This is a genomic window from Amycolatopsis sp. NPDC004169 (assembly GCF_040610315.1).
GTDB lineage: Bacteria > Actinomycetota > Actinomycetes > Mycobacteriales > Pseudonocardiaceae > Amycolatopsis.
Window position 1 is genome coordinate 168,436 of the sequence record NZ_JBEXMD010000001.1, and the last position, 377,449, is coordinate 545,884.

General features: G+C 70.5%; 364 protein-coding genes, 4 tRNA genes and 2 pseudogenes (1 of these 370 cut by a window edge). 187 read left to right on the top strand and 183 right to left on the bottom strand.

Annotated elements, in window-relative coordinates; genetic code table 11:
* Positions 1-63 carry the 5' end (the start) of an amino acid deaminase/aldolase gene (locus ABZX11_RS00810; RefSeq protein ID WP_354908624.1) on the bottom strand. 1,122 nt of this gene lie to the left of the window's left edge, so 63 of the gene's 1,185 nt are visible here — the first part of the coding sequence; its start codon is at positions 61-63; its stop codon lies beyond the left edge, outside the window.
* An 86-nt stretch (positions 64-149) separates the two neighbouring features.
* On the opposite strand from ABZX11_RS00810, the gene ABZX11_RS00815 reads away from it, so the two are divergent.
* Positions 150-1,445, top strand: a complete 1,296-nt coding sequence (locus tag ABZX11_RS00815) for a D-arabinono-1,4-lactone oxidase (RefSeq protein WP_354908626.1) — start codon at positions 150-152, stop codon at positions 1,443-1,445.
* On the opposite strand, the gene ABZX11_RS00820 is transcribed toward ABZX11_RS00815, so the two are convergent.
* From ABZX11_RS00820 to ABZX11_RS00830, 3 genes are read right to left on the bottom strand one after another with little or no spacing between them, the layout of a single operon-like run.
* Positions 1,442-2,392 carry a ribose-phosphate pyrophosphokinase gene (locus ABZX11_RS00820; RefSeq protein WP_354908628.1) on the bottom strand — a complete coding sequence of 317 codons (951 nt, stop codon included), beginning with the start codon at positions 2,390-2,392 and terminating at the stop codon, positions 1,442-1,444. The genes ABZX11_RS00815 and ABZX11_RS00820 overlap by 4 nt on opposite strands.
* The gene (locus tag ABZX11_RS00825) at positions 2,389-3,039 is read right to left on the bottom strand and encodes an SDR family oxidoreductase (RefSeq protein WP_354908630.1); all 651 of its coding nucleotides are present in this window, start codon (positions 3,037-3,039) and stop codon (positions 2,389-2,391) included. Before ABZX11_RS00825 ends, ABZX11_RS00820 begins: the two co-directional genes overlap by 4 nt.
* A gap of 10 nt (positions 3,040-3,049) precedes the next feature.
* Positions 3,050-3,700, bottom strand: coding sequence for a hypothetical protein (locus ABZX11_RS00830; RefSeq protein WP_176173779.1), 651 nt, complete (start codon positions 3,698-3,700; stop codon positions 3,050-3,052).
* A 423-nt stretch (positions 3,701-4,123) separates the two neighbouring features.
* Here ABZX11_RS00830 and ABZX11_RS00835 point away from each other — a divergent pair, with 423 nt between their 5' ends.
* From ABZX11_RS00835 to ABZX11_RS00845, 3 genes are all read left to right on the top strand, one after another.
* Entirely contained in the window at positions 4,124-5,194 is a 1,071-nt protein-coding gene (locus tag ABZX11_RS00835) for a CoA ester lyase (protein WP_354908633.1), read from the top strand.
* Complete coding sequence (locus tag ABZX11_RS00840; RefSeq protein ID WP_354908636.1) at positions 5,191-6,042, top strand: CoA ester lyase; 852 nt, start codon at positions 5,191-5,193, stop codon at positions 6,040-6,042. The genes ABZX11_RS00835 and ABZX11_RS00840 overlap by 4 nt, the downstream gene beginning before the upstream one ends.
* 85 nt (positions 6,043-6,127) lie before the next feature.
* On the top strand, positions 6,128-8,293 hold the full coding sequence (locus ABZX11_RS00845) for a tetratricopeptide repeat protein (protein ID WP_354908639.1): 2,166 nt from the start codon (positions 6,128-6,130) through the stop codon (positions 8,291-8,293).
* 57 nt (positions 8,294-8,350) lie between these two features.
* Here ABZX11_RS00845 and ABZX11_RS00850 read toward each other — a convergent pair whose 3' ends face one another.
* From ABZX11_RS00850 to ABZX11_RS00885, 8 genes are all read right to left on the bottom strand, one after another.
* Positions 8,351-9,220 (bottom strand): CU044_5270 family protein, encoded by an 870-nt coding sequence (locus ABZX11_RS00850; RefSeq protein ID WP_354908641.1) that lies wholly within the window; start codon positions 9,218-9,220, stop codon positions 8,351-8,353.
* On the bottom strand, positions 9,213-9,734 hold the full coding sequence (locus tag ABZX11_RS00855) for a sigma-70 family RNA polymerase sigma factor (protein WP_354908644.1): 522 nt from the start codon (positions 9,732-9,734) through the stop codon (positions 9,213-9,215). The genes ABZX11_RS00850 and ABZX11_RS00855 overlap by 8 nt, the downstream gene beginning before the upstream one ends.
* Positions 9,735-9,813: 79 nt before the next feature.
* Positions 9,814-11,199 carry an amidase gene (locus tag ABZX11_RS00860; protein WP_354908647.1) on the bottom strand — a complete coding sequence of 462 codons (1,386 nt, stop codon included), beginning with the start codon at positions 11,197-11,199 and terminating at the stop codon, positions 9,814-9,816.
* A 19-nt stretch (positions 11,200-11,218) separates the two neighbouring features.
* Entirely contained in the window at positions 11,219-11,989 is a 771-nt protein-coding gene (locus ABZX11_RS00865) for an ATP-binding cassette domain-containing protein (protein ID WP_354908649.1), read from the bottom strand.
* On the bottom strand, positions 11,986-12,717 hold the full coding sequence (locus ABZX11_RS00870; RefSeq protein WP_354908652.1) for an ABC transporter ATP-binding protein: 732 nt from the start codon (positions 12,715-12,717) through the stop codon (positions 11,986-11,988). Before ABZX11_RS00870 ends, ABZX11_RS00865 begins: the two co-directional genes overlap by 4 nt.
* Complete coding sequence (locus ABZX11_RS00875) at positions 12,714-13,520, bottom strand: ABC transporter permease (protein ID WP_354908655.1); 807 nt, start codon at positions 13,518-13,520, stop codon at positions 12,714-12,716. Before ABZX11_RS00875 ends, ABZX11_RS00870 begins: the two co-directional genes overlap by 4 nt.
* Entirely contained in the window at positions 13,520-14,464 is a 945-nt protein-coding gene (locus ABZX11_RS00880; RefSeq protein ID WP_354908658.1) for an ABC transporter permease, read from the bottom strand. Before ABZX11_RS00880 ends, ABZX11_RS00875 begins: the two co-directional genes overlap by 1 nt.
* Complete coding sequence (locus ABZX11_RS00885; protein ID WP_354908661.1) at positions 14,461-15,951, bottom strand: ABC transporter substrate-binding protein; 1,491 nt, start codon at positions 15,949-15,951, stop codon at positions 14,461-14,463. Before ABZX11_RS00885 ends, ABZX11_RS00880 begins: the two co-directional genes overlap by 4 nt.
* Positions 15,952-16,017: 66 nt before the next feature.
* Here ABZX11_RS00885 and ABZX11_RS00890 point away from each other — a divergent pair, with 66 nt between their 5' ends.
* Together ABZX11_RS00890 and ABZX11_RS00895 are read left to right on the top strand one after the other, a co-directional pair.
* Positions 16,018-16,764, top strand: a complete 747-nt coding sequence (locus tag ABZX11_RS00890) for a FadR/GntR family transcriptional regulator (RefSeq protein WP_354908663.1) — start codon at positions 16,018-16,020, stop codon at positions 16,762-16,764.
* A 10-nt stretch (positions 16,765-16,774) separates the two neighbouring features.
* Complete coding sequence (locus ABZX11_RS00895) at positions 16,775-17,815, top strand: patatin-like phospholipase family protein (RefSeq protein WP_176173790.1); 1,041 nt, start codon at positions 16,775-16,777, stop codon at positions 17,813-17,815.
* 10 nt (positions 17,816-17,825) lie between these two features.
* Here ABZX11_RS00895 and ABZX11_RS00900 read toward each other — a convergent pair whose 3' ends face one another.
* From ABZX11_RS00900 to ABZX11_RS00925, 6 genes are all read right to left on the bottom strand, one after another.
* Positions 17,826-18,428 carry a class F sortase gene (locus ABZX11_RS00900; protein WP_176173791.1) on the bottom strand — a complete coding sequence of 201 codons (603 nt, stop codon included), beginning with the start codon at positions 18,426-18,428 and terminating at the stop codon, positions 17,826-17,828.
* Between the two features lie 4 nt (positions 18,429-18,432).
* Positions 18,433-19,104, bottom strand: coding sequence for a hypothetical protein (locus ABZX11_RS00905; RefSeq protein WP_254897050.1), 672 nt, complete (start codon positions 19,102-19,104; stop codon positions 18,433-18,435).
* Between the two features lie 206 nt (positions 19,105-19,310).
* Entirely contained in the window at positions 19,311-19,892 is a 582-nt protein-coding gene (locus tag ABZX11_RS00910; protein WP_354908668.1) for a class F sortase, read from the bottom strand.
* A complete protein-coding gene (locus ABZX11_RS00915) occupies positions 19,889-20,638 on the bottom strand; it encodes a hypothetical protein (protein WP_354908670.1) in 750 nt (249 codons plus the stop codon). Before ABZX11_RS00915 ends, ABZX11_RS00910 begins: the two co-directional genes overlap by 4 nt.
* Positions 20,639-20,698: 60 nt before the next feature.
* A complete protein-coding gene (locus ABZX11_RS00920; RefSeq protein ID WP_176173793.1) occupies positions 20,699-21,739 on the bottom strand; it encodes a PLP-dependent transferase in 1,041 nt (346 codons plus the stop codon).
* 62 nt (positions 21,740-21,801) lie between these two features.
* Positions 21,802-25,020, bottom strand: a complete 3,219-nt coding sequence (locus ABZX11_RS00925; RefSeq protein WP_354908672.1) for a penicillin acylase family protein — start codon at positions 25,018-25,020, stop codon at positions 21,802-21,804.
* A 142-nt stretch (positions 25,021-25,162) separates the two neighbouring features.
* On the opposite strand from ABZX11_RS00925, the gene ABZX11_RS00930 reads away from it, so the two are divergent.
* The 3 genes from ABZX11_RS00930 (at position 25,163) to ABZX11_RS00940 (ending at position 27,280) form a co-directional block, all read left to right on the top strand.
* Positions 25,163-25,537 carry an FKBP-type peptidyl-prolyl cis-trans isomerase gene (locus tag ABZX11_RS00930; RefSeq protein ID WP_176173795.1) on the top strand — a complete coding sequence of 125 codons (375 nt, stop codon included), beginning with the start codon at positions 25,163-25,165 and terminating at the stop codon, positions 25,535-25,537.
* Positions 25,538-25,690: 153 nt separating this feature from the next.
* Positions 25,691-26,443, top strand: a complete 753-nt coding sequence (locus ABZX11_RS00935) for a trypsin-like serine protease (RefSeq protein WP_354908676.1) — start codon at positions 25,691-25,693, stop codon at positions 26,441-26,443.
* A gap of 105 nt (positions 26,444-26,548) precedes the next feature.
* Positions 26,549-27,280, top strand: coding sequence for a trypsin-like serine protease (locus tag ABZX11_RS00940; RefSeq protein WP_176173797.1), 732 nt, complete (start codon positions 26,549-26,551; stop codon positions 27,278-27,280).
* A 156-nt stretch (positions 27,281-27,436) separates the two neighbouring features.
* Here the strand turns inward: ABZX11_RS00940 and ABZX11_RS00945 are convergent.
* Positions 27,437-27,519, bottom strand: a tRNA-Leu gene (locus ABZX11_RS00945).
* Positions 27,520-27,649: 130 nt separating this feature from the next.
* Between ABZX11_RS00945 and ABZX11_RS00950 the strand changes: the two genes are divergently transcribed.
* From ABZX11_RS00950 to pknB, 7 genes are all read left to right on the top strand, one after another.
* On the top strand, positions 27,650-28,879 hold the full coding sequence (locus ABZX11_RS00950; RefSeq protein WP_176173798.1) for a DUF3662 and FHA domain-containing protein: 1,230 nt from the start codon (positions 27,650-27,652) through the stop codon (positions 28,877-28,879).
* Positions 28,880-28,979: 100 nt separating this feature from the next.
* Positions 28,980-29,441: an FHA domain-containing protein gene (locus ABZX11_RS00955; protein ID WP_003079002.1), complete on the top strand. Its 462-nt coding sequence runs from the start codon at positions 28,980-28,982 to the stop codon at positions 29,439-29,441.
* On the top strand, positions 29,438-30,841 hold the full coding sequence (locus ABZX11_RS00960) for a PP2C family serine/threonine-protein phosphatase (protein ID WP_176173799.1): 1,404 nt from the start codon (positions 29,438-29,440) through the stop codon (positions 30,839-30,841). The genes ABZX11_RS00955 and ABZX11_RS00960 overlap by 4 nt, the downstream gene beginning before the upstream one ends.
* The gene (locus ABZX11_RS00965; protein ID WP_354908681.1) at positions 30,841-32,328 is read left to right on the top strand and encodes an FtsW/RodA/SpoVE family cell cycle protein; all 1,488 of its coding nucleotides are present in this window, start codon (positions 30,841-30,843) and stop codon (positions 32,326-32,328) included. Before ABZX11_RS00960 ends, ABZX11_RS00965 begins: the two co-directional genes overlap by 1 nt.
* Positions 32,325-33,794, top strand: a complete 1,470-nt coding sequence (locus tag ABZX11_RS00970) for a penicillin-binding protein 2 (RefSeq protein ID WP_176173801.1) — start codon at positions 32,325-32,327, stop codon at positions 33,792-33,794. The genes ABZX11_RS00965 and ABZX11_RS00970 overlap by 4 nt, the downstream gene beginning before the upstream one ends.
* A 3-nt stretch (positions 33,795-33,797) precedes the next feature.
* Positions 33,798-35,147: a serine/threonine-protein kinase gene (locus ABZX11_RS00975; RefSeq protein WP_176173802.1), complete on the top strand. Its 1,350-nt coding sequence runs from the start codon at positions 33,798-33,800 to the stop codon at positions 35,145-35,147.
* Positions 35,144-37,126, top strand: coding sequence for a Stk1 family PASTA domain-containing Ser/Thr kinase (pknB, locus tag ABZX11_RS00980; protein ID WP_176173803.1), 1,983 nt, complete (start codon positions 35,144-35,146; stop codon positions 37,124-37,126). Before ABZX11_RS00975 ends, pknB begins: the two co-directional genes overlap by 4 nt.
* Before the next feature lie 50 nt (positions 37,127-37,176).
* Here the strand turns inward: pknB and ABZX11_RS00985 are convergent, their stop codons facing one another.
* The 4 genes from ABZX11_RS00985 to ABZX11_RS01000 form a co-directional block, all read right to left on the bottom strand.
* Positions 37,177-37,494, bottom strand: coding sequence for a hypothetical protein (locus tag ABZX11_RS00985; RefSeq protein ID WP_176173804.1), 318 nt, complete (start codon positions 37,492-37,494; stop codon positions 37,177-37,179).
* A 99-nt stretch (positions 37,495-37,593) separates the two neighbouring features.
* A complete protein-coding gene (locus tag ABZX11_RS00990) occupies positions 37,594-38,235 on the bottom strand; it encodes a hypothetical protein (protein ID WP_354908684.1) in 642 nt (213 codons plus the stop codon).
* Positions 38,223-39,014, bottom strand: a complete 792-nt coding sequence (locus ABZX11_RS00995; protein WP_176173806.1) for an ABC transporter ATP-binding protein — start codon at positions 39,012-39,014, stop codon at positions 38,223-38,225. Before ABZX11_RS00995 ends, ABZX11_RS00990 begins: the two co-directional genes overlap by 13 nt.
* A complete protein-coding gene (locus tag ABZX11_RS01000) occupies positions 39,011-39,655 on the bottom strand; it encodes an aminodeoxychorismate/anthranilate synthase component II (protein ID WP_176173807.1) in 645 nt (214 codons plus the stop codon). The genes ABZX11_RS00995 and ABZX11_RS01000 overlap by 4 nt, the downstream gene beginning before the upstream one ends.
* Positions 39,656-39,739: 84 nt before the next feature.
* On the opposite strand from ABZX11_RS01000, the gene ABZX11_RS01005 reads away from it, so the two are divergent.
* On the top strand, positions 39,740-41,086 hold the full coding sequence (locus tag ABZX11_RS01005; protein ID WP_354908688.1) for an FAD-dependent oxidoreductase: 1,347 nt from the start codon (positions 39,740-39,742) through the stop codon (positions 41,084-41,086).
* 12 nt (positions 41,087-41,098) lie between these two features.
* On the opposite strand, the gene ABZX11_RS01010 is transcribed toward ABZX11_RS01005, so the two are convergent.
* Together ABZX11_RS01010 and ABZX11_RS01015 are read right to left on the bottom strand one after the other, a co-directional pair.
* The gene (locus ABZX11_RS01010) at positions 41,099-41,752 is read right to left on the bottom strand and encodes a response regulator transcription factor (RefSeq protein WP_176173808.1); all 654 of its coding nucleotides are present in this window, start codon (positions 41,750-41,752) and stop codon (positions 41,099-41,101) included.
* Positions 41,692-43,512 carry a histidine kinase gene (locus ABZX11_RS01015; protein WP_354908691.1) on the bottom strand — a complete coding sequence of 607 codons (1,821 nt, stop codon included), beginning with the start codon at positions 43,510-43,512 and terminating at the stop codon, positions 41,692-41,694. Before ABZX11_RS01015 ends, ABZX11_RS01010 begins: the two co-directional genes overlap by 61 nt.
* Positions 43,513-43,682: 170 nt before the next feature.
* Between ABZX11_RS01015 and ABZX11_RS01020 the strand changes: the two genes are divergently transcribed.
* The 3 genes from ABZX11_RS01020 (at position 43,683) to ABZX11_RS01030 (ending at position 45,617) form a co-directional block, all read left to right on the top strand.
* The gene (locus ABZX11_RS01020; protein ID WP_354908693.1) at positions 43,683-44,396 is read left to right on the top strand and encodes an ABC transporter ATP-binding protein; all 714 of its coding nucleotides are present in this window, start codon (positions 43,683-43,685) and stop codon (positions 44,394-44,396) included.
* Positions 44,393-45,127, top strand: a complete 735-nt coding sequence (locus ABZX11_RS01025; protein WP_354908695.1) for an ABC transporter permease — start codon at positions 44,393-44,395, stop codon at positions 45,125-45,127. The genes ABZX11_RS01020 and ABZX11_RS01025 overlap by 4 nt, the downstream gene beginning before the upstream one ends.
* Positions 45,128-45,224: 97 nt before the next feature.
* A complete protein-coding gene (locus ABZX11_RS01030; protein WP_176173812.1) occupies positions 45,225-45,617 on the top strand; it encodes an SCO5389 family protein in 393 nt (130 codons plus the stop codon).
* On the opposite strand, the gene ABZX11_RS01035 is transcribed toward ABZX11_RS01030, so the two are convergent.
* From ABZX11_RS01035 to ABZX11_RS01045, 3 genes are read right to left on the bottom strand one after another with little or no spacing between them, the layout of a single operon-like run.
* On the bottom strand, positions 45,586-46,599 hold the full coding sequence (locus ABZX11_RS01035) for an LLM class flavin-dependent oxidoreductase (protein WP_354908698.1): 1,014 nt from the start codon (positions 46,597-46,599) through the stop codon (positions 45,586-45,588). The two genes, ABZX11_RS01030 and ABZX11_RS01035, sit on opposite strands and share 32 nt — an antisense overlap.
* Entirely contained in the window at positions 46,572-46,727 is a 156-nt protein-coding gene (locus ABZX11_RS01040) for a hypothetical protein (protein ID WP_176173813.1), read from the bottom strand. The genes ABZX11_RS01035 and ABZX11_RS01040 overlap by 28 nt, the downstream gene beginning before the upstream one ends.
* Positions 46,727-47,737, bottom strand: a complete 1,011-nt coding sequence (locus tag ABZX11_RS01045) for a class E sortase (RefSeq protein ID WP_176178029.1) — start codon at positions 47,735-47,737, stop codon at positions 46,727-46,729. The genes ABZX11_RS01040 and ABZX11_RS01045 overlap by 1 nt, the downstream gene beginning before the upstream one ends.
* Positions 47,738-47,980: 243 nt before the next feature.
* Here ABZX11_RS01045 and crgA point away from each other — a divergent pair, with 243 nt between their 5' ends.
* Positions 47,981-48,247, top strand: coding sequence for a cell division protein CrgA (gene crgA, locus ABZX11_RS01050; RefSeq protein WP_176173814.1), 267 nt, complete (start codon positions 47,981-47,983; stop codon positions 48,245-48,247).
* A 70-nt stretch (positions 48,248-48,317) separates the two neighbouring features.
* Positions 48,318-48,731 (top strand): PH domain-containing protein, encoded by a 414-nt coding sequence (locus ABZX11_RS01055; protein WP_354908701.1) that lies wholly within the window; start codon positions 48,318-48,320, stop codon positions 48,729-48,731.
* Here the strand turns inward: ABZX11_RS01055 and ABZX11_RS01060 are convergent.
* Entirely contained in the window at positions 48,728-49,687 is a 960-nt protein-coding gene (locus tag ABZX11_RS01060) for a rhomboid family intramembrane serine protease (RefSeq protein ID WP_176173815.1), read from the bottom strand. The two genes, ABZX11_RS01055 and ABZX11_RS01060, sit on opposite strands and share 4 nt — an antisense overlap.
* Before the next feature lie 38 nt (positions 49,688-49,725).
* Positions 49,726-50,244, bottom strand: coding sequence for a peptidylprolyl isomerase (locus tag ABZX11_RS01065; protein WP_176173816.1), 519 nt, complete (start codon positions 50,242-50,244; stop codon positions 49,726-49,728).
* 90 nt (positions 50,245-50,334) lie between these two features.
* Between ABZX11_RS01065 and ABZX11_RS01070 the strand changes: the two genes are divergently transcribed.
* Positions 50,335-50,871 carry a hypothetical protein gene (locus ABZX11_RS01070; protein ID WP_176173817.1) on the top strand — a complete coding sequence of 179 codons (537 nt, stop codon included), beginning with the start codon at positions 50,335-50,337 and terminating at the stop codon, positions 50,869-50,871.
* Positions 50,872-50,935: 64 nt separating this feature from the next.
* Here the strand turns inward: ABZX11_RS01070 and ABZX11_RS01075 are convergent, their stop codons facing one another.
* Entirely contained in the window at positions 50,936-51,388 is a 453-nt protein-coding gene (locus ABZX11_RS01075) for a hypothetical protein (protein WP_176173818.1), read from the bottom strand.
* 146 nt (positions 51,389-51,534) lie between these two features.
* Positions 51,535-52,065 carry a DUF2020 domain-containing protein gene (locus ABZX11_RS01080; protein WP_354908705.1) on the bottom strand — a complete coding sequence of 177 codons (531 nt, stop codon included), beginning with the start codon at positions 52,063-52,065 and terminating at the stop codon, positions 51,535-51,537.
* A gap of 69 nt (positions 52,066-52,134) precedes the next feature.
* Here ABZX11_RS01080 and ABZX11_RS01085 point away from each other — a divergent pair, with 69 nt between their 5' ends.
* Genes ABZX11_RS01085 through ABZX11_RS01095 form a run of 3 tightly spaced genes read left to right on the top strand, consistent with a single transcriptional unit; the run spans position 52,135 to position 54,843 of the window.
* The gene (locus ABZX11_RS01085) at positions 52,135-52,767 is read left to right on the top strand and encodes a hypothetical protein (protein ID WP_354908708.1); all 633 of its coding nucleotides are present in this window, start codon (positions 52,135-52,137) and stop codon (positions 52,765-52,767) included.
* 1 nt (position 52,768) lies between these two features.
* The gene (locus tag ABZX11_RS01090; protein ID WP_354908710.1) at positions 52,769-53,407 is read left to right on the top strand and encodes a pyridoxal 5'-phosphate synthase; all 639 of its coding nucleotides are present in this window, start codon (positions 52,769-52,771) and stop codon (positions 53,405-53,407) included.
* A 44-nt stretch (positions 53,408-53,451) separates the two neighbouring features.
* Positions 53,452-54,843, top strand: a complete 1,392-nt coding sequence (locus ABZX11_RS01095; RefSeq protein WP_354908712.1) for an alpha/beta fold hydrolase — start codon at positions 53,452-53,454, stop codon at positions 54,841-54,843.
* On the opposite strand, the gene lipB is transcribed toward ABZX11_RS01095, so the two are convergent.
* Positions 54,827-55,450, bottom strand: coding sequence for a lipoyl(octanoyl) transferase LipB (gene lipB, locus ABZX11_RS01100; RefSeq protein ID WP_354908714.1), 624 nt, complete (start codon positions 55,448-55,450; stop codon positions 54,827-54,829). The genes ABZX11_RS01095 and lipB overlap by 17 nt on opposite strands.
* Positions 55,451-55,459: 9 nt before the next feature.
* Positions 55,460-56,680: a cytochrome P450 gene (locus ABZX11_RS01105; RefSeq protein ID WP_354908717.1), complete on the bottom strand. Its 1,221-nt coding sequence runs from the start codon at positions 56,678-56,680 to the stop codon at positions 55,460-55,462.
* 99 nt (positions 56,681-56,779) lie between these two features.
* Here ABZX11_RS01105 and ABZX11_RS01110 point away from each other — a divergent pair, with 99 nt between their 5' ends.
* Positions 56,780-59,878: a BTAD domain-containing putative transcriptional regulator gene (locus ABZX11_RS01110; RefSeq protein WP_354908719.1), complete on the top strand. Its 3,099-nt coding sequence runs from the start codon at positions 56,780-56,782 to the stop codon at positions 59,876-59,878.
* Here the strand turns inward: ABZX11_RS01110 and ABZX11_RS01115 are convergent.
* From ABZX11_RS01115 to ABZX11_RS01130, 4 genes are all read right to left on the bottom strand, one after another.
* Positions 59,862-60,605: an ABC transporter permease gene (locus tag ABZX11_RS01115; RefSeq protein ID WP_176173824.1), complete on the bottom strand. Its 744-nt coding sequence runs from the start codon at positions 60,603-60,605 to the stop codon at positions 59,862-59,864. The two genes, ABZX11_RS01110 and ABZX11_RS01115, sit on opposite strands and share 17 nt — an antisense overlap.
* Complete coding sequence (locus ABZX11_RS01120) at positions 60,602-61,534, bottom strand: ATP-binding cassette domain-containing protein (protein ID WP_354908721.1); 933 nt, start codon at positions 61,532-61,534, stop codon at positions 60,602-60,604. Before ABZX11_RS01120 ends, ABZX11_RS01115 begins: the two co-directional genes overlap by 4 nt.
* A 105-nt stretch (positions 61,535-61,639) precedes the next feature.
* A tRNA-Ala gene (locus tag ABZX11_RS01125) sits at positions 61,640-61,712 on the bottom strand.
* Between the two features lie 30 nt (positions 61,713-61,742).
* Positions 61,743-61,910: a DLW-39 family protein gene (locus tag ABZX11_RS01130; RefSeq protein ID WP_176173827.1), complete on the bottom strand. Its 168-nt coding sequence runs from the start codon at positions 61,908-61,910 to the stop codon at positions 61,743-61,745.
* A 380-nt stretch (positions 61,911-62,290) separates the two neighbouring features.
* On the opposite strand from ABZX11_RS01130, the gene ABZX11_RS01135 reads away from it, so the two are divergent.
* The 5 genes and pseudogenes from ABZX11_RS01135 to ABZX11_RS01155 all read left to right on the top strand — a co-directional run bounded on the left by ABZX11_RS01135 (position 62,291) and on the right by ABZX11_RS01155 (position 65,044).
* Positions 62,291-63,157 (top strand): pentapeptide repeat-containing protein, encoded by an 867-nt coding sequence (locus ABZX11_RS01135; protein ID WP_354908725.1) that lies wholly within the window; start codon positions 62,291-62,293, stop codon positions 63,155-63,157.
* 144 nt (positions 63,158-63,301) lie between these two features.
* Positions 63,302-63,427 (top strand): annotated as a pseudogene (locus ABZX11_RS01140) (transcriptional regulator); the annotation flags it as partial.
* Between the two features lie 57 nt (positions 63,428-63,484).
* On the top strand, positions 63,485-63,817 hold the full coding sequence (locus ABZX11_RS01145; RefSeq protein ID WP_354908727.1) for a metalloregulator ArsR/SmtB family transcription factor: 333 nt from the start codon (positions 63,485-63,487) through the stop codon (positions 63,815-63,817).
* Positions 63,814-64,449 (top strand): annotated as a pseudogene (locus tag ABZX11_RS01150) (methyltransferase domain-containing protein); the annotation flags it as partial. The gene ABZX11_RS01145 and the pseudogene ABZX11_RS01150, both read left to right, overlap by 4 nt.
* 283 nt (positions 64,450-64,732) lie before the next feature.
* Positions 64,733-65,044, top strand: a complete 312-nt coding sequence (locus ABZX11_RS01155; protein ID WP_354909192.1) for an N-acetyltransferase family protein — start codon at positions 64,733-64,735, stop codon at positions 65,042-65,044.
* A 305-nt stretch (positions 65,045-65,349) separates the two neighbouring features.
* On the opposite strand, the gene ABZX11_RS01160 is transcribed toward ABZX11_RS01155, so the two are convergent.
* Positions 65,350-65,670, bottom strand: a complete 321-nt coding sequence (locus ABZX11_RS01160) for a hypothetical protein (RefSeq protein WP_354908729.1) — start codon at positions 65,668-65,670, stop codon at positions 65,350-65,352.
* Between the two features lie 202 nt (positions 65,671-65,872).
* Here ABZX11_RS01160 and ABZX11_RS01165 point away from each other — a divergent pair, with 202 nt between their 5' ends.
* Both ABZX11_RS01165 and ABZX11_RS01170 read left to right on the top strand, forming a co-directional pair.
* A complete protein-coding gene (locus tag ABZX11_RS01165; RefSeq protein WP_354908731.1) occupies positions 65,873-66,424 on the top strand; it encodes a hypothetical protein in 552 nt (183 codons plus the stop codon).
* 914 nt (positions 66,425-67,338) lie between these two features.
* Positions 67,339-67,698 (top strand): hypothetical protein, encoded by a 360-nt coding sequence (locus ABZX11_RS01170; RefSeq protein WP_354908733.1) that lies wholly within the window; start codon positions 67,339-67,341, stop codon positions 67,696-67,698.
* Positions 67,699-67,719: 21 nt separating this feature from the next.
* Here the strand turns inward: ABZX11_RS01170 and ABZX11_RS01175 are convergent, their stop codons facing one another.
* Both ABZX11_RS01175 and ABZX11_RS01180 read right to left on the bottom strand, forming a co-directional pair.
* On the bottom strand, positions 67,720-68,934 hold the full coding sequence (locus ABZX11_RS01175) for a helix-turn-helix transcriptional regulator (RefSeq protein ID WP_354908735.1): 1,215 nt from the start codon (positions 68,932-68,934) through the stop codon (positions 67,720-67,722).
* 33 nt (positions 68,935-68,967) lie between these two features.
* On the bottom strand, positions 68,968-69,456 hold the full coding sequence (locus ABZX11_RS01180) for an NUDIX hydrolase (RefSeq protein ID WP_354908737.1): 489 nt from the start codon (positions 69,454-69,456) through the stop codon (positions 68,968-68,970).
* A gap of 133 nt (positions 69,457-69,589) precedes the next feature.
* Here ABZX11_RS01180 and ABZX11_RS01185 point away from each other — a divergent pair, with 133 nt between their 5' ends.
* The 5 genes from ABZX11_RS01185 (at position 69,590) to ABZX11_RS01205 (ending at position 72,175) form a co-directional block, all read left to right on the top strand.
* Positions 69,590-69,802, top strand: a complete 213-nt coding sequence (locus ABZX11_RS01185; RefSeq protein ID WP_354908740.1) for a hypothetical protein — start codon at positions 69,590-69,592, stop codon at positions 69,800-69,802.
* A complete protein-coding gene (locus tag ABZX11_RS01190; protein WP_354908742.1) occupies positions 69,799-70,098 on the top strand; it encodes a hypothetical protein in 300 nt (99 codons plus the stop codon). Before ABZX11_RS01185 ends, ABZX11_RS01190 begins: the two co-directional genes overlap by 4 nt.
* A complete protein-coding gene (locus tag ABZX11_RS01195; protein ID WP_354908745.1) occupies positions 70,085-70,345 on the top strand; it encodes a hypothetical protein in 261 nt (86 codons plus the stop codon). Before ABZX11_RS01190 ends, ABZX11_RS01195 begins: the two co-directional genes overlap by 14 nt.
* 3 nt (positions 70,346-70,348) lie before the next feature.
* Positions 70,349-71,146: a Scr1 family TA system antitoxin-like transcriptional regulator gene (locus ABZX11_RS01200; RefSeq protein ID WP_354908748.1), complete on the top strand. Its 798-nt coding sequence runs from the start codon at positions 70,349-70,351 to the stop codon at positions 71,144-71,146.
* 132 nt (positions 71,147-71,278) lie between these two features.
* On the top strand, positions 71,279-72,175 hold the full coding sequence (locus ABZX11_RS01205; protein ID WP_354908750.1) for a phosphotransferase: 897 nt from the start codon (positions 71,279-71,281) through the stop codon (positions 72,173-72,175).
* Here the strand turns inward: ABZX11_RS01205 and ABZX11_RS01210 are convergent.
* The gene (locus ABZX11_RS01210; RefSeq protein ID WP_354908753.1) at positions 72,134-73,549 is read right to left on the bottom strand and encodes a hypothetical protein; all 1,416 of its coding nucleotides are present in this window, start codon (positions 73,547-73,549) and stop codon (positions 72,134-72,136) included. The two genes, ABZX11_RS01205 and ABZX11_RS01210, sit on opposite strands and share 42 nt — an antisense overlap.
* 185 nt (positions 73,550-73,734) lie before the next feature.
* Here ABZX11_RS01210 and ABZX11_RS01215 point away from each other — a divergent pair, with 185 nt between their 5' ends.
* On the top strand, positions 73,735-73,935 hold the full coding sequence (locus ABZX11_RS01215; protein WP_354908756.1) for a hypothetical protein: 201 nt from the start codon (positions 73,735-73,737) through the stop codon (positions 73,933-73,935).
* Here ABZX11_RS01215 and ABZX11_RS01220 read toward each other — a convergent pair.
* Positions 73,932-74,285 (bottom strand): winged helix-turn-helix domain-containing protein, encoded by a 354-nt coding sequence (locus tag ABZX11_RS01220; RefSeq protein WP_354908759.1) that lies wholly within the window; start codon positions 74,283-74,285, stop codon positions 73,932-73,934. The genes ABZX11_RS01215 and ABZX11_RS01220 overlap by 4 nt on opposite strands.
* Before the next feature lie 142 nt (positions 74,286-74,427).
* Here ABZX11_RS01220 and ABZX11_RS01225 point away from each other — a divergent pair, with 142 nt between their 5' ends.
* From ABZX11_RS01225 to ABZX11_RS01270, 10 genes are all read left to right on the top strand, one after another.
* Positions 74,428-74,661 carry a hypothetical protein gene (locus ABZX11_RS01225; protein WP_354908761.1) on the top strand — a complete coding sequence of 78 codons (234 nt, stop codon included), beginning with the start codon at positions 74,428-74,430 and terminating at the stop codon, positions 74,659-74,661.
* Positions 74,662-74,752: 91 nt separating this feature from the next.
* Entirely contained in the window at positions 74,753-75,541 is a 789-nt protein-coding gene (locus tag ABZX11_RS01230) for an ABC transporter permease (protein WP_354908764.1), read from the top strand.
* On the top strand, positions 75,541-77,712 hold the full coding sequence (locus tag ABZX11_RS01235; protein WP_354908767.1) for a cell division protein FtsK: 2,172 nt from the start codon (positions 75,541-75,543) through the stop codon (positions 77,710-77,712). Before ABZX11_RS01230 ends, ABZX11_RS01235 begins: the two co-directional genes overlap by 1 nt.
* Positions 77,713-77,850: 138 nt before the next feature.
* Complete coding sequence (locus ABZX11_RS01240) at positions 77,851-78,135, top strand: hypothetical protein (protein ID WP_354908771.1); 285 nt, start codon at positions 77,851-77,853, stop codon at positions 78,133-78,135.
* Positions 78,136-78,162: 27 nt separating this feature from the next.
* Entirely contained in the window at positions 78,163-78,693 is a 531-nt protein-coding gene (locus tag ABZX11_RS01245) for a hypothetical protein (protein WP_354908773.1), read from the top strand.
* The gene (locus ABZX11_RS01250) at positions 78,693-80,252 is read left to right on the top strand and encodes a DUF3631 domain-containing protein (RefSeq protein ID WP_354908776.1); all 1,560 of its coding nucleotides are present in this window, start codon (positions 78,693-78,695) and stop codon (positions 80,250-80,252) included. Before ABZX11_RS01245 ends, ABZX11_RS01250 begins: the two co-directional genes overlap by 1 nt.
* On the top strand, positions 80,249-80,479 hold the full coding sequence (locus tag ABZX11_RS01255; RefSeq protein ID WP_247059664.1) for a helix-turn-helix domain-containing protein: 231 nt from the start codon (positions 80,249-80,251) through the stop codon (positions 80,477-80,479). The genes ABZX11_RS01250 and ABZX11_RS01255 overlap by 4 nt, the downstream gene beginning before the upstream one ends.
* The gene (locus ABZX11_RS01260; protein WP_354908779.1) at positions 80,463-81,650 is read left to right on the top strand and encodes a site-specific integrase; all 1,188 of its coding nucleotides are present in this window, start codon (positions 80,463-80,465) and stop codon (positions 81,648-81,650) included. Before ABZX11_RS01255 ends, ABZX11_RS01260 begins: the two co-directional genes overlap by 17 nt.
* A gap of 904 nt (positions 81,651-82,554) precedes the next feature.
* Positions 82,555-83,154, top strand: coding sequence for a hypothetical protein (locus tag ABZX11_RS01265; protein ID WP_354908781.1), 600 nt, complete (start codon positions 82,555-82,557; stop codon positions 83,152-83,154).
* A 188-nt stretch (positions 83,155-83,342) separates the two neighbouring features.
* A complete protein-coding gene (locus tag ABZX11_RS01270; protein ID WP_354908783.1) occupies positions 83,343-84,608 on the top strand; it encodes a hypothetical protein in 1,266 nt (421 codons plus the stop codon).
* Between the two features lie 71 nt (positions 84,609-84,679).
* Here ABZX11_RS01270 and ABZX11_RS01275 read toward each other — a convergent pair.
* The 9 genes from ABZX11_RS01275 to dnaA all read right to left on the bottom strand — a co-directional run bounded on the left by ABZX11_RS01275 (position 84,680) and on the right by dnaA (position 96,681).
* A tRNA-Ile gene (locus ABZX11_RS01275) sits at positions 84,680-84,753 on the bottom strand.
* 49 nt (positions 84,754-84,802) lie between these two features.
* On the bottom strand, positions 84,803-85,444 hold the full coding sequence (locus ABZX11_RS01280; protein ID WP_176173832.1) for a DUF3566 domain-containing protein: 642 nt from the start codon (positions 85,442-85,444) through the stop codon (positions 84,803-84,805).
* Positions 85,445-85,494: 50 nt separating this feature from the next.
* Positions 85,495-88,032 (bottom strand): DNA gyrase subunit A, encoded by a 2,538-nt coding sequence (gyrA, locus tag ABZX11_RS01285; protein ID WP_176173833.1) that lies wholly within the window; start codon positions 88,030-88,032, stop codon positions 85,495-85,497.
* A gap of 52 nt (positions 88,033-88,084) precedes the next feature.
* On the bottom strand, positions 88,085-90,052 hold the full coding sequence (gene gyrB, locus ABZX11_RS01290; protein WP_176173834.1) for a DNA topoisomerase (ATP-hydrolyzing) subunit B: 1,968 nt from the start codon (positions 90,050-90,052) through the stop codon (positions 88,085-88,087).
* A 197-nt stretch (positions 90,053-90,249) separates the two neighbouring features.
* The gene (locus ABZX11_RS01295) at positions 90,250-90,723 is read right to left on the bottom strand and encodes a DciA family protein (RefSeq protein ID WP_176178033.1); all 474 of its coding nucleotides are present in this window, start codon (positions 90,721-90,723) and stop codon (positions 90,250-90,252) included.
* 238 nt (positions 90,724-90,961) lie between these two features.
* Positions 90,962-92,116, bottom strand: a complete 1,155-nt coding sequence (recF, locus tag ABZX11_RS01300; protein ID WP_354908787.1) for a DNA replication/repair protein RecF — start codon at positions 92,114-92,116, stop codon at positions 90,962-90,964.
* Positions 92,117-92,126: 10 nt separating this feature from the next.
* Positions 92,127-93,017 carry a phosphogluconate dehydrogenase (NAD(+)-dependent, decarboxylating) gene (gene gnd, locus ABZX11_RS01305; protein WP_176173836.1) on the bottom strand — a complete coding sequence of 297 codons (891 nt, stop codon included), beginning with the start codon at positions 93,015-93,017 and terminating at the stop codon, positions 92,127-92,129.
* Positions 93,018-93,051: 34 nt separating this feature from the next.
* Entirely contained in the window at positions 93,052-94,185 is a 1,134-nt protein-coding gene (gene dnaN / locus ABZX11_RS01310) for a DNA polymerase III subunit beta (protein WP_176173837.1), read from the bottom strand.
* An 870-nt stretch (positions 94,186-95,055) separates the two neighbouring features.
* Positions 95,056-96,681: a chromosomal replication initiator protein DnaA gene (gene dnaA / locus ABZX11_RS01315; protein ID WP_176173838.1), complete on the bottom strand. Its 1,626-nt coding sequence runs from the start codon at positions 96,679-96,681 to the stop codon at positions 95,056-95,058.
* A 589-nt stretch (positions 96,682-97,270) separates the two neighbouring features.
* Between dnaA and rpmH the strand changes: the two genes are divergently transcribed.
* The 8 genes from rpmH (at position 97,271) to ABZX11_RS01355 (ending at position 103,068) form a co-directional block, all read left to right on the top strand.
* A complete protein-coding gene (rpmH, locus tag ABZX11_RS01320) occupies positions 97,271-97,414 on the top strand; it encodes a 50S ribosomal protein L34 (RefSeq protein WP_091288857.1) in 144 nt (47 codons plus the stop codon).
* Positions 97,415-97,435: 21 nt separating this feature from the next.
* Positions 97,436-97,870 (top strand): ribonuclease P protein component, encoded by a 435-nt coding sequence (gene rnpA / locus ABZX11_RS01325; RefSeq protein ID WP_176173839.1) that lies wholly within the window; start codon positions 97,436-97,438, stop codon positions 97,868-97,870.
* Positions 97,871-97,875: 5 nt separating this feature from the next.
* Positions 97,876-98,205 carry a membrane protein insertion efficiency factor YidD gene (yidD, locus tag ABZX11_RS01330; RefSeq protein WP_354908793.1) on the top strand — a complete coding sequence of 110 codons (330 nt, stop codon included), beginning with the start codon at positions 97,876-97,878 and terminating at the stop codon, positions 98,203-98,205.
* Between the two features lie 5 nt (positions 98,206-98,210).
* Positions 98,211-99,341, top strand: coding sequence for a membrane protein insertase YidC (gene yidC / locus ABZX11_RS01335; protein WP_354908795.1), 1,131 nt, complete (start codon positions 98,211-98,213; stop codon positions 99,339-99,341).
* Between the two features lie 30 nt (positions 99,342-99,371).
* Complete coding sequence (locus tag ABZX11_RS01340; RefSeq protein ID WP_176173842.1) at positions 99,372-99,929, top strand: R3H domain-containing nucleic acid-binding protein; 558 nt, start codon at positions 99,372-99,374, stop codon at positions 99,927-99,929.
* A gap of 468 nt (positions 99,930-100,397) precedes the next feature.
* Positions 100,398-101,060, top strand: a complete 663-nt coding sequence (gene rsmG, locus ABZX11_RS01345) for a 16S rRNA (guanine(527)-N(7))-methyltransferase RsmG (RefSeq protein WP_354908797.1) — start codon at positions 100,398-100,400, stop codon at positions 101,058-101,060.
* A gap of 56 nt (positions 101,061-101,116) precedes the next feature.
* On the top strand, positions 101,117-102,064 hold the full coding sequence (locus tag ABZX11_RS01350; protein ID WP_254897058.1) for a ParA family protein: 948 nt from the start codon (positions 101,117-101,119) through the stop codon (positions 102,062-102,064).
* Entirely contained in the window at positions 102,061-103,068 is a 1,008-nt protein-coding gene (locus tag ABZX11_RS01355) for a ParB/RepB/Spo0J family partition protein (protein WP_176173844.1), read from the top strand. The genes ABZX11_RS01350 and ABZX11_RS01355 overlap by 4 nt, the downstream gene beginning before the upstream one ends.
* A gap of 124 nt (positions 103,069-103,192) precedes the next feature.
* Here ABZX11_RS01355 and ABZX11_RS01360 read toward each other — a convergent pair whose 3' ends face one another.
* Positions 103,193-104,137: a D-alanine--D-alanine ligase gene (locus ABZX11_RS01360; RefSeq protein ID WP_354908800.1), complete on the bottom strand. Its 945-nt coding sequence runs from the start codon at positions 104,135-104,137 to the stop codon at positions 103,193-103,195.
* 30 nt (positions 104,138-104,167) lie between these two features.
* Positions 104,168-105,487, bottom strand: coding sequence for a PLP-dependent aminotransferase family protein (locus ABZX11_RS01365; protein WP_176173846.1), 1,320 nt, complete (start codon positions 105,485-105,487; stop codon positions 104,168-104,170).
* Between the two features lie 213 nt (positions 105,488-105,700).
* Here ABZX11_RS01365 and ABZX11_RS01370 point away from each other — a divergent pair, with 213 nt between their 5' ends.
* Positions 105,701-106,345 (top strand): GNAT family N-acetyltransferase, encoded by a 645-nt coding sequence (locus ABZX11_RS01370; protein WP_176173847.1) that lies wholly within the window; start codon positions 105,701-105,703, stop codon positions 106,343-106,345.
* A gap of 211 nt (positions 106,346-106,556) precedes the next feature.
* Here ABZX11_RS01370 and ABZX11_RS01375 read toward each other — a convergent pair whose 3' ends face one another.
* The 7 genes from ABZX11_RS01375 to murJ all read right to left on the bottom strand — a co-directional run bounded on the left by ABZX11_RS01375 (position 106,557) and on the right by murJ (position 114,247).
* Positions 106,557-107,708 (bottom strand): N-acetylmuramoyl-L-alanine amidase, encoded by a 1,152-nt coding sequence (locus ABZX11_RS01375; protein ID WP_176173848.1) that lies wholly within the window; start codon positions 107,706-107,708, stop codon positions 106,557-106,559.
* A gap of 279 nt (positions 107,709-107,987) precedes the next feature.
* Positions 107,988-108,311 (bottom strand): thioredoxin, encoded by a 324-nt coding sequence (gene trxA / locus ABZX11_RS01380; protein ID WP_003082899.1) that lies wholly within the window; start codon positions 108,309-108,311, stop codon positions 107,988-107,990.
* 34 nt (positions 108,312-108,345) lie between these two features.
* Positions 108,346-109,338 carry a thioredoxin-disulfide reductase gene (gene trxB / locus ABZX11_RS01385; protein ID WP_176173849.1) on the bottom strand — a complete coding sequence of 331 codons (993 nt, stop codon included), beginning with the start codon at positions 109,336-109,338 and terminating at the stop codon, positions 108,346-108,348.
* A 78-nt stretch (positions 109,339-109,416) separates the two neighbouring features.
* Positions 109,417-110,196 carry a hypothetical protein gene (locus tag ABZX11_RS01390; protein WP_176173850.1) on the bottom strand — a complete coding sequence of 260 codons (780 nt, stop codon included), beginning with the start codon at positions 110,194-110,196 and terminating at the stop codon, positions 109,417-109,419.
* A complete protein-coding gene (gene sigM / locus ABZX11_RS01395) occupies positions 110,193-110,816 on the bottom strand; it encodes an RNA polymerase sigma factor SigM (RefSeq protein WP_086841008.1) in 624 nt (207 codons plus the stop codon). Before sigM ends, ABZX11_RS01390 begins: the two co-directional genes overlap by 4 nt.
* Before the next feature lie 31 nt (positions 110,817-110,847).
* Positions 110,848-112,395 carry a protein kinase family protein gene (locus ABZX11_RS01400; RefSeq protein ID WP_254897059.1) on the bottom strand — a complete coding sequence of 516 codons (1,548 nt, stop codon included), beginning with the start codon at positions 112,393-112,395 and terminating at the stop codon, positions 110,848-110,850.
* Positions 112,396-112,519: 124 nt separating this feature from the next.
* Positions 112,520-114,247 (bottom strand): murein biosynthesis integral membrane protein MurJ, encoded by a 1,728-nt coding sequence (murJ, locus tag ABZX11_RS01405; protein ID WP_254897493.1) that lies wholly within the window; start codon positions 114,245-114,247, stop codon positions 112,520-112,522.
* A 213-nt stretch (positions 114,248-114,460) separates the two neighbouring features.
* On the opposite strand from murJ, the gene ABZX11_RS01410 reads away from it, so the two are divergent.
* Entirely contained in the window at positions 114,461-115,243 is a 783-nt protein-coding gene (locus tag ABZX11_RS01410) for a hypothetical protein (RefSeq protein WP_354908805.1), read from the top strand.
* 385 nt (positions 115,244-115,628) lie between these two features.
* Here ABZX11_RS01410 and ABZX11_RS01415 read toward each other — a convergent pair whose 3' ends face one another.
* Both ABZX11_RS01415 and ABZX11_RS01420 read right to left on the bottom strand, forming a co-directional pair.
* Positions 115,629-117,779, bottom strand: a complete 2,151-nt coding sequence (locus ABZX11_RS01415) for a DUF6049 family protein (RefSeq protein WP_354908807.1) — start codon at positions 117,777-117,779, stop codon at positions 115,629-115,631.
* On the bottom strand, positions 117,776-118,330 hold the full coding sequence (locus ABZX11_RS01420; protein ID WP_176173855.1) for an NUDIX hydrolase: 555 nt from the start codon (positions 118,328-118,330) through the stop codon (positions 117,776-117,778). The genes ABZX11_RS01415 and ABZX11_RS01420 overlap by 4 nt, the downstream gene beginning before the upstream one ends.
* 101 nt (positions 118,331-118,431) lie before the next feature.
* Here ABZX11_RS01420 and ABZX11_RS01425 point away from each other — a divergent pair, with 101 nt between their 5' ends.
* Genes ABZX11_RS01425 through ABZX11_RS01435 form a run of 3 tightly spaced genes read left to right on the top strand, consistent with a single transcriptional unit; the run spans position 118,432 to position 122,043 of the window.
* Positions 118,432-119,868 (top strand): CCA tRNA nucleotidyltransferase, encoded by a 1,437-nt coding sequence (locus ABZX11_RS01425; protein ID WP_176173856.1) that lies wholly within the window; start codon positions 118,432-118,434, stop codon positions 119,866-119,868.
* 3 nt (positions 119,869-119,871) lie between these two features.
* On the top strand, positions 119,872-121,179 hold the full coding sequence (locus ABZX11_RS01430; RefSeq protein ID WP_354908810.1) for an ATP-binding protein: 1,308 nt from the start codon (positions 119,872-119,874) through the stop codon (positions 121,177-121,179).
* Between the two features lie 12 nt (positions 121,180-121,191).
* Positions 121,192-122,043 (top strand): class I SAM-dependent methyltransferase, encoded by an 852-nt coding sequence (locus ABZX11_RS01435; RefSeq protein WP_176173858.1) that lies wholly within the window; start codon positions 121,192-121,194, stop codon positions 122,041-122,043.
* Here ABZX11_RS01435 and ABZX11_RS01440 read toward each other — a convergent pair.
* The 9 genes from ABZX11_RS01440 to ABZX11_RS01480 all read right to left on the bottom strand — a co-directional run bounded on the left by ABZX11_RS01440 (position 122,030) and on the right by ABZX11_RS01480 (position 141,383).
* On the bottom strand, positions 122,030-123,937 hold the full coding sequence (locus ABZX11_RS01440) for a TNT domain-containing protein (RefSeq protein ID WP_354908812.1): 1,908 nt from the start codon (positions 123,935-123,937) through the stop codon (positions 122,030-122,032). The two genes, ABZX11_RS01435 and ABZX11_RS01440, sit on opposite strands and share 14 nt — an antisense overlap.
* 35 nt (positions 123,938-123,972) lie before the next feature.
* The gene (locus ABZX11_RS01445) at positions 123,973-127,017 is read right to left on the bottom strand and encodes an ADP-ribosylglycohydrolase family protein (protein ID WP_354908815.1); all 3,045 of its coding nucleotides are present in this window, start codon (positions 127,015-127,017) and stop codon (positions 123,973-123,975) included.
* A 16-nt stretch (positions 127,018-127,033) separates the two neighbouring features.
* Positions 127,034-129,277: an ADP-ribosylglycohydrolase family protein gene (locus ABZX11_RS01450; protein ID WP_354908817.1), complete on the bottom strand. Its 2,244-nt coding sequence runs from the start codon at positions 129,275-129,277 to the stop codon at positions 127,034-127,036.
* A complete protein-coding gene (locus ABZX11_RS01455; protein WP_254897060.1) occupies positions 129,278-130,693 on the bottom strand; it encodes a TNT domain-containing protein in 1,416 nt (471 codons plus the stop codon).
* Complete coding sequence (locus ABZX11_RS01460) at positions 130,690-131,127, bottom strand: hypothetical protein (protein WP_354908821.1); 438 nt, start codon at positions 131,125-131,127, stop codon at positions 130,690-130,692. Before ABZX11_RS01460 ends, ABZX11_RS01455 begins: the two co-directional genes overlap by 4 nt.
* On the bottom strand, positions 131,124-135,098 hold the full coding sequence (locus ABZX11_RS01465) for a toxin glutamine deamidase domain-containing protein (protein WP_354908824.1): 3,975 nt from the start codon (positions 135,096-135,098) through the stop codon (positions 131,124-131,126). Before ABZX11_RS01465 ends, ABZX11_RS01460 begins: the two co-directional genes overlap by 4 nt.
* A gap of 3,987 nt (positions 135,099-139,085) precedes the next feature.
* Positions 139,086-139,409: a WXG100 family type VII secretion target gene (locus ABZX11_RS01470; RefSeq protein WP_176173865.1), complete on the bottom strand. Its 324-nt coding sequence runs from the start codon at positions 139,407-139,409 to the stop codon at positions 139,086-139,088.
* The gene (locus ABZX11_RS01475) at positions 139,409-139,999 is read right to left on the bottom strand and encodes a YbaB/EbfC family nucleoid-associated protein (RefSeq protein ID WP_254897061.1); all 591 of its coding nucleotides are present in this window, start codon (positions 139,997-139,999) and stop codon (positions 139,409-139,411) included. The genes ABZX11_RS01470 and ABZX11_RS01475 overlap by 1 nt, the downstream gene beginning before the upstream one ends.
* A gap of 91 nt (positions 140,000-140,090) precedes the next feature.
* Positions 140,091-141,383, bottom strand: coding sequence for an MFS transporter (locus ABZX11_RS01480; RefSeq protein WP_254897062.1), 1,293 nt, complete (start codon positions 141,381-141,383; stop codon positions 140,091-140,093).
* 256 nt (positions 141,384-141,639) lie between these two features.
* Between ABZX11_RS01480 and ABZX11_RS01485 the strand changes: the two genes are divergently transcribed.
* A complete protein-coding gene (locus tag ABZX11_RS01485; protein ID WP_176173866.1) occupies positions 141,640-142,221 on the top strand; it encodes a YqgE/AlgH family protein in 582 nt (193 codons plus the stop codon).
* Here ABZX11_RS01485 and ABZX11_RS01490 read toward each other — a convergent pair.
* Complete coding sequence (locus ABZX11_RS01490; RefSeq protein WP_176173867.1) at positions 142,218-142,637, bottom strand: SdpI family protein; 420 nt, start codon at positions 142,635-142,637, stop codon at positions 142,218-142,220. The two genes, ABZX11_RS01485 and ABZX11_RS01490, sit on opposite strands and share 4 nt — an antisense overlap.
* A gap of 65 nt (positions 142,638-142,702) precedes the next feature.
* On the opposite strand from ABZX11_RS01490, the gene ABZX11_RS01495 reads away from it, so the two are divergent.
* The 3 genes from ABZX11_RS01495 (at position 142,703) to ABZX11_RS01505 (ending at position 147,690) form a co-directional block, all read left to right on the top strand.
* Positions 142,703-143,863 (top strand): esterase-like activity of phytase family protein, encoded by a 1,161-nt coding sequence (locus tag ABZX11_RS01495; RefSeq protein ID WP_354908829.1) that lies wholly within the window; start codon positions 142,703-142,705, stop codon positions 143,861-143,863.
* A gap of 152 nt (positions 143,864-144,015) precedes the next feature.
* A complete protein-coding gene (gene leuS / locus ABZX11_RS01500) occupies positions 144,016-146,862 on the top strand; it encodes a leucine--tRNA ligase (protein ID WP_354908831.1) in 2,847 nt (948 codons plus the stop codon).
* A gap of 90 nt (positions 146,863-146,952) precedes the next feature.
* Positions 146,953-147,690, top strand: coding sequence for an SDR family oxidoreductase (locus tag ABZX11_RS01505; protein WP_354908834.1), 738 nt, complete (start codon positions 146,953-146,955; stop codon positions 147,688-147,690).
* On the opposite strand, the gene ABZX11_RS01510 is transcribed toward ABZX11_RS01505, so the two are convergent.
* The 5 genes from ABZX11_RS01510 to ABZX11_RS01530 all read right to left on the bottom strand — a co-directional run bounded on the left by ABZX11_RS01510 (position 147,687) and on the right by ABZX11_RS01530 (position 151,625).
* Positions 147,687-148,424 carry a TetR/AcrR family transcriptional regulator gene (locus tag ABZX11_RS01510; protein ID WP_176173871.1) on the bottom strand — a complete coding sequence of 246 codons (738 nt, stop codon included), beginning with the start codon at positions 148,422-148,424 and terminating at the stop codon, positions 147,687-147,689. The two genes, ABZX11_RS01505 and ABZX11_RS01510, sit on opposite strands and share 4 nt — an antisense overlap.
* 72 nt (positions 148,425-148,496) lie before the next feature.
* Positions 148,497-149,117 (bottom strand): DUF3558 domain-containing protein, encoded by a 621-nt coding sequence (locus ABZX11_RS01515; protein WP_354908836.1) that lies wholly within the window; start codon positions 149,115-149,117, stop codon positions 148,497-148,499.
* A complete protein-coding gene (locus tag ABZX11_RS01520; RefSeq protein WP_176173872.1) occupies positions 149,114-149,515 on the bottom strand; it encodes a hypothetical protein in 402 nt (133 codons plus the stop codon). The genes ABZX11_RS01515 and ABZX11_RS01520 overlap by 4 nt, the downstream gene beginning before the upstream one ends.
* Complete coding sequence (locus tag ABZX11_RS01525; RefSeq protein WP_354908838.1) at positions 149,512-150,255, bottom strand: ESX secretion-associated protein EspG; 744 nt, start codon at positions 150,253-150,255, stop codon at positions 149,512-149,514. The genes ABZX11_RS01520 and ABZX11_RS01525 overlap by 4 nt, the downstream gene beginning before the upstream one ends.
* The gene (locus ABZX11_RS01530; protein ID WP_354908841.1) at positions 150,252-151,625 is read right to left on the bottom strand and encodes a hypothetical protein; all 1,374 of its coding nucleotides are present in this window, start codon (positions 151,623-151,625) and stop codon (positions 150,252-150,254) included. Before ABZX11_RS01530 ends, ABZX11_RS01525 begins: the two co-directional genes overlap by 4 nt.
* 217 nt (positions 151,626-151,842) lie before the next feature.
* Between ABZX11_RS01530 and ABZX11_RS01535 the strand changes: the two genes are divergently transcribed.
* The 9 genes from ABZX11_RS01535 to ABZX11_RS01575 all read left to right on the top strand — a co-directional run bounded on the left by ABZX11_RS01535 (position 151,843) and on the right by ABZX11_RS01575 (position 161,341).
* Positions 151,843-152,358 carry a YbaB/EbfC family nucleoid-associated protein gene (locus ABZX11_RS01535; RefSeq protein WP_354908843.1) on the top strand — a complete coding sequence of 172 codons (516 nt, stop codon included), beginning with the start codon at positions 151,843-151,845 and terminating at the stop codon, positions 152,356-152,358.
* A gap of 26 nt (positions 152,359-152,384) precedes the next feature.
* Positions 152,385-152,708 (top strand): hypothetical protein, encoded by a 324-nt coding sequence (locus ABZX11_RS01540; protein WP_354908845.1) that lies wholly within the window; start codon positions 152,385-152,387, stop codon positions 152,706-152,708.
* 10 nt (positions 152,709-152,718) lie between these two features.
* Positions 152,719-153,684, top strand: coding sequence for a hypothetical protein (locus ABZX11_RS01545; protein ID WP_354908847.1), 966 nt, complete (start codon positions 152,719-152,721; stop codon positions 153,682-153,684).
* Positions 153,685-153,691: 7 nt separating this feature from the next.
* A complete protein-coding gene (locus ABZX11_RS01550) occupies positions 153,692-154,747 on the top strand; it encodes a hypothetical protein (RefSeq protein WP_354908849.1) in 1,056 nt (351 codons plus the stop codon).
* Positions 154,744-155,673: a hypothetical protein gene (locus ABZX11_RS01555; RefSeq protein WP_354908851.1), complete on the top strand. Its 930-nt coding sequence runs from the start codon at positions 154,744-154,746 to the stop codon at positions 155,671-155,673. Before ABZX11_RS01550 ends, ABZX11_RS01555 begins: the two co-directional genes overlap by 4 nt.
* 330 nt (positions 155,674-156,003) lie before the next feature.
* Complete coding sequence (locus ABZX11_RS01560; RefSeq protein WP_354908854.1) at positions 156,004-156,873, top strand: ribokinase; 870 nt, start codon at positions 156,004-156,006, stop codon at positions 156,871-156,873.
* Between the two features lie 28 nt (positions 156,874-156,901).
* Positions 156,902-157,639, top strand: a complete 738-nt coding sequence (locus ABZX11_RS01565) for a hypothetical protein (protein WP_354908857.1) — start codon at positions 156,902-156,904, stop codon at positions 157,637-157,639.
* On the top strand, positions 157,632-159,278 hold the full coding sequence (gene ptsP / locus ABZX11_RS01570) for a phosphoenolpyruvate--protein phosphotransferase (protein WP_354908860.1): 1,647 nt from the start codon (positions 157,632-157,634) through the stop codon (positions 159,276-159,278). Before ABZX11_RS01565 ends, ptsP begins: the two co-directional genes overlap by 8 nt.
* A gap of 656 nt (positions 159,279-159,934) precedes the next feature.
* Complete coding sequence (locus tag ABZX11_RS01575) at positions 159,935-161,341, top strand: MFS transporter (RefSeq protein ID WP_354908862.1); 1,407 nt, start codon at positions 159,935-159,937, stop codon at positions 161,339-161,341.
* Between the two features lie 74 nt (positions 161,342-161,415).
* Here the strand turns inward: ABZX11_RS01575 and ABZX11_RS01580 are convergent, their stop codons facing one another.
* A complete protein-coding gene (locus ABZX11_RS01580; RefSeq protein WP_176173884.1) occupies positions 161,416-162,078 on the bottom strand; it encodes a DUF1707 domain-containing protein in 663 nt (220 codons plus the stop codon).
* A gap of 84 nt (positions 162,079-162,162) precedes the next feature.
* Between ABZX11_RS01580 and ABZX11_RS01585 the strand changes: the two genes are divergently transcribed.
* A complete protein-coding gene (locus ABZX11_RS01585; protein ID WP_176173885.1) occupies positions 162,163-163,179 on the top strand; it encodes a hypothetical protein in 1,017 nt (338 codons plus the stop codon).
* A 4-nt stretch (positions 163,180-163,183) separates the two neighbouring features.
* Here the strand turns inward: ABZX11_RS01585 and ABZX11_RS01590 are convergent, their stop codons facing one another.
* From ABZX11_RS01590 to ABZX11_RS01600, 3 genes are read right to left on the bottom strand one after another with little or no spacing between them, the layout of a single operon-like run.
* Positions 163,184-163,843, bottom strand: coding sequence for a response regulator transcription factor (locus ABZX11_RS01590; RefSeq protein WP_176173886.1), 660 nt, complete (start codon positions 163,841-163,843; stop codon positions 163,184-163,186).
* A complete protein-coding gene (locus ABZX11_RS01595) occupies positions 163,840-164,940 on the bottom strand; it encodes a DUF5931 domain-containing protein (protein ID WP_354908866.1) in 1,101 nt (366 codons plus the stop codon). Before ABZX11_RS01595 ends, ABZX11_RS01590 begins: the two co-directional genes overlap by 4 nt.
* A gap of 32 nt (positions 164,941-164,972) precedes the next feature.
* Positions 164,973-166,178: an AI-2E family transporter gene (locus ABZX11_RS01600; protein WP_176173888.1), complete on the bottom strand. Its 1,206-nt coding sequence runs from the start codon at positions 166,176-166,178 to the stop codon at positions 164,973-164,975.
* A 225-nt stretch (positions 166,179-166,403) separates the two neighbouring features.
* Here ABZX11_RS01600 and ABZX11_RS01605 point away from each other — a divergent pair, with 225 nt between their 5' ends.
* Both ABZX11_RS01605 and ABZX11_RS01610 read left to right on the top strand, forming a co-directional pair.
* Positions 166,404-167,381: a hypothetical protein gene (locus ABZX11_RS01605; protein WP_354908869.1), complete on the top strand. Its 978-nt coding sequence runs from the start codon at positions 166,404-166,406 to the stop codon at positions 167,379-167,381.
* Between the two features lie 206 nt (positions 167,382-167,587).
* A complete protein-coding gene (locus ABZX11_RS01610; RefSeq protein ID WP_354908872.1) occupies positions 167,588-170,926 on the top strand; it encodes a PE-PGRS family protein in 3,339 nt (1,112 codons plus the stop codon).
* A gap of 224 nt (positions 170,927-171,150) precedes the next feature.
* On the opposite strand, the gene ABZX11_RS01615 is transcribed toward ABZX11_RS01610, so the two are convergent.
* Together ABZX11_RS01615 and ABZX11_RS01620 are read right to left on the bottom strand one after the other, a co-directional pair.
* Positions 171,151-171,921, bottom strand: a complete 771-nt coding sequence (locus tag ABZX11_RS01615) for a class III extradiol ring-cleavage dioxygenase (RefSeq protein ID WP_176173890.1) — start codon at positions 171,919-171,921, stop codon at positions 171,151-171,153.
* A gap of 67 nt (positions 171,922-171,988) precedes the next feature.
* Entirely contained in the window at positions 171,989-172,381 is a 393-nt protein-coding gene (locus ABZX11_RS01620) for a MarR family transcriptional regulator (protein WP_354908876.1), read from the bottom strand.
* Between the two features lie 66 nt (positions 172,382-172,447).
* Here ABZX11_RS01620 and ABZX11_RS01625 point away from each other — a divergent pair, with 66 nt between their 5' ends.
* A complete protein-coding gene (locus ABZX11_RS01625; RefSeq protein ID WP_354908879.1) occupies positions 172,448-172,900 on the top strand; it encodes a MarR family winged helix-turn-helix transcriptional regulator in 453 nt (150 codons plus the stop codon).
* On the opposite strand, the gene dnaB is transcribed toward ABZX11_RS01625, so the two are convergent.
* The 12 genes from dnaB to ABZX11_RS01685 form a co-directional block, all read right to left on the bottom strand.
* Entirely contained in the window at positions 172,897-174,300 is a 1,404-nt protein-coding gene (gene dnaB, locus ABZX11_RS01630) for a replicative DNA helicase (protein WP_176178040.1), read from the bottom strand. The two genes, ABZX11_RS01625 and dnaB, sit on opposite strands and share 4 nt — an antisense overlap.
* 505 nt (positions 174,301-174,805) lie before the next feature.
* Positions 174,806-175,594, bottom strand: coding sequence for an ESX secretion-associated protein EspG (locus tag ABZX11_RS01635; RefSeq protein WP_354909195.1), 789 nt, complete (start codon positions 175,592-175,594; stop codon positions 174,806-174,808).
* A gap of 84 nt (positions 175,595-175,678) precedes the next feature.
* Positions 175,679-177,037, bottom strand: coding sequence for a hypothetical protein (locus ABZX11_RS01640; protein ID WP_354908881.1), 1,359 nt, complete (start codon positions 177,035-177,037; stop codon positions 175,679-175,681).
* Between the two features lies 1 nt (position 177,038).
* A complete protein-coding gene (locus ABZX11_RS01645; protein ID WP_354908884.1) occupies positions 177,039-177,638 on the bottom strand; it encodes a DUF3558 domain-containing protein in 600 nt (199 codons plus the stop codon).
* Positions 177,635-177,991, bottom strand: a complete 357-nt coding sequence (locus ABZX11_RS01650; protein WP_176173895.1) for a hypothetical protein — start codon at positions 177,989-177,991, stop codon at positions 177,635-177,637. Before ABZX11_RS01650 ends, ABZX11_RS01645 begins: the two co-directional genes overlap by 4 nt.
* A gap of 126 nt (positions 177,992-178,117) precedes the next feature.
* Positions 178,118-178,579, bottom strand: a complete 462-nt coding sequence (rplI, locus tag ABZX11_RS01655) for a 50S ribosomal protein L9 (protein ID WP_176173896.1) — start codon at positions 178,577-178,579, stop codon at positions 178,118-178,120.
* Positions 178,580-178,593: 14 nt separating this feature from the next.
* A complete protein-coding gene (gene rpsR, locus ABZX11_RS01660; RefSeq protein WP_003098744.1) occupies positions 178,594-178,842 on the bottom strand; it encodes a 30S ribosomal protein S18 in 249 nt (82 codons plus the stop codon).
* 45 nt (positions 178,843-178,887) lie between these two features.
* A complete protein-coding gene (locus ABZX11_RS01665) occupies positions 178,888-179,394 on the bottom strand; it encodes a single-stranded DNA-binding protein (RefSeq protein WP_354908888.1) in 507 nt (168 codons plus the stop codon).
* A 17-nt stretch (positions 179,395-179,411) separates the two neighbouring features.
* The gene (gene rpsF / locus ABZX11_RS01670) at positions 179,412-179,738 is read right to left on the bottom strand and encodes a 30S ribosomal protein S6 (RefSeq protein WP_176173898.1); all 327 of its coding nucleotides are present in this window, start codon (positions 179,736-179,738) and stop codon (positions 179,412-179,414) included.
* Between the two features lie 103 nt (positions 179,739-179,841).
* Entirely contained in the window at positions 179,842-180,714 is an 873-nt protein-coding gene (locus ABZX11_RS01675) for a hypothetical protein (RefSeq protein WP_354908891.1), read from the bottom strand.
* 84 nt (positions 180,715-180,798) lie between these two features.
* The gene (locus tag ABZX11_RS01680) at positions 180,799-181,707 is read right to left on the bottom strand and encodes a hypothetical protein (protein ID WP_354908894.1); all 909 of its coding nucleotides are present in this window, start codon (positions 181,705-181,707) and stop codon (positions 180,799-180,801) included.
* Between the two features lie 117 nt (positions 181,708-181,824).
* The gene (locus tag ABZX11_RS01685; RefSeq protein ID WP_354908895.1) at positions 181,825-182,616 is read right to left on the bottom strand and encodes a hypothetical protein; all 792 of its coding nucleotides are present in this window, start codon (positions 182,614-182,616) and stop codon (positions 181,825-181,827) included.
* A gap of 114 nt (positions 182,617-182,730) precedes the next feature.
* Between ABZX11_RS01685 and ABZX11_RS01690 the strand changes: the two genes are divergently transcribed.
* Positions 182,731-183,504: a deoxyribonuclease IV gene (locus ABZX11_RS01690; protein ID WP_176173902.1), complete on the top strand. Its 774-nt coding sequence runs from the start codon at positions 182,731-182,733 to the stop codon at positions 183,502-183,504.
* A gap of 10 nt (positions 183,505-183,514) precedes the next feature.
* Here the strand turns inward: ABZX11_RS01690 and ABZX11_RS01695 are convergent, their stop codons facing one another.
* Both ABZX11_RS01695 and ABZX11_RS01700 read right to left on the bottom strand, forming a co-directional pair.
* Positions 183,515-185,065: a glycosyltransferase 87 family protein gene (locus tag ABZX11_RS01695; RefSeq protein WP_354908898.1), complete on the bottom strand. Its 1,551-nt coding sequence runs from the start codon at positions 185,063-185,065 to the stop codon at positions 183,515-183,517.
* Positions 185,066-185,113: 48 nt separating this feature from the next.
* Positions 185,114-186,172, bottom strand: a complete 1,059-nt coding sequence (locus ABZX11_RS01700) for an ROK family transcriptional regulator (RefSeq protein ID WP_354908900.1) — start codon at positions 186,170-186,172, stop codon at positions 185,114-185,116.
* 75 nt (positions 186,173-186,247) lie between these two features.
* Here ABZX11_RS01700 and ABZX11_RS01705 point away from each other — a divergent pair, with 75 nt between their 5' ends.
* Entirely contained in the window at positions 186,248-187,294 is a 1,047-nt protein-coding gene (locus ABZX11_RS01705) for a Gfo/Idh/MocA family oxidoreductase (RefSeq protein WP_176173905.1), read from the top strand.
* Positions 187,295-187,369: 75 nt separating this feature from the next.
* Here the strand turns inward: ABZX11_RS01705 and ABZX11_RS01710 are convergent, their stop codons facing one another.
* From ABZX11_RS01710 to ABZX11_RS01720, 3 genes are all read right to left on the bottom strand, one after another.
* The gene (locus ABZX11_RS01710; protein ID WP_354908902.1) at positions 187,370-189,691 is read right to left on the bottom strand and encodes a transglycosylase domain-containing protein; all 2,322 of its coding nucleotides are present in this window, start codon (positions 189,689-189,691) and stop codon (positions 187,370-187,372) included.
* Between the two features lie 134 nt (positions 189,692-189,825).
* The gene (locus tag ABZX11_RS01715; RefSeq protein ID WP_354908904.1) at positions 189,826-192,477 is read right to left on the bottom strand and encodes a transglycosylase domain-containing protein; all 2,652 of its coding nucleotides are present in this window, start codon (positions 192,475-192,477) and stop codon (positions 189,826-189,828) included.
* Between the two features lie 67 nt (positions 192,478-192,544).
* Positions 192,545-192,940 (bottom strand): DUF5318 domain-containing protein, encoded by a 396-nt coding sequence (locus ABZX11_RS01720; RefSeq protein ID WP_176173908.1) that lies wholly within the window; start codon positions 192,938-192,940, stop codon positions 192,545-192,547.
* Positions 192,941-193,185: 245 nt separating this feature from the next.
* Between ABZX11_RS01720 and ABZX11_RS01725 the strand changes: the two genes are divergently transcribed.
* From ABZX11_RS01725 to ABZX11_RS01740, 4 genes are all read left to right on the top strand, one after another.
* A complete protein-coding gene (locus ABZX11_RS01725; RefSeq protein WP_086679623.1) occupies positions 193,186-193,731 on the top strand; it encodes a PadR family transcriptional regulator in 546 nt (181 codons plus the stop codon).
* Positions 193,732-193,800: 69 nt separating this feature from the next.
* On the top strand, positions 193,801-194,889 hold the full coding sequence (locus ABZX11_RS01730) for an inositol-3-phosphate synthase (protein ID WP_354908908.1): 1,089 nt from the start codon (positions 193,801-193,803) through the stop codon (positions 194,887-194,889).
* A gap of 103 nt (positions 194,890-194,992) precedes the next feature.
* A complete protein-coding gene (locus tag ABZX11_RS01735; protein WP_176178042.1) occupies positions 194,993-195,511 on the top strand; it encodes a SigE family RNA polymerase sigma factor in 519 nt (172 codons plus the stop codon).
* Complete coding sequence (locus ABZX11_RS01740; protein ID WP_354908910.1) at positions 195,508-196,230, top strand: hypothetical protein; 723 nt, start codon at positions 195,508-195,510, stop codon at positions 196,228-196,230. Before ABZX11_RS01735 ends, ABZX11_RS01740 begins: the two co-directional genes overlap by 4 nt.
* Here the strand turns inward: ABZX11_RS01740 and ABZX11_RS01745 are convergent.
* Positions 196,196-196,834, bottom strand: a complete 639-nt coding sequence (locus tag ABZX11_RS01745; RefSeq protein ID WP_176173911.1) for an HAD family phosphatase — start codon at positions 196,832-196,834, stop codon at positions 196,196-196,198. The genes ABZX11_RS01740 and ABZX11_RS01745 overlap by 35 nt on opposite strands.
* Before the next feature lie 66 nt (positions 196,835-196,900).
* On the opposite strand from ABZX11_RS01745, the gene ABZX11_RS01750 reads away from it, so the two are divergent.
* From ABZX11_RS01750 to ABZX11_RS01770, 5 genes are all read left to right on the top strand, one after another.
* Positions 196,901-197,359, top strand: coding sequence for a MarR family transcriptional regulator (locus ABZX11_RS01750; RefSeq protein WP_354908914.1), 459 nt, complete (start codon positions 196,901-196,903; stop codon positions 197,357-197,359).
* Positions 197,349-198,566, top strand: coding sequence for an MFS transporter (locus ABZX11_RS01755; RefSeq protein WP_176173913.1), 1,218 nt, complete (start codon positions 197,349-197,351; stop codon positions 198,564-198,566). The genes ABZX11_RS01750 and ABZX11_RS01755 overlap by 11 nt, the downstream gene beginning before the upstream one ends.
* 112 nt (positions 198,567-198,678) lie before the next feature.
* Complete coding sequence (locus ABZX11_RS01760; RefSeq protein WP_354908916.1) at positions 198,679-200,739, top strand: PhoX family phosphatase; 2,061 nt, start codon at positions 198,679-198,681, stop codon at positions 200,737-200,739.
* Positions 200,740-200,826: 87 nt separating this feature from the next.
* Positions 200,827-202,461, top strand: a complete 1,635-nt coding sequence (locus ABZX11_RS01765; RefSeq protein WP_354908919.1) for an SdrD B-like domain-containing protein — start codon at positions 200,827-200,829, stop codon at positions 202,459-202,461.
* Complete coding sequence (locus ABZX11_RS01770) at positions 202,458-203,135, top strand: SDR family oxidoreductase (protein WP_354908921.1); 678 nt, start codon at positions 202,458-202,460, stop codon at positions 203,133-203,135. Before ABZX11_RS01765 ends, ABZX11_RS01770 begins: the two co-directional genes overlap by 4 nt.
* 643 nt (positions 203,136-203,778) lie before the next feature.
* Here ABZX11_RS01770 and ABZX11_RS01775 read toward each other — a convergent pair.
* From ABZX11_RS01775 to ABZX11_RS01785, 3 genes are read right to left on the bottom strand one after another with little or no spacing between them, the layout of a single operon-like run.
* A complete protein-coding gene (locus ABZX11_RS01775; protein WP_354908924.1) occupies positions 203,779-205,086 on the bottom strand; it encodes an amidohydrolase in 1,308 nt (435 codons plus the stop codon).
* 23 nt (positions 205,087-205,109) lie between these two features.
* The gene (locus ABZX11_RS01780; RefSeq protein ID WP_354908926.1) at positions 205,110-205,763 is read right to left on the bottom strand and encodes a response regulator transcription factor; all 654 of its coding nucleotides are present in this window, start codon (positions 205,761-205,763) and stop codon (positions 205,110-205,112) included.
* Positions 205,760-207,559: a histidine kinase gene (locus ABZX11_RS01785; RefSeq protein ID WP_354908929.1), complete on the bottom strand. Its 1,800-nt coding sequence runs from the start codon at positions 207,557-207,559 to the stop codon at positions 205,760-205,762. The genes ABZX11_RS01780 and ABZX11_RS01785 overlap by 4 nt, the downstream gene beginning before the upstream one ends.
* A 196-nt stretch (positions 207,560-207,755) precedes the next feature.
* Here ABZX11_RS01785 and ABZX11_RS01790 point away from each other — a divergent pair, with 196 nt between their 5' ends.
* Together ABZX11_RS01790 and ABZX11_RS01795 are read left to right on the top strand one after the other, a co-directional pair.
* Positions 207,756-208,433, top strand: a complete 678-nt coding sequence (locus tag ABZX11_RS01790) for an ABC transporter ATP-binding protein (protein WP_176178043.1) — start codon at positions 207,756-207,758, stop codon at positions 208,431-208,433.
* A complete protein-coding gene (locus ABZX11_RS01795; protein WP_354908932.1) occupies positions 208,430-210,679 on the top strand; it encodes an ABC transporter permease in 2,250 nt (749 codons plus the stop codon). Before ABZX11_RS01790 ends, ABZX11_RS01795 begins: the two co-directional genes overlap by 4 nt.
* A 92-nt stretch (positions 210,680-210,771) precedes the next feature.
* On the opposite strand, the gene trmB is transcribed toward ABZX11_RS01795, so the two are convergent.
* The 6 genes from trmB to ABZX11_RS01825 form a co-directional block, all read right to left on the bottom strand.
* A complete protein-coding gene (gene trmB, locus ABZX11_RS01800; protein ID WP_354909198.1) occupies positions 210,772-211,404 on the bottom strand; it encodes a tRNA (guanosine(46)-N7)-methyltransferase TrmB in 633 nt (210 codons plus the stop codon).
* Positions 211,405-211,529: 125 nt separating this feature from the next.
* A complete protein-coding gene (locus ABZX11_RS01805) occupies positions 211,530-212,099 on the bottom strand; it encodes a hypothetical protein (protein ID WP_254897067.1) in 570 nt (189 codons plus the stop codon).
* Positions 212,100-212,254: 155 nt separating this feature from the next.
* Entirely contained in the window at positions 212,255-213,010 is a 756-nt protein-coding gene (locus tag ABZX11_RS01810; protein ID WP_176173922.1) for a hypothetical protein, read from the bottom strand.
* Positions 213,007-213,921 carry an ATP-binding cassette domain-containing protein gene (locus tag ABZX11_RS01815; protein WP_354908935.1) on the bottom strand — a complete coding sequence of 305 codons (915 nt, stop codon included), beginning with the start codon at positions 213,919-213,921 and terminating at the stop codon, positions 213,007-213,009. The genes ABZX11_RS01810 and ABZX11_RS01815 overlap by 4 nt, the downstream gene beginning before the upstream one ends.
* A 107-nt stretch (positions 213,922-214,028) precedes the next feature.
* Complete coding sequence (locus ABZX11_RS01820; RefSeq protein ID WP_176173924.1) at positions 214,029-214,781, bottom strand: ABC transporter permease; 753 nt, start codon at positions 214,779-214,781, stop codon at positions 214,029-214,031.
* Positions 214,782-214,798: 17 nt separating this feature from the next.
* On the bottom strand, positions 214,799-215,737 hold the full coding sequence (locus ABZX11_RS01825; RefSeq protein ID WP_176173925.1) for an ABC transporter ATP-binding protein: 939 nt from the start codon (positions 215,735-215,737) through the stop codon (positions 214,799-214,801).
* 288 nt (positions 215,738-216,025) lie between these two features.
* On the opposite strand from ABZX11_RS01825, the gene ABZX11_RS01830 reads away from it, so the two are divergent.
* The gene (locus ABZX11_RS01830; protein ID WP_176173926.1) at positions 216,026-216,613 is read left to right on the top strand and encodes a TetR/AcrR family transcriptional regulator; all 588 of its coding nucleotides are present in this window, start codon (positions 216,026-216,028) and stop codon (positions 216,611-216,613) included.
* Complete coding sequence (locus tag ABZX11_RS01835) at positions 216,610-217,521, top strand: SDR family NAD(P)-dependent oxidoreductase (RefSeq protein WP_354908939.1); 912 nt, start codon at positions 216,610-216,612, stop codon at positions 217,519-217,521. Before ABZX11_RS01830 ends, ABZX11_RS01835 begins: the two co-directional genes overlap by 4 nt.
* 1 nt (position 217,522) lies before the next feature.
* On the opposite strand, the gene ABZX11_RS01840 is transcribed toward ABZX11_RS01835, so the two are convergent.
* Complete coding sequence (locus ABZX11_RS01840; RefSeq protein ID WP_176173927.1) at positions 217,523-218,179, bottom strand: response regulator transcription factor; 657 nt, start codon at positions 218,177-218,179, stop codon at positions 217,523-217,525.
* Positions 218,176-219,330, bottom strand: coding sequence for a sensor histidine kinase (locus tag ABZX11_RS01845; protein ID WP_176178046.1), 1,155 nt, complete (start codon positions 219,328-219,330; stop codon positions 218,176-218,178). Before ABZX11_RS01845 ends, ABZX11_RS01840 begins: the two co-directional genes overlap by 4 nt.
* Before the next feature lie 140 nt (positions 219,331-219,470).
* On the opposite strand from ABZX11_RS01845, the gene ABZX11_RS01850 reads away from it, so the two are divergent.
* The 13 genes from ABZX11_RS01850 (at position 219,471) to ABZX11_RS01910 (ending at position 232,449) form a co-directional block, all read left to right on the top strand.
* Positions 219,471-221,045: a dynamin family protein gene (locus ABZX11_RS01850; protein WP_354908942.1), complete on the top strand. Its 1,575-nt coding sequence runs from the start codon at positions 219,471-219,473 to the stop codon at positions 221,043-221,045.
* Between the two features lie 59 nt (positions 221,046-221,104).
* On the top strand, positions 221,105-221,752 hold the full coding sequence (locus tag ABZX11_RS01855; protein ID WP_176173928.1) for a hypothetical protein: 648 nt from the start codon (positions 221,105-221,107) through the stop codon (positions 221,750-221,752).
* Positions 221,753-221,863: 111 nt separating this feature from the next.
* Complete coding sequence (locus ABZX11_RS01860) at positions 221,864-222,343, top strand: hypothetical protein (protein ID WP_354908945.1); 480 nt, start codon at positions 221,864-221,866, stop codon at positions 222,341-222,343.
* Complete coding sequence (locus ABZX11_RS01865; RefSeq protein ID WP_176173930.1) at positions 222,340-222,954, top strand: TetR/AcrR family transcriptional regulator; 615 nt, start codon at positions 222,340-222,342, stop codon at positions 222,952-222,954. The genes ABZX11_RS01860 and ABZX11_RS01865 overlap by 4 nt, the downstream gene beginning before the upstream one ends.
* 18 nt (positions 222,955-222,972) lie before the next feature.
* Positions 222,973-223,359: a nucleotide exchange factor GrpE gene (gene grpE / locus ABZX11_RS01870; RefSeq protein ID WP_176173931.1), complete on the top strand. Its 387-nt coding sequence runs from the start codon at positions 222,973-222,975 to the stop codon at positions 223,357-223,359.
* Positions 223,356-225,194, top strand: a complete 1,839-nt coding sequence (locus ABZX11_RS01875; protein WP_354908949.1) for a dynamin family protein — start codon at positions 223,356-223,358, stop codon at positions 225,192-225,194. Before grpE (ABZX11_RS01870) ends, ABZX11_RS01875 begins: the two co-directional genes overlap by 4 nt.
* A 101-nt stretch (positions 225,195-225,295) precedes the next feature.
* Positions 225,296-225,988 carry a hypothetical protein gene (locus ABZX11_RS01880; protein ID WP_354908952.1) on the top strand — a complete coding sequence of 231 codons (693 nt, stop codon included), beginning with the start codon at positions 225,296-225,298 and terminating at the stop codon, positions 225,986-225,988.
* A gap of 349 nt (positions 225,989-226,337) precedes the next feature.
* Positions 226,338-228,161, top strand: coding sequence for a phosphoenolpyruvate carboxykinase (GTP) (locus ABZX11_RS01885; protein ID WP_176173934.1), 1,824 nt, complete (start codon positions 226,338-226,340; stop codon positions 228,159-228,161).
* A gap of 69 nt (positions 228,162-228,230) precedes the next feature.
* On the top strand, positions 228,231-229,073 hold the full coding sequence (locus tag ABZX11_RS01890; RefSeq protein ID WP_354908955.1) for a TIGR03621 family F420-dependent LLM class oxidoreductase: 843 nt from the start codon (positions 228,231-228,233) through the stop codon (positions 229,071-229,073).
* A gap of 14 nt (positions 229,074-229,087) precedes the next feature.
* Entirely contained in the window at positions 229,088-229,963 is an 876-nt protein-coding gene (locus ABZX11_RS01895) for an LLM class F420-dependent oxidoreductase (protein ID WP_354908958.1), read from the top strand.
* Positions 229,960-230,565, top strand: a complete 606-nt coding sequence (locus tag ABZX11_RS01900) for an ABC transporter ATP-binding protein (protein WP_354908960.1) — start codon at positions 229,960-229,962, stop codon at positions 230,563-230,565. The genes ABZX11_RS01895 and ABZX11_RS01900 overlap by 4 nt, the downstream gene beginning before the upstream one ends.
* On the top strand, positions 230,559-231,839 hold the full coding sequence (locus ABZX11_RS01905; RefSeq protein ID WP_354908963.1) for a hypothetical protein: 1,281 nt from the start codon (positions 230,559-230,561) through the stop codon (positions 231,837-231,839). Before ABZX11_RS01900 ends, ABZX11_RS01905 begins: the two co-directional genes overlap by 7 nt.
* A 31-nt stretch (positions 231,840-231,870) precedes the next feature.
* A complete protein-coding gene (locus ABZX11_RS01910) occupies positions 231,871-232,449 on the top strand; it encodes an EndoU domain-containing protein (RefSeq protein WP_176173939.1) in 579 nt (192 codons plus the stop codon).
* On the opposite strand, the gene ABZX11_RS01915 is transcribed toward ABZX11_RS01910, so the two are convergent.
* From ABZX11_RS01915 to ABZX11_RS01925, 3 genes are all read right to left on the bottom strand, one after another.
* A complete protein-coding gene (locus ABZX11_RS01915; RefSeq protein ID WP_354908966.1) occupies positions 232,446-233,261 on the bottom strand; it encodes a GNAT family N-acetyltransferase in 816 nt (271 codons plus the stop codon). The two genes, ABZX11_RS01910 and ABZX11_RS01915, sit on opposite strands and share 4 nt — an antisense overlap.
* Positions 233,262-233,271: 10 nt before the next feature.
* Positions 233,272-233,544 carry a helix-turn-helix transcriptional regulator gene (locus ABZX11_RS01920; RefSeq protein ID WP_354908968.1) on the bottom strand — a complete coding sequence of 91 codons (273 nt, stop codon included), beginning with the start codon at positions 233,542-233,544 and terminating at the stop codon, positions 233,272-233,274.
* 115 nt (positions 233,545-233,659) lie between these two features.
* Positions 233,660-235,279, bottom strand: coding sequence for an alpha/beta hydrolase (locus ABZX11_RS01925; RefSeq protein ID WP_354908970.1), 1,620 nt, complete (start codon positions 235,277-235,279; stop codon positions 233,660-233,662).
* A 187-nt stretch (positions 235,280-235,466) separates the two neighbouring features.
* On the opposite strand from ABZX11_RS01925, the gene ABZX11_RS01930 reads away from it, so the two are divergent.
* Together ABZX11_RS01930 and mctP are read left to right on the top strand one after the other, a co-directional pair.
* Complete coding sequence (locus ABZX11_RS01930; RefSeq protein WP_176173943.1) at positions 235,467-235,745, top strand: DUF3311 domain-containing protein; 279 nt, start codon at positions 235,467-235,469, stop codon at positions 235,743-235,745.
* Complete coding sequence (gene mctP, locus ABZX11_RS01935; RefSeq protein WP_354908974.1) at positions 235,742-237,385, top strand: monocarboxylate uptake permease MctP; 1,644 nt, start codon at positions 235,742-235,744, stop codon at positions 237,383-237,385. The genes ABZX11_RS01930 and mctP overlap by 4 nt, the downstream gene beginning before the upstream one ends.
* Here the strand turns inward: mctP and ABZX11_RS01940 are convergent.
* From ABZX11_RS01940 to ABZX11_RS01960, 5 genes are all read right to left on the bottom strand, one after another.
* On the bottom strand, positions 237,369-237,971 hold the full coding sequence (locus ABZX11_RS01940) for a hypothetical protein (RefSeq protein WP_354908977.1): 603 nt from the start codon (positions 237,969-237,971) through the stop codon (positions 237,369-237,371). The genes mctP and ABZX11_RS01940 overlap by 17 nt on opposite strands.
* 30 nt (positions 237,972-238,001) lie before the next feature.
* Positions 238,002-238,931 carry a bifunctional helix-turn-helix transcriptional regulator/GNAT family N-acetyltransferase gene (locus ABZX11_RS01945; protein WP_354908980.1) on the bottom strand — a complete coding sequence of 310 codons (930 nt, stop codon included), beginning with the start codon at positions 238,929-238,931 and terminating at the stop codon, positions 238,002-238,004.
* Between the two features lie 223 nt (positions 238,932-239,154).
* Positions 239,155-239,304, bottom strand: a complete 150-nt coding sequence (locus ABZX11_RS01950) for a hypothetical protein (RefSeq protein ID WP_167344411.1) — start codon at positions 239,302-239,304, stop codon at positions 239,155-239,157.
* 260 nt (positions 239,305-239,564) lie between these two features.
* Positions 239,565-240,755, bottom strand: a complete 1,191-nt coding sequence (locus ABZX11_RS01955; protein WP_176173947.1) for an ATP-binding protein — start codon at positions 240,753-240,755, stop codon at positions 239,565-239,567.
* Between the two features lie 152 nt (positions 240,756-240,907).
* Positions 240,908-241,645, bottom strand: coding sequence for a MerR family transcriptional regulator (locus ABZX11_RS01960; protein ID WP_354908984.1), 738 nt, complete (start codon positions 241,643-241,645; stop codon positions 240,908-240,910).
* Between the two features lie 171 nt (positions 241,646-241,816).
* Here ABZX11_RS01960 and ABZX11_RS01965 point away from each other — a divergent pair, with 171 nt between their 5' ends.
* Positions 241,817-242,362, top strand: coding sequence for a DoxX family membrane protein (locus tag ABZX11_RS01965; RefSeq protein ID WP_176173949.1), 546 nt, complete (start codon positions 241,817-241,819; stop codon positions 242,360-242,362).
* Between the two features lie 47 nt (positions 242,363-242,409).
* Here the strand turns inward: ABZX11_RS01965 and ABZX11_RS01970 are convergent, their stop codons facing one another.
* On the bottom strand, positions 242,410-243,753 hold the full coding sequence (locus ABZX11_RS01970) for an acetyl-CoA C-acetyltransferase (RefSeq protein ID WP_354908988.1): 1,344 nt from the start codon (positions 243,751-243,753) through the stop codon (positions 242,410-242,412).
* A gap of 92 nt (positions 243,754-243,845) precedes the next feature.
* Here ABZX11_RS01970 and ABZX11_RS01975 point away from each other — a divergent pair, with 92 nt between their 5' ends.
* Positions 243,846-245,180: a 3-oxoacyl-ACP reductase gene (locus tag ABZX11_RS01975; protein WP_354908991.1), complete on the top strand. Its 1,335-nt coding sequence runs from the start codon at positions 243,846-243,848 to the stop codon at positions 245,178-245,180.
* A gap of 1 nt (position 245,181) precedes the next feature.
* The gene (locus tag ABZX11_RS01980) at positions 245,182-246,012 is read left to right on the top strand and encodes a MaoC/PaaZ C-terminal domain-containing protein (protein ID WP_176173952.1); all 831 of its coding nucleotides are present in this window, start codon (positions 245,182-245,184) and stop codon (positions 246,010-246,012) included.
* On the opposite strand, the gene ABZX11_RS01985 is transcribed toward ABZX11_RS01980, so the two are convergent.
* A complete protein-coding gene (locus ABZX11_RS01985; RefSeq protein ID WP_043787198.1) occupies positions 246,004-246,660 on the bottom strand; it encodes a TetR/AcrR family transcriptional regulator in 657 nt (218 codons plus the stop codon). The genes ABZX11_RS01980 and ABZX11_RS01985 overlap by 9 nt on opposite strands.
* Before the next feature lie 127 nt (positions 246,661-246,787).
* Between ABZX11_RS01985 and ABZX11_RS01990 the strand changes: the two genes are divergently transcribed.
* The 6 genes from ABZX11_RS01990 to ABZX11_RS02015 all read left to right on the top strand — a co-directional run bounded on the left by ABZX11_RS01990 (position 246,788) and on the right by ABZX11_RS02015 (position 251,738).
* Entirely contained in the window at positions 246,788-247,450 is a 663-nt protein-coding gene (locus ABZX11_RS01990; protein ID WP_354908994.1) for an SCP2 sterol-binding domain-containing protein, read from the top strand.
* A 67-nt stretch (positions 247,451-247,517) separates the two neighbouring features.
* Positions 247,518-248,069, top strand: coding sequence for an SCP2 sterol-binding domain-containing protein (locus ABZX11_RS01995; protein WP_354909201.1), 552 nt, complete (start codon positions 247,518-247,520; stop codon positions 248,067-248,069).
* A gap of 67 nt (positions 248,070-248,136) precedes the next feature.
* On the top strand, positions 248,137-248,427 hold the full coding sequence (locus ABZX11_RS02000) for a WXG100 family type VII secretion target (RefSeq protein ID WP_354908997.1): 291 nt from the start codon (positions 248,137-248,139) through the stop codon (positions 248,425-248,427).
* 3 nt (positions 248,428-248,430) lie between these two features.
* Entirely contained in the window at positions 248,431-249,918 is a 1,488-nt protein-coding gene (locus tag ABZX11_RS02005) for a hypothetical protein (protein WP_354908999.1), read from the top strand.
* A 22-nt stretch (positions 249,919-249,940) separates the two neighbouring features.
* A complete protein-coding gene (locus ABZX11_RS02010; RefSeq protein WP_354909002.1) occupies positions 249,941-250,423 on the top strand; it encodes a SitI3 family protein in 483 nt (160 codons plus the stop codon).
* Between the two features lie 223 nt (positions 250,424-250,646).
* Entirely contained in the window at positions 250,647-251,738 is a 1,092-nt protein-coding gene (locus ABZX11_RS02015; protein ID WP_354909004.1) for a DNA cytosine methyltransferase, read from the top strand.
* A 2-nt stretch (positions 251,739-251,740) separates the two neighbouring features.
* Here the strand turns inward: ABZX11_RS02015 and ABZX11_RS02020 are convergent, their stop codons facing one another.
* From ABZX11_RS02020 to ABZX11_RS02030, 3 genes are all read right to left on the bottom strand, one after another.
* The gene (locus ABZX11_RS02020; RefSeq protein ID WP_354909204.1) at positions 251,741-252,115 is read right to left on the bottom strand and encodes a very short patch repair endonuclease; all 375 of its coding nucleotides are present in this window, start codon (positions 252,113-252,115) and stop codon (positions 251,741-251,743) included.
* Positions 252,116-252,199: 84 nt separating this feature from the next.
* A complete protein-coding gene (locus ABZX11_RS02025; protein WP_176173956.1) occupies positions 252,200-252,670 on the bottom strand; it encodes an FxsA family protein in 471 nt (156 codons plus the stop codon).
* A gap of 42 nt (positions 252,671-252,712) precedes the next feature.
* Positions 252,713-253,264, bottom strand: coding sequence for a helix-turn-helix domain-containing protein (locus ABZX11_RS02030; RefSeq protein WP_354909008.1), 552 nt, complete (start codon positions 253,262-253,264; stop codon positions 252,713-252,715).
* Positions 253,265-253,430: 166 nt separating this feature from the next.
* On the opposite strand from ABZX11_RS02030, the gene ABZX11_RS02035 reads away from it, so the two are divergent.
* Positions 253,431-254,243, top strand: a complete 813-nt coding sequence (locus tag ABZX11_RS02035) for a zinc-binding dehydrogenase (protein ID WP_354909010.1) — start codon at positions 253,431-253,433, stop codon at positions 254,241-254,243.
* Here ABZX11_RS02035 and ABZX11_RS02040 read toward each other — a convergent pair.
* The 5 genes from ABZX11_RS02040 to pdhA all read right to left on the bottom strand — a co-directional run bounded on the left by ABZX11_RS02040 (position 254,240) and on the right by pdhA (position 260,465).
* The gene (locus ABZX11_RS02040) at positions 254,240-256,186 is read right to left on the bottom strand and encodes an ABC transporter ATP-binding protein (RefSeq protein WP_354909012.1); all 1,947 of its coding nucleotides are present in this window, start codon (positions 256,184-256,186) and stop codon (positions 254,240-254,242) included. The two genes, ABZX11_RS02035 and ABZX11_RS02040, sit on opposite strands and share 4 nt — an antisense overlap.
* A gap of 20 nt (positions 256,187-256,206) precedes the next feature.
* Complete coding sequence (locus ABZX11_RS02045) at positions 256,207-256,791, bottom strand: TetR/AcrR family transcriptional regulator (RefSeq protein ID WP_176178051.1); 585 nt, start codon at positions 256,789-256,791, stop codon at positions 256,207-256,209.
* A gap of 146 nt (positions 256,792-256,937) precedes the next feature.
* Positions 256,938-258,251: a dihydrolipoamide acetyltransferase family protein gene (locus ABZX11_RS02050; RefSeq protein ID WP_354909014.1), complete on the bottom strand. Its 1,314-nt coding sequence runs from the start codon at positions 258,249-258,251 to the stop codon at positions 256,938-256,940.
* Positions 258,252-258,267: 16 nt separating this feature from the next.
* A complete protein-coding gene (locus tag ABZX11_RS02055) occupies positions 258,268-259,260 on the bottom strand; it encodes an alpha-ketoacid dehydrogenase subunit beta (RefSeq protein ID WP_354909016.1) in 993 nt (330 codons plus the stop codon).
* Positions 259,260-260,465, bottom strand: coding sequence for a pyruvate dehydrogenase (acetyl-transferring) E1 component subunit alpha (gene pdhA / locus ABZX11_RS02060; protein WP_176173962.1), 1,206 nt, complete (start codon positions 260,463-260,465; stop codon positions 259,260-259,262). The genes ABZX11_RS02055 and pdhA overlap by 1 nt, the downstream gene beginning before the upstream one ends.
* A 359-nt stretch (positions 260,466-260,824) precedes the next feature.
* On the opposite strand from pdhA, the gene ABZX11_RS02065 reads away from it, so the two are divergent.
* A complete protein-coding gene (locus tag ABZX11_RS02065; protein ID WP_354909019.1) occupies positions 260,825-262,246 on the top strand; it encodes a M20/M25/M40 family metallo-hydrolase in 1,422 nt (473 codons plus the stop codon).
* Here ABZX11_RS02065 and ABZX11_RS02070 read toward each other — a convergent pair.
* The gene (locus tag ABZX11_RS02070; RefSeq protein WP_176173964.1) at positions 262,243-262,803 is read right to left on the bottom strand and encodes a TetR family transcriptional regulator; all 561 of its coding nucleotides are present in this window, start codon (positions 262,801-262,803) and stop codon (positions 262,243-262,245) included. The two genes, ABZX11_RS02065 and ABZX11_RS02070, sit on opposite strands and share 4 nt — an antisense overlap.
* An 80-nt stretch (positions 262,804-262,883) precedes the next feature.
* Between ABZX11_RS02070 and ABZX11_RS02075 the strand changes: the two genes are divergently transcribed.
* On the top strand, positions 262,884-263,888 hold the full coding sequence (locus tag ABZX11_RS02075; protein WP_354909022.1) for a hypothetical protein: 1,005 nt from the start codon (positions 262,884-262,886) through the stop codon (positions 263,886-263,888).
* Here the strand turns inward: ABZX11_RS02075 and ABZX11_RS02080 are convergent.
* The 3 genes from ABZX11_RS02080 to ABZX11_RS02090 are packed head-to-tail and all read right to left on the bottom strand — an operon-like array spanning position 263,885 to position 267,344.
* A complete protein-coding gene (locus ABZX11_RS02080) occupies positions 263,885-264,727 on the bottom strand; it encodes a transglutaminase family protein (RefSeq protein ID WP_176173966.1) in 843 nt (280 codons plus the stop codon). The two genes, ABZX11_RS02075 and ABZX11_RS02080, sit on opposite strands and share 4 nt — an antisense overlap.
* Positions 264,724-265,671 (bottom strand): alpha-E domain-containing protein, encoded by a 948-nt coding sequence (locus ABZX11_RS02085; protein ID WP_176173967.1) that lies wholly within the window; start codon positions 265,669-265,671, stop codon positions 264,724-264,726. Before ABZX11_RS02085 ends, ABZX11_RS02080 begins: the two co-directional genes overlap by 4 nt.
* An 11-nt stretch (positions 265,672-265,682) precedes the next feature.
* Positions 265,683-267,344: a circularly permuted type 2 ATP-grasp protein gene (locus tag ABZX11_RS02090; RefSeq protein WP_354909026.1), complete on the bottom strand. Its 1,662-nt coding sequence runs from the start codon at positions 267,342-267,344 to the stop codon at positions 265,683-265,685.
* A gap of 149 nt (positions 267,345-267,493) precedes the next feature.
* On the opposite strand from ABZX11_RS02090, the gene ABZX11_RS02095 reads away from it, so the two are divergent.
* Genes ABZX11_RS02095 through ABZX11_RS02110 form a run of 4 tightly spaced genes read left to right on the top strand, consistent with a single transcriptional unit; the run spans position 267,494 to position 272,542 of the window.
* Entirely contained in the window at positions 267,494-268,432 is a 939-nt protein-coding gene (locus tag ABZX11_RS02095; protein ID WP_176173968.1) for an ABC transporter substrate-binding protein, read from the top strand.
* A 15-nt stretch (positions 268,433-268,447) separates the two neighbouring features.
* Positions 268,448-269,398 (top strand): amino acid ABC transporter permease, encoded by a 951-nt coding sequence (locus ABZX11_RS02100; RefSeq protein WP_176173969.1) that lies wholly within the window; start codon positions 268,448-268,450, stop codon positions 269,396-269,398.
* Positions 269,398-270,171 (top strand): amino acid ABC transporter ATP-binding protein, encoded by a 774-nt coding sequence (locus ABZX11_RS02105; protein WP_354909029.1) that lies wholly within the window; start codon positions 269,398-269,400, stop codon positions 270,169-270,171. The genes ABZX11_RS02100 and ABZX11_RS02105 overlap by 1 nt, the downstream gene beginning before the upstream one ends.
* A gap of 55 nt (positions 270,172-270,226) precedes the next feature.
* Positions 270,227-272,542, top strand: coding sequence for an oxidoreductase (locus tag ABZX11_RS02110; protein ID WP_176173971.1), 2,316 nt, complete (start codon positions 270,227-270,229; stop codon positions 272,540-272,542).
* Positions 272,543-272,557: 15 nt separating this feature from the next.
* Here the strand turns inward: ABZX11_RS02110 and ABZX11_RS02115 are convergent, their stop codons facing one another.
* Entirely contained in the window at positions 272,558-273,343 is a 786-nt protein-coding gene (locus ABZX11_RS02115) for a hypothetical protein (protein WP_354909031.1), read from the bottom strand.
* Between the two features lie 371 nt (positions 273,344-273,714).
* Here ABZX11_RS02115 and ABZX11_RS02120 point away from each other — a divergent pair, with 371 nt between their 5' ends.
* On the top strand, positions 273,715-274,185 hold the full coding sequence (locus ABZX11_RS02120) for an SRPBCC family protein (protein WP_354909207.1): 471 nt from the start codon (positions 273,715-273,717) through the stop codon (positions 274,183-274,185).
* Here the strand turns inward: ABZX11_RS02120 and ABZX11_RS02125 are convergent.
* Positions 274,175-274,750, bottom strand: a complete 576-nt coding sequence (locus tag ABZX11_RS02125; RefSeq protein ID WP_354909033.1) for a hypothetical protein — start codon at positions 274,748-274,750, stop codon at positions 274,175-274,177. The two genes, ABZX11_RS02120 and ABZX11_RS02125, sit on opposite strands and share 11 nt — an antisense overlap.
* A gap of 153 nt (positions 274,751-274,903) precedes the next feature.
* On the opposite strand from ABZX11_RS02125, the gene ABZX11_RS02130 reads away from it, so the two are divergent.
* The 3 genes from ABZX11_RS02130 (at position 274,904) to ABZX11_RS02140 (ending at position 279,186) form a co-directional block, all read left to right on the top strand.
* Positions 274,904-276,721 carry an NHL domain-containing thioredoxin family protein gene (locus tag ABZX11_RS02130; protein WP_354909210.1) on the top strand — a complete coding sequence of 606 codons (1,818 nt, stop codon included), beginning with the start codon at positions 274,904-274,906 and terminating at the stop codon, positions 276,719-276,721.
* A 1-nt stretch (position 276,722) separates the two neighbouring features.
* Complete coding sequence (locus ABZX11_RS02135) at positions 276,723-277,055, top strand: co-chaperone GroES (RefSeq protein WP_013230909.1); 333 nt, start codon at positions 276,723-276,725, stop codon at positions 277,053-277,055.
* Positions 277,056-277,182: 127 nt separating this feature from the next.
* Entirely contained in the window at positions 277,183-279,186 is a 2,004-nt protein-coding gene (locus ABZX11_RS02140) for a VanW family protein (RefSeq protein WP_354909213.1), read from the top strand.
* Positions 279,187-279,190: 4 nt separating this feature from the next.
* Here ABZX11_RS02140 and ABZX11_RS02145 read toward each other — a convergent pair whose 3' ends face one another.
* Together ABZX11_RS02145 and ABZX11_RS02150 are read right to left on the bottom strand one after the other, a co-directional pair.
* Positions 279,191-279,898, bottom strand: a complete 708-nt coding sequence (locus tag ABZX11_RS02145; RefSeq protein ID WP_354909036.1) for a leucine-rich repeat domain-containing protein — start codon at positions 279,896-279,898, stop codon at positions 279,191-279,193.
* Positions 279,895-280,737 (bottom strand): helix-turn-helix transcriptional regulator, encoded by an 843-nt coding sequence (locus ABZX11_RS02150; protein ID WP_354909038.1) that lies wholly within the window; start codon positions 280,735-280,737, stop codon positions 279,895-279,897. Before ABZX11_RS02150 ends, ABZX11_RS02145 begins: the two co-directional genes overlap by 4 nt.
* A 111-nt stretch (positions 280,738-280,848) precedes the next feature.
* On the opposite strand from ABZX11_RS02150, the gene ABZX11_RS02155 reads away from it, so the two are divergent.
* Positions 280,849-282,252, top strand: coding sequence for an MFS transporter (locus tag ABZX11_RS02155; RefSeq protein WP_354909040.1), 1,404 nt, complete (start codon positions 280,849-280,851; stop codon positions 282,250-282,252).
* A gap of 63 nt (positions 282,253-282,315) precedes the next feature.
* Here the strand turns inward: ABZX11_RS02155 and ABZX11_RS02160 are convergent, their stop codons facing one another.
* The 4 genes from ABZX11_RS02160 to mug form a co-directional block, all read right to left on the bottom strand.
* Positions 282,316-282,591 (bottom strand): GlsB/YeaQ/YmgE family stress response membrane protein, encoded by a 276-nt coding sequence (locus tag ABZX11_RS02160; protein WP_176173976.1) that lies wholly within the window; start codon positions 282,589-282,591, stop codon positions 282,316-282,318.
* A gap of 139 nt (positions 282,592-282,730) precedes the next feature.
* Positions 282,731-284,566 (bottom strand): acyl-CoA dehydrogenase, encoded by a 1,836-nt coding sequence (locus ABZX11_RS02165; RefSeq protein WP_354909042.1) that lies wholly within the window; start codon positions 284,564-284,566, stop codon positions 282,731-282,733.
* Positions 284,567-284,723: 157 nt separating this feature from the next.
* Entirely contained in the window at positions 284,724-285,509 is a 786-nt protein-coding gene (locus tag ABZX11_RS02170) for a response regulator transcription factor (RefSeq protein ID WP_176173978.1), read from the bottom strand.
* A gap of 267 nt (positions 285,510-285,776) precedes the next feature.
* Positions 285,777-286,337 carry a G/U mismatch-specific DNA glycosylase gene (mug, locus tag ABZX11_RS02175; protein ID WP_354909045.1) on the bottom strand — a complete coding sequence of 187 codons (561 nt, stop codon included), beginning with the start codon at positions 286,335-286,337 and terminating at the stop codon, positions 285,777-285,779.
* Positions 286,338-286,364: 27 nt separating this feature from the next.
* Between mug and ABZX11_RS02180 the strand changes: the two genes are divergently transcribed.
* Positions 286,365-287,018 (top strand): class I SAM-dependent methyltransferase, encoded by a 654-nt coding sequence (locus ABZX11_RS02180; RefSeq protein WP_354909047.1) that lies wholly within the window; start codon positions 286,365-286,367, stop codon positions 287,016-287,018.
* Between the two features lie 66 nt (positions 287,019-287,084).
* Positions 287,085-287,261: a hypothetical protein gene (locus tag ABZX11_RS02185; RefSeq protein ID WP_003058066.1), complete on the top strand. Its 177-nt coding sequence runs from the start codon at positions 287,085-287,087 to the stop codon at positions 287,259-287,261.
* Here ABZX11_RS02185 and ABZX11_RS02190 read toward each other — a convergent pair.
* Positions 287,202-287,828, bottom strand: coding sequence for a VanZ family protein (locus ABZX11_RS02190; protein WP_176173982.1), 627 nt, complete (start codon positions 287,826-287,828; stop codon positions 287,202-287,204). The genes ABZX11_RS02185 and ABZX11_RS02190 overlap by 60 nt on opposite strands.
* Positions 287,829-288,036: 208 nt before the next feature.
* Here ABZX11_RS02190 and ABZX11_RS02195 point away from each other — a divergent pair, with 208 nt between their 5' ends.
* The 4 genes from ABZX11_RS02195 (at position 288,037) to ABZX11_RS02210 (ending at position 292,108) form a co-directional block, all read left to right on the top strand.
* Positions 288,037-289,116, top strand: a complete 1,080-nt coding sequence (locus ABZX11_RS02195; protein WP_354909051.1) for a Gfo/Idh/MocA family oxidoreductase — start codon at positions 288,037-288,039, stop codon at positions 289,114-289,116.
* Positions 289,117-289,155: 39 nt separating this feature from the next.
* Positions 289,156-289,935, top strand: a complete 780-nt coding sequence (locus ABZX11_RS02200; RefSeq protein ID WP_176173984.1) for an alpha/beta fold hydrolase — start codon at positions 289,156-289,158, stop codon at positions 289,933-289,935.
* 116 nt (positions 289,936-290,051) lie between these two features.
* The gene (locus tag ABZX11_RS02205) at positions 290,052-291,743 is read left to right on the top strand and encodes a bifunctional metallophosphatase/5'-nucleotidase (RefSeq protein WP_354909054.1); all 1,692 of its coding nucleotides are present in this window, start codon (positions 290,052-290,054) and stop codon (positions 291,741-291,743) included.
* Positions 291,744-291,781: 38 nt separating this feature from the next.
* Positions 291,782-292,108 (top strand): MmcQ/YjbR family DNA-binding protein, encoded by a 327-nt coding sequence (locus tag ABZX11_RS02210; RefSeq protein ID WP_176173986.1) that lies wholly within the window; start codon positions 291,782-291,784, stop codon positions 292,106-292,108.
* On the opposite strand, the gene ABZX11_RS02215 is transcribed toward ABZX11_RS02210, so the two are convergent.
* Both ABZX11_RS02215 and ABZX11_RS02220 read right to left on the bottom strand, forming a co-directional pair.
* Complete coding sequence (locus ABZX11_RS02215) at positions 292,101-292,631, bottom strand: GNAT family protein (protein ID WP_176173987.1); 531 nt, start codon at positions 292,629-292,631, stop codon at positions 292,101-292,103. The genes ABZX11_RS02210 and ABZX11_RS02215 overlap by 8 nt on opposite strands.
* Positions 292,632-292,633: 2 nt before the next feature.
* Positions 292,634-293,011, bottom strand: a complete 378-nt coding sequence (locus ABZX11_RS02220; RefSeq protein WP_176173988.1) for a nitroreductase family deazaflavin-dependent oxidoreductase — start codon at positions 293,009-293,011, stop codon at positions 292,634-292,636.
* Between the two features lie 86 nt (positions 293,012-293,097).
* On the opposite strand from ABZX11_RS02220, the gene ABZX11_RS02225 reads away from it, so the two are divergent.
* On the top strand, positions 293,098-293,748 hold the full coding sequence (locus tag ABZX11_RS02225) for a hypothetical protein (RefSeq protein WP_176173989.1): 651 nt from the start codon (positions 293,098-293,100) through the stop codon (positions 293,746-293,748).
* Here ABZX11_RS02225 and ABZX11_RS02230 read toward each other — a convergent pair.
* A complete protein-coding gene (locus ABZX11_RS02230) occupies positions 293,700-294,944 on the bottom strand; it encodes a cytochrome P450 (RefSeq protein ID WP_354909059.1) in 1,245 nt (414 codons plus the stop codon). The two genes, ABZX11_RS02225 and ABZX11_RS02230, sit on opposite strands and share 49 nt — an antisense overlap.
* Before the next feature lie 119 nt (positions 294,945-295,063).
* Here ABZX11_RS02230 and ABZX11_RS02235 point away from each other — a divergent pair, with 119 nt between their 5' ends.
* The 3 genes from ABZX11_RS02235 (at position 295,064) to ABZX11_RS02245 (ending at position 297,444) form a co-directional block, all read left to right on the top strand.
* Positions 295,064-295,414, top strand: a complete 351-nt coding sequence (locus ABZX11_RS02235) for a YciI family protein (protein WP_043787244.1) — start codon at positions 295,064-295,066, stop codon at positions 295,412-295,414.
* Complete coding sequence (locus tag ABZX11_RS02240) at positions 295,411-296,598, top strand: DUF6596 domain-containing protein (RefSeq protein WP_354909061.1); 1,188 nt, start codon at positions 295,411-295,413, stop codon at positions 296,596-296,598. The genes ABZX11_RS02235 and ABZX11_RS02240 overlap by 4 nt, the downstream gene beginning before the upstream one ends.
* Positions 296,599-296,772: 174 nt before the next feature.
* Positions 296,773-297,444 carry a response regulator transcription factor gene (locus ABZX11_RS02245; protein WP_354909064.1) on the top strand — a complete coding sequence of 224 codons (672 nt, stop codon included), beginning with the start codon at positions 296,773-296,775 and terminating at the stop codon, positions 297,442-297,444.
* A 62-nt stretch (positions 297,445-297,506) separates the two neighbouring features.
* Here ABZX11_RS02245 and ABZX11_RS02250 read toward each other — a convergent pair whose 3' ends face one another.
* Positions 297,507-297,827: a hypothetical protein gene (locus tag ABZX11_RS02250; RefSeq protein ID WP_354909067.1), complete on the bottom strand. Its 321-nt coding sequence runs from the start codon at positions 297,825-297,827 to the stop codon at positions 297,507-297,509.
* A 195-nt stretch (positions 297,828-298,022) separates the two neighbouring features.
* On the opposite strand from ABZX11_RS02250, the gene ABZX11_RS02255 reads away from it, so the two are divergent.
* The gene (locus tag ABZX11_RS02255) at positions 298,023-299,402 is read left to right on the top strand and encodes a hypothetical protein (protein WP_354909069.1); all 1,380 of its coding nucleotides are present in this window, start codon (positions 298,023-298,025) and stop codon (positions 299,400-299,402) included.
* Positions 299,403-299,455: 53 nt separating this feature from the next.
* Here the strand turns inward: ABZX11_RS02255 and ABZX11_RS02260 are convergent.
* Positions 299,456-299,526, bottom strand: a tRNA-Gly gene (locus ABZX11_RS02260).
* A gap of 110 nt (positions 299,527-299,636) precedes the next feature.
* Here ABZX11_RS02260 and ABZX11_RS02265 point away from each other — a divergent pair.
* Complete coding sequence (locus ABZX11_RS02265) at positions 299,637-300,830, top strand: oxygenase MpaB family protein (protein WP_354909071.1); 1,194 nt, start codon at positions 299,637-299,639, stop codon at positions 300,828-300,830.
* 69 nt (positions 300,831-300,899) lie between these two features.
* On the top strand, positions 300,900-301,493 hold the full coding sequence (gene dcd, locus ABZX11_RS02270; protein ID WP_354909074.1) for a dCTP deaminase: 594 nt from the start codon (positions 300,900-300,902) through the stop codon (positions 301,491-301,493).
* Here the strand turns inward: dcd and ABZX11_RS02275 are convergent.
* Positions 301,483-302,676: an FAD-dependent monooxygenase gene (locus ABZX11_RS02275; RefSeq protein WP_354909076.1), complete on the bottom strand. Its 1,194-nt coding sequence runs from the start codon at positions 302,674-302,676 to the stop codon at positions 301,483-301,485. The two genes, dcd and ABZX11_RS02275, sit on opposite strands and share 11 nt — an antisense overlap.
* A gap of 73 nt (positions 302,677-302,749) precedes the next feature.
* Here ABZX11_RS02275 and ABZX11_RS02280 point away from each other — a divergent pair, with 73 nt between their 5' ends.
* From ABZX11_RS02280 to ABZX11_RS02290, 3 genes are all read left to right on the top strand, one after another.
* Entirely contained in the window at positions 302,750-303,220 is a 471-nt protein-coding gene (locus ABZX11_RS02280; protein WP_176174005.1) for a MarR family transcriptional regulator, read from the top strand.
* Positions 303,221-303,289: 69 nt separating this feature from the next.
* Positions 303,290-307,834 (top strand): hypothetical protein, encoded by a 4,545-nt coding sequence (locus ABZX11_RS02285; RefSeq protein ID WP_354909079.1) that lies wholly within the window; start codon positions 303,290-303,292, stop codon positions 307,832-307,834.
* Positions 307,835-307,979: 145 nt separating this feature from the next.
* Positions 307,980-308,681 (top strand): CAP domain-containing protein, encoded by a 702-nt coding sequence (locus ABZX11_RS02290; RefSeq protein WP_354909082.1) that lies wholly within the window; start codon positions 307,980-307,982, stop codon positions 308,679-308,681.
* Here the strand turns inward: ABZX11_RS02290 and ABZX11_RS02295 are convergent.
* The 3 genes from ABZX11_RS02295 to ABZX11_RS02305 all read right to left on the bottom strand — a co-directional run bounded on the left by ABZX11_RS02295 (position 308,678) and on the right by ABZX11_RS02305 (position 312,671).
* The gene (locus tag ABZX11_RS02295; RefSeq protein WP_354909084.1) at positions 308,678-309,691 is read right to left on the bottom strand and encodes a cation diffusion facilitator family transporter; all 1,014 of its coding nucleotides are present in this window, start codon (positions 309,689-309,691) and stop codon (positions 308,678-308,680) included. The genes ABZX11_RS02290 and ABZX11_RS02295 overlap by 4 nt on opposite strands.
* Positions 309,692-309,708: 17 nt before the next feature.
* Positions 309,709-310,140, bottom strand: a complete 432-nt coding sequence (locus tag ABZX11_RS02300) for a DUF742 domain-containing protein (protein WP_176174008.1) — start codon at positions 310,138-310,140, stop codon at positions 309,709-309,711.
* 317 nt (positions 310,141-310,457) lie between these two features.
* Positions 310,458-312,671, bottom strand: a complete 2,214-nt coding sequence (locus tag ABZX11_RS02305) for a (Fe-S)-binding protein (protein ID WP_176174009.1) — start codon at positions 312,669-312,671, stop codon at positions 310,458-310,460.
* Positions 312,672-312,827: 156 nt separating this feature from the next.
* On the opposite strand from ABZX11_RS02305, the gene ABZX11_RS02310 reads away from it, so the two are divergent.
* Positions 312,828-313,388 (top strand): TetR family transcriptional regulator, encoded by a 561-nt coding sequence (locus ABZX11_RS02310; protein WP_176178057.1) that lies wholly within the window; start codon positions 312,828-312,830, stop codon positions 313,386-313,388.
* 21 nt (positions 313,389-313,409) lie between these two features.
* The gene (locus tag ABZX11_RS02315) at positions 313,410-313,847 is read left to right on the top strand and encodes a GNAT family N-acetyltransferase (protein ID WP_354909087.1); all 438 of its coding nucleotides are present in this window, start codon (positions 313,410-313,412) and stop codon (positions 313,845-313,847) included.
* Here the strand turns inward: ABZX11_RS02315 and ABZX11_RS02320 are convergent.
* The 3 genes from ABZX11_RS02320 to ABZX11_RS02330 all read right to left on the bottom strand — a co-directional run bounded on the left by ABZX11_RS02320 (position 313,844) and on the right by ABZX11_RS02330 (position 315,457).
* Entirely contained in the window at positions 313,844-314,002 is a 159-nt protein-coding gene (locus tag ABZX11_RS02320; protein WP_013230878.1) for a DUF397 domain-containing protein, read from the bottom strand. The genes ABZX11_RS02315 and ABZX11_RS02320 overlap by 4 nt on opposite strands.
* A 1-nt stretch (position 314,003) precedes the next feature.
* On the bottom strand, positions 314,004-314,843 hold the full coding sequence (locus ABZX11_RS02325; protein ID WP_354909090.1) for a helix-turn-helix transcriptional regulator: 840 nt from the start codon (positions 314,841-314,843) through the stop codon (positions 314,004-314,006).
* An 80-nt stretch (positions 314,844-314,923) separates the two neighbouring features.
* On the bottom strand, positions 314,924-315,457 hold the full coding sequence (locus ABZX11_RS02330; protein WP_354909093.1) for a YbhB/YbcL family Raf kinase inhibitor-like protein: 534 nt from the start codon (positions 315,455-315,457) through the stop codon (positions 314,924-314,926).
* Between the two features lie 176 nt (positions 315,458-315,633).
* Between ABZX11_RS02330 and ABZX11_RS02335 the strand changes: the two genes are divergently transcribed.
* From ABZX11_RS02335 to ABZX11_RS02365, 7 genes are all read left to right on the top strand, one after another.
* Complete coding sequence (locus ABZX11_RS02335; RefSeq protein WP_354909095.1) at positions 315,634-316,404, top strand: DUF4097 family beta strand repeat-containing protein; 771 nt, start codon at positions 315,634-315,636, stop codon at positions 316,402-316,404.
* A gap of 26 nt (positions 316,405-316,430) precedes the next feature.
* Entirely contained in the window at positions 316,431-316,664 is a 234-nt protein-coding gene (locus ABZX11_RS02340; RefSeq protein ID WP_176174014.1) for a hypothetical protein, read from the top strand.
* A 67-nt stretch (positions 316,665-316,731) separates the two neighbouring features.
* Positions 316,732-318,174 (top strand): alpha/beta hydrolase, encoded by a 1,443-nt coding sequence (locus tag ABZX11_RS02345; protein WP_354909098.1) that lies wholly within the window; start codon positions 316,732-316,734, stop codon positions 318,172-318,174.
* 515 nt (positions 318,175-318,689) lie between these two features.
* Complete coding sequence (gene dnaK / locus ABZX11_RS02350) at positions 318,690-320,558, top strand: molecular chaperone DnaK (protein WP_176174016.1); 1,869 nt, start codon at positions 318,690-318,692, stop codon at positions 320,556-320,558.
* Positions 320,555-321,262, top strand: a complete 708-nt coding sequence (grpE, locus tag ABZX11_RS02355) for a nucleotide exchange factor GrpE (protein WP_176174017.1) — start codon at positions 320,555-320,557, stop codon at positions 321,260-321,262. Before dnaK ends, grpE (ABZX11_RS02355) begins: the two co-directional genes overlap by 4 nt.
* A gap of 33 nt (positions 321,263-321,295) precedes the next feature.
* The gene (gene dnaJ / locus ABZX11_RS02360) at positions 321,296-322,465 is read left to right on the top strand and encodes a molecular chaperone DnaJ (protein WP_176174018.1); all 1,170 of its coding nucleotides are present in this window, start codon (positions 321,296-321,298) and stop codon (positions 322,463-322,465) included.
* A 5-nt stretch (positions 322,466-322,470) separates the two neighbouring features.
* Complete coding sequence (locus ABZX11_RS02365) at positions 322,471-322,896, top strand: helix-turn-helix transcriptional regulator (RefSeq protein WP_176174019.1); 426 nt, start codon at positions 322,471-322,473, stop codon at positions 322,894-322,896.
* A gap of 478 nt (positions 322,897-323,374) precedes the next feature.
* On the opposite strand, the gene ABZX11_RS02370 is transcribed toward ABZX11_RS02365, so the two are convergent.
* From ABZX11_RS02370 to ABZX11_RS02390, 5 genes are all read right to left on the bottom strand, one after another.
* Positions 323,375-323,896, bottom strand: a complete 522-nt coding sequence (locus ABZX11_RS02370; RefSeq protein ID WP_354909216.1) for a DUF305 domain-containing protein — start codon at positions 323,894-323,896, stop codon at positions 323,375-323,377.
* Between the two features lie 2 nt (positions 323,897-323,898).
* Positions 323,899-324,654, bottom strand: a complete 756-nt coding sequence (locus tag ABZX11_RS02375; RefSeq protein ID WP_354909103.1) for a lytic polysaccharide monooxygenase — start codon at positions 324,652-324,654, stop codon at positions 323,899-323,901.
* Between the two features lie 146 nt (positions 324,655-324,800).
* Positions 324,801-325,517, bottom strand: a complete 717-nt coding sequence (locus ABZX11_RS02380; protein ID WP_354909105.1) for a dienelactone hydrolase family protein — start codon at positions 325,515-325,517, stop codon at positions 324,801-324,803.
* Between the two features lie 74 nt (positions 325,518-325,591).
* Positions 325,592-326,695 (bottom strand): globin domain-containing protein, encoded by a 1,104-nt coding sequence (locus ABZX11_RS02385; RefSeq protein WP_354909219.1) that lies wholly within the window; start codon positions 326,693-326,695, stop codon positions 325,592-325,594.
* Positions 326,696-327,050: 355 nt separating this feature from the next.
* Entirely contained in the window at positions 327,051-328,226 is a 1,176-nt protein-coding gene (locus ABZX11_RS02390; protein ID WP_176174022.1) for a globin domain-containing protein, read from the bottom strand.
* Positions 328,227-328,533: 307 nt separating this feature from the next.
* Between ABZX11_RS02390 and ABZX11_RS02395 the strand changes: the two genes are divergently transcribed.
* From ABZX11_RS02395 to ABZX11_RS02410, 4 genes are all read left to right on the top strand, one after another.
* The gene (locus tag ABZX11_RS02395; RefSeq protein ID WP_176174023.1) at positions 328,534-329,019 is read left to right on the top strand and encodes a MarR family winged helix-turn-helix transcriptional regulator; all 486 of its coding nucleotides are present in this window, start codon (positions 328,534-328,536) and stop codon (positions 329,017-329,019) included.
* A gap of 117 nt (positions 329,020-329,136) precedes the next feature.
* Positions 329,137-330,324: an MFS transporter gene (locus ABZX11_RS02400; RefSeq protein WP_176174024.1), complete on the top strand. Its 1,188-nt coding sequence runs from the start codon at positions 329,137-329,139 to the stop codon at positions 330,322-330,324.
* A 99-nt stretch (positions 330,325-330,423) separates the two neighbouring features.
* Entirely contained in the window at positions 330,424-333,021 is a 2,598-nt protein-coding gene (clpB, locus tag ABZX11_RS02405) for an ATP-dependent chaperone ClpB (RefSeq protein ID WP_176174025.1), read from the top strand.
* A 161-nt stretch (positions 333,022-333,182) separates the two neighbouring features.
* The gene (locus tag ABZX11_RS02410) at positions 333,183-333,950 is read left to right on the top strand and encodes a hypothetical protein (protein ID WP_354909109.1); all 768 of its coding nucleotides are present in this window, start codon (positions 333,183-333,185) and stop codon (positions 333,948-333,950) included.
* Here the strand turns inward: ABZX11_RS02410 and ABZX11_RS02415 are convergent.
* Positions 333,947-334,876, bottom strand: a complete 930-nt coding sequence (locus ABZX11_RS02415; protein ID WP_354909112.1) for a hypothetical protein — start codon at positions 334,874-334,876, stop codon at positions 333,947-333,949. The genes ABZX11_RS02410 and ABZX11_RS02415 overlap by 4 nt on opposite strands.
* Positions 334,877-334,945: 69 nt before the next feature.
* On the opposite strand from ABZX11_RS02415, the gene ABZX11_RS02420 reads away from it, so the two are divergent.
* From ABZX11_RS02420 to ABZX11_RS02470, 11 genes are all read left to right on the top strand, one after another.
* On the top strand, positions 334,946-335,704 hold the full coding sequence (locus ABZX11_RS02420) for an SDR family oxidoreductase (RefSeq protein ID WP_354909115.1): 759 nt from the start codon (positions 334,946-334,948) through the stop codon (positions 335,702-335,704).
* A gap of 76 nt (positions 335,705-335,780) precedes the next feature.
* Complete coding sequence (locus ABZX11_RS02425; RefSeq protein WP_176174029.1) at positions 335,781-336,536, top strand: ABC transporter ATP-binding protein; 756 nt, start codon at positions 335,781-335,783, stop codon at positions 336,534-336,536.
* Positions 336,536-338,983: an ABC transporter permease gene (locus tag ABZX11_RS02430; protein WP_354909117.1), complete on the top strand. Its 2,448-nt coding sequence runs from the start codon at positions 336,536-336,538 to the stop codon at positions 338,981-338,983. Before ABZX11_RS02425 ends, ABZX11_RS02430 begins: the two co-directional genes overlap by 1 nt.
* Before the next feature lie 27 nt (positions 338,984-339,010).
* On the top strand, positions 339,011-339,574 hold the full coding sequence (gene pyrE / locus ABZX11_RS02435) for an orotate phosphoribosyltransferase (protein WP_176174031.1): 564 nt from the start codon (positions 339,011-339,013) through the stop codon (positions 339,572-339,574).
* A 105-nt stretch (positions 339,575-339,679) separates the two neighbouring features.
* Positions 339,680-340,231 carry a sigma-70 family RNA polymerase sigma factor gene (locus ABZX11_RS02440; protein ID WP_176174032.1) on the top strand — a complete coding sequence of 184 codons (552 nt, stop codon included), beginning with the start codon at positions 339,680-339,682 and terminating at the stop codon, positions 340,229-340,231.
* Complete coding sequence (locus ABZX11_RS02445; protein WP_176174033.1) at positions 340,222-340,791, top strand: Asp23/Gls24 family envelope stress response protein; 570 nt, start codon at positions 340,222-340,224, stop codon at positions 340,789-340,791. The genes ABZX11_RS02440 and ABZX11_RS02445 overlap by 10 nt, the downstream gene beginning before the upstream one ends.
* Positions 340,788-341,150 (top strand): Asp23/Gls24 family envelope stress response protein, encoded by a 363-nt coding sequence (locus ABZX11_RS02450; protein ID WP_176174034.1) that lies wholly within the window; start codon positions 340,788-340,790, stop codon positions 341,148-341,150. The genes ABZX11_RS02445 and ABZX11_RS02450 overlap by 4 nt, the downstream gene beginning before the upstream one ends.
* Entirely contained in the window at positions 341,147-341,440 is a 294-nt protein-coding gene (locus tag ABZX11_RS02455; RefSeq protein WP_176174035.1) for a hypothetical protein, read from the top strand. The genes ABZX11_RS02450 and ABZX11_RS02455 overlap by 4 nt, the downstream gene beginning before the upstream one ends.
* A gap of 75 nt (positions 341,441-341,515) precedes the next feature.
* The gene (locus ABZX11_RS02460) at positions 341,516-341,941 is read left to right on the top strand and encodes an Asp23/Gls24 family envelope stress response protein (RefSeq protein WP_176174036.1); all 426 of its coding nucleotides are present in this window, start codon (positions 341,516-341,518) and stop codon (positions 341,939-341,941) included.
* A gap of 310 nt (positions 341,942-342,251) precedes the next feature.
* Positions 342,252-342,641 (top strand): DUF2784 domain-containing protein, encoded by a 390-nt coding sequence (locus ABZX11_RS02465; protein WP_176174037.1) that lies wholly within the window; start codon positions 342,252-342,254, stop codon positions 342,639-342,641.
* Between the two features lie 14 nt (positions 342,642-342,655).
* Entirely contained in the window at positions 342,656-343,306 is a 651-nt protein-coding gene (locus ABZX11_RS02470) for an RNA methyltransferase (RefSeq protein WP_176174038.1), read from the top strand.
* A 1-nt stretch (position 343,307) separates the two neighbouring features.
* Here ABZX11_RS02470 and ABZX11_RS02475 read toward each other — a convergent pair whose 3' ends face one another.
* Both ABZX11_RS02475 and ABZX11_RS02480 read right to left on the bottom strand, forming a co-directional pair.
* Complete coding sequence (locus ABZX11_RS02475) at positions 343,308-344,276, bottom strand: cellulase family glycosylhydrolase (protein ID WP_354909122.1); 969 nt, start codon at positions 344,274-344,276, stop codon at positions 343,308-343,310.
* A 67-nt stretch (positions 344,277-344,343) separates the two neighbouring features.
* Positions 344,344-346,485 (bottom strand): molybdopterin-dependent oxidoreductase, encoded by a 2,142-nt coding sequence (locus ABZX11_RS02480; protein ID WP_176174040.1) that lies wholly within the window; start codon positions 346,483-346,485, stop codon positions 344,344-344,346.
* 51 nt (positions 346,486-346,536) lie between these two features.
* On the opposite strand from ABZX11_RS02480, the gene ABZX11_RS02485 reads away from it, so the two are divergent.
* Together ABZX11_RS02485 and ABZX11_RS02490 are read left to right on the top strand one after the other, a co-directional pair.
* Positions 346,537-347,535: a glycoside hydrolase family 76 protein gene (locus ABZX11_RS02485; RefSeq protein WP_354909125.1), complete on the top strand. Its 999-nt coding sequence runs from the start codon at positions 346,537-346,539 to the stop codon at positions 347,533-347,535.
* Between the two features lie 160 nt (positions 347,536-347,695).
* Complete coding sequence (locus ABZX11_RS02490; RefSeq protein ID WP_354909128.1) at positions 347,696-347,866, top strand: hypothetical protein; 171 nt, start codon at positions 347,696-347,698, stop codon at positions 347,864-347,866.
* Between the two features lie 12 nt (positions 347,867-347,878).
* On the opposite strand, the gene ABZX11_RS02495 is transcribed toward ABZX11_RS02490, so the two are convergent.
* The gene (locus ABZX11_RS02495) at positions 347,879-348,745 is read right to left on the bottom strand and encodes a substrate-binding domain-containing protein (protein ID WP_176174042.1); all 867 of its coding nucleotides are present in this window, start codon (positions 348,743-348,745) and stop codon (positions 347,879-347,881) included.
* A 69-nt stretch (positions 348,746-348,814) separates the two neighbouring features.
* A complete protein-coding gene (locus ABZX11_RS02500; RefSeq protein WP_176174043.1) occupies positions 348,815-349,852 on the bottom strand; it encodes a LacI family DNA-binding transcriptional regulator in 1,038 nt (345 codons plus the stop codon).
* A 108-nt stretch (positions 349,853-349,960) separates the two neighbouring features.
* Between ABZX11_RS02500 and ABZX11_RS02505 the strand changes: the two genes are divergently transcribed.
* The 8 genes from ABZX11_RS02505 (at position 349,961) to ABZX11_RS02540 (ending at position 356,641) form a co-directional block, all read left to right on the top strand.
* Complete coding sequence (locus ABZX11_RS02505) at positions 349,961-350,977, top strand: substrate-binding domain-containing protein (protein WP_176174044.1); 1,017 nt, start codon at positions 349,961-349,963, stop codon at positions 350,975-350,977.
* Entirely contained in the window at positions 350,974-351,969 is a 996-nt protein-coding gene (locus ABZX11_RS02510; protein WP_176174045.1) for an ABC transporter permease, read from the top strand. Before ABZX11_RS02505 ends, ABZX11_RS02510 begins: the two co-directional genes overlap by 4 nt.
* Positions 351,966-352,775: an ATP-binding cassette domain-containing protein gene (locus tag ABZX11_RS02515; protein WP_176174046.1), complete on the top strand. Its 810-nt coding sequence runs from the start codon at positions 351,966-351,968 to the stop codon at positions 352,773-352,775. Before ABZX11_RS02510 ends, ABZX11_RS02515 begins: the two co-directional genes overlap by 4 nt.
* Before the next feature lie 2 nt (positions 352,776-352,777).
* The gene (locus tag ABZX11_RS02520; protein ID WP_354909222.1) at positions 352,778-353,605 is read left to right on the top strand and encodes a PfkB family carbohydrate kinase; all 828 of its coding nucleotides are present in this window, start codon (positions 352,778-352,780) and stop codon (positions 353,603-353,605) included.
* Entirely contained in the window at positions 353,602-354,237 is a 636-nt protein-coding gene (locus ABZX11_RS02525) for a nucleoside/nucleotide kinase family protein (protein ID WP_043787338.1), read from the top strand. The genes ABZX11_RS02520 and ABZX11_RS02525 overlap by 4 nt, the downstream gene beginning before the upstream one ends.
* Positions 354,234-354,974, top strand: coding sequence for an SDR family oxidoreductase (locus ABZX11_RS02530; protein ID WP_354909133.1), 741 nt, complete (start codon positions 354,234-354,236; stop codon positions 354,972-354,974). Before ABZX11_RS02525 ends, ABZX11_RS02530 begins: the two co-directional genes overlap by 4 nt.
* A gap of 71 nt (positions 354,975-355,045) precedes the next feature.
* A complete protein-coding gene (locus tag ABZX11_RS02535) occupies positions 355,046-356,047 on the top strand; it encodes a 2OG-Fe(II) oxygenase family protein (RefSeq protein ID WP_354909137.1) in 1,002 nt (333 codons plus the stop codon).
* Positions 356,048-356,227: 180 nt separating this feature from the next.
* Positions 356,228-356,641: a VOC family protein gene (locus ABZX11_RS02540; RefSeq protein WP_176174049.1), complete on the top strand. Its 414-nt coding sequence runs from the start codon at positions 356,228-356,230 to the stop codon at positions 356,639-356,641.
* Between the two features lie 3 nt (positions 356,642-356,644).
* Here ABZX11_RS02540 and ABZX11_RS02545 read toward each other — a convergent pair whose 3' ends face one another.
* The 4 genes from ABZX11_RS02545 to ABZX11_RS02560 all read right to left on the bottom strand — a co-directional run bounded on the left by ABZX11_RS02545 (position 356,645) and on the right by ABZX11_RS02560 (position 361,365).
* Positions 356,645-357,313, bottom strand: coding sequence for a DedA family protein (locus ABZX11_RS02545; protein WP_354909141.1), 669 nt, complete (start codon positions 357,311-357,313; stop codon positions 356,645-356,647).
* 130 nt (positions 357,314-357,443) lie between these two features.
* The gene (locus tag ABZX11_RS02550; protein ID WP_354909144.1) at positions 357,444-358,265 is read right to left on the bottom strand and encodes a YceI family protein; all 822 of its coding nucleotides are present in this window, start codon (positions 358,263-358,265) and stop codon (positions 357,444-357,446) included.
* A complete protein-coding gene (locus ABZX11_RS02555) occupies positions 358,262-360,844 on the bottom strand; it encodes an MFS transporter (protein ID WP_354909146.1) in 2,583 nt (860 codons plus the stop codon). Before ABZX11_RS02555 ends, ABZX11_RS02550 begins: the two co-directional genes overlap by 4 nt.
* Positions 360,841-361,365: a MarR family transcriptional regulator gene (locus ABZX11_RS02560; RefSeq protein ID WP_176174053.1), complete on the bottom strand. Its 525-nt coding sequence runs from the start codon at positions 361,363-361,365 to the stop codon at positions 360,841-360,843. Before ABZX11_RS02560 ends, ABZX11_RS02555 begins: the two co-directional genes overlap by 4 nt.
* A 185-nt stretch (positions 361,366-361,550) precedes the next feature.
* Here ABZX11_RS02560 and ABZX11_RS02565 point away from each other — a divergent pair, with 185 nt between their 5' ends.
* Both ABZX11_RS02565 and ABZX11_RS02570 read left to right on the top strand, forming a co-directional pair.
* A complete protein-coding gene (locus tag ABZX11_RS02565) occupies positions 361,551-361,976 on the top strand; it encodes a PPOX class F420-dependent oxidoreductase (RefSeq protein WP_354909149.1) in 426 nt (141 codons plus the stop codon).
* A gap of 69 nt (positions 361,977-362,045) precedes the next feature.
* Entirely contained in the window at positions 362,046-363,437 is a 1,392-nt protein-coding gene (locus tag ABZX11_RS02570; protein WP_354909151.1) for an FAD-linked oxidase C-terminal domain-containing protein, read from the top strand.
* A 2-nt stretch (positions 363,438-363,439) separates the two neighbouring features.
* Here ABZX11_RS02570 and ABZX11_RS02575 read toward each other — a convergent pair whose 3' ends face one another.
* From ABZX11_RS02575 to ABZX11_RS02590, 4 genes are all read right to left on the bottom strand, one after another.
* Positions 363,440-364,138, bottom strand: coding sequence for a VTT domain-containing protein (locus ABZX11_RS02575; protein ID WP_176174056.1), 699 nt, complete (start codon positions 364,136-364,138; stop codon positions 363,440-363,442).
* A 46-nt stretch (positions 364,139-364,184) separates the two neighbouring features.
* Positions 364,185-364,559, bottom strand: coding sequence for a hypothetical protein (locus tag ABZX11_RS02580; RefSeq protein WP_176174057.1), 375 nt, complete (start codon positions 364,557-364,559; stop codon positions 364,185-364,187).
* Positions 364,560-364,640: 81 nt separating this feature from the next.
* Positions 364,641-365,792, bottom strand: coding sequence for an N-acetylglucosamine-6-phosphate deacetylase (nagA, locus tag ABZX11_RS02585; RefSeq protein ID WP_176178062.1), 1,152 nt, complete (start codon positions 365,790-365,792; stop codon positions 364,641-364,643).
* 91 nt (positions 365,793-365,883) lie between these two features.
* Positions 365,884-366,456 (bottom strand): SigE family RNA polymerase sigma factor, encoded by a 573-nt coding sequence (locus ABZX11_RS02590; RefSeq protein ID WP_163046624.1) that lies wholly within the window; start codon positions 366,454-366,456, stop codon positions 365,884-365,886.
* A 201-nt stretch (positions 366,457-366,657) separates the two neighbouring features.
* Here ABZX11_RS02590 and ABZX11_RS02595 point away from each other — a divergent pair, with 201 nt between their 5' ends.
* Positions 366,658-366,942 carry a YciI family protein gene (locus ABZX11_RS02595; protein WP_176174058.1) on the top strand — a complete coding sequence of 95 codons (285 nt, stop codon included), beginning with the start codon at positions 366,658-366,660 and terminating at the stop codon, positions 366,940-366,942.
* Here the strand turns inward: ABZX11_RS02595 and ABZX11_RS02600 are convergent.
* The 6 genes from ABZX11_RS02600 to ABZX11_RS02625 form a co-directional block, all read right to left on the bottom strand.
* Positions 366,937-367,932, bottom strand: coding sequence for a PDR/VanB family oxidoreductase (locus ABZX11_RS02600; protein WP_354909155.1), 996 nt, complete (start codon positions 367,930-367,932; stop codon positions 366,937-366,939). The two genes, ABZX11_RS02595 and ABZX11_RS02600, sit on opposite strands and share 6 nt — an antisense overlap.
* Positions 367,929-368,786: a metal-dependent hydrolase gene (locus ABZX11_RS02605; RefSeq protein ID WP_354909158.1), complete on the bottom strand. Its 858-nt coding sequence runs from the start codon at positions 368,784-368,786 to the stop codon at positions 367,929-367,931. Before ABZX11_RS02605 ends, ABZX11_RS02600 begins: the two co-directional genes overlap by 4 nt.
* On the bottom strand, positions 368,783-370,255 hold the full coding sequence (locus ABZX11_RS02610) for an NAD(P)/FAD-dependent oxidoreductase (protein WP_354909162.1): 1,473 nt from the start codon (positions 370,253-370,255) through the stop codon (positions 368,783-368,785). Before ABZX11_RS02610 ends, ABZX11_RS02605 begins: the two co-directional genes overlap by 4 nt.
* An 81-nt stretch (positions 370,256-370,336) precedes the next feature.
* Positions 370,337-370,810, bottom strand: a complete 474-nt coding sequence (locus tag ABZX11_RS02615) for a pyridoxamine 5'-phosphate oxidase family protein (RefSeq protein WP_176174061.1) — start codon at positions 370,808-370,810, stop codon at positions 370,337-370,339.
* A 2-nt stretch (positions 370,811-370,812) separates the two neighbouring features.
* Entirely contained in the window at positions 370,813-371,724 is a 912-nt protein-coding gene (locus tag ABZX11_RS02620; RefSeq protein WP_176174062.1) for an SDR family oxidoreductase, read from the bottom strand.
* 71 nt (positions 371,725-371,795) lie between these two features.
* The gene (locus ABZX11_RS02625; RefSeq protein ID WP_176174063.1) at positions 371,796-372,710 is read right to left on the bottom strand and encodes an aldo/keto reductase; all 915 of its coding nucleotides are present in this window, start codon (positions 372,708-372,710) and stop codon (positions 371,796-371,798) included.
* A gap of 62 nt (positions 372,711-372,772) precedes the next feature.
* Between ABZX11_RS02625 and ABZX11_RS02630 the strand changes: the two genes are divergently transcribed.
* Both ABZX11_RS02630 and fbaA read left to right on the top strand, forming a co-directional pair.
* Positions 372,773-373,594: an LLM class F420-dependent oxidoreductase gene (locus ABZX11_RS02630; RefSeq protein ID WP_176174064.1), complete on the top strand. Its 822-nt coding sequence runs from the start codon at positions 372,773-372,775 to the stop codon at positions 373,592-373,594.
* A gap of 152 nt (positions 373,595-373,746) precedes the next feature.
* Complete coding sequence (fbaA, locus tag ABZX11_RS02635) at positions 373,747-374,778, top strand: class II fructose-bisphosphate aldolase (RefSeq protein WP_176174065.1); 1,032 nt, start codon at positions 373,747-373,749, stop codon at positions 374,776-374,778.
* Positions 374,779-374,831: 53 nt separating this feature from the next.
* Here the strand turns inward: fbaA and ABZX11_RS02640 are convergent, their stop codons facing one another.
* Genes ABZX11_RS02640 through ABZX11_RS02650 form a run of 3 tightly spaced genes read right to left on the bottom strand, consistent with a single transcriptional unit; the run spans position 374,832 to position 376,702 of the window.
* Positions 374,832-375,236, bottom strand: coding sequence for a type II toxin-antitoxin system VapC family toxin (locus tag ABZX11_RS02640; protein ID WP_354909168.1), 405 nt, complete (start codon positions 375,234-375,236; stop codon positions 374,832-374,834).
* On the bottom strand, positions 375,229-375,507 hold the full coding sequence (locus ABZX11_RS02645; RefSeq protein ID WP_176174067.1) for a type II toxin-antitoxin system prevent-host-death family antitoxin: 279 nt from the start codon (positions 375,505-375,507) through the stop codon (positions 375,229-375,231). Before ABZX11_RS02645 ends, ABZX11_RS02640 begins: the two co-directional genes overlap by 8 nt.
* Positions 375,508-375,529: 22 nt before the next feature.
* A complete protein-coding gene (locus ABZX11_RS02650; protein ID WP_354909170.1) occupies positions 375,530-376,702 on the bottom strand; it encodes a hypothetical protein in 1,173 nt (390 codons plus the stop codon).
* Positions 376,703-376,932: 230 nt separating this feature from the next.
* Between ABZX11_RS02650 and ABZX11_RS02655 the strand changes: the two genes are divergently transcribed.
* Complete coding sequence (locus ABZX11_RS02655; RefSeq protein WP_176174069.1) at positions 376,933-377,343, top strand: DUF3151 domain-containing protein; 411 nt, start codon at positions 376,933-376,935, stop codon at positions 377,341-377,343.
* Positions 377,344-377,449 lie beyond the last annotated feature (106 nt).

Below are 377,449 nucleotides of genomic sequence, written 5' to 3' on the forward strand. Positions count from 1 at the left end.
GACCACGGCCAAGGGTGGATCGAGGTCCTTGGTCGCCAAGTCGTACACCGTCGCACTGGTCACGAGGTCTAAAGTACGACACGAAGGCTTGAAACGCGAATACTATTCACTTACTGTTTCGGGCACTCACGGATGAAGGGTGCGCGCGCATGACCCGGTGGACCAACTGGGCGGGCACGGCGTCCGCCTCGCCGCAGCACGTTCACCAGCCGCGCACCGCGGCCGAGATCACGGCGACGGTCGCGAGCATCGCCGCGGCCGGCCGCACCGTGCGGCCGTGGGGCAGCGGCCACTCCTTCACCGCCATCGCCGTCGCCGACTCCGACGCGCTCGACCTGCGGCACTGGACCGGCGTCGAGCGGGCCGACCTCGAGACCGGGCACGTCACGGTCCGCTCGGGCACCACGCTCCGGGAGCTCAACGCTGCCCTCGACGCGCTCGGGCTGGCCATGACCAACCTCGGCGACATCGACGCACAGACCGTGGCCGGCGCGATTTCCACCGGCACGCACGGCACCGGCGCGAAGCTCGGCGGCCTGGCCACCCAGGTCGTCGCGCTCGAACTCGTCCTCGCGGACGGCTCCGTCGTCACTTGCTCGGCCGAGGAGAAGCCCGACCTCTTCGCCGCCGCCCGCGTCGGGCTGGGCGCGATCGGCGTGCTGACGACGGTGACGCTCCAGTGCGAGCCGTCCTTCGTCCTCCGAGCTCAGGAACGACCGGAGCCGCTCGAGCAGGTCCTCGAGGGCTTCCACGACTTCGCCGACGAGAACGAGCACTTCGAGTTCTACTGGTTCCCCTACGGCAAGAACGCCCTGGTCAAGCGCAACAACCGATGTGAGACGGCCGAGCCGCTGAGCAAGGTGCGCGAGTTCGTCGACTACCGGATCATGGAAAACGTCGCCTTCGGCGGGCTCTGCCGGACCGGACGACTGATGCCGAAGCTCGTGCCGTCGCTCGGCAGCTTCGCGTCGAACGTCCTCTCCGCTCGCGAGTACAGCGACATCTCACACCGGGTCTTCGTCACCGCGCGCAACGTCCGGTTCACCGAAACGGAATACGCTGTTCCACGTGAATCAGTGCTCGACGTGCTCGCCGAACTACGCGCGGTAGTCCCGACGCTGAAGGACCCGGTGATGTTCCCGGTCGAGGTGCGGGTCGCCGCCGCCGACGACATCTGGCTGTCGACCGCGCAGGGCCGCGACTCCGCCTACATCGCCATCCACCAGTTCACCGGCATGCCCTACCGCGAGTACTTCAGCGCGTTCGAGAAGATCGCCGGCGCGGTCGGCGGCCGCCCGCACTGGGGCAAGATGCACGACCTCGACGCCGGCGTCCTCCGCTCGCGCTACCCGCACTTCGACGACTTCCTGCGCGTGCGCAAGGAAACCGACCCGAACGGGGTCTTCACCAACACCTACCTGGACCGGGTGCTCGGCCCGGCTTAGAACAGCGCCGACACCGATTCGCCGTTGTGGATCCGGCGGATCGCCTCGGCCATCGCCGGCGCGATCGAGAGGATCTTCAGCTTCTCGGTGCGTTCCTCCTCGGGCACCGGGACCGTGTTGGTGCAGACGATCTCCAGCACCTCCGGCCGGCTGCCGATGCGCTCGATGGCCTTCGCCGCGAACAGCCCGTGCGTGCAGGCGACGCGGATCGACCGGGGGTGCAGCTCGGCCAGCCGGTCCAGCAGCTCCAGCACCGTGCTGCCCTTGGCGATCTCGTCGTCGAGCACGATCACGTCCCGGCCGATGATCTCGCCGATCACGGAGGTGATCTGGACGCGGTCGTCCGGGAAGCGTTCCTTCGCGCCGGCCGCGACCTGGACGCCGAGGAGCCGCGCGAAGTGCGACGCCTCCTTCGCGTTGCCCAGGTCGGGCGAGACGACGGTGGCGCGCGAAAGGTCGTACTGCCGGAAGTGCTTGGCCAGCTCCTGCAGCGCGTGCAGGTGGTCCACCGGGACGCTGAAGAAGCCGTGGACCTGCGGCGAGTGCAGGGTCATCGCGAGCACGCGGCTCGCGCCGGCCGTCACCAGCAGGTCGGCGACCAGGCGGCCGCCGATGGAGATGCGCGGCGCGTCCTTCTTGTCCGAGCGCGCGTACGAGTAGTGCGGCATCACGGCGGTGATGCGCGACGCCGAGGCGCCGCGGGCCGCGTCGAGCATCAGCAGCAGCTCGACCAGGTGCTCCTGCACCGGTTTGACCAGTGGCTGGATGATGAAGACGTCCCGCTCGCGGCAGTTCGCCTGCAGCTGCACCTCGAGGCAGTCGTTGGCGAACCGCTGGATCTCGACCGGCCGCAGTGGCACGCCGAGGTGCTGGCAGATCTCTTCGGCGAGCTCGGGGTGGGCGCCGCCGCTGAAGACGGCGATCTCTCTCGATGCCTGGGTGATCACAGCGCCGCGATCGCCTCGCCGATGGCTTCCTCACCCGAGATCAGCTCCAGGGTGCGGTGCACGGAAGCGGGCGTTTCGAGCAGGCCGACGAGCACGGCGGCGACGTCGTCGCGCGGGACCGGGCCGCGACCGGTCTTCTCGGCGAGCAGCACCAGGCCGGTGCCGGGGTCGTCGGTGAGCTGGCCCGGCCGGAGGATCGTCCAGTCGAGGTCGCGGGCCTTGAGGTCGTCTTCCGCCGCGCGCTTGGCGCGCAGGTAGTAGCGGAACTCCTCGCTGACGTCGGGGTTGTCCGGGTTGTCGGCCCCCATCGAGCCGACCTGGACGTGCCGCCGGACGCCGACCCGCTCGGCCGCTTCGGCGAACAGCGCCGCGGCCCCGCGGTCCACAGTGTCCTTGCGAGCGGTGCCGCTGCCCGGGCCCGCACCGGCCGAGAAGACCGCCGCGTCGGCGCCCTTCAGGACCTCGGCGACGGCGTCCACAGAGGAATTCTCCAGGTCGAGCACGACGGCCTGGGCGCCGGCGGCCTCGAGGTCCGCCGCGTGGGCGGGATTCCGGATGATCCCGACCCCTTCGTCACCGCGCGCGGCGAGCAGCCGCTCCAGCCGCAGCGCGATCTGACCGTGTCCACCCGCAATGACGACTCGCATGGAGCCGACCTTAGTGCGAAGCGGGCGCCTCTGCGGTCCGGAGCAGGTGGTCGTAGACCAGCTCGTTGACCAGGCGGGAGATCGGGTCCTCCGCCAGCACGACGCGCTCGGTGCGGCCCTCGAGGTCGAGGTCGACGACCGCGTTCGGGTCGGCGGTCACGACGGCGAGGCCGTACGCGCGGGCGCGGGGCAAGCAGTTGCCGACGTAGTCCTCGGTCAGCACGGCCGGGGACGGGAGGACCATCGCGGCCTCGCCGTAGCGGGCGAACGGAACCGCGGAGGCCATCGCGGTGCGCCAGTGGCGCGCGACGGCCAGGACGCCGACGATCTCGGCGGCCGGGGCGGGGGCGGTTCCGGCCAGCTCCGGCCAGGTCCAGGTGTCGACGGTGGCGCGGTCGGCCACCGGGCCGGCACCCATCGCGATGCGTTCGGCGTGCACGTCGGTGCGCAGCTTGGCGACCACGCAGACCTTGCGGCCCAGGATCGTGGTCTCGGGGAGGACGATGCCGTTCCAGCCGAGCTGGGCGGCCGCGGTGCGGGCGAGCTCGTCGACGCTCGCGGGGAGCTCGATCGGCGGCACCACGCGGCTCGGCATCGACCGGCTGCGCTTCGCGCCACCGGCGACCGTCGAGCGCTCGGTGTTCTGAGGTGTAGCCGCCACGAGTCCGCCTCCTTCTAACCCTGCACCGCTTCGTGACCGGGGGAAACCGGCACCTCACCTGTCTAACAGCGCGGCGGCGCGGCGTCGCCGGGTAGTGCGAGTGGCTGCGATCGGCGGCGCTCAGCGGTCGATGACCGGTCGGTAGGCGGTCATCGGACTTCGGTCGAACGGTGCGGCCAACCGAGTGATCGCGGGGTGAGTGGCACTACCGTCCGGCTACAGGCGACTACCCGCGGCACGAACGGCCAAACCCGCCACGACTAGCCCGTTCGGCTCAACCAGGGCCCGATCCACAGTGGACGCGGGCCGCTGAGCTGCGGATGTCCGCCGTCACCCACATGGCGGTGACTTGCGCCGCAGCGATCACGCGCCCGCGAGGCTAACGTTACCCACCAGTCACTTAGCCGCCGCCGTGGAGGACCGATGCGCTCCCCGAAGGACTTCTTCGCCCCGCTCGCCCTTGGCGCGCCCGCCCCGGTGCGCGAGATCCCGGTGACGCCGTCCCGGATGATCCACTTCTTCGACCCCGGCAACCAGAAGATGGCGGCGAAGGTGCCGGACATCGCGAAGAAGGTCGACGTCCTGCTCGGGAACCTCGAGGACGCCGTCCGCGCCGACCGCAAGGAGGCCGCGCGCGCCGGGCTGGTCGCCATCGCCAAGGCGAACGACTTCGGGAAGACGCAGCTGTGGACGCGCGTCAACAGCCTGGACTCGCCCTGGGTGCTCGACGACCTGGTCACGCTGGTCACCGAGATCGGCGACAAGCTCGACGTGATCATGGTGCCGAAGGTCGAGGGCGCGCAGGACATCCACTACGTCGACCGGCTGCTGGCCCAGCTCGAGGCGCGCGCCGGGCTGACGAAGCCGTTGCTGGTGCACGCGATCCTCGAGACGGCGAGCGGCGTGGCCAATGTGGAGGAGATCGCCGGCGCGAGCCCGCGCATGCAGGGCATCTCCCTCGGCCCGGCCGACTTGGCCGCTAGCCGTCGCATGAAGACGACCCGGGTGGGCGGCGGGCACCCCGGCTACCTAGTGCGGACCGATCCCGTCGGCGAGGACCTGACCGAAGGCCGCACGACGTACCAGCAGGACCTCTGGCACTACACGGTCGCGCGGATGGTGGACGCCTGCGCGATGCACGGGATCCTGCCGTACTACGGGCCGTTCGGGGACATCCGCGACGTCGTGGCCTGTGAGGACCAGTTCCGCAACGCGTTCCTGCTCGGCTGCGTCGGCGCGTGGAGCCTGCACCCGGTGCAGATCGACATCGCGAAGAAGGTGTTCTCGCCTTCGCCGTCCGATGTGGCCTGGGCGCGCCGGGTGATCGCCGAGATGGGTGACGGCACGGGCGCGGTGATGATCGACGGGAAGATGCAGGACGACGCGTCGGTGAAGCAGTGCCGCGTGGTCGCCGAACTGGCCGACGCCCTCGCGGCGGACGACCCCGAACTCGCGGCCGCCTACGACGCCGCCACCAAGGAGGCCCTCGGATGACCACGCCCCGCCGTTCCGTTCTCTACATGCCCGGCGCGAACGAAAGAGCGCTGGAGAAGGCCAAGACGATCCCGGCGGACGCGCTGATCCTCGACCTCGAGGACGCCGTCGCCCCCGACGCCAAGGAAGCCGCGCGCGAGCGGGTGTGTGCCGCGGTCGGTTCGTACGGCTCGCGCGAGGTGACGATCCGCGTCAACGGCCTGGACACCGAGTGGCACGACGCCGACCTGCGCGCGGCTGCGTCGGCGGGGCCGGCCGCGGTGGTCGTGCCGAAGGTGAACTCGGCGGCCGAGGTGCACAACATCGAGCGCGCGCTGGAGCTGGGCGGGGCCCCGGACCACACGAAGATCTGGGCGATGGTCGAGACGCCGGTCGCGATGCTGCACGCGGAGGAGATCGCGGCGGCGTCCGAGCGGCTGACCGTGCTGGTGATGGGCACGAACGACCTGGCCAAGGAGCTGCACGCGGAGTTCGTCCCGGGCCGCGGGCCGCTGCTGGGCGGGCTGTCGCTGTGCCTGCTGGCCGCGCGCGCGACCGGCCGCGTCATCCTCGACGGCGTCTACAACGACGTGAAGGACCTGGCCGGCTTCGAAGCCGAGTGCGAGCAGGGGCGGCAGTACGGCTTCGACGGGAAGACGCTGATCCACCCGGCCCAGGTGGAGCCGTGCAACCGGATCTTCGCGCCGTCGGAGGAGGAGATCGACCGATCGCGGCGGATCATCGAGGCGTTCGAGGAGGCGAAGGCGTCCGGGAAGGGCGTGGTGACGGTGGACGGCCGGATGATCGAGAACCTGCACGTCGACAACGCACGGCGGGTGCTGGCGCTGGCCGAGGCGGTCAAAGGCTGAATCCCGGTGGCCGGGCGACCCACCAGGCGGTCGCGCAGCCACTGTGACCCATGGCACTCTTTGCCCTCCGGTCTTGGAGGGCGACGTGAGCCAGACAAAGGGCAGCACCGACAACGCGGTGACCGGGTCTGCCGAACAGATCGTGCAGGCCGGCTCGGTCAGCGGCGACATCCACGTGCACGCGGCCAGTTCGGCATCGCTGCCTCGACCACGGCAGCTGCCGCCCGAGGTCACGCACTTCACCGGCCGGGAAGCCGAACTCGGCGAACTGGATGCCCTGCTGAGCGAGCCGTCGGCCCAGCCGCCGTCGGCGGTCGTCGTCTCCGCGATCGCCGGGGCGGCGGGGATCGGCAAGTCGTCCCTGGCCGTGCACTGGGCCCATCTCGCCGAAGCACGGTTCCCGGATGGGCAGCTGTTCACCAACCTCCACGGCTACGACGCCGGCCCACCTCTGACCGCAGCCCAAGTCCTGGATTCGTTCCTGCGCGCACTCGGGCTGCGCGGAGAGCAAATTCCCCGGGATCTCGACGCCATGGCCGGTACGTACCGGTCGCTGCTCGCCGGGCGACGGATGCTGATCGTGCTCGACAACGCCGCGACGCCTGAGCAGGTTCGTCCCCTGCTGCCCAACAACCCGGCGTGCCTGGTCCTGGTCACCAGCCGCAGCCGTTTGTCGGGGCTGGTAGCCCGCGACGGCGCATACCGGATCACCCTCGACGTACTGGCGCCGATGGAGGCACATTCCCTGGTCCGAGACATCGTCGGCCACGACCGGGCGGACCGGGAGCCGCCCGCCGTCGCCGAATTGGCCCAGCGCTGCGCCCGCCTGCCGTTGGCGCTGCGCATCGCGGCCGAGCGTGTTGCCAGCCGCTCCGAGCTCACGCTGGACGACGTCGTTCGCGACCTGGATCTCGCGGAGAACCGGCTGGACATGCTCGCCGCCGATGACGACGAAGCCGCTGCCGTCCGCGCGGTTTTCTCCTGGTCCTACCGCACCCTCACGGCGAAAACCGCACGGATGTTCCGCCTGCTCGGACTCCATCCCGGTCCCAGCATCAGTGTCGCCGCGGCGGCTGCGCTCGACGGTTCGACGACGGCCGAGGCGAAGCGGCAGCTCGAAACGCTGGCCGGCGTGCACCTGCTCGCCCCGGCCGGACGGGATCGGTACCAGTTCCACGACCTGCTCCGCGCCTACGCCACCGAACTCGCCACCACGGACGAACCGGAGCGGCAACGGTACGAGGCCACCCGGCGGTTGTTCGAGTGGTACCTCCACTCCGCCCACGCGGGACTGTTCGTTTTGTTCCCCCAGCACCCGGAGATTCCCGTCGAGCCGCTGAAACCGGACTGCGTACCGCTCACCTTTGCGGATGCCGATGCGTCGGTGCGGTGGTTCACCGCCGAACACGCCAATCTGATGGCCATCATCCGGCACGCACCCGAGGCCGGCCAGCACGTGGTCGGATGGCAGCTCCCGAACGCCTTCGACTGTTTCCTCGGCGATTCGCATTTCCTCGCCGACCAAATCGCCGTGCACCAGCTCGGGCTCGCCGCCGCCCAGCACCTCGGCGACCAGCTCGGCGAATGCTGGGCGTACGGACACCTGGGCGAGGCTTACGAGGCAGCGCAGCAGTACAGCGAAGCCATCTCGTGCTACGAGAAGCAACTGGCCATCGCCGTGGAGACAGGGAACCTCTTCTCGCAAGGGTGCGCTTTGGGCGATCTCAGCAACACCCACATCGAGCTTCGTCGCTTCGAAGAGGCAGCCGACTGTGCCCGACGCGCGCTGAGGATCTATCGCTCAATCGGCCACCGTCGCAACGAGGCGGTGACCTCGGTTTCTCTGGGCAAGGCGCTGCACGGCTTGCGGCAGTCCGACGAAGCACTCCTCCACGCACACCACGGACTAGCCATCTTGGAAGAGATCAGGGCCGGGCGAGGGTGGGCCCTGCGAGGCATCGGAATGATTCACGCCGAGCTTCGCCAGGACGAGCAGGCGATCGACTACCTGCAACGGGCGGTCGCTGCGTACCGAGAGGGACCGCTCAGCCAGGTCGCACACGGCGAGACGCTCGTCGACCTCGGTTCCGTCCTGCATCGCCTCGGGCGGGTGGCCGAAGCACGTGACTCCTGGCAGGAAGCGGTCGAACTCCTCGCCGATCTCGCCCCCGCGCAAGCTGCCGATGTCCGAGCACTGCTGCTCGCGCTCGACACCACCGACCAGGAAATTCCGCCATCGTCGCGTCCCTGAAGTGCATCCGGGGGCTGAATCCCGGTGGCCGGGCGGGGACCCGGCCACCGGGGCGGTTCACTTCGGCAGCGAGTCAGTCCACCCGGAACTGACCTGTGCGCCCTGCGGGCCGGAGGCTCCGTAGATGGCTCCGTCCGCTGTCACGAACATCGAGGTGTGGCTGATGCGTGCGGTCACCGGGTCGACCACCAGGCGGTAGTCGCCCGGCAGCAGGAAGCCGCGGCCGCCCGGGACGGGGCCCAGGTCGCGGACGCCCGGGTATGCCGCGATCGAGCGGAACGCCGCCGCTCGCACGGCCGGCTGTGCGGGCAAGGTGGACACCAGGGAAACCATCGACAGCAGCAGCTCCCGCTCGCGGTCCTCGGCGGTGAGCGGGCCCGCGCTCGTGCGGGCGCCGCTGTGCGCGATCGCGTTCACGAGCCAGTCCCGCAGCGCCGCCGGGTCGGAGGGCAGGGTGCGCAGCTGCTCGAAGGTCACGGTGGTGCCGGCCAGCCGCAACGGGTACAGCCCCAGCGATCTGACCTTGCCGCCGGACTTCGCGCCGCGGAACCACGTGTGACCGTCGGCCGTGTACCAGTTCTCGTAGACCACGTTGTCCGTGGCCGTCTTGACGTACCAGTACTTGCCGGTGCCCGCCGGGGTGCGCTCGGCCACGGTGGCCGCCGCCAGCAACACCTGCTGGCCGGTGACGACCGGGGCGACCGCCTGCGGAGGCGGGGCCGGGGCGGGCGTGCCGGGCAGGGTCGCGACCACGACGGCCGCCGCCGCCGCGGCGGCCACCAAGCCGGCGCCGATCGCCAGCGGGCGGACCCGGCGGCGGGGTGCGCCCTGCATCCGGTTCTGCAGCCGGTGGCGGCTGCGGTCGACGACGTCCTCGGCGGGCGGTGGCGTCACCAGCACGGCCCGCACGGCCTGCAGGTCATTCATCGGAAACCTCCTGGGAAAGCACGGAATTGAGCTTCTTGCGGGCACGGTTCAGCCGGGAGCCGACGGTGCCGGGGGAAATGCCGAGCGCCTCGCCGACCTCCGCGTAGCCGAGGTCGGCGAGCGCGACGAGCAGGAGGACGTCGCGTTCCCCGGCGGACAGCCGGGACAACGCCTTCCCCACCCGGGTGGCCACGACCGCATCGACCACGCGGTCTTCGTGGCCTTCGGCGGCTTCGCGCGGGTCGAGCCGCGAAAGCGCGCGGTAGTGCCGGGCCTCCTTGCGGCGGTGGCGGGACACCAGGTTCGTCGCGATGCCGAACAGCCACGCCCGCAGGTCGCCGCGGTCGGCATCGAACGTCTTCCGGCGGTCGAAGGCGACCAGGAACGTCTCGGCGGCGACGTCCTCCGCGGTCTGGGCGCCGAGGCGGCCGGCGACGTACCGGAAGATGTCCCCGAAGTAGCGGTCGTGCACCTCGGTGAACCGCTCGATGCCGAGCACCGGGGCCGCCGTCATGGGGCTGCCTCTGTCATGGGGTTCCTTCCCGTCGGCGACAGTCACACCACCACTTCGCCGCTGGGCTGGAACTTCTTCCCTACCCGATCGGCCAGGGCCGCTGCGGCGGGCGAAGCCGCTCGTAGGCGGCCGCGACGCGGAGGACGCCGAGGTCGTCGAAGCGGCGGCCGGCGATCTGGAGGCCGATCGGCCGCCCGTCGTCGGTGTAGCCGCAGTTCACCGACACCGCGGGCTGGCCGGACATGTTGTACGGCACGGTGAACGCGATGTGCTCGAACGGCCGGGCCGGGTCGTTCGTCGGCGAGGCCCACTCCGCCGGCGGCGCCGCGACCGGGCAGGTCGGCGACAGCACGAAGTCGAACGCCGAGGTCGCCCGCACCGCCGCCACGCTCATCACGTCGATCTGGGCGAAGCCGCGGTAGACGGCCACGCCGGACGCGTCCGCGCCGCCGGCCGCCCACTCGGCGATGTACGGCAGCACCCGCGCGCGGCGCTCCGGCGGCAGGTCCGCCATGTCCGCCCAGGCACGCGTGCGCCAGAAGACGTCGAGGCCTTCGAGCATCGGCCGGGTGAGGAACGGCTCGACCGGCTCGACGACCGCGCCCGCCGCTTCGAACGCCCGTGCCGCCGCGGTGACGGCGTCGCGGGTCGCCGGGTCGACCGGGAGGCCGAGACCGGCGTCGAGGTGCAGGCCGACGCGCAACCCGGACAGCGGCAGGTCCAGCGACGCCCAGTCGAGCTCCGCCGGCGGCAGGCACAGGTGGTCACGCGTGTCCGGACGCGCGAGCACGTCCATCAGCAACGCCGTGTCGGCGACCGTGCGGGTCATCGGGCCGGCGACACGCCCGAGGAACGGCGGGACGACCGGCACCCGGCCGAAGCTCGGCTTCAGCCCGGTCAGTCCGCACCAGCCGGCGGGCAGCCGGATCGAGCCGCCGATGTCCGTGCCGACGTGCAGCGGGCCGTACCCCGCGGCGGCCGCGGCCCCGGCGCCCGCGCTGGACCCGCCGGGCGTGGCCGAGAGCAGCCAGGGGTTGCGGGCCGTGGCGTGGAAGCTCGACCGCCCGGACGTCAGCATCCCGTAGTCCGGCATGGTCGTCTTGGCCAGCAGGACACCGCCGGACTCGCGGATCCGCGCCGCCGCCGGGGCGTCCTCGGCCGCCGGGACCAGCGCCGTCGCCGCCGTGCCCAGCGGCACCGGCGTGCCGCGGGTGGCGATGTTCTCCTTGATGGTGAGCGGGACGCCGTCGATCGGGCCCAGCGGTTCGCCGGCCGCCCAGCGCGCTTCGGACGCCTTCGCCTCTTCGAGAGCGCCTGAAGGGTCGTACGCGTACAACGCGTGCAGCTCCGGCTCTCGCGCTTCGATGCGCGCGACGACGGCTTCGGTCACCTCGACCGGCGAGAGCGTCTTCGCGCGGTACTGCGCAACGAGCTCGACGGCGGTCAGGTCAGGCAGCTCGGTCATGCACGCTCCTCAGGGGTACTCAGCCATCTTGACCGCCGCGCAGCCGGGCCAGTTCCGCGCGCAGGTTCGGCGCGGCGGCCAGCAGTTCCCGCGTGTACTCGTGCTGCGGCGCTTCGTAGACCTGCGACACGGCACCGAGTTCGACGATCTCGCCGCGGCGCATCACCGCGACCCGGTCGCAGACGTGCCGGACGACGCCGAGGTCGTGGGACACGAAGACCAGCGTCAGCGCGAACTGCTCGACCAGCGAGCCGAGCAGGTCGAGGATCTGGCCGCGCACGGAGACGTCGAGCGCGCTGACCGGCTCGTCGGCGATCAGCACGCTCGGGTTCGGCGCCAGCGCGCGGGCGATCGAGATCCGCTGCCGCTGACCGCCGGAAAACTGGTGCGGATAGCGTCCCGCCGCGTCCGCCGGCAGGCCGACGGCGGCGAGCAGCTCGGCCACCCGGTCCGGCTCGCGACGGCCGAGCGGCTCGGAAACGATGTCCAGCACGCGCATCCGCGGGTCGAGCGAGCCCATCGGGTCCTGGAAGACGATCTGCAGTTCCGAGCGCAGGAAGCCGAGCTTGCGTTCAGGCAGGTTGTCGATGCGCCTGCCCTGGAACGAAATCGTGCCAGCGGTCGGCTTGTCGAGTGCCGCCAGCAGCCGGACCAGCGTCGACTTGCCGGAGCCGGACTCGCCGACGATGCCGAACCGCTGTCCCGCCTCGACGTCGAAGCTGACGCCGCGCAGGGCGTGGACGTCCCGCCGGGCGTACCGGCGTTCGAGGTCGCGGACTTCGAGCATCATCGCCGGGCCTCCAGGTCCGAGGCGTCCAGGAGTTTGCGCGTGTAGGCGTGCGAAGGCGACGTCAGCACGTCACGCGTCGAGCCCGCTTCGACGATCTCACCGTCCAGCATGACCAGCACGCGCTCGCACACCGAAGCCACCACGGCGAGGTCGTGCGTGATGAACAGCAACGCGCTTTCGGCGGGCAACGACGTCTTGATCAGCGAAAGGATCTGGGCCTGCACGGTGACGTCGAGTGCCGTGGTCGGCTCGTCGCAGATCAGCAGCGACGGCTCGTTGGCCAGCGCCATCGCGAGCACGACCCGCTGCCGCTGGCCGCCGGAGAGCTGGTGCGGGTACGCGCGGGCGGTGCCGGGCAGGCCGACCGCGGCCAGCAGCTCCTCGGCGCGGTGGCGCCTGCCGTGGATCCGCCCCGGCTCGGTCACCTGCCTGCCGACGCGCATGGCCGGGTTCAACGCCGTCATCGGCTCCTGGAACACCATGGCCAGCTCGTCGCCGCGCAGCCGGGAAAGGTCCTTTTCGGACATTCCGAGCAGCTCGCGGCCGTGCAACGAGACCGAGCCGGACGCCCTCAGCTCCTCCGGCAGCAGGCCCATGACCGCCAGCGCCGTCAGCGACTTCCCGGACCCGGACTCACCGATCAGGCCGACGCGCTCGCCCGCGCCGATCTCGAAGGAGACGTCACGGACCAGGTCGCCGACCCGAAGCCCTGACACCGAAAGCGTCATACCCGCGCCGCCAATCGGGGGTCGAGGCGGTCGCGCAGGCCGTCGCCGAGGAGGTTGAAGCCGAGCACGGCGACGGCGATCGCGATGCCGGGCACCAGCGCCAGCCGCGGCTGCACGGTCAGCAGTTCCTGGGACTCCTGCAGCATCCGGCCCCACGACGGCGTCGGCGGCCGCGTGCCGAAGCCGAGGAACGACAGCGCCGCCTCGGCGAGCACGGCGATCGCGAACGACACCGACGCCTGCACGATCAGCAGGCCGGAGATGTTCGGCAGCACGTGTCGCACCGCGATGTTCAGCCGCGACCGGCCGCCCGCGCGGGCGGCGAGCACGAACTCGGTGCTCATCACCTGCAGCGTCCCGGACCGGGCGATCCGCGCGAACGACGGGATGGTGGCGATGCCGATGGCGACCATCGCGGTCAGCGTGTCCGCGCCGAACACCGCGCCGAACATGATGGCCAGCAGCAGCGCGGGGAAGGCGAGCACGAGGTCGTTGACCCGCATGACGAACTCGCCGAGCCACCGCGGCGACGTCCCGGCGAGGATGCCCAGCGGCGTGCCGATCACCGCCGCGATGCCGACCGCGACGACCCCGACGTACAGCGTCGTCCGCGCCCCGACCATGAGCTGGCTCAGCAGGTCGCGGCCGAACTTGTCGGTGCCGAACCAGTGGGCGCCGGAGAAGCCGAGCAGCCGGTGGGTCGCGTCGACCTTCACCGGGTCGAACGGCGTCCACACGAACGACAGCACCGCGGCCAGCACCACCAGCCCGACGAGGATCCCGCCGATCAGGAGATTGCGCATCACGAACCCCGCAATCTCGGGTCGAGCACGGTGTAGAGGACGTCGACGACGAAGTTGACCAGCAGCACGCCGACCACCAGGACGAGCACGATCCCCTGCACGGTCAGCAGGTCACGCGCGGAGACGGCGTCCAGCAGCATCGACCCCAGGCCGGGCAGCACGAACACGCGCTCGACGACGACCGCGCCGATCAGCAGCGTCGCGAGCTGCAGGCCCAGCACGGTGACCACCGGCACGGACGCGTTGCGCAAGCCGTGCCGCACCAGCGCCTGTCCCGGCCGGAGTCCCTTGGACCGCGCGGTGCGCAGGTAGTCCTGCCCCAGCGTGTCGAGCACCGCGGAACGCACATAGCGCGTCAGCACGGCGCCCTGGACCAGGCCGAGCGACAGCGCGGGCAGGATCAGGCCGCGGACGAACTCGCCCGCGTTTCGGTCCGGCGGCGTCCACCCGCCGGACGGCAGCCAGCGCAGCTGCACGGCGAAGATCTGCACCAGGATGATCCCGGCGAGGAACGCGGGGATCGCGACACCGATCTGCGACAACCCCGAGACACCCGCGCCCGAGGACTTCCGGTGCTTCACCGCGGCGAACGTGCCTGCGGGGATGGCGATCACCAGCGCCACCAGCATCCCGGCACCGACCAGCCACAGCGTCACGCCGAGGCGGTCGAGCAGCTGCGGGCCGATCGCGTCCCGCGTGACGTACGAGCGGCCGAAGTCGCCGTGCAGGACACCGCCGATCCAGTCGAAGTACTGCGTCACCAGCGGGCGGTCGATGCCGAACTCCGCGCGGGTCTTGGCCAGCAGCTCCGGGGTCGCGTTGACGCCGAGCGCGACCTGCGCCGGGTCGCCCGGCAACACCGCCATGAACAGGAACACGACGATCGAGGCGGCCAGCACGCTGACCACGAAGATCGCCACCCGGCGCAGCACCCTGGCCGTCATCGCGGCGCCAGCCCGGTGAGGTCGAACGACTCGCTGACCTGGTTGGCTGCGAACCCGCCGACCTTCGTCTTCGCGACGATCACGTTGGGGAACAGGAACAGCCAGTCCGCGGCCGCGTCGGTGTTCAGCTGCCGCGCGACCTGCTTCATGTCCGCGACCTGCTGCTCCGGCGTCCCGCTGTCGGCCTCGGCGAGCAGCTGCTGGACGCGCTTGCTGTCGTAACCCCAGTAGTACTTCGGCTTCCCGAACGTGGTGATGTCCCTGGCCTCGACGTGCTGGATGATCGACAGGTCGTAGTCGTGGTCGGTGAAGACCTGCTTCAGCCACACCGCCGGGAAGTCGAGCGGCTCGATCGTGGTCCGCACGCCGACGTCGGCGAGCTGCGACTGGACGACCTGCGCGGCCGACACCGCGTACGGCAGGTTCGGGATCCGCAGCCGCAGGTTCAGATTCGTCGCGCCGGCTTCGGACAGCAGCGCCTTGGCCCGCGCGGGATCGAAGCGGTAGACGTTCGAGAGGTCCTCGTACCAGGGGTCGGTCGGCGGGACCATGCTGCCGATCAGCGTGCCGCGGCCGGCCCACGCGGTGTCCAGCAAGGCTTTCCGGTCGATCGCGTAGGTCAGGGCCTGGCGCACGCGGACGTCGTTCAGCGGCGGCCGCGCGTTGTTCATCGCCAGCGTGACTTCGGAGTTCGTCGTGCCCTGGACGACCTGGAACCGGTCGTCGGCCTGGAACTGCGGGATCGAGTCGGGCGCGGTGATCGCGGAGATGACGTCGATGCCGTTGCTGAACAAACTGTTGTTCAGCGCGGTCGGGTCCTTGATGTACTTGAGGACGACCGTAGAGTACGCCGGTTTCCGGCCCCAGTACGCGGGATTCGCCTTCAGCACCACCGAGTCGCCGCGCTTGCGCGCCGCGACGACGTACGGTCCGGTGCCGACCGGCTTGGTCGCCAGGTCGGCGACGCCGGTCGGGCTGAACATCGCGCCGAGCCGGCTGGTGAGGCTGAACAGCCAGCCGTTGGACGGTTTCGACAGCACGACCCGCGCGTGGTCCGGCGCCACGACGTCGACGTGGTCGACGACGTCCATCGTGGACTTGATCGAGATCGTCCAGTCCTTCTTCACCCGCAGGAGCGAGAACTTGACGTCCTCGGCGGTGAAGGGTGCGCCGTTGCTGAACCGGACGCCTTGCTGCAGCTGGAAATCGTACGTGCGCCGGTCCGGGCTGACCGTCCACGACTTGGCGAGCAGCGGCACGATCCGGCTCTGCGCGTCGAGCTTCACCAGGCCTTCGTAGACGTTGTAGAGCAGCGCCTGCGGGATGGCGGCGCCGTCCGTGCGGGTGAAGTCGAAGTTCGCCGGCTCCGCCGTGAAGCCGACGGAAAGCGTGTCCGGACCGGCGGAAACACTGGCGGACGAGCCGGCCGAGCAGCCGGACACCGCGAGCAGCAGCACCGCTGCCACCGCGGGAATCCGGGCTTTCATTCGACCTCCCGGTCAGTACACTGGTCTGACCAGTAGCCTGCACCGACCCAACGGCGAGGTCAAGCGATGCGGTTCGAACCGGTGGCTCCGGTCCGCGCGTACGAGCGGGTCGTCGAGCAGATCGAGCGGGTCGTGATCAGCGGCGAGCTCAAGCCGGGCGAACGCCTGCCGAGCGAGCGCGAGCTGATGACGCAGTTCGGCGTCGGCCGCTCGACGATCCGGGAAGCCCTGCGCGTGCTGCAGGCGGCCGAGATGATCCGGTCGCGGCCCGGCGACCCGCGCGGCCCGGAGGTGCTGGCCGCCTCGCCCGCCGCGCTGCACCGCTCGATGCACCGGCTCGCCCGGGCCGAGCACGTCGGGCTCGCCGAACTGCTGCAGTTCCGGATGATCCTCGACGGCTCGGCGCACCTGCTCGCGGCCGGCCTCCGCACCGAGGAGGACCTGACCGGGCTCGACGCGGCCCTGGAGTCGATGCGCGAAGGCGTCTCCCGCGGCTACGCCGAGTTCAGCCGCGCCGACGTCGCCTTCCACGAGGTGATCGCGCGCATCTCCGGCAATCCCCTGCTGGTGGTCAGCGAAGAGGTCGTGCGCGGGGTGGTGCTGGAACTGATCGAGGACAAGCTCGAGCACGCCAGCAACCGGACGTCGCTGATGCGCACCTGGCTCGCCCACCACGCCGAAGTGCTCGACGCGATCCGCGCGGCCGACGGCGCGGGCGCGGCACACCTGGCCAAACAGGCGTTGTACGACAACTACGCCGAATACGTCCCGGCCGGGCGACGGCCGCTGCTCGCGCCCTTGCTGCAGCTCTAAACTCGCCCACGTGGACTCGGCGAAACGGGACGGCGTCGGCCTCGCGCTCTCGGGCGGCGGCTACCGCGCAATGCTCTTCCACGCCGGCGCGCTGTGGCGGCTCAACGAGCTCGGCTGGCTGCCGAAGCTGACCACCGTCTCCAGCGTCTCCGGCGGTTCGATCGCGGCCGGCGTGCTGGCGCACGCGTGGAACCGGCTGTGGTTCGGCGAAGACGGGGTCGCGGAGAACTTCGGCAAGGAGGTCGTGGCGCCGATCCGGAAGCTGGCCCGCACCACCCTCGACATCCCGGTGACGCTGAAGGCGATGTGCATGCCCTGGCGCAGCGCGGGCGAGGAACTCGCGCGCCGCTACGCCGAGCACCTCTTCGGGGACTGCTGCCTCGCCGACCTCGACCCGGCCGGGCCGAACTTCGTGTTCACCGCGACCAGCCTGCAGGACGGCTCGCTGTGGTGGTTCTTCCGGCAGCACGGCCCGCACGGGCAGATCCCGCTGGCCACCGCGGTCGCCGCGTCCTCGGCCTTCCCGCCGCTGCTTTCGCCGGTGGTGATCCCCGACCCGCACCAACCGGACCGCAGGATCGTGCTCAGCGACGCCGGCGTGTACGACAACCTCGGCCTCGACCCGATCGAGAACCAGCGCGCGGTCGTCCTGGTCAGCGACGCGGGCAAGAAGATGAAGCACGAGACGAGGCCGAGGCACAACTGGCCGATGCAGCTGCTGCGCGTGCTGACCGTGATGGACAACCAGGTCCGCGAGCTGCGCACCGGCTCGCTGCTGAAGTCCTACGAGGACAAGACGTTCGCCGGCACGTACTGGGCGACCTACAGCAACATCGAAAACTTCGAGCTGCCGGACGCCCTGCCCGCGCCGGCCGAGCACACCCGGCGGCTCGCCGAGACGAAGACCCGGCTGGCCAGGGTGCCCGAGAAGGTGCAGGACAACCTGATCAACTGGGGGTACGCCGTCTGCGACGCGGGTATGCGCCGCTGGGTGTGCCCGGGTACCGAGCTGAAGCCGGAGTTCCCGTACCCGGGCTCGGGCGTCGGCTGAGCCCGCGGGATCAAGCCACGAGGTTCGCGTACACGATGACGTTGTCCTTGTAGCTGTGCTCGGCGTGGTCGAACGCGCCACCGCAGGTGATCAGCCGCAGCTGCGGTTTGTCGCTGTTGCCGTAGACCGCTTCGCGCGGGAACGTCTCCTTGGGGACCTGCTCCACGCGGTCGACGACGAACTTCAGCTTCTTGCCGTCGCTGCGGTCGACGTCGACCTCGTCACCCTTGGCGAGTTCCTTGAGCTTGAAGAAGATGCCGGGCTTCTTGTCGCCGTCGACGTGGCCGAGCAGCACCGCGGGGCCGGTCTCGCCCGGCACCGGCGACATCTTGTACCAGGCCGCCTGCATCGGCGTGTGCACCGACGGGACCGAGATCCCGCCGTCGGCCTTGGGCAGCACCGAAACCAGCGACGACTGCGCGCCGATCTTCGGGATGTTCAGCTGCGTCGGGCGCAGGCCGGCGAACGGCTTGGTCACCGGCGGCGGAGCCGCTGCGGACGAGGCCGGGGGCGGCGCCGCCTGCGGGTCCGGGGTCCCGCAGGCGGCCAGTGCGAAGGACAGCGCCAGGGCGGCCGCGAGAACGCGGCCGCCGCGGCGGAACTGCTTGGTCATGCGGTCAGGACCGGGCCGTCGCGCCGCCGCCGGTCTCGACACCGCCGGCCTTCGGGGTCACCTTGACCTGGCTGCCGACGGTGGCCGAGCCGCCGCCGTGGCCGACCGGGCGGGTGACCGGCTTGCCCTCGCACACCCAGGAGACCTGCGTGTCGTCGGACAGGTGCTTGCCCTCGTTCAGCTTGATGTCGAAGCCCCAGTAGCGGCCGTCCGCGCCGTCCTGGAACGGGCCGGCGGCCACGGTGAAGTCGTTGGCGACGACGTTCCGCGGCTCCCCCGCCTTGCAGGCGATGACCAGGATGCCGGTGCCCTCGTCGAACTCCCACGCGTACGCGACGTCGTCGATGTAGTCGTCGCCGTGCGGGAACGGGTCGGTCGGCTCGGTGGTCGGCGCGCTGGTGGGCTTGGTCGGCTTGCCGGAGGTGGGCGTGCCGGTGCCGGTCGACGTCGGCTCCGAGGTCGGCTGGCCCGAGGTCGGCTGCTGCGAGGTGGGCTGCTCCGACGTGGACGGGACCGAGGTGGACGTGGGCACGTCCGTCGACGGCAGCGTCTCGGACGTGGGCGCGACCTCGGACGAGGTCGGCGCCTCCTGCGCGAGCGCGGCAGGCGAAACGGTGAGCGTGAGCAGGGCCCCCGCGAGCACGGCGCCCGCAAGACGGCCCAGGGACTTCTTCAAGGTTGACTCCCAGGGAAGGAAACGCGCAATGACCCCCACTACGCGAGCCGCCCGGTGCTCCGAAGCACAAGATCAGGCGACTCGGACATCCTGCCGCATTACTGGTATATACCGGAAACGAATTGGACGTGAAGAAAGCCACTTCGGAAACCGGTAACGTTCCGGCCCGGCGAAATCCACATCGGACAGAGACGCCGGCCGCGCTTTCAGGCCACCAGGTTCGCGTAGACGACGATGTTGTCCTTGTAGCTGTGCTCCGCGTGGTCGAACACGCCACCGCAGGTGATGAGCCGCAGCTCAGACCGGTCGCTGTTGCCGTAAACGGCGTCGCGCGGGAACGTGTCCTTCGGGACCTGGGTGACCCGGTCGACGACGAACTTCAGCTTCTTCCCGTCGCTGCGGTCGATGTCGACCTCGTCGCCCGGCACGAGGTCCTTGAGTTTGTAGAAGATACCGGGTTTCTTGTCGCCGTCGACGTGCCCGAGCACGATCGCCGGGCCGACGTCGCCGGGCACCGGCGAAAGCTTGTACCAGGCCGCCTGCATCGGCGTGTGCACCGACGGGACGGAGATCGAGCCGTCGGTTTTCACGGCGACGGCCAGCAGGCTGGACTCCGCGCCGATCTTCGGGATCTTCACGGAGGTCGGACGCACGCCCTTGAAGGGTTTGGTCAACGGCACCGAGGACGGGACCGGCGCGGCTGCGGGTTTCGGTGGTTCGGCCGTACCGCACCCGGCCAGAACCAGGGCCAGCACGGCGACAGCCGCGCCCACCCGGCGGACGGTCACCTGGCGGTGCCGCCGAAGCCGGTCTCGACGCCGCCCTTGGGCGCGACCTTGACCTGGGCTTTCGGTGCGGCATTGCCGGCTGGAGCGGTGGTGGCGACGGTGGTGCTGGAAGTCGCCGTGGTGATCGGCGCGGTGCTCGACGGCACGCTGGTGGAGACGGTGGTCGTGGTGGTGGTGCTGGTCGGCGGCTCTTCCTGCTCGAACTCGACGGTGCCGTTGCCTTCGACGCCGGCGCAGGTCCAGCTGAACTTGGCCGTCGTGGTGCCGGCCGGGGCGTCCGCGACACGCACCGAGTAGTTCCACAGGCGAGGGTCCGCCTCGTCCTGGTCCGGCCCGCCGGTCACGCTCAGGTACTGCGTGGCCACATTTCCGGGTGCCCCGGCCGCGCAGGCGATGACCAGGACCCCTTCGCCGCCGAGGCCGACGAACCCGTGGCCCGTGTTGTCCTGGTAGTCGTCCTTCGGCGGCTCAGCCGATTCCGGCGCCGACGACGTGGTCTTCGGGGTCGTGGTGGAGGTGACCCCGGTGGTCGCCGGCGCCGACGTGGTCGTCGTGGTCGAAGTGGTCGGTGCGGTGGTCTCGGTCGTGGTCGAAACCGTGGTGGTGGGAGTCTCCGAAGTGGACGTCGTGGTTTCGGTCGGTGTCGTGCTGGTTTCCGTCTGCGCCACCGCGGCGGGCGCGGCGGCGAAGGTGGCGAGCGCGCCCGCGAAAACGACCCCGGCGACCCGGCTCAGCGTTCTGCCCACGATGCACTCCCAACGCGTTGACCTGCGATGTCGCCACTATCGACGATTCGGCGGTGCGCGTTACTCCGGTAGGGCGATCACCAAGTCGTCCCACAGGTCGTCGGGATCTTCCAGGCCGACGCTGAACCGGACCAGCCCGGCCGGGACCCGCTCTTCGCCGGCCAGCCAGGCTCGCCGCTCGACCAGGCTCTCGACGCCGCCGAGGCTGGTCGCCGACCGGATCAGCCGGACCGACGCGCAGAAGCGGTCGGCCGTCTCGGCGTCGGCGAGGTCGAAGGAGACCATCATCCCGAAGCCCGGATAGCGCACGCGGCGCACCGCGGGGTGCTCGGCGAGCCGCGAAGCCAGCAGCGCGGCGGTGCGGGACTGCTCCGCGAGCCGGACCGGCATGGTCCGCAGCCCCCGGAGGGCGAGCCAGGCTTCGAGGGCGCCCGGCGTCGAGCCGACCCGCGTCCGCGCGCCGCGCAGTTCGGCCGCGACGGCCGGGTCCTTGGCCACGGTGATGCCCAGCAGCAGGTCGCTGTGCCCGCCGATGAGCTTGGTCGCGCTGTGCACGACGACGTCCGCGCCCAGTTCGAGCGGCCGCTGCTGCAGCGGCGTCGCGAAGGTGTTGTCGACGACGACCCGGCCGCGCGCGGCGGCAGCGATGGTCTCGATCTCCATCACGTCGAGGGTCGGGTTGGTCGGCGACTCCAGCCAGACCAGGTCCGAGGTCGCGGCCTCGGCCACCCAGGCCTCCGTGTCGGTCGGGTCGAGCTCGGTGACGGCGAGCTTGCCGAGCTTCTGGGCGTGGGCCAGCACCCCGCGCGTCACGGCGTAGCTGAACGTCGGCACCGCGACCCGCGACCCGACCGGCAGCAGGTCCAGCACCGCGGACAGGGTGGCGACGCCGGACGCGAACGCCGTCGCCTCGCCGCCCTCCAGCGCGCCGACGGCTTCCTCGAGCGCGTGCCAGGTCGGCGTCCCGTCCCCGCGGGCATACGCGAAATCGCCACCGGCCTGGTAGGTGCTGGTGGCGACGAGCGGGGTGTTCAGCGGCTCGCCGGGACCGTGCGGCCGGCCGGCGGCGATGGCCTTGGTGCGAGGCGTCCAGTCGTCCATGCGCCTCACGGTAATGGGAGGCCGGGGCACGCACGCGTCCGCGCGTGCCCCGGCCGGGCTTCTCAGTGGGCGTAGACCTCGAACTCGTACAGCGAGTAGCCGTACTTGGTGCCGCGCTGGACGCCCTGCATCTTGACGAACCGGGCCGGGGTGGCGGCGAAGGCCAGGTTGTCCTGCCCGCCGTCGCCGTCGGTGACCACGGCCGCGTCCGTCCAGTGCACCGCGTCCGGCGAGAGCTGGATCCGGTAGCTCTTGCCGTAGGCGGCTTCCCAGCTGAGCAGCACCCGCGAGACCTGCTGGACCGAGCCGAGGTCGACGGTGATCGCCTGGTCGTCGCTCCAGTCGCTGGCCCAGCGGGTCGAGGCGTTGCCGTCGATGGCGTTCGACGCCGGCGAGTTGTAGAAGCCGGTCTCGGCGCTGGTGGCGCTGACCGTCTTCGCCGCCGCCAGGTTGGCGATGTTGTCCCCGCGGTGCGCGGCGTACTCGACGACCTGCTGGAACGTCGGGCGGTTCTGCCAGCTGATCTTGTCCTGCGTGATGCCGCCGAGCGGGTTCTGGATGATCGAGTCGGCGCACCACTGGTCACCGGCCGAGCAGTTCGCGTCACCGGGGTAGACGGTGTTCGCGGGCTGGCCGGCCGCCGTGGTGAGCGAGTCGACGAGCGCCTGGCGGCACGCGGTGACGTCGCCACCGCCGCAGAACGTCTGCGCGAGCGGGCCCACCACCGGCTGGCCGAGCACCTGCCGGATGTCCTTGCTGACGTAGCCCCACCAGCCGAACTGGAACGACGAGCCCTTGTGGGGCTGGCCGGTGTGCTGGCCGTTGCCGTTCTGCCAGCCGGACGGGCTTTCGTTGATGCCGAGCACGCTCGTCATCGCGTTGTAGGCGGCATCGCCCATGCCCGGCTTGAACTCGGCCTGGACGAGCAGCGGCCACCAGGCGTCGAAGATGCGGATCGCGTCGGCGTCGGCGTAGGTCTTGCTGCCTGCCGACGTCTCCTTGCGCAGGTGGCCGTTCGCGAGCCACGTCTTGAGCTTCGCTTCGGCGTCCGCGGCCGCGCCGGTGGTCGGCGTCTTGTCGAGCACCTGCAGCAGCAGCGGCAGGACGCGCTCGGCACGCAGGTCGGCCAGCGCGGCGTCCGCCATCGCCTGGGTCAGGTTGACCCGGGTGACCTTGGTGCCGCTGGAGATCAGCTGCTTGACGCGCGAGTCGAGCAGGTCGACGCGGTGCACAGCCGACTTGTCCGCGCCCGCGGCCGCGTAACCGTTGGCCTGGGCGTTGTTCCAGCTGACGTAGTAGTCCTGGTTGACCGACTGCGGGTGCTGCGCCGCCGGCGTGTAGGTCGCCAGGTTGCCCGCCGGGTTCCAGCCCACCCAGTCGTGGCCCTGGTCGCCCCACACCGGCATGTTCGGGTCCACATCGGACTGCCGCTGCGGGTTGGCCCCGGAGTTGAAGTAGGCGATGTCCTTCGAGTCGGCGTAGAACCAGTTGAACGTGAAGTTGATGTCGGCCGCGGCCTTCTGGAAGTCCGCCGCGGACTTGACGAAGGTCGGGTCGTTCAGCTCCTGGAACCCGATCAGCGAGTCGACCTCGTGGAAGTAGGACGAGCGCAGCGCCGCGTACGCCACCGGCTTGCCGCCGACGGTCGCCCGGCTCTGCACCGGCCCGTACTTGGTCCGGTAGCTGCGCAGGGTGTAGGACCCGGCCGCGGTGCCGTCGGCCACCGTCGGCTTCCAGGAGTTCTTCACCTCGACGGTGTCCATCGGGATGCACTTGCCCTGGTAGGTGTAGTAGTTCGAGTCCTTCGTCGGCGTCCCGCCGTTCGGGTCGCACAGCTGCAGCGCGTAGGTGTCGATGATGTCCTGCGCCGACGTCGTCGCGCTCCACGAGTAGTCCTGGCCGCGGCCGAGCAGCGTGTACATGCTGAGCCCGGCGAAGGCCGCGCCGCGCGAGCTGATGCCCGGGCCCTGCAGTTCCTGCAGCAGGAGCAGCTGCGGGGCGAAGTAGCCGGTCTGCGGGCCGAACACGGCGACCGGGTGGCCGCTGGCGGTCTTGGCCCCGGAGACGAGCAGCGCGTTGGACATGCCGTGCTTCTCGCTCAGCATGTTCGCCGGCAGCACGCCGTTGTCGAACATCCCGCGGGCGGGCTCCAGCTCGGCGGGCGCGGCGACGTCCACAGTGGACGGCGTGGCGGTGGCGGCCGAACCGGTCTGGTCGAACACCAGCGGCTGCGGCGTCACCGAGTTCTTGTCCGGCAGCGCCCGGCCGTTCGCGTTGGCCGGCGTCTTGCCGTACGGGAAGGTCTGGCCGTCGTGCAGCGTCTTGACCGCCTCGGGGTCGTCCTCCGAGCGCAGGCTCTGCCACACCTTCTCGCCCTGCACGACGCCGTACTTCTCCTGCAGCGCGAGCTTCGCGATGGCGTTCTGGACCTCGCCGCCGCCGCCCGCGCCGAACTCGGCGCCGATCAGCGAGGCCAGCGCGACCAGGTCGGTCAGCTTGAACGGGTCGATCGAGCCGGCGTTGGTGATCGAGTCGACGTGCCCGGTCAGCACGTACTCGCCGGGGAAGTACCGGCCGTTGTAGGAGTCGGAGATGTACTTGTTGATGCCGTCGACGTAGGCCTGCGCGTCGGCGAGGCCCTGCGCGCCGCGCGGGCCGCTGGCCGCGGTGCGGTCGATCTGCTGCTGCAGCTCGGCCTCGGTGTAGGGGGCGTTGGCGAAGAACTGCTGCTCGAGTTCGCGGTTGGCTTCGGCGCCACCGGCGAAGGAGGTGACCTGGCCGCGGGCGGCGTGCCGCAGCACGTCCATCAGCCACAGCCGGTCCTGCGCGGCCGCGTAGCCGGCGCCGAACTCGGTGCCGGAGCGGGTGGTGCCGGTGATGTGCGGGACGCCGAGGGCCTTGTCCCGCACGATCGTGACGTCGGACCGCGGCTTCGTCGTGCTCGCCACCTGGTCGCCGGGGACGCCGAAGGAGGAGTCGTTGAAGTACTGGTTGATCGCGCCGGTGGTCAGCGTCTTGTAGCCACCTGCGAGCGAGGCGTACTTCCCGAGCTGGTCGCCGGCGTGCGCCGGCCGGGTGCCGAACACCTTGTGCGCCAGGATGTCCGCGAGCGTGGCGTTGCCGTTCTCGCCGGGCGGGAGGATGTCGCTGCACTGCCCGCCGCAGTAGTCGTCGGGCGACAGCGCGGCCTGCGCGGCCGGCGCGGTGAGGACAACCTGGGTCAGCCCGGCCACGAGGGCCCCCAGTGCCGTTACGGTCAGGGCGCGGATGCGTCGTCGCATACCCGGGCTCCCCTCAGTCCAGAAGAGTGACGAAGCGCACGCTACCGATCAGTAGCAGAAGTGTGAAGACTTTTCGCGTTTCTCCCCTCTTTGGGCGTAGTCCGATCGGCGCAGCCTGCGGGGCGTGGGTACGGTGAGGCCCATGACCTTGGAAAAGCCCCTCATCGACCGCCCGGACGGACCTGCGCCGGCCGAACTCGAGATCACCGACCTCACCGTCGGTGACGGCGCGGAGGCCACGGCGGGCAAGACCGTCACCGTGCACTACGTCGGTGTCTCGCACTCGACCGGCGAACAGTTCGACGCGTCCTGGGACCGCGGCGAGCCGCTGCGCTTCGGCCTCGGCGCCGGCCAGGTCATCTCCGGCTGGGACCAGGGTGTCGCGGGGATGAAGATCGGCGGCCGCCGGAAGCTGGTCATCCCGCCGCACCTGGCCTACGGCGACCGTGGCGCGGGCGGCGTGATCAAGCCGGGCGAGACGCTCATCTTCGTCGTCGACCTGGTCGGCGTGAACTGAATTCTCGGGACATATGCGGCAACCGACCCCGGCGGACTCCGCCGGGGCCGGTTTTTTTGGTCCGAGCAGAGCATTCCCGGCCCCCACGGCGTCGCTACCCTCGACGGTGATCACCGGCGCGGGCCGCCGGTGCGTGAAAAGGGGGATCCACCGATGCGCATCCGCGCCGTGCTTTCCGCTGCCTTCCTCACCCTGACCGCCGGGCTCGCCACCGCCGCCCCGGCTTCGGCCGTGGCCAACGGCTCCGACGTTCCGGCAGGCCAGTTCGGGTTCGCCGCCAAGCTCACCATGACCAACATCCCGAAGCCCGACGGCTCCCGGTACAACAGCGCCTGCTCCGGTGCGCTGATCGCGAAGAACTGGATCGTCACGGCCGGGCACTGCTTCCACGACGCGAACCGCAACCGCGTCTCCGGTCCGGTGCCGTACCCGACGTCCGTGCTGCTCGGCACGGTCAACCAGAGCACGCCGGGCGAGACGCGCAACGTCGTCACCGTCTTCCAGTCGAGCGTCAACGACATCGCGATCGCAACCCTCGACGCCGATGTGACGACGATCACGCCGCTCACCGTCAACCGCGTCACGCCGTCGGTGGGCCAGCTGCTGACCCTGGCCGGCTGGGGCAGCCTGACCGCGGTCAACCCGGCGCCGTCGACGAAGCTGCAGCAGGGCACGGTGAAGGTCGGCCAGGTCGCCACCGCGACGCTCGGTGTCCAGGGCGTCGCCCCGACGTCGACGACGAGCGCCTGCGTCTACGACTCGGGTGCGCCGTACTTCGTCGCGGGCGGAACGGGCGGGCAGCTGGTGTCGGTCGAGTCGACCGGGCCGGACTGCCCGCACAGCCAGCTCGAAACCACTTCGCGGGTGGACGTCATCGCGGACTGGATCGCCTCGCACACCGGCTGAGCCTCCGGCCGGGCGTCACCCGGGTGACGCCCGGCCAGGGAATTCCCAGTGCGCGGCGGCGGCCCTAACGTCGAAGGTCGACCACCGATTCGACGAAGGGGAAGAATGCGCCTGCGCGCCCTGCTCGCCGCTGTTGTCCTGACCGTCTCCACCGCTCCCGCCGCCTGGGCCGTCGCCCACGGTTCCGACGTCCCACCGGGCCAGTACGGGTTCGTCGCGAAGGTTTCGATGACGAAGATCCCGCGCCCGGACGGCTCGACGTACAGCAGCTACTGCACGGGCGCGCTGGTCGCGCCCGCTTGGGTCGTGACGACCGGCCACTGCTTCCACGACGCGAACCGCAACCGCGTCGCGGGCAAGATCCCGTACCCGACGACGGTGACGCTGGGCCTGACCGACGAGGCCACGGAGTCGGGCATCGCCCGCAAGGCGACCGAGGTCCTCCAGGCCAAGGAGAACGACGTCGCGCTGATCCGCCTCGACTCCCCGGTGACCGCGGTGACGCCGCTGCCGGTGAGCCGCGCGGTCCCGAAGGTCGGGCAGCAGCTGACCCTGGCGGGCTGGGGCAGCCTGACGGCGACGAATCCCAAGCCGGCCACGCGCATGCAGCAGGGCACGGTGGCGGTGGCGAAGGTGGACCCGACGACCCTCGGCGTCCGCGGCGCGGCCCCGGACATCACGACGAGCGCGTGCACGTACGACTCGGGAGCCCCGTACTTCTCGGACGACGGTCTGGTCTCGCTGGAGGCGACCGGGCCCGACTGCCCCCACGCCGGCATCGAGACGACGAGCCGCGCGGACGTGATCGCGGACTGGATCGCCACCCACACGGCCTAACTTCGCCCAGGGCGAACGCAGTGACCTAGCCCACCAGAACCACGCTGGGAGGTGACGGGAGGCACCGTGGGGGTCCGGGGGGGCTCGGCCCCCCGGGAGAAATAGGGCCAACGGGAAGAGCCCCGATCGCGCTAGCGATCGGGGCTCTGAACAGCGTGGGCGAGGAGGGAGTTGAACCCTCACGTCCTTTCGGACACACGGACCTGAACCGTGCGCGTCTGCCATTCCGCCACTCGCCCGAGTGCTTCTCTCAAGCAGCGAGGAGAAGACTAGCAGGTCGTTTCGACGGCTTTCACCGGGGGCCGTGTAGAGGCTGGCTCACCCGGATAGGATCGGTGCGGAAGCACACGTGTGAGGAGGTTTTCCCCGGTGGGCCGCGCCGAACGATTCGACAGGCGACTCGAGAACCTGGTGGGGAACACTTTCGCGCGCATGTTCGGTGGCAACGTCGTCACGCAGGAAGTGGCGATCGCCCTCGAGCGGGAGAGTGAGGAGAACGTTCGTGAGCTGGCAGGCGGTCGGCAGCTCGCCCCGAATCACTACATCGTGTCCCTGGGGGCGGCTGACCACGAGCGCATGGCAGAGGACGAGCAACGCGTCACCCAGGTGCTCGCCAGGGCGGTGGCCGAACACCTCGCCGCCGAGGGCCTGGACACCTATGGTGACGTCGTCGTATCACTCGAGCGCAACGAGGCGCTGCATACTGGACAGTTCAAGACCCGTTCGTCCGTCGATCCCGACGCCCGCCCCTCAGGCGCCGGTTCACCGCGGTCGGCACGACCCAGCAACGCAGGAGACCCAGCAATGAGCCAGCCCCCCGGCTACGGCCAATACGACCAGGGTGACCCGTACGGCCAGCAGGGCCAGTACGGCTACGGACAGCAGGGTGGCCAGCAGCCCGGGTACGACCAGGGTTACGGCCAGCAGGGTGGATACGACCAGTACGGGCAGCCCCAGCAGGGCGGTGGCTACGACCAGTACGGGCACCAGCAGGGCGGCTACGACCAGGGTGGCTACGCCCAGCCCCAGGGCGGCGGCTACGACCAGGGCGGCTACGGCCAGCCCCAGGGCGGCGGCTACGACCAGGGCGGTTACGCCCAGCCCCAGGGCGGTGGCTACGACCAGGGCTACGGCCAGCCGCAGGGCGGCGGGTACGACCAGGGCGGTTACCAGCAGGGTGGCTACGACCAGTACGGCGGCCAGCAGCAGGGCGGGTACGACCAGTACGGCCAGCAGCAGGCGTACGGCCAGCCGGCCGGCGACCCGTACGGCCAGCAGGGCGGCTACGCCCCGCCGGCGCCGGGCCGCCAGCTCGCGGCGAGCCTGCAGCTGGACGACGGCTCGAACCGCACGTACTCGCTGAAGCAGGGCGGGAACGTCGTGGGCCGCGGCCAGGACGCGGACTTCCGCCTGCCGGACACCGGGGTCTCACGCCGCCACCTGGAGATCACCTGGGACGGCCAGAGCGCGACGCTCGCCGACATCGGCTCGACCAACGGCACGACCGTGAACGGCACCCCGGTCCAGACCTGGCAGCTCGCCGACGGCGACGTCATCCGGGTGGGCCATTCGTCCCTCGTGTTCCGTACACAGGGCTGACTGGGGGCACGGAATACTGTTCCCGCAGAATTGACGTGCGGGGGGACCGCGGCGTACCCGCGTCGCGGCTGCGCGGAAGAGTCGGGAGCGGACACACCAAGTGCCAGAGCTGGTCGTACAACTCACCAGGGTGGGCTTCCTCGTGCTGCTCTGGCTCTTCGTGTTCGCCGCGCTCCGAGTCGTGCGCTCGGACCTCTACGCCGCGTCGGGCATGCGCGTCCAGGTGCCGACCTTCGGGCGCAAGAAGGAGAAGAAGCCGCGCAACAGCAAGTCCCCCCAGCAGCTGCTCGTGACCCACGGCGCGCTGGCGGGGACCCGCATCGCGCTGGACGGGCGGCCGATCCTGATCGGCCGCGCCGACGACTCCACGTTGGTGCTGGACGACGACTACGCGTCGACCCGGCACGCGCGGATCGCCCAGCGCGGCGAGGACTGGTACGTGGAAGATCTGGGCTCGACGAACGGGACGTACCTGGACCGGGCTAAGGTCACTGCACCCCTCCGGGTCCCGCTCGGAGTCCCCATCCGGATCGGCAAGACGGTGATCGAGCTTCGCCCATGACTCTCGTCCTCCGCTACGCAGCCCGCAGCGACCGGGGCCTGGTGCGTTCGAGCAACCAGGACTCCGTGTACGCCGGCCCTCGCCTGCTCGCGCTCGCCGACGGCATGGGTGGGCACGCGGCGGGCGAAGTCGCCAGCAAGGTCGTCATCGCCTCACTCGCCCCGCTCGACGACGACGAGCCGGGCGACGACCTGCTCGCCCAGCTGCGCGAGGCGGTCGCGAACGGCAACGCCGCGATCGCCGAACTGGTCTCGCAGGACCCCGACCTCGACGGCATGGGCACCACGCTCACCGCCGTCCTGTTCGCCGGCACCCGGCTGGGGCTGGTGCACGTCGGCGACTCGCGGGCCTACCTGCTGCGCGGCGGTCAGTTCGCGCAGATCACCCGCGATGACAGCTTCGTCAACGAACTCCTGGAGCAGGGCCGGATCACGCCCGAAGAGGCCGCGGTGCACCCGCAGCGGTCCCTGCTGCTGAAGGCACTCACCGGGCACGAGGTCGAGCCGAGCCTGACCGTGCGCGAAGCCCGCGCCGGCGACCGGTACCTGATCTGCTCGGACGGCCTGTCCGGCATGGTCAGCGACGAGACGCTGGCCGAGGCCGTGCAGATCCCGGACCCGCAGCAGTGCGCGGACCGGATGATCGAGCTGGCGCTCAAGGGCGGCGGCACGGACAACGTCACGGTGATCATCGCCGATGTCGTCGACGTCGACTTCGGCGAGGACGCGCCCATAGTGGGCGGCGCCGCCGGCGACGGCAGCGACGAACGGCACCAGGGCGACTCGCCCGCGGCGCGGGCCAGGGCGCTGACCCAGCCGCCCCCGCCGCCGCGCCAGGAGCTGCCCCAGCCCCGTGAAGACCCCAAGGCCCGGCGCCGGAAGCGGTTCCGCTGGCTGGCCGGCGCGCTGGTGGTCCTCGTGGTGCTCGCCGCGGCCGCCATCGCGACCCGCTACTTCGTGCTGAGTCAGTACTATGTCGGCGAGGGATCGGACGGCGAGGTCGTGATCTACCGCGGCGTCCCCGGCAGCATCCTCGGCATCGACCTGCACGCTTACGAGCAGGGGTCCTGCCCGCCGAGCCAGGTGTGCACGGACAAGCTGCGCGTCACCCAGCTCCAGGAGGACGCGCGGCTGGCGGTGCAGAACGGCGTCAAGAAGGACAGCCTCGACGAAGCCCGGAAGTACATCGACGACTTCCTGCAGCTGCGCAAGCGCCTGAACAACTGCGCGCCGACGGGCAGTCCGGCGTCCCCGACGCCGACACCGACCCCTCCGGTCACGCCGACGACGACTCCGTCGGCTCCGGCCGGCTCCACTGCTCCGTCGTCGGCGAACCAGCCAGCGGGGAGGGACTGCTCGACGCCGAGTTCGACGGCACCGACGACGGGAGGCGGTAACTGATGGGCCAGCCCGTCGCGCGTTCCGCCGAACCGCTCGCCGCGCAGTTCCAGACGAACCCGCCGCGCGAGGTCCCGACGCGCCGCAACACCGAGCTGGCGCTGCTGGGGTTCGCCTCCTTCATCGTCACCATCGCGCTGGTGCTGGTGGAAGCGAACCAGGAGCAGGAGCTGACCTGGTCGATCATCTGGCTCGGCCTCGCCTACCTCGCGATCTTCGGCGCCGCGCACCTGGCCGTCCGCAAGTGGGCGCCCTACGCCGACCCGGTGCTGCTCCCCTGCGTCGCGCTGCTGAACGGCATCGGGCTGGTGATGATCCACCGGATCGACCTGGCACTGGCCGAGCGCGCCACGCAGAACGGCAAGGACTACACGCCCGCGGTCACCGCACAGGTGCTGTTCACGGTGATCTCGCTCGTGTTCTTCGTCGTGGTACTGATCGTGGTGAACGACCATCGCACGCTGACCCGCTACGGCTACACCGCCGGCCTGGTCGGCATCGTCGCGCTCGCGCTGCCCGCGCTGCTGCCGTCCAGCCTGTCCGAGGTCAACGGCGCCAAGGTGTGGCTCAAGCTGCCGTTCTTCTCGATCCAGCCGGGCGAGTTCGCGAAGATCCTGCTGATGATCTTCTTCGCTTCGTTCCTGGTGTCGAAGCGGGACCTGTTCATGGTGGCGGGCAAGAAGCTGGTCGGCGTCGAGCTGCCGCGCGCCCGCGACCTCGGCCCGATCCTGATCGCGGCGTTCGTCTGCATCGGCATCCTGGTGTTCGAGAAGGACCTCGGCACGTCGCTGCTGTTCTTCAGCGTCATCCTGGTGATGCTCTACGTCGCGACCGAGCGGGTCATCTGGGTCGTCCTGGGCCTGAGCTTCTTCGCGGTCGGCTGCGTCATCGCCTACAACCTCTTCACGCACGTCCAGCAGCGCGTGGCGAACTGGCTGGACCCGCTGGCCACCTACGACCAGGCCGGCGGCGGCTACCAGCTGGCGCAGGGCCTGTTCGGGCTGGGCACCGGCGGCGTCGGCGGCACCGGGCTCGGCGCCGGCCGTCCGGACATGGTGCCCGAGGCCAACACCGACTTCATCACCGCGTCGATCGGCGAAGAGCTCGGCTTCATCGGCCTGGCCGCGGTGCTGATGCTGTACCTGATGGTCGCCATGCGCGGCATGCGGAGCGCGCTCGCCGTGCGCGACACGTTCGGCAAGCTGCTGGGCGGCGGGCTCGCGTTCACCATGGTCATGCAGATCTTCGTCGTCGTCGGCGGGGTCACGAAACTCATCCCGGAGACCGGTATCACCGCCCCGTTCCTGTCGAAGGGTGGTTCGTCGCTGCTCGCGAACTACATCCTGGTCGCGCTCCTGCTGCGCATCTCGGACGCGGCCCGCAAGCCGGCCGCCCGCCCGAAGCCGCAGCAGCAGCCGCAGGCCCCGATCGCGGAAGCGCACACCGTGCTCGTGCAGCGCCCGCCGGCGGACGGGGGCGCACAGGCATGAACACCCCGCTCCGCAAGGTCGGCATGGCGATGCTCGTGATGGTCGTCCTGCTGCTGGCCAACGCCACCTACATCCAGGTGGTGAAGGCCGACGACTACCGCACCGACTCCCGCAACGCGCGCGTGCTCTACGACGAGTTCGCCCGCCAGCGCGGCAAGATCGTGTCGCAGGCCAACGGCGAGGTGCTGGCCGGCATCAACCCGTCGAACGACAAGTACAAATACATCCGGACCTACGCCGACGGCCCGATGTACGCGCCGGTCACCGGCTACTACTCGATCAACTATGGCGCCGGCGGCCTGGAGCGCGCCGAGGACGACGTCCTCAACGGCTCCGACCCGCGGCTGTTCGTGCGGCGGCTGTCGGACATGGTCACCGGCCGCGACCCGAGCGGTGGCAACGTCCGGCTGACCATCGACCCGGCCGTGCAGAAGGCCGCGTACGACCTGATGACGCAGAAGGGCTACACCGGCGCCGTCGTCGCGATGGAGCCGAGCACCGGCCGGATCCTGGCGATGGTCTCGACGCCGTCGTACGACCCGAACGCGCTCGCGTCCCACACGTCGAAGGCACAGACCGACGCCTGGAACGCGAACAACAAGGACCCGAAGAAGCCCATGCTGAACCGGGCGATCTCCGAGACCTACCCGCCGGGTTCGACGATGAAGATCGTCACCGCGGCGGCCGCGCTCGAGGACGGCAACGGCCCGGACACCAAGGTCAACACCGCGCCGAACACGAAGCTCCCCGGCACGAGCATCACGCTGGAGAACTACGCGGGGCAGGGTTGCCCCGGCGACACGTTCAAGGACGCGCTGGCGCACTCCTGCAACGTGCCGTTCGCGGAGTTCGCCGGCAAGCTCGGCGCGGACAAGATCAAGAAGACGGCGGCCAACTTCGGCATCGGGCAGACCGACCTGACCGTGCCGATGAAGGTCGCCCCGTCGACGGTCGGCCCGCTCGACTCGCAGGGCGCGCTCTACCAGAGCGGCATCGGCCAGCGCGACGTCCGGCTGACCCCCCTGCAGGACTGCCTGCTCGCGGCCACCGTGGCCAACGGCGGGATGGCGATGAAGCCGCAGCTGGTGCAGTCGGTGCTGGCGCCGGACCTGTCGACCATCGAGGACTACAGTCCCACCGAACTCACCGGCACCCCGGCGTTGTCGTCGTCGAACGCCGCGATCCTCAAGGACATGATGGTCGCCTCCGAAGGCTTCACCAAGGGCGGCGGGAAGCGCGCGGACATCCAGATCGCGTCGAAGACCGGCACCGCCGAGCACGGCACGGACTCCAAGAACACCGCACCGCACGCCTGGTACACCGCCTTCGCCCCGGTCGACAACCCGCAGATCGCGGTCGCCGTGATCGTCGAGGACGGCGGCAACCGCGGCCTCGCGGCCACCGGCGGCACGGTCGCGGCGGAAATCGGCCGCGCGGCGATCAACGCGAAGCTCGGGGGTGGATAGCGCATGCTGTCCTCCGGTCAGCTGCTGGCCGACCGCTACAAGCTGACGAGCCGGATCGCCGTCGGCGGGATGGGCGAGGTCTGGCAGGCCAGCGACACCCGGCTCGACCGGACCGTGGCCGTCAAGATCCTCAAGACCGAGCTCTCCGGCGACGCCGAGTTCCTCCACCGCTTCCGCACCGAAGCGCGGATGACGGCGTCCCTCAACCACCCCGGCATCGCCGCGGTGCACGACTACGGCGAGACCATCCTCGACGGTGACCTGTCGATCGCCTACCTGGTGATGGAGCTGGTCGACGGCGACCCGCTGGCCGGCCTGCTGGCCAAGCACGGGCGGCTGTCGGCGGAGTTCACCCTCGACATGCTCGAGCAGGCGGGCAACGCCCTGCAGGCGGCGCACTCCCACGGGCTGGTCCACCGCGACGTCAAGCCGGGCAACATCCTGGTGACGTCGGCCGGGCAGGTGAAGATCACCGACTTCGGCGTGGCGAAGGCGGCGGACGCGGCCCCGGTCACCCGGTCCGGCATGGTCATGGGCACCGCGCACTACATCGCCCCGGAGCAGGCGCTCGGGCAACCGGCCGAGCCGGCGTCCGACGTCTACTCGCTGGCGGTGTGCGGCTACGAATGCCTCGCCGGGCACCGGCCGTTCCTGTCGGAGAACGCCGTGACGGTCGCGATGATGCACATCCGCGACATCGCGCCGCCGCTCCCGCCGGACGTGCCGCCCGCGGCGCGTGCGGTGATCGAGGCAACGCTGGTCAAGGACCCGCGGCAGCGCTACAACAACGGCGGCGAGTTCGCGGCCGCCGTCGCCGCGGTCCGCGCCGGGCTGCCGCTGCCGACGCCGTCCGGGCTGGTGAACGCCACCTACACGACGGGCCAGCAGCCGGTGGTGCCGCCGCAGGTGCAGCAGCAGCCGCCGCCCCCGTCGATGCCGGTGCCGATCCCGCCGCAGCAGCTCCCCCCGCAGCAGCAACAGATGCCGGGCGGCCCCCCGTCGCCCGCGATGAACCCGATGGTCGCCATCGGCCCGCCGTCCCGGCCGGCCCCGCGGCAGGTGATGCTGCCGGCCCCCCGGAAGAAGACGCAGTGGGGCTGGTGGGCGCTGCTCGCCGCGATCCTGCTCGTTGTCCTGGTGGCGGGGATCGTGCTGGTGGCGAAGATGCTGAGCAGCGGCAACGGCTCGGCGCCGCCCAACGGCCAGACGCAGAGCCAGGTGTTCCCGGGCAGACAGGCGCCCGCGGAGCAGCCTCCGAGCGTCTACCCGGCGGACACTCCCGGAACGACCGACGATGGCCGGCAAGGCATCATGACCACACCTTGGACGGAATGGAACGGCATCCAGAGATGAGCACACCCAGACTGCTCTCCAACCGGTACGAGCTGGGCGAGACGCTCGGCTACGGAGGCATGTCCGAGGTCCACCACGGCCACGACGTGCGTCTCGGCCGGGAAGTCGCGATCAAGATTCTCCGTGCCGACCTCGCCAGGGACCCGCAGTTCCAGGAGCGCTTCCGCCGCGAGGCGCAGAACGCCGCCGCGCTGAACCACCCGGCGATCGTGGCGGTCTACGACACGGGTGAGGCGAACACCGAGTTCGGGCCGCTGCCGTACATCGTCATGGAGTACGTCGAAGGCCGGACGCTGCGCGACATCGTCAAGACCGAAGGCCCGATGTCGCAGAAGCGGGCGATGGAGGTCATGGCCGACGTCTGCGCGGCGCTGGACTTCTCGCACCGCCACGGCATCGTCCACCGCGACGTCAAGCCGGCCAACGTGATGATCACGAAGAACGGCGCGGTCAAGGTGATGGACTTCGGCATCGCGCGCGCGATGCACGACGGCCAGTCCGCCATGACCCAGACGGCCGCGGTGATCGGCACGGCGCAGTACCTGTCGCCGGAGCAGGCCCGCGGCGAGTCGGTCGACGCCCGTTCCGACGTCTACGCCGCCGGCTGCGTGCTGTACGAGCTGATCACCGGCGAGCCGCCGTTCACCGGCGACTCCCCGGTCGCGGTGGCCTACCAGCACGTCCGGGAGGACCCGAACCCGCCGTCGTCGGTGAACCCGGCGGTGGCGCCGGAGCTGGACGCGGTGGTGCTGAAGGCGCTGGCGAAGGGCCCGGCGAACCGCTACCAGTCGGCGGCGGAGATGCGCTCGGACCTGGTGCGCACCCTTTCGGGCCAGCGCCCGGTGGCGCCGATGGTGATGTCCGAGGACGAGCGCACGCAGGTGATGAACGCCGACCGGCGGCAGCCGCAGCGCTACGACGAGTACAGCGAGCCGGACGACGAAGACCCGAAGGCCAAGCGCCGTCGCCGCACGATCCTGGCCGCGATCGCGGCGGTGTTCGTGCTGGGCGCGGTGCTGCTGATCATGTGGCTGGCGGGCTCGTTCAAGAGCAACGAAGGCGGCACGGTCGCGATCCCGGACGTGACGCACCAGACGGTCCCCCAGGCGCGGGAGACGTTGAAGAGCAAGGGCTTCGACGGCACGATCGAGCAGAAGCAGGTCACCTGCGGCGTGCCGCCGACCGACGGCAACCCGGAGTGCGGTCAGGACGACATCAACAAGGTCATCAAGTCCGACCCGTCGCCCGGGGTCTCGGTCGCGACGAACACGAAGATCACGCTGTACGTCGGCGTCGCACCGGGCAAGGCGAGCGTGCCGGACCTGGCGAACAAGACGCGCGAGCAGGCCGAGCAGGCCTTGATCGACGCGAAGCTGACCCTCGACCCGAACGTGGGCGAAACCGAGGTCGCCGACCCGAACCAGATCGGCCTGGTGCAGACGCAGAACCCGAGTCCGTCGACCCAGGTCGACCAGGGCAGCAGCGTCCGGATCACGGTCGGCAAGTCGAAGCAGCTCAAGACGGTCACCGACTTCACCGGCAAGCCGTACTCCCAGGCCAAGTCGGCGCTCGAGGGCGCGGGCTGGAAGACGAAGAAGGTCGAGGCACCGTCCGACTCGGTGCCGAAGGATTCGGTGATCACCCAGAACCCGAACGGTGGCCAGCTGGCGGTCGGCGAGCTGATCACGCTGACCGTGTCGACGGGTCCGACCACGCCGACGTCGACCCAGATCGAGATGCCGCAGCTGGTGGGCATGCCGGTCGAGGAAGCGCAGCAGAAGCTGCAGAGCATGGGCTGGACCGGTCAGCTGAACCAGCAGTCCGACCGGGGCAGCCGGCAGCCGGAAGGCACGATCACCAAGCAGAGCGTGAAGGCTGGTACCACGATCAGCAACAACCAGCCGATCTCGGTGTCGGTGTCGGAGGGCAACGGCGGAATCACGATCCCGACGGGCCCATCCACCCCCGGCGCTCCCTGATCTCACGGGAAAGGCCCGCACGGTTTCGCCGTGCGGGCCTTTTTCTTTGCTCAGGGCTGGTCGAGAAACCCTTGCACGGCACCGAGAACTTGATCCGCGTCGCTGGCCGCACCGAAGTCGAGTTCGAGTTCCTCGGCGGCACCGGAGCGTTTGACCTTGAGGGAGACGTGGGCTTCCCGATCCCGCGTCAGCCACGCGAAGAGCGAGCGGCAGAAGACACCGGCCGAGGAACTCGAAACCCCGACGACAACGGCATCGAAGACTTGGACGCGCCCGCGAAGCTCGGCTTCGCCGCGCAACCAGTCGGCGAGCTCCGGAAGCTCGCGGCCGGAGTTTGGCACGGTGATCGCGACGATCCCAGCCGTCACCCGATCTCCCTTCGCCCGGAACCGGAGAGGCCCCGAACCTTAGTCGGCCCCGGGGGTGGCTGGAAGGCTGGGCCGGAAAATGAAGATTGCAAATTGCAGTCAGGAGCGTCGTCGGACCAGAGCCGAAACGGCGAAGAAGCTGACGGCCAGCATCGCCGCCGCCGTGAGCAGGGCCAAAGCCAACGGGCCGCCAACCGGCTCGTCGTCGGTCAAGGCGTGCAAAAGCGGGTGGACCAGCGGGATCTTCGCCAGCAGGACCACCACCAGGGTGATCACCGCGGCCAAGACCGTCCAGCCGACTCGGTTGACCAGCAGCCTGGAGCACGGCAGGGCGATCGCGATCCCCAGCAGTGCGCACGCGAGGTGGGCGAGGAACCCGATCCCCAGCGCCGCCGGCTGGACTTTCAACGCCTTGAGTGCCGACCACACCTCCGTGATCGCCGTCAGGACCAGGGAACAGGCCAGGACCGTCAGCACCGCGCCGGTGATCATGCGGTGCCAGTGGCGGGCGTGGCTCAACGTCACCAGGCGCTGGACCGGGTCTTCGATGTCCAGCAGGGCGATCGTCAGCCAGCACGAGACGACCAGGAGGCCGCCCGCGCTGATGCCGAACAGGGGCAGCGGGGGCGAGTGCGGGTCGGCGTAGAGGATCACGCACAGGGCGAGATACGCCAGCAATGCCGGCAGGTACCGCTGCGAATGACCCAGCAACACCAGGTAGTACCGGGTCATGGCGAGCACGGCGCCACCTCCCGCACCGACCAGCCGCCGTCGAGGGCCCGCCTCAAGACCGCGTCGACGCGGGTGACCTCGACCGTCAGCACCACCTGGGCGCCTTCCACCACCGCGTGCCGCACGCCGGGCTCGTCCGTCCAGCCCGCGTTGCCGCCGCGCAGGACGATGCGCGTGGTCGGCTCTGCGCTCTCCGCCGTCAGGCGGCCGTCCTTCATCAGGTGGACGACGTCGGCGTGGTCGTGGACCACCTGGGGCCGGTGGTCGGTGAACACCACGCTCGCTCCTCGCGCCCGCGTCTCGGCGACGAGCTCGCCGAGGATCGTGTGCGTCCCGGTATCCAGACCGGACCACGGCTCGTCGAGGATCAGCAGGTCGGGGCGCACCATCACCGCCTGCGCGAGGCCGACCTTCTGCGCGTTGCCCTTCGACAGCGTCCGCAGCGGGGCCGACGGGCCGCCGACGAGGGCCAGGCGGTCGAGCAGCGGGTCGATCACCGAGAGGTCGGCCAGCCCGTGGATGCGGGCCATGTGCCGCAGGTACGCGCGGGCGCCCATGCGCTGGCCGGCCGGGAAGCGGTCCGGCAGGTAGCCGATCCGCGGAGTACCCCGCACCGCTCCGGTGGTCGGGTGCGAGACGCCGGCCATGATGCGCAGCAGCGTCGACTTCCCGGAGCCGTTGCTGCCGAGGACGCCGACCACGTGCCCGGGCTCGATGGTCAGGTCGACGTCGCGGAGGACGAAGTCACCGCGCCCGTACCGCTTCCCGACCCCCTCGAGCCGGATCACGCAACAGCGGCCTTCTGGAGCGCCTTGGTCGCGCGCTCGAGCTCGTTCACCCGGGCCGGGTCGACGGGGTGGCCCGCCGCGGCCAGCCAGTTCGCCAGCATCCGGTGGCCGCCTTCGGTGAGCACGGACTCCGGGTGGAACTGGACGCCTTCGAGCGGCAGCTCGCGGTGGCGCATGCCCATCACGATGCCGGACTCGGTGCGGCCGGTGACCTCGAAGACGTCTTCGGCGATCGTTTCGGGGAGCACGGTCAACGAGTGGTACCGGGTGGCCGTGAACTCCTCCGGCAGGTCCGCGAGGACGCCGGCGCCGGTGTGCCGGACCTGGCTCGTCTTGCCGTGGAGCAGCTCGGGCGCGCGGTCGACGGTCGCGCCGTAGACGACGCCGAGCGCCTGGTGGCCGAGGCAGACGCCGAGCATCGGCGTGCGCGTCTCGGCGCACTTGCGGATGACGTCCATGCTCTGGCCGGCGCGTTCGGGGGTCCCCGGGCCGGGCGAGACGAGCACGGCGTCGAACTCGGGCACGCGGTCGAGGTCCACGACGTCGTTGCGCCAGACCGTGCAGTCGGCGCCGAGCTGGGCCAGGTACTGGACCAGGTTGTAGACGAAGCTGTCGTAGTTGTCGACGACGAGAACGCGCATGTCCCGAGCTTACCGGCTCCCAGTCCGTGGACCGTACGCCAAATCACATTTCAGGTTAGGTAATCCTAACTTACCGTGGAGCGGGTGAGCCGTTCTCTTCGTGTAGCCGTGGTCGGTGCCGGTCCCGCCGGCATCTACGCCGCCGACATCCTCGACAAGTCCGACGCCGACGTGCAGATCGACCTGTTCGAGCGCATGCCGGCGCCGTTCGGGCTGATCCGCTACGGCGTCGCACCCGACCACCCGCGCATCAAGGGCATCGTGACGGCGCTGGAGAAGGTGCTCTCGAAGCCCAACATCCGGCTGCTGGGCAACATCGACTACGGCACCGACATCAAGCTCGACGAGCTGCGCGAGTTCTACGACGCGGTGATCTTCTCGACCGGCGCGTCCGCCGACCGCGCGCTCGACATCCCGGGCATCGACCTCGACGGCAGCTACGGCGCGGCCGACTTCGTCTCCTGGTACGACGGCCACCCGGACGTCCCGCGCACCTGGCCCCTGACCGCCTCTTCGGTCGCCGTCCTCGGCGTCGGGAACGTCGCGCTGGACGTCGCCCGGGTCCTGGCCAAGACGGCCGACGAGCTGCTGACCACCGACATCCCGGACAACGTCTACCAGGGGCTGAAGGCCAGCCCGGTGACCGACGTGCACGTGTTCGGCCGCCGCGGCCCGGCGCAGGCGAAGTTCACGCCGCTGGAGCTGCGTGAGCTGGACCACTCGCCGAACGTCGAGGTCATCGTGTACCCCGAGGACATCGAGTTCGACGAGGGCAGCATCGCCGCCCTGCGCGCGTCGAAGCAGATCGACATGGTGGTGAAGACGCTGCAGGAGTGGGCCATCCGCGAGCCGGGCTCCCGCCGGCGCCGACTGCACCTGCACTTCTTCCACTCGCCCGCCGAGGTCCTCGGCGAGGACGGCAAGGTGACCGGCCTGCGCACCGAGCGGACCGAGCTGACCGGCGACGGGAACGTCCGCGGCACCGGCGAGTTCCACGACTGGGACGTCCAGGCCGTGTACCGCGCGGTCGGCTACCTCTCGTCGCACCTGCCGGAGCTGCCGTTCGACCACGTGGCGGGCGTGGTGCCGAACCAGGCGGGCCGGGTGCTGGACCTGGACGAGAACCAGCTGCCGGGCGTGTACGTCACGGGCTGGATCAAGCGCGGCCCGATCGGCCTGATCGGCCACACCAAGGGCGACGCGGCCGAGACGATCGCCAGCCTGCTGGCGGACGCGGACACCCTCACCGCCCCGAAGTCCTCGTCGCCGGACGCGATCCTCGACTTCCTCGAGACCCGCGGCATCCCGTTCACCAACTGGGACGGCTGGGGCAGGCTCGACGCGCACGAGAAGGCGCTGGGCTCGGCGGCGGGCCGCGAGCGGGTCAAGGTCGTGGAGCGCGAGGAGATGACCCGGATCTCGCGCGGCTGAGCTGGTGAACGATTAGGACCCCAGGTACGCCAGCACGGCCAGCACGCGGCGGTTCGTGTCGTCCGAAGCCGTGATGTCGAGCTTCGCGAAGATGTTCGCCGTGTGCTTGCCGACGGCTCCCTCGCTGAAGTGCAGCCGGGCCGCGATCGCCGCGTTGGAGCAGCCCTCCGCCATCAGCGCCAGCACCTCGCGTTCGCGCGGGGTCAGCGCCGCCAGTGGGTCGGAAGCGTTGCCAGCCACCAGTTTCGCGATGACCTCGGGATCCATCACGGTGCCGCCCGCCGCGACCCGGCGGACGGCGTCGATGAACTGCTCGGCGTTGAACACGCGGTCCTTCAGCAGGTAGCCGATCGCGCCGGTGCCGTCGGCCAGCAGTTCGCGCGCGTACAACTGCTCGACGTGCTGCGACAGCACCAGGATCGGCAGCCCGGGGACGTCACGGCGGGCGGCCAGCGCGGCCTGCAGCCCCTCGTCGGTGTTCGTCGGCGGCATCCTCACGTCCACAATGGACACGTCGGGCCGGTGGTCGCGCAACGCCGCCACGAGTTCCGGGCCGGTGGCGACCGCCGCGACGACGTCGAAGCCGTGTGCGGTCAGCAGATGCGTCAGGCCGTCTCGGAGGAGGTACTGGTCCTCGGCGACGAGGGTTCTTGGTCGAGCTGACACGGGATCTCCAAGGTCGCCTTCGTCGGGCCGCCGATCGGGCTGGTCAGCGTCAACCTACCGTCGAAGCCGCCCAGGCGACGCTCGATTCCCCGCAGTCCCGAGCCGCGGGCCGGGTCCGCACCACCCAGGCCGTCGTCGGTCACGACGAACGTCAACAGCCCGTCGGCGAACGCCACCTCGATCGTCACCCGCTTCGCGCCGTGCTTCGCCGCGTTGCCGAGCAGTTCGGACACCGCGAAGTACACGCACGACTCCACCGGTTCCTCGGCACGTCCCGGCAGTGCGCCGGTGACCTGCGCCTTCAGCGGACTGTCCAGCGCCAGCGCGCGGACGGCGTCCAGCAGCCCGCGTTCGGACAGCACCGGCGGGTGGATACCGCGGATCAGCGCCCGCAGCTCGGTGAGCGCCTCCGACGACGCCGCGCGCAGCTCCGCGGCGAGCCGTTTCGCCGCCTCCGGGTCCGTGTCCACCAGTGCCTCGACCGCGCCCAGCTTCATGCCCATGGCGACCAGCCGCGACTGGATGCCGTCGTGCAGGTCGCGCTCGATCCGGCGCAGTTCCGCCGCCTGCGTGACCGTGACGTCGGACCGCGTCCGCTCGAGCCGTTCGACGCGCTGGGCCAGCCGGGCGGATTCGGTCGGCCCGAACCACGTCCGCGCGAAGCGGGCCTGCTGGCGGGCGAGCCAGGGTGCCGGCGCCACGGCGACGACCAGCGCCAGCAGGATCAACGGCGTCTGCGCGAGCGCGCCGAGGTGCGTCGACACCTCGGGCAGCGGGGACCACCGGACGCGTGGCGACACGAACGGCCGCCACACCCAGAGCGTCCAGATCCCGGTCATGCCCCAGCCGAACAACACGAGCGCCGGCACCGAGCAAACGAACGACACGAGGGTGCTCAGCACACCGCCTGCCATGTCCCGCCAGGTGGCCCGGTCACCCAGGATCCACCGCGTGCGGGCGTTCTGGAGCGGCCAGAACATTTCTTCGTACAGCTGCCTGCCGACCTGGTAGAGCCCGTCGGCGCGGGGCAGCGGCAACCCGGGCGGCGGCTGGTACGGCCGCGGGATCCGCACCCCGGTCCAGTTTTCGGTTTCGCGGCGCAGGGAGTCGGTGATCGAGCGGCTCCACAGCACGACCGCGGGTGCCAGCGGCGTGGCGACGGCCACGACCACCAGCTGGACCACCGAAAAGGCCAGCTGCACCACGGAAAGCGCGAGGATGCCGAGCTGGTGGCCCAGCGCTTCGAGGTGCCGGTGGAACCAGTTCCGGCGCCGCTCGGCGGCCGGGCGCGGCCCGAGCCACCAGCGCGTCCACCGGCCGTAGCCGCGCAGCACCCGCGGCCCGCCGAGCACGACGGCCACCGGAAGCAGCAGCGTGACCAGCGGGTTCACCAGCTGCCAGCCGAATTCGCGGTTCGCCGCCGGATCTTCCAGCGCCCAGGTGAGGCGGTGCTGCCAGCGGATCCAGAACGCTCTCTTGTAGAGCTGGTTGCCATCGCGGTACCAGCCGTCGCGCTCGCGCACCGGATCCGGCGGCGCGGGCCGGTACGGCGTGGCGACCTCGACACCGCACCAGCGCGCGGCCAGCGTCCGCATGGTCGCCGACCGCCCGCGGGCCCATTCGATCACCGGGCCGAGGAAGAACACCACGCCGACGCACAGGAGCGCGAACGCGATCAGCTGGACGAGCACGTCGAGCCAGCTGCGCAACGAGTGCGCGGCCAGCGCCAGCGCCCGGCCCAGCGCACGCAGGTACGGCATCCGGCACCTCCTTCCCCCCGCGATCCTCGCCGATCGGCACCGGCCCGCGCACTGCCCGAAGCCCCACGAACGGGGTGGGCCCAGCCCCACCCCCAGTTCAGCAAAACGCTACCTGAGCTGGGGATTCAGCGTCATTACCGAAGCTGCCGCCGGTTCGTAGCTTGATTCCCATGCCCCTCATCGAAGTCACCGATCTCCGCAAGCGCTACGGCTCCCGGGTCGCGGTCGACGGCGTTTCGTTCACCGTCGAGCGCGGCGAAATCTTCGGCATCCTCGGCACGAACGGCGCCGGGAAGACCACCACCGTCGAATGCCTCCAGGGCCTGCGCCAGGCCGACGGCGGCACGATTTCCGTGCTCGGCCTGGACCCGGCGACCGGCCACGCGGCGCTGACCCGCCGCGTCGGCGTCCAGCTGCAGGAGAGCCAGCTGCCGGCGAAACTGCGGGTGCGCGAGGCGCTGGAGCTGTTCGCGTCCTTCTACCCGCAGTCCGCCGACATCGACGTCCTGCTCGACCAGCTCGACCTGCGCGACCACGCCCGCAGTTGCTTCGGGAAGCTTTCCGGCGGCCAGAAGCAGCGCGTGTCGATCGCACTGGCGCTGGTGGGGCAGCCGGAGCTGGCGATCCTCGACGAGCTGACCACCGGGCTCGACCCGCACGCCCGCCGCGAAACGTGGCGGCTCGTCGAGGGCGTCCGCGCCGCCGGCGTCACGGTCCTGCTCGTCACCCACTTCATGGACGAAGCCGAGCGGCTCTGCGACCGCGTGGCGATCTTCGACGCCGGGCGCGTGGTCGCCACCGGCACCCCGACCGAGCTCCGCGCCGCCGCCGGAGCCTCCACTTTGGACGATGCGTTCGTCTCGCTGACCAGGAGCACCCGGTGAACACCTTCGCCAAGATCACCGCCACCGAGGCGAAACTCTTCCTCCGCGCGCCGTTCGCGGCGGCCGGCGGCCTGCTGCTGCCGTCGATCCTGCTGCTCGCCATCGGCGCCATCCCGGGCATGAGCAAACCCAACGAGGCGGCGGGCGGGTTGCGCCTCCTCGACGCCTGGGTGCCGTCGCTGATCGTCGTGAGCCTGGCGATGCTGGCCCTGCAGTCGATCCCGGCCGCCGTCGCCACCTACCGCGAGCAGGGCGTGCTGCGCCGCCTGGCCACCACCCCGGTGCACCCGGTCAACCTGCTGGGCGCGCAGCTGCTCATCCACGTCGTCGTTTCGCTGGCCGGCATCGTCCTCGTGCTGGTGCTGGGCAACGTCGTCCACGACGTCCCGCTGCCGAAGCACCCGCTGTCGTTCGCGCTGACGCTGGTGCTCGGGGTGGTCGCGACGTTCGCGCTCGGCCTGATCGCGGCCGCGGTCGCCCGCACGTCCAAGGCGGCCACCGGGGTCGCCCTGGTCGCGTTCCTGCCGATCATGTTCTTCGGGGGCGTCTACCTGCCGCGGCCGTTCCTGCCGGACGTGCTCCGGCGGATCGGCGACTACGTGCCGCCGGGCTCGCAACCGCTGCAGGACGCCTGGATCGGCGCCGGCGTGCAGCCGCTGCAGCTGGCCGCGCTCGCCGGCTTCGCGGTGCTCGGCACGGCGCTCGCGGTCCGGTTGTTCCGCTGGGAGTGAGCCCTTCCGCCAAAGTGGTGATGATCATCGTTTTCTCTTGTGGCCGGGCCACCCAGCCGGTAGCCAAGAGGGTGGCCCTGCTCAAACTGGAGGTTCGATGTCCCTGGACGTGTCACCCGCGCTGCTGGAGAAGGCCGAGCGCGGGGAGGTCACCGACGCCGAGTTCGTCACCTGCGTCAAGGAATCCCTGCCGTACGCCTGGGAGGTCATCACCGGCGTCATCGCCGACGCCGAGGGTGCGGCGGACGGCTTCGCCGACAACGAAACGCCGCCGCCGAGCGAGGCCGCCCGCGGGCAGCTGCTGCGCGCACTGGCCTCCGACGCGATCCGCGGCGGCCTCGAGCGGCACTTCGGCGTCAAGCTGGCCTTCCAGAACTGCCACCGGGTCGCCGTGTTCCGCCAGTCGGAAGTCGGCGGCGACCGCTACCGCGCGTTCGTCTCGCCGCGCGGCCAGCTGCTCAACCAGAGCCCGGAACTGCGGGACTGCTAGCCCGCAGCGCGGGCAGCACCTCGGTGCCGATCCGCGCGATGTTCTCGAACGTGCCCTCCGGCGTACCCGACGCTTCCACGAACATCAGCACGTGGGAGACGCCGGTGCGCCGGAGGCTCGTTTCCAGCGTCCGGACGCAGTGGCCGGCGTCGCCGACCGGGTGGATCGCGCAGAGCCGTTCGGTGTACTCCCCCGGGTCCTTCCGCGGCCCGGGCCTGCCGTCGACCGTGACGTGGGCGCCGAGCCCGTCCGCCAGCCACGCCGGGAGCGCGCGCCGGACGACGTCGGCGTCACCGACTTGGCAGAGCACGGTCGAGACGTGGTCGGCGGGCTTCCCGTAGGCCGCGACAGTGCGCGCCTTTTCCTCGTCGTCGGCGTGCAGGCCCAGCAGGAGCGGGAGGTCTCGTGCGGCGGCCTGCCGGACGGCGTCCGACTCCGGCCCGCCACAGGCCACGACGACGTCCGGCCGCCGTTCGGGGCCCGGGACGACGGGCACTTCCCGGAAGGCGAAGTGCCGCCCGCGGGCCTCGACGCGGCCGGTGGTGGCGCGCAGGAAGACGTCGAGGGTCTCCTCGAAGCCGCGCTCGTACCGGTCCAGCCCGGTCCCGAAGACCTCGAGGTCCCGCCACGGCCCACCGCGGCCGACGCCAAGCCGCAGCCGCCCGCCGGAAACGGCGTCGAGGACCGCCCACTGTTCGGCGAGGGCGACCGGGTGCGTGGTCGACAGGACGCTGACGGCGGTCCCGACACCGATCCGCGAGGTCCGCCCGAGCACGTGCCCGGCGAGGGTGATGGCGGAGGGGCAGACGCCGTAGGGCATGAAGTGGTGTTCGGCGAACCAGACGTCGTCGAACCCGGCTTCTTCGGCCAGCTCGGCGGCGCGGACCGACCGGCGGAGGACGTCGCCGTCCCGCTGGCCGGGGAAGCGGCCGCTGACCAGGAAGACGCCGAACCTCAGTTGACCGCGACCTCGTTGAACCACAGCCGCGGCTCCAGCCAGGGGAACACCACGAACATCAGCAGCGCGACCACGCCGATGGCCAGCACCACCGCGATCGTCAGCTTCGCCGCGAACGGGCCGGGGAGCTTGCGCCAGATCCAGGCGTACATCAGGCCTCCCCGATCTTCGACAGCAGGTCGCCGTAGTCCTTGACCTGGTTCTTCGGCACCTGCTGGGTCAGCACCGAGGTGATGATGAGCCGCTCGCGGGCGCTGAACTGGGGGTGGCACGTCGTGAGCGTGAGCAGGGCCGCCTGCTGGGCCTTCGGGAGCGTGTCGGCGTCCTTGTACGGGACCGGGTTCACCGCCGTGCCCTGGCTGGGCAGCACGACCTTGCGGCCGAACGTCTCGCTGTAGGCGCCGCCGTCCTCGGCGTTCGTGTCACGCAGGGTGGAGACGCCCTTGCACTTGGGGTCGGCGCCCTTGCCGCCCGCCCAGTCCTTCATCTCGTCGTCGTAGGGCAGGACCTTGTAGATGTAGAAGTCGGTGGAGGTCTCGATCACGATCTGGTCACAGGAGGAGAGGTTGTCCAGGTCGTTGAACGGGGCGCCCTTGCCGACGCGGTGGCCGGCCACGGCGAAGTTGCCGGGCTCGCCGGGCAGGGCCGTGCCCTTGTAGTGGCCGGGGCCGACTTCGAGGGCCTTGTCGTCGGTGCCCTCCTGGATCGTGAAGTTGTAGTCGACGCCGAAGCTGGGGATGTGGATGCGGGCGAACGCCTTGCCGTCGACCAGCTCGGGGTGCAGCGTGCGGTCGTGCGCCCACTCGCCGTCGAGCTGGTCGCTCGCTTCGGACTGCTTGCCCGCCGAGAACAGGTCGGTCACGTACAGCTCGTAGACCATGAACAGCAGCACGACCAGGCCCAGCGTGATGAGGATTTCGCCGGCCGTCCGGATCGCGACGCCGCCCTTGCCGAGCGGGGCCGCGGCGGGCTTCTCCTTGGTCGCCGTGCCGCCCTTCCCGACCGGGGCGAAGACGATGGTCTCGTCGTTGGCGCCCGGCGGCGGGGGCGGGCTGGTGTAGCGGCGCGAAGGCGGGCCCTGCGGCCGCCGGGGCGGCTGGCCCTGCGGGCCGCGCGGCGGCAGCTGACCACCCGGGGGCGGGCCGGGCCGACGCGGGGGCACAGGCCGCTGACCGGGGTATCTGCGCCGGTCGTCATCCGGCCCTTCGCGCGTAGTCACGCAAGCTCCTCTCAAGCCGCGTCCAACACTTGGTGACCCCGACGTCACGGTACGGGAAATCCGACCACTCCCGGCCGCTGCTTTCCTGCGGTCGTTTACGTTAACGTGTGCACGTGGCGCTGGTTGCGCACCCTCAGCGGGACATCGCCACCAGACGAGCCCGAAGAGCACCGCGAGGAACACACGATGCCCAAGTCCAAGGTCCGCAAGAAGACCGCGTACACCCCGCCTGCCGACCGGCGCACGCCGGTGAAGGTGCGTGCCGCCGGCCCCACCGGCCTGGCCTGGAAGATCCCCATGTTCGGGCTGATGATCCTCGGCCTGGTCTGGCTGCTGGTCAACTACATCGCCGGGGACAAGATCTCCTGGATGGCCGACCTGGGCAACTGGAACTTCGCCGGCGGGTTCGCGCTGATGATCGCGGGTCTGCTCATGACGATGCGCTGGCGCTGACAATTACTCCGATCGGCCGCTTGACGTCGAATTACAGCGGTGTGACTCATCCCCAGTGTGGATAACCCCTGTGGATAACTACCCCACCTCCTGGGCACCCCGGCCGGCCGTTGTGGTATCGGCCTGGGCGGTCACCGCGTTGCTGCTGGCCGGCGTGGTGACCGACGCGCTGACCGGCGACCGCGGCGGGCTGGTGCTGTTCGCGCTGGCGGCCGTCGCCGTCGGTGCGTTCGCCGGGCACGCCACCCTCGTCCGGCCCCGGCTGGCCGCCGACGCCGAGGGCCTGGTGGCCCGCACGCTGGGCGGCACGCACCGGCTGCCGTGGGCGCAGACGCGCACCCGGCTGCGCACCACCCGGCGCATGGGCCGTGACGGCGTCACCCTCGAGGTCGAGCACGAGGAGCAGCTGTACGTCTTCGGGTGGCTCGACCTCGGCGAGGACCCGCGGGACGTCCTCGACGTCCTCAGCACCCTGCGCAGCTAACGGCAGGTGTAGTAGAGGCCCTCGCGGTACTGGACGAAGTCGCAGGTCGTCGGCGCGGCCTGGGCACCGCGGTAGGCCAGCAGGCCGAGCAGCGCGACGACGATGATCCCGACCCCGATGGCCTGCCACCGCGCCTGCTTGACCTGCGGCGCATAGAGCAGCGCGACGGTGACGAGCGCGCCGGTCACCAGCCCGCCGAGGTGCCCCCAGATCGAGATGCCCGGGATGCCGAAGGTGATGAACGCGTTCAGCGCGAGCGTGATGATCAGGCCGGTGGGGTTCAGGCGCAGCTTCAGCACGGTGACGCCGTAGGCGCCCATCAGGCCGAACAGCGCGCCGGACGCGCCCGCCGTGCCCGGGAAGCCGGTGGGGTCGCCGAACAGCAGTACCGCGGTGGACGCGCCGAGCATGGAGACGAAGTAGAGCGCGAGGTAGCGGCCTCGGCCGGTCACCTGCTCGAGGGCCCGGCCCATCATCCACAGCGAGAACATGTTGACCGCGATGTGGATCGGCCCGTAGTGCAGGAACCCGTTGGTCAGCACGCGCCACCACTCGCCGTGGCCCATGGTCGCGTCGCCGTAGAGAGCGCCGTACTGGAAGAGCGATGACAGCTCGTTGTCGTTGAGGCTCTTCGCCTGGGCCACCGTGGCCAGGAAGACCAGGACGTTCACCGCGAGGATGACCTGGGTGACGAGCACCGACTGCGAGAGCCGCGCGCCGAAGACGGTGCGCTGGCCGAACCCGGCGTCCTGGTACTCGCGGTGCTGACGGCGCTGCTGCTGGGTGCCGCTGTGCACGCAGTCGGTGCACTGGAAGCCGACGGGGGCTTCGCGGAGGCAATCCGGGCACGCCGGACGCCCGCACCGGGAACAGCTCAGCCCGGTCGGGCGGTTGGGGTGCCACCAGCACCCGGGCAGCGCGGCTTGTTCGGCGGCGGGGTTCGGCGGTTGGTTCACGATGTCACCAACCTACCGAAACCGCCGCGAAGAAACCGTCAGTGCTCGATGCTGACCTTTTCGATCACGATGTCGGTCAGCGGGCGGTCCGCCGGACCGGTCGCCGTCCGGGCGATCGCGTCGACGACGTTGCGCGACTCCTGGTCGGCCACCTCGCCGAAGATCGTGTGGCGGAAGTTCAGGTGGGTGGTCGGCGCGACGGTGATGAAGAACTGCGAGCCGTTCGTGCCGGGCCCGGCGTTGGCCATGGCCAGCAGGTACGGCTTGCTGAACTGCAGTTCCGGGTGGAACTCGTCGCCGAACTTGTAGCCGGGGCCGCCGCGACCGGTGCCGGTCGGGTCGCCACCCTGCAGCATGAAGCCGTCGATGACCCGGTGGAAGATCGACCCGTCGTAGAAGGGCCCGGAGTTCGTCCCCGCCGCGTTCGGCTGGGTGTACTCCTTGGTGCCTTCCGCCAGCCCGACGAAGTTCGCGACCGTCTTGGGCGCGTGGTCCGGGAGCAGGTTGAGGTGGATGTCACCCTGATTGGTGTGCAGCGTAGCTTTCACGGAAGCCATCGTGCCATCTGCGGGCGGGCGGCGCGGAAAAGGGGCACGATAGGTTACGGGTAACAGAGCAGTGCCAAAACGAATGATGAGGTGAAGCCCATGTCCCGGGCGACAGCCCAGGCCGTCGAGACCGCCGACAAACTCGTCACCGAGGGTGTCAAGCAGGGGCGGCGCGCGCAGAAGAAGCTCGCGAAGAAGACGGAACTGACCCGCAAGGAGCTCAAGAAGAGCTCGAAGGCCGCTCGCCAGGAGGCGCTCGCGCGCCTGTCCGAGCTGCGCAAGCCGGGTCGCAAGGCGAAGAAGGCCGCCATCAAGGCCGCGAAGGCGGCCGGCGAGTCGAAGCGCCGCGGCAAGAAGGACTTCAAGGCGGCGAAGAAGGACTTCTACGCCGCTCTGTCCGAGGCCAAGTCGGCCGCCAAGGGCACTCGCAGCCGGCGCAAGTGGCCGTGGCTGCTGGGCCTGGTCGTGGTCGGCGCGGGCGCCGCATACGCACTGCGGTCGAAGCAGGAGCCGCCGGTCGCCCCGGCGCCGCCGAAGGCCACCCCGCCTGCGCCGAAGCCCGCCGAAGCGGCGAAGCCGGCCCCGCAGGCGAACGGCAAGGCGCCGTCCTCGGCGCCCGCCGAAAAGAAGAACTGATCACGACGCGAAGAGGCCCCCGGGGGTGCAGCCGGGGGCCTCTTCAGTCGTGCTCGAAAACCGATCAGACGGCAGCGGCGTGCTTGTCGATCAGCTGGCCGAGACGCGGCAGCGCCTCCTCGACGTTCTTCTTGCCGTTCGGGCGCAGCTTCGAGTAGACCTTCTTGATGCTGTCGCGGCTGCTCTTCTCCGCGCGCGAGTCGGTGACGCTCAGCAGCGCGTCGGAGGCCTCGTCCGAGCGGCTGGACAGGTAGGCGCCGAAGTCGTTGCCGCCCTTGGCGCGGTAGTCACCGTAGAAGGGCTCGAGCGCGGAGGCGAAGTCCGGCAGCAGCGTGTCGACGGCCGAGGGGATGATGCCCGGCTTGATCTTCTTGACCGCGGCGAAGCCGGTCTTGACGACGGCACCCGAAACGCCGCCCTTGTCCGAGACCTCGGCGTCCACGAGGGTCTCGAAGTCGGAAACGACAGCCGGGCGACGGCTGGAGTCGAGCAGGATTTCCTTGAGGGTGTCAGCCACGAATCTTGTCCTTTGTCCTTGCAGAGTTGGTGCCCCGCCCCGGGGTGGGGGTCCCCGGTGGCTGCGGTGCGCGAGTCCACGAAGCCTGCGCGTGACGCACAGGGTAATACAAGATCAACATCACTCACCCGTGTGGAGGTCGCTACCTAGAGCTTAAGGGCAGCGATAGCCTTCTTGACCACTGTGCGTGCTTTGACGCTCTGCTTCTGGTTCGTGGTCGCGATGACCGCCGTGCCGCCCTTCGCGACCGCGTAGACGGCACCGTCGTCGGACGACAAATAGCCCCCCTTCCAGCCGGACGGGTCGCTGGCCGGGTTCGACGAGTCGACCGGCGCCGCCTTGTTGACCAGCGCCGTCGCCGTCTTGGCGTCCCCGACGTAGACACGGACGGTGAGCTGGACCTTCCCGTCCGGGCGATAGAAGAAGCACGCAGGGTGCGGCTGGTCGGCGGACACGCGCACCTTCGAGACGTGCTGGCCGTTCGACTCGGCCACGAACTCGCTGTCGAGGTACGGGCAGTCCTCCGTCGCGCCCGGCTGGGGGTCCGGTGGCAGGCTGCCGGGACCCGCTGCGGTGGACGCCGACGGCGGGCTGGGCGTCGCGGTGCCGGTCACGATGGTGGCGCTGCAGCCGGTCAGCAGGGCCACGGCGGGCGCGAGAAGTACGAGTCGTCGCATAGCGGGGACAGTGAACCACGAAGCGTGTGTGGAAACCGCTGGCTGACGTCGCCGTGAGACCATGGCCGCGTGCTCACACCGGAGCAGTACCTCGGCGCGATGGCCGAGCGCATCCAGCGGGCCGGCGGGCGGCTGAACACCGTGCAGATCGGCCCGGCCACGGCCGTCGTCGGGCTGTTCACCGAGTCGGTCCTGCTCTCGACGATGAACTACTGCGTGGTCGCCGCCGCCGTGCCCGAGGTGACTGCCGCCGCGCTGTACGACTTCACCGGCCGCGCCACGCAGCACGCCCGCGCGAACCTGGTCGGCACCATGGGCTGGACGGCGGCTTCGGTGGTCATCGCCGGGCTCGTCGGCGGCCGCGTGTACCCCGATGCCGCGCAGGCCGCGTCGGCGAAGTCAGGCAACCAGTTCGGCGGCGAGACGCGGATGGTCGCGGTGGACCTCTCGGCCGGCCAGATGTACGCGTTCGTCGGCGGCAAGTTCTGGGGCGCCGCGGTCCAGGGTTCGGTCAACGCCAAGCTGACGTACTGCTTCCCGCAGCCGGTGGAGGTCTACCAGCAGGTGCAGTGGCAGCAGCAGCAATCCCAGCCGCCGATGCCGCAGGTGCCACCGCCGCCGGTCGTCGGCCCGGGCGGCCCGCAGCCGCCGGTCTACCCACCGCCGGGGCACCAGCCCCAGCAGGGTCCGTACGGTTACTGACATGGTGCAGTTGCGCGGCTGGCCGTCGTTCCCCGAAGAACTCCCGGTGTTCACGCCGGAAACGGCACCTCCGGACCCGCAGGCGTTGTTCCTCGAGTGGCTGACCGAGGCGGGCGAGCACGTGCTGGCCCCGCACGCCGTCACACTGTCCACAGTGGATCCCGACGGCGCGCCGGACGCGCGCGTGGTGATCCTCAAGGACGTCGGACCCGCCGGCTGGGCCGTCGCGACCAGCTCGGAAAGCCCGAAGGGCCTGCAGCTGCGCAAGGACCCGCGGGCCGCGCTGACGTTCTTCTGGCCCGGCCGCGGCCGCCAGGTCCGGCTGCGCGGCCCGGTCTCCCCCGCCGCACCCGAGGTGTCGGCGGCGGACTTCCTCGCCCGGCCGCCGGCGTCCCGCGTCGAGGCGTTCATCGGCCACCAGTCGCAGGTGTTGCACGACCCGGCCGACCTCGACGCGGCGGCCGCGGAGGCGGAGCGCTGGGTCGCGGAGAACCCGGACGTGGCCCCGGAAACCTGGACGCGGTACTTCGTCGACCCGGACGAGGTCGAGTTCTGGCAGGCGAGCCACGACCGGCGGCACGTCCGCCTGCGGTACCGGAAGTCGGGCGAGGGCTGGGCCCGCGATCGCCTCTGGCCCTGATCGGGGGTATGCGCGGGCGTCCCGTGTGTGCGCATGATGCAGGCATGCGCTCGAAGATCCTGACCGCCGGGCTGGTCCTGGCGCTGACTGCCGCACTCGGCGGGGTGGCCACGGCCGACGCGCGTCCTGGGGGACGACCGGAGCTGGCGGATCCGCACCCGTGCCCGGGCCAGCCGGGCTTCACCTGCTCGACCCTGACCGTCCCGCTCGACCGCACCGGCCGCGTGCCGGGCACGCTCGACCTGGCCGTGGCGACCGCGGACAACGTGGACGCGCCCAAGGGCGTCCTGCTGTTCCTCACCGGCGGCCCGGGCCAGGGCGGCGTCCGGACCATCACGCGGATCGCGACGCAGCGGTTGCCGGAGGTCGCGCGGGACTACCGGATCGTCATGCTCGACCAGCGCGGTACCGGCCCGTCAGGGGCGTTGCAGTGCCCCGGCCTGCAGGCGGAGATGGGCAGTTCGGACATCGCGACACCGTCGGCCGCCGCGGTGCAGGAGTGCGCGCACATCCTCGGCGACACGGCCCCGCTGTACTCGACCGACCAGAGCGTGGCGGACTTCGACCAGCTCCGGCAGGCGCTGGGCGTGCCGAAGCTGGTCGTCGACGGCGTCTCGTACGGCTCGTTCACGGCGGCGCGGTACGCGATCGCGCACCCGGACCACGTCAGCAAGGTGATCCTCGATTCCGTGCTGCCGCACCACGCTTCCGCGTCGGCGTCGCTCTACCTGACGGGCCTGACGGCGGAGGCCAGGGTGCTGCGCGCGGCGTGCGCGGTGGCCCCGGCCTGCGGCTACGACCCGGCCGAGGACCTGGCCTGGCTGGTCCGCCACCGCGGCACGGCGGACGGCGTCCGCATCTTCGACACGATCGTGTCCTACGAGTTCTCGGATCCTTCGTACCGCGACCCGGCGGCGGGCGACGTCATCGGCGCCCTGCACGAGGCCCGTGGCGGCGCCCCGGCCCGGCTGGACGGTCTCCTGGAGGCGTACAAGTCCGGCGGCGACGACCCGGCCGCGTTCAGCGCGGGCCTCCACGCGGCCACGCTCTGCGCGGACGGCCGCTTCCCGTGGGGCACCGCGGCGACACCACTGGCCCTGCGTCGGCCGTTGCTGTCGCTGGCGTCCCACGCGCTCCCGGAGTCGGCGACCTGGCCGTACACGACCGGCGTGGCCACGCAGCAGGGGTTCATCCAGAGCTGCTTGCCGTGGCCGGCGGAACGTCCGGCGTCGAACCCGGCCGGGCCGCTGCCGAACGTGCCGGTGCTGCTGCTGAACGGCGATCGGGACCTGTCGACGCCGTTGGAGTGGGCGCGTTCGGAAGCGACGCTGGCCCCGCAGGGCCGGCTGGTGATCGTGCCGGGCGAGTCGCACTCGATCCAGAACCGCGAGCGCGGCCACGCGGGCCGGGACGCAGTGATCAGCTTCCTGCGGTAAGGGCGGCGAAGACGGCGTCCCGCACGCCGGCGTCGGACGGTGTCTCCCGCCGCTGCTCGGCGGCGAGCTCGGCGAGGGACACCATGGTGACGTCGGCGAGGCCGCAGGCGGTGAAGTGGCGGAAGGCCGCCATGTCCGGGTCGACGTTGAGCGCGAAGCCGTGGCTGGTCACGCCCCGGCGGATCCGCAGGCCGATCGAAGCGACCTTGCGGTGGTCCGGCGTCCAGACCCCGGCGAGGCTGGACGACCCCGCCGGCGTGTCCCGCCGGACGGCGGGGAAACCGAGCTGCTCCAAAGCCGCCACCAGACCGGTTTCCAGCCACCGCACGATGTCGACGGGCCCGCGGGCCTTGACGTCGACGACGAGCTGTCCCGGCCCGTGGTAGGTCGCGAACCCACCGCGGTCGGCCGGGACGGCCGGGAGGTCGGTGGGCAGGTCCTCGGGCCGGGTGCGCGGCCCGTAGGTGACGATCGGCGGGTGGCTCAGCAGGAAGAGGCGGTCTTCGGCCAGGCCCTGCTGACGCTCCTGCACCCAATTGCTCATGTCCGCGAGAGCCTGGTGGTACGCGACCTCACCGAGGTCCACCCGCTTGATCGGCCAGCCCACGTTTCCACGCTACGCCGCGGGTTCGATCCAGGTGACCGGCAGCTCGTGGACGCCGTAGATGTTCATGTCCGTGCGCAGCTTCACCTCCTCGGCCGGGACAGCCAGTGCCAGCGTCGGGAACCGGCGCAGCAGGCCCTCGAACCCCGCGCGCATCTCGATACGGGCCAGCTGCTGGCCCAGGCACTGGTGCACGCCGTGGCCGAAGGACAGCAGGCCACGGGCGTTGCGGCGGATGTCCAGCGTGTCCGGGTTCTCGAAGCGGCGGGGGTCGTGGTTGGCGGCCAGCAGCGAGACCACCACGGTCGAGCCCTTCGGGATCACTTCGCCGCCGAGCTCGAGGTCTTCCGTCGCGTAGCGGAAGAAGATGTCCGCCACCGACAGGTAGCGCAGCATCTCCTCCACGGCGCCCGGCAGCAGTTCCGCGTCGGCGGCCAGCTCGGCGCGCTGGTCCGGGTGCTCCAGCAGCGCGAAGGTGCCCAGTGACAGCATGTTGGCCGTCGTCTCGTGGCCGGCGAGGAGCAGCAGGAACGCCGCGCCGGTCAGTTCTTCGACGGTCAGGTCGTCGTGGCGGGCCAGGTCGGACAGGATGTCCTCGCCCGGCTCGGCGCGCTTGCTCGTCACCAGCTCGGTCAGGTACGTGTTCAGCGCGATGTACGCGCCCATCTTCTCCTCGAGCGTCTGCTCCCGGAGCATGAACTGCGCCGAGTTGGCCTGGAAGGTGGCGCGGTCCGCGTAGGGCACGCCGAGCAGCTCGCAGATCACCAGCGACGGCACCGGGAGCGCGAACTCCTTGACCAGGTCGACCGGCGGGGCCAGCTGCGCGAGGTGGTCCAGCTGCCGCTCGACGACGTCGGCGATGCGCTCCTCCAGCTGCTTCATCCGCTTCACGGTGAAGGCGCCGGTGAGCTTGCGGCGCAGCCGGCCGTGGTCCGGCGGGTCCATCGCGATGAACATCCCCGGCAGCTGCGGGGACGGCTCGGTGGCGGCCGGCATGCCCGTCTCGTACGGCACGTGGATGACGTCGAGGTCCAGCCGGGAGCTGAACCGCGTGTCGGCCATCATCTGCCGGACCTCTTCGTAGCCGGTGACGAGCCAGCCTTCGTGGCCGTCCGGGAACACCAGCGGGCTGACCGGGCGGGTGTCGCGCAGCCGGGTGAGCGCGCTCGGCGGGTCGAAGGGCCCGGCGTCGCGGTCCATCGGGAGTCCGTGCGGGACGTCGACCTGGCTCATCGGGTTTCCTTTCGTGGGGTGTGCCGATGACGTTCGCCGAGGGGGCTGACACGGGCCTGACACGCCTCGGACACCGCCGTCCGTGGCAAGATCGGCCGCGTGCAGATCGGGATCCTGGGGCCCTTCGAAGTGCGCACGGACGACGGCGCGCTCGCCGAGGTGCCGGGTGCCCGCCTGCGGGGGCTGCTGGTCGCCCTCGCGCTCGAGCCGGGCCAGGTGGTCCCGAAGTCGACGCTCGTCGACTGGATCTGGGGTGAGCAGCCGCCCGCCGAAGCGCCGAACGCGTTGCAGCGCCTGGTTTCCCGGCTGCGGAAGGCCCTGCCCGATGGCGCGGTCGACGGTCGGCCGACCGGCTACCGGCTGGTGGTGGCGCCCGACGACGTCGACGCCGTGCGGTTCGAGCGGCTCGTCGGCCAGGCGCGCGCGGACGACGACCCGCGGCGGCTGCGCGAGGCCCTCACCCTTTGGCGCGGTCCGGCCATGCAGGACGTCGAGCTGCCGGAAAGCGCGGCGTTCTCCGCCGCGGTCACCCGGCTCGAAGGCCTGCGCCTGGCCGCGCTCGAGGACCGGTTCGACGCCGAAGTCCGGCACGGCCACGGCGCGGAACTGGTCACCGAGCTGACCGACCTGGTCGCCGCGCACCCGATGCGGGAGCGGCTCGTCGCGGCGCTGATGCGCGCCCTCGTCGCGACCGGCCGCGACACCGAGGCGCTGCTCGTGTACGAGCGCACGCGGGAAACCCTGGCCGACTCCTTCGGCGTCGATCCGTCGCCGGAGCTGTCCGAGGTGCACGTCGCGCTGCTGCGCGGCGAGCTGGGACGGCGCGAGGAGAGCCGGAAGACCAACCTGCGGGCCGAGCTGACCAGCTTCGTCGGCAAGGACGCCGACGTCGCCGCGGTCCGGGAGCTCGTCGCCGAACACCGGCTCACCACCCTGATCGGGCCGGGCGGCTCGGGGAAGACCCGGCAGGCCGCGGAAACCGCGCGGACACTGCTCGGCGACTTCCCGGACGGCGCGTGGCTGGTCGAGCTGGCCGGGATCGGGGCGGGCGACGACGTCGCCCAGGCGACGCTCGGCGCGCTCAAGCTGCGGGATTCCCTCGTCGGTGAGGCACCGGACGCCGAGCCGACGGACCGGGTCATCGCCGCCCTGCGCGAGCGGTCGATGCTGCTGGTCCTGGACAACTGCGAGCACGTCATCGAGTCCGCGGCGGCGTTCGCGCACCGCGTGCTCGGAGAGTGCCGCCGGCTGCGGATCCTCGCTACGAGCCGGGAACCGCTCGGCATCACCGGGGAGGCGCTGTGGCAGGTCGCGCCCCTGGTCCTGCCCGCGGAGGACGCCGACCCGGCCGAAATCGAGGCCGCTCCGGCCGTCCGGCTGCTGCGGGACCGGGCCGGCGCGGTGCGCAAGGACCTCACGGCGGACGCGCGCACCCTGGCCCGCGTCTGCCGCGCGCTGGACGGGATGCCGCTGGCCATCGAGCTCGCCGCGGCCCGCCTGCGCACGATGTCGCTCGACCAGCTCGCGCACCGGCTCGACGACCGGTTCCGCCTGCTCACCGGTGGCAGCCGGACCGCGCTCCCGCGGCACCGGACCCTGCGCGCGGTGATCGACTGGAGCTGGGAGCTGCTCTCCGACGCCGAACGCGTCGTGCTGCGCCGGCTTTCGGTGTTCTCGGGCGGGGCGAGCCTCGAAGCGGCCGAGCGGGTGTGCGGCGACGACGACGTGCTCGACCTGCTGACCGCGCTGACCGAGAAGTCGCTGCTCGTCATCGTCGGCGAGCGCTACCGCATGCTCGGGACCATCAAGGAGTACGCCCAGCAGCGGCTCGCTGAGGCGGGCGAAGAGGACGTCGCCCGGCGCGCCCACCTCGCGTACTTCACCGAGCTCACCGAGACCGCCGAGCCGCACCTGCGTCGCGCCGAGCAGCTGGAGTGGCTCGCCACGCTGGAGGCGGAGCACGACAACATCGCCGCGGCGATGCGGGGCGCCCTCGCGGCAGGCGAAGCCGCCGAAGCGATGCGGCTCGCGGCGACCGCCGGCTGGTACTGGTGGCTCGCCGGGCACCGCGCGGAGGGCAACGAGCTGGTCATGGCGGCCACGGCCCTGCCCGGCGAAGTGCCGGACGAAATCCGCGGGGTCGTCTACACGTTCGTCGTGCAGTTCGTGACGTCCGGGCAGCAGAGCGACGAGTACCGGGCCGAGGACTGGATCCGCCGGGCGCACGAGATCAGCCTGCGCGTCGACCGCCCGCGGCTGGCGTTGCGCTTCGCCGGTGCGCTGGAACGCCTGCTGCACGGACCGGACGCGGCGCTGTCGGCGTTCGAACCGCTGCTCGCCGACGAGGACCCGTGGGTCCGCGCGGTGGCCCGGTTGCAGCTGGGCAAGATGCGCATCCAGTTCGGCCACGGCGACCAGGCCGCCGACGCGCTCCTCGAGACGGCGGTCGCCGAGTTCCGCGCGCTCGGCGAGCGGTGGGGCACGTCGTTCGCGCTGACCGAGCTGGCGGACCGCATCGCCGTGCGCGGGGAGTTCGCCGAAGCGTGCGGGTACTACGAGCAGGCCGTCGAGGTGGTGACCGAGGTCGGCGCCATCGAGGACGTCGTCCGGATGCGCTCGCGGCAGGCCCAGCTGTACTGGCTGCTGGGCGACGAACCGGCGAGCGCGGCCGCGTTGGCCGGGGCGCAGCGGGCCGCCGAACGCGTGGCCTGGCCGAACGCGCTGGCCGAGCTGGCGCTGACCAGGGCGGAACTGGCCCGCTGGCGCGGCGACACCGCCGAGTCCCGCCGCCAGCTCGACGTCGCGACGGCGCTGATGGGCGACGACGCCCGGCGCGCGAACGTCCAGGCGCTCGCCCACGACCTGCTCGGCTACCTCGCCGAGAACATCGAGGAAGCCCGGAAGCACCGCGCGACGGCGTTCGAAGCCGCTTCGGAGACGGGGCACCCGCTCACGATCGCGCTGGTGCTCGTCGGACTCGCGGACCTGGCCCAGCGCAGCGGGCAGGACGAACAGGCCGCGCGGCTGCTCGGGGCGAGCACGGGTGTCCGCGGCCTGCCGGACCGGTCGCACCCGGACGTCGCCCGGATCGAGGAAAGCGCCCGGCGTCGCCTCGGTGACGAGGGGTTCACCGAGGCGACGCGGGCGGGGGCGGCGGCGAGCTGGCCGGAACTGGCCGCGGTCACGCTCGCTTCTTGAAGGTCGACGACGCCCACAGGTAGCCGACGACGGCGATCCCGGCGCACCAGCCGAGTGCGGCGAGCAGGGTGCCGGTGGCCGGCGTCCCGTTGAGCAGCCCTCGCAGGGTTTCGATGATCGGCGTGAAGGGCTGGTACTCGGCGAACTGCTTGAGGCCGGGGCCCATCTTGTCCGCGGGCACGATCGCGCTGCTGAAGAACGGGAGCATGACCAGCGGCACGGACGCCATGCCCGCCGTCTCCGGCGATTTGGCGGCCAGGCCCAGCGCGACGGTCAGCCAGGCGGTCGCGAACCCGAGCAGCACGACGACGCCGAGCGCGCCGAGCCAGCCGAGGAAGCCCGCGGCGGGGCTGAAGCCGAGCAGGAAGGCGACGCCGAGCAGGGCGGCGATGGCGACCAGGTTGGTCAGCACGCTGGCGGCGACGTGCCCGGTCAGCACCGCGCCGCGCGAGACGTCCATGACCTTGAAGCGGTTGATGATGCCCTTGGTCATGTCGGAGTTCACCGCGATCGCGGTGGCGCCGAGCCCGTAGCAGACGGCCAGCAGGATCAGGCCCGGCGTGGCGTAGTCGACGTAGTCCACACCGACGTTGAACGCGTCGCCGAACATGTAGACGAACATCAGCATGATGACGACCGGCATCAGGATCGCGTTGAACACCGACATCGGGTTCCGGGCGATGTGCTTGAAGTTGCGGCGCAGCATCACGGTCGAGTGGGACTTCATTTCGCGGGAACCTCCGTGGCGTGGCCCGTCAGGGCGAGGAAGACGTCGTCGAGATCAGGGGTGTGGACGGACAGCTCGTCGGCGCTGAGCGCGTACTCGTCGAGCCGGTCGAGGAGGGAACGCAGGGATTTGGTGCCGCCATCGCTGGGCACGCGCAGAGCCAGCGCTTCGTCGTCCCGGGCGCCGTCGGTGAGCACGCGCGCGGCGGCGTCGAGCTCGGCGGCGGTGGCAAACCGGAGCCGGACGTGGGTGCCGGGAATCCGGCGCTTCAGCTCGTCGGCGGTGCCCTCGGCCACCAGCCGGCCTTGGTCGAGCACGGCGATGCGGTCGGCGAGCTGGTCGGCTTCCTCGAGGTACTGGGTGGTGAGGAAGATGGTGACGCCGTCGGCGACGAGCTCGCGAATGGTGGCCCACATCGTCCGCCGGCTGCGCGGATCCAGCCCGGTGGTCGGCTCGTCGAGGAAGATGATCCGCGGGCGGCCGACGAGGGTCATGGCGAGGTCGAGCTTGCGCCGCATGCCCCCGGAGTAGGTCGACGCGGGTTTGTGCGCCGCCTCGGTGAGCTCGAAGCGTTCGAGCAGTTCGGTGACGGTCCGCCGGCCGGCACCCCGGCTGAGATCGACCATCAGCTGCAGGTTTTCCCGCCCGGTCAGCAACTCGTCGACGGCGGCGAACTGCCCGGTGACCCCGATGGCGGCCCGAACGGCCTTGGCTTCGGAGGCGACGTCGAACCCGGCGACGCGGATGGTGCTGGCGTCGGCCTTGGCGAGGGTGGTGAGGACGTTGACGGTGGTGGTCTTGCCGGCGCCGTTCGGGCCGAGCAGCGAGAAGATGGTGCCGGCTTCGACTTCGAGGTCAACGCCGTCGAGGACGGTTTTGTCTTGGTAGGCCTTCCGCAGTCCGGAGGCCGTGATCGCCAGGTCTGTCATGGGAACCACTGTCGAAGGACGGCCTGACACCGACCTGACACGGACCTGACCCGGGTACGGAAACGGCCCGCACACCGGTGCGGGCCGTTCGTTTGCTTCGGGTTGTGGAGCTGAGGGGAATCGAACCCCTGACCCCCGCCTTGCAAAGGCGGTGCTCTACCAATTGAGCTACAGCCCCGGACCGCGGGCGGCTCGCCCGCGGTGGAGATCAGCTGTGGGAAGCGCCGGCCGGCTTGGCCGGGGTGGTGCCGTTGGTCGAGGGGACCGGCGCGGTCGCCGCGCGCCAGAGTTCGGCTTCGGCCTTGGCCGCCTTGTTGCGCTTGACGACGAACAGGACGCCGCCCGCGATGACGGCGAGTGCCAGCAGCTTCTTCACCGAAGCCCCCTTCTCAGCTTGCTTCCCTTACCCCGTGATGTTACTGCACGCCCCGCGGCGCGGGTTCGGGGTCCTCGTTCGTTCCACGTGGAACCACTGGTAACGCACGTCACACGCGCTCGGAAATAGTGGTGGCGGCCGGGTGGTTGTACCGGATGGTCGGTGAGCCCACCGTGTCCCCCGGGCTTCAACCACTGCCTTCGCGGAGTTCCGTTCGGCTGGAACCGCGATGCGCCACTCGCCGAGAGGCGACCGTGCGGCCCGCCGACCGTGACTGCTCAGCCCTGCCGGCCTTCTCTTCCCGGCAGGGCTGACCTGTTTCTGTTGTGCACCGGTGTTTCCGCTGTAGCACCACATTGCCCGGTGGCGACTGACCGTGCGTGACGAAGTGGAAGCCCGCACGGCTCGGCCTGCACGCGCCACGGACCCGGACGGGAGTGAGCTGGCAGGTCGTCATCGCGGCCGCTGTCGTGGTGGTTGCCGTGGGCTGGGTCGCGATCGACTGGCTGCTGGAGCAAGCCGCTGCGGCGAAGGATCCGGGGAGCGCACGCGTAGACGCGATCAAGACCGGCCTCGGCGTCGGCGCCGGCACCACCGGCATCTTCGCGCTCTTGCTCGCCATCCGCCGCCAGAACCACCACGAGCGGACGGCCGCGGACGCGACCCACGACGCAACGGAACGCCGTGTCACCGAGCTCTACACGAAGGCCGTCGAACAGCTGGGTTCGGCGAAAGCCCCGGTCCGACTCGGTGGTCTGTACGCGCTGGAACGCCTCGGGGAAACCCAGAAGAGCCAGCGCTCCACGATCGTCAACGTCATCTGCGCCTACCTTCGGATGCGATACGCGCTGCCGGCCGAACCGGCCGCGGGCGCGCCGGCCGAGCACCACGACCGCTACGAGGACCGGATGCAGGAAGCGCAGGTCCGTTTCACCGCGCAACGCATCCTGCGCCGCCACCGGCAGCCGTTGACGAGGCCGAACCTGTTCTGGGCCGGCGTCACCATCGATCTCAGCGAGGCCGACCTCCGGACGATGGACTTCGCGTCCGTGGATTTCGAACTCGCGAACCTCAGCGGCGCAAAGCTCGCCGGCGCGAACCTCATCGAAGCGGACTTGAGAGGCGCGAACTGCGCCGGCACCGACCTTTCCGAAGCCGACCTCACGGACGCCCGGGTCAGCTCGGCGACCCACCTCGACGTGCCATCGGCATACGAAGAGCGGGACGGCAGGCTCGTGCCCAAGTAGACGCGGGGGGCAGTCTCAGCCGACGACGTGCAAGCGATCGGCTTATGTGGTCGACGGTCACGAGCAGCAGCCTTCCGGCTGCGTGACCTTGTCGACCTGGCCGGTTTGCGCGTCAGGAGTGCAGCACGCGGCCGGGGCGGCGACCACCTCAAGGTGCTGCGTGAGTCCGGCCTGATCACCGGCGAACGGCGCGGGACCTGGGTGTACTACCGCGTTCACCCCGAGGTGCTGGCCCGCCTCTCAGCCGTGCTGGTCCCCGCCACGCCCTGAACCCTTCCGGCAATTCCATTAATCGTTTATCGTCGATGGACGATCAAGGGGGTTGTTGTGCTCGATCGCCACACTGCCGAGACCTACGCGGGCTGGTTCCGCGCGCTGGCCGACCCGACCCGGGTCCAGATCCTCAACCTGCTGGCTTCCAGCGGCACGCCGATGACGGTCGGGCAGATCGTCGAACAGGTCGAGGTCGGCCAGTCCACGGTGTCGGCCCATTTGAAGATCCTCACCGAAGCCCGGTTCGTGCTCGCCGAGCCGCGCGGCACCGCCCGGCTCTACCAGGTCAACCAGCGCTGCGTGTCCTGCTTCCCGACCGCCGCCGACGTCGTCATGGGCCGTGGAGTGCTGCCCTTCGCCGCCGTCACCTGCGAGACCACCCGATGAGCCCCGACCAGGACGCGGTCCGCGAGCGCTACGCCACCGCTGCCCGGCGGGCTCTGGACGGTGCGGGAACCGGCCTGCTCGCCGGCGACGGGGACACCGAACGGCTCGGCGCCGTGCACTACGCCGGCGAGGACATCCCGGCCGCGGTGTCCGCGACCAGCCTCGGGTGTGGCAACCCGCTGGCCGTCGCCGACCTGCACCCCGGAGAAACGGTGCTCGACCTCGGTTCAGGTGGCGGTCTCGACGTCCTGCTGTCCGCCCGCCGCGTCGGCCCGGCCGGCCGCGCCATCGGCCTGGACATGACCGACGACATGCTCACCCTGGCCCGCCGCCACGCCGAGCAGGCCGGTGTCACGAACGCCGAGTTCGTCAAAGGCACGATCGAGCGCATCCCGCTCCCGGACGCCTCGGTCGACGTCGTCATCTCCAACTGCGTCATCGCGTTGTCGTCCGACAAGCCGGCTGTGTTCGCCGAGATCGCCCGAGTCCTGCGACCCGGCGGCCAGCTCGGGATCACCGACATCGTGGCCGACGACACGCTCACCGACGCCGAACGCGCCGCCCGCACCGGCGTGGTCGAGTGCCTCGGCGGCGCGCTCACCGCCGACCGCTACCGCGCTCTCCTGCGTGACGCCGGATTCGCCGGCATCGACGTCCGGCTGACCCACGAAGTCGGCGACAAACTGCACTCGGCGATCATCCGTGCCACCCGACCTCACCTGGTCGTCCCGATGACGGCCGACCACGCCGAGCAGGTCTTGACGATCTACCAAGCCGGGCTCGACACCGAGCACGCCAGCTTCGAAACCACCGCCCCCGACTGGGCCACGTGGGACGCCGTTCATCTGCCGGCGCATCGGCTCGTGGCCTCTCGATGCCACTGGAGAGGTGCTCGGGTGGACCGCGGTCAGCGCCGTGTCCTCCCGCTGCGTTTACGCCGGGGTTGTCGAGCACAGCGTGTACGTCCGGCCGAGCGCGCACGGTCAAGGCGTCGGCCATGCGCTCCTGAACGCGCTGATCCGCTCGACCGAGAACGCGGGGATCTGGACGATCCAAAGCGGCATCTTCCCCGAGAACACGGCGAGCCGAGCGCTCCACCGCCGCGCAGGCTTCCGCGAACTCGGTACCCGCGAACGGATCGGCCGGCATCATGGCCAGTGGCGCGACGTCGTGATGATCGAGCGGCGAAGCGCCGCCTCAGGAATCGCGTCGCCTGAGAACCGGTAGTCAGGCTGTTAGTCAGGCAGACAGCAAAAAGCCCGGCTCGCGAGAAGCGAACCGGGCTTTGACCTGCGTGGGCCTACCAGGACTTGAACCTGGGACCTCTTCGTTATCAGGGCAAGATCAGCTGTTATTGACCTTGGATCCAGGGCACCTACCTGCAGAAAAGCAGTCCGCGAACGTCCGTGGAAGTCCTCAGACCAGCGCATCGATTGTCACTCACAATGTCACTCGCCCGAGCCTGGAGCAGGACCGCTGACATATTCGAAACTTCTCCCGCAAGATCGTCGGCCGGTCGACGAGAGCGCAGGTCAGTCCATCGACGGCAGCATCACCTGGCGGCACCATAATTGCCAGCCCGCGTCGGATTCCCGCCGCTGCCAACCATCCACCTCTGGGCCGCTGGTGACCCACCGGTCCACCGCTCCTAGGCACCAGGACGCGAACCCCTCCCGCTCCCGCCCGGACGTTCCCGGCCTAACGAGCAAGCGGGCTACATACGTCGTGTGATTGAGATCCGACCACTCCAACGATGCAAACCCCTTGATGTCCGGTTCGTCGTGACGACCGAAGTCGAACTCCTCGATCTGCAGCCCCAGCTTGTTGAGCTGCGCCTCCGCGGCACCTGCCATAGCTACAACCGTACTCGTCGGCATCGCCTTGTTTGGGCGAGATACGCACCCGGGAAGGCTGGCAGGCACTGGGCGCTTGGAGGGCGTTTGGCCGGTCTGCGCGGTCCTACTGGCCCTGAATCAGCCTGCGCCGGAGTCTAGGCGGGCGCGGTACTCGGCAGCCCGGCTACCATTCGGTTCCTCACGCGATGAGGAGGCCGGGATGCCGGATTACCAGGGGATTGAGATCTACGCGGTCGGGAAGATCGAACACAACGGCTGGCGTACGCAGCTGTTGCCGGTCTGCAAGGAATACGACTATGGGAACGATCGGACCGGGATCCAACCGCCGTGGCCCGTAAACCCGATCGTCGACCTTCCGGGTGCGCTCTATGTGGGACCGCACTTCCTGGGTGACGACCACGGCTGCTTTCACGGCGAGAACACCCACGGCGTGGCGGCCGGCGGCGCAGCCTGTGGTGAAGCGTACGTGGGACTTTCCCGCCCTGACGTCGTTAAGCGGTGCCTGACGGCGATCGAGCAAGCCACGCACGTGTTCGCATGGATTGACAAAGGCGACGCTTACGGCAGCCTCGTCGAACTCGGCTTCGCTCGCGGCCTGGGTAAGCAGATCTACCTTTACCTCGCTGAGGACCTGGCCGAAGAGGAAGACATGTGGTTTGCGGGGCAGATCAGCAGCTTCACCGGCCGCGCAAAAACCGCCCACGCGGCATGGGAGGACTTCACGCTGCGACTGCCGAGGAACTCGCTTTGAGCGAGATGTCGCACATGACTCCGCCCGACCCTATCTGAGAACGGTTGAGACTGACTGCGCGGACGGCGGAACCCCGAAGCGGGGGCTGGATCTCACCATCCGGCCCCCGCTCCAGCCTGCGCAGCATCGCATGAATCGATCAGGGGTCCTTTTACCTGGACAAAGCCCCACATGCCCGGATCTCGGCACGTGTGGATGTCGCTTCGGTGACGACTACAGCAATCGTCCCACAAAGATCATGTGGATGCGGTGATCTTTTCACTCCTCCTTTCGGTCATCGCGCCTTAGGTTTGAGCACCCGGAGAGATGGAGCCTGTTGCTTACGTAGCTCACGGTCAGTATTCTTCAGACATCACTGTCATAAACAAGGTGTTGAGAGGGATGAGGTTTTCTGAATTGGTCAGATGTCTATTGGTGGGTTGACCACCTTGCGACAAATCTCTCGATACCGTTAGCCTTGGTCGGATTCGGGATAACAATTTGGCAACTACGAAAGACGAAGAGTGCCGCCGAGGCAGCAACTAGCGCAGCACATGAAATCAAGAACCAAGTCCGAACTATAAATTTGGCTGCACTTCTACCGCAACTGAACTGGATCGAAGCCGAAGTAGATCGCGCAGTCGACACCAAGTCGGTCGAATCACTTCGACATTGGATCGGACTGTGGCGTTTACACGCCGCAGAGGTAAGGGTCTACTTGGAGATATCCAGCCCCGACGAGAAGCGAACTTTGCGCGCGATCCAGTCTTCGGTAACGATCGCAGCAGACACCAAGTTGAGCCTTCACGGCCTGGACAACCTAACAGACCTCACTGACTTAACGAAAGATCTGCGGCGAGCCATGGCCCGAGTGACGGGAGAAATTGGCACCATCGCCGCGCGGCAAGTCGCCAGCTTCGGAGAGGGAAAAGATAGTGCCACCGAAAAGTAACGACGAGAGGCTCATCAAAATCGCCGAAGCGCTGCTAGCCAGAACAGAAGCGGGGAAAATTGAATGGGAGGCGCGCGACTACCCTGGAGCTGACGACCAGTTCGACTATTCGACAACTTGGAACACCATTACAGTAAAGTCAGTAGACGGCGACGGTCAACGACCCTACGGGATGTACATTAAGAACGAGAATGGCCTGGAGGTTGATCACCTCATCAACATGGACCTAGGCGTGCAAAATTTGCTGTCCGATTTGTACTCTGCCGCCCGCTACATCGCCCTCGACGTCGACAATAACCTGGACAAACTACTCGATGAATTGAGCAGCGAAGATCCTGAGTGATTACAAGCGTCGTTTAGCCTACTACTCCACTACACCATAGTGTTTGGCGAGCGCGGCAAAAATCGGGCCTCGGCGCCGAGTTGCTCGATCGACAAGACGCCGCATCGTGGTTTTACCGAGTGGCTGATATCGCACCCAGTCCGATGCAAGATCTCGTGCCTCGGAGAGCCAAGTCAAGGCGTCCTGATCGTGACGTAAATCGACAGCCGCAGCTGCGAGAAGTAGCCTATGCCCCGCCTCCCAGAAGGCCGGGACATCGCCCATCGTGTCCGGCACGGCGGCCGCCAGGCGGAGGGCTTGTTCGGGATCGCCAGCGTGCGCCGCAAGCTCGACGTTCTGGAGCGCGGCGACGCGCGGGCCGAAGATCGCGGCCTCTGAGGCCGTGTCGCTCCGGGAACGGATAGCGGCAGCGTGTGCGGCGGCAAGGAGGTCCTCAGCACGGCCGGCGCTTCCGGTCCGAAGAGCAGCGGTTGCGGCATTGAACAGCAGGTTGCCGAACACGCCGGCACGTATCGGGTCGCGGTCGAGCATCCGCGGTTCGATCGCGGCGGCCGCCTGTGTGGCCACGCGCTCAGCATCTTCGGCTCGGCCCTGGCGGACCAGGGTCCACGCCAGGTAACGCAGCGAGATTGCAGCCTCAACCTCGGGAGCGTCCGACTCAGCCGCGGCCTCGATCGCCCGCGCAGCGGAGGTGTACGCCAAGTCATCGAAGCCGAGCCGGCCCGCGATGCCGGCGCCGAGCCGGTACGCGGTCGACAAGACGCGGTGCGCGCCGGCGCGCTCCTCGTCGCGGGTGTCGCGGACACCCCGACGAGCGTCGGCCAGGACGACCGGCAGCGCGTACAGCAGTTCGGCGTGGCGCCCGTCGACGTACGCCCGCCAGGCAGCATGCGCACTGGCCGTGAGTTCCGGGAGTGGCAGCAGCTCGCGAGTGTCGGCCAGGTCTTCAAGGCCGGGGATTGACGCGTCCGCGGTGATCGCCCGTCGGAGCGGAGCCACGTCGACATCGCGAGAGTGCGGCGCCGGCATCGTGCCGAGCAGAGCATCGACCGGGACGCCGAGCGCGGCCGCGAGCTTCCGGAGGGTGGCGGGACGACTGGTCGTCCGAGTGCCCTGCTCGATGCGCGCCACGGTGTCGACGCCGACCGAGGCAGCCTCGGCGAGTCCCTCTTGGGAGAAGTCGCGAGCTTTGCGGATGCGCGTCAGGTTCTCGGCGAGCGGGTTGTGAGCGGTCATCCGTCCTCCGACTGTGTGCACGCAGTAACCAGACTACTGCGCTATGCGCCTGCCGTCTTCACATATCAGCAGCTCACCGGCGCGCGCGGCGTCGAGGGCAACCCCGATGCGGCGCGCGAGGATTGGCTTCAGTCGCGATGCCGCGGTGTCGAGCGGCAGCAGCTCCACCGACAGGATCTCGGGGTCCGTGATCGTCAGGGCCTTGATCTCGGCCTCGGCGACCAGGCCGCCGTCGAAGACGTACGCCATCCCCTCCGGCATGCGCGAGTCGTCCGGGATGTAGTCGATTACCAGCAGGTTGCCGAGCGGCCGATCTATGCCGACTTCCTCCGCGACCTCCCGAGCCGCCGTCCGCCAGGGCGGCTCGCCCTCCTCGCACGCACCGCCCGGGATGTCCCAGTGCGGCTTGTACGACGGCTCGACGAACAACACACGGTCGGCCTCGTCGCGAAAGAGGACGCCGGCGGACATGCGCTTGCGGTTGAGCGAGCGCACGTACTCGTCGAAGGGGAGCAAGTCCACGAGGCGAGGCTACCGGCGGCGAGCGTCGTCCCGCTGATCTATGCCTTTCACGCCTAGTTCATAGGCTTTGACCTGCCGAAATCATGGTTACCGGCTGTGTTTTGAGTGTCCGGATTCGACGACAGTTGATCAGGTGACGGCACAAGACGGGGGCTCGACCGGGCGCAAGGACCGGCCGACGTTCTGGTGCGGCGCCTCGCTGTTCAACACCAGCGGCCAGCGGCTCAACGAGATCGACTGGAGCACGGCTCAGCACCCGAAGACGCACGCGGACATGACCGATGCCGACTGGGAGCAGGCTGCCACCGCGCTTCGGGCGTTCGAGATCGAGCGAGGGCTTCGGTGACCGCATTGGATGACCGCCCGGTCCGGCGTCCGCCCAGCCCTCGGCGTGACTTCTGGGAGTGGCACGAGTTCACCGACGGCGACGGCTGGGCTCACCTGTACCTGCACTCGGAGATGGCGAACCCGCGCCTTGTCCTGCTGCTGCCCTGGTGCTTGATCAACGATCCGTTTCCGCTGGAGCACGACCGCCCGAGCGTTAGCCGCGGTCGGGTGATCCCGAAACCTGGCCGGGTCTGCCCTGTCTGCGTGAGCCAGAACGAGCACCGGCGAATCGAGGTGCCGCGTGCACGCGCGTGACCGCGAACTGCTGGCCGGCCTCTCGAAGATGAACTCCAAGATCGGGAGCGTGACGGTCGAGCTGCTGACCCTCCAGCCCAACGACGCGCGCTATGCGGCGGCGTTGCGCACACTCGCCCGTCAGCTGGCGCAGGTCGGCGACGCACTGGCCCGGCGCGCCGGCGAGTTGGACGGCGTCGACGTCGATCTGGTGAGTCTGCTGGACGTACCGAGCGAAGACACTCAACGACTGAACGGAGCGGGTTGAACCGTGACCGACGCTGCACCCCGACCGGCCCTCATCGCGCTCGCAGACGGCCTCCGCGACGCCCGTACCCGCCGCGGCGTCGGCCTCCGCCGGCTCGCCGACATGATCAATCTTCACCCGGGAGTGCTGTCGAGTTTCGAACTCGGCAAACGCATACCGCCGGACACGACCGTGGCGCACATCCTCGGCGTCCTACGCTCGCCGACTGCCGTGTGCGATCAGCTCGTCGACCTCGCCCGTCGAGCCCACGAACGCGACTTCATCGACCACGCCGGGCGCGCCGAAGACCTCCTGCGGACGACGTACGAGCAGCGGTCGACGCACGTCTTCGAGTGGTCGCCGACCCTGATTCCGGAGGCTTTGCAGACCGTCGAGTACGCCCGCGCGCTGCGGGATACTGGCCTGGTCGAGCCCAGCTCCGACGCCGGCCGCCGATCGCTCGCCCAGACGGTCCAGGAACTCACTTCGCCGACGGGCACGGAGCCGCGACGCACCTACCTGATCGGCGAGGCCGCTACTCGTTCCGATTTCGGCTCGGCGGAGGAGTTCCGCGCCCAGCTCGACGCGGTGATCGCTCTGACACGCCACCCGCGTATGTCCGTCCGTCTCGTTCCGGCCGTCGAGTGCCCGCCCGGCCTGGTCGAGCGATTCACTCTGTACGAGAACCGTGCTGGCGCCTTCACGGTCGCCGTGCCACACCACCGCGGAGCCGTCTTCATCACGCACGAGGACACCGTGACGGCCTACAGGAAGACCGCCAAGGCGCTACAGCGCCATGCCACCGACACCGGGTGGCGCTGACCAGCTCCCGGCCGGCGCGTCCTGACCTCCCTGCGGCGGCGCGCCGGCCGGGTTCCACCCGCGCGGCATTCGCCGCGCACACGTTCCCGCCGAAGCTCTAGCCTGGCTGAGGCACCCCGGTAGAGGAGTCTGATGACCACGACGAAGGCCTTCACGTCAGAGCGGACACAAGCCGTCTTCGAGGCAGCCTGTGCCTTCGCCGGGCTCGACGCGGCCGGCGCGAAGCGGGTCCGATTCGGGGAGAACGCCATCTTCCGCCTGGCCGACAGCTCGGCCGTCGTCCGCGTTGGACGCTCGATCCCCGCGGCGACGAAGGAAGTGCTCGTCGCCGGCTGGCTCGCAGAGAACGCCTTCCCCGCTGCCACGTCGCTACCCGGCGCCGAACAGCCGTTCATCGAGGACGGCTTACCCGTCACCTTCTGGAACTGCCTCGAAGAGGACGACACCCCGATCACGCCGGCGGAGTTCGGGAAGCTGCTTCACGACCTCCACGCGCTCCCCCATCCGAAGGACTTCCGCCTGCCGGCGTTCTCCCCGATGCCGAAGGTTGAACCGCGGCTGCAAGCCCTGAAGGGCAAGCTCCCCGAGGCTGACCTCGACTTCCTGCGCGAGCGGTACGAGGAACTATCCGAGAAGTTCCAAGCCCTTGAGTTCCCGCTTCCCGCCGGTCCCGTGCACGGCGACGCGCACCCCGGGAACGTCATGCGCGCCCCGGACGGGACGCTGAACCTGATCGACTTCGAGGACTTCGCCTACGGACCGCGTGAGTGGGACGCGGCCGTGCTCTCGGTACGCCACCAGGCGTTCGGCTGGGCCACCGAAGCCGAGTACGACTCGTACACCGAGGCGTACGGGTTCGATCCGATCAGCTGGGAGGGGTTCCCCGTGGTCAGGGCTACCCGCGAGCTGAACATGACCATGTGGCTCTCGCAGACCGTCGACGAGTCCGCCGAGGTCAAAGCCGAGGTCGAGAAGCGGATCAGCGACCTACGCGACGACCAGGCGCCCCGACACTGGAAGGTTTTCTGACGGCAGGTGGATGTTGGCGAAGTCGAGGAATTCCTTCACCAACGGGTCGCCGGCATGCCCGCCCAGCCGTCCGCGGAAGTCGTCGAGATACGAGATCACCCGGAACGACTTGAGCTTCGCCGCGGTCTCGACCACCGACCTGGCCACGTCCAACGCCTCTTCGAGGTTTCCGCCTTGCAGGTGCGACGTGGCCAGCACAGTCCGGCAGAACGAGAGACTGCGGACGTAAGTCGACTCCGAGGCCGCGATCGACGCGGCCGCGTGGTGGTTCGCCAGCTCGGCATTCCCGATGTCGCGGAAGCAGTGCGCGAACTCGGCGTGTAGCTCGGCTTCGTCGAAGTAGTGGATCCACTCGGGGTCGTTCTCCCGGATGCCCTGGCAGTGCCACCGTTCGGCCGTGAGCAGCGCGGCCGTGACGTCCTCTGCCCTGCCGAGCGACGCAAGCGCCCTCGCTTCCATCGCGTGGAACAGTGCCATCGTGGTCGGAGTGGCGTAGCCGTTCGCGCCCTTGTACGCCGCTCGCGCCAGGTCGACCGCTCGCTGGAAGTGCCCGAGGAAGTTCGCCTGGTGCGACATGCCCGCGAGGATTCGGCCGCACAGCGCTTTGTCGCCGGCCGCCTTCGCCAAGCGGAACGCCTGCGTGAGGTACCGCTGCGCGAGTCCGTGCGCACCCGTGTCGTAGGCCGTCCAGCCAGCGAGCCGCGTCAGGGCAGCGACCTCCCGGAAGTACTCCCGGCCGACTGGGTCTTGCGGGGACACGTGCTTGATGTTCGGCAAGATCTCCTGGTCGAGGAACGAGGCAACGAGCGACTTCGGCCGGCCCCCGCCGTACTTGTAGTCGAAGCTGCTGAACATCGCGGTTGCCTCGCGAACCGCCTCGACGTCCACCAGGGTGATCGAGCGCGGCTCGGATGGCGGCCGCGACCCTTCGTCGTCGGAGTCGGTCAGCCACCGCACGAGCAGGCCGCTCCATGCCTCCGGCACGACTGCCAGAGGGCCGACCCGCTTCGGCGTCCGCAGCTCGAGTTCGGTGATCGCGCCCAGCGCGACCAGGCTGTGCGCGATCTCCTCGGGGTACTCCAGGCCGACGTCATCCGAGGTGGTCTCGGCGCCACCGCCGAAGCCGATCTCCTCCAGGCCGACAGGTCGGCCGAGCAGCTCGCCGAGAACGCCGGCGATCAGCTGGCAGGTGCGCGGGTGCGGCTTCGTGCCGTCGAGCCAGCGCTTGACCGACACGTGGTCCGCGCTGACAAGCTCGCCGCCGTCTCTCAGGCTGCGCTCGCGCACACGGCGAGCGAAGCCCTTGTTAGTCGCCCCCGCCTGTCGCATAACCGCAGCTAGAAGTGCGTTCGGCTGCTTCCCCTTGTCGACCACCGGTACCTCCGAAGGTCATTAAAGCACCCCCCGTGCACCCCCCACGTGCAGAAATGCACCCCCGCGTGCACACTGCTGCACCCCCGCCCCTGCGCGGTTTCCTGAGTTCATCAGCGACAACGCCGGATCGAAAACCCCGATCCGGACCGGCCTCCAGGCCCGTCGCGGAACGAAAGGAGACCGTGATGGCGAAGAACAACTTCCCGGTTATGAAGAGCGGGGGCGGCTTGGTCGGCAAGGCGATCAGCCTGGTCATCGGACTCGCGATCGTCGTGCTGATCGTCAAGTACCCGGCTGACTCGGCGACCTGGGCCAGCGGAGCCGCACACGGCACCGGCGCGGTGATCGACGGCGTCGTGCAGTTCCTCCGCGCCCTGTTCGGCTAGTTCTCCCCCAGCTTCCGCTCGATCTCGCCGAGGCGCTTCCTGATCTCGGCAATGGCCTGCCAGACCCGCTCGTCTCCCGAAGCCTCGGAGCGAACCGCGGAGTCACGCTCGGCCGGCTGAGTTCGGACGAACGAGCCCTTGCCGTGCCGGATCACCACCAGGCCCTCTTCCCTGAGGTGGGCAACGGCGCTCTTGGCCGTGTTCACCGCGACCCCCCAGGAATCGGCCAGTTCCTGGTAGGTCGGCAGTTGGTCGCCAGGACCGTACTCGCCGGACGCGATCGCGTTCCGGAGGCCGGCGGCTACTTGCAAAAACGGCGCACGCGGATCGTCCGGGTCCAGAGATGCCATGGCACCAGCGTAAGGCAACTCAGTTGCGCAACTCAGTTGCGTCATGTCAGTTGACAGAGTTAATAGACAGGACTTACGTTGAGCCCGGTTGACACCGGCCGCTCCCGAGCGGGAGACCTACAAGTCGTTGGAGTTCACACCAATGGATGACCTCATCCCTTTGCCCAGCTATGCCCCGGACGGACTGACCGAGTCGGACATCGACGCACTGATCGCCGAGTACTTCGTGACGGCTCACGACCAGGAAGCGGCGAGCACCGGCCTGGCGCGGAGCACGGACCGGGCCTCGACGCATCGACACGTCCGGCGCATCAGCCGCCAGAACGTCAGCTCGGCCCTTCGGGGCCGCTCGGACAGTCCCGGCGCGGCCGCTTGAAGCCGCCCCGGCCCGGCGCACGGAACCGCCAAGAACCACCCGCCGGACCGGGCTTCTCCCAACCACTTCCAAGCCAGTCAGGAGAACACCCATGGTAGGGCTCGACACGCCCACGAACACCCGAAGCGCGTACCCGCCTTCGGTCACCGATCTGCTGCCCCGTGTCCGTGAGTTCGCCGCGGACCTGGGCGAGTGCCCCTCTCGGAACCGGATCATGACCGAGTTCAAGGTGGGTGCACCGAAGGCCCGCGCCATCCTCGCCGCGCTGAACGAGGAGGCCAACGCCAAGCCCGTGCGGAAGCTGCACGCGGTGACGGAACCAGCCGAGGTCGAGGAACCGGATCAGGAGTCCGAGACCTCGGACGAACCGGCCCCGGAGGAGGCAGAGCCGCAGGTCAACGTCACCGCAGACCCGGGCGCGACGCCGGAGAAGGTGCGGCGGATCAAGCTGTGGCCGGTGCTCCTCCTGGCCCTGCCGGCGTTCGTCGCCGTCTGGAGCGGCTGGGTCGGTCTCGGCAGGCTGACCGGGTTCGGCCCGATCCAGCTCCTGCCGGGGATCTGGGACCACCTGACGATCAACTCGGCGATCACGCTCCCGATCGGGGTCGAGACCTACGCGGCGTTCGCCCTGCGGGTCTGGCTGTCCCCGGCGACCCGGACCCACCGGGTTCGCAGCTTCGCGAAGTGGTCGGCCCTGGGCTCGCTCGTCCTCGGGATGGTCGGTCAGGTCGCCTACCACCTGATGTCCGCCGCAGACGTCGAACGCGCCCCCTGGCCGGTGACCACGCTCGTCTCCTGCCTGCCGGTGGTCGTCCTCGGCTGCGGCGCTGCCCTCGCACACCTCGTACGCGACACCACCGACCAGGAGGTGAACGACTGATGAGCACCACCAACGAATCGCAGAGCGGCCGCGTGATCGCGTTCCCCAGCACGGGGCCGGTCGAGGCCGACCCGTTCGTCATCGACGCCGAGTCCGGCGACGAGGCCGCGGAGCAGTCGCCGGCCATCCCGGTGGACCGCCCGGTCACCGACGGCTCGTCGTGGCTGGACCGCCTCCGCTCGCAGAACCGCCAGGCGATCATCCCCAGCTACCTCAAGTCGACCGCCGACGCGAAGGACGCCGCGAAGTGGGTGGGGAAGCACTACGCGCACAAGGCCGGTTACCACGCGGCCCGGTCGCCGCTCTACGCGCTTCGGCTCGCGGTGCGTTTCCCTCGGGGCCTCTTCCTCCTGCTGGCAGCGACCGGCCGGTACGTGACCGACGCCGAAGGGCGCCCGGCCCGGTCGGAGACGGCCACGGCCGACAAGGCCGATCTCTACCTGAAGCTGTCACAACAGCGGGATCGACGAGTCGTACTCCGGCTGATTCAGCTCGGTCTCGTGTCGACGGTCGGCCTGGTCCTGGTGTTCACGCTGCCGAACGTCCTTCCGGAGTGGGTGATCTGGGCCTGCGGCGCCATCTCGGTTGGACTGCTCGGAAAGCTCGGGTCCACCCGGGACAACCCGGTGGTGTCGTCTCGCGCCGTCCTGTCCACGCAGGTCCAGAAGCTCACGAGTGACAACATTGTTCAGGCGCTGTCGGTGCTCGGCATCGCGGGCATCAACCAGGCCCTCACCAAGAACCCGAACGCGATCGGGTTCACGGCGCCGATCACCCGCGATGGCCCCGGGTGGCGTGCCGACGTCGACCTTCCGCCGGGCGTCACGGTGTCCGAAGTGGTCGAGCGGCGGGCGAAGCTCGCGTCCGGCCTCGGCCGTCCCCTCGGCTGCGTCTGGCCGGAGGGCAACGCCGAGGTTCACCCCGGGCGGATGGTCCTGTGGGTCGGTGACCAGGACCTGTCCAAGTCGCGGCAGGCCGTCTGGCCGCTGCGCAAGCCCGGCACCGTGGACCTGTTCAAGCCGCAGCCGTTCGGCACCGACCAGCGCGGCCGGTGGGTGGACATCACCCTGATGTTCATCTCGATGGTCATCGGCGCGATCCCGCGGATGGGCAAGACGTTCACGCTGCGAGAGCTGCTGCTGATCGCCGCGCTGGACCCGCGGGCCGAGCTGCACTCGTTCGACCTCAAGGGAACCGGCGACCTTTCGCCGCTGGCGCCGGTGTCGCACCGGTACCGCGCTGGCGACGAGCCGGAGGACATCGCGTATGCCGTCGCCGACCTGCGAGCGCTCGCCGACGAGCTGCGGCGGCGGGCGAAGGTGATCCGGGAGCTGCCCAAGGACCTGTGCCCGGAGAACAAGGTCACGCCGGAGCTGGCCGGCAAGAAGTCCCTTGGCCTGCACCCGATCGTGATCGGCGTCGACGAGTGTCAGAAGTGGTTCGAGCACCCGGAGTACGGCGCGGAGATCGAGGAGGTCTGCACCGACCTCGTGAAGCGCGGCCCAGCGCTGGGCATCGTGATCATCCTCGCGACGCAGCGGCCGGACGCGAAGAGCATCCCGACCGCGATCAGCGACAACGCGGTGATGCGGTTCTGTCTTAAGGTCACCGGCCAGCAGGCCAACGACATGGTGCTCGGGACCTCGTCGTACCGGAACGGCATCCGGGCCACGACGCTGTCCTTTCGGGACAAGGGCATCGGGTACCTGGCCGGCGAAGGCGACGAGCCGCGCATCACCCGCGGCGTGTACATCGACGGCCCGGACGCCGAGAAGGTCGCCGCCCGCGCACGAACCGCACGGCTGGCGGCCGGACGGCTGACCGGCTACGCCGCCGGCCTCGACCTGACGCCCGAGGAGGACGAGGACACGAGCACCTTGCTCGCCGACGTGCTGACCGCGATCGGCGACGCCGAGAAGGCGTGGTCGGAACGCATCGTCGACCGGCTCGCCGAGCTGCGCCCGGCGGTCTACGGCCCGTGGGCCGAACTGCCCACCGGCGCGGCGAAGGCAACGCAGCTCTCCACCGCGCTGAAACCGCTCGGGATCACCACCAAGCAGGTGTGGGGCAACGACGTCGACACCGGCAAGGGCGCCAACCGGATGGGCGTCAAGCGCGAATGGATCGCCGACGCACTGACCGAGCGTGACCGGAACCGCAAGAGCGGCTAGCTCGCGCAGGGCTCTAGGTCTAGAGCCTCGTCCCTCTAGACCTAGAGCCCTCCCTAGACCACCACAACACCGCTGATCAGCGCCCTAGTACCTAGAGGCGCGGGCCGAGTGCGGCCAAAAACAGCCCCGGAGGCTCCGTTGAACCCCCTCAGCAACCCGACCGTCCTGCTCCTGCTCGTTCTCACAATCGTCACTCTCGGCTACTCATGGTCGTGCGCGGTCTACCCCTACAAGCCGTGCCGCTCCTGCCGTGGCTTCGGCGCTTTCCGCTCGCCGTTGCTCCGCGCGATCCGGCTCTGCCGCCGGTGCGACGGCACCGGCCGCACGCTCCGCGCCGGCCGCCGCGCCTACAACTCCTGCCTCCGCGCCCGCCGGTCGTACCGCGATCTCCGTGACCGCGACCGCCGCGACAACAGCCGCTGACGCGCAGCTCAACCGAAAGGCCACCCCATGAAGACCACATTGCTCGACCCCGAGCGTCAGTTCCTGGGCTGCGTGATGCAGGTTCGGCTGACCGGCGCCCGTCGACTGCTCGCCGGGATGCGCGCCGACGACTTCGGCTCGCCGATCGCCGCCCGTGTCCTCCAACTGGTCATCGAGCTGACCGGCGCGGGCCACGCACCGACCCCGATGGCCGTGATGGACCACGCCCGGGAGAGGACGGCGACCGAACCTCGGTCCGGCGGCGCGCACCGCCTGCACAGCCTCGGCCTCTGGATCGTCGAGACCTACACCGACGGCCCGATCCTGCCGCCGCCGTACTACGGCGCCTGGCTGAAAGCCGTCGTGCTCAAGAACGCCTACCGCCGCGCCGTCCGGGAGCACGCGGCCCGCCTGGTGCAGGCAGTGGAAGACGACTCGCCGACCGACGTTCTCCGCCACCAGCTCGACGACACCGAGCGCCTGGACGACCTGTGGCGGCGCTACTGCGAGGCCGGAGGCGACGACGAACCGACCGCACGCCTGGAGGTGGCTGCCTGATGTCTGGATTCGACGACACCCTGTCCGTGATCGACTTCGTGATCTCCGACGAGCCGGCACCGAACTGCCAGCAGTGCGGCCGGCCGCGGGGCGACTCGCCGTCCGGTGACTTCTGCTCGGAGAACTGCCAGCGCTTCTGGCGCGGCCGCCACATCGCGGCCCAGCCCGCGGAGGACGGCGGCGCCCAGCCGAGCGAGACGCTCCCAGAGTCCGCGCCGGCCGACCCGCTGACATGGCTCGGCCCGGCGCCGGCCGGTGCATTCGCGAAGCCGGGTCACGAGGTCCTCGACGCGGTCGTGACGTTCGTGTCGCGCTTCTCCGCCTTCGCCAACGAGCACGCTGCTCCGACGTTGGCGCTCTGGTACGCGCACACCCACGTGGCCGAGCGGCTCTACGTCACGCCGCGCCTGATCCTCGACTCGGCGGAGCCGGGGAGTGGCAAGACGCGCGTTCTGGAGGTCGCGCAGTACCTCGTGGCCAAGCCGGAGATGACGATCAGCATCACCCCGGCTGCCATCTTTCGGATGCTCGCCGACGGGCCGATGACGCTGCTGTTCGATGAGATCGACGCGGTGTTCAACCCGAAGACGGGTGGGAACAACGAGGACCTCCGCGCGCTGCTGAACGCGGGCTACAAGCGGTCGGCGACAGTGACGCGGTGCGTCGGCGACGCCAAGAGCATGAATGTCACGCGGTTTCCGGTGTACGCGCCGGTCGCGCTCGCCGGGATCGCCGGCGGCATGCCGGACACGATCACGACCCGCGCGATCACCGTGCACATGCGGAAACGCCGGTTCGACGAGGTGGTCGAGGAGTTCATTGAAGAGGACGTCGAGCGGGAGTCGGCACCGGTGCGCGCCGAGCTGGCGGAGTGGGTCGGTCGCGTCGGCGACCAGGTGAGCCGCGCACGACCGGAACGCCCGGACGGCGTCCGCGACCGGGCCGCGGAGATCTGGCGGCCGCTACTGGCGATCGCGGACGCGGCCGGCGGCCACTGGCCGGAGACAGCTCGGAAGGCGTGCCGTCACTTCGTGCTCGAAGCGACCGCACAGCCGGCGTCGATCGGCGTGCGGCTGCTGGCCGACGTCCGTGAAATCTTCACGGTCGAGAACACCGACCGCATGGTCACTGCCGAGCTGATCCGCGAGCTGCACGCCATCGAAGACGGCCCGTGGACCGACGTCCAAGGCAAGCCGCTCGACAGCCGCCGTCTCGCGAAGGAACTCGACCGGTACCTGGTCCGGCCGAAGGACCTCAAGGTCAACGGCAAGACGCTCAAGGGCTACCGCATCGACGGCGACGGCGGCCTGGCCGACGCCTGGAGCCGCTACCTCCCACCGCCCGAAACCGGCGCGACCTCCGCGACCAACGCGACCCCGCAGGTCACCGCCACATCACGCGTCGCGGAGGCGCCGGGCGCTGCCGCGACCTGCGCAACCCGGGTCGCGGAAGGTCGCGGAACCCAACAGCCGCTCGCACCCGCGCTGACCAGCCCGGTCGCGGTAGTCGCGGACGTCGCGCCTGCCAAGCCGGACCACGACACCGAGGGGGATCGATGAACGCCGTACCCATGCCGGTCGCCGTGCCCGAACGGCACCTCTACCGGATCACCGAAGCCATGCGCCTGCTCTCGATGAGCCGCTCGGTCATCTACGAACAGCTCCGTTCGGGCCGCCTGCGCTCGGTCAAGCAGGGACGCGCCCGCCTTGTGCCGGCCGTCGCCATCCAGCAGTACGTCGAGTTGCTCATGAAGGAAGCGGAGGTCAGCTATGGCGAGTCGGCGTAGCCGCGGAGACGGCGGCCTGTACTGGTCCGAGGACCGACAGCGCTGGATCGCGGAACTGACGATCGGTTACCGGCCGAACGGGAAGCGCATCACGCGCAAGGCCAGCGGCAAGACGAAGACGGAGGCGAAGGCTGCCCTCGACCGGCTCGTCGAGCGCAAGAAGGAGGGCACCGCCACTGCGGTCCGCGGGCTCACGGTCGAGAAGGCGGTTCGAGACTGGCTGCGGCACGGCCTTAACGGTCGCACTGCCGCGACCGTCGAGAAGCTGACCATCCTGGCCGAGACGCACATCGTCCCCTCACTCGGTGCGCGACTGCTGCTGGACCCGAAGCAGTCGAAGGAACTGACCGCTGATGATGTCGACGCATGGCTGGAGGAGAAGGCAGAGGATCTGGCCACGCGCACGCTTCAGGACCTCCGTTCGATTCTCAGGCGCGCGATCAACCGAGCGGCGAAGCGGACCAAGGGCATCCGGAACGTGGTGCTGCTGTGTGACGAGCTGCCGGTTGGCCGCGACGGACGGCCGTCGAAGTCGCTGACCTTCGCCCAGGCGGTTGCGGTACTCGCCGCCGCGGAGGCGGAGGACTCCACGTACGGCGACTACACGGTGGTCTCGCTTCTGACCGGCGCGCGAACCGAGGAGGCGCGCCCGCTGGCGTGGCCGGAGGTCGACCTACTCGGGAAGCTGGACGCGGAGCCGCCGATCCCTCCGCACGTCAACGTATGGCGGTCGGTACGGGCAGGCGGGGACACGAAGACCAAAAAGTCGCGGCGTTCGCTCGCGCTTCCCGGTAGGGCGGTCGACGCGCTGGAGCGACAGAAGCTCCGCCAGAAGCGTCAGCGCGAGTCGGCCGGCGACCGGTGGCACGAACTCAGCATCGTGTTCGCGTCGGACGTCGGGACACAGCTCGACGCGGCCAACGTCCGCCGTGGCTTCCGACGCATTCTGAAGCTGGCGGGCCTCGAACCGAAGGACTGGACGCCGCGCGAGCTGCGCCACAGCTTCGTGTCGCTGCTCTCTGACAGCGGCCTCACCATCGAGGAGATTTCCCGGCTGGTGGGGCACTCGGACACGAAGGTGACCGAACTGGTCTACCGACACCAACTGCGACCGGTGATCCAGGATGGCGCAAAAGCGATGGACGCGATCTTCCCGGATTCTGCTGCCTAGATGCTTCCGTCAGGGCGAAGGGTGGTTGCACCGTGCGGACCGCCCTTCGCCAGATGCCGGGGACCGACAGCTCCCTTCAAGGCGGCGCGGCCAGCGCCAGCCTCGTTCGTTATCCATACGTTACGTTGTTTACCTATAGACGCCCAGCCTACAAATGCCTTTAGATGGCCCTGGTTATTTTTCTGACAATAGATGCACTTCTCGCGAACGTTTTCGCAGGTCAAAGTCATCTTGACGGCGAACGTAGGGTCAAATGTAGTCTCTTGACAGTTCGCCCACACAGGAGGTGAACATCGGAAATTAATCAATTATCGGAGGCGTTATGAATCAGGTAGACGTCACTCAACTGCTGTCGACGATCGTCACGAATACGGGTAACACGATCCGGGCTGCGGTGCTCGCAGTCGTGCTCGTGGTCGTGCTGTTTGGCGGGATCATCGGCATCTTGCAGTTCCCGGGTAGTTCTGTGGATGTTGGACCCGTGTCGGTTACGGCGACTCAAGAGCAGGTGACTACGCGATGAGCGGTGGTTCTTCGCCGCGAGCACCGTGCTACGTGCCCTTCCGGGACGTGCCTCTGTCGAGGGGCACGCCCTGGGGACCGGCCGTCCGCAGCTATCGACTACGTCTACTTCCATCAAGGAGGAGGCCGCGATGCTGTGGCGCCTGCCTGCCCAGGCGCCCGGCGGAGCGGAAATGCCTTGTGCGTGGCCAGCGTGGGGATCAAACTGCCTCGCATGGCCCGAAGTTGCGTGTTTTGCGGTGGTTCCGGCCTGACCAGGGAGCACGTGATTCCGCGCTGGTTGAGCAACGTGCTGCCTGAGCAGGCGCGATACCGCGGCCAAGACCAAGCGACTGTACTCCTCCGACCCGAACACACGGTCGACGGCCCGCACCATCGAGAGATGGTGGAGACGTTCAACGCCATGACTGTCAAGGCGGTATGCGGCCCGTGCAACAACGGCTTCATGAATGACCTTGAGGCCGAGGCACGCCCCTTGCTGTCCGCGATGATCCGCGGCTCACTGGCGCTGCCACTCGCCGCCGAGGCGACAACCGTTATCGCGGCCTGGGCAGTCAAGACCAGCCTCATGGCGCAGTTAACTGGCTCGGAGCCGGCTGTGTTCCCGCAGGTCTACCGGGAGTTCTACGACACTGGCCGGCCTACTTCCGAATGCATGGTCTGGGCGGCGGCGGTGGACGACGAGGACTGGGCGCTGCGCGCCGAGTGCCGCGGCATGCTGTATGCACTGGACGGCCAGTCGGCAAACCTCGACGACCCGCCGAACATTCTTTCGGTGACCATTGGCCTCGGGGCGCTACTGCTGCACACCATCATCGACCCGGTCCTTGCAAACTCGACGTGGAACCTCCTCACCTATACCTTTCATGGCGCACTTGTTCCGCTCTGGCCCGATCCGCACCCGACGACATGGCCTCCCCGCGTGCTGGACCCCGTCGAGGCGTGGGCCATCTGCCAGTCCATGCCGATCTTGCTCAGTTAACCGTACGTCCCGGCTACGCTTCGGCGGTTCACGCCAACGCGGTGGGCTTAGGACTGCATCTGGCCAGCAGCGACCGATATAAGACCTGAGTCCTGCCTTGATCAAACCCGAAGGACTCCCGGAACCGACCATCAAGCCGCTGGGAGAAGCTGCTCGGCCAGTCGTGGCGACGAAATTAATCGCTCGACGTGACCGAGGTCACGACAGACGATAGCTTGGTGACACCCTCCGACCGCGCAACAACGAAAGCCCTGAAGCGGGTCCAGACCGTCGCGCGCACACGTCAAGCCGGAGATCCACATGGAATGACCCGGGTTGTACCCGGCCAGCGGGGCAACTACGTCTCGTTCGGGCGGAGCGTGGTCGAAGCCGTCGAGGCCGCAGCGGAGCTACTCGCTGCCGACCTACGCTTCGAGTACCTCGACGCGCCTCGGGATGAGCTGTGGCGACTCGTGGATCAAAGTCAGCTCGACCGCCAGGCTGACCATGTCAACAGGTTCATCGACGAGCATGCTCAAAGCCCGTTCATCAGTGTGTGCCGCGTCGAGATCGACTACCTGACTGTCGATCAGCCGGTCGACATCTTCGGGATTCAGCTCACACCGGCGGATGCGCTGCCGGCCGTGCGACGCAACGTGCCGGGCCTTGGTGCCCATTCGGGCTGCATGGCCGAAGTCGAGGTCAGCGGCACGAGCCCTGAGCGCATGATGGAGCGAGCCCGTTATCGGGTGCAGCGCGTGCTACGGATCCTTCGAGTCGCATTCCTCGGCAGGTACAGCTTCCACATTGGGCAGTTGCGTTTCCGCGTCGGAGCTGTCGCCGAGCTAGACAATGGCGCCGGCGAGTGGCGCGCCATGGACACCCGGACGGGAACTCTGCAGGCCATCCGGCCCTTGATCGACGCGGTACGCGAACACCCCACCGCCCGCCTGGTCGACGAGCCAGCCAGTGACATCGAGCGCAAAGCGGACGTTGCCCTGCGTTGGATCGACCGCGCCGTCTTCACAGATGATCCACTGGTGGCACTGCTATACCAGTTCTTTGCACTCGAAGCGCTGCTCGGCGACAAGTCGAGCGGTTTGAAGGGCGAGCAGCTCGCGTTCCGGCGTGCGATGCTCAGCCATGTGGTGACGGGCGGATTCCGACACCCTGAAACCGCTCTGTGGCTGTACGACGAAGTCCGGAACAATGCGGTTCACGGTGAGAACATGCCCGAAGTGGATTCGGGAGCTGTCAAAGGCTTCGCATCGGACGTTCGAGCTGCTCTCAGCGAGTACCTCACGTTCGCACAGTCTGAAGGGCTGACGCGCCGCAGTAAGTTGACTCGGGCGCTCGACCAGCACTCGGACCGGCAGCAACTGGTTGCCTGGCTCAGCGAGAGTGGTGGGCCGCGCTGGGAGCGGTTCGTCGCCGAGCAGACGACGGCGAGCACGGCCAAGGCCACGCCAGGCTGACAGTCACCCAGATTGTCACCCAGGTCACGCAAAAGCCCGGTCCGCGAGACGCGAACCGGGCTTGACCTGCGTGGGCCTACCAGGACTTGAACCTGGGACCTCTTCGTTATCAGCGAAGCGCTCTAACCGCCTGAGCTATAGGCCCTTGAACGAGGAGAACTTTACAGGACCCCCGAAGGGGCCCTGCAACCGGGTCACTCCCGTTCGGACAAGGTCACCTCGAGGCCTCCTGCGAGGTCGGCTGAGACGTTGTAGATGAACGCGCTCACCGTGGCCAACGCCGAGACCAGGACGATGTTGATCGCTCCGAGGATCGCCGCGATGCCGAACACGCGGCCCGCGCTGATCAGGGGTTCTGCCGAGGCGTTGGCCCCTTCGCCGCCGACCAGGGACGAGTACGTTCCGTTCAGCTTGTCCCAGACGCCCATTCCGTCCAGGACCGTGTACAGGACGCCGACCGCCACCAGCCAGACGAAGAACATCGCCACGCCGAGGACCAGGGACAGCTTCAGGACCGACCACGGGTCGAACCGCTTGACCTGCAGGGATGCCCTGCGGGGGCCGCGGCCCGGGCGGCGCAGCGCGCTCGGGCGAGCTCGCTGCGCCGATGCCGGGGGGACCTCGGCGCCGGCCGGCGGGGTGTCCCCGCTGCCTCCGAAGAGGCGGGGGGCTGCGGTGCCCGTGACAACCGGGCGCTCGGCGGCGACCGTCGGGGCGTCCTCCGTGGCCAGCTTGACCGTTGCTTCGGCGTCGCCTTCCTTGTCGACCCGCTGCCAGGGTGGGCTCGCCGGCGTTCCGTTCGAACCCGCTGCCTCGGGATTCTCGGTCGGTGTCACGAAGAGTCAGTCCTTACCCGTGCCGTGGGGCGCTGTCCGTAGTTGTGAACTTACTGCTCCGACGGCGCCGTCGTGTCTTCACCCGCTTCGGGCGCTTCGGGAGCGTCACCATTGGCGACGTCCGAGGGCTCGTCCGCGTTGCGTGCGACGGCCAGAAGAGTGGTGCCTTCGCCGAGATTCATCAGCCGGACCCCCTTCGTCTGCCGTCCTGCCTTGCGCACGTCGCCCGCCGGTGTGCGGATCACGCCGCCGCTCGAGGTGATCGCGTACAGCTCGTCCTCGGCGTCGACGATGAGCGCACCCACCAGCCTGCCACGTTTGCGGTCGTGCTGAATGGTGAGCACACCCTTGCCGCCGCGGCCCTGGACCGGGTAGTCCTCGATGGCCGTGCGCTTGGCGTACCCGCCGTCGGTCGCGACAAGCAGGAACTTGCCCTCCTTGACCACGCTGATGCCGAGCAGCTCGTCGCCGTCGTTGAAGCGCATGCCCATCACGCCGGACGTCGGGCGGCCCATCGGGCGGAGCGCTTCGTCCGTGGCGTGGAAGCGGATGGACTGGCCCTCGGCCGACACCAGCAGCAGGTCGTCCTCGGCCGCCGCCAGCACCGCGCCGACCAGCTCGTCGCCCTCGCGCAGGTTGATCGCGATCAGGCCGCCGGAGCGGTTGGAGTCGAAGTCGGTGAGCTTGGTCTTCTTGACCAGGCCGCGCTTGGTGGCGAGCACCAGGTACGGCGCGACGTCGTAGTTCTTGATCTCGATGACCTGGGCGATCTGCTCGTCCGGCTGGAACGCCATCAGGTTCGCCACGTGCTGGCCACGCGCGTTGCGGTTGGCCTCCGGCAGCTCGTACGCCTTGGTCCGGTAGACGCGGCCCTTGTTCGTGAAGAACAGGATCCAGTCGTGCGTCGAGCAGACGAAGAAGTGCTGGACGATGTCGTCCTGCTTCAGCGTCGCGCCCTGCACGCCCTTGCCGCCGCGCTTCTGCGAGCGGTACAGATCCGTTTTCGTCCGCTTGGCGTACCCCGTGCGGGTGATGGTGACGACGACGTCCTCGACCGCGATGAGCTCTTCGTCGGTCACGTCGCCGCTGAAGCCGATGATCTTCGTGCGCCGGTCGTCGCCGTACTTCTCGACGATCGCCATCAGCTCGTCGCGGATCAGCGCGCGCTGCCGCTCCGGCTTCTCGAGGATGTCCTTCAGGTCGGCGATCTCGAGCTCGATCTCGGCCAGCTGGTCGATGATCCGCTGGCGCTCCAGGGCGGCCAGGCGGCGCAGCTGCATGTCGAGGATCGCGGTCGCCTGGATCTCGTCGACGTCCAGCAGCTCCATCAGGGCCGGCCGGGCCTCGTCCGCCGACGGCGACCGCCGGATCAGGGCGATGACCTCGTCGAGCATGTCCAGCGCCTTGACGTACCCGCGCAGGATGTGGGCCCGCTCTTCGGCCTTCTTCAGGCGGAACTTGGTCCGCCGGACGATGACCTCGACCTGGTGCTTCACGTAGTGCCGGATGATCTGGTCGAGCCGCAGCGTGCGCGGCACGCCGTCGACCAGCGCCAGCATGTTGACGCCGAAGTTCTGCTGCAGCTGGGTGTGCTTGAACAGGTTGTTCAGCACGACCTTCGCGACCGCGTCCCGCTTGATCGTGATGACGATCCGCATGCCGGAACGGCTGTTGGACTCGTCGGCGATGTCCGCGATGCCGGTGAGCTTGCCGTCGCGGACCAGGTTCGCGATGTTCTCGACCAGGTTGTCCGGGTTGACCTGGTACGGCAGCTCGGACACGACCAGGATCGTGCGGCCCTTCGCGTCCTCTTCGACCTCGACGACCGCGCGCATCCGGACCGAGCCGCGGCCGGTGCGGTAGGCGTCCTCGATGCCGGACGTGCCGAGGATCATCGCCTTGGTCGGGAAGTCCGGGCCCTTGATCCGGACCAGCAGCGCCGCGAGCAGCTCGTCGTCGGTCGCCTCCGGGTTCTCCAGCGCCCAGACGACGCCCTCGGACACCTCGCGCAGGTTGTGCGGCGGGATGTTCGTCGCCATCCCGACCGCGATCCCGGAACCGCCGTTGACCAGCAGGTTCGGGAACCGGGACGGCAGGACGTCGGGCTCCTGCGTGCGGCCGTCGTAGTTGTCGGAGAAGTCGACGGTGTCTTCTTCGATGTCGGCCAGCATCTGCATGGCCAGCGGCGCGAGGCGGGACTCGGTGTACCGCATGGCGGCCGCGGGGTCGTTGCCCGGCGAGCCGAAGTTGCCCTGGCCGTCGATCAGCGGGTAGCGCAGCGACCACGGCTGGGCGAGCCGCACCAGCGCGTCGTAGATCGCCGAGTCGCCGTGCGGGTGGTAGTTGCCCATGACGTCGCCGACGACGCGCGAGCACTTGTTGTACCCGCGGTCCGGCCGGAAGCCGGAGTCGAACATCGAGTACAGGATCCGGCGGGCGACCGGCTTGAGGCCGTCCCGCACGTCCGGCAGCGCGCGCGACACGATCACGCTCATCGCGTAGTCGATGTAGGAGCGCTGCATCTCCTGCTGGATGTCGACCGGCTCGATCCGGTCGTGTTCCGGAGCCGGCGGCAGAGTTTCCGTCATGGAGTCCTTCTCGGGGGGAGAGTCCTAAGCGGGGGCGAAGAGCGGGGAACGCCTAGACGTCCAGGAAGCGCACGTCCTTGGCGTTGCGCGTGATGAACGAGCGCCGGGCCTCGACGTCCTCGCCCATCAGGACCGAGAACAGCTCGTCCGCCTGGGCGGCGTCGTCCATCGTGACCTGGCCCAGCAGCCGGTTCGCCGGGTCCATCGTGGTCTCCCACAGCTCTTCGGCGTTCATCTCGCCGAGACCCTTGTAGCGCTGGATCGCGTCGTCCTTCGGGAGCTTCTTGCCGGCCTCGACCCCCGCCTGGATGACGGCGTCGCGCTCGCGGTCGGAGTAGGCGTACTCCGGCTCGGACCGCGGCCACTTGATCTTGTACAGCGGCGGCCGCGACAGGAAGACGTGGCCGTGCTCGATCAGCGGGCTCATGAACCGGAACAGCAGGGTGAGCAGCAGCGTGGTGATGTGCTGGCCGTCGACGTCGGCGTCGGCCATCAGCACGATCTTGTGGTAGCGCAGCTTCGAGAGGTCGAACTCGTCGTGGATGCCGGTGCCCAGCGCGGTGATCAGCGACTGGACCTCGGTGTTCTTCAGGACGCGGTCGATGCGGGCCTTCTCGACGTTGATGATCTTGCCGCGGATCGGCAGGATCGCCTGGTACATCGAGTCCCGGCCCTCCTTGGCCGAGCCGCCGGCCGAGTCACCCTCGACGATGTAGAGCTCGCACTCCTCCGGGTTGGTCGAGCGGCAGTCCTTGAGCTTGCCGGGCAGGCCGCCGATCTCCAGCGCGCCCTTGCGGCGGACCAGGTCACGCGCCTTGCGCGCGGCCATCCGGGCCTGCGCCGAGGAGATCGACTTGTTGATGATCGTCTTCGCCTCGGTCGGGTTGCGCTCGAACCAGTCGGCCAGCCACTCGTTCGACGTCTGCTGCACGAACGTCTTGGCCTCGCTGTTGCCCAGTTTGGTCTTGGTCTGGCCCTCGAACTGCGGCTCGGCCAGCTTGATCGAGACGATCGCGGCGAGGCCCTCGCGCACGTCGTCGCCGGTCAGGTTGGCGTCCTTCTCCTTGAGCAGCTTCTTGTCGCGCGCGTAGGAGTTGACGACGCGGGTCAGCGCGGCGCGGAAGCCCTCTTCGTGGGTGCCGCCCTCGTGGGTGTTGATCGTGTTGGCGAAGGTGTAGACCGACGGCGTGAAGCCGGTGTTCCACTGCATCGCGACCTCGACCTCGAGGCCGGTGCCCTTGGCGTCGAAGGAGATCACGCTGGGGTGGATCGGTTCCTTGCTGCCGTTGATGTGCTTGACGAAGTCCTCGAGCCCGCCCGGGTAGCAGTAGGTCTTCTCCTTGACCCGCGCGACCTTGCCCTCGGCGTCCGCCTCGGTCTCCTCGTCGGCGACGCGCTCGTCACGCAGGGACAGCGTCAGTCCCTTGTTGAGGAACGCCATCTCCTGGAGCCGGCGCGAGATGGTCTCGAAGTTGTAGGTCGTGGTCTCGAAGATGTCGCCGTCGGCCCAGAAGGTGATCGTGGTGCCGGTCTCCGACGCCGGGCCGAGGTCCTCGAGCGGGCCCGGCACCTGGTCGGTGTACTCCTGCCGCCAGCTGCGGCCGCCGTACTTGACTTCGGCGAGCAGCTTCTTCGACAGTGCGTTCACCACCGAGACGCCGACGCCGTGCAGACCGCCGGACACCGCGTAGGAGTCGCTGTCGAACTTGCCGCCCGCGTGGAGCACGGTGAGCACGACCTCGAGGGTCGGCTTCTGCTCCTTGGGGTGCATGTCGACGGGGATGCCGCGGCCGTCGTCGACGACCCGGACCCCGCCGTCGGCGAGGAGGGTAACCTCGACCTTGGTGGCGAACCCGGCCATGGCTTCGTCGACGGAGTTGTCGACGACCTCCTGGACGAGGTGGTGCAGCCCGCGTTCACCGGTGGAACCGATGTACATGCCGGGGCGCTTGCGGACCGCTTCGAGGCCTTCGAGCACCGTGATCGACGACGCGTTGTACTCGCTCTTGTTCTCGGTCACCGGCGTTGTTTCTCCTCGTCTCGCCCGAGCGGACGCTCGCTCCTCTCCAGTGTACTTGGCCGCGTCCGCTGACATGCGGCAAGGACACCCCTGAACGCGTCACAGACGGACGAAATCGGTTCGAGGCGAGTCTTGACGTATCCGAGGAGGTCTGAATGCGTTCTCGGCGCATTCAACCGAGCATCGCGCAACCCGGGTCAGCCGTACGTGTCACGCGGGCCGCGGCCGGGCACGTGACGAGGCCCCTTCCGCCAGCTCGGGGCGGTCGGGCCCTGGATCCGCATCCGCTTGACGACGCCGTTGCCGACCCCCGCCGCGATCTTGGCCAGCAGCTTCCCCTGCAGCAACCGAAGCTGGGTGGCCCACGCGGTCGAGCTGGCGCGGACGGTGAGCTCGCCGTCCTTCAGCGCGACCGGTTGCGCGTGTTCGGCGACGTCTTCGCCGACCAGCCGCGCCCACTGCGCGAAGACGCGGGCGCTGGTGACGCTCTCGTTCCAGCCGCGGTCCCGCATCAGCCGGGAGACGAGCTGGCCGAGCGGCTGGGGGTCACGCGCGTCCGCGCCCGGTCCCGACCAGCGGCGACGCCGGGGGTTCTGCCCGCCACCGACCGCGGGACGGCGGCGGCCGGGTGGGACACCCCGCTCCTTGGCCTTGGCCTTCGCGGCCTCCAGCGCGGCGTGGGCGAGGTCGCGTCCGGTCGGGGGTGTCCCGTTCGGCCCAGCGTTGCCATCACGTTCGGTATCCGCCGACGGCTTGGCGCCGGTTTCGGCCGTTTTGTCCCACCCATCCGGCCGCAGGGTCACGGGCAGCGATAACTCATTCACCGTGTTATCCACACTGTCCACAGGTTTGTCCCCAGATCGGGTGCGGTTTGTGCCACCCGTCACACGGGGTGCCCGGTCGCCTCGCTCAGCCACGCGTGATCTCACCATCCGCCACCACGAACCGGTGCCCGGCGAGCTCGCCGGGCACGTCTTCGTCCACCGCCGCGGTCACCAGCACCTGTTCGGCACCCGCGGCCACCTCGGCCAGCCGGGCCCGGCGCTTGCGGTCCAGCTCGGCGAACACGTCGTCGAGCAGCAGCACCGGCTCGCCCGCCTCCGCGCGCAGCAGCTCGTAGCTGCCGAGCCGCAGCGCCAGCGCGAACGACCACGACTCGCCGTGGCTCGCGTAACCCTTGGCCGGCGCCTGGCCCAGGATCAGCTCCAGCTCGTCCCGGTGCGGGCCGACCAGGCTGATCCCACGCTCGAGCTCGGCCTTGCGGGCTTCACCCAACGCCTTGAGGAGGACGTCCTTCAGGACCTCGGGTTGCGCCCGCTCACCATCCGGTACGCCGTACGTCTCCGGCAGGGCGTCACCCAGCGACGACTTGTACGAAACCTTCGCCGGCCGCGAGTCGGGCGCGACCCCCATGTACGCCGAAGCCGCGTACGGCGCGAGGTCGGCGACAAGGTTGAGGCGCGCGGCCAGCAGCTCCGCGCCCGCCACCGACAGGTGGTCGTCCCAGACCTCGAGCGTCGACAGCGCGTACGGGTCTTCGCGGCCCGTGCGTCGTTTCCCGGCCGTCTTGAGCAGGGCGTTCCGCTGCTTCAGCACCTTCTCGTAGTCCGCCCGGACCCCCGCGTACCGCGGCGCGCGCAGCACCAGGAGCTCGTCGAGGAACCGTCTTCGCTCACTCGGGTCACCCCGCACGAGCGCCAGGTCCTCCGGGGAGAACAGCACCGTGCGCAGGATGCCGAGCACGTCACGCGGCTTGCCGACCGCACCGCGGTTGACCCGGGCGCGGTTCGCCCGGCCGGCGGTGATCTCCAGCTCGACGGTCAGCTCGCGGTCGTCGTTGACCACCGCGACCCGCACCAGCGCGCGCTCGCAACCGTGCCGGATGAGCGGCGCGTCCGTCGCGACGCGGTGCGAGCCCAGCGTCGCGACGTACCCGATCGCCTCCAGCAGGTTGGTCTTGCCGCGGCCGTTCTGGCCGACCAGCACGGTCGGCCCCGGTCCGAGGGCGAGATCGGCCTGTGGCCAGGAGCGGAAGTCGGTGACCTGCAGGTGTCGCAGATGCACCAGTTGCTCCTTACCCGCCGACCTTCTTCACGGCGTGCCCGCCGAACTGGTTGCGCAGCGCGGCGACCGCGCGCATCGCGGCCGAGTGCTCCTGCCGCGAGGCGAACCGCGCGAACAGCGCGGCCGAGATGACCGGGGCAGGCACCGCGTTGTTGATCGCCTCTTCGAGCGTCCACCGGCCTTCGCCGGAGTCCTCGACGTAGCCCTCGAGGTCGTCCAGCTCCGGGTCCTCGTCGAGCGCGCGGACGAGCAGGTCGAGCAGCCAGGACCGGACGACCGTGCCGCGCTGCCAGCCCTTGATCACCGCGGGCACGTCCTTGACGACCTTCGCGGCCTCGAGCAGCTCGAAGCCTTCGGCGAAGGCCTGCATCATGCCGTACTCGATGCCGTTGTGGATCATCTTCGCGTAGTGGCCGGCGCCGACGTCGCCGGCGTGCGAGAAGCCCTCTTCGCGCGGACCCTCCGGGCGCAGCGCGTCGAAGATCGGCATCGCCTTCTCGACGTCGGCGGCCGCGCCGCCGACCATCAGGCCGTAGCCGTTGTCCTTGCCCCACACACCGCCGGACACACCGCAGTCGACGTAGCCGATGTTCTTCGCCGCCAGCAGCTCGGCGTTCAGCTTGTCGTCGGTGTACTTCGAGTTGCCACCGTCGATCACCATGTCGCCGGCGGAGAGCAGGTTGCTCAGCTCGGTGACGGTCTGCCGGGTCGGCTCACCGGCCGGGACCATGATCCAGACGATCCGCGGGCCGTCCAGTTTGGACACCAGGTCCTCGAGCGACGTCGTGTCGCTGACGTCCGGGTTGCGGTCGTAGCCGACCACCTCGTGACCGGCCGCACGCAGCCGCTCACGCATGTTGAAGCCCATCTTGCCCAGGCCGATCAGACCGAGCTGAACCATCGAGATCCCCTTACGTGCTTCAGGAAGTTGCGGGTCAGCCCGGCAGGCGGACCGGCATCAGGAGGTACAGGTAGCCGGGGACGACGTTGCCCTCGGCGTCGGCGGGCTTGATGAGCGCGGGGCGGTTCGGCGTGGTGAACGTCAGCTCCGCCCGATCACTGTGGAGCGCGCCGAGGCCGTCGACGAGGTAACCCGGGTTGAACGCGATGGTCACCGGCTCACCTTCGTACTCGACCTGCAGCTCCTCTTCGGCGCTGCCCTCGTCGTCGCCGCCCGCGGACAACCGCAGCGAGTTGTCCCCGAACTCCAGTCGTACCTGAGTCCCCCGCTCGGCCACCAGCGAAACGCGCTTGATGGCCTCGGTGAGGGTGGACACGCCGATGATCGCGCGCGACGTGTGCGACGCGGGCAGCAGCTGCCGGTACGGCGGGAACTCCGCGTCGAGCAGGCGGGTCGTCGTGTAGCGACCGGACCCGGACAGGCCGAGCAGGCCTTCGCCGCTGGCGAGGGCGAGGCGGATGGTGGCGCCGGACGCGCCGAGCGTCTTGGCCGCCTCGGCGAGCGTGCGCGCCGGGACGAGCACCGCGGCGTCGGCGAGGCCCTCGGCCGGCTGCCAGGTGAACTCGCGCATGGCGAGCCGGAAGCGGTCGGTCGCGACCAGGGTCAGTGAGCTGCCGGAGATCTCCAGGCGCATGCCGGTGAGCATCGGGAGCGTGTCGTCCTTGCCCGCGGCGACGACGACCTGGGTGACGGCCTGGCCGAACGCGTCGCCGGCGAGCTCGCCCGCGAAGGCGGGCTGGGACGGCAGCTGCGGGTAGTCCTCGACCGGCATGGTCGGCAGGGAGAACCGCGCGCTGCCGCACGTGATGGTGGCGCGGGCGCCGTCGACGGAGATCTCGACCGGCTGCGCGGGCAGCGCCTTGGTGATGTCGGCCAGGAGGCGCCCGGACACGAGGAGGCGGCCGCCGTCGGCGATCGTCGCGGGGACCCCGACCGTGGCGGAGACCTCGTAGTCGAAGCCGGAGACCGTCAGCGCGTCGGTTTCGCCGTCCGACCCGGCGTCGAGGAGGACACCGCCCAGCACCGGCACCGGAGGCCGGGAGGGGAGGCTTCTGGCCACCCACGCGACGGCGTCGGCGAGCCCGTCACGCTCGACGCGGATCTTCATGCGCGCATCCTTTCGACGATCGAGCCCCCTGCGGGCTCGGGCCAGGCCTCGTTCTCGCGGGGCAGTGACCGGCTGCCCCCTCCGGCCGGTCCGCCCTCCCGCGTGAGCGGCCGGAGCGCGGACCAGGTGCAGGCGTCCACGTTAGGCCGTCGCGGGCGCCGCCGTCACCTCGGCCTCCCCTTGAGTTTGTCGACATGACGACTCGATCTCGCGGCTGTCCCCAGCTTCGGCCTCCGCCTGTTTTTGTTTTGTTCTCTCTTTCAAAAGATCTAAGGGCAGTAGCAGTAATAGGCGTTGTGGATTGTGTGGATCGAGCTCGTTCGCGCAGGTCGGACGGCTCGCGGGCGTGTGGGTAACCCTGGTGGCGGTCCTGTGGGTAGTTCGGGCGGTCCGTGGATGGTTTCGCCCGTCCCCGGATTCGTCCACAGCTGTCCCCAGTTGTCCCCACGGTTGTCCCCAGGTGTGCGGCGATTTGTACCCAGGGTCTGGGGGTGCCGGACGGGGTCCGAACCCCTCTTCCGAGTGACCGGAGCCGCCTGTGCACAGCATGTGGGCAACCTGTGGAATCCGCGTGGACAAGGGTGTGGATGCGTTGTGGATCGGCTGTGGGCGGGGTGTGGAGGGAATCCGGGTCTTCGCTGGTGGGAGATCCGTTGGCACTGTGGGCAATCCGCCCACACGGTGGGGAAAACCCCTTGTGTACAAACAATTTTCGCGAGTTTGGCGAAGCACGCGTACGCGCGCGAAGCAGCGAAGGCGCGTACACCTGCTTCGCGTCTCAGAGCGTCCAAAGACGACTGTGCCCGGAGACGACGAAGGGGCGTCCACAGTGAGCGGACGCCCCGAAGTCGTTGGGAGGTAAGGGATGTGCTACTGGCGAGCGCGCTGCTTGATGCGCGAGGTCAGCTCCTGCACCTGGTCGTAGATGCGCCGGCGCTCGGCCATCTCCTTGCGGATCTTCTTGTCCGCGTGCATGACGGTCGTGTGGTCGCGGCCGCCGAACGTCTGCCCGATCTTCGGCAGCGACATGTCGGTCAGCTCGCGGCAGAGGTACATCGCGATCTGGCGGGCCGTGGCGAGCGCCTTCGTCTTGCCGGGGCCGCACAGGTCGTCGAGCGTGACGTCGAAGAACTCGGACGTGACGCCCATGATGGTCGGCGCGGTGATCTCCGGGGCGTGCGAGTCCGGGATCAGGTCGCGCAGCACGATCTCCGCGAGCGCGCTGTCGACCGGCTGCTGGTTCAGCGAGGCGAACGCGGTGACGCGGATGAGCGCGCCTTCGAGTTCCCGGATGTTCGCCTCGACGCGCGAAGCGATGAACTCCAGCACCTCGCCGGGGACCGCCAGCCTGTCCTGCGCCGCCTTCTTCCGGAGGATCGCGATGCGCGTCTCGAGCTCGGGCGGCTGGATGTCGGTGATCAGGCCCCACTCGAACCGCGTCCGCAGCCGGTCCTCCAGCGTCTCGAGGCGCTTCGGCGGGCGGTCGGAGCTGACGACGATCTGCTTGTTCGCGTTGTGGAGGGTGTTGAAGGTGTGGAAGAACTCTTCCTGCGTCCCTTCCTTGCCCTCCAGGAACTGGATGTCGTCGACGAGCAGGATGTCGATGTCGCGGTAGCGCCGCTGGAAGGCGACCTTGCGGTCGTCGCGCAGCGAGTTGATGAAGTCGTTCGTGAACTCTTCGGTCGAGACGTACCGGACGCGCATGCCGGGGAAGAGCCGTTGCGCGTAGTGGCCGACCGCGTGCAGCAGGTGCGTCTTGCCGAGCCCGGACTCACCCCAGATGAAGAGCGGGTTGTACGCGCGGGCCGGCGCTTCGGCGACGGCGACCGCGGCCGCGTGCGCGAAGCGGTTGGACGCGCCGATGACGAAGGTGTCGAACGTGTACTTCTCGTTCAGCTTCGTCTTGGACGTCTGCGGCTGGGCCGGCGCGGTGTACGGCTGGCCGGCGATCGGCTGGCCGGAGAACGTCGGCCAGATCTCGTGGACCGCGGCGAGCGCCTCGCCCTCTTCGTCGACTTCCTCGTCGGTGTCGTCGCCGTCGTCCGGCTTCGGCGCGACGGCCTGGTGCGCCGGCATCGGCATGGGGGGCATCGGCGGCGCCGGTTCGGGGCGCGGCGGCGGCATCATCGGGGCGCCGTTGGCCGGCATCGGCGGAGCGGGTTCGGGGCTTGCGCCGTTTTCCACCCGGCCGGGTGACGGCACGTAGCGGGGCGCGGGAGCCGGGGCGACGGCCTCGGCGCTGTCGACCTTCACGGCGAGGGAGATGGCGCGGCCGAGCCGCCGGGAAAGCGCGTCGGTGATCGCGCCGCGCAGCCCGCGTTCAATCGCTTCCTTCGCGAAGTCGCTGGGGGCCGCGAGCAGCGCCGTGCCGTCGAGGAGGCCGATGGGGCGCGTCACCCGCATCCACGCGCGCTGCTGGGGGGAGAGGGTCCCGTCGGACAGCTCGCGTACCACCTGTTCCCAGATGACACCCAGATTGTGCTGGTGATCCGACACCTGTCTGGCTCCCCTCCCCTCGTCTCCGTGGACGGCCGAACCGGCCCCCGGAACGCCCCGGTCACTCCACCCGGCGATCGCGGGAGACCTGCCCGCACACCGGCACAGCGAATATCCACATAGTTGTCCACAGCTGTGCACTAATGTACGGCGACCCGCGGTGCCGCCACCTGCGGGCTAGTCGTACGCCGGTGGGCACTCCACCACCCGGATACTCGTGCACCTGGAACCGGTGACCCGAGAGAGGCACGCTAACAAGCCCCGCTCGCGGCCACAAGGCATCCTGGGCGGCCAGCATTTCACGGTGCACGGCGGGTTGCCATTCGGTGCCGCGGCGTGGAACTCCACGGGCGCGCCGACCGGTCGCGTACCGTGGCCGAGGGGGTGCTTACCGGCCGCCCGACGGGGGTGCGTACCCTCGTAAGGTCTCCCGTATGCGACGGGCGCGTTTCGCGTGCCCACGTTGTCGTCGCTCGTCGTGACGAGGCCACACGTTGGTAGGAGACACCAGAGACTGCCGTGCGCCCGCACGACACGCCAGGTGGGGAGAAGGAATTCTTCTCGCCCGACGCGAGACACAGGAGAAGCAGTGAGCAAGGGTAAGCGCACCTTCCAGCCGAACAACCGCCGCCGCGCGAAGACCCACGGGTTCCGGCTGCGCATGCGGACCCGCGCCGGCCGGGCCATCCTGGCGGCCCGCCGTCGCAAGGGCCGCGAAGCGCTGTCCGCCTGATCGCGCCGATCGGGGCGCGCCGTGCTGCCGGCTGCCGCACGCCTGCGGCGGAGTGAGGATTTCCGCGTGGTTCTCCGTCGCGGGTCCCGGGCAGGCAGGCGCCGCCTCGTCGTCCACGCGCTGACCACGGACCCGTCCGCGGCCGCTGAAGTCCCTTCAGCGGCCAGGGCGGGTTTTGTGGTGAGCAAGGCCGTCGGCAACTCGGTGGTCCGCCACCGGGTCAGCCGCCGGTTGCGTCATCTCGTTTCGGACAGGCTCGGAACACTGCCCGCCGGCACGTCGTTGGTCGTACGGGCATTGCCGCCGTCGTCGACCGCGTCCAGCGCCGAGCTCGGATCCGATCTCGACGCCGCGTTGCGTCGGCTCGGGCTTCTGTCGTCGCGCCGTCCGGCCGGGGATGTCCCCCGCCCGACGCGTCCCGCGGACGCGGCCCCCGACCACGGATCAGCGGTGTGACCGGCATGCGAGCCACCCCCGAGCACGACCACCAGCACGAGCACGACGTCGAACCCGAGCCGCCCCGGCCGGGTCCCGTCGCCTGGGTGCTGCTGCTCCCCATCAAGCTCTACCGCAAGGCGATTTCGCCCTTCCTCCCGCCGGCCTGCCGGTTCTACCCGAGCTGCAGCGCGTACGCAGTCGAAGCCCTGACCCGGCACGGTGCCGGCCGCGGCTCCTACCTCGCGCTGCGCCGGCTGCTGCGCTGCGGCCCCTGGACGCCCCCCGGCCGCGACCCCGTGCCCGAGACGTTCTCGTGGCGCCACCGACGACCTGAAACACCGATCGAGGAGTAGCAGCAGTGCTCGATTTCATCTACTACCCCGTGTCCTTCATCCTCTGGTGTTGGCACAAGGTCTTCGGGTTCGTCTTCGGGGAGTCGACGGCGATCGCCTGGATCCTCGGCATCATCTTCCTGACGTTCACCGTCCGCGGCATCATGTTCAAGCCGTTCGTGAACCAGGTCCGGTCGATGAAGAAGATGCAGGACTTCGCGCCGGAGATGAAGAAGATCCAGAAGAAGTACGCGAACGACCGGCAGCGCCAGGCCGCGGAGATGCAGAAGCTCCAGAAGGAGCACGGCGTCAACCCGCTGGGCAGCTGCCTGCCGATGCTGCTCCAGATCCCGGTCTTCATCGGCCTGAACCACGTCCTGCGCGCGTTCACCATGCCGCCGCCCGGTGGTGGCCCCAAGACCGAGAACTACTTCTTCAGCCAGCACGACGTCGAGTCCTACGTCAACGCGAAGCTCTTCGGCGTCAACCTCGGTGAGGCCGTCTACAACGGTGTCGGCGTCGTCAGCGGCGGGGCCACGAACGTCGGCTTCCACTGGAGCGTGCTCCCGGTCGCGCTGCCCCTGATGATCGTCGCGTCGATCGCCACGCACCTCACCGCGCGGCACTCGGTGGCCCGGCAGAACGCCGCGTCGGCCACCCCGCAGACCGCGATCATGAACAAGCTGACGATGTACATCTTCCCGCTCGGTGTGCTCGTCTTCGGTGCCCTGTTCCCGCTCGGCCTCCTCTTCTACTGGCTGGCGAACAACGGCTGGACCCTGATGCAGCAGCGCCTCGTCTACACGAAGATCGACAAGGAAGAGGCCGCCCGCAAGGCGGAGGCCGCGGAGAAGCGCGCGACCCTCGGGCCGAAGCCGGGCCAGAAGCCGACCGCGCCGAAGGTCGGGCAGAAGCCGGTCCAGCAGAAGAAGAACCAGCCCGCGCAGGCCGGCTCGGCGAAGAAGGTCACGAAGGCGGGCTCGGCCCACGGCTTCGCGCAGACGACCCCGGCGGAGGCGACCGCCAAGGCGGACGGCGCGACCGCGGCGGCTCCGGCCGACACCCCCAACGGCCAGAACGGTTCGAAGGACAACGGCACCGGCGTGCCGGGCCTTCTCAAAGACTCGACCAGGAAGTCGGGCCGGAAGCGCCGCTGAGGCGCGACCGGTTCGGAGAGGAGACGAATGATGTCGGAGACGATCGACACGATCGACGCCGATAAGGACGACGTGACCCCGGAGCCGGCCGCGGAGGCAGCGGGCGAGGAGAAGGCGGGCGGTGACGACATCCTCGTGCAGGAGGGTGACATCGCCGGCGACTACCTCGAGCGCCTGCTGGACCTGCTCGACTACGACGGCGACATCGACCTCGACGTGGAGGCCGGCCGCGCGATCGTGAGCATCGACGGCGGCGAGGACCTCGAGAAGCTCGTCGGCCCGCGGGGCACGGTGCTCGAGGCGCTGCAGGAGCTGACCCGCCTGGCGGTCCAGCAGGAGACGGGCTCCCGCAGCCGCCTGATGCTGGACATCGCGGGCTGGCGCGCAGACCGCCGCGAGGAGCTCAAGGAGCTCGGCCGTTCGACGGCGGAGTCGGTCCTCAAGAGCGGCGAGCGCGTGCGGCTGCAGCCGATGAGCCCGTTCGAGCGCAAGGTGGTCCACGACGCGGTGGCGACGGTCTCGGGCGTCACGAGCGAGAGCGAAGGCGAAGACCCGAAGCGGCGCGTGGTGATCTTCCCGGAGTCCTGAGCTCCGGCCAGCTTCGCGAGCGGCCCCATCCGACTGGTTCGGGTGGGGCCGCTTCTTTGTGCGCACGGGCGGCGGCGGGGCTCGTTCGGGGCGGCGGGTCTTTGCCGGTCGGATCGGATGGCGGTGGGTGCCCGGCCCGCGGGGATGCTGCCGTCGGCGCGGCTGCGCGGCGCGGGCTGGTCGGCACCCGATCGAGTCGGCAGCTGGGTCGCGGCGGTGGCTCGCCGGCACGTGCGCGCTCGTGGCTAGCGACTCCACCGACCGCGTGGCTGTGCGCTTGATTGCTCCGTCGGAAGCGCTGCTGGGTTGAATTACACCGGTGATGTTTCACGTGGAACGCTCCACGAGCGCGGCTGGCTGAGTGGAGTTCTCCACATCTTCGGACTGTCGGCTCGTCTTCTCCGGTTCATCGGGGACAATCGAGCGAGCGCGGTTTCACGTGAAACCGGCGGACGAGGAGTAGACGGAGTGAGCTTGGAGCAGGCGGCGGCGCGGGTGTTCGGAGAGCACGTCGACCGAGCGGCCGGGTACGTCGAACTCCTGGAGCGGCACGGGGTCGAGCGGGGGCTGATCGGTCCGCGGGAAGTCGAGCGGCTGTGGGAACGGCACGTGCTCAACTCGGCGGTGATCGGCGAGCAGATGCCCGAAGGCGCCCGCGTGGTCGACGTCGGGTCCGGCGCCGGGCTTCCGGGTGTACCGCTGGCGATCGCGCGACCGGACCTCGATATCGTCTTGCTCGAACCGATGGCCCGCCGGGTGGACTGGCTGGCCGAGGTGGCCGAGAAGCTGGAACTCCCGATCACCATCGTCCGTGGACGCGCGGAGGAGCGGCCTGTGCGTGAGCAGCTCGGTGGCGCCGACATCGTCACCGCTCGCGCGGTCGCCCCGCTCGCCAAGCTCGCGGACTGGTGCCTGCCGCTCGTTCGTCCCGATGGCTTCCTGGTCGCCCTCAAGGGCGCCAGCGCGACGGACGAGGTCGAGCGGGACGGTGCCGCCATCCGGAAGGCCGGCGGGGCCGACCCGCTGATCGTCGAGTGCGGTGCCGCCGTACTAGAGGTCCCCAGCACGGTTGTGAAGATCCGGCGCCTGCCGTCGGCGACGAAGCCGAAGGCGCGGAGCAGGAAGCGTTAACGGGCCGCGATGTTCCACGTGAAACGAAGCGACTCGACCACCGACCAGACGTCTAGATGGAGGAGGTGTCGAGACCGGTGAATCCCCCGCCGTCCGACTCCACGGAGACCAGCCACGACGTGGGCTGGACGCCGATCGCCGAAGAAGCCGCCCGCGCCGCGCGTCTGTTGCACCCGAAGGAGGGGGAACTCCCCCGCCCCGGGCGTCGCCGCGTGCTGACCGTCGCCAACCAGAAGGGCGGCGTCGGCAAGACCACCAGCACGGTGAACCTCGCCGCCGCGCTCGCGGTCCACGGGCTCAAGACGCTCGTCGTCGACCTCGACCCGCAGGGCAACGCGAGCACCGCGCTCGACGTCGACCACCGGTCCGGGACGCCCTCCATCTACGAGGTGCTCATCGGCGAGGTGACGCTCGCCGAGGCCGCCCAGCCGACCGAGCAGTCCCCCAACCTCTTCTGCGTCCCCGCGACGATCGACCTCGCCGGCGCCGAGATCGAGCTCGTCTCGATGGCGTCCCGCGAGTCCCGGCTCAAGGAGGCCATCTCCTCGGAGATCCTCGACGAGATCGGCGTCGACTACGTCCTCATCGACTGCCCGCCGTCGCTCGGCCTGCTGACAGTCAACGCGATGGTCGCCGCGCAGGAGGTGCTCATCCCGATCCAGTGCGAGTACTACGCGCTCGAAGGTCTGGGGCAGCTGCTGAGCAACATCGAGCTCGTGCAGCAGCACCTCAACCGCGAACTCCGGGTCTCGACGATCCTGCTCACCATGTACGACGGCCGCACCAAGCTGGCCGACCAGGTGACCAACGAGGTCCGGAACCACTTCGGCGACACCGTCCTCAAGACGGTCATCCCCCGCAGCGTGAAGGTGTCCGAGGCACCCGGGTACGGCCAGACCGTGCTCGCCTACGACCCCGGCTCGCGCGGGGCGATGAGCTACGTCGACGCGGCCAAGGAGATCGCCGAGCGCGGCGCACAAATGGAGAAGGGTAGTTCGACATGACCGAGCGTCGAGGAGGGCTGGGGCGCGGCCTCGCCGCCCTGATCCCGACCGGACCGGCCACCGGCGGGCCACTGCCGACGCCGTCCGCCGACGCGGCCGACAAGAAGACGGCCGAGGACAAGGGCTGGTTCGCGGCGAACGGCGCGGCCGGCCAGCGTCCGGAGGTCAGCGGCGAGGTAGCCGGGGCGGTCTACCGCGAGATCCCGGTCAGCTCGATCAAGCCGAACCCGAAGCAGCCGCGCCAGGTCTTCGATGAAGACGCGCTCGCCGAACTCGAGCACTCGATCCGCGAGTTCGGGCTCATGCAGCCCATCGTCGTCCGCGAACTCGGGAACGACGAGTACGAGCTCGTCATGGGCGAGCGGCGGTTGCGTGCTTCGCAGCAGGCGGAGCTCGAGGCGATCCCGGCGATCGTCCGGCAGACCGCCGACGAGTCGATGCTGCGCGACGCGCTCCTGGAGAACATCCACCGCGTCCAGCTGAACCCGCTCGAAGAGGCGGCGGCGTACCAGCAGTTGCTCGACGAGTTCGCGGTTACCCACGAGGAGCTGGCGAGCCGGATCGGGCGCAGCCGCCCGGTCATCACCAACACGATCCGGCTCCTCAAGCTCCCCCTGCCGGTGCAGCGCCGGGTGGCCGCGGGCGTCCTGTCCGCCGGCCACGCCCGCGCGCTGCTGTCGCTGGAGGACGCCGAAAGCCAGGAGGAGCTCGCCGCGCGGATCGTCGCGGAGGGCATGTCGGTCCGGGCGACCGAGGAAGCCGTCACGCTCAAGAAGAGCGAGAAGCCGGCCAAGCCGAAGCCCGCGCCGCGCAAGCCGATCCAGGCGCCGGGGTTGCAGGAACTCGCGAACCGGCTCTCGGATCGCTTCGACACCCGGGTGAAGGTCGACCTCGGCCGCCGGAAGGGCCGGATCACGCTCGAGTTCGGGTCCGTCGACGACCTCGAGCGAATCGTCGCGCTCATCGATCCGAACGGGACGAATCAGACACCGAAAACCGATTAGGGATCACCCCGGGGTGTTTCGTCACGGTGATGATTGCTCCTCGGAGCGGTGACGTACACGCGAAGTGATCACACGAAAAAGGCCGCCACGGAGGTTCCGAGGCGGCCTTTCGCGTGGGTAAGAGTCAGCGGGAGACAGCCCGCGCGATGAGTTCGGCGAACACCGCACCGAGCGACTTGCCCGCCGCCTCGATCGCCATCGGCACGGTCGACGTCTCGGTGAGACCCGGCGACGGGTTCACTTCCAGGAAGTGAACCGTGCCGTCCGCCGCGACGACCGCGTCGGTGCGCGAGATGTCACGCAGCCCGAGCACGCGGTGCGCGGCGACGGCCAGTTCGGCCACCGCCTTGGCCGCGGCGTCGTCGAGCCGGGCCGGGGTGAAGAAGTCGGTCAGGCCGGCCGTGTAGCGGGCCGTGTAGTCGTACACGCCGCTCTCCGGCACGATCTCGACCGCGGGAAGGGCTTCGGGGCCGTCTTCGCCCTCGATGACCGTCACGGCCACCTCGACGCCGTCCACGAACCGCTCCGCGAGCACCGTGTCCCCGTAGGCGAAGCAGCCGACCATCGCGGCCGGCAGTTCCGCCGCCTCGCGCACCACCTGCGTGCCGAGCGCGGAGCCGCCCTGGTCCGGCTTGAGGATCAGCGGCAGGCCGAGGCGCTCCACCATCGCGTCGAGCACCGCCTGGGCGCCGAGCTCGCGGAACGTGCTGTGCGGCAGCACCACCCAGTCCGGCGTCACGAATCCGGCGTTCTGCAGCAGTGCCTTCGCCGTCGGCTTGTCCCACGCGCGGCGGCAGCCCTGGGAGCCGGTGCCGACGAACGGCACGCCCAGCATCTCCAGCACCGTCTGCACCGAGCCGTTCTCGCCCTCGCCGCCGTGCAGCGCGACGACCACCGCGTCCGGGCGCTGCGTGCGCAGCCGCTCCAGCAGGCCCCCGTCGGTGTCCCACTCCTCGATGCCGAAGCTCTCGGACTTGAGCGCTGCGGAGAGCCGCCGCCCGGACCTCAGCGAGACGTCACGCTCGTGCGAGAGCCCGCCGGCGAGCACGGCAACGGTACGGTCGACCACCGTGGAAACTCCTTAAAGAAGAAGAAAGAATCAGACCGTGTCCGGGGACGGGTTCTGCGGCCCCTTGATCTGGCGCGAGGTCACGCTACCGAAGGTGCGCGCGAGGTCCATTTCGGACTCCAGCACCGCCGCCAGCCGCCGCACGCCCTCACGGATGCGCTCCGGCGTCGGGTAGCAGTAGGAGAGCCGCATCTGGCGGCTGCCGAACCCGTCGGCGTAGAAGCCGGTTCCGGACGCGTACGCCACCCGCGCGGTCACCGCGCGCGGCAGCATCGCCTTGGTGTCGACGCCCTCCGGCACCGTCACCCACACGTAGAACCCGCCGTCCGGCTTGGTCCACGAGCAGCCGGGCGGCAGGTACTGGTCGAGCGCGGACAGGATCGCGTCCCGCCGCTCGCGGTAGTTCTCGCGGAACTTCTTGATCTGGCCCTTCCAGTCGTGCGTGGCCAGGTAGCGCGACACGATCAGCTGGTTCAGCGTCGGCGGGCACAGCGTCGCCGACTCCGCGGCGAGCACGAGCTTCTCGCGCACGGCGTGCGGCGCCAGCACCCAGCCGACGCGCAGGCCGGAGGCGAACGTCTTCGAGAACGACCCGAGGTACACGACGTTGTCCGGGTCGGTCGACCGCAGCGCGGGGTACGTCTGCCCGTCGAAGCCGAGCAACCCGTACGGGTTGTCTTCGACGACCAGGACACCGTGCTCGCGGCAGATCTCCAGGATCTCCGCGCGGCGCTCGACGGCCAGCGTGACGCCGGCGGGGTTGTGGAAGTTCGGGATCGTGTACAGGAACTTGACCCGGCGGCCGGCCTTCTTCGTCCGGTCGAGCGCTTCGCGCAGCAGCGACGGGACCAAGCCCTGGTCGTCCATCTCGACGTGCACGACCTGCGCCTGGTAGGCGGCGAACGAGCCCAGCGCGCCGACGTACGAGGGACCTTCGGCGATCACGACGTCACCCGGGTCGCAGAACAGCCGCGTGACCATGTCCAGGCCCATCTGCGAGCCGACGGTCACCACGACGTCGTCCGGGTGCGCCTTGATGCCCTCCAGGGCCATGATTTCGCAGATCTGCTCGCGCAGCACCGGGACGCCGTGCGCCGAGCCGTACTGCAGCGCCACCAGGCCGTCTTCGGCGATGATCTCGGCCACCTGCGCCGAGAGCGTGTCGAGCGGGAGCGCCGCCAGGTTCGGCATGCCGCCGGCCAGCGAGACCACCTCGGGCCGGCTGGCCACCGCGAACAGCGCCCGGATCTCGGAGGCGGTCATCCCCGCGGTGCGCGCGGCGTACCGCTCGAGGTGCGGGTCGAGGTTCTGGCGGCCGCTGGGCCGCTGGCTGGGGCGGTTCTCGGTCATCGACGATTCACCCGGGGCTCGGTGGACACGGTCACTCCCGCGGGAGCTGGTAGATCCCATCGAGTGTAACCGGGCACCCATCAGGACCCCCTGGCCTTTCGGTGCTCGTCACATCGGCCTATCCTCGACCCTGGCTCCCGTGTTCGTGCCGTGGATAGCGCGCGGCCTGACGAGCGGGCCGCCGGTCGGGAGCGCAGGTCAGGGAGGTCGCGGGTGTCGCGTCGCGTCGTGGGCGTCACACTGGACAACCTGGAGCACCTGCCGAAGAGCTGCCGCCGGTGCGTGTACTGGGAGCTCGCCCCGCACCTCAAGCACCAGGCCGAGGAGTTCGGCGCGACCGAGGTCGAGAAGGAAGCCTGGGTGTCGAGCGTGCTGCTCGAGTGGGGCTCCTGCGGCCGGATCGTCTACAGCGACACGCTGCCGGTCGGGTTCGTGCTGTACGCCCCGCCGAACGCCGTCCCGCGCGCGCTGGCCTTCCCGACGTCGCCGCCGAGCGCGGACGCCGTCCTGCTGACCGCCTTCCAGGTGCTCCCCGAGTTCCGCGGCGGTGGCCTCGGCCGGATGCTCGTCCAGGCGGTCGCCAAGGACCTCACCAAGCGTGGTGTCCGCGCCATCGAGGCGTTCGGTGACGCGAAGCCCGACGAGCCGGACCCCGACGGCGGCCACAGCTGCGTGCTGCCGGCGGCCTTCCTGCAGAGCGTCGGCTTCAAGACGGTCCGCCCGCACCAGAAGTGGCCTCGCCTGCGCCTCGAGCTGCGGTCGGCGATCACCTGGAAGGAAGACGTCGAGGCGGCCCTGGAGCGGCTGCTCGGCCAGGTGACGATCACCACCGCCGAGCCCAGCCTCGGCCGCGCCTGATTCCGTACCCGCAAACGTTTGCGCCTGGGTGTCCACGCGCCTCGAAGGCACGTGCGCACAACTGTGGAAGAAGTGCCGAGTTATCCACAGAGCGCTGATAGGAGCGGTGGAAAAGCTGTGGAGAACTGCCCCGAAACCTGGGGACGCGCGCGTCGCGTCCCCAGGGGTGGTGGGGCAGGTGAAGGAGAGCCGCTAGGGGTTGTGGTCGGCCCTATTCGGCTTTGGCGAGCTCGTGCGCCAGGACGTCGGCGAACGTGAACGTGCCCGTCGGCTGGTCGCCTTCGCCGAGCAGGTACAGGCGCTTGACGGCGATCAGGATGCCCTCCGCGACGATGTCGCGGAACGCCGGGTCGCCGAGCTTGCGGGCGTCGTCCGGGTTCGTCAGGTAGCCGATCTCGACCCGGACCGCCGGGCAGCGGGTGCGGGTGAAGATGTCCCACGACTTGTAGTGCGTGCGGCAGTCGAGCATGCCGGTGCGGGCCGCCACCTCGCGCTGGATGAAGCCGGCCAGCAGCTCGCCCACGGTGGACGTGGTGCCGTTGCCGTTGCCGAAGTGGAAGCTCGCGACACCCTGCGCGCGCGGCGAGGAGTTCTTGTCGCTGTGCAGCGAGAGGAACAGGTCGGCGCCCGCGTCGTTGGCGAACTTGGCGCGCTCCAGCTCGGTCGGGCTGTGGTTCGGGCCGCGGGAGATCAGCGCCTCCATGCCGGTGGCCTTCATCCGGCCTTCGAGCCGCCGGGCGAGGTCCCACGCGATGTCGGCCTCGCGCAGGCCGCCGGCGACCACGCCGAGGTCGTCGCCGCCGTGGCCCGGGTCGATCACGATGCGCTTGCCACGCAGGCGCGGACCGGCCTGGCGCACCTGCTCCTGCTCGCGCAGGAACACGGGGCGCCCGCCCCGGGCCCGCGGCGAGGACAGGCGGTGCAGCTCGCGGATGGTCGCCGGGCCGCAGACGCCGTCCGGCGTCAGGCGCATGTCGCGCTGGAACGTCTTGAGCGCGCGCTCGGTCGCCGGGCCGAAGTAGCCGTCGGGGCGGCCGGCGTCGAAGCCGAGCTCGGTGAGCCGCTCCTGGAGCGTGAAGACGTCGTCGCCGTGCACCGGCGACGAGATCATGAAGGACAGCGGACGGCTGCCCAGGTGGTAGCTGGCGCCCTTGAGCGCCTGGAACGTCGCCGGACCCACGATCCCGTCGGTCATCAGCCCACGACGCTGCTGGAAGGCACGAACGGCGTGCTCGACGGCGACGTCGAACGCGCCGTACTCCTCGTCGGTCCCGGTGACCGGCGGGAGCAGGTCCATCCCGGCCAGGATGGACCTGATCTCGGCGACGTCCGGACCGGCGTCACCGCGGCGGAGTACCCGCATGCACTCCTCGCTCTTCCTAAGGCACCGATTCGGGGGCTCGGTGCGTGGCAGGACTTCGGAAAACCTTCGCTGGGACGAGCCCAGGTCTTCTATTGTGCCTTGCCAACTCTGGGTGACAGCGTAGGCCCGGTCGGTTCGTCAAGGGCCCGATCGTGGAGTACCCCCGGTCGTCGCTGTCACGCTCGACTCAACTCTTCTGGGACAGATTCCCCCGAACGCGACAAACCCGGGACCCGCAGGAGATTCCCGCAGGCCCCGGGTTCGCCGGGCTGGTTCGGTTCAGAGGACGTCGGCGAGGTCCGACAGCAGCGCGGCCTTCGGCTTCGCGCCCACGATCTGCTTCACCGGCTTGCCGCCCTGGAACAGGATCAGCGTCGGGATGGACATCACTTGGTAGTCACGCGGCGTGTTCGGGTTCTCGTCGATGTCGATCTTGGCGATCGTCAGCTTCTCGCCGTTCTCGGCCGCGATCTCCTCGAGCACCGGGGCGACCATCTTGCACGGGCCGCACCAGGTGGCCCAGAAGTCGACGAGGACCGGCTTCTCGCTGGTCAGGACCTCGTCGACGAACGTCGCGTCGGTCACCTTGACGGTGTTGGCCATGGTTTCTCCTTCGAGTGGGTTGAACGCCGGAAAGTCAGTTGGTGCCCGCGCCGTAGCCGCCGCCGACCAGTTCGGCCGCCTCGTGGGCGTCGGCCTCGCCGTGCTCCGCGAGCCATCGTTCCGCGTCGATCGCGGCGCTGCACCCGGAGCCCGCGGCGGTGATCGCCTGCCGGTAGGTGCGGTCCACCAGGTCGCCGGCCGCGAAGACGCCGTCGAGGTTGGTGAAGGACGTCTTGCCCTTCGTCACGACGTAGCCGTCCTCGTCCAGGTCGACCTGGCCCTTGACCAGCTGGCTGCGCGGGTCGTGGCCGATGGCGACGAAGAAGCCCGACACGTCGAGCGTCGACTCCGTGCCGTCCTTGGTGTCCTTGAGCTGCAGGCCTTCGACCTTGCCGTCGCCGAGCACCCCGGTGATCTGCGAGTTCAGCTGCCACTTGATCTTCTCGTTCGCGCGGGCGCGCTCGAGCATGATCTTGGAGGCGCGGAACTCGTCGCGCCGGTGGACGATCGTGACGGACTTCGCGAACTTCGTCAGGAAGGTCGCCTCTTCCATCGCCGAGTCGCCACCGCCGGCCACCACGATGTCGTGGTCGCGGAAGAAGAAGCCGTCACAGGTCGCACAGGCGGAGACGCCGCGGCCGAGCAGCTCCTGCTCGCCCGGCACGTTCAGGTACCGCGCCGCGGCACCCATGGCGAGGATCACCGCGCGGGCGGCGTAGCGCTTGCCGTTCGCGGTGACGTACTTGACGTCCCCGGTCAGCTCCAGCGACTCGACGTCCTCCGCGCGCAGCTCGGCGCCGAAGCGCTCGGCCTGCTTGCGCATCTCCTCCATCAGGTCCGGACCCATGATGCCGTCGCGGAACCCGGGGAAGTTCTCCACCTCGGTCGTCGTCATCAGCGCGCCGCCGAACTGCGTGCCCTCGAACACCAGCGGCTCGAGCTGGGCCCGCGCCGCGTAGACGGCAGCGGTGTATCCGGCAGGACCCGACCCGACCACGATCAGGTTCCTGATTTCCTCGGCAGCCACCCGTTGACCTCCGCTCGTAGTGACCTGTACCAGGCTCAACACGATCGTAGGTGGCCATGTTCCCAGCCGTGACAGCCGCTACTTCTCCCCGACGACCTTGTCGAACAGCACAGCCGGATTTCCGGGTCCGCAGTCGGCGCCGAAGGCCACCAGGCGGAACTGGGCGAGCTTGCCGGTGGTCAGGATGATCATCACCCCGGCCTTGCCGCCGACGTTCACCGGGCGGATGCCCTCGGGGCGCACCTTCGGGTCCAGCCCGGCGGCCGCGATGCACGCGTCCAGGCGGTCTTCGCTCTGCAGCGGGCCGAAGTCGCGGACGCCGATCGCCTTGCCGACCAGTGCCTGAGCGCCGGCGCCGTCACTGCCGACCGACGGGCCGGTCGGAGCCGGTGCGGCCACGTCCGGGGTGCCGGGCTTGGGCGAGGTGTTCGGGATCGCGACGGTCACGGCGACGACCGCGGCCGCGGCCGCGGTCAGGACGCCGGCGGCCCAGCCGAGCCGCTTGTTCCGCTTCCGCCGCGCCGCCGCGAGGTCCACCACCTGGGCGCCCTGCGGTGCCGGAGCTGCCTGCCGGGGTTCGGGAAAGCGGGCGGCTGCTTCGGCGGCCAGCGCCGCGTCCAGCCGGGCGGCGAACTCCGCGGGCATCCGCGGGGCCGGCGCTTCGGCGAGCGAAGCCAGATCGGACTGCGTGGCGTCCAGGGCGTCCAGGACCGCCCGGGCCTCCGGGTCGGCGTTGACCAGCGGCCACAGCTCGGCCGCCTGCGTGTCGTCCAGGACACCGGCGTGGAGGTCGGCGAGCACGTCGACAGACCAGGGCGGACCGACGGTCCCCCCGATCCCCCGGCTTTCGTCCGTCATCGTCCCTCCCCGCTACCCGGCTGACGCCCGGCCCGTTTGCTTTCGTGAGTTGGGACGTTCGCAATCGCATCGGGGTTCCGCAGGTGCCCGAGAACCTTCGCGAGTTTCCCGCGGCCCCGCGCGCACCGGCTCTTCACCGTGCCCTCGGCGATGCCGAGCATCTTCGCCGTCTCGGCGACGGAGTATCCCTCGACGTCGACCAACACGATCGGGGCACGTTGCTCTTCGGGCAGCTGGTCGAGCGCCTCCCGCACGAGCAGACTGGTCTCGCGCTCGGCCATCGAGTCACGGGGTGTGGCGGGCTCGTTGAAGCCGGTCTCCGGCAGCGGCACGGTCGGTCGCGCCTGGCGGCGGCGGATCCGGTCGAGGCAGGCGTTCACCACGATCCGGTGCAGCCAGGTCGTGACCTGCGACTCCGCCCTGAAGTTCCCGGCCGCGCGGAACGCCGAGATGAACGCGTCCTGCAACGCGTCGGCGGCCTCTTCCGGGTCGCGGACCGTGCGCAGGGCCACCGCCCACATGCGGTCGCGATGTCGCTGGACGAGTTCGCTGAACGCATGGGGGTCCCCCGCGGCGTGAGCCGCTATCAGATCCGCATCCGTGGGAGCTGCAGCTGTCACCCGGCAGAGCCTACTGACCCTGTCGGGTGCGTCACCCCGCAGGCAGGAAGGACAGATCACCGATCTGGGTGAGGTACTCGCCGTCGTCGCCACCCAGTGCGGTGATCCAGACGATGAAGTACTTGCCCTGGGTCGGCTGCGCCAGCGCGATCGTCGTCTCGCCGTCCTTCAGGTCGCCGTTGCCGACCACCTTCGTGTCGGCCAGGTCGGGGTTCTTCTCGGTCGCCGAGCGGATCTCGACCTTGGTGCCGGGCGTGCCGGCGTTGATCTTCACCTGGCTGAGGTTGATGTCGTCGGCGAACGTGACGACCAGCCCGACACCGGGCTTGATGGCCGGGAACTGCTGCTTGTACTGCTCGGTCTTCCAGACCGTGCCGGGGTTCCCGTCGATCGCGTTCTTCGCGCGGCCGGTGTTGTCGCCCTTGCCCTCGGGGTTGTAGACGGCGGCGGACTGCGGCTTCACCGGGTCGCCCACCTTGGGAGCCGGCGGCGGGGCGGGCGCGGACGACGACGCGGGCGGCGCGGCCGACTGGCTCGACGCCGGTGGCGCGGCGACGTTGATCGACGGGCCGCTGGCCTTGGAATCGCCCTGGAAGACGTTGATCAGCATCAAGCCGCCCCAGGCCAGGATGACGACGGTCGCGACCACCAGGACGGTGACGCCGAGGGCGAGCTTGCGCCGCCGGGCGACGTCCTTGACCGGCTTCTTCGTCGTCCAGATCGTGCCGTCGGGCTCGGCGACCTCGCCGCCGACAGCCTTGATCAGCTGGGTGCGCTCCTCTTCCTCGGCCACCTGGTCGAGGACGCGCAGGATGGCCGCGCTGGTGCGGATGCCGCCGTTGCCGCCGTCCTCGATCGTGCGGACGGCCAGCGACGACAGGTCGGCCGGGACCGTCGGCACCAGCTGGCGCGGCGGGACGATCCGGCCCTGCGGCGTCATCGGCGCCGCCGGGATCGCGGGCGGGCCGCCGGGCAGCGCCCAGCGGCCGGTCAGCAGCAGGTACAGCACCGCGCCGAGCGCCTTGACGTCGTCGCGCAGCGTGGCCTCCGGCAGCGGGCCGGGGAACGCGAGCTTGAGGGCGCCGTTCGGCGTCAGCCGCAGGCGCTGGGGGTGGTCGAGGCCGAGCACGAGCCCGTTCTGGTGCGCCTGCTCGACGGCTTCGGCCAGCGCCTGCACCATCCGCGCGGCCGCGGCGGGCGCCACCGGCCGCTGCGCGACGAGGTCGACCAGGTCGCTGCCCTTGGTCCACTCCGCGACGACGACGCCGAGCAGTCCTTCGCTCGAGGTGATGCCGCTGCCGAGGGCGAGCACGTCCAGCACGCGGGCGACGCCGCCGTGGCCGAACTTCGACGCGTGCGTGGCCCGCTCCAGCGTCCGCCGGGCCAGCCGGGCGGCTTCGGGGTCCGCCGGGTCGCCGACCAGCAGGGTCAGCGCCACGTCCCGCTTCAGCTGCCCGTCACGCGCACGCCAAAGGTGCGCGTCGCCCCGCTCGTCCACGCCGAACTGCGCGAGGAGGCGGTAGCGGCCGTCGCCGACCACACGCCCGGGGGCCAGCGATCCGACCTGGGCCCTGCCCACGTGGTTCGCACCCCCCGCCTGTTCGCTCCGCCTCGTGTCCACCCTCACTCGCTCCCGCTCGATCCCCGTCGTCGAGGGTACCCAGAATACGACGCGGGAGTCGTCGCCATCCGTACCGGAATCGTTACCCGCGCTTGATCAACCGGGTGAACCTCGACGTGGCCGGTTTCAGCTCCTCGACCTTCAGCGCCATCAGCACCCCGAACGAGACCACGATCCCCACGATGCTCTGCAGGAAAAGCTTCGCCCACGCCCCCAGTTTCGGGCCGAACGCGTCCGGCACGAGCTGGCCCGCCACCCACGCGGCACCGACGCCGAGCGCGCTCGCCACGACCGTGAACAGGATCACGCCGATCACCCGCTTGCTGCGCAGGTTGCCCAGCGTCACCCACAGCCAGACCTGGCCGAGGATCGCGCCGACCACGAACGTGAGTGCGTTCACCATCATCACGCCGAGCACGACGTTGTCCTCGGACAGCAGGACCGGGCACAGGTACAGCAGCGGCACCTTGACCAGCGTCATCACGATCATGATCAGCGTCGGCGTGCGGGCGTCCTTCATGGCGTAGAACACCCGCATCTGGAGCATCACCAGCGCGTACGGCAGCAGCGCGAACGCCGAGATGGCGAGCGCGTCACCGAGCCGCTCGGCCGTCTCGACCGTGCCCTTGCCGAAGGTGAACAGCGCGATGCCGATCGAGCCGCCGACCACGGTCATCACCGCGGAGATCGGCACGAGCATCACCGTCGAGATCCGGGACGCGTAGGACAGGTCGCCGATCAGCTTCTTGTGGTCGCCGTCGGCGGCGGCACGGCTCATCCGCGGCATGATCGCCGTCAGCAGGGAGACGCCGATGACGCCGTACGGCAGCTGGAAGAGCAGCCACGCGTTGCTGTAGGCCGTCACACCACCGGGTGAACCGCTGGTCAGCACGCGCGTGTTGATCGTGTAGCCGATCTGGCTGACCGCGACGTACCCGAGGATCCACAGCGCGAGGCCGCCGAACTCCTTCATCTGCTTGTCGATGCCCCAGCGCCACTTGAACCGGAACCCGGACCGCAGCAGCGGCGGGACCAGCAGCAGCGCCTGGGCGACGATGCCGCCGGTGACGCCGATGCCCAGGGTCAGCACCTTGGGATCGGTGATCGACACCTGGGTGGTGTTGATGTCCCCCGGCATGATCCAGACGACCAGGATCGTGAAGATGACGACCAGGTTGTTGATCACCGGCGCCCACGCCGTCGGCCCGAAGATCTGCTTGGCGTTCAGCACGGCCGACAGCAGCGCGAAGACGCCGTAGAAGAAGATCTCCGGCAGCAGCAGGTAGGCGAACGCCGTGGTCAGCGCCGGGCTGGCCTTGCCGGACGAGTCGACGTACAGGCTCGTGAACGCCGGTGCCGCGATCACCGCCACCACCGTGCCGACCAGCAGCAGCGAGAACGCCACGGTGATCAGGCGCTGGGTGTAGGCCGCGCCGCCGTCCGGGTCGTCTTGTGAACGCACCAGCAGCGGCACCACCACGCTGGCGAGCACGCCACCCATCAGCAGCTCGAAGATGATGTTCGGCATCGTGTTGGCGACGTTGAACGAGTCGTTCGCGACGCCCTGGCCGATCGCCGCGACCAGCAGCAGCTTCCAGAGGAAGCCGGTGATCCGGCTGATCAGCGACGCGATCGCCATCCGCCCGGACGCCTTCGCCAGCGACGGCGCCTTGGCCGGGGCCTCCTCCGGCGCCTCCCCGTCCGGCCGGGGCTTGACCAGCGGGCCCTTGAGCGCCGGCATGACCTGGGTGGCCAGCGCGTCGTAGGGCCGCATGACGTCGGGGTCGGCGACCGGCCAGCGCGAGTTCATCGGGACGCCGGCGGTGCGCGGGATGAACCGCGTCGCCTCCGGGTCCGGTGGGCGCTGGACCTGGGTGGCCTCCTCCTGCCACGGCCGGACCGGCGCCGGGCGGCGCGAGCCGCGGCCGCGCGGCGGGACGGGCGTGCCCGGCGGCGGGGTGCCGAGCGCCGGGTTGCCGGGCGGCGGGGTCACCGGCGGGCTGGGCTGCGGGAGCCTGCCCTGGTGGGGAGCCGGGCCGGGCAGGACCGGTTGCTGGCCGCCCGGCGGCGGCGCGACCGGCTGCGCACCGCTTTGCGGCGGGCCGCTTTCGGGTGGGCCCTGCGGGCCGCGCGGGGAAACGACGGGCTGGGCGCCGCTCAGCGGCGAGCCCGGCGGGGGGACGGCCGGTTGCGCCCCGCTGTGCGGCGGCGGGCCCGGCGGGGCGACCGGCTGGGCACTGCCTTGCGGCGGGCCCGGCAAGCCGCCCGGGGAGATGACGGGCTGGGCGCCGCTCAGTGGCAGGCCCGGCGGGGGGACGGCCGGCTGTGCCCCGCTCTGCGGCGGCGGGCCCGGCTGTGCTCCGCCGTGTGGTGGGACGGGCTGGACGCGCGTCGGCGCGGGCCCGGCGTTGCGCGGTGGCTGGCCACCCCGCGGGCCCTGCGGCGGCATCCGGCGTGGCTGGTCGTCGCGGAGGGCGCGATCGTCGTGCGGGCTGCGTTCGTCCCGGGGCCAGTCGTCGCGCGGTCGCTCGCCGCGGGGCGGGAACTCGTCCGCGGCCGGGTGGTCGCCGCGGGGCACGCGCTGGTCGCGAGGAAGACGGTCGTCCGGGGCGGGCCGGTCGCCGCGCGGGGCGCGCTGGTCGCGGGGCAGTTGGTCGTCCGGGACCGGGCGGTCGCCACGGGGAGCACGCGGGTCGCGGACCGGGCGGTCCTCCGGGCGTTCGCCACGGGAGGCGCGCTGGTCGCGGGCTGGCCCGCCGCCGCGGACCGGGCGGTCGTCGACCGGCGGGCGGTCGGCGCGCGGTGACCGGCCTTCGGGCGGTGCCTGGTCGCCGCGGCGGGGGCGGCTGTCTTCGCGGGCCGGGCGCTGGTCGCGGACCGGTGCGTCGTCGGGCATCGGCATCTGGCGCGTGCGGCCGTTGCGGGGCGGCTGGCGGCGGCCGCGCTCCGGGGGCGGAGGCGGCGGCTGCTGGCGGCGGACCGGCTGCGACCCGCGCGGCGGCCCGTCACCTCGCTGCGGGGGCGGGGGGCCTTCGCGCCGAGGACGACCCGCACGCTCGGGTGGTAAGCCCGGCTCTCTCTCCAACGCGTGCCCAATCCTCGGTGCTCGTCTCCGGTGCCGCGGCCGGGTGCCGCGCACGTGCGGACCAAGGGTAATCGCGAACCGCCCGGAACACTCAAAGGCCGAGCGATCAGGCTACGACGTCACGTCCCGCGCGGGCGTCCTTCACCCTCCGGTAGATCCGCCGGGACGCGAGCAGGAGCAGGGCCACACCTGCGGCTACGGTCGCGATGATGGTGATCGCGCCGTACTCGGTGGACGTCAGCTCGAACCGCGCGGGCGACCCGAGCTGGGTACCGGTCGGCGTGCTCAACGACACATCCACGCTGAACCGGCCGGCCCGCAGCGCCTCCACCGGCAGGAAGTAGTTCTTGCCGCCGCTGGCCGGGAAGAACCAGTCCTTGGCCTCCTCCGGGCGCAGGCCGGTGTTGTTGTCGAGGCTGAACCGGGCGTTGATGCCGACCGGCAGGTCGTTGCTGACGTACACCGGCAGCGGCGAGTTGCCGGACGCCAGCGCGATGGTCTGCTTCGGCTGCGAGACCGTCACCCGGCCGCTGATCGCGGCCAGCTCGGCCTGGGCGTTCGTGGTCGCCGCGTCCGCGGGCAGCCCCCGCCACGCCGTCGACGCACCGCGCAGCTCGGCCAGCCGGACCGGCTCGACGACGTCGTCCGGTTTCACCCGTTTGGTGGGGTCGAGCTGCATCGCGGACGCCAGCCCGGTGGCCTTGTCGTCGAGGTCGGCCAGCGTCGAGACGACGGCGGCGTCGATGCTCCTGGCCGGGTCCGGCCCGCCGTCGCCGACCGCGCCCGAGGCCTCGGGGGCGGCGGCGAGCAGGGCTGTGAGCCCGGTCGCGGTGACCAGGCCGGCGTTCAGGAAGTCGCCGACCTGCTGCAGGTAGGCGGTGAACTCCCCGGCCGAGGCGTCCCAGCGCCGCGGCGGCGCGACCAGCAGGTGGTCCGGCCGCTGCCCGCCGGTGACGCCCAGCCCGGCGCGGAAGGCGAGCGCGCCGAGCCCGTTCTGGCTCGCGACCGCCCGCTCGGTCGACGCCGGCACGGTGACCGAGCCGGGCACGGTCGGCACACCCGCCAGCGCGGCGGAGATCAGCGAGTCGGTCGGCTGCAGGCGGACGCTGCTGCCCTGCACGGTGAGGCCGCCACCGGCCGCGGCGGGCGCGAGCTTGCCCGCGTCGGTGAGCACGGTCCGCACGCCGGCGTCGCTCAGCGCGGTGAGCACGGCCGCGCTCGGCGTGCCGTCCGGCCAGAGCACGCCGGTCTGCGGGGTGACGCCGGCCACCTGCTGGACGGTCGCGGCGCCGGCCGCCGCCCGGGTGACCAGGCTGGTGTCGCCGGGCCGGATCCGGGTGAGCGCGTCGAGGTCGGCGTCGGCGAACGGCAGCGCCACCACGCAGCGGCCGCCGACCAGCGCGCGCAGCTCGGTCAGCCACGCCTTCGCGGCCTCGACGCCCTTGCCGTCGACGTTCCCGGTGTCGGTGTGGACGAGGTAGCCGCGGGTCATCGCGTCGACGGTGGCCAGCAGGTCGGGGTCGAGCGCGAAGCACATCGACTTCGCGAGGTTGGCGTTGCTCCGCGCGGTCGAGGCGGCCGAGGTGACCAGCGCGTTCAGCCTGCCGTCCCCGCTGATCTCGTCGGCCAGCCGGTCGTCGGCCAGCACCACCGGGTTGCCGTACGGCGCCGCGTAGACGTGCGGGACGTTCCCGGTCAGCGGCCAGAGCAGGGTCATGCTCGGCGCGCCGCTCCGGCTGGTGGCCTGCTTGCCCGGCCCGGTCAGCACCGGCATCAGCATGCTGACCGCGCCCAGCCGCGCGGCCCCGCCGAACTCGGGCGTGCCGTTGACGTTGACCAGCAGCGGGTAGACGCCGGGACGGGCGAACCGCTCCGCCCGCGGCCCGGTCAGCGGCACGGTGACGTTCAGCGGGGCGCTCTGGCCCGGCTCGAGGACGTCGGCGACCGGGGTGAAGTCGGTCAGCGGGGTGTCCTTGACGACGGCGCCGGACAGCACGTCGCCGACCCCGCGCTCGGTCGTCGCCCGGTCCCCGACCTGCAGCCGGACCTGCGGCTTGGTGATCCGGCGGTCGCCGGTGTTGGTCACCGTGCCGGTGACGGTCAGCGCCGTCGACGACTGCGTGATGACCCGCGGGCTCAGCCCGGCGAGGTCGATGCGCAGGCGCGCGCCCTCCTGCGCCTGGGCCACGGTGGCCCCGGCGAGTGCGGGGACGGCCAGGAAGAGGACGGACAGGAAGGCTGCGGCGAACCGCTTCACTCGGGGGCTCCCTCAGGGGCGTGCTCGTCTCGTCCTGGGACGTCCGGGCGCGCGAAAAGTTCTGTGAGTATCTGACTGGCCTTCCGGACGAGCTTGCGCTCGTCGGAGTAGGCGAGTTTGGTCTCCAGCTCGGCCAGCGGGACCCAGGCCACCTCGGTGACCTCGACGTCTTCGTCGGACAGCTCACCGCCGAGCGCTTCGAGCAGGAAGTGGTGCACGGTCTTGTGGATGCGCCGCTTCTCGGCCACGAACCAGTAGTCGATGGTGCCCAGCGGCTGCGTGACGCGCGCGGAGATGCCGGTTTCCTCCTTCACCTCGCGCACGGCCGTCTGTTCCACCGTCTCCCCGTCCTCGATGTGGCCCTTGGGCAGCGACCACAGCAGTCTGCCGTGCCGGTCGAGCCGGCCGATCAGCACCGCCTGCTCGCGCTCGGCGTCCACCACGAGGCCACCGGCCGACGTCTCGTCGACCGTGGTCAGGCGCCTGCCGCGCTGACGCCTGCGCCGCCTGCGCGGCTTCGAGGCGCCGGGGCGGCCGGCTGATCCAGACATGCTGCGATGCTAGAGCAACCGGTTGCCCCGGTAGGCTGGCTCTCCGTGTCCGTGTCCGGCGGTGCCTGCAGCTATCGCACCTGGAACGTAGTGGGATTTTCGTGAACGACGTGGTCGAGGAGCAGGTGGTGGGGCTGATGGAGGTCTCGCCACTGGCGGAGGAGCTGGCGGAACGGTTCGCCAGGGCGGGGCACCGCCTGTACCTCGTGGGCGGCAGCGTCCGCGACGCGCTGCTCGGCCGGGTCTCCCCCGATCTCGACTTCACCACCGACGCGCGGCCCGACCGGGTGCTGAAGATCGTCAGCGGCTGGGGCGACGCGGTCTGGGACGTCGGGATCGCCTTCGGCACGGTCGGCGTGACGAAGAAGGGCATGCAGCTCGAGATCACGACGTTCCGCGCCGACAGCTACGACCGCGTCGGCCGCAACCCCGAGGTCACCTTCGGCGACAGCATCGAGGGTGACCTGCTGCGCCGCGACTTCACGGTCAACGCGATGGCCGTCGAGCTGGCGTCCAAGACGTTCATCGACCCGTACGACGGGCTGAGTGCCCTGCGCGAGCGGGTCCTGGACACCCCGGCGACGCCGCAGGAGTCGTTCGCCGACGACCCGCTGCGGATGCTGCGCGCCGCCCGGTTCGCCGCGCAGCTCGGCTTCACCGCCGCGCCGCGGGTGGTCGACGCGATGACGTCGATGGCCGAGGAGATCGACCGGATCACCGCCGAGCGGGTGCAGGCCGAGCTGTCGAAACTGCTGCTCGCGGCCGATCCGCGGCCGGGCCTGGAGCTGCTGGTCGAGACCGGGCTGGCCGACCGGGTGCTGCCCGAGGTGCCCGGGATGCGGCTGGCGATCGACGAGCACCACCAGCACAAGGACGTCTACCAGCACTCGCTGACCGTGCTCGCCCAGGCGATCGAGCTGGAGAAGACGCACGAGCCGACGTCGGAACCGGATCTGATCCTCCGGCTGGCGGCGCTGCTGCACGACGCCGGCAAGCCGGCGACCCGGGAGTTCCAGCCGGGCGGCGGCGTCAGCTTCCACCATCACGAGGTGGTCGGCGCGCGGATGGCCCGCAAACGTTTGCGGGCGCTGAAGTACTCGAAGGAGATCGTCGACGACGTCTCCCAGCTCGTGTTCCTCCACCTGCGGTTCCACGGCTACGGCAAGGGCGAGTGGACGGATTCGGCGGTCCGCCGGTACGTCACCGACGCCGGCCACCTGCTGACCCGGCTGCACAAGCTGGTCCGCGCCGACTGCACCACCCGCAACCGCCGGAAGGCGGCCGCGCTGCAGGCCACCTACGACGACCTCGAAGCCCGGATCGCCGCGCTCAAGGCCAAGGAGGACCTCGACCGCGTGCGGCCGGACCTCAACGGCGAGCAGATCATGGAGCTGCTCGGCCTCAAGCCGGGGCCGGACGTCGGGAAGGCGTGGAAGTTCCTCAAGGAGCTCCGCCTGGACCGCGGCCCGCTGGAGCACGACGAGGCGGTCGCCGAGCTGAAGAAGTGGGCCGCGGAAAACGGCGTCGGGGACGCGTGAGCCGTGGCGGGCGGGGGCAGCTTCCTGGTGGCGCTGCTGAGGCGCGGCGCCCCCGCGATCGCCACCGCCACGAGTGAGCTGCCCGACGAGATCGCCGACCCGGCGCCGATGCACGCGCTGCGGCGCATCTCGCGGATGTCGGGCCCGATCGACCCCACCGAGCGCGACGGGCTGCTGCTGCGCGCGACCCGGTACGTCGTGCTCATCCCGCTGGCCTACCGGCTGCTCGCGGTGCCGGGCCAGTTCGGCGTCTACGTCCTCCAGCGCGGCACGGCCGGGCTGCTGCCGGTCGCGGTGTTCACGCTGCTGTCGGTGGCGCTGAACGTCATCGGCCTGCGCTGGATGTTCCGCTCGGCGCCGTTCCGCGGCCGCGACGCCGGGAAGCTGCTGGCCGTCGACCTCACCTTCACCGTGCTTTCGCCGCTGGTCATCGCGCTGACCGTGCCGACGGCGGCGTACTTCGACGCGCTGGCGGTCACCAGCGTCCACCTCTACGGCGAGATCGGCCTGCTCACGCTCGCGCTGGGCCTGCCGAGCGGCGTCGTGTTCGGCCTGCTGAGCTTCCCGCTCCGGATGCTGGCGAACTGGCTGAACACCGGCGGGTTCCGCGTCGGGGCCGCCTTCTCGACGTACTCCGTGCTGCTCGCGGAGCTGTTCCTGGCCACCGCCGCGCTGGTGCTGACCGGCCTCGGCACGCGACTGGCCCTGGCCTACGGCACGCGCAACGGGCGGCTCGCCGAGCGCGCGCAGCAGCACCGGAGGCTGCACGACTCCGTGCTGCAGACCCTGGAGGCGATGGCGCTGCCCGTCCCCGGCGACGCCGAAGAACGGCTGGTGGAGATCCAGCGGCTGGCGCGGGCGCAGGCGATGGAGATCCGGCACACGATCGAGTCGGCGGCGTCCGAGCAGGCCGAAGCCGGCGCACGGCCGCTGGGCGAGAAGCTCGCCGCGCTCGCCGCCGAGATGGCCCGTGACGGCCTGCGCGCCCAGCTCGTGGTGGCCGAGCTGGACGACGACACGCTGTCGGAGGTCCGCCAGATCGCCATCCGGGACGCTGTCCGCGAGGCGATGCGGAACACGATGAAGCACTCGGGCACCGACCGGGTCGTCGTCCGGGTCGAGGAGCGCGACGGCGGCATCGCGGTGATCACCCGCGACCACGGCAGCGGGTTCAGCGCGGCCGACCACCCGGCCGGGTTCGGCATCAGCGAGTCGATCACGGCACGGCTGGCCGAGGTCGGCGGGACGTCGCTGGTCGAATCGGGACTCGCCGGGGGCGGCACGCGAGTGACGTTGTGGGTCCCGTTCTGATATGCCCTGAACATGACCTCGATCGAGCCGCTCGCCGACGCCCTCGCCGCCTACCGGTCCGGTGACCGCGACCAGGCCGCCGAACTCGCCGCACAGGCCGGGCGCGCCGGCTCCACGCTGGCCGACGAACTGCGGGCCTACCTGGCCGGCGACGGCTCGGCACCGGTGTACGACCAGCCGAGCGCGTTCACCGCGTTCATCCGCGGCGGCGGCAACGTCGAGCTGTACCGGGCGCTGAGCGCCGCGCTGGCCGCCCGGTACGACAGCGCGAAGCCGGAGTCGCTGCTCGACCTGGGCTGCGGTGACGGCCTGGCCGTGGTGCCCGCGCTGGAGCAGGCGTCGCACCTCCCACCCCGGATCGACCTGGTCGAACCTTCGGCCGCGCTGCTCGAAGGCGTCCACGAGCGGGTGCCGTCGGCGCAGTGCTGGCAGTCGACCGCGCAGGACTTCCTGGCCCGCGACGACCTCGGCTGGGACTTCGTCCAGTCGACGTTCGCGCTGCAGTCCATCGAGCCGGAGCAGCGCGCCGAGGTGCTGCGGGCGCTGCAGCCACGCACCGGGACGCTGGTGCTCGCCGAGTTCGACGTCCCCGAGTTCGAGGAAGGCTCGCCGGAGCACCTCCGCTCGCTCGTCGAACGCTACGAGCGGGGCGTGGCCGAATACGGCGAAGACGCTTCGCTGGTCGCCCAGGGCTTCCTGCTGCCGGTGCTGCTCGGGATCGTCTCCGGGCAGCAGCGGACCAACTGGGAGCACCCGGCCGCGGTGTGGGCCGAGCAGCTGCGGACGGCGGGGTTCACCGAGGTCGGCGTCGAACCGCTCGCCGACTACTGGTGGTCGCCCGCCGTCCTGATCACTGCCTGCTGAGCGAGCCCGTCTCGACGTGCTGGGCGAGCGGCCGCGGCAGCAGGTGGGCGACCGCGCCGCCCGGCATCCCGCCCCACGGCGCGGTCACGCCGGTCAGCACGCGGATCGCGCGCTGCACCCGGTAGAGCCGCTTTTCGCGTTCGCGTTCGAAGGCCAGCGCCGTCTCGACGAACCGCGTGCCCTCGGCGTGCACCAGGTTGCCGGTCTCGTTGCCGAACCGGACGACCGTGGTGCCCGGGGCCAGCGTGATCAGCCGCTTGCCGCGGTAGAAGTTCAACGGCGGCTCACCGCGCATCGGCAGCACCGGCCAGTCGGCGGGCTGGTCGGACTCCTCCGCCGGCCGCGGCGGCAGCATCAGCAGCACGCCGAGCAGGAACCGGGCGGCGTCGCCGAGCGAGCCGAACGCCACCGGCTCGTCGGACGGCGGCCGCGAGACCTCCCAGCCGTTCTCGGCGCGCCGCAGCGTCCAGACGCCCTCGGCCGGGATCTCGTTGGCGCCGATCCGGTAGGCCGCCGCCGGCACGCCGTGCTCGGCGAGCCGCCGCTGGAGCAGCTCCAGGACCTCGGCGCCCCGCAGGTTCCGCACCTGCTCCCCGCGGGCGACCCGGGTCAGTGCGCGGTCGTCCGGCAGGTCGGCGGCCGTCTGCGGCGGCCGCGGCTGGCCGAGGACCTCCGCCTCCGCCGTCGCGCGGACCAGCTCGCCGACGAACGGCGGCCGGAACCCGGCCGCCCGGATGTGCTCGACCAGCTCCGGCTCCGGCGGCACGCCGTACTTGCGCAGGTAGTGCGGCACGGCGGCGGGCCAGATCCAGGTGCCGTCGGTGTGGAAGGCGTTCGGCACGTCCGGCTTCGCGCCCGGCCCGCCGAAGATGTCCGGCAGCGGCGCGGGCCGGTGCAGCGCCACCGGCGCCCGGAACAGGTAGTCGAGCAGGCCGCGGACCTGGTCCGGCGGCACCGGCGGCCGGTTGACCACCGGGCGCTCGCCCTCGACGTGCGAATCGACGACCCGCGCGCTGCGGAACACGACGTCGAGCGGCATCCCCGCCTTCGCCGTGAGCCACGGCGGCAGGTGCTTCGGCGTCCGCGGGAAGTTCGCCAGCTCCAGCTCGTAGGCGGCGGTCGACGGGCGGCCGCCGTCGTTGGGCGGCACCCGCCAGTCCGGCTCGCGGTCGGCGTCGAAGTCGAAGTCGAACTTCGACTCGGCGTCCAGCGTGAACGTGCCCTGGAACCAGGTTCCGGCCTCGGGCTGGAACATCGCCGCCCGCAGCCGCGCGAAGAGCCCGCCGAGCCGGGGCGCCGCGGGCAGCGAGACCGACACCGGGCCGTCCTCGTCGCCGACCGCGCGGACCTCGATCTCGGCGTAGTCGCCGACCTGCCGGAACTGCGCGCCGACCCGCGCCCAGCCACCGGGCACGGTGTGCAGCAGCGTCCGGCCGATGGCGCGCAGCAGCGCGTTCTGGTCACCGGCGCCCGGCTGCGGGCGCGCCTCCGGCGTCTCGGTGAAGTCCAGCCGCGTCTGCCACAGCGCCGTGACCTGCTTGGCAGGCACCGTGACCGAGAAGTCGGTCAGGCCCAGCTGGGCCGCGCGGGCGGCGTCGTCGCGGACCCAGCGCAGGGTCAGCTCCGGCCGGTCACCCGGCGCGACCTCGAAGACCTCGCCGTCGTACTCGGCGAAGGTGCGCAGCGTGAACGTCGACGGCACCTCGCTCGCCGGGACGACCTTCGCCGGACGGCCGTCGAACTCCTTGTCGAAGCCGTCGGGCGCCTCCTCCTCCGGCAGCACCGACAGCAGCACCGTGCCGTCCGTGGTCGACCGCTGCGCGCGGAAGGTCCCCTCGCCCCATGTCGCATACAGGCCGTCCGGGCGTTCGGCCACCTCTACCCGGTAACGCACGTTTGTCCTCCCCGTCCCCAGTAGCCCCAAAGAACCTAGTCGACCGGGTACCGAGCGAACCACCGGTCGTCGGCCGGCGCATCCGGGCCGAACTCGGTGAGCGCGTCGTCCGCCAGCCCGACGATGACTTCGCGGAGTTCCAGCCGGTCGAGCCAGCTCTGCCGCAGCGCTTCCTCGCCGTACATCGCGCCGACGAGGTTGCCGCAGACCGAACCGGTCGAGTCGCTGTCGCCGCTGTGGTTGACCGACGCGAGCAACGCCGAATCGGCGTCCGTGGTGGTCAGTGCGACGTACACCGACATCGACAACGCCGTCTCGCCGACGTTGCCCTGCCCGAGCCGCTCCAGCTTCTCCGGCGTCGGCGGGCCCTCCATCGCCAAGGCCGCGTCGAGCGCCGCTTCCTGCTCTTCGTGCCCCGGGTGCTTCACCAGCTCGGCCCGCGCGGTCGCGACCGCGTCGAGCAGCGGCTTTCCGTGCAGCAGCTCGTGCACGATCACCGCGAAGCAGCCCGACGACAGGTACCCGCTCGGGTGGCCGTGGGTCAGCGCCGCGCTCTCCGCGCCCAGCCGGAACACCTCGGCGAGGTCGTCCGACCACAGCGCGATCGGCGCCGCCCGCATCACGCCACCGCAGCCCTTGGAGTTGTTGACCGGCCGCTCGATGGTGCCCCGGACGCCCGAGCGGCCGTACGCCTCCAGCTCGCCGAAGCAGGTCAGGCCCGGTGCGCGGCGGCTGAACAGCTCCTGGTGCGTGATCAGCCAGCCGTCGGCCGCTTCGGCCGTCGACTGCGGGCCGCGCGCCCGGTCCCAGGTGACGCCCTGGGTGTGCAGCCAGCGCTGGTAGGCCAGCTGCAGCGAGTGGACGACGTCCGCGGACCCGGTCCGGCGCAGCTGGGCGTGCGCCCGGATGAGCGCTTCGAGCGTGAAGAGCGTCATCTGCGTGTCGTCGGTGATCCGGCCGACGCCGCCGTACGCGGGGATGAAGTCCGTGATGCCGTCCGGCCCGGCGATCTCGCGGATCCGGTCGATCGAGTCGAACTCCGTCTTCGCGCCCAGCGCGTCGCCGATCGCCCCGGCCAGCAGGCTGCCCCGAAGCCGCGATCGCATGTCCGGTCCCTTCGGTTCGGGGGTGAACCGGCCGCTCGGGTACCGGCGCTCCCAGCGTGCGTGCTCGGCGGTCTCCGTCCGGAGACCGTTGCGGTTGAAGTACCAGAAGACGTCGCTGGCGATGTCGTCCAGCAGGCCGAGGTCGGGCAGCTTGCCGGCCGACGGCAGGCCGGGCACGCCGACCCGGGCCCCGACCAGCGCGCCGGCGATCGCGCCGGCCACCGGGCCGGACCGCGCGGCGAGGCGGATCGCGGCTTCGGGGTCGTGGCCGCGCTTGGCCGCGGCGAACAGCGCGCGGCCGAGCACCGACCGGACGCTCCGGCCGTCGCCGATCGACTCCAGCTGCGTCACGTCGTCCGCGTCGCGGTCCGCGCGCAGCGCCAGCGTCGACGCCGCCAGGTCACCGCCCACCTCGTGCAGGCGGACGTGCACCGGCAGCGCGAACGCGTCCCGCGTCAGCAGCGCCTGGAACAGGGAGATCAGCAGGTCGACGCCCTCGGTGACCTCGGCGCCCGCCGCGCTGCCGGTCAGCTCGCGGGCGACGTCCTTCGCGTACTGCTCGCCGTCGACGTCCGCCACGGCGACCGCGCCGGCCGGGGTCGCGGCCAGCGCCGTGGCCAGCAGTGCGGAGAATTCGGCGGGCGCGGGTCCGGCGTGCCGGGTGGCGACCGCGAGCCAGCCGACCGGGTCCGGCTCGGGCAGTGTCGCCGGTACCTCGCCGGTCGGCACCGGCGGCAGGCCGCGCAGCACGATGTCGGTGTGGAACAGCAGGTGCCGGGTCAGGCCGCCCAGCGGGAGCGGACCGGCCGGATCCGCTCCGCCGCCGAGGGCGTCACCGATCGCGAAGCCGACGTACGCGCCGAGGATCCGGTGCCACGCGAAGCGGTCGGCGAGCGTGCCGAAGGCGGTGAACTTCCCGAACGTCCAGGGCACCGGCCGCGGCCGCGCGTCCTCGTCGACGTGCGCGATCAGGCCGTTCGCACCCAGGTCGGCGGGCCATTCCGGGGCTTGGCCTGCCCGGCGGCGGACGCCGTTGCGGTACTGCCAGGCGAACCCGCGCAGGTACCGGACGCACTCGCTCGGTGTCAGCTCGAAGTGGTGGTCGCGGGCCTGGTCGAGGGCGTACCGCAGGTGCCGTTCCAACAGGTCGGGCGGCTCGACGCCGAACTCCGCGACCAGCGCGGGCAGCGCCTCGGCGACCTCGGGCCCGGCTTCCGGCGCGGGCTCTTCCACCCGCGGCCGGGCCTCGCCGCCGGTCGTCCCCAGCTCGGCCGCGGTGAGGCTGCGGACCAGCCCCGTGCCGGGGTCGAGCGTCAGTCCCGATGACGGCGGCAGGTCGCGGACCGGTACCCGCCACCGGCGCGGGTACCGCCCGGGCACCTTCGCCGACGAGCTGTAGGCGATCACCTCGCGCTCGCGAGTGCCGGGTACGGGACGCAGCAGCGGCTCCCCGGATTCGAGCAGCGGCACCAGGACTTCGCAGTCCCGCAGCGCGCGGACGAACTCGGTGCGGCTGATCCAGTTCGCGGCCAGGTAGTTCAGCAGCTTCTCGGCGTCGGTCGCAGGCACCGGGAACCCGCGCCAGACCGGGCCGGGCGCGTACTGCTCGTTGCGGCGGTACTCGCCGTCCGCGCCGGTCCAGCCGCGGACGGCCCGGAGCGGGAGGTCCAGCTCGGGGAACGCCTTCTCGTCGAACTCGGGGTCGACGTCCGGCCGCCACGCGGCTTCGGTGGGCGTGCTCGCCATCGCCGCCTGGTCGTACCGGATCTCACCCTCGTCCGGCACCAGGACCACCGGGCCCGGGAACAGGCCCGAGCCGATGTCGGTGCCGTCCAGGTAGCCGGCGGTGTTGACGGTGAAGCGCCAGCCGTCCGGGCGGCGCGTGGTGAGCTCCGGCCGGATCCGCAGCCGGTCGCCGCCGGGCCGCGTGCGCAGCCACTCCCGCGCGCGGGTGACGGCTTCCTCTTCGTCCATTCTCCCCATCCTCGCGCTAATGCCGCGGGTACCGCTCGATCCACGCGTCGCCGAGCGCGCTCAGCGCCGAGTGCCGGTCGAAGTGCCAGTACGCGTCCGAAGCGACCTGCTCGACCAGGTACCGCAGCTCCAGCTGGTCGACCCACTTCTGCGGCAGGCCGGGGATCCCGGTGCGCGCGCCGAGCAGGGCACCGGCGATCGCCCCGGTGAGCGCGCTGCGGCCGGAGTGGTTGACCGCGCGGAGCAGCGCTTGCTCCGGGTAGTTCTCGAAGCCCGACAACGCGGCGAAGGCGCGGCCGAGCACCGACAGCGTGGTCTTGCCGTCGCCGATCAGTTCGGGCATCCGCAGGTCGGGCAGCCCGTGCTCGCCGAAGAACGGCACCGACTCGGCGACCATGTCCTTGATCGCCGTCCACTCCGGGCCCTGCTGGAACTGGTTGTCCGGGTTGAGCACCTCGCGGCTGGTGTTCCAGATCGGGAAGCTGAACGCCTCCTTGGTCAGCGCGTGCTCGAACAGCCAGGTCAGGTAGGTCGCGGCGGCCAGGTCCTGCTCTTCGGGGTGGGTGACGCCGGCCAGCTCCCGCACCGCCTGCCGCGCCCCGCCGGAGAACCCGCTGCCGGGCCCGGCCATGGTCAGCGCGGCGGGCAGGGCCGGGATCAGCGCGGCCGGGCCGCCCATCGGCGGCGCGCCCGCCGCCAGGGTCGCGAGCTGGTGGTAGGCGTTGAGCTCGGCGTCGTCGATGTCCCGCCGGGCGTGCAGGTCCGGGACCTGCACGAGCCAGCCGTCCGGCGCGTCCATCGGCGCGCCCTGGGTGCGCAGCCAGCGCTGCAGCGCCCCGCGGACGACGTCGGGGAACAGCTGCTCGGCCTCGCGGGATTCCGGCTGCTCGCGGTGCGGGCTGCGGATCGCCGCCTCGGTGTAGAAGAGCAGCCGCTGCGTCAGCGAGCCGATCCGGCCGGGCTGGTCGTACGCCGGAATCAGGTCGGTGACGCCTTCGATGCCGAACTTCGCGTGGATGTCGTGCAGCATCATCCGGTCGACGGCCGCGCCGAGGGCCTCGCCGAGCGCGAAGCCGACGTACGCGCCCGTGACGCGCTGCCAACCGTAGCGGTAGCCGTCGAGGTTCCGCTCGAAGTACTTGCCGAACGTGTCGAGCCGCGGCACCGTGCGGCCGGCGTTGTCGTACGCCGGGGCCAGGCCGTTCGCGCGCAGGTCGTTGGGCTTGCTGCGCGGCGGCTCCGGCATGCTCAGCCGCTTCAGCCACGACTCGCCGAGCACGGTCTTCGCGCACTCCTCGGCGGTCAGCTCGAAGCCGCGCCGCCGGGCCTTCTCGGCCGCGGCCAGCGGCGGCTTCACCGGGTCCGGCAGGCCCATCCGAGCCGCGGTCTCGGTGGCGACCCGGATCAGGTCTTCCTCCGCCTCCGGGCAGCGGCCGTGCACGTCGATGCGCGGCTCGTGGCGCGGGAACCGCTGGACGATCTCCGCGAGCTCGCCGCTGGAGACGTCCTCGATGGTCGTCGGGCCGCCGTTGATCACCAGGTTCGGCGGGTGCTCGAACTCGGCCAGGGTGGCGACGTCGACCTTCCACCAGCCGTGCTCGCGCGCGGGCAGGTGCCGGGTCGAGCTGAACACCTTGAGCTCGTTGCGCTCCTCGGCGAAGTAGAACCGGTCGGTCTTGCCGGTCTCCAGGTCGAGCGGGACGTACACCTCGCACCGGATCAGCCCGATGAGCAGCAGCTCCCGGGTCAGCCAGCCGACGCTGCCGAACGACAGCAGCGTCTCCAGCGTGTTCTCCGGCTTCGGGTAGCCGCGGCGGATCGGCCCGGCCTTGTACTCCGGGTTCTCGCGCTCTTCGCCGGTCTGGTTGCCGTCGGCGTCGACCTTCACCCAGCCGGCGACGGCCTGCAGCGGCACGCCCAGTTCGCCGAGCCCGGCCTTGACGTACTCGGGGTCGACGACCTCGCGCCAGTTCTCCTGGCCGGGGAAGGCCACCGGCACCGACAGCCCGCCGGGGTGCGGGTGCGCCTGGCGCAGCTCGCCGTCCGGCTCGCGCACGACCACCGACGGCGGCGGGAAGATCTCCTTCTCCGGCCGGCCCTCGTCGAGGAAGGCGATGGTGTTGTAGGGCACCGACCAGCCCTCGGGGATGCGCAGGACCTTCTCGGTGTCCACCCGGAGCCCGGCGGGACCGGAGACGTCCGGGCCGTGCACCGCGCGCAGCCACTGGCCGACCTTGGCAATCGCTTCCGCCGCTTCCACCTACTCGATCCTCTCCAGGCTTCCGTCGGACTCGTGCTCGGCGATCGTCTTCGGCAGCACGAAGGCCACCGCGCCACCCGGCAGGTTCGCCCACGGAACCGTGATGCCGGTGATCACGTGCAGGGGGCGTCTGAGCCGGTAGCTCCGCCGCACCCGTTCGCGTTCGAGCGGCAGCGACGTCGTGGCGAACCGTACCTCGCCGTGGTGAACGAGGTTGCCGGGTTCCTCGCCGAAGCGCAGCACGACCGTACCCGCCACCAGCCTGGTGATGCGCTTGTTGCGGAGCAGGGTGAGGGGAGGCTCACCCGGCGCCGGGTGCACCGGCCAGTCGTCGAGCTCCTTCGCGGTTTCCAGCGGTGTTTCGTGCCCGGCGGTCATCCGGGCGGGGTGCAGCAGCAACGCGCCCAGCAGCTGCTGGGCGGCGTACTCGAGCCGGGCGAAGTACTTCGGTTCGCGCGGCTTCCCGCCGGCGTAGGCGGCGACCTCCCAGCCGTCCGGCGTGTAGTTGAGGCACCAGGCGCCGTCGGCCCGCTCGCCGACCCGGTACGCCTCGGGCCACACCCCGTGCTCGCCGAGCCGCTGCACCAGCACGATCAGCAGCTCTTCGTCACCGAGCTGCGGGTCCGGCGTGGTCTCCAGCTCGGCGGCGACGTCACCGGCGGTTTTCTTCACGTCGGCGCGGCCCGGCTTCGGCCGCGGCTTGCCCAGCAGGTCCGCCTCGGCGGTCCGCCGGACCAGCGGCTCGACGTACGGCGGCTGGAAGTGGTGCCGCCGGATGTGCGCGACCAGGTCCGGCTCCGGCGGCACGCCGTGCTTCGCGAGCAGCAGCGGGACGGCGTCGGACCAGATCCACGTGCCGTCGGTGTGGAAGCGCTCGTCCTCGGTCTCGTGCACGACGGCCTCGCGCTCGAGGTACTGCAGCACGAGCGGCACCTCGGTGTCGGTCAGCGGCGGCCGTTCGACGTCCGGGCCGCCGGTGTCGGCGTGCCGGAACACCACGCCCAGCGGCAGCTGCGCGCGCAGCCGCCACCAATCGGGGATATGCTCGTCGGCCCGCGGGAACGCGGCGAGCTCCTCCGGCCAGGCGGCCGGCTCGGGCGCGTCGGTCCACAGCGGATCGTCGTCGAGCGCGAAGTCGAAGTCGAAGCTGCCGTCCGGGTTCAGGGCGAACCGCGCCTGCAGCCAGGTGCCGCGGCCTTCGGTGTACATGCCGGCCCGCAGTTCGGTGAAGAGGCCGATCAGCTCGTCCGGTGTCGCCGTGTTGTGGCCTGCGGTTTCGGTGTGCTTGCCGACCTGCCGGAAGTCCGCGACGGCGGGGACGGCGGCGTTGACCCGGTGCTCGCGCACGAGCTTTCCCAGCCGCACCAGGAGAGTGCGCTGCTCGTCGGGCGAAAGTCGATGTTCCACGTGAATCATTGCGCCAAGGTCGAGGTGTAGCCGAAGGTCGGCGGCTGCCCGGCGTCGAGGCGCGCGAACTCGTCGTCCCACATCCGGAAAGTGCGGCGGTACAGCGAAACCTTGAGCGCGGCCTCCTCCCGGCTGAGCGGCCGTCCCTGCTCGCGGGCCACCGAGTGCATGGCGCTGATCGTGTCGTAGAGGGCGAAGATCGGGCCGTCGCCGCGGAGGTACTCGCGCCGCAGGTCCTCGGTCCGGATCACGAACTCCTGCTCGGTGAGCGGGCCGATGTCGCCGGCCTGCGCGAAGAGGACGTCGTCGATCTTGGTGTTGTCCTCGACGAACCGCCCGGTCCGCCAGTCCAGGATGGACCCGGCCAGCCCGCCGTCGGCCGTCTTGTCGAGCCGGTACGGGCTGTCGTGGTGCCGGAAGTACGCCGGCGTCTCGATCGTCATTGCTCCGGCCTCTTGTTCAGCGCTTCCCAGAACTTCTCCCGCTCCCGCTTCAGCAGGGCGTTGATCAGGGCTTGCTCTTCCGCGGTGTACGGCCGCGCCCGTTTCTTCCCGGTTTCGGGATCGGGCCCGGGACCTTCGTCCACGGCCCGGGCCTTGATGTCCCGGCGCACCTCGTAGAGCGCGTGGTCGTAGGCCGAGACGGCGTCGACCGCCTTGAGGTGCAGCCGGAACTCGGCGACGTGCCCGTCGATCCGGACCTTCATCTGCAGGTCGCTGTACCCGGCGGGCTGCGGCTTCACGAACCGGTCCTCGAACTCGACTATCTCGATGTCGTCCCGCGCCCGGATCTTTTCCAACGCGGCGTACAGCATCTCGATCTTGTCGAAGCGGACGATGCCGCCGGCGATGTCGGTCAGCCGCGACGGGTCACCGCCGTAGTTGGACTCGATCTTGTCCTCGGCGCGGCCCCGGCCCTTGAGCGTCTTGCGCAGGTCCGGCTCGCCTTCGGTCTCGGCCGCGATGTCCGGCACGACCTCGCGCAGCTTCGCCATCGCGACCTCGGCGCGTTCGTAGACGTTGTCCAGGTACTTCTTGAACTCCGTCGCGTTGCCGAGGTGTTCCCGCGGGTACGGCGGCTGACGGCGGTCGGCGTCCTCGTACCGGGCGTTGTCCGCGGTCGCTTCCTCGGACACCCGCCGCTCGGTCTCGCCCAGCTCGATGTGGTGGGGCTCGGCCGGGATCTCCTCCGGCAGCGTGCCGTGCTCGCGCTGCTCGTGGACGTCCTGCAGGGATTCCTCGAAGATCCGCACGGCCTCGTCGTGCGCGAGCAGGTTGCCCAGCGCGAGCGGGCGTTGGGCCAGCGAGTCGGCGATGTAGGCGTTGGCCTCGTCGCCGAGCAGCCGGACCAGCTCGGGCCGGTTCGGCAGCTGCGCTTCGAGGTAGTCCTTGAGCGGGCCCAGGTCGTGGGCGCGGCCGAGCTCGTCCTTGGCTTCGACGTGCGCGTTCGCCAGGTCCGGGTGGGCCAGCGCGGCCTGCAGGTCCTCCCGGGCGAGGAAACGCTCCGCTTCGGCGTGCGCGCCCACCGGCTCCGCGGCCCCGTAACCGCCGCCGTGCGCCTCTCCCGGGTCGTGCTCGCTGTGGCTCTCGGTCCGGGCGTGCACCTCGTCCGGCGTCCCGATGTGCATCAGCTTGACGCTGTTCGCCGGCTGCGGCAGGTGCATCAGGTCGCCGGACTGCGGGTCGATGAACGCGACGCCCTCGCGGGTGTGCACGACCATCGCCACGTGCCCGTACTCGACGCCGTTCGGGCCCGGGTACTTCACCGCGACGACGGCGTGGTGGTCGACAGGCATCCCGCGCATCTCGCGGATGACGTCGTCGTAGCTGCCGCGGGCGGAGAACGTCTGCCCGAACTCGCCCTCGAGGTGTTCGAGCGTGCCGCGGCTGCCCATCTCGTGCGGCAGGATCGGCTCGGCCGTCGTGTCGACACCGCGTAGCTGGTCCATGTAGGCCCGTGGACCGCGCGTGCAGTTAGTCATGTAGCCGTTCTCGAAGGCACCCGGCTGGTGGAAGCCCGGGTTGACGTCCCGCAGGTGCGGGTGGCGGTCGTGCACGTAGGCCGCGCGCTCCGACGGCGTCGTCCCGCCCGCGTGGATGGCGGGCTCGGCGGGCGGGTTCGTCGCACGGGCCAGCCGCGAGTAGTCGTGCACCGACACCGGAGGCGGCGGCGGTTCCGCGGGCGTGTCCTGCACGTCGTGGACCGACGGCTCGTGCGGCGTGACGTGCTCGGGCTCGCCGAGACCGCCCAGCCGTTCCATGATCGCGGCCTGCCTGCGGCGTTCGAACTCGGCGGCGTTGTGGTCGTTCTCGGCCCGGCGCTCGGCCATCTTCTCCCGCGCGGCCTCGGGCTCGAGGTAGCGCGGGTGGCCGGGCCCGATCTCCTCGGCCACGATGACCCACTTGCGGCGGCCGTCCGGCCCGATCTCCAGGCGCTTCTCGTGGACCAGCAGCTGGGTTCCGGGCGGCGACAGCGCCTCGCGCTCGCCCGGGTTTTCGGCGAGCTTCGAGATGTCGCGCAGGTTGTCCGACCGGACGTGCAACTCGATGTCGTCGCCGAACTTCGACGTCGAGAACTCGTCGGTCTTGATCGATGCGCTGGAGAAGGCGGGCTCGACGATCACCGAGCCCGGCTCGTACGGCCGGGCGACCAGGTCCGCGAGGTGCGGATCGCCGCCGACGTCGTAGGCGCGGACGGTCTCGCCGGACTCGGGCGTGATCTGGTTGAGGCCGTCCACGATCGCGCGGGTGTTCTGCTGCGCGAGGTCGAAGCCGGGGTGCCCGGGGCCGCGGCGCAGGGCCTCGTTGACGTCGTAGGCGTACTCGCCGCGGGTGTAGCCGTGCAGCGCAACGGCGCCTTCGTCGCTCACCGGCAGCCCGGCGGCGTCCCGGCGGGCCAGCGCGCGGTCGTGGATCTGCTGGTAGATGTCCTCGTCGCCGACCGCCCGGCGGATGCTCTCGTGGTCGGCCGGGGTGCCGCGGTGCTCGCCGTCGAAGAGGTAGCCCTCGTCGTGCGCGATCCGCTCGGCGGGCGGGTTGAGCCGGTCACCGATGGCGACGTGCTGCGCCTCCCCGCCGCCGAGCGGCGTGGTGTGGATCCCGGTGGCGTCGGGCGGGAGCTCGGCGAGCCGCCCGGTGACGGGATCGGCGAACAGCACCCCGTGCTCGGTGTGCACGGCGGCGATCAGCCGCGACTGCCCTTCGGGCGTCTCGAAGGCGACGGCGGACCGCGCGCCGACCGGACGTTCCCCGAGGTCACGGGCAACGTCGTCGAAGCTCCCCCGGCTGTCCCACTGCCCGCCGAGGCTCTGCTGCCGGGCCGGCCCGGCCACGACGTCCTCGCCGTTCATCCGCCGATCGAAGGCGACTATCGCTTCGGCGGCGTTGGTCCGGTAGCCGTTTTCGAGGCCCTCGGGGCTGTAGTGGTTGCGGGTGTTGACCCCGGCGAGCTCGGGAACGGCGTCGCGAAGAAGACGCGCGTGCTGCTGCGGCGTCTCGACGGACCCGGCGTGCAGCACGGGCGGCCCACCGGGAGCGAGCGGCTCGGCAAGCCGAGCCCACCCACCATCAGGCTCCCCGGTAGCCGGCGGCCGCCGTTCGGGCAGCGGTTCGGCGCCCGGCGGGTCGAAGGCGTTGAGCTTGCCGGCCAGGTCACCGCTGGGCTTGTACTCGGGGTGCTCGGCGTAGAACTGCTCCAGCTCTTCGTCGGCTTCACGCTGACGGCGTGCTTCGTCGGCGCGTTCCTCGGCCCGGCGCTGCTCGATGGCCTCCCGGGCATCGGCCTCACCGAGGTGCCCCGGCTCGCCGGGCGCGACCTCTTCAGCGTGCACGATGTAGTGCGGCTCGCCAGGCTGACGCGGGTTGGCGTTGGGGTGCCCGGGGCCTTCTTCGATGCCGGTGATCTTGAATTGTGTCCCGGCCTTGAAGAGGACTTCGTGCTCGTCCTTGATGCTGGCCAGGTCCTCGACGTCCCGCCCGGTCTTGGACTGGATCCGCATCTCGACTTCGCCGGGGAAGCGGCTCCGCGGGTGCTGCGCGTCGACCTTCGAGGAGCTGAGGAACGACGGTTCGGTGATGTGCGCACCCTCGTGGAACCGGGCGAGGAAGGCTTGCAGCCCCGAGAGATCACCCTTGAAGTCAACCCGCCGCGACACGATCCCTTCGTGCGGCGGAAGTTCGTTCAGCCCGGAGACGAGCGCCGCGGCCTGAGGAGCGAGGTGCGGAAGCTCGGGGCTGCCCATCCGAAGGGCGTGGTTGAGCGGACCGACCATCTCGTAGCGCGTGTAGGCGTGCACGGCAACGGCCCCGGCATCGGACATGCCGGGGTGGGCGGCGTCGCGCTTGGCGAGCGCCTCGCGCCGGACCTGTTCGTGCCGCCACTCCCCATCGACCTGGCTGTGGCGCCCGGAGTCCATGAAGGTGTCTTCGATCCGCCTGATGCCGGCGGGATCATCGGTGTGGAACCGAGGATCGGTGAGGTAGGGCTCGTCCAGGCCGGGCTGGCCGTAGTCGTGAGGCGTGGCGGGGTCTTGGCCGGCCGGGATTTCGTCGGCGTGGTCCTGCGGAGTTTCATCCCCGGCGGTGGCTTGCTCGCTCGGCCCCTCGTGACCGGGCGCGCCGTGATCAGCCGGACGTTCCGGCGCCGGTTCACCTGCACGGTCCCGCTCCGGCGTGTGCTGCTCGGTGGCTTGCTCGCCTGCGTGCTGGTCAGGCCGCTCGCCTGCGGCCTGCTCAGCTGGGCGCTCGCGCCCGGCCGGATTCTCGTCGGCCAGGTGTCCATCGCCAGGCGTTCGCTGCTCGGCCGCGTTTTCCGGGGCGCCTGTGCGATCTTGCTCGGGCGCGCGGCGATCCGGCCGCTCGCCAGCGGCCGAATTGTCGCCAGCCGGCCGCTCGCCGGCAGGCTCAGCCGGGCGTTCCGGCGCCGGTTCGCCTGCGTGGTCTTGCCCGGGCGCGCGCTGATCGGGCCGCTCGGCAGCGGACGAGTCCCGGTCGACCGGTCGTTCGTCGGCCGGCCGTTCTTGCCCGGCGGCAGGCTGCTCGGCCGGCGCACCCGGGTGCTGGTCCGTCCGCTCGACCGGCCTCTCGCGCACGGGCGACTGCTCGGCCACCGGCGGTTTCGTGGACTCGGCAGCCGGCTGCTCGGACGGCCGCGGCTGCTCCAGCGCACGATCCACCGGCCGAGGCGGCTCGGAAGGTCCCCGCGGAGGCAAGTGCTCCTGCGGCGCCCCGAACCGAGGCGGCGGAACCTGCGACCCCCCACCCGGCCAAGCCGACCCCACCCGAGGATCATGCGGCGGCCGTCCACCCGGCGGAGGCGGCGTCGCCGGCCGTCCACCGGGATGCGGCCCGGGTCCCTGAGGACCACGAGGCTGATTCGGATACCCACCCGGCCGCTGCCCCCCGGAAATCGGCGGCCGAGGACCACCCTGCGGAGGCATCCCGGAGTGCGCTCCACCATGCGGCGGCACCCCCGGATGCGGCGGCACCCGCCGCGCATCCTGCGGCGGCAACCCCGCCGCATGCGGCTGACCCCCAGGCCCAACCTGCCCAAGAGGCGGTCGCATCCCAGGCGCCAACGGAGGCTGCCCACCCGGCCCCGACTGCCCGCCATGCGGCGGCACCCCACCGGCCGCCTGCCCACCAGCTTGACCGGTTTGCCCGCTGCGTGGCACCTGCCCCGCCGGCCCGACATGTGGCGGCTGCCCACCGAGCTGACCGGCTTGCCCACCAAGTGGCGGCTGCCCGCCGGGCTGGCTGGCTTGCCCACCGTGCGGCGGCTGCCCGCCAGGCTGGCTGGCCTGGCCACCGTGCGTCGGCTGCCCGCCGGGTTGACCGTTTTGGCCACCGTGCGGCACCTGCCCGCCGGATTGACCGACCTGCCCGCCATGCGGTTGCTGCACACCGGACTGACCGGCTTGCCCACCGTGTGGCGGCTGCCCACCGGCCTGACCGCCATGCGGTTGCTGCGCACCGGGCTGGCCAGCCTGACCTCCGCCCGGCACCTGTCCGCCCGGTTGCAGCCCGTGCGGAGGTTGTCCGCCCAAGTGATCCGCTCGCCCGCCAAGCGGCTGCCCACCGTGCGGTACTTGCCCACCGTGCGGCGGTTGCCCGCCCGGTTGCGGCCGGTGCGGAGCCTGCCCGCCCGGCAGCCCGTGCGGAGGTTGCCCGCCTGGGTGAGCCGCCTGCCCTCCGTGGGGTGGCTGGCCGCCGGGTTGGTTGGCGTGTCCGTTGAACGGGGGCTGCATGCCGTGGGGCGGCTGACCTGCGGGAGCGAGCGGCCCACCGTGCCTCGGCTGTCCACCTGTCTGGCCGACATGCTGCTGGCCACCCGGTTGTGCGCCGCGCGGTATGGCTCCGCCGGGCTGCCCGGGGTGCGGTTGGGCACTCTGCGGCGACTGTCCACCGGCGTGCGAGTGACCCCCAGGCTGCGGACCGTGCGGGGGGCGCGGCGGCTGGCCTCCCGGGCGGTACCCGCTCGGCGGCTGACCACCCTGCAGCATCCGGCGAGGGTCCGGTGGCTGGGCCCCCGCGACCGGCGGCGCACTCGGGCCGGGGCCAGTTGCTCGTCCCGGGCCGCCGCCGTTCGGCATGGCCGGCGGTGGCGGTGGGAATCCTCCCGGTGGTGGCGCCTGCTGCGGCGACGGCCCGTTCGGCAACGGCGCCGGCCCGCCATCCGCCGCCGCGAACGGCTGGCTCTGGCCGCCCGCGAAACCTGCCGCTCCCACGTTGTCCTGCGGGCGTCCTGCGCTCAGGCGTCCCTGCTCCGGGCTGAACCCCGATGGCGGGGCCATTCCGTAGCCACCCTGGGGCGCGCTCGACGAGGCCGCCGGGGCCTCCCGCTGCTCCGCGGCCGGCCGGGACACCTCGGGCGCCGGCTGCCCGCTCTCCGCGCGCTGCGGCTCGGGCTCTCGCCGGAACTCCGGCTGCCGCGCCTCCTCACCCCGCGAAGGCTCCGAGACCTCGCTGCGCGTCTCGGGACCGGAGCCGGCTTCATGACGAGCCGGCGGGGAGGCAGCCTCACTCCGCGACGCCGGCTCCGAAGAGGACTCACGACGAGACTCCGACGAAGCCCGATCCTCGGGCTCATTCCGCGGCCCGGCCTCCGAGGACTCACGACGCGTTTCAGGCTGGGAGGAAGCCTCACCCCGCGTTCCGGCCTCCGAAGATTCGGGCTGCGAGGAAGTCGCCTCCCGTGCCGAAGGCTCCGACGACTCCCGAGATCCAGACTCCGACGAAGCCTCATTCCGCGCCGAAGGCTCCGAGGAGCCTTCATCCCGACCGGGCGTCTCCGACGGTGCTTCCTCCCGCGCCGAAGGCTCCGAGGAGCCTTCATCCCGACCGGACGGCTCCGACGAAGCTTCCTCCCGCGCCGAAGACTCCGAAGACTCCCGAGACCCAGACTCCGAAGAAGACCCATCAGCCCGCGGGATGTTCGCCTCGTGAACCGAGTGCAGCTGCTCCTTCGCGCCCCCGGCCGCGCCCCCCACCGCGCCGCTCGACGCGCCCATCAACAACTGCTCCGGCGTCAACGACCCCAGATCGCCGGTCACCGCCGCCTGGCCGACCGTCTGCGCGACGCCCTCGACCGCGCCCCGCGCCCCCGCCCGCATCGCCGCGTCCGCGACCTGGCCGCCGGCGCTGTGCGAAAGCCCCTCCGTCGCCCCGCGGCCGATCGACCCCGATGCCGCTCCGACCACTCCGCCGACCGCTCCGGAGATCGCCGCGTCGGAGGTCTTCGACCAGTCCCAATCCTTGCGGTCACCCTTGGCCATCTGCAGGCCCTGGATGCCCGCGTCCATCCCGAGGTTGATCGCCTCGTTCTTCAGGATCTCCATGCCGATCTTCTTGAGACCCTGCTTGAGCAGCTTCTCCAGCAGCTCCTTCGCGACCTGCTTGAACCCCTGCTGCGCCAGCTTCTCGAGCAGCTGTCGGAACAGCACCTGCACGGTCATCCGGGTCGCGATCTGGGCCGGCGCGATGCCCGCGGTCGAACCGCCGAAGGTCACGGCCGCCGCCGCGATCATCGCCGCGATCTGGGCCGCCAGGACGATCAGCGAAATGATGATCATGTACTTCGTGTACTCGACGTCCAGCGCCGTCTGGTCACACGAATCGCCCAGGGCCTTTGCGGCGTCGGTCAGCTGCTTGAAGTACGCCTCGTCGCCCTCGACGAACTTCTTCCACTGCTCCGCGAACGCGTCGGCGCCGTCGCCCGTCCAGTTGTCGCGGATGCCCGACGCCGCCTGGTTGCCCGTCTCCGCCACCGGTGCGATCGACGCCGACGCCGTGTGCCAGGCGTCCCGCAGCGCGCGCAGCTTGGTCTCGTCGCCCTCGGGCCAGCTCTCCCCGACGACGATCGGCAGCAGCCACTTGACCGCGTCGGGCATCTCCATACCCACGCGTCAATGCCCCTTGCCGAGCTGGGACGTCACGTCTTCGTCGGCCCCCGACAGCGCCTTCATCGACTTGCTGACGTTCTGCTGCATCCCCCGCAACCCCGCGACGAGGTTGGTGAAGCCTTCGACGGCGCCCTGCGCGCCCGGCACGTAGTCCTTGGCGAACTCCTTGCCGGACTCGTCGCCGCCCCAGCACTCGCCCTGCGCGGCGAGCGCGGACTGCAGTGCCTTCGCCGCGTTGTCGAGGGCGTCGGCCGCCGTCACCAGGCCGTTCGACGCGCGCAGGACCGCGTCCGGCTCCGCGGTGAACCCGGAACCCCCAGCCGGCATCAGTCGCCCCTCGTCATCCAGGACGACGGTGGCTCCTCGTCGTCGTCACGCGGCGGGCGGACGCGCTTGGGAGCGGGCTTCGGGGCCGGCATCGGCGGCGCCTGCTCGTTGCGCAGGATCGAACCGCCGTCTTCGAACGACTCCGGCCGCGGCGCGGGCGGCGGTTCCTCGTCCAGGAACTCCGGGATCGGTGGCACCAGGCCGGCCAGCGACGGCGCGCCCTCGACCAGGTCGGCGAGGTCGGGCAGGCCTTCGGTGATCGGCGCCATCAGGTCGGCGATCTTCTGCTTGACCTGCAGCGATCCCTGGCGCACCAGCGTCTGGACGGTGTTCGCGAGCTGCGCGGGCGTCGTGCGTTCGAAGGTGTTGGGGGCGAACTCGAGCTTGGCGAGGCTGCCGCCGGCGTCGATGGTGGCGCGGACCAGCCCGTCGGGCGAACTCACCTGTGCGGTGGTTTCGGCGGCCGCGGCCTGGGCGTCGCGCAGCTGCGCTGTCTGCCGCTCGAAGTTCTCCAGGAGGGTGTCCATCCGGTCCTTCATCGCGGCATTGCGTGCTTCCAGCTGCGCACGGTCGTCGCCCGCGGTGGTCACAGGTGCCCCCGGTGTCCCTCGAACCTACTAATGACTGCCCGTCACCCTAATGCCAATGGAGCAGTCATCGTGACCGGTTCGGGTGTTTGCGTCAGCGAATCGCGCGCCTCCGGGCGAGCGCGTACCCCGCTCCGCCGACGAAGTAGCAGACCGTCGCGGCGATGAGCAGACCCGGCGAACGGCCGTCGTCCGGCACGACCAGCGCGCCCAGGGAAACCGCCGCGACCTGCGTGATGTTGAACAGCGTGTCGTACAGCGCGAACACCCGGCCGCGGGCTTCGTCGGCGACGTCGAGCTGGATCGACGAGTCGACGCAGAGCTTGAGCACCTGCCCCGCCCCGGTGATCACGAAGGAGGCGAGCAGCGCGAGCGGCAGCACCATCGGCAGGCCGAACGCGGACTGCGCGATCGCCGCCAGCAGCAACGCGCCGAGCACCGCGCGCAGCCTGCCGAACCGGCGGATGATCCGCGCGGTCAGCAGCCCGGCCAGCAGCAGCCCGGCGCCGGCGAGGACCGCCATCTGCCCCAGCCCGGGCAGGCCGGCGCGGAAGACGCCGTGGTCGGTGAAGTAGTTGCGCATCAGCAGCACGGTGACCAGCAGCGACACCCCGAACGCCGCCCGGTGCGCGAACAGCGCGATGAACCCGGCGGTGACACTCGGCGCGCGCCACGCGTGCCGGGCACCGTCCGCCAGCCCGCGAGCGACGGCCAGCACCGGGTTCGGCGGCTCGTCCACGACGGTCGGCCCGAGCACGCCGCGGGCGAAGCCGCGCGCGATCAACGCCGAGACCAGCGTGCCGAGCACCGCGAACGCCGTCGTCTCCGCCGAGCCGACGTCGTTGCTGCCGAACAGCGCGCGCAAGCCGATCGCGCAGCCACCGCCGATGACGGCGACCACCGAGCCGAGCGTCGTGGCGAAGGCGTTCGCCGTCACGACGCTCTCTTCCTCCACGACGTGCGGCAGGGACGCCGAAAGGCCCGAGCCGATGAAGCGGGAGATCCCTTCCGCGGCCAGGGCCAGCGAAAACAGGCCGATGCCGCCGAAGCCGAGCCCGACGGCGACGGACGCGCAGGCGATCGCCAGCCCGCGCAGGAGGTTCGCGAAGATCAGGACTTTCCGCCGGTCCCACCGGTCCAGCAGCGCACCGGCGAACGGCCCGACGACCGAGTACGGCAGCAGCAGCGCGGCGAACCCACCCGCGATGGCCAGCGGATCGGCGGCTCGTTCGGGGTTGAAGAGGACAGCGCCCGCGAGGCCTGCGCGGAAGACGCCGTCGCCCCAGCTTGCGGCGAAGCGGGTGAAGAGGAGACGCCGGAAGTCCGGGTCCTTGAGCAGTTCCCGAGGGCCTCTTCGCACGGTCGCCGAGTGGGCGCTGATCGTCACGAAGCCAAGGGTAAGGGGCGCGCGTGGGAGATCGGTCAAGAGAACGGGTGGCGCAGCCGCCGAACAGGGGTGGCCGGCGCACTGAGGTCGCCTCTCGGCGGCTATGCGCAGTGTGGCTCCAGCCGGACGGTATTCCACAAAGGCGGTTCTTCAGTGAGCCCGGGGGACACGGAGTGCGCCGGCCACATGTTTCAAACGAGGCTCGTGGGGCGATTGTTCCCGAGCCGAAGTAATTCGCCGGGCCAAGGGTGGGATCATGGGTCGCGTGCCAGCGGACGCCGAGGTTGAACCGGGAACGCTCCTGGTCGCCGCCCCCACCATGGTCGATCCCAACTTCCGCCGGACCGTGGTGTTCGTCATCGATCACCGCGAAGAGGGCACGCTCGGCGTGGTCCTGAACCGGCCGAGCGACGTCGCGGTGCACGACGTGCTGCCCAACTGGGGTGGCCACGTCGCCGAGCCGCAGGCGGTGTTCGTCGGCGGTCCGGTCGAGAAGAAGACCGCGTTGTGCCTGGCCGCGCTGCGCACCGGGGAGACGGCGGCGAGCGTGCCGGGGGTGATCGCGGTCCGCGGCCCGGTCGCGCTGGTCGACCTGGACACCGATCCCGAAGCGCTGGTGCCGAAGGTCCGGGGCGTCCGCGTCTTCGCCGGGTACGCGGGCTGGGACTCGGGGCAGCTGGCCGGCGAGATCGAGCGCGACGACTGGGTCATCGTTCCGGCGCTGCCGAGTGACATCCTGGCCTCGCCGGACGGCGACCTGTGGAGCCAGGTACTGCGCCGTCAGGGCATCCCGCTGGCGCTACTGGCCACCCATCCGGGCGACCTCCAACGGAATTAGGCCTCGTCCTTCTTGAAGACGCCGCAGCCGCCGGCGCCGCACGCGCAGCCGCTGCAGCCGGCCGGCGCCGCGGGAGCCGGGGCGGGCACGGTCAGCGCGGCCCGGTTGCCCAGCACGCCACCGCCCATGACCAGCAGCACCAAGGCGAGCACGCCCGCCAGCGCGGCGGAGATCAGGCCACCGGTCGTCGGCATGGCCAGCCCGGCCAGCCCGGTGAGCACGGCGATCGCGCCCCCGGCCATGGTCGGCAGGCTCGCGACGCGGTTGGCCAGCTTGAACGCTTCTTCGCTGCGGAGCGCCGCCTCGGTGCGCACCCCGGTGCCGCCCTCGCGCGTCAAGCGCTCGCGGAACCCGAGGAATCCACCAAAACCGACGAGCAGACCCAGCACGACCGGAACCAGCGCGATAGCGAACACGAGTCAAGGATAAGCGTGACGTCCCGGCAACCTGCCGGATACCCTGATCGACTGTGCTACAGGCCATGTCACCGCGTGTACTGCCCACCGTTCTGGCCACTGCCCTGATCGGGGGAATCCTCGCCGCGGCTCCGGCCGAGGCCACCCAGAGTCACCAGCGGCCCATCCGGCTGCTCGGCGAAAAGATCGTCCCCAACGCCCTGCCGTTCCAGGGCACCACGGTCGGCGGCCTGTCCAGCATCGACTACGACCCGCGGACCGGCGGGTACGCCCTGATCTGCGACGACCGATCGGCGATCAACCCCGCCCGGTTCTACACCGCGACGTTCCCGGTCACCGCCCACGGCGTCGGCGACGTCACCTTCACCGGCACGAAACCGCTGCTCCGCCCGGACGGCACGCCGTACCCGCCGCTCGCGCAGAACGACCCGTCGAAGCCGCAGAACGAGCAGACGATCGACCCCGAAGAGCTGCGCATCGACCCGTGGACCGGCGACTACTACTGGTCGCAGGAGGGCGAGCGGACCGCGACGACGTTGATCGAACCGTCGATCCGCGAGGCCCGCCGCGACGGAAAATACGTCCGCGACCTGCCGATCCCCGCGAACGAGAAGATGACGCCGACGGCCGGACCGCGGCAGAACCTCGTGCTCGAGGGCATCACGTTCACCGGCTTCGGCTCGCTGCTGGCCAGCGAGGTCGAGGGCCCGCTGCTGCAGGACGGCCCGGAGGCGACCACGACCACCGGCGCGCTGTCGAGGATCACCCTGCAGGCGCGGTTCGGGCCGGTCCTGGCCCAGTACGCCTACCCGCAGGAGCCGCTGTTCGCCGCGCCCGTGCCGTCGACGGCGTTCGCCACCACCGGCGTCTCCTCGATGCTGGCCGTCGACCAGGCGGATCCGACGAAGTTCCTGATGATGGAGCGCTCGTTCAGCACCGGCGTCGGCAACAAGGTGCGCGTCTACGAGATCGACACGACGGGCGCGACGAACGTCCTGAACGTGCCGTCCCTCGCCGACGCGAAGCACGTGAAGCCGGTCAAGAAGCGGTTCCTCTTCGACGCGGCCGACCTCGGCTTGTCCACTGTAGACAACCTCGAAGGCATGACGTGGGGCCCGAAGCTGCCCGACGGCGAACGCAGTTTGATCTTGGTCAGCGACAACAACTTCTCCGCGACCCAGGTCACCCAGTTCGTCGCACTGGCGGTCCCCTCGGAACGGCTTTGACCAGCAAGTTACGATATGCACATGAACACGGCTCGGCTGCTCCTTAGCCTGCCGCGCTGACCGGGTCCGGCCCGGCCGGCGCGGCGACCCCTCATGCCCTGGTGGCTGAGGGGTCGAGTTGTTTCTGGAGCGATCGACGAAGGATGACGGCGATGACCGAGACACCAGGGACGCCCATCGACGTCCCGGCGCACCGCTACACGGCCGCGCTGGCGGGTCAGATCGAGCAGCGTTGGCAGGACCACTGGGCCGACCAGGGGACCTTCCACGCGCCGAACCCCGTCGGGCCGCTCGCCGTCGAGGGGCAGCCGGTGCCCAGCGACAAGCTGTTCGTCCAGGACATGTTCCCGTACCCGTCGGGCTCCGGCCTGCACGTCGGGCACCCGCTGGGCTTCATCAGCACCGACGTCTTCGCCCGGTACCACCGGATGATCGGGCGCAACGTGCTGCACACGATGGGCTTCGACGCGTTCGGCCTGCCTGCCGAGCAGTACGCGGTCCAGACCGGGCAGCACCCGCGCAAGACGACCGAGGAGAACATCCGGACCTACCTGCGCCAGATCCGGCGCCTGGGCCTGGGCCACGACGAACGCCGTCGCATCTCCACGATCGACCCCGAGTACTACCGCTGGACGCAGTGGATCTTCCTGCAGATCTTCAACAGCTGGTACGACACGGAGGCGGGCAAGGCGCGGCCGATCGCCGAGCTGGAGGCCGCCTTCGCGGACGGCTCCCGGCCGACGCCGGACGGCCGTGACTGGGCGTCGCTGAGCGCGTCCGAGCGCAAGAAGATCATCGACGACCACCGGCTGGTGTACATCTCCGAAGCACCGGTCAACTGGTGCCCGGGCCTGGGCACGGTCCTGTCGAACGAAGAGGTCACCGCCGACGGCCGCAGCGAGCGCGGCAACTTCCCCGTCTTCCGCCGCAACCTGCGCCAGTGGATGATGCGGATCACTGCGTACGCCGACCGCCTGGTCGACGACCTGGACCTGCTGGACTGGCCGGAGAAGGTCAAGTCCATGCAGCGGAACTGGATCGGCCGCTCGCACGGCGCCCGTGTCACCTTCAAGGCGGGCGAGGACGCGATCGAGGTCTTCACGACCCGCCCGGACACGCTGTTCGGCGCCACCTACATGGTGCTGGCGCCGGAGCACCCGCTGGTCGACAAGCTGACTGCGGCTTCCTGGCCTGAGGGCGTCGACTCGCGGTGGACCGGCGGTGCCGCGACGCCCGCCGAGGCGATCAAGGAGTACCGCGTCGCCGCGTCCCGGAAGTCCGAGCTGGACCGGCAGGAGAACAAGGAGAAGACCGGCGTCTTCACCGGGGCGTACGCGACGAATCCGGTCAACGACAAGCAGATCCCGATCTTCGTCGCCGACTACGTGCTGATGGGCTACGGCACCGGCGCGATCATGGCCGTCCCCGGCCAGGACGTCCGCGACTGGGAGTTCGCCGAGAAGTTCGGCCTGGACATCATCCGGACCGTCCAGCCGTCGGAAGGCTTCGACGGCAAGGCGTTCACCGGCGACGGACCGGCGATCAACTCGGGCTTCCTGGACGGCATGGACGTCGCCGAGGCCAAGAAGACGATCATCGACTGGCTGTCGGAGAAGGGCGCCGGCACCGGGACGGTCCAGTACAAGCTGCGCGACTGGCTGTTCTCGCGCCAGCGGTACTGGGGCGAGCCGTTCCCGGTGGTCTACGACGAGGCCGGCGAAGTCCACGCCGTCCCCGAGTCGATGCTGCCGATCGAGCTGCCCGAGGTCGCCGACTACTCGCCGGTGACGTTCGACCCGGAGGACCGCGACTCGATGCCGTCGTCGCCGCTGGCGCGCGCGACGGACTGGGTCGAGGTCGAGCTGGACCTGGGCGACGGCCCGAAGAAGTACCGCCGTGACATCAACACGATGCCGAACTGGGCGGGTTCCTGCTGGTATCAGCTGCGCTACCTGGACCCGACGAACACCGAGACGTTCTGCGCGCCGGAGAACGAGCAGTACTGGATGGGCCCGCGGCCCGGCGAGTACGGCGCGGACGACACCGGCGGCGTCGACCTGTACGTCGGCGGCGTCGAGCATGCAGTTCTGCACCTGCTGTACTCGCGGTTCTGGCACAAGGTGCTGTTCGACCTGGGGTACGTGACGTCCAAGGAGCCGTACCGGAAGCTGTTCAACCAGGGCTACATCGAGGCGTACGCGTACACGGACGCCCGCGGCGTCTACGTCCCGGCCGAGCAGGTCGAGGAGCGCGACGGGAAGTACTTCTTCAACGGCGAAGAGGTCACCCAGGAGTACGGCAAGATGGGCAAGAGCCTGAAGAACGTCGTCACGCCGGACGAGATGGCCGAGAACTACGGCGCCGACACGTTCCGGTTCTACGAGATGGCGATGGGCCCGCTGGCCATGTCGCGCCCGTGGGCGACCAAGGACGTCGTCGGCGCGCACCGGTTCCTGCAGCGGCTGTGGCGCCTGGTCGTCGACGAGACGACCGGCGAGCTGCGGGTGTCCACTGAGGACGCTTCCGAAGCGGACCGGAAGGTACTGCACCGGACCATCGCCGGCGTCCGCGAGGACTACGCGGAGATGCGGTTCAACACGGCGGGCGCGAAGCTGATCGAGCTGAACAACCACGTCACCAAGGTGTACGGCGCGGCCGCGTCGACGCCGCGTGAGCTGGCCGAGCCGCTGGTGCTGATGCTGGCGCCGCTGGCCCCGCACATGGCGGAGGAGCTGTGGCACCGGCTGGGCCACGCGGACTCGCTGGTGCAGGGCCCGTTCCCGGTGGTGGACGAGAAGTACCTGGTGGAGGATTCGGTCGAGTACCCGATCCAGGTCAACGGCAAGGTCCGGTCCCGGGTGACGGTCGCGGCTTCCGCGTCTCAGGACGACGTCCAGGCGGCGGCGCTGGCGGACGAGAAGGTCGCGGCGATGATCGGCGACGGCTCGCCGCGCAAGGTGATCGTGGTGCCCGGGCGGCTGGTCAACATCGTCCTCTAACGCGGTGTCCGAAAGCTGCCGGTAGTTCTTCGGCGTTCTCGATTTGATTGAGCTGTCAACGAAAGCGGCTCGATCGAAGGAGAACCGGGGATGACCCTCGACGGCAAGGTGGCACTGGTGACGGGCGGCAGCCGCGGCATCGGGGCGGCCACGGCACTGCGGCTCGCCGAGGACGGCGCGGACGTCGCGCTGACGTACCAGCACAACGGCACGCTGGCGGCCGAGGTGGTCGACAAGATCAAGAACCTCGGCCGCCGCGCGCTGGCGGTCCAGGCGGATTCGGCGGACGCCGCGGCGGTTTCGGCGGCGGTCCGAGCGACTGTCGCGGAGTTCGGCCGGCTGGACGTGCTGGTGAACAACGCGGGCGTCGGGTTCGTCGGCGCGTTCGGCGAGACTTCGCTGGAAGACGTCGACCGCGTGCTGGCGGTGAACGTCCGCGGCGTGTTCGCGGCGACCCAGGCGGCGGCCGGAGTCCTGGCCGACGGCGGCCGCGTGATCACGATCGGCAGCTGCGTCACCGACCGCGTGCCGGGCCCGGGTATGGCGCTATACGCGACGAGCAAGGCGGCGATGGTGGGCTTGACCAAGGCGCTGGCGCGCGAGCTCGGCCCGCGCGGCATCACGGTCAATCTGGTCCACCCGGGCCCGACGGACACGGACATGAACCCGGCCGACGGCCCGTACGCGGCCGACCAGCGCGCCCTGACGGCGTTCGACCGCTACGGCTCGCCGTCGGAGGTGGCTTCGGCGGTCGCGTACCTCGCCTCACCCGGAGCCGAGTACGTGACGGCGGCGGTCCTGTCGGTCGACGGCGGCCACGCGGCCTAACCGGTGTAGAGCCCGATCTCCCGCGCGAGGTCCGCGAGCATCGCCTCGAACAGGACGTCCGGCTTGGCCATCGGGATCGGGTAGTTGCCGAAGACCTCGAGCGTGACGTGCCCGTAGATCCGGGCCCAGAACTGGATCATCAGGTACGTCACGCCGAGGTCGATCTTCTCGACCGGAACACCCTGATCGGACTCGACGAGCACCGCGACCAGCGACTCCTGGAAGGTCTTCAGGTCGTCCCGCAGCTCATCGGGCACACTGCTGGCCGAGGGCAGCACGACGTCGTGCCGCGCGAGCACCCGCCCGGCAGCGGCCAGGAAGATCCGCCCGAACGGCTCGTCGACCCGGCTCAGCGCACTCCCCGACGTCGACCCGATCCCGCCGGTCGGCGACGCGAAGACGAGCGTGAATTCCTTCGTGTGGGTGAGCGCCCACCGCCGGAAGCCCTTGCAGATGGCGAACAGCTGCAGCACCCCGTCGTCCGGCAGCTCGGCGATCTCCTCGGCGAGATCGTCCGCCAGGTCGGCACAGACGTCCAGCCGCAGGTTCTCGACGAGGTCATCCCGGGACTCGTAGTACCGGTAGAGCGCGGGCGCGGTGATCCCCAGCTCCCGCGCGATGGCACGCAGCGTGACCGCCTCCGGCCCCTGCTCGACGAGCAGTCTCCGGGCGGTCCGCCGGATGTCCTGTTCGGTAGCCGCACGCGCGCGACCCCTCCGAGTGGGGTGGCTCATCCGAACAGTCTAAGTGCTTAGTACGACAGATCTTGCATTAACGCCATTTCCGCCGTAACGAAAAGGTGCAGCTCAGGCCCGGGCCTTGAGGTTGGTCAGCACCGTGTCGGCGACGCCTCGCCCGAGCTGACAAGCGTCCTTCCCTTTTTCGGCAGCGTCGTCGCCGAGGACCAACGAGAGCGAGTACGCGAGTTCATCGGAGACACCGACGACAAGCACGCAGCTTCGCTGACCGCTGGCTCCCACATCGACATAGCCGACGATCGGGTAGCCCTGGACAGGGTCCAAATCGTCGACCCAGCGGGAAGCCTTCGGCTTTTCGTTCTTGTAAGTGAAGCTGATGCCCTGCCCGGTCTTCGTTTCGTATGCGACGAGGATGCCGGCGCTACTCCCGGAAGTACTGGCCCAGTCGCACATGGGGCCGAGCTCGGAGTCTTTCGGTTTCGGCGCGCCGGGCTTGCCCAGATAGCCGGCCAGTTGCTCTTCGGTGAGAGCCGAGTCGCAGGGGCTCCCGTCCAAGACTTTCGCCGGCAGCGGGTCGTTCACCTTCGGCGCGCCGCTGTTCGGCAGCTCTGCGCTGCTGGCCGGCGCGGGCGATGCAGTACCCGGCGTGCGACGTTCACCGGTGCACGAGGTCAGCAGTGCTGTACCGACGACCACCGCGGTCGTGCCGATGAGAACCCGTCGAATCATTCGAGCGACCCCTTGATCGTTTTCGTCGAGTCCGCAGCCTGTTGATCCGCTGCTTCGGTGATGCCGAGAGCTTGCCTCAGCCGTCGAGTCAACTCTGTGTAGTAGTCCAGTTGGTATTGCAGGTGGCCCTGGTAATACCGCCCGGCCTCGTTGACACCGTTCGCGCCGTTCACCGCAGCTTGGCTGACCGGTTCCTCGGCCGGCGGCTTCGCCCTGCTCAGAATTTCAGCGTCGCGCAACTGGTCACTGATGGTGTCCTTCTGACTCTCTGCCTTTTGGAGCAGCGCTCGCATCTCCGCACTGCTCATCGCGAACCCCTGCCCACCGGCGGGCGACGGCCCCGCGCTCGGCAGGTCCGTCGCCCAGAAGCCGATTCCGCTGAAGATCGAGTTCGTCATCGTCCTCCCCCCAACCCGTTCAGGGTCGCGTACAACACTTCCGTCAGCGCACCCCGGGTCCCCGGCTGGAACCTGACCACAGGCTCGCGCCCCGACTGCACGTACGTCAGCACCCGTCCGGTCCCGGCGATATCCACCGCGGTGATCGGCGCGCTGCGAGAACCCCGCTGCACGGCGTAGCACTGGTGCAACCCGGTCCGCCGAGCTGCCATCAGCCGGCGCGCCCACGGCAGCGGGTCCCGGCCACGATCGAGCGTCGGGTCGTCGAGGTCGTACGACTCCTCCACCGCCCGCCCCGAGAAGCGCGCCTCCGGGATCGACACCGCCGAAATCCGCGCGGGCGGCACCGGCGGCAGCACGTCCACCAGCGACTCCGCGATCCGCGACGGCTCCACGACGTCGACCCGGACCGTGTCGTCTTTCCGGATGAGCCGGAGCGCGTCCGATCCGGAGGCCGACACGAGCACCGCGCCCGATTCGTCCGCTTCGATGTCGCCCAGCCACGCCGTGAACTGGTGGGCGCCCTTCGCCAGGACGCGCAGGACGTCGCGGAAGTCCCGCGTCAACGTGCCGCCTGCCGCGAGGCGGAGCGAGGTCAGGACGTCGAGGACCTGCTCGTCGAGGCGCTTGCGGGTTTCGTCGCCGAGCCAGAGGTTGTCGGCGCCGAGGACCGGGGGCGGCGGGCCGTGCCGCTCCCACCCCCACGCGGTGAGCAGCGCGGTCTTGGGCAGGAAGATCACAGCCCGATCACCGGGGGCACGGTCCGCTCGTCGGACCCGCCGAAGATGCTCTCCGGATCGGCCTCCACCAGGTACGACGCGCGCTGGTGCTCGGTGTCCTCCTCGCCCTTGCCACCTTTGGCGCCGGGGCCCATGCCGCCCATGCCCGGCGAACCCGGCTTGCCGGCCGGGCCGCCGCGGACGCCGGTCGCGCCCGGACGTCCCTCGCCCGGCACGCCGGTTCCGGTCGAAGCGCCCGGACCGCGCGCACCCGATCCCGAGCCGGTGCCGGAGCCCGCGCCGGACGACGAGCCTGGCCCGAACCCGCCGCCACCAGCTCCGAACCCGCCGCCACCAGGTCCGAAGCCGGGGCCGAACGCGTCGGAAGTGCCCGGACCGGTCCCCGGCAGCTGGTACCCCGGCGGCAACTGTGTCGACGGCGGCACGTAACTCTGCGCCCGAACGCTGTCATCCACGCCGGAGGTGTGCGGCGGCACGACGTGCCCCGGCGGCGTCACCTGCCCGGGCGGCGTGATCTGCCCAGGCGGCAAGACCGGCGGGTGGACCGCAGGCGGCGGCTGGACCTGGGCACCGATCGGCCGGTCGTCGTCGCCACCACCCGTCCGCGTCCGCCTGCGGGCCGGCGGCTCGACCGGCTCCTTCGGGTCCTGCACCGTGAAGTCGCCGCCGGTGTACTCGCGGAGCTGGCCGTAGTCGATCGTCCGGGCCGCGGTGTTCGCGCTGGACTGCTGCGAGTACGCGGTGTACCGCTCGACGTTCTCCTGCGCCTTCCGGTTGTACTGGTTGATCTTGTCTTCGGTGTCGGTGTCCCACGGCGTCGCGACGTCCCAGGCGCTGCGCGTCGGCGGCTGGTCGGTGACGTCCGGGTGCAGCGAGTTCTTCATCCGGTGGAACTGGTCGATCTGCGCCTGGGCCAGCGTCGAGTTGCGGTCCAGCGTCGTGGACGCCGAGGTCGCGGACGCCGTCAACGGCTGGAGCCGCTCCCGCGCCGCGTCCGAAGCCCCGCCCGTCCACGCGGATTCGAGGCCGGCCGTCAGTTCCCGCGTGCCCTGCTCCAGCCGGCGCTGATAAGTCGACTGGTCGACACCCGCCTGGTGCACCTTCTGCAGCGACTCGGTGCCGGGCCCGCTCAGCACGGCCCGCACCAGCTGGCCGGGTGACAGCCCCGCGGCCTGCGGGTTCGCCGCCCCGCTCCCGGTCTGCGAGCCGACGTAGGCACCCGCGACTGCGCCGGGCACCCCACCCGTGAGCAGGCCGACACCCGCGCCGGTCAGAACGTTGCCGAGCCGCTCACCACCCGACTGGACGGCGTGCGCGATCTCCGACCCGACGTGCTTGGCAGCGTCGAGCATGTCGCCGAACAACCCCACCGAACCGCGCTCCCCTCGCGTTCGATCTCCCCTCTTGCGTCACGGACAATACCCCACCGATTACCGGTCGTGTGAGAACCACACCAGGTCAGGCGACTGCACCAGCCACCCGACGAGCTCGGACGAGTGGGGAAAACCGGAGCTCCCCCGGAACTGTCGGACCGGTGTGCCACACTCGGTCGCCGTACGGTTACCGACGTGAACAGGGGAGGTTCGCGTGTCGAACCCGGAGCAGTTGCTGGCGAGCTTCGACGCCAAGATCGCCGAGGCCAAGCAGCGAGGCGACCGCATGCAGGCCGAGATGGCGGCGGTCTCGGTCGCCGAGCGCAGCCAGGACGGCCAGATCGCGGTCACGGTGAACCACCTCGGCAATCTGGTCGGGCTGGAAATCGGGCACGCGGTGCGCGAGAAGGCGAACCTCGCCGACGAGATACTGCGGACCGTCCAGCGCGCGCAAAGCAAGCTGGCGGACGCCGTGCAGACCGGGATTCCGTCGATCGCCGGCACCGACACCATGGACGAGCTGGTCCAGCAGCTCCACCGTGAGTTCCCGGAGCCGGAGCCGCAGGGCTTCGTGGAGGGAGGTCATGCGGCGCCCGCGAGTGACGGGTCGCGCTTCATCGCGGAGGAAGAGACGCCGGCGAAGCCTGCACCGAAGCCGGTCCCGCCGCGTCCGGCGCCTGAGCCCGGCACCGACGACGACTACTTCAGCGACGGCGACTACTTGCGCTGACCAGGGCAACGAGGGAGGAGAACACCGTGAACAACCCGCAGCCGGACATCCGGATCAAACCGGAGCAGTTGCTGTCCCACGCGAAGAAGCTCGAACCGTTCGTCGACCGGTTCGCGAAGACCCTGGACGCGGCGGCCCAGGTCGTCGACCCGATGGCGTTCGGTCTGATCGGCCAGGCTTGCGGCCTCGGCGCGCTCTGCGGTGTCGCCCAGACCTTGGGCAGCGACTCCATCGGCCACGCGAAGAACGTGGCCCAGGAACAGATCGACCGCGTGCGCACCTGGTCCCAGCACGTGGACTGGCGGGAGCAGGACGTCAAGGCGAGCTTGGAAGGCATCCACCTTGACTGAGAACGCATTGGTGACGGCAGCCAAGAAGAAGGTCGACGAAGGGTCTTCGGCGCTCGAAGGCGCCGGGATGGCTCAGGACTTCTGGGACGCGGCAACGAAAGCGGCCGACGACGACTGGACCGAAGGTCTGCTCAACCTCGGTTTCGGTGCGGCCGGCGTGATGGACTTCCTGCAGGACCCGATCGCCGGTCTGGCGAGCATGGGGCTCGGCTGGCTGATCGAACACGTCGAGGTCCTGCGCGCCCCGCTCGACTGGGTGACCGGGAACCAGGAACAGCTCGACGTCATGCAGGAGACGTGGAGCGGCATCAGCGACGAGATCGACGCCGTCGCCAAGGATCTCCTGGAGACGGTGAAGGCGGACAGCGAGGAGTGGCAGGGGCAAGGCGCGGACGCCTATCGGACGTTCGCCGCCGAACTCGGCGACATGTACTCGAGCGTTGCAGGCGGAGCAAAGGCCATTTCCGTCCTGATCGACGTCTGCAAGAGCATCCTGAACGTTGTGCGCAGTGTGCTGCGTGACCTGCTCACGGAGTGCATCGGCAAGCTGATCAGCATCCTCATGCGTTACCCGGGCCCCGCCGCACCGGCGGGCTTTGCCGGTGAAGGCACGAAGGAGATCGTCAGCTGTGGCATGCGGATGTCGGAGTGGCTGCAGAAGCTCGTGCGTGCCTTCCGGAGGGGCATCAGCCAGTTCAACCACCTCAGCGGCCTCTTCCGGACCGTCGGACAGAAGCTGCTCGCCGCGCTGAAGGACGCGGCACACGCGGCACCGGGCGTGTTCAAGGACGGGCTGAAGGAACTGCCCAAGGCGCTCGGTGAAGAGGCAGGCAAGGAAGCGGGCAAGAAGACCGCGGGCGCCTACGACGAAGCCGACAAGAACTACCGCGAGAACCACTACAACGAGAAGAAACCCGCGGCCCCGGAACCGGTCTTCCGGCAACAGGGCGGCCAGCGCATCTCCGGGTCGATCTAGCGCCGTGGTGTCGACGACTCCCGGCGAGCCGGAAACGGCCGTGGTGCGGGTCCGGCTGCCGATCCACCACCCGCCGGCCGAACTGAGGACGGCCGTCGGGTGCGCCGCGTTCCTCGGAATCGTGCTCGCGGGCGCAGCGGGCTTGTTGGCCTGGTTGCGAAGCGGGGATCGGGTCGTGCACCTGGTTGCGCCCGTACTCGGCTTGCTGGCCCTGCTGTGCTTCTGCGTCAAACCGATGTTGGGGCGCTACATCCGCCGACACGGCGCGATGGTGACGGCGCGGGTCGAGTTCGGCCCCGACGGATTCCGGCAGCCTCTCGAAGACAAGACGACGCTCGTTCTGCCCTGGGACGACGTCCGGCGATTCACCTTCCGCGAAGGGCAGCCCGGCGGCCGGGTCGCGCTGACCGTCTCCCTCGAAGACGAAGCTGCGAGCCGCAACCTCAACCGCGACTGCCGGCACAAGTCCGAAGACGGCTTCATCCTGTCCTCGGCGTTGGCCAGGGAAGAGGCCGAGAAAGCCCTGGCGGCGATCGAGCGGTACCGTCCCGGCCTCGCACGGTGGAACTCCAAGAACGTCCGACGCGGCGGCTTCGGGGTGCCCAACCCGGTGAAGCGGCTGGTCAAGCGCTGGAGTGCGGACCAGGCGCGCACGCTCGTCCGCGCCGAGCAGGCATCCGCCGGCAGGTTGTTCGTCCTGTGGGCGGCGTGGCTGGCCGTCATCGCCGACTTCGTGGCGCCGGCCTTCTTCGACATCCCACCGGGCATCCCGCTTCCGGTGGCGATCGCGATCTGGGTGTTCCTCTACCTGACTCGCTACCGAGGCGACTCCGGCGAATTCGTCATGACCGCCGACGCGATCACCTGGCGTCCCGAGGAAGGCGACCCGGTCCGCGTCCAGCGCACCGACCTCGCTCGGCTGACGGTCGAGCCTTCGGCGAAGAAAGCCACGCGTCACTACGTTTCGGTCCACGCAACCCTCCGCCGAGGCGGCGACCGGCCGCTGGCCGCGAAGGTTTCGCCAGGCGCGGCCAAGAACGTGATGCGGTTGGTGAAGGCATGACCGAGAGCGTCGTCGTGTCACGGACGGACGGACCGCACTGGATTCAGGCCGGCTTCCTGCTCGCGGTCGGCGCCGGGATCATCTGGCTCGGCTTGTCTTCGGCCCAGCAGGGCCCGCGGCTCGCGGGCTGCGTCTTCGGCGGCAGTTTCGCGTTGCTCGGCCTGAACTTGGTCTGGCGGTCCTTGCGCACGCCGGTCCGGAACGAGCTGATCATCGACCCGGCCGGCATCTCCCGGGTGATCGGCGCCGTCGTCTGGGCCGTGCGGTGGGACGAGCTCGCCGCCGCGTCGGTCGTCGAGATCGGGGAGAAGCACAAGCATCCTCAGCTCGTGCTGACTCCGGCCCGTGACGACTTCGAAAGCCACCACCGCAGCCTGGTCCGCATCGGCGGCGGTGACCTCCTGGCGTCCGGGATCCCGCTGTACGAAAGGGAAGTCCCGCGGGTGCGCGAGTTGCTGGCGAAGCACGTCGGCGTCCGGGCCGAGCGCGTCGCCGACGTGCAGGTTCCCGCGTCACCACCGGTTCCGGCCGCGGTGTCCGGGTGGGTGCCACCGCCGCTGCAGCCGTCCGGTTCCGTCACGATCCACATGAACGGCGGGGGTCGGGTGATGTACCGCCGGCTCCGGTTCTTCGCCCTCGCGATCGAGCTGGGACTCGGCGCCGTGATCGAGTTCGGGCCGCACAACGGGGTTCCGCGCCGCCTGCATCAGCTCCAGCGTGATCCGGAACTTCCGGGAATTGCGCTGCTGCCACCCGAGTTCCTCCCGGCGAACGACGACTTCCCGCTCCGCCGCCCGGAACTGGACGAACTGCGCCAGCCCGACGGCTGGTACCGGCTGCCGTCCACCATGAGCGCAAGGGCGTCCGGCGAATTCGACGAGCACGTTCTCGAGGTGCTGCCGGTCGGCATCCCGTGGAGGAGATGACAGGACGACGGCGGTCCTGCTGCGGGAGGCGGGGGCGCCGCCGACGCCGATCACTCGGGGGGCTACGTGATCGGCGCCGGCGACCCGATGCCCTGCCCGGCTCGCGCCGGTTGGGGCAACGTCATCACGTCTCCGCGATGACGCACCTGGAGAGCGGGCCCGGGGCCACGAGGTGACGGCCGGGGGACGGACATCCCCCGATCGAGTGACGGGCATCCGCTGCTCGCATGATTGTCGCACTCAACGCCGGATAAGTTACAAAAACCTTCACTTTCCCCTTGCTTGCCGGTGCTGACCAGGCCGGGACGGGTTTTGTGGGACAGTGCCGGGATGAACTCGGACGTGCTCGTTGTGGGATCGGCCAACGCCGATCTCGTCGTCGCGGTGGATCGGCGGCCCGGCGGTGGGGAGACCGTACTGGGTGGCGACACCGTGCTTTCACCGGGTGGCAAGGGCGCCAACACCGCGGTCGCGGCGGGCCGGCTCGGGGCCGACGTCGCGCTGCTGGGCGCCGTCGGCGACGACCCCTACGGCCGGCTGCTGCTCGACTCGCTCCGCGCCGCCGGTGTCGACACCGGGCTCGTGCGCACCAGCGAGCGGCCGACCGGCATCGCCTACATCACCGTCACCCCGGACGGCGAAAACTCGATCCTCGTCTCCCCCGGCGCCAACTCCAGCCTGGAACCCGCCGACGTCGACGCCGTCTTCGACGGGGTGAAGGTCGTGGTCCTGTCGCTGGAGGTGCCGCTGCCGACCGTCGAACACGCCGTCGCGCGGGCCGCGGAAAAGGGCGTACGGGTGCTGCTGAACCTGTCGCCGGCGGCGAAGCTCTCCCCGGAGACGCTGGCCCGGCTCGACGTCCTGCTGGTCAACGAGCACGAGGCCGCCTGGCTCACCGGACCCGGCGCGGACTTCCGGAAGCTGCTCGACCTGGGGTCGCGGGCCGCCGTCGTCACGCTCGGTGCGGCCGGCGCGGTCGTCGTGGAACCCGACGGCACGACCGAGGTGGCATCGGCGAAGGTCGAGGCCGTGGACACCACCGGGGCCGGCGACGCCTTCGCGGGCGCGCTCGCCGCGTCGCTCGCCGACGGCGCCGACCTGGTCTCCGCAGCCAGGCGCGCGGCGCGCGTCGCGGCGTTCAGCGTGACCCGGCCCGGCGCGCAGCCGTCCTACCCCACCGCCGCCGAACTGGGGGAATGATCATCGAGTCGTCCGTGTTGCAGGTCACATGGGCGACTCGTTCGACTCGGCCTGGTGGCGCGGCTACGCAGCTCAGCTGCGGTCGATCGCGGACGCCCGCCGCCCGGACCGGCTCGCGATCATGCCGCTCGACGAAACCCTCAAGGCCCTCGGCAAGCAGACCGAGCTCGACGAAGGCGTCTACGACGTGCCGGTGGAGGGCATCGTCGGCACGGTCGCCCGCGTCGGCGACTTCGACCGCGAGTTCCGGCCGCGCAACCGGGCGCTTCGCGAGCGCTGGGAGCAGCTGACGCGGACGTCGGCGGACCTGCCGCCGGTGCGGCTCGTGCGGCTTTCCGAAATGTTCTTCGTCGAGGACGGCCACCACCGCGTCGGCATCGCCCGCGCCCGCGGCGCCCGGACCATCCGCGCGCGGGTCCGCTGGATCAGCACGGTCGCCTGCGCGCTGCGCTGCCTGACGCTCGCCGACCTGCCGTCGAAGACCGCCGAGCGGATGTTCCTCGAGCGCGTGCCGCTGCCCGACGACGTCCGCCTCGGGCTGTGGCTCGACGATCCGGCCGACTGGTTCCGGCTCGCCGACTCGGCCGAGGCCTGGGGTTTCCGCCGTATGCTGGCCGGACGGCCGGTGCGCAGCCGCGGCGAACTGGCCGGCTCCTGGTGGCGCGAGGAGGTCGAACCGGTGCTCGAACAGGTACGGCAACGCGGATTGTGCCCGCCACCACGAGATATCCAGACGTATCTGAGCTATGGTCTAGACCATGTCTGAGCTTGAAGCCGCCGCGGGGTCCCTGTCGGGGGTCGCCGTCAGCCCTGGTCGCGCGAGTGGTCCCGTCGTCCGCGTCGCGGAGCCGCTCGGCGAGCCCGCCGCCACGCCCGCCCCGGCCGACCCCGCAGCCGAGGCCGCCCGGATCGCGCCCGCCGCCGAAGCCGTCGCCGCGCGGCTGGAGAAGCAGGCCGAGACCGCGACCGGCGAGGCGGCCACGATCCTCATCACCACGGCCGCGATGGCCGCCGACCCGGCGCTCGCCGCGCAGGCCCAGCAGCTCGTCCAGACGCAGGGACTGCCCGCTGCGCGCGCTGTCTACCAGGCGGCCGAGGGCTTCGCCGAAGCGCTGGCCGCGGCCGGCGGGTACATGGCCGAGCGCGTCCAAGACGTCCGAGACGTGCGCGACCGGCTGATCGCCGAACTGCTCGGCATCGCACCGCCGGGCGTCCCCGAGCTGGCGACGCCGAGCGTGCTGGTCGCCCGCGACCTGGCCCCGGCCGACACCGCGGGCCTCGACCCGGCGAAGGTCCTCGCCCTGGTCACCGAGGAAGGCGGCCCCACCAGCCACACCGCGATCCTGGCGCGAGCGCTGGGCATCCCCGCGGTCGTGGCGGTGCGCGGCCTGCTGGCACTGGACGCGCAAGCGCTTGCGGTCGACGGCGACACGGGCGTGGTCGAGGTCGCGGACCCGTCGGCCCCGGTCGTCGCGGCCACGGTGGCCCAGCGCGCCGAGTGGAACGGCACGGGCGCCACGGCGGACGGCCACCGCGTGAAGGTCTACGGCAACGTCGGCTCCCCGGCGGATGCCCAGGCAGCGGCGGACGCGGGCGCCGAAGGGGTCGGCCTGTTCCGCACCGAGTTCTGCTACCTCGACGCCTCGGACGAACCCTCGGTCGCCGACCAGCGCGCGGCGTACACGGCGGTGCTCGCCCCGTTCCGCGGCAAGCCGGTGATCGTCCGGACCCTCGACGCGGGCGCCGACAAGCCGCTGGCGTTCCTGTCCCCGGAAGCCGAGCCGAACCCAGCGCTGGGTGTCCGGGGCCTGCGCGTGGCGTTCGACCGGCCGGAGGTGCTCGACCGCCAGCTCGAGGCCATCGCGGGTGCGGCGGATGATTCGGGCGCGGAGGTCTCGGTGATGGCCCCGATGGTGGCCACGGTGGAGGAAGCGGCCTGGTTCGCAGAGCGCGTCCGCGCGGCGGGGATCGCCCGGGCGGGCGTGATGATCGAGATCCCGGCGGCGGCGCTGACGGCTCGCGAGATCCTCGAAGCGGTGGACTTCGTGTCGGTGGGCACGAACGACCTCGCCCAGTACACCTTCGCGGCGGACCGCCAGCTGGGCGCGGTGGCGAAGCTGAACGACCCGTGGCAGCCGGGTCTGTTGCGCTTGCTGAAGCTGATCGGCGACGCGGCCAAGGCCACGGGCAAACCGGCCGGAGTGTGCGGCGAAGCGGCGGCGGACCCGAGGCTGGCGCTGGTCCTGGCCGGGCTGGGGCTGACGAGCTTGTCGATGAACGCCCCGGCGGTCCGAGCCGTCGGAGCCAGCCTGGCGGCGGCGACGCTCGCAGAGTGCGAGGCCCTGGCGGAAGCAACCCTGGCAACGGCGAACCCGGCAGCAGCCCGCGCGGCGGCCCGCCCCTGACGCAGGGACGGCGACCCGCCCGCGGCGCGGCCGGGTCGCCCAGGCGCGGTGTCGTGAGCGCCAGCTCGCTTGCCCGCCTTGAGTTGGGTTGCGTCGGTCCGGATTGCGGCGGGGTTGAGGCGCGTTGATCAGGCAACCGCCTCAGCTCGGCTCGCCCACTGGCTCACCATCGCCGAGTTCCGGCCCTCGGCCGATCCCACCGGAACCGGCTAGCGCTGATCGGGCCTGCACGGGCCTCGCCAGTGCTGGTGTTGCCCTGCCCGGAGCTGGCCAGCGCTGATCGGGCCTGCCCGGGTCCAGCCTGTGCTGGTGTTGCCCTGCCAAGCCGCTCGCCAGCTAGCTCCGCAAGCCCTCTGACCTGCCGATCTTGCTCGGCCCGCTCGTTTCGCCCCAGCGCGAATCATCCCCACCCGCAGGGGCGCCCCCCCACTTTCAGTCTATCGGTCATCACCGACAGTTCCGATCTGTGCGAACCTGAACCAGCGTGGTTGTCCACATTGATCGAGGGGTGTGGGCAACCCGCCCGACCTCCCGAAGGCCGTCCCGAAGAACAACGGGGCGGCCTTCGCCGTGTTCAGAAAAATTCGCGAACGATGTCGATCCCACCGCCACCCACTCGACGACCAAGCAAGAGCCCCCAGTCGAGAGGACCGACCATGACCGCCACCACCACCGCCGCAGTTCCCGCCGGGGAGGCCGCGGATGTCAGGGCCGGGCGCCGGGAATGGGTTGGGCTGGCCGTTCTCGCCCTGCCCACCCTGCTCGTCTCGCTGGATGTCTTCGTCCGCGTCCTCGCCCTTCCGAAACTCGCGCTCAGCCTGCACGCCGACGGCACCGAACAGCTCTGGATCATGGACACCTACGGCTTCATGGTCGCCGGCTTCATGGTCACCATGGGTACCCTCGGCGACCGCGTCGGGCGGCGGAAACTGCTGCTCGCCGGGGCCGCCGCCTTCGGGGCCGCCTCCGTTGTCGCCGCCTTCTCGACCAGTGCCGGGATGCTGATCGCCGCCCGGGCCGCGCTCGGGATCGCTGGGGCCACCCTTGCTCCTTCGACCCTCTCGCTCATCGGGACCATGTTCGTCAACCCGCGGCAGCGGGCCGAGGCCATCGGGATCTGGGCCGGCTGCTTCACCGTCGGTGCCATCGTCGGGCCGATGGTCGGCGGGTTCCTGCTCGAGCACTTCTGGTGGGGTTCGGTCTTCCTGCTCGGCGTCCCGGCCATGGTCGTCCTGCTCGTCATCGGCCCGAAGCTGCTGCCGGAGTACCGGGACGAGACCGCCGGGCGGCTCGACCTGCCGAGCGTCGCACTGTCGCTCGGGGCCATCCTGCCCGTCGTCTACGGCGTCAAGGAGCTCGCCCGGGACGGCTTCCGGCTCGTTCCGCTGCTCGCCCTCGCCATCGGCCTCGTCATCGGCTACGTCTTCGTGCAGCGGCAGCGGACGCTCGCCGACCCGCTCGTCGACTTCAGCCTCTTCGCCGCCAAGGCCTTCCGGACCGCGCTCGGCGGGATGCTGCTGTTCAGCATGCTCGGCGGCACCACCATGCTGTTCGTCGCCCAGTTCTTCCAGCTCGCGCAGCACCTCTCGCCGGTCGGGGCCGCTCTCGGGCTGCTGCCGGGGATGGCCGCCTCGACCGTCAGCTTCCTCGCCGCTCCCGTCCTCGCCCGGCGGGTCCGGACCGGCGCATTGATCGCGAGCGGGGTCGCCCTCGCCGCCGCCGGGATGGCGATCCTCGCCTTCGTCGACCCGGCGGCCGGACCGGTTTGGCCGTCGCTCGGGTTCGCCGTGACGTCGCTGGGGGTCGGGCCGATGGTCGCGCTCGGCACCGATCTGGTCGTCGGCTCGGTTCCGGTGCGCAAGGCGGGCGCCGCCGCTTCGCTGGCCCAGACCGTCAACGAGTTCGGCTACGCCTTCGGCCTCGCCACCGCCGGCACGCTGGGCAACGCCGTCGCCCGCGCGCACGGCCTGCCCGCCGGGCTGCACGTCGTCGCCGGGGTGGCCGCCGTCGCGTTCGCCGCCCTCGTCTGGTTCGCCGCGCGGAACCTGCGGCCCGCCGCCTGAACGAAAGCGAAGGCCTCCCCACCCGATGCCTGGGTGGGGAGGCCTTCTTGACGCCGGGGGCAGAGGGGCCCCGGCTAGCCGAAGAGGCCGCGCCTCGGGTGCCGGACCACCAGCGAACCGCCGTGGACCCGGCCGCTCAGCACGTACCGCGGGTTGCCCATCCGCCCGTTGCTGCGGGTCTTGTCCTCCATCGAGCCGAACTTGACGTCGCCGATGGCGTTCAGGTCCACCGCCGCGTGCTCCGGGATGATGATCTCGACCGAGCCCCACTTGGCGTCCAGCTCGATGTGCACCACCGGCGACTGCACCTGGGCCTCGGTGAAGTCGAGCTTCGTCGAGCCGTACTTGTTGCGCACCACCAGCTCGGACGGCACCACCCACGGCCCGCCGCGGTGCAGCGACGAGTACTTCGCGTTCAGCTCGACGCGCGGCCCGCCCGCGTAGCCGCTGTAGCCCGCAGGCGCCGCGTACGCCGGCGCGGCGGCCAGGGCCGCGGCCGGGTGGTAGAGGCCGGCGAGGTCGGCCAGCACCGCGTTCAGCTCGCCGCGCGTCCTCGACGCCAGCGCGCGGTCGGTGCGCTCGGTGAACTCGTCGAGGTCGATCATCCCGCGGCCGATCGCCTTCTGCAGCACGCCGACGACGTGCTCGCGTTCGTCGTCCGACACCCGGAGGTCGCGCTCGCTCAACGGCCTCGTTTCGGTCACCGATTCCGCCGCCGCGGTCTCTTCCTCGCCCATGTCCACGATGGTAGAACTGGATTTCTCCAGGGAGATCGGGGGAAAACCCTGAACGGACCCGTAGTCCGCGCCACCGCCGCCGTCGTGGCCGCCGTCCTGCTGGCCGGGTGCACCAACGCCGCACCCCCGCCGCCACCGCCGCCTCCGGGGCCGCTGGCGGAACTCTCCGGCGTCCAGGCGACCGGTGGCATCGGCGTCACCGCGCTCCTGCCGACCGTCACCCCCACCCTGTTCGACGCCGACCGCGGCCCGGTGGCCACCCCGCCCGGCTACCCCGGCGGTGACGTCCAGCTGGACGTGGTGCGCTCCGGCAAGCACGTCGTCCTGACGGTCCGCCCGTCCTACCCCAAGGACGCCGAGCCCTTCGAGATCCTCGAGTACACCGGGCCGTCGAGCCCGCCGCGGTCCCTCGGCCGCGCCTGGTCGGCCGGTCCCGACGCAGCTGGCGAAGGCGTGTGGCTGATCCGGCAGGACGCGCCGGACGACTGCCGGCTCCAGCACGTCTCGTTCGACGGCGGCGAGCTCGGCCGTGGCCAGCCCGCCAGCTGCCGCACCGAGGTGCGGACCGAGACCCGGCACGGCCTGCTGATCACCATCAACGCCGACGCCGCCGAATCGACCGACGCCATGATCGAACCGGCGACCGGCCGCACGGTCCGGCAGGCGCCGCGCATCCTCGGCGCCGCCGGCGACTGGCTGCTGCTCGACGGCCTGACCGACCTCACCCTGGTCGACCTGCGGGACGGCAGCAGCAAGAAGCTCAACCGGCCCTCCATCGGCTCGGCACCCGCCGTGGTGCCCTCGCGCGAAGGCTCGATCTGGGCCGTGGACTTCGCGAACCCCGCCTACCGCGCCACCAGCACGCAGACGCGGGACCTCTGGCTGCTGCGCCCGGACGGGCCGACCTGGGACCACGCGCCGGGGATGCCGTTCGTCACCGAGCACCTCAAGCGCGGCGGCGGCTTCGGCTGGTCGGAGGTCGGCGACCTGGTGCTCGCCGACCGCGTGCTGGCCGCCTGGCACCCCGGCGAACCGCAGTGGCGGCTGAGCAAGGCCGCCCTGCCCGCCGGTAACTGGTCGGGCTTCGCCGCCCTGCCCTGAGCCGTCACTCCTCGTCGAGGCCGTGCTCGATCGCGTACCGGGCCAGCTCGACGCGGTTGTGCAGCTGCAGCTTCCGCAGCGTCGACTGCACGTGGTTCTCCACCGTGCGGTGGGACAGCACGAGCCGCTCGGCGATCTGCCGCGCGGTCAGGCCCTTCGCGACCAGGCGCAGGACGTCGGTCTCGCGCTCGGTCAGCCGCGGCGGCTCGGCGCCCTCGGCCGGTGCGTCCGCCATCCGCCGGTACTCGCCGAGCACCAGCCCGGCCAGGCCCGCGGTGAACACCGGGTCGCCCGCCGCGGTCCGGTGGACGGCGTCGACCAGCTCCACCGCGGACGCCGACTTGACCAGGTAGCCGGACGCGCCCGCCTTCACCGCCTCCAGGACGTCCTTGTGCTCGCCGCTCGCCGAGAGCACCAGCACCTTCGTCGACGGCAGCGCCGCGGTGATCTCGCGGGTCGCGTCCACGCCGGAGGTGCTGCCCAGGTTCAGGTCCATCAGGACGACGTCCGGCTGCACGGTACGGGCGATCCGCACCGCCGCGTCGGCGTCCGGTGCGGTCGCCCGCACGTCGAAGCCGTGTTCGGTGAGGTCGCGGGCGACCCCGTCCCGCCAGATCGGGTGGTCGTCGACCACCATCACGGAGATCCGCGGTTCGTCGCTCATCTCGCACCCCTCGTGCTCGGCACCCTGACCTCCCACTCCGTGCCCCGGCCGGGCCCGGTGTCGAGGGTCGCGCTCCCCCCGAGATCGCGGACCCGCCCCCGGATGGATTCCACCACGCCGAGGTGCCCGTCCGCGGCGGCTTGCTCGAGAACGCCGTCCGGTATGCCCGGTCCGTCGTCGCGGATGCTCACCACCACCTCGTCGCCGAGGTCCTCCAGCAGCACCCAGGCGTGCGCGGCCGGGCCCGCGTGCTTCTCCACGTTCGACAGGGCTTCGCGGGTCACCGCGACCAGCTCGCCGGCGACGTGCGCCGGCAGTTCGACGTCGTCCGCCGGCGTCGAGACCTGCACCGACGACGTCGCGAGCACCTGCAGCGCGGCCCGCAGGCTCATCGTGCCGCTGTCGCTCGGCTTGGCCGGCTCGGTCGTCACCAGCGACCGCAGCGCGATCTCCTGCTCGCCGGCCAGCCGGGCCAGCTCCGCCGCTTCGCCGCCGACCTCGTTGCCGCGCTTGCGGACCCGGGCCAGCACCTGCAGGACGCTGTCGTGGATCGACCGCGCCAGCCGCTCGCGCTCGGCCGTCGCCGCTTCCTTCCGCAACGCCTGCTCCAGCCGCGCCGCCGACCGGCGGGCCATCGTCGAAGCCATGCCGACCAGCAGGCCGGCGGCGGCGAGCAGGACGCCGTCGCGGGCGACGTCGAGGTCGAACTTCTCCCGCGCCAGCCCGGTCGCCACGCCGACGACCAGCCCGGCGAGCACCCCGCCGACCGCGCCGAACCGCGCGCCGGCGGCGACCGGCGGCACGGCCGCCCACACCGTGGTGATGAGCGGGACGTTGAGCGCGAACTGTTCGTCGCTGAGCACCCACGGCGAGGTCAGCAGCAGTCCGGTGCCCAGCACGAGGTCGAAGACGACCAGCCACGGCGGCCGCGTCCGCTCGCGCAGGTAGAGGAAGCTGCTCACCACCGACCACACGGCCATCACGCCGAGGATCGCCCACGCCAGCCACTCACGGCGGTACGCGCCGCTCTGGACGATCACCGTGCCGCAGGCGAACCCCCAGGTGAGCACCCGGAAGGCGAGCACGCCCCGCCACATGGGCGTGACGGGGTCGGGAGACCGCCGGAGGGTCACTTTTCGTCGTCGTCTTCGCCGCGGGTCGCCACCGTGGCCCCCGCGGAGCCGGGTTCGGCGTCGTTCGGCTGCGCGGCCTGGTCCTTGAGGACGTCCACCTCGGCCGGGTCCGGGTTGGTCTCGTGCAGCAGCGACCGGACCCCGGCGTTCAGCACGGCCAGCAGCGGCACGGCCAGCAGGGCACCGGCGATCCCGCCCGCGACCAGGCCGGCGGTGATGGCCAGGACGACGGCCAGGGGGTGCAGCTTCACCGCCCGCCCGAGCAGCAGCGGCTGCAGGATGTGGCTCTCCAGCTGCATCACGCCGATCACGATGGCCAGCACGATCACCGCGCCGATGAACCCGTTCGTCACCAGCGCGATCAGGACCGCGACGCCGCCGGTGATGACCGCCCCGATGATCGGGATGAACGCGCCGATGAACACCAGCGTCGCCAGCGGGATCACCAGCGGCACGCCCATGATCCACAGGCCGATGCCGATGCCGACGGCGTCGACCACGGCGACCGCCGCCGTCGCCCGCACGTAGCTGACCAGGGAGGCGAAGCCGCGGCGCCCGGCGACGTCGACGCGGTTGCGGACCCGGGCGGGCACCGCGCGGACCAGGAACGTCCAGATGCCGTCGCCGCCGCTGAGGAAGAAGATCGTGATGAACAGCGTCAGCAGGAAGCCGGTGAGGATCTCGCCGACGGTGCTCGCCGTGGTCAGTGCGGTCGTCGTGATGGACGCCTGGTTGTTCTGGATGAAGCCGATCGCCTGGTTGATGAAGTCCTGGATCTGCTCCTGGCGCAGGTGCGGCGGGCCGTTGAGCAGCCAGTTCTTGATCTGGTCGAGGCTCGCGTTCACCTGCTGCTGCAGCTGGGGCAGGCCGGAGGAGAACTGCGTGACGACGAAGGTCAGCAGCCCGCCCAGCACGGCCAGCCCGGCGATCAGCACGATCGCCGTCGCCAGCCCGCGCGGGAACCTCACCGCCACCAGCTTCTGCACCGCCGGCGCGAGCAGGGCGGACACCAGCAGGGCGATGGACAGCGGGATGACGACCACCGAGAGGTAGCCGATCACCCAGACCACCGCGTACAACGCGGCGGCCACCACGATGAACCGCCACGCCAGTGCCGCGCTGATGCGCAGACCCCGGGGGATCAGCCCGGTGACGTCCTCGTGCTCCGGCAGGAACGGGTCTTCGCGTCGCGCGTGGGTCACGGACTCACCGTAGCGGCTGGACCGCCCGATTCGGCCGTTTTCCGGCGGCCGCGTCCGACACGCGTGACGGCCAGGGACGATCACCCAACGTCAAGTCGAGTTACACCGTGTGTCTTTCACACGATGGGGGCATCAAGTCGTGTCGAGGGTGCGCGCCGCGCCGCCGGTTTGATTAGGTCGCTTCCGCAACGACCGGATCACGAACCGAGTACGAGGAGACGACGAGTGGCGAACACCGCGACGAACGAGGGGCAGGGCGCGAACCGCGTCGGCCGTCTCGTGTCGCGTGCGCTGCTCGTCCTCGGTGGCGCGATGGCGGGCACCGCCGTCGCGTGGGTCGTCTCCGACGCCGCCGCTTCCGCCGACACCGTCCAGGTGGGCACCGCTTCCGTCACCCCGGTCACCGACGCCACGACGGCCGGCATCGGCGACGCGAGCCGCGGCACCGGGCACTTCGCGGGCGAGGTCGCCGGCGGGGTCGCCGACGCCGCCTGCCACCAGGACGCGACGACGTGGAGCGAGCCGCAGGCCCCGCGCTGCGGCCGCACCGACGCCGGCGCGGTCGGGCACGAGGTCTCCGAGACGGTCGACGCCTCGGTCACCGACCTCGCCGACGACGCGGTGCTGAGCCCGGCCCAGCGCACCCTCGGCGCCGTCGAGCACATCGTGCGCAAGCCCGAGGACACCCGCCAGGTCGTCGAGCAGACCATCGCCCCCGCGCCGGAGACCGACTTCGGCCGCCAGGTGTGGCAGCTGCTCGACCCGGCAGGCCACGGCGACCTGGTCCCGCTCCCCAGCCTCCCGGGCACCGCCCCGGTCGAGGAGGAGCCGGTGACCTCCGGTCCCGGTGAGGTCGCGGGCGAGCCCGCCGTCTCCACCGTTGAACTTCCCGCCGCGCTGCGAGCCGCGCTCGCGATGCCGGTGGGTGGAGAGCACGACGGCACCGGTGCCGCGGGTCAGTCCCGCGACGGGCACCGTGACCTGCCGTCGCCGCTGACTCCGGCGCAGCTTCCGATCGCGCCGGCCGTCCCCACCGCCCCGGGTGGCACCACGACCCCCGGTGGGCACCTCGACGGGTTCAACTTCGGCGTCCCCTTCTGGACGACCGAAGCCGTCGACTCCGCTGTCGCGGCGATGAGCCGCGCCGGCCTGCGCCACTCGCTGCGCACCCCGGGCGAACAGCCCGGCGTCACTCCTGACTGAACACCTCCCTCCACGGGTCGCTGACGCACCCACATCCGTCCTTCTTTGACGGCTTGGCGTCCGCGCAATTCCCGTGACACGGCGGTGCGCTTTTTCGCGCCCGCAAGAAGTTCCACCTCCCCCCTGGTGCGGCTCGGACTCATCCGTTTCGACGAGCGCACCCCCATGAACCCGCAAGGGAACCCGAAATAAAGGAGAAAAACCCCATGCAGACGTGGGCAAAGCGCGGACTCCAGACCGCATTTGTCACGGGTGGGTTGCTGATGCTGGGCACCGGCATCGCCTCGGCTGACGAGAACGTCAACCCTGACACCCCTGCCTCGCCGCTCGACCTGAACGTCACGGCTCCGATCCAGGAGTCCAACAACGCGGTCGGCACCCCCTTCGGCCAGCTGGACCTGCCCGCCGGGCAGACGGAGCTGAGCACCAAGCCGGTCACCGGCGCGGCGAACGACGCTGCCAAGCAGCTCGACGACGCGAGCCCGATCAGCGAGAGCACCCTCGGCGGCACCTTCTCGCGGGCCGGTGGTGGCGGCGGCGGTTTCACCCCGAGCCACAACAACCTCAAGGGCAACAAGGTCACGGGCGACGTCGTCGTCCCGATCCAGATCGTCGACAACGCGATCGGTGTCCTCGGTGACGCGACCGTCGCCGGCGGCAACCACTCGCAGACCTGGTCGCACGACCAGGACGTCAAGACGACCGGCCAGGACTCCAGCCTCGCCGGCAACGCCGTCGTCCTCGACTGGGCGCTCCCCGTCCAGATCGCCGGCAACGGCGGCGGGGTCGCCGGCGGCACCGGCCGGGTGATCGGCGGGTCGGCCAGCCAGAGCACCACCGAGACCGGGGACGTCGACACCAACGGCGACGGCTCCGCCCTCTCCGGCAACGTGGTGGCCGGCCAGTTCGCCACCCCGGTGCAGGTGACCGGCAACGCCGCTTCCTACCTGCTCGGCAACGGGCAGAGCCACGGCTACCACGCCGACACCGTCGCCACCTCCGGCGGCTCGCTGCTGAGCTCCGGCGACCAGGCCTCCGGGTCGGGCAACGTGGTCGGCGCGCCGATCGCCCTGCCGGTCAAGTTCAACTGCAACTCCGGTGCGGTGTGGGGCTCGCTGTCGAACTCCGACGGCTGCCACAACTCGGCCGACGCCACGGCCGGCGCCACCCGCAAGGGCAGCCTCGGCATCCCGACCTACCTCGAGACCAGCGGCGACGACTCGTTCCTGTCCGGCAACGGCGGGGCGGCCTCGCTCTCCCCGATCGCGAACGTCGCGGGTGTCGCGGGCTCGTGGATCGGCAACGCCTCGGCGGGCATCCCCTGCGCCGGCAGTTCCTCCAGCACTGTCGACTCGGGTGGCTTCGTCAAGACGACCGGTGACAACTCGAGCGGGTCGGGCAACGTCCTCAACCCGTCGGTCGCGCTGCCGGTCGAGGCCTTCGGCATCGGTGGCACGTACATCGGCCAGGCGAACGCGGTCCACGACAACACGACCGACGCCAACGCCGGCAACGGCAGCTACACCAAGGGCAACGACGCCTTCCTCGGCGGCAACATCGTCAACACCCAGGCCGCGGGCGCGCCCGAGGTCTTCGGCATCGGCGGCAGCCACATCGGCAACGCCACCGGCAAGGCGACCGAGGACAAGACGGTCACCGCCGGCGCGTACGACGGCACGCAGGGCGCCAACTCCTCCGGCTCGGGCAACATCGTCCAGGTCCCGGTGGGCCTGCCCGCCGAGGTCTTCGGCATCGGTGGCTCGTTCATCGGCCAGGGCTCCGGCGCGGCCGACGAGACCAAGGTCGTCTCCGGCGGCGGCGGTGGCAGCACCGTGGACGACGGCGGCTTCCTGAGCTCGAACCTGGGCACCGTCCCGCTGTCGACCCCGGTGCAGGCGGCCAACATCGGTGGCGCCCTCATCGGCCAGGGCCACGGCAAGGGCTCGACCGACACGACGTCCAACGCGGGCGGCGGCGTCAAGGCCCACGGCCCGGCGGGCGCCGGCGCGGGCAACATCATCGAGGCCCCGGTCGCGCTGCCGGTGCAGGCGATGGGCGTCGGTGGCGCGCTCGGCGGCATCGGCACCGGTGAGAACGACAACATCACCGACGCGACGGCGGGCGGCGACGCCGTGACCGACGGCCGCGACGGTGCGCTGACCGGCAACATCGTGAAGGCCCCGATCGCGGGCGCCGGCTCGGTCTTCGGCGACGGGGTCGCCGGGGGCGCGCTGGGCACCGGCGTCGGCACCAACGACGTCAGCTCGGTGGCCGGCGGCGACGCCACCACCAGCGGCGACCGCGGCAGCGTGGCCGGCAACATCATCGGCGCCGACCCGCTGGCGGTGGCGCAGGTCTTCGGTGACGCCGTCAGCGCGGCGGGTGTCGCCAAGGGCGCCGGCATCAACATGACGGACGTCCGGAACGCGGGCGACGACACCACCTCCGGTGTCGAGGGCGCGATCTCCGGCAACATCCTCGACCTGCCGGTGACCGCGATCGCGCAGCTGTTCGGCGACGCGGTGACCGTGGGCGGCGTGGCGCACGCCGTCGGCGAGAACACGCTGACCACGCACAACGGTGGCAAGGCCGTCACCGCGGGCGACCAGTCCGCGCTGTCGGGCATCAACGGCTACCACGCGTTCGCGCTCCCGGTGCAGATCTTCGGCGTGCCGCTCGAGCTGCTCGGGGTGGCCACCGCCTACGCGACCGACGTGACCAGCATCGACGAAGAGACCGCGGACCCGATCGCGTTCCCGGCCGAGGGTTCGGAGCTGGCGGCGGACGAGCTGCCGTCGCTGGCCGCGCTCCGCAGCGGCCTGCCCACCACGGGTGGCCTGCCGTCGGTGGACGGGCTGATGGGCAAGCTGCCCGTCGCCGGCCTGGCCGGTGGCCTGCCGTCGCTGGACTCGCTGACCGGTCTGCTGCACACGGCCAACCTGTCCACCGAGGGGCTGCCCACCCAGGGTCTGCCCATGCGGGGTCTCCCCGCGGTGAGCGGGCTCGCGAGCAACGTGCCGACCGCCGGGCTGCCCACCCAGGGCCTGCCCGCGCTGCCGGTCGCGGCTCCGCTGGCCACCGAGCGCGCCGACCTGGCGCAGCTGCCGGCTCCGGCCCTGCCGAAGCCGGCCCTGCCCACCGCTTCGGTGCTGCCCGCGGTGAACGGCCTGTCCTCGCTGGGCTCGCTCGGCGGCCACGGCACCGAGCGTGCGGACGTGCCGGCCGCGGGCCTGCCGGCCCTGGGTGGCGTTCCGGCGCTGCCGAAGCCGGCCCTGCCGGCGCTGCCCACCGCGCTGCCCGCGGTGAACGGCCTGTCGTCGCTGTCCTCGCTGGGCTCGCTCGGCGGCCACGGCACCGAGCGTGCGGACGTGCCGGCCACCGGCCTGCCCGTCGCGGTCCCGGCCCTGCCGGCCGCCGCGCCGACCGCGCTGCCGGTGAACGCCAAGCTGCCGGTGCTGGACAGCACCCCGCAGGTCCCGGCCCTCTCGGGCCTGGACTCCACCGGCTTCCTCGCGAAGCTGATGGGCCTGGTGAAGCGCAAGTAGTGCGGTGAAGCCGGCGGGCTCTGCGGAGCCCGCCGGCCCACGAACCCCGCTGTCACGGCGGCCGGCGCTCCACCGCGCCGCGAGGGCGACCTCGCACGGAGCGCCGCTCTCGCCGCGACCGCGGCCGCGGGCCACCCGCGAACACCGAATAGCTCTCCTTCCCTGGAGACGACGAGCCCCAGGAGCCAGCCGGCTCCTGGGGCTCGCTCGCGTCCCGGGTCAGGTCAGGAGAACTGGAGGGACCGCTTGGCCAGGCCGTGCCAGAAGCCGTCGATCACCGTGCGGCCGGAACTCTCCTCCGAGGTGGCGCCGAGGGAGACGAACAGCGGCGCGAAGTGCTCGATCCGCGGGTGCGCGAGCGTCGCCGCGGGGGCCTTGTGCCGGAAGTCCAGCAGCGTGTCGACGTCACCGCTGTGCAGGACCTCGGCACCCCAGTGGTCGAACTCGGCCGACCACGCGGGCGGTGTCCCGTCGGTGGCGCGGGCCATGCCGCTCAGGTTGTGGGTGAAGAAGCCGCTGCCGATGATCAGCACGCCTTCGTCGCGCAGCGGCGCGAGCTTGCGGCCGAGGTCGAACAGCTCCTGCGGGTCGAGCGAGGGCATCGAGACCTGCAGCACCGGGATGTCCGCGTCCGGGTACATCTCGACGAGCGGCACGTAAGCGCCGTGGTCGAGGCCGCGCTCCGGCGCGTCGTGCACCGGCGTCTCCGTGGTGCGGAGCAGCTTCCGGACCTTCTCCGCGAGCTCCGGCGCGCCGGGCGCCGCGTACTTCACCTGGTAGTAGCGCTCGGGAAAGCCCCAGAAGTCGTACACCAGGGGGACGGTCGTCGTCGCCCCGATGGTCAGCGGCGCCTCTTCCCAGTGCGCCGACACGATCAGGATCGCTCGGGGCCGCGGCAGCTCGGCGGACCACCCGGCCAGCTGACGGGTCCACGTCGTGTCGTCGGCGAGCGGCGGGGCACCGTGGCTGAGGTAGAGAACCGGCGTGCGGGTCATCGAGCGCTCCAGTTGTTGAAGTTTCAACTACTAGCGTATCCGACGCCGGAGCGTGCCGGGATATTCCTCAGGCGGCTTCGAGGTTCGCCGCGCAGCGCTCCAGGGTCCGGATCGTCGTGCGGTAGTCGTCGTCGCCGATCCCCTCGACGGCCTTCGCGCGAAACTCCTGTACGCGCGCCTCGACGCGGGCGTGACCGGCCCGGCCTTCCGTGGTCAAAGCGCCGTCGTCACCGACCCAGCCGCGGGCGCGCAGGTCGGCCACCTTCGGTGCCATCGAGCCCTCGCCGGCCACGAACGGCGCCATCGCCGCGTCGACCTCCTCCGGCATGCGGGCGCCGAGGGCGATCGTGTTGAGTACCTGCCAGTGCCGGCGGGTCAGCGACTCCGCGTCGAGGGCCTGGCCCATGGAGGATTCGAGAAGCTCGTGGAGGTGGCGCAGCCACCAGCCGAGGGGTTTCATGAGCACTCCGACATGTCGATAAACAATTACATGTAAAAGTACATGTAGTTCGGAGGTGGAGCAACCATGACGGACGCCGTGGCCGACGTCGAGCGGGCCATGATCGCGATCCGCCGCAGCCAGCAGCGGCGGGCACTGAGCCGGATCGGCAAGGCCAGGGGCCATGGCGCGCACGACCCGGTGTACGAGCTGCTCGACGTCATCGAAGAACTCGCCGAGCGCGGGGAGCCCAGCACGGTGACGGCCCTGAGCGCGGCGATGGGCGTCGACCAGCCCCGCGCGAGCCGGCTCGTGGCGCGCGCGGTGGAGCAGGGGCTGCTGCGGCGCGAAGCCGATCAGCGCGACGGGCGGCGGGCGGTGCTCGTGCCGACCGAAGCCGGCCAGGCGCACCTCGACGAGCTGCACACCTTCCGCCGCGGGGTGTTCGCCGAGGTCATGGCGGACTGGCCGGAGGAGGACCGCGACAACTTCGGCCGGCTCCTCACGGCCTTCGTCCGCGGGTACAGCGCTCTCGGCTAGTCGTGCGACAGGTCGACGAACCGGCTGTAGTGCAGCTGGTGGGCGACGGTGATCGTCGCCGTCGGCCCGGCGCGGTGCTTCGCGATGATCAGGTCCGCCTCGCCCGCGCGCGGGTCGTCCCGCTCCCAGGCGTCCGGGCGGTTGACCAGGATGACGAGGTCGGCGTCCTGCTCCAGCGAGCCGGACTCACGCAGGTCGGACAGCATCGGGCGCTTGTCCGTGCGCTGTTCCGGACCACGGTTCAGCTGGCTGATCGCGATCACCGGGACCTCGATCTCCTTGGCCAGCAGCTTCATCTGCCGGGAGAACTCGGAGACTTCCTGCTGCCGCGACTCGACGCGCTTGCCGGAGGTCATCAGCTGGAGGTAGTCGAGGACGACGAGCTTGAGGTCGTGCCGCTGCTTCAGCCGCCGGGCCTTCGCGCGGATCTCCATCATCGTCATGTTCGGCGAGTCGTCGACGAACAGCGGCGCCTCGGAGACCTCGCTCATCCGGCGGGCCAGCCGCGTCCAGTCGTCGTCGGACATCTTGCCGCCGCGCATGTCGGCGAGGCGGATCTTGGCCTCCGCCGACAGCATGCGCATGACGATCTCGGTCCGGCTCATTTCCAGCGAGAAGATGACGCTGGTCATGCCGTGCCGGATCGAGGCCGAGCGCGCGAAGTCCAGGCCGAGGGTCGACTTGCCGACACCGGGCCGGGCGGCGACGATGATCATCTGCCCGGGGTGCAGGCCGTTGGTCAGCTCGTCGAAGTCGGCGAAGCCGGTCGGGATGCCCTGTGACTGGCCGCCGCGCGAGGCGATCGCGTCGATCTCGTCCATCGTCGGCTGCAGCAGCTCTTCCAGCGCGACGTAGTCCTCGCTGGTCCGCCGCTCGGTGACGTCGTAGATCGCGGCCTGCGCGCGGTCGACGACCTCGTCGATGTTCGCGCCGTCGCCCGCCGCCGCGCCGTAGCCGTACTGCACGATCCGGGTGCCCGCCTCGACGAGCCGGCGCAGCACCGCCTTCTCCGAGACGATCTCCGCGTAATAGCCCGCGTTCGCCGCCGTCGGCACCGTGGCGATCAGCGTGTGCAGGTAGGGCGCGCCGCCGACGCGGCCCAGCTCCCCGCGCCGCTCCAGCTCCGCCGACACCGTGATCGGGTCGGCCGGCTCGCCGCGGCCGTAGAGGTCGAGGATGCAGTCGTAGATCGCCTGGTGCGCGGGCCGGTAGAAGTCGTCAGGGCCGAGCGCCTCGATGACGTCGGCGACGGCGTCCTTGGACAGCAGCATGCCGCCGAGCACGGACTGCTCGGCCGCGATGTCCTGCGGCGGCTGGCGGTCGAAGCCGCCGGGCCCGGGGTCGCTCGGGCCCGGGTCGGACTCCGCGTACATCGGGCCGCGGTCGTCGGTCAGCGCCACCGTTCCGGACACCTCCTCATCATGTCGAACACCCGTTCGATTATGCCGGATCTTCGCTCTCGAAGCACGTGGCCGGTGCTCGTGCGGCCGGCCACCCGGGCTCGTCCCCCGATGATCGGCGACAACGCCGGACGGCTGCCGCAGACACGCGGAGCGCCACCGTGAGTACAGGCCCGAGCGGGCACGCTAGATCCCCCGGAAGGCCGATGGCAATTCAGGGTGGGGACCCTTCTGTGGACAACCTGGGGATGAACGGGGGTAACCAATCACAGGTGCCGCGAGAGCTGTGGACAAGTTGGGGACAAGCGTGATCGGCTTTGGTGAATGCGCAGCTCAGAGCCTGTGTACAAGGTGTGGAGAACTTGCGGAAAACTCGTCCGGCGTGTCGCGGGAAGTCCGTTCTTCGGCGTGTCGTGGACCAGCTCGAACCCATTGGACCGCGCGGCCTGTGGATGAATATCACGCTGGGTAGACGCGCCACCCGGTGGGCTGAACGGCCCGCCGGTCAGGCCGCCGTGAGCCTTCCCTGTGCGCTGCGTAACCGGTCAGCGAGAACGCGCTGGTCGGCCGGGGTGAAGGCGATCCGGTTCTCGCCACGTCCCGGAATCTCCTCGGTCAGCCATCGGCCTTCCGAGGTATCGATGTAGTTCACCGGGCGTTCGATCCGGTGCCGCGCGCCGGTGCGGCTGCGGGCCGCGACGTAGAGGCTGCCGCTCCCCATCCGGCGCAACGCGAGGATCCGGCGGAGCTCCTCGACCTCCTGCGAACCCTCGGCCGGGCGGTCGCTGCGGAGCACGGCGAACCCACCCTCGTCGCTGCGGGCGGTCCCTTCGAGCTGGCTCTTCGGCACCGCGAGCGGGGTCCCGCGGCCGGGCGCCAGCTTCGGGATCTGGCCGAGGAAGTCGTCGAGCAGCTCGTGCGGCTTGGTCGACGCCAGCACGACGACGTCCAGCTCCTCGTGCTTGGCCAGCACGAACGCCTCGCCGCCGGCGCTGCCGGCCAGCAGCCGGTAGCTGACCGGCTTGCCCTGGAACCCGCCGTCGATCCAGCCGTAGTACTCCAGCTGCGGCCGGGCGATCGCCTCGATCGTCGCGACGAACCCGGGGTGCATGCCGCGCGAGCCGAACAGCCCGGCCTTCGCGAGCTCGGCGTTGGTCCGCTCGTCCTCGGCGCGCTGTGCCTCGTCGCTGTACCACGTGGGCGTCTCGGACAGCACCGTGTGCGGCTCGCCGCCCCGGCGCCGGATCAGGTTGATCAGGGTGCCGGTCGTGATCGTGACCTGCCTGTCCAGCACCGCGCTTTCCCCCAGTGGATCGTTGGTGAACCCGCAGGATCCGGGCGCGCCCATCTTGGCACGCACCCGGCGATCCCGCGTCCGCTACTCGCCGATGACCGGCGGCGCGGTCAGCTCGTCGGTTCCGAAGATGTCGTTCGGGTCGTCGCCGAGCAGGTACTTCGACGTGCGTTCCTCGTCGCCGCCGCCCTGACCCTTGGCGCCGCCGGGGTGCATGCCGCCCATGCCACCCATCCCGGAGGCACCGGCGCGGCCCGCCCCCGCGCCGCCGGCACCGACGCCGCCGGCACCCGCGCCGCCGCGGCCGGCGCCCGCCGCGTCACCGGCGCCCGGCATGGCCGCCCCGGTCGAGCCGCCGGGCCCGAAGCCGACGCCGCCCGGCCCGAAGCCCGCCGTCGGGTCGCCGATCCCGCCCGAGCCGCCCGGCCCGAAGCCGCCGCCCGGGATGGAGAAGTCGCCGGCGCCGCCGCCACCGCCGCCACTGGGGCCGAAGCCGCCGGCGCCGGGGATCTTCGGCGGGGTGAACCCCGACGAGTGGGTGCCGTCGGAGAAGTTCGGCGGCGTGTAGTTACCCGCCCCGGGGATCTTGCCCGGGTCGTAGCTCCCGCCCGGGACCTTCGACGGGTCGAAGTTCGGCGGCCTCGACGGGTCGAAGCCCGGCACCTTGCCCGGGTCGAAGCTGCCGCCGGGGGTGTTCGGCTGGCCGGGGAAGGACGGGACGCCACCCGGTCCCGGCATGTTCACCCCGGGCACCGAGCCGGTGCCGTTGGGGTTCCCGTTGCCGTTGTTGCCGTTGTTCCTGCCGTCGTCGCCCGGCTTCTTCTTGCCGTCCTCGCCGCCGTCGACGTTGACGTTCTCCGGCTGGCCCTGCAGCGCCGCGTACGTCGGCATCTTCTGGCCGTTGTCGTTGCTCGCCTTGTAGTAGGTGTTGAAGGCGTCGACGTTGGCCTGGCCCTTGGCGTTGTAGTCGCGGATCGCCCGGTCGGTGTCGGTCGTCCACGGCGTGACCGCGTTGAGCAGGTTGTTCTTCGGCGGGTCCTTCGGCACCTGCTGGACCTGCGCGTGCACCGTGGTGAAGGCGTTGTGCTGCTCGCCGAGGTACTTGTCGGAGTCGGTCAGCTTGGTGCCCGAGTCCTCCATCCACACCCGCAGCGGGTGGGCGCCTGCCTTCTGCGCCGCTTCGGCGCCGCCGCCGGTCCAGGCCGCGTCCATCTCCTTGGCGAGCGCGTCGATGGTGCCGAGGCGTTCCTGATAAGCGCCCTTCAGCCGGCTCGCCGCGGACTGCCCGTTCTCGATCGAGCCGGCGCCGGGACCGGTGGTGATCTTCTCCCAGATGTCGTAGCAGTCGATCTTGCGGTCGCCCTGCACCGACGTGTGGTCGTCCGAATGCGTGGTCGCCATGTTGTAGGCGGCGAAGCCGCCCAGGAGCACCAGTTCCAGCATCTCAGCCTCCCAGGGTGCGGATCATCGACTCACCGAACTTCATCGCCACGGAGCACGGGTCCCCCGCCCCGGTGCCGTTGTCGTACTGGACCAGGATGTTGACCACCAGCTGGTCGGTCACCGCGACGAACAGGCCGCACTTGCCGTTCTTGCGGTCGTCCGCCGCCGCGGCGTAGACGCCCGGGTAGCCGTAGGCCTGGGTCTCACCCCAGTAGGCGTCGTTGGCCTTGGTGTCGTAGACGTCCTGGAGGCCGTTCTTGTTCGCCGTCACCGTGGTCACGTCGATCTGGTTGCCCGGGTCGGCGGACTCCTGGAACGTGCAGCTCGGACCGTTGCCGGTGCTGCGGGGCGAGCCCTCGCCGAGGCCCAGCGAGGAACGCCCGGACGCGTTCAGCGTCGCGCAGGCGTCCGAGGTGATCGACGCGGTGTTCAGCGGGCTGGGCACCTTCGGCGCGGTGTCGGCGGTGGACCGGCTGGTCTCGCCGGCCGATTCGGCCGTGGACGGCGCCGGGTTGGCGGTGCCGCGGGTCTTGCCGCCGCAGCCGGCCATGGCGAGCACGGCACAGGCCAGCGCCGGGACGGCGAGGAGTCGTCGGTTCACGTGGCCTGGTTCCCCCGCTTCGAAAGGTCGGTGTAGACGTCCGACTCCTTGGTGGTGATCCGCTGCTTCGCGGCGGTCAGCGCCTCGATGTAGTTCTTGACGTATTCCTGCATCTTCCGGTTCTGCTCGAGGAACGCCTTGCCGGACGGGTTCGCGAGCTTCTCCCAGTCGCCGCTGGCGAACTCCTTGCCGGGCGCCTTCACGTTCGCCATCAGGTTGGCGTCGGCGTAGTCGCGCTTCAGGTCGGCCTGCAGGTCCTGCCACTTCTTGATGACGCCGTCGATCTTGTCGGCGTCGAAGGTGAAGCCGCCGCCACCGCCGGCCGGCGCGGACATGTTGACCTCGTTAGCCATGCGATCCCATCCCCTTCGCGTCCTCGCCCATTCTCCTCCGACGCCGCCACGGTGTCCGAGGTTCCCCGGAAAGCGTGAAGGCGGGCCACCCACCAGGGGTGACCCGCCTTCCCAAGACGTACTGCCTTACTGCGCGACGGCCTTGACCTCGAGCCGCACGTCGACCTTGACGTCCGGGTGCAGCCGGGCGCCGACCGAGTGCTTGCCCACGGTCTTGATGTGGTCGCGGAGCTCGATGACGCGCTTGTCGAGCAGCGGGCCACCGGCCGCCTTGATCGCCTCGACGATCTCGCCGGCGGTGATCGAGCCGAAGAGCTTCTTCGAGCCCTCGGCCGCCTTGCCGGTCAGCTGGATGGCGCCGAGGCCCTCCAGCGTCGCCTTGATCTCCTTGGCGTGGTCGAGGTCGCGGATGCGACGGCTCTCCTGCGCGCGCTGGATGGTGCGCACGTTCTTCTCCGCGCCCTTGGAGGCCACGATCGCGTAGCCCCGCGGGAGCAGGTAGTTGCGCGCGTAGCCGTCCTTGACCTCGACGATGTCGCCGGGGCCGCCCAGGTTGGCCACGTCCGTGGTGAGGATGATCTTCGCCATTTCAGTGCCCTCCCTTAGCGCGCGGTCGAGGTGTAGGGCAGCAGCGCCATCTCGCGGGAGTTCTTGACCGCGATGGCGATGTCACGCTGGTGCTGGCTGCAGTTGCCGGTGACGCGACGGGCACGGATCTTGCCGCGGTCGGAGATGTACTTCCGCAGCAGGTTGGTGTCCTTGTAGTCGATCAGTTCCGGGCGGCCCTTCTTCTCGGCCTTGCAGAACACGCAGACCTTCTTCTTGGGCTTGCGGATGGGTGGCTTGGCCACTGTCTACTCCTGGTAATTCAAATCTTTGTGTGGATGTGTACGAGATCAGAAGGGGGGCTCGTCCGAGAAGCCGCCGCCACCGCTGCTCGCGGCGGGCGCGGAGCCCCACGGGTCGTCGGCAGGCATGCCGCCGCCACCGCGGTTCCCACCGCCACCGCCGCCGCCGCCGAAGTCACCGCCGCCACCGCGGCTGACCTTGTTGACCTTGGCCGTGGCGTAGCGCAGCGAGGGACCGATCTCGTCGACCTCGAGCTCGACGACGGTCCGCTTCTCGCCTTCCTTGGTCTCGAACGACCGCTGCTTCAGGCGGCCCTGCACGACGACGCGGGCGCCGCGGGTCAGGGACTCGGCGACGTTCTCCGCCGCCTGCCGCCAGATGTTGCAGCGCAGGAACAGCGCCTCGCCGTCCTTCCACTCGCCGGACTGCCGGTCGAGGGTGCGCGGGGTGGACGCGACGGTGAAGTTCGCGACCGCCGCACCGGACGGGGTGAAGCGCAGTTCCGGGTCGGACGTCAGGTTGCCGACCACCGTGATGACGGTGTCTCCAGCCATCGGGGTTCCCCTCGGGCTCAGGCCTTGGCGGCTGCGGGCTTGGCCGCGGCGCGCTTGACCTCGCGACGCATGACCTTGGTGCGGAGCACGGTCTCCTGCAGCGACAGCTGGCGGTCCAGCTCCTTCACCGCGTCCGAGGACGAGTTCAGGTCGAGCAGGGCGTAGATGCCCTCGGCGTGCTTCTTGATCTCGTACGAAAGGCGGCGGCGGCCCCAGACGTCGACCTTCTCCACGGAACCGCCCGAAGTGCGGATCACGTTGAGGAAGTTGTCCAGCGTGGGGGCGACCGTGCGCTCGTCGAGCGTGGGGTCCAGGATGACCATTACCTCGTAATGGCGTGACACAACCACTCACCTCCTATGGGCTCGCGGCCACGGACTGTCCGTGGCAGGAGGGTTTGTCCAGGTAAGGCTACCTGGGGGTACCGACAGGGCCGGACGCCGGGGGTCAGGCGGCCCGGCGGAGCACCCAGGTGCGCACGAGCCCGGCGGTGACGCCGGCGAGCACGATCACCGCGATCAGCATGGGCAGCTGCACGTCGTTCGACGCGCCGTTCGAGGCCAGCGACTGCGCGTTGCCCGCGTCGCGGATGTCCGCGCCCTGGCCGCTCTGGTCGCCCGCGCCCGCCTGCGGGGCCGACGCGTCACCGGGCAGGGTGCCGTTCGCCGGGTACCGCACGCCGGGGGCGACGGCCGTGCCGGCGGTCGCCGTCGGGATGCCGCTGTAGTCGCGCATCGGCGCGCTGCCGCCCGTGCCGCCCGCGGTGCCCGGGTTCAGGTTCGAGAGGTTGCCGGACGCGCCGCCGGGGCTGGTGCCGGGCGCGGTGCCGGTGCCGCCTTGCGGGGTGCCGGCGTTCGGCGTGCTCGGCGCCACGTAGTTGCCGGCGAGCAGTGTGAGGCCGCAGCCCTTGGCGACCGTGGTTTCCACGCTGTCCAGCGTCTTCTTCCAGTCGAGGCCGAGGCCCCACGTGCCGGAGTTGGACAGGGCGGTGCGCACCGCCTTGCCGATCGCGGCGCCGGTCGCCTCGCCACCTGCGGAATTCGGCACCTGGCCCACCGGGATCGAGTGGATCTTGGCGATGGAATCGCCTGCCCAGCTGCCGACCGCGAGGGTGCCGGCGTTGTTTGCCCCGTTGGTGACCAGCGTCTTGACCGAGGTTCCGTCGATCGCGACCTGGTCGCCCATCTGCCCGGTGACCGAGCCGGTGCAACTGCTGCTGACGATGGTTGTCGCCGCGGAGGCCGTGCCCGTGGAAAGGAATGCGCCGCCGGCGATGAACGCGGCGATGGCGGTGACGGTCAGGGTCTTCCGCACGAGCAATCCTCCAGGGAAATCACGGGGGCGTCGTTCCACTCGACATCAGGATGAACGACCGGGATACGCGAAAGATACTCGGCAGTCGGGTCAATTGGCAGCGGCCATTCGGCGGAGTACCCAGGTCCGGACCAGACCCGCGCTGACTCCGGAGAGTGCCAGAACCGCAATCAGCAGCGGCAGATTCGACCCGTTCGTGAAGCCGTCCGATGCCGAGGGTAGCGCTTCCGCCTGTCCCGCGGTCTGGACGCCGGAGTTGCCCTCCGCCGCGCCATCCGGACCGGTGAGGCCGTACTGCGGGGCGTAACCCGGGATCTGGCTGCCGTACCGGATCGCCGGGGACGGCGTGAACAGCCCGGCCGTCGCGAACGGGATGCCGCTGTAGTCGCGCATCGGGGCGTAGCCCGTGCCGAGGGTGAACGGGAAGCCGCCGAACACCGGGGTGCTCGCGAAGCCGGGCAGAAGGGGGCTGTTGGCGTCCGGGATCGGCGTGCTGCCCTGCGGGGTGCCGCCCTGCTGCGGCGCGCCACCGGTCCCGCCCGGTGCCGGCGGCTGCTGCGGGTTGCCGCCCGTGCCGCCGGGCTGCTGCGGGGCGGGCTGGCCGCCGCCGGTGAGGGAGCGGAGACCCTGCTGGGTGCCGCCGGTCACGCCCTGCACGCCCTGGTTGATCGCGCTCGCCGCGGGCGCCCCGATCACCGGCACCGGCGAGACGACGGTGTTCACCACGTTCACGGTGACGTTGCAGAGCGTGCCGAGGACCGCGTTGATCGTCCCGGTCAGCACCTTCGTGGTTTCGGTGACGACGCCGAGGTTCAGCGGGAGGCCGAGCAGGGGCGTGGTGGCCTTGACCGTGTCGCCGGGCTTCGCGGTCACCGTGTCGCCGCACTTGGCCGTGATCGTGTCCGCCGAGGCGGTGCCGGGCAGGCCGAGCACGGCGGAACCCGCGAGGACGAATGCCGCCGCACCGACCGCCGTTGCCCTCCGTGTCCGATCCTGCATGCTCGCCGCCCCTGGTGTCGTCGCCTACTTCCCAGTACAACGACGCTAAGGCAGCCCGGTGACGCCCGCTCGCTCAGAAATGTCCGGCATTCGGGTGGAAGGGCACGTCACCGTGCGTCAGGCGGGGCTGCGGCGGATCCAGGCCCGGACGAGCGCGGCCGCGACGATCGCCAGCGCCAGCACCGCGAGCAGCACCGGCAGCTTGGCCGGCGGGGTCACGGCGGGCAGGGCCTCGGCGGTGCCGGACCTCTCGGCGTCGACGGTCGGCGGGACCTGCTGACCCGGGATGATCTGCGCGATCACCGGCGCCTGCACCAGGGTGCCCGGGAGCAGCGCGGCGTTGGTGAAGATGCCCGAAATCGCGTCGCCAGGCAGGCCCGCGTTCCCCGGACCGGTGACGATCGGGCCGGTGCTGCTGCCCGGCGGGTTCGGCCCCGGGTTCGGCGGTGTCGGGCCGGGCGGGGCGGGCTGCGGCGGGTTCGGGCCCGGCGACGGCGGCAGGGGCAGCGGCGGCAGGTCGCCTGCCACGCCCTGGGTCAGGTTGCCGACGGCGTTGACCGTGCCCTGCGCGGCCGGGCAGACGCCCTTCGCCGCCGCGTCGCCGACCAGCGGCACCTGGCCGATGCCGAGCGCCTTCACCGTGTCGCCGAGCGGCAGCGTGAGCAGGGGTGCCGTGCCGTTCGTGTTCCGCGAGCTCGAGTCGAGGCCGACGGTGAGCCGGTTCGGGGCGTTCAGCGGAGCACCCGCGTCGAGCGTCAGCCCGGACGAGCTCCCCTGCTGCAGGGTGGCCTCGCAGCTGCCGCCGAGCGTCGGGCTGGTGTCGGCGTTCGCCAGGCCCGGCACCGCGAGCACCGCCGAGGCGGCGATCGTGAACCCCAGTGCGGTGATCCGGGTGACGTGCTTCCCCATCTTGCCCTCCGGCAGTCGGACCGATCTGGATCACGGAACGCGCTCACGGTACTCCACGAGCGTCACCAACCGGGCTCACCGGCCGGAAATGGGATCCGGAGTACCGTTCTCGCCATGCTGATTGGCGCCCATGTCCGTGACGACGACCCGTTGACCGCGGTCGCCGACCGCAAAGCCGACGTCGTCCAGTTCTTCCTCTCCGACCCCCAGGGCTGGAAAGCCCCGAAGCCGCACCCGCACGGCGAGGCCATCGCGGCCGACCCGGTCGAGGTGTTCATCCACTCGCCGTACCTGATCAACGTGGCTTCGCTGAACAACAAGATCCGGATCCCGTCCCGCAAGAACGTCACGCAGCACGCGGACGGCGCCGCGGCGATCGGCGCGAAGGGCCTGATCGTGCACGGCGGGCATGTCGGCGCGAACGACGACGTCGAAGCGGGCCTGGACAACTGGCGCAAGCTGTTCGAGCGCGAGCAGGAGAAGGGCGGCTTCAAGGTCCCGATCCTGATCGAGAACACCGCGGGCGGCGAAAACGCGATCACCCGCGACCTCGACGTCATCGCCCGGCTGTGGGACAAGGTCGGCGAGTTCGGCGCCGGGTTCTGCCTGGACACCTGCCACGCCTTCGCCGCGGGCTGGGACCTGGCCACCGCCGTCGAGAAGGTCATGGCCATCACCGGCCGGATCGACCTGGTGCACCTCAACAACTCCCGCGACGAGTTCGGCTCGACCCGGGACCGGCACGCGAACGTCGTCAAGGGCGAGGGCACGATCGACCCCGAGGTGCTGGTCGCCGTCGCCCGCGCGGCCGGTGCCCCGGTCGTCGTCGAGACGCCGCCCGACGGCCAGGCCGCCGACATCGCCTACCTGCGCGAACAGCTGGGCTGAACGGCAGGGTTCAAACGCTCACGGCCCGCCGGCGGCGCCGGGTGGCGTTCGGGATGATCACGTCCCGGGCGCCGTCGAGGAAGCCGCCGGCCGGGTCGTCGTCGCCGTCGGCCCGCACCAGGTCGGTGGCCGGGCGGTAGATCTCGCGGACCACCAGCACGCACAGCCCGGCGACGGCGAGGTCGCGGACCACCACCGTGCCCAGGAACCAGCCCTCGGGCAGGCCCTTGTGGTCGACGCCGAGGTAGTAGAACATCCGCGGCACCCAGACGACGGCGTCGATCAGCATCCAGCCGAGCAGCAGCCGCCAGCGCGGGATGGCCAGCACGGCCAGCGGGACGAGCCACAGCGAGTATTGCGGGCTCCACACCTTGTTCGTCAGCAGGAACGCGGCCACCACGAGGAACGCGAGCTGGCCGACCCGCGGCCGGCGCGGCGCGGCGAGCGCGAGGTAGGCGATCCCGGCGCAGCAGGTCAGGAACAGCACGGCGACGGTGATGTTCAGGTAGGTCGGCGTCTGGTTCTTCTGCAGCACGCCGTCGAACCCGGGCCAGCCGGTGGTGTACGAGAAGACGTTGTACAGCGAGTCCGGGTCCATCGGCCGCAGGGTGCTCATCCGGAAGAACTCCCACCAGCCGCGGGTCGCGGTGAGGATGAACGGCACGTTCACCGCCAGCCACGTCACGACGGTGGCGCCCGCGGTCTTCCAGAACGGCGTCAGCTTGCCCGCGCGCAGGCACAGGAAGAACAGCACGCCGACCAGGAAGAGCGGGTAGAGCTTCGCCGTCGCGCCCAGCCCGAGCAGCAGCCCGGCGAGCAGCGGCCGCTTGCGGGCCCAGGCGAGCAGGCCGGTGGCGGTGAACGCGGTCGCGAGCGCGTCGAAGTTGGTGAAGGCGTGCACCAGCACCAGCGGCGAGATCGCCACCAGGACCATGTCCCACGGCCGGCGTTTCACGGTCCGCCCGGTCGCCCACACGGTGACCAGCCACGCGATCGCCAGGAAGAACGCCGTGATGTCGAAGTAGATCGCCACCGGCAGCCCGCCCGGCAGCCAGCCGGACTGGGCGATGTCGTACCAACCGGCCGCGAGCTTCGCGTTCACCCACTGGAAGAGGCCGGTGAGCACCGGGTACTCCATGTACCGGGTGTTGTTCTCGGCGGTCTGCGAGCTCTCCTTCCACGACGTGTAGTACGGGAAGGTGCCCGGCCGGTCGAGCCGCTCGGAGCCGTACAGCGGCACGATGTCGGAGTAGCACATCGCGACGAACGGGCGGCCCGCGCGCCAGTCGAGCTGGGTCGCGCCGCTGGAGTCCTGGTACTGCTGGATGCAGGAGCCCTTGCCGAACCAGCAGAGCATCAGCGCCAGCGTGGCCAGCAGCAGCCCGACGCGCTGTGGCGACCAGAACCAGTGCCTGCCGACCGCCGCGTGCTCACCGAGTGGGCCGCCCAGCGGTCTGGTGACGGCCGCGGCGAGTGGCTCGTTCCAGCTTGGGACGACCCGGTCCGCCCGGGTCAGCGTCACGGGAGCGGGGTCCGCCTCCCGCGTGGTCTCCTCTGGCACGAGGCGGATGGTATCGGTGATCGGGGTGCGCGGCGGTGAAGCCGGTGATCATGCCGGATTCGCGTAGTACGAGGCCAGCACCTCCGCGGCCGCGCCGCGGGTGACGATCTCCTCGCCGGAGCCGTCTTCGACGACCTCGATCCGCTGCCAGTGCGGCAGCGGCAGCAGCTCCTCGAGCCGGGCCGAGACGGCTTCGCGGTGGACGTCCGGCTCGTCCCGGACCGCCCGCCCGGCCAGCACGATTCGCTCCAGGTCGAGCACCTGCACCAGGTCGGCCAGCCCGATGCCGAGGAAGCCCGCGGCCGCCCGGGTGTCCGGCGCGCGCTTGGCCATGATCTCGACGCAGCCGCGCCGCCCGCAGGCGCACTGCGGCCCGTCGAAGGCGATCGTGGTGTGCCCGAACTCACCCGCGTTGGTCCGCGGGCCGCGGTAGAGCCGGCCGTCGATCAGCAGGCCGACGCCGATGCCGGTGCCGACGAGCACCACCGCGGTGGCCGTCGGCTCGCCGTGCGGCCAGAGCCGGGCGAACGCGGCGGCGTTGGTGTTCTTGTCGAGCGTCACCGGTAGCCCGGTGCGCTGTTCCAGCAGGTCGCGCAGGGGCACGTCGTGCCAGCCGGGCATGTTCGTCGCGTCGCGGACCAGGCCGGCGCGGTGGTCCAGCGGGCCGACCGCGCCGAGGCCGAGGCCCAGCACGTCGAAGCCGTCGGCGAGTTCGTGCGCGGTGGCCCCGATGGCGTCGACGGCCTGCTCGGGCGTGAAGCCGGGCGGCAACGGGCCACCCGCTGTCTCCTCGACCTCGCCGACGAGGTTGACGCGCAGCACGTGGTACTCGTCGCGGTCCAGGCGCGCGCCGAGCGCGTGCTTGGCGCCCGCGCGGATGCGCAGGGCCGTGCGGGGCTTGCCGACACCGGTGGAGGGCTGGCGTTCCTCGTCCAGCAGGCCGGTGTCCAGCAGCTCGGGGACGATTTTGGAGACGGCCTGCTGGGTGAGGCCGGTGCGTTCGGCGAGCTCGACGCGGCTGAGGCCGCCGGCCCGCAGGATGTGGGAGAGCAGCAGGGCGCGGTTGTGCGCGCGCACGTCGCGCAGGTTCACGCCGGTCTCCGCCATGCCAGGATCTTCGCACGTCCGGTCAGTTAGGCAACGCTGTTGTTTTATTGGCGGCCGACGCGGTTTAATAACGGCATGGCGGACGACTTGCGCGTGGGCATCCTCGGGTACGGCATCGGGGGACGCGTCTTCCACGCGCCGCTGGTGGCGGCGACGCCCGGGCTCACCCCGGCGGTGATCACGACGTCGAGCAACGCCGCGCAGGCCCGCGCCGACCACCCGGGCGCCGAGGTGGTGCCGAACGCGGACGCGTTGTTCGAGCGCGCGGGCGACCTCGACCTCGTCGTGGTCAGCACGCCCAACCGCACGCACGTGCCGCTCGCGCTGCGGGCGATCGAAGCCGGCCTGCCGGTGGTCGTCGACAAGCCGTTCGCGCCGACCGCCGCCGAGGCGCAGCAGGTCGTCGACGCGGCGAAGGCGGCGGGCGTCGGCCTGACGGTCTTCCAGAACCGGCGGCTCGACTCCGACTTCCTCACCGTGCGGAAAGTCCTCGACTCGGGACGGCTCGGCGAGGTGTTCCGCTTCGAGTCCCGCTACGACCGCTGGGTGCCGAAGCCCAAGGACAACTGGCGCGAGTTCGGCGACCCGGCCGAGGCAGGCGGCCTGCTCTACGACCTCGGCGCGCACATCGTCGACCAGGCGCTGCAGCTGTTCGGCCCGGTCACCCGCGTCTACGCGGAGGTCGACCGCCGCCGGGCAGGCGTCCAGGTCGACGACGACGTCTTCGTCGCGCTGCACCACGCGAACGGCGTCCGCTCGCACCTGTGGGCGACCGCGCTCGCGGCCACCCTGAACCCGCGGTTCCGCGTCCTCGGCGACCGGGCGACGTTCACCAAGTACGGCCTGGACGTGCAGGAACCGCAGATCAAGGCGGGCCTGCGCCCCGGCGACGCCGGCTGGGGCGCCGAGCCCGCGGGAGACGCCGGGAAGCTCGGCGTCGGCCCGGAGATCGAGACCGTGCCCACCGAGGTCGGCCGCTACGAGCAGTTCTACGCCGAGGTGCGCGACGCCCTGCGCGGCGAAGGCGAGTTCCCGGTCGACCCGGCGTCATCGGTCGCGGCCCTGCGCGTCATCGAGGCGGCCCACCGCTCCGGCGTCGAAGGCACCGTGGTCGACCTCTGACCCCCTGACCGGCCGTGACCTCGGTGACCCCCAGCTCCGAGGTCACGGCCTCCTCCCCCGGACGGCCCGCCGCCCTCACGGGCCGTTGTTCGGCGGCCCGGTGTTCGACTGGCCGGTGTCGTTCCCGTTGCCACGGCCGGGACCCCGGCCGTCGCGCCGCACCCGGTTCTGCTGCTGTTGCTGCTGGTCCGGGTTGCCGCCGCGGCCGATGGTGAAGCGCTGCTCCTGCTGGTCCCGGTTCTGCTGTTGCTGCTGCTGGAACTGCTGCTGTTGCTGCTGGAACTGGAGCTGCTGCTGCAGCTGGTCGTCCTGCGGCGAGGTGATCGCCTGGACGCGGTCGAACCGCTCGGCCGGCTTCCCGGCCAGGTAGAGCTGCATGAACCGCTGCCACACCGGGCCGGCCACCACCGACGGCGTCAGCGGCTGGCCGGTCGGGCCGCGCAGGTCCTTGTCGCCGTCGCCGCCCACCCAGACCGCGGCGGACACCGATGGCGTGTAGCCCACCATCCACGTCTGCGAGTTCGTGTTCGCCGCGGACGCCGGTTCGTCCGCGCCGGGTGTGTGCTGCTGGGTGCCGGTCTTGCCGGCGCACTCGTGGCCGGCCGGGCAGGTCAGCCGCGAGAACGGGATCACCGGCGCCAGCGCGGCGGTCACGTTCCCGGCGATCTGCCTGCTCTTGCCCCGGTCGTTGTCCGCGAAGGCGTCCGTCGCGCGCGTGTCGGCCTCGTAGGCGGTTTCGCCCGCGGAGTTCGTCACCTTTTGCACGAAGTGGCGGCTGTGCTGGACGCCGCCGGCGGCGAAGGTCGCGTACGCCGCGGCCATGTCGGCCGGGGTGACCGCGGTCTGGCCGCCGCCGATGGAGATGTTGTTGTCCCCGGTGAACAGCTCGCTGCGGCCGCCGGTTTCCTTCGTGCGGATGCCCGCCTCCTGCGCGGCTTCGGCCACCCCGCCGGGCTTGGTCACGTTGAGCACCATGTCGTAGAAGACGGTGTTGGTGGACCGCTGCATCGCCTCGGCCACCGTGCACGTCTCCGAGCAGCTGCTGCTGGCGCCGGCGTTGCGCACCGGCAGCGGCACGTCGGGGAACGTCCGCGGCGAGCGGCCGTCGAAGACCGCGTTGAGCCCGCGGCCGCCCTTGAGGAACGCCGTGAGGTCGAACGGTTTCATCGACGACCCGGGGTTGTGGGCTTCGTCCGCCCAGTCGCGCCCGGCCAGGTCCTCGCCGTTGGGGCCCTTCACGATCGGCGCGCCGCCGTAGTAGGCGAGCACGCCGCCGGACTTCGGGTCGACGGCGACCAGCGCGTCGAGGATCCGGTCGTCGGTCTGCCCGGCCATCCCGTCGGCCACGGCCTTCTCGGCGGCTTCCTGCGCCCGCGAGTCGATCGTGGTGAACACCTGGAACCCACCCGAGTAGTACTTCTCCTCGGGGATCCCCGCCGCGGCCAGCTCGGCCTTCACCTGCTTCCTGACGAACGGGTTGATCTTGGTGGCCTGCCGCGACTCCACGAGCGGGACCGGCGCCGGGAACTTCGCCGCCTTCCGGTCGGCGGCGGTGAGGTACCCGTTGCGCTGCATGCGGTCCAGCGCGGTGCCCCACCGGTCGCGGGCGACCGTCGCGTTCTCCGACCGGCCCGGTTGCTGGATCAGCCCGGCGAGCAGCGCGGCTTCGGAGTAGTTCAGCTGGGCCGCGTCCTTGCCGAAGTACGCCTGCGCCGCCGCCTGGATGCCGTACGCGCCGCGGCCGAAGTAGATGATGTTGAGGTAGGCGGTGATGATGTCCGCCTTGTCGTAGGTCTGGTTCATCTTGAACGACTTCGCGAGCTCGACCCACTTGCGCGTCAGCGTCGGCGCGTCGTCGCCGGAGGAAACCTTGACGTACTGCTGCGAGATCGTCGACCCGCCACCCGAGCCGCCGGTGACCTGGTTGTAGGCGGCCCGCGCGATGCCGGAGACGTCGAAGCCGGAGTTGGTCTCGAAGGACGCGTCTTCGGTGGCGATCACGGCCTTCTTGACCACGTCCGGGATCTGGCCGGGGGTCAGGATCTGCCGGTTCCCGCCGGTGGGCACGTCCTTGCCCATCTCGGTGCCGTCGGCGTAGAGGTAGGTGACCGCCTGGCCCTGCGACTGCGCGACCGTGGCCGGCGACGGCACGTCGACGGAGAAGTAGGTGATCACGAAGGCGACCGCGGGCACCACGAAGAACAGGCCGGACAGCACGTACAGCACCCGGCGGACGGTCCGCCAGCGGCGGCGGCGCGGATCCGCCGCCGGGGGCACGGCGACGCCGTCGGCGGGTTCGTCCGGTCCGGCCGCGGGCGGGAGGGGCCGTCGTGGCTGGTAACGACCACGCGGCACCGGCCTCCGGCCGGACCTCGAGCGATTTCGGTCGGTGTACACGGGCCGTCCTCCGGTACGCCGGTGGGCTGCGGGCGCAGGCCCCTCGACACTCCACACGGACCACGGGCGGCGGTGGTTCACCGGGCTTCCTGAACGACGAAGGCCCCGCACTGTTTCCAGTGCGGGGCCTTCGGTCAGCCTTCGCCGGCGCCGGGTGGCCGGGCCAGCCCGTCACCGGGCAGTGGCGGCGTGGAGCCACCCGGGCCCGGCCGCGTCGGCCGGCCCGTCCTCGTCGTCTCCGACTCGGTCTCGGTCGGCGTCGAGGTCGGCGTTTCGGACGGTGTCGAGGTCGGCGTCTCCGTCGGCGTCGCCGTTTCCGGCGGCTTCGACTGCGTCGTGGTGACGTCGTTGACGTCCTTGCCGATCGGGTCGACCTTCTGGAACTTCTCCGGCGGGGTCCCGTCCAGGTAGTTCTTCATGAACTGTTCCCAGATGGGCCCGGAGATCGTGCTACCGAAGATCGGCTTGTTCTTGTTGTCGTGCAGCGGGATGTTGCCGTCGCCGCCGACCCAGGCCGCGGCCGAGACCGACGGCGTGTAGCCCACCATCCAGGTCTGGGCGTTGCGGTCCTTGTACGCCGCGGGATCGCCGTCACGCGGGTCGTACTGCTGCGTACCGGTCTTGCCGGCGCACTGGTGACCGGGCGGGCACTCCAGCTTGGAGTGGGCGATGACCGGGCCGAGCGCCATGGTCACGTTGCCGGCGATCTGCGCGGTCTTCTGCGCGTCGCTGTCGAACGCGGGCTTGGCCTGGTACTTGCTCTCGTCGAACTCGACCTCGTCCTGTGCGTTGGTCAGCTTGGCGACGAAGTGGGCCTGGCGCTGCATGCCGTCACCGGCGAAGGTGGCGTACCCCGCGGCCATGGCCTCCGGCGTCGCCACGGTGGCGCCACCGCCGAGCGCGATGTTGATGTCCTGGCTCATCTGCGGTGACGTCGGAACGCCCGCTTCGTTGGCGGCCTGGGCCACCTTTGCCGGCTTCGTGATGTTGTAGACCATGTCGTAGAAGACGGTGTTCGCCGAGATCTCCATCGCCGTGGCGACGGTGCACTGCGCGCTGCAGCTGGAACTCTCGCCCGCGTTGCGGATCGTCTTCGGCGGGTTGCCGAACTTCCGGTTGTTCTGCCCGTCGAAGGTGTCGCCGAGGCCCTTGCCCATCTTCAGGTACGCAGTGAGGTCGAACGCCTTGAACGACGAACCCGGGTTCCGCGCCTGGTTGGCCCGGTCCTGGCCGGTCTGGTCTTCGCCCTTGTCGTTCTTCACGATGTCGGGACCGCCGTAGTAGGCGAGGATGCCGCCGGTCTTCGGGCTCACCGCGACCAGTGCGCTGAGGAGCCGGTCGTCGGTCTGGCCCTTCATCTTGTCCGCGACCGCGTCCTCGGCCGCCTTCTGGGCCTTGGGGTCGATCGTGGTGTAGACCTTGGCGCCGGTCGCGTGCAGCCTGGCGCTGTCGTAGCCCTGGTCCGCCAGCTCGTCGTCGATCCGCTGCTGGATGTGGAACGACATCGACTGGCCGGTGTCCTTGGCCGCCTTCGGGATCGGCGTCGGGAACTGGGCGCCCGCGCGCTCGTCGGCCCGCAGCCACTTGTTGGCCACCATCTGGTCCATCACGTACGACCAGCGCTGCTGGGCGTACTTCTGGTTCTCCGACTTGCTGGGGCCCTGGATGAGACCCGCGAGCAGCGCCGCCTCGGAGGGGCTGAGGTCCTTGGCGTCCTTGTTGAAGTAGTTCTTCGCGGCCGACTGGATCCCGTTGGACCCGCGTCCGAAGTAGACGATGTTCAGGTAGCCCGTGATGATCTCTTCCTTGGACTCCTGGTTGTTCATCTTGAACGACTTGGCCAGCTCGGTCCACTTGCGGGTGAGCGTCGGGGCGTCGTTTTCGGTGGCCTTCTTGATGTACTGCTGGGAGATGGTCGAACCACCGCCCTGGCCACCGGTGGCCTGGTTGAAGACCGCGCGGAGGATGCCGGTGACGTCGAAGCCGGAGTTCGTCTCGAAGGTCGCGTCCTCGGCCGAGTACACCGCGTGCTTGACGACGTCCGGGATCTCGCCGGGCTTGAGCAGCTGGCGGTCGCCGCCCTTGGGCAGCGACTTGCCCATGACCGTCTTGCCGTCGGCGTAGTAGTAGGTGACCGGCTGGCTCTGCAGCGCCGCGACGCTCTCCGGCGTCGGCACGTCGACCAGGAAGTACGTGATCACGAACGCGATCGCCGGGACGATGAAGAAGACACCGACGCACGCGTACGCGACCCGCCGGATGATCTTCCAGCGGCGTTTCTTCCGCTGCGCCGGCGTGAGGACCTTGCGGCCCTTTTCGTCGAGCTCCTCCTGGGGCCCGACGTCGTCGGCGAAGTCGTCGAACCGGTCGTCGTCGTACGGGTCGTAGGAGTCCTCGGTCCCGTTGTGCGCGTGGTGGGTGATGAGATCCGGCTCACGTGCCGGCTCCGGCTCCGGGCGGCGGCCACCGGGCGGCGGCTGCCGGAAGCCCTGCGGCGGCGAGCCGGGCGGGCCACCGGGACGGCGGCCGCCGGACGGCGGCGGCTGGCGACGGCCGGCCGCACCGCCGGGCGCCTGCGGACGTCGTGGCTGGTCACCGGGCCACTGCTGGCCACCTTCATCGCCGGACGGCCAGGCCGGGCCGCCCTGCCGGGGATTGCCGCGGGGCGGCGTGGCGCGCCGGGGCGACTCACCGGGCCACGCGGGTCCCGCTTCTTCACCCGGCCATTGGGCGCGACGGGGTGCGTCTGGCTCCTGGTTGGGCCAGGAGCGGTTGTCGTCGGTCACGGACGGTCCTCCCGGATCAGTACCCGCAGGGGCGCTGACCTGCGTGTTGCGATGGTCGTACGGTGGCTCACCGGCCCGTGGTCCTTCGCGGACCCGCCGGTTCCCCTGTGCCCAGGACGTATGACCGCACCAAGTGGTTCCAGTGGCACGCCCGGCACACTTCGACGTCGTACACGGTGAATTCGCCGAACGAACCGGCCATCCTGGCCAGTTCCTCGGGGGTCCTGGCCGAGCCCGCGACGTGCTTGAGCTCGTCGCCGTAGACCCAGGACACCAGGGTCAGCGGTTCCTGGCGGCAGATCGGGCACGGCAGTTCGCCGTCCCGGCCGTGGAACTTCGCCGCCCGCAGCAGGTACGGGCTGGCGTCACAGGCCTCGTGGCTGCCGACGCGCCCGGAGCGGACTTCGGCCAGCAGCGCACGGCGCTGCAGCGCGTAATCCACGACCTGCCGCTGATTAATCACGAGGACAGAGTACGGGCTCTTCCTGTGACGTCCACGCCCCCTAGCGCCCATCGGTGTCTGACCGGCGCGGACACGCCGGGCGTTCGATAACTCTCCGGTGAATTTCCCCCACGACGGAGTGGGCGGCCCTGTTGGCTTCGCCACTTCGATGTATCGGCGCGATATAGTGGCTGAGTAGGTTGGATCGAGGCGCTCGTTCGGAGCAACGCGGGTCGTCTCGGTTTGTTCCCGAAAGGGGGTGCGGTGTGCTGGAGTTCGCGATCCTCGGTCTTCTGCACGAAGCGCCCATGCACGGGTACGTGCTGCGCAAGCGGCTGCACGAGACGCTCGGCACGTTCCGGACGTTCTCGTACGGCTCGCTGTACCCGACCCTGCGGAAGCTGCTGCGGGCCGGGTACCTGGTCGAGGAGCTGGACGAGGCCGACGACCGGGCGTGGTCGCGGCGCGGACGGCGGGTCTACAAGCTCACCGCGGAGGGTAAGGAGCGCTTCGGTGAGCTGCTCGGCGACGCCGGGCCGCAGACCTGGGACGACGAAGGTTTCGGCGTCCACCTGGCCTTCTTCTCGCGGACCCCGGCCGACGTGCGGATGCGGATCCTCGAGGGCCGTCGCCGCCGCGTCGAGGAGCGCCGCGAGGGCATGCGGGCGGCGCTGGCCAGGGCCGAGGAGAAGATCGATCGCTACACCCGCGAACTGCACCGGCTGGGGCTGGAGACCAGCGAGCGGGAGGTGCGCTGGCTCAACGAGCTGATCGCGCACGAACAAGCCGAACGGCAGGGTCCGGAGACCTGAGCCTGCCGGCCGGGCCGCAGCGTCGCGGCACAGACCTACTGAACAACACGGATTGAAGGAGAAACCCCCATGGGCGAGAACCGCCGCGTACGGGTGGCCATCGTGGGCGTCGGCAACTGCGCGGCGTCGCTGGTCCAGGGTGTCCAGTACTATCGCGACGCGGACCCGGCCACCCGCGTCCCCGGTCTGATGCACGTCGACTTCGGCGGCTACCACGTCCGCGACATCGAGTTCGTCGCCGCGTTCGACGTGGACGCCAAGAAGGTCAGCCGCGACCTGTCCGAGGCGATCTTCGCGTCCGAGAACAACACCATCAAGATCGCCGACGTGCCGCCGCTCGGTGTCACCGTCCAGCGCGGGCACACCCACGACGGGCTCGGCCGCTTCTACCGCGAGACGATCGAGGAGTCCGACGAGACCCCGGTCGACGTCGTCGCCGCGCTGCGCGAGGCGCAGGCCGACGTGCTCGTGTCGTACCTGCCGGTGGGCTCCGAGGTGGCCGACAAGTTCTACGCCCAGGCCGCGATCGACGCCGGTGTGGCGTTCGTCAACGCGCTGCCGGTGTTCATCGCCTCCGACCCCGAGTGGGCGGCGAAGTTCACCGAGGCCGGCGTCCCGATCGTCGGCGACGACATCAAGTCGCAGGTCGGTGCCACCATCACGCACCGCGTGCTGGCGAAGCTGTTCGAGGACCGCGGCGTCCAGCTCGACCGGACGATGCAGCTCAACGTGGGCGGGAACATGGACTTCCTGAACATGAAGGAGCTCGAGCGGCTCGAGTCGAAGAAGATCTCCAAGACCCAGTCCGTCACCTCGCAGGTCGACCGCGAGCTCGGCAAGGGCAACGTCCACATCGGACCCTCGGACTACGTGCAGTGGCTCGACGACCGCAAGTGGGCCTACGTCCGGCTCGAGGGTCGCGCGTTCGGCGACGTGCCGCTGAACCTGGAGTACAAGCTCGAGGTGTGGGACTCCCCCAACTCGGCGGGCATCATCATCGACGCGGTGCGCGCGGCGAAGATCGCGCTCGACCGCGGCATCGGCGGCCCGATCCTGTCGGCGTCCTCCTACTTCATGAAGTCGCCGCCGGAGCAGTACGACGACGCGACCGCGCGCGACGCCGTGGAGAAGTTCATCCGCGGCGAGGTCGAGCGGTAGAGCTGATCTTCGGGGAAGGCCGTCACCGCTGGTGGCGGCCTTTTTCTCGTGGTGGACTAAACCGGTGGGGCGGGCCAGGCGTTGGCGGGGTGTGAGTGCGAGCGTGGGCGAGAGCGTGCCGGGGGACCTGGGCGCGCCGACCTTCCACGACCTCTTCCGCGAGTACTTCGGCCAGATGACCCGCTTGGCCCACCTGCTCGGAGCGGACGACGCGGAGAACATCGCGCAAGAGGCCTTCGTCAAGCTCCACCAGCGCTGGGACTCCCTGACCGACCACACGCGGGTGGCCGGCTACCTCCGCACGACCGTGGTGAACATGTCGCGGTCGCGGACCCGGCACCTGCGCGTCGTCCGGCGGACCCCGCCCGAACGGCCGCCGGACGAGCTGTCGGCCGAGGTCAGGGCGGTGGCGAACTGGGAGCACCAGCAGCTGCGTGCGGTGCTGGTCAAGCTGTCCCGGCGGCAGCGCGAGGTCCTCGTGCTGCGGTACTGGCTGGACTTGAGCACGACGGCGATCGCTGAGACCCTCGGTATCTCACCGGGCACGGTCAAGGCGACCACGCACCACGCGATGGAGAACCTGCGCAAGCACCTGGGGGACGACCCGGGAGGTGAGCGATGACCGACCTCGAACGCAAGCTGGCCGAGACGCTGCGGGCGCAGGCCGGGGAGGTCACGCCCAACCTCGAGGTGGCCTGGGCGGAGCAGCAGCGCCGGCAGCAGCGGCCACCGAGACGCCGCCGGGCCGCCGTGTGGGTGGCGCCGCTGGCCGCCGTGCTGGTGGTGCTGACCAGCGCACTGCTGGCCACCAAGCTGAACGTGTCCCAGCCCCCGCCGCAGCCCGCGAAGCAGCCGGGGCAGGAGCTGCTGCTCCCGAAGCCTTTGACCTCGCCGCCGGGCGTGACCCTCGTCGGTGAGCCGAAGGCGCTCACCGACTTCGCGGGGCAGATCGGCGCCTGGACCTCCTACGCCAGCGACGCGGCCGACGGCTCCGGGAAGCGCATGTTCTGCGTCGAAGCGCTGCCCAAGGGCGCGATCCACGGCGGGCCGGAGTCGAACTTCGGCGTCGAGTCGCCGTCCTGCGTGCCGGTGTCGTCGTCGCCCGTGAGCGCCGGGTACGTGGGCAAGGACGGGGGGCCGCTGCCCGAGGGCAAGGCGGTCTTCCTCGCCGATCCGACGGTGCGGATGCTGCGCCTCTACGACGCGGACGGCAACCTGAGCTCGGTGAAGGAGGTCGGCACGCTGGGGTACGACCACCTCTTCCTCGCCGACGTGCAGCCCGGCTCGCCGCCGGTCCGCTTCGAGGTCAACCCAGTCCAAGCGCAGCCGGCAACCCGGTGATCTTCTCCACCACCGCCGTCGCCTGCGCCAGCACCTCGGGGGCCGGCGGGAAGTGCGGGTTCGGCACCGCGTAGACCGCCATCTTCGCCGCCAGCGCGGACCGCAGCCCGTTCGTCGTGTCCTCGACGGCCGCGCAGTCCTCCGGGGCCACGCCCAGCAGCTCGGCCGCCCGCAGGTAGACGTCCGGCGCCGGTTTCCCGGCCCCGACCTGCTCGGACGAGACGGCCGCGCCCACCGGCAGGCCGGTCACGTCGAGGAAGCCCTTGATCAGGATCACCGGCGACGAGCTCGCGATCGCCACCGGCCAGCGCGCCGACACCTGCCGGACGACGTCCACCGCGCCCGGGATCACCGGCGGCTCGGCGGCGTACCGGGCCGCCATCCGCTTGACCACGAGCGTCGCGATCTCCGGTGGCGACAGCCGTGCGCCCAGCTCCTCGACCAGGTAGCGGGCCCATTCCGGGGTGCTCATCCCCTGCAGCGCCCGGGTCGCCTCCTCGCGCCAGGTGCCGCCGTGCTCGGCGACGACCGCGCGCCGCACCTCGTCCCAGATCCGCTCGGAGTCCACCAGCACGCCGTCGAGGTCGAAGATCACCGCGTCCATGGCCCGAGCCTAGCCTGTGAGCGGACTTACTTAGCCACCCTTACTAATTTTTGTTAGCCTAGCTAAGTGACTTCCGCGATCACCGATCTCGCCCACCGGCTGCGGCCGCTGGTCTTCCGGCTCTACCACCAGGTCCGCCGGCAGACCCCGCAGCTGACGCTGACCCTCACCCAGGGTTCGGTGCTGAGTGAGCTGGTCAACGGCGGTCCGCAGCGGATGAGCGCGCTGGCCGAGTTCGAACGGGTCAAGCTGCCGTCGATGACCGACGTCGTCAGCAGGCTCGAACGGCTCGGGCTGGCGATCCGCCGCCCGGACCCCGCCGACGGCCGTGCCGTGCTGGTCGAAGTCACCGACGAGGGCCTGCGCTTTTACGCCGAACTGGTGACGGCTCGCGAGGAGTTCCTCCGCGAGCGGCTCATCGCGATGGACGAATCCGACCGCGCAGCGATCGATGCCGCCCTGCCCGCTCTCGCCAAGTTGCTCGTTGACACCAAGAAGGAGGAACTGATCAGCGATGAGCGCTGAACACCACTCGAGCCTGCTGGACGCGGTCAAGGGCCAGCCCAAGCAGGTGTGGATCACCGCGTTCGCCGCGGTCATCGCCTTCATGGGGATCGGCCTGGTCGACCCGATCCTGCTCTCCATCGCCAAGGGCCTGGACGCGACGCCGTCGCAGGTCACCCTGCTCTTCTCGTCCTACCTCGGCGTCCAGGTCGTCGCGATGCTGGTCACCGGCGCGGCCAGCGCCCGCTTCGGCGCCAAGCGCACGGTCCTGGTCGGGCTGACGCTGATCGTCGCCGCCACCGCGCTGTGCGCGGCCGCCGGGTCGATCGAGCAGCTCGTCGGGCTGCGCGCGGTCTGGGGCCTCGGCAACGCCTTCTTCATCGCGACGGCGCTTTCGGTGATCGTCGGCGCCGCGACCGGCGGCCAGTCCGGCGCGATCCTGCTCTACGAAGCCGCGCTCGGCGTCGGTCTGTCGGTCGGCCCGCTGCTGGGCGCGCTGCTCGGCAGCATCTCGTGGCGCGGCCCGTTCCTGGGCACCGCGATCCTGATGGCGGGCGCGCTGGTGCTGTGCGCGGTCTTCCTCAAGAGCGACAAGCACGAGCGCCGCGAGCCGATCAAGCTGCTCGACCCGCTGCGCGCGCTGAAGCACACCGGCCTGCTGCGCACCTCCGTCGCCTCAGCGCTGTACACCGCCGCGTTCTTCGCGGTGCTGGCCTGGTCGCCGTTCGTCCTCGGCTGGAGCGCGATCGCCGTCGGCCTGGTGTTCTGCGGCTGGGGCCTGTGCGTCGCCGTCGCCGGGGTCGCCCTCGCGCCGCGGCTGGCCGCCCGGCTCGGCGAGCGGCACGCCGCCGCGGCCGCCGTCTTCGGGTACGCCGTGCTGATGGTGGTGCTCGCCGTGCCGAGCAAGCCGGTGCTGGTCGCCGGGATCATCGTCTCCGGGCTGGTGTCCGGTCTGCTGAACACGCTGTTCACCGGCACCGCGATGTCGATCAGCGACGCCCCGCGCCCGGTCGCCAGCGCGGGCTACAACTTCTGCCGCTGGCTGGGTGGCGCGGTCGCCGCGACGCTCGTCGGGCACGTCGCCGAGTGGTTCGGCTCGCCGCAGGCGCCGTTCGTCGCCTCGGCCGTGCTCTGCGTCGTCGCCGGTGTGCTGCTCTCGCTGCGGGAGAAGAAGGCGGACCCGCACACCCTGCCGAAGGAGGCCGTGCTCGTCGGCGAAGAGTTCTGAGTCACACCCGTACGGAGCAGTAGTACACCCGCCGTTCACCTGTATGTCGGGAATGGCTGGTTTGGGAAGCTTACGGTCGGTTCGTTCCCGAACTCCCCACCATGGAGGCCTCGTGCCCGACCGCCTGCTTCCCCTGCTGCCCGTCCACCCCGGCGGCCGTTCCCCGGTCACCTGTGAGTACCGCTGCGGCAACGCGTGCGCCCACCCCGAGGCGAACGAGACCGGCAACGAGTACTTCGGCGACGTCGTTAAGGACATCTCCCGCCGCCGGGTCTTCAAGGCCGGCGCCGTGATGGCCGCCGCCGCGGGTGGGTTCGCCGCCCTCTCGGGTACGGCGGCGGCCGCGCCGCTCCAGAAGCCGCGGCCGCCGCGCCCGGTGCCCGGCACCGACTTCGACCCGGTCCCGCCGAACAAGCTCGACGCGGTCAGCGTCCCCGACGGCTACGCCCAGCGGGTCGTCGTCCGCTGGGGCGACCCGGTCGTCGCGGGCGCGCCGAAGTTCGACTTCACCAAGCAGACCGCGGCCGCGCAGGCCAAGCAGTTCGGCTACAACAACGACTTCGTCGGCCTGATCCCGCAGGACCCGCTCGGCCTGTCGAACCTGCTCGTGGTCAACCACGAGTACACGACCGAGGTCCACATGTTCCCGGCCGACCAGTACGACCCGGCCAACCCGACCGAGGAACAGGCGAAGATCGCCTGGGCGGCGCACGGCCTCTCCGTGCTGCAGGCCCGCCGCGACCCGGTCCACGGCGGCCTCGAGGTGGTCCCGAGCCGGTACGGCCGCCGGATCACCCTCGACACGATCTTCGAGGTCCGCGGCCCGGCCGCCGGCTCGAAGTTCCTCAAGACCGCGGCCGACCCGAGCGGGCGCAAGGTCCGCGGCACGCAGAACAACTGCTCCGGCGGCGTGACGCCGTGGGGCACGGTGCTCTCCGGCGAGGAGAACTTCGACCAGTACTTCGCCAACTCCGACAAGGTCACCGACCCGGTCGCGGCGGCGCGGCTCAAGCGCTACTCCGTCGGCAGCGGTACGAGCACCCGCAAGTGGGAGCGCTTCGACAAGCGCTGGGACGTCTCGCAGGAGCCGAACGAGCCGAACCGGTTCGGCTGGGTCGTCGAGATCGACCCCCACGACCCGAACTCGACGCCGGTCAAGCACACCGCCCTCGGCCGCTTCAAGCACGAAGCCGCGAACATCAAGATCACCGCGGACGGCCGGGTCGCCGTCTACTCCGGGGACGACAGCCGCTTCGAATACATCTACAAGTTCGTGTCGAAGGGCAAGTACAAGCCGGGCCACAGCGCGCACGCCCGCCGGCACAACTCGGCGCTGCTCGACGAGGGCACGTTGTACGTCGCCCGCTTCACCGGTGACAGCCCGGGCGAGATCGACGGCACGGGCAAGCTCCCGGCCGACGGCGAGTTCGACGGCACCGGTGAGTGGATCCCGCTGGCCAGTGGCGACAAGTCCTTTGTGGACGGCTTCACCGCCGAAGAGGTCTACGTCTTCACCCGCCAGGCCGCGGACAAGGTGGCGGCCACGAAGATGGACCGGCCCGAGGACATCGAGCCGAACCCGGTCAACGGCCGGGTCTACGCGGCGCTGACCAACAACAGCGACCGCGGCGCGGCGGGCAAAGCCGGCGTCGACGAGGTCAACCCGCGCAACGGCAACAAGAACGGCCACGTCCTGGAGTGGGAAGAGGACCGCGGCGACGCGGCGTCGACCCGGTTCGCCTGGCGGCTGCTGCTGGTCTGCGGCGACCCCGCGGCGGCCGACACCTACTTCGGCGGGTTCCCGAAGAACCAGGTCAGCCCGATCTCCTGCCCGGACAACGTGGCCTTCGACCGGCACGGCAACCTGTGGGTCGCCACCGACGGCAACGCGCTCGGCGCGAACGACGGCCTGTTCTCGGTGCCGGTCACCGGCCCGGAGCGCGGGCACGTCAAGCAGTTCCTGTCGGTGCCGGTCGGCGCCGAGACGTGCGGCCCGGTCGTCACCGACAACCTGGTCCTCGTCGCGGTCCAGCACCCCGGGGAGAACGCGGCGAGCTCGGCGAACCCGACGTCGCACTGGCCGGACGGCGGCACCGCCCAGCCGCGGCCGGCCATCGTGTCGGTGTGGAAGAAGGGCCGCTTCGGGCTGCCCGGCCGCATCGGCGAACGCTGACGCAGACGGGTCCGCCCGGCCGAGGTTCACTCTTAAGTGGACGGTTTCCGGCCGGTGCGGGCCCGTCCCGCGCGCCATAGTCGAGAGGTGATCTTCTCGGGGCGCACGGTGGCGGTGGCGGTGGTGGCGATCGCGGCGGCGGTCGTTCCCGCGTCGGCGTCCGTCGCCGAGGACGCGCCGCCGGTCTGCGGCGGGCTCGCGGCGAACCCGAGTGTCGAGGAAACGGCGAGGAACGGCGCACCCGACGGGTACGTCTTCAACCCGGCCGCGCCGGTCCCGCCCGGAACACCGGCCGCGAAGGTGCCGAGACTGGCGACCGAGCAGCAGTACGCGGTCGACGGGCAGCGCGCGGCGGTCATCCAGACGCCGGACGGCAAGACCAGCACCGCGTACCAGACCGAGCGGTTCGTGCCCGGCGGCGTCTACACCCTCGGCGTCTGGACGGCTTCGATCGCGCCGCGCTACGAACCGGCCACCGGCCTGCGGTTCTACGACGCCACCGGCACGCAGATCCAGGAGACCAAGCTCGTCGCCGACCACTACGCCGGCGACGGCGCTCTCGTCCGGCAGGACTTCCCGGCCGCGACGACGCCGGCCAAGGCGACGGCGGTGAAGTTCTTCGCCACGACCACCCTCGACCGGCTGCACTGGGACTGCGTCGACCTCCAGCTCGCGGCCTACTCGGTGAAGAAGGAAGTGCAGAACCCGGCGACCGGCGCGTGGGCCACGTTCGCGACGGTCACCGCGGGCGAAACCGCGCACTACCGCATCACCGTGACCAACGAGGGCACCCAGGACCTGACCGGGATCACCGTGCAGGACCCGTGGTGCACCGGCTCGTTCGAGCCGTTCGCGCTGGCGGCGGGCGCGAACCGGCAGCTGACCTGCGACCACCCGGAGCTCACGGTGGCCGACAGCGGGCACGTCAACACGGCGACGGTGACCGGCGTGCACTACGCGGGCGGCGCGCTCGGCGACAAGACGGCGTCGGCGACGATCACGGTGTCGCCGCCGCCTGCCATCGCGAAGATCGGCGACTTCGTCTGGGCGGACCGCAACCGCGACGGCCTCCAGGACCCGGCCGAGCCCGGCGTCGCGGGCGTCAAGGTGACGTTGAAGGACGGCGCGGGCGGCACGGTCGCCACCACGACGACCGACGACAAGGGCAAGTACGGCTTCGAGAAGCTGAAGGACGGCACGTACCAGGTCTGCTTCGCGGTCCCAGCGGAGTTCACGGTGACCCGCCGCGACGCGGGCAGCGAAGACCGCGACTCGGACGCCGGCCCGGACGGCTGCACCCAGCCGCGCACCGTCGGCGGCCCGTCCCACGAAGACTTCGCGGTGGACCTCGGGCTGCTCGCCCCGACGAACCGGATCGGCGACTTCGCCTGGACCGACACCGACGGCAACGGCCTGCAGGACGTGGGCGAGCCGGGCCTCGCCGGCGTCAAGGTGGTGCTGAAGGACACGAGCGGCAAGGAAGTGGCGAACGTGGTGACCGGCCCGGACGGCTCGTACGGTTTCGACGGCCTGGAGGACGGCACGTACCAGGTGTGCTTCACCGCGGACGGCCACCACCCGGCCCCCAAGGACGCGGGCGACGACACCCGCGACTCCGACGCGGACCCGGCGTCCGGCTGCACGGACCCGCGCACCCTCGGCGCGGGCAAGCGCGAAGACCGCACGGTGGACGCCGGCTTCGCCGCTACGGTGGGGGCATGACGGATCTCCCCCTCGCGTTGGTGACGGGCGCGTCCCGCGGAATCGGCGCGGCGATCGCCCACCAGCTGTCCCCAACGCACCGCCTGCTGCTCGGCGGCCGCGACGCCGACGCGCTGGCAGCCCTGGCGAAGGAGCTCCCGGACGCGAAGCCGTGGCCGGTCGAGCTGACGAACCCGGCTTCCCTGGCGGCGGCGGTCGCGGACATCGGGTCTTTGGACGTCCTGGTCCACTCGGCGGGCGTCGCGCGCCTGGGCCGCATCGAGGACGCCTCGGCGTCGGCGTGGCGCGAGAACTTCGAGGTCAACACCCTGGCGGTGGTCGAGCTGACCGGCCTGCTCCTCCCGGCGCTGCGCGCGGCTCGCGGTCACGTGGTGGTGATCAACTCCGGAGCGGGCCTGAACGCCCGCCCGGGCTGGTCCCCGTACGCGGCGAGCAAGTTCGCCGTCCGCGCCTTCGCCGACGCCCTCCGCGAGGAGGAAAAGGACATCCGCGTGACATCGGTGTACCCGGGCCGCACGGACACGGAGATGCAGCAGGAGATCTTCGCGGGCGAGGGCCGCGAGTACGACACAACGCACCTGCTGAAGGCGGACTCGGTGGCCACGGCGGTGGCGACGGCGGTGTCAGCCACCCCGGACGCCCACCCGACGGAGATCATCCTCCGCCCGCGTTAGGCGGCTCGGCCACGCCGGGCTCGCGGAAGTGCGTTCGCTCGCGGCTCGGTGCCCGCCACCTCGAAGCCGCCACCTCGAAGCCGCCACCTCGAAGCCGCCACCTCGAAGCCGCCACCTCGAAGCCGCCACCTCGAAGCCGCCACCTCGAAGCCGCCACCTCGAAGCCGCCACCCCGAAGCCGCCACCCCGAAGCCGCCACCCCGAAGCCGCCACCCCGAAGCCGCCACCCCGAAGCCCGATTGTGACTACGGCCGGCAGTACCGCGTCAAGGCGGGAAAGATGCCTTGACCCGGCACTACCGGCCGTGTTCTGGCTTCGGATCGGGGTTGCGGGGAGGTCTGGGCGGTGTGCCGGTTCTGCTTCAGCGTTGCGATCGCCGCGGTTCGGCATGTGCGCCGCAGCCGCCAGGGCCCGGAAAACTCCCCCGCCCTCCCTGGGGGGCGTCCCCAAGTCCAGTCTATCGGCCCCCACCGACGAAACCGCCCGATCGCCGCCTCGGGGCTCGGGTTGCCCACAACCGCGCGCGCCTGTGGATCAAGCCCGCAGCCGCCGCTAAGCCCGCAGCCGCCCGCTAACCGGCAGCCGCCCGCTAAGCCTGCAGCCGCCCGCTAACCGGCAGCCGCCCGCTAAGCCGCAGCCGCCGCTAAGCCCGCAGCCGTGCCGCCGTCTCCGCCACGCCGGCCTGTACCTTCGCCCGGTCCACCTTCACCGACTCGCCGTCGGACACCACCTGCTCACCCGCGACCCACACGTCCCGCACCCGCCGGGACCCCGCCGCCCACACCAGGTTCGACAGCAGCTGCACGTCCGGTACGTCCAGCCCGCACGCGAACGCCGGGTCGTCCAGGTCGATGTGCACCAGGTCCGCCCACCGGCCCGGCTCCAGCGCGCCGATGTCGGGCCGGCCCAGTGCCGCCGCGCCTCCTCGGGTGGCCAGCAGGAACACGTCCGCTGCCGTCAGGATCGTCGAGTCGCCCGTCGACAAGCGGGCGAACATGGCCGCCAGCTGGAGTTCCTCCCACAGGTCGAGGTCGTCGTTGGACGCCGGGCCGTCGGTGCCGAGACCGACCGGTACTCCGGCGGCGCGCAGGTCCGCGATCCGCGCGATCCCCGAGGCCAGCTTCGCGTTCGAGCCCGGGCAGTGCGCCATGCCGACGCCGTGGGCCGCGAACAGCTCGATGTCGGCGTCCGACAGGTGGATCGAGTGCGCCGCCACCACCCGGCCGTCCAGCATGCCCAGCTCACGCAGCAGCGCCGGCACCGAACCGTGCGTCTCACGCACCGCCGCGTCCTCGAGCGCCGCCTCGGCGACGTGGATCTGGACCAGCGCCCCGCGCGCGGCCGCCGACTCCGCCGTGGCGCGCAGGCCCTCGGCCGACAGCATGTACGCCGAGTGCGGGCCGTAGCCGAGCTCGATGCGGTCGCCGTGGCCGAAGCGGAGGCCGTCGGTGTCGATCCAGCGCTCGATGCCCGCCAGCTGGGCCTTCCAGTCCAGTCCCGGCAGCTCCATCACCGGCGGTGCGACCAGCACGCGGCCACCCGTCGTGAGGACCGCGTCGACCAGCTGCTCGCCTTCGAAGTACATCTCGGCGCTGGTGGTGACGCCGTGGCGGAGCATCTCGACCGAGCCGAGGAGCATGCCGGTGCGGATGTCCTCGGGCCGCAGCTTTGCCTCGGCAGGCCAGATGATCTCGTTGAGCCACGGCAGCAGCGGCAGGTCGCCGCCCATGCCGCGCAGCAGCGTCATCGGGCTGTGCGCGTGCGTGTTGACCAGTCCGGGCAGCAGGATGCCGGTCAGGGTGGTGACCGGCGCGGCGGACTCGGGGGCGGTGGCCGCCGGTCCGCAGTGCGAAATGCGCCCATCGGCGTCGACGTCGACGACCGCGTCACGGAGAAGCGAACAGGACGGGTCGGCGGGGAGAACGACAGGGGCGTGGAAACGGCGTTGCATCTCTGGATACTACGCACCGGGAATTACGAAACGACTCCGCTCCGCCACGCCCACGCCGCGGTCTCCACCCGGTTCCGCGCGCCGATCTTGCTCTGCACCGACGCCAGGTGCGTTTTCACCGTCGACAGCGACATGAACAGCTCCGCGCCGATCTCGGTGTTCGTCAGCCCGCGCGCCGCCGCCTTGACGACGTCGAGTTCGCGGGCGGTCAGCGGCTCGGACGGCGGCTCGGGCCGCCGCTTCACCGAGTCGGCCCCGTTGAAGTGCTTGAGCAGCCGGACGGTGATCTGCGGCGAGACCAGCGCGTCGCCGCGGTCGGCCGCGCGGACCGCCTCGATCAGCAGGGCCGGGCCCGCGTCCTTCAGCAGGAAGCCGTGCGCGCCGTTGCGCAGGGCCGTGTGGACGTACTCGTCGAGGTCGAACGTCGTGACCACGACCACCTTCAGCGGGTCGGTCACGTCCGGCCCGGCCAGCTGGCGGGTGACCTCCAAGCCGTCGAGGCCGGGCATCCGGATGTCGAGCAGGCAGACGTCCGGGCGCAGCTCGCGGGCCTTCGAGACCGCCGAGACGCCGTCCGCGACGTCGGCGACGACCTCGATGTCGTCCTGCGCGTCCAGGATCATGCGGAAGCCCATCCGCACCATCTCCTGGTCGTCCGCGATCAGTACCCGGATCACTCGTCCCCTTCCATGTCTTCTCCAGCCGTCAGCGGCAGCCAAGCCTCGACGCGCCAGCCGCCGTCCGGGCCGCGCCCGGCCGACAGCCGGCCCTTGAGCAGCGCGACGCGTTCGCGCATGCCGACCAGACCGTAACCGCCCGACCCGCCGGCCGGCCGGTGCGCCGGCTCGCGCCCGTTGTCCGTCACCCGCAGGTGCAGTTCACCGCCGGCCACCTCCGCGACGACGACGGCTTCGGTCGCGCCAGAAGCGTGCTTGCCGACGTTCGTCAGCGACTCCTGCACCAGCCGCAGCGCCGAACGGCCGACCTCGTGCGGCAGGTCCGGCGGCACGTCCAGGTGCATCGACGTCGGCACGCCGTGGTTGGCCGACTCGACCAGTTTCCGCAGGTCGGCGCCGAGATCGGTGGTGGCCTGCTCGCTGAACTCGCTCATCCCGGCCGGCGCGTCGCCGCGCATCGAGCGGACCAGCCGGCGCATCGCGGCGAGCGCCTCGACGCCGGCGTTCTCGATCCGCGCCATCGCCTCGACCGCGATCTCCGGCTTCTGCGCGGCCATCATCCGCGCGGCCTGCGCCTGCACCACGATCCCGGTGACGTGGTGGGCGACGACGTCGTGGAGCTCGCGGGCCAGCGCCATCCGCTCGGCCGTCTGCGCGTCGCTCACCGCTGTCTGCACCGCCTGGGTGCGCTGGGCGTCCCGCGAGCGCAGCATCAGGCCGACGGCGATGGCGATGCCCAGCATCAGCGTCGCGGAGAAGGCCAGCAGCGACAGCGTCTGGGGGTCGGTCTGCAGGCCCCGCGACGGGTAGGAGTTGAGGATCGCGGCGAGCGCCACCACGCTCGAGAGCACGGCGATCCGCGGCCAGGAACGGCTCAGTCCCTGGGCGCGGGTCAGGTTCACCACCACGCCCAGGCCGGCGATCACCTGCGCGGCAGGCACCCCGCCGGGCAGCACGTAGTCGTAGGACCGCAGGTTCAGGAAGGGCGTGACGACCGCGGAGACGAGCATGATCCCGGCGAGGCCGAGCAGCGCGTCGGCGGGCCGCCGCGGGGAGAGCACCGCGATGACGGCCGCGACCAGCGAGCAGAACAGGATCGGGAACGCGCGGGCGTTGCTTGAATACGTGTAGCCGAACTCGAACAGCAGCGCGAACGCCAGCAGCCCCATCAGCGGCCATTGCCCCATCGCCAGCTCGTTCACCCGGTGCAGCCGGCGCGCCCGCGGATCGGCCTGCGGCCGGCGGTCACGCGCGGCGATGGCCGGCACCAGCGCCCCGCCGAGCAGCAGCACTCCGAACAGCAGCGCCTGGGTGCCCGTGCCGCTGTCGATGTCGCCGACGCCCGCGTACCGGCCGAAGACGGCGACGAGCCCCGCGAAGACCAGGAAGCCGACCACGCAGAACGCCACGCCCGCACGGGCCCGGCGGGCCACGTAGTAGACCATCAGCACCCCGGCCACGACCTCGGTGATCGTCACCTTCGGCAGCACGCTGGAGTAGGGCGGGATGTGGAACGCGTGGATGAAGAGGGTGGAGAAGATCAGCACCGCGCCACCGGTCACCCCGGCGACCGCGGCGCGCTGCTGGGCCCAGAGCCCGCACGCGACCATGCCGAGGATGCCGGGCAGCAGGCCGAAGTCGACGAAGCGCGGCCCGTGCTCGTCGAGCGCCGCCTGCGTCGTGAAGACGAGGTCGAACAACAGCGCCGCGTACAGCACCGCCGAGGGCACGCCGATGCGCCGCACCAGGGCGGTGATGCGGGTGGAGAGCGTTTTCGAGGGGGGCGCGGCGGGCACAACGTGACGTTACGTGATTCCCCGGTCCCCGCACCTTGGCCGAGTGGCCCGCGCGCCCTCGGCCGATCGGCCGAGGGAGCCCGGCCCGGCAGTGGCCGTCTGCCCGAAGTGGACGCACCCCGATTTCCGCGAGGCTCGTCGGCGTCAAGATCCGACCGAGAGGGAGAACCTCGTGGACCCGAACACCCCACACGCGATGAACGGCGCGGTGCTCTCCGGCCGCGGGCTGGTGAAGCGCTACGGCACCCAGTACGCCCTGGCCGGCATCGACATCGACATCCAGCCGCGGGACGCCGTCGCCATCGTCGGGCCGTCCGGCTCGGGCAAGACGTCGCTGCTGCACGTGCTGGCCGGCATCCTCCGGGCCGACGACGGGCAGATCTTCCTCGGCGGGCAGCGGATCGACCACCTCGGCGAGAAGAAGCGCAGCGAGCTGCGCCGCACCGAGTTCGGCTTCGTCTTCCAGTCGGGGATGCTGGTGGCCGAGCTGTCGGCCGAAGAGAACGTGGCGCTGCCGTCGCTGCTGGCCGGGCTCGGGCGCAAGGAGGCCATCGACGCCGGCCGGGTCTGGCTGTCCCGCCTCGGCCTGGCCGGCAAGGAACGCCGCCGTCCCGGTGAGCTGTCCGGCGGCGAGGCACAGCGCGTCGCGATCGCCCGGGCGCTGACCCACCGGCCGAAGGTCATCTTCGCCGACGAGCCGACCGGCGCGCTCGACACGCGGACCGGCCGCGAGACGATGGACGCCCTCCTCGGTGCCGCCCACGAAACCGGCGCCGCGGTGATCGTGGTGACGCACGACCGCGAGCTGGCCGAGTCGATGCCGAAGACCGTCGCCATCCGCGACGGCCTGATCGCGACGAGGCTGGCGGCGTGAACTCCCTCCAGATCGCCCTGCGGGTGCTGAAGGTCGACCGGCGGACCCGGACGTCGGCGATCCTCACCGCGGTCGGGGTGGCCGTCGCGACCGGGCTGGTCCTGCTGCTGGCGACGCTGCCGTTCGCGACGCAGAACCGCGAGCAGCGTGCCATCTGGCAGGGCGAACACCACGTCGGCTACCAGCTCGACGGCCAGCGGAAGATGCTGTTCAACGCCGCCACGGACTACTTCGCCGGGCAGCAGATCGTCCGCGTCGACGTCGCGCCGGTCCCCGGTGCCGCGACCGGGTCGATCGCACTGCCGCCGGGGGTGCCGCAGCTGCCGGGGCCGGGTGAGACCGTCGTGTCGCCCGCGCTCGGCCGGCTCCTGCAGGCGCACCCGGCCAACCAGCTCGGCGACCGGTTCGGCAAGCCCGTCGGCGCGCTCGGCGAGGACGCCCTCCGCTTCCCGGAACAGCTCGTCGCGCTCGTCGGGCACACGCCGGACGCGATGCCGGAGAACGCGTACCTGCTGGCGGGCTTCCCGGCGGGCAAGGCCAGCCCGGATCCCCTGCTCATGCTGCTGTCCTGGGTCGGGATCATCGTCCTGCTGGTGCCGAGCCTGGTGCTGGTCGCGTCGTCGGCGCGGCTGACCGCGGCCCGGCGGGAACGGCGGCTCGCCGCGATCCGGCTGGCCGGGGCGACGCCGGGGCAGGTCACGAACATGGTGGCCGCCGAGACGACGCTCTCGGCGGGCATCGGTGCGCTGCTCGGCCTGCTGATCAGCCCGGCGCTGCACGGTCTCGCGTCCTTCGTGCCGTGGGCCGGCGGGACCTGGCTGGCGTCCGACTTCGCGCTGCCGGTGGGCCTGACGGTGTTCATCGTCGTGGCCATCCCGGTGCTGGTGGTGCTGGCCGGTGTCCTCGGCCTGCGTCGGGTGCTGAAGAACCCGCTGTTCGCGACCGGCGGCCACACGAAGAAGCCACTGCACTGGTGGCGGCTGCTGGCGCTGCCCGCGGCCGGGGCGTTCTTCCTCGTCGCGGTGACGACGGCGAAGGAGTACGGCGGCATCGGGTTCGTCATGGCGGGGCTGTTCTTCCTGGTCGGCTCGGCCGCGATCGTCGGGCCGTGGGTGACGTCGGCGGTCGGCGGCACGTTCGTCCGGATCTGGCGGCGCCCGTCCGCGCTGCTCGCCGGGCGCCGCCTGCGTGACGACCCGAAGGGCGCCTACCGCTCCTCCGCCGGGATCGTGCTCGCGGTGTTCGCCGGGTCGATGGCGCTGACGCTGCTGCCGACGTTCGAATCGATGGCCGGTGGCGGGCGGTCCTTCGCCGACTCCGTGCTCTACGTCAACACCGACAGCCGGCACGCGGGCAGCATCGTCGAGCAGGCCAACGCCTCCCTGCGGAAGTACGGCCAGCCCGAGCAGGCGGTCGCGGTCGGCGACGTCTACCTCGTCCGCGGCGAGGCCCCCAACCGCTACGGCCACCGCGCGCTGGTGATGACCTGCGCCGACGCGGTCAAGCTGACCCGCTACGGCCTCACTCCGGAGAACTGCGCCGGCGGGCCGGCCGTCTTCGGGGCCACGCCGATCGACCTGGCGGCGTTCAAGTTCGCGTCCTCCTGGGAGGGGACGGCGGTGGCGCCGAAGTCCGGGACGCGGATGGAAGCCGTGCCGCCCCGCGACGCGGACCTGTCGGACACGCTGATCGTCGATCCCGCCGCGCTGCCGGCCGGACTCGAGCCGGCCACCTACACCGTCGTCGCGCCGACCACCGAGGCGAACCGCGAGATCGTCCGGACGGCGCTGGCCGGACCGGCGGCGGGCGAGGAGATCGGCAGCCGCGACCAGTACCTGTTCAACCAGCAGACCGAGCTGGGCGACCTGCGCCGGGTCACCGTGATCGGGCTGATCGCCGCCGGGATCCTGGCCGGCTGCAGTGCCGCGGTCGCGACCGCGGGCTCGGTGATGGACCGCCGCCGCACGTTCGGCGCGCTGATGGCCGCGGGCACCCCGGTGCGGGTGCTGGCGCGGGCGTTGCGGATGGAGGCCGCGCTGCCGGCGCTGGTCGCCACCATCGGCGCGGGAATCGTCGGGGTACTGGTCGGCGTTGGGCTCTACAGCATGGTCGACCCGCGGGGCATCGTGGTCAGCCCGTGGTTGCTGGCGCCGGTGGTGCTGGGCGTCGGGGTGGCCCTGCTCGGCGCGTCGGTCTGCACGCCGGCGCTGAAGCGGGTCCAGGCGGAGCCGCTGGCCGACGAATGAGGCGTCCGCCGCTGCAGTCGGGGCAGCGGCGGATACCGGGGGTAGTGGGCTGAAGGGGACTCTCTCCGCAGGGGATCCGGGGAGAGTTCCCTTCAGCGCTTTTCGAAGATCAGGTCGTGCGAGACGCGGCCTTCGACGTCGGCGCGCTGCTCGAACTTGGTCACGGGCCGCCACTCCGGCCGCGGCGCCCAGCCGTCGTACCGGTTCTTCAGCGTCGGCTCCGCGGAGCAGACTTCGAGCATCTGCTCGGCGTAGTTCTCCCAGTCGGTCGCCATGTGGAAGGTGCCGCCGGGGGCGAGCCGGGACGCCACGAGCGCGGCGAACGACGGCGACACGATCCGCCGCTTGTGGTGCTTCTTCTTCGGCCACGGGTCAGGGAAGAACAGCCGGACGCCGTGCAGCGAGTCCGGCTCGACGTGCTCGGTCAGCAGCACGACGGCGTCGCCGTGCAGCAGCCGCAGGTTTTTCACGCCGAGGTTTTCGGCGCGCAGCATCAGCTGGCCGAGGCCCGGGTCGTAGACCTCGGCGGCGACGTAGTTCAGCTCCGGCGCGGCGGCGGCCAGCTGCGAGGTCGTCTCGCCCATGCCGGAGCCGATCTCCAGCAGCACCGGCGCCTCGCGGCCGAACCACGCGGTGAAGTCGATCGGCCCTTTGGGCAGTTCGCTCACCGTGCGGCCCAGCCGCGGCCAGTGTTCTTCCCACGCCCGCTGCTGCCCGACGGTCATCCGGCCACCGCGCTTGACGTAACTGACCACGCTGCGCAGCCGACGTCCGTCTTCCTTCTCCACAGAGGCAATGTAGCCGGGCGCGTAACGCCTCCGTTGAGGGTGGTGGCGGGGGCATGGATGGATTAACGAATGGCCTCGATCACCCCGAGACGCGACCGCAGTCCGGCCAGCCCGGCGATCGGGATCGGGTCCGGTGTCCGCCCGGTGTGCGCGGGCAGGACGTCGATCCAGCCCGGGTGCCGGTCGGTGTTCATCACCGTCGTGGGAATCGCGTGTCCCGATTTGCCGCGTTCGGACGGCATGAACTCCCAGTAGCCGGATTCGCCGTCCGCCGCCCACGGGACGAATTCCCACCCCGGGCGCCTGCCGAGCAGCTGCGCGATCCGGTCCTCGACGCGGAAACCCTGTTCCCGCGAATCGAGCGTGCCGTCGGCGACCGCGCGCAGCCACCACGGCGCGGGGATCGGGCCCGCCATCCCGGCCGAAGCGCGGAACAGGGCCAGGACGCTGTCCTCCGGGGCGCGGTGCACCCACGCCCGGCGGAGTTCGGCGGGAGTCGCCGCCGTCATGGCGGCCTGCGGGAGTTCGATCGCCCGCGACCATTCGAGGTCCAGCATGGGTTCGAGCCGGGGGGCGTCGTCTTCGACGCGGGCTCGGGGAATCGTGCCGCCCAATTCTTGCCCGGTGTCCACCGTCAAGATTCACCTCCAGGGGAGCTAGACGGTTCCGGTGCTCACTTACGAATATTGCCTGGTCATAGCAGTATGTCCGGTGCCTGTGAGACAGGCCACAGCTGTTTCACCTTTTGTTAACAAGGTTTTTTGGGGTATTGAGACCGCGGTCACGCTCAGGCGTCGCGTCGTGCCGTTACGAGTACCCCGGCCACGAACAGGGCAACGGTGATGGCCGCGAAGTAACCGAGGTACCCCCACGGCCCGAGCGGCGCCGACGGCAGCTGCAGCGAGCCGCCGGTGAAGCTCGCCGCGCCGACGAACTCGTCGGCCGCGTGGAAGGGCATCCACTGGTAGACGTGCTTGCCGAAGCCCGGGATGAAGAGGACGACGCCTTCCAGCACCTGCGTCCACACGAGGACGATGGTCAGGGCGAAGGCGACACTGCGCAGCAGCAGCGCGACGCCGACCCCGGCGACCGCGGTGAAGAGGAAGACCAGGCTCTGGCCGAGCACCGAGCGCCACGCGGCGGCCGACTGCAGCGCGAGGTCGGCGTCCGGCTGCACCAGCGCCGCCAGCCCCCATGACCCGAAGCCGACGACCAGCCCGAGCACCGTGCCCAGCGCGGCGACGACCACGACCTTGGCGACCAGCGCGGGCACCCGGCTCGGCACCGCTTGGAACGTCAGGCGCATGGTGCCCCAGTTGAACTCCGACGCCGTCGCGAGCACGGCGAGGACGAGCAGCACGGACCGGCCGTTGCCGCTCGCGAGCTGGGTGTTGCCGACCGTCGGCGGAATCTCCGGGCCGGCCAGCGCGAAGAACAGCGCGGTGAAGCCGAGCGGCGCGACCACCGCGATGGCCAGGCACCACCACGGCGCCCGGGTGCTGAACAGCTTGATGCGCTCGGCGCGGAGGAGGTTGGCGATCATCGGGAGGTCTCCGGGGACGGCACCGCGAACTCGACGGCGTCACGGGTGAGGTCGAGGTAGGCCTGCTCGAGCGAGCCGGAGATCGGGCTGAGCTCGTGGAGCGTCGCGCCGGCGTCGAAGGCGAGCTGCCCGATCCGGTCACTGTCCAACCCGGACACCACGAACGCATCACCCGATTCGGTGAACTCGGCCTGCCCGGTCAACGCCGTCCGCAGCCGGTCGGCGTGCGGGGTGCGGACGCGCACGCCGTGTTCACTCGTCTGCGCGATGAACTCCTCCATGGTGCCCTGGTAGATCAGCCGGCCGCGGCCGATCACCACGAGGTCCTGCGCGGTCTGCGCCATCTCGGGCAGCAGGTGGCTGGAGACGAACACGGTGCGGCCTTCGGCGGCCAGCGCGTGCAGCAGCTGGCGGATCCAGGCCATGCCCTCGGGGTCGAGGCCGTTCACCGGCTCGTCGAACAGCAGCACGCGCGGGTCGCCGAGCATGGCGGCGGCGATCCCGAGCCGCTGCTGCATGCCCAGCGAGTACTGCAGCACCCGCGTCTTGCCGACGCTGGTCAGCCCGACCAGCGCGAGCACCTCTTCGACGCGCTTGTCCGGGATGCCGTTGGTGGCGGCCAGCCAGCGCAGGTGGTCGCGCCCGCTGCGGCCGGGGTGGCGCCAGGTGGCGTCCAGCATCGCGCCGACCGTCCTCAGTGGATCTTCCAGCTGCCGGTACGGGACGCCGTCGACGAGCACGTGGCCGGCGTCCGGGCGGTCGAGGCCGAGGATCAGCCGCATGGTCGTGGACTTGCCGGCGCCGTTCGGGCCGAGGAAGCCGGTGACGCGCCCCGAGCGGGCGGTGAAGGTCAGCGCGTCCACCGCGGTGGTGGCGCCGTACCGCTTGGTCAGTGCCGTCGCTTCGATCATGGGCTCCCCGTCCGTCGTCGGCGAGCCTACTGCGAAACACCGGATCCGGGTCGCCCCCCGACAGCGCGACCCGGATCCGGTGTTCTCCCCTTTTCCCCTGTTACCCCCTAGGCGTCCCGCTTCTTCGCGACCCCGAGCGCGACGAGCAGGAACACGAGCGCGATGCCGGCGAAGTACGCCAGCGCCCAGCCCGGGCTGAGCGGCGAATCCGACGGCGGCGGGCCGTCGCCCCCGGCGGCGGCACCGCGCAGGAACTTGTTCGCCACGTTGAACGGCAGCCACTCGTGGATGTGGTGCCCGACCTTCGGGATGAGCTGCACCAGCTCTTCGACGGCCAAGTAGTAGATGAGCAGCAGGGCGATGGCACCGGCGCTGTGCCGGACGAGGATCCCGAGCGCGACGGCGAGCACGGCGGCGACCGCGAACACCGGCCCGAGCCCGGCGACGTTCAGCCAGTCCTGCGTGGTGTGCAGGCCGATGCCGTCGTTCGGCCGCATCAGCATGCTGAGGCCGAGGGCGCCGAAGGCGGCGATCTCGCCGATCACCAGCGCGACGAGCGCGACGACGATCGTCTTGGCGACCAGCGCCGGCGAGCGGTGCGGCACGGCCTGGAAGGTCGTCCGGATGGTGTTGAAGCGGTATTCGGTGGTCACCGCGAGCGCGGCGAGCACCATGACGACGGCGATGCCGAACTGGGAGCCGCCGAACTGGGTGGCGGCCACGGAGACCGGTTCGTCGGCGGGCGACGCGCCGGAGAAGATGGCGGCGAAGCCGATGGCCAGTGCCAGGGTGATGAGCGCGCACCACCACGGCGAGCGGGTCGAGAACAGCTTGATGCGTTCCACGGCGAGCAGGTTCATGGTCTTGGTTTCCCCGGTTACTTGGCGGACTCGAGCACGTGCTGCGCCTCGGCGTCGAGGCCGGTGTGGTACTCGACGGAGTCGCCGGTGATCTGCATGAAGGCCTGCTCGAGCGAGCCGGTCTGCGGGCTCAGCTCGTGCAGCACGATCCGGTTGGCGGCGGCGATCTCGCCGATCTTGTCGCTGTCCATCCCGGACACCACGAGCCCGGTGTCGTCCCCGGTGACACCGGCGCTGGCACGCTGCAGCGCGTCGCGGAGTTCGGCCAGCTGCGGCGAGCGCACCTTGACCGTGTTCTCCGCGGCGCGGGAGACGAACTCTTCGGTCGACGACTGCGAAATCAGCTGCCCGCGGCCGATCACCACGAGGTTGCTCGCGGTCAGCGCCATCTCCGAAAGCAGGTGGCTCGACACGAACACGGTGCGGCCTTCGTCGGCCAGCCGGTGCATGAACTTCCGGATCCAGAGGATGCCCTCGGGGTCGAGGCCGTTCACCGGCTCGTCGAACAGCAGCACCTCCGGGTCGCCGAGCAGGGCGGCCGCGATGCCGAGGCGCTGCGACATGCCGAGTGAGAACCCGCCGGCGCGCTTGCCCGCGACACTGGTCAGGCCGACCGTCTCGAGGACCTCGTCGACGCGGGTGGCCGGGATGCGGTTGGACTTCGCCATCCACAGCAGGTGGGCGCGCGCCGAGCGGTTGGGGTGCACCCACTTCGCGTCGAGCAGGGCGCCGACGGTGCGCAGCGGCTCCTTGAGGTCGTGGTACTTCTTGCCCCCGATGGTGACCTGGCCGCCGGTCGGGTTGTCCAGGCCCAGGATCATCCGCATGGTGGTGGACTTGCCCGCCCCGTTCGGGCCGAGGAAGCCGGTGACCTGGCCCGCGGACACGGAGAACGACAGGTTGTTCACCGCCAGCGTCTTTCCGTACCGTTTGGTGAGGCCGGTTGCCTCGATCATGGCTGCTCCTCTTCCGCCCCTCGCTTACGACGCGTTCATCGTCGCGGGTCGGGGGTGGTTCGCGCGTCACCCTGGAGGCCGAACCCCTCCCCCTACCTGAGTAGTACCTTGCTGGCTCTTCGGCCGATGCGCGATCCGTGATGACCCTGAGTCAACCCTGAGAACCTTGTTCAGCCGTCGGCCGGCGCGACGGTCGCCGCAGGTGGGCGAGCTGCGGTCCGTGGCGCCGTCCTAACCAGAACAAGGTTCTGATTCGACGTCATTAATGAACTGTGGTTCAATAACGGCGTGGCCCGGCCGAGGAGCATCACCGACGAGCGGCTGCTGGCCGCGGCGGAGACCGTGATCGGCCGCTGCGGCCCGGGTTTCACGCTGGCGCAGGTGGCGGCCGAAGCCGGGGTCTCGGTCGGCACGGTCGCGCAGCGGTTCGGCTCCAAGAGCGGTCTGCTGCAGGCGATGAGCCGGCGGGCCACGCAGCGGGCGGTCGAGCAGATGCGGGAGTGCGCCGAGCGGGCGGACGACCCGGTCGACGGCCTGCGCGCCGCGGCGGTCTCGGTCTACGCGGTGCTCGGTGACGCCGAAGAGGCCGCGAACCACCTGGGCCAGCTCGGCGTGGACATCGGCGACCCGGTGCTGCGGTCGCTGCTGGGCGAGCACTTCACGGCGGTCGAAGGAGAACTGCGGCGGCTGGTGCGGGCGGCGGCTTCGTCGCTGCCGCACGCGCCGAGCGTGCCGCGGGCGGCCCGCGCGGTGCTCGGGGTCATCAACGGGGTGTCGATCGACTGGTCGATCCGGCCGCACGGGCGGCTGGCCGACCGGCTGGCGGAGGACGTCGACGCGGTGCTGTCCGCGTGGCGGGGACGGGAGGACTCATGAGTTTGCGGGGCAAGGTCGCCGTGGTCACCGGGGCGACGCGGGGCTGCGGGCGGGCGATCGCGGTGGAATTGGGCCGCGCGGGGGCGACGGTGTACGTCACCGGCCGCACGACGCGCGAAACCGTGTCGCCGATGAAGCGCCCGGAGACGATCGAAGAGACGGGTGAGCTGGTCGAAGCGGCCGGCGGCAAAGCGGTCGTCGTCCGCTGCGACTTCACCTCGCAGTCCGATGTGGATGCACTCAGGGCCCGTATCGAGTCCGAAGTGGACGGGATCGACATCCTGGTCGACGACGTCTGGGGCGGCGACATGTACTTCCACTTCGACGCGCCGTTCTGGGAGACGCCGCTGGAGGACGCGCTCACCCTGACGCACAACACGCTGGACACGCACCTGATCGCGCTGCACAAGCTCCTGCCGCTGGTGCTCGCCCGCCGGGGCCTGGTCCTCGAGGTGACCGACGGCGACAACGACGACTACGTCGGCGCGGGCCTCCCCTACTACCTGGCCAAGTGCGGCATCCGCGCGCTCGGCCGGGCGCTGGGCGTGGAGCTGAAGAAGCACGACTGCGTCGGCCTGGCGGTGACACCGGGCTTCCTGCGCTCGGAGTCGATGCTCGACCACTTCGAAGTCACCGAGGAGAACTGGCGCGACGCGGTCGGCAAGCTGGCCCCGGTCGACTTCAAGATCTCCGAGACGCCGTACCTGCTGGCCCGCGGCGTCGCGGCCCTGGCGCAGGACCCCGACGTCGGCCGGTTCGCCGGGCAGACGCTGGCCTCTTGGACGCTGATGAAGGAGTACGGCTACACGGACATCGACGGCGACCGCCCGGACTTCGGCCGCTGGCTCACCGAGGTCCGCCACGCGGGCAAGGACCCGGCGACCACCCCGCCGGACGGCTTCCGCTGAGTCAGGCGATGCCGGGGCGCGCGAGGCCGGTTTCGTAGGCCAGCACCACGGCCTGCACCCGGTCCCGCAGCTCCAGCTTCGCCAGGATCCGCCCGACGTGCGTCTTCACCGTCGCCTCGGAGAGGAACAGCGCCTCGGCGATCTCCAGGTTCGACATGCCCTTGGCGATGAGCACGAGCACCTCGCGCTCGCGGTCGGTGAGCACGTCCAGCTCGGCGGTGTCCCGCATCGGCGGGCCGCCGGTGCCGACGAAGCGGTCCAGGAGCCGCCGGGTCACCGACGGCGACACCACCGCGTCACCCGAGGCGACCGCGCGCAGGGCCGAGACCAGGTGGCCGGGCTGGGTGTCCTTGAGCAGGAACCCGCTCGCCCCGCCCTGCAGTGCGGCGTAGACGTACTCGTCGAGGTCGAACGTCGTCATCACGAGCACGCGCGCGGTGCCGGCGGCGACGATCCGCTTCGTCGCCTCGACGCCGTCGAGCACCGGCATCCGGACGTCCATCAGCACGACGTCGGGACGCAGCTGCTCGGCCAGCTCGATGGCCTGCGCCCCGTCGCCCGCCTCGCCGACGACGTCGATGTCCTCCTGCGCGCCCAGCACCATGCGGAACCCGACGCGCATCAGTTCCTGGTCGTCGACGACCACCACCCGGATCACTTGTCCAACCTAACCGGCAGGGCCGCGCGGACCTGCCACCCACCGCCCGCAGCCGGGCCGACGTCCAACGTTCCGCCGTACACGTGTGCGCGCTCGCGCATGCCGATCAAGCCGTTGCCGCCCGGCAGCCGGGGATTGCGCCCGCCCGCCGCGACCAGCTGCCCGGCGCCGGCGCCGTCGTCGGACACCAGCACCTCCACCAGGTCGCCGGTGCGGTGCACCCGCACCGAAGCGGTCGCGCCGCGGCCGGCGTGCTTGAGCGTGTTGGTCAGCGACTCTTGCACGATCCGGTAGATGCCGAGCGAGACGCCGGCCGGCAGGTCGCCGAGCTCGCCGAGCTCCAGGTCCACCGGCACCCCGGCGGTGCGCATCCGGTCGGCCAGCTCGGCGAGGGCGTGCGCGTCCGGCTGCGGCACCCGTGGCTCGCCGTCCGCGTCGTCGCTGCGGAGCACGTCCAGCAGCCGCCGCAGCTCGCCGAGCGCGCCGCGGCCGGTCTCGGAAATCGTTTGCAGGGCCCGCTGAGCGAGCTCGGGGTTGCTCTGGATCGCGTAGGACGCGCCGTCGGCCTGCACGACCATCACGCTCACCGCGTGCGCGACGACGTCGTGCAGCTCGCGCGCGATCCGCCCGCGCTCCTCGGCCACCGCGATCCGGGTGGCCTGGTCCCGTTCGGTCTCGAGCAGGTGCAACCGGGCCTCCACTTCCACGTCGTAGGCGCGCCGGGCCCCGACGAACTCGCCGAGGGTCCAGCACAGTGCGATGCCGAACGCCAGGAACAGCGCCGCGATGACCAGCTCGTCCGCCGGACCGAGGGCCAGCTGCACGGCCGACCCGGCGACGACGGCACCGACGTACACCAGCCCCTGCCGCCGTCCGGCGTAGACGACGACCGAGTAGATGCTCATCGCCAGCGCGGCGACGCTGGAGATGCCGAGCTCGAGCGTGCCGTGGATGATGCCGATCACCAGCACGGCGTACGCCGACCACAGCGGCGACCGCCGCCGGAACACCAGCGGCGCCACCATGGCGATGTTCACCGGCACGGCGATGTACCAGGGCGGCATTTCGGCGATCTCGTCGAAGCCGTCGACGGCGAACAGCAGCAGGTCGAACAGGCCGAGCAGGACGGCCAGCACCGAGTCGCCCGCCATGGGGTGGGCACGCATCCAGAGGCTCAGCCGTCGCACCACCCAACCCTAGGTCGCGCGGTGGAGATCGCGCGTCGGTCGGCGGTACCACCTTGGGTGCGACCTCGGGATGAGGCGCATGGGACGATTCAGGAGTTGTCCGCATGACGGGGAGGGGGGCCGTGACGTCACCGGAGCAGGGCCGGCTCGCGGGTCCGCTGTCGATGTCCGTGGCCAACCTGTGCCACCGCCTGCAGCCGCAGGTCTCCGCGCGCACCGCCGCCGGGTTCGCCGAGGTGCTGCGGCGGCTCGGCGCGCCGCTGCAGGTGGCCGTGGCCGGCCGGATCAAGTCGGGCAAGTCGACGCTGGTCAACGCCCTGATCGGCCGCCGGGTGGCGCCGACCGACATCGGCGAGTGCACCCGGCTGGTGACCCGGTTCCAGTACGGCACGGTGGACCGCGTGGAGATCGTCTTCACCGACGGCCGCAAGCAGGTGCTCCCGTTCGCCGCCGACGGCATGATCCCCGCCGAGCTGGGCGTCGACATCGAGCAGGTCTCGCACATCGAGGCGTACCTGACCAACGCCGTCCTCCAGGGCATGACGGTGATCGACACCCCGGGCCTCGGCTCGCTCGACGCCGCTTCGGTGTCCCGCACCGAGCAGCTGCTGGGTGCGGCGAAGCACCGCAAAGAAGAGGACGAGGAGGGCTCGGACGAGCTCGACGACACCTCGCGCAACGCCGTCGCCGGCGCCGAAGCCGTCCTGTACGTCGTCACCCAGGGCGTCCGCGCGGACGACCAGCAGGCCCTCGCCGCCTTCACCGCGGCCACGGCGAGCCGCGAGGCAGGCCCGGTCAACGCGATCGCCGTGCTCAACAAGGCCGACACCATCGCGCCCGAGTCCGTCGAGGGCTCCGGCGGTGACGTCTGGAAGGCCGCGACGCTGCTCGCCGAGAAGCAGGCGTCGACGCTGAAGCCGCGCGTCGCCGACGTGCTGCCGGTGATCGGCCTGATCGCCGAGTCCGCGGAGTCCGGCGGGTTCACCTCCGCCGACGCCGAGGCCCTGCGGCAGCTCGCCGAGCTCGACGACGACGTCCTGCAGACCATGCTGATCTCGGCCGACATCTTCACGAGCTGGGAGTGCGACGTCCCGGCGGGCACCCGGCTGCGGCTGCTGGAGAAGCTCGACCTGTTCGGCATTTCGCACGCCGTCGAGGCCATCCGCAAGGAACCGGAGATCACGGCGGGCGCGCTGCGGCGGGCGCTGCTCGACGCGTCCGGCCTCGAAGCCGTCCGCCAGCGGCTGTCGATCGTGTTCGCCGCCCGCGCCGACGGCATCAAGGCCGCCGCCGCGCTGGCCTCGGTGACCGCGCTCGCGCACGCGTCGGCCGACCCGGCCGAGCGCCAGCGCGTCCACGACGCCATCGAGGTGCTGCTCGCCAAGCCCGAAGCCCACCAGCTGCGGCTGCTCGAAGCGCTGACGCTGGTCGCTTCGGGCGCGGTCGACATGCCGGAGGACCTGTCCGAAGAGGTGCTGCGGGTCGGCAGCAACGCCGACATCGGCGCCCAGCTCGGCAAGCCGGGCGCGCCCCGGCCGGAGCTGGCCGCGCACGCGCTCGAACGCGCGGGCTGGTGGCGCTCCTTCGCCTCCTTCGGGGCGACGCCGGCGCAGAGCCGCGTCGCGCATGTGGTCCACCGGGCGTACTTCTTGATCTGGCAACAGGTCCGCGAAGCGTGAGTTTGTTTCTGCTTGCCGACTTTCGCTGGTAGGGCCGTTTTCCCGCGTACTGTTGAGACGTGCGCCTAGAAAACACGACATCCTGGCGAGTCGGGTGGAGCAGCGAGACCGAGGTCGACGTCGCGCTGTACATCCGTGACGCCCTGGCACTGTCCGTTTCCGAAGGACAGGTGCTGCCGCCGGTGGAGCCGCAGGTCCCGGTGCACGTCCCGGCCGCGATCGACCGGGCCGCCGTCCAGGCGCAGTGGGCCGACTGGTGGACCGACCTGCTCGCCTTCCTGCGCAACCGCGAGGACCCGGACCCGCGCAGCCCGCGTTCCCGGTACGGCAGGCCCGCGCTGGCGCACGGGTCCGCGATGCGCCAGGCGCTCGACTTCTTCGCCCCGGCCGCGACCCGCCACTTCGCCAACGCCCGGGGCCCCGCCCTGCGCGGGACGAACGAGCCGGCGGGCGGCACCCCGTGGGCCCCCGGCTTCTACCGCCGCCAGATCGTCGCCGGCGAGCGGCTCGGCCAGCTGGTGCGCGAGGCCGAGGTCCGGCTGGGCCGCCGCGCGTACCCGTTCCGGCTGAACGTCATCGAGATCTCGGTCGCCGGCTCGATCTGGCTCCGCACGGCCGAGGACCAGCTCCTCGTCTCCTCCCGCCTCGCCGAAGACGGCCCCGGCCTGGAAGCCGTGCTCCGCGAGGTGATCGACCAGGTGGTGTGATGCCCCGCCCATCACGCGAGATGCGCACCCAAACACGCGAGATCCGCGACTGATCACGCGGGATCCGCCCCGGGTTTCATAAACCGAGCGCGCGGTCTGATAATGAGCGGCATGGAGACGACCGTCGACGAGCCGTCGTGGCTGCGCACCGGGTCCTGGGTCGGCTGCCCGCTCCTCGGGGGTGCGCTCGGCGTGGGTGTCTGGGCCATCGCCGAGTGGGTGAGCGGCCTGCCCGCCTTCCCGTTCCAGGGCGTGTTCAAGGTGCTCACGAGGCTGCCGCAGCCGTGGGCGACGCTGGCCGCGGTCGCCTGCGGGCTGGTCCTCGGCCTGGTCTTCGCCGCGGTCTGGGCCCACGAACGGCTGGTCGTCACCGTCTCCCCGACCCGGGTCACCCTGGTCCGCGGCGACAAGACCCGCCGCATCGAGGCCGACCTCGAAGCCGTCTACCTCGACGGCAAGGAGCTCGTCCTGCGCACCACCGACGGCCGCGAGATCGCCCGCGAGAAGACGGACCTGCGCAACCGAGAGCTGGCCCCCGCCTTCGCCGAGCACGGCTACCCCTGGCACGACGAACGGCCGGTCGAGCGATGAGGACCGTCGACCCGGCCAAGCACGCTGCCAAGCGCCGGGCGATCGTCGACGCCGCCGCCGGCTGCTTCGCCGAGAAGGGCTTCGAGCGGACGACGACCGCGGACATCTGCCGGGCCGCGGGCATCAGCTCCGGCAGCCTCTTCCACTACTTCCCCAGCAAGCGCGCGGTCTTCACGGCGATCTTCACTGACGACGCCGCCGAGACGGCCGAACGCCTCGAAGCGGCGGCGAAGACGGACGATCCGCTGTCGGCGCTGCTCGACGTCGTCACCGAACTGGCCGGCCAGCTCGCGCACCCCGCGGTCGTCCGGCTCGTGCTGGAAGCCGCCGCCCAGGCCGCCCGCGACGACGAGTTCGCCCAGCTGATCCACCGCAACGACAGCGCCCTGCGCGACGGCCTGGCCGTGCTGGTCACCCGCGCCTCGGTGGGCGGGCTGATCGACCCCGGCGTTCCCCCGCGCGCGGTCGCCGGGTGGGTCGCCGGGCTGCTCGACGCGATGATTTCGCGGGCCAGTCTCGACCCCGGCCTCGATCTGGCGGCCGAACAGGCGATCCTCCGGACGATCCTGATCCGGTTCCTTCGCCCGGTTCCGCCCCCGGACGGCGGCTGAGTCCGCCACACTGGAGTCATGGCGTGGTTCCGCAAGGAGGGAACCGGCAGCGGCGCCGCCGCGTCGGACACCGATGTGCACCCCTTGCAGCAGGTAAGTGATCTCGAGCGCGCACTCGCGGATCGCCAGGCGCTGATCCGGATGTGCCTGTACGCACTGGACCGCGCCCGCAGCGGTGGCGTCGTCGAACGCCTGGAAGAGGGGCTCGCCGCGATCGGCGTCCATGCCCTGCGGCCCGACGGCGAGCGGTTCGACCCGGCCCGCCACGAAGCCGGCGGCGCGGTGCCGACCGAGGACCCGGCGCTCGACGGCATCGTCGCGGAAACCGAGGTCGCCGGCTTCGCCGACCACGACCGCCTGCTGCGCGCCCCGATCGTCACCGTCTACGCGAAGAAGAGCCCGTGAGCGCACCGACCGCGCCGAGCCTGCCCGCGCAGGTCGCCGCGACCCGAGACCAGCTGCTGACCGTCGTCCGCGAGGCCGATCCCGCCGCCGCGAAGTGGGTTGAGGACATCCGGAAGGCCCGGCCGAAGAAGCCGGCCGTCGTGGTCGTCGGCGAGACGAACCGCGGAAAGAGTTCGCTGGTCAACGCCCTGCTCGCGATGCCGGGGCTGTCCCCGGTGGACGCCGACGTGGCCACCGCGACCTACCTGGTGTTCGACCACGCGGACACCTGGGGCGCGCAGGCCTGCTACCCCGGCCAGCTCGCCCCGGTGCCGATCGACCTCGGCCAGCTGATCCACTGGGTGTCCGCCGCGCACGAGCTGCCGCCCGGGCAGCTCCCGCCGCGGTACGTAGAGGTCACCGGGCCGGTGCCGCTGCTCGAACGCCTCTCGCTGGTGGACACGCCGGGCGTCGGCGGCCTCGACTCGATGCACGGTGAGCTCGCCAAGGAAGCCGCCGCGGGCGCCACCGCGCTGCTGTTCGTCGTCGACGCCTCGGCGCCGTTCACCTCGACCGAGCTGCAGTTCCTGCGTGACGTCGGCGAGCGGGTCGAGACAGTCGTGTTCGCGCTGACCAAGGTGGACATGTTCCGCGGCTGGCGCGAGGTCATGGAGGCCGACAAGCAGCTGCTGCGCGAGCACGCGCCCCGCTTCGCCGACGCCGTGTTCCACCCGGTGTCGGCGCGGATGTTCGAGACCGCGGCCAAGGCACCCAACGAGCAGATGGCCGCGATGCTGCGGGAGAAGTCCGGCGTCGCGGCGATCCAGACGGCGCTGCAGGAACTGCTCGTCGGCCGGTCGGCGATGCTGGGTGAGGCCAACACGCTGCGCGCGCTGTCCAGTGCGCTGGGCGAGCTCAAGGCGAAGCTGCAGGCCGAGAGCCGCGCGCTGTCGGCGGGTGAGGCCGAGGCCGAGCAGCTGCGCGAACGCCGTGACCAGCTGCAGGCCGAACGCCGGAGCTCGACCCGCGGCTGGCAGCTGAAGCTGCGCGGCGAGGTGCAGCGCACCCGCGTCGAGGTCGGGCACGAGAGCAGCCGGCAGATGCGGGACGCGCAGACCCACTTCCGCCAGCTGATCGACGCGGCCAAGCGCGACGAGCTGGCCGCGTTGCCGCAGCAGGTCGACATCGCGCTGCAGACGACGTCGCAGCGCATCTCGATGCTGCTTTCGCAGCGGCTGAACCAGGTCACCAACGTTTCGCTGGCGGAGCTGTTCTCGCCGGAAGAGCTCGACGTCATCCGCGCGCAGTTCGCCAGGGCGGGCGGGCCGCCGGTGGTGCTGCGGCCGCCGGACAAGAAGCCGCCGACGGCCGAGGACAAGCTGCTCGTCTTCATGGGCATCTCCGGCGGTGTCGGGGCAGGCAAGGTCGCCGCGCTGCCGCTGGCCGGCGTCGCGATCCTGAACCCGGTCGTGCTGCCCGCGACGATCATCATCGGCCTCGGCGCGGGCTGGTGGATGGCCCGCACGCGCAAGCACGCGGCCGACAAGCAGCACATGAAGCAGTGGCTGGTCGAGGCGATCGCGGACGCCCGCTCGACGCTCGACCAGCTCGTCGCCGAGCAGCTCATCGAGGCCGAGCAGCAGCTGTCGATGGCGCTGGACGAGGCGCTGGGCCGGCGCATCGACGCGATCGAGGCCGAGCTGAAGGAAGTCGACAAGACGATCAAGATGGGCGCGCAGGAGCGGGCCAAGAAGATCGCCGTCGTGTCGAAGCGGCTGAAAGAGGTCAGCGACGGCCGCGAGCGCGCCGAAGCCTTCCTGACGCGGATCCGGGCGCTGCGGGACAAAACCGCCTGAGCACCCGTCCGGTTGTGGAGCGGAACCGAACGGGCCTACGGTGAGTCATACCCTCAGACAGCAGGTCGGAGCGTGTTACCCGGTTCGAAGGGGGAAGTCCCATGTGGGTCGACGAGAGTGGCGGCAGCGACACCGACGCGAGCAGCCCGGACGCGATGACCGTCCACGTCGACGGCCAGGAGTACCAGGCCGAGGGCAACTACGACGTGAACGAAGACGGGGTGAACGACACCGCGATCATCGAACACGACGACGGCTCGGCCCAGGCCTTCATCGACACGAACCACGACGGCGAGGCCGACCACTACGCCGTGCTGGACGAGAACGGGAAGGTCGTCGAGCAGGCGGTCTACGACGAGGCCAGCGGCCAGTGGGTCCAGGACGGCGGCTCCGGCGGCCACGACGACTCCGGCACCGGCCGGGACGACAGCTCCGGCGGCCACATCCACGCCGACCTGCCGGACGGCGAGGTGGACGCGGGGGTCGCGACCATCGACACCGACCACGACGGCCACAACGACACCGCCATCGTCGAGACGAAGAGCGGCGGCACCATCGCCTTCACCGACAAGGACGGCGACGGCGAAGCGGACATCGCGGTGCAGACCGAGTCCGACGGCACGACCACGACGTTCGAGCACTCCGGCCCCGGCCAGTGGACCGAAGTCTCCAGTGGACTGGTGAACGACGGCGACCCCGCCGCGGATGCGGCCTGGGGCGAGGCCGGCACGCAGACGCTGGAAGGCGTCGCGCGCATCGACTCCGGCACGGGGCAGTGGATTTCGCCGAACTGAAAGTGACCCACGTCATAGTTTGAAAGCCCGGGGCTGCGGCCCCGGGCTTTCTTCATGTCTTCAATGAAAACGAGCAGGTCACAGCTGTGTCGCGCGCCACCGGAAGATTTTCACCGAATGCACCGATCAAGTGACATCTGAATCGATTCCCTTATCGTTCTTGTGAGAGAACCTACACGTCAGCTCTCGGTTACTTGCCGGTCATGCGGCTACTCTCGGGGAATCCCAAAACATCCACACCGGTTCGCCAGCCGGTGTGCGAAGCCATTCGGTCGCCGGCAATGACGCCCGCACCGGGACAACGTCGTTCCGGTGCGGGCGCATTTGTCGTCGGAAGTCAGGAGTAGAGATGACCGCAGTCGCCATCCCCGGACTGGACACCGCGCCGACGACGCACACTGGCGTGCTGTCCTTCGTCCGGGAGGTCGCCGAGCTGACCACCCCGGACCGGGTGGTGTGGGTCGACGGGTCTGACGAAGAAGCCGCCCGGATCAACCAGGAGCTGGTCGACGCGGGCACGTTCGTGCAGCTCAAGTCGAAGCCGAACTCCTTCTGGGCCACTTCCGACCCCGACGACGTCGCCCGCGTGGAAGACCGGACCTTCATCTGTTCGGAGCGTCCCGAGGACGCCGGTCCGACCAACAACTGGATGGACCCGGCCGAGATGAAGGCCACGATGACCGAGCTGTTCCGCGGCTCGATGCGCGGCCGCACGATGTACGTCATCCCGTTCTGCATGGGCCCGCTCGGCGACGAGAATCCCAAGCTGGGTATCGAAATCACCGATTTCGCCTACGTTGTCGCGTCGATGCGCGTGATGACCCGCGCCGGCAAGGCGGCGCTCGACAAGTTCATCGCGCCGGATGGCAGCGAGCGCGAATTCGTGCCCGCGCTGCACTCGGTCGGCAAGCCGCTCGAACCGGGCGAGCAGGACGTTTCCTGGCCCTGCAACGAAACGAAGTACATTTCGCACTTCCCCGAGGAGCGCGCGATCTGGAGCTACGGCTCGGGTTACGGCGGCAACTCCTTGCTGGGCAAGAAGTGCTACTCGCTGCGCATCGCGTCGGTGATGGCCCGTGACGAGGGCTGGCTCGCCGAGCACATGCTGATCCTCAAGCTGATCTCGCCCGAGGACAAGGTCCACTACGTCGCGGCGGCGTTCCCGAGCGCCTGCGGCAAGACCAACCTCGCCATGCTGCAGCCGACCATCCCGGGCTGGCGCGCGGAGACCCTGGGCGACGACATCGCCTGGATGCGCTTCGGCGAAGACGGCCGCCTGTACGCGGTGAACCCGGAGTTCGGCTTCTTCGGCGTCGCGCCGGGCACCGACTGGCACACCAACCCGAACGCCATGCGCACGATCGAGAAGGGCAACACGGTCTTCACGAACGTCGCCCTGACCGACGACGGCGACATCTGGTGGGAGGGCATGGAGAACAAGCCCGAGCACGCCACCTCGTGGAAGGGCGAGGACTGGACGCCGGAGTCGGGCGAGAAGGCCGCCCACCCGAACTCGCGCTACTGCACGCCGATGTCGCAGTGCCCGATCCTCGCGCCGGAGTGGGACGACCCGAAGGGCGTGCCGATCTCGGCCATCCTGTTCGGCGGCCGCCGCAAGACCACCGTGCCGCTGGTGAACGAGGCCCGCGACTGGCAGCACGGCGTGTTCATGGGCGCCACGATGTCGTCGGAGACCACGGCGGCCGCGGCCGGCGCGGTCGGCAACGTGCGCCGCGACCCGATGGCGATGCTGCCGTTCCTCGGCTACCACGCCGGTGACTACTTCAAGCACTGGCTGACCCTCGGCAAGAACGCCGACGCGAACAAGCTGCCGAAGATCTTCTACGTCAACTGGTTCCGCCGCGGCGACGACGGCCGCTTCCTGTGGCCGGGCTTCGGCGAGAACTCGCGGATCCTCAAGTGGGTCATCGAGCGCGTCGAGGGCAAGGGCAACGCCGTCGAGACGCCGGTCGGCTTCGTGCCGCGCGCCGAGGACCTCGACACCGAGGGCCTGACCGAGCCGATCGAGGACATCCAGGCCGCGCTGGACGTCAAGCCCGAGGAGTGGCGCGAGGAGCTGCCGCTGATCGAGGAGTGGTTCGCGAAGATCGGCGACAAGGTCCCGACGTCGCTGCGTGACGAGCTCGACGCGCTGGCCCAGCGCCTCGGCTGAACGCACTGAGGCGAGAAGGGGACGTCCCGCGGGACGTCCCCTTCTCCCTTTCCGGGTAGTTTCGCGGCCATGAGACCGTTCCGGTTCGGCGTGGCCTTGTACGTGCCCGGCTCGCGGGCCGAGTGGATGGCGAAGTGCCGCCGGGCCGAGGACCTCGGCTACGACGTCGTCGGCGTGGTCGACCACCTCGGCCGGGTCGCGCCGGTGCCGGCGCTGCTGCTCGCCGCCGAGGCCACCGAGCGGATCCGGCTGAACACCTACGTGCTCAACGCGAGCTTCTGCAACCCGGTGCTGCTGGCCAGGGACGTCACCGCGCTCGACGAGTTCACCGGCGGCCGGGTGGAGCTCGGCATCGGCGCCGGGTACGTCCGCGAGGAGTTCGAAGCCGCAGGCGTCGGCTGGGGCACGCCCGGCGACCGGTTCCGGCGGCTCGTCGACGTCGTCACCGAGATCGAGCGGACCTTCGACGGCCGGCCGAGGCCGCCCCTGCTGCTCGGCGGCCGGGGCGACCGGATGCTGACCTTCGCCGCCGCGCACGCCGACACCATCGCCCTCACCGGCACGGCGCCGGGCGCGGCCGAGGGACGGCTGGCCTTGGCCGGTGCCGGCGCGCTGGCCGAGCGCGCCGCCTTCGTCGAGCGGGTGCTCGACGGCCGGGACGTCGAACTGAACCTGATGGTCCACTTCGTCCGGATCACCGACGACCGGCGGGCGGCGCTGGAGGAAGCCCACCAGCTGGTGCCGCACCTCGGCGTCGAGGAGCTCGGCGAGCTGGCGACGGTCCTCGTCGGCTCCGCGGAATCCGGGGCCGAGCAGCTGCTGCGCACCCGCGAAACCCTCGGCGTCAGCTACTTCACCGTGCTCGAAGACGATCTCGAGCGGCTGGCCCCGGTGATCGCCCGGCTTCGCTGAGTACCTTGGTCGTCATGACTGGGGATTTTCGTTTCGGTGTCAACATGATCGTGCCGGACAGCCGCGCCGCCTGGGTCGAGAAGTGCCGCAAGGCCGAGGAACTGGGCTTCGACGTCCTGTGCGCGGCCGACCACCTGGGGATGGCGCCGCCGTTCCCGGCGCTCGTGCTGGCCGGCGAGGTCACCTCGCGCGTCAAGCTGACCACCTTCGTGCTCAACACGCCCTTCTACAACCCCGTGCTGCTGGCCCGCGACGTCACCGGCACCGACCAGTTCACCGACGGCCGGCTGGAGCTCGGCCTCGGCGCCGGGTACGTCAAGGAGGAGTTCGAGGCCGCGGGGATGCCGTTCCCGTCCGCGCGCGAACGCGTCGACCACCTCGAACGGACGATCATCGAGCTCGAGCGGCGCTACGCCGACCCGGAGCACAAGCCCGCGCCCGTGCGTCCCGGAGGACCGCCGCTGCTGCTCGCCGGCCGCGGCGACCGGATCCTGACGATGGCCGCCGAGCACGCCGACATCATCGGCTTCACCGGGACGACGAAGACACCGGACGGCGCCGCGCTGGCCCCGGCGAGCGCCGAGGAGATCGAGGAGCGGGTCGAGTTCGTCCGCGGGAAGCTCGGCGACCGCACGGCCGAGTTCAACCTGCTCTGCCACTTCGTGAACGTCACCGACGACCGCGCGGGCGCGCTCGAGAAACTGGCCGAGCTGACCCAGGGCCTGCTGAGCGCCGACCAGCTCGCCGAGGTCCCGACCGCGCTGGTCGGCTCGCCCGCCGCCGTTGCCGAGCAGCTCCACGCGCACCGCGAGCGGTTCGGCCTGACCTACTACACCGTCCTGGAGCACAACATGGACCAGTTCGCCCCGGTTCTCGAACACCTCAAATGATCGACGCGAAGGCACTCGGCGTCCGGGCCGGCGAGCTGTGGCTGTTCGACGACCTCGACTTCTCGGTCGACCCCGGCGAATGCGCGGCGATCGTCGGGCCCAACGGGGTCGGCAAGTCGACGTTGATGCGGTGCTTCTACGGCATGCAGAAGCCGCAGCGGGGCCGGGTGCTCATCGACGGCAAGGTGCCGGACGAGCGGGACGTCGAGTTCCGGCGCAAGGTCTCGGTGCTCTTCGACGATTCCGACTTCTTCGCCGAGCTGACGCCGTTGCAGCACCTGGAGCTGCTGTCCGGCTCGTTCGGCGCCGACCTCGGTGACCATGAGGAGCTGCTGCGGGACGCGGGACTCGGCGAACGCATGCGCGTGACGTCCGGGCACTTCTCCGCTGGCCAGCGCCGCCGCCTCCTGCTGCTCGGCGTCACGGCCCGGCCGCACCGGGTGCTGCTGCTGGACGAGCCGGAACGCGCGCTGGACACCGCGGGCAAGGAGTGGCTGGTCGAGGTGATCGGCCGGTCGACGGCGGCCGGCGCGGCGGTCGTGGTGGCCACCCACCACCCGCCGCTGCTGGAGGCCGCGGACAGCGTGCTCGAACTGTGGTGACCGCGGCTCCGCGCAGGATGCGGATCCCGGGCCGCAAGCGGTTCGGCGGGGTCTTCAGCGGCGACACCGCCACCTTCGTCTTCCTGTTCGGCTTCGGGTTCCTGTTCACCGCGTTCTTCCACGTCGACGGCTGGCGGCCGGCCCTCTACGGGTCGTCCACTGTGGACTTCCCGGCCGTGCTCGGGCTGTTGACGCTCTGCTGCGCGGTCGGCTGGCGCGGCCTGCTGCGCCGCGGTTTCGCCTGGGTCGAACCGGCGCAGCTGACCTGGCTCGACTTCGCCCCGGTCGACCGCGGCCGGGTCGTCACGCTGCGGCTGCTCGGCGCGTGGACCGGCGTGGTCGCGGTGACCGGCTACCTGGCCGCGCTGCTGCTCGCGGTCGGCGGCGCCGGGCTGGACCAGTGGCGTGCGGCGGTCGCGATCGTCGTCGCGACCGGGGTGGCGGCCTTCGCGTCGGCGAGGCGGACGCCGGTGCGCGTCGACGCGCTCGGCCCGCTGGTGCTCGCCGTCCTCGGCCTGGCGATCGCTGCGCTCGGCTTGGGCCCGGCGGCCGTCCAGTTCGTCGCGGCGGGGGTGCTCGTCGCGGCCCTGCCGCTGGCCTTCGGCGGCGAGCCGGTGTCGCACGCGGGCCGGGCGGCGCTGCTGGCCGGGTGGGACGGCCGGGTGCTGCGCTCGGTCGCCGTCACCTTCCTCGACCCGATGATGCTGCTGCCGCCGTCCGCGCCGGTCGGCGGGTTTTCGCTGCGCCGCCCGACCCCGCTGCGGCTGGCCTTGGCGGGCACCCTCGGCCGGGCGCGGTACGCGGGTGCCGCGCTGCTGGTCGGTCTCGCGGTCGTCGTCGCGCACATCGCGGTGCCGACGGTGCCGGGCGCGGTCCTGGTCGGCATCGGCGCGTACGTCGCACTGACGCCGTTCGGCGGCGGGCTGGGCGAGCTGTGGCGCAATCCGGGCCGGCGGCGGTGGCTGGGTTCGAGCGACCGCGAGCTGGTACTGGCCCACGGCCTGGTGCTCGCCGGCGTGGGTCTCGTCTGGTGGACAGCGCTCTTCGTGGTCACCCTCGCGGGTGGGACGTCGTTCGCCGTCGGCGCCTGGCTGGCCGTGCCGCTGTCGGTGCTGTCGATCCTGCGCACGGTCACCCGCACCGCCGTTGACTACGCGAATCCCGGGTTCGTCGACACCCCGATGGGCCCGATGCCCGCCAACCTGGCCCGTCAGCTCTTCCGCGGGCTCGACCTCCAGGTCGTCGGCATCGTGCTGCTCGCTGCCGCCGTTTGACCTACGCTCGTTGCGACGAAGGGAGCAGCGAGTGGGCGGCGGGCACGCACCGGGCGTCGGGCGCAGGGCGACCAGCGAGTTCCCGGCCGGCTGGACCGACGAGCAGATCATCTCCGTGGTCAAGGACGTCGCCAACGACCCCAGCGAGGCCCGGCGGCAGCAGCGCAACGGCCGCTGGCGCTGTGCCGGCGAGCGCTTCAACGTGCACGTGATCGTGCTGGTCGAGGACAACGGGCACGTGCACACTGCCTACCCGGTGGCCGGGCCCGGCGTGGTCCGCAACCCCGACACCGCCCGCGACCCGGCGAACCCGACGGTCGCCGACCTCAAGGGCAACCGGATCAGCTTCTTCGCCGACAGCGTCCTGACCATGATCGGCAACCGGCTCTCCCCCGAGGACTACACGCACTACCGGACGCTGCTGTGGGCCGGCGAGTGGGAGGAACTGGCCGACGTGCTGGCCGCACACGCGTACCGGGTCGGCTTCGGCTTCTCCGCCGACGAGTTCTCCGACTTCGAGAAGCTGCTGAACAGCTACGACCTGCCCGTGCCGGGCTGCGCGTTCCTCAACGACCGCGAGCACATCCTCAAGCAGCTGCGGCCGATCTAGCGGAAGTCGTACCCGCGGAACGCGGCGATCGGGACGTAGCCGAGGCGCCGGTACAGGGCGTTGCTCGTGACGTTGGCGGGATCGGTGTAGATGACCACGTCCGTCGCGCCGTCGGCGAGTGCGGCCTGGCTCGCCGCGACCGTCACCGCGCCCGCGTAGCCCCGGCCTCGGAAGCGGGCCGGGGTGTAGACGGGGTCGATCCGGACCATGCCGGCCAGCACCGGGGTCGAGCCCGCCATGGCGACCGGACCGCCGGTCTCCCAGAACGTGAACTGCTTGCCGGCGAAGTTCGAGGCGGCCCATGACCGCTCGTCGGCCACGGGCGGCTGCCCGACCGCGGCGGCGAACTCGCCGCACCAGCGCACGACCTCCGCGTGGTCCGGCGCGGTCGAAGCGCGGCCTTCGGGCATCGGGTCGGGCGGGGTGAGCGTGCCGAGCCGGTGGAGCCGGACCCGCACCCCGAGCACCGGCTCCGCATCGGTGCGCCGCTGCCACGCTTCGGCGAACGCGGTGGCGGTGTCGTCCTCCGCGGTCACTCCGGACAACGGCCGGCCGGCCAGTTCCGCGGCGAGCGCGTCCGCCGGTTCGGGGGCGACCGAGGTCAGGATCAGGCGTTGCGCCGGACGGAGGTAGCAGATCGCGTGGACCTTGCCGTCCTGTTCCAGCCGGCCGAAGAGGGTGCCGTCCTCCGGGTTCGTCCGCAGCTTCTCGAGCCGGGTCAGCTGCGAGGTGTGCAGGGCCGGCCGCGAGTGCAGGAAGTCTCCGGCCTCGGCGAGGAAGCCGTCGATGTCGCCGGTGAGGTGCCAGCGCATGTCCGGGCGGTCAGCTCGCCTGGGACAGCGGTGGCGACGCCGCGGGCGCGACGGCCGCGCGCAGCTCCTCCAGCGGCAGCCCGACGGCGTCGGCGATGGCCGTGACCGTGAAGAACGCCGGTGTCGGGATGCGGCCGGTCTCGATCTTCCGGAGCGTCTCGACGGAGATCCCGGCCTCGGTGGCGACGTCGACCATGCTGCGGCCGGCCCGCGCCGCTCTCAGCGCCTGGCCGAGGCGTTCGCCCCGTTCGCGCTCTTCATCCGTCAGTGGCACTCGAACCATGAGCGGGATTCTAATACCACAGAGTTGTCCACTGCCTGTGGACAACTCTGTGCACAGGTGTGGAAAAGCCCCGCCGAACCGGAGTTCGGCGGGGCTTCCACAACACCTGGTGGTGTCAGGCGCCCGCGGGCACCGGAAGTGGCATGCCGGGCAGGCTCTGGTCGTTCGGCACCACGCCGTCGACCAGGTAGGCCTCCACGACCTTGTCCACACCCGCGTTGCCGCCGGCGTAGATGCCGTGGTCACCCTCACCGGTGATCGTCAGCATCCGCGAACCCGCGAACGCCTTGTGCGCCCGCTTCGCGCCCTCGATCGGCGTCGCCGGGTCGTGCTCCGACTCGACGATCAGCACCGGCGGGACACCCTTGCCGTCCAGCACCGGGAGCGGGGACGGCGGCTTCTTCCAGAACAGGCACGGCTGGATGAACCAGCCGGCACCCAGGAGCGGCAGCTGCTTGTCGATCAGCTTCTGCGAGTCCTTGATGGCGCTGTTCGGCGAGCCGGTCCACGGACCCTCGTTGCACGGGATGGTCCAGAAGCTGGCGTCGTAGGCGTCGCCGTCGGCCGGCACCATCAGCGGCTGGGCGCCGTAGGTGACGGTGCTCTTGTCGGCCGCCTTGGCCTTCTGCGCGGCCGAGGACTTGGCCGCCGCCGAAGCGGTGCCCTGGGTCAGCGTGCGGACGCTGACCAGGTAGTCGGCCAGGCCGGGGAAGGCGCGCTTCGAGTAGATCTGCGACGCGATGAACGAGTCGAGCCCGTTGGCCGAGACGGTCGAGCCGTCGGGCAGGGTGACCGCGCCCTGGGTCAGGGCGTAGCGGACCTGCTCGTAGGTCTGGCGGGCCGCCTCGCCGGTGGTGCCGAAGTGGTAGAGGCTGTCGTACTTCGCGATCCACGGGAGGAAGTCCTGCCGCCAGCGGCGCTCGAAGCCGAGCGGCTGCCAGTCGAACGACTTCTGCCAGGTCGTGGTGAACTCGGTCGCCGAGTCGAGGACGAACCGGCCGGTGCGCGTCGGGAAGGCCTGCGCGTAGTGCGCGCCCATCCAGGTGCCCGCCGAGTAGCCGACCCAGTTGATCTTGTCCCGGCCGAGCAGCACGCGCAGCAGGTCGATGTCCTTGACCGTCTGGTCGGTGTTGATCAGCGGGCCCAGCTCGCCGGACTTCTGCTGGCAGGACAGCGCCGCGTACTTCGTCGCCTGCAGGATCAGGTTCAGGTTGCCGCGGTCGCGGTCACGCGGGTCGAGGTCCGCACCGGTGCCGATGGCGCCGCCGCAGGTGATGTTGGTGCTCTTGCCGGTGCCGCGCGGGTCGAAGCCGACGATCTCCTGGTGCTCGCGCAGCTTCGTCTGGTTGCGCAGGCGGGCCGGGAAGTTGCGGCCGGGGGCGCCGGGGCCACCGGGGTTGGTGACGACGCTGGCGGTCGCGTCCGACTTCGCCTTGAGGCGGCTGACCGCGATGGTCAGGTCGATCTGCGCGTTCGCCTGGTACCAGTTGCGCGGCGTCTTGTAGGTCGCGCACTCCATGTCCTCGGCGCCGGCGGGCGGGGCCGTCGGCAGCTCGGAGGGGACGGCGCACTTGTGCCAGTCCAGCTTCTGGTTCGCGTACTGCGCCGGGATGTTCGTGGAGTTCAGCGGCTGCTTACCGGCCGCGACCTCCTGACCTGCGAACGCAGGCGTGAACCCGGCCAGCAGGGTGCCGGCGATGGCCGGGATCACCACCGCGTAGCGGAGTCGTGTCATACGGTTGCCCCTTTTGGGTTTTGCGCGTGCGGAGTCGGCTATTGATATCGGGCCCACCGGGGCGGGGCAACCGACGTTGGTCGGCATCGCCGACCGGGGCGATCAAATCGATATCGGACAGACGTGACGGGCTGTCACTGAGGTTCTAAGGTCAGGCAGTCGGTTACGGGAGTGTTAGGTGAGGTCGATGTCGACTGCAAAGCACGACGGAAAGGTGCGCGGGTTTCAGTTCAGCCCGTGGAACCTGCTCCTGATCGTCCCCCTGCTTGTCCTGGTCACGCCACTGTTCAACCTGGACGGACCGCGGTTGTTCGGGATGCCGTTCTTCTACTGGTTCCAGTTCCTCTTCGTCGGGATCGGGGTGCTGAGCACCTGGATCGTCTACCTGATGACGCGGGACAAGCCCACCTCCGACGGCCCGGACAAGCTGAGCGTCGACGAACTGGACGAGGGGGACGCTCGATGAGCAACCTGCAGTGGCCCGAGCTGATCATCTTCACGCTCCTGTTCGCGCTGGTGACGGTCCTCGGCTTCATGGCCTCCCGCTGGCAGCGCGGCAGCACGCTCGACCACCTCGACGAATGGGGCCTCGGCGGCCGCAAGTTCGGCTCGTGGATCACCTGGTTCCTGCTCGGCGGTGACCTCTACACGGCGTACACGTTCGTCGCGGTGCCCGCGCTGGTGTTCAGCGCCGGCGCGCTCGGCTTCTACGCGCTGCCGTACACGATCGTCGTCTACCCGATCGTGCTGCTCCCGGCGCTGCGGATGTGGTCGGTTTCGCGGGTGCGCGGTTACGTCACCCCGGCCGACTTCGTGCGCGGGCGCTTCGGCTCGCCGATCCTCGCGCTGCTGGTGGCGATCACCGGCATCGTCGCGACCATGCCGTACATCGCGCTGCAGCTGGTCGGCCTCGAAGCCGTGCTGCGGACGATGGGCATCAACGGCTCCGGCATCGTCGGGCACCTGCCGCTGCTGGTCGCCTTCATCATCCTGGCCTTCTACACCTACCAGTCCGGCCTGCGGGCGCCCGCGCTGATCGCGTTCGTCAAGGACATCCTGATCTACCTGGTGATCCTGGTGGCGATCATCTACCTGCCCTCGAAGCTCGGCGGCTGGTCGCACATCTTCGACACCGCGGTGGCGAAGTTCGACAAGACGCCGGCGAAGACCGACGGCATCCTGCTCAACGCCAACAACCAGCTGCAGTACGCGACGCTGGCGCTGGGCTCGGCGCTCGCGCTGTTCCTGTACCCGCACTCGCTGACCAGCGTGCTGGCCTCGCGCGGCCGCAGCGTGATCAAGCGGAACATGGTCGCGCTGCCGGCGTACTCGCTGGTGCTCGGCCTGCTGGCGCTGCTCGGCTACGTGGCGATCACGGCGGGCGTCAAGCCGCTGACGAACGCGGCCACCGGCAAGGCGGACGGCAACACGATCGTCCCGGTGCTGTTCGACAACCAGTTCGCGTCGTGGTTCGCCGGTATCGCGTTCGCCGCGATCGGCATCGGCGCGCTGGTGCCGGCCGCGATCATGTCGATCGCCGCGGCGAACCTGTGGACCCGCAACATCTACAAGGAGTACATCCGCAAGAACGCGACACCGCAGGAAGAGGCGAAGCAGGCGAAGCTCGCCTCGCTGGTCGTGAAGCTCGGCGCGGTTGCCGTGATCATCCTGATCGACCCGCAGTTCTCGATCGACCTCCAGCTCATCGGCGGCGTGCTGATCCTGCAGACACTGCCGGCCGTGGCGCTGGCGCTGTACACGCGCTGGTTCCACCGCTGGGGCCTGATCGCGGGCTGGGTCGTCGGCATCGGCTGGGGCCTGATCATGCTGTACGGCATCCCCAACCCGGCCAACGGAAAGCAGCACTTCGGCGGTTCGGCGCTGTCGCTGGGCAACCTGTCGATCTTCGGCTGGCACCCGTTCGCGGGCTCGGCGGTCCAGATCTACGTCGGGTTCGTGGCGTTGATCGGCAACCTCGTGGTGGCGGCGATCGTCACGGTGATCGCCCGCCGGCTGAAGGTCTTCAACGGCACGGACGACACCGAGCCGGAGGACTACCACACCGACGAGCACGACAAAAACCTGCGGCCTATCGGCGTCCACTGAGGACGATCGACCGGGAAACCAGGTAGAGCACCAGGCCGTTGAGCAGGTGCCAGAGGAAGTGCGTGCCGACCGGGACGTAGTCGCACACGTCCCGGTCGAGCGTGCGCAAGCTCAGTGAGAGCGCGAAGATCGCACCCGCGACGGCGAAGTGCGTCCAGTACGCGTCGCGCCGGAAAGCGAGTACCGCGGTGAAGACGCCGAGACCGATCAGCGCGGAGAGGTAAAGGCCTCCGCCCAGCAACGCGGTGGCCGCGGTCAGCACGAGGAACGCCGGCGCGGCAACCCACGCCCACCGCCGGCTCCAGTACTCCCGGACGAACACCACGGCGTACACCAGCGCGAAGACGAGGATGGCGCCCGAGTCGGCGACGGCCGCCCACCGCGTCGCGAGCAGGTGGAAGACGGTGCTCGCCACGAAAACGAGCCCGATCAGCCCGGCGAGCACCCGACCGGTCCGGTTCCCCACGGCGAGCCGCCACACGAGCACGGCGGCAACGAGGAAGGCGAGGTTGCTGAGGCTGTTGAGCGGCTCACCCCAGAGCCCGGGCGCAACGCGTTCGCAGTACCCGTCGACGTAGTCCGTCACGCGCCCACCCAACCACGGCCGGCTCCGCCGCTAGAACTCCAGGCGCCAGGTTTCGTCGGTGAGCGCACGCCCCCAGTCGTCGAAGTCCTTCTCGGTGACGAGCTCGAACCCGGCCGCGCGGTAGATCGAGCGGGCGGCGTCGAGGATGGAGACCGTCGACAGCTCCATCGCCCGGTAGCCGTGGGCCTTCGCGAAGGAAATGCACTCGGTCACCAGCCGCTTGCCGACGCCGTGGCCGCGCGCCGCCGGTTCGAGCAGCAGAAGCCGGAGCTTCGCGGTGTCCGCGTCCGGCCCGCGACCGCAGCCGATGCTGCCGACGCGTTCGCCGTCGAGCTCGGCGATCCAGAACGCCTGCCGCGGGTTGTCGCTGTTGTCGAGGAATTCCGCGGCGAGCCGGGCGACGAGCGCCTCGAACCGGGCGTTCAGGCCGTACTCGCGGGCGTACAACGCACCGTGGCGTTCCACCACCCAACCGAGGTCGCCCGGTCGTGGCGGGCGGAGGACGAGGGCCGGGTCGCGGCGGCGGTCACCCACCAGGTCGCTGATCGTGCGCATCGCCGTCAGCAGGCGTTGCTGGTCTTCGTCGGCGAAGCGGCTCAGGAGGCCGCCGATCTGCTCGGTGGAGCGGCGGTTCAACACGGCGAAGGCGTCCCGGCCCGCGTCGGTCGGCCGGACGAGCTGGCGGCGAGCGTCCTCCTCGGACCGTTCGCGCACGATCAGCCCGCGCGACTCGAGGCGCGCGAGCAGCCTGCTGGCGTAACCGGCGTCGAGGTCGAGGCGTTTCCGCAGGTCCGTCACCGGAAACGGGTCCTGGTGGGCGAGCTCGAAGAGCACGCGGGCTTCCGGCAGCGAGTACTCGGCGTCCGCCGGGCCTTCGTCGAGCACCCCGATGACCGAGGTGTAGAGCCGGTTGAAGGCGCGGACTGCGGCGACCCGGTCGGCCGGCGGAGTGTCGTTCATTGACCACCTCAACAATTTCGTTGACGAAGTCAAAGATTACTGCAGACCAGCGGCGCGGCAAGGGATTTACCGGAGAAATGGGAAACCCCGTGATGCTGCCAGGTCGGGGGTCCGCCAGCATCACGGGGTCGTACTGGGTATCGACGCCCCTTCGGGCAGCGTTACACCATGAGCACGATGTGGCCTAGGTCACTCGAATGGGCGACCGCCACGGGGTGAGAGATCAGCGCATGTAGCCCGAGCGAGCCTGCGCGATCGCGATGAGTTCCTGACGGACCGTCGCGGTGGCGGCGGTGTCGATCGCCCGGTTCAGCGCCCGGCGAGTGCGAGCCTCGGCGCGACGGGCACGGAGCTTGGCGGCGATGTTGTTCATCGGTTTCTGCATCCCCTTCGAGGGTCTTGGTGGCTTGTAGGTCTAGTATGCGCCTTTTTTCACAAGGACGCCAATGAATATCCGGTGACTTGGCGCACTTGCCGATGAATCATCGGCAAACTTGGGTATCGGCCGGAGAGATTCGGGGTGGCGGCGGTCACGGCCAGGCAACCCGCTACGGCTCTCTAAGAACCTCTAGTAAAAAGCCAAGAGAGCCTTAGTCAGGCTCATAGACCGCGAGACAGGCGGAAAAGCCCAGGTCAGTCGCGTCCGAGCAGGTAGTGGCCGAAGTGCGGGACGGTGAAGGCGATCTGCCCGCGCTCGGCGGAGTAGACGAGGCCCTTCTTCATCAGGCTGTCGCGCGCCGGCGACAGCGACGACGGCTTCCGCCCGAGGAACACGGCGACGTCGGCGGTGCCGGCGGGCTCGTCGCGGCCCTGGGTCAGCGAGGCCATCGCCTGCAGGTACTCCCGCTCGGCCGGCGTCGCGCGCTCGTAGCGCGAGCCGAAGAAGCCGACGGCCAGCTCTGACTCCGCCTCGGGCGCCGCGACCTGCACGTCCTTGACGGTGATCGGGTCGGACGGCGCCGCGTCCCAGGCGGCCTTGCCGTAGGCCTGGATGAAGTAGGGGTAGCCGCCGGACGCGTCGAAGAGCGCGTCGAGTGCTTCCGGCTCGATGCCGGCGTCCTCGCGTTCGATCGGCGCCATCACGGCGAAGTCGGCGTCCTCGCGGCTGAGCCGGTCGATGCGCGCGTACCGGAAGAGCCGCTCGGAGTAGGACTTCGACGCCGAGAGCACCGCGGGCACGTGCGGCAGCCCGGCCCCGACGACCACGAGCGGCGCCCCGGACTGCGAGAGCTCGTGGCAGGCCGCGCACAACGCCGAGACGTCGTCGGGCTGCAGGTCCTGGATCTCGTCGATGAGCAGTGCAACGCCGGTGCCGACGTCCGCGGCCAGCTCGGCGACGTCGGTGAACAGCTCGACGAGGTCGATTTCGATGTCCCCGGAGTCGGCCCGTCCCTGCGCGGCGGGCACGTCGATGCCCGGCTGCCACCGGTCGCGCAGCTTGGCGTCGGGCTTGTTGGCCCGCAGGGCGAAGGCTTTGAGCACCCCGAGCACCTCTTCGACCCGATCCGGCGCCCGGTGCCGCACGGCGAGGTCCCGGATGGCCCGGTGCAAGGCGGCCGACAGGGGCCGCCGCAGCTCGGCGTCCGGCCGGGCTTCGATCTTCCCGGCCCCCCACTTGTGCCGGAGCGCCATCGCCCGCAGCTCGCCGAGCAGCACGGTCTTGCCGACGCCCCGCAGCCCGGTGAGCACGAGACTGCGTTCGGGTCTCCCCCGCGCAACGCGTTCCAGAACCACTTCGAAGGCTTTGAGCTCACGCTCCCGTCCGGCCAGCTCAGGCGGCCGCTGCCCGGCGCCCGGCGCGAAGGGGTTGCGGATGGGGTCCACTCTGCCAAGCTATCGGCGTTTCTAGGGTGAACCCGATATTCCGCCATAGACGCCTAGCGCGTGTCGCCCAGGTTCGACCGGATGGCCGTACATAGAGACGAACAGGTCTGCAGCCCTGCTCGTCCCTACCCCCAGTGCGCTCATACGACGCGTCACCGGTCGCTCAGGTTCCGTTCCGCGTAGATCTTCATCGCGTCCCGGACGAATTCCGCTCCGCCGCCTTCGAACCCGTAGCGCGGGTCGTCCGCATACAGCTGCCCGAGGCCCGCGAAGTACCCCGCCGACACTGACGAAACCGCAGGCCGCAGCCACTCGTGCAGCCGCCGCGTGATCGCCTGGACCTCGTCCGAATCCACGGCGAGGCCCGAAGCGCGCGCCGCGTCGAACGCCGCCGCGATGTCCCGCTGCTCCTGCTGGTGGGCTTCCTTCTCCGCGGTCGACAACGAACTCCACCACTGGTCACCCTGCTGGTACGCGTCAGCGCCCCAGCGTTCGGTGACCTCCTTCTCGTACCTCGTGTGGTCGAACCCGTCGAACACTTCTTCTGCCATCAGTCGTTCACCTCCCTTCAGCTTCCGGAGGGTCGTGCGGACCGACTCGATCTGCCGTCCGATCCGCCGCCGCTCGGCTTCGAGCAGCTCCAGGTGGGTTTCCAGGGCCGCGGCGCTGTCGCGCTGCCCGTCGAGCACCTCGGCGATCGCCGGCAGCCCGAGCCCGAGCTCGCGCAGCAGCAGGATCCGCTGCAGCCGGACGAGCGCCTGCTCGTCGTAGTAGCGGTAGCCGTTGCCGCCGATCCGGCTGGGCTCGAGCAGGCCGACCGCGTTGTAGTGGCGCAGCGTCCGGCTCGTCGTCCCGGCCGAGCGGGCGATGTCCTGGATCGACCACTCCATGCCGACGACGATAGAAGTTGACGCAGCGTCAAGGTCAACCGCTAACGCTTTATAGCGCTCTCTACTGCCAGGACGATAAAGAGCCAGAAAGCGCGATGAGGATTCGAGCCCGGGCCGAGCGGGCACCCACGGAGTAGGTTCGACCAGGCACCGGCCCGTACGAGGAAGGCTATGACCGTGATACTCCGTCGAGTGGCACGTCCCCTGCTCGCCACGATCTTCGTGACGGGCGGGATCAATGCGCTGAGGCAGGCCGAGGGCCACGCCAAAGCGGCGGAACCGTTCCTCAACAGCGCGATCGACAAGTTCGGCGACAAACTCCCTGAGCAGATCCCGCGGGACCCGGTGACGCTCGTCCGGATCGACGCCGCGGTGAAGGTCGGCGCCGGGCTCGCGCTCGCGGCAGGCAAGGCGCCGCGGCTCGCCGCCGGGCTGCTGCTCGGCAGCCTGGTGCCCACGACGCTGTCGACGCACAGCTTCTGGGCCATCAAGGACCCGGGCGAGCGCCAGCAGCAGCAGATCCAGTTCTTCAAGAACGCGAGCCTGGCCGGTGGCCTGCTGCTCGCGGTGGCCGACACGCACGGGAAGCCGTCGGCGGCCTGGCGCGCGAAGCACGCCGCGAAGGACGTCGGCGCCGCGGCCGGGAAGCTGAGCCGCAAGGCCGAGAAGCGCGCGAACAAGCTCGCAAAGCGGGCCCAGAAGGCGCTCCCCAACTAGCACGCGAAAAGGGCCGCCCCGAGTGGGGGGCGGCCCTTTCGCGTGGGTTACTTCTCCAGGATCGCGGTGACGCCCTGGCCGCCGGCCGCGCAGATCGAGATCAGGCCGCGCCCGGACCCCTTCTCGTGCAGCAGCTTCGCCAGCGTGGCGACGATCCGGCCGCCGGTCGCGGCGAACGGGTGCCCGGCCGCCAGCGACGAGCCGTTGACGTTCAGCTTCGCCCGGTCGATCGCGCCGAGCGGCTCGTCCAGGTCCAGCTTCTCCTTGGCGAACGCCGGGTCCTCCCACGCCTTGAGCGTGGCCAGCACCTGCGACGCGAACGCTTCGTGGATCTCGTAGAAGTCGAAGTCCTGCAGCGAAAGCCCGGCGCGGGCGAGCATCCGCGGCACGGCGTAGGCGGGTGCCATCAGCAGTCCATCCATGCCCCCGCCACCACCCTCAACGGAGGCGCTGCGCGCCGCTGGTCGACCTTTGTCGCCGTGGACGTAGTCGACGGCCGCGGTCTGCGAGAACGTCAGGTAGGCCAGCACCGGCAGCTTGTGCGCCTTGGCCCACTCGTCGGTGGCGAGCAGGACCGTCGACGCGCCGTCGGTCAGCGGCGTCGAGTTGCCCGCCGTCATGGTGCCGTCCGGGCCGCCGAAGGCCGGCTTGAGCTTGGCGAGCTTCTCCGCCGTCGAGTCCGGCCGCAGGTTCTGGTCGCGTGCGAGCTTGAGGAACGGCGTCACGAGGTCGTCGAAGAACCCGCGGTCGTAGGCGGCGGCGAGCTTCTGGTGGCTGCTCGCGGCCAGCTCGTCCTGCGCTTCGCGGGTGATCTCCCAGATCTTCGCGGTGAGCGCCGCGTGCTCGCCCATCGACAGACCCGTGCGCGGCTCCTCGTTGCGCGGGATCGCCGGGACGATGTGGCCGGGCCGGATCTTCGCGACGAGCTTGAGGCGGTCGCCGAGCGTCTTCGCGGCGTTGAGCTGGATGAGGATCTGGCGGAGGTCCTCGTTGACGGCCAGCGGCGCGTCGCTGGTGGTGTCGACGCCGCCGGCGATGGCCGAGTCGATCTGGCCGAGCGCGATCTTGTTGGCGACGTTGACGATGGCCTGCAGGCCGGTGCCGCACGCCATCTGGACGTCGGACGCGGGCGTCGCGGGCGAAAGCTTGCTGCCCAGCACGCTCTCGCGGGCCAGGTTGAAGTCCTTCGAGTGCTTGAGCACGGCGCCGGCGGCGACCTCGCCGATCACCTCGCCCTGCAGGGAGAACCGGCTGACCAGGCCGTCGAGGGCGGCGGTGAACATGTCCTGGTTGGAGGCCTTCGCGTACGGGCCGTTGGACCGCGCGAACGGGATCCGGTTGCCCCCGATGATCGCGACCTTGCGCACGGCGGGCGTCTTCTTCGGTGGCATGACTTCACCTCTCTGGTCGTGTCCCTCACACTGTAACCTACTAGCGAGTAGGTTAGACTGCGACGTGACGCAGACTGCACGGGAGGCAACCGATGGCTGACAGGTACCAGCAGTTCACGAAAACCCCGCTGGGGAAGTTCGTGGTGCCGAAGCTCGGCCTGCCCAACCCCGCCACGTTGCGCCGCTACCAGCCCGGGCAACCCGCTCTCGAGGGTCCCGCACTCCTGGGCGCGGCGCCCGGCGGACGGCTCGAGAAGACCCTTCGCGACCAGCTGGCCGACGCCGGCATCGAGGTCGTCACCACGGCCGCCGACAGGCACGCGGCGCTGGTCTTCGACGCCACCGGCGTCACCGACCCCGCGCGTCTGCGCGAGGTCTACGACTTCTTCCACCCGGTGATCCGCAGCGTCGGCCCGTCCGGCCGGGTCGTCGTCCTCGGCACGCCGCCGGAGCAGGTCGAAGGCCGCGAGCGGATCGCGCAGCGTGCCCTCGAAGGCTTCATCCGCTCGGTGGGCAAGGAGCTGAAGCGCGGCGCGACCGCTCAGCTCGTGTACGTCGCCGAAGGTGCCGAAGAGGCGACGGAGTCGACGCTGCGCTTCCTGCTTTCGGCGAAGTCGGCGTTCGTCGACGCGCAGGTGATCCGGATCGGCACCGAAGGCAAGACGGCTTCGGCGCCGGCCAGCTGGGAAAAGCCCCTGGACGGCAAGGTCGCGCTGGTCACCGGCGCTTCCCGCGGCATCGGCGCGGCGATCGCCGAGGTGCTGGCCCGCGACGGCGCGCACGTCGTCGCGCTCGACATCCCCGCCCAGGGCGGCGACCTGTCGAAGGTGGCCAACAAGGTCGGCGGCTCGTCGCTGCAGCTCGACATCACTTCGCCGAGCGCGCCCGCGAAGCTCGCGGAGTACCTGAAGGAGCGGCACGGCGGCGTCGACATCGTCGTGCACAACGCGGGCATCACCCGCGACAAGACGCTGGGGAACATGAGCGAGAGCGCGTGGGACTCGGTGATCGCCGTCAACCTCGCTTCACAGCTCGCGGTGAACGACAAGCTGCTCGCCGATCACGTGCTGAACGAGAACGGCCGGATCATCGGCGTCTCGTCGATCGCGGGCATCGCCGGCAACGTCGGCCAGACGAACTACGCGACGTCGAAGGCGGGCGTCATCGGCATGGTCAACGTCGGCGCGCCGCAGCTCGCGGCGTACGGCGGCACGATCAACGCCGTCGCGCCCGGGTTCATCGAAACCAAGATGACGGCCGCGGTCCCGCTGTTCATCCGCGAAGCCGGGCGGCGGCTGTCCAGCCTCGGTCAGGGCGGCCTGCCGGTCGACGTCGCCGAGACGATCGCCTGGTACGCGAACCCGGCGTCGGCCGCGGTGAACGGCAACGTGGTCCGCGTCTGCGGCCAGGCCCTGCTGGGGGCGTGACGTGGCGATCCGCGAACTCGACAGCACGCCGAGCCTGACCACGCTGTACCCGAAGGCGCTGCTCGGCTTCCGCAAAACGGGCTCATCGCTGCCGGACACCGAGCTGGTCCGCACGGGCGTCGTCGTCGACCCAGCGCACCTGGCCGCGTACAACACGGTGTGCGGCTTCCGGCTGAGCGACGAGCTGCCGGCGACGTACCCGCACATGCTGGCGTTCCCGCTGCAGATGGCGCTGATGACCGAGCCGGGGTTCCCGTTCCCGCTGCTCGGCATGGTGCACGTGGCCAACCGGATCACCCAGCACCGCGCGCTGCGGGTGAGCGAGCCGCTGACCGTGCGCGTGCGGGCGGAGAACCTGCGCCCGCACGAGAAGGGCCGTCAGTTCGACGTCGTCAGCGAGGCCTGGGTCGGTGACGACCTCGTCTGGACCGACGTCAGCACGTACCTGCGGCGCGGCGGAGGCTCGGGTTCGGCTCGGCGGGAGCAGCTGGCCCCGCCGACCCCGGACGCACTCTGGCGCATCCCGGGCGACATCGGGCGGCGCTACGCGGAGGTCTCGGGCGACCGCAACCCGATCCACCTGCACCCGCTGACGGCCCGCCTGTTCGGCTTCCCCCGCGCGATCGCCCACGGCATGTGGACGAAGGCCCACGCGCTGGCCGCGTTCGAAGGCCGGCTGCCGGAGGCGTTCACCGTGGACGTCCGCTTCAAGCAGCCGGTGCTGCTGCCGGCCAAGGCGGGCTTCACGTCGTGGGCGGTGGACGACGGCTGGGCGTTCGAGCTGTGGAGCAAGTCGAAGCCGCACCTGGAGGGCACGATCAGCTCACTCTGACGGCTTCCAGACCGCGCCTTCGATGAGGTCGTTGAAGCCGAGCCAGACGAGGTTCATCAGCCACGAGGCGAGCACGCCGTCGGAGATGTCCGGGTGGTCGAGGGCCCAGTCGGCCAGCGATTCGGCCCCGCCGACCAGGGACGCGGCCAGGCCTTCGCCGGAGAACTCGGCCTGCTCGCCGACGCCCTTGCGGGTGCCGGCCGAGACGACGAGCGCGGCGACGAGCTGGATCGCGCGCGCCCGCATGTCGGTGATCTCCGCGGCGAAAGCCCCGCCGACGGTGAGGGCCTGGCGGTGCAGGACGGTCCAAGACTCGCGGTACTCGGCGACGAAGCGGTAGAACGACCGCAGGCCGTGCCAGAGCTGCATGTCCGGCGGGAGGTCGGGCTGCACCCCGGCCTGGATGGCCTCGAGCAGGCGCGTCGCCTCGCGGCGGATGCACGCGCCGAAGAGGTCCTCTTTGGAGCCGAGGTAGGTGTAGATCATCGGCTTCGAGACGCCGGCGACGTCGGAGATCTCGTCCATGGACGCGGCGTGGTAGCCGTGGCGCGAGAAGACCTGGACGGCCGCGTCCAGGATCTGCCGCTCGCGCACCGCACGCGGCAGCCGCCTGGCCCGTTCGGGCGGACGCTGATCTTCCTCTGACACGCTCGACCTCCTTGTTGCTGCCCGGAGACGGTACCCGGAGGCGACCCGTCAGAGTGATTTCGGCACGCTTGCCCGCCTACCTACTGGCGGGTAGCCTTACGCATGAGTAACTGGGAGAGGGGTGACCATGGCCGAAAACGCCGGGATGACCAGCGCCGATCGCATCGCGGACCTCCGCGGCGCGGCACTGCTCGACGCCCTGGAGCGGCTCGACCCGCTGGGTCCGGAGGCCCACGCCCTCGACGTCAACGCGCTGGTGGAAGCGCTCGACCCCGCCGAACTCCGCAAGGACGACTTCCGCCGGTTCCTGAAGGCCCTGCTCGCGCTGGCGTCCCGGGCGCCGGCGTTCGACCTGAGCAAGGTCGAGCCGGGCCGGTTCGCGTCCCTGGTGGCCTCGGCGTCGCGCGCGCAGCTGGAGAGCGTCGTCGCGGACCGCGCGCTGCGCGAGCGCGTCCTGGACGAGATCTTCGCCCGCATGGGCGCGCACATCCGCCCGGACCGGGCCCGCGACCTCCAGGCGGTGGTCCACTGGCGCCTGTCCGGAGGAGCAGGCGAAGGCGGCTACGACCGCTACGAGACGGCGATATCCCATGGCTCGTGCACGGTGAGCCGCGAGATGCACGCTTCTCCGCGAGTCACGATCACCATCGCACCCGCCGACTTCTTCCGGCTCATCACCCACCAGGCCACCCCGGCGGTGTTGTTCGTCACGGGAAGAATCAAAGTCAAAGGCGACCTGGCATTCGCGGCGGGCTTGATCGGTTTCTTCGACCTGCCGAAGCCCGTATAGTCCGCCCGTGCCCCGCAACGCGAAATGGCGTATCCCACGCCCCCACCGCATCCGCGGCGGCCACGTGGTGAACGCGTTCGCGGAGAAGCTGGTGATCAGCCGCCTGACGCCGGCGCAGTTCCTCCAGGTCCTGGAAACCCTGCACATGCTGGGTTCCGCGGGCGCCGGCATCGAGCTGAGCTCCCTGTCGACGGACGTCCTGGTGGACGTCGTCCGCCGCGCGTCCAGAGAGCAACTGAAGGCGATCGCTTCCCATCCGGAACTGCGCTCGGTGTTCTTGGACGAGATCTTCCGTAGAATGTCAGAACACTTTTCCCCATCGCGCGCCCGCCACGTCGATTTCGTGGTTTCCTGGCGCTTTTCCGAGGGATCAGGCGAGGACGGCTACGACCGTTTCCAGACGGTGATCGAGGACGGGATGTGCGTCTCGTCGACGGACCTGTCGAGGACACCGGACACCACGATCACGCTGTCGGTGGACGACTTCATCAGAATGGCCACGGGCAACGCGGCGGTGGCCGCGATGTTCGTGACGGGACGGGTGAAGGTCAAGGGCGAGTACGCCCCGGCGGTGCGGTTCTCCAGCTACTTCGACATCCCCAAGCCATCCGTGGACTAGTCGCCGTCCAGCGGAATCTCGGTTACCCTCGCATCCGGGCTGTAGGCGAATGCTTACGGAGGGGTGCATGGTGCAGTTGACGGTCGATTTTTCCGTTTTGCGTACGTTGGTGGACGATCTCGGTTCTCACATCGACCACACCGACCGATATCTCGACGAACTGGGAGAAATCGTCGCCGACCTGGCGACTTGCTGGACGGGAGCCGGTCACGACGCGTTCCACGAGGCAATCACCGAGTGGTTCGTTTCCGCTCGTGATTTGCGAGACCAGCTGCACTGGATCCGCACCGTCGTGGTGAACGCGCACGACAATCATGCTGCGGCGGTGGACGCGAATGTCCGGATTTGGCGAGTCTGAGCCGTGACGGTGTTGGAACGCGGTCCGGACGGCGGGCCGAACAGTGCCGTGCGAGTCGAGCTCTCGGACTTCCACGTCGTCGCGCAGCAGTTCGTCGACGCGCAAAGCAGCCTCGATCGCATCCGGCAGGATTTGCTCGGCCACCTCGACCAAGCCGCCGGCGCGGCCGGTGCGAGCGACGGTGCCCACAAGTACCAGGACGGCTGGGCGGCAGCGCTCGACTGCATCCTGAACGACGGCTTCCGCACGGCTTTCGACTTGTTGGGCGCGATCGGCAGGGGCATCGACGTGTCCGCCCTCAACCACGCGACCGCCGACCGGAACAGCGTGCCCGGCAAACCCGACGGAACGGCCCCTTGGACCCCGGTTTCGCCGAACGGGTGGCCCGGCAACACGGACTTCGTGACTCTGACCGGTGATTCACCGTGGTGGATGCCGGATTTCCTGGAGAGGTACATCCCGACAGCCGACACCGGCCGCATCGATGCCGCCGCCCAGGCGTGCCGCGATGCGGCCGCCGCCGTTCGCGGTCTCGTCGGCGACCTGCACTCCCGGCTGCAAGGGCTGGTCGGCAACAACAGTTCGGACGACCTCGTCGAGCTGGAGCGGTTCTGGGTGCGCGCCGCCGGTGAGCATTCCATCCTCACCGGGTTGCCCCAGACGCTGGACGACGTCGCGAACAGCCTCGTCGACTTCCGGATCTGGAACAACGACACCCAGGAGCGGGTCAAGGAGAAGATCAAGTCGATCATCGACGACCTGAGCATCGTCGGCTTGGTCCTGGTGATCGGCAGCGTCCTCACCGACGGCGGCCTGGACGTGCTCATCGTCGGTGTGATCGAAGCGCTCGACTTCTTCGGCGTCGAAGCCGGCGCCACCCTGGCGATTCCGATCGCCGAGGTCGCTGCCACCGCGGAAGCCATCCTCGTCACCGCGGGCGGGGCGGTCGCGATCACCCAAGGTGTGGTCCCGGCGATGCAGGCCGCGATGAGCGGCACGCCGAACCCGGAGGTGGAGGGGGTCGACGCCGGGAAGATCAGCGACGAGATCAGCGGCCACACCGAACCCTCCCGCGTTCCGGACTCCAACGCGGCTCCCGGCGGCCACCCGACCAACATCCCGAAGGGCGCGGACCCGGAGACCGCGCGCTCGCTCCAGCGCGAGAACGAATCGGCCACCACCCTCGCGCGAGCGGGCTACGACGTCGAGCAGAACCCCTCGACCCTGCCGAACGGCCGGAATCCCGACTACCGCATCGACGGCAAGGTGTTCGACAACTACGCGCCATCGACCGGTCGGGCGCGCAACATCGCGGACGAAATGGCGAAGAAGGTCGCGAAGGAGCAGACGGATCGGATCGTCCTCAACCTGGCCGACAGTCCAGTGGACCTCGAAGCGATGCGCGCCCAGCTCCACGATTGGCCGATCAGCGGTCTCAAGGAAGCCATCGCGATCGACAGACAAGGCAATATACTTCACCTCTATCCCTGATTTACTGCGAGGATCAGCTCGAATGGCCATCTCTTACGATCTCGAAATGGCGACCTCATGGTCGCCGGAGCAGGTCGCGCGCGCACTGCTCGACGTCGGCCGTCCGCTGGAGCTCTTCGACGGATCGGTCACGCCCGAGCAGGTAGCTCGAGACGGTGCGGTCACCCCACTCCGGACCTGGGTTCGAGTCTACGAACGCAACGCCGCACCCTGGTCGCCGCTGGTCACGGACTTCGGAATCACCCCGACGGTGGCCGTCGGATTCGGAATCTACAAACACGACCGGATTCCCGAACAACAGGACGACCTGGTCCGGCTGGTCGCCGGCCTGCTGGACAAAGTCCCCGGCGACGCGGTGCTTTCCGGCATGGAGACGATCTGGCTCATGCGCCGCGACGGCGAGTTGATGGTGAACGAGCGGAGCGACATCTGGCCTGAGCACCGCCTCACCGCGCTAGGCCGCCCCTACAAGCGGAAAGCGTTGGCCTTTTCCGAGGAGGAATAGCCGAACGGCGCACTGCTGTATCAGTCACGGGTGCGCTTGAGGGCATGCCGAGCTTCTTCTCCCGGCCGTCTGCAGCCTGCTCCCGATGCATGCCGCATCGTGGCCGATCTCGAGCTGGGACTCCTCGTGGTCACGATGCGTCACACGCCGAGCAAGTCGGCTGCCGGCGTGTCGGATCATGGCGCGTTCGAACTGTCGTACCCGACTTATAGACTCCCGAGCCATGACCGACGGACAGTTGGCCTTGCCGCTCCCGGCGCAGGTCGAGATGGTGGACCTCTTCGCCGGTCCGGGTGGTCTCGACGTCGCCGCCCACTGGCTTGGCTTGTCCGTTGTCGGCATCGAGTGGGATGACGACGCGTGCGTCACTCGCGCGAAAGCCGAACTTCACACCGAACACGGCGACGTGCGGCTGTCCAAGCCCGCCGACTACCCGAAAGCTCGTTTTTTGACCGGCGGGCCTCCCTGTCAGACGTACACCGTCGCGGGGCACGGGACCGGCAGACGAGCTCTGGAACGGGTACTGTCCCTCGTCGAGGTCGTTGCCGACAGTGACGGTGACAGTCTCAGCGAGGACGACCTCGCGCAACTGGAGGATGAGCGCACCGGCTTGGTGCTGGAGCCCCTGCGGTGGGCGTTGAATGCGGGTGTTCCGTACGAAGCGATCGTTCTCGAACAGGTCCCCGCAGTGCTGCCGGTGTGGCAGGCGTATGCAACTGTGCTCGAGAGGCGCGGCTACAACGTCGATTGTGGAATCCTCCACACCGAGGAGTTCGGGGTCCCGCAAACACGTCGTCGCGCGATCTTGATCGCTCGGCGCGATGGGGAAGCAAAGCTGCCCAAGCCCACACACCGGCGTTATCGGAAGGGTTCGGTCCGAGGCGAAGGCGATCCTCGCTTGCTTCCGTGGAAGACGATGGGAGAAGCGCTCGGCTGGTCCGAGCAGTTCACGGTGAGGTCCAACTACGGCACCGGCGGCGACCCGAAGGCGCGTGGCGAGCGGCGATCGACCGAACCCGCGTTCACCGTCACCGGCAAGGTCTCCCGCAACCGTCTGATCGACCGACCGAAGGGTCGGCCGGACCGCTTCTCCGACCAGGAAGCAGGCAGGCTGCAGACGTTCCCACCTGATTACCCGTGGTCCGGGCGGGCCATCGCCCAACAGATCGGAAATGCGATTCCGCCGCGGTTGGCGGCCCACGTTCTGGCCGCGGCCATGGGTAAGGAGCTCGACACCGCGAAGCTGGACTGGTGCGTCAAGCGCAAGTGGGAGGACACCCGCAACGGTGTCCAGGGGCTACTGAAAGACGCCTGAGCTCAGCGGCGCCCGCGCACAGCCGTGACGACCCGCTCCGCGGCGACCTCCACGGTCTCGTGTTCCCAGATCCGGACCGCCAGCCAGCCGGCTTCCTCGAGCCGTGCGTCCGTGTCGGCGTCTCGCCTGCGGTTCGTCTCGATCTTCTCGCGCCAGAATTCCGCGTTGTTCTTCGGCCACGTCGCGTGCTCCGGGCAGCCGTGCCAAAAGCAGCCGTCCACGAAGACCGCCACACGGGCTGGGCCGAACACCAGGTCCGCTTCGCGTCGCACGCCCTTCACCGGGCGGCGGTGGACTCGGTAGCGGAAGCCGGCAGCGTGGAGAGCCTTGCGCAACGCCATCTCGATCCCGGTGTTGCGGGACTTCTGCTTGCTCATCCGGATGCGCACCGCGGACGTGGTCTTCAGACGCTCCACGCGCTCATTGTGGCAAGGTTCGTGCGACCGGGCCGACCAGGTGAACTAGTTCTCGACGATCCGACCCTCGATCACCGTCGGCTGCTCCCGCCCCCGCGAAGGCTCCGGGGAAACGACCTCGCTGTCCACGACCATCACCGGCCCGCGGCGCTGGTTCGCGAACCGCACCGCGCGCCTCTCCATTCGCTTCAACCACATCCGCCGCGCCACCGCGCGTGTCGGCGGGAGGATCAGCAGCAGCCCCAAGACGTCCGAAACGAAGCCCGGGACCAGGATCAGCACCCCGCCCAGCCCGACCAGCATCCCGTCGGTGAGTTCCTTCTCCGCCGGCCGCCCCGACCTGGCCGCGGCCGTGAACGCCCTCATGGCCTTGCCGCCCTCGCGGCGGGCCAGCCAGGAGCCCAAGATCGCTCCCGCCAGGAGGAGGCCCAGCGTGCCGAGCACGCCGACGGCCGAACCCACCGCCCAGATCGCGGCGATCTCGGCGAACACATACAGCAGGAACGCGACAGCCATACCCGTACAACGAACGACCTGTCCGATTTGCTCCCGGGCCGGTCAGCGCAGCAACGTCGCCACCATCGACCGCAGCCCCGCCGCCAGGCGGTCCGTCTCGCCCGTCTTCAAGAACCGCAGCATCAGGTCGCTGTGCAGCGAGCCCAGCAGCAAGTGCGCGATCAGGTCGGCGTCCAGCCCGGGCGACGCCGATGCGATCAGCCCCGACACGTGCGCGTGCCACGACAAATAGACCGGGCTGTTCAGGCGGTCCGTCGACGCCCGCTCGAAGGCCGCCATCACCTTCACGTTGCGAGAAGCCAGCTCGACCACGGCGTCGAAGAACGCCGCCAAGCGTGCCGCCGGGGGTGCGCCCGGGCCCAGCGGCGGCGGGCCCGAAGCCACGGCAAGAGACAGTGACTCGATCCGCGACTCCACCAGCGCCCGCATCAGGCCTTCGCGGTTGCCGAACCGGTGGAACACCGTTCCCTTGCCGACGCCGGCCGCGGCCGCCACGCGGTCCATCGATACCTCGGACAGCTCGTGGGTCGTCAGCAGCTCCTCCGTCGCGCGCAGGATCGCGCGGCGGTTGCGGGCCGCGTCGGCGCGCTCCATGCAGACTCCTCGACAAGTTGACCGTCGGTCCATATAGTAGGCGACCGTAAGTTGACCGACGGTCCAGTTAGGGGAACGCAATGCGCGCAGTGGTGCAGCACGGCACGGGTGGTCCGGACGTGCTCAAGCTGGCAGACCGGCCCGAACCGACCCGGAACCCGGCGAAGTGCTCGTCAGGACCGAGGCCATCGGCGTGCCGTTCTACGAGACGCAGATGCGATCCGGGCAGATTCCGGCCGGTCCGGCGACGGCGATCTTCGGGCACGAGGCCGCCGGGATCGTCCTCGAGGCCGATGACGAAACCCTGCGCGGACAAAGGGTCGTCACCATGTCTTTCACCGGGGGCGCGTACGCCGAGGTCGTCGCCGCGAGCCAGTACAGCCTCGTGCCCGACGGCGTCACGGCCGAGCAGGCCGTCGCCGCCGCCGTTCCGGCCTCTGTAGCGCTCGGTCTGATGGACGCCGCGGATGTGAAAGCCGGGGAAAGCGTGCTGGTCGAGGCCGTCTCCGGGGCCATCGGTGGCTATCTGGCCCGGCTGGCCGAGCGGAAGGGCGCCCGAGTCGTGACGACCGCCGGCAAGGGCAAGGCCGACATCGACCACGACGACCCGGACTGGCGGCAGCGGGTCCCGGAAGGCATCGACGTCGTCTTCGAGTCGATCGGCGGCCCACGCGCCGCCGAGCTGACCGCGAAACTCGCGTTCTTCGGCCGGATCCTCGCCTTCGGCATGCTCAGCGGCGAGTTGCCGGTCTTCTCCGTCGCCGACCTCATTCCCCGCGGGCTGACCCTGATCGGCTTCGGTGGGCCGGACGCTTACGGGAAGCGGATCGCGGCCGTCCGCGCCGAGGCACTCGGCCTGGTCGCGGACGGCACGCTGACCCCGGTCATCGACCGCACCTACCCCCTCGCGGACGTCGCCGCCGCGCACGCGCGCGTCGAGAGCCGCGAAGGGGCCGGCAAGGTCGTGCTCGTCCCTTAGCCCGGCACCTCGTCGAGGTACGCCTGCGCCTGCAACGTGAACAGCTCCGCGTACCCCGCCTTGGCCGCCATCAGCTCCTCGTGCGTCCCGTACTCGGCCACCTTCCCGCGGTCCAGCAGCAGGATCCGCTCCGCCTGCCGGACCGTCGAGAACCGGTGCGAGATGTACAGCGTCGTCCGGCCCTCGGACAGCTCGCGCAACCGCGAGAACAGGTCGTGCTCCGCCTGGGCGTCCAGCGCCGACGTCGGCTCGTCCAGGATCAAGATCGGTGCCTCGCGCTGGAACGCTCGCGCCAGCGCGATCTTCTGCCACTCGCCGCCGGACAGGGAGACGCCCTGGTCGAACCACCGGCCCAAGGGGCTGTCGTAGCCGGACGGCAGCCGCTCGATGCGCTCGTCCGCGCCCGCCCGGCGGGCCGAATCCTCGATGTGCGGGCGGTCCTCGAGCCGGGCCAGATCGCCGAGGCCGATGTTCTCCGCCGCCGTTCCCTGGTACGTGACGTAGTCCTGGAACATCGCGCTGATCCGCGTGCGCAGCTCGACCGGGTCGTACTCGCGGATGTCGACGCCGTCCAGCAGGATGCGGCCGTCCGTCGGGTCGTACAGCCGGCACAGGAGCTTGAACAGCGTCGACTTGCCCGCGCCGTTGCGGCCCACCACCGCCACCGTCTCACCCGGCCGGATCTCGAAGCTGACGTCCTCCAGGGCCGGCTCCTCCGAGCCGGGGTAGGCGAACGTCACCGAGTCGAACCGGATGTGACCCTCCACAGTGGACGGGAACGGCCGTGGCGACGCGGGTGCCGTGATCTCCGGCTTCGTGTCCAGGAACCGGTACAGCGTGTCCAGGTACAGGTTGTTCTCGTACATCCCCGAAAACGCGGTGAACAGCCCGGACACCGACGTCTGCACGGAGGTGGCCGCGGCCGTGTACAGCGCCAGGTCGCCCAGCGTCAGCCGGCCGCCCACCGCCTCCAAGGCGATGTACAGCGCGATCGCCGAGCCCGCGAGCGTGCTCAGCAGTCCCCAGGACGTCGAGCTGATGTTGCGGTTGATCGTCAGCTTCCGCTGCCGCTCGTAGGAAACCAAGCCGAGCCGGCGGAAGCGGTCGACGAAGTACGGGCCGAGCCCGAACAGCTTCGTTTCCTTGGCGTAGGTGTCCGTGGTGACCAGCGACGACAGGTAGTCCATCCGCCGCTTGATCGGCGACATCAGGAACGTCAGCCAGAACGCGCGCGAGCCGTACTTGGACTGCGAGATGAACGCCGGGATCGGCGCCACCAGCGCGACCAGGGCCAGCAGCGGGCTGATCGAAACGAGCAGCGCGATCATGCTGCCGAACGTGATCAGCGTCCGCACCAGCCCCAGCGCGGAGTTCATCATCGACAGCGGCCGCGTCGGCGCCTCCTGCGCGGCCTGGCGAAGCATGTCGTAGGACGCGGACCCCTCGAAGTACGCCAGGTGCAGCTCACTCGCGTGGGCCATCACCTGGTGGCGGATGGTCAGCGTCATGCGCTCCTGCAGCAGCGACTGCGCGATCGACGTCAGCGCGCTGCTGATCGCGGTCGCCGCGAGCACGCCGAACTGGAACAGCGCGACGTTCACGATGTCGCCGGTGGTGCCCTTGCCCTGGATCGCCGTGACGACCGAGTCGAGCAACAGCTTCGCGACGTACGCGGTCACCGTCGGCAGCAGGCCCGCCAGCAGCGTGATCAGCGCCAGGAGGATGGTCAGGACCGGGCTGGCCTGCCAGGTCAGCTTGACGACCTTCGGCAGGCCGCGGACCGTGCCCGCCACGGACGTCTTCGCGCGCCGCAGCCGCGAGCGCAGGTCCTTGGGCTGGTCGTCCTGCTTCGGTTCGGGGATGTCGACGGGCCCGGTGAGCCCGCTTTCCGGCACTGTCACGGCGTGCCGGCGCCGGCCGCGCCGGGCCAGCATGAACTCCATGCCGCCCCCACCGCCCGGGATCACTTGGCCTCCACGGCGCCGTGCAGGAAGACGTCGACCACCTGGCGCGTGGTGGGCGCGTCGTCGACCGGTGCCATCCGGCGGCCGCCGAACAACAGGGTCAGGAACAGGGAGGCCAGCTGCTCGGGGCTCAGCCGCAGCCGGTCCGCTTCGGGCTCGAACAGCTCGGTGATCGCGCCGCGCATGGCGGCCATCGACTCGCTGCGGCCGCCCTTCATCGTGCGGTTCTTCAGGCGCTGCTCGGGATCGCGCTGCTTGTGCCTGCCGGTCGCGTGCAGGGCGCCCATCAGCGCGCCCATCCGCTCGAAGTGCGCACCGAGTGCTTCGGCGGCCTCGACGAGCCGGTCCGCCAGTGGTTGTTCGATGGGGATTTCGGCGATCGCGTCGAGGACGTGGTCGGGGCGCAGCACCTCGGCGGTGCAGGCGTCGAAGAGCTCGTCCTTGTCCTTGAACGCGCGGAAGATGGTGCCCTCGCCGATGCCGGCGGCGCGGGCGATCTGGCTGGTGGTGACGCCGGTGCCGTGCTCCATCAGGAGCGGCAGCACCGCGTGCACGATCATGGCGCGCCGGTCTTCGGCGCTCATGCTCGGCGCTCTGCGCCGGGTGTCGGGTGCTGGTGTCATGCCACCAGTGTGCGGAGTGAGTGCTCACTCCGTCAAATGAGTATGCTGACGGCGAAAACGCAGAGGGCCGCCCCGATGTCTCGGGACGGCCCTCTACCTGCGGAAACTCAGTACGTCATGGCCATCGCCGGGTCGGCCAGCAGCGCGCCGACGTCGGCCAGGAACTCCGAACCCTGCTGGCCGTCGACCACGCGGTGGTCGAAGCTCAGCGACAGCTGGAGCACCTTCCGGACCTTGATCTCGCCGTCGACCACCCACGGCTGGTCCTTGATCGCGCCGAGGCACAGGATCGCGGACTCGCCAGGGTTGATGATCGGCGTGCCGGTGTCGACGCCGAACACGCCCACGTTGGTGATCGTGATCGTGCCGTTCGCCATGTCCGCCGGGGACGTCTTGCCCTCGCGGGCCGTCTCGGTCAACGCCGTCAGGGCCTGGGCCAGCTCCTTCAGCGACATCGAGTCGGCGTCGCGGACCTTGGGCACGATCAGGCCGCGCGGGGTCGCCGCCGCGATGCCCAGGTGCACGTAGTCCTTATAGACGATCTCCTGCGCCGCTTCGTCCCAGACCGCGTTGACGTCCGGCGTGCGCTTCGCCGCCAGGCACACGGCCTTCGCCGCGAACGTCAGCGGCGTGACCTTGACCCCGGCGAACTCACGCGACTTCTTCAGCTTCTCGCGGAACTCCATCATCGGCGTGACGTCGATGGTCAGGAACTCCGTGACGTGCGGAGCGGTGTACGCGCTCTGCACCATCGCGGCCGCCGTGGCCTTGCGGACGCCCTTGATCGGGACGCGCCGCTCGCGGGACCCGCTGTCCACCACGGGTGCGGCGACCGGGGTGCCGTTGGCGGCCCGCTCGACGTCTTCCCGCGTGATGATGCCGCCGGACGCACTGCCGGTCAGCGCGTGCAGGTCGACGCCGAGGTCCTTGGCCAGCTTCCGCACCGGCGGCTTCGCCAGCGGGACGTACCCACCGCGCGGAGCAACCGGAGCAACCGGGGCCGGAGCGACAGGCGCCGGAGGAGCCGCAACGGCAGCTGCCGGAGCAGCGCCCTTCCGGGCCCGCCGCTGCGTGACGACGGCCTTGGAGCCGTACCCGACCAGCGGCTTCATCTCCTCTTCCTCGGCGGGCGCCGAGGCGGGAGCAGCGGCGGGCGCGGGCGCGGCAGCCCCGCCGGGGTCGACGTCGATGGTGAGGATCGGCGTGCCGACCTCCACCGTCTGCCCCGGCTCGACGTGCAGTTCCGTGACGACCCCGGCCCACGGGATCGGCAGCTCCACGGCGGCCTTCGCGGTCTCGATCTCGACCACGATCTGGTTCACCGTCACCGTGTCGCCCGGCTTCACGTGCCAGGACAGGATGTCGGCTTCGGTCAGCCCCTCGGCCGTGTCGGCCAGGGGGAATTGCTTGTACGTTGGCATTGCGCGGAAATCCCCCTTACCAGGCGAGCGAGCGGTCGACGGCGTGCAGCACCCGGTCCAGGTCGGGGAGGTAGTGCTCCTCGAGCTTGGCCGGCGGGTACGGCGTGTCGAACCCGGTCACCCGGAGGACGGGGGCCTCCAGCGAGTAGAAGCACTCCTGCTGGACGCGCGCGGCGATCTCCGACGTCAGCGACGACTCCGACGGCGCCTCCGACAGCGCGATCAGCCGCCCGGTCTTGCGCACCGACTCGAACACCGGGCCGAGGTCCAGCGGCGAGAGCGTGCGCAGGTCGATGACCTCGAGGGACTTGCCTTCGTCCTCGGCCGCCGCGGCCGCGTCGAGGGCGACCTTCACCGACGGGCCGTACGCGACGACCGTCGCCGTCGTGCCTTCGCGCACGACCTGCGAGGAGAACACCTGCGCCGGCGTGCCGGCCACGTCGATCTCCGCGCGCAGCGCACCCGAGTGGTACAGCCGCTTCGGCTCGAAGAACAGCACCGGGTCGTCGGACTTGATCGCCTGCTGAATGCCCCAGTAGGCGTCGACGGCGTTCGAAATGGACACGACCTTGAGGCCCGGGATGTGCGCGAACAGCGACTCCGGCGACTCCGAGTGGTGCTCGACCGCGCCGATCCCGCCGCCGAACGGCACCCGGATCACGACGGGCATCTTGATCTTGCCCTGCGTCCGGTAGTGCAGCTTCGCCAGCTGCGAAGAGATCTGGTCGAAGCCCGGGAAGATGAAGCCTTCGAACTGGATCTCGCACACCGGCCGGAAGCCGCGCACGGCCAGGCCGACCGCGGTGCCGATGATGCCCGACTCGGCGAGCGGCGTGTCCAGCACGCGCTGCTCGCCGAAGTCCTTCTGCAGGCCGTCGGTGATCCGGAAGACGCCGCCGAGCTTGCCGACGTCCTCGCCCATGATCAGGACCTTGGGGTCTTCTTCCATCGCGCGGCGCAGGCCGAGGTTGAGCGCCTTGCCGATGGTGAGTTTCTGGAGGTCGGACATCAGTGCTCACCCGCCGATACGAAGCCGTCGAGGTAGGACAGGAACTCTTCGCGCTGCGCCTCCAGCACCGGGTTGCCCTCGGCGTAGACGTTGCTGAAGATCCGGTCCGGCGGCGGCTCCGGCATGTTGAACGTGTACTCGCGCAGGTCGGCGGCGAAGGCGTCGGCTTCGTCCTGGATCTTGTCGAAGAACGCCTGGTCGGCGTAGCCGCCGCGGGCCAGGTACGCGCGGACGCGCTCGATCGGGTCCTTGAGCTTCCACTCCTCCAGCTCGTCGGAGAGCCGGTAGCGGGTGGGGTCGTCGGTGGTCGTGTGCGCGTCCATCCGGTAGGTGAACGCCTCGATCAGGACGGGTCCGTTGCCGTGGCGGCACTCGTCGAGCGCCCAGCGGGACACCGCGAGGCAGGCCAGGACGTCGTTGCCGTCGACGCGGATGCCGGGGAAGCCGTAGCCGCGGGCGCGCTGGTACAGCGGCAGGCGGGACTGGCGCTCGGTCGGCTCGGAGATCGCCCACTGGTTGTTCTGGCAGAAGAAAACCAGTGGCGCGTCGTAGACCGCGGCCCAGACGAATCCTTCGTGGACGTCACCCTGCGAGGTCGCGCCGTCTCCGAAGTAGACGATGGTCGCTTCGCCGTCGTCGTCACCGACCTTGCCCTCGAACTTCTGGCCCATCGCGTAACCGGCGGCGTTGAGCACCTGGTTGCCGATCACGATGGTGTACGGGTGGAAGCCGTGGCGCTGGTAGTCCCAGCCGCTGTGGTCGGTGCACCGGAAGATGCCGAGCAGGTCCTTCATGTCGACCCCGCGCGTGAACGCGACGCCGTGCTCGCGGTAGCTCGGGAAGGCCATGTCGTTGGCCTTGAGCGCCCGGCCCGAGCCGATCTGCGCGGCCTCCTGGCCGAGCAGCGGCACCCAGATGCCGAGCTGGCCCTGGCGCTGCATGGCGTTCGCTTCGCGGTCGGCCCGCCGGACCAGCACCATGTCGCGGTAGAGCCCGCGGAGTGCTTCGGCGTCGATGTCGTCGACGTACTTGTCGAACTGGGGCGACGGGACCCGTTCGCCTTCGGGGGTGAGCAGCTGAGTCAGCTCAGCGCCACCTTCGCTGGTTGCCCGCAATCCGGCGATCACCTGCTCGGGGGACGGCTGGGCCGCTACGGCGGCCGGCCCGTCTCCTGGCTCCGGGTGCGTCCACTGTTCGGACGGCATGCGCAGTACTCCTCGGTGTCGGTGCCTCTGGCGGCCGCTTGTGGCGACCACAGCGACTGCACCGGCGGGGACCAGCGCATCGGGTCCGAAGCGCTCGGTCACCGTCGGCGTTGACGGTTCACGCCGACATCCTGGCACGAAGGCCCGCGCTTTGGTGAGTGGCGGATACTGATTTGTTGCTGAGAAAGGGGCTCTGAACAGGGAAAACGTTAGGAAGCCCGAGCATCGGACCTACGAGAGTAGGGAATCGACGCGCGCGCTCACCAGGCGTGGCGCCCCCGGGTGATCACGTGATCACCCGCGTCGGCTGCGCTGTTGTGATGTGCGGCACTGTCGGACCCCCGTGGCACGATGGCCACGTGGAGCAGAAATCCGTGCGTGAATCCGTAGTGGCGTCGTGGACCGGCGACGTCATCCCGAGCCTGTCCGGACTGGTGGCGATCCCCGCCTTGTCCCCGGCCTTCGACGCCGAATGGGCGAAGAGCGGCCACCTCGCCGCCGCCGTCGAGCACGTCCGCGAGTGGATCGCCGGGCGTGACCTGCCGGGCGCGACCCTCGAGGTCGTCCGGCTCGAAGACCGGACCCCGCTGCTGCTCGTCGACGTCCCGGCGACCCCGGGCGCGGCGGACAAGGGCACCGTCCTGATGTACGGCCACCTCGACAAGCAGCCCCCGGTCGGCGGCTGGTCCGAGGGCCTCGGCCCGTGGACCCCGGTGATCCGCGACGGCAGGCTGTACGGCCGCGGGTCGGTCGACGACGGCTACTCCGGCTACGCGGCGACCACGGCGATCGAGGCCGTGCACGCGGCCGGCGGCGAGCACGCCCGGATCGTCGTGCTGCTGGAGACCGGCGAGGAGTCCGGCAGCCCCGACCTGCCCGCGTACGTCGAGCACCTGGCCGACCGCATCGGCGAGGTGTCGCTGGTGATCTGCCTCGACGCCGGCGGCAGCGACTACGAGCGGTTGTGGCTGGTCACGAGCCTGCGCGGGATGCTGCACCTCGACGTCACCGTGCAGCTGCTCGGGTCGGCCCAGCACTCGGGCATCGCCTCCGGGGTCGTCGCCAGCTCGTTCCGGATCCTGCGGCACCTGATCGAACGCCTCGAGGACAGCGCGACCGGCGAACTGCTGCTGGATGAGCTCAAGGTCGACGTCCCGGCGAACCGGCTCTCCGAGCTCAAGGCCGTCTCCCAGGACTTCCCGGAGGCGCTGTCGAAGGCGTTCCCGCTGGTCGAGGGCGGCCGCGTGATCACCGAGGACGCGCTGGAGCTGATGCTCAACAACGCGTGGCGCCCGACGCTGTCGGTGATCGGCGCCGACGGCTTCCCGAAGCCGGCCGACGCCGGCAACGTGCTGCGCGAGAGCACCACGCTGACGCTGAGCTTCCGCCTCCCGCCGACCGCCGACGCCGAGAAGGCGCTCGAAGCCGTGAAGCGGGCCCTGTCCACCGACGTCCCGTATGGCGCGAAGGTGACCTTCGGCGACAACCCGCAGGCGGAGGACGGCTGGAACGCGCCGACCGAGTCCCCGTGGCTGACGACGGCCCTGCGCACGGTCAGCGACGAGGTGTTCGGGCAGCCGCACCGGGCGACCGGCATGGGCGGGTCGATCCCGTTCATGGGCCTGCTCTCGCAGAAGTACCCGGAGGCGCAGTTCCTGGTCACCGGTGCGTGCGGGGCCGACTCGAACATCCACGTGCCGGACGAGTGGCTCCACCTGGACTACGCGCAGCAGGTCACCGAGGCCGTCGCGCACATCCTGGACGCGCACGCCCGCGGCTAGCGGCAGGCTTCCCGGAACGCCTCGGTGGCCGCATCGAGGTAGGCCGGGAACTGCTGGTCACCGCCCGAGTCGATCCAGCGGTCGAAGGCGTCGCCGAGGATGGTCGCCGCGACCTGCGCCGCCGGTTTCGCCAGCTCGGGCGGTACTTCCCGCTTCTCGAGCGCGTCCCGGATCGCCGTCGTCATCGCCGCGCCCTTGCTCCGCTCGCGTTCGCGGAGCTCGGGGGTGGCGGCGATGACCGCCCGGCGTTGGGGAGACGGGTCGACGAGCTGCGTGACCTGCGTCCCGACCTCGGCCAACGCGGTGAGCGCGGTCCGCAGGGGTGATTCGCCTTCTTCGGCGGCGAGGACGGCTTCGAAGACCGCCGGCGGTAGCTGCTCCGCGCCCGCGAAGAGGACTTCGCGCTTGTCGGGGAAGTAGCGGAAGTACGTGCGGCGCGTGATCCCCGCGCGCTCGGCGATCTGCGTGATCGTCACGGCGTCGTAGCCGTGCTCGGCGTACAGCTCCAGCGCGGCTTTCCGCAGCCGGTCCGCGGTCCCGGGATCCCATCTGGCCACGGTTCAGCCTAACTGATGTCTCAGTGTGTCATCACCTGCTAGCCTCGGTGATGACACACTGAGACATCACGGGAGTCGACATGGAGATCTGGGTACTCGGCGCTTTGGGCCGCACCGGCCGGGCCATTACCGCCGAACTCGAGCGCCGGGACGTGCCGGTCGTGCTGGTGGGTCGCAACCGGGAGCGCCTGAAGGCGACCGGCGCGAAGTACGTCGTCGCCGACGGCGTCGAGGCCATGGCCGCCGAGATCCGGCGGCAGCGGCCGGCGGTCGTGATCAACACGATCGGCGAGTACGCCGCCACGGCCGCGACGATTGCCCGGGCCTGCCTGCCCGGCGGCCACTACGTCGACATGGCCGCGGACCCGGTCGCGGTCCGGCGGCTGCTCGACCGGCACGAAGAGGCCCTGGCCGGCGGCAGCACGTTCGTGACCGGCGCCGGGTTCGGTGTCCTGGCGACCGAGGCCGTCGTCGCGAAGCTGTGCGAAGGGCGTGACACGCCGAGCCGCGTGCAGGTCGACGCGCTGGCCTCCGTCGCGTCCGAGGGCGGGACCGTGGGAGTCGCGCTGGCCGCCAGCATCGTCGACGCCCTGACCGCGGCCACGGCCAGAGGCGCCAAGCCGCGCACCCTCGTCCTGCCGGACGGCGAGTCGGCGAAGGTGGCGGGCGTCGACTCGGGCGAGCTGATCGCGGCCCAGCGCGCGAGCGGCGCGCCGGACGTCACGGTCTTCTCCGGCCTCGCCCCGACGGCCCCGGTGGTCCGGGCCCTGGTCCCGCTGCTCGGCCGGGTGGCGTCGATCCCGGCCGTGCGCCGCTTCGCCGTCCGGCGCCTCGCGGCCATCCGCACGAAACCGGCACCCCGCCCTCGCACGCACACGTGGGGACACGCGATCGTGACCTGGCCCGACGGAACCACCCGCGAGGGCTGGCTCCGAGCGGACGAAGCCATGGACTTCACGGCGGCGGTCGTGGCCGAAACGGCAGCCCGCCTGGCCCGCGGCGAGGGCAAACCCGGCGCGCACACACCGGCATCAGCCCTCGGAGCGGACCTCGCCGAAGCGGCAGGCGGGACCTTCCTGCTCTAGGCCAGCCGGGTCAAGTGGACCGAGACGTCCAAAGTGGACTGTCCACCCCCGGTGAAGATCCCCTTCAGCGGTGCCACATCCGCATAATCCCGCCCCATCGCCACCCACACGTGCCGCGGCCCGACCGGGATGCCGTTCGTCGGGTCGTACGCCCACCAGCCGCCCGTCCAGACGTCCACCCAGGCGTGGGACTCGCCCTCGACCACCTCGCCGAGCTTCGCGTCCGGCTTCGTGTGCAGGTACCCCGACACGTACCGCGCCGGCACCCCGATCGCCCGCAGCATCACCAGCGTCACGTGCGCGAAGTCCTGGCAGACGCCCTCGCGCGCCTGCCAGGCGTCCGTCGCCGTCGAGTGGACGCCCGTGGTGCCCGGCTGGTACTTGAGCTGCTTGTTCACCCACTCGTTCACCGCCAGCACCGCGTCCGCCGGGTCCAAGCCCCGGCGCAGCTCGCGGGCCTCGCGCGCCAGCGTGACGTCGCGCGGGGTGTAGTCGGTCGGGGTCAGGTACTCGGTGCGGTGGTCGATCACCGTCTCCGACCGCAGGTCCTTCCAGGACGCCGTGCGGATCGGTTCCGCCTCGTCCGCCGTCTCGACGACCGAAGTCGCCAGGACGGTGAACTCCGTGTGCGGCGCGTGGAGGTCGAACGACGTCACGACCGTGCCCCAGTAGTCCGTGTACCGGTAGGCGCGGGTGGCCGGGGTCGTCTCGATGCGGGTCGCCACCGTCGTCTGGCGGCGGTCGGAGCGCGGGGTCAGCCGGGCCTCGTTGTAGGACTGCGTCGCCGGTGTCGCGTACCGGTACCCGGTCCGGTGCGCCACCCGCAGCTGCCACGTCACAGCGAAACCTCCGCGCCGCTCCACGCCACCCACGGTGACGTGCTGAAGTACTGCATCGAAACCGCTTCCCCGATGTCCCTGATCGACGTCTGCAGCCCCGCCAGCCGCCGCGGCAGGTCGGTGAGCAGCTCCGACGGGCGGAGGAACTCCAGCTCGCTGCGGGCGCGGCCGAGCTCGCGCAGGGCCTCGGACTTCTCGTTGCTTCGTGAGCCGCCGCCGGGGTCGAGCCGCTGCAGGCACTCCTCGGCCTGCCGCAGTGCGTGGAACACCGAACGCGGGAACAGCGTGTCGCGCAACAGGAACTGCACGACCCGGCCGGCGTCCAGCGCGCCCCGGTAGGTGCGCAGGTACGTGTCCTGCGCGCCGGCCGAACGCAGCACGGTGATCCAGCCGGGCGAGGACGCGCGGTCCGCGACCCGGGACAGCAGCAGCCGGACCACCATGTCGGCGCGTTCGATCGAGCGGCCGAGCACCATGAACAGCCAGCCGTCGTCCCGCGACATCGTCGAATCGGCCAGCCCGGCGAACATCGCCGCGCGCTCCTCCACGAAGGACAGGAACGCGTGCGGTCCGGCTCGCCGCGCGTAGCGCTGCCGGTCGGGTACCGCGTTCCACGTCGCGTTCAGGCACTCCCACAGCTCGGTCGAGACGACTTCACGAGCGCCGCGCGTGTTCTCGCGCGCCGAGTTGATCGAGCCGACGATCGACGCCGGGTTGTCCTTCCCGTACGCCACCAGCTCGGTCAGCTTCCACACGTCGAGGTCCTCCGCACCCGCCGGGTCGATGCCCAGGACGGCCAGCAGCTGGCGGCTCGCGTGGTCCGGGTCGACGGTGGCGTCTTCGAGCAGCTGGTGGACCGAGACGTTGAGGATGCGGGAGGTGTCGTCGGCGCGTTCGACGTACCGGCCGATCCAGTACAGCGACTCCGCGTTGCGGGCGAGCATGCGAAACCTCCCTAGCTCTGTTGCTGCTGCTGTTGCTGCTGCTGGGACGTCGTCAGCTCGGGCCCCTGCTCGGCGACCATCCCGTCCACAGTGGACATGGCGCCGAGTGCGGGCTGCTCCAGCTCGCGTTCGGCCGTCGACGCCCGGGACGCCAGCACCCACGTGTCCTTCGAGCCACCGCCCTGCGAGGAGTTGACGACCAGGCTGCCCTCCGGCAGCGCCACCCGGGTCAGGCCGCCGGGGAGCACGAAGATGTCCTTGCCGTCGTTGACCGCGAAGGGCCGCAGGTCGACGTGCCGCGGCGCGAGCCGGTCGTCCACCTTGGCCGGCACCGTCGAGAGCTGGACCACCGGCTGCGCGATCCAGCCGCGCCGGTTCGCGCGCACCTTGCGCCGCAGCGTGTCCAGGTCCTTCTTGGACGCTTCCGGGCCGAACACGATCCCGTAGCCGCCCGAGCCCTCGACCGGCTTGATCACCAGCTCGTCCAGGTGCGCCATGACGTGGTCGAACTCGTCCGGCAGCCAGCAGCGGAAGGTGTCCACGTTGGGCAGCAGCGGTTTCTCGTTCAGGTAGTACTTCACCATCTCCGGCACGTAGGTGTAGACGAGCTTGTCGTCGCCGACGCCGTTGCCGATGGCGTTCGCGACCACGACGTTGCCCGCGCGCGCCGCGTTCTGGACGCCGGCGATGCCGAGCACCGAGTCCGGCCGGTAGTGCACCGGATCGAGGAACTCGTCGTCGATCCGCCGGTAGATGACGTCGACCTGGCGTTCGCCCTCGGTGGTCCGCAGGTAGACGACGTTGTCGCGGCAGAACATGTCGCGGCCTTCGACCAGCTCGACACCCATCAGCCGGGCCAGCAGCGAGTGCTCGAAGTACGCCGAGTTGTGCACGCCGGGGGTGAGCACGACGACCGTCGGGTCGGCGACGTTCGCCGCGGCCGCCGCGCGCAGCGCTCGGAGCAGGTGCGACGCGTAGTCGCCGACCGGTCGCACCCGGTGCTGGGCGAACAGATCCGGGAAGACCCGGGCCATCGTCCGCCGGTTCTCCATCACGTACGACACCCCGGACGGGTTGCGGAGGTTGTCCTCCAGCACCCGGAACGTGCCCTCTTCGTCCCGCACGAGGTCCACTCCGGACACGTGGATGCGCACGCCGTTCGGCGGGGTGATGCCGAAGGCCTCCCGGTGGAAGTGCTCGCACGAGGTGATCAGCCGCCGCGGCAGCACGCCGTCGCGCAGGATCTGCCGGTCGCCGTAGACGTCGGCGAGGAACGCCTCGAGCGCGCGGACCCGCTGGGCGACGCCGCGCTCGAGCTTCGTCCACTCGGCCGCCTGGATCACCCGCGGCACCAGGTCCAGCGGGAACGGCCGCTCCTGCCCGGACAGCGAGAACGTGATGCCCTGGTCGACCATCGCCCGGTCCAGCGCCTGCGCGCGCGAGTTCAGGTCGTGCGCGTCGAGGGCCGCGACCGACTCGTACAGCGCCCGGTACGGGCCGCGGACCGTGCCGTCGGCGGCGAACATCTCGTCGTAGGCGCCGGCGTGCGGCCGTTCCGGCGAGAGGTAGCCCTCGAACCGGTCTCCCGGACGGGTGATCCGGCTGGTCGCCGCCTTCCTCGCGCGTCGACCGGACGGGGGCAGCCGCGGCGGGGTGGCGTTCATGGTCGACATCCTTACTCACTCCCCGGCTCGGACGCGATACCCGGCGGTACGACGAGCGCCGGTCTAAACATCGCCGTAACTTCCTGGTGCTGTGCTTTGGTATGGATGAGTGGCAATATGCGTGCTCTCAGAACCTGAGAACTACGAGGAGTGACGACGTGGCCCGAGGAACCCAGCTCAAGGCGATCGCCCTGCTGCCTGCGTTCGCCCTGGTCGGCTTGACCGTGGCGTGCGGCGCGGGAGGGAGCGGCGCGGGCAACGTCGGCAGCAGCAGCTCTGCTCCTGCCGCGGGCACCGGAACGGGTGACACGGGTGCGGTCGCCAAGGACGACGCGCTGGCCGCCCTGGTGCCCGCCGACGTGAAGGCGGACGGCAAGATCGTGGTCGGCCAGGACCAGAGCTACCCGCCGAACGAGTTCGTCGACAACGGCAAGCCGGCCGGCTTCGACGTCGACCTCGGCACCGCCATCGGCCAGGTGCTCGGCGTCCAGTTCGACTTCCAGAACGCCGCCTTCGACGGCATCATCCCGGGCATCGGGGCCAAGAAGTACGAGCTGGCGATGTCGTCGTTCAGCATCAACGCCGAGCGGCTGCAGTCGGTCGACATGATCTCCTACTACAGCGCGGGCACCTCGCTGGCCGTGCTGAAGGGCAACCCGGACGGCCTCAAGGCCGACGACCTGTGCGGCAAGAAGGTCGCCGTCCAGAAGGGCACCACGCAGGTCGAGGACCTCGACAAGAAGAACGCGGCCTGCACCGGCTCGGGCAAGCCCGCCATCGAGGTCACGCAGCTGCAGGCCCAGACCGACGTCAACCTGGCCCTCACCGCCAAGCGCGTGCAGGGCGAGCTGGCCGACTCCCCGGTCATCGACTACGCGGTCAAGCAGACGAACGGCCAGCTCGAGTCGGTCGGCGCGCCCTACGACACGGCGCCCTACGGCATCGTGCTGCCGAAGAACAGCGGTGACTACGGCAAGGCCATCCAGGGCGCGATCCAGAAGCTGATCGACAGCGGCGCGTACAAGAAGATCCTGGACAAGTGGGGTCTCAACGCCGCCGGCGCGGTCACCAAGTCGGAGATCAACCCGGCTTCCTGAGATAGGACGTAGTTCGTGAGTTCCTCCGAAGCGCCTCCGACCGAGGCGCCGATCGACGCCGAGCCCATCAAGGCCGTCCCGGTGCGCCACTACGGGCGCTGGGTGGCCGGGGTGGTCATCCTCTTCCTGGCGTTCATCGTGATCCGCAGCGTGATCACGAACGACGCACTGCAGTGGCCGGTCGTCGGGGACTACCTCTTCGACGACCGGGTGCTGCGGGGCCTGCAGAACACCCTGATCCTGACCGTCATCTCGATGCTGATCGGGATCGTCGGCGGGATCCTGCTGGCCGTGATGCGGCTGTCCCCGAACCCGCTGACCTCGGGGGCGGCGGCCATCTACATCTGGCTGTTCCGCGGGACGCCGCTGATCACGCAGCTGGTGATCTGGAACTTCCTGGCGCTGGCCTACCCGCGCCTCGGCCTGGGCATCCCGTTCGGGCCGGAGTTCGTCAGCTGGGACACCAACCAGTTGATCACCCAGTTCACCGCGTCGCTGCTCGGCCTCGGGCTCAACGAGGCCGCGTACATGGCGGAGATCGTGCGCGGCGGCATCCAGTCGGTCGACTCCGGCCAGCTGGAAGCGGCGAGCGCGCTGGGCATGAGCCGGACGAAGACCCTGCGGCGGATCATCCTGCCGCAGGCGATGCGGGTGATCATCCCGCCGACCGGCAACGAGACGATCTCCATGCTGAAGACGACGTCGCTGGTCGTGGCGATCGGGTACTTCGAGCTGATGGTCGCCGTGCAGACCATCTACTCGCAGAACTACAAGACGGTCCCGCTGCTCATCACGGCGGCCGCCTGGTACCTGTTCATGACCTCGGTGCTGACCCTGGTCCAGATCCAGATCGAGAAGCGCTTCGCGCGGGGCACCTCGCGAGACATCGCGCAGAAGACCGGGTGGGCGGGCCGGATGCTGGGCTTCCGGTTCGGCTCCGGCGGCAGCGGCGGAGGGACGCGGTAATGGCTCCAGTGGTTTCCGCGCAGAAGATCTGCAAGAGCTTCGGCAGCGTCGACGTCCTCAAGGGCATCGACCTCGAGGTGCACGAACGCGAGGTGCTCTGCCTGATCGGGCCGTCCGGCTCGGGCAAGTCGACGCTGCTGCGCTGCATCAACCACCTCGAGAAGATCGACGCCGGCCGGCTCTACGTCGACGGCGTGCTGGTCGGGTACCGGCAGCGCGGCGACAAGCTGCACGAGCTGCGCGAGAAAGAGGTCGCGTTCCAGCGCAAGGACATCGGCATGGTGTTCCAGCGCTTCAACCTCTTCCCGCACATGACGGCGCTCGAGAACGTCATGGAGGCGCCGATCCAGGTCCGGCGCGAGCCGAAGGCCCAGGTCCGGCAGCGGGCGCACGAGCTGCTGGAGCGGGTCGGCCTCGCCGACAAGGCGAAGAACTACCCGGCGCAGCTGTCCGGCGGGCAGCAGCAGCGGGTCGCGATCGCCAGGGCGCTGGCGATGCAGCCGAAGCTGATGCTGTTCGACGAGCCGACGTCCGCGCTGGACCCGGAGCTCGTCGGCGACGTCCTCGGCGTGATGAAGCAGCTCGCCAAGGACGGCATGACCATGGTCGTCGTCACCCACGAGATGCAGTTCGCGCGTGAGGTGGCGGACAAGGTCCTGTTCATGGACGGCGGGGTCGTCGTCGAAGAGGGACCGCCCGACCAGGTCATCGGGAACCCGCGCGAGGAGCGGACCAAGTCCTTCCTGGCCCGGGTGCTGAACCCGAACGCCTGACGAAAGCCATTCGGATTCGCTATTTTGAAAGAGGGTGAGGGAGGGGGCCGGCGTTTTGACGACCGAAAGCGCGCTGCCCCCTCTCGACCCGTTCGCGGGCATTCCCGATCGCCGTTACGAGGTCAAGGCCTCCGAGCTGCTGAAACCCGGCAACGCGGGCCTGATGCGCTGGCGGCGGCAGGCCACGAACGCCCCGATCGTCTACGTCGAGGACGCCTACATCACCGGCACGCTCGACCTGCGGGCCGCGGACCTGAAGTATCTGTTCCGGTTCGAGCGGTGCCGTTTCGAGCAGCCGCCGGACGTGCGCGAGGCGAACCTGCTCGGGCTGGTGTTCCGCAAGTGCTGGCTGCCCGGGCTCAAGGCCCGCAACATGCGCAGCCGCAACGACGTCCGGCTGATCCGCAGCGTCGTGCAGGTCGACGGCGACCGGCGGGAGATCGAAGAGACGACGGTCCAGCGCGGCGACGACCGCGAACGCGGCATGCCGAACGCCGCGGTCAACCTGACCGACGCGGTGATCGAGGGCTCGATGGTCCTCACCCGCACGGTGATCTCGCACCCGCACGGCAAGGCGATCCAGGCCGACCGGCTCGTGCTGACCGGCGCGTTGCTGGCCTACCGGATGGTCGCGAACGGCGAGGTCCGGCTCCCCGGCCTGCGGACCGGCGGTAACGTCAACTTTTCCGGCGCCACGCTCAACAACCCGGACGGCTTCGCGCTCAACGGCAACGGCCTGCACATCGGCGGCAGCCTGCTGTGCGAGGTGGACAACTACGGACCGGCCAGCCAGCGCAAGCGGTTCTCCGCCACCGGGATCATGTACCTGCCGAGCGCCACGGTGGACAGCGACATCTCGCTGCGCGAGGCGAAGCTGACGGTGTCGCAGCACGGGCCGATCGCCGTCGACGCGTGGAAGTCCAACGACCCGTACATCGACCCGCGGCCGGCCCTGGTCGCCGACCGGTTGCGCGTCGACGGCAACGTCGAGCTGTCCGACGGCCTGCAGGCGCTGGGCACGTTGCGCATGGTCAACGCCCGGATCGGCGGCTCGCTGCGGCTGGCCGGTGCCGAGATCCGCGTCGAGCGCGGCAAGACGGTCCCGTACTACGACCGGGCCCTGCACCTCGACGGCACCGAGATCGGCGGCGACATCGAGGCGACCAGCCTGCGCGTGCCGACCGGGCAGCTGCGCCTGGCCGACGTCACCGTCGGCGGCAACTTCCTGGCCTGGAACTCGATGTTCCGCCACCCCGGCCGGGACGTCTTCTCCGCCCGCCGCTCGAAGATCGCCGGCAACTTCCAGCTCACCGACGCCACCATCCACGGCACGCTGCGCCTGCAGGGTGTGGACGTCGGCGGCAGCATCAACCTGGCCGGCACCCGGCTGACCGACCCGGGCAGCCGCGCGACCAGCAGTTATTCGCTCGACGTCCGCACCGGCCGGGTCGGCCGCGACCTGACGCTGCGCGACAACAACGGCCGCCCGTTCGTGGCGGAGGGCGGCGTGAACCTCGACGGCGCCCAGGTCGCCCGCCGCGTGGACCTGCGCGGCTCCCAGCTCGGGTCGCTGCCGCCGTTCAACGTGGCCCTCGACGCGGGCGACGTCGCCTCGGACGAATTCATCCTGACGCCGAGCAGTCCCCCGGCCGGCCGGGTCGTGCTCCGGCGCGCCCACTGCGGAACGCTCAGCGACAACAAGCAGTTCTGGGCGGCGTCCGAAGGCATCGAGCTGGAGGACTTCCGCTACGACGCGTTGAAGAGGGGAATCCCCCTCGACGACGACAAGGCGCTGGACGAGCGCATCGAGCTGCTGCGCAGTGCGATGCGCGGCTACCGCCCCGGCCCGTACGACCAGCTCGCGCACATGCTGCGCGCGGCGGGGAACGAAGAGCACGCCTCGACGGTCGCCCTGCGCAAGCAGCAGTTCCGGTACGAGGCCCTGGCCCGCGGCTTCAAGTTCTTCGGGCCGGGCGTCCGGTTGTGGAGCTGGCTGCAGCGTTCGATGGTCGGCTACGGCTACCGCCCGGTCCGCGCCCTCGGCTGGCTGCTCGCGCTGCTGGTGCTGGGCAGCCTGTGGTTCGGCCTGGGCACCGACGACTGCGTGAACTGGAAGCCGACGGACCAGGCACACCAGATCATCGCGAACGGCGACCGGTGCGTGGTGAACCAGCAGGACACCGGGCTGCAGTGGAACCCGGTGATCTACACGGCGGACCTGCTGGTCCCGATCGTCGACTTCGGCAACAAGTCCCGGTGGTACATGCACGGAACGGACAACTGGGTCGCGGCCGGCTTCACGGCGTCCGGCTGGATCCTGGCGAGCACCGTGGCGGCGGGCGTGAGCCGCATGCTGCGCCGGGACAGCTGATCAGCCGGTCCGGATTCAGCCCGGGTACGACGCGAACGACACGGCGATCTCGTCTTTCGTCGTCCGGATGGCGTCGATGGTCCTGCGGATCCGGTGGGCGTGGTCCATCAGCAGGAAGGCCGCGCTCTTGGCGTTTTCGGTGCCGAGCACCGCGAGGAACCCCTCGGTGCCCGGCTCCCACAGCCGCGGTTCGCTGCCGGGGACCTCGCCGTTCGGGTAGGCCAGGTAGATGGTCGCCCGCGTGGCCACGTTCACGACCGCGGTCCGGGTGATCCCGCTCAGCTCGGCCGCCTCACCGGCGATGCCCTTGAACTGCTGCCACAGGATCTCGGAGTTGGGCAGCCGCTTGCCGCCGTTGGCGTCTTCTTTCGCGTAGTTGTGCAGCGCCTTGATCAGGTGGCCGCCGTGCCCGTCGGGTTCGACGACGTTGTGGTAGGGATGGCCCTTGTCGGGATGACCCCTCGCCGCGACAAAGGAGTGGGAGGCGTCCTGAGTGACCTCGTAGTCGCTTCGGAAGCGTCGATCGTATTCCTCGGCGAGCGATTTCTCGGCCATGACTTTCTCGGCCGAGTCCCGCTCCGCCAGGGCGTTCGTCAGGGACGCCCAATAGCGCGTGCCGTTGGCGAGGTGAGTGCGATAGACGGCGGAGGCATACGCCCAGACATCCGCCGGCCTCGGCCGGCACTCGGTGGGGAGCGAAAGGTGTTCCCGGACCGCGGCGAACAGGTCTTGCTCCGAAATCCCCATTCGATCGCGCAGGTGGGTGGTGATGTCGGCTTCGTTCTCGTCGCGGCCCTTCATGCGCTGCACGACGTGATCGGACGTGCGGTGGGTGAGCAGCGAGGTGAGTGCCCGGTTCCCGGCGGAACGCTGGAGCCGGAGCAACGCGTGCCCGTCGCCGACGTGCGAGCTGCCGCCGTCGGACGGTCGCTCCGCCGCCCTGCGAGCGTGCGCTCTCACCCGATCTCACCCACTTCGCTGCATTCCACGAGCATGCCTCCCGAGCCGGCACCGCGCGGCTTCCAGTGTGAACGGGAGGTTGCCCACCGAGGAGGCACGGCGAGGCAGCCGTGCGGGCAAGGTCGTTTTCCCTCGGACCGGGCAAGAACCTGGTCAAACCCGGGAAGTGGCGCGGTCGGCCGCTGACATACCCTCGGTATGTGAAGACCCCCGTGACGCCGCCGGACGCCACCGGCCAGATCCAGATCGGCGCAGCGCCCGAAGCCGTCTACGCCCTGGTCAGCGACCCCGGCGAACTCGCTGGCCTAGCCGAGGAGTACGCCGGTTTCCGCTGGGCCGGCCGCGTCGAAGGGCCCGCCGTCGGGGCCAGGTTCCGCGGGCGGAACCAACGTGGCTTCCGGCGCTGGAGCACCCTCTCCACCATCACCGACGCCGAGCCCGGGTGCCGGTTCGGCTTCGAAGTCACCTCGTTCGCCGGGTTGCCCGTCGCGCGCTGGCAGTACGACTTCGCGCCCGTCGGCGATGGCTGCGTCGTCGTCGAAAGCATGTGGGAACGGCGGCCCGCCTGGTTCAAAGTCGCGTCCTCCGCCGTGACCGGCGTCTGGGACCGCGAACAGGCCAACACCGCCAACATCGCAGCCACGCTGGCCCGGCTGAAGCGGGCCGCCGAGGCTAGTCGATGAAGCGGGACCAGAACGGGATGTAGCGCGGGCCGTCCGGCGGGGCCGTGCTGATGCCGCCCGTCGCGAACTCGCGGTGCAGGTAATCGCGCAGGTCGCTGCCGTAGACGATGATGTCCGTCTGGTACACCGACAGCACCGGGTAGCCGACCGTGCCCGGCAGGCCGGGCAGGTACCGGTGGCCGCACACCGGCACCAGCTGGGGCACGTCGGCCAGGCGGTGGCGGGCCTCGCGCACCGCGTCCTCCGGCCCGACCGGGCGCGTGCCCCACTCGGGCAGCCAGAAGCCGTTGTGCTCGACGTCGTACAGGACGCCGTCGACGGGCCAGGCCAAACGTTTGCGCAGCTGCTCGGCGTTGCCGCAGCGCCAGTCGGGCCAGCGGTCGCCGATCGGGACGCCCGCGGACAGGAACGTCCGGTGGTCCTCGGCGAAGCGGAAGCCGAACCGGCGCTCGACGTCGTCGAGCTCGGTTTCGCTCAGTCCGGGACGCACGGGTTCCCGGAGGTTCTCCTGCAGGTGCCGCGCCTCCTCCGGAGTGAGGGCGCCGGCCGGTTGGACTGGGGTCATGACCTGAGCCTAAGCGGCCGTTCACGCGCACGCCCGTCCTTTTTCGACCACCCACAAGGGGTGAGTTTGTTCTCTCATCGGGCGGACCGCGGAACAGAGCGTGAACGCGTGTAGTTCACTCATGCCGTGACTTCTCCACGACCGCAGAGCCGCGTGCGCGCCCCCGAGCTGCGCGGCGACGTCTGGCTGAACACCGGCGGCCGCCCGATCACCCTCGCCGAGCTGCGTGGCCGCGTCGTGCTGCTGGACTTCTGGACCAGCGGCTGCATCAACTGCCTCCACGTTCTCGACGAGCTGCGGCCGCTGGAGGCCGAGTTCGCGGACGTGCTGGTCACCATCGGTGTCCACTCGCCGAAGTTCCTGCACGAGGGCGAGCGCGCCTCGATCGAAGCCGCGGTCCGCCGCTACGAGGTGCACCACCCGGTGGTCAACGACCCCGCGATGGAGCTGTGGTCGCAGTACGCGGTCCGCGCGTGGCCGACGCTGGTCGTCGTCGACCCCGAGGGGTACGTGGTGCACGTCGCCGCGGGCGAAGGGCACGAAGAGGCGCTTCGCCGCGTCATCGCGGACCTCGTCGCGAAGCACGAGGCGAAGGGGACGCTCCGCCGCGGCGGCAGCCCGTACGTGCCGGTCGAGGAGCAGCCCGGTGAGCTGCGGTTCCCGAGCAAGGCCGTCGCCACCGCCGAGGGCCGCGTGCTGGTCGCCGACACCGGGCACCACGCGATCGTCGAGTTCGCGTCCGACGGCGAGACCGTCATCCGCCGCTTCGGCAGCGGCGCCCGCGGTGGCCAGGACGGCCCGTTCGACATCGCGACCTTCACCGAGCCGTCCGGCATCGCGCTCCTGCCGTACGACATCGCCGAGCGCGTCGGCTACCACGCCGTCGTCGCCGACACGGCCGGGCACCGGCTGCGCGGCCTGGACCTGATCACCGGCGAGGTGACGACGGTCGCGGGCACCGGCGCCCAGTGGCGCAGCGGGCCGGACGCCGGCAAGGCCACCGAGGTCGACCTCACCAGCCCGTGGGACGTCGTCTGGTGGGGCCCGGCAGGCGGGATCGTCGTCGCCATGGCCGGCAACCACACGCTGGGCGTGTTCGACCCGGTCGGCGGCACGATCCGCCGCTTCGCCGGCACGACGGTCGAAGGCCTTCGCGACGGCGACGTCGGCGAAGCGTTCTTCGCGCAGACGTCCGGCCTGGCCGTGGACGGCGACAAGCTGTGGCTGGTCGACGCGGAGACGTCGGCGCTGCGCTGGATCGAGCCCGACGGCGAGTCGTTCAAGGTGCAGACGGCGATCGGCGTCGACCTCTTCTCCTTCGGCCACACCGACGGCCCGGCCGACGAGGCGCTGCTCCAGCACCCGCTGGGCTTGGCCGTGCTGCCCGGCGACAAGATCGCGATCGCCGACACCTACAACGGCGCGGTCCGCAGCTTCGACGTGTTCACCCGCCGGGTGACCACGCTCGCCACCGGCCTCGCCGAGCCGCAGGGCCTGCTGCTGCACGACGGCGAGCTGCTGGTCGTCGAGTCCGCGGGCAACCGGCTCACCCCGCTCACGGCGGCCGAGCCGACGCTGGTCACCGGCGACGCGCACGCGGTCCGCCGCCCGCCGACCGTGCTCGCGCCGGGCGAGATCGACTTTTCGGTGGTGTTCACGGCCCCGCCGGGCGAGAAACTGGACGACCGCTTCGGCCCGTCGACGCGGCTGGAGATCAGCGCATCCCCGCCGTCGCTGCTGGCCGACGGCGGCGGGACGGGAACGGACCTGACCCGCAAGATCCGCTTGGCCGACGGCGTGACGGAGGGTGTGCTGCAGGTGGTGGCCCAGGCCGCGAGCTGCGATGACGGCGGCGAGCACCCGGCGTGCCGGATCACCCGGCAGGACTGGGGCGTCCCGGTCCGCGTCGAGGACGGCGGCGAGCGTGAATTGAACCTGGTCATGGCCGGTGCACCGCGGACCGGCGAGTAACATGCAGGCCGTGTCTGACGGGCCGAAACTCGAAATCCAGATGCTGCACGACCGGGTCCTCGTGCGGCTGTCCCCGGAAGAGGGCGAGCGCCGCAGCAGCGGCGGCATCGTGATCCCCGCAACGGCGCAGGTGGCACGCCGGCTGGCGTGGGGTGATGTACTGGGCGTGGGCAACAGTGTGCGGAACGTCAAGACCGGCGACCGCGTGCTCTTCAACCCGGAGGACCAGCTCGAGGTCGAGATCCAGGGCGAGGGGCACCTGGTGATGCGCGAACGCGACATCCACGCGGTGGCGACCGAGCGCACCGAGCACGGGACGGGGCTCTACCTGTAGGTCGGGTCCCGCGGAAGGCAGGCGCGTGGCAGACGAAGAGGCAGGCGAAGGCGCGGACGTCCGCGAACTCGCACCCGAGACGGCCGAAGCAACGGCTGCCGAGGTGTGGCCCGAGGCCGAGAGAGAGCTGCCGACCGCCGAGCCGTCGGCCGTGGCCGAAGGTGTTGTCGCCGACGCGTCTCCGCCACCTGCCGAGCCGGAGCCTGCGGAGCCGGTCGGTGGCGTGGCGCCCGGATGGCCCACGGCAGCCGAAGCCCCGGCGGCTGCTGCCGAGTCGCCGGTGGCCGATGCCGCCACCGATGTCGTGCCAGCCTGGCCGCCCGTTGTTCCCCCTCCGGCTGCCGAAATCTTCTCCGACGACCTGCTCGGCGAACTCCTCGAACACCCCGCGCCGCCACCCGCTCCGGAGACTCCCGCGCGGAAACTGCGCAAGGGCGTCGCCCGGACCATGATGTCCATCGGGATCGCTCTCGGCCTCTTCGTCATCCTCTACGCGATCGATCTCGCCGTCAGCGCGGGGGACGTGCCGCGCGGGGTCACCGTCGCCGGGATCGATGTCGGCGGGCTCAGCCACGCCGAGGCCGAGGCCAAGCTGCGGAAGGAGCTCGAACCGCGGCTGATCCGGCCCGTCGTCGTCCACGGTGGGGATGTGCAGGCCGAACTCGTGCCCTCGCGATCCGGGCTCGGGCTCGACTGGCCGAACACCCTCGGGCTCGCCGGGCACCAGCCGCTCAGCCCGATCACCCGGATCATGTCCTTCTTCACCAGCCGGGAGGTCGGCGTTGCCACGCGGACCGACCAGAACCAGATCACGCAGGCCGTGCGCGAGCTGGCCGACGGCAAGCTGAACCACCCCGCCACCGAAGGCTCGGTCGGGTTCACCCCCGTCGCGGGCAGCGACGGCGGCGTCACCGCCTACCCCGTCCTGCCGCGGCAGGGCCAGCAGCTCACCGATCTGGCCGGCGCCGTGCACACCGTCACCGACCACTGGCTCGACCCCGGCGGGGTCAAGCTGGCCATGGCTGTCGAGCCCGTGCGGGCGACCGCGGCCGGGGTGGAGGCTGCCTGCCAGCAGATCGTCGTGCCCGCCGTCGCGAAGCCCGTCGTCGTGCACGGGGAAGGCAAGGACGTCCCGCTGAAGCCCGCCACGATCGCGTCCTCGTTCCAGTTCGCCGCGGTCGACGGCGGTGCCCTCGAGGTCCGCATCGACCAGGGCAAGCTGCAGGCCGCGCTCCGGGACCCGCTCGCGAGCACCGAGACCGACGGCAAGGACGCCCAGATCGTCTTCACCGGCGACCAGCCGACGGTCGAGCCCTCCGAGGACGCCCGCAAGGTGAACTGGGAGAAGACCTTCCTCCCCCTGATCGACGTGCTCAAGAAGGCCGACGGGCGGGACCTCCCCGTCGTCTACAGCGCGTCGTCGCCCAGCGTGACCACCGACGCCGCCAGCGCGCTCGGCATCAAGGAGGTCGTCGGCGAGTTCACCACCTCCGGCCTGACCGGCCCGGCCGAGACGAACAACCGCACGCTCGCCGCCCGCGTGTCCGGCACCATCGTCAAGCCCGGCGAGACGTTCAGCCTCGGCGGCCGCTCCGGCCCGCGCACCGCCGACGCCGGCTACGTGCCCGCCCCGGTCGACGAAGACGGCACCGGCCCGGACGTGGTCGGCGGCGGCGTCTCCCAGCTGGCGTCCACTTTGTACAACGCCGCCTACCTCGCCGGCCTGGCCGACGCCGGCCACCTCGAGCACGACCACTACCTCGACCGCTACCCCGCCGGCCGCGACGCCAAGGCCGTCAACGCCGACGGCAGCCCCGTCGAGCTCAAGCTGACCAACGACTCGGCGACCGGCATCGCCATCCAGGCCAGCGTCTCCGGCGGCTCGGTGACCGTCCGGATCTGGGGCACCCGGCACTTCCGCGTCGAGGGCCAGACCGGCGCCCAGGTCCCCGGCGACCCGCCGCCCATCCAGTTCGGCTCCGGTGGGGCGGGCGAGTGCCGTCCGTCGATCGGGACGTCCGGCTTCAGCGTGACCGACACGCGCGTGCTCTACGACCTCGGGAGCGGTACCGAGCTCCGGCGGACGTCGCACACCGCGACCTACGGCCCGCGTCCGACGATCCTCTGTTGAGTTGTCAGCGAAGGACCATGCACCCCGCCTCCTCGAACTCGCGCAGCCACGCCGGCTCCCGGAGCTGCTTGTTCCACCGCAGATCCAGCTTGTCCAGTTTGGACAGCTGAGCGAGCGACGCCGGCAACGTCGTCAACGCGTTCTCCCGCAGATCCAGCTGACGCAGCTCACCCAGCAACCCGATCGACGAAGGCAGCGACGTCAGCCGGTTGCCGCGCAAGTGCAGCTCCCGCAACGCACCCAGAGCGCCGATCGACTCCGGCAGCTCCGTCAGTTCGTTGCGGTACAACCGGAGTTCCCGCAGCGCGGCGAACCCCGAGAGGTCCGGCGGCAGCGACGTCAGCCGGTTGTCCGTGCACCCCAGGTACCGCAAGCGGCCCAGCCGGCACCAGGCTCCCGGGAACTTCGCCAGCCGGTTGTCGCTGACGTACAGGTACTCGGTGAGCCCGGCCAGCTCGCCCAGCTCGTCCGGCAGCGACTCGAACCGGTTGTGCCCCAGGTCGAGCGTGTGCAACGACGTCAGCGCCGAGATCCCCGGCGGCAGCGAGGAAATCCGGTTCGCCGCCAGGTTCAGCACGCGCAACCCGGTCAGCGACCACAGCGACCGGGGCACCTCCGAAATCGAGTTCCGGTACAGGTCGAGGTGCGTGACCCCGGACGGCACCGAGGGCACCGACGTCAGCCCCTGACCGCTCAGATCCAGTGCCGTCATGACGCCGCCAACCGGGTCAAGGGCAGCAATGCCCACGTCGACGCGTCGTCCGGAGTGGACACCTGGATACGCAGCCCCGGCGCCTCGGAGACCGCCAGCTCGGTCAGCCGCAGGCGCATCCGGCCCGCCCGCGGGTGCTGGAACTCCCGCAGCCGCGGCCGCGGCTCCGCCACCTCGTGGCGCGCCCACAGCTGCGCGAACTCGGGGCTCAGCGCGGACAGCCGCCGGATGTCCTCGTCCCACGACGGGTCACCGACGTGCCTGCCGTATTCGGCGCGCATCCGCGCGACCATGTGCGGCACCTCTTCGTCGTAGTTCAGCAGCATCCGCCGCGCGTTCGGCTCGGTGACGCAGCACCACAGCAGGTTCTTGTGCAGGCACGGCAGGCTGTGCCACTCCCAGAACAGCTCCTCCTGCGCCGCGTTCGACTCGAGGATGTCGAACCGGCCGTTGACCACCGTGGCCGGCAGCGGATCCAGCGCGCGCAGCACCTCGCGCACCGCCTCCGGCACCTCCTCGGCCGTCGACGGCAGCCGCGACGGCGTCAGCTCCGCCAGCCGGTACAGGTGCTCCCGCTCGGGGTGGTCCATCCCCAGCGTGCGCGCCACGGCGTCGAGCACCTGCGCGCTCGCGTTGATCGGCCGCCCCTGCTCCAGCCACGTGTACCAGGTGACGCCGACGCCGGCGAGCAGCGCGACCTCCTCCCGCCGCAACCCGCTCGTGCGACGGCGAACCCCGGGCGGCAGCCCGACCTCCTCCGGGCCGATCCGCGCGCGGCACGCCTTGAGGAACTGGCCGAGTTCCTCCCGGCGGCTGGTGTGGACCTGCGTCGACGTCATGCGGACCATGGTGCCCGAGGGGTACGACAATTTTCGGCGAAGCAGGTGCTGCCAGTACCAGCACCGCCAGGCTCTCTCCGGGAAAGAACGAAGAACCCCAAGGTCGGAGCCATGACTCTGACCACCGAAGCCCCGGCCGTCCCGGACCGGGCCGCGCGGCCGTGGTTCATGCTGGCCGTCCTGCTCCTCGGCCAGTTCATGGCGCTGCTCGACGTCACCGTCGTGAACGTCGCCATGACCGACATCCGCACCGACCTGCACGCGTCCGGCGCCGCGCTGCAGCTGGTCGTTTCCGGCTACACCGTGGGCTACGCGATGCTGCTGATCACCGGCGCCCGGCTCGGCGAGCTGTTCGGGCGGCGACGGCTGTTCGTCGCCGGCGTCCTCGCCTTCACCGTCTGCTCGCTGCTCTGCGGCTTCGCGCCGGACCCGGCGACGCTGGTCGTCGCGCGGATCGCACAGGGCGCCGGCGCCGCGCTGATGATGCCGCAGGTCCTCAGCGTCATCCAGGCGCAGTTCACCGGCCCCGCGCGGGCCAGGGCGCTCAGCGCGTACACCGCGGTCATCTCGGTCGCGTTCGTGTCCGGCCAGGTGCTCGGCGGGGTGCTCGTCGGCGCGGACCTCTTCGGGGCGGGCTGGCGGCCGATCTTCCTCGTCAACGTGCCGATCGGGGCACTGGTGGCCGCGCTCGCCGTCAAGCTCGTGCCCGGCGGCGCCGCGCGGGCGGGCCGCCGTCTCGACCTCGCCGGTCTCGCGCTCGCCGTGCCCGCCGTGGTGCTCGTCGTCCTCCCGCTCGTCCTCGGGCACGAAACCGGCTGGCCGGCGTGGACGTTCGGCTCCCTCGCGGCGGGCGTGCTGCTGGCGGTGCTGTTCGTGGTCGTCGAACGCCGGGTGCGCGACCCGCTGGTCGACCTCCGCGTCCTGAAGATCCGCGGGGTCGCGCCGGGGCTGGCCGCGCTGGCCACCGGCGTGGCGTCCTACGGCGGGTTCCTGTTCTGCGTGGCGCTGCACCTGCAGGCCGGCCTCGGCGAGACGGCACTGGCGGCCGGCCTCACCATGGCCCCCGGCGGCGTGGTCTTCGGCATCTGCGGGTTCTTCTGGCCCAAGCTGCCGCAACGCGTCCACGCGGCGTTGACGCCGTGCGGTTACGCCGGGTCGGCGATCGCGTACGCACTCCTGGGCCTGAGCCTGAAGGACGGCGGAAAGGGCGGCACGCTGTTCTTCGCCGCGCTCCTGCTGTTCGGCCTCTCGATGGGCCTGGCGTTCGGGTCCCTGATGGCGCACGCCCTCACGCACGTCCCGCTCGAACGCGCGGCGGACGCCAGCGGCCTGCTCACGACGACGCTGCAGCTCGGCCAGGTCGTCGGGGTGGCCACGTTCGGGAGCCTCTTCCTGACGCTCGCCGTCGATTCGTCCGCGCACGCCATCACCACGACGATGACCTGGGCGGCCGCGCTGCTGGTGGTGGGCGCCGGGTTCGCCGTCGCGCTCGCCCGCGCGTCGGCCCGGCGATAGCCGCGAAAAGGCCCGGCCGGTTCACCCGAAGGTGGACCGGCCGGGCCGCAAGCTGGGAAAGCGTTACCTGGTTACACCACGACGGCCATAGGCGCCCGCGGCGATGCTGACTCCGATCGCGGCCAGCACGACCTGGGTGAGGATCTCCAGCCAGTCGATGCCGTTCGTGTCGGCGTAGCCGAGACCACGCGCGATGGCCGTGCCGATGAAGGCGGCGATGATACCGATCACGATGGTCAGCCAGATCGGGATGTTCTGCTTGCCGGGAGCGACCAGCCGGCCCAGAACGCCGATGATCAGCCCGACGATGATGGCGCTGATGATGCCGGCGACAGTCATCACTTTCTCCTCTCGGTGGTCGCGGGGCCGGCCACTCGGTCCCGCGAGCTCGCAGACGGAATTCCCCGGCTTCACCGGCCCGAAACGCCGAAAGGCCCCCTCCCGGTCGGGAAAGGGGCCTTTCGGCGGAACGCTTTGATCAGAATGCAGCTTCGTCGAGCTCCATGAGCGCGTTGTCGGCGGCCTCCACGATGGCGCGGCGGGCGGTCAGCTCCGGCAGCACCTGCTTCGCGAAGAACGACGCCACGGCGATCTTGCCCTCGTAGAACGGGGTGTCCTTGGCGGACGCGCCCGCGTCGAGCTTGCCGATGGCGACCTCGGCGTGCTTGAGCAGCTGCCAGCCGATGAGCAGGTCGCCGACCGACATCAGCAGGCGGACCGTGTGCTGGCCGACCTTGTTGATGCTCTGCGTGTCCTCCTGCGACGCCGTCAAGTAGCCGATCAGCGAGCCCAGCATGCCCTGGGTGTCTTCGAGGGCCTGCTTGAGCAGCGCCCGCTCGTTCTTGAGCCGGCCGTTGCCCGCCTCGGACTCGATGAACTTGGTGATCTCACCGGCGACGTAGGCGAGCGACTGGCCCTTGTCGCGGACGATCTTCCGGAAGAAGAAGTCCAGCGACTGGATGGCCGTGGTGCCCTCGTACAGCGAGTCGATCTTCGCGTCGCGGATGTACTGCTCGATCGGGTAGTCCTGCAGGAAGCCGGACCCGCCGAGGGTCTGCAGCGACTGCACGAGCTGCTCGGTGGCGCGCTCGGAGCCGACACCCTTGACGATCGGCAGCAGCAGGTCGTTGACGCCGTGCGCGAGCTTCTGGTCGCCCTCGCCGGTCCACAGCTGGTCCTGGAACGACGCGGTGTAGAGGTACACCGCGCGCAGGCCCTCGGCGTACGCCTTCTGCAGCATCAGCGAGCGGCGGACGTCCGGGTGGTGCGTGATGGTGACGCGCGGGGCGGTCTTGTTCAGCATGTTCGGCAGGTCGGCGCCCTGGACGCGCTCCTTGGCGTACTCGAGCGCGTTGAGGTAGCCGGTCGACAGCGTCGCGATGGCCTTCGTGCCGACCATCATCCGGGCGTACTCGATGACCTGGAACATCTGCGCGATGCCGTCGTGCACCTCGCCGAGCAGCCAGCCCTTGGCCGGGGTGCCGTGCTGGCCGAAGGTCAGCTCGCACGTCGTCGAGGCCTTGATGCCCATCTTGTGCTCGACTCCTGTGACGTAAGCGCCGTTGCGCTCGCCCAGCTCACCGGTCTTCGAGTCGAAGTGGAACTTCGGCACGAGGAACAGCGACAGGCCCTTGGTGCCCGGCTTGGTCTCGATGCCGGGACCTTCGGGGCGAGCGAGCACCAGGTGCATGATGTTTTCGCTCATGTCGTGCTCGGCCGAGGTGATGAACCGCTTCACACCGTCGATGTGCCAGGAGCCGTCCTCCTGCTTGGTGGCCTTGGTGCGGCCCGCGCCGACGTCGGAACCGGCGTCCGGCTCGGTCAGCACCATGGTGGCGCCCCACTGCCGGTCGATCATGATCTGGGCCCAGTGCTTCTGCTCTTCGGTGCCGTTCTTGTTCACGATCATGGCGAAGTTCGGGCCCGCCATGTACATGAACAGCGGGGCGTTCGCGCCGAGGATGAGCTCGGAGGCGGCCCACTGGACGGTCGGGGGAAGACCGAAGCCGCCGAGGTCGTTGGTCAGGCCGAGGCGCCACCACTCGCCCTCGATGAGCTGCTGGTAGCTCTTCTTGAAGGACTCGGGGATCTTGACGCTGAAGGTCTTCGGGTCGTACACGGGCGGGTTGCGGTCCGCGTCGGCGAAGGACTCGGCGAGCGGCCCGGTCGCGAGCTTGTTCAGCTCGGACAGCACGCCGCGGGCGGTCTCCTCGTCGGATTCGGCGAGCACGCCCTTGCCAAGGCGCTCCTGCACGCCGAGTACCTCGAAGAGGTTGAACTCCAGGTCTCGGACGTTGCTCTTGTAGTGGCCCATCGTCACTCCAATGTGTTCGGCTCCCCGGCCGGGCACATGTTCGCCTTACTCGCCGGTAACTTCAGGATATTACCTGCGGGTAACCAGGGCAAGCAGATCCGCACTTCCGGGTACCGGAAATCCACCCGAATGTTGCCTTCTGCCTGGGGAACGGCCGTCAGCGGTGGCCCGGGATCGCCGTTGTGTCCGCCGTCACCGGGACGTACCCGTCTTCGGGCCGGGCGATGAGGATCCCGCTGCGGAAGGCGATCGTCACCGCGTGTGTCCGGTCCCGGGCCGAAAGCTTGCGCAGGATGCTCTTCACGTGGGTCCGGACGGTTTCGACCGACAGGAACAGCAGCTTCGCGATGGCAGAGTTCTCGAGGCCTTCGGCGACCAGCTGGAGCACCTGGTACTCACGCCTGGACAGCGGCATCGCACCCCGCGGCGACGGCGGGCTGTCGTGCGCGAGGTCGCCCTTCGGCGCGGTCGTGCGCTTCGGCCGGGCGGTCAGTGCGGCCAGCGCCGGGTCGATGTACCGGCGTTCGCTGTGCGCCCGCCGGATCGCCTCGGCGAGCCGTCGTGAATCGATCGACCGCGGGACGATCGCGTGCGCGCCTGCCGCGATCGCGGCCGCGAGGTACTGCTGCGTGCGATTCGTGTCACGGATCAGGGTGACCAGGATCAGCGCCGGGTCGCCGGCGTTGAGCAGCTTGGTCAGGTGGCAGTTCGGGTCCAGCGCCGAGTCGAGGACGACGACGTCCGGCTTGACCTGCTCGCACAGCTGCAGGGCGGCGTGGTGGCTGGCGGCCTGCCCGGCCCAGTGCAGCCCCTGGCTGCGGTGCACGAGCGCGGCGAGACCGTCGCGGAAGATCGGCACCGGATCGACGACCGCCACGCCGAGACTGCGCCCCCCGGCTCCGGCGGGCCCCGCGGGCCTGCGGGTGGGCTCGATGCCGTGCATCGCGGGCCTCCGTCTCTGCGCCGTCGCTCCCGGGGTGCCGGACGTCTCCGGTACCGTCCGGTCCCCCTGCTTGGACCGGCCGGGAGCAACTCCTCCTGCTTGGTACGAGTCGCGATTGCGCAGCTCATGACGCCAAATCCCCCTCATGGCCCAATCCGCCGGTCACAGCAAACTTTCCGTAGAAGTGGATCTTGGAGAGCTGGCTCGGCCGGGCGGGATGGGACCTGTTGGGGCAGTCGGCGCTACTGAGGGTGGCCCGCGGTCCGTTCAACGATTTCGACAGTCCTGAGATGCGGTCCGCAGCAGAGCGAACTCGGCCGCCAGGCCGGCGGGTGTCCAGTGCGCGTTGAGCCCGCTCGGATTCGGCAGCACCCACACGTGGGTGTCCCCGATCCGGTGGTCCTGCCGTCCGACGCGCGCCTTCGGGAACCCGAACGCGGTCCGGTAGGCGGTGATCCCGACGACGGCCAGCCACCGCGGCCGGTACTCGAGGACCTTGGCGGCGAGGATCTTCCCGCCTTCGCGGAGCTCGTCGTCGGTGAGTTCGTCGGCGCGGGCGGTGGTCCGGGCGACGACGTTCGTGATGCCGAGACCGAGGTCGAGCAGCTTGTCTTGTTCGCTCGGCTCGTACCGCCGCGGGGTGAAGCCGCCCCCGTGGAGAGTGGGCCAGAAGCGGTTGCCGGGTCGGGCGAAGTGCTGCCCGAGCGCGCCGGAGTAGAGGCCGGGGTTGATGCCGCAGAAGAGGACGTCGAGGCCGGGGGCGATGACGTCGGGGATGGTGGCGTTGTGCGCCGCGGCCAGCTGGTCCTTCGTGGGTCGGGTGCTCACCGCTCCAGTTTCCGGCACGCTCGGGGCATGGAGGTCACCGCGGACGGCTCTCCCGTCGACGTCTACCTGCTCCTCCCGCCCGACGGCGAAGCCGAGATCGTGCACGCCGCGGTCCCGCCGCGCGCCTCGGTCCTCGAGCTCGGCAGCGGGGCCGGCCGGGTCACGCACCCGCTCGTCCAGCTGGGGCACGAGGTCGTCGCGGTGGACGACTCGGCGGCCATGCTCGCGCACGTCCGCGCCGAGAGCGTCCGCGCCCGCATCGGCGACCTCCGGCTCGGCCGCACGTTCGACGCCGTGCTGCTCGCCAGCCACCTGGTCAACACCGCCCAGGACGCGGACCGCCACGCCATGCTCGCCGCCGCGAGCCGGCACCTCGCGCCCGGCGGGCGGCTGATCGTCCAGTGGCACCCGCCCGAGTGGTTCGACCGCGTCGAATCCGGGCAGGGCGGCCGGCTCGGGGAGGTCGGGGTCGAGCTGACCGACGTCGTCCGCGATGGCGATCTGCTCTCCGCCACGGTCCGGTACGCGGCGCGCGGCCGGCGTTGGCACCAGGAATTCACCTGCCGCCGCCTCGACTTCAAAGACCTCGGCGACCTTCTGACCTCGGCCGATCTCGCCTTCGACGGCTGGCTCACCGCCGACCGGGCCTGGTTCGCGGCCCGGCGTGGTCGCATGGGGTAGCGAATTCGGTACTGACCTGCGTAACCTGTGTGATCTCCCGCACAGCGTCGTACCGAGGAGGATTTCGTGCAGCTTCCGATCGTCCTCGGGCTGGTCGCGCTGGTCCTGGCCGTCGCCGCGCTCGTCGTCGTCCTCGAAGACCGGCGGGCCGCCAAGCGGGCCGCGCTGCAGCGGAAGGCCCGGCTAGCGCGTCTGGGCGAGGTGGACCCGCTCGCTCCGGGCCGGCTCCACGTGGACCGTTGACCGGGAGAGAGCCAGCAGCAGCGCCCCGAACACCCAGCCGACCACGGCTCCGAGCGTGTTGTTCATGAGGTCGTCGACGTCGAAGATCCGGTAGGCGTACGGTGCCGTCCCGAAGTTGGCCGTGAGCTGCGCGATCTCGATGAACAGCGACGCCGTGAAGCCGATCAGCGCGGTGCCCGTCAGGCCGCGGCGCCACAGGATCCGCGCGAACACGCCGAGCGGCACGAACAGCAGGACGTTCAGGCACGCCTGCTGGAACGTCTGCGTCAGGAACCAGTCCCCGCCGTGCTTGAGCAGCTCGGTGTGGATGTCGGCGATCCACTGGAACGGGTGCAGCTGCACGGTCTGCGCCAGCCGGCGGGTGCCGGGGCCGGGCAGCGGCAGGAAGACGACCGCGAGCGTCATGCAGCCGTAGAGCAGCACCGCCGCCGTGGTGGCGAGGCCGCGCAGCCGCAGGCCGCCGTGCCGGGCGAGCTGGGTGAGCAGCTGCGGCACCAGCACCACCGTCCACAGCGCGAGGAAGGCGATGAAGCCGTACTGCAGGGCTGTGAGCTGTGCGTTCGTCATGCCATCGACGCTATGGATCTCGCCGGGGGTGCCGCTTCGGTCGAAGAGCCCGCCCTCCTCGGCCACTCGGCCGACCCGGACGGAGCCGATCGGCGGCACGCGGGTGACCGATGTCATGCCGGCGTAACCGGATGCGGCTTGCGTCGACCCGGGAATGAGCACGACGCTCGGCACGTCGAACTCTGTACAGGCAACGGAAGGAACGCTCATGGCACCGGTCCGGGTCGGCATCGTCGGGCTCAGCGCGAACGGCGGCTGGGCCGCGACCGCGCACGTGCCCGCGCTGGCTGCGGTGGACGGCTACGAGCTCCGCGCGCTCGCCGGGAGCAGCGCGGAGACGGCGCGGGTGGCCGGCGAAAAGTACGGCGTGCCGCTGACCTTCGGCGACGCCGGCGAGCTCGCCCGGAACCCGGAGGTCGACCTCGTCGTGGTGGCCGTGAAGGTGCCCGAGCACCGGGCCCTGATCGAGCCCGCGCTGGCCGCGGGCAAGCAGGTGCTGAGCGAGTGGCCGCTGGGCGTCAGCCTGGCCGAGACCGAGGCGCTGGCCGAGGCCGGCCGGGGGAAGACGACCGCGGTCGGCCTGCAGGGGCGATCGGCGCCGGCGTTGCGCTACCTGCGTGACCTCATCAAGGACGGCTACGTCGGCCGCGTGCTTTCGACGTCGCTCATCGCTTCGGGCGCGAACTGGGGGCCGAGCGTGCGGGCCGGCCGCGACTACCAGCTGCACCCCGCGGGCGGGGCGACCATGCTGACCATCCCGTTCGCGCACACCGCCGACACGGTGGCCATGGTCCTCGGCGGCTTCGCCGAGGTCTCGGCGACCATGGCGACCGTCCGGCCGCGGGTGCGCGACGAGGTCACCGGTGACTCCGTCGAGATGACCGCGCCGGACCAGATCGCCGTCACCGGCGTGCTGACCGGCGGCGCCGTCGCGTCGCTGCACCTGCGCGGCGGGACGTCGCCGGCCACGAACTTCCACTGGGAGATCAACGGCACCGAGGGCACGCTGGTCGTCGAGGCCGCGGACCCGCTGTTCTGGATCGCGAAACTGACGCTGCGCGGCAGCCGCACCGGGACGCTGGAGAAGCTGACCGTGCCCGCGCGGTACGAGCTGCCGCAGCTGGCCGGCCGCAGCGCCGAGCCGTCCTACAACGTGGCGCACGCCTACGCCCGGCACCTCAAGGGCGACCTGCCGGACTTCGCGCACGCCCTGCGCGTGCACCAGGTCCTCGACGCCGTCCAGCGGTCGGCCAACAGCGGGTCCAGGGTCCAGGTGGACGCAAAGTAACTGTTACTGCTGGTCGTAGGTTTCCGCTACCCTCGGGTGATGGACGACGTTGTCTACGACCGCGCGGGCCGGGGCGAGCCGCTGGTGCTGATCCACGGCATCGGCCACCGCCGCCAGGCGTGGGCGCCGGTGTTTCCGCTGCTCACGGCCCATCGTGACGTCATCGCCGTCGACCTGCCCGGCTTCGGCGAGTCGCCCGAACCGGCCCGCGGGTACGGCGTCGAGCCCGCGCTGGTGATGTTCAAGGAGCTGTTCACCGATCTCGGGCTCGACCGGCCGCACGTCGCCGGCAACTCGCTCGGCGGGCTGCTGTCGCTGGCCCTCGGGCAGGCCGGGCTGGTCCGCAGCGTCACGGCGTTGTCGCCCGCCGGGCTGTGGACCCGCCGCCAGAAGCTCTACGCGATCGCGACGCTCAAGGCCCACCGCGCCCTGGCCCAGCGCACGCCACCGCACGTCGTGCGCCGCATCGCCGCCACGGCGTCCGGCCGTCGTGCCCTGACCGGGCTGATCGTCGGACGGCCCGAGCGGCAGACGCCGGACGCCGTCGTCGAGGACGCCCGCGCGCTCGCCACCGCGCCCGGCTTCGAGCCCACCGCCGCCCAGTCGCGCGGGGACTTCCGCTTCACCGGCCCGGTGACCGGCGTCCCGGTGACCATCGCGTGGGCCGAGCGCGACCGGATCCTCGCCCGGCCGCGCGTCGCCGACCTGCGGAAAGTCGCGCCGGACGGGGTGTTCCGGCTGCTGCCGGGCTGCGGGCACGTGCCGATGAACGACGACCCCGGCCTCGTCGCGCGGGTGCTGCTCGAGGGAAGCCGTTAGGTGACATTCGCTTTACGTCCGTCTTTTGACCCTGGTAGGTGACTGCTTCGCGAGGCAGAATCCTCCGCCGTGCGCCCGTTCGGGGACCTTGGGCGCGAATCGGAGGAAGAACACTCATGAGGCTTTCGACCCGGCTCGCGGTATTGGCCGCGGCCGCGCTGGCTACGACGGCGGTGACCACCGCACCCGCGTCCGCGGGCCAGCGCCCGGATCCCACCACCGACGTCCGGATCATCGGGTTCAACGACCTGCACGGCAACCTGGAACCGCCGTCCGGCTCCAGCGGCCGGGTCGTCCAGTCCGACGGGACCACTGTGGACGCCGGCGGTGCCGCCTACCTGGCCACGCACGTGAAGCAACTGCGCGCGCAGGTGCGCAACTCGTTCGTCGTGTCCGCCGGGGACAACATCGGCGCGTCGCCGCTCACCTCGGCGCTCTTCCACGACGAGCCGACCATCGACTTCCTGAACTCCCTCGGCGTCACCGCGTCCGTCGTCGGGAACCACGAGTTCGACGAGGGCTACAAGGAACTGCAGCGCATGCAGTTCGGCGGCTGCCACCCGACCGACGGCTGCCAGTTCCAGAGCACCTTCGACGGGGCGAAGTTCCCGTTCATCGGGTCCAATGTGTACTTCACCAACGGCCTGCCCGCGCTGTTGCCGTTCACCGTCAAGTTCGAAGGCGGCGTCCCGATCGGCGTCATCGGCGCCACGCTGAAGGACCTGCCGTCCGTCGTCACGCCGGAGGCCATCAAGGGCCTGAAGTTCGGTGACGAGGTCGAGGCGATCAACCGGACGTCGAACCTGCTCGACTACTTCGGCGTCAAGGCCCAGGTCGTGCTGATGCACCAGGGCGACGGCACCGAGGTCGAGGGTCCCAACGACTGCAAGCTGCGCCCCGGCCCGGCCGCGGCGATCGCCGCCGCGGTGACGCCGAAGGTCGACGCCTTCTTCACCGGGCACAGCCACCAGCAGTACAACTGCGTGATCAACGACCCGGCGGGCCAGCCGCGGCCGGTCATCCAGGGATCGTCGTTCGGCAGGCTGCTCTCGGTGGTGGACCTGAAGATCAGCCTGAAGACCCGCGACGTCGTGCGCTCGCAGACCAAGGCGTTCAACGAGATCGTCACCCGCACGGTCACGCCGGACCCGGCGGTGGCCGCGCTGGTCGCCGAGGCCAAGACCAAGTCCGCGCCGATCGCGAACAAGCAGGTCGGCACCATCACCGCCGACCTGCCGGCGGCGGGCAACGCGGCGGGTGAATCGCCGCTCGGCGACGTCATCGCCGACGCGCAGCTGGCCGGCACGCAGTCGAACAACGCGGTCGTCGCGATCACCAACCCGGGCGGCATCCGCGCCGACCTGACGTACAAGTCGTCGCCGAACGGCGAGGGCGACGGCGTGGTGACCTACGGCGAGGCGTTCACCGTGCAGCCGTTCTCGAACATCATGCAGACGATCACGCTGACCGGTGCGAACCTGAAGAACGTGCTGGAACAGCAGTGGACCGCGGCCGGCACGAAGATCCTGCAGATCTCGAGCTCGCTGCACTACTCGTACTCGGCGGCCGCGCCGATCGGCTCGCGGGTCTCGAACATCACGATCAACGGCACGCCGGTCGACCCGGCCGCGTCGTACCGCGTGTCGGTGAACAACTTCCTCGCCGCCGGCGGGGATGGCTTCGCCGAGTTCACCAAGGGCACCAACCTGTCGGGTGGCCCGGTGGACCTCGACGCGCTGATCGCCTACCTGGGCGCCCACCCGAACCTGGCCCCGCCCGCGGCGGACCGGATCACCCGCCTGCCGTAGTTCCCGTTTTTGCAAGACACCTGGTCGACAATGGACTGATGACGACCTGGGAAGACGTCGTGCGCCTGGCCTCGGAACTGCCCGAGGTCGAGGCGTCGACGTGGTACCGAACGCCCGCGCTGAAGGTGGCGGGCAAGGGTTTCGCGCGGCTGCGCACCGAGGCCGAAGGCGGCCTGGTCGTGATGTGCGGGCTCGACGAGAAGGCCGCGTTGCTGGATTCCGGCGACGCGGCCTTCTTCACGACCCCGCACTACGACGGGCACGGCTCGATCATCGTCGACCTCGAACGGGTCGACGTCGATCAGCTGCGTGAGCTGCTGGAAGAGGCGTGGCGGCGGAAGGCGCCACGCCGGCTGCTCACTTGAGCTCGCCCTTGAGCATGCTCATCAGGATCATGTCGTGGCGCCGGCCGCCCTCGCCGACGAACGCCTCGCGGTGCCGGCCGTCTTCGGAGAAGCCGATCTTGCGGTAGACGTGCCGGGCGCGCTCGTTCTCGGCGACCACCCAGAGCGTGATCATGTGCAGGCGCATGAACTCGAAGCCGTAGCGGCACATCACGCGCAGGGCGTCGGTGCCGTAGCCGCCGCCGTTGCGGTATTCGGCGTCACCGATGTAGACGTCCAGTTCGGCGTTGCCGACCTCGGGCCGGGCGTCCCGGAGGTCGATGACGCCGATCAGCCTGCCGTCGGCCTTGGTCTCGATGCCGAGCACGACCAGCTCGTACGTGTTGAGCGGGCGTTCCTCGCAGCGCTTGCGGATCTGCGCGCGCGAGCGCGGGTAGTCGTTGACCATCCAGCGGCCGACCTCGGGGTCGTGCACCCAGTCGAAGATCTTGTCCGCGTCCTCCGGCTCGAGCGCGCGCAGCCGGACGAGTTCCCCCTCGATCATCCCTACTCCCGTTTCACCAGCAGAAAGTCGTTGACGGCCAGCAAGCCGAGGAACTGGCGCACGGGCGTCGGCATCGCCCGGCGCGACTCATCATGCACGAGTTCGGGTGAGTGCACGCGGTAATTTTTCCGCTGGGTGATGATGGTGCAACTCTCCGCGGCCAGCACGTTCTTCACCCAGTCGGTGTCCGGGCCGTAGGTGAGCGCGATGACGAAGCCGTCATCGGTGCGGAAGACGTTCAGCGGCGTGCGGTACTCCTTGCCGGATTTGCGTCCTTTGTGGACGAGCAGCCCGAAGCCCGGAGCCCAGTTCACGACGTACTTGTTGATCCGGTTGGTCACCACGCGGTTGAAGCGGGCGAGTCCCTTGGGCAGCACCATGAGCCGATAATATCAACGCGCGATGAATTTATCGAGCGGTGACCCCGGCTCGCGGCCCGCGGTCGCCCGATGGTGGGATATGGCTCATGTCGACCGAATGGCCGCTGCGCCAGGACCCGGAAGGGCCGGTCATCATCGCGCTGGCCCTGGTGAACGACCCCGACGCGCTGGGCTTCGTCGTGCTCGACGACGAGGACGACTGGTTCATCAGCGACGGCACCGAGCTGTCCGATGACGTCGTGGTCAACCGCGAGAGCTTCGGCAAGATGTCGCTGCGCGAAGCCGTCGAACTGCTGCCGCAGCTGGCCGCGCTGGCGGACCTCCCGACCGGGATGGCCGCCGACTGGGACCCCGAGCGCCGCACGTGGCTGCTGTCGTCGGTGACCGGCTCCGACGACGAAGACGAGGACATCCGCCTGCTGGCCCAGCGCCGCGCGGCCTGGAAGTACGAAGGCTCGCCGGACGACGAAGCCCAGATCAGCAGCGGCCTCACCGAGATCCCGACCGGCCCGCAGCAGCCGGTCCGCGCGGTCCGCCAGGTCGTCCGCGAGCAGGACGGCACCTGGCTGTTCGTCGGGTTCGAGGTCCCCGAGGCGGAGGACTTCGAGGTCGAGGGCCTGGAGCTGGAGCACGTGGCGAACCTGTACCCGGACGTGCGCAGCGTGCTGAAGGCCGCGCCGGGCCAGGTCTACGACCGGGAGACGCCGGATTCGGACTGGGAGCTCGTCGAGGGCTGAACCTCGATCGGCAGGTGGAAGAGCCCGCGCGTGATCGGGCTCGGCCACCAGGTGAGTTCCTCCTCGGGGACGGCGAGCCGGGCTGTCGGCAGGCGGTGGAGCAGCGTCTCGAAGGCGACGTCGGCCTGCAGCCGGGCCAGTGCCGCGCCGATGCACAGGTGCAGCCCGGCGCCGAACGCGATGTGTTTCCGTTCGCCGGCCCGCTGTCCCGGCCGGAAGGCGTCCGGTTCGTCGAACATCGCGGGATCGCGGTCGGCGGCCAGCACGGAGACGAGGATCGGGTCGCCCGGCCGCATGAGACGGCCGCCGATCTCGACGTCCTCGGTGGGGAACCGCCAGGTCGCGTTCTGCAGCGGCGCGTGCAGCCGGAGCGTCTCCTCGATGACGGCGGCGCGGTGCGCGGGGTCGGTCCGGGCTTTCGCTGCTTCGTCCGGGTGGGTCAGCAGCGCGAGCGCGCCGGTCGCGACCAGCCCGACGGTCGTCTCGTGGCCGCCGATCAGGATCAGGAAGGCCGTCGACGTCACTTCGTCGGCGGAGAGCTTGCCGGTGGCCTCCTGCGCGACGAGGTCGCTGATCAGGTCGGTGCCGCGGGTTTTCCGCTTGGCCTCGACGACCTCGGTGACCAGGCGTTCCAGCACGTCGGTGGCTTCGCGGACCTTCGAGCCGTCGGTGTCGTCGGCGGAGTCGATGACGAGCGACCACTCGTGCACGTCTTCGCGGTAGGACTCGGGCACGCCGAGCAGGTCGCAGATGATCGCGATCGGCAGCGGGTAGGCGAGGCCGGTGACGAGGTCGCCGTGTCCGCGTGCTTCGACGGTGTCGATGAGCTCGTCGGTGACCTGCTGGGCGCGTTCACGCAGGCGCTGCATCCGGCGTGGGCCGAACGCGCCGGCGCAGGCGCGCCGCAGCCGCGTGTGGTCGGGCGGGTCGGTGTTGATCATGTTGGAGGCGAGGGACGGCCGGTGGTCGAGCGGCAGGCCCATGCCCGACCGCCGCCACTGTTCGTTGCCCGCCGAGGGGCTTTTGACCAGGGACGGGTGGTTGAGCGCCGTCACGGCGTCGGCGTATCGCGTGACGAGCCAGGCCCAGGTGCCGGTGGGGAAGTCGAGCCGGTGCGGTGGCCGTTCGCGCAGCCAGGCGTAGGCCGGTGAGGGGTCGCGATCGAAGTCCGGACCGAACAGCGCGGGCTCTCCCATGCCGTTCACCCTGCCCGCCGGACTTTCTTCGCGACAAGTGTCCCGGCGCGGCTTCGCCCGTTCGTCCTTACAGTGAGGACCGGCGATCGGCGCCGGTCAGGACCCGCGAGGAGCACCCCATGCCCAAGTACGCCGCGATCATCTACGCCACCGACATCGATCCGACCACGCCCGAGGCGACGGACATGATGAAGGACTACGACGAGTTCGGCGCGGGCGCGGCGGCGGTGATCCGCGGCGGCGCGGCGCTGTACCCGACGGCCACCGCGACGACGGTCCGCGTCACCGGCGGCAAGGGCGGCGACATCGTCACCAGCGACGGCCCGTACGCGGAGACGAAGGAGGCCCTGACCGGCTTCTACCTGCTCGAATGCGCCGACCTCGACGAGGCGGTCAAGGTCGCGGCCCGCATCCCGGGCGCCTGGGACGGCGCGATCGAGGTCCGCCCGGTCGTCGACTTCGGCAAGTGACCGGCGCCGGGGACGCGGTCGCGCGGCTGGTCCGGGACGAGGGCACCCGGGTACTGGCCACCCTGGTCCGCGTCACCGGCAGCGTCGACCTGGCCGAAGACGCGGTGCAGGACGCCGTCGTGCGCGCGCTCGAGACGTGGCCGCGCGACGGTGTCCCGGCCAACCCCCGCGGCTGGCTCCTGGTGGCGGCCCGCCGCCGAGCGGTGGACGTGGTCCGCCGCGAGGCGAAGCGGCTCGGCAAGGAGGCGGACGCCATGCCACCGGTGGACCCCCACCCAGACCCGGTGACGATCCGCGACGACCTCCTGCGGCTGGTGTTCACGTGCTGCCACCCGGCGTTGTCCCTGGACGCGCAGGTGGCGTTGGCGCTCCGGACGTTGGGCGGGTTGTCGACAGCCGAGGTCGCCCGGGGGTTGCTGGTCCCGGAAGCGACGATGGCGAAGCGGCTGACGCGCGCGAAGCAGAAGATCGCGACCGCGCGGATCCCGTACCGGGTGCCCCCGGCGGAGGAACTGCCCTCCCGCTTGGCCGGCGTGGCCTCGACGGTGTACTTGATCTTCAACGAGGGCTACACGGGCCGGGTTTCTCTTCTTTCCGAGGCCGTCCGATTGGCGCGGTTGCTGGCGTCGTTGATGCCGGACGAGCCGACGGCGCTGGGGTTGCTGGCCTTGGTGCTGCTGCAGGACGCCCGCCGCGCGGCCCGCTTCTCGTCGGGGTCACCGGTGTTGCTCGCTTCGCAGGACCGGTCGTTGTGGGACGCGTCGTTGATCAAGGAGGGCGTCGAACTGGTGGGCCGAGGGCTCCGCCGGACACCGTCGATCCCGAACGCGTACGTGGTCCAGGCGGCAATCGCGGCGTGCCACGACCTGGCACCGTCATATGCGGAGACGAACTGGGACGCGGTGATTTCCTGGTACGACGTGTTGTTGACGGTCCAGGACACCCCGGTGGTCAGGTTGAACCGCGCAGCGGCGGTGGCGGAACGCGACGGACCGGCTGCGGCGTTGGCACTGGTGGACGCGTTGCCGGGGCTGGAGGATTACTCGTGGTGGCACGCCTCGCGGGCGGAGTTGTTGCACCGCTTGGTTTCTGCGGCGGCTTTCGAGGCGTTGGTTCGTGCGGAGGAAACCGGCTTGCCCGCCGCGCATGTGGCGCATTTGCGCGCCAGAATCGGACTGCTTTAGCGTTCTACGCGTTTGTGTCGCGCATCTCACTCGGTTGGCCGGTGGCCTTGATGATCTTCGATTGCTAGGTTTGATCGGGTCACAGGGGAGGTGGCTTGGGGTGGGTTACCCAATTTTCCGCGTGGTTTCGATCGTCTCGAAGAAGGTTTTATTCAACGACGCCTGCGGTAGCCTTTGATCACCGTTGTTGCAGCGGAGAGCAATGAGCTGGCGCGTATGGGAATTCGGGCTGTCCTGACAGAGTCCCGGGTGTGTCAGCTGGTCGGGGAAGCTGCCGATACCGCCGGATTGCTACTGGCCCTGCATCGAACAACACCGCAGGTTGTGATCCTGGACGCGGTTTTGCTGCACCGCCGCGGCGTGGGCCTGGTCGATCAGATGCAGGCCGCTTGCCTCGGCGCAGGCCCGCGGATCATGATCACAGCGACTGTCGGAGACGAAGACCTGGTCTTGGACGCGGTACGCGCGGGGGCTGTCGGCTCAGTGTCGAAAGAGGTGTCACCACGCGAGCTGGTCGAGGAGATTGCCCTTGTCGCCCACGGCAAACTGCGGCTTCCTCAGTGGGCGGTGCGTCGTCTGGTCGACGCACATCGTCGTGGATTGCTGCCTGTCGGAAGGCCTTCGGTCGCGCTGGGGCGCTTGACACGCCGGGAAGCCGAGGTCGTGCGGCTTGTCGCCGCGGGGCGCAGCAACACCGACATCGCCCAGGCCTTGGTGGTCAGCGAATCCACGGTCAAGACCCACTTGCACCGGGCGATGCGCAAGCTCGACGTGTCCAGCCGGTCGGAGATGGTGATCTTCGCTTATCGGAACGGCTTCGCCTGGCCGTCGGGGGAGCGTGACTGAAAGCGCGGAGCGAGCCGTCGGATGCCACGGCTCGCCCCGCGCGTTGCGGATGTCTTTGTGCGTCAGGGCACGCAAGGGCCCTGGAGTTCGGTTGCCGAGACCTTTTCGGCGGCGGCGTTGCCGACGGTCACGACGGCGCCCTTGGCGATGCACAGCGTGTTGGTCCACTGCGAGCCGTGAAGAGGAATGTGGAGGAAGCGCACGCGGGCCGGCGCGTTGCCGCAGTTGGTGTAGGCCCAGTGCAGGAGGCCCTGCGAAAGCCCGCAGTCCTGGACGGTCGCGGTCTTGGCGTCGGCGACGGAAGGGCCGGCGAGACTGATCGCGCCGGCCGCGGCGACCCCGAGGATGGCTGCGGCACCGGCGGACTTGAGCGTGGAAATCACGAGCTGCCTCTCGATAGATGAACGATGTTTTTGGCATTTCTGTTGTGGCAGAACGAAATGCTAAAGATCACGAGGTGTGGCGTCGTCCGCTCTTCGTGGTGGAAAATCCGTCAACTTCCGCGGCAGCGGCGTTGACATACCCAGGTTCGGCTGGCGGATCGCGGCGCCTGCAACTGCTCTATGATCTTGAGGCTGGTGAAAGGTGGCGAGGCCGAACGCAAGGGCGAGGGGTTTGTGATGCGGCGAGAAAAGGTGGATGACTCAGCGCGCGGTGGCAGCGCTGATCGAGACGTCTCGTCCGGGAGTGAACGCCGTCGGTCCCGTGCCGGTGCTGTCGGCGGGCTCGGTGCCACGGTCATCGCGACATCCGTGACGGGTTATGTTCTGCTCCTGCTGGCCGGTAAACACCTCAGTCCCGTCGAAAACGCGGTGTTTCTGGGGTTTTGGGGATTGCTGATGGGCGTTGGCAGCGCTCTTTCGCCGGTGGAGCAGGAGTTGTCCCGGCAAACCGCGATGGCTGCGGCGCAAGGGCACCGACCGGATTCGGGTGCTGCCCGGACCTTCGCGGTGACTCAGACCGTGGCGATCGCGGTGGCTGCCGTCCTGGCGGTGCCGGCGGTGAACGCGCAGCTGTTCGATCAGCACCGGGAACTGGCGTTGGTCGCCGGATGCGGCATTGTGGCGTTTCCGGCGTTGTACGCGATACGGGGATTGTTCGTCGGCGCCGGGCAGAACGGGCGCTACTCGGCGATCCTGCTGGCCGAGGCCGCTGCCCGCCTGGTGCTGTTCGCCGGTTTCGTCGTGGCCGGCGTCAGCGGGCTGACCTGGTTGGCGATCGCGGTGGCCGCCGGCTCGTGTGCGTGGCTGCCGTTCGCTTTCCGGGTGCGCCGCCTGGTCGAGCGGAGGCCGGCGAGCGAGCCGTGGGGCGCGCTGTGGCGGCGGATGCTGGGGTTGGTCCTCAGCGCGGCGTTGACCGCAAGCGTGCTGACCGGCTACCCGGCCGTGGTGAAGCTCGTCGCGCCGCGCGGGAGCGAGGACGCGCTGGGCGGGTTGTTCCTCGCTGTGTCCCTGCTGCGGTCTCCCCTGTTGCTGGTGCTGGCACCGGTCCAGACTCTGGCGGTCCCAACCGTCGTGCGGGTGCTGCAGCTACCCGACGGCGCACGCCGGTTGCGGCGGTTCGCCGCTTTGGGTGCAGCGGGAACGCTGGCCGCCGGTCTGGTCGTGGCCGCGGTCGCGTATGTGGTGGGACCGTGGGTGTTCCACCTGCTGTACCGGGACAAGTTCGCGGTGTCGGCGTGGACGATGGCCGGCCTCGGGTGGTCGGGAACGGCGCTGGCGGCCACGATGCTGACGGTGGCCGTGCTGGTCGCGCGCAAGCAAACCGGCCGGGTCGTCACGGTGTGGGGGGTCGTGGCCGGGTTGAGCTTGCTGGTCTTGTTGCTGGCGCCGGGCGGGATCCTGCTTCGCGCGGTACTGGGAGCCACGGTCGCACCGACGGCCGGGCTGGCGGTCGCGTTGACCATGGTGGCGCGAATCCGTGACGAGGCCGTCGATAACCGAATAGTCCGGCGCTAAGACAAGCAAAAGGGGTTTCTCCCGAGTCGGGAAATACCCCTTTTGCTGCTGAGAGCGGATGACGGGAATCGAACCCGCGTATTCAGCTTGGGAAGCTGATGTTCTACCATTGAACTACATCCGCAGTGCGTCGCTAGCATACACGGCGTGGTGATCCCCTTGTCCAGGACCCTCCCTCCTTGACTTGAGCGCGTCATGTGACAACACTCGTTGTCGACCCTGGAGGTGGCTGGCATGGACGAGCCCGAGCTGTTCCGGCAAGGCGGGTTCCGGCTGGCCCAGCGGCTGTTCATCGAGGGTGACATCCGAGGTGACGAACGCCAGATCGCGCGCGTCCGTGAGTTTGCCCAACTCCAGGACAAGCTCGCCGACGACGTTGTCGCCTGGATGGTGCAGCAGCCCAGCGGGCAGGGGCGCGCCCTCTTCGAAGCGGCGTTGCAGGGTCGGGGCCAGGCGACCGGGCCGCTCAAGGACTTCTTCGACCAGGTCGATGCCAAGCCCTATTGGGTTGATGACGAACGGCTCGAGCGGGGTGCGAAAGCCATCACGCGGGCCGGGCTGCTCGGCCTGTTCCCGCTCGGTGACATGTCGCTCATGGGCGGCTACCTCGCTTCGCGCGCCACGAAAGCGCTGGTCGGGACCGGTGAGATCGAACACAAGGCCACCCGGCGGCTCGTCGAGACCGCCGCTTGGTGGATCGATGTCACCACGCCCGGTGCGCTCAAGCACGGCGGCAAGGGTTACGCCTCCGCGCTGCGGATCCGGCTCGTGCACGCCCACGTGCGGGCCGCCATGAACCGGCGGGAGGACTGGGACTACGCCGCCTGGGATCGGCCCGTCAACCAGGTGCAGACCGCCGGGACTCTTCTGCTCTTCTCGCTCGTCTACGTCTTCGGGACGCAGCTGCTCGGCCTGCGCTACTCCGCCCGCGAGCGCGGGGACATCCTGCACCTCTGGCGGTACATCGGCTGGCTCATGGGCGTCGACGACGAGCTGCTGCCCACCTCCGAAGAGGACGCCTGGCGGCTTCTCTGGCTGCTCGCCGCCACCGAGTTCATCCCCGACGACGACTCGAAACGGCTGGCCAAGGCGCTGATCGAGGCCAATGCCGCCGTTGGCGAGGGGCGTGGGGCCGTCGGGAAGGTGCTCTCGCACGTCTCCGTCGCCGTGCACTCCTCCATCAGCCGGCTCGTGCTCGGGAAGACCAACGCCGACTTCCTCGGGCTGCCGAACGATCCCGTGGCGCAGGCCGCGATCGTGGCCGTGGCCGGGGTCAACTTCGCCGCCGAGACCGTTCGGCGGTTGATCCCCGGGGCCACCGCGCTGCAGGAACGGATCGGGCGGGCCGGGCGCCGCGGGTACGTCAAGCGGCTCGAGAAGATCTTCGCGCCCGATACCACCTACGCGCAGCACATGCGGGCCGCCTAGTTTAGTGAGCTTTAGCTCTGCGCAGCGTGGAGATTGGCTCATGTCTAGATGTGCCTATACGCTGCTGCCGTGTTGCTCAGTGACCGTGACCTCCGCAAAGAGCTCGACTCAGGCCGGCTCGGGGTCGAGCCCTTCGACCCGGCCATGGTCCAGCCATCCAGTATTGACGTGCGGCTTGATCGCTACTTCCGTGTCTTTGACAACAGCAAGTACACGCACATTGACCCACAGTTGCAACAAGATGAGCTGACTTCGCTCGTCGAGAAGAAGGGCGAGGATCCCTTCGTTCTGCACCCGGGTGAGTTTGTGCTTGCGTCGACGAGTGAGGTCATCACTCTCGCAGATGATCTAGCAGGCAGGCTTGAAGGTAAGTCTTCGCTTGGTCGTCTGGGGTTGCTGACTCATTCAACGGCCGGGTTCATCGACCCTGGGTTCTCTGGTCACATCACGCTGGAGCTGTCCAACGTCGCCAACCTTCCGATTACTCTCTGGCCAGGCATGAAGATAGGTCAACTTTGCATCTTCAGGCTGTACAGCGCAGCTGAGTTCCCGTACGGGTCGACTGAGGCTGGCTCGCGGTACCAGGGGCAGCGGGGGCCAACCCCAAGTCGTGCGTACAAGAACTTTGTTCGTGCCGAGACGTGGGAAAAGATCACCGACTAACTTTCTCGTCCCAGTCGATGTGGTGGTTCCACATGAAGCCGTTCGGGTCCTCGTCGAACGGCTTCGAGAACGCCCGCTTGATGAAGAAGTCGCGGACCACCCGCCCGACCGGGCCGATCACCTTGTCGTCGCCGTTGCGCTTGCCCGCCGCGACCACCGCTTCGACGCGCTCGCGGCGCAGGCTCTCGTATGCGGCCAGCGCCTGCTCGAGGTCCGGCACGTCACGGAGGCATTTGCCCAGCGTGACGGCGTCTTCGATGGCCATCGAAGCGCCCTGGCCCGCCGCCGGTGACGTCGCGTGGGCCGCGTCGCCGATGATCACCATGCGGCCGCGGTGCCAGACCGGGACCGTCGGGAAGTCGTACGTCGGCCACGCCGGGTAGATCTTCCGGGTCGCGCGGATGATCTCGGTGGCCGGCGTCCGGTCGCGGGCCACCAGGCCCAGCAGCTCCTTCCGGAAGTCTTCCCCGCTCAGCGCCCTCAGCTCGGCCGCGGACGGCTCGGTCTTGCGGGCCGGGTTCGCGAACCACCAGACGCGGCCGTCCGGGCTGACGACGTGGCAGAAGAACACGCGCTTGCCGAACACCATGTTCAGCACGCCCGGCTCGTCGGGCAGGTCGAGCCCTTCGGCGAACCCGCCGGTGTTCAGCAGCCGGACGTACCGCGGCGACGGCGCGTCCGGGTCGATGATCGTGCGGACCCGCGAGCGGAGGCCGTCGGCGCCGATCAGGAGGTCGCCCTCGGCGTGCGAACCGTCCGCGAATTCCGCTCTGACCTGCGTTTTCGTCTGGCTCGCGCCGGTCAGGCGCTTGCCATACTCGACGCGGATGCCGCGCCGGACGGCCTCGTCCCGCAACGCGACGTAGAGGTCGGAGCGCAGGACGGTCTGGCTCACCGTGCCGTCCGCGAGGGCGCCGCCCAGGGGGAATTCGGCGAGCCGCGTGCCGTTGCCGAGGCCGATCGACATCCGCGGCGAGTCGAAGCCGACGCCGCGGACGACGTCCTTCAACCCCAGCGGGAGCAGGGCGTCGAGGCCGTTGACGGCCAGCGTGAGGAACGCGCCGACGCCCTCGGAGTCGCGCTCGTACGCCTCGAAGACCACTGGCTCGTGCCCGGCTTCGTGCAGGGCGATGGCCGTGATCGTGCCCGCGACGCCGCCCCCGATGATCAGTGCCCGTGTCATGTCGTTCGTCCCCTCGAATGTCTTAGAAACTAATTCGTTCTGTCGAACTAAAGAGTGGGCTAGGCTGGTCGCCGTGTCAAGCGAGCGAACGGAACTCGTCGAAGAAGTCCTGCTCAGGTCGCGGGAGTTGTCGACGGAGACGGTCATGTTCCACACCGCGATCTCCGAGACCCGGGGGCTGTCGGCGGTGGAGAGCAAGGTCCTGGACTACCTCGCGCGCTTCGGCGCTCAGACGCCGAAGGACCTCGCGCGGCTGTCGGGGCTCGCGCCGGCGTCGGTGACGGCGATGATCGACCGGCTGGAACGCAAGGGCATCGTCAACCGCGAGCCGCACCCGGACGACCGGCGCAAGGTCCTCATCGCCCTCGACCTGCAGTCCATCGCGAGCGGCGTGCATCTGTGGGACCACCTGGTCAAGGGCATGTACGAGCTCTGCGCCCGCTACACCGACGACGAACTCCGGACGATCATCGGGTTCACCCGGGCCGCCACCGCGCTCACCCACGAGTCGACGGCGAAGCTGACCGAGTCCACGAAAGAGTGAGTTTGAAGGCGTAGAACCGGGTCCCGTGCCACGCTCCCAAGGTCGTCTCGGCCCTGGAGGTGGCGAGGAGTGCCGTTGCCCGAAAGACCGCTTCGCCCGATTTTCGTGCTGGCACTGGTCTTCCTGGCCTCGGCGCTCGTGCCGGCGGCAGGCGCGGCCGCCGCCCCGGCATTCGCGGTCGGCTACGACGACGTGGTCTACGGCGACTTCGTCTACGCGGGCAACGGCGTCCTGCGCTGCCCGGTCGCCGCCGACGGCGCGGCGACCGCCGGGACGGTTGCGACCCCGGCGGCGTGCGCGAACACCGCCGACCGCAAGGACACCCTGGCCAACGACGACTTCTTCATGCAGTGGGCCGACGTCGACGCCGACCCGGCCACGTTCGACTCGGCGAGCGCGTCGGTGGGCGTTCCACCGGGAGCGCGGGTCGTCTTCGCCCGGCTGAACTGGGCCGGCAGCCTGACGTGCGGCCCTGGGGCGGTCGCGCCGCCCGGGACGCCCGCGAAGCAGAACGTCCGGCTGAAGGTCGGCAGCGCGCCAGCCGTGGACGTCGCCCCGTCCGGGTACGCCGAGGACGGCGGGTACTACTCGGCGCACACCGACGTCACCAGCCGGTTCGTCGGTGTCCCCGCGCTGTTCGACGTGACGGTCGGGAACGTCTGGGCGCCGAAAGGCTTCGACTGCGTGGGCGGCTGGTCGATCGCGCTCGTCTACGCCTACCCGGAGCGCAACGCGGACTACGCGCCGAACAAGCGCAAGGTGGTCGTCTACGACGGCCACGTCCACCAGACCGCCGGCGCCCCGGCGACCGAAACGACGATCACCGGCTTCCGAGCGACGGCCGCCGACGCCCACCTCGGCGCCACGGCCTACGACGGCGACTGGGGCGCGTCCGGCGACCAGTTCCTGGTCGACGGCACCCCGGCCGCCGAGCCCGCGACCGGCGGCACGTCGAACTTCTTCGTCTCCAACGCCGACAACGCCGCGGCACCGGGTGCGAAGAACAACTTCAGCGTGGACGCGAAGGCGTTCAACGTCGACAGCATCCCCGCCGGCGCGACGAGCACGAAGCTCGGCATCGTCACCAGCGGCGACGCGATCCTCGCGCAGAACCTGGCGTTTTCGGTGCCGGTGCCCGAGCTGCAGATCGCCGTGCGCGCGACCCAGCCGAAGGTGCACGCGGGCGAGCCGGTGACGTTCGCCGTCGTCGTGACCAACCCGGGCGCCGTCCCGGCCTCCGAAGTCGAGGTCGCCGACGAGGCCGTCCCGGAGTGCGCCAAACCGCTCGGCACGCTCGCCTCGCGCCAGACGGTCAGCTACACGTGCACCGGAACCGCCCCGCCCGACGACTTCACGAACACGGTGAAGGCGACCGGCACGACGACGCTCGGCGACGCCCTCGACGGTGTAGCCAGCGCGCACGTCGACGTCCTGCACCCGGCGCTGGGCATGACGAAGACAGCCGACCGGCCCGCGTACCGCGCCGGCGACGACGCGACCTTCACCATCAAGGTCACGAACACCGGCGACACGGGCCTCTCCGCCCTCCAGGTCGCCGACCCGAAGACACCGTCGTGCACGCTGGCCGGAGCACTCGCGCCGGGCGAAAGCCGCACGACGACGTGCACGGCGAAGGCCCCGATCGCCGACGGCGTCAACACCGCGAGCGCCCAGGCCACCGACGAGCTCGGCAAGCAGGTCACGGCGACGGCCGCCGCACCGGCGCCGACGATCGCGCCCGCGGTCGAGATCACCAAGACCGCGGACCCGCCGGTGGTCCACGCCGGGGACGCCGTCACCTGGACGGTCGCGGTGCGCAACACCGGCGACAGCCCGCTGGCCCCGGTCGAGGTCACCGACGACACGACGACGGCGTGCTCCCGCACGTTCGCCGGCCTGGCCGCAGGCGCGACGCAGACGTATACGTGCACGGCCAACCCGCCGCGCACCACGACGTCCCGGGTGACGGCGGCCGGAACCGACCTGTCCGGCCGGCCCGTGACGGCCGCCGCGTCGGCGACGGTCACGGTGCTCACCCCGGCCCTGACGCTGACCGCGGAGGCCGCGCCCGCCATCGCCCGCGCCGGCGACCCGGTCACGTTCACGATGACGGTCGCCAACGCCGGCGACGCCCCGCTGACCGACGTGACGGTGGCCGACGACCTCCCGGCGTGCGCCAAAGCGATCGGCGCGCTGGCCCCGGGCGGGACGGCGACGTACACGTGCACCGCGCCGGCCCGACCGGACGACTTCGCCACCACGGCCACGGCCACCGGCACGGACCAGCTCGGCCGCACGGTGAAGGTCACCGACGACGCGGCGGTGGACGTGATCCACCCGGCGGTCAGCCTGGCTGTCCGCGCGACGCCGGCCGCGGTCCGCGAGGGCGACACGGTGACCTGGACGATCACCGCGGCCAACACGGGCGACGTGCCGTTGACCGAGGTCGCGGTCACGGACGACCGGCTGCCGTCGTGTGCGAAGCGGTTCGGCGCGCTCCAGCCGCAGGCGCAGCAGGAGTACACGTGCACGACGGTCGCGGGCCCGGCGGGGTTCGCGAACAAGCCGACGGTGACGGGCACCGATCCGACCGCCCGCCCGGTCTCGGCGGCGGCCGAGGCGGGGTTTGCGGTCCAGCACCCGGCGGTCGCGCTGACAGCCGAGGTGACGGGAGGCCCGTTCCGCGAGGGCGACAAGGTGCCGTTCCGGATCACGGTCCGCAACACCGGCGACGTACCGCTGGCCGGACTCCGGGTCACGGACGCGCAGGCCGCGGGCGGCCGCGCGCTCGGCGGGCGGGCTGCCGCCCCGCTGGGTACCGGCGTGCCCGCCAGCGCTCAACCCGGCCTCGGCAGCCAGGCCACCGCCCAGCCGGCGGAGCCCCCAGGCAGCGAGTCACACGCCAACCGCCCGCGAACCACGGACCAAGCCACCGGGTGCACGCAAGCCCTCGACGGCGCCCTCGCTCCCGGCGCCACCCGGGACTTCGCCTGCACCACCACCGCCCCGGCCGACGACGTCACCCGCAGCTTCCGGATTTCCGCCACTCCGCCCGTCGGCCCTGACGTCACCGCCGGCTCCACCACCGCCGTCGATGTCATCCATCCCGCCGTGGCGGTCGCCAGGACCGTCGACCCCGCCGTCGTGCACCCGCACGACACCGTGACCTCGACCATCACCGTCACCAACACCGGCGACAGCCCGCTCCAGGACGTCACCGTCGCCGACGAGCGAGCGCGGGACTGCACCAAGACCCTCGGCCGGCTCGAACCGCAGGCCAAGCAGACCTACAGCTGCACCCAAGCCGCCGGGGAAGACGACTTCGCCGCCGTTGTGCTGGCCACCGGAACCGACGCCACGAACCGTCCGGTGACCGCCACGGCCCAGGCTGCCGTCGACGTCATCCATCCCGCGATCACCGTCACCGACGACGCCGCACCCGCGCGCGTCCGGCCCGGTGACACCGTCACCTTCACCCTCGTCGTCGCGAACACCGGCGATGTCCCGCTGACCGACGTGTCCCTTGTGGACAGTCGGACGCCGGCGTGCGCTCAGTCCATCGGCACCCTCCTTCCCGGCGCCCGGCAGCGCCACTCCTGCAAGGTAGACGCCGGCACCGACAATTTCGTGAGCTCGGCAACCGCAACTGGCACCGATCCGGTGAAACGCCAGGTCAGCGCAACCGACGACGCCTCGTACACCGTCCTGCACCCCGCCCTCCGGCTCACCCAGGACATCCACGGCGGCCCCTTCCGCGCCGGCGACACCGTCACCGCCACGCTCACCGTCACCAACACCGGCGACGTCCCCCTGACCGCCGTCGACGTCCGAAGCGGCTCCTGCGCCAAGACCTTCGACCAGCTCGAAGCCGGTGCCACGCAGAAGTTCGACTGCACCACAACGGCACCGGCCGAGGACAAGGCGAGCACGGCAAAGGTGACGGCCACCCCTCCGATCGGCCCACCGGTGACCGCGCAGGACGAAGACGAGATCGACGTCATCCACCCGGCCGTCAAGCTCACCGCCGACGCGAAACCCCGGACGGTCCGCGCCGGCGACGACGTCACCTTCACCGTCACCGTGACCAACACCGGTGACGTCCCGCTGACCGCGGTGTCCGTTGTGGACGAACAAACGACCTGCGCGAACAAGCTCGGCACCGTGGCCGCCGGAGCGGTGCGTACCTACACCTGCACCCGCAAAGCGCCCGGCGACGACTTCACGCAAACCCTGGACGTCACCGGAATTGACCCGACCGGTCGCACCGTGCAATCGGCCGGTGACGCAAAAGTCGACATCGTCCACCCCGAGATCGCCGTGATGAAAGACGCGGCTCCCTACGAAGTCCGCGAAGGCGGCACCGTCACCTTTTCCATCCTGGTCAAGAACACCGGTGACGTCCCGCTCGCCGACGTGCGGGTCGTCGACGACCACACGCCCGCCTGCGCGCACACCGCGCCCGAGCTGGCCGTCGATGCGGAAATCTCGTACACCTGCACAACCGTCGCCGGAAAAGTTGGCTTCACGAGCAAAGCAACGGCCACCGGTCAAGACCCGACCCGTCGTCCGGTGAGCGCCTCCGGTGAGTCGACGTTCGTCGTCCGAATGGGCTGAATGGAGTAACGGGGAAGCGTCCGATTGCCTCGAAATCCCTACCCGTCACCGACGGGAAATGTGACCAGTGCGTTCGTAGGGTTCTCGCCGTAATTGTTCCGTGATACGTTCCTGCGCCGTGTCCCCCATTGGTGAACGTGCTCACGTGGTGATGGTGTCACTCAGTGTGCTGCTCGGCGTTTTTTCCGCCGCGGCCGGCACCTGGATGGCCACCGCCGAAGGAAACACCGCCGAGCTCGGCGCCGCGGCGCTGGTCCTGCCGAACGCGCCCGCCGGCGCCGGCAGCGGCAGCGGAACCGACCTCGCCGGCGGCCAGGTCCAGACCACCACCCCCGGTCGGCCCGGCACGCAGACGACCTCCGCCGCCCCGACGACGTCGAGCGCGGCTCCCGCGACGACCGAGACGTCCGCGAGCCCGCAGCCGTCGACGTCCGCGGCCCCGCCGCCGACCAGCACCAAGCCCGCGGCCCGGGTCGCGCCGTCCACGACCGCGCAGGTCATCTCCCTGGTCAACGACGAGCGTGCCAAGGCGGGCTGCGAGCCGCTGACCGAGGAATCGCACGTCACCAAGGCCGCGCAGGACTTCAGCGATAAGATGTCGGACGAGAACTTCTTCTCCCACACCAGTCCCGACGGCACGACGTTCGACCAGCGCATCAAGCAGGCCGGCTACCCGAAGCCGGGCGCGGAGAACATCGCGCGCGGGCAGACGTCCGCGGCGCAGGTCATGGACTCCTGGATGAACTCCGAAGGCCACCGCGCCAACATCCTGAACTGCTCGCTCAAGAAGATCGGCGTCGGCCTCACCACCGACGGCTGGTACTGGGTCCAGGACTTCGGGTACTAAGAAGGCCTGTTCCACCGCTCCGCGATGTCGCCGTACCGCGCCAGCACCGTGGCCCGCAGCTCGGGATCCGACCGCGGCACCGGCTCGATGAACACCTCGGTGACGTCGTGGAACGACTCCGTCAGCTCCGACGCGAGCCGCACGCAGGCGCGCTCGAGGTCCGCGGCGCCGAGCGAGTCGTCGAAGTCCACGCGGGTGCAGACCAGCACCTGGTCGGTGCCCATCAGCATGGTCTGCAGGTCCACGACGGCCTCGATCTCCGGGGCGCCGACGAGGTGCTCGCGGATCGCGCGGACCAGCCGCGGGTGGGCCTGCCGTCCGACGAGCAGGCCGCGGTTGGTCCGGCCGAGCAGGTAGGCCACGCAGGCGAGCAGCAGGCCGATGGCGATCGACGCGACGCCGTCCCAGACCTCCGAGCCGGTGAGCTGGTGCAGCCCGATGCCGCCGAAGGCCAGCAGCAGGCCGATCAGCGCGGCCGAGTCCTCGAACAGGACGGTCTTGGGTGTCGGGTCGTCGATCAGCCGCAGGTACGTGAACAGCGGCTGGTCCTCGGCCTTCGACTCGCGGACGACCTGGCGCACGGCCTGGATCCACGACGTCCCTTCGAGCAGGAACGCCACGGCCAGCACGATGTAGCTGAGCAGCGACGTGCTCTGCGCCTCGCCGTGCCCGAACAGCGTCGAGATGCCCTCGTACAGTGCGAACATCGCGCCCGAGGCGAAGATCGAGACGGCGGCGAGCAGCGACCAGAAGTACCGCTCCTTGCCGTAGCCGAAGGGGTGGACGCGGTCGGCCGGGCGTTCCGAGCGTTTCAACGCCGTCAGCAGCAGGACTTCGGTGATCGTGTCGGCCACCGAGTGCGCTGCTTCGGACAGCATCGCGCCCGAGCCGGTGATGATGCCCGCGATCAGCTTCATCACCGCGATCGCCAGGTTCACCCCACCGGCGAGCAGGACGGTCAGGGTGCTTTCGCCACCGGAGCTACCGGAGTTCGCGGGTTCCTCGCTCACCTTGGTGAGCGTAGTGCTCAGAGGCGGCGCAGGCCGTGCAGAACGCGTTCCATGAGTGCCATCGCCGGACGGCCGTCGGCGCCGGTGCGGCTGTCGTGGATGGTGACCAGGCCCTGTTCGGCCATGTCGTCGAGCAGCACGCGCACGACGCCGAGCGGGACGCTCAGCGTGGCCGCGACCTCGGCGACCGAACGCGGGTGCAGGCACAGCGAGTGCACCGAGCGGAACTCACCGGTCAGCCGGGCGCCGTCCCAGTGCGCGCCGGCCCGCGTCGAGACCATGGCTTCGATGGCCAGGTGCCGCCGCGACTGCGTGCGGCCGCGGGTGAGGACGTACGGGCGCACCAGCGTGCGTTGGATGGGGACGTAGTCGGCGCTGGGCCGGGTGTCTTCCGGTAGGGGTTGGAGAGCGTGTCGCCCGGTCGTGGTGGTCCGCCGGTCGTCGGCCATCCGTGCCGCCCCCTGTTTCTGTGATCGTCAAAGGTGCCTCGCTGGCGTCGGCGGCGGCGAGGAAAGGCCAGGATACGCCGCATGTCCAGGGTTCTGGCTGTTGTTTCTCCTTAACCTGATGGGCCATTTCGGTGATTATCATGAACTTTTTTCAGGAAAACGATTACTGAAGGAAAATCCCAGCTCGTGGGCGTGCGGGACAGGACAAACTTGTGACAACGGGTAGTGGAATGGCTACGAAATCCAGAAAGTTTCGATCACGGAAAACGGCCCCGGTCAGGGGTGCTGACCGGGGCCGTGCGTTCTCCGGAAATGTGTCACTCCTCCGCGAGTGACGGCGCTCCGAGCGCGATCGGCTTCGGTTCCGGCTTGCGCTTGACCGCTTCCAGCAGCATCTGCGCGACGTCGACGATCTCGACCTTTTCGCTCGCCGAGCCGTCGCTCTGCCGTGCGGTGAGGCCGTCGTTCAGCATCACCTTGCAGAACGGGCAGCCGGTGGCGATCTTCGACGGCGCGGTGCCGAGCGCCTCGTCGACGCGCTCGATGTTGATCCGCTTGCCGATCTTCTCTTCCATCCACATCCGCGCGCCGCCGGCACCGCAGCACATCGACTTGTCGCCGTGCCGCGGCATCTCGCGCAGCCGTGCGCCGGTCGCGCCGACCAGCTCGCGCGGGGCCTCGTAGACCTTGTTGTGGCGGCCGAGGTAGCACGGGTCGTGGTAGGTGACGTCCTCGGCGACCGGCGCCACCGGCACCAGCTGCTTCTCCCGCACCAGGCGGTTCAGCAGCTGCGTGTGGTGCACGACGTCGAACTGGCCACCCAGCTCCGGGTACTCGTTGGCGAGGGTGTTGAAGCAGTGCGCACAGGTCACGACGACCTTGCGGGCCTTGCGCTCGCGGCCTTCGAACACCGAGTTCAGGATCTCGACGTTCTGCTGCGCCAGCATCTGGAACAGGAACTCATTGCCGGCGCGGCGAGCCGGGTCACCGGTGCAGGACTCCTCCGAGCCGAGCACGGTGTACTTGACGCCCGCCATGTGCAGCAGCTCCGCGACCGCGCGGGTCGTCTTCTTCGCACGGTCCTCGAACGCGCCCGCGCAGCCGACCCAGAACAGGTACTCCGTGTCGCCGAGCTCGCCGTCGAACACCGGGACCTCGAAGTCCAGGTCCTCGGTCCAGGCCAGCCGGTCCTTGGCGTTCTGGCCCCACGGGTTGCCCTTGTTCTCCAGATTCTTGAACATGCCGTTCAGCTCGCTGGGGAACGACGACTCGATCATCACCTGGTAGCGGCGCATGTCCACGATGTGGTCGACGTGCTCGATGTCGACCGGGCACTGCTCGACGCACGCGCCGCAGCTGGTGCAGGACCACAGGACGTCGGGGTCGATGACGCCGCCGTCGTCTCCGACCAGCGCCTTCTGCGACTCGGCGATCGCGAGGACGTCGATCCCGGCGTACATGTTGTCCCCGGACAGGCCGATCTCGTCCCCGGCCATGTCGCGCTTGCCGCCGGCCAGCAGGTACGGCGCCTTCGCGTAGGCGTGGTCACGCAGCTGCGTGATGACCAGCTTCGGCGACAGCGGCTTGCCCGTGTTCCACGCGGGACACTGCTCCTGGCAGCGGCCGCACTCGGTGCACGTGGAGAAGTCCAGCCAGCCCTTCCAGCTGAAGTCCTCGATCTTGCCGACGCCGAAGGTGTCCTCGTCCGGGTCGGCTTCCTCGAGGTCGAGGACCTTGCCGCCGCTCATCATCGGCTTGAGCGCGCCGAGGGCGACGCCGCCGTCGGCCTCGCGCTTGAAGTAGATGTTGAAGAACGCGCTGAAGCGGTGCCACGCGATGCCCATGGTCATCGTCCGCGCGACGACGATCAGCCAGACGGTGGCGCTCATCAGCTTGACGAACGCGAAGATCGTCACCAGGTTCGGGCTGGCCGGCAGCAGCTGGCCGATCGGGTTCGAGACGAAGGACGCCCACAGCGGCCCCTCGTGCGTGTTCAGCGCGGACTTCGCGGCCCGGACGCCGATGATGCCGATGCCCTCGATCAGGACGACGGCCTCGATGAAGTACGCCCACTTGAAGTTGGAGCCGGCGAAGCGCGACTGGCGGTCGGCGCGGCGCGGGTGGTTGCGCTGCCGGATCGCCATCAGCACCAGGATGCCGACGATCGTGCCGAGCCCGAGCAGCTCCATGAGCAGCTGGAACGGCGGGAAGTCGTCGAGGATCGGCCAGCCCCAGGTCGGGACGAAGACCTCGCCGTAGGCCTCGAACAGGGCGAGCGAGCCCAGCAGGAAGCCCCACATGACCAGCCAGTGCGCGGGGCCGACGCTGCGCTTGCGGTTCATCCGCGTGTGCGCGGCGAACTCCTTGATCAGCGTCTTCATGCGCGGCATGAAGGGGCCGTTGCGCGTCGAGTCGGGCTGCCCGAGGCGGATCACCCGCACGAAACGGGCGATCGTCGCGGCGAACATGCCCCAGGCGACGAGGCCGAGCACGACGGAGATCCCGCCGAGCGTCAGTTGGAGAGCGCCCATCGTTCGGGTGCCTTTCGTCCGGGAAAAACTGTGGTGGTGCCGGGAGACTAACCGTCCTTACTGATGAGTAACCCGTTGAGTGGCCCTAAGTCCCACCGATGTGGTGTACGTCGCTCTTTGTTTTGGGACGATCGTTCAGGTAGTTTTCACCCTATGGTGAAGCTCCAAGTCGACGGCCGGAAGGCGCGCGGCGAGAAGCGGCGCACCGAGCTCATCGAGGCCACGCTGCGGATCATCGAGCGCGACGGCGTCGCCGGCGTCACCCACCGGACGGTCGCGGCCGAGGCCGGAGTACCCACGACGTCGACGACCTACCACTTCTCTTCGCTGGACGACCTCCTGGTCGCGACGCTGATCTCGTGCGCACGCGACATGGCGACCGAGGTCTACTGGATGATCGACCGGGCCCGTTCCCGCGGGTCACGTGGCGCCGAGGAGGTCGCGGCCCTGCTCGCCGAGGCGCTCGGGCCGCGGCGCGGGCGCACGATGGCGGAGTACGAGCTGTACCTCCTGGCCGCGCGCAAGCCCGAGCTGCGCCCCGCCGCCCGGCGCTGGCTGGACGTCCTGACCTCGATGGTCCGCCACGACGACGAGGTGGCCTTCCGGGTCTTCCTCGCGGGTATCGACGGGCTGCTCATCCAGGGCCTGATCGACGACGGGCCGCCGTCGGCCGATGAGCTGCGGCCGGTGGTGGACTACCTGCTGAAACCCCGTTGACCCCTCCCTTAGTTTCGGATCATGCGCACATTCGGTGACTACGAACTCGACGACGATCGCGCCCGGCTGGACCTCGACGTGGTGTGGAAGTTCCTCTCCACCGAGGCCTACTGGGGCCGCTGGCGCACGCGTGAGCAGGTCGAAGCCGCGATCGCCGGCTCGTGGCGGGTCGTCGGCGCCTACCGCGGCGGCTCGATGGTCGGCTTCGCCCGCGCGTTCTCCGACGGCGTCTCCTCGGCCTACCTCGCCGACGTCTTCGTCGTCGACTCCGCCCGCGGCAGCGGTCTCGGCAAGGAGATCGTCCGCGAGATGATCGACAACGGGCCCGGCGCGCAGTTCCGCTGGATGCTCCACACCGCCGACGCGCACGGCCTGTACCGCCAGTTCGGCTTCGCCGAGCACACCCGGGGGCACTACCTCGAGCGCGAAGGGCCCCACGCGGCGAACTTCGTCGGCTAACGCAGGTCGGTGAGGAGGGCGTCCCACGATCGGGTGGTGATTTCGAGGGTTCCGCCCGGGCGGTCCTTCGTGTCGCGGATCCGCACCACCTGGGCGAGCGCCACTTCCACGCAATCGGCCTCTTGGCCGCTGTAGGTCGACTTCCGCCAGGTCACGTCAGGCCTCCAGTTCGGCGATCACCCCCTCGATGAACGCGCGGGATTCGTCCACGTCCAAGGCGAGGGATGTCACGGTCTTCGCGGCCGACTTGTAGTCCGCCACCTGCTCCTCATCGTAGATGTAGGCGCTCCCGCGATGCTGGTCCAAGAAGACGATCGAGGGCAGGTCGGAGTACTGCAGTACGGCGAAGGAACCGTTGAGGCCGGGGTGGAAATCGCCGCCGGACGGCACCACGCGGACCGCCAGCCGCCGCGGAAGATCGAGGAGGTGGCGCAGCTGGTCGGTGAGGGTCTCGGTGCCGCCGATCCGCTGCCGGAGCGCGACCTCGCCGAGCAGGAACGAGCAGTCCGGCGCACGGTACTCGCGCATGGCCGCCTGCCGGACCATGCGCACCCGCAGGCGCTGCTCGACGAGCTGCGCGGGAGAACCGCCGTAGGACAGGATGGTCCGGGCGTAGTCGGGCGTCTGCAGCAGGCCGTGCACCAGCATCGGCTGCCAGCTGAAGATCGCGGCGGCGGTGCGCTCGTACTCGGCCAGGGTCGTGAGGATCGCCGGCGCGTCCGGCATCTCCTTCTCGGCCCAGTTCGGCTCACGCGCGGTGCGAGTCAGCTCGAACAGCCTGTCCCGCTCCTCGCCGAGCACCCGCAGCTGCCCGAGCAGGAGCGCGACCTCCTCGATCTTGGGCACGCGCAGGCCGAGCTCCCAATTGGACAGTTCCGCCGCGTGCACGCCGGTGGCGCGGGCCAGTTCGCGCAGCCCGTACCCGCGCGCCTTCCGTGCCTTCCGCAGTCCGAACCCCAGCGCTCTGGACCGGGGAGTCGCTATCGGTGGTGACATGAGCGCAGTGTGTCATCGGGGTCCGACAAAAACGGGCCCGGCTCCGTTGCCGATCGGCAACAGCGCCGGGCCCGGAAACCTCAGCCCTTGTTCTCGTAGACCGGGGTGAGCACGGCGCGGGCCAGCGTGTGCCCGAACATGTTGAAGCCGAGGAGCGCCGGCGTCGCGTCCTCCGGCACCTCCAGCTTGTCCACGTCGAGGGCGTGCACGGCGAAGTAGTAGCGGTGCGGGCCGTGCCCGGGCGGCGGCGCGGCGCCGAGGAACTGCTTGACGCCGCCGTCACCCTTCAACGTCACCGCGCCTTCGGGGAGGCCGGAGCCGTCGCCCGCGCCGGAGGCCAGTTCGGTCACGGACGCCGGCACGTTGAACACCGCCCAGTGCCAGAAGCCGCTGCCGGTCGGGGCGTCCGGGTCGTAGCAGGTGATCGCGAAGCTCTTCGTCTCCGCCGGGAAGCCCTCCCACGCCAGGTGCGGCGAACGGTCATCGCCACCGGCGCCGAAGATGCCGGACAAATGGGGCGTGGCCAGGGTTTCGCCGTCGGCGACGTCGTTGCTGCGCAGGGTGAACGACGGCACTTCGGGCAGGGACTCGTACGGACCGGGTGCTTGCGGCATGGATCCTCCTGATCACGGAACTGCCGGACTCAACGTCAGGTTAGGCCCAGAGCGCCGCCCCTGCGTCTCAGGGAGGGATCTCAGGGTCTTTCGGGGGGTTACCCCCATGTACCGGCCGCTCACCCCGTCATAACGTTTCTCACGCAGAGGAAACAACACCGAGGGGACCAACGAGCATGGCGCGCCCGCTTCTGGCTGTGGGAGGCATCGTCCTGATCGGCGTCGGCCTGGCGACGGCGCTCGGCTGGGGCTGGGGTTCGGACTTCGAAAACACCGGGACCGTTTCGCAGACCATCCGGAGCGTGAAGCTGGAGGCCGACTCGGGCGCGGTGAAGATCCGCAAGGGCTCGGGGCAGACGACCGTGCGCGAAGAGGTCAGCTACCACTGGCGCAGCAAGCCGTCCGGGCCCTTCTACCGCGTCGACGGCGACCAGCTGGTGCTCGGCTCGTGCGGCACGAACTGCTCGGTCGACTTCGAGGTCATGGTGCCGGACGGAGTGCCCGTGAGCGGGAACCTCGACTCCGGCGCGCTGGACGTCGCCGGGATGTCGACTGTGGACGTTCACGTCGACTCCGGGCGCGCCCAGGTCGAGGACGTCCCGGGTGCGGTGAAGCTGTTCATGGACAGCGGTTCGACCGACCTGCGCAACGTCGGCCCCGTGCAGCTGCGGAGCGAGTCCGGCGCCATCACCGGCGACGACGTGAACGGCCCGGTCGAGGTGACCTCGTCCAGCGGCAGCGTCGAATTCACGCTGGTGCAGGCGAACGACGTCAAGGTGCACGCCGAAAGCGGCAGCATCAACCTGACGGTGCCGGGCGGGACCTACCGCGTCCAGGGCGGCAGCGACAGCGGGCACCGGGACATCGGCGTGCAGAACGACGGAACCGCCCAGCACGTCCTGGACCTGACGACCGACAGCGGCAGTGTCACGGTCCGCGCGGCCTGACTTTTCCTACGAGGGGGCATTTTTCGATGGGCAGGATCGAACGGCGGGTGCTGGTGGCCGCGCTGCTGGGGGCGGTCGCGATGTTCGGTGCCGTCGGCTTCACGCGGGGTGAGGCGGTGGAGACGCCGGCCCAGGGGGTGCCGGTCGCCGTGGATTCCCACTATCGAGTGACTTCCTGGGTGGGTACCCCGGCGGAAGTCGTTGTGCAGCAAGGAAGTCCGGATTTCTTCTTCTCCTCCTGGACGGCCCGCCGCTCCTGAACTGTCGGTGGCCGCTGTTAGGAAGGAAGCACGCCGAAGGCCGGCGTGCAGGGGAGGAAACAGCATCATGGACGTGCGCCGGATCATCGCGGTCGTCGCGGCGGTCGTGGTCATGGCGGCGGTACCGGCCGTCGCGTCGGCGTCGGGGGTGAGGTGGCGCCCGTGCGCCACGCAGCAGGAGCCGTCGGCGGAGTGCGCGACGGTCGAAGTGCCGATCGACCGCGCCCGGCCGGAGCTCGGGTCGGCGCAGCTGGCGCTGGCCCGGCTGCCCGCACTCGATCCGGCCGGGCGGATCGGCTCGCTGCTGGTGAACCCGGGCGGGCCGGGCGGCTCCGGCGTCGGGTTCGTGCAGTTCGGCGGGCTGGCGTCACCGGAGCTGGGTTCGCTGCGGCAGCGCTTCGACGTCGTGGGGTTCGATCCACGCGGAGACTGGTTCAGCACGCCCCGCATCACGTGCGACGCGGCGACGCTGTTCGACCCGGCGCTGGACCGGTTCCCGTCGACACGGGCGGGATTCGAGGCGCTGGTTGCGCACAACCGGAAGGCGGGGGCGGACTGCCTGGCCCGGACCGGGCCGCTGCTGGCCCACGCGGACACGCAGAGCGCGGCGGAGGACATCGAGACGATCCGGGCGGCGCTCGGCGAGCCTCGGATCTCGTGGCTGGGCCTGTCGTACGGCACCGAGCTGGGCGCGGTCTACGCGTCGAAGCACCCGGGCCGGGTGCGGGCGATGGTGCTCGACGGCGCGGTCGACCACGCGCGGCCGATGAACCAGGCGACCCTGGAAGAGGCCGCGGCCACCGAGGACGCGCTGGTCCGGTTCGCGGCCTGGTGCCGTGGCTCGGCCGAGTGCGCCCTGCACGGCCAGGACGTCCTCCGCTTCTACGACGACGTGGTGGCCCGTGCGGCCCGCGGCGGGATCTGGTCCGGCGATCTGGGCCGTCCGGCGACGGCGGACGAGGTGTCGGCGGGCGTGTACGGCCACCTCTACCTCCGTGACGACTGGCCGGCGCTGGGCAAGCACCTGGCCGCGGCCGGGGGCGAGTTCCCGGATGCTCGCGGGCTGACCGAGCGGAACCAGTTCCAGTCCGAGATCTACGGGGCGTATCGGGGAATCGGGTGTCACGACTTCCCGTCGCCGTTCCGCGGGCCGTCGGACGTCGGTTACCTGGCCGGCCTGGTTCGAGGGGTGGCGCCGCACAGCTGGCGGTACTCGGAGTACTGGGACTTCGCGAGCGGGTGCGTGGGGTGGCCGGTGCCGGCGAACAACCCGCCGCAGCCGCATCCGGTCCGCGGAGCCCCGCCGATCCTGGTGGTCGGGGGCGCCCACGACCCGGCGACGCCGTTGGCGTGGGCCCGCGGGCTGGCGGCGAGCATCGACGGCTCGGCGTTGCTGACCCGCACGGACGACGGCCACACGGGGCTGTTCAACTCCGCGTGCGCGCGGGCGGCCGAGGTGGCGTACCTGGTGGACCGGGTGGTGCCTGGCCGGGGCGCGGTGTGCCGGTGAACCGGGAGGGCAGGGGGCGGCGAGGCCCGGGGTCGGCGAGGCGGCGGTCGGCCCGTGGAGGGCTCGGGCGGGACCGGGTAGCGGGTGAGGCAGGGCTCCTCGGGCAGGTCCCGGCTGCGGCCGGGCAGCCTGGCGGAGGGATGGGCGGCCCGCTGGGGGCTGGCCTGGCGACCGCCTGGCGGCGGTTGGTGGCCCGCTCGGGCGGGGTGTGGCGACCGCCGGAGAGGCTGCCGGCGCCGGAGCCGCGGTAGGTCGCATGCCCCTCTCGCAGGCGGCGCCCCTGGTCACGGCCGGTCGGCCGGCGAGTGAGCGGCGTCACAACCCGGTCGGGTGCCGGACCCGGGAACAAGACGGCCGACCGCCTCGTTAGGCTGGGTACAGAGGTTGAGCGCAGTCGACTCAAGTCCGGCTTGACGAGGCTCGCGAAGGCCCGATAGAACTTGCCAGGGCCTCGCTCAAGGCGAGAACGAACCTGCAGGTCACGAACATAGCAGCCGTAAACAGGAGGAAGCACCATGGCGCGAGCGGTCGGCATCGACCTCGGCACGACCAACTCGGTCGTCGCCGTCCTTGAGGGCGGCGAGCCGACGGTCATCGCCAACTCGGAAGGCTCCCGGACCACCCCTTCGATCGTCGCCTTCGCCAAGAACGGCGAAGTGCTGACCGGCCAGCCGGCGAAGAACCAGGCCGTCACGAACGTCGACCGGACCATCCGGTCCGTGAAGCGGCACATCGGTACCGACTGGAAGACCGAGATCGACGGGAAGAACTACACCTCCCAGGAAATCAGCGCCCGCGTGCTGATGAAGCTCAAGCGCGACGCCGAGGCCTACCTGGGCGAGACGATCACCGACGCCGTCATCACCGTCCCGGCGTACTTCGAGGACGCTCAGCGGCAGGCCACCAAGGAGGCCGGGCAGATCGCCGGCCTGAACGTGCTCCGCATCGTCAACGAGCCGACCGCCGCCGCGCTGGCGTACGGCCTGGACAAGGGCGAGAAGGAGCAGACCATCCTGGTCTTCGACCTCGGTGGTGGCACCTTCGACGTCTCGCTGCTGGAGATCGGCGAAGGCGTCGTCGAGGTCCGCGCCACCTCCGGTGACAACCACCTCGGTGGTGACGACTGGGACGAGCGCATCGTCAAGTGGCTGGTCGACAAGTTCAAGGCCACCAACGGCATCGACCTGACCAAGGACAAGATGGCGCTGCAGCGCATCCGCGAGGCGGCGGAGAAGGCGAAGATCGAGCTGTCCAGCTCGAACTCGGCCAGCATCAACCTGCCGTACATCACCGTGGACGCGGACAAGAACCCGCTGTTCCTCGACGAGACCCTCTCGCGCGCCGAGTTCCAGAAGATCACCTCGGACCTGCTCGACCGCACCAAGGCGCCGTTCAACAACGTCATCCGGGACGCGGGCATCTCCGTCGGCGACATCGACCACGTCGTGCTCGTGGGTGGTTCCACCCGCATGCCGGCCGTCGCCGAGCTGGTCAAGGAGCTGACCGGCGGCCGTGAGCCGAACAAGGGCGTGAACCCGGACGAGGTCGTCGCCGTCGGCGCCGCGCTGCAGGCCGGTGTCCTGAAGGGCGAGGTCAAGGACGTCCTGCTGCTGGACGTCACGCCGCTGTCGCTCGGCATCGAGACCAAGGGCGGCGTCTTCACCAAGCTCATCGAGCGCAACACCACGATCCCGACCAAGCGCTCGGAGATCTTCTCCACCGCGGACGACAACCAGCCGTCGGTGCAGATCCAGGTGTTCCAGGGTGAGCGTGAGATCGCCGCGCACAACAAGAAGCTCGGCATGTTCGAGCTGACCGGTCTCCCGCCGGCGCCGCGTGGCGTGCCGCAGATCGAGGTCACCTTCGACATCGACGCCAACGGCATCGTGCACGTGACCGCGAAGGACCTGGGCACGAACAAGGAACAGTCGATGACGATCACCGGTGGCTCCGCGCTGCCGAAGGACGACATCGAGCGCATGGTCAAGGACGCCGAGGCCCACGCCGAGGAAGACAAGAAGCGCCGCGAGGAAGCGGAGACCCGCAACCAGGCGGAGACGCTGGTCTACCAGACCGAGAAGTTCGTCAAGGACAACGACGACAAGCTGCCCGAGGACCTCAAGGGCAAGGTCAAGTCCGCGATCGACGAGGCCAACGAGTCGCTGAAGGGCACGGACTCGACCAAGATCCGCGAGGCGATCGAGAAGCTGAACGCCGCTTCGCAGGAGCTGGGCACCGCCCTGTACGCCAACGCGAACGCCGACGCGGCGGCCGGTGCGGCCGGCGGTGCGGGTGCGGCCGGTGACGCCGGTGCGGCCGGCGGCCAGGCCAAGGCCGATGACGTGGTGGACGCCGAGATCGTCGAAGAGGACCCGAAGAAGTGACCCACAGCTACGACGAATCCGAGAACCAGGGCCGCGGCCCCGAGGAGCCGGTGGTCGTGCGGGACCGGCGTCGGGTGGACCCCCAGACCGGGCAGGTCCGCCCGCCCGGTCCGGCCCACGCCGCGCCGGACCCCGACGAGGCGCCCGTGGAGCACGCGGGCCCCTCGCTGGGTGAGTCCATTGTGGACGAGTCGGTGGCGGTCGTCTCCGACGTGGAGAAGGAGCTGGCCGAGCGCACCGCCGACCTCCAGCGCCTCCAGGCCGAATACGCCAACTACCGCAAGCGGGTCGAGCGTGACCGCGAGGCGGTCGTGATCGGCGCGAAGGCGACCGTGGTGAACGACCTGCTGCCGCTGCTCGACGACCTCGAGCGGGCCGAGCAGCACGGTGACCTCACCGGCGCGTTCAAGGCCGTCGGCGACAAGCTGATCAGCGGCCTGCAGCGCGCGGGCCTCGAGTCGTTCGGCACCGAGGGCGAGGCCTTCGACCCGAGCGTGCACGAGGCCGTCCAGCACAACACCTCGCCGGACGTGGCGGGCCCGACGGTCACCGTGGTCATGCGCCGCGGGTACCGCTTCGGGGACCGCGTACTGCGGGCGGCGCTGGTCGGCGTGACCGACCACGAGCCCGGTGCGGCCCCGCGGGACCCGTCCGTCGGTGGCGAGCTGCCACTCGGCGGCGGAGTCGATGAGCAACAGCAGTAAGAAGAGGAACCAAGTGGGAGGAGGAGACGCCCGATGAGCGCACGGGAATGGATCGGTAAGGACTTCTACCGTGAACTGGGCGTCTCCTCCGACGCCACCGCGGACGAAATCAAGAAGGCCTACCGGAAGCTGGCCAAGGAGAACCACCCGGACGCGAACGCCGGCAACGCCGAGGCGGAGCAGAAGTTCAAGGCGGTCTCCGAGGCCTACGGCGTGCTCTCCGACGCGAGCAAGCGCAAGGAGTACGACGAGGCACGGCGGCTGTTCGGCGGCGGGGGCGGCTTCAACTTCCCCGGTGGCGGCGGCACCGGCAGCTTCGACATGGGCGACATCTTCGGCCAGGCCGGCGCCGGCCAGCAGGGCGGCTTCGGCGGGCTCGGCGACATCCTGGGCGGGCTGTTCGGCCGCGGCCGGGCGTCGGCGGGCGCGACGGCGAACCGGCCGCAACGCGGTGCCGACGTCGAGACGGACGTCCGGATCGACTTCACCGAGGCGGTCAAGGGCGCGACCCTGCCGCTGCGGCTGTCGAGCCCGGCGACCTGTGCGACGTGCGGTGGCAACGGGGCCCGGCCGGGCACTTCGCCGCGGACCTGCCCGACCTGTTCCGGGTCGGGGCTGGTCAGCCGCAGCCAGGGCGCGTTCGCGTTCTCGGAGCCGTGCCGCGACTGCCGTGGCCGCGGGACGATCATCGACGACCCGTGCCCCGAGTGCGGCGGCGAAGGCATCAGCACGCGGACCCGCACGCTGACCGTCCGGATCCCGCCGGGCGTCGACGACGACCAGCGCATCCGGCTGGCCGGTCAAGGCGAGCCGGGCCGGGGTGGGGCGCAGGCGGGTGACCTCTACGTCCGGGTGCACGTGGCGCCGCACGCGCTGTTCGGGCGCAAGGGGCTCGACCTGACGATCACCGTGCCGGTGGACTTCACCGAGCTGGCGCTCGGCACCACGATCACGGTGCCGACGCTGGAAGGCAAGGTCTCGCTCAAGGTGCCGCCGGGCACCGCGACGGGCCGCGTGCTGCGCGTGCGCGGCAAGGGCATCGCCAAGCGCGACGGTGCACAAGGTGACCTTCTCGTCACCCTTCAGGCGGCGGTTCCCGCCAAACTGGACGACAAGGCGCGCGAGGCACTGCAGGCGTACGCCGAGGCGATGGCCGGGCACGACCCCCGGCCCGAGATCACCGAGCTGCTGCAAGGTAGGTGAGAGTGGTGTTCGGCGGGATTCCCCAGGAAGGGGACGAGGAGACCCCGGTGTTCGTCATCTCGGTGGCGGCCCAGCTCGCCGGGATGCACGCGCAGACGCTGCGCACGTACGACCGCCAGGGCCTGGTGTCACCGGGCCGCACCCCCGGCGGCGGGCGGCGCTACTCGATGCGGGACATCGCGCTGCTGCGCGAGGTCCAGCGCCTGTCGCAGGAGGACGGCGTCAACCTGGCCGGTATCAAGCGCATCATCGAGCTGGAGAACCAGGTCGACGCGCTGAGGGCCCGGATCACCGAGCTGACCGAAGAGCTGGCCGCGGCGTACACGGCGGCCGAGCAGGCCGCGGCGGCGGCGCACGCGTCCTACCGCCGCGACCTGGTGCCCCTCAACCAGCAGACGGCAATGGTGGTCTGGCGGCCCAAGCGCCGCTGACCACGCAAGCGAACGAAGGCCTCCCCGGGCGACCGGGGAGGCCTTCGCGCATAGGTGGGGCTTGGCGCCCTTCCGGGACCGGAAACTGTCGGTGCCTGCCGGTAGCGTGGAAAACGGGGGCTGCTCAGGCAGGTTCGCGCGCCCGGCGGACCCCGCAACGCCCAGCCACGCCCGGCCGGCGGGCGGCCAACCAAGGGGTGCACTCGCCCGGCAGCGGGCGACGAAGGATGCGCTCGACCGCGGCGGGCGACCGAAGAAAGCTCTCGGCAGGCGGCGGGCCCCCAAGGGGCAATCTCGGCCAGCGACGAGCGACCGAAGGGTGCTCTCGGTCGGCGGCGGGCAACCAAGGGGTGCTTTCGGCTGGGGCGGGCAACCGAAGGCCGCTCTCGCCCGGCGGCGGGCAACCGAAACGTGCGAAGACCCGGCCCGAGATGGGCCGCGAGCAGCCCCTCCCGGCTGCTCGCGGCCCCGCCGCGGGTTACGCCTTCACGTTCAACAACTGCTTCACCTCGGCGGTCCGGGACTCGATCACCCGCCGCGCCAGGTCTCGGGCCTGGGCGTTCACGCCGCCGCCGGTCCCGTTCTCCGTCTCGGCCAGCTCGACCGCTCCCTGCTGCTGGCCCGTCAAGACGTCCAGGAACTTGCGGGTGAACTCGCCGTCCGGGGCGGTTCGCAGCGCTCCCACCAGGTCCGGCGAAGTCATCTTCATGCCGCCGTGGCCGGCGTGGGCCTGCGGGGACACCGTCTCGGGCTGGTTCCACTCGCGGAGCCAGCGCCGCATGTCCTCGACCTCGGTCTTCTGCGTGACCTCGATTGCCGCAGCCAGCTCCTTCAACTCCGCCGGGACCGGGCGGGCCGAAGCCAGCTTCACGATCTCGATCCCCTGCTCGTTCTGGGGGATCAGCATCTGCAGGAACATCACGTCGGCCGCGTTGTACTGCGGTGGGGTGGCCGTCGTCGCGCAGCCGGTCAGGAGCAGCGCGACGACAGCCAAGACCACTCTCACTGGCGCTGCCACAGCGCCGGGGTGTTCGGCGGCTCCCAGCCCGCGATCGCCGTGTGCGGCTGGATGCAGCGGTAGCTCACGCCGTTGTACGTCACCACGTCGCCCACCTTGTACGCCGTGCCCGCCGACCACGTTCCGCTGGAGGGCGGGGTGGTCGTCGTGGTGGGCGGTCGGGTCGTCGTGGGCGGGGTCGTGGTGGTGGTGGTCGGCGGCGGGGTGGTGGTGCCGCCTCCGCCGATCTGCAGGTCGATGCAGCTGTAGAACGCGTTGGCCGTGTCCGAGATGTTCCAGATGGCCAGCACCTTGATCCGGCCCGAGTAGCCGGCCAGGTTCACCGTGTGCGACAGCGTCGACGGCGGTTGCTGGTTGTTGCCGTTGATCAGCGCGACGCGCGTGTTGCCGACGTAGTATTCATAGCTCGCCGTCGCGTGCCGGGCGGTGAACACCCAGTTGAACGTCACCGTGCTGCCCACCGACTTGGCAGGCCACGGCTTCGACTCGTCGACCAGTTCGGCGAACTGCGACAGGCCGGCGTTGCAGCTGCGCAGGCCCTTCGGGCCTTCGACGCTCTGCGGTTCGTAGACGATCTGCCCGCAGTTGGGGACCTTCCCGGCCGCGCAGTTGGCCTGCCGGCTGGGCGGGTCGGACACGTAACCGTGTGCGCTCGCGGAGGTGGCGGGGAGGACGACGACCAGCACCGGCGCGAGCAGGGCTCCGGCAGCGGCCGCGAAGAGCTTGCGTTTCCAGGTCATTTCGGCTCCTCGAAGGGGAACAGCTTTGTTCCGGAGGGGAGGACGAACGAGCACATCCGGGGAAGATGTGGTCTAGACCATAAGGCGATTCGGGCACAACGGTCAACGAACTACCGCCGTTCGACGAGTTCGCTGCTCCGGTCGGCTCAGTGCGAAGGTCGGGCCGGCTGCTGCAGGTGTTCGCCGAAGAAGGACGTCACTCGGCGCCACGCGTCTTCGGCCGATTCGTGGTGGTAGGTGAAGCCGACCACCTTGAGCAGCAGGTTCACCGGCGCCGCGGTGTCGATCTTGTTGGCGAACCCGTGGCTGGCGTCCGGGTACTCCTTGACGTCGTGCGGGATGCCGCGCTCGGTCAGCGCCGTCTCGAGCTTCGCCGCGGCGCCGCGCAGCCCGAAGTCCTTCTTGCCGAAGCTGGCGACGATCGGGCAGGCGTCGTCGAGGACCGAGAGGTTCTTCGGGAGCTGCCCGTAGTACGGCGCCGATGCCTCGAAGCCGCGGGAGGCTGCGACGAGCGCGAAGCCGCCGCCCATGCAGAACCCGGCGATGCCGATCCGGCCCGAGCTGTCCTCGCGGGCGGCCAGGAGCGTGCGGGCCGCCTCGATGTCGTCGAAGGTGCGGCCGCGGTTGGCGAACATGTCCGAGAACACCCGCCGCACGCAGCGGCGCATTCCGCCGCGCGAATACAGGTCCGGGCTGAGCGCGAGGTAGCCCTCGCGGGCGAAGCGGTCGGTGATGTTCTTCGTGTCCTGGCTCAGGCCGAACGCGTCGTGGATGAGCACCACGCCCGGGTGCGGTCCCGCGCCCTCGGGTTCCGCCAGGTAACCGCCGATGGTGCCGTCCGAAACCGGAATAGTCATCTCCATATCGGCGAAGATAGCGAGAAACCACCGGTCCGGCGCGGGTCGCTGAGAGTTCCTCAGCGCATTCCGGACAAAACTCAGTCCATGGTGAACGGGTCGTAGGATATTCGTTCCAGTTCGATCCCCTTGGCCAGCAGCTCGGCGACGGTCGCCTGGATCATCGGTGGCGAGCCGGAAACGAGGACGTCGTGGTCGCGCCACGTGCCGCGCTGGGTGACGGCGTGGGCGAGGGTGCCGCGGTCGCCGCCGGCCAGCGCGCCCTGCTCGGTGACCGGGGTGACGGTCAGCCACTTCGACGTCGTGGCCAGCCGGCGCAGCTCCTCCAGCGCGTACAGGTCCTCCGGGCGCCGCCCGCCGAAGAACAAGTGCACGGGCGGGTTCCGCTTCCAGTGCGACAGGTCGTCGAGGATGGCCAGCAACGGCGTGATCCCGGTGCCGCCGCCGATCATCAGCAGCCGGCGCTTCGTGGCCGTCGGGCGCACGTCGAGCACGCCCATGGCCGGTCCGAGGCGCCAGACGTCACCCGGCGTGGTGTGGTTGACGATGCTGCCGCTGACCCAGCCGCCGGGCACCGCGCGCACGTGGAAGGTGAGCTGGCCGTCGCCACGGGGCGCGTTCGCCGGCGACAGGTACCGCCAGAACCGCGGCCGCTGCGGCACTTCGACGCTGACGTATCCGCCGGCGCGGTAGGGCAGCAGCCCCTCGGTGCGCACCTTCACGAGCGCGACGTCGCGGCTGAGCTTCCGGTGTTCGAGCACGGTCGCCGACCACGCCGCCGGCCCGGTTTCGGCCTGGGCGGCTTCGCGCATCGTCTTGGCGATGAGCCCGTAGGCGGCGGTCCACGCCGATTCGACCTCGGCTGTCCACTTTTCCTTCAAAAATCGTTTCAACGCGGCGATCAGCGCGACGCCGACCGCGTCGTAATGGCGCGAGACGACGGCGAACTTCCGGTGGTCGCGGCCCAGTTGCCCCAGGAAAGTGGCCAATTCGTCGGGCCGGTCCACCATCTGCACCACGTACACCAGCGCGCGCAGCAGCCTGCTCCGCTGCGCCGTCATGGTCACCGGGAACAGATCCCGGCATTCGGGGGCGACCACGAACAACGCACCGTAGAAGTACTGCGCCAGTTCGTCTGCTTTCGGCTCGACCTCCGCAAAACTCTCACGAATCAACCTGGCCAGCTCTCGACCTTCCACGGCCGAAACGGGAAGCGTTTCGGGCACGGTGGAGATCTTCACGGATTCAGCGCTCATCGGGAACGGTATTCTCCAGTCGTGCCATGTCTTGGCGCCGTGCGTGCAGCGTCGCTGTGGCGGTGCCGCCCCCGAGGGTTCCCGACTGTAGGCGAATTCCCGTGCAGATGCGCGTGATTCCGCGCGGTCCCGCTCGAACGGAGCAATTCAGGTACGCCCGGTTAGCCCCGTCTGGCACAGCGTAAAAATGATCACGACGCCGGATTCATCCGTTACCGGTTGCCGATTTCCGAAGCATAACGAAATCAATCACCGGACGGCCGATCACCGCCGGTCGGCCGGGCTAGTCGATGGTGAACGGGTCGTACTGGATCTGGTCCAGCGCGCTGCCCGCGACGAGCATGCGCGACACCGTCGCGCGGATCATCGCCGGCGAGCCGGACACCAGGATGTCGTGGCCGGGCCAGGAGCCGTACCGCGTGACGGCCTCGGCCAGCGTCCCCTGCTCGAACCCGGGGATGCCGCCACCGCGCTCGACGACCGGCGTGATCGTCAGCCAGGGGTTCGTCGCGGCGAGCGCGCGCAGTTCTTCGAGGTCGTAGAGGTCCTCGCGGGCCGGGCCGCCGTAGAACAGGTGCGTCTTCGGGTTCTCGCCCCACAGCGCGAGGTGGTCGAGGATGGCCCGCAGCGGCGCGACCCCCGTCCCGCCGGCGACCATCAGCACCCCGCGGGACGCCTCCCGGTCGACCGTCATCCGGCCCAGCGGGGGGCCGAGCCGCCAGACGTCGCCGGGCTGGGTGTGGCTGACGATGGCGCGGGAGACCCAGCCGCCGTCGATCGCGCGGACGTGGAACTCGATGCCGCCGTCCTCGCGCGGCGCGTTGGCCGGCGAAAGGTAACGCCACAGCCGTGGCCGCTGCGGCACTTCGACGCTCACGTACTGGCCGGGGTGGTAGGGCACCGGCTGGTCGGGCACCAGCCGGACCAGGGCGAGGTCCCAGGTCAGCCGCCGGTGCTCGACCACGGTGGCCGACCACGACGGCGGGTTCGTGTCGGAGGCGGCCGCGTCCTGCATGGCCCGCGCGGCGATGGTGAACGCCTCGGCCCACGCGCGTTCGACCTCGGGCGTCCACGCCGGGCCGAGGTGGTTCTTGAGCGAGGCCAGCAGCGCGGTGCCGACCGCTTCGTAGTGCCGCGGGACCACGCCGAACTTGCGGTGGTCGCGGCCCAGTTGGCGCAGGAACGGCGCGAGGTCGTCGGGCCGGTCGACCATCTGCACGATGTGCACCAGCGCGCGCACCAGCCTGCCGCGCTGGATCTCCATGTTGATCGGGAAGAAGTCGCGCGTGGTGGGGGCGAGGGTGAACAGCATCCCGTAGAAGAACTGCGAGATGTCCGCGATGTACGGCTCGGACCTGGCCCAGCTGTCCCGGATGAGCCGGACCATCGCGGTTACGGCCGCGGGGGCTTCACGCGGGGCCGAAGACCTGGGGAGCGGGCTTACCGAGTCGGCTGTCATGGAATGTTCACGAGTCCGGGGCGGTTGAACGGGGACACCCGATCATGCACCGCCGGCCCGGGTGCGGGGACGGCATTTCCGCGCACGGCCGCCTCCTGGGTCCATCGCCACTGCCTCCGCTCGTCACTCCTCGCGGACCGCGCGCGCGGTCCGTCCGCAGGGTAGCCGCCGGGCGCCCTTTTGCCCGCATTGTTGCTCCGACCGGGTGTATTGCGGCCGGCCGGGCGTGGGCGACCTCACCGGCGAGATGGTTGGCGGGCGCAAGTTTCCGGCAATATACTTGTATGGCGCAACCAAGGAGGTGCCCATGGGTTTCGACGACACCGACGACGACGTCCGGGTCGAGCTCATGCGCGAGCTGAAGACCGCGTCCCAGCTCCAGCACGCCTGGATCATGCAGGCCTGGCAGAGCGAGCCCGGGCTGCACCCGGCGGCCGCGATGCTGCTGTCGGACCTGGCGAAGCACGGCGAGACCCGCCCGTCCGAGCTGGCGAAACGCCGGTTCGTCGACCTCTCGGTGGTGAGCAGGCAGATCGCCCAGCTGTCCTCGGCCGGGCTGGTCGACCGCCGCCCCGCCCCCGAAGACGGCCGGGCGTCACTGGTCAGCGTCTCCGAGAAGGGCCGGGCCGAGCTGACCCGCTGGCGCGCCAACTACGTCGAGTTCATGGAGAAGGCGCTCGGCGACTGGGACGACGAGCGCGTCACCGACCTCACCGCCCGGCTCGCGGAGATGAACACCGACCTGCGCCGCGCGCTCGGCAGCGACGCCTGCCTGGCCGAGACGAACAAGTGACTCACACGAACAAGTGACAGGGCGGGGTAAAGGCCCACCGGAAGTGGCTCTTTCCCCTGGCGAGACTGGCCGTTCGGTCCTGACTCGGGGGCATTCGCCCGGGTTACCGTCGGTGGGGTGACGCGTGACCGGGTCGCGCTGCTGTGCGCGCTGGGGACTGACAACTTCGGCTCGGGGCTGTTCCTCCCGTTGGCTCTCGTCTACGTGACGCAAGTGGTCGGGGTGCCGCTGGCCGCGGCAGGCACCGCTGTCACGCTGGGCGCACTCGGCGGGCTCGTCGTGCCGCCGCTGGCCGGACGGCTCGTCGACCGCATCGGGCCGCGGGCCGTGGTGGTCTGCGCCCAGGTGCTGCAGGCCGGTGGGGTCGGGGCGTACTTCGTCGCCGGCAGCGCGGGCCCGGTGGTGATCGCGGCCGTCCTGCTGTCCACCGGGCAGCAGTTCTTCTACAGCTCCCTGTACGTGCTCATCGCGGACGTCGCCGGCGACGTCCCGAAGGACCGGCCGTTCGCCGAGGTCGGGATGGTGCGGGCTGCCTCGTTCGGCCTGGGCGCGCTGGCGGCGGGGGCCCTGCTGACGTGGCTCGGGAACACCGGCTACTTCGTCGCGCTCGCCGTGGACGCGCTGACGTTCCTGGTGGCCGCGTCGATCCTCGCTTTCTTCGTCCGGCTCGCGCGGCCGCACCGGCCGGTCCGCGAACGCTCGGTGCGCGTGCTGCGCGACCGGCCGTACCTCGGGCTGATCCTGTTCAGCGGGCTGTTCGGGCTTTCGCTGGACTTCTTCCTGATCGGCACGCCGGTGTTCGTGCTCGACCGGCTGCACGGCCCGGCCTGGCTGCCGGGGGCGACCCTCGCCCTGCTGACCGTGCTGACCAGCCTCGGCGGCACGCTCGCGCTGCGGCTCACCGCCCGGCTGACGCGGATCGCGGCGATGCGCGTCGGCTCGGCCTTGTTCTCCGCGTGGTGCCTGGTCAGCCTGGGTGTGCTGCTCGTGCCGGAGGGCTGGCAGGTGGTGTACCTGCTGGCGTCGACGCTCGTGTTCGCCGCCGGTGACCTGGTCTTCGGGCCCAGGTCGGGTGCGCTCGCCGAAGCCGCGGCACCTCCGGTCGCCCGCGGACGTTATCTCGCTGCGTACCAGTACGCGTTCACCGTGGCGCAGGTGATCGCGCCCGCGGTGGTGGCCTTGTTCTCGGTCGCCGACTGGTTACCCTGGGTGCTGGTCGGGGCGTGCGCGGCCCTCGCCGTGGCCGGGCTCGGCACGCTCGGTCCGCGGTTGCCGGCGAGCGCGGTGGCCCCCGGACGAAGTTGAGCGGAACAGACTCAAGTTTCCGTGCGTTAGAGATAGTGTCAGGTCACGGTCAGGGCCTGTCACCAGGACTTTCTCGCAGTACCGAGCATGAGGTGAGGGATGGACGCTTTCAACCCGACCACGAAGACCCAGCAGGCGATCTCGTCCGCGGCGCAGGCGGCCACCATGGCCGGCAACCCGCACGTGTCGGCCGCCCACCTGCTGGGCGCCCTGCTGGCGCAGGGTGAGGGGCTGACCGCACCGCTGCTGACCGCGGTCGGGGCCGACCCGGAGGTGGTGCACAAGGAGCTCGAACCGCTGATCGCCGCGCTGCCGTCGGCGACCGGCGCGACCGTGTCGAGCCCGCAGTTCGACACCTACGCGGTCAAGTCGCTCACCCGCGCCCAGAAACTCGCCACCGAGCTGGGCGACGAGTACGTCTCGACCGAGCACCTGCTCGTCGGGCTCGCCACCGAGGGCGGCCAGGTCGCCGACCTGCTCAAGCGCCACGGTGCCACGCCGGACGCGCTGCAGGAGGCGTTCGCCAAGGTCCGCGGCTCGGCCCGGATCACCAGCGCGGACCCGGAGAGCACCTTCAAGGCGCTCGAGAAGTACGGCGTCGACCTCACCGAGCGCGCCCGCGCCGGCGAGCTCGACCCGGTCATCGGCCGTGACACCGAGATCCGCCGCGTCGTGCAGGTGCTGTCGCGGCGCACGAAGAACAACCCGGTGCTGATCGGCGAGCCGGGCGTCGGCAAGACGGCCATCGTCGAAGGGCTGGCCCAGCGCATCGTCGCCGGGGACGTGCCGGAGTCGCTGCGCGGCAAGCGCGTCGTCGCACTCGACCTCGGGTCGATGGTGGCCGGCGCGAAGTACCGCGGTGAGTTCGAGGAGCGGCTGAAGGCCGTGCTCAAGGAGATCACCGACTCCGCGGGCGAGGTCATCACCTTCATCGACGAGCTGCACACGATCGTCGGCGCCGGCGCGACCGGCGAGGGCGGCGCGATGGACGCGGGTAACATGATCAAGCCGATGCTGGCCCGCGGCGAGCTGCGGATGGTCGGCGCGACCACGCTCGACGAGTACCGCCAGCACATCGAGAAGGACGCCGCCCTGGAGCGGCGCTTCCAGCAGGTGCTGGTCGGCGAGCCGTCGCCGGAGGACACCATCGCGATCCTGCGCGGGCTGAAGGAGCGCTACGAGGTCCACCACGGTGTCCGGATCACGGACGCCGCGCTGGTCGCCGCCGCGACGCTGTCCGACCGCTACATCACCGCGCGCTTCCTGCCGGACAAGGCGATCGACCTGGTCGACGAGGCCGCGTCGAAGCTCCGCATGGAGATCGACTCGCGGCCGGTGGAGATCGACGAGGTCGAGCGGGCCGTGCGCCGGCTGGAGATCGAGGAGATGGCGCTCGCGAAGGAGAGCGACGCCGCTTCGAAGGAGCGGCTCAACGCCCTGCGCGCGGAGCTGGCCGAGAAGCGCGAGACGCTGACCGCGCTGACCGCCCGCTGGCAGAACGAGAAGGGCTCCATCGAGCGCGTCCGCGAACTCAAGGAGCAGCTCGAACAGCTGCGCGGCGAGTCCGAGCGCGCCGAGCGCGACGGTGACCTCGGCAAGGCCGCCGAGCTGCGCTACGGCCGGATCCCCGCGCTGGAGAAGGAGTTCGAAGCGGCCACCGCGGCGAACGAGGCCAGCCAGCAGAACGTCATGCTCAAGGAAGAGGTCGGCGCGGACGACGTCGCCGACGTCGTGAGCGCGTGGACCGGCATCCCGGCCGGACGGCTGCTGGAGGGCGAGACCGGCAAGCTGCTCCGGATGGAGGAGGAGCTGACCAAGCGGGTCATCGGGCAGCCCGAGGCCGTGCAGGTCGTGGCGGACGCCGTCCGCCGCAGCCGGGCCGGCGTCGCCGACCCCGACCGGCCGACCGGTTCGTTCCTGTTCCTCGGCCCGACCGGCGTCGGCAAGACCGAGCTGGCCAAGGCGCTGGCCGAGTTCCTGTTCGACGACGAGCGCGCGATGCAGCGCATCGACATGAGCGAGTACGCCGAGAAGCACTCGGTGGCGCGCCTGGTCGGTGCCCCGCCGGGGTACGTCGGCTACGACCAGGGCGGCCAGCTGACCGAGGCCGTGCGGCGGCGCCCGTACTCGGTGGTGCTGCTCGACGAGGTCGAGAAGGCGCACCCGGACGTCTTCGACGTGCTGCTGCAGGTCCTCGACGACGGGCGGCTGACCGACGGCCAGGGGCGGACGGTGGACTTCCGCAACACCATCCTGATCCTGACGTCGAACCTCGGCTCGCAGGCCATCGCCGACCCGTCGCTCGACGAGCGGCAGCGGCGGGACGCCGTGCTCGAGGTGGTGCAGCGGCAGTTCAAGCCGGAGTTCCTCAACCGGCTCGACGACATCGTCGTGTTCCACTCGCTCGGCACCGAGCAACTGACGTCCATTGTGGACATCCAGGTGGCCCGGCTCGCCAAGCGGCTGGAACAGCGGCGGCTGCACTTGGAGGTCACCGACGGCGCCCGCGAGTGGCTCGCGCTCAACGGCTTCGACCCGATCTACGGCGCCCGCCCGCTGCGGCGGCTGGTCCAGTCGGCGATCGGCGACAAGCTGGCGAAGGAGCTGCTGTCCGGGGAGATCCGCGACGGCGACACCGTGCGCGTCGACGGCCCGGACCTGGAGGCCGGTGACGCGCTGACGGTCACCCGCGTCTGACGGTTCGTGAAGGCCACCTCACCCGAGGTGGCCTTCACGGCTGTCCACAGTGGTTCGTGCCGATTTGTCGACCCGTGGCGGCGCAAAATGCTCCGAATGGGCCTGGCGACACGGGTACCGTCGATCATCCCTCCGGCGTAAGGAGCGATACCCTGGCCGTCGTGGGTATTCCGGCGTGGATCTGGTTCGTCATCGCGGCCGTCGCCCTGGTGGCGGGGCTGGGGCTGCTCGCGGCCGACCGGGCGAAGGAGGGCTCGCGCAACCGCGAGCGAATGCGCTGGGCACAGTTGCGCGGCTGGCAGTTCGTCGAGGAGGACGAGCGCCTGCCGCAGCAGTGGGCAGGCGGCGCGATCGGCTACTTCGGCGCGGACGCGGCCGTGAACGTGGTCGCGGGTTCGACCTTCACCTCCGACGGCCGCCGCCCGGTGTTCATCTTCGACATCGAGACCGAAGGCCAGATCCCCGCGGTGGTCGTGGCGGTCCGCTGCAACAAGAAGCACCGCATCCCGATCGAGATGTGGCTGTCCAGCGTCCCGTTCCAGCGCGCGGACATGCCCGAGATGCTCGGCCCGATCGGCGCCCGCTACGCGTTCGCCGACGACGCGGACGGCGCCCGCGTGGTGATCACCCAGGAGCTCGTCGACGCGGCGGACCAGCTCGGCGGCGACGTCGGCGTGGCCTGGCTGGAGAACGAGTGGGTGCTGGCCAGCGTGGTCCCGACCGCGGGCCCGTCCCGGCTGGAGCGCCTGCTGCGCGACCTGGGCGAGATCGCCGACATCGTCGACCCGTTCGACGAGGACTACGACGCGGGCCGCCACCAGGCGAGCGCCCCGGTCCCGTCCGAGGCCACCGCACCCGCGGCGCCGGGCACCCCGGCGGCGGGGACGCCGGCGCAGCAGCCGCCCGCGGACACGTCCCCCGAAAGCTAGAGGCCGAGCAACCGCTGGTCGAAGGCGCTGAGCGTCGCCGAGCGGTCCAGCTTCCCGCGCACCGACGTCGTGTTCCCCTCGGCGTGGACCACGTGCTCCACGCCGAGGTCGCCGCGGATCGAGCCCGCCGGGCCGTCCGGGCCGAGGGACTGCGACGTCTTCGCGTAGCCCCAGGCCGCGCCCAGCTGGCCGCCCAGCTCGTGGCTCTGGCCCACGTCCAGCACCCCGGTGAGCTGGCCGGTCGCGTGCTGCTCGGACGTCACGCCGACCGCGCCGAGGCGGCCGAGGTCCGCCGCCTGGCCCGAGTACCTGCGGGCCGACAGGGCTCCGTCGAGGTTGCCGGCGAAGGTGCCGTACAGGCCCGTGTCCAGCTGCTCCGCGTTCTGGCTGAGCACGTCGACGCCGTCGGCGGGCCAGATGCCGTGGCTGGAGCCTTCGGCGAGGCCGAACCGGTGCTCGGTGCCGCCGCCCAGGGGGTCGAGCGCCAGGTCGCGGGCCGCGGCCTGGCCGACCCGCTGGTTGTTCGCGGTCACCGCGCGGACTCCGCCGAGGCGCAGCGTGTGCCGTCCGGTGCGGGTCACCGCCTCGGCTTCCCGCGACGCGGCCGTCGTCTCCGCCTGCCGCTCTTCGCGCTGGGTGATCGCGGACTCGGTCAGGTCGTTGGTGAGCGCCGCGCCGGCGATGTCCTTCGCGAGGAAGTCGTGGCGGGTCGCCGTCAGCGTCTCGCGGACGACCGACGAGCCGTCCTCGCCCGACGTCGTGACGTCGCGCCGGAACGTGCTGTCGGCGCGGTGATCGAGGGGCAGGGTCAGTTCGGCCGGGCTCGCCAGCGCCGCGGCCGGGGCCGCGAAGAGCAGCGCGACGGGCGCCGCGCCCGCGGCGACCTTGGGCAGATAGCCGCTTTTGCGCCTGCTGTGCTTACCCATGCGGCGGACGATACTTCCCCTCCGAATCGAACGCACGTCCACCCGTGACCAGCGAGTATGTTCACCCACATGACCACCACCGCCCTCATAACCGGCGCCACGGCGGGCATCGGCGCGGAGTTCGCGCGTCGGCTCGCCGCCGAAAAGTACGACCTGGTGCTCGTCGCCCGCGATGCCGGGCGACTGGAGTCCTACGCCGCTGAGCTGCGGGAAAAGCACGGCGTCGCGGTCGAGGTGCTGCCCGCCGATCTGTCCGAAGTGGACGGACGAACGGCGGTCGAAGAACGGCTCGCCGCCGGTCCGGTCGACCTGCTGGTGAACAACGCCGGCTTCGGCCTGAGCGGCGACTTCTGGACCATCCCGCCGGACGCGCTGCAGCGCCAGCTCGACGTCAACGTCACCGCCGTCCTGCGCCTCACCCGGGCCGTCCTGCCGGGCATGATCGAGCGCGGTCACGGCGAAATCATCCAGGTCAGCAGCGTTGCCGGCTTCTTCAGCGGCCGCGGTTCGACGTACACGGCCAGCAAGAACTGGGTCACCTCCTTCACCGAAGGCATTGCCGCGTCCTTGCCGAAGAGTGTCCGGATGATGGCGCTCTGCCCCGGTTTCACCGCGACCGAGTTCCACCAGCGGGCCGGCATCGGCAAAGCCGGCCCGAAAATCGCCTGGCTGGGTGTCGAACAGGTGGTCGGCGAGGCGCTCGCGGACCTGCGCCGCGGCAAGGTGATCTCGGTGCCGAGCCTGCAGTACAAGGCCGTCGTCGCGATCGGCGGCCTGCTGCCGCGCGCGGTGCTGCGCCGGATCAGCGGCGGCCGCGGCCGCACCTGAAGTAGGGCTGTCCCCACCCGCGAGACGCACGCGCGCACCAGGGTGGTCCGGGGGCGCGCTCACTAGCGTTTTCCCCATGACAACTGGGTGGAACGAGGCAGCCGACGCGGTCCGGCTGGAGGCCGTGCGCAAGGAGTACGGCGACGGCGTGGTGGCGCTGGACGGGGTTTCGATCGGGTTCCCGCGCGGCGGGTTCACCGCGGTGATGGGCCCGTCCGGCTCGGGCAAGAGCACCTTCCTGCACTGCGCGGCCGGTCTCGACCGGCCCACGTCCGGCCGGGTGGTACTGGACGGCCAGGACCTCGACGGCAAGAACGAGACCCACCTGACGAAGCTGCGGCGCGACCGCGTCGGCTTCGTCTTCCAGTCGTTCAACCTGCTCCCGGCGCTGACGGTCGAGCAGAACGTCGTGCTGCCGCTGCAGCTGGCCGGCAAGCGCGCGGACAAGCGGCTGGTGGAACGGATCCTGACGCACGTCGGTCTCGACGGGCGCCGCCGGCACCTGCCGGGCCAGCTGTCCGGCGGCCAGCAGCAGCGCGTCGCGATCGCGCGGGCCCTGGTCACCAACCCCGCCGTGCTGTTCGCCGACGAGCCGACCGGCGCCCTCGACACCCGGACCGCCGCCGAGGTCCTCGGCCTGCTGCGCGACTCCGTCCGCTCCTCGGGCCAGACGATCATCATGGTGACGCACGACCCGGTCGCCGCCTCCTACGCCGACGACGTCGTGTTCCTGGCCGACGGCCGGATCGCCGGGCGGCTCGCGCGGCCGACCGCGGAAGCCGTCGCCGAGCGGATGACCCACCTGGGTGCCTGGGGCCGGGTGGCGGCCTGATGTACCGGCTCGCACTGCGGACCCTCCGCCTGCGCAAGGGCGGCTTCCTGGCGACGTTCGTCGCCGTGTTCTTCGGCGCGCTGGTCGTCTCGGCGTGCGGTGGCCTGATGGAGACCGGCATCCGGTCCGAGACGCCGGTGCAGCGGCTGGCCGCGGCGCCGATCGTGGTCGGCGGCCAGCAGACGCTCAAGCTGCCGAAGGACGACCCGGCGGCCCTGGAGCCCGAGGAGAAGCACAAGTTCGAGAACGCGACCCTGCCCGAGCGCGTCCGGCTCGACGCCGGCCTGGCCGGGCGCCTGCGCGCGGTTCCCGGCGTCACGGACGTCGTCGGCGAGTACAGCTTCCCGGTACTGGCCGGGCAGGCGAGCGCGCTCGGGCACGCGTGGGATTCCGCCGTGCTGACGCCGTACACGCTGCAGGGCGCCGCCCCGAAACCGGGCGAAGCCGTCGTCGACGCCGGGCTCGGGCTCGCCGTCGGGGACACGCTGCCGATCGCCGCGCACGGCACCGTCAGCCCGTTCCGGATCTCCGGGATCGCCCAGGCACCGCAGGCCATGCGGGACGCGGCGGTGTTCTTCGCGCCTTCGGACGCCGAACGGCTGTCCGGGCACCCGGGCCGCTTCGACACCATCGGCGTCTTCGGCGGCGACGTGGCCGCGGTGACCGCGGCGGTGGGGGACGCCGGTGTCGTGGCGACCGGCGTCGACCGCGGCGCCTTCGAGTTCCCGGAGACGGGCAAGAGCGGCGAGAACCTGATCGTGCTGGCGGCCGTCTCGGGCGGGCTGTCGGCGCTGGTCATGGTGTTCGTCGTGGCTGGCACGCTGACGCTGTCGACGCAGCAGCGCCAGCGCGAGCTCGCGTTGCTGCGCGCGGTCGGCACGACCCCGCGCCAGCTGCGGCGGATGGTGCTCGGCGAGGCCCTGGTCGTCGCGCTGCTCGCCGTCGGCGCCGCGGTGGCGCTCGGTCCGGTGCTCGCGCGGTGGCTGTTCGGGCAGCTCGTGGACCACGACGTCGTGCCCGACGTGCTGCGGTTCGAGCAGGGCTGGGTCCCGGCCGTGGTCGCGGCCGGCGCGTCGCTGCTGGCCGTCGTCGGTGCCGCCTTCGTGGCGGGACGGCGGGCCTCGCGGATCCGCCCGGCCGAGGCGCTCGCCGAAGCCGCCGTCGAGCGGCGCTGGCTCACGCCGATCCGGCTGGTCACCGCCATCCTCTGCTTCGGCGGCGGGACCGCGCTCGCGATCGTGACGGTCGCGGTGATGACCGGCCCGGTCGCGGCCAGCACGGCCGGACCGGCGGTGATGCTGTGGGCGTTCGGCCTGGCGGCGATCAGCCCCGGCGTGACGAAGCTGATGGCCGTTTTGCTGCGCTGGCCGGTGGAGGCGCTGACCGGGGTCAACGGCAAGGTGGCGCTGCGCAACACCCGCGTCGGCGCGGTCCGGGCGGCCGGCGCGGTCACCCCGATCATGCTCGCGGTCGGCATCGCGACCGCCAACATCTACCTGCAGACCACCCAGGAAGCCGCGTCGAACCAGGCCTACACCGAGGACCTGCGCGCGGACGCCGTGGTCGCCGGGCCGGGCGGCCTCGACCCGGCGGTCCTCGGCCGGGTGCGCGCGGTACCGGGCGTCGCCGGCGCGTCCGAGTACGTCACCAGCACGGTGTTCGTCGAGAAGCCGTTCGACTCCGGCCAGCACGACGACGGCCGGCCCGCGCTGGGCGTCAGCGAGCTGACCGGCAACACCGTCGAGGTGCCTTCGACGCTCGGCCACCACGTCGGCGACACGCTGTCCCTGAAGCTCGGCGACGGGACGCCGGTGGACGTGCGGGTGACCGCCGTCGTCAACCAGCGCCCCGGGTTCGAACGGCTCGTGCTGCCCGCGGACCTGCTGGCCCCGCACACCACGCTCGGCCTCGCGCCGCAGCTGCTGGTCCGCGCCGAAGCCGGGGTCGACAGTGCGACGCTGACCGCCCGCCTGCGCGAGGCGACCGCCGGGCTGCCGGTGCTCGTCGGCGACCGGGAGACGCTGATCGCGGCGCACGCGAAGGGCAACGAGGTCGGCGCCTGGGTCAACTACCTGCTCGTCGGGATGATCCTCGCCTACACGGTGATCTCCGTGGTGAACACGCTGGTCACGGCCACCGCGCGGCGGCGCCGCGAGTTCGGGGTGCAGCGGCTGAGCGGCTTCACCCGCGGTCAGGTGCTGCGCATGGCCGGCGTCGAAGGCGGCCTGATCGCGACCATCGCGGTGCTGCTCGGCACGCTCGTCGCGGCCGGGGCGATCGTGCCCTTCTGCCTGGTGGTCACCGGATCGGTGCTGCCGTCGGGCCCGGTGACGATCTACCTGGCCGTGCTCGCCATCGCCGTGGTGCTCGCGCTCACGGCGATCCTGGTCCCGGCCTGGGCCGCCACCCGCGGGCGTGCGGTCGATGCCACATCCGTCGGTGAGTGAGCCCGGCCGTGTGTAAGACTCACGGCCGTGGCGAACCCCGGGTTGGATCAAGCGGCGAAACTCGAACTGGCCAGGCTGGTCACCGATCTTTCCGTGGTGCACGGAAAAGTGACACTGGCGTCCGGCAAGGAAGCCGACTACTACATCGACCTCCGGCGGGCGACGTTGCACCACGCGGCCGCGCCGCTGATCGGCAAGCTCCTGCGCCAGCTGACGGCGGACTGGGACTACGTGGCGGCCGGCGGCCTGACCCTCGGCGCGGACCCGGTGGCGCTGGCGATGCTGCACTCGGCGGCCTCCGACGGCGTCGTGCTCGACGCGTTCGTCGTGCGGAAGTCGGTCAAGCAGCACGGCATGCAGCGGCGCATCGAGGGCATGGAGGTCCGCGGCCAGCGTGTGCTGGCGGTCGAGGACACGTCCACCACGGGCGGCAGCGTGCTGGAGGCGGTCGCGGCCCTGCGCGAGGCGGGCGCGAACGTGATCGGCGTGGTGACGGTGGTCGACCGCGACACGGGCGCGCGCGAGGCGATCGAGAAGGAAGGCCTGGAGTACCGGTACATCCTCGGCAAGGACGACCTGGGCCTGGACTGACCGGCCACCGGGGCGGATCGGTGGATTCGCCCCGGTGACGATCGTCACCCAGAATCACTGCGTGACCTTTTCCGCCCGCCGGTGTCCTCCCTGGGAGGAGGTGCCGTGACGACGACTACGCCGCTCGACGACGAGACGCTCGTCAGCCGCGCGCGGGACGGTGACGTCCGGGCCTACGAGCAGCTGGTGCTGCGCTACCAGGGCCCGATGTTCCGGCTCGCGGTCAAGATGCTCGCCCACCGCGGCGACGCCGAGGACGTCGTGCAGGAGGTGTTCCTCAACGCCTGGCGCAAGCTCGGCCAGCTCACCGAGGACGCCGCGTTCGTCGGCTGGCTCTACCGGGCCACCACGAACCGCTGCCTCAACGCGATCCGGGCGCGCAGGCCGCAGGCCGACGTCGACCTCGACACCGCCGAGTCGCCGCGGACCGACCTGCAGCCGGAGCGGGCCGTCCAGGTGAGCAGCCAGCTCGCAGCGTTGAACGCGGCACTGGCGCAGCTGACGCCCGAACAGCGGGCGTGCTGGCTGCTGCGTGAAGTGCACGGCCGGTCCTACGAGGAGATCGGCGAAACCGTCGGTGCGAACGCGACCGCCGTCCGCGGCCGGATCGCGCGCGCCCGTGCCCAGCTGGCGGAGGTGATGAAGCCATGGCGATGACGGACTACGAGCTGCCTTGCGAACGCGATGTCGAGCAGGTGTGGGAGCGGCTCGACGCGGTCGGCGCCGGGCTGGCCGACGAACACGAACTGACCTGCCCGCACTGCCGGGCCGCGCGCGAGAGCCTGCTGGCGTTGCGGGAGGCCACTTCCGAGCTCGCGGCCGAGGAGGACGTGCCGTCGGCGGACCTGTTCGGCCGGATCATGTCCGCGGTCCGGGCCGAGGTGCGGCGCGGCTCGATGGTGCGGCTGCCGTCCCCCGAACCGGGGTTCGTCGAGATCAGCGAACAGGCGGTCGCGGTGGTGCTGCGGTACGCGGCCGACACGGTCGACGGCATCCGCGCGCGGCGCTGCCGGGTGCGGACCGTGCCCGGCGGGATCGAGGTCGAACTCACCCTCGCGGTGAGCCTGCGGAACGTCGCGGGCGGAGCCGCGTTGGCGAAGGTGCGGGAGCGGGTGACCGCGGCGGCCGCGGCCCGGGTGGGCCTGACGCCGGCCAAGGTGGACCTGCTGGTCGAGGACATCTTCGAGGAAGACACTGCCGGGGAGCCAGGGGAATGAGTGTCGACTACGTCATCGCCGATCCGGTGATCGCCAGCGTGGCGGCCAGGGCGGCGATCACGACGCCGGGTGTGGTGCGTCTCGAGCCGGGCCTGCGCGGCCTGGTGACGGCGTGGACGCGCGCGGCCCGCCAGCGCTGGAAGGGGCTCGACCCGGCGCCGTCGGACGGCGTCCGGGTCCGCACCGCCGACGGCCGGGTGACGGTCCAGGTCGACCTGGTCACCGCCGGGGCCGACCAGGCGGCGGCGGTCGGCCGGGCGGTCCAGCGCGCGGTGACGCGGTTCGTGGCCGAGCAGACCGGCCTGGTGGTCGACGAGGTTTCCGTGTCCATCCTGGACATCGAGCCGGAAGCCCGGTGACCGCCGACGAAGCCGTCGAGAAGATCGTCGGCGCCCTCGCGGCGGTGCCCGGCCTGCGTCCGGCGACCCCGTCGTTGCCGCGGGGCTGGGACGGTTTCGCGGTGGACCTCGGCCCGGACGTGGTCCGGATCCGGCTGATCGCCACCCGGCTGCCGATCCCGCCGCTGCTGGACCGGGCGGCCGAAGCGGTGCGCCCGGTGCTGGCGGGCACGGCGTGGTCGAACGCACGGCTGCAGCTGGAGGTCACCGACCTCGACGGCGCGGCGTTCGGGAGACCCACGTCACAATGACGGTTTCCAGTCCTTTGTGTCCATAGCTACGAACAAGGCGAAAGCCTTGTCCCGCAGGACATCCAGGGAGGAAACATGACCGCGACGGCCGAGAAGACCACCGAAACCGCCCTCGTCACCAAGCAGGGCACGACGACCATCGCCGACACCGTGGTGCAGAAGATCGCCGGCCTGGCCGCCCGCGAGGTCCCCGGCGTGCACGACCTCGGCGGCGGCGCGGCCCGCGCGTTCGGCGCCCTCCGCGACCGCATCCCCGGCGCGTCGGCCAGCGTCGGCCAGGGCGTGTCGGTCGAGGTCGGCGAGAAGCAGGCGGCGGTGGACCTGCAGGTACTCGTCGAGTACGGCGTGGCCATCGCGGAGCTGGCCCGCTCGGTGCGCCGCAACGTGGTGACGGCCATCGAGCAGATGACCGGGCTGGAGGTGGTCGAGGTGAACATCAACGTCACCGACGTCCACATCGCGGGTGACGAGGAGCCGGTGACCAGCGATCGCGTTCAGTGAAATCCGGCTGCTCCGGGGGTGGTCCGGGCGTACCGTCGGGGTATGGAGGAGCCGCCGGAACCGAAGCGCCCCGTCGACCCGAACCGGACGAAGCCGGACGGTGGGCCCGACCAGTACCCGCACGAGCAGCCGACCGAGTACCCGCCGAAGCGCCCGCCCGAGTTCCCACCCGGGGTAACCCCTCCGTCACCGCCGAGGTGAAGGGTTGCTCCGCTGGGTTAAAAATCACAGGCTGGGGCACTCTTGAGGGCGGCCGAATCCGCTTAGCGGAGTAAAGTCGCTGGTAGGGGGATCGGTGGAGGGGGGTGCGATGGCGAAGTTCCTGGCCGACGTGACCGTCGTGGTGCACATCCTGGCCCTGCTGCTCATCGGGCTGGGGGGCTTCGTCGCCTGGCGCTGGCCCAAGCTGATCTTCGTCCACATGTTCGCCGCCGCCTGGGGGGTGCTGGTGAACGTGACGCCGGTGCCGTGCCCGCTCACCGCGCTGGAGAACTTCTTCCGGCACCAGCAGGGCCTCGGCGACCTGCCCGGCGGGTTCAACGCCTACTACCTCTACGGCACGGTCTTCCCGCAGTCGTGGCTGCCGGCGATCGGGATCATCGCGGTCGTGCTGGTCGCGTACTCCTACGTCGGCGTCTACCACCGGTGGCGCCACCGCCACGACGAGGAAACCCACGTGCGCCCGGTCCACCTGGGCTGAGCGACAATCGCCGGGTGAATTCCATCCCGGGTCCCACCGAGTGGGTGAGCCGCGAAGAGGTCGGCGTCGGCCCGTGGCCGGGTGCGTGGCCCACCGACGAGCGGTACGACCCCGAGCTGCTGCGCGAGGGCGACCGCCGCAACGTCGTCGACGCCTACCGCTACTGGCGCCGCGAGGCCATCGTGTCCGATGTGGACAGCCGGCGGCACCCGTTCCACGTGGCCATCGAGAACTTCCAGCACGACCACAACATCGGCACCGTGGTCCGCACGGCCAACGCGTTCGCCGCGGCCGAGGTGCACATCGTCGGCCGCCGCCGCTGGAACCGCCGCGGCGCGATGGTGACCGACCGCTACCAGCACCTGCGCCACCACGACGACGTCGCGACGCTGGTCGCCTTCGCGGCCGAGCGCGGGCTCGCCGTCGTCGGGGTGGACAACACGCCGGGCTCCCAGCCGGTCGAGACGGCGGAGATCCCACGCGAGAGCGTCTTGCTGTTCGGCCAGGAGGGCCCCGGCCTGTCCACGCCGGCGCAGGAAGCGGCCTCGCTGGTGGTGTCGATCGCCCAGTTCGGCACGACCCGCTCGATCAACGCCGGGGTCGCGGCCGGGATCGTCATGCACACCTGGATCCGGCAGCACGCCGATCTCGGCCGCGCTTGGTGAGCTAGAGGCCCCAGCCCCAGCGCAGCTGGACGACGCCGGACGCGTTGGTGGTCTCCAGGCCGCTGCCGCTCTGCCGGGTGATCGAGTAGGTGTCGCCGGAGCGCAGGCCGGGCCAGTAGACGATGCCGATCTGCCGTGACCGCGCCAGGTCCGTGGTGGCGGCGAAGTAGGCGGTGAAGTTGTTGCCGTCCTGGTGCCCGGCCGAGTAGTCCAGGCCGGTCGTCATCGGGGCGCCGGCTTCGTCGATGATCGTGCGGGAGGAGTACGAGCCGAGCCGGTTGCCGAGGTTCGTGGTCCACGCGGCGCGGGTCGTGTCCGAAGCCCAGAAGCCGTAGAAGTGCAAGGACAGGAGCGTGCCGGTCAACGCGCTCGCCGCGCCGACACCCGTCACGTTGTCGTTGTAGCCGGTGCCGCTGATCAGCACCCGGCCGCGGGGGATGTTCGAGTGCCGGGACAGCCAGGTCAAGCAGAGTGACACCCAGTCGTTGAGGCTGTAGCCGAACGGTTCGTTCATCGGCTCGAAGTACACGTTGCCGTTGCCGCCGTAGTCGCTGGTGACCTTGTCCCACATGCTGTTCCAGGCGTTCGGGTCGTCGATGAAGCCGTCCTTGTTCGCCTCCCAGTAGCCGAAGATGACCTTCATGCCGTGGGACAGGGCCGAGTCGGCGGCGCCCTTGTACCGCCCCCACCAGTCCGAGTTGACGCTCTGCGGGTTGATCGGCAGCCGCACGGTGTTCGCGCCGAGCTTCTGCTGGAAGCCGGTGATGATGCCGTCGGCCTTGCCGCGGACGCTGTCGTAGCTGTCCCCGGCGGTGAGGCCGGTCGGGATCACCCAGCCGTCGACGTAGTTGTCGCGGGCGTCCGCCCAGTTGACGCCGCGGAAACCGTTCGTGGCGGCGGCCGCGCCCGGCGGGAGGGCGACGAGGGGAACGAGCAGGAGGACGAGCAGGCAGAGACGAAGACGGGCCATGCGAACTCCGATGTTCACGTAAACATGCCGGGTCGAGAATCCTCGACCGCCCCCGAAGCGTCAAGGGTCAGACGGGGGTGACCTCGACCGGAATGCCGTTCAACACCGACGTTCCGGACGGAACGTCCAGCAGCGTCTCGTCGGCGACCAGGTTCGAGTTGACCCCGGGGTTCGCGCGCGCCACCCGCGTCCGGGCGCCGTCGACGTCGTGGCCCCAGCCGTGCGGGATGCTGACCACGCCCGGGCGGATCTCGTCCGTCACCTCCACCGGGACCTGCAGTTTCCCGGCGCGGGACGTCACCGAAGCGAGGCCGCCGTCGGTGAGGCCGAGGCGGGTTGCGTCGGCGGGGTGGACCTGGACCGTGCACCGGTTGCCGCCGCGGACCAGCGGGGCGAGGTTGTGCATCCACGAGTTGTTCGAGCTCAGGTGCCGCCGTCCGATCAGCACCAGCCCTTCTTCGGCGTCCTTCGCGAGTTCTTCCCGCAACCGCGGAACGTCCGCGACGACCGGCTCGGGGGCGAGCTCGATCCGGCCGGACGCGGTGCACAGCACCTCGGGGATCCGCGGCTGCAGCGGCCCGAAGTCCATCCCGTGCGGCGCCGCTTCGAGGTCGGCCAGCGTGACGTCGTACGGCCCGGCGCGCAGCAGCAGGTCGACCAGCCGCGCGGGCCCGGTGCGCTCGCCGGCCACCGCGACGTCGAGCCCGTTGCGCCGCGCGGTCTCCCCGGCGACGAAGTCGTCGAGCGCCGCGACGTCGGCCTCGGGGCCCTGACCGGCGACGATGCCGGTCAGCCGCAGCATGGTCTCCCACTCCTGCGGCAGCGCCGACGGCAGCGTCGCGGGTGTCCAGTTGGCGATGTTGCGGATGGACAGCTGGTAGAAGGCCAGGTCGAAGTGCGGCCGCTCGAGCGGCGACGGCCCGGGCAGGATGACGTCGGCGTGGCGGGACGTCTCGTTGAGGTAGACGTCCACCGAGATCATGAAGTCGAGGCTTTCGAGGGCGGCGGCCAGCCGTCCGGCGTTCGGCGTGCTGAGGCAGGGGTTGCCGCTGACCGTGATCAGCGCGCGGACCTGGCCTTCGCCCGGGGTTTCGATCTCGTCGGCGAGCGTCGCGACCGGCAGTTCGCCGACCACCTCGGGCAGGCCGCGCACGCGGCTGCGCCAGCGCCCGACCGCGAACGGGCGCCGGTTCCCGGTCGGCTGGCACGCGGCCAGCGGGAACATCGCGCCGCCGGGGCTGTCGAGGTGGCCGGTGAGCACGTTGAGGACGTCGACCAGCCAGCTCGCGATGGTGCCGAACGCCTGCGTCGTGGTGCCGATCCGGCCGTAGACCACGGCGTTGTCCGAGGTCAGCTCCCGTGCCATCCGGCGGATCTCGCCGGCGTCGATGCCGGTGCGCGGGGCGACGGCCTCCGGGGTGAACGGCTCGGCCAGCGCACGGACGTCGTCGAGGCCGTTGAGGTGCTCCGCGAGGCGCCCGGGGGCGACCAGGTTTTCCGCGAACAGGACGTTGACCAGGGCGAACAGCAGTAGCGCGTCGGTGCCGGGGCGGATGGCGTGGTGCTCGTCGGCGAACGCGGCCGTGCGCGTGCGGCGCGGGTCGACGACGACGATCTTGCCGCCGCGCTCGCGGATCCCGCGCAGCCGGCCGCGGATGTCCGGGGCGGTCATCAGGCTGCCGTTGGAGACGAGCGGGTTGGCGCCGAGGATCAGCAGGTGCCGCGTCCGGTCGAGGTCGGGCACCGGGATGGCGAGCGGGTCGCCGAACATCGTGCCGGCGGAGTAGTGCTTCGGCAGCTGGTCGACGGACGTGGCGCTGTAGAAGTTCTTCGTGCCCAACGCTTTGTAGAGCACCCGGCCGTAGAGCGTGAGGGCGATGTTGTGCACGCCGGGGTTGCCCGCGTACACCGCAACGGCGTCCCGGCCGTGCTGCTCGAGGATCGGCGGGAGGCGGCGGGCGATCTCGTCGTACGCCTCCTGCCAGCTGACCTCGACGAACTCGCCGTCGCGCTTGAGCAGCGGGGCGGTCAGCCGGTCGGGGTCGTGGTGCAGCGCGCCGAGCGACGCGCCCTTGGGGCAGATGTAGCCCCGGGAGAAGACGTCCTGCTCGTCACCTTGGACGCGCGTGACCTGCTGGTTCGCGTCGAGCGTCACTTCCAGGCCGCAGGTGGCTTCGCACAGCGGGCAGGTGACGTTGGCCGTCGTCATGACCACCGAACATACCGAGCGGTATGTGGATGGGCAAGGCACGATTGCGTCATGGACGTCTCGGCCGCGGAACACGCGGTGACTTCGCGCCACCTGCGGCGGCTGTGGAGCCTGCCCGGAACGGCACTGGGCCGCAGCCGCTGGCCGGCGGCGGTGGACCAGCGGCTGCACTGGCACTGGAACTACTGGTGGCAGGCGCACCTGCTGGACACGCTGGTCGACGCCCAGCTGCGCTCTTCGTCGGCGTCCCGGCTGGCATTGATCAGGTCTTTCGTGCGTTCGGTGCGGTTGCGCAACTTCGGCCGCTGGACGAACGACTACTACGACGACATCGCGTGGCTCGGCCTTGCGCTGCAACGGGTTTCGTCACTGGGCATCGACGTCGGACCGGCGCTGGCGGCGATCGACACCCAACTGCTGTCGGGCTGGACACCGGCGACCGGAGGCGGCATCTGGTGGCGCCGAGGCGACGACTTCAAGAACACCCCGGCCAACGGCCCGGCGGCGATCTTCCACGCCCGCGCCGGGAATCTTTCCCGCGCTCGTGAGCTGACTTCGTGGCTGACGTCCACATTGGTCGCTCCATCGTCCGGTTTGGTCTGGGACGGGATCCGGGCGGACACTGGCGAGCTGGTGAAGCACATTTTCACGTACTGCCAGGGGGTGTATCTCGGCGCTTGCCTTGAGCTGTCCTTAGTGGACGAATCGGCTCGAACGGTGCGGGCGGTGGCGGAGCACCTTGCCCCATCGGGTGTCATCCGCGGCCAGGGAGGAGGCGACGGCGGCCTGTTCGCGGCGATCCTGGCGCGGTACTTGGCGTTGGCAGCGGTCTCGTTGCCGGGCCCGGAGGCTTCGGTGGCCCGGTCGCTGGTGCTGAAGTCGGCGGAGGCGTGCTGGTCGGGCGCTTTCGCCGCACCGGAGGGGCCGTTGTTCAGCGCGGAGTGGGGCCGCCCGGCGCCTTGGCCGCTACCGGAGGACGCGCCGGAGCGGGACATGTCGGTCCAGGTGGGCGGCTGGATGCTCCTGGAGGCGGCGGCCACGCTGGAGTGAGACGACGGCCGGCCCACCAGTCGACGGTTGGCCTGCCGCGACGCGCTGCGGACTTCCGTGGAATCCGCTGGGTCGGCTACGCTCGCAGCCGACGAAGTCTTCTGTCCCGGGGCTTGCCCCGTACCAGGCCGCATCAGCCTCCTCGGAGGAAGACTTGTTCATGCTCGCTCTGGCCTTCCCCTGCCTCACCCTGATCATCCTGGTATGGCTCAGCTACCGGTACGACCGGCCCATCCTGGTCAAGATCGGCAAGTTCACCGTCAAGGCGCCGAGGCGTAGCGACTCCGCGTTGAATACCTCGCTCGAGTCAGAGCGTGGCGAGCGCCATTGATCCGCTCAGCGCTCAACAGCCACAGGACGCGCCGTGCAGGAACTTCGGGGTCAGCCACACCGACTCCGGTGGGCGGTCCGGGTCCGCCATGCGGGACATCAGCAGCTGGACCGCTCGGCGACCCAAGTCCGCGATCGGCTGGACCAGCGTCGTCACCGCTGGGCTCACGCGGCGGGCCCAGTCCATGTCGCCGTAGCCCACCACCGCCAGCTCCGAACCGATGCGGATGCCTCGGCGGTGGGCCTCGTACTGGACGCCCACCAGCATCGACTCGTCCGCCACCACCAGGGCCGTCGGCGAGGGCCAGCCGTCCAGGAGCTTGGCCGTGGCTCGGGTTGCGCCGCCCGCGTTGGAAAACCCGCACTCCACCAGCTCGCGGTTGAACCTCAGGCCCGCCTGCTCCAGCCCGAGCCGGTAGCCGCGGATGCGCTCGCGGCTGACCTCCAGGCCCTCGTCGCCCGACACGAAGCCGATCTTGCGGTGCCGCCGGTCGGTCAGGTGCCGGACCAGTGAGGCCATCGCGTGCACGTTCTCCGTGCCCACCTGGTCGACGTCGTTGCGGGCCGCCACCCGGTCCAGCAGCACCGTCGGCACGCCCATCCGCACCAGGCCGTTGACCACCGCTTCGTCGCCGGCCGACGGGACCAGCAGCACGCCGTCCACCAGGTCCGCGCGCAGCGCGCGCACCACCGCCGCCTCTTCGCCCACCGTGTCTTCGGTGTCCGCCAGCACGACGTCGCAGCCCGCCTGCGCCGCGGCCGCCCGGACCGCGCGCAGCAGCTCACCCGAGTACGGGTGCGCGTTCACACCCATCGCGACGCCGATCCGGTAGGTGACCGGGGGGTCCCACAACCGGAGGTCCGGCGAAAGTGCGGTCATAAGCCCTCGCAGACGCTCAGCCGAAAGGTATCCGCTGAGCGCCACCGTCGAGGTATCAGGAACCCAGATTCACTGAAGTGAGTGAACCGGTGGGCAGCCGCAGGACTCACGGTGACGCAGAGTGGGTGCCAACCGCACCGTTTCGGCCTTGCGGGACGGGTCGTTGATCCGGGCCAGCAGCAGCCGCACCGCCTGCCGGCCGATCTCCTCGATCGGCTGGGCCATCGTGGTCAGCGGCGGGTCGACCAGGTCCGCCCACTCGACGTCGTCGTAGACCACCACCGGCAGGTCACGCCCGATCCGCAGCCCGCGCCGCCGCGCCTCGTGCAGCACGCCGACCATCATGCTGTCGTTCCCGACCACCAGCGCGGTCGGCGGCTCGGGCAGCGCGAGCAGCGTGCTCAACGCCAGCACGCCGCCCTCGCGCGAGGAGTTCCCGCAGGCCACGAGGTCGGACGCCCAGGTCAGCCCGGACCGGCCGAGCCCCAGCCGGTAGCCGAGCACGCGCTCCTCGCTGGTCGACAGGCCGGGCACGCCGCTGATCATCCCGATCCGCCGGTGCCCGAGCGTGGCCAGGTGCGCGGTCAGCGCCGAGGTCGCCTGGATGTTCTCCGAGCCGACCTGGTCGACGTCGGTGCGGGTGGCCAGCCGGTCGATCAGCACCGTCGGCACGTCGAGGGACACCAGCTCGCTGATCACCGGGCCGTCGCCCGGCGCCGGGGTGATGAGGAGGCCGTCGACGCGACGGGAGCGCAGCGCCCGCACGGTGTCACGCTCCGTGTCCGCCGCGTCGTGCGTGTCGGCCAGCAGGACGGTGTAGCCGTGCGCGGAGGCCTCCCGCTCGATCGCCTGCATCAGCGTCGCGAAGTAGGGGTTCGCCACCAGCGAGATCGCCATCCCGATCGACCGCGTCCCGCCCGTGACCAGTGAGCGCGCGATGGCGTCGCCGGTGTAGCCGGTGGCCTCGATCGCCCGCAGCACCGCCGCCTTGGTGTCCTCCGCGACCGCGCGCGTCCCGTTCACCACGTGCGAGACGGTCGTGATCGACACGCCCGCGAGCTCGGCGATGTCCCGCTGCGTCGGCCGCGAAGACTTCGACCGGTCCATACCCGTCCTTTCCGGCAAGCGTTTGCGCAAACGCTTGCGCGCAGGGAGCAGTCTGTCTACCTTCCCGACCATCGGCAAGCCTCGACACGAAACAAAGGCTGGGAACCCATGAGACAGCGAAGTCTCACCGCGCTGACGCTGGCCGCCGTCCTCGCCGCGACGACCGGGTGCACGGTCGAGCGCCACTGGGGCGGCAACACCAACACGGGCGGGAGCGGCAAGGCGAAGGTCGGCCTGGTCACCAAGACCGACACCAACCCCTACTTCGTGGAACTCCGCAACGCGGCCAGAGCGGCCGCGCAGGCCAACGGCGCCGACTTCAGCGCGCTCGCCGGCCAGTTCGACGGCGACAACGACGGCCAGGTCCGCGCCATCGAAAACCTGCGTCAGCAGGGTGCGAACACGATCCTCATCACGCCGAGCTCGTCCACCGGCGTGCTCAAGGCGATCAAGGACGCCCGTGACGCCGGCGTCCTGGTCATCGCCCTCGACACCGCCACCGAACCGGCGGACGCGGTCGACGCCACCTTCGCCACCGACAACTTCGCGGCAGGCGAGCAGCAGGGCGCCTACGTCAAAGCCGCGCTGAACGGCACCCCGCCCAAGCTGCTGATGGTCGACGGGACCGCCGGCAGCACGGTCGACACCCAGCGCCACGGCGGGTTCCTCAAGGGCATCGGGCTGACCGACGGCTCGCCGGAGATCAAGGGCCACACCGCTGCCAACGGCGACCAGAGCCTCGCCCAGCAGGGCATGGAGAACCTGCTGCAGCGCAGCACCGACATCAACGCCGTCTACTCGATGAACGAGCCGATGGGCCGTGGCGCGTACGCGGCGCTGAAGGCCCGCGGGCTGACCGGGCAGATCGTCATGGGCTCGATCGACGGCGGTTGCGAAGGCGTCCAGAACGTCAAGGACGGCCAGTTCGCCGCCACCGTCATGCAGTTCCCGAAGAAGATGGCCGAGCAGGGGGTGCTCGCCGCCGTCGAGTACGCCAAGACCGGCAAGAAGCCGTCCGGGTTCGTGAACACCGGGTCCGCCGTGATCACCGACAAGCCCCTGCCCGGCATCGAAAGCCACGACTCCGCCTGGGGCCTGCAGAACTGCTGGGGAGGCCAGAAATGACGACGGTCACCGCAACCCACGCCCGGGAACGCGAATCCCTCGGCGAGTTCCTCCTCCGTGCCCCCGCGGTCGGCCCGGCCCTCGCGCTGGTCGTCGCGATCGTGGTGTTCTCGCTGGCCACGGACACCTTCTTCGACCTCGACAACCTGTCAACGGTGGTCCAGCAGTCGCTGGTCGTCGGGACGCTCGCGCTGGGCCAGACGCTCGTCATCCTCATCGCGGGCATCGACCTGTCCAACGCGGCCTCGATGGTCGTCGCGACGCTGATCATGGCGAAGCTCGCCGCGGCCGGGACCAACGGCTTCGTCGCCCTGCTCGCCGGGGTCGTGCTGACGATCATCGTCGGCATCTTCATCGGCGGCCTCGCCACGCGGATCAAGCTGCCGGCGTTCATCATCACGCTCGGCACGTTCACCATGCTGACCGCGGTGTCGAAGCTGATCGCGGGCGGCCAGGCCGTGCCGGTGACCGACGGGCTGCTGCAGTGGCTCGGCACCAAGCGCTACCTCTTCGGCGGCATCCCGATCACCTACGGCATGACGCTGGCGCTGCTGATGTACCTCGGCATCTGGTACGCGCTGACGAAAACCGCGTGGGGCAAGCACGTCTACGCGGTCGGCAACGCGCCGGAGTCCGCGCGGCTGTCGGGCATCAAGGTCAACCGCACGGTGCTGTCGGTGTACATCGTGGCCGGGCTGACCTTCGGCATCGCCGCCTGGCAGGCGCTCGGCCGGACGCCGAACGCCGACCCGAACCAGTTCCAGCTCGGCAACCTCGACTCGATCACCGCCGTCGTCCTCGGCGGGACGAGCCTCTTCGGCGGCCGCGGCTCGGTGCTCGGGACGCTGATGGGCGCGCTGGTCGTGGCGGTGCTGCGGTCGGGCCTCACGCAGATGAACGTCGACGGCAACTACCAGGACCTCGCCACCGGCGCCCTGCTCATCGCCGCCGTCGTGGTGGACCGGATCGCGAGGAGGCAGCAGCAGTCATGACCGAACCGATCCTCCAGGCCCGCGGCCTGGTCAAGCGCTACGGCCGGGTGACCGCCATCGACGGCGCCGACTTCGACCTGCTGCCCGGCGAGGTGCTCGCCGTGGTCGGGGACAACGGTGCCGGGAAGTCCTCGCTGATCAAAGCCCTGTCCGGCGCGGTGATCCCGGACGAGGGCGAGATCAAAGTGGACGGTCACACCGTCCACTTCAAGTCCCCTTTGGACGCTCGGCACTACGGCATCGAGACGGTGTACCAGGACCTCGCGGTCGCGCCCGCGCTCGACATCGCGTCGAACATGTTCCTGGGCCGGGAAAAGCGGCTCAAGGGGCCGCTCGGGCTGTTCCGCAAGCTCGACACCGGCGCCATGCGGGCCGAGGCCCAGCGGATCCTCGACGAGCTGGGCATCAACATCAAGTCCATCAGCCAGCCCGTCGAGACGCTTTCCGGTGGCCAGCGCCAGGGTGTCGCGGTGGCACGGGCCGCGGCGTTCGGCACCAAGGCCGTGATCATGGACGAGCCGACCGCCGCGTTGGGGGTCGCCGAGTCCGGCAAGGTGCTCGACCTGATCGGCCGGATCCGCGACCGCGGCCTGCCGGTGGTGCTGATCAGCCACAACATGCCGCACGTGTTCGACATCGCCGACCGCATCCACGTGCACCGCCTCGGCAAGCGCGTCGCGGTGGTCTCGCCGAAGACGCACTCGATGAACCAGGTCGTCGGCCTGCTCACCGGTGCCCTGCGGCTCAACGAGAACGGCGAAGTGGAAGAAGCGGCCGCGGCGACCCACGTGGCCGGCTTGAAGTGAAGGTGCTGCTGGCGGGTCTGTGCACGGTGGACGTCGTCCAGCGGGTCGAGGAGCTCCCGGCGCCGGGCGAAAAGGTGCAGTCGCTGCAGGTGGACGTCGCCGCGGGTGGGCCCGCGACGAACGCCGCGGTGACGGCGGCCGCGCTCGGCGCTGAAGCGACCCTGCTGACCGTCCTCGGTGCGCACCCGCTGGCGGCGCTGGCCCGCGCCGACCTCGAAACCCACGGCGTCCGGGTCGTCGACCTCGATCCCGCCCGGACCGCGCCGCCGCCGGTGAGCGCGGTCGCCGTCCGCGACCGCGACGGCGAGCGGACGGTCGTCTCCCGCAACGCGGCCGGGTCCGAAGCCGGCTGGAGCGGCACGGTCGACGCGGACGTGGTGCTCGTCGACGGCCACCACCCGAACCTCGCGCTTTCGGTCGCCCGCGCGGCCGGGGACGTCCCGGTCGTGCTCGACGCCGGGAGCTGGAAGCCCGTGCTCGACGACCTGCTGCCCCTGGTCGACATCGCCGCGTGTTCCGCGCACTTCAGCGCGCCGGGACCCGGCCTGCACGAGCGCGGCGTCCCCACCGTGATCACCACCGCGGGGCCCGGCCCGGTGCGCTGGTCCACTGCGGACGGCGGCTCGGGCGAGGTGCCTGTTGCGGGCGTCGAAGCGCGGGACACACTAGGAGCGGGCGACGTCTGGCACGGCGCGCTCGCCGTGGCCGTGATCCGCGAACGGACGGTGACGGACCGGATCCGCTTCGCCAACGAGGTGGCCGCCGAACGGGTGCGGCATGTGGGACCGCGGTCGTGGACGACCGCGATCGCAGGAAGGAACAGGACATGACGGCGTTCGACGACCTGCTGGCCAGGGCCGAGGGGCTGACCGTGCGCGGGCAGCGCAACGTGCTCGGGATCGTGGGCGCGCCCGCGTCCGGCAAGACCACGCTCGCCTGGGCGCTGGCCAACGCGCTCGGCTCGCGCGCGGCGGTGGTCGGCATGGACGGCTTCCACCTCGCTCAGGTCGAGCTGCGCCGGCTCGGCCGCACCGAGCGCAAGGGCGCCCCGGACACCTTCGACGCCGCGGGTTACTACCACCTGATCCGCCGCCTCGCCGAAGGCCGCGAAACGGTGTACGCGCCGGAGTTCCGCCGCGAGATCGAGGAGCCGATCGCCGGGGCGGTCGCGGTGCCGCCGGAGGTCCAGCTCGTCATCACCGAGGGCAACTACCTGCTGCTCCCGGACGACCCGTGGAGCGCGATCCGGCCGCTGCTCACCGAGGCCTGGTTCCTGGCGCCGGACGAGCCAGAGCGCATCGAGCGGCTCGTGTCGCGCCACCGCCGCTACGGCCGCTCGCTGGTCGAAGCCCGGCAGCGCGCGCTCGGCTCCGACCAGCGCAACGCCGACCTCATCTCGCAGACGCGGGACCGCGCGGACCTGGTTCTGGAGAACCTGCCGCTGGCCAACTTCGCGATTTGACGCTCGTCGTCACCGGCGGCAGCCGGGGCATCGGCGCGGCCATCTGCACGCTGGCCGCCGCGCGCGGCCACGACGTCGTCGTGAACTTCTCGGGTGAGGCCGCGCCCGCCGAAGCCGTCGCCGCGCAGGTGCGGGCGGCGGGCCGGCAAGGGCTGGCGGTGCGCGCGGACGTCTCCAGCGAGGACGACGTCCGCGCCCTGTTCGCCGCGGCCGCCGAGCTGGGCCCGGTGACCGGCCTGGTCAACAACGCGGCGATCGTGGGCAACACCCCCGGCCGGTTGGAGGACTACGAGGTCGAGGTCGTCCGGCGCACCCTCGACGTGAACGTCACCGGGGTGTTCCTGTGCTGCCGCGAGGCGGTCCGCCGGATGTCCACCCGCCACGGCGGCCACGGCGGCGCGATCGTCAACATCTCCTCGACGGCGGCCCGCACCGGCTCGGCGGGCGAGTGGGTGCACTACGCGGCGTCGAAGGCGGCCGTGGACACGCTGACCTTCGGGCTCGCCCAGGAGGTCGCGGCGGAGGGGATCCGCGTCAATGCCGTGCGGCCGGGGATGATCCACACCGGCCTGCACGCGGCCGCGGGCCTGCCGGACCGGATGGCGAAGTACGCACCGCAGATTCCGATGCGCCGGGCCGGGCAGCCCGCGGAAATCGCCGAGGCGGTGCTGTTCCTGCTCTCGGCGGCGTCGTCGTTCACGACGGGCGCGGTACTGGACGTCGGCGGCGGCCGCTGATCCTTGTGAACCGGCATTTCCCGGCTTTCGTGTGGTGAGCGTTCCCGATACCGCGCGAAAGGTGAACAACCATGCGTACGTTCGAGCTGCCCGATTCGGTGAGCGGGACGACCGTTGACCGGATACTGGGCAGGCAGCTGATCCGGACCTGGGAGGAAGACGGGATCTTCCAGGTCGCCGCCACCGCCGAGCAGGCCAGTGCCACCGGCGAAGCGCTCGCGGAAAGCCGGCGGTTCTTCGCGAGATCACTTCCGGAGAAAGCGAAGTTCGTCAGCGATCTGACCTACAGCGGTTACATCGCATCCGGCGAAGAAATGACCGCGGGCGAAGCCGACTACTCCGAAATCTTCACGGTTTGCCCGGACATCCCGCTCACGGACACCCGTGTCTCGGAGGGGTGGCCGTGCCACGGCCCGGTCCCGTGGCCGGACGAGGCGTACCGGACCGCGATGGAAGCCCACCTCCGTGAGGTCGGCGGGATCGGCGAGAAGCTGCTCCAGCTGGTCGCCCTCGGGCTCGGGGTGGAGATCGACCGGCTGACCCGGCTCACCCGCGACGGCTGGCACCACATGCGCGTGCTGCGCTTCCCGGCCCGGTCGGCGACCACCGAACGGGGGATCGGCGCCCACACCGACTACGGACTGCTCGTGATCGCGGCGCAGGACGACGTCGGCGGGCTGTTCATCCGGCCGCCGGTGGCCGGTGAGCCGCGCCGCCGGAACTGGCTGCCGGAGGAGAGCACGGCCGGGATGTACCAGGACGAGGAGCCCTGGCACTACGTCGAGCCCGAGCCGGCGGTGTTCACCGTGTTCCCCGGCGACATCCTGCAGTTCCTCACCGGTGGCAGGCTGCTGTCGACGCCGCACAAGGTCCGGCTCGCGGACCGCGAGCGGTACACGCTGGCCTACTTCCACGAGCCGGCGTTCGGCGTGACCGTGCGCCCGCTGGCCGGCGGCGACGAGACCATCCACTACGGGACGCACTTCACCAACATGTTCACCCGCTGCTATCCCGACCGAGTGACGACGAAGCGCATCCTCGCGGAGGGCCGCTTGCGGCTGCTCGACCGGTGACCATCACCGGCGGTCACCATCCGTAAGACGGGCGTGACCGCCGGTAGGTTCCGTCCGCGTGCTGGGACGGTCGGCGACGGGGAGATCACGATCGGACGCGGACTTGGTCACTCGCGTTTTGGCGAGCGAACGCTGTGCAACTCTGGGGAGCCGCACCGAGAAAGGACGGCTTCGGAAGCCATGGCGAAACTCATGTCCGTGCACCACCTGGCGCTCACCGTGACCGACGTGGACCGCAGCGTGCCGTGGTACGTCCGCGTCCTCGACCTCGAGGAGGTCACCCGGCGCGAAGAGCCGGACACGGGACTGCGCAAGGTCGCGCTGCGGTCCGCCGGCGACGAGTTCTCGGTGGTCCTGGTGCAGCACGCGGACACCGGGCGCCGCGGCTTCGACGAACGCCGCACCGGGCTGGACCACGTCGCGTTCCGCGTGCATTCGGCCGCCGAGCTGGCGGAGTGGGAGTGCAGGCTCCAGGAGTTCGGCGTCCACTACCAGGACGCGGCGCCGTCGCGCACGTTCGAAGGCTCGCGGGTCGTGGTGTTCCGCGACCCGGACGGCATCCAGCTGGAGATCTGGGCCGACCCGGAGCTCTGAGGCTCAGGCCCGCGCGTCGTCCCGCTCGTCCACCGGGCGCCGCATCTCCTGGCGGTACCGCAGCACGCCGTACCCGGTGCCGACCACGAAGAACGCGATGCTGATCCACAGCGCCGCCGTCTTCAGCCACGGCAGGGCGTCCAGCAGGCCGGCGCCGTAGTAACCCAGCAGGACCAGCGTCGGCACCCACAGCAGTCCGCCGAGGGCCGTCGCCGCCATGAAACGGCGGGGGTCCATCCGGGCGGCACCCGCGATCAGCGGGGCCAGCGTCCTGATCCACGGGATCCAGCGGGCCGCCACGATCGCGAAGAAACCCCGGCGGTCCAGGAACCGCTGCGCCCGCTCGAGGGCCTGCCGGTTCAGCACCTTGCCGTCGCGGCGGGCGATGAGCTTCGTCCCGCCCGTGCGGCCGATGTAGTACCCGATCTGGTTGCCCAGGACCGCGACGATGAGCGCGGCCCCCGACAGGAACCACGCGTTGGCGTCCGAACCGTGCTGGGCCAGCACCACGCCCGCCCCGAACAGGAGCGAATCACCGGGCAGGAACAGCCCGATGATGAGCGCGCACTCGACCAGCACGAAGCTCAGCACGATCACCCAGACGAGCAGCGGTCCGGCGGTGTCCAGCCAGCTCACGCCGACGCCCGCGGCCTCGATGCTCACGACGTTCACACCGCGAGCCTACGTGGCCCGGGTGAACGGGCCGCGGCTAACGGCCAAATCGAGCTCGCTGGAAGTTTCAGCTTTCACCAACGGTGAAGGCCCCCTCACCGAGTGGTGAGGGGGCCTTTTCCGGGAAAGCTCAGAACTGCGGCAGCGTCTCGCCCTGCACCGCTTCGACGTCCAGCTCGATCTTCACCGTCGTGCCGACCGCGGCGACACCGGCGCGGACCATCGCGCTGTAGTTGATCGCGAAGTCGTTCCGGTGCAACGTCGTCTCGGCGTGGAACGCGACGCGCACGCCGCCCCACGGGTCCGGGCCCCAGCCGCCGTAGGTCAGCTCGAGCTCGACCTCGCGGCGCTCGCCGTGCAGCGTCAGCTCGCCCAGCAGCGTCCACGAGTCCGGGCCGCGCTGCCGCAGCCCGGTGCTGGTGAACGTGATCACCGGGTGCACGTCGACGTCGAGGAAGTCCGGCGAGCGCAGGTGGTCGTCGCGCATCCGGATGCCGGTCTCGATGCTCGCCGCCTTGATCTCGGCGTGCACCGACGACCGCTCGGCCGGGCGGCCGATCTCGATCCGGCCGGAGACGTCCGGGAACCGCGCCTTGATGCTCGCGATGCCCAGGTGCCGGGCGGTCGCGACCACCGACGAGTGCATCGGGTCGATCACCCACGGCCCGGCGGGCGGCAGCTCGATCGCCTCGGCGACCGGGGCCAGCACGACGTCGCCGAGCGAGCCGCTGCCGTCCGAAGCGATCTGGGCCGTCCGCGCGATCGGGGTGTACCCGGCGGCGGTGACGACCGCCGTGTACGCACCCGGAGCGAGCGCGTCGGTGACGACCTCGCCGCGCACGTCCGCCGCCTGCCGGGCGACCTGCCGCCCGGCCGGGTCGGTGACGGTGAGCACCGCGTGCTCCACCGCCCAGCCCTCGGCCGTGCGGAAGGTCGCGCGCAAGCCGGTCATGACCGGTCGACCAGCTCGTCGAGGGCCTGGTCGTAGCTCAGCCGGACGTCGTGGTCCGCTTCGCCGCCGGTCAGCTCCACCTGGCTGGTCGCCGGCGGGTAGCCGCTCGCGACCACCGTGTACGCGCCCGCGGGCAGGTCGCTGACCACGTACTTGCCTTCGCCGTCGGTCCGAGCCACGGCCGCGACGTTGCCTTCGGCGTCGAGCACGGTGATCCGCGCGTCCGGGACCACCCGGTCGCCCTCGGTGCGCGCGGTGCCGGACAGCAGCACCGAGCTCGCGAGCTCGACGTCGTGGCGCAGCACGCCGCTGTCGGGCACGGTCAGCGTCACCGCGAAGGGCCGGTAGCCCTCGCTGCTGGCGACCAGGGTGTACGCCCCGGCGCCGACCCCGACGAACGCGTAGGTGCCGTCCGCGGTCGTGATGAACGCGCCGTTCACCTCGCCGCGGCCGTCGGTCAGCGTCACCGTCACGTTCGGCAGCGGCTGGCCGGTCGCGGCCGCCCGGACGGTGCCGGTCAGCTCGCCGGACCCGGTGAGCGTGACGTCGACCGTGGCCGGCCCGTTGCTGATCACGACGCTGGAGGCCTGCGGCTGGTGGCCGTGCGCGGACACGATGAGCACGTACGCGCCCGGGCCCTGGCTCGGCACCGAGTAGCTGCCGTCGGCCGCCCCGGTGGCCCGCGCGACCTGGCGGCCCCGCTGGTCGATCAGGGTCAGCGCGGCGCCCGCCACGTGGCTGCCGTCCTGGCGCCGGACGTGGCCGGTCACCGGCACGCCACCCGCGCCGACGGGGGTGTCCAGCTCGGACTCCGCGACCGAGTTCGTGATCGGCAGCGCACCCGAAACGGCCTGGTAGTCGCCGTGCCCGTTGGTGCTCAGCGCGTGCTTGCCGCCGCTGCCGACGAGGGCGGGTTCGCGGTCGACCGGGCGGACCGGCTCGACGATCTCGGTGGGCTCGTCGGCGTGGTCGTCCGCCTCGAGCAGCGCCTCGCCGCCCTCCATGGCCGCCGCGGCCGGGGCCGCGTTGGTCAGCGGGATCTCCTTCATGAACAGCAGCACCAGCGTGGCCAGCAGGGCCACCGCACCCGCGATGTAGAAGACCGTGGTGATCGACTCGGTGAAGCCGATCAGCACCGGCGTCCGGATCGCCTCGGGCAGGCTCTGGATGCCGCTGGTGTTCTCCGACAGGTTGCCGATGCCCGCGCCGGCGCCGGCCGGCAGCTGCCCGCCGAACGCCTTGGTGATGTTCGGCAGCAGCGTGTTGAACAGGACGGTCAGGAAGATCGCGACACCGGCGGTACCACCGATCTGGCGGAAGAAGGTCGCCGACGCGGTCGAGACACCCATGTCGCTGCGCGGGCCCGCGTTCTGCACCGCGATGATCAGCGTCTGCATGCACTGGCCGAGGCCGAGGCCGATGATGGCGGCCGCGACCAGCGGGTGCCACAGCGCCGAGTCGTACTTGACCTGGGCGAAGAAGAACGCGCCCGCGGCGATCATGATGGTGCCGATGATCGGGAAGATCTTGTAGCGCCCGGTCTTCCCGGTGATCCGGCCGGAGACGATCGAGCTGAGCATGATGCCCGCCATCAGCGGCAGCATCAGCAGGCCGGACTCGGTCGGCGTGTAGCCCTGCACGACCTGCATGAACTGCGGGATCATGGTGATCGCGCCGAACATCGCGACACCGACGATGACACCGCCGATGATCGCCACGGTGAAGGTCGAGTTCTTGAACAGCCGCAGCGGGATCAGCGCGGCGTCCTTCATCCAGCGCTCGACGACGATGAAGGCGATCACGCCGACGCCGCCGATGACGTAGCAGAGGATCGACTTCTGGTCGCCCCAGCCCCACTTCTGGCCCTGCTCGGCGACGATCAGGAACGGCACGACCGCGACGACCATCGTCAGCGCGCCCCACCAGTCGATCTTGTGCTTGTGCGGCGTGTGCGGCACGTTCAGCACCCGGGCCACGACGAACAGCGCGATGACGCCGATCGGGACGTTGATCAGGAAGACCCAGCGCCAGCCGTGCAGGCCGGCCAGCGAGTCGATGCCCGCGAAGAAGCCGCCCAGCACCGGGCCGAGCACGGTCGACAGGCCGAAGACGGCCAGGATGTAGCCCTGGTACTTCGCGCGTTCACGCGGCGGCACGATGTCGCCGAGGATGGTCATGGCCAGCGACATCAGGCCGCCGGCGCCGAGACCCTGCACCGCGCGGAACGCGGCGAGCTGGTACATCGACGTCGCGAACGTCGAAGCGAGCGAACCGGCGACGAAGATGGTGATCGCGGTCAGGTAGAACGGCTTGCGCCCGTAGATGTCGGAGAGCTTGCCGTAGATCGGCGTGACGATCGTCGAGGTGATCAGGTACGCCGTGGTCGCCCAGGCCTGCAGGTCGAAGCCGTGCAGGTCGTTGGCGATCTTGACGATCGAGGTACCCACGATCGTCTGGTCGAGCGCGGCCAGGAACATGCCGCACATCAGGCCGCTCAGGATCGTGACGATCTGGCGGTGGCTCAGCCGTGGCGGTTGGCCCGCCTCGGGCTGAGCCGGAGCTTCGGTGGTGGAACTCATGCGTTGGCCCCCTTGGCCGGTGCACCGGCGGACGCGTGCGCGTCGGCCAGCTGTGGAGAGTGGTTCTCGATACCTGTGTTGAGCCGGCCGAAGAGGCGGTTCAGGGTGCGGATTTCCCCGTCCGTCCAGTCCCCGAGCACCTCGGCCAGCCACTGATTGCGCTGCTTGCGGTTCTCTTCGAACACCCGCATGCCCTCCGGCGTCGGCGCGAGCAGGCAGGCGCGCCCGTCCTCCGGGTCGGCCTGGCGCTCGACCAGGCCGTGCTGGACGAGCGAGCTGGACTGCCTGCTGATCGTGGAGATCTCGGAGTGCAGTGACTCGGCCAGCTTGCTGGTCCGCTGCGGGCCCTCGTGGATGAGGGTGAAGAGGATCGCGTACGCCGCCCGCTCGATGCCGTCCGGACCTTGCTTCGAGACCTGCGACTTCGCCTTGTTGATCAGGCGGACCAGGCGCACGAGCTCGTGCCCGAGCTGGTCGGCGAGGTCCAGCTCGGCGGTGGGCCGGGTGGTGTTCGTTGCCATCAGTGGTCCTTCAAGGCGTTGGTTGGCAGCTGCAACTAGTTGCCTCAGGCAAGGATGTGCCTTCATCTGCGGTTGTGCAAGCGGAGTACCTCGTGATGTGGCAGAACACACTTTAGTTGTCGTATGCAAGCAAGATTCCTCCGGGCTGCTCGGAACAACGGGGGCCGCGGCTGGTTGAGAACGGTATGACCGACGACACAGCGTTGAAGGACTTCCTGGCCGCCCACCGCCACGGCGTCCTCGCCACGATCCGGCGCGACGGCCGGCCGCAGCTGTCCACCATCACCTACCTCTACGAGCCGGAGTCCGCGAAGTTCATCGCGTCGATCACCGAGACCAGGGCGAAGACGAAGAACATGCGCCGCGACCCGCGGGTGACGTTCCACGTGGGCAGCGAGGACGGCTGGAGCTACGTCGTCGTCGAGGGCCGCGCCTCGCTCACCCCGCCGGCCGCGGCGCCCGACGACGACACGGTGGAAGCGCTGGTCGGCTACTACCGCCGGGCGGCGGGCGAGCACCCGGACTGGGCCGAGTACCGCGAGGCGATGGTCAACGACCAGCGGGTACTGCTGACCGTCCACGTCGAGAAGCTGCTGGGGCTGGTCCGCTGACTGCTCCGTTACGGCTGGTTTCGAAAGAACATTTCCGCAGTGCGGACTGTCCGGGCTTACCATGAGGCCATGAGCAACGAAGCTTTGGTCACCCGGCTCCGGGACCTGCTCGGCAAGGGCGCCGTGCTCACCGACTCCGACGTCACCGCCTCCTACGCCCGCGACATGATGCCGCTGGCGCCGTCGGGCACGCCGCTCGCCGTCGTGCTGCCCGCGAACACGGAGCAGGTGCAGGCGGTGGTGAAGGCGTGCGCCGAGGCGAAGGTGCCGATCGTGCCGCGCGGGGCGGGCAGCGGCCTGTCGGGCGCGGCGAACGCGATCGACGGCTGCGTCACGCTGTCGCTGACCAAGCTCAACGAGATCGTCGAGATCGACGCCGGCAACCGGCTGGCCGTGGTCCAGCCGGGCGTGGTCAACCTGGACTTCCGCAACGCCGTGGAGAAGCACGGGCTGTTCTACCCACCGGACCCGTCGAGCTACGACTGGTGCACGATCGGCGGCAACCTGTCGACCAACGCGGGCGGCCTCTGCTGCGTGAAGTACGGCGTGACGACGGATTCGGTGCTCGGCCTGGAGGTCGTCCTGGCCGACGGGTCGCTGCTGAAGACCGGCCGCCGCACGGTGAAGGGCGTCGCGGGCTACGACCTCGCACGGCTGTTCGTGGGCAGCGAGGGCACGCTCGGCGTGATCACCCAGGCAACGGTCCAGCTCAAGCCCCTGCCCCAGGCCCCGGCGACGCTGGTCGCGGGCTTCAGCACGACCGAAGCGGCCGGGGAGGCCGTCGCGCGGGTGGTCCGCGAAGGGCTGGTGCCGTCACTGCTGGAGATCATGGACGCGTCGTCGATCAAGGCGTCCGAGGCGTACCTGAAGACGGACCTCGGGGCGGGCTCGGACTGCCAGGCGCTGCTGCTGGGCCAGTCGGACGCGGGCGGTGAGGTGGCCCGCCGCGAACTGGCGGCGCTGGAGCAGATCTGCGTCGACTGCGGAGCGGACCTGGCGTACACGACCGAGGACCTCGAAGAGGGGCGCATGCTCCTGCAGGCCCGCCGGGTGGTGCTGACGGCGCTGGAGACGTACGGCCTGTGGCTGACCGACGACGTGTGCGTGCCGCGGACGCGCATCGCGGAGCTGATCCGGGGCTGCGAGAAGATCAGCTCGGAGGTGGGGCTCCGCATCGCGGTGGTGGGTCACGCCGGCGACGGCAACATGCACCCGACGATCGTGTACCAGCCGGACGACCCGTCGGAGTTCGCCCGGGCGCAGCGCGCGTTCGACGAGATCCTCGAGGTGGGGCTGTCCCTTGGCGGGACGGTGACCGGCGAGCACGGGGTCGGGAAGATCAAGCGCGAGTGGCTGGCGCGGGAGATCGGACCGGTGGGGCTGCGGGTGCACCAGGAGATCAAGCGGGCCCTGGACCCGGAGAACCTGTTCAACCCGGGCTCGATGTTCTCGATGACCTGAGCTCAGTCCCGGATGCGGGGAATGCGCTGGGTGACCTCGGGGTCGGTCTCCGTGACGGCCTTCTTCTCGCGGCGCGCCTTCAGGTACTCGATGACGATCGGGACCACGGAAATCAGCACGATCAGGACGAAGATCGCATCGATGTTCTTGCCGATGAAGGGGATGTCACCGAGGAGGTAGCCGAGCACCGTGATACCGGCAGCCCACAGGATGCCGCCGATCACCGTGTAGGTGAAGTAGGTCTTGGGACTCATCCGGCCGATGCCGGCGATCCAGGTGATGAACGTCCGGACGAAGGGCACGAACCGGGCCAGCACGACCGCCTTCGGCCCGTGCCTCTCCAGGAAGGCGTGCGTTTTGTCGACGTGTTCGCGCTTGAAGAACTTCGAGTCGGGCCGGTTGAACAGCTTCGGCCCGGCGAAGTAGCCGATGTAGTAGCCGACCACGTTGCCCAGCAGCGCCGAGACGGTCACGAGCACGCAGGTCAGCCACAGGGGGAACAGCTTGTCGTTCGCGATGAGCAGACCCGCGGTGAAGAGCAGGGAGTCCCCGGGCAACACCGGGAAGATGCTGCTCTCGATGAAGATCACGAGGCACAGCACCGCGACCGCGGGCCCGGCCACGCCGTCGAGCAGGACGTTCGGGTCCAGCCATGACGGCAGCAGGGACATCGTGTTGACCGTGCTCTGGGCGAGAATCACCTGGAAAACGGTACAGGGTCACCCTGAGTCGTGACTGAGACCCGCCTCAGACCAGCGTCAGCAGGCCCACCACGGACCCCGCGGCGAGCCCCAGCAGCACCGCCAGCATCAGGATCCAGTACGCCGGCAGCTGGGCGGCCTGGCGCGGCGGCTCCGGGGGACGCGGGGCGAACGTCGTCGGCGCCTCCGCGTCCAAGGCCGCTCGCTCGCGCTCCAGGGAGTCCGCGCTCGCGCCCGACAGCAGCCCGTACGCCGACGGCAGCTCGTTGATCGCGCTGGTCGGGACCGCGTCCGTGACCGGTTCCGAAGTAGGGACTGCGGGCGACGACCCCGTGGCGGACGGCGACACCTGCGGTGCGAAGACGGCTTGCGCGCGAAGGGCGTCCGCCAGCAACTGCTCGGGGTCCTTCGGCTCGCTCATCTCCGCCCGTCTCCATCAAGTGGGGGATGCCCCCACGCCCCCGCCGGGGCTCTGCCCCGGAGCCCCGGGGTTCAGCAACGTCTACGTACTCAAGGTAGCCGTTCCCACCTCGGCGACCCATTCTCCCCGGCGCAGCACCTTCGCCGGCCGCAGGTCCTGGTCGAGGACCACGATGTCGGCCTGGTACCCGGCGCACAGCATGCCGGTGCGGTCCGCGATGCCGAGCAGCTCCGCCGGCCGCTGCGACGTCGCGTGCACCGCGTCGAGGATGCCGAGTTTCGCACCCCGGACCAGATTGCGGAAGGCGGTGTCCATCGTCAGGGTGCTGCCGGCCAGCGAACCGTTGTCGGCGAGGGTGGCGACGCCGTCGTGGACGTCTACCTCGAGGCGGCCCAGCGTGTAGCGGCCGTCCGCCGCGTCCGTCGCCGACATCGCGTCGGTGATCAGGACCGTCCGGTTGCGGCCCGCGTGCTTCGCCGCCAGGCGGACGACCGTCGGGTGCAGGTGGACCAGGTCGCAGATCAGCTCGATGGTGATGCGCTCGTCGTCCAGCAGCGCGCCGATCGGGCCGGGCTCGCGGTGGTGCAGCGGCCGCATGCCGTTGAACAAGTGGGTCGCCACCGTCGCGCCCGCGTCGATCGCCGGCAGCAGCTGCTCCTCGACGCCGTCGGTGTGCCCGATGGCCGCGATGACGCCGGACTCGGCGAGCTGGCGGACGGCCTTGACCCCGCCGTGCAGCTCGGGGGCGATGGTGACCATCCGGATCGCGCCCTGGCCCGCGCGCAGCAGCTTCTCGACCGTGCCGGTGTCCGGTTCGAGCAGGGTCTCCGGGTCGTGCGCGCCGCAGCGGGCCTTCGAGATGAACGGCCCCTCCAGGTGGATGCCCGCGACCTCGCCGTCCTGGACGAGCTCACGCAGGGCGGCGACCTGCTCGCGCAGGATGTCCACCGGGTCCGAGACCAGGCTGGCCAGCATGGTCGTGGTGCCGTGACGGCGGTGCGCGCGCACCGCCGTCAGGAGTTCCTCGGGATCGAGGGAGGTGAACGAGCCACCTCCCCCGCCGTGGCAGTGGGTGTCGACGAAACCAGGCACGACCAGTGCCCCGCCGACGTCCACGTGCTCGCCGGACGGCGGGGTCCCGGAACCCACGCCGGCGATCCGCCCGTCGGTGACGGCGACCCAGCCGTCGTCGAGTACACGGTCCGGGGCAGCGACCCGGCCGCCCATGATCACGAAATCTCCGGCGCCTCTCACGCACCCCAGCATATATTGGTCTGGACCAAGCATGGTGATACGACTCAGTGATCGGGATGGTCCACCCGGGTCACTGTGGGGCTTGCATGGCCTTCTGGAGTGCCTCGAGCGCCCGGCTGGCGGTCGACTTAACGGTACCCTTGGAAATACCTGCGGCCTCAGAGATCTCGGCCTCGCTCAGCCCGCCGTAGTAGCGGAGCACCAGCACTTCGCGCTGGCGGGGCGGCAGCTTCGACAGCGCGCTGACCACGGCCTGGTGCTCGCTGGAGAGCATCGCGAGGCTCTCCGCGGAGCGTGCGTTCACGGCGTGTGGCGGCACGTACTCGCGCGCGGTCTTGCGGCGGCGCAGCACGCTGCGCGACCCGTTGACCACCGCGGTGCGCAGGTAGCCGACCGCGGCCGCGGCGTCCCGGAGCCTGCCCCAGTTGCGGTGCAGGCCGGTGAAGGCCTCCTGGACCACGTCTTCCGCCGTCGCGGGCTCGTCGACCAGCAGAATCGCCAGCCGGACCAGCCGCATGCGGTGCTGGCGGTAGAGGTCTTCGAGGGTCAGGGGTGCGGCGGTCTGCGCCGGAGCCGGACCGTCCATGACCCGCAGGTGGCCGAGGGTCGCCTCGACACTGCGCTCCGCATTGCCCTCGAGCATGAACCCCTGCCTGTTCTCGACCCCGGTTTGCACGGTGTGCCGCGTCAGCAGGTTCACGGTATTCACAGCGCTCACACAGGTACTGACGCACGCCCAGCCTATCGGGTTCGGATGCCGGTGCCACAGATCGGATGCTGGTACAGAACCGTGACACGGGTAGCGTCGGGAGCAGTCCGTCCCGCGCCGACCCCGGAGATCCACATGGCCTGGTTCCTCGTCGAAATCACCTACGTCCAGGAGAAGATGCCGGACGTCCGGCCGCGTCACCGCGAGTTCCTGAGCAAGCTGGCCGCGGAGGGCCGCGTCGCGGTCGCCGGGCCGCTCGGCGACGGCACCGGAGGAGTCACGCTGTACCAGGCCGACGACGAGGCGCACCTCAAGGAGACGATCGACCAGGACCCGTACTTCCTGGAGGGCGTCATCGCCGAGCGGTCCGTCCGCGAGTTCAAGCCGGTGATCGGCGCCTGGCTGCCCCAGGAGTCATAGGTCCAGCACGGCGGGGCCGCGGTCGACGCAGATCCGCAGGGATCCGCCGTCGGCCGTGGGCACCGCGCAGGTCCCGCAGAAGCCCTGCCGGCACGAATACGGCGTGCCGGGCCGGGCCGCCAGCAGGACGTCGAGTGCGCTCCGGTCGCCCGGCACCTCCAAGACGCGTCCTGACCTGCGCAGAACCAGCCGGAACGGCTCGCCGGCGACGATCGGCGGCGGGGCGAACCGTTCGAAGTGGACGGCCTTGGCCGCGGTCAGGGCCAGGTCGGCGCGGACGCCGGTGATCATCGGCGCCGGGCCGCAGCAGTAGACCGACGCGCCGTCCGGCAGGCCCTCGAGCAGCTCGGCGCCGGAGGCCGGGATGCCGTACTCGGTGTCCGGGCGGATCCACACGCGGTCGTCGTCCGGCAGCTCGCCGAGGAACGGCATCGACCCGCGGCTGCGTCCGGTGTAGACCAGCCGCCAGTCCGCGCCCGCTGCCACGCAGCGGCGCACCATCGGCAGGATCGGCGTGATCCCGATGCCGCCGGCGACGAACAGGAACGGCCCGGCGCCGACGAGGGGGAACGCGGTCCGCGGGCCCCGCACGGTGACGCGGGTGCCCGGGGCCAGGGCGTGGACCTCGCCGGACGCGGTGCCGATCCGCCGGACGGCGATCCGGTAGTGCGTCCGGTCGTCCGGGTCGCCGCACAGCGAGTACTGCCTGACCAGGCCGGACGGCAGCACCAGGTCGATGTGCGCGCCCGGGCGCCAGGCCGGCAGCGGGGTGTCGCCACCGGCGAGCCGCAGGCTCACGACGTCATCGGCTTCGGGCCGGATCCTTTCGACGACCAGCGAAAGGTTGCGGTCCACGGCGCGCACGGGCGGCCGCCGCTGCCCGCTCAATTGCGACAACCGCCGGTAAACGCCCACCACACCGACCAAAGCGGACATCAGGTGATCGGTGCGCCCGCTGCCGTCGAGCCGGGTGGGGCGCCCGAGGGTCACCCCGCCGCCCGGGCCGCCGGCGAGCTCGCCAGGTAGGCCACCGCCTGCTCGGTGTTCCCGGTCTCCGCCGGGTGGTAGCCGCGGCGGAAGTAGGGCCGGATCTCCCGCACCAGGTCGCGCCCGGACGGCAGCAGCCCCCGCTTCGCCGCCCGGCGGTAACGCCGCAGCGACGCGCGGCCGGGCACGGTCGGGTCGTGGCGCATCAGGTACCGCGTGCCACGGGCGAAGACCCAGGCCAGCACCGGCGTCACCGCCGCCATGCTGCGGACCCGCCGTCCGTACCGCCCGTCGAGGTGCACGAACAGGTCGAACGCCACCGACCGGTGCTCGACCTCCTCGGCGCCGTGCCAGCGCAGCAGGTCCAGCATCACCGGGTCGGCGCCCGCGGCCTCCAGGGGCGCGTCGAGCACCCACTGGCCGAGGAACGCCGTGTAGTGCTCGATCGCGGCGATGATCCCCAGCCGCTCGACCAGCCACTCTTCGGCGGCCTGCCCGGTCAGGTCGCGGTCGCCCAGCAGCTTCCGGAACAGCCACTCCATCTGCGCCACGAACGGCCGCACCGGCACACCCGCCGCTTCGAGGTGCGCGGCCGCGCCGTCGTGGGCCTCGGCGTGCACGGCCTCCTGGCCGATGAAGCCGAGGACGTCCTCCTTGAGCCGCTCGTCGCGGATCAGCGGCACCGCCTGCTTGAACACCTCGACGAACCAGCGCTCGCCCTCGGGCAGCGCCAGGTGCAGCACGTTGATGGTGTGCGTGGCCTGCGGCTCGCCGGGGATCCAGTGCATCGGCAGCGCCGCCCAGTCGAACTTCACGTCCCGCGCGTGCAGGACGAGCTGTTCGTCCGGGGACGTCACGACGCCCGGCCGGACAGCTCGTAGTCGGCCGGGTCGACCTTGCGCGTCTCGAGCCAGTAGCGCCAGGTGAAGCCGGGCCAGATCGTCCGGTTGACGCCCTTCGCGTCGAGGTACCAGCTCTTGCAGCCGCCCTGCGTCCAGACGCCTTTGACCAGCTTGTCCTGGATCTCGCGCTGGAACTCGTCCTGCACGCCCGGCCGGACGTCGAGGGCGGCGGCGCCGCGCGAATCGGCGAGCTTGATCGCGTCGACGACGTACCGCGACTGCGACTCGATCATGAACACGACGGAGTTGTGGCCCAGCGCGGTGTTCGGCCCGAGCAGGAAGAACAGGTTGGGGAAGCCGGAGACGGTGATCCCCTTGTGGGTCTGCATGCCCTCGCTCGCCCACTCCTTGGCGAGGTCGCGGCCGTCGACGCCGGTGATGGTGAGGTACTCCAGCGCGTCGGTCACCTTGAAGCCGGTGCCGTAGACGATGGCGTCGACCTCGTGCTCCACGCCGGCGGAGTCGACGATCGAGTGCGCCTTGACCTCGCGGATCCCCTCGGTGACGACGTCGACGTTCGGCCGGGCCAGCGCCGGGTAGTAGTCGTTCGAGATCAGGACGCGCTTGCAGCCCATCGTGTAGTCCGGCGTGACCTTCCTGCGCAGCGCCGGGTCCTTGATGCCCTTCGCGATGTTCCGCTTCGCGATCAGCTCGCCGGCCTTCATGATCGCCGGGTGGCCGTTGAAGCCGATGGCGCGGGCTTCGAGCAGCCAGTAGAGCGCGTTGCGGTACAGGCGCTGGGTGCCGGGCACGCGCTTGAACAGCGTCTGCGCCCAGCCCGGCATCGCGTGGTCGGGCTTCGGCATGATCCACGGTGGCGTCCGCTGGAAGAGCGTCAGCTCGGCGACCTCGGGGGCGATCTTCGGGACGAACTGGACGGCACTGGCGCCGGTGCCGACCACGGCGACCTTCTTGCCGCGCAGGTCGTACTCGTGGTTCCACCGCGCGGAGTGCCAGGTCTGGCCCTGGAAGTTGCCGATCCCGGGCAGCTCGGGGACCTGCGGGATGTGCAGCCCGCCGACGCCGGAGACGAGGAACTGCGCGACGAACTCGCGGCCGTCCCTCGTCGTCGCCGTCCAGCGGCGCTCCCGCTCGTCCCAGTGGGCACCGGTCAGCTCGACGCCGAAACGGATCTTCTCGCGCAGCCGGTACTTGTCCGCGACACCCTTGAGGTAGTCGAAGATCTCCGGCTGCGGCGAGAACGACCGCGACCAGCCCGGGTTCTGCTCGTACGAGAACGAGTACATGTGCGACTGCACGTCGCACGCGCACCCGGGGTAGGAGTTGTCGCGCCAGGTGCCGCCCACCTCGGTGGCCTTCTCCAGGATCACGTAGTCCCGGATGCCGGCCTTTTCGAGCTGGATCGCCTGGCCGAGCCCGGAGAACCCGGTGCCCACGATCACGACCTTGAACCGCTCGGTCATCTGTCGGCCTCCGCTGCGTCGAGTTGGCTGCCCAGATGACGTTACCTCAGGTAACAGTTACTTGGAAGTACTGCCTACCGATCAGTACGTCCCGCCGAGCTTGCCGTGGTCCCAGCTGACGACCTTGGTCGGCCGGAACACCAGCCCGACGCGTTTCGCGGCCTGACCTGCGATGAAAGCCTGCAGTTCGGCGGGCGCCGGGTCACCCGGCTTGGCGCCGGAGTACCGCTGCATCAGCGCGGTGCCCATCCGGGTGACCTCTTCGGTGTCCTCGACGATCACGACGTCGGCCTCGAACGAGACGCCGCGGAGCTTCTCGTAGCTGTCGCCGTCTTCGACCAGCACGGTCGCCTCCGGCAGCCGCCGGAAGTTCTTCGCCTTCTGGGACGTGCCGTACGTCCAGGTCGCGACGCCGTCTTCGTGCGGGAAGTACCAGAGCGGCGCGAGGTGCGGGCGGCCGTTCGGGCCGACGCTGGCGACGTTGATGACCTTCTGCTCGGCGAGGTACGCGCGGACCTCGTCCTCGGTCATCCTGATCTGGTCGCGACGGGACATCTTCACCCCTTGGTGGCAGCCCGGCCGCCGTGGCCGGTGACCGCCGACTCGAACGAACCGCGGGCCTCGATGTCGGCGAGCGCGGCCTTGTCCGCCGACGGTACCCGGCTGCGGGAGCCGATTTCGATCACCGGCGGCAGGAACGCGCGGAGCAGCTTGAGCCCGCCGACCCAGCGCGGCACGTGGATGGTCCGGGCGCGCTTGAGGATGCCGGCTTCGAGGTCGTCCAGTGCGACGTCCAGCGGGTAGGTCTTGCCGATCAGGCCCGGCATCGACGCGCGGAGCTTGCCGAACACCGGGTGCGCGTCGGCGCTCTCGACCAGGTCGGTGCGGATCCACGTCGGGTGCGCGACGCCGACCTTGACGCCCAGGTGGGCGACCTCGGCGCGGAGGCTGTTCGAGAAGGCTTCGACGCCGGCCTTGGCGGCGGCGTAGTTGGCCATGCCCGGCGCGTGCGTGATGGCGGCGAGGCTGGAGATGGCCAGCAGGTAGCCCTTGCGCTCGATGACGTGCGGGAGCGTGACGCGGAACGTGCGCCAGACGCCGAGCAGGTCGACCTCGATGACCTTCTCGAACGCGGCCCGGTCGACCGAGCGGACGAAGCCCGCGGTCGCGATGCCGGCGTTCGCGATGACGATGTCGATCCCGCCGAAATGCTCGACGACCCCCTTGGTGGCCTGCTCGAGGGCGTCCCAGCTGGTGACGTCGGCTTCCCAGGCGTGGGCGTTGGGCCCGATCCGGTCGGCGACCTTCTGCTGCTCGTCGGCTTCGAGGCCGACGAGGGCGACCTTGGCGCCGCGGGCGGCCAGCCGCTCGGCCAGCCCGGCGCCGATGCCGCGGGCCGCGCCGGTGATCAGCACGACCTTGCCGTCGACCTTCTTGGTGCCGCTCAGCAGCGAAAACGGGTTGGCCACGGTGCCCTCCTAGACGTCACTTGAGGGCACCGTACCTCACCTTACCCGCAGTAAGCTACCCATGAGTATGTTCAGGCCGCGGCCTCGCTCAGTGCGGTGAGCTCCGATCCAGTGAGCTCGAGCGAGACCGACGCGACCAGGTCGGTGAGCTGCTCGGGCGTCCGGGCGCTGGCGATCGGGGCGGCGACCGTCGGCTGCTGCCGCAGCCACGCGAGCGCGACCGTGGCGACGGAAACACCGTGGGCCTGGGCGAGTTCGTCCAGCGCGGCGAGCACGCGTTCGCCGTTTCCGTCCAAATAGGACGCGGCGCGGGCGGCGCGCGGGCTGTCGCCGAGCTCGTCCTTCGAGCGGTACTTGCCGGTGAGAAAACCCTTCGCGAGGGCGAAGTACGGCAGCGTCGCGAGGCCCTCGCGCGCGACGAGGGGTGCGAGGTCGTGCTCGTAGTCCCGCTCGACCAGGTTGTAGTGCGGCTGCAGCACGGCGAACCGCGCGAGCCCGTTCTGGTCCGAAATGGACAGTGCGGCGGCGAGCCGCTCGGCGGTGTAGTTCGACGCGCCGAGGTAGCGGACCTTGCCCGCGCGGACCAGCGCGTCGAACGCTGCCAGCGTCTCCTCGAGCGGGGTGTCCGGGTCGTCGCGGTGGGCGTAGTAGAGGTCGATGTGGTCGGTCCGCAGACGGCGCAGCGAGTCCTCGGCCGCGGCCTGGATGTTCTTCGCGGACAGGCCGGGCCGGTCGTCCCACATCCCGACCTTGGTGGCGACGACGACGTCGTCGCGCCGGCCGCGCGCGGCCAGCCAGTTGCCGATGATGGTTTCCGAGCCACCGCCGCCGCCGTAGAGGTCGGCGCTGTCCAGGAAGTTGCCGCCGGCCGCGGTGTAGGCGTCGAGGACGGCGAAGGACTGCGGCTCGTCGGCCGTCCAACCGAAAACGTTGCACCCGAGGTTGAGGCCGTACACGTCGAGGTCGGTGTTGCCCAGCTTGGTCATGGTTCCGACATTAGTTGCCGGTTCCGGGAGGAAAACCGGCGTCTCACGCGTTGGAGTGTTCCATGGCTATCGAACTGGGCAAGCTCGGAATCTGGCGGCACTACTCGGGCGTCGACGCGGACTTCGCGGCGGAGGCGGAGAAGCTCGGCTACGGCGCGATCTGGCTGGGCGGTTCACCCGGCGGCGACCTCGAGTACGTCGACGACCTGCTCGGCGCGACGGACTCCCTGGTCGTCGCGACCGGCATCGTGAACATCTGGCAGGACGAACCGGCGTCGATCGCGAAGGCGTACGAGCGCATCGCCGGGAAGTACCCGGACCGCTTCCTGCTCGGCGTCGGCGCCGGCCACCCCGAGCACACGCAGGAGTTCAAGAAGCCCTACGCGGCGATCGTCGAGTACCTGGACGGCCTGGACGCGGCGGGCGTCCCGGTGGCGGGCCGCGCGCTGGCCGCACTGGGCCCGAAGGTGGTCCGGCTGTCCGGCGACCGCACGGCGGGCGCGCACCCGTACCTGGTGACGCCGCAGCACACGCGCGAGGCGCGGGAAATCCTCGGTGACGGCAAGCTGCTGGCCCCGGAGCACAAGGTGGTCCTCGGCACCGACGCGGCCGAGGCGAGGGCGATCGGCCGCACCACCGTCAAGTTCTACCTCGGGCTGTCGAACTACGTCGCCAACCTGCGGAAACTCGGCTTCACCGACGACGACCTCGCGGGCGAGGGCAGCGACCGCCTGGTCGACGCGCTGGTCCTGCACGGTGACGCCGAGACGATCGCGGCGGGCCTGCGCGAGCACTTCGAGGCCGGCGCGGACCACGTGAACATCCAGGTCCTGAACGAGGACCCGTGGCCCGCCTACCGCGCGCTGGCGGCCGAGCTGCTGTGACGTCCGTCCGGCCGCCGGCGCGCCCGGCGGCCGGGCCCTCCTTCTGAACCGATTCCACGTGCGGAGAAGTTTCTCCCCGGGGACCGGTGTGCGTCGGCGGTGCACCTCGTACGATGCGGTCGGGACCACCCTGTGCCAAGGAGGAGTCAACGATGCCCATCGCCACCCCCGAGGTCTACGCGGAGATGCTCGACCGGGCCAAGGCGAACGAGTTCGCCTACCCGGCCATCAACGTGACCTCGTCCGAGACCGTGAACGCCGCCATCCGCGGCTTCGCCGAGGCGGAGAGCGACGGCATCATCCAGTTCTCCACCGGTGGTGCGGAGTTCGCGTCCGGCCAGAAGGTCAAGGACATGGTGACCGGCGCGACCGCGCTGGCGGAGTTCGCGCAGGTCGTCGCGGCGAAGTACGACGTGAACGTCGCGCTGCACACCGACCACTGCCCGAAGGACAAGCTGGACGGCTTCGTCCGCCCGCTGATCGAGATCTCGGCCGAGCGCGTGAAGAACGGCCAGAACCCGCTGTTCCAGTCCCACATGTGGGACGGCTCGGCGATCGACCTCGACGAGAACCTCGAGATCGCCGCGGAGCTGCTGGCCAAGACGGCGGCCGCGAAGATCATCCTCGAGGTCGAGATCGGCGTCGTCGGCGGCGAAGAGGACGGCGTCGAGGCGGAGATCAACGAGAAGCTGTACACGGCCGAAGGCGACTTCCTGAAGACGATCGACGCGCTGGGCGCGGGCGAGAAGGGCCGCTACCTGCTGGCGGCGACGTTCGGCAACGTCCACGGCGTGTACAAGCCGGGCAACGTGAAGCTCCGCCCGGACGTCCTGAAGGGCGGCCAGGAGGCGGCGGCGAAGAAGCTCGGCCTGGACAGCGGCGCCAAGCCCTTCGAGCTGGTCTTCCACGGCGGCTCGGGTTCGCTCCCGGAAGAGATCCGCGAGGCGGTTTCGTACGGCGTGGTGAAGATGAACGTGGACACGGACACGCAGTACGCGTTCACCCGCCCGATCGTGGACCACTTCTTCAAGAACTACGACGGCGTCCTGAAGATCGACGGCGAGGTCGGGAACAAGAAGGTGTACGACCCGCGCTCGTACCTGAAGGCGGCTGAGGCCGGGATGGCGGCTCGGGTCGTCGAGGCCTGCCAGGCTCTGGGCTCGGCGGGGACGAAGCTCAAGTAGGTCTTTTCGCGCGAAGGGCCGCCACGGTGTTCCCGCGGCGGCCCTCGTCGTGTTCAGACTTCGACGACTTCGAGCAGGTTCTCGAGGCCGCGGAAGTCCTTCGCGTTCCGGGTGTACAGCGGCAAACCGTGCACGGAGGCGATGGCGGCGATCATCAGGTCCATCCGGCGCGGCCGTGGTGACCGGCCCGCGGCGATGGTCAGCGCGACCAGCGTGCCGTATCGCGCGGCGGCTTCGCCGTCGAACGGCAACGGCGTGAACTCGACGATGGCGGCGCCCAGCTGCTCGTTCCGGAGCGCCTTCGTGGCCGGGTCCGCCGTCATGACGACGCCCTGGTGCAGCTCGGCCATGGTCACCGCGGTGATCTCCGGGAACTCCGGAAGCCGTTCCGGGTCCAGCGAGCCGAGCTCGATGTAGGTGCAGGTGTCGAGCACGCCGGCGGCGTGGCGTTCAGCCACGCTTGCGCTCCCACGGGTTGTCGTCATCCCCGAGGCGATCGTCGCCGAAGAACGCTTCGGCATCCCGCCGCAGCTCCGCGGCATCGACTCTCGGCAGTCGCTTGTGCCGCTCGACCAGTTCTGCCGCGGTGAATCGCTTCCGGCGCGACAAGGGCCGCAGTTCGGCGATCTCCACGCCGTTGCGGGTGACGTGGTACGTCTCGCCGGCTTCGACCGCGTCCATGATCGCGGCCGAGTTGTTCCGGAACTCGCGCTGGCTGATGACGTTCACCAGCCGAGTGTAGCACCGGGTGCTACGCGGTTACCCGCTTGGCCGACCACCGCTGCGAAGCCGGTCCGACCACCGCCCAGAGTGCGAACACCCCGCCCAGCACCACCAAAGCCGTCCAGTACGCCGCCGGTGGGGCTGACTCCGTGTGGGCGTCCCCGAGCACCCACGGCCGGAACTGCGACTGCACCCAGAACGCCCCATACCCGAACGCCGTCACCAGCAGCGCCCCCGCGCCGGCCTGCAAAACACCCGATCCGAGCGAAAACGCCAGGTCCACCGCCAGCCCCACGAACAGCAGGTAGAACGGCACCGTCGAAACCGGGAAACCCAGCCCCAGCAACAGCGGCCACATCACCGACCGGTAAGCCACGTACGCCAGCGCCACCGAAGTGGCCGCCCAGCGGAAGCCCAGCGTCCGACGGGCCAGTACCAAGATCAACGCCATCACCCCGATGCCCCACAGCGGGTACACCCACGACGGGATCGGCATCGTGAAGTGCAGCACCGCCGTCCGGTCGACCGGGTGGCCGATCTGGTTGGCCGCGAAGTCCAGCAGGGACTTCTCCGCCTCCGGCTCGCCGCGCTCCCACGCGCGCAGCCCGAGAATGCCGTACTCCTGCTGGCCGTTCGGGAAGAACGTGTTCTCCAGGAAAAAGGCCCACAGCGCGAGCAGCACGCCCGTCCGGAAGCGGCCCGGCGGGGAAAACTTCAGCCAGCCCAGCAGGACGCCCGCCTGCATGATGCCCGTGCCCAGGTACAGCATCATGTGGGACGGGCTCCACGCGGTCAGGTCCAGGCCGTTGACGCGGTGGTTGATCACGTCCAGCGGCGCCGCCACCAGGAAGACCAGCAGGCCGATCTGCATCAAGCGCAGAGAGCGGCGATCGGCACCCAGGCCCGTGTAGCTGTGGATCGCCACCAGCACCACGATGATCACCGTGCCCACGGTGTTGATCAGGTGCGGCGGGGCCAGGTCGTCACGCAGCCACATGAAGTGCCACGACATGTCCCACGACGAACCGAGCAGCTTGAACGCGAACGCCGTCAGCCACATGCCGTAGCAGAACCTGAGCACCCAGTCCGGGGTCGGCTGCCCGGGGGCGCCGCGGTGCCAGTGCCGCGTGAAGAACAGCCGCGTCTTCGCGACGGGACTGCGCGGGATCACGTCCACCGGGACGTCGACTGCCTTGGCCATGCCGGACATCATGGCCGGTCATGGTCACGAGTGGGCCAAGACCGTGGCAAACGACGCGAAAATCGGGGTTCACCCGTAGGGGTCACAGACTTGCCTCGAACGGCCACCCCTTGGCATGGTGTCCCGCCATGATGCCGAAACGAGTTGTCGCGGGCGTGCTCGTCGCCGCCCTGCTGCTGGCCGGAGCCGGGGTGCTCGGGAGCCTCTTCCTCTAGGGGCAGAATGGCCCCATGACGCACAACCTGCTCGGCCCCGAGCCGACGCTGCTGCCCGAGCACACCGCCGCACAGGCCGCGCTCGACGCCGGGACCGACCCGGCCACCGTCGCCGCCGAACACCCCGACTACAGCGAGGCGTGGGCCTCGCTCGCCGAGAAGGCGCTGGACGCCGGCGAGACCGTCGCCGCGTACGCCTACGCCCGGACCGGCTACCACCGGGGGCTCGACCAGCTGCGCCGGGCCGGCTGGAAGGGCTTCGGCCCTGTCCCGTGGTCGCACCGCCCCAACCAGGGCTTCCTGCGCGCCCTCGCCGTGCTCGGCAAGGCCGCCGGGAAGATCGGCGAGACCGAGGAGTTCGAGCGCTGCCGGACCTTCCTCGCCGACTCCGACCCCGCCGCCGCGGAAGCCACCGGCCTCAAGTGACGCCGTGGGCCCGGGACCGCGCCGCCTGGGTCTGGAAGAAGCCTGATCAACCGCTCGTTTCCGGCAACGGAACCGAACGGGCGGGCCGGATTCAGGCGGGGTCGGG

Coding starts and splice junctions, on each gene's coding strand:
- ABZX11_RS00815 (WP_354908626.1), top strand. CDS start 150: ATGACCCGGTGGACCAACTGGGCGGGCACGGCGTCCGCCTCGCCGCAG.
- ABZX11_RS00825 (WP_354908630.1), bottom strand. CDS start 3,039: ATGCGAGTCGTCATTGCGGGTGGACACGGTCAGATCGCGCTGCGGCTG.
- ABZX11_RS00835 (WP_354908633.1), top strand. CDS start 4,124: ATGCGCTCCCCGAAGGACTTCTTCGCCCCGCTCGCCCTTGGCGCGCCC.
- ABZX11_RS00840 (WP_354908636.1), top strand. CDS start 5,191: ATGACCACGCCCCGCCGTTCCGTTCTCTACATGCCCGGCGCGAACGAA.
- ABZX11_RS00850 (WP_354908641.1), bottom strand. CDS start 9,220: ATGAATGACCTGCAGGCCGTGCGGGCCGTGCTGGTGACGCCACCGCCC.
- ABZX11_RS00855 (WP_354908644.1), bottom strand. CDS start 9,734: ATGACGGCGGCCCCGGTGCTCGGCATCGAGCGGTTCACCGAGGTGCAC.
- ABZX11_RS00860 (WP_354908647.1), bottom strand. CDS start 11,199: ATGACCGAGCTGCCTGACCTGACCGCCGTCGAGCTCGTTGCGCAGTAC.
- ABZX11_RS00865 (WP_354908649.1), bottom strand. CDS start 11,989: ATGATGCTCGAAGTCCGCGACCTCGAACGCCGGTACGCCCGGCGGGAC.
- ABZX11_RS00870 (WP_354908652.1), bottom strand. CDS start 12,717: ATGACGCTTTCGGTGTCAGGGCTTCGGGTCGGCGACCTGGTCCGTGAC.
- ABZX11_RS00875 (WP_354908655.1), bottom strand. CDS start 13,520: ATGCGCAATCTCCTGATCGGCGGGATCCTCGTCGGGCTGGTGGTGCTG.
- ABZX11_RS00880 (WP_354908658.1), bottom strand. CDS start 14,464: ATGACGGCCAGGGTGCTGCGCCGGGTGGCGATCTTCGTGGTCAGCGTG.
- ABZX11_RS00885 (WP_354908661.1), bottom strand. CDS start 15,951: ATGAAAGCCCGGATTCCCGCGGTGGCAGCGGTGCTGCTGCTCGCGGTG.
- ABZX11_RS00890 (WP_354908663.1), top strand. CDS start 16,018: ATGCGGTTCGAACCGGTGGCTCCGGTCCGCGCGTACGAGCGGGTCGTC.
- ABZX11_RS00900 (WP_176173791.1), bottom strand. CDS start 18,428: ATGACCAAGCAGTTCCGCCGCGGCGGCCGCGTTCTCGCGGCCGCCCTG.
- ABZX11_RS00920 (WP_176173793.1), bottom strand. CDS start 21,739: ATGGACGACTGGACGCCTCGCACCAAGGCCATCGCCGCCGGCCGGCCG.
- ABZX11_RS00925 (WP_354908672.1), bottom strand. CDS start 25,020: ATGCGACGACGCATCCGCGCCCTGACCGTAACGGCACTGGGGGCCCTC.
- ABZX11_RS00930 (WP_176173795.1), top strand. CDS start 25,163: ATGACCTTGGAAAAGCCCCTCATCGACCGCCCGGACGGACCTGCGCCG.
- ABZX11_RS00935 (WP_354908676.1), top strand. CDS start 25,691: ATGCGCATCCGCGCCGTGCTTTCCGCTGCCTTCCTCACCCTGACCGCC.
- ABZX11_RS00940 (WP_176173797.1), top strand. CDS start 26,549: ATGCGCCTGCGCGCCCTGCTCGCCGCTGTTGTCCTGACCGTCTCCACC.
- ABZX11_RS00960 (WP_176173799.1), top strand. CDS start 29,438: ATGACTCTCGTCCTCCGCTACGCAGCCCGCAGCGACCGGGGCCTGGTG.
- ABZX11_RS00965 (WP_354908681.1), top strand. CDS start 30,841: ATGGGCCAGCCCGTCGCGCGTTCCGCCGAACCGCTCGCCGCGCAGTTC.
- ABZX11_RS00970 (WP_176173801.1), top strand. CDS start 32,325: ATGAACACCCCGCTCCGCAAGGTCGGCATGGCGATGCTCGTGATGGTC.
- ABZX11_RS00975 (WP_176173802.1), top strand. CDS start 33,798: ATGCTGTCCTCCGGTCAGCTGCTGGCCGACCGCTACAAGCTGACGAGC.
- pknB (WP_176173803.1), top strand. CDS start 35,144: ATGAGCACACCCAGACTGCTCTCCAACCGGTACGAGCTGGGCGAGACG.
- ABZX11_RS01000 (WP_176173807.1), bottom strand. CDS start 39,655: ATGCGCGTTCTCGTCGTCGACAACTACGACAGCTTCGTCTACAACCTG.
- ABZX11_RS01015 (WP_354908691.1), bottom strand. CDS start 43,512: ATGCCGTACCTGCGTGCGCTGGGCCGGGCGCTGGCGCTGGCCGCGCAC.
- ABZX11_RS01020 (WP_354908693.1), top strand. CDS start 43,683: ATGCCCCTCATCGAAGTCACCGATCTCCGCAAGCGCTACGGCTCCCGG.
- ABZX11_RS01030 (WP_176173812.1), top strand. CDS start 45,225: ATGTCCCTGGACGTGTCACCCGCGCTGCTGGAGAAGGCCGAGCGCGGG.
- ABZX11_RS01040 (WP_176173813.1), bottom strand. CDS start 46,727: ATGTACGCCTGGATCTGGCGCAAGCTCCCCGGCCCGTTCGCGGCGAAG.
- crgA (WP_176173814.1), top strand. CDS start 47,981: ATGCCCAAGTCCAAGGTCCGCAAGAAGACCGCGTACACCCCGCCTGCC.
- ABZX11_RS01065 (WP_176173816.1), bottom strand. CDS start 50,244: ATGGCTTCCGTGAAAGCTACGCTGCACACCAATCAGGGTGACATCCAC.
- ABZX11_RS01070 (WP_176173817.1), top strand. CDS start 50,335: ATGTCCCGGGCGACAGCCCAGGCCGTCGAGACCGCCGACAAACTCGTC.
- ABZX11_RS01080 (WP_354908705.1), bottom strand. CDS start 52,065: ATGCGACGACTCGTACTTCTCGCGCCCGCCGTGGCCCTGCTGACCGGC.
- ABZX11_RS01090 (WP_354908710.1), top strand. CDS start 52,769: ATGGTGCAGTTGCGCGGCTGGCCGTCGTTCCCCGAAGAACTCCCGGTG.
- ABZX11_RS01095 (WP_354908712.1), top strand. CDS start 53,452: ATGCGCTCGAAGATCCTGACCGCCGGGCTGGTCCTGGCGCTGACTGCC.
- ABZX11_RS01105 (WP_354908717.1), bottom strand. CDS start 56,680: ATGAGCCAGGTCGACGTCCCGCACGGACTCCCGATGGACCGCGACGCC.
- ABZX11_RS01115 (WP_176173824.1), bottom strand. CDS start 60,605: ATGAAGTCCCACTCGACCGTGATGCTGCGCCGCAACTTCAAGCACATC.
- ABZX11_RS01120 (WP_354908721.1), bottom strand. CDS start 61,534: ATGACAGACCTGGCGATCACGGCCTCCGGACTGCGGAAGGCCTACCAA.
- ABZX11_RS01160 (WP_354908729.1), bottom strand. CDS start 65,670: ATGGCAGGTGCCGCGGAGGCGCAGCTCAACAAGCTGGGGCTGCAGATC.
- ABZX11_RS01165 (WP_354908731.1), top strand. CDS start 65,873: ATGCCGGATTACCAGGGGATTGAGATCTACGCGGTCGGGAAGATCGAA.
- ABZX11_RS01175 (WP_354908735.1), bottom strand. CDS start 68,934: ATGACCGCTCACAACCCGCTCGCCGAGAACCTGACGCGCATCCGCAAA.
- ABZX11_RS01205 (WP_354908750.1), top strand. CDS start 71,279: ATGACCACGACGAAGGCCTTCACGTCAGAGCGGACACAAGCCGTCTTC.
- ABZX11_RS01215 (WP_354908756.1), top strand. CDS start 73,735: ATGGCGAAGAACAACTTCCCGGTTATGAAGAGCGGGGGCGGCTTGGTC.
- ABZX11_RS01220 (WP_354908759.1), bottom strand. CDS start 74,285: ATGGCATCTCTGGACCCGGACGATCCGCGTGCGCCGTTTTTGCAAGTA.
- ABZX11_RS01225 (WP_354908761.1), top strand. CDS start 74,428: ATGGATGACCTCATCCCTTTGCCCAGCTATGCCCCGGACGGACTGACC.
- ABZX11_RS01230 (WP_354908764.1), top strand. CDS start 74,753: ATGGTAGGGCTCGACACGCCCACGAACACCCGAAGCGCGTACCCGCCT.
- ABZX11_RS01235 (WP_354908767.1), top strand. CDS start 75,541: ATGAGCACCACCAACGAATCGCAGAGCGGCCGCGTGATCGCGTTCCCC.
- ABZX11_RS01245 (WP_354908773.1), top strand. CDS start 78,163: ATGAAGACCACATTGCTCGACCCCGAGCGTCAGTTCCTGGGCTGCGTG.
- ABZX11_RS01250 (WP_354908776.1), top strand. CDS start 78,693: ATGTCTGGATTCGACGACACCCTGTCCGTGATCGACTTCGTGATCTCC.
- ABZX11_RS01255 (WP_247059664.1), top strand. CDS start 80,249: ATGAACGCCGTACCCATGCCGGTCGCCGTGCCCGAACGGCACCTCTAC.
- ABZX11_RS01260 (WP_354908779.1), top strand. CDS start 80,463: ATGGCGAGTCGGCGTAGCCGCGGAGACGGCGGCCTGTACTGGTCCGAG.
- ABZX11_RS01265 (WP_354908781.1), top strand. CDS start 82,555: ATGGTGGAGACGTTCAACGCCATGACTGTCAAGGCGGTATGCGGCCCG.
- gyrA (WP_176173833.1), bottom strand. CDS start 88,032: ATGACGGAAACTCTGCCGCCGGCTCCGGAACACGACCGGATCGAGCCG.
- gnd (WP_176173836.1), bottom strand. CDS start 93,017: ATGGTTCAGCTCGGTCTGATCGGCCTGGGCAAGATGGGCTTCAACATG.
- dnaN (WP_176173837.1), bottom strand. CDS start 94,185: ATGAAGATCCGCGTCGAGCGTGACGGGCTCGCCGACGCCGTCGCGTGG.
- yidD (WP_354908793.1), top strand. CDS start 97,876: ATGCGAGCCACCCCCGAGCACGACCACCAGCACGAGCACGACGTCGAA.
- ABZX11_RS01340 (WP_176173842.1), top strand. CDS start 99,372: ATGTCGGAGACGATCGACACGATCGACGCCGATAAGGACGACGTGACC.
- ABZX11_RS01350 (WP_254897058.1), top strand. CDS start 101,117: ATGGAGGAGGTGTCGAGACCGGTGAATCCCCCGCCGTCCGACTCCACG.
- ABZX11_RS01355 (WP_176173844.1), top strand. CDS start 102,061: ATGACCGAGCGTCGAGGAGGGCTGGGGCGCGGCCTCGCCGCCCTGATC.
- ABZX11_RS01365 (WP_176173846.1), bottom strand. CDS start 105,487: ATGACCGAGAACCGCCCCAGCCAGCGGCCCAGCGGCCGCCAGAACCTC.
- ABZX11_RS01375 (WP_176173848.1), bottom strand. CDS start 107,708: ATGCGGGTACTCCGCCGCGGTGACGCCGGTCCGGACGTCGCCGAGATC.
- trxA (WP_003082899.1), bottom strand. CDS start 108,311: ATGGCCAACACCGTCAAGGTGACCGACGCGACGTTCGTCGACGAGGTC.
- ABZX11_RS01390 (WP_176173850.1), bottom strand. CDS start 110,196: ATGACGGACGAAAGCCGGGGGATCGGGGGGACCGTCGGTCCGCCCTGG.
- murJ (WP_254897493.1), bottom strand. CDS start 114,247: ATGAACTCGCGCTGGCCGGTCGCCGACCCCGACGTCATGCGGCCCTAC.
- ABZX11_RS01420 (WP_176173855.1), bottom strand. CDS start 118,330: ATGTCTGGATCAGCCGGCCGCCCCGGCGCCTCGAAGCCGCGCAGGCGG.
- ABZX11_RS01435 (WP_176173858.1), top strand. CDS start 121,192: ATGACCTCGATCGAGCCGCTCGCCGACGCCCTCGCCGCCTACCGGTCC.
- ABZX11_RS01445 (WP_354908815.1), bottom strand. CDS start 127,017: ATGGACGAAGAGGAAGCCGTCACCCGCGCGCGGGAGTGGCTGCGCACG.
- ABZX11_RS01455 (WP_254897060.1), bottom strand. CDS start 130,693: ATGATTCACGTGGAACATCGACTTTCGCCCGACGAGCAGCGCACTCTC.
- ABZX11_RS01460 (WP_354908821.1), bottom strand. CDS start 131,127: ATGACGATCGAGACGCCGGCGTACTTCCGGCACCACGACAGCCCGTAC.
- ABZX11_RS01465 (WP_354908824.1), bottom strand. CDS start 135,098: ATGGACTCCGGGCGCCACAGCCAGGTCGATGGGGAGTGGCGGCACGAA.
- ABZX11_RS01470 (WP_176173865.1), bottom strand. CDS start 139,409: ATGCCGGCTGGGGGTTCCGGGTTCACCGCGGAGCCGGACGCGGTCCTG.
- ABZX11_RS01485 (WP_176173866.1), top strand. CDS start 141,640: ATGGGTCGCGTGCCAGCGGACGCCGAGGTTGAACCGGGAACGCTCCTG.
- ABZX11_RS01495 (WP_354908829.1), top strand. CDS start 142,703: ATGTCACCGCGTGTACTGCCCACCGTTCTGGCCACTGCCCTGATCGGG.
- leuS (WP_354908831.1), top strand. CDS start 144,016: ATGACCGAGACACCAGGGACGCCCATCGACGTCCCGGCGCACCGCTAC.
- ABZX11_RS01505 (WP_354908834.1), top strand. CDS start 146,953: ATGACCCTCGACGGCAAGGTGGCACTGGTGACGGGCGGCAGCCGCGGC.
- ABZX11_RS01510 (WP_176173871.1), bottom strand. CDS start 148,424: ATGAGCCACCCCACTCGGAGGGGTCGCGCGCGTGCGGCTACCGAACAG.
- ABZX11_RS01515 (WP_354908836.1), bottom strand. CDS start 149,117: ATGATTCGACGGGTTCTCATCGGCACGACCGCGGTGGTCGTCGGTACA.
- ABZX11_RS01520 (WP_176173872.1), bottom strand. CDS start 149,515: ATGACGAACTCGATCTTCAGCGGAATCGGCTTCTGGGCGACGGACCTG.
- ABZX11_RS01555 (WP_354908851.1), top strand. CDS start 154,744: ATGACCGAGAGCGTCGTCGTGTCACGGACGGACGGACCGCACTGGATT.
- ABZX11_RS01560 (WP_354908854.1), top strand. CDS start 156,004: ATGAACTCGGACGTGCTCGTTGTGGGATCGGCCAACGCCGATCTCGTC.
- ABZX11_RS01565 (WP_354908857.1), top strand. CDS start 156,902: ATGGGCGACTCGTTCGACTCGGCCTGGTGGCGCGGCTACGCAGCTCAG.
- ptsP (WP_354908860.1), top strand. CDS start 157,632: ATGTCTGAGCTTGAAGCCGCCGCGGGGTCCCTGTCGGGGGTCGCCGTC.
- ABZX11_RS01575 (WP_354908862.1), top strand. CDS start 159,935: ATGACCGCCACCACCACCGCCGCAGTTCCCGCCGGGGAGGCCGCGGAT.
- ABZX11_RS01580 (WP_176173884.1), bottom strand. CDS start 162,078: ATGGGCGAGGAAGAGACCGCGGCGGCGGAATCGGTGACCGAAACGAGG.
- ABZX11_RS01590 (WP_176173886.1), bottom strand. CDS start 163,843: ATGAGCGACGAACCGCGGATCTCCGTGATGGTGGTCGACGACCACCCG.
- ABZX11_RS01595 (WP_354908866.1), bottom strand. CDS start 164,940: ATGTGGCGGGGCGTGCTCGCCTTCCGGGTGCTCACCTGGGGGTTCGCC.
- ABZX11_RS01610 (WP_354908872.1), top strand. CDS start 167,588: ATGCAGACGTGGGCAAAGCGCGGACTCCAGACCGCATTTGTCACGGGT.
- ABZX11_RS01615 (WP_176173890.1), bottom strand. CDS start 171,921: ATGACCCGCACGCCGGTTCTCTACCTCAGCCACGGTGCCCCGCCGCTC.
- ABZX11_RS01620 (WP_354908876.1), bottom strand. CDS start 172,381: ATGAAACCCCTCGGCTGGTGGCTGCGCCACCTCCACGAGCTTCTCGAA.
- ABZX11_RS01625 (WP_354908879.1), top strand. CDS start 172,448: ATGACGGACGCCGTGGCCGACGTCGAGCGGGCCATGATCGCGATCCGC.
- ABZX11_RS01640 (WP_354908881.1), bottom strand. CDS start 177,037: ATGCTGGAACTGGTGCTCCTGGGCGGCTTCGCCGCCTACAACATGGCG.
- ABZX11_RS01650 (WP_176173895.1), bottom strand. CDS start 177,991: ATGGCTAACGAGGTCAACATGTCCGCGCCGGCCGGCGGTGGCGGCGGC.
- rplI (WP_176173896.1), bottom strand. CDS start 178,579: ATGGCGAAGATCATCCTCACCACGGACGTGGCCAACCTGGGCGGCCCC.
- ABZX11_RS01665 (WP_354908888.1), bottom strand. CDS start 179,394: ATGGCTGGAGACACCGTCATCACGGTGGTCGGCAACCTGACGTCCGAC.
- ABZX11_RS01680 (WP_354908894.1), bottom strand. CDS start 181,707: ATGCAGGATCGGACACGGAGGGCAACGGCGGTCGGTGCGGCGGCATTC.
- ABZX11_RS01685 (WP_354908895.1), bottom strand. CDS start 182,616: ATGGGGAAGCACGTCACCCGGATCACCGCACTGGGGTTCACGATCGCC.
- ABZX11_RS01690 (WP_176173902.1), top strand. CDS start 182,731: ATGCTGATTGGCGCCCATGTCCGTGACGACGACCCGTTGACCGCGGTC.
- ABZX11_RS01700 (WP_354908900.1), bottom strand. CDS start 186,172: ATGGCGGAGACCGGCGTGAACCTGCGCGACGTGCGCGCGCACAACCGC.
- ABZX11_RS01705 (WP_176173905.1), top strand. CDS start 186,248: ATGGCGGACGACTTGCGCGTGGGCATCCTCGGGTACGGCATCGGGGGA.
- ABZX11_RS01730 (WP_354908908.1), top strand. CDS start 193,801: ATGGGCGAGAACCGCCGCGTACGGGTGGCCATCGTGGGCGTCGGCAAC.
- ABZX11_RS01740 (WP_354908910.1), top strand. CDS start 195,508: ATGACCGACCTCGAACGCAAGCTGGCCGAGACGCTGCGGGCGCAGGCC.
- ABZX11_RS01745 (WP_176173911.1), bottom strand. CDS start 196,834: ATGGACGCGGTGATCTTCGACCTCGACGGCGTGCTGGTGGACTCCGAG.
- ABZX11_RS01755 (WP_176173913.1), top strand. CDS start 197,349: ATGAGCGCTGAACACCACTCGAGCCTGCTGGACGCGGTCAAGGGCCAG.
- ABZX11_RS01770 (WP_354908921.1), top strand. CDS start 202,458: ATGACGGATCTCCCCCTCGCGTTGGTGACGGGCGCGTCCCGCGGAATC.
- ABZX11_RS01775 (WP_354908924.1), bottom strand. CDS start 205,086: ATGCAACGCCGTTTCCACGCCCCTGTCGTTCTCCCCGCCGACCCGTCC.
- ABZX11_RS01790 (WP_176178043.1), top strand. CDS start 207,756: ATGAACGGCGCGGTGCTCTCCGGCCGCGGGCTGGTGAAGCGCTACGGC.
- trmB (WP_354909198.1), bottom strand. CDS start 211,404: ATGACCGTCGGGCAGCAGCGGGCGTGGGAAGAACACTGGCCGCGGCTG.
- ABZX11_RS01810 (WP_176173922.1), bottom strand. CDS start 213,010: ATGATCGCCAACCTCCTCCGCGCCGAGCGCATCAAGCTGTTCAGCACC.
- ABZX11_RS01815 (WP_354908935.1), bottom strand. CDS start 213,921: ATGATCGAAGCGACGGCACTGACCAAGCGGTACGGCGCCACCACCGCG.
- ABZX11_RS01820 (WP_176173924.1), bottom strand. CDS start 214,781: ATGAACCTGCTCGCCGTGGAACGCATCAAGCTGTTCTCGACCCGCTCG.
- ABZX11_RS01825 (WP_176173925.1), bottom strand. CDS start 215,737: ATGATCGAGGCAACCGGCCTCACCAAACGGTACGGAAAGACGCTGGCG.
- ABZX11_RS01835 (WP_354908939.1), top strand. CDS start 216,610: ATGAGTTTGCGGGGCAAGGTCGCCGTGGTCACCGGGGCGACGCGGGGC.
- ABZX11_RS01845 (WP_176178046.1), bottom strand. CDS start 219,330: ATGGCGGGCGACTCGGTGCTGGCCGTCCTGCTCGGCCTGTTCGACCTG.
- ABZX11_RS01850 (WP_354908942.1), top strand. CDS start 219,471: ATGACGGGGAGGGGGGCCGTGACGTCACCGGAGCAGGGCCGGCTCGCG.
- ABZX11_RS01860 (WP_354908945.1), top strand. CDS start 221,864: ATGGAGACGACCGTCGACGAGCCGTCGTGGCTGCGCACCGGGTCCTGG.
- ABZX11_RS01865 (WP_176173930.1), top strand. CDS start 222,340: ATGAGGACCGTCGACCCGGCCAAGCACGCTGCCAAGCGCCGGGCGATC.
- grpE (WP_176173931.1), top strand. CDS start 222,973: ATGGCGTGGTTCCGCAAGGAGGGAACCGGCAGCGGCGCCGCCGCGTCG.
- ABZX11_RS01880 (WP_354908952.1), top strand. CDS start 225,296: ATGTGGGTCGACGAGAGTGGCGGCAGCGACACCGACGCGAGCAGCCCG.
- ABZX11_RS01885 (WP_176173934.1), top strand. CDS start 226,338: ATGACCGCAGTCGCCATCCCCGGACTGGACACCGCGCCGACGACGCAC.
- ABZX11_RS01890 (WP_354908955.1), top strand. CDS start 228,231: ATGAGACCGTTCCGGTTCGGCGTGGCCTTGTACGTGCCCGGCTCGCGG.
- ABZX11_RS01895 (WP_354908958.1), top strand. CDS start 229,088: ATGACTGGGGATTTTCGTTTCGGTGTCAACATGATCGTGCCGGACAGC.
- ABZX11_RS01900 (WP_354908960.1), top strand. CDS start 229,960: ATGATCGACGCGAAGGCACTCGGCGTCCGGGCCGGCGAGCTGTGGCTG.
- ABZX11_RS01915 (WP_354908966.1), bottom strand. CDS start 233,261: ATGCGCTGGCACCTCACCGGCGACATCGACGGCTTCCTCGCCGAGGCC.
- ABZX11_RS01920 (WP_354908968.1), bottom strand. CDS start 233,544: ATGGTTCGAGTGCCACTGACGGATGAAGAGCGCGAACGGGGCGAACGC.
- ABZX11_RS01925 (WP_354908970.1), bottom strand. CDS start 235,279: ATGACACGACTCCGCTACGCGGTGGTGATCCCGGCCATCGCCGGCACC.
- ABZX11_RS01930 (WP_176173943.1), top strand. CDS start 235,467: ATGTCGACTGCAAAGCACGACGGAAAGGTGCGCGGGTTTCAGTTCAGC.
- mctP (WP_354908974.1), top strand. CDS start 235,742: ATGAGCAACCTGCAGTGGCCCGAGCTGATCATCTTCACGCTCCTGTTC.
- ABZX11_RS01945 (WP_354908980.1), bottom strand. CDS start 238,931: ATGAACGACACTCCGCCGGCCGACCGGGTCGCCGCAGTCCGCGCCTTC.
- ABZX11_RS01950 (WP_167344411.1), bottom strand. CDS start 239,304: ATGAACAACATCGCCGCCAAGCTCCGTGCCCGTCGCGCCGAGGCTCGC.
- ABZX11_RS01960 (WP_354908984.1), bottom strand. CDS start 241,645: ATGGAGTGGTCGATCCAGGACATCGCCCGCTCGGCCGGGACGACGAGC.
- ABZX11_RS01965 (WP_176173949.1), top strand. CDS start 241,817: ATGACCGTGATACTCCGTCGAGTGGCACGTCCCCTGCTCGCCACGATC.
- ABZX11_RS01970 (WP_354908988.1), bottom strand. CDS start 243,753: ATGCCACCGAAGAAGACGCCCGCCGTGCGCAAGGTCGCGATCATCGGG.
- ABZX11_RS01975 (WP_354908991.1), top strand. CDS start 243,846: ATGGCTGACAGGTACCAGCAGTTCACGAAAACCCCGCTGGGGAAGTTC.
- ABZX11_RS01990 (WP_354908994.1), top strand. CDS start 246,788: ATGGCCGAAAACGCCGGGATGACCAGCGCCGATCGCATCGCGGACCTC.
- ABZX11_RS02000 (WP_354908997.1), top strand. CDS start 248,137: ATGGTGCAGTTGACGGTCGATTTTTCCGTTTTGCGTACGTTGGTGGAC.
- ABZX11_RS02010 (WP_354909002.1), top strand. CDS start 249,941: ATGGCCATCTCTTACGATCTCGAAATGGCGACCTCATGGTCGCCGGAG.
- ABZX11_RS02015 (WP_354909004.1), top strand. CDS start 250,647: ATGACCGACGGACAGTTGGCCTTGCCGCTCCCGGCGCAGGTCGAGATG.
- ABZX11_RS02020 (WP_354909204.1), bottom strand. CDS start 252,115: ATGAGCAAGCAGAAGTCCCGCAACACCGGGATCGAGATGGCGTTGCGC.
- ABZX11_RS02025 (WP_176173956.1), bottom strand. CDS start 252,670: ATGGCTGTCGCGTTCCTGCTGTATGTGTTCGCCGAGATCGCCGCGATC.
- ABZX11_RS02030 (WP_354909008.1), bottom strand. CDS start 253,264: ATGGAGCGCGCCGACGCGGCCCGCAACCGCCGCGCGATCCTGCGCGCG.
- ABZX11_RS02040 (WP_354909012.1), bottom strand. CDS start 256,186: ATGGAGTTCATGCTGGCCCGGCGCGGCCGGCGCCGGCACGCCGTGACA.
- ABZX11_RS02045 (WP_176178051.1), bottom strand. CDS start 256,791: ATGAGCGCCGAAGACCGGCGCGCCATGATCGTGCACGCGGTGCTGCCG.
- ABZX11_RS02050 (WP_354909014.1), bottom strand. CDS start 258,251: ATGCCAACGTACAAGCAATTCCCCCTGGCCGACACGGCCGAGGGGCTG.
- ABZX11_RS02055 (WP_354909016.1), bottom strand. CDS start 259,260: ATGTCCGACCTCCAGAAACTCACCATCGGCAAGGCGCTCAACCTCGGC.
- pdhA (WP_176173962.1), bottom strand. CDS start 260,465: ATGCCGTCCGAACAGTGGACGCACCCGGAGCCAGGAGACGGGCCGGCC.
- ABZX11_RS02075 (WP_354909022.1), top strand. CDS start 262,884: ATGGAGATCTGGGTACTCGGCGCTTTGGGCCGCACCGGCCGGGCCATT.
- ABZX11_RS02085 (WP_176173967.1), bottom strand. CDS start 265,671: ATGCTCGCCCGCAACGCGGAGTCGCTGTACTGGATCGGCCGGTACGTC.
- ABZX11_RS02090 (WP_354909026.1), bottom strand. CDS start 267,344: ATGTCGACCATGAACGCCACCCCGCCGCGGCTGCCCCCGTCCGGTCGA.
- ABZX11_RS02105 (WP_354909029.1), top strand. CDS start 269,398: ATGGCTCCAGTGGTTTCCGCGCAGAAGATCTGCAAGAGCTTCGGCAGC.
- ABZX11_RS02115 (WP_354909031.1), bottom strand. CDS start 273,343: ATGAAGGGCCGCGACGAGAACGAAGCCGACATCACCACCCACCTGCGC.
- ABZX11_RS02125 (WP_354909033.1), bottom strand. CDS start 274,750: ATGACCCCAGTCCAACCGGCCGGCGCCCTCACTCCGGAGGAGGCGCGG.
- ABZX11_RS02135 (WP_013230909.1), top strand. CDS start 276,723: ATGCAGGCCGTGTCTGACGGGCCGAAACTCGAAATCCAGATGCTGCAC.
- ABZX11_RS02145 (WP_354909036.1), bottom strand. CDS start 279,898: ATGACGGCACTGGATCTGAGCGGTCAGGGGCTGACGTCGGTGCCCTCG.
- ABZX11_RS02150 (WP_354909038.1), bottom strand. CDS start 280,737: ATGACGTCGACGCAGGTCCACACCAGCCGCCGGGAGGAACTCGGCCAG.
- ABZX11_RS02155 (WP_354909040.1), top strand. CDS start 280,849: ATGACTCTGACCACCGAAGCCCCGGCCGTCCCGGACCGGGCCGCGCGG.
- ABZX11_RS02160 (WP_176173976.1), bottom strand. CDS start 282,591: ATGACTGTCGCCGGCATCATCAGCGCCATCATCGTCGGGCTGATCATC.
- ABZX11_RS02165 (WP_354909042.1), bottom strand. CDS start 284,566: ATGGGCCACTACAAGAGCAACGTCCGAGACCTGGAGTTCAACCTCTTC.
- ABZX11_RS02170 (WP_176173978.1), bottom strand. CDS start 285,509: ATGCACGGCATCGAGCCCACCCGCAGGCCCGCGGGGCCCGCCGGAGCC.
- ABZX11_RS02180 (WP_354909047.1), top strand. CDS start 286,365: ATGGAGGTCACCGCGGACGGCTCTCCCGTCGACGTCTACCTGCTCCTC.
- ABZX11_RS02190 (WP_176173982.1), bottom strand. CDS start 287,828: ATGACGAACGCACAGCTCACAGCCCTGCAGTACGGCTTCATCGCCTTC.
- ABZX11_RS02195 (WP_354909051.1), top strand. CDS start 288,037: ATGGCACCGGTCCGGGTCGGCATCGTCGGGCTCAGCGCGAACGGCGGC.
- ABZX11_RS02200 (WP_176173984.1), top strand. CDS start 289,156: ATGGACGACGTTGTCTACGACCGCGCGGGCCGGGGCGAGCCGCTGGTG.
- ABZX11_RS02205 (WP_354909054.1), top strand. CDS start 290,052: ATGAGGCTTTCGACCCGGCTCGCGGTATTGGCCGCGGCCGCGCTGGCT.
- ABZX11_RS02210 (WP_176173986.1), top strand. CDS start 291,782: ATGACGACCTGGGAAGACGTCGTGCGCCTGGCCTCGGAACTGCCCGAG.
- ABZX11_RS02215 (WP_176173987.1), bottom strand. CDS start 292,631: ATGATCGAGGGGGAACTCGTCCGGCTGCGCGCGCTCGAGCCGGAGGAC.
- ABZX11_RS02220 (WP_176173988.1), bottom strand. CDS start 293,011: ATGGTGCTGCCCAAGGGACTCGCCCGCTTCAACCGCGTGGTGACCAAC.
- ABZX11_RS02225 (WP_176173989.1), top strand. CDS start 293,098: ATGTCGACCGAATGGCCGCTGCGCCAGGACCCGGAAGGGCCGGTCATC.
- ABZX11_RS02230 (WP_354909059.1), bottom strand. CDS start 294,944: ATGGGAGAGCCCGCGCTGTTCGGTCCGGACTTCGATCGCGACCCCTCA.
- ABZX11_RS02235 (WP_043787244.1), top strand. CDS start 295,064: ATGCCCAAGTACGCCGCGATCATCTACGCCACCGACATCGATCCGACC.
- ABZX11_RS02265 (WP_354909071.1), top strand. CDS start 299,637: ATGGACGAGCCCGAGCTGTTCCGGCAAGGCGGGTTCCGGCTGGCCCAG.
- ABZX11_RS02275 (WP_354909076.1), bottom strand. CDS start 302,676: ATGACACGGGCACTGATCATCGGGGGCGGCGTCGCGGGCACGATCACG.
- ABZX11_RS02300 (WP_176174008.1), bottom strand. CDS start 310,140: ATGGCCGACGACCGGCGGACCACCACGACCGGGCGACACGCTCTCCAA.
- ABZX11_RS02305 (WP_176174009.1), bottom strand. CDS start 312,671: ATGGGCGCTCTCCAACTGACGCTCGGCGGGATCTCCGTCGTGCTCGGC.
- ABZX11_RS02315 (WP_354909087.1), top strand. CDS start 313,410: ATGCGCACATTCGGTGACTACGAACTCGACGACGATCGCGCCCGGCTG.
- ABZX11_RS02325 (WP_354909090.1), bottom strand. CDS start 314,843: ATGTCACCACCGATAGCGACTCCCCGGTCCAGAGCGCTGGGGTTCGGA.
- ABZX11_RS02330 (WP_354909093.1), bottom strand. CDS start 315,457: ATGCCGCAAGCACCCGGTCCGTACGAGTCCCTGCCCGAAGTGCCGTCG.
- ABZX11_RS02335 (WP_354909095.1), top strand. CDS start 315,634: ATGGCGCGCCCGCTTCTGGCTGTGGGAGGCATCGTCCTGATCGGCGTC.
- ABZX11_RS02340 (WP_176174014.1), top strand. CDS start 316,431: ATGGGCAGGATCGAACGGCGGGTGCTGGTGGCCGCGCTGCTGGGGGCG.
- ABZX11_RS02345 (WP_354909098.1), top strand. CDS start 316,732: ATGGACGTGCGCCGGATCATCGCGGTCGTCGCGGCGGTCGTGGTCATG.
- dnaK (WP_176174016.1), top strand. CDS start 318,690: ATGGCGCGAGCGGTCGGCATCGACCTCGGCACGACCAACTCGGTCGTC.
- dnaJ (WP_176174018.1), top strand. CDS start 321,296: ATGAGCGCACGGGAATGGATCGGTAAGGACTTCTACCGTGAACTGGGC.
- ABZX11_RS02375 (WP_354909103.1), bottom strand. CDS start 324,654: ATGACCTGGAAACGCAAGCTCTTCGCGGCCGCTGCCGGAGCCCTGCTC.
- ABZX11_RS02380 (WP_354909105.1), bottom strand. CDS start 325,517: ATGGAGATGACTATTCCGGTTTCGGACGGCACCATCGGCGGTTACCTG.
- ABZX11_RS02390 (WP_176174022.1), bottom strand. CDS start 328,226: ATGACAGCCGACTCGGTAAGCCCGCTCCCCAGGTCTTCGGCCCCGCGT.
- ABZX11_RS02395 (WP_176174023.1), top strand. CDS start 328,534: ATGGGTTTCGACGACACCGACGACGACGTCCGGGTCGAGCTCATGCGC.
- clpB (WP_176174025.1), top strand. CDS start 330,424: ATGGACGCTTTCAACCCGACCACGAAGACCCAGCAGGCGATCTCGTCC.
- ABZX11_RS02415 (WP_354909112.1), bottom strand. CDS start 334,876: ATGGGTAAGCACAGCAGGCGCAAAAGCGGCTATCTGCCCAAGGTCGCC.
- ABZX11_RS02420 (WP_354909115.1), top strand. CDS start 334,946: ATGACCACCACCGCCCTCATAACCGGCGCCACGGCGGGCATCGGCGCG.
- ABZX11_RS02425 (WP_176174029.1), top strand. CDS start 335,781: ATGACAACTGGGTGGAACGAGGCAGCCGACGCGGTCCGGCTGGAGGCC.
- ABZX11_RS02430 (WP_354909117.1), top strand. CDS start 336,536: ATGTACCGGCTCGCACTGCGGACCCTCCGCCTGCGCAAGGGCGGCTTC.
- ABZX11_RS02445 (WP_176174033.1), top strand. CDS start 340,222: ATGGCGATGACGGACTACGAGCTGCCTTGCGAACGCGATGTCGAGCAG.
- ABZX11_RS02450 (WP_176174034.1), top strand. CDS start 340,788: ATGAGTGTCGACTACGTCATCGCCGATCCGGTGATCGCCAGCGTGGCG.
- ABZX11_RS02460 (WP_176174036.1), top strand. CDS start 341,516: ATGACCGCGACGGCCGAGAAGACCACCGAAACCGCCCTCGTCACCAAG.
- ABZX11_RS02465 (WP_176174037.1), top strand. CDS start 342,252: ATGGCGAAGTTCCTGGCCGACGTGACCGTCGTGGTGCACATCCTGGCC.
- ABZX11_RS02475 (WP_354909122.1), bottom strand. CDS start 344,276: ATGGCCCGTCTTCGTCTCTGCCTGCTCGTCCTCCTGCTCGTTCCCCTC.
- ABZX11_RS02480 (WP_176174040.1), bottom strand. CDS start 346,485: ATGACGACGGCCAACGTCACCTGCCCGCTGTGCGAAGCCACCTGCGGC.
- ABZX11_RS02485 (WP_354909125.1), top strand. CDS start 346,537: ATGGACGTCTCGGCCGCGGAACACGCGGTGACTTCGCGCCACCTGCGG.
- ABZX11_RS02490 (WP_354909128.1), top strand. CDS start 347,696: ATGCTCGCTCTGGCCTTCCCCTGCCTCACCCTGATCATCCTGGTATGG.
- ABZX11_RS02495 (WP_176174042.1), bottom strand. CDS start 348,745: ATGACCGCACTTTCGCCGGACCTCCGGTTGTGGGACCCCCCGGTCACC.
- ABZX11_RS02500 (WP_176174043.1), bottom strand. CDS start 349,852: ATGGACCGGTCGAAGTCTTCGCGGCCGACGCAGCGGGACATCGCCGAG.
- ABZX11_RS02505 (WP_176174044.1), top strand. CDS start 349,961: ATGAGACAGCGAAGTCTCACCGCGCTGACGCTGGCCGCCGTCCTCGCC.
- ABZX11_RS02510 (WP_176174045.1), top strand. CDS start 350,974: ATGACGACGGTCACCGCAACCCACGCCCGGGAACGCGAATCCCTCGGC.
- ABZX11_RS02515 (WP_176174046.1), top strand. CDS start 351,966: ATGACCGAACCGATCCTCCAGGCCCGCGGCCTGGTCAAGCGCTACGGC.
- ABZX11_RS02525 (WP_043787338.1), top strand. CDS start 353,602: ATGACGGCGTTCGACGACCTGCTGGCCAGGGCCGAGGGGCTGACCGTG.
- ABZX11_RS02535 (WP_354909137.1), top strand. CDS start 355,046: ATGCGTACGTTCGAGCTGCCCGATTCGGTGAGCGGGACGACCGTTGAC.
- ABZX11_RS02540 (WP_176174049.1), top strand. CDS start 356,228: ATGGCGAAACTCATGTCCGTGCACCACCTGGCGCTCACCGTGACCGAC.
- ABZX11_RS02550 (WP_354909144.1), bottom strand. CDS start 358,265: ATGACCGGCTTGCGCGCGACCTTCCGCACGGCCGAGGGCTGGGCGGTG.
- ABZX11_RS02555 (WP_354909146.1), bottom strand. CDS start 360,844: ATGAGTTCCACCACCGAAGCTCCGGCTCAGCCCGAGGCGGGCCAACCG.
- ABZX11_RS02560 (WP_176174053.1), bottom strand. CDS start 361,365: ATGGCAACGAACACCACCCGGCCCACCGCCGAGCTGGACCTCGCCGAC.
- ABZX11_RS02565 (WP_354909149.1), top strand. CDS start 361,551: ATGACCGACGACACAGCGTTGAAGGACTTCCTGGCCGCCCACCGCCAC.
- ABZX11_RS02570 (WP_354909151.1), top strand. CDS start 362,046: ATGAGCAACGAAGCTTTGGTCACCCGGCTCCGGGACCTGCTCGGCAAG.
- ABZX11_RS02580 (WP_176174057.1), bottom strand. CDS start 364,559: ATGAGCGAGCCGAAGGACCCCGAGCAGTTGCTGGCGGACGCCCTTCGC.
- ABZX11_RS02590 (WP_163046624.1), bottom strand. CDS start 366,456: ATGCTCGAGGGCAATGCGGAGCGCAGTGTCGAGGCGACCCTCGGCCAC.
- ABZX11_RS02595 (WP_176174058.1), top strand. CDS start 366,658: ATGGCCTGGTTCCTCGTCGAAATCACCTACGTCCAGGAGAAGATGCCG.
- ABZX11_RS02610 (WP_354909162.1), bottom strand. CDS start 370,255: ATGACCGAGCGGTTCAAGGTCGTGATCGTGGGCACCGGGTTCTCCGGG.
- ABZX11_RS02615 (WP_176174061.1), bottom strand. CDS start 370,810: ATGTCCCGTCGCGACCAGATCAGGATGACCGAGGACGAGGTCCGCGCG.
- ABZX11_RS02625 (WP_176174063.1), bottom strand. CDS start 372,710: ATGACCAAGCTGGGCAACACCGACCTCGACGTGTACGGCCTCAACCTC.
- ABZX11_RS02630 (WP_176174064.1), top strand. CDS start 372,773: ATGGCTATCGAACTGGGCAAGCTCGGAATCTGGCGGCACTACTCGGGC.
- fbaA (WP_176174065.1), top strand. CDS start 373,747: ATGCCCATCGCCACCCCCGAGGTCTACGCGGAGATGCTCGACCGGGCC.
- ABZX11_RS02650 (WP_354909170.1), bottom strand. CDS start 376,702: ATGGCCAAGGCAGTCGACGTCCCGGTGGACGTGATCCCGCGCAGTCCC.
- ABZX11_RS02655 (WP_176174069.1), top strand. CDS start 376,933: ATGACGCACAACCTGCTCGGCCCCGAGCCGACGCTGCTGCCCGAGCAC.